The organism is Colwellia ponticola (genome assembly GCF_005885605.1).
Taxonomy (GTDB): domain Bacteria; phylum Pseudomonadota; class Gammaproteobacteria; order Enterobacterales; family Alteromonadaceae; genus Colwellia; species Colwellia ponticola.
The window spans coordinates 115,343-576,715 of the sequence record NZ_SZVP01000001.1; the positions used below are offsets into that span (position 1 = coordinate 115,343).

General features: G+C 38.5%; 380 protein-coding genes, 1 tRNA gene, 1 other RNA gene, 1 pseudogene, 1 CRISPR repeat array and 2 riboswitches (2 of these 386 only partly in view). Of the genes and pseudogenes, 159 read left to right on the top strand and 224 right to left on the bottom strand.

What is annotated here, in order from left to right; genetic code table 11:
• Positions 1 to 1,551: the 5' portion of a TonB-dependent receptor domain-containing protein gene (locus FCS21_RS00500; protein ID WP_138620489.1), read on the bottom strand. 1,509 nt of this gene lie to the left of the window's left edge; 1,551 of the gene's 3,060 nt are visible here — the first part of the coding sequence; its start codon is at positions 1,549 to 1,551; its stop codon lies off the left edge, out of view.
• Between the two features lie 783 nt (positions 1,552 to 2,334).
• Between FCS21_RS00500 and FCS21_RS00505 the strand changes: the two genes are divergently transcribed.
• Both FCS21_RS00505 and FCS21_RS00515 read left to right on the top strand, forming a co-directional pair.
• Positions 2,335 to 2,667: a winged helix-turn-helix domain-containing protein gene (locus tag FCS21_RS00505; RefSeq protein WP_118056362.1), complete on the top strand. Its 333-nt coding sequence runs from the start codon at positions 2,335 to 2,337 to the stop codon at positions 2,665 to 2,667.
• 347 nt (positions 2,668 to 3,014) lie between these two features.
• Entirely contained in the window at positions 3,015 to 4,538 is a 1,524-nt protein-coding gene (locus FCS21_RS00515) for a TolB-like translocation protein (protein ID WP_138620490.1), read from the top strand.
• A gap of 153 nt (positions 4,539 to 4,691) precedes the next feature.
• On the opposite strand, the gene parC is transcribed toward FCS21_RS00515, so the two are convergent.
• The 8 genes from parC to FCS21_RS00555 form a co-directional block, all read right to left on the bottom strand.
• Positions 4,692 to 6,998, bottom strand: a complete 2,307-nt coding sequence (gene parC / locus FCS21_RS00520; protein WP_138620037.1) for a DNA topoisomerase IV subunit A — start codon at positions 6,996 to 6,998, stop codon at positions 4,692 to 4,694.
• Between the two features lie 299 nt (positions 6,999 to 7,297).
• Complete coding sequence (locus tag FCS21_RS00525) at positions 7,298 to 8,641, bottom strand: GGDEF domain-containing protein (protein ID WP_138620038.1); 1,344 nt, start codon at positions 8,639 to 8,641, stop codon at positions 7,298 to 7,300.
• Positions 8,641 to 10,587, bottom strand: coding sequence for a tetratricopeptide repeat-containing diguanylate cyclase (locus FCS21_RS00530; protein WP_246046932.1), 1,947 nt, complete (start codon positions 10,585 to 10,587; stop codon positions 8,641 to 8,643). Before FCS21_RS00530 ends, FCS21_RS00525 begins: the two co-directional genes overlap by 1 nt.
• Positions 10,580 to 12,466, bottom strand: a complete 1,887-nt coding sequence (gene parE / locus FCS21_RS00535) for a DNA topoisomerase IV subunit B (RefSeq protein ID WP_138620039.1) — start codon at positions 12,464 to 12,466, stop codon at positions 10,580 to 10,582. Before parE ends, FCS21_RS00530 begins: the two co-directional genes overlap by 8 nt.
• Positions 12,463 to 13,146 carry a YqiA/YcfP family alpha/beta fold hydrolase gene (locus FCS21_RS00540; protein WP_138620040.1) on the bottom strand — a complete coding sequence of 228 codons (684 nt, stop codon included), beginning with the start codon at positions 13,144 to 13,146 and terminating at the stop codon, positions 12,463 to 12,465. Before FCS21_RS00540 ends, parE begins: the two co-directional genes overlap by 4 nt.
• Before the next feature lie 105 nt (positions 13,147 to 13,251).
• Entirely contained in the window at positions 13,252 to 14,040 is a 789-nt protein-coding gene (locus FCS21_RS00545; protein WP_138620041.1) for a metallophosphoesterase, read from the bottom strand.
• A gap of 53 nt (positions 14,041 to 14,093) precedes the next feature.
• The gene (locus FCS21_RS00550) at positions 14,094 to 14,600 is read right to left on the bottom strand and encodes a DUF1249 domain-containing protein (RefSeq protein WP_138620042.1); all 507 of its coding nucleotides are present in this window, start codon (positions 14,598 to 14,600) and stop codon (positions 14,094 to 14,096) included.
• Between the two features lie 58 nt (positions 14,601 to 14,658).
• Positions 14,659 to 15,297 carry an NUDIX domain-containing protein gene (locus FCS21_RS00555; RefSeq protein WP_138620043.1) on the bottom strand — a complete coding sequence of 213 codons (639 nt, stop codon included), beginning with the start codon at positions 15,295 to 15,297 and terminating at the stop codon, positions 14,659 to 14,661.
• Positions 15,298 to 15,440: 143 nt separating this feature from the next.
• On the opposite strand from FCS21_RS00555, the gene tolC reads away from it, so the two are divergent.
• Positions 15,441 to 16,787, top strand: coding sequence for an outer membrane channel protein TolC (gene tolC, locus FCS21_RS00560; RefSeq protein ID WP_138620044.1), 1,347 nt, complete (start codon positions 15,441 to 15,443; stop codon positions 16,785 to 16,787).
• Between the two features lie 140 nt (positions 16,788 to 16,927).
• Here tolC and FCS21_RS00565 read toward each other — a convergent pair whose 3' ends face one another.
• Positions 16,928 to 18,022: a glycosyltransferase family 4 protein gene (locus tag FCS21_RS00565; RefSeq protein ID WP_138620045.1), complete on the bottom strand. Its 1,095-nt coding sequence runs from the start codon at positions 18,020 to 18,022 to the stop codon at positions 16,928 to 16,930.
• A gap of 128 nt (positions 18,023 to 18,150) precedes the next feature.
• Here FCS21_RS00565 and lpxL point away from each other — a divergent pair, with 128 nt between their 5' ends.
• Entirely contained in the window at positions 18,151 to 19,089 is a 939-nt protein-coding gene (gene lpxL, locus FCS21_RS00570; RefSeq protein WP_138620046.1) for an LpxL/LpxP family Kdo(2)-lipid IV(A) lauroyl/palmitoleoyl acyltransferase, read from the top strand.
• Between the two features lie 109 nt (positions 19,090 to 19,198).
• Positions 19,199 to 19,897, top strand: coding sequence for a TcpQ domain-containing protein (locus FCS21_RS00575; protein WP_138620047.1), 699 nt, complete (start codon positions 19,199 to 19,201; stop codon positions 19,895 to 19,897).
• Positions 19,898 to 19,919: 22 nt separating this feature from the next.
• On the opposite strand, the gene glnE is transcribed toward FCS21_RS00575, so the two are convergent.
• Entirely contained in the window at positions 19,920 to 22,778 is a 2,859-nt protein-coding gene (gene glnE, locus FCS21_RS00580; protein WP_138620048.1) for a bifunctional [glutamate--ammonia ligase]-adenylyl-L-tyrosine phosphorylase/[glutamate--ammonia-ligase] adenylyltransferase, read from the bottom strand.
• A 232-nt stretch (positions 22,779 to 23,010) separates the two neighbouring features.
• Here glnE and FCS21_RS00585 point away from each other — a divergent pair, with 232 nt between their 5' ends.
• From FCS21_RS00585 to FCS21_RS00620, 8 genes are all read left to right on the top strand, one after another.
• Positions 23,011 to 23,988 carry a hypothetical protein gene (locus FCS21_RS00585; protein WP_138620049.1) on the top strand — a complete coding sequence of 326 codons (978 nt, stop codon included), beginning with the start codon at positions 23,011 to 23,013 and terminating at the stop codon, positions 23,986 to 23,988.
• Positions 23,989 to 24,030: 42 nt separating this feature from the next.
• The gene (locus FCS21_RS00590; RefSeq protein ID WP_138620050.1) at positions 24,031 to 24,933 is read left to right on the top strand and encodes a DUF350 domain-containing protein; all 903 of its coding nucleotides are present in this window, start codon (positions 24,031 to 24,033) and stop codon (positions 24,931 to 24,933) included.
• A 201-nt stretch (positions 24,934 to 25,134) separates the two neighbouring features.
• Positions 25,135 to 26,841: a polyamine aminopropyltransferase gene (locus FCS21_RS00595; RefSeq protein ID WP_138620051.1), complete on the top strand. Its 1,707-nt coding sequence runs from the start codon at positions 25,135 to 25,137 to the stop codon at positions 26,839 to 26,841.
• Positions 26,842 to 27,022: 181 nt separating this feature from the next.
• A complete protein-coding gene (locus FCS21_RS00600; RefSeq protein ID WP_138620052.1) occupies positions 27,023 to 27,436 on the top strand; it encodes a YjfI family protein in 414 nt (137 codons plus the stop codon).
• Positions 27,437 to 27,515: 79 nt separating this feature from the next.
• Complete coding sequence (locus FCS21_RS00605; RefSeq protein ID WP_138620053.1) at positions 27,516 to 28,205, top strand: PspA/IM30 family protein; 690 nt, start codon at positions 27,516 to 27,518, stop codon at positions 28,203 to 28,205.
• Between the two features lie 91 nt (positions 28,206 to 28,296).
• Positions 28,297 to 28,938: a hypothetical protein gene (locus tag FCS21_RS00610; RefSeq protein WP_138620054.1), complete on the top strand. Its 642-nt coding sequence runs from the start codon at positions 28,297 to 28,299 to the stop codon at positions 28,936 to 28,938.
• A gap of 48 nt (positions 28,939 to 28,986) precedes the next feature.
• Positions 28,987 to 29,325 carry a hypothetical protein gene (locus tag FCS21_RS00615; protein WP_371287194.1) on the top strand — a complete coding sequence of 113 codons (339 nt, stop codon included), beginning with the start codon at positions 28,987 to 28,989 and terminating at the stop codon, positions 29,323 to 29,325.
• A gap of 168 nt (positions 29,326 to 29,493) precedes the next feature.
• The gene (locus FCS21_RS00620; protein WP_138620056.1) at positions 29,494 to 29,751 is read left to right on the top strand and encodes an Lpp/OprI family alanine-zipper lipoprotein; all 258 of its coding nucleotides are present in this window, start codon (positions 29,494 to 29,496) and stop codon (positions 29,749 to 29,751) included.
• Between the two features lie 109 nt (positions 29,752 to 29,860).
• On the opposite strand, the gene FCS21_RS00625 is transcribed toward FCS21_RS00620, so the two are convergent.
• Together FCS21_RS00625 and FCS21_RS00630 are read right to left on the bottom strand one after the other, a co-directional pair.
• Complete coding sequence (locus FCS21_RS00625) at positions 29,861 to 30,778, bottom strand: L,D-transpeptidase family protein (RefSeq protein WP_138620492.1); 918 nt, start codon at positions 30,776 to 30,778, stop codon at positions 29,861 to 29,863.
• An 11-nt stretch (positions 30,779 to 30,789) separates the two neighbouring features.
• Positions 30,790 to 32,409: a CYTH domain-containing protein gene (locus tag FCS21_RS00630; RefSeq protein WP_138620057.1), complete on the bottom strand. Its 1,620-nt coding sequence runs from the start codon at positions 32,407 to 32,409 to the stop codon at positions 30,790 to 30,792.
• Positions 32,410 to 32,719: 310 nt separating this feature from the next.
• On the opposite strand from FCS21_RS00630, the gene FCS21_RS00635 reads away from it, so the two are divergent.
• Positions 32,720 to 33,325, top strand: a complete 606-nt coding sequence (locus FCS21_RS00635) for a TIGR04211 family SH3 domain-containing protein (protein ID WP_138620058.1) — start codon at positions 32,720 to 32,722, stop codon at positions 33,323 to 33,325.
• A gap of 79 nt (positions 33,326 to 33,404) precedes the next feature.
• On the opposite strand, the gene FCS21_RS00640 is transcribed toward FCS21_RS00635, so the two are convergent.
• The gene (locus FCS21_RS00640; RefSeq protein WP_138620059.1) at positions 33,405 to 34,289 is read right to left on the bottom strand and encodes an alpha-1,2-fucosyltransferase; all 885 of its coding nucleotides are present in this window, start codon (positions 34,287 to 34,289) and stop codon (positions 33,405 to 33,407) included.
• A 185-nt stretch (positions 34,290 to 34,474) separates the two neighbouring features.
• Here FCS21_RS00640 and gmd point away from each other — a divergent pair, with 185 nt between their 5' ends.
• Positions 34,475 to 35,602, top strand: coding sequence for a GDP-mannose 4,6-dehydratase (gene gmd, locus FCS21_RS00645; RefSeq protein WP_138620060.1), 1,128 nt, complete (start codon positions 34,475 to 34,477; stop codon positions 35,600 to 35,602).
• A 2-nt stretch (positions 35,603 to 35,604) separates the two neighbouring features.
• Positions 35,605 to 36,606, top strand: a complete 1,002-nt coding sequence (gene fcl / locus FCS21_RS00650) for a GDP-L-fucose synthase (protein WP_138620061.1) — start codon at positions 35,605 to 35,607, stop codon at positions 36,604 to 36,606.
• A 71-nt stretch (positions 36,607 to 36,677) separates the two neighbouring features.
• On the opposite strand, the gene FCS21_RS00655 is transcribed toward fcl, so the two are convergent.
• Together FCS21_RS00655 and FCS21_RS00660 are read right to left on the bottom strand one after the other, a co-directional pair.
• A complete protein-coding gene (locus FCS21_RS00655) occupies positions 36,678 to 37,622 on the bottom strand; it encodes an SGNH/GDSL hydrolase family protein (protein WP_138620062.1) in 945 nt (314 codons plus the stop codon).
• Between the two features lie 7 nt (positions 37,623 to 37,629).
• Complete coding sequence (locus FCS21_RS00660; RefSeq protein WP_371287195.1) at positions 37,630 to 38,736, bottom strand: MBOAT family O-acyltransferase; 1,107 nt, start codon at positions 38,734 to 38,736, stop codon at positions 37,630 to 37,632.
• Positions 38,737 to 39,339: 603 nt separating this feature from the next.
• On the opposite strand from FCS21_RS00660, the gene FCS21_RS00665 reads away from it, so the two are divergent.
• Positions 39,340 to 40,434 carry a glycosyltransferase family 4 protein gene (locus FCS21_RS00665; RefSeq protein ID WP_138620064.1) on the top strand — a complete coding sequence of 365 codons (1,095 nt, stop codon included), beginning with the start codon at positions 39,340 to 39,342 and terminating at the stop codon, positions 40,432 to 40,434.
• A gap of 87 nt (positions 40,435 to 40,521) precedes the next feature.
• On the opposite strand, the gene FCS21_RS00670 is transcribed toward FCS21_RS00665, so the two are convergent.
• A complete protein-coding gene (locus tag FCS21_RS00670; protein ID WP_138620065.1) occupies positions 40,522 to 41,529 on the bottom strand; it encodes an NAD-dependent epimerase in 1,008 nt (335 codons plus the stop codon).
• 29 nt (positions 41,530 to 41,558) lie between these two features.
• Positions 41,559 to 42,725, bottom strand: coding sequence for a nucleotide sugar dehydrogenase (locus tag FCS21_RS00675; protein WP_138620066.1), 1,167 nt, complete (start codon positions 42,723 to 42,725; stop codon positions 41,559 to 41,561).
• Positions 42,726 to 43,006: 281 nt separating this feature from the next.
• Between FCS21_RS00675 and FCS21_RS00680 the strand changes: the two genes are divergently transcribed.
• From FCS21_RS00680 to leuD, 7 genes are all read left to right on the top strand, one after another.
• Positions 43,007 to 44,440 carry a capsule assembly Wzi family protein gene (locus FCS21_RS00680; protein ID WP_138620067.1) on the top strand — a complete coding sequence of 478 codons (1,434 nt, stop codon included), beginning with the start codon at positions 43,007 to 43,009 and terminating at the stop codon, positions 44,438 to 44,440.
• A 42-nt stretch (positions 44,441 to 44,482) separates the two neighbouring features.
• Positions 44,483 to 44,878 (top strand): FAD synthase family protein, encoded by a 396-nt coding sequence (locus FCS21_RS00685; protein ID WP_138620068.1) that lies wholly within the window; start codon positions 44,483 to 44,485, stop codon positions 44,876 to 44,878.
• 18 nt (positions 44,879 to 44,896) lie between these two features.
• Positions 44,897 to 45,937 (top strand): CDP-glycerol glycerophosphotransferase family protein, encoded by a 1,041-nt coding sequence (locus FCS21_RS00690; RefSeq protein ID WP_138620069.1) that lies wholly within the window; start codon positions 44,897 to 44,899, stop codon positions 45,935 to 45,937.
• A 448-nt stretch (positions 45,938 to 46,385) separates the two neighbouring features.
• On the top strand, positions 46,386 to 47,966 hold the full coding sequence (gene leuA, locus FCS21_RS00695; RefSeq protein WP_138620070.1) for a 2-isopropylmalate synthase: 1,581 nt from the start codon (positions 46,386 to 46,388) through the stop codon (positions 47,964 to 47,966).
• Positions 47,967 to 48,050: 84 nt separating this feature from the next.
• Positions 48,051 to 49,139, top strand: a complete 1,089-nt coding sequence (gene leuB, locus FCS21_RS00700) for a 3-isopropylmalate dehydrogenase (protein ID WP_138620071.1) — start codon at positions 48,051 to 48,053, stop codon at positions 49,137 to 49,139.
• 1 nt (position 49,140) lies between these two features.
• Positions 49,141 to 50,556, top strand: a complete 1,416-nt coding sequence (leuC, locus tag FCS21_RS00705; protein ID WP_138620072.1) for a 3-isopropylmalate dehydratase large subunit — start codon at positions 49,141 to 49,143, stop codon at positions 50,554 to 50,556.
• A gap of 18 nt (positions 50,557 to 50,574) precedes the next feature.
• Complete coding sequence (leuD, locus tag FCS21_RS00710) at positions 50,575 to 51,171, top strand: 3-isopropylmalate dehydratase small subunit (protein WP_138620073.1); 597 nt, start codon at positions 50,575 to 50,577, stop codon at positions 51,169 to 51,171.
• A 260-nt stretch (positions 51,172 to 51,431) separates the two neighbouring features.
• Here the strand turns inward: leuD and FCS21_RS00715 are convergent, their stop codons facing one another.
• Positions 51,432 to 53,036, bottom strand: coding sequence for an AAA family ATPase (locus tag FCS21_RS00715; protein ID WP_138620074.1), 1,605 nt, complete (start codon positions 53,034 to 53,036; stop codon positions 51,432 to 51,434).
• 214 nt (positions 53,037 to 53,250) lie between these two features.
• On the opposite strand from FCS21_RS00715, the gene FCS21_RS00720 reads away from it, so the two are divergent.
• Positions 53,251 to 54,606 (top strand): multifunctional CCA addition/repair protein, encoded by a 1,356-nt coding sequence (locus tag FCS21_RS00720; RefSeq protein ID WP_138620075.1) that lies wholly within the window; start codon positions 53,251 to 53,253, stop codon positions 54,604 to 54,606.
• A gap of 43 nt (positions 54,607 to 54,649) precedes the next feature.
• Here FCS21_RS00720 and FCS21_RS00725 read toward each other — a convergent pair whose 3' ends face one another.
• Positions 54,650 to 55,282, bottom strand: coding sequence for an alpha-ketoglutarate-dependent dioxygenase AlkB family protein (locus FCS21_RS00725; RefSeq protein WP_138620076.1), 633 nt, complete (start codon positions 55,280 to 55,282; stop codon positions 54,650 to 54,652).
• A 40-nt stretch (positions 55,283 to 55,322) separates the two neighbouring features.
• The gene (locus FCS21_RS00730) at positions 55,323 to 55,733 is read right to left on the bottom strand and encodes a VF530 family protein (RefSeq protein WP_138620077.1); all 411 of its coding nucleotides are present in this window, start codon (positions 55,731 to 55,733) and stop codon (positions 55,323 to 55,325) included.
• Between the two features lie 411 nt (positions 55,734 to 56,144).
• On the opposite strand from FCS21_RS00730, the gene FCS21_RS00735 reads away from it, so the two are divergent.
• Positions 56,145 to 56,996: an endonuclease/exonuclease/phosphatase family protein gene (locus tag FCS21_RS00735; RefSeq protein WP_138620078.1), complete on the top strand. Its 852-nt coding sequence runs from the start codon at positions 56,145 to 56,147 to the stop codon at positions 56,994 to 56,996.
• 371 nt (positions 56,997 to 57,367) lie between these two features.
• Positions 57,368 to 58,291, top strand: a complete 924-nt coding sequence (locus tag FCS21_RS00740) for a prenyltransferase (RefSeq protein ID WP_246046933.1) — start codon at positions 57,368 to 57,370, stop codon at positions 58,289 to 58,291.
• Positions 58,292 to 58,343: 52 nt separating this feature from the next.
• On the opposite strand, the gene FCS21_RS00745 is transcribed toward FCS21_RS00740, so the two are convergent.
• A complete protein-coding gene (locus FCS21_RS00745; protein ID WP_138620079.1) occupies positions 58,344 to 59,219 on the bottom strand; it encodes a DMT family transporter in 876 nt (291 codons plus the stop codon).
• Between the two features lie 394 nt (positions 59,220 to 59,613).
• Between FCS21_RS00745 and FCS21_RS00750 the strand changes: the two genes are divergently transcribed.
• Entirely contained in the window at positions 59,614 to 60,231 is a 618-nt protein-coding gene (locus tag FCS21_RS00750; protein WP_138620080.1) for a CCXG family PEP-CTERM protein, read from the top strand.
• Positions 60,232 to 61,279: 1,048 nt separating this feature from the next.
• Here FCS21_RS00750 and FCS21_RS00755 read toward each other — a convergent pair.
• The 6 genes from FCS21_RS00755 to guaB form a co-directional block, all read right to left on the bottom strand.
• The gene (locus tag FCS21_RS00755) at positions 61,280 to 63,307 is read right to left on the bottom strand and encodes a RecQ family ATP-dependent DNA helicase (RefSeq protein ID WP_138620081.1); all 2,028 of its coding nucleotides are present in this window, start codon (positions 63,305 to 63,307) and stop codon (positions 61,280 to 61,282) included.
• A 43-nt stretch (positions 63,308 to 63,350) separates the two neighbouring features.
• The gene (locus FCS21_RS00760; protein WP_138620082.1) at positions 63,351 to 64,844 is read right to left on the bottom strand and encodes a protein adenylyltransferase SelO; all 1,494 of its coding nucleotides are present in this window, start codon (positions 64,842 to 64,844) and stop codon (positions 63,351 to 63,353) included.
• A 115-nt stretch (positions 64,845 to 64,959) separates the two neighbouring features.
• On the bottom strand, positions 64,960 to 65,310 hold the full coding sequence (locus FCS21_RS00765) for a RidA family protein (protein ID WP_138620083.1): 351 nt from the start codon (positions 65,308 to 65,310) through the stop codon (positions 64,960 to 64,962).
• Between the two features lie 3 nt (positions 65,311 to 65,313).
• The gene (locus FCS21_RS00770) at positions 65,314 to 65,931 is read right to left on the bottom strand and encodes a DUF2959 domain-containing protein (RefSeq protein ID WP_246046965.1); all 618 of its coding nucleotides are present in this window, start codon (positions 65,929 to 65,931) and stop codon (positions 65,314 to 65,316) included.
• Between the two features lie 415 nt (positions 65,932 to 66,346).
• Positions 66,347 to 67,924, bottom strand: a complete 1,578-nt coding sequence (gene guaA, locus FCS21_RS00775; RefSeq protein ID WP_138620085.1) for a glutamine-hydrolyzing GMP synthase — start codon at positions 67,922 to 67,924, stop codon at positions 66,347 to 66,349.
• 266 nt (positions 67,925 to 68,190) lie between these two features.
• Entirely contained in the window at positions 68,191 to 69,663 is a 1,473-nt protein-coding gene (gene guaB / locus FCS21_RS00780; protein ID WP_138620086.1) for an IMP dehydrogenase, read from the bottom strand.
• 247 nt (positions 69,664 to 69,910) lie between these two features.
• On the opposite strand from guaB, the gene xseA reads away from it, so the two are divergent.
• Positions 69,911 to 71,251: an exodeoxyribonuclease VII large subunit gene (xseA, locus tag FCS21_RS00785; RefSeq protein ID WP_138620087.1), complete on the top strand. Its 1,341-nt coding sequence runs from the start codon at positions 69,911 to 69,913 to the stop codon at positions 71,249 to 71,251.
• 31 nt (positions 71,252 to 71,282) lie between these two features.
• Positions 71,283 to 72,716, top strand: coding sequence for a sensor domain-containing diguanylate cyclase (locus FCS21_RS00790; protein WP_138620088.1), 1,434 nt, complete (start codon positions 71,283 to 71,285; stop codon positions 72,714 to 72,716).
• On the opposite strand, the gene FCS21_RS00795 is transcribed toward FCS21_RS00790, so the two are convergent.
• The 10 genes from FCS21_RS00795 to ndk form a co-directional block, all read right to left on the bottom strand.
• Positions 72,708 to 73,382, bottom strand: coding sequence for a PilZ domain-containing protein (locus FCS21_RS00795; RefSeq protein WP_138620089.1), 675 nt, complete (start codon positions 73,380 to 73,382; stop codon positions 72,708 to 72,710). The two genes, FCS21_RS00790 and FCS21_RS00795, sit on opposite strands and share 9 nt — an antisense overlap.
• A 143-nt stretch (positions 73,383 to 73,525) precedes the next feature.
• Positions 73,526 to 75,013, bottom strand: coding sequence for a ribosome biogenesis GTPase Der (gene der / locus FCS21_RS00800; RefSeq protein WP_138620090.1), 1,488 nt, complete (start codon positions 75,011 to 75,013; stop codon positions 73,526 to 73,528).
• Between the two features lie 220 nt (positions 75,014 to 75,233).
• Positions 75,234 to 76,478, bottom strand: a complete 1,245-nt coding sequence (gene bamB, locus FCS21_RS00805) for an outer membrane protein assembly factor BamB (RefSeq protein WP_138620091.1) — start codon at positions 76,476 to 76,478, stop codon at positions 75,234 to 75,236.
• A 49-nt stretch (positions 76,479 to 76,527) separates the two neighbouring features.
• Positions 76,528 to 77,214 carry a YfgM family protein gene (locus FCS21_RS00810; protein ID WP_138620092.1) on the bottom strand — a complete coding sequence of 229 codons (687 nt, stop codon included), beginning with the start codon at positions 77,212 to 77,214 and terminating at the stop codon, positions 76,528 to 76,530.
• A 24-nt stretch (positions 77,215 to 77,238) separates the two neighbouring features.
• Positions 77,239 to 78,519: a histidine--tRNA ligase gene (gene hisS, locus FCS21_RS00815; protein ID WP_138620093.1), complete on the bottom strand. Its 1,281-nt coding sequence runs from the start codon at positions 78,517 to 78,519 to the stop codon at positions 77,239 to 77,241.
• A gap of 162 nt (positions 78,520 to 78,681) precedes the next feature.
• Entirely contained in the window at positions 78,682 to 79,812 is a 1,131-nt protein-coding gene (gene ispG / locus FCS21_RS00820; protein WP_138620094.1) for a flavodoxin-dependent (E)-4-hydroxy-3-methylbut-2-enyl-diphosphate synthase, read from the bottom strand.
• Positions 79,813 to 80,007: 195 nt separating this feature from the next.
• Positions 80,008 to 81,072, bottom strand: a complete 1,065-nt coding sequence (locus tag FCS21_RS00825) for a RodZ domain-containing protein (RefSeq protein ID WP_138620095.1) — start codon at positions 81,070 to 81,072, stop codon at positions 80,008 to 80,010.
• Positions 81,065 to 82,357: a type IV pilus biogenesis/stability protein PilW gene (gene pilW / locus FCS21_RS00830; protein WP_246046934.1), complete on the bottom strand. Its 1,293-nt coding sequence runs from the start codon at positions 82,355 to 82,357 to the stop codon at positions 81,065 to 81,067. The genes FCS21_RS00825 and pilW overlap by 8 nt, the downstream gene beginning before the upstream one ends.
• Positions 82,358 to 82,428: 71 nt before the next feature.
• Entirely contained in the window at positions 82,429 to 83,589 is a 1,161-nt protein-coding gene (gene rlmN, locus FCS21_RS00835; RefSeq protein WP_138620096.1) for a dual-specificity RNA methyltransferase RlmN, read from the bottom strand.
• Between the two features lie 297 nt (positions 83,590 to 83,886).
• On the bottom strand, positions 83,887 to 84,318 hold the full coding sequence (ndk, locus tag FCS21_RS00840; protein ID WP_033092026.1) for a nucleoside-diphosphate kinase: 432 nt from the start codon (positions 84,316 to 84,318) through the stop codon (positions 83,887 to 83,889).
• 428 nt (positions 84,319 to 84,746) lie between these two features.
• On the opposite strand from ndk, the gene FCS21_RS00845 reads away from it, so the two are divergent.
• From FCS21_RS00845 to FCS21_RS00860, 4 genes are all read left to right on the top strand, one after another.
• Complete coding sequence (locus FCS21_RS00845; protein WP_138620097.1) at positions 84,747 to 86,162, top strand: solute carrier family 23 protein; 1,416 nt, start codon at positions 84,747 to 84,749, stop codon at positions 86,160 to 86,162.
• An 18-nt stretch (positions 86,163 to 86,180) separates the two neighbouring features.
• Positions 86,181 to 87,803 (top strand): acyl-CoA synthetase, encoded by a 1,623-nt coding sequence (locus tag FCS21_RS00850; RefSeq protein WP_138620098.1) that lies wholly within the window; start codon positions 86,181 to 86,183, stop codon positions 87,801 to 87,803.
• Positions 87,804 to 87,922: 119 nt separating this feature from the next.
• Positions 87,923 to 89,968 (top strand): cache domain-containing protein, encoded by a 2,046-nt coding sequence (locus tag FCS21_RS00855; RefSeq protein WP_138620099.1) that lies wholly within the window; start codon positions 87,923 to 87,925, stop codon positions 89,966 to 89,968.
• Positions 89,969 to 89,992: 24 nt separating this feature from the next.
• Positions 89,993 to 90,694, top strand: coding sequence for a response regulator transcription factor (locus FCS21_RS00860; protein WP_222927934.1), 702 nt, complete (start codon positions 89,993 to 89,995; stop codon positions 90,692 to 90,694).
• A gap of 120 nt (positions 90,695 to 90,814) precedes the next feature.
• Here FCS21_RS00860 and FCS21_RS00865 read toward each other — a convergent pair whose 3' ends face one another.
• The 4 genes from FCS21_RS00865 to FCS21_RS00880 form a co-directional block, all read right to left on the bottom strand.
• On the bottom strand, positions 90,815 to 92,503 hold the full coding sequence (locus FCS21_RS00865) for an NAD-dependent malic enzyme (RefSeq protein ID WP_138620101.1): 1,689 nt from the start codon (positions 92,501 to 92,503) through the stop codon (positions 90,815 to 90,817).
• A gap of 257 nt (positions 92,504 to 92,760) precedes the next feature.
• The gene (gene iscX / locus FCS21_RS00870) at positions 92,761 to 92,967 is read right to left on the bottom strand and encodes a Fe-S cluster assembly protein IscX (RefSeq protein ID WP_222927935.1); all 207 of its coding nucleotides are present in this window, start codon (positions 92,965 to 92,967) and stop codon (positions 92,761 to 92,763) included.
• 452 nt (positions 92,968 to 93,419) lie between these two features.
• On the bottom strand, positions 93,420 to 94,919 hold the full coding sequence (locus FCS21_RS00875; protein WP_138620102.1) for a hypothetical protein: 1,500 nt from the start codon (positions 94,917 to 94,919) through the stop codon (positions 93,420 to 93,422).
• Between the two features lie 526 nt (positions 94,920 to 95,445).
• Positions 95,446 to 95,823: an EF-hand domain-containing protein gene (locus FCS21_RS00880; protein WP_138620103.1), complete on the bottom strand. Its 378-nt coding sequence runs from the start codon at positions 95,821 to 95,823 to the stop codon at positions 95,446 to 95,448.
• A 391-nt stretch (positions 95,824 to 96,214) separates the two neighbouring features.
• Between FCS21_RS00880 and FCS21_RS00885 the strand changes: the two genes are divergently transcribed.
• The 3 genes from FCS21_RS00885 to FCS21_RS00895 are packed head-to-tail and all read left to right on the top strand — an operon-like array spanning position 96,215 to position 99,761.
• Positions 96,215 to 97,744 (top strand): HAMP domain-containing sensor histidine kinase, encoded by a 1,530-nt coding sequence (locus tag FCS21_RS00885; RefSeq protein WP_138620104.1) that lies wholly within the window; start codon positions 96,215 to 96,217, stop codon positions 97,742 to 97,744.
• A gap of 56 nt (positions 97,745 to 97,800) precedes the next feature.
• The gene (locus FCS21_RS00890; protein WP_171035608.1) at positions 97,801 to 98,370 is read left to right on the top strand and encodes a hypothetical protein; all 570 of its coding nucleotides are present in this window, start codon (positions 97,801 to 97,803) and stop codon (positions 98,368 to 98,370) included.
• Positions 98,371 to 98,384: 14 nt separating this feature from the next.
• Positions 98,385 to 99,761, top strand: coding sequence for a sigma 54-interacting transcriptional regulator (locus tag FCS21_RS00895; protein ID WP_281279939.1), 1,377 nt, complete (start codon positions 98,385 to 98,387; stop codon positions 99,759 to 99,761).
• Positions 99,762 to 99,913: 152 nt separating this feature from the next.
• Here FCS21_RS00895 and FCS21_RS00900 read toward each other — a convergent pair whose 3' ends face one another.
• From FCS21_RS00900 to FCS21_RS00910, 3 genes are all read right to left on the bottom strand, one after another.
• Positions 99,914 to 101,509, bottom strand: coding sequence for a tetratricopeptide repeat-containing sulfotransferase family protein (locus tag FCS21_RS00900; protein ID WP_138620106.1), 1,596 nt, complete (start codon positions 101,507 to 101,509; stop codon positions 99,914 to 99,916).
• 110 nt (positions 101,510 to 101,619) lie between these two features.
• A complete protein-coding gene (locus FCS21_RS00905; protein ID WP_138620107.1) occupies positions 101,620 to 104,025 on the bottom strand; it encodes a TonB-dependent receptor in 2,406 nt (801 codons plus the stop codon).
• Positions 104,026 to 104,345: 320 nt separating this feature from the next.
• Entirely contained in the window at positions 104,346 to 105,062 is a 717-nt protein-coding gene (locus FCS21_RS00910; RefSeq protein WP_246046935.1) for an alpha/beta hydrolase, read from the bottom strand.
• Between the two features lie 182 nt (positions 105,063 to 105,244).
• Between FCS21_RS00910 and FCS21_RS00915 the strand changes: the two genes are divergently transcribed.
• From FCS21_RS00915 to FCS21_RS00925, 3 genes are all read left to right on the top strand, one after another.
• A complete protein-coding gene (locus tag FCS21_RS00915) occupies positions 105,245 to 106,447 on the top strand; it encodes an NnrS family protein (RefSeq protein ID WP_138620108.1) in 1,203 nt (400 codons plus the stop codon).
• Between the two features lie 130 nt (positions 106,448 to 106,577).
• Positions 106,578 to 107,531: a D-2-hydroxyacid dehydrogenase gene (locus FCS21_RS00920; protein ID WP_138620109.1), complete on the top strand. Its 954-nt coding sequence runs from the start codon at positions 106,578 to 106,580 to the stop codon at positions 107,529 to 107,531.
• A gap of 14 nt (positions 107,532 to 107,545) precedes the next feature.
• A complete protein-coding gene (locus FCS21_RS00925) occupies positions 107,546 to 108,151 on the top strand; it encodes a GNAT family N-acetyltransferase (RefSeq protein ID WP_222927936.1) in 606 nt (201 codons plus the stop codon).
• Here FCS21_RS00925 and ung read toward each other — a convergent pair.
• From ung to hrpB, 11 genes are all read right to left on the bottom strand, one after another.
• Positions 108,148 to 108,816 carry a uracil-DNA glycosylase gene (gene ung, locus FCS21_RS00930; protein WP_138620499.1) on the bottom strand — a complete coding sequence of 223 codons (669 nt, stop codon included), beginning with the start codon at positions 108,814 to 108,816 and terminating at the stop codon, positions 108,148 to 108,150. The two genes, FCS21_RS00925 and ung, sit on opposite strands and share 4 nt — an antisense overlap.
• Positions 108,817 to 109,144: 328 nt before the next feature.
• On the bottom strand, positions 109,145 to 110,458 hold the full coding sequence (gene thrC, locus FCS21_RS00935; protein ID WP_138620110.1) for a threonine synthase: 1,314 nt from the start codon (positions 110,456 to 110,458) through the stop codon (positions 109,145 to 109,147).
• A 23-nt stretch (positions 110,459 to 110,481) separates the two neighbouring features.
• Positions 110,482 to 111,468 (bottom strand): homoserine kinase, encoded by a 987-nt coding sequence (thrB, locus tag FCS21_RS00940; protein WP_138620111.1) that lies wholly within the window; start codon positions 111,466 to 111,468, stop codon positions 110,482 to 110,484.
• Positions 111,468 to 113,945, bottom strand: a complete 2,478-nt coding sequence (gene thrA / locus FCS21_RS00945) for a bifunctional aspartate kinase/homoserine dehydrogenase I (protein ID WP_138620112.1) — start codon at positions 113,943 to 113,945, stop codon at positions 111,468 to 111,470. Before thrA ends, thrB begins: the two co-directional genes overlap by 1 nt.
• A gap of 367 nt (positions 113,946 to 114,312) precedes the next feature.
• Complete coding sequence (locus FCS21_RS00950; RefSeq protein WP_246046936.1) at positions 114,313 to 115,332, bottom strand: GGDEF domain-containing protein; 1,020 nt, start codon at positions 115,330 to 115,332, stop codon at positions 114,313 to 114,315.
• Positions 115,332 to 115,940 carry a chemotaxis protein gene (locus FCS21_RS00955; RefSeq protein ID WP_138620113.1) on the bottom strand — a complete coding sequence of 203 codons (609 nt, stop codon included), beginning with the start codon at positions 115,938 to 115,940 and terminating at the stop codon, positions 115,332 to 115,334. Before FCS21_RS00955 ends, FCS21_RS00950 begins: the two co-directional genes overlap by 1 nt.
• The gene (locus FCS21_RS00960; RefSeq protein WP_138620114.1) at positions 115,937 to 116,302 is read right to left on the bottom strand and encodes a response regulator; all 366 of its coding nucleotides are present in this window, start codon (positions 116,300 to 116,302) and stop codon (positions 115,937 to 115,939) included. Before FCS21_RS00960 ends, FCS21_RS00955 begins: the two co-directional genes overlap by 4 nt.
• A 331-nt stretch (positions 116,303 to 116,633) precedes the next feature.
• Positions 116,634 to 117,434, bottom strand: a complete 801-nt coding sequence (locus FCS21_RS00965) for a M48 family metallopeptidase (protein ID WP_138620115.1) — start codon at positions 117,432 to 117,434, stop codon at positions 116,634 to 116,636.
• 44 nt (positions 117,435 to 117,478) lie between these two features.
• Positions 117,479 to 117,763, bottom strand: a complete 285-nt coding sequence (locus tag FCS21_RS00970) for a YebG family protein (RefSeq protein ID WP_246046937.1) — start codon at positions 117,761 to 117,763, stop codon at positions 117,479 to 117,481.
• A 216-nt stretch (positions 117,764 to 117,979) separates the two neighbouring features.
• Complete coding sequence (gene mrcB / locus FCS21_RS00975) at positions 117,980 to 120,301, bottom strand: penicillin-binding protein 1B (protein WP_138620117.1); 2,322 nt, start codon at positions 120,299 to 120,301, stop codon at positions 117,980 to 117,982.
• A 68-nt stretch (positions 120,302 to 120,369) separates the two neighbouring features.
• Positions 120,370 to 122,946, bottom strand: a complete 2,577-nt coding sequence (gene hrpB / locus FCS21_RS00980; RefSeq protein WP_138620118.1) for an ATP-dependent helicase HrpB — start codon at positions 122,944 to 122,946, stop codon at positions 120,370 to 120,372.
• A 140-nt stretch (positions 122,947 to 123,086) separates the two neighbouring features.
• Between hrpB and sfsA the strand changes: the two genes are divergently transcribed.
• The 4 genes from sfsA (at position 123,087) to FCS21_RS01000 (ending at position 126,340) form a co-directional block, all read left to right on the top strand.
• Positions 123,087 to 123,815: a DNA/RNA nuclease SfsA gene (gene sfsA / locus FCS21_RS00985; protein WP_138620119.1), complete on the top strand. Its 729-nt coding sequence runs from the start codon at positions 123,087 to 123,089 to the stop codon at positions 123,813 to 123,815.
• A 309-nt stretch (positions 123,816 to 124,124) separates the two neighbouring features.
• On the top strand, positions 124,125 to 124,571 hold the full coding sequence (dksA, locus tag FCS21_RS00990; protein WP_138620120.1) for an RNA polymerase-binding protein DksA: 447 nt from the start codon (positions 124,125 to 124,127) through the stop codon (positions 124,569 to 124,571).
• 42 nt (positions 124,572 to 124,613) lie between these two features.
• Positions 124,614 to 125,573, top strand: a complete 960-nt coding sequence (gluQRS, locus tag FCS21_RS00995) for a tRNA glutamyl-Q(34) synthetase GluQRS (protein ID WP_138620121.1) — start codon at positions 124,614 to 124,616, stop codon at positions 125,571 to 125,573.
• A gap of 77 nt (positions 125,574 to 125,650) precedes the next feature.
• Positions 125,651 to 126,340 carry an SDR family oxidoreductase gene (locus FCS21_RS01000; RefSeq protein ID WP_138620122.1) on the top strand — a complete coding sequence of 230 codons (690 nt, stop codon included), beginning with the start codon at positions 125,651 to 125,653 and terminating at the stop codon, positions 126,338 to 126,340.
• A 67-nt stretch (positions 126,341 to 126,407) separates the two neighbouring features.
• Here FCS21_RS01000 and FCS21_RS01005 read toward each other — a convergent pair whose 3' ends face one another.
• Complete coding sequence (locus FCS21_RS01005; protein WP_138620123.1) at positions 126,408 to 128,198, bottom strand: GGDEF domain-containing protein; 1,791 nt, start codon at positions 128,196 to 128,198, stop codon at positions 126,408 to 126,410.
• A gap of 281 nt (positions 128,199 to 128,479) precedes the next feature.
• On the opposite strand from FCS21_RS01005, the gene pcnB reads away from it, so the two are divergent.
• From pcnB to panC, 4 genes are all read left to right on the top strand, one after another.
• On the top strand, positions 128,480 to 129,937 hold the full coding sequence (gene pcnB, locus FCS21_RS01010; protein WP_138620124.1) for a polynucleotide adenylyltransferase PcnB: 1,458 nt from the start codon (positions 128,480 to 128,482) through the stop codon (positions 129,935 to 129,937).
• 12 nt (positions 129,938 to 129,949) lie between these two features.
• A complete protein-coding gene (gene folK / locus FCS21_RS01015; RefSeq protein WP_138620125.1) occupies positions 129,950 to 130,453 on the top strand; it encodes a 2-amino-4-hydroxy-6-hydroxymethyldihydropteridine diphosphokinase in 504 nt (167 codons plus the stop codon).
• Positions 130,454 to 130,577: 124 nt separating this feature from the next.
• A complete protein-coding gene (gene panB, locus FCS21_RS01020) occupies positions 130,578 to 131,372 on the top strand; it encodes a 3-methyl-2-oxobutanoate hydroxymethyltransferase (RefSeq protein WP_138620126.1) in 795 nt (264 codons plus the stop codon).
• Between the two features lie 60 nt (positions 131,373 to 131,432).
• On the top strand, positions 131,433 to 132,299 hold the full coding sequence (panC, locus tag FCS21_RS01025; protein WP_138620127.1) for a pantoate--beta-alanine ligase: 867 nt from the start codon (positions 131,433 to 131,435) through the stop codon (positions 132,297 to 132,299).
• A 104-nt stretch (positions 132,300 to 132,403) separates the two neighbouring features.
• Here the strand turns inward: panC and FCS21_RS01030 are convergent, their stop codons facing one another.
• The 15 genes from FCS21_RS01030 to FCS21_RS01100 all read right to left on the bottom strand — a co-directional run bounded on the left by FCS21_RS01030 (position 132,404) and on the right by FCS21_RS01100 (position 149,757).
• Positions 132,404 to 133,357 (bottom strand): urea transporter, encoded by a 954-nt coding sequence (locus FCS21_RS01030; RefSeq protein ID WP_138620128.1) that lies wholly within the window; start codon positions 133,355 to 133,357, stop codon positions 132,404 to 132,406.
• Between the two features lie 208 nt (positions 133,358 to 133,565).
• The gene (locus FCS21_RS01035; protein WP_138620129.1) at positions 133,566 to 134,006 is read right to left on the bottom strand and encodes a YtoQ family protein; all 441 of its coding nucleotides are present in this window, start codon (positions 134,004 to 134,006) and stop codon (positions 133,566 to 133,568) included.
• A 229-nt stretch (positions 134,007 to 134,235) separates the two neighbouring features.
• The gene (locus FCS21_RS01040) at positions 134,236 to 135,501 is read right to left on the bottom strand and encodes a uracil-xanthine permease family protein (RefSeq protein WP_138620130.1); all 1,266 of its coding nucleotides are present in this window, start codon (positions 135,499 to 135,501) and stop codon (positions 134,236 to 134,238) included.
• Positions 135,502 to 135,619: 118 nt separating this feature from the next.
• Entirely contained in the window at positions 135,620 to 136,246 is a 627-nt protein-coding gene (gene upp / locus FCS21_RS01045; protein ID WP_138620131.1) for a uracil phosphoribosyltransferase, read from the bottom strand.
• A 113-nt stretch (positions 136,247 to 136,359) separates the two neighbouring features.
• Positions 136,360 to 137,016 carry a response regulator transcription factor gene (locus FCS21_RS01050; protein WP_138620132.1) on the bottom strand — a complete coding sequence of 219 codons (657 nt, stop codon included), beginning with the start codon at positions 137,014 to 137,016 and terminating at the stop codon, positions 136,360 to 136,362.
• 184 nt (positions 137,017 to 137,200) lie between these two features.
• Positions 137,201 to 138,382, bottom strand: coding sequence for a porin (locus tag FCS21_RS01055; protein WP_138620133.1), 1,182 nt, complete (start codon positions 138,380 to 138,382; stop codon positions 137,201 to 137,203).
• A 193-nt stretch (positions 138,383 to 138,575) separates the two neighbouring features.
• A complete protein-coding gene (locus FCS21_RS01060) occupies positions 138,576 to 139,346 on the bottom strand; it encodes an ABC transporter ATP-binding protein (RefSeq protein WP_138620134.1) in 771 nt (256 codons plus the stop codon).
• A complete protein-coding gene (locus FCS21_RS01065; RefSeq protein ID WP_138620135.1) occupies positions 139,339 to 140,106 on the bottom strand; it encodes an ABC transporter permease in 768 nt (255 codons plus the stop codon). The genes FCS21_RS01060 and FCS21_RS01065 overlap by 8 nt, the downstream gene beginning before the upstream one ends.
• Before the next feature lie 82 nt (positions 140,107 to 140,188).
• Positions 140,189 to 141,181 (bottom strand): ABC transporter substrate-binding protein, encoded by a 993-nt coding sequence (locus tag FCS21_RS01070; protein ID WP_138620136.1) that lies wholly within the window; start codon positions 141,179 to 141,181, stop codon positions 140,189 to 140,191.
• A 67-nt stretch (positions 141,182 to 141,248) separates the two neighbouring features.
• Positions 141,249 to 143,393, bottom strand: coding sequence for a TonB-dependent receptor (locus FCS21_RS01075; RefSeq protein WP_138620137.1), 2,145 nt, complete (start codon positions 143,391 to 143,393; stop codon positions 141,249 to 141,251).
• Between the two features lie 175 nt (positions 143,394 to 143,568).
• Complete coding sequence (locus tag FCS21_RS01080; RefSeq protein ID WP_138620138.1) at positions 143,569 to 145,893, bottom strand: TonB-dependent receptor; 2,325 nt, start codon at positions 145,891 to 145,893, stop codon at positions 143,569 to 143,571.
• A 158-nt stretch (positions 145,894 to 146,051) separates the two neighbouring features.
• Positions 146,052 to 146,834, bottom strand: a complete 783-nt coding sequence (locus FCS21_RS01085) for a lanthanide ABC transporter permease protein PedC (protein ID WP_138620139.1) — start codon at positions 146,832 to 146,834, stop codon at positions 146,052 to 146,054.
• Positions 146,831 to 147,562 (bottom strand): lanthanide ABC transporter ATP-binding protein PedB/LutE, encoded by a 732-nt coding sequence (locus tag FCS21_RS01090; protein ID WP_138620140.1) that lies wholly within the window; start codon positions 147,560 to 147,562, stop codon positions 146,831 to 146,833. Before FCS21_RS01090 ends, FCS21_RS01085 begins: the two co-directional genes overlap by 4 nt.
• Positions 147,559 to 148,542, bottom strand: coding sequence for a YVTN family beta-propeller repeat protein (locus tag FCS21_RS01095; protein WP_138620141.1), 984 nt, complete (start codon positions 148,540 to 148,542; stop codon positions 147,559 to 147,561). Before FCS21_RS01095 ends, FCS21_RS01090 begins: the two co-directional genes overlap by 4 nt.
• 12 nt (positions 148,543 to 148,554) lie before the next feature.
• The gene (locus FCS21_RS01100; protein ID WP_138620142.1) at positions 148,555 to 149,757 is read right to left on the bottom strand and encodes a lanthanide ABC transporter ABC transporter substrate-binding protein PedA1; all 1,203 of its coding nucleotides are present in this window, start codon (positions 149,755 to 149,757) and stop codon (positions 148,555 to 148,557) included.
• Between the two features lie 391 nt (positions 149,758 to 150,148).
• On the opposite strand from FCS21_RS01100, the gene pedF reads away from it, so the two are divergent.
• The 8 genes from pedF (at position 150,149) to FCS21_RS01140 (ending at position 162,364) form a co-directional block, all read left to right on the top strand.
• Positions 150,149 to 150,586, top strand: coding sequence for a cytochrome c-550 PedF (pedF, locus tag FCS21_RS01105; protein ID WP_138620143.1), 438 nt, complete (start codon positions 150,149 to 150,151; stop codon positions 150,584 to 150,586).
• Positions 150,576 to 151,466 carry a substrate-binding periplasmic protein gene (locus FCS21_RS01110; RefSeq protein WP_118056065.1) on the top strand — a complete coding sequence of 297 codons (891 nt, stop codon included), beginning with the start codon at positions 150,576 to 150,578 and terminating at the stop codon, positions 151,464 to 151,466. Before pedF ends, FCS21_RS01110 begins: the two co-directional genes overlap by 11 nt.
• Before the next feature lie 303 nt (positions 151,467 to 151,769).
• Positions 151,770 to 153,533 (top strand): PQQ-dependent methanol/ethanol family dehydrogenase, encoded by a 1,764-nt coding sequence (locus tag FCS21_RS01115; protein ID WP_138620144.1) that lies wholly within the window; start codon positions 151,770 to 151,772, stop codon positions 153,531 to 153,533.
• A 408-nt stretch (positions 153,534 to 153,941) separates the two neighbouring features.
• Positions 153,942 to 155,462 carry an acetaldehyde dehydrogenase ExaC gene (exaC, locus tag FCS21_RS01120; protein WP_138620145.1) on the top strand — a complete coding sequence of 507 codons (1,521 nt, stop codon included), beginning with the start codon at positions 153,942 to 153,944 and terminating at the stop codon, positions 155,460 to 155,462.
• A gap of 402 nt (positions 155,463 to 155,864) precedes the next feature.
• On the top strand, positions 155,865 to 157,961 hold the full coding sequence (locus FCS21_RS01125) for a 4Fe-4S binding protein (protein ID WP_371287199.1): 2,097 nt from the start codon (positions 155,865 to 155,867) through the stop codon (positions 157,959 to 157,961).
• A gap of 101 nt (positions 157,962 to 158,062) precedes the next feature.
• Positions 158,063 to 159,211, top strand: a complete 1,149-nt coding sequence (gene nosP / locus FCS21_RS01130; protein WP_138620147.1) for a nitric oxide-sensing protein NosP — start codon at positions 158,063 to 158,065, stop codon at positions 159,209 to 159,211.
• Positions 159,204 to 161,768, top strand: a complete 2,565-nt coding sequence (locus FCS21_RS01135) for a NahK/ErcS family hybrid sensor histidine kinase/response regulator (RefSeq protein ID WP_138620148.1) — start codon at positions 159,204 to 159,206, stop codon at positions 161,766 to 161,768. Before nosP ends, FCS21_RS01135 begins: the two co-directional genes overlap by 8 nt.
• 215 nt (positions 161,769 to 161,983) lie before the next feature.
• Positions 161,984 to 162,364 (top strand): c-type cytochrome, encoded by a 381-nt coding sequence (locus FCS21_RS01140; protein ID WP_138620149.1) that lies wholly within the window; start codon positions 161,984 to 161,986, stop codon positions 162,362 to 162,364.
• A gap of 240 nt (positions 162,365 to 162,604) precedes the next feature.
• On the opposite strand, the gene cueR is transcribed toward FCS21_RS01140, so the two are convergent.
• The 11 genes from cueR to FCS21_RS01195 all read right to left on the bottom strand — a co-directional run bounded on the left by cueR (position 162,605) and on the right by FCS21_RS01195 (position 173,816).
• Positions 162,605 to 163,015 (bottom strand): Cu(I)-responsive transcriptional regulator, encoded by a 411-nt coding sequence (gene cueR, locus FCS21_RS01145; protein ID WP_138620150.1) that lies wholly within the window; start codon positions 163,013 to 163,015, stop codon positions 162,605 to 162,607.
• Between the two features lies 1 nt (position 163,016).
• Complete coding sequence (locus tag FCS21_RS01150; RefSeq protein ID WP_138620151.1) at positions 163,017 to 165,392, bottom strand: heavy metal translocating P-type ATPase; 2,376 nt, start codon at positions 165,390 to 165,392, stop codon at positions 163,017 to 163,019.
• A gap of 127 nt (positions 165,393 to 165,519) precedes the next feature.
• Positions 165,520 to 167,013: an insulinase family protein gene (locus FCS21_RS01155; RefSeq protein WP_138620152.1), complete on the bottom strand. Its 1,494-nt coding sequence runs from the start codon at positions 167,011 to 167,013 to the stop codon at positions 165,520 to 165,522.
• A gap of 31 nt (positions 167,014 to 167,044) precedes the next feature.
• Positions 167,045 to 168,223: a pyrroloquinoline quinone biosynthesis protein PqqE gene (pqqE, locus tag FCS21_RS01160; protein WP_138620153.1), complete on the bottom strand. Its 1,179-nt coding sequence runs from the start codon at positions 168,221 to 168,223 to the stop codon at positions 167,045 to 167,047.
• Positions 168,216 to 168,512 carry a pyrroloquinoline quinone biosynthesis peptide chaperone PqqD gene (pqqD, locus tag FCS21_RS01165; protein ID WP_246046938.1) on the bottom strand — a complete coding sequence of 99 codons (297 nt, stop codon included), beginning with the start codon at positions 168,510 to 168,512 and terminating at the stop codon, positions 168,216 to 168,218. The genes pqqE and pqqD overlap by 8 nt, the downstream gene beginning before the upstream one ends.
• Positions 168,509 to 169,276 carry a pyrroloquinoline-quinone synthase PqqC gene (gene pqqC / locus FCS21_RS01170; RefSeq protein WP_138620154.1) on the bottom strand — a complete coding sequence of 256 codons (768 nt, stop codon included), beginning with the start codon at positions 169,274 to 169,276 and terminating at the stop codon, positions 168,509 to 168,511. Before pqqC ends, pqqD begins: the two co-directional genes overlap by 4 nt.
• A 23-nt stretch (positions 169,277 to 169,299) precedes the next feature.
• Positions 169,300 to 170,217 (bottom strand): pyrroloquinoline quinone biosynthesis protein PqqB, encoded by a 918-nt coding sequence (gene pqqB / locus FCS21_RS01175; protein ID WP_138620155.1) that lies wholly within the window; start codon positions 170,215 to 170,217, stop codon positions 169,300 to 169,302.
• A gap of 142 nt (positions 170,218 to 170,359) precedes the next feature.
• Positions 170,360 to 170,431 carry a pyrroloquinoline quinone precursor peptide PqqA gene (gene pqqA, locus FCS21_RS17080; protein ID WP_118056096.1) on the bottom strand — a complete coding sequence of 24 codons (72 nt, stop codon included), beginning with the start codon at positions 170,429 to 170,431 and terminating at the stop codon, positions 170,360 to 170,362.
• A 222-nt stretch (positions 170,432 to 170,653) separates the two neighbouring features.
• Complete coding sequence (gene pip, locus FCS21_RS01185) at positions 170,654 to 171,655, bottom strand: prolyl aminopeptidase (RefSeq protein WP_138620156.1); 1,002 nt, start codon at positions 171,653 to 171,655, stop codon at positions 170,654 to 170,656.
• Between the two features lie 155 nt (positions 171,656 to 171,810).
• The gene (locus FCS21_RS01190) at positions 171,811 to 172,926 is read right to left on the bottom strand and encodes a PQQ-dependent sugar dehydrogenase (RefSeq protein ID WP_138620157.1); all 1,116 of its coding nucleotides are present in this window, start codon (positions 172,924 to 172,926) and stop codon (positions 171,811 to 171,813) included.
• A gap of 77 nt (positions 172,927 to 173,003) precedes the next feature.
• Positions 173,004 to 173,816 carry a sulfite exporter TauE/SafE family protein gene (locus FCS21_RS01195; protein WP_138620158.1) on the bottom strand — a complete coding sequence of 271 codons (813 nt, stop codon included), beginning with the start codon at positions 173,814 to 173,816 and terminating at the stop codon, positions 173,004 to 173,006.
• Positions 173,817 to 174,073: 257 nt separating this feature from the next.
• Between FCS21_RS01195 and FCS21_RS01200 the strand changes: the two genes are divergently transcribed.
• Both FCS21_RS01200 and FCS21_RS01205 read left to right on the top strand, forming a co-directional pair.
• Entirely contained in the window at positions 174,074 to 175,048 is a 975-nt protein-coding gene (locus tag FCS21_RS01200) for a DUF1852 domain-containing protein (RefSeq protein WP_138620159.1), read from the top strand.
• Positions 175,049 to 175,119: 71 nt separating this feature from the next.
• Positions 175,120 to 176,163, top strand: coding sequence for a methionine synthase (locus FCS21_RS01205; RefSeq protein WP_138620160.1), 1,044 nt, complete (start codon positions 175,120 to 175,122; stop codon positions 176,161 to 176,163).
• 105 nt (positions 176,164 to 176,268) lie between these two features.
• On the opposite strand, the gene FCS21_RS01210 is transcribed toward FCS21_RS01205, so the two are convergent.
• The 15 genes from FCS21_RS01210 to rpsU all read right to left on the bottom strand — a co-directional run bounded on the left by FCS21_RS01210 (position 176,269) and on the right by rpsU (position 194,738).
• On the bottom strand, positions 176,269 to 176,601 hold the full coding sequence (locus FCS21_RS01210; RefSeq protein WP_138620161.1) for a 50S ribosome-binding protein YggL: 333 nt from the start codon (positions 176,599 to 176,601) through the stop codon (positions 176,269 to 176,271).
• Between the two features lie 159 nt (positions 176,602 to 176,760).
• A CRISPR array of direct repeats spans positions 176,761 to 178,768; the repeat unit is 28 nt; unit sequence TTTCTAAGCTGCCTGTGCGGCAGTGAAC.
• 178 nt (positions 178,769 to 178,946) lie between these two features.
• Positions 178,947 to 179,543, bottom strand: a complete 597-nt coding sequence (cas6f, locus tag FCS21_RS01215) for a type I-F CRISPR-associated endoribonuclease Cas6/Csy4 (RefSeq protein ID WP_138620162.1) — start codon at positions 179,541 to 179,543, stop codon at positions 178,947 to 178,949.
• A 30-nt stretch (positions 179,544 to 179,573) separates the two neighbouring features.
• Positions 179,574 to 180,605: a type I-F CRISPR-associated protein Csy3 gene (gene csy3 / locus FCS21_RS01220; protein WP_138620163.1), complete on the bottom strand. Its 1,032-nt coding sequence runs from the start codon at positions 180,603 to 180,605 to the stop codon at positions 179,574 to 179,576.
• Between the two features lie 77 nt (positions 180,606 to 180,682).
• On the bottom strand, positions 180,683 to 181,627 hold the full coding sequence (csy2, locus tag FCS21_RS01225) for a type I-F CRISPR-associated protein Csy2 (protein WP_138620164.1): 945 nt from the start codon (positions 181,625 to 181,627) through the stop codon (positions 180,683 to 180,685).
• Positions 181,624 to 182,880 (bottom strand): type I-F CRISPR-associated protein Csy1, encoded by a 1,257-nt coding sequence (csy1, locus tag FCS21_RS01230; protein WP_138620165.1) that lies wholly within the window; start codon positions 182,878 to 182,880, stop codon positions 181,624 to 181,626. The genes csy2 and csy1 overlap by 4 nt, the downstream gene beginning before the upstream one ends.
• Positions 182,874 to 186,275 (bottom strand): type I-F CRISPR-associated helicase Cas3f, encoded by a 3,402-nt coding sequence (gene cas3f, locus FCS21_RS01235; protein WP_138620166.1) that lies wholly within the window; start codon positions 186,273 to 186,275, stop codon positions 182,874 to 182,876. The genes csy1 and cas3f overlap by 7 nt, the downstream gene beginning before the upstream one ends.
• On the bottom strand, positions 186,272 to 186,511 hold the full coding sequence (locus tag FCS21_RS01240) for a hypothetical protein (protein ID WP_138620167.1): 240 nt from the start codon (positions 186,509 to 186,511) through the stop codon (positions 186,272 to 186,274). The genes cas3f and FCS21_RS01240 overlap by 4 nt, the downstream gene beginning before the upstream one ends.
• Positions 186,504 to 187,511, bottom strand: a complete 1,008-nt coding sequence (gene cas1f / locus FCS21_RS01245; protein WP_138620168.1) for a type I-F CRISPR-associated endonuclease Cas1f — start codon at positions 187,509 to 187,511, stop codon at positions 186,504 to 186,506. The genes FCS21_RS01240 and cas1f overlap by 8 nt, the downstream gene beginning before the upstream one ends.
• A gap of 167 nt (positions 187,512 to 187,678) precedes the next feature.
• On the bottom strand, positions 187,679 to 188,533 hold the full coding sequence (locus tag FCS21_RS01250) for a BrxR family transcriptional regulator (RefSeq protein ID WP_138620169.1): 855 nt from the start codon (positions 188,531 to 188,533) through the stop codon (positions 187,679 to 187,681).
• Between the two features lie 230 nt (positions 188,534 to 188,763).
• Positions 188,764 to 188,840: transfer RNA gene (locus FCS21_RS01255), tRNA-Ile, on the bottom strand.
• A 190-nt stretch (positions 188,841 to 189,030) separates the two neighbouring features.
• The gene (locus tag FCS21_RS01260) at positions 189,031 to 189,660 is read right to left on the bottom strand and encodes an outer membrane protein (protein WP_138620170.1); all 630 of its coding nucleotides are present in this window, start codon (positions 189,658 to 189,660) and stop codon (positions 189,031 to 189,033) included.
• Positions 189,661 to 189,801: 141 nt separating this feature from the next.
• Complete coding sequence (gene rpoD / locus FCS21_RS01265; protein WP_138620171.1) at positions 189,802 to 191,664, bottom strand: RNA polymerase sigma factor RpoD; 1,863 nt, start codon at positions 191,662 to 191,664, stop codon at positions 189,802 to 189,804.
• A 219-nt stretch (positions 191,665 to 191,883) separates the two neighbouring features.
• The gene (dnaG, locus tag FCS21_RS01270; RefSeq protein WP_138620172.1) at positions 191,884 to 193,641 is read right to left on the bottom strand and encodes a DNA primase; all 1,758 of its coding nucleotides are present in this window, start codon (positions 193,639 to 193,641) and stop codon (positions 191,884 to 191,886) included.
• A gap of 232 nt (positions 193,642 to 193,873) precedes the next feature.
• Positions 193,874 to 194,323 carry a GatB/YqeY domain-containing protein gene (locus FCS21_RS01275; RefSeq protein WP_138620173.1) on the bottom strand — a complete coding sequence of 150 codons (450 nt, stop codon included), beginning with the start codon at positions 194,321 to 194,323 and terminating at the stop codon, positions 193,874 to 193,876.
• 199 nt (positions 194,324 to 194,522) lie between these two features.
• Complete coding sequence (gene rpsU, locus FCS21_RS01280) at positions 194,523 to 194,738, bottom strand: 30S ribosomal protein S21 (RefSeq protein WP_076420232.1); 216 nt, start codon at positions 194,736 to 194,738, stop codon at positions 194,523 to 194,525.
• A gap of 610 nt (positions 194,739 to 195,348) precedes the next feature.
• On the opposite strand from rpsU, the gene tsaD reads away from it, so the two are divergent.
• Positions 195,349 to 196,404 (top strand): tRNA (adenosine(37)-N6)-threonylcarbamoyltransferase complex transferase subunit TsaD, encoded by a 1,056-nt coding sequence (gene tsaD / locus FCS21_RS01285; protein ID WP_138620174.1) that lies wholly within the window; start codon positions 195,349 to 195,351, stop codon positions 196,402 to 196,404.
• A gap of 33 nt (positions 196,405 to 196,437) precedes the next feature.
• Here the strand turns inward: tsaD and plsY are convergent, their stop codons facing one another.
• The gene (gene plsY / locus FCS21_RS01290) at positions 196,438 to 197,028 is read right to left on the bottom strand and encodes a glycerol-3-phosphate 1-O-acyltransferase PlsY (protein WP_138620175.1); all 591 of its coding nucleotides are present in this window, start codon (positions 197,026 to 197,028) and stop codon (positions 196,438 to 196,440) included.
• A gap of 177 nt (positions 197,029 to 197,205) precedes the next feature.
• Here plsY and folB point away from each other — a divergent pair, with 177 nt between their 5' ends.
• The 5 genes from folB to FCS21_RS01315 all read left to right on the top strand — a co-directional run bounded on the left by folB (position 197,206) and on the right by FCS21_RS01315 (position 201,758).
• Positions 197,206 to 197,577, top strand: coding sequence for a dihydroneopterin aldolase (gene folB, locus FCS21_RS01295; protein ID WP_138620176.1), 372 nt, complete (start codon positions 197,206 to 197,208; stop codon positions 197,575 to 197,577).
• Positions 197,577 to 198,074, top strand: coding sequence for a 2-amino-4-hydroxy-6-hydroxymethyldihydropteridine diphosphokinase (gene folK, locus FCS21_RS01300; RefSeq protein ID WP_138620177.1), 498 nt, complete (start codon positions 197,577 to 197,579; stop codon positions 198,072 to 198,074). The genes folB and folK (FCS21_RS01300) overlap by 1 nt, the downstream gene beginning before the upstream one ends.
• A 63-nt stretch (positions 198,075 to 198,137) precedes the next feature.
• On the top strand, positions 198,138 to 198,959 hold the full coding sequence (locus FCS21_RS01305; protein ID WP_138620178.1) for an undecaprenyl-diphosphate phosphatase: 822 nt from the start codon (positions 198,138 to 198,140) through the stop codon (positions 198,957 to 198,959).
• 100 nt (positions 198,960 to 199,059) lie between these two features.
• Positions 199,060 to 199,902 (top strand): tetratricopeptide repeat protein, encoded by an 843-nt coding sequence (locus FCS21_RS01310; protein ID WP_138620179.1) that lies wholly within the window; start codon positions 199,060 to 199,062, stop codon positions 199,900 to 199,902.
• 344 nt (positions 199,903 to 200,246) lie between these two features.
• On the top strand, positions 200,247 to 201,758 hold the full coding sequence (locus FCS21_RS01315) for a DUF3360 family protein (RefSeq protein WP_138620180.1): 1,512 nt from the start codon (positions 200,247 to 200,249) through the stop codon (positions 201,756 to 201,758).
• Positions 201,759 to 201,857: 99 nt separating this feature from the next.
• Here the strand turns inward: FCS21_RS01315 and zapE are convergent, their stop codons facing one another.
• The gene (gene zapE, locus FCS21_RS01320) at positions 201,858 to 202,973 is read right to left on the bottom strand and encodes a cell division protein ZapE (protein WP_138620181.1); all 1,116 of its coding nucleotides are present in this window, start codon (positions 202,971 to 202,973) and stop codon (positions 201,858 to 201,860) included.
• Positions 202,974 to 203,104: 131 nt separating this feature from the next.
• Entirely contained in the window at positions 203,105 to 203,284 is a 180-nt protein-coding gene (locus tag FCS21_RS01325) for a hypothetical protein (RefSeq protein WP_138620182.1), read from the bottom strand.
• A 73-nt stretch (positions 203,285 to 203,357) separates the two neighbouring features.
• Here FCS21_RS01325 and FCS21_RS01330 point away from each other — a divergent pair, with 73 nt between their 5' ends.
• The 3 genes from FCS21_RS01330 to FCS21_RS01340 all read left to right on the top strand — a co-directional run bounded on the left by FCS21_RS01330 (position 203,358) and on the right by FCS21_RS01340 (position 206,533).
• Entirely contained in the window at positions 203,358 to 203,810 is a 453-nt protein-coding gene (locus FCS21_RS01330; protein ID WP_138620183.1) for a Z-ring associated ZapG family protein, read from the top strand.
• 151 nt (positions 203,811 to 203,961) lie between these two features.
• Complete coding sequence (locus FCS21_RS01335) at positions 203,962 to 205,353, top strand: Do family serine endopeptidase (protein WP_138620184.1); 1,392 nt, start codon at positions 203,962 to 203,964, stop codon at positions 205,351 to 205,353.
• Positions 205,354 to 205,543: 190 nt separating this feature from the next.
• Positions 205,544 to 206,533: a trypsin-like peptidase domain-containing protein gene (locus FCS21_RS01340; protein ID WP_246046939.1), complete on the top strand. Its 990-nt coding sequence runs from the start codon at positions 205,544 to 205,546 to the stop codon at positions 206,531 to 206,533.
• Between the two features lie 118 nt (positions 206,534 to 206,651).
• Here the strand turns inward: FCS21_RS01340 and FCS21_RS01345 are convergent, their stop codons facing one another.
• From FCS21_RS01345 to ccoG, 3 genes are read right to left on the bottom strand one after another with little or no spacing between them, the layout of a single operon-like run.
• The gene (locus FCS21_RS01345; RefSeq protein ID WP_138620186.1) at positions 206,652 to 207,296 is read right to left on the bottom strand and encodes a thiol:disulfide interchange protein DsbA/DsbL; all 645 of its coding nucleotides are present in this window, start codon (positions 207,294 to 207,296) and stop codon (positions 206,652 to 206,654) included.
• 43 nt (positions 207,297 to 207,339) lie between these two features.
• Positions 207,340 to 208,326 (bottom strand): serine/threonine protein kinase, encoded by a 987-nt coding sequence (locus FCS21_RS01350; protein ID WP_138620187.1) that lies wholly within the window; start codon positions 208,324 to 208,326, stop codon positions 207,340 to 207,342.
• A complete protein-coding gene (gene ccoG, locus FCS21_RS01355) occupies positions 208,326 to 209,789 on the bottom strand; it encodes a cytochrome c oxidase accessory protein CcoG (RefSeq protein ID WP_138620188.1) in 1,464 nt (487 codons plus the stop codon). The genes FCS21_RS01350 and ccoG overlap by 1 nt, the downstream gene beginning before the upstream one ends.
• 155 nt (positions 209,790 to 209,944) lie before the next feature.
• On the opposite strand from ccoG, the gene FCS21_RS01360 reads away from it, so the two are divergent.
• Entirely contained in the window at positions 209,945 to 210,301 is a 357-nt protein-coding gene (locus FCS21_RS01360; RefSeq protein ID WP_171035609.1) for a hypothetical protein, read from the top strand.
• Positions 210,302 to 210,376: 75 nt separating this feature from the next.
• Here FCS21_RS01360 and FCS21_RS01365 read toward each other — a convergent pair whose 3' ends face one another.
• Complete coding sequence (locus FCS21_RS01365; RefSeq protein ID WP_138620189.1) at positions 210,377 to 211,774, bottom strand: formimidoylglutamate deiminase; 1,398 nt, start codon at positions 211,772 to 211,774, stop codon at positions 210,377 to 210,379.
• Between the two features lie 55 nt (positions 211,775 to 211,829).
• Complete coding sequence (hutG, locus tag FCS21_RS01370; RefSeq protein ID WP_138620190.1) at positions 211,830 to 212,618, bottom strand: N-formylglutamate deformylase; 789 nt, start codon at positions 212,616 to 212,618, stop codon at positions 211,830 to 211,832.
• Between the two features lie 315 nt (positions 212,619 to 212,933).
• Here hutG and FCS21_RS01375 point away from each other — a divergent pair, with 315 nt between their 5' ends.
• The 5 genes from FCS21_RS01375 (at position 212,934) to FCS21_RS01395 (ending at position 216,996) form a co-directional block, all read left to right on the top strand.
• Positions 212,934 to 213,662 carry a glutathione peroxidase gene (locus FCS21_RS01375; protein ID WP_138620191.1) on the top strand — a complete coding sequence of 243 codons (729 nt, stop codon included), beginning with the start codon at positions 212,934 to 212,936 and terminating at the stop codon, positions 213,660 to 213,662.
• Between the two features lie 155 nt (positions 213,663 to 213,817).
• Positions 213,818 to 214,045 carry a VF530 family protein gene (locus tag FCS21_RS01380; protein ID WP_138620192.1) on the top strand — a complete coding sequence of 76 codons (228 nt, stop codon included), beginning with the start codon at positions 213,818 to 213,820 and terminating at the stop codon, positions 214,043 to 214,045.
• 161 nt (positions 214,046 to 214,206) lie between these two features.
• Entirely contained in the window at positions 214,207 to 215,103 is an 897-nt protein-coding gene (gene purU / locus FCS21_RS01385; protein ID WP_246046940.1) for a formyltetrahydrofolate deformylase, read from the top strand.
• A 199-nt stretch (positions 215,104 to 215,302) separates the two neighbouring features.
• Positions 215,303 to 215,833: a VOC family protein gene (locus tag FCS21_RS01390; protein WP_138620193.1), complete on the top strand. Its 531-nt coding sequence runs from the start codon at positions 215,303 to 215,305 to the stop codon at positions 215,831 to 215,833.
• 233 nt (positions 215,834 to 216,066) lie between these two features.
• Positions 216,067 to 216,996, top strand: coding sequence for a LysR family transcriptional regulator (locus FCS21_RS01395; protein ID WP_138620194.1), 930 nt, complete (start codon positions 216,067 to 216,069; stop codon positions 216,994 to 216,996).
• Here the strand turns inward: FCS21_RS01395 and FCS21_RS01400 are convergent.
• The 8 genes from FCS21_RS01400 to FCS21_RS01435 form a co-directional block, all read right to left on the bottom strand.
• Positions 216,979 to 217,209, bottom strand: a complete 231-nt coding sequence (locus tag FCS21_RS01400; protein ID WP_138620195.1) for a hypothetical protein — start codon at positions 217,207 to 217,209, stop codon at positions 216,979 to 216,981. The genes FCS21_RS01395 and FCS21_RS01400 overlap by 18 nt on opposite strands.
• On the bottom strand, positions 217,194 to 218,720 hold the full coding sequence (locus tag FCS21_RS01405) for a sensor domain-containing diguanylate cyclase (RefSeq protein WP_138620196.1): 1,527 nt from the start codon (positions 218,718 to 218,720) through the stop codon (positions 217,194 to 217,196). Before FCS21_RS01405 ends, FCS21_RS01400 begins: the two co-directional genes overlap by 16 nt.
• A 145-nt stretch (positions 218,721 to 218,865) precedes the next feature.
• Complete coding sequence (locus tag FCS21_RS01410) at positions 218,866 to 219,402, bottom strand: ATP-binding protein (protein WP_138620197.1); 537 nt, start codon at positions 219,400 to 219,402, stop codon at positions 218,866 to 218,868.
• Positions 219,356 to 220,849, bottom strand: a complete 1,494-nt coding sequence (locus tag FCS21_RS01415; protein WP_138620198.1) for a serine/threonine-protein kinase — start codon at positions 220,847 to 220,849, stop codon at positions 219,356 to 219,358. The genes FCS21_RS01410 and FCS21_RS01415 overlap by 47 nt, the downstream gene beginning before the upstream one ends.
• The gene (locus FCS21_RS01420) at positions 220,846 to 221,616 is read right to left on the bottom strand and encodes a hypothetical protein (RefSeq protein WP_138620199.1); all 771 of its coding nucleotides are present in this window, start codon (positions 221,614 to 221,616) and stop codon (positions 220,846 to 220,848) included. The genes FCS21_RS01415 and FCS21_RS01420 overlap by 4 nt, the downstream gene beginning before the upstream one ends.
• A complete protein-coding gene (locus FCS21_RS01425; RefSeq protein ID WP_138620200.1) occupies positions 221,585 to 221,947 on the bottom strand; it encodes a hypothetical protein in 363 nt (120 codons plus the stop codon). The genes FCS21_RS01420 and FCS21_RS01425 overlap by 32 nt, the downstream gene beginning before the upstream one ends.
• A 36-nt stretch (positions 221,948 to 221,983) precedes the next feature.
• Positions 221,984 to 222,181 carry a hypothetical protein gene (locus tag FCS21_RS01430; protein WP_138620201.1) on the bottom strand — a complete coding sequence of 66 codons (198 nt, stop codon included), beginning with the start codon at positions 222,179 to 222,181 and terminating at the stop codon, positions 221,984 to 221,986.
• A 342-nt stretch (positions 222,182 to 222,523) separates the two neighbouring features.
• Complete coding sequence (locus tag FCS21_RS01435; RefSeq protein ID WP_138620202.1) at positions 222,524 to 223,675, bottom strand: aminotransferase-like domain-containing protein; 1,152 nt, start codon at positions 223,673 to 223,675, stop codon at positions 222,524 to 222,526.
• A gap of 130 nt (positions 223,676 to 223,805) precedes the next feature.
• Here FCS21_RS01435 and FCS21_RS01440 point away from each other — a divergent pair, with 130 nt between their 5' ends.
• Positions 223,806 to 224,681 (top strand): AraC family transcriptional regulator, encoded by an 876-nt coding sequence (locus FCS21_RS01440; RefSeq protein WP_138620203.1) that lies wholly within the window; start codon positions 223,806 to 223,808, stop codon positions 224,679 to 224,681.
• A gap of 150 nt (positions 224,682 to 224,831) precedes the next feature.
• Here FCS21_RS01440 and dnaB read toward each other — a convergent pair whose 3' ends face one another.
• The gene (dnaB, locus tag FCS21_RS01445) at positions 224,832 to 226,250 is read right to left on the bottom strand and encodes a replicative DNA helicase (RefSeq protein ID WP_138620204.1); all 1,419 of its coding nucleotides are present in this window, start codon (positions 226,248 to 226,250) and stop codon (positions 224,832 to 224,834) included.
• Positions 226,251 to 226,526: 276 nt separating this feature from the next.
• Positions 226,527 to 226,739, bottom strand: a complete 213-nt coding sequence (gene rpmE, locus FCS21_RS01450; RefSeq protein ID WP_138620205.1) for a 50S ribosomal protein L31 — start codon at positions 226,737 to 226,739, stop codon at positions 226,527 to 226,529.
• A 326-nt stretch (positions 226,740 to 227,065) separates the two neighbouring features.
• Between rpmE and priA the strand changes: the two genes are divergently transcribed.
• The 5 genes from priA (at position 227,066) to FCS21_RS01475 (ending at position 232,484) form a co-directional block, all read left to right on the top strand.
• Complete coding sequence (priA, locus tag FCS21_RS01455; protein ID WP_138620206.1) at positions 227,066 to 229,276, top strand: primosomal protein N'; 2,211 nt, start codon at positions 227,066 to 227,068, stop codon at positions 229,274 to 229,276.
• Between the two features lie 162 nt (positions 229,277 to 229,438).
• Positions 229,439 to 230,014 carry an SPOR domain-containing protein gene (locus tag FCS21_RS01460; RefSeq protein ID WP_138620207.1) on the top strand — a complete coding sequence of 192 codons (576 nt, stop codon included), beginning with the start codon at positions 229,439 to 229,441 and terminating at the stop codon, positions 230,012 to 230,014.
• A 126-nt stretch (positions 230,015 to 230,140) separates the two neighbouring features.
• The gene (gene hslV / locus FCS21_RS01465) at positions 230,141 to 230,659 is read left to right on the top strand and encodes an ATP-dependent protease subunit HslV (RefSeq protein ID WP_138620208.1); all 519 of its coding nucleotides are present in this window, start codon (positions 230,141 to 230,143) and stop codon (positions 230,657 to 230,659) included.
• A 72-nt stretch (positions 230,660 to 230,731) separates the two neighbouring features.
• The gene (gene hslU / locus FCS21_RS01470) at positions 230,732 to 232,063 is read left to right on the top strand and encodes an ATP-dependent protease ATPase subunit HslU (RefSeq protein ID WP_138620209.1); all 1,332 of its coding nucleotides are present in this window, start codon (positions 230,732 to 230,734) and stop codon (positions 232,061 to 232,063) included.
• A gap of 46 nt (positions 232,064 to 232,109) precedes the next feature.
• The gene (locus FCS21_RS01475; RefSeq protein WP_138620210.1) at positions 232,110 to 232,484 is read left to right on the top strand and encodes a gamma-butyrobetaine hydroxylase-like domain-containing protein; all 375 of its coding nucleotides are present in this window, start codon (positions 232,110 to 232,112) and stop codon (positions 232,482 to 232,484) included.
• Positions 232,485 to 232,643: 159 nt separating this feature from the next.
• Here the strand turns inward: FCS21_RS01475 and FCS21_RS01480 are convergent, their stop codons facing one another.
• Positions 232,644 to 234,503: a methyl-accepting chemotaxis protein gene (locus tag FCS21_RS01480; protein ID WP_138620211.1), complete on the bottom strand. Its 1,860-nt coding sequence runs from the start codon at positions 234,501 to 234,503 to the stop codon at positions 232,644 to 232,646.
• A gap of 313 nt (positions 234,504 to 234,816) precedes the next feature.
• Complete coding sequence (locus tag FCS21_RS01485; RefSeq protein WP_138620212.1) at positions 234,817 to 236,838, bottom strand: putative bifunctional diguanylate cyclase/phosphodiesterase; 2,022 nt, start codon at positions 236,836 to 236,838, stop codon at positions 234,817 to 234,819.
• 181 nt (positions 236,839 to 237,019) lie between these two features.
• Here FCS21_RS01485 and rraA point away from each other — a divergent pair, with 181 nt between their 5' ends.
• A complete protein-coding gene (rraA, locus tag FCS21_RS01490; protein ID WP_138620213.1) occupies positions 237,020 to 237,505 on the top strand; it encodes a ribonuclease E activity regulator RraA in 486 nt (161 codons plus the stop codon).
• 38 nt (positions 237,506 to 237,543) lie between these two features.
• Here rraA and FCS21_RS01495 read toward each other — a convergent pair whose 3' ends face one another.
• The 4 genes and pseudogenes from FCS21_RS01495 to orn form a co-directional block, all read right to left on the bottom strand.
• Positions 237,544 to 239,442, bottom strand: a complete 1,899-nt coding sequence (locus tag FCS21_RS01495; RefSeq protein ID WP_246046941.1) for a tetratricopeptide repeat protein — start codon at positions 239,440 to 239,442, stop codon at positions 237,544 to 237,546.
• Positions 239,443 to 239,578: 136 nt separating this feature from the next.
• Positions 239,579 to 239,661, top strand: a riboswitch (cyclic di-GMP riboswitch).
• Between the two features lie 93 nt (positions 239,662 to 239,754).
• Positions 239,755 to 240,309, bottom strand: a pseudogene (locus FCS21_RS01500) (DUF885 domain-containing protein); the annotation flags it as partial.
• A 102-nt stretch (positions 240,310 to 240,411) separates the two neighbouring features.
• Positions 240,412 to 240,675: a hypothetical protein gene (locus FCS21_RS01505; protein ID WP_138620215.1), complete on the bottom strand. Its 264-nt coding sequence runs from the start codon at positions 240,673 to 240,675 to the stop codon at positions 240,412 to 240,414.
• Positions 240,676 to 240,841: 166 nt separating this feature from the next.
• A complete protein-coding gene (gene orn, locus FCS21_RS01510) occupies positions 240,842 to 241,387 on the bottom strand; it encodes an oligoribonuclease (RefSeq protein ID WP_138620216.1) in 546 nt (181 codons plus the stop codon).
• A gap of 128 nt (positions 241,388 to 241,515) precedes the next feature.
• Here orn and rsgA point away from each other — a divergent pair, with 128 nt between their 5' ends.
• The 5 genes from rsgA (at position 241,516) to FCS21_RS01535 (ending at position 247,365) form a co-directional block, all read left to right on the top strand.
• A complete protein-coding gene (rsgA, locus tag FCS21_RS01515; protein WP_138620217.1) occupies positions 241,516 to 242,574 on the top strand; it encodes a small ribosomal subunit biogenesis GTPase RsgA in 1,059 nt (352 codons plus the stop codon).
• Between the two features lie 10 nt (positions 242,575 to 242,584).
• Positions 242,585 to 243,514: an archaetidylserine decarboxylase gene (gene asd / locus FCS21_RS01520; RefSeq protein ID WP_503328475.1), complete on the top strand. Its 930-nt coding sequence runs from the start codon at positions 242,585 to 242,587 to the stop codon at positions 243,512 to 243,514.
• A gap of 252 nt (positions 243,515 to 243,766) precedes the next feature.
• A complete protein-coding gene (locus FCS21_RS01525) occupies positions 243,767 to 244,168 on the top strand; it encodes a BlaI/MecI/CopY family transcriptional regulator (protein WP_138620218.1) in 402 nt (133 codons plus the stop codon).
• Positions 244,169 to 244,170: 2 nt separating this feature from the next.
• Complete coding sequence (locus tag FCS21_RS01530; RefSeq protein ID WP_138620219.1) at positions 244,171 to 246,258, top strand: M56 family metallopeptidase; 2,088 nt, start codon at positions 244,171 to 244,173, stop codon at positions 246,256 to 246,258.
• A 102-nt stretch (positions 246,259 to 246,360) separates the two neighbouring features.
• Positions 246,361 to 247,365: an alpha/beta fold hydrolase gene (locus FCS21_RS01535; protein WP_138620220.1), complete on the top strand. Its 1,005-nt coding sequence runs from the start codon at positions 246,361 to 246,363 to the stop codon at positions 247,363 to 247,365.
• Between the two features lie 73 nt (positions 247,366 to 247,438).
• Here the strand turns inward: FCS21_RS01535 and FCS21_RS01540 are convergent, their stop codons facing one another.
• Positions 247,439 to 248,332, bottom strand: coding sequence for a cation diffusion facilitator family transporter (locus FCS21_RS01540; protein ID WP_138620221.1), 894 nt, complete (start codon positions 248,330 to 248,332; stop codon positions 247,439 to 247,441).
• Between the two features lie 96 nt (positions 248,333 to 248,428).
• Between FCS21_RS01540 and trmL the strand changes: the two genes are divergently transcribed.
• Entirely contained in the window at positions 248,429 to 248,893 is a 465-nt protein-coding gene (gene trmL, locus FCS21_RS01545) for a tRNA (uridine(34)/cytosine(34)/5-carboxymethylaminomethyluridine(34)-2'-O)-methyltransferase TrmL (protein ID WP_138620506.1), read from the top strand.
• 110 nt (positions 248,894 to 249,003) lie between these two features.
• Here trmL and gpsA read toward each other — a convergent pair whose 3' ends face one another.
• From gpsA to FCS21_RS01565, 4 genes are all read right to left on the bottom strand, one after another.
• The gene (gpsA, locus tag FCS21_RS01550) at positions 249,004 to 250,008 is read right to left on the bottom strand and encodes an NAD(P)H-dependent glycerol-3-phosphate dehydrogenase (RefSeq protein ID WP_138620222.1); all 1,005 of its coding nucleotides are present in this window, start codon (positions 250,006 to 250,008) and stop codon (positions 249,004 to 249,006) included.
• A 49-nt stretch (positions 250,009 to 250,057) separates the two neighbouring features.
• Positions 250,058 to 250,552 carry a protein-export chaperone SecB gene (secB, locus tag FCS21_RS01555; RefSeq protein ID WP_138620223.1) on the bottom strand — a complete coding sequence of 165 codons (495 nt, stop codon included), beginning with the start codon at positions 250,550 to 250,552 and terminating at the stop codon, positions 250,058 to 250,060.
• Between the two features lie 154 nt (positions 250,553 to 250,706).
• Positions 250,707 to 250,967, bottom strand: a complete 261-nt coding sequence (grxC, locus tag FCS21_RS01560; RefSeq protein WP_138620224.1) for a glutaredoxin 3 — start codon at positions 250,965 to 250,967, stop codon at positions 250,707 to 250,709.
• Between the two features lie 49 nt (positions 250,968 to 251,016).
• Entirely contained in the window at positions 251,017 to 251,442 is a 426-nt protein-coding gene (locus FCS21_RS01565; protein WP_138620225.1) for a rhodanese-like domain-containing protein, read from the bottom strand.
• A 199-nt stretch (positions 251,443 to 251,641) separates the two neighbouring features.
• On the opposite strand from FCS21_RS01565, the gene gpmI reads away from it, so the two are divergent.
• From gpmI to FCS21_RS01580, 3 genes are all read left to right on the top strand, one after another.
• The gene (gpmI, locus tag FCS21_RS01570; RefSeq protein ID WP_138620226.1) at positions 251,642 to 253,216 is read left to right on the top strand and encodes a 2,3-bisphosphoglycerate-independent phosphoglycerate mutase; all 1,575 of its coding nucleotides are present in this window, start codon (positions 251,642 to 251,644) and stop codon (positions 253,214 to 253,216) included.
• A 158-nt stretch (positions 253,217 to 253,374) separates the two neighbouring features.
• Positions 253,375 to 254,526: a murein hydrolase activator EnvC family protein gene (locus tag FCS21_RS01575; RefSeq protein WP_246046942.1), complete on the top strand. Its 1,152-nt coding sequence runs from the start codon at positions 253,375 to 253,377 to the stop codon at positions 254,524 to 254,526.
• Positions 254,527 to 254,654: 128 nt separating this feature from the next.
• Positions 254,655 to 255,332: a divergent polysaccharide deacetylase family protein gene (locus tag FCS21_RS01580; protein WP_281279950.1), complete on the top strand. Its 678-nt coding sequence runs from the start codon at positions 254,655 to 254,657 to the stop codon at positions 255,330 to 255,332.
• Between the two features lie 58 nt (positions 255,333 to 255,390).
• On the opposite strand, the gene FCS21_RS01585 is transcribed toward FCS21_RS01580, so the two are convergent.
• Positions 255,391 to 256,155 carry a S1 family peptidase gene (locus tag FCS21_RS01585; RefSeq protein WP_138620228.1) on the bottom strand — a complete coding sequence of 255 codons (765 nt, stop codon included), beginning with the start codon at positions 256,153 to 256,155 and terminating at the stop codon, positions 255,391 to 255,393.
• A 215-nt stretch (positions 256,156 to 256,370) separates the two neighbouring features.
• Between FCS21_RS01585 and FCS21_RS01590 the strand changes: the two genes are divergently transcribed.
• The 4 genes from FCS21_RS01590 to FCS21_RS01605 all read left to right on the top strand — a co-directional run bounded on the left by FCS21_RS01590 (position 256,371) and on the right by FCS21_RS01605 (position 261,939).
• A complete protein-coding gene (locus FCS21_RS01590; protein ID WP_138620229.1) occupies positions 256,371 to 257,972 on the top strand; it encodes an acyl-CoA ligase (AMP-forming), exosortase A system-associated in 1,602 nt (533 codons plus the stop codon).
• Between the two features lie 21 nt (positions 257,973 to 257,993).
• The gene (locus tag FCS21_RS01595; RefSeq protein ID WP_138620230.1) at positions 257,994 to 259,286 is read left to right on the top strand and encodes a pyridoxal-dependent decarboxylase, exosortase A system-associated; all 1,293 of its coding nucleotides are present in this window, start codon (positions 257,994 to 257,996) and stop codon (positions 259,284 to 259,286) included.
• 87 nt (positions 259,287 to 259,373) lie between these two features.
• Positions 259,374 to 260,192 (top strand): PEP-CTERM/exosortase system-associated acyltransferase, encoded by an 819-nt coding sequence (locus FCS21_RS01600; RefSeq protein WP_138620231.1) that lies wholly within the window; start codon positions 259,374 to 259,376, stop codon positions 260,190 to 260,192.
• A gap of 73 nt (positions 260,193 to 260,265) precedes the next feature.
• The gene (locus FCS21_RS01605) at positions 260,266 to 261,939 is read left to right on the top strand and encodes an FAD-binding protein (protein ID WP_138620232.1); all 1,674 of its coding nucleotides are present in this window, start codon (positions 260,266 to 260,268) and stop codon (positions 261,937 to 261,939) included.
• A gap of 197 nt (positions 261,940 to 262,136) precedes the next feature.
• On the opposite strand, the gene FCS21_RS01610 is transcribed toward FCS21_RS01605, so the two are convergent.
• The 3 genes from FCS21_RS01610 to arfB all read right to left on the bottom strand — a co-directional run bounded on the left by FCS21_RS01610 (position 262,137) and on the right by arfB (position 264,547).
• Positions 262,137 to 262,988 (bottom strand): HDOD domain-containing protein, encoded by an 852-nt coding sequence (locus tag FCS21_RS01610; protein ID WP_138620233.1) that lies wholly within the window; start codon positions 262,986 to 262,988, stop codon positions 262,137 to 262,139.
• A 142-nt stretch (positions 262,989 to 263,130) separates the two neighbouring features.
• Positions 263,131 to 263,982, bottom strand: a complete 852-nt coding sequence (locus tag FCS21_RS01615; RefSeq protein WP_138620234.1) for a DUF2797 domain-containing protein — start codon at positions 263,980 to 263,982, stop codon at positions 263,131 to 263,133.
• 151 nt (positions 263,983 to 264,133) lie between these two features.
• A complete protein-coding gene (gene arfB, locus FCS21_RS01620) occupies positions 264,134 to 264,547 on the bottom strand; it encodes an alternative ribosome rescue aminoacyl-tRNA hydrolase ArfB (RefSeq protein WP_138620235.1) in 414 nt (137 codons plus the stop codon).
• A gap of 52 nt (positions 264,548 to 264,599) precedes the next feature.
• On the opposite strand from arfB, the gene FCS21_RS01625 reads away from it, so the two are divergent.
• Together FCS21_RS01625 and FCS21_RS01630 are read left to right on the top strand one after the other, a co-directional pair.
• Positions 264,600 to 264,896: a GIY-YIG nuclease family protein gene (locus FCS21_RS01625; protein ID WP_138620236.1), complete on the top strand. Its 297-nt coding sequence runs from the start codon at positions 264,600 to 264,602 to the stop codon at positions 264,894 to 264,896.
• A 156-nt stretch (positions 264,897 to 265,052) separates the two neighbouring features.
• The gene (locus tag FCS21_RS01630) at positions 265,053 to 265,775 is read left to right on the top strand and encodes a DUF3581 family protein (RefSeq protein ID WP_246046944.1); all 723 of its coding nucleotides are present in this window, start codon (positions 265,053 to 265,055) and stop codon (positions 265,773 to 265,775) included.
• A 118-nt stretch (positions 265,776 to 265,893) separates the two neighbouring features.
• Here FCS21_RS01630 and FCS21_RS01635 read toward each other — a convergent pair whose 3' ends face one another.
• Complete coding sequence (locus FCS21_RS01635; RefSeq protein WP_138620237.1) at positions 265,894 to 266,466, bottom strand: hypothetical protein; 573 nt, start codon at positions 266,464 to 266,466, stop codon at positions 265,894 to 265,896.
• A 315-nt stretch (positions 266,467 to 266,781) separates the two neighbouring features.
• Between FCS21_RS01635 and FCS21_RS01640 the strand changes: the two genes are divergently transcribed.
• A complete protein-coding gene (locus FCS21_RS01640) occupies positions 266,782 to 267,663 on the top strand; it encodes a DNA ligase (RefSeq protein WP_138620238.1) in 882 nt (293 codons plus the stop codon).
• 21 nt (positions 267,664 to 267,684) lie between these two features.
• Here FCS21_RS01640 and FCS21_RS01645 read toward each other — a convergent pair whose 3' ends face one another.
• The 8 genes from FCS21_RS01645 to FCS21_RS01680 form a co-directional block, all read right to left on the bottom strand.
• A complete protein-coding gene (locus FCS21_RS01645) occupies positions 267,685 to 268,593 on the bottom strand; it encodes a class I SAM-dependent methyltransferase (protein WP_138620239.1) in 909 nt (302 codons plus the stop codon).
• A 154-nt stretch (positions 268,594 to 268,747) separates the two neighbouring features.
• Complete coding sequence (locus FCS21_RS01650; protein ID WP_138620240.1) at positions 268,748 to 270,172, bottom strand: sodium-dependent transporter; 1,425 nt, start codon at positions 270,170 to 270,172, stop codon at positions 268,748 to 268,750.
• Positions 270,173 to 270,315: 143 nt separating this feature from the next.
• Positions 270,316 to 271,158 carry an HDOD domain-containing protein gene (locus FCS21_RS01655; RefSeq protein WP_138620241.1) on the bottom strand — a complete coding sequence of 281 codons (843 nt, stop codon included), beginning with the start codon at positions 271,156 to 271,158 and terminating at the stop codon, positions 270,316 to 270,318.
• A 179-nt stretch (positions 271,159 to 271,337) separates the two neighbouring features.
• A complete protein-coding gene (gene putA / locus FCS21_RS01660; protein ID WP_138620242.1) occupies positions 271,338 to 275,177 on the bottom strand; it encodes a bifunctional proline dehydrogenase/L-glutamate gamma-semialdehyde dehydrogenase PutA in 3,840 nt (1,279 codons plus the stop codon).
• Positions 275,178 to 275,500: 323 nt separating this feature from the next.
• On the bottom strand, positions 275,501 to 278,101 hold the full coding sequence (locus FCS21_RS01665; RefSeq protein ID WP_246046945.1) for a sensor domain-containing phosphodiesterase: 2,601 nt from the start codon (positions 278,099 to 278,101) through the stop codon (positions 275,501 to 275,503).
• Positions 278,102 to 278,176: 75 nt separating this feature from the next.
• The gene (locus FCS21_RS01670; protein WP_246046946.1) at positions 278,177 to 278,491 is read right to left on the bottom strand and encodes a hypothetical protein; all 315 of its coding nucleotides are present in this window, start codon (positions 278,489 to 278,491) and stop codon (positions 278,177 to 278,179) included.
• A gap of 140 nt (positions 278,492 to 278,631) precedes the next feature.
• Positions 278,632 to 279,354, bottom strand: coding sequence for a 16S rRNA pseudouridine(516) synthase (locus tag FCS21_RS01675; protein WP_138620243.1), 723 nt, complete (start codon positions 279,352 to 279,354; stop codon positions 278,632 to 278,634).
• A 22-nt stretch (positions 279,355 to 279,376) separates the two neighbouring features.
• On the bottom strand, positions 279,377 to 279,805 hold the full coding sequence (locus FCS21_RS01680) for a hypothetical protein (protein ID WP_138620244.1): 429 nt from the start codon (positions 279,803 to 279,805) through the stop codon (positions 279,377 to 279,379).
• 217 nt (positions 279,806 to 280,022) lie between these two features.
• On the opposite strand from FCS21_RS01680, the gene FCS21_RS01685 reads away from it, so the two are divergent.
• Positions 280,023 to 283,394: an MHYT domain-containing protein gene (locus FCS21_RS01685; RefSeq protein ID WP_138620245.1), complete on the top strand. Its 3,372-nt coding sequence runs from the start codon at positions 280,023 to 280,025 to the stop codon at positions 283,392 to 283,394.
• Between the two features lie 10 nt (positions 283,395 to 283,404).
• Positions 283,405 to 284,388, top strand: coding sequence for a response regulator (locus FCS21_RS01690; RefSeq protein WP_138620246.1), 984 nt, complete (start codon positions 283,405 to 283,407; stop codon positions 284,386 to 284,388).
• A 42-nt stretch (positions 284,389 to 284,430) separates the two neighbouring features.
• On the opposite strand, the gene FCS21_RS01695 is transcribed toward FCS21_RS01690, so the two are convergent.
• A complete protein-coding gene (locus FCS21_RS01695) occupies positions 284,431 to 285,906 on the bottom strand; it encodes a DUF1254 domain-containing protein (protein ID WP_138620247.1) in 1,476 nt (491 codons plus the stop codon).
• A gap of 372 nt (positions 285,907 to 286,278) precedes the next feature.
• Between FCS21_RS01695 and FCS21_RS01700 the strand changes: the two genes are divergently transcribed.
• The 3 genes from FCS21_RS01700 to FCS21_RS01710 all read left to right on the top strand — a co-directional run bounded on the left by FCS21_RS01700 (position 286,279) and on the right by FCS21_RS01710 (position 290,029).
• Positions 286,279 to 287,799, top strand: coding sequence for a DUF1254 domain-containing protein (locus tag FCS21_RS01700; RefSeq protein ID WP_222927937.1), 1,521 nt, complete (start codon positions 286,279 to 286,281; stop codon positions 287,797 to 287,799).
• A gap of 313 nt (positions 287,800 to 288,112) precedes the next feature.
• Positions 288,113 to 288,592: a hypothetical protein gene (locus FCS21_RS01705; RefSeq protein ID WP_138620248.1), complete on the top strand. Its 480-nt coding sequence runs from the start codon at positions 288,113 to 288,115 to the stop codon at positions 288,590 to 288,592.
• A 165-nt stretch (positions 288,593 to 288,757) separates the two neighbouring features.
• On the top strand, positions 288,758 to 290,029 hold the full coding sequence (locus tag FCS21_RS01710) for a peptidase MATCAP family protein (protein WP_138620249.1): 1,272 nt from the start codon (positions 288,758 to 288,760) through the stop codon (positions 290,027 to 290,029).
• A 59-nt stretch (positions 290,030 to 290,088) separates the two neighbouring features.
• On the opposite strand, the gene FCS21_RS01715 is transcribed toward FCS21_RS01710, so the two are convergent.
• The 3 genes from FCS21_RS01715 to rsmI form a co-directional block, all read right to left on the bottom strand.
• The gene (locus FCS21_RS01715) at positions 290,089 to 290,682 is read right to left on the bottom strand and encodes a hypothetical protein (protein ID WP_138620250.1); all 594 of its coding nucleotides are present in this window, start codon (positions 290,680 to 290,682) and stop codon (positions 290,089 to 290,091) included.
• A 187-nt stretch (positions 290,683 to 290,869) separates the two neighbouring features.
• Positions 290,870 to 291,289, bottom strand: an RNA gene (rnpB, locus tag FCS21_RS01720) — RNase P RNA component class A.
• A gap of 60 nt (positions 291,290 to 291,349) precedes the next feature.
• Positions 291,350 to 292,201 carry a 16S rRNA (cytidine(1402)-2'-O)-methyltransferase gene (rsmI, locus tag FCS21_RS01725; RefSeq protein ID WP_138620251.1) on the bottom strand — a complete coding sequence of 284 codons (852 nt, stop codon included), beginning with the start codon at positions 292,199 to 292,201 and terminating at the stop codon, positions 291,350 to 291,352.
• Between the two features lie 177 nt (positions 292,202 to 292,378).
• On the opposite strand from rsmI, the gene FCS21_RS01730 reads away from it, so the two are divergent.
• Genes FCS21_RS01730 through FCS21_RS01745 form a run of 4 tightly spaced genes read left to right on the top strand, consistent with a single transcriptional unit; the run spans position 292,379 to position 296,034 of the window.
• Positions 292,379 to 294,412 (top strand): penicillin-binding protein activator, encoded by a 2,034-nt coding sequence (locus FCS21_RS01730; protein WP_138620252.1) that lies wholly within the window; start codon positions 292,379 to 292,381, stop codon positions 294,410 to 294,412.
• A complete protein-coding gene (locus FCS21_RS01735; protein WP_246046947.1) occupies positions 294,399 to 294,788 on the top strand; it encodes a YraN family protein in 390 nt (129 codons plus the stop codon). The genes FCS21_RS01730 and FCS21_RS01735 overlap by 14 nt, the downstream gene beginning before the upstream one ends.
• A 46-nt stretch (positions 294,789 to 294,834) precedes the next feature.
• Positions 294,835 to 295,425, top strand: a complete 591-nt coding sequence (locus FCS21_RS01740) for a phosphoheptose isomerase (protein ID WP_138620254.1) — start codon at positions 294,835 to 294,837, stop codon at positions 295,423 to 295,425.
• Entirely contained in the window at positions 295,426 to 296,034 is a 609-nt protein-coding gene (locus tag FCS21_RS01745; RefSeq protein WP_138620255.1) for a BON domain-containing protein, read from the top strand.
• A 120-nt stretch (positions 296,035 to 296,154) separates the two neighbouring features.
• Here the strand turns inward: FCS21_RS01745 and FCS21_RS01750 are convergent, their stop codons facing one another.
• The 7 genes from FCS21_RS01750 to rplM all read right to left on the bottom strand — a co-directional run bounded on the left by FCS21_RS01750 (position 296,155) and on the right by rplM (position 301,466).
• Positions 296,155 to 296,634 carry a ClpXP protease specificity-enhancing factor gene (locus FCS21_RS01750; protein ID WP_138620256.1) on the bottom strand — a complete coding sequence of 160 codons (480 nt, stop codon included), beginning with the start codon at positions 296,632 to 296,634 and terminating at the stop codon, positions 296,155 to 296,157.
• The gene (gene sspA, locus FCS21_RS01755; RefSeq protein WP_138620257.1) at positions 296,634 to 297,275 is read right to left on the bottom strand and encodes a stringent starvation protein SspA; all 642 of its coding nucleotides are present in this window, start codon (positions 297,273 to 297,275) and stop codon (positions 296,634 to 296,636) included. The genes FCS21_RS01750 and sspA overlap by 1 nt, the downstream gene beginning before the upstream one ends.
• Before the next feature lie 108 nt (positions 297,276 to 297,383).
• Entirely contained in the window at positions 297,384 to 298,106 is a 723-nt protein-coding gene (locus tag FCS21_RS01760) for a cytochrome c1 (protein ID WP_138620258.1), read from the bottom strand.
• Positions 298,106 to 299,383: a cytochrome b gene (locus FCS21_RS01765; RefSeq protein WP_171035611.1), complete on the bottom strand. Its 1,278-nt coding sequence runs from the start codon at positions 299,381 to 299,383 to the stop codon at positions 298,106 to 298,108. Before FCS21_RS01765 ends, FCS21_RS01760 begins: the two co-directional genes overlap by 1 nt.
• On the bottom strand, positions 299,383 to 299,973 hold the full coding sequence (gene petA, locus FCS21_RS01770) for a ubiquinol-cytochrome c reductase iron-sulfur subunit (protein ID WP_138620259.1): 591 nt from the start codon (positions 299,971 to 299,973) through the stop codon (positions 299,383 to 299,385). Before petA ends, FCS21_RS01765 begins: the two co-directional genes overlap by 1 nt.
• Positions 299,974 to 300,641: 668 nt before the next feature.
• Positions 300,642 to 301,034 carry a 30S ribosomal protein S9 gene (rpsI, locus tag FCS21_RS16900; protein ID WP_187695292.1) on the bottom strand — a complete coding sequence of 131 codons (393 nt, stop codon included), beginning with the start codon at positions 301,032 to 301,034 and terminating at the stop codon, positions 300,642 to 300,644.
• Positions 301,035 to 301,037: 3 nt separating this feature from the next.
• Entirely contained in the window at positions 301,038 to 301,466 is a 429-nt protein-coding gene (gene rplM / locus FCS21_RS16905) for a 50S ribosomal protein L13 (protein ID WP_187695293.1), read from the bottom strand.
• 677 nt (positions 301,467 to 302,143) lie between these two features.
• Between rplM and FCS21_RS01780 the strand changes: the two genes are divergently transcribed.
• The 7 genes from FCS21_RS01780 to yacG all read left to right on the top strand — a co-directional run bounded on the left by FCS21_RS01780 (position 302,144) and on the right by yacG (position 308,800).
• The gene (locus FCS21_RS01780; protein WP_138620513.1) at positions 302,144 to 302,560 is read left to right on the top strand and encodes a pilin; all 417 of its coding nucleotides are present in this window, start codon (positions 302,144 to 302,146) and stop codon (positions 302,558 to 302,560) included.
• A 240-nt stretch (positions 302,561 to 302,800) separates the two neighbouring features.
• Positions 302,801 to 304,501 carry a type IV-A pilus assembly ATPase PilB gene (gene pilB / locus FCS21_RS01785; RefSeq protein WP_138620260.1) on the top strand — a complete coding sequence of 567 codons (1,701 nt, stop codon included), beginning with the start codon at positions 302,801 to 302,803 and terminating at the stop codon, positions 304,499 to 304,501.
• A 28-nt stretch (positions 304,502 to 304,529) separates the two neighbouring features.
• A complete protein-coding gene (locus FCS21_RS01790; protein ID WP_138620261.1) occupies positions 304,530 to 305,780 on the top strand; it encodes a type II secretion system F family protein in 1,251 nt (416 codons plus the stop codon).
• Positions 305,781 to 305,893: 113 nt separating this feature from the next.
• Positions 305,894 to 306,727, top strand: a complete 834-nt coding sequence (locus FCS21_RS01795; protein WP_138620514.1) for a prepilin peptidase — start codon at positions 305,894 to 305,896, stop codon at positions 306,725 to 306,727.
• A 10-nt stretch (positions 306,728 to 306,737) separates the two neighbouring features.
• Positions 306,738 to 307,346 (top strand): dephospho-CoA kinase, encoded by a 609-nt coding sequence (coaE, locus tag FCS21_RS01800; RefSeq protein ID WP_138620262.1) that lies wholly within the window; start codon positions 306,738 to 306,740, stop codon positions 307,344 to 307,346.
• A gap of 78 nt (positions 307,347 to 307,424) precedes the next feature.
• Positions 307,425 to 308,177, top strand: coding sequence for a cell division protein ZapD (gene zapD / locus FCS21_RS01805; RefSeq protein WP_138620263.1), 753 nt, complete (start codon positions 307,425 to 307,427; stop codon positions 308,175 to 308,177).
• 386 nt (positions 308,178 to 308,563) lie between these two features.
• Entirely contained in the window at positions 308,564 to 308,800 is a 237-nt protein-coding gene (yacG, locus tag FCS21_RS01810; protein ID WP_118056166.1) for a DNA gyrase inhibitor YacG, read from the top strand.
• Positions 308,801 to 308,830: 30 nt separating this feature from the next.
• On the opposite strand, the gene mutT is transcribed toward yacG, so the two are convergent.
• The 3 genes from mutT to FCS21_RS01825 all read right to left on the bottom strand — a co-directional run bounded on the left by mutT (position 308,831) and on the right by FCS21_RS01825 (position 313,054).
• On the bottom strand, positions 308,831 to 309,280 hold the full coding sequence (mutT, locus tag FCS21_RS01815) for an 8-oxo-dGTP diphosphatase MutT (RefSeq protein ID WP_138620264.1): 450 nt from the start codon (positions 309,278 to 309,280) through the stop codon (positions 308,831 to 308,833).
• Between the two features lie 118 nt (positions 309,281 to 309,398).
• Positions 309,399 to 312,074 carry a preprotein translocase subunit SecA gene (gene secA, locus FCS21_RS01820; protein WP_138620265.1) on the bottom strand — a complete coding sequence of 892 codons (2,676 nt, stop codon included), beginning with the start codon at positions 312,072 to 312,074 and terminating at the stop codon, positions 309,399 to 309,401.
• 83 nt (positions 312,075 to 312,157) lie between these two features.
• Positions 312,158 to 313,054, bottom strand: a complete 897-nt coding sequence (locus FCS21_RS01825) for a M23 family metallopeptidase (protein WP_138620266.1) — start codon at positions 313,052 to 313,054, stop codon at positions 312,158 to 312,160.
• Positions 313,055 to 313,153: 99 nt separating this feature from the next.
• Between FCS21_RS01825 and FCS21_RS01830 the strand changes: the two genes are divergently transcribed.
• Positions 313,154 to 313,657, top strand: a complete 504-nt coding sequence (locus FCS21_RS01830) for a DUF721 domain-containing protein (protein ID WP_138620267.1) — start codon at positions 313,154 to 313,156, stop codon at positions 313,655 to 313,657.
• 44 nt (positions 313,658 to 313,701) lie between these two features.
• Here FCS21_RS01830 and lpxC read toward each other — a convergent pair whose 3' ends face one another.
• The 17 genes from lpxC to FCS21_RS01915 all read right to left on the bottom strand — a co-directional run bounded on the left by lpxC (position 313,702) and on the right by FCS21_RS01915 (position 335,493).
• Positions 313,702 to 314,619: a UDP-3-O-acyl-N-acetylglucosamine deacetylase gene (gene lpxC, locus FCS21_RS01835; protein WP_138620268.1), complete on the bottom strand. Its 918-nt coding sequence runs from the start codon at positions 314,617 to 314,619 to the stop codon at positions 313,702 to 313,704.
• Positions 314,620 to 315,117: 498 nt separating this feature from the next.
• The gene (ftsZ, locus tag FCS21_RS01840; RefSeq protein ID WP_138620269.1) at positions 315,118 to 316,278 is read right to left on the bottom strand and encodes a cell division protein FtsZ; all 1,161 of its coding nucleotides are present in this window, start codon (positions 316,276 to 316,278) and stop codon (positions 315,118 to 315,120) included.
• Between the two features lie 130 nt (positions 316,279 to 316,408).
• Positions 316,409 to 317,644 (bottom strand): cell division protein FtsA, encoded by a 1,236-nt coding sequence (gene ftsA / locus FCS21_RS01845; RefSeq protein ID WP_138620270.1) that lies wholly within the window; start codon positions 317,642 to 317,644, stop codon positions 316,409 to 316,411.
• Between the two features lie 5 nt (positions 317,645 to 317,649).
• On the bottom strand, positions 317,650 to 318,600 hold the full coding sequence (locus FCS21_RS01850; RefSeq protein ID WP_138620271.1) for a cell division protein FtsQ/DivIB: 951 nt from the start codon (positions 318,598 to 318,600) through the stop codon (positions 317,650 to 317,652).
• Positions 318,601 to 318,610: 10 nt separating this feature from the next.
• Positions 318,611 to 319,564 (bottom strand): D-alanine--D-alanine ligase, encoded by a 954-nt coding sequence (locus tag FCS21_RS01855; protein ID WP_138620272.1) that lies wholly within the window; start codon positions 319,562 to 319,564, stop codon positions 318,611 to 318,613.
• The gene (gene murC, locus FCS21_RS01860) at positions 319,561 to 321,027 is read right to left on the bottom strand and encodes a UDP-N-acetylmuramate--L-alanine ligase (protein WP_246046967.1); all 1,467 of its coding nucleotides are present in this window, start codon (positions 321,025 to 321,027) and stop codon (positions 319,561 to 319,563) included. The genes FCS21_RS01855 and murC overlap by 4 nt, the downstream gene beginning before the upstream one ends.
• 110 nt (positions 321,028 to 321,137) lie before the next feature.
• Positions 321,138 to 322,337, bottom strand: a complete 1,200-nt coding sequence (murG, locus tag FCS21_RS01865; protein WP_138620274.1) for an undecaprenyldiphospho-muramoylpentapeptide beta-N-acetylglucosaminyltransferase — start codon at positions 322,335 to 322,337, stop codon at positions 321,138 to 321,140.
• Positions 322,337 to 323,662, bottom strand: a complete 1,326-nt coding sequence (ftsW, locus tag FCS21_RS01870) for a cell division protein FtsW (protein WP_138620515.1) — start codon at positions 323,660 to 323,662, stop codon at positions 322,337 to 322,339. The genes murG and ftsW overlap by 1 nt, the downstream gene beginning before the upstream one ends.
• A 62-nt stretch (positions 323,663 to 323,724) precedes the next feature.
• A complete protein-coding gene (gene murD, locus FCS21_RS01875; RefSeq protein WP_138620516.1) occupies positions 323,725 to 325,170 on the bottom strand; it encodes a UDP-N-acetylmuramoyl-L-alanine--D-glutamate ligase in 1,446 nt (481 codons plus the stop codon).
• A gap of 58 nt (positions 325,171 to 325,228) precedes the next feature.
• A complete protein-coding gene (gene mraY / locus FCS21_RS01880; RefSeq protein ID WP_138620275.1) occupies positions 325,229 to 326,311 on the bottom strand; it encodes a phospho-N-acetylmuramoyl-pentapeptide-transferase in 1,083 nt (360 codons plus the stop codon).
• On the bottom strand, positions 326,311 to 327,894 hold the full coding sequence (locus tag FCS21_RS01885) for a UDP-N-acetylmuramoyl-tripeptide--D-alanyl-D-alanine ligase (protein ID WP_138620276.1): 1,584 nt from the start codon (positions 327,892 to 327,894) through the stop codon (positions 326,311 to 326,313). The genes mraY and FCS21_RS01885 overlap by 1 nt, the downstream gene beginning before the upstream one ends.
• Complete coding sequence (locus FCS21_RS01890; protein WP_138620277.1) at positions 327,891 to 329,570, bottom strand: UDP-N-acetylmuramoyl-L-alanyl-D-glutamate--2,6-diaminopimelate ligase; 1,680 nt, start codon at positions 329,568 to 329,570, stop codon at positions 327,891 to 327,893. The genes FCS21_RS01885 and FCS21_RS01890 overlap by 4 nt, the downstream gene beginning before the upstream one ends.
• Positions 329,563 to 331,338: a peptidoglycan D,D-transpeptidase FtsI family protein gene (locus FCS21_RS01895; RefSeq protein ID WP_138620278.1), complete on the bottom strand. Its 1,776-nt coding sequence runs from the start codon at positions 331,336 to 331,338 to the stop codon at positions 329,563 to 329,565. Before FCS21_RS01895 ends, FCS21_RS01890 begins: the two co-directional genes overlap by 8 nt.
• A gap of 21 nt (positions 331,339 to 331,359) precedes the next feature.
• Complete coding sequence (gene ftsL, locus FCS21_RS01900; protein WP_138620279.1) at positions 331,360 to 331,668, bottom strand: cell division protein FtsL; 309 nt, start codon at positions 331,666 to 331,668, stop codon at positions 331,360 to 331,362.
• 2 nt (positions 331,669 to 331,670) lie between these two features.
• Positions 331,671 to 332,621 carry a 16S rRNA (cytosine(1402)-N(4))-methyltransferase RsmH gene (gene rsmH, locus FCS21_RS01905; RefSeq protein ID WP_138620280.1) on the bottom strand — a complete coding sequence of 317 codons (951 nt, stop codon included), beginning with the start codon at positions 332,619 to 332,621 and terminating at the stop codon, positions 331,671 to 331,673.
• A gap of 63 nt (positions 332,622 to 332,684) precedes the next feature.
• The gene (mraZ, locus tag FCS21_RS01910; protein WP_138620517.1) at positions 332,685 to 333,143 is read right to left on the bottom strand and encodes a division/cell wall cluster transcriptional repressor MraZ; all 459 of its coding nucleotides are present in this window, start codon (positions 333,141 to 333,143) and stop codon (positions 332,685 to 332,687) included.
• Between the two features lie 541 nt (positions 333,144 to 333,684).
• Positions 333,685 to 335,493: an acyl-CoA dehydrogenase C-terminal domain-containing protein gene (locus FCS21_RS01915; RefSeq protein WP_138620281.1), complete on the bottom strand. Its 1,809-nt coding sequence runs from the start codon at positions 335,491 to 335,493 to the stop codon at positions 333,685 to 333,687.
• A gap of 246 nt (positions 335,494 to 335,739) precedes the next feature.
• Here FCS21_RS01915 and FCS21_RS01920 point away from each other — a divergent pair, with 246 nt between their 5' ends.
• Positions 335,740 to 336,756, top strand: coding sequence for a hypothetical protein (locus FCS21_RS01920; protein WP_246046948.1), 1,017 nt, complete (start codon positions 335,740 to 335,742; stop codon positions 336,754 to 336,756).
• Between the two features lie 41 nt (positions 336,757 to 336,797).
• Here FCS21_RS01920 and FCS21_RS01925 read toward each other — a convergent pair whose 3' ends face one another.
• The 5 genes from FCS21_RS01925 to FCS21_RS01945 form a co-directional block, all read right to left on the bottom strand.
• A complete protein-coding gene (locus tag FCS21_RS01925; protein WP_138620282.1) occupies positions 336,798 to 337,727 on the bottom strand; it encodes a Dyp-type peroxidase in 930 nt (309 codons plus the stop codon).
• Between the two features lie 139 nt (positions 337,728 to 337,866).
• On the bottom strand, positions 337,867 to 338,787 hold the full coding sequence (locus tag FCS21_RS01930) for an RT0821/Lpp0805 family surface protein (protein WP_138620283.1): 921 nt from the start codon (positions 338,785 to 338,787) through the stop codon (positions 337,867 to 337,869).
• Between the two features lie 46 nt (positions 338,788 to 338,833).
• The gene (locus tag FCS21_RS01935; RefSeq protein WP_138620284.1) at positions 338,834 to 341,827 is read right to left on the bottom strand and encodes an ATP-binding protein; all 2,994 of its coding nucleotides are present in this window, start codon (positions 341,825 to 341,827) and stop codon (positions 338,834 to 338,836) included.
• 306 nt (positions 341,828 to 342,133) lie between these two features.
• Positions 342,134 to 345,406, bottom strand: coding sequence for an efflux RND transporter permease subunit (locus FCS21_RS01940; protein WP_138620285.1), 3,273 nt, complete (start codon positions 345,404 to 345,406; stop codon positions 342,134 to 342,136).
• Entirely contained in the window at positions 345,406 to 346,725 is a 1,320-nt protein-coding gene (locus tag FCS21_RS01945) for an efflux RND transporter periplasmic adaptor subunit (protein ID WP_138620286.1), read from the bottom strand. The genes FCS21_RS01940 and FCS21_RS01945 overlap by 1 nt, the downstream gene beginning before the upstream one ends.
• Before the next feature lie 457 nt (positions 346,726 to 347,182).
• On the opposite strand from FCS21_RS01945, the gene FCS21_RS01950 reads away from it, so the two are divergent.
• Positions 347,183 to 348,037, top strand: a complete 855-nt coding sequence (locus FCS21_RS01950; protein WP_138620287.1) for a CvfB family protein — start codon at positions 347,183 to 347,185, stop codon at positions 348,035 to 348,037.
• A 120-nt stretch (positions 348,038 to 348,157) separates the two neighbouring features.
• Here the strand turns inward: FCS21_RS01950 and FCS21_RS01955 are convergent, their stop codons facing one another.
• Together FCS21_RS01955 and FCS21_RS01960 are read right to left on the bottom strand one after the other, a co-directional pair.
• Positions 348,158 to 350,653, bottom strand: a complete 2,496-nt coding sequence (locus tag FCS21_RS01955) for a TonB-dependent receptor (RefSeq protein ID WP_138620288.1) — start codon at positions 350,651 to 350,653, stop codon at positions 348,158 to 348,160.
• Positions 350,654 to 350,823: 170 nt separating this feature from the next.
• Positions 350,824 to 351,198, bottom strand: coding sequence for a hypothetical protein (locus FCS21_RS01960; protein ID WP_138620289.1), 375 nt, complete (start codon positions 351,196 to 351,198; stop codon positions 350,824 to 350,826).
• 187 nt (positions 351,199 to 351,385) lie between these two features.
• Here FCS21_RS01960 and traF point away from each other — a divergent pair, with 187 nt between their 5' ends.
• Entirely contained in the window at positions 351,386 to 352,663 is a 1,278-nt protein-coding gene (gene traF, locus FCS21_RS01965; protein WP_138620290.1) for a conjugal transfer protein TraF, read from the top strand.
• 150 nt (positions 352,664 to 352,813) lie between these two features.
• Here traF and FCS21_RS01970 read toward each other — a convergent pair whose 3' ends face one another.
• The 3 genes from FCS21_RS01970 to FCS21_RS01980 all read right to left on the bottom strand — a co-directional run bounded on the left by FCS21_RS01970 (position 352,814) and on the right by FCS21_RS01980 (position 356,185).
• The gene (locus FCS21_RS01970) at positions 352,814 to 353,947 is read right to left on the bottom strand and encodes a succinylglutamate desuccinylase/aspartoacylase family protein (protein ID WP_138620291.1); all 1,134 of its coding nucleotides are present in this window, start codon (positions 353,945 to 353,947) and stop codon (positions 352,814 to 352,816) included.
• A 42-nt stretch (positions 353,948 to 353,989) separates the two neighbouring features.
• Positions 353,990 to 355,234, bottom strand: a complete 1,245-nt coding sequence (locus FCS21_RS01975) for a PLP-dependent decarboxylase (RefSeq protein WP_138620292.1) — start codon at positions 355,232 to 355,234, stop codon at positions 353,990 to 353,992.
• 201 nt (positions 355,235 to 355,435) lie between these two features.
• Entirely contained in the window at positions 355,436 to 356,185 is a 750-nt protein-coding gene (locus FCS21_RS01980; protein WP_138620293.1) for a 2,3,4,5-tetrahydropyridine-2,6-dicarboxylate N-succinyltransferase, read from the bottom strand.
• Positions 356,186 to 356,352: 167 nt separating this feature from the next.
• Positions 356,353 to 356,604, bottom strand: a riboswitch (Lysine riboswitch).
• Positions 356,605 to 356,814: 210 nt separating this feature from the next.
• On the opposite strand from FCS21_RS01980, the gene FCS21_RS01985 reads away from it, so the two are divergent.
• From FCS21_RS01985 to arcA, 3 genes are all read left to right on the top strand, one after another.
• Positions 356,815 to 357,882, top strand: a complete 1,068-nt coding sequence (locus FCS21_RS01985; protein ID WP_246046949.1) for a methyltransferase — start codon at positions 356,815 to 356,817, stop codon at positions 357,880 to 357,882.
• Between the two features lie 24 nt (positions 357,883 to 357,906).
• The gene (locus tag FCS21_RS01990) at positions 357,907 to 359,547 is read left to right on the top strand and encodes a sensor histidine kinase (RefSeq protein ID WP_246046950.1); all 1,641 of its coding nucleotides are present in this window, start codon (positions 357,907 to 357,909) and stop codon (positions 359,545 to 359,547) included.
• A 144-nt stretch (positions 359,548 to 359,691) separates the two neighbouring features.
• A complete protein-coding gene (gene arcA / locus FCS21_RS01995) occupies positions 359,692 to 360,393 on the top strand; it encodes a two-component system response regulator ArcA (protein ID WP_138620295.1) in 702 nt (233 codons plus the stop codon).
• Between the two features lie 129 nt (positions 360,394 to 360,522).
• Here arcA and FCS21_RS02000 read toward each other — a convergent pair whose 3' ends face one another.
• Positions 360,523 to 360,879: an Hpt domain-containing protein gene (locus FCS21_RS02000; protein WP_246046951.1), complete on the bottom strand. Its 357-nt coding sequence runs from the start codon at positions 360,877 to 360,879 to the stop codon at positions 360,523 to 360,525.
• 252 nt (positions 360,880 to 361,131) lie between these two features.
• Between FCS21_RS02000 and folE2 the strand changes: the two genes are divergently transcribed.
• From folE2 to FCS21_RS02015, 3 genes are all read left to right on the top strand, one after another.
• Complete coding sequence (gene folE2, locus FCS21_RS02005) at positions 361,132 to 362,058, top strand: GTP cyclohydrolase FolE2 (RefSeq protein ID WP_138620296.1); 927 nt, start codon at positions 361,132 to 361,134, stop codon at positions 362,056 to 362,058.
• Positions 362,059 to 362,361: 303 nt separating this feature from the next.
• The gene (gltB, locus tag FCS21_RS02010) at positions 362,362 to 366,822 is read left to right on the top strand and encodes a glutamate synthase large subunit (protein ID WP_138620297.1); all 4,461 of its coding nucleotides are present in this window, start codon (positions 362,362 to 362,364) and stop codon (positions 366,820 to 366,822) included.
• A gap of 25 nt (positions 366,823 to 366,847) precedes the next feature.
• Positions 366,848 to 368,284 (top strand): glutamate synthase small subunit GltD family protein, encoded by a 1,437-nt coding sequence (locus FCS21_RS02015; protein WP_138620298.1) that lies wholly within the window; start codon positions 366,848 to 366,850, stop codon positions 368,282 to 368,284.
• Between the two features lie 256 nt (positions 368,285 to 368,540).
• Here FCS21_RS02015 and tyrS read toward each other — a convergent pair whose 3' ends face one another.
• Together tyrS and FCS21_RS02025 are read right to left on the bottom strand one after the other, a co-directional pair.
• Positions 368,541 to 369,851, bottom strand: a complete 1,311-nt coding sequence (tyrS, locus tag FCS21_RS02020; protein ID WP_281279942.1) for a tyrosine--tRNA ligase — start codon at positions 369,849 to 369,851, stop codon at positions 368,541 to 368,543.
• Between the two features lie 27 nt (positions 369,852 to 369,878).
• Entirely contained in the window at positions 369,879 to 370,685 is an 807-nt protein-coding gene (locus FCS21_RS02025) for a response regulator transcription factor (RefSeq protein WP_138620299.1), read from the bottom strand.
• Between the two features lie 291 nt (positions 370,686 to 370,976).
• Here FCS21_RS02025 and FCS21_RS02030 point away from each other — a divergent pair, with 291 nt between their 5' ends.
• From FCS21_RS02030 to prsT, 6 genes are all read left to right on the top strand, one after another.
• Positions 370,977 to 371,294: an RNA-binding S4 domain-containing protein gene (locus FCS21_RS02030; RefSeq protein WP_138620300.1), complete on the top strand. Its 318-nt coding sequence runs from the start codon at positions 370,977 to 370,979 to the stop codon at positions 371,292 to 371,294.
• A gap of 131 nt (positions 371,295 to 371,425) precedes the next feature.
• Complete coding sequence (locus FCS21_RS02035) at positions 371,426 to 371,656, top strand: glutaredoxin family protein (protein WP_138620301.1); 231 nt, start codon at positions 371,426 to 371,428, stop codon at positions 371,654 to 371,656.
• Between the two features lie 228 nt (positions 371,657 to 371,884).
• A complete protein-coding gene (locus FCS21_RS02040) occupies positions 371,885 to 373,111 on the top strand; it encodes a DEAD/DEAH box helicase (protein WP_138620302.1) in 1,227 nt (408 codons plus the stop codon).
• A 300-nt stretch (positions 373,112 to 373,411) separates the two neighbouring features.
• Positions 373,412 to 374,611, top strand: coding sequence for a putative porin (locus tag FCS21_RS02045; protein WP_138620303.1), 1,200 nt, complete (start codon positions 373,412 to 373,414; stop codon positions 374,609 to 374,611).
• A gap of 241 nt (positions 374,612 to 374,852) precedes the next feature.
• A complete protein-coding gene (locus tag FCS21_RS02050) occupies positions 374,853 to 375,788 on the top strand; it encodes a PEP-CTERM sorting domain-containing protein (RefSeq protein WP_171035613.1) in 936 nt (311 codons plus the stop codon).
• 106 nt (positions 375,789 to 375,894) lie between these two features.
• Complete coding sequence (gene prsT, locus FCS21_RS02055; RefSeq protein WP_138620305.1) at positions 375,895 to 378,723, top strand: XrtA/PEP-CTERM system TPR-repeat protein PrsT; 2,829 nt, start codon at positions 375,895 to 375,897, stop codon at positions 378,721 to 378,723.
• A gap of 131 nt (positions 378,724 to 378,854) precedes the next feature.
• On the opposite strand, the gene folA is transcribed toward prsT, so the two are convergent.
• The 4 genes from folA to rplU all read right to left on the bottom strand — a co-directional run bounded on the left by folA (position 378,855) and on the right by rplU (position 381,432).
• Entirely contained in the window at positions 378,855 to 379,382 is a 528-nt protein-coding gene (gene folA / locus FCS21_RS02060) for a type 3 dihydrofolate reductase (RefSeq protein WP_138620306.1), read from the bottom strand.
• A 146-nt stretch (positions 379,383 to 379,528) separates the two neighbouring features.
• On the bottom strand, positions 379,529 to 380,692 hold the full coding sequence (cgtA, locus tag FCS21_RS02065; RefSeq protein ID WP_138620307.1) for an Obg family GTPase CgtA: 1,164 nt from the start codon (positions 380,690 to 380,692) through the stop codon (positions 379,529 to 379,531).
• A gap of 155 nt (positions 380,693 to 380,847) precedes the next feature.
• The gene (rpmA, locus tag FCS21_RS02070) at positions 380,848 to 381,105 is read right to left on the bottom strand and encodes a 50S ribosomal protein L27 (protein WP_033092242.1); all 258 of its coding nucleotides are present in this window, start codon (positions 381,103 to 381,105) and stop codon (positions 380,848 to 380,850) included.
• Between the two features lie 15 nt (positions 381,106 to 381,120).
• Positions 381,121 to 381,432 (bottom strand): 50S ribosomal protein L21, encoded by a 312-nt coding sequence (gene rplU / locus FCS21_RS02075; RefSeq protein ID WP_138620308.1) that lies wholly within the window; start codon positions 381,430 to 381,432, stop codon positions 381,121 to 381,123.
• A 283-nt stretch (positions 381,433 to 381,715) separates the two neighbouring features.
• Here rplU and ispB point away from each other — a divergent pair, with 283 nt between their 5' ends.
• Entirely contained in the window at positions 381,716 to 382,699 is a 984-nt protein-coding gene (ispB, locus tag FCS21_RS02080) for an octaprenyl diphosphate synthase (protein WP_138620309.1), read from the top strand.
• Between the two features lie 209 nt (positions 382,700 to 382,908).
• Here ispB and mdh read toward each other — a convergent pair whose 3' ends face one another.
• A complete protein-coding gene (gene mdh / locus FCS21_RS02085; protein ID WP_138620310.1) occupies positions 382,909 to 383,844 on the bottom strand; it encodes a malate dehydrogenase in 936 nt (311 codons plus the stop codon).
• A 345-nt stretch (positions 383,845 to 384,189) separates the two neighbouring features.
• Between mdh and argR the strand changes: the two genes are divergently transcribed.
• On the top strand, positions 384,190 to 384,663 hold the full coding sequence (gene argR / locus FCS21_RS02090) for a transcriptional regulator ArgR (RefSeq protein WP_138620311.1): 474 nt from the start codon (positions 384,190 to 384,192) through the stop codon (positions 384,661 to 384,663).
• Positions 384,664 to 384,725: 62 nt separating this feature from the next.
• Here the strand turns inward: argR and FCS21_RS02095 are convergent, their stop codons facing one another.
• Positions 384,726 to 388,094, bottom strand: coding sequence for an ATP-binding protein (locus FCS21_RS02095; protein ID WP_138620312.1), 3,369 nt, complete (start codon positions 388,092 to 388,094; stop codon positions 384,726 to 384,728).
• A 344-nt stretch (positions 388,095 to 388,438) separates the two neighbouring features.
• Entirely contained in the window at positions 388,439 to 388,774 is a 336-nt protein-coding gene (locus FCS21_RS02100; RefSeq protein WP_138620313.1) for a c-type cytochrome, read from the bottom strand.
• A 449-nt stretch (positions 388,775 to 389,223) separates the two neighbouring features.
• On the opposite strand from FCS21_RS02100, the gene clrA reads away from it, so the two are divergent.
• The 6 genes from clrA (at position 389,224) to FCS21_RS02130 (ending at position 397,664) form a co-directional block, all read left to right on the top strand.
• Positions 389,224 to 392,007 (top strand): chlorate reductase subunit alpha, encoded by a 2,784-nt coding sequence (gene clrA / locus FCS21_RS02105; protein WP_222927938.1) that lies wholly within the window; start codon positions 389,224 to 389,226, stop codon positions 392,005 to 392,007.
• Positions 392,007 to 392,987 (top strand): chlorate reductase subunit beta, encoded by a 981-nt coding sequence (gene clrB, locus FCS21_RS02110; protein WP_138620314.1) that lies wholly within the window; start codon positions 392,007 to 392,009, stop codon positions 392,985 to 392,987. Before clrA ends, clrB begins: the two co-directional genes overlap by 1 nt.
• A gap of 10 nt (positions 392,988 to 392,997) precedes the next feature.
• A complete protein-coding gene (locus FCS21_RS02115; RefSeq protein WP_138620315.1) occupies positions 392,998 to 393,741 on the top strand; it encodes a molecular chaperone TorD family protein in 744 nt (247 codons plus the stop codon).
• Between the two features lie 27 nt (positions 393,742 to 393,768).
• The gene (locus FCS21_RS02120; RefSeq protein WP_138620316.1) at positions 393,769 to 394,569 is read left to right on the top strand and encodes an ethylbenzene dehydrogenase-related protein; all 801 of its coding nucleotides are present in this window, start codon (positions 393,769 to 393,771) and stop codon (positions 394,567 to 394,569) included.
• Positions 394,570 to 394,590: 21 nt separating this feature from the next.
• Positions 394,591 to 395,697 (top strand): P-loop NTPase, encoded by a 1,107-nt coding sequence (locus FCS21_RS02125; RefSeq protein WP_138620317.1) that lies wholly within the window; start codon positions 394,591 to 394,593, stop codon positions 395,695 to 395,697.
• A gap of 104 nt (positions 395,698 to 395,801) precedes the next feature.
• Positions 395,802 to 397,664: a WD40/YVTN/BNR-like repeat-containing protein gene (locus tag FCS21_RS02130; protein WP_138620318.1), complete on the top strand. Its 1,863-nt coding sequence runs from the start codon at positions 395,802 to 395,804 to the stop codon at positions 397,662 to 397,664.
• Between the two features lie 587 nt (positions 397,665 to 398,251).
• On the opposite strand, the gene FCS21_RS02135 is transcribed toward FCS21_RS02130, so the two are convergent.
• Positions 398,252 to 399,637 (bottom strand): PhoH family protein, encoded by a 1,386-nt coding sequence (locus tag FCS21_RS02135; RefSeq protein ID WP_138620319.1) that lies wholly within the window; start codon positions 399,635 to 399,637, stop codon positions 398,252 to 398,254.
• Between the two features lie 663 nt (positions 399,638 to 400,300).
• On the opposite strand from FCS21_RS02135, the gene rapA reads away from it, so the two are divergent.
• The 3 genes from rapA to FCS21_RS02150 all read left to right on the top strand — a co-directional run bounded on the left by rapA (position 400,301) and on the right by FCS21_RS02150 (position 405,045).
• Positions 400,301 to 403,237, top strand: a complete 2,937-nt coding sequence (gene rapA / locus FCS21_RS02140) for an RNA polymerase-associated protein RapA (protein ID WP_138620320.1) — start codon at positions 400,301 to 400,303, stop codon at positions 403,235 to 403,237.
• Between the two features lie 113 nt (positions 403,238 to 403,350).
• Positions 403,351 to 404,046, top strand: a complete 696-nt coding sequence (locus FCS21_RS02145) for a pseudouridine synthase (RefSeq protein ID WP_138620321.1) — start codon at positions 403,351 to 403,353, stop codon at positions 404,044 to 404,046.
• A 60-nt stretch (positions 404,047 to 404,106) separates the two neighbouring features.
• A complete protein-coding gene (locus FCS21_RS02150; protein WP_138620322.1) occupies positions 404,107 to 405,045 on the top strand; it encodes a DUF3530 family protein in 939 nt (312 codons plus the stop codon).
• Positions 405,046 to 405,085: 40 nt separating this feature from the next.
• Here the strand turns inward: FCS21_RS02150 and djlA are convergent, their stop codons facing one another.
• Positions 405,086 to 405,910, bottom strand: a complete 825-nt coding sequence (gene djlA / locus FCS21_RS02155; RefSeq protein WP_138620323.1) for a co-chaperone DjlA — start codon at positions 405,908 to 405,910, stop codon at positions 405,086 to 405,088.
• A 209-nt stretch (positions 405,911 to 406,119) separates the two neighbouring features.
• Between djlA and FCS21_RS02160 the strand changes: the two genes are divergently transcribed.
• From FCS21_RS02160 to FCS21_RS02190, 7 genes are all read left to right on the top strand, one after another.
• The gene (locus tag FCS21_RS02160; RefSeq protein WP_138620324.1) at positions 406,120 to 408,432 is read left to right on the top strand and encodes an LPS-assembly protein LptD; all 2,313 of its coding nucleotides are present in this window, start codon (positions 406,120 to 406,122) and stop codon (positions 408,430 to 408,432) included.
• Between the two features lie 58 nt (positions 408,433 to 408,490).
• Complete coding sequence (gene surA / locus FCS21_RS02165; protein ID WP_138620325.1) at positions 408,491 to 409,792, top strand: peptidylprolyl isomerase SurA; 1,302 nt, start codon at positions 408,491 to 408,493, stop codon at positions 409,790 to 409,792.
• A complete protein-coding gene (gene pdxA / locus FCS21_RS02170) occupies positions 409,792 to 410,775 on the top strand; it encodes a 4-hydroxythreonine-4-phosphate dehydrogenase PdxA (protein WP_138620326.1) in 984 nt (327 codons plus the stop codon). Before surA ends, pdxA begins: the two co-directional genes overlap by 1 nt.
• Before the next feature lie 32 nt (positions 410,776 to 410,807).
• Entirely contained in the window at positions 410,808 to 411,725 is a 918-nt protein-coding gene (gene rsmA, locus FCS21_RS02175) for a 16S rRNA (adenine(1518)-N(6)/adenine(1519)-N(6))-dimethyltransferase RsmA (protein ID WP_246046952.1), read from the top strand.
• 3 nt (positions 411,726 to 411,728) lie between these two features.
• The gene (locus FCS21_RS02180; protein ID WP_138620327.1) at positions 411,729 to 412,589 is read left to right on the top strand and encodes a symmetrical bis(5'-nucleosyl)-tetraphosphatase; all 861 of its coding nucleotides are present in this window, start codon (positions 411,729 to 411,731) and stop codon (positions 412,587 to 412,589) included.
• Positions 412,590 to 412,854: 265 nt separating this feature from the next.
• Positions 412,855 to 414,873, top strand: coding sequence for a methyl-accepting chemotaxis protein (locus FCS21_RS02185; RefSeq protein ID WP_138620328.1), 2,019 nt, complete (start codon positions 412,855 to 412,857; stop codon positions 414,871 to 414,873).
• Between the two features lie 297 nt (positions 414,874 to 415,170).
• Positions 415,171 to 415,377 carry a cold-shock protein gene (locus FCS21_RS02190; protein ID WP_033092258.1) on the top strand — a complete coding sequence of 69 codons (207 nt, stop codon included), beginning with the start codon at positions 415,171 to 415,173 and terminating at the stop codon, positions 415,375 to 415,377.
• A gap of 249 nt (positions 415,378 to 415,626) precedes the next feature.
• Here the strand turns inward: FCS21_RS02190 and murA are convergent, their stop codons facing one another.
• From murA to FCS21_RS02225, 7 genes are all read right to left on the bottom strand, one after another.
• Positions 415,627 to 416,889, bottom strand: a complete 1,263-nt coding sequence (gene murA, locus FCS21_RS02195; protein WP_138620329.1) for a UDP-N-acetylglucosamine 1-carboxyvinyltransferase — start codon at positions 416,887 to 416,889, stop codon at positions 415,627 to 415,629.
• A gap of 124 nt (positions 416,890 to 417,013) precedes the next feature.
• Positions 417,014 to 417,277 (bottom strand): BolA family protein, encoded by a 264-nt coding sequence (locus FCS21_RS02200; protein WP_138620330.1) that lies wholly within the window; start codon positions 417,275 to 417,277, stop codon positions 417,014 to 417,016.
• A gap of 26 nt (positions 417,278 to 417,303) precedes the next feature.
• The gene (locus FCS21_RS02205) at positions 417,304 to 417,606 is read right to left on the bottom strand and encodes an STAS domain-containing protein (protein ID WP_138620331.1); all 303 of its coding nucleotides are present in this window, start codon (positions 417,604 to 417,606) and stop codon (positions 417,304 to 417,306) included.
• Between the two features lie 12 nt (positions 417,607 to 417,618).
• A complete protein-coding gene (locus FCS21_RS02210) occupies positions 417,619 to 418,344 on the bottom strand; it encodes an MlaC/ttg2D family ABC transporter substrate-binding protein (RefSeq protein ID WP_138620332.1) in 726 nt (241 codons plus the stop codon).
• Complete coding sequence (gene mlaD / locus FCS21_RS02215) at positions 418,345 to 418,821, bottom strand: outer membrane lipid asymmetry maintenance protein MlaD (RefSeq protein ID WP_118056270.1); 477 nt, start codon at positions 418,819 to 418,821, stop codon at positions 418,345 to 418,347. It lies immediately after the preceding gene.
• 125 nt (positions 418,822 to 418,946) lie between these two features.
• A complete protein-coding gene (gene mlaE, locus FCS21_RS02220; protein WP_138620333.1) occupies positions 418,947 to 419,723 on the bottom strand; it encodes a lipid asymmetry maintenance ABC transporter permease subunit MlaE in 777 nt (258 codons plus the stop codon).
• Between the two features lie 22 nt (positions 419,724 to 419,745).
• Positions 419,746 to 420,579, bottom strand: coding sequence for an ATP-binding cassette domain-containing protein (locus tag FCS21_RS02225; RefSeq protein WP_138620334.1), 834 nt, complete (start codon positions 420,577 to 420,579; stop codon positions 419,746 to 419,748).
• 267 nt (positions 420,580 to 420,846) lie between these two features.
• On the opposite strand from FCS21_RS02225, the gene FCS21_RS02230 reads away from it, so the two are divergent.
• The 12 genes from FCS21_RS02230 to mgtE all read left to right on the top strand — a co-directional run bounded on the left by FCS21_RS02230 (position 420,847) and on the right by mgtE (position 431,168).
• Positions 420,847 to 421,824, top strand: coding sequence for a calcium/sodium antiporter (locus FCS21_RS02230; protein WP_138620335.1), 978 nt, complete (start codon positions 420,847 to 420,849; stop codon positions 421,822 to 421,824).
• 38 nt (positions 421,825 to 421,862) lie between these two features.
• Complete coding sequence (locus FCS21_RS02235) at positions 421,863 to 422,828, top strand: KpsF/GutQ family sugar-phosphate isomerase (RefSeq protein ID WP_138620336.1); 966 nt, start codon at positions 421,863 to 421,865, stop codon at positions 422,826 to 422,828.
• Entirely contained in the window at positions 422,828 to 423,373 is a 546-nt protein-coding gene (kdsC, locus tag FCS21_RS02240; protein ID WP_138620337.1) for a 3-deoxy-manno-octulosonate-8-phosphatase KdsC, read from the top strand. The genes FCS21_RS02235 and kdsC overlap by 1 nt, the downstream gene beginning before the upstream one ends.
• Positions 423,370 to 423,939 (top strand): LPS export ABC transporter periplasmic protein LptC, encoded by a 570-nt coding sequence (lptC, locus tag FCS21_RS02245; RefSeq protein ID WP_138620338.1) that lies wholly within the window; start codon positions 423,370 to 423,372, stop codon positions 423,937 to 423,939. The genes kdsC and lptC overlap by 4 nt, the downstream gene beginning before the upstream one ends.
• Positions 423,902 to 424,579 (top strand): lipopolysaccharide transport periplasmic protein LptA, encoded by a 678-nt coding sequence (lptA, locus tag FCS21_RS02250; RefSeq protein ID WP_246046953.1) that lies wholly within the window; start codon positions 423,902 to 423,904, stop codon positions 424,577 to 424,579. The genes lptC and lptA overlap by 38 nt, the downstream gene beginning before the upstream one ends.
• A gap of 28 nt (positions 424,580 to 424,607) precedes the next feature.
• Entirely contained in the window at positions 424,608 to 425,348 is a 741-nt protein-coding gene (gene lptB, locus FCS21_RS02255) for an LPS export ABC transporter ATP-binding protein (RefSeq protein ID WP_138620524.1), read from the top strand.
• Between the two features lie 139 nt (positions 425,349 to 425,487).
• Positions 425,488 to 427,005: an RNA polymerase factor sigma-54 gene (locus FCS21_RS02260; protein WP_138620339.1), complete on the top strand. Its 1,518-nt coding sequence runs from the start codon at positions 425,488 to 425,490 to the stop codon at positions 427,003 to 427,005.
• Between the two features lie 130 nt (positions 427,006 to 427,135).
• Positions 427,136 to 427,423 carry a ribosome hibernation-promoting factor, HPF/YfiA family gene (gene hpf, locus FCS21_RS02265; RefSeq protein ID WP_138620340.1) on the top strand — a complete coding sequence of 96 codons (288 nt, stop codon included), beginning with the start codon at positions 427,136 to 427,138 and terminating at the stop codon, positions 427,421 to 427,423.
• A gap of 447 nt (positions 427,424 to 427,870) precedes the next feature.
• The gene (ptsN, locus tag FCS21_RS02270; RefSeq protein ID WP_138620341.1) at positions 427,871 to 428,323 is read left to right on the top strand and encodes a PTS IIA-like nitrogen regulatory protein PtsN; all 453 of its coding nucleotides are present in this window, start codon (positions 427,871 to 427,873) and stop codon (positions 428,321 to 428,323) included.
• A 35-nt stretch (positions 428,324 to 428,358) separates the two neighbouring features.
• Entirely contained in the window at positions 428,359 to 429,213 is an 855-nt protein-coding gene (gene rapZ / locus FCS21_RS02275) for an RNase adapter RapZ (protein WP_138620342.1), read from the top strand.
• A 14-nt stretch (positions 429,214 to 429,227) separates the two neighbouring features.
• Positions 429,228 to 429,503, top strand: a complete 276-nt coding sequence (locus FCS21_RS02280) for an HPr family phosphocarrier protein (RefSeq protein ID WP_138620343.1) — start codon at positions 429,228 to 429,230, stop codon at positions 429,501 to 429,503.
• A 306-nt stretch (positions 429,504 to 429,809) separates the two neighbouring features.
• Positions 429,810 to 431,168, top strand: coding sequence for a magnesium transporter (gene mgtE / locus FCS21_RS02285; protein ID WP_138620344.1), 1,359 nt, complete (start codon positions 429,810 to 429,812; stop codon positions 431,166 to 431,168).
• A 121-nt stretch (positions 431,169 to 431,289) separates the two neighbouring features.
• On the opposite strand, the gene pmbA is transcribed toward mgtE, so the two are convergent.
• Positions 431,290 to 432,651, bottom strand: coding sequence for a metalloprotease PmbA (gene pmbA, locus FCS21_RS02290; protein WP_138620345.1), 1,362 nt, complete (start codon positions 432,649 to 432,651; stop codon positions 431,290 to 431,292).
• 266 nt (positions 432,652 to 432,917) lie between these two features.
• Between pmbA and yjgA the strand changes: the two genes are divergently transcribed.
• Positions 432,918 to 433,433 (top strand): ribosome biogenesis factor YjgA, encoded by a 516-nt coding sequence (yjgA, locus tag FCS21_RS02295; protein WP_138620346.1) that lies wholly within the window; start codon positions 432,918 to 432,920, stop codon positions 433,431 to 433,433.
• Positions 433,434 to 433,515: 82 nt separating this feature from the next.
• Here yjgA and tldD read toward each other — a convergent pair whose 3' ends face one another.
• The 23 genes from tldD to mshL all read right to left on the bottom strand — a co-directional run.
• The gene (tldD, locus tag FCS21_RS02300; protein WP_138620347.1) at positions 433,516 to 434,961 is read right to left on the bottom strand and encodes a metalloprotease TldD; all 1,446 of its coding nucleotides are present in this window, start codon (positions 434,959 to 434,961) and stop codon (positions 433,516 to 433,518) included.
• Between the two features lie 105 nt (positions 434,962 to 435,066).
• Complete coding sequence (locus FCS21_RS02305; protein WP_138620348.1) at positions 435,067 to 435,954, bottom strand: carbon-nitrogen hydrolase family protein; 888 nt, start codon at positions 435,952 to 435,954, stop codon at positions 435,067 to 435,069.
• Between the two features lie 72 nt (positions 435,955 to 436,026).
• Positions 436,027 to 439,971: a YhdP family protein gene (locus FCS21_RS02310; RefSeq protein ID WP_138620349.1), complete on the bottom strand. Its 3,945-nt coding sequence runs from the start codon at positions 439,969 to 439,971 to the stop codon at positions 436,027 to 436,029.
• Between the two features lie 80 nt (positions 439,972 to 440,051).
• Positions 440,052 to 441,509 carry a ribonuclease G gene (gene rng, locus FCS21_RS02315; RefSeq protein WP_138620350.1) on the bottom strand — a complete coding sequence of 486 codons (1,458 nt, stop codon included), beginning with the start codon at positions 441,507 to 441,509 and terminating at the stop codon, positions 440,052 to 440,054.
• A 34-nt stretch (positions 441,510 to 441,543) separates the two neighbouring features.
• Positions 441,544 to 442,218 (bottom strand): Maf family protein, encoded by a 675-nt coding sequence (locus FCS21_RS02320; RefSeq protein WP_138620351.1) that lies wholly within the window; start codon positions 442,216 to 442,218, stop codon positions 441,544 to 441,546.
• Between the two features lie 157 nt (positions 442,219 to 442,375).
• Positions 442,376 to 442,855, bottom strand: coding sequence for a rod shape-determining protein MreD (gene mreD, locus FCS21_RS02325; RefSeq protein ID WP_138620352.1), 480 nt, complete (start codon positions 442,853 to 442,855; stop codon positions 442,376 to 442,378).
• Positions 442,856 to 443,746, bottom strand: coding sequence for a rod shape-determining protein MreC (gene mreC, locus FCS21_RS02330; RefSeq protein ID WP_138620353.1), 891 nt, complete (start codon positions 443,744 to 443,746; stop codon positions 442,856 to 442,858). It abuts the gene before it with no gap.
• Between the two features lie 159 nt (positions 443,747 to 443,905).
• Complete coding sequence (locus FCS21_RS02335) at positions 443,906 to 444,949, bottom strand: rod shape-determining protein (protein ID WP_138620354.1); 1,044 nt, start codon at positions 444,947 to 444,949, stop codon at positions 443,906 to 443,908.
• Positions 444,950 to 445,171: 222 nt separating this feature from the next.
• Entirely contained in the window at positions 445,172 to 449,290 is a 4,119-nt protein-coding gene (locus FCS21_RS02340; RefSeq protein ID WP_138620355.1) for a LamG domain-containing protein, read from the bottom strand.
• 198 nt (positions 449,291 to 449,488) lie between these two features.
• Entirely contained in the window at positions 449,489 to 450,085 is a 597-nt protein-coding gene (locus FCS21_RS02345) for a PEP-CTERM sorting domain-containing protein (RefSeq protein WP_138620356.1), read from the bottom strand.
• A gap of 190 nt (positions 450,086 to 450,275) precedes the next feature.
• On the bottom strand, positions 450,276 to 450,716 hold the full coding sequence (locus tag FCS21_RS02350; RefSeq protein ID WP_138620357.1) for a PilX N-terminal domain-containing pilus assembly protein: 441 nt from the start codon (positions 450,714 to 450,716) through the stop codon (positions 450,276 to 450,278).
• Complete coding sequence (locus FCS21_RS02355) at positions 450,706 to 451,509, bottom strand: PilW family protein (RefSeq protein WP_138620358.1); 804 nt, start codon at positions 451,507 to 451,509, stop codon at positions 450,706 to 450,708. The genes FCS21_RS02350 and FCS21_RS02355 overlap by 11 nt, the downstream gene beginning before the upstream one ends.
• Positions 451,509 to 452,096, bottom strand: a complete 588-nt coding sequence (locus tag FCS21_RS02360; protein ID WP_138620359.1) for a type IV pilus modification PilV family protein — start codon at positions 452,094 to 452,096, stop codon at positions 451,509 to 451,511. The genes FCS21_RS02355 and FCS21_RS02360 overlap by 1 nt, the downstream gene beginning before the upstream one ends.
• A complete protein-coding gene (locus FCS21_RS02365; RefSeq protein ID WP_138620360.1) occupies positions 452,086 to 452,589 on the bottom strand; it encodes a prepilin-type N-terminal cleavage/methylation domain-containing protein in 504 nt (167 codons plus the stop codon). The genes FCS21_RS02360 and FCS21_RS02365 overlap by 11 nt, the downstream gene beginning before the upstream one ends.
• Positions 452,589 to 453,083 carry a type II secretion system protein gene (locus tag FCS21_RS17085; RefSeq protein WP_138620361.1) on the bottom strand — a complete coding sequence of 165 codons (495 nt, stop codon included), beginning with the start codon at positions 453,081 to 453,083 and terminating at the stop codon, positions 452,589 to 452,591. Before FCS21_RS17085 ends, FCS21_RS02365 begins: the two co-directional genes overlap by 1 nt.
• Positions 453,084 to 453,278: 195 nt before the next feature.
• Complete coding sequence (locus tag FCS21_RS17090; RefSeq protein WP_281279944.1) at positions 453,279 to 453,821, bottom strand: type II secretion system protein; 543 nt, start codon at positions 453,819 to 453,821, stop codon at positions 453,279 to 453,281.
• Positions 453,822 to 453,874: 53 nt separating this feature from the next.
• Positions 453,875 to 454,507: a type II secretion system protein gene (locus tag FCS21_RS02380; RefSeq protein WP_138620362.1), complete on the bottom strand. Its 633-nt coding sequence runs from the start codon at positions 454,505 to 454,507 to the stop codon at positions 453,875 to 453,877.
• Between the two features lie 105 nt (positions 454,508 to 454,612).
• Positions 454,613 to 455,140 carry a hypothetical protein gene (locus tag FCS21_RS02385; RefSeq protein ID WP_138620363.1) on the bottom strand — a complete coding sequence of 176 codons (528 nt, stop codon included), beginning with the start codon at positions 455,138 to 455,140 and terminating at the stop codon, positions 454,613 to 454,615.
• Between the two features lie 46 nt (positions 455,141 to 455,186).
• Positions 455,187 to 456,416, bottom strand: a complete 1,230-nt coding sequence (locus FCS21_RS02390) for a type II secretion system F family protein (RefSeq protein ID WP_138620364.1) — start codon at positions 456,414 to 456,416, stop codon at positions 455,187 to 455,189.
• Between the two features lie 75 nt (positions 456,417 to 456,491).
• Positions 456,492 to 458,219, bottom strand: a complete 1,728-nt coding sequence (locus FCS21_RS02395; RefSeq protein ID WP_138620365.1) for a GspE/PulE family protein — start codon at positions 458,217 to 458,219, stop codon at positions 456,492 to 456,494.
• 8 nt (positions 458,220 to 458,227) lie between these two features.
• A complete protein-coding gene (locus FCS21_RS02400) occupies positions 458,228 to 459,439 on the bottom strand; it encodes a tetratricopeptide repeat protein (RefSeq protein ID WP_138620366.1) in 1,212 nt (403 codons plus the stop codon).
• 3 nt (positions 459,440 to 459,442) lie between these two features.
• Positions 459,443 to 460,360, bottom strand: coding sequence for an ExeA family protein (locus tag FCS21_RS02405; RefSeq protein WP_138620367.1), 918 nt, complete (start codon positions 460,358 to 460,360; stop codon positions 459,443 to 459,445).
• 57 nt (positions 460,361 to 460,417) lie between these two features.
• Positions 460,418 to 461,373, bottom strand: partial view of a pilus (MSHA type) biogenesis protein MshL gene (gene mshL / locus FCS21_RS02410; protein WP_246046954.1) — the 3' portion only. The gene runs 856 nt beyond the window's last position; the window shows 956 of its 1,812 coding nt (coding positions 857-1,812); its start codon lies off the right edge, out of view; its stop codon occupies positions 460,418 to 460,420.

A 461,373-nucleotide genomic window follows, 5' to 3' on the forward strand; every position in this document is an offset into this window, starting at 1 on the left:
ATTCATTGGTACACAACCTGCTGCGCGCGCTGCATCATCAGCACATTGAATAGTTACGCCATCGTCTGCGTATTCAGCATCAAGCGCATAACTGGCTTTAATAACATCAATTTCATTGCCACGTATTTGCTCTTGCGTTGATTTACCGTAACCTACCGATACATCCCAGTCCCATTCACCGTCAAATGCTGTGCCTTGTAAACCCGCCCATGAACGAATAGTGTGACGAGTGTTATCAGTATAAATATTACCTACCTCAGCAAAGTTTCTATCCCACTTAATCGTACTACCACCGCCAGCAGCAATTTCAGCCGGCACATAAGGGTTACTACGCTTAATTCGACCCATGTCTATTTGACCAAACTCGCCAGTAGCTGGATCGTAAGTAATCACTAAGTCACTTTCATCTTCACTTTCTGGTGCTTTATTGTTGAATGACTTATTTAAACTATGCTGTAGCTGCCCGTAAAAAGTAATATCGTCGGTTAGCTCAAAATCAACTTTAATCGCCGTATTTAAGCCTTCATCTGGCGTTTTTAACATAACGAATTGATCTGTATCTATGCCGTGCTGTTCTTCAACCCAATCATCACGTAATGTTTGACCGTCATACCAGAAGCCGCCTACGCCACCACTGCCTTCGTGGAAAACACCACCAGGGATAGAGTCACTTAAACTGCGCCAATCAGCTTGGCTAATATCACGCATACACTCGCCATCTCGAGGCTCTGCTTCAGTAAGCATAGTGTTACACATTCTCTCATCATCATAGGAGTGAGATTCTTGAATTTGCGCACGCTTACGGTCGTTATAAGTTAAACCGTATTGTTTATCATAGGTTGAGCTTAAGTAAACATAACCACGACCTTCAGCAAATTCGCTGCCGTAGTTTAAATCTAAAGTAAATTCTTTAGCGCCGCCTTCAACTGACTCACCGCCGCGGGCTTTAAAAGCAAAGCCTTCTTTATCTTGTTGGGTAATAATGTTAACAACACCCGCAATAGCATCAGAGCCATAAGCTGCTGAAGCACCACCGGTAATTACTTCAACTTTTTTAACCATACCTGTAGGGATAGTTGATAAACTTACCGCATTACTGCCGTGGCTGTTTGATACTACACGGCGACCATCAATTAACGTTAACGTACGCTGCGAACCTAAGTTACGTAAGTTAATGGTTGAAAGACCTGTCGCGGTAATGTTTGATTGGCTGTTAGTATTACTACTACTTTCAGAAATTTGTGGTAATTCATCAATTAAAATTTCAGCTAATGAACCTAAACCTGTATCTTCAATCGCTTCGTTGTCCATTGTTGCTAATGGTGTTGCAACCGTGAAACTATCTCGACGTAAACGAGATCCTGTTACCGTAATTTTTTCATCTGCTGTTGATTTTTTTACATTCTTAGCGGGGGTTATTTGTGTAACAGATTTTGCTATTGCATTTTCAGCATCTGCAGCAAATGTGGTTGGTGCAAAAGCGATAGCACTGCCGGCAAATGCTGTATATATAGCAGCGTGAATTGCGATGGTGATTGGGCTCTTATTCATCATTCATCTCTCTTATGTTGTTATTTAGTTATATTTTTTATTATTTATTTTGGTCGCTTCCTAAGGAACCAATTATTTATTAGCTAATATAAATTAATACCTGATAGACGTAAGGTAGAAGTAGTGAGCACGTTAGATAGCAGGCCTCAAATGATCTAACCATAAGTAAAACTCACTAACGCAAAGACACATCGCAAATACACATCAAAGTAATTTCTTGTTAATAAAATGTAATTTAATTAGACTTACTCTGTTGTAAGAAAATCAGCTCACTTATGCAATCTATAGAATATCATTTGTACATCTATTTAATATCTATCCAATAAAAACAACAACTTAAAATAAAAAACAAGTAGCCACGGCTAAAAGCAGTTAATCAGTTACTTTAGAATAAACAAAGTAAGATAAAGGTATTACTTAACTATGATCATTTTATTAACGGCCATTCCAACTAAATCACTACGACATAATGATTAAAGCAACTCATGCTGACTGTTAACGGAAACTTTATTAATTAAATAACCGCTTTATCGACACAGAAGTCACTCAATAACAACTATTTATTGAATAACTAGTTGTACTAAATAATGTGCTTCTGTATTGTCTGAAGTGGTCTAATAAGTTAGATACTCTCAGGTGAATGATGAAATAACATAGTGGTAGGCTTTTCCTCTATGGAGTAGCTATCAGAGCAGCGCCTATAAGCTTAGTGATATTGACATAATAATCTGATAAGACTTAGTTCCTAATAAACATAACAAGTTGAGTAAAAAAGTTTACATAATGCATAATCAGCCTTTTAAAATTGGACGTTATCAGGTAACACCCGAAGAATTTTCTATTCAAATTGATAGTGGTGAAAAACAGTCATTACAACCTAAATTTATCGAAGTACTGGTTTATTTGGCCAAGCATCATGGACGTGTTGTACCTAGAAGCGAACTCATTGACCACATTTGGGGCACTGACAGTTTTGTGGGTGAAAAAAGTTTAACTAATGCCATTTGGCACTTACGGAAAACTTTAACTAAGGTGGAGGGGGAAGAGGAAGTAATAAAGACCATTCGCAAGGCAGGTTATCCAAACCACAATGGCGACAAGATAACCCGCTACTAAGCACTACATCCCATTCAGAACCTATAGCAAGTAGTATAAATTACTCAATAGGTAGCACTATTGAAAGTTCAGTCGATAACTCGTTATATCAAAAACACACGCTCAATAAAAACCTAGCGACCAAAAGCATTAAAGGTCGTACTAAGATAACCAAAAAACAGGCACTCTTTGCTTTAGCTATACTTTTATTAAGCCTATTTTTTATTACTTCGTTTTCTAATGAGCAAAACCCTAGCATAACAACTATCACCAAGCATCCAGGCAGTGAGCTTTTTCCTGCCCCTTCACCCGATGGTCGTTTTGTAGTTTATAGCCAAGTATTATCAAACCAGCCGATTAATCTTTTTATGAAAGATACTCATCAATTATCCTTACCCCCCAAGCAGTTAACCTTTGATGATGCTATTGAACGACAAAGTGTTTGGAGTAATGACGGTCAATACCTTTACTTTGCTCGTAAAGATAAAGCGAATAAAAGTTGTTATTACATACAATTAAAAGTAGCTAGTCAGCAAGAGACTCCAATAGCGACTTGCCCTATGCAGGGGATTTATTATTATCTGGATATATCACCCGATAATAAAATACTTGCTGTATATAACAGAAGTACTTCAGCTAAAAGATCGGGGATTTACTTTATTGATTTAACCTCAAAAAACTTCACTATGACCCGTTTTTCTTGTGATACTGGTTGTCAATATAAAGATAGAGATATGGCTTTTTCTCCCGATGGTAAATACATCGCCGTTGCCCGACGTCTTAACCGTTTAAGTGAAAATATTTATCTAATTAACTTAGCAACTAACGTAACCACACAACTGACCTTTGATGAAGAAGATATTGTCGGTATGTCTTGGTTTAGTGGTAGCAAAAAACTAGTTTTTGCCGCTCAACGCGCTGATACTCGCTCTGGCTATATGATAGACATTAACAATAAAGTAAAAAAACCGTTACACTTATCAGGGTTTAGTTACCCAAGTATTGCCAAACATTCACAGCAACTTTATTATCAAGAACGTAAAGAAAATTCATCATTAGTAAGCTTACAGCTTAATGACACTATCGCGAATAGCCCTTTTCCGGTGTTACAATCAAATTTTACCTATGAATCTCCTGATTACAATCCAGTGACTAATTTAATGGTATTTTCTTCTAACGAATCAGGCTTTGATGAACTATGGTCAGCAAAAGTAGATGGTAGCGCACGCAAACAGTTAACTAATTTACAGCAAACTATTCGCCATCCTAAATGGTCACATGACGGTAAAAAAGTAGCTTTTTTAGCGCCACTATCACAAGGAAGTGGCGCTGGCATCTATATTTATTCAATCGAAAATGAGAAAGTAACCTTACTAAAAAGTCCTTTTGTGCAACATAATCGTCCCACTTGGTCGCTTGATGATACTAAAATTATCTCTGCCATTTATGGTGATAAACATACCGATATTTACAGTATTACTATTGCTGACGGAGTAACTAAACGTCTAACCTTTGATAGTGCCCGATATGGGGTAATGATCAATGCTGATACCTTACTTTATACCAAGATGAAAAAGGGCTTATGGCAAAAAAATATTAATAATGATCAAGCTGCAAAAAAAATAATTAATGGTAATTTGTTTAATACCCTCTACTCATGGACTTATCAAAATGATCATGTTTATTATCAAAAAATATTTAATGACCACTACCAATTGATCACCTATGATCTAACCAATAAGATGCAATCACCTTTGGTAAGATTGCCGTTAAACTCAATTTCCTTAAGCGATAGCATTAGCTATATAGCCAGCGAAGACAGCTTACTCTATACCAGCAGTAGTTTTCCTCAAGCGAATATAAAAATGATAACAACTAACCACTTATATTAGGGGTTATGTTCTTGAAGGTTAAATTTTTTTGTCTTTTACCTTATGAGAAGGCAGAGCCTTTTAATTAGATAAAGATAAAAAACGAAAAAGCCAACAAATGACGAACATTGGTTGGCTTTTATTTATATTTTTTGCAAGAGTTTACAACTTAGGCTAAGTAAGCTGTCCCTGTTCACTTGCTTTATCATCACTACTTTCAATACCCTCTAGTTGCTCTACTTCAATGGCTGAAACACGTTGCAAACCTCTAGGTAGCTTATTACCACGACGACCACGCTCACCTTTATAGTGTTCTATATCTACGGCTTTTAACGTAAGTTTACGTTTGCCTGCATGTAAGGTAATGGCTGCACCTTCAGGAATAATACAAAGTAAACTAACAAACTCTTCACGCGTTTTGGCGCGTGCCGCAGGAATATTAATAACTTTATTCCCCTTGCCCTTACTCAGTACCGGTAGGTTTTTCACAGGAAAAACCAGCATACGCCCTTCGCTCGTTATGGTTAAGCAATTATCCGTGTCAATATTATGAATACGCATTGGTGTCATTACCTTTGCTGCCTCTGGTAAGGTAATTAACGCTTTACCATTTTTATTGCGACTCACCATATCAACAAAGCTACTAACAAAACCATAACCTGCATCACTTACTAACAAATACTTAGTGTCATCATCAGACATAATACTATGAACAAAAGCTTTACCTGGCGCAAGATTAAAACGACCTGTTAAGGGCTCACCTTGGGAGCGTGCCGTGGGTAAAGTATGCGCATCGGTGGTAAAAGCACGACCGTCTGAGCCAATAAAAACTACGGGTCGATTACTGCGCCCTTTTGAGGAGCATAAATAACTATCACCAGCTTTATAGCTTAAGCTTGTCGGGTCAATATCATGACCTTTAGCACAGCGCGCCCAACCTTTGTCAGAAATAACAACAGTTACTGACTCGCTAGGCACTAAATCTTTTTCTGTTAACGCTTTTGATTCACTACGTTCAACCAATTTAGAGCGACGATCATCACCATAAAGTTTAGCTGCTTCAAGGATCTCTTTTTTCATTAGCGTATTCATTCGCGCTTTTGAATTAAGAATTTTTTCTAAATAGTCTTGTTCAATACGTAGTTCATCTTGTTCTGCTCGAATTTTTATTTCCTCGAGCTTGGCTAGTTGGCGTAATTTTATTTCTAGAATTGAGTGTGCTTGCGTTTCAGATAACGCAAAGCGAGAGATAAGCTCAGCTTTAGGATCATCAAAGCCGCGAATTATTTCAATCACTTCATCAATATTTAAGTAAGCAACTAATAAACCATCAAGGATATGCAAACGGGCTAAGATTTTATCTAAGCGGTATTGTAAGCGACGACGTACTGTTTCACGGCGATACTCGAGCCATTCAGACAAAATAACCAGTAAGTTTTTTACTGCAGGACGGTTATCTAAACCTATCATATTGATATTTACACGATAGCTTTTTTCTAAATCAGTGCTAGCAAATAGATGCTGCATTAGCTGTTCTACATCAACACGATTTGAGCGCGGTACAACGACAAGACGTACCGGGTTTTCATGATCAGACTCATCACGCAGATCAACGACCATAGGTAACTTTTTCGCGGTCATTTGTGCGGCAATTTGTTCTAATATCTTACCGCCAGAAGCTTGATGCGGTAGTGAAGTAATAACAATATCGCCCTGCTCTACATCATAAACAGCACGCATTTTTATACTACCACGGCCTGTTTGATAAATTTTTTCAATATCGGCTTTTGGGGTAATAATCTCAGCATCGGTTGGATAATCTGGTCCTTGCACAAACTCCAGTAAATCGCTTACTTCTGCTTTTGGATTTTCAATTAAGTGTACACAAGCATCGGCTATTTCACGGACATTATGTGGCGGAATATCTGTTGCCATACCGACGGCAATACCGGTAATACCGTTGAGTAAAATATGCGGTAAACGCGCCGGCAAAGTTTTTGGCTCTTCCATAGTACCATCAAAATTTGGCTGCCAATCAACCGTGCCTTGCCCTAACTCAGCCAGTAATACTTCACTAAAACGTGATAGACGTGATTCCGTATAACGCATTGCCGCAAATGATTTAGGATCATCGGGTGCCCCCCAGTTTCCTTGACCATCTACTAAAGGGTAACGATAAGAAAAAGGTTGTGCCATCAACACCATGGCTTCATAGCAAGCACTATCGCCATGGGGATGAAATTTACCTAATACATCGCCCACGGTACGCGCTGACTTTTTATATTTAGCGGTTGCAGATAAACCAAGCTCTGACATTGCATACACTATACGACGTTGAACTGGTTTTAAACCATCGCCTATATGTGGCAAAGCTCTATCCATAATGACGTACATGGAATAATTTAAATAAGCTTCTTCGGTAAAACGCCTCAGAGGGACTTGTTCTACTCCATCAAGGCTATATTCGAGCGCATCTGACATGAATTGGTTTCCTGATATTACATATTGGGTTGTGATAAGTGTCTTAGGGTATAACTTTTAGTATAACTTTACTTATATCGTTAACGAGATAAACCAAAAGCATAGCTCAACATATTATCAAAAATAAGTTAAGAATAATTAAGTTAAGAATAATAGCCAAGCCAGCTTGAGCATGATTCGCTTAGGTGTACTAAGACGATCATGTTGACTTGGGTTTGGTATGGGTATAGCTTAGCTGATTATGTGCTTAGACAACACAGATAAAGTAACAAATGCACTAATATTAGCTGTCTGTTAAGTTATTTCACACGTCGCTCTTGTGATGCGACGATATTTTTATAACAAACAACGCTATTACGACCTTGTGCTTTAGCTTGGTACATAGTTAAGTCTGCACCATGTAATAAATCATCGAAACTTATTTGCTTATCGTTCATGGTTATTACACCAATGCTGATAGTTATTGTGTTAGGTAACATTAATGATGAAAAGTCATAATGTGCTATTTTTTTATTAATGTGCATGGCAATGGCCTTCGCTTTATTGCAGTCGGCAAAAGGCAATAACGCCACAAACTTATCACCCGCTAAACGAGCAAGAAAATCACGGGATCGCATGGTTTCTTTCATTAATTGCGACACGACCACTAACGCGCTATCACCAAGGTGATGACCCACCTTGTCATTAAGTTGTTTAAAGTGGTCTACGTCTATTAAAAGCACCGATAACTCTTCAGGTTGATGTGTAAAGTTATTGACCATCTGCTCACCTTGCTCAAACAGAGCACTTCGGTTGGCTAGGCCGGTTAGGTCATCAGTTTTCGTTAAAGTCAGCAACTTATTACGCACTCTTAGCTGTCGGTAAAAAAGTAATAAAAAAAGAATAGCCGTGCAAATAATCAAGATGAAATTATACTGTTGTGACGATTTTTCTTTTTGTACTTCAACAACACGTCTCTCTTTTAACTCGTTTTGATTTTCCATCAAAATATTGTTAGCTTTCTTACTTTGCACTTCAAAGGACTGCTCTAACGATTCAATCATATTCAAGCGCTTATTTTTACGATAAATGTTATATTTTTTTAAATACGCTTTTTGTTCGAGGTAAGCAAGATCATATTGTTGTTGTCTTGCATAGTGCTCTGACAATAATAAATGTAACTGTAAAAATGCAGGTTGAGCTAATTGCTCAATAGAAATTTGCTCTGATAACTTATCTGCTTGCTGCAAAAGCATAATTATCTGTGCGTTGTGCTCACTACTTTCGGCGCTATCAATAACCTCACTAGAATGATTATTTTGGTTAAATAAACTTTCTTTTAATAACGCTTGAGCCACTAATAATAAATATTGCTCTGCCGCATTTAATAGCACTTTAGATAAGGTAAATTGTGCCAACGCTATATCAATTTGCTGGTGATTAATGTTCGTTTTGTTTAACTCGGTAATTAACGGTAGTAATTGCGCGTTTATCGGTAACTTATTGATAACAGTTAGAGGCGGTACAGTGTTTTTATTGGCTGTAGTGTTTACTGATAACAAGAGCTTATCAGCTTTATTAACAGGCTCATTAGCCAGACAGGTTGTCACTAGTAGCCACTGTATAAACAGTATTATCAATTGCCGTTGACCGGTGAGTTTCATTAGCTACACACCTTATTTTTTCCAGAAGTTTTCGCTTGTGCAAGCTGTGTTTCGGCTTTTGCAATTAAACTCACTAGATCATTATCATTTGTTAACGTTGCAATACCAATGCTAATACTGACTTTTTCAATAGTATCATTGTCAATAGTAATGAATGTCCATGCATGTTGCTTTACCCCTAAACGAACGCGCTCTGCTATTTCAATGGCTGATGCCATGTCAGCTCGAGGTAAGCAAACCATAAACACTTTGCCCCCAAAACGACCGAATATATCACTTTTACGCATTATATTAGCGCCCAAGGATGCAATCTCAGCTAAGACTGTATCGCCAATAGAATAACCAAATTTATCGTTAATCTCTTGCAGGTGGCCAACCTCTATTAACAATACACTTAATTGCTCTTGATTTTTTTTTGCTCGTTTAAATGCTTCTTCTGATTTACTCAGTAAGCTGTATCTATTAGCAACGCCGGTGAGGTCATCAATACGTGAGGTAATATTAAGCTTATGCTGACTTTGCATTAATTTAATCAACACCCAAGAAAAAGATAATACAATTAAAATACTGATAATGATGTATATACGCAGTGCTTTATTTTCTAAGTTCGCTTTAGATAAACTCGCTTCATAGCGTACCTTTTGGCTCTGTAATATTTTACCTTGCTTATCTGCCTGCTCAGCTTCTAGCTTGAGTCGTACCTGGGTAACAGACAAACTATCTTCGTTTTCATATAACTTATCTGTTAACGCGATAACACTAGACTGAGTTTGATAAGCTTGTTTATATTTTCCTTGCTGATAAAAAACCTTCGCTTTGAGCTTAATCATTCTGACGTAACGCTGCTTTTTAATTATCGTTGAGGCTGGGTACTTGGTTATTATTTTTTCAACTCGCCCTATACTCATTAGTACTTCATCATAGCGCCCTAACTCGTATAAAATATTAGCCTCGTTATAGTAATACTGTAGCTGATAATCATATTTTTCAGTCAACTGTAAATGTTTTTTTGCTATCAATAAATAGCGATAAGCCGCATCAGGGTTACTAGCAGTCTTTTTTAAGTGCGCCCACGCTACGCCCAAATAAACATTAAACATACTCTCGCTTGGCGTATCTTGGGTAAACTCAGCAATAATGGTGTTAAAAACAATGATGGCTTGCTGATAATTTTTATTTCGAATGTGGTTGATAGCAATATTATGTAAACTGCTGTGAGCAGCTAATAACATCCCTGCTTTTTTGAAGTGTAAATACGATTGCTGATAGTAAGCCATAGACTGTTCATCTTGCAGCAAATGAGAATAAACGATACCTAGCTCAGTATTAGCATTACCTTTGAGCTTTTCATCGTCGGTTTGCTTTGCAATATTATAAGCATCATTGAGCAAGACTAAAGAGCGTTTAAAATCATCGGTAAGGTAGGCAATAGCACCTAAATTAATAAGCCCTGCGGCAATTTGTATTTTATTGTGCAGTGATTCAGCAACTTCTAAGCCTCTTTTATACTCTTTAGTTGCTTGAGGAATATCACCTAAACTCTCTAAAGCAAACCCTTTTAAATATAATAACTCGCTAATTAAAATACTTGGACTCACTAGCTTTTTGGCGACACTAAGACCTTTATTGGCGGTGTTTTTAGCAGCGCGGTAACTATTTTGCTCAATTTTTATTTCGGTCAGTAGTTTAAAATAAACTAAGTTTTGCTCTACGGTTAACGTACTCAGTTTATTTTGATAAACGTTGAGTCGCTTAAGAGAGAGTGCTAAATCGCGCTTTTTTAGCTCTTTTACTTGCTCTGCAACTTGATTAAATTGTCCATGTACTGCTTTTTCTTGTGCACTTTTTTCTTGTGCAGTTATAGGCATAGACAATAACAGCCCAGCAATACTAATAAAAATAGCGACTAACGTAGCCGCTATTTTTTGAGTAGCGCAGTTAAACAATCGCCATATCGCCTTTACTTTGTAACCAAATTTTTCTATCTGGGCTTCGTTTTTTAGACAATAACATATCCATTAATTCCATTGTTTCACTGTGTTCATCAACGGTTAACTGGACTAACCGGCGCGTATTCGGGTCCATCGTTGTTTCACGCAGTTGTAAGGGATTCATTTCACCTAGACCTTTAAAGCGTTGTACATTTACCTTACCTCGTTTTTTCTCTGCGGCAATTTTATCTAAAATACTGTCTTTTTCAGCTTCATCTAAGGCGTAAAATACTTCTTTACCAATATCAATACGATAAAGTGGCGGCATAGCCACATAAACATGCCCAGCTTGTACTAGAGGTAAAAAGTGCTGCATAAATAAGGCACATAGCAGTGTCGCTATGTGTAATCCATCGGAATCGGCATCCGCTAAAATACAAATTTTACCGTAACGAAGTTCACTCAAGTCATCATTGTCAGGGTCAATGCCTAAGGCGACTGAAATATCATGAACCTCTTGCGAAGCTAAAATTTGCCCAGAGTCTACTTCCCAAGTGTTAAGGATTTTGCCTCTTAGCGGCATGATTGCTTGAAACTCTCGATCTCTTGCTTGTTTGGCACTACCGCCAGCAGAATCTCCCTCCACTAAAAACAGTTCGGTGCGAGCTAAATCTTGACTACCACAATCGGTTAATTTACCTGGTAAAGCGGGACCTTGGGTGATCTTTTTTCGCACCACTTTTTTACTGGCTCGCATGCGTTTTTGCGCATTGTTAATACAAAACTCAGCCAGTAACTCTGCTTTATCTGTATGCTCGTTTAACCATAAACTAAACGCATCCTTAACAACACCGGTCACAAAAGCCGCACATTGGCGTGACGATAATCGCTCTTTCGTTTGTCCAGCAAATTGTGGATCTTGCATTTTAATTGATAAAATATAACTACATTTATCCCAGATATCATCAGGGGTTAATTTGACGCCTCGTGGTAGTATATTTCTAAATTCACAAAATTCTCGCATTGATTCAAGTAAGCCTTGACGCATACCATTAACGTGCGTGCCACCAGCGACGGTAGGAATTAAATTTACGTAGCTTTCACCAATACTGTCACCACCTTCTGGTAACCAGGTAACAGCCCAGTCGGCCGCTTCAAGCTGTGAAGAAAAGCTACCAACAAAAGGTTCTTCAGGTAATGAAACATAACCTTGTACGGCTTCTTTTAAATAATCGACTAGACCATCTTCATAACACCACTGATACTTTTTATCTTCTATTTTGTCATGAAACTTTAAAGTTAAGCCCGGACACAATACCGCTTTGGCTTTAAGTAAATGCGTTAAGTGACGTACTGAAAACTTAGCTGTATCAAAGTAGCTAGCATCTGGCCAAAATCTTATGCTGGTACCGGTATTTCGCTTACCGACGGTGCCAGTTTCTCGAAGCTCTTCAACTTTATCTCCATGCTCAAATGCCATTTCAAAGATTTTACTATCTCTTCTGACACTAACATCAACGCGGGTTGATAACGCATTCACAACCGAAATACCTACTCCATGTAAACCGCCGGAAAACTGATAACTTTTATTAGAAAATTTACCACCAGCGTGAAGTTTACAAAAAATAAGCTCAATACCCGACACCCCCTCTTCTGGGTGAATGTCGATAGGCATACCTCGACCATCATCGGTTATTTCAAGCGACTGGTCTTTATGTAAAACAACGCTAATATTTTGTGCATGACCAGCAAGAGCTTCATCAACTGAGTTGTCAATAACCTCTTGTCCTAAATGATTAGGCCTGGTGGTGTCGGTATACATGCCTGGACGTCGGCGAACGGGTTCTAAGCCACTGAGTACTTCAATGGAGTCGGAGTTATATTGATCAGTCATGGTAAACTCAATGTATTCCCAGTCAAAGGGAGATTAGGTGTTGCTAACGTTATTGATGGCAAGTTAAAAAATTTACTTATATTAGGTAAGCATTGTTCAAAATTGATAAAACTATGATCGCCACCTTCTTGTACTATTAATCGACAATGTTGATATTGTTGTACAGCTTGTCGGTAATTTAACACTTCGTCACCCGTTTGTACCATGACGAGGTAATTATTTTTTTCACTACCTGTGCTTGTTGGTGCATTTTGTTCAAGCGATTTTAACTGTGCTATATGCCCTTGTGTTACTTGAAACACTTCCTTGGTATAAGGATTTACTTGCTCCCCCATATAATCATGCAGGAGTTCGTAGGGCGTTATTGCCGGATTCACTAACACGGCTAAACAGTTGTATTTTTTAGCAAGGTAACGAGCAAAATACCCCCCTAATGAGGAACCGATTAAGCACCATTGTGTGCTTACTGTGTTTGAACTATTTTTTTCAGTAGCGGGTACTGTTTCTTGTTCGAGAATTTGTTCTAGCTGAGCAATAGCTTGCATTGGCGTTGTGGCTAATTGCGGGCAGAAAAAGCCAACCTCTGGAAAATTTCTGGCTAAATATTTTCGTGTTTGTTCTGCTTTTAAAGACAATGGCGAAGAATTAAAACCATGAATATAAAGAATATTTTTTTTCATTATTTTTTATTAACTCTTTTCATTATTTTTTCATGAGTAAGTAATAGTTAACGGCTTAAACAACACAATATAAAGTGGAGAGCAAGTAGCGACGTTACTAAGCGCTTATAAATACACAACATTCGTTGTTAATTGACCATCAGCGTGCAAATAAAAAAAACGATAAGCTGGACCTTTAGCTAACGCTGCAACACCATCAGCACAGGGGTCAAATTGAATTGATGTTGCCGGGCAAGTATATAGAGGTAATGCTACTTTATGGTTTGTTAGCTTTTTAGTTAACAAGCGCTCACCATGAACATGACCACAGGCAATAGCTTTTATATTATTATAACCATTAAGTACCTGCCAAAAAGCGGCTTTATTTTGCAAGCCGTGTTCATCAATAAAGTAGCCAACATCAATAGGATGATGATGCATAACCAGTAGCTGATGCTTCTCTTTTTTTATAGCCGATTGCAATTTTACCAAGGTTTTATCACTGACATAACCTGCTGGCGTTGCACTTTTACTGTCAATAAGCTGTACTTGCCAATGCGATAAATTAATTTCTTTATCCGCAACAAAGGGGGCTACAGAAAAGTATTTAGCCAAGAGTTCGGGGTCATCATGATTACCTGCTACGTAATAAATAGGTACAGTAATATTGCACTCTTGAACACAGTCAACAAAATTTTGGTACGATTGCTCACTATGATCTTGCGTTAAATCACCGGTAAAAACGATAATATCAATACTGGGATTATTGGCAATATTTTGTAAAACCTTTTTAAGGTTTTCATAAACGTTATAACCGTGATGTAAACCTTGTTGAGATGAAAATAAATGACTGTCGGTAATTTGTGCCAACACGATAGACTTACTTTGCAAAGCACGTGATTGTGTAGAAGTCATAAGGTGATAATCAAACCATTAATAATATAAGTTAACTAAGAAATGAACAAAAACTAGCCATTAAGCTCAACATTGACTTGCCCTAAACGTAAACACAAATGCAGCCATTCATTTAAAAATTGATTAATTTGCTGTTTTTCATCTTGCTGATGCATATGACTATTAGGATAATCGTAGCGAGGCTTTACTTGTCTAATATCCTGTGTAGAAAGTACTTCAGCCATACGAGCATCGTGGTATAAACGAATGGTCATACGTGGTTGTAGTGCGTTGGTGACTGCCCTAGGAATATTTTTCAGCGTGTGGCTTAAACTATCTTGCTCGAAGCTAATAACCGAGGTATAGCGAGTAACGTCCTGGATGGTGACATTATAATTAAGAAAATCACTGATAAAAAAATGACGGCTCTCCCCCAGCGCGGTTTTATTAGCTAATACTTTTAGTAACAACATATAATTATTAGCGCACAAAGTCATTAAACTCACTAAATTAGGTCGATAGCTTGCTTGATTGCTTTGTTTGCTGATATTAACTGATGCTCTATTAGGAAAAAAACTCATGGATGCCTCTTCATCGCTATATTATTAACGCTCTACTTATTACCAATGCGCACATATTTCACAGGTAACGTTGGTAATTTAATGCCAACCATTGTAACCCGATAACAGTAGCCGCGTTAGTAATTTTACCTTGAGTTAATAGCTCAAGTGCTTTAGTGCGACTAACAAGGTGTAAGAGAATATCTTCATTTTCTTTTGGTAAACCATAAACACTACCTGATTTTACGGTATTACTATCAAAGTGCGCTAAATACAAATGAATACGTTCGCTCATACCACCAGGACTAGAAAGATACTCCATAATAGGTACTAAATCATCTTCATTAAGGGTTAAGTCTGCTTCTTCTTTAGCTTCTCGTATAGCCACTTCAACGGCGGTTTCATTAGCATCAAACATACCCGCAATAAATTCTAATAACCAAGGGCTATCATCGCCTCTTAAGGCTCCTGGTCTAAATTGCTCTATCAATAATACTTTATCTAATGTGGGATCGTAAGGCATAACAACCACAGCATCGCCACGCTCAAAGACTTCTCGGGTAAATAATTGGCTTTGTTTACCTGAGAAAAGTGTATGTTGTAATGAATATTCATTCATTTTAAAAAAGCCCTGATACCTTGTTTTCACTGAGCGTACCGACACATCATGGTTATTGAAGCTAAACATAGCTAACGATTTATACTTTTTACTTTTCATCAAGCCTCTCTTTTTAATAAAAATTTGTTACACTAATAGACAATTATTTTATTTGGTTAATTTAAAAATCCCTGTAGGATACGCTACCAGCGTGCCTCATTAAATAGATACTCAGAGTAATACTCTCAAGGAATTCCTTACTCATGAAAAAAACATTCAGTACACTAATTATAGCAATAACCACAGCTGTAACTAGCACACATGCCCAAGCAGATGATTTACTTACTGTTTATCAACAAGCACTATTAAACGATCCTGTGGTTTTAAAGTCACAAGCACAGTTTATGATAGTAAAAGAAGATATCACCCAAGCTCGTTCTGTTTTATTACCTCAACTTAATGCAACGGGTGGTTACTCAGTAGGTGAGCAAGAATCATACGTAACATTTAACGGTTCAACTATAGATAATGAATTTACCAGTTTAACCTATGGTGCCAACTTAAATATGCAGCTTTACCATCATGATAGCTGGTTACGTTTAGGTAACGCCAAAAAAGCGGCGCATCAAAGTGATTTAACTTATCAAGTTGCTAAACAAGACTTAATTACTCGTGTCGCCAAAGCCTATTTTGATTTACTTAGCACGAAAGACGATCTTGTTTTTGCTACCGCAGAAAAAGAAGCTATTGCCCGTCAACTTGAGCAAACTAAACAACGTTTTTCGGTAGGATTAACGGCAATTACCGATGTCTATGAAGCACAGGCACAATTTGATAGCGCCGTTACTGAAGAAATTCGTGCTGAAAATGCTATTTTTCAAGCCGAGGAAGAGTTACGTGTTATTACTAATTCCTATCCTAAAGACATTAGTGTACTAAATACCGAACGTTTTAGTACCAGTACGCCTGTACCAAGTAGCGCCAATGAATGGCAAGTGACTGCAGAAGCTAAAAACCTAGATTTAATCACCGCGAAAGTAGGCATTGATATTGCCCAAGACAATATCAAAATAGCGCGTGCTGGTCATTACCCAACGTTAGATTTTGGCGCGAACTACACCGGTAATAACGATGAATCAACCGTCAACAATATTACTACCGACGTCCCTAACTTAAACGGTTACTCGCTTGGCGTGCAGTTAAGTGTGCCAATTTATTCTGGTGGTGCTATTGAAAGTTCAGTGCGTAAAGCACAAAACAGCTTTGTATTGGCCAGCCAAGATTTATCGTTAACGCATCGCAGTGTTGTTCGTACCACACGTAATGCTTACAATACGGTTATTACTGCTATATCAGCTATTAAAGCCTTTGAGCAATCAGTATTAAGTGCGCAAAAAGCATTAGAAGCAACTGAAGCGGGCTTTGAAGTAGGTACACGTACTATTGTTGATGTATTAGATAGCACGCGTAATTTATATAACGCAAAACGTAACTTATCTTCAACGCGATACTCTTATATTCAAAACGTTTTATTATTAAAACGCGCTGCTGGTACTATCACTGACGAAGATATTAATGCCATTAACTCTGGCTTAATGAAAGCGAGTTAATCACTTATTAGTACTTATCATCGATTCATGTAGATGGTATTAAATGTATAAAAAAAGTGACCGCTAGCTGATAACGCTACTGGTCACTTTTTTATGTATACTGACTTATTTACATTATTTATCTGTATGACTTATATTGCTTACATTAAGCCTCTAAAAAAAGTAACCAGTTCTTTTGCTTCACGCTCAACTGAATAGTGCGCCAAAACACGCTCGCGACCACTACGACCCATTTGCATAAGCTTTTCTTCATCGGCTAACAACAACGACATTTTTTCTGTGACTGCTGCTAAGTCGTTAACCGGTACAACGTAACCGTCCACGCCCTCGCGTACAACTTCTGGCCACGCCCCCGCTTCACTCGCTAATACTGCGGCACCACTACTCATGGCTTCTAAAATCGTTAAACCAAAACCTTCGTTTTCACTTAACGCAACCACTAGCGACAAGCTGCTAAATATTTTAGGAATATCAGCGAAATTTTGCTCACCAGCAAAAATAATGCGGTCAGTTAAACCTGCTTGTGCAATTTTTAGCTGTAATTCATTAACAAAACTTTCATTACTTGACGAGATAGAACCAACAACCACGGCAGTGTAGTCAGGTTTATCTTTTAATAGTGCAATGCAAGCTTCAACAAATAAATGTACCCCCTTTTGCTGGCGAACCCGCCCTAATATAGCAATACCTTGCTTACCTTTGATACTATTTTTAGGCAGTAAATCAAGCGATTGCCATGCTTGGCTTTTATCTGTCGCTGGCAGGTAAATATCGGTTTTTACGCCATGATAAATTATTGCATCAGGTTTACGATGTAAATAACTAGCTGAGGCTTTACACATAGCTAATACCGCATCCATTCTATCCGTTAGCCATAAAGTAAAGCCTGAACGATGACGCTGCGCTGCGCTGCTAAAAACAATTTTTAGTTTTACGCGAAAAATATGCTTCAATATTAACGCTTGGATCATTTCATCAACACGACGCGCATGAAAAATTCTAAACTTACCAGAGGCAAGTGGCTTGACACATAAACGTGCAACTTGCCAAAAGCTAATGGATAACGATTCGTCGGGTAAATGATGCTTACCCATAACGCGTAAATTAATTAACGCTTGTTCGTGCGACAACACCTGTAACATGGTTGAAGTAACACCAGAAAAATTAGAATTAGAATTACCAATAATTAATTCGATATCTTGTTCATTGACGCTATTTTTTTCTTTTTGACTCATCACAACCAGCAATTAGTAATATATAAAATAATAGCAACCATTCTACGCCAAAGCAGATCATAAGTTAATTGCCTATTTAAAAGTAACTTAGGTATAATCAACCTATATATTTCCTCAGAGAGAACAGTGTGAGTAGCAATAAAGTTTTACAACCTAATTTCAAGTTATCTTTTTTATTACCAAAATATTGGCTCACTTGGCTGGGTGTTTTTATTCTTTACACTATTTCATGGCTGCCTTTTAAATTACAGCTTGCTATGGGGCGTATGCTTGGCCGTTTATTAATGAAAATAGGCTCTAAGCGTAAACATGTAGCTTTAACAAACCTTAGGCTATGTTTTCCCGAGAAAAGTGAAAAAGATTTACAAATTTTATTAAAAAAGAACTTTGAAAACACTGGCATTGCTTTGTTTGAAACCGGTATGGGCTGGTGGTGGCCAGATTGGCGGGTAAAACGTAAATTTGAAGTAAAAGGTTTAGAGCACCTTGAAAAGGCCCGCCAAGAAGGTAAAGGCGTATTACTACTAGCAATGCATTATTTAAGTGTTGAAATGAATGCTAGAGGGGTTGGCTGTAGTCATCCTATGGTGGTTTTTTATCGACCTCATAATAATCCGCTGATGGAATTTTTTCAATTTCGAGGCCGAGGTCGCTCTAATAAATACATGCTTGGCAAACGAGATGTAAAAGGCTTAATTAAGGCGCTAAAAGACGGCGAGGCTTGTATTTATCTACCGGATCAAGATTACGGCAGAAACCGTAGCGTGTTTGTGCCATTTTTTAAAGTAAAAGAAACGGCAACGACAACGGGTACCTTACTGTTTGCTCGACAACGCAATGTTGAAACTATGATGATCATTCCAGTAAGAAATGATGATGGCAGTGGTTATACCTTAGAAATTCTGCCGCCATTAGAAAACTTTCCAACTAAGGATGATATTGCTGATGTCACCCGTATTAATCAAGAATTAGAAAAGGCAATATTACGCAAGCCCGAACAATACATGTGGCTTCATAGACGTTTTAAAACCAGACCAAACCCAGAAGATGCCTCGCTATATAAGTAACATGCATTTAAGTAGCGAGTATACATATAGTTAATGAGAGTTAAATGGCAGCAGTAAAAATAACATTAAGTGTATAAGCATCATAATAAACAGTGAGGTTGATTAACCAATGAACTTTTGGCTACGAAATATTATATTAGGAGTCTTACTCACCGCACTCGCTGTGGCATTTTTTGCTAATCAAGATTTCCTACTTTCACTTGATGGCTCTTTGGGGCAAGTGGACGAAAGTGCAATAAAACCAACCATTGCTACTACAGATGCAGCGCCACAAGCGGGTAACAATAATGTGTCTGGGGAGGCAAAAAATAAAAGCTCAAATAATGCCGCCGCTGTAGGTTTATCTAAGTTTTATGCTAACTTATACGGCGAACATGACGGAAAAGGTCCTAAAATACTTAATAATATTGTTTACCTTCCTGACCCTCAAGGCGACATAGAAGTGTTACTGCAAGCAAGAGCCATGGTGGTTCGTCCTTATAAAGATACTTGGCGAGGTCATATTGAATCAAGACGATTTAGTCGCGGTGAAACTTTAAATCAGAAACTGACTGAGTATGCTGAAGATGATGGTCTGTTATTATTTTGGTGGATAAACCGCGATTATGTTATCAAAGACCCTTTTAGGATTAAGGAAGATATTTTAAAAACAACGTTTAAAGCCGCCAAAGCCGTTGAAGGGCATTTTGACTCCGGTCTTTCTATTTTCTTTTGTAATAATCAGCGCGCTATCGTTGTTATTAAAAGCGCTCCTCACCCATTTTTAGATGAGGAATGCATTTTATTAGTCAGTGATAATCCATACTAGTCCTGACCAGTGACACGATTACTTAATCAATTAAGTATTTTTGCCAGATTTTTTCAATCACACCCGGCCCTGTTAACGCTTCTTTGGCGATGATTTGCCCGGCATTTTGCATCATTGCTTGGTGACCTTGTGCTCTGAGCTTTTGATACATATCGCTTAATTGTTGCTGCTCTACCTCTTCTAGCAAGCCTAGCGTTAATAAGGTTTCAAATATTCTTAAATTGTCACAAAAACGCATTAATTCATGATGTTTATTGGCATGGGCAAGCACTAAAAATTGTGCTAAAAATTCAATATCAACTAAGCCTCCTTGACCCTGCTTAATATCAAAATGTGTAGTATTAGATTTATCTAAATGATTACGCATTTTTTCACGCATTGTCACAATGTCATTTTTAAGCTCAGTAAAGTCTCTTGGCTGTGAGAGAACATCTTGTCTAATATCGAGAAATTGCTGGCGAAGTTGGTCATTACCAAAAATCATCCGAGCTCTGACTAGTGCCTGATGCTCCCATGTCCAAGCATCGTCATGTTGATATTGTTCAAAGGTGTTTAAATGTACCACTAATAAACCTGAGTTACCTGATGGTCTTAAACGCATATCAAGTTCATATAGTATACCGCTGTTCATACGGGTATTAAAAATATGCATAATGCGCTGGGCTAATTTCATATAAAACTGACTAGCAGGCACGACTTTACTACCGTCCGATCTACCTGTAGTATTTTCAGTTACATCACTATGGTGCACAAAGACTAAATCTAAATCTGAGCTATAACCTAATTCTACCCCACCCGTTTTACCATAAGCGATAACACCAAAGCCTTTTTCATTAGTGCCGTCTAAACAGGTGGTTGGTACACCAAAACGTTCGCTTATATGTTGCCAAGAGAGGTTGATGACTTCCGTTAAAATAGCCTCCGCTAAGGCCGTTAAATGATCGCTGATTTTGGCTACGGGTAACACATCAGCAATTTCAGCCGCGGCAATACGTAATTGCTGCGATTGTTTAAACTGCCGTAACGCTTCCATTTGCGCTTCAAGATCTTCTTCAGGAATTCTCAACATACGTTCACGTAGTTCTAGCGCATAAGAGGATAATTGTGGTGGATTATGAAGTAATTTAGGATCAATAAGCTCGTCAAGTAAAATTGGGTATTTTGCTATATAATCCGTTACCCAGCTACTTGCTTGGCATAAGTGCATCAGTTGCTTGAGTGCCCCTTCATTTTCAAAAAGTAGCTCTAAATAGGCTGTACGAGTAACCACTTTGCTAAAGACTTGTAACACCCTAGCCAAGACTTGTTCTGCCATCTCATTTTTCTGGAGTCGACATAAAAGTAATGGTATTAACTTATCTAAAACCTGACGGCCTCTATTTCCTATACTCCGTTTACTGATGTCTTCTCGAAATTCATGAAGAGTTTGCCAAACTTTATCACTGTCCCAGGTAACATCTTCTTGTGCTAGCCAAGTAATAGACTCTTCATCACTCCAACGACTATGCCAAAGTATAACCCAGTGTTCATCCGCTGCTTGATGATTAGGACTATCGATACCAATAAGTAAATCAAACTCTTGGTGTACCGCATTCATGTGTTTAGCTAATACAGTCAAAAACTCTGGCCAAGTATCAATAGCAAGTACCGCTAGAATTCGCTGTTGGTCTAAGGCATTATCGGGTAACGTTTGCGTTTGCTTATCTGCTAGCGCTTGAATGATATTTTCAACGCGTCGTAAAAAACGGTAAGCATTCTCTAATACTTGCTTATTCGTCTCGTTAATTTCGCCCGAATCAACCAGTTTTGGCAATACTGTTAGTAAACTGCGCTGTTGTAGTTCCTTTACTCGACCTCCACGAATTAACTGAAAGACTTGTACAATAAATTCAATTTCACGAATACCACCTGCGCCGAGCTTAATATTATTGATTAACTGCTTACGACGCACTTCTTGAGCAATCATCATTTTCATTCGACGCAAACTATCAATCACACTAAAGTCAATATAACGACGATAAACAAAAGGTCTGAGCATGGCTGATAGCTGAGAATGGTAACTAGAGTCACCAATAACTCTGGCTTTTAGCATGGCATAACGCTCCCAATCTCGCCCCTGATCTTGGTAATAATCTTCCATGGCACTAAATGTTAGTACCAAGGGCCCACTATCACCAAAAGGTCTTAAGCGCATATCAACGCGATAAACAAAACCATCACAGGTAACTTGGTGTAATGACGCTATCAGTTTTTGTGCTAAACGTGTAAAAAAGAGTTGATTATCAATACTGCGGCGACAACCTTGTGTTTCACCACTGTCGGGGTAGGTAAAGATCAGATCAATATCAGAAGAAAAGTTTAGTTCTTTGCCACCAAGCTTGCCCATGCCATAAACCAGCAACATTTGCTGTTCACCTTGAGCATTGGTTGGGGTGCCCCACTTTTGCTGACAAAAATCAGTGAGCCATTCTAAACTCGCTAAAATAAGTTCATCGGCTAGTGAAGATAAGCGTGCTAAAGAGCTATCTAAGCTGATATTAAAAATAAGATCATCGAGCGCTATCTTAACCATTTGTTGTAAACGAAAACGTCTAAGCGCACGATGTAGCTGTGCTTCGTCTGTACAAGATGATAGTTTTTCAGATAAGTACTTTTTATAATTAGGTAGCTCGCCTTTACTAGGCGCTTTAAATACTTCAATAACAAGTTCAGGAGCTTTTAAGGCACTTTCTAAAATAAAGTCACTTAAGGTAATAGCTTGTTTAAAAACGTTAAGCTGCTCAGGTGTTAATTCATTACAGGCATGTGCATGTTGTTCAGAAAAACGCTGCCAGCTATTTTGTTGTTGCTGCTCTAGAAATGGAGAGAAATTTAACGTCACAAGAATTCCTTAATAAGGTAAGAGTAAGGTAAGATAGTGCAAACTCTGCTATAGACATAATATGTCATCAATGATATTAGTTAACTTCAATGCTAATAGTTAACTAATAATGGATAATATATGTCTATACTGGGTCATTATTATTTATTATTAATTAACTAACTAGTGGAAGTAACTATTAGAACTAGCGTTATTAAGATAACATAGCATTTTTAAGGAGATGATGGCATAAATGCACTTACTAAAAACACCTTTTTTATTGCTCTTATTGGTAATTACAACACTTAGCTTGTTCGGCTGTGGCGATCCAGTAAAAGAGCAAATTGAACAACAATTACCTATCACTGAAAAAAGAGTAACTCAGTTAGGTGATGCCTTAACTAATAGTCAGGTTCGTAATGCTACTTTAATCAAGCAATATGCTGATATTGTTATGGTTAATAAACCACATTTAAAACCATTAATTGATGCGTTACGCACAGATGCAACCACTAATGGCCCTATGTATAAAGCGTTGTTAGACCGAATTAGCACAGTAAAAACTCAACCACAAATGTTTGAGTCTTCGCAAGCACTTTACAATGAACTACTTAATATTTACCAAGCAGCGGATCCCGTGCTGTATTCTGACGCCTTAAGTGATCCGCTCAATGTACTAGCCGATATGTCTGATGGGCAACTACCTCGCATTAATTCACTCTCTAAAACACAAAGTCAGCAAGCTAATAATGCGCAAGATTTTGGTACTGGTGAACAGTTAATTGGTAACCCAAACTACGGTAACTGGCAAACAGGCAGTAATGGCATGTCATTTTGGGCTTGGTATGGCATGTATTCTATGATGGGTAACGTATTTGGCCGCAATACTTCTTATAGTGATTGGGGAAGAAATCGCAATTATAGCTATTACAATGACTACGGCAGAACACGTTATAGCTCACCCGATCAACTAAAAAAACAAACATCGCTTGATACCCGTACTAAAAAATCATTTAGTAATCGTGGCCAAAAATTTACTAGCCCTTATAGTAAAAACCGAGCAGGCTCTTCAAGCTTATCAAGCCAAAGTAAAACAGCTCAAACTAGCGCTAATCGCTTTCGCAGCAGTAATGTGAAAAAAAGCAATTATGCCAATAAACCTAAAACTAGAAACTCAAGTTTTAGGAACTCAAATACTAATACATCACGTGGCTTTAGACGCGGCAAGTAATACATCAGTTAAGCATAAATAAAGCATAGGAACAAAAAAATTATGAACACATTCATCGAACTTGTTGGTGTTAATCAGGACTTGCTGATTTATTTAGCTATTGATGTTTCCATCGCCATTTTATTACTCGGTACTATGCGCTTTTTGTTAGGACTTAGTAGTAAAGTAAATAGCACAGAAGAGCTGGCCAAAGAAGACAACTTTGCCTTTGGTATTAGTGTCGCTGGTAGTGTCTTGGCGCTTGGCATAGTGCTTACTGGCGCTATTACTGGCGAAGCGGCAAGTAGTTATGCGATGGAAGCTATTGGTATGTTAGCCTATGGTGGCTATGGTTTAATCCTCATTAAGATAGGTCGCATCATTCATGACAAAGTGGCGTTACAGCACCTAGATAAAAACGCCTTAATCATAGAAAAAAACCTTACCATTGGTATTATTGATGCCGCTGGCGCCATTGCCACCGCGATAATAATACGTGCGGTATTATTATGGGTTGATGGCTTAAACGTAAGTACTTTTATTGCTATAACAAGTGGCTTTATTGTTGCTCAAATGATGTTGGTTATTGTCACTCGATTACGTGAAAAACAATATGCTAAAAACAACCAAGAAGACTCATTACAAGAAGCCTTAAGTAATGGTCAACTGGCTTTAGCTATTCGTTATAGCGGTCAAGTCATTAGTACCGCATTAGCCGTAACCGCAGCCAGTCACTTTTTAATTTACAGCCCTGAAACCTTAATCGCTAATTTACTCGGTTGGTTAATTTTTGGTATTGCTATGACATTATTAGTCGCGTTACTTACCGCTATCGCTAAACGCATAGTGCTTTGGGGGATTAATTTAGTTGAAGAAGTTGATCAACAACACAATATTGGTGTCGCAAGTATCGAAATGGCCACGAGTATCGCTATTGCCTTAATATTAACGGCATTGATGGCATAGTAATAAATAGACAATGTCGCCAACTGCCAGTACAAAAATAAGCCTTGGCGGCATTGTTATTGATAGAATGTGTTAGATATCTTATTAAAAGACATATTAAACTCATATATTAAAGTCACATTAGTGCATAAATGCATTGTACCAAGATAACTTTACGCTCTTAGTACCTCCCCTCTTCTACCCCAATGAATATTGATTGTTATGCCACAAAACAGCTTACCTCAAAAAAAATCTCACCTGATCGACGATATTCTGCTTATTTTAACCATGGCGACACTCGCAGGTTGCGGCCTCATTTATGAATATTTATTATCTCATTATGCTGGTCGTGTTTTAGGGGTGATGGAAAGTACTATCTACACCATGATAGGCTTAATGATAGTGTCAATGGGACTAGGTGCATTTGCCGCACGAAAGGTTCGCTGCGCCTTTAATGGCTTTGTCTGGCTAGAGCTTATTATCGCCTTGTTAGGCAGCTCTGCTATCTTAATTATTGGCGGTTTAATTGCTATTACGCAAATATTTCCTCAGCTTATTGCTGACCTGTTCTCATTACCCCCTGATATGAAACCTCAAGGAGGATTATTTAAACAATTAAGCTGGCTTGCTTTTAATAGTCCATACTTTTTCGGCGTTATTTTAGGTTTTTTTATTGGTATGGAAATACCACTTATTGCCCGTATTAGAGAACATATCCATCAACAACATCTTGCCAATAATTTAGGTACTATTTATGGCGCAGACTATGTCGGCGCCGGTATAGGTGCTGCCATTTGGGTGATTTTTTTACTCAGTATTGATATTAGTAAAGCCGCCGCCATAACCGCCAGCTTAAATCTAATTGCAGGATCATTTTTTATCTTTCGCTATTGGCAACAGTTAACGTGGCGAAAAACATTTGTTGGTTTACATTGCGCACTAGCATTACTAATCGTATTGATATTTAGTTATGGCAATCAATGGCTTAATCAAATGAATAGCTTACTTTATCTTGACAAAGTTGTTCATACTGACAAAACTCGCTATCAACAACTGACCTTTACTGAACGTCATATGGGACTTGAGCAGAATAACATTATCAATTTTTACTTAAACGGTCGCTTACAGTTTTCATCTATTGATGAGCATATTTATCATGACTATTTGGTTGCCCCTGTCATGGCAGGCTCTGCGCGCCATGATAATATCTTAATTATTGGTGGTGGCGACGGTTTAGCCTTACGCGATGTATTAAGATACCAACCTAAAAAAGTGACTTTAATTGACTTAGACAGTGAATTAATAGACATATTTAAGCAACCAGAAGGCTTAGTGAACCCTCGATTATCACGGCAAATATTAGCGTTAAACAAAAAAAGCTTACAAGATGAACGCGTGACTATTATTCCCGCAGATGCTTTTATTGCCATTAATGAGTTATTACAAAAAAGACAAGTATTCGATGCCATTATTGTTGACTTACCCGATCCAAGTCATCCAGATCTCAATAAACTTTATTCCGTTAACTTTTACGCTCGCCTTAAACTATTACTCTCAGGCGATGGTTTAATCGCCATTCAATCAACCAGTCCGTATCATGCAAAAGATTCTTTTATCGCGATTGGTAATACCCTCTCTGCCGCTAAGTTTGCTCATGTTGAGCAATATCATGATAACGTACCTAGCTTTGGCGAATGGGGTTGGACTATAGCAGCTAAAAGTGGCGCTAGCCCATTAACAAGATTAAACAAATTAACTGAGCTGCCCGTAGCACATCAATGGTTAAATTTAGCTATATTAAGAGCGGCTTTTATTTTCCCTAATAATTTTTATCAAAATAAAGACAACATTGGTATCAATGTATTAGGCAGCCACACTATTTATCAACTGCATCAAAAAGCGTGGCAAAACCAACAGAATGTCAATTAATCTGTTGGTAACTCCTAGCGCTTAAAGATAACTAAGGCGCTTAAGGCAAGGTAGTTGTTAACAAAGTAACAATTAGTTTATAAAAAATTCTTGACATAATATGTCGAGATGTTAAATTTAGCTCAGAGGACATAATATGTCATCTGGCTTTTTCATTAATGAAAGGAAGGATAGGAAATACATGAATATTCATACTATAGCCGATCACTTAAACAGCTTGGCAGATAATTCAGACACTGGCATGAGCTTTGATTGCCAGCCTATATCTGGCGAAGTTGACGTCCTACAAATTAGTATTTTAGAACGTGAAGAGTTACCTATTTTTGTTTCGGTAACCGAAGATCAAATAATTTGCATTAGCTACTTATGGGATGTAGATGAAGTAAAACCAGATTGTATTAACGATATGCATGAAAGCATGTTAGAAATGAATATCCCTATGCCGTTATCATCTTTTTCAAAAATAGGTGATAAATATGTAGTTTTTGGTGCTTTATCTATCAATTCAAGTTTTGCCGATGTTGAACATGAATTAGCCGTGTTAAGCAATAATGCCATCGAAGTGATTGACGATATGAGTGACTTCTTATTGTAGGTTTTAGTTAGCGACTATTTAGCTAACTAAAATCTAACAAAAATAACAGTCATTTGAATTATCCTAACAGGAGTTAACAATGAGTATATTTAAAAAAATTATGACCGCAATTCGCGGTGGTGCTTCAGAAGCGGGTGAAGCCATTATTGATGCAAACGCAACCCGTATTTTTGAACAAGAAATACGTGATGCTGAAAATCATTTAACCAAAGCAAAACGTGATTTAACCGGCGTTATGGCGGAGCAAATGGCTGCTAAACGTGAAATTGACCGTTTAACCCGTGAAATAACAGAGCATGAAGGCTATGTAGCTCAAGCACTTGAAAAAGGTGATGAAACCTTAGCACTAGCCATAGCTGAAAAGATTGCTAACTTAGAGGCTAGTTTAGCTGACCAACAACAAGCTCATGATAGCTTTAGCGGTAGTGCTGAACGTTTAAAAGAGTTAGTTAAGAAAAGTGAACGCCAAGTTGCAGAACATAAACGTCAACTGTCTATGGTTAAAACTACTGAGAGTGTGCAAAAAGCAACCTCAGCGATTACGGATAACTTTACCTCAAGTAACTCTAAGCTATTAAGTGCCAAAGATTCATTAGAGCGCATTAAAGCTAAGCAACAAAAATTTGATGATAAAATGAAAGCCGGTGAATTACTTGAGTCTGAAAATTCAGACACTTCATTACAAGCACAATTAAAAGCTGCCGGTATTGGTTCACAGGATAATAGCGCTAATTCAGTATTAGAGCGTTTAAAAGCCAAACAAAAATAAAACACAGTAAAATTAATCAAGCCAGCTAAAGCACAATAGCTGGCTTTACTGTTTTATTAAAGTAAGTATTTACTTCACTTCAGGTAATCTTATGAGTTTTTTTAAGAAAATTTTTAGTAAATCCTCTCCTGCTCCTCGAAAGCTAACAGACGTAACAGAGTTACTTGTTGGTGATATTATTGTTTTAACAGATAGCTTTGCCTTGCCAGAGTCACTACGTGGGCAAGAATTTCAAGTGCAAGCTGTTAACAGTTATGAGTTTGAAAATAAGGTACAAACTGAATGGGTTTTAATCGGCAATAATGCGTTAGAAATATTCTTAGCAGTAGAGGTTGATGATATTACCGAGCTCAAATTATCGTTAAAAATTCAGCATGAAGACGTCGAAACCTTGTTTGATTTAGAACACTTCGCTGAAATATTTGATGAACCTGGACAGGCCTTTTTAGAAAAAAAAGCAGACTCTAACATCACTAGCATGTGGAGTAGTGAGCAATATCAACAAAGTGTTTTCGCTAAAGTTGGTTTTTTTCATCGTAAAGATCATCGCAGTGAAGAATTGTCAGCTTATGAAGGTAAAGATAGTGGCGAACAATTTGAGCTTTATAGCCTTTACAATGAAGACCAAAGCAAAGGTATTGATATTGAAGTGTGGCAAGATGGTGATACTGAAGTGTGTTTAACTTTATTTAGACCACTGAGTGATATTATTGATATGTACCCAGCAAGTTAACGAAAATATTAATCAAAAAATACGGCAACTCCTACTTCGGAAATGATCATGGCAAGAAAAATACCCGAGAAATGGCAATCTTCTGTTAAAGCAATAAAAGCAGTGCAAGTCGCTTTTGATATGGATGAAAAGATCCAACTATCAATACGTAAACAAGCGCTAGAAGCAGGCTTAAGTCCTTCAGATCAAATTCGTGATATTTTAGGCTTACCCATTAATAAACGACCTAAACGACCCCGTTTAACGGTAAGTTTAGCGCCTAGTGACTATCAACTGCTCGCTGAAAAATATCAACTAAAAGCTGAAGAACAACTCGAGATTAAGAAAAAACTCATGGATGATTTAGTCAATTATATCAATGTTGATTGTAGTGATGAACAGCCATAGTAAAAGCATAGTACGGACAAGGCATTATCGCTAAGCGTTTAATTTTCACTGTTCAAAAGTAACTCAATAGACTTGTTATAAAATTGAAATGTAACTGTTTGTTAATTTTTTTTTTTATGCCATACTGCAATGAACATAAATAATAACAACTTCATTTAGGATATCATTATGATTAAAACTATTACTGCGGCAACATTAGCGTTAGCATTAACAGCTTGTTCAAACACGGATGCACTTGATGCTAACATTAGCTCTTTAACTAACAAAGTTGATACTTTATCAAGCCAAGTTGCTAATTTAGAATCTCAACAACAAACTATAGCTAACGATGCAGCTGCAGCAAAAAAGGCGGCTCAACGAGCAGCTACTGATGCTAAAGAAGCTAATCAACGTATTGATAACGTAGTTGCTTCTTATAAAAAATAGTCAGCCTTATTGAGCTTCGATAGCTGTATATATAGCGACATAAAAAGCACCTAAAGGTGCTTTTTTTATATTCTTTCTTTGACCCGTTAATTTGAAATAACCGCTTTAGCTAACCTTGTGGAGCTAGCTCAACAACTAATCCATGAGGATTTTCAATAACAGGTAATAGTTGTTGCCAGTATTCTCGGTTAGGGCCGACAAACTTCTGTAATGCTTTAGTAACAATAACTTTGCCTTGACTTGACTCATCCTCCGTTAACGGTTGATGTATTTCTATCAATTGCTTATCACCATTTTCAAATGACATTTTAACCGGTTGATTAACCACTCTTACCTTGGTATTTATCGGTACGTTATCAAATAGCCATTTAATATCATCATCATACATGCGTATGCAACCTGAACTAGCGCGCATGCCAATACCAAAACGTTTATTAGAACCATGAATTAAATATTCACTGGTTCCTAATCGTAGCGCGTATTTACCAAAAGGATTATTAGGTCCTGCAGGAAATTCTTTGGCAAGGTATTCGCCATGCTCCGCAAAATGACGTTCTTGCATCTCTTGTGTCGGTCGCCAAGTTGGGTTTTCACGCTTTTCACCAATGTAAGTACTCGTTAATGGGGTCGATAAGCCTTGTCGACCAATTCCTACGGGGAATACATGCACTTTATTTTCCTCTGGCGAAAAGTAATATAATCTCAATTCAGGTAAATTGATGACTATACCTTTGCGTGTAATAAAGGGTAATAACATTTGATTAGGAATAACAACTTCAGTGCCCTCTTTAAGTAAAAAAGGGTCCTGTTGAGGGTTAGCGGCCAATAATGCTAAAAAGCCAACATTATATTGCTCTGCTAGTTGTTGAAAATAATCACCTTTAACAACTGTATGTATAATAGGCGTACCAATAAGGCGCTTATTTACATCACCTAGCTCATAAACACTTGCTAAGGTTGGTTTAATTAATAGTAATAAACTAAAACATACAAAGAAAATAGTCGGTGTTTTTTTATATTTTTTCATGGCATATTGTTTCATGGTAAGTCTAACCAATAAGGCTTCATAGTTAACGCTTTAGCGCTATATTGCTCAAGGGCTTCGGTCAAATTATCACTTTTATTGACTAACCATTGTGTTAATTTTTTCTCTGGTGTTGGCAAGCTCGACAACGACTGTTGCAATACCGCTAACGATTGTAATTCAACTATGCTCTGCTTAATATCAAACCATGGCATAGTAAACTTGATCATTATGTCATTTTCTGGCTCGGCGAACAAAGTACTAAACCAATGTGTGCTCAGCAAAGCTCTTGTTAATAAGCGATACGCTATTAAATAATCATTAACTGACTGCCTTGGCTCTTTATGCCATTGTGCTAACTCACGGGTTAATGCTTTATTATTATCTGTTAAGTGTTGCGCTGCAAATTCAGTTAACGATAGCGTATTGATTTTTTTGGGTGGGTTAAGCGTGTTTTTTTTCAGTAATAAAGTCAGTAAATTTAACTGTAATTGATTAAAACGCTCGCCATGAAGTAACGCTAATATTTGTGATTCATTTAAGTAGCGTTTTTGCATTAGCGTGGCGGTTAACGTTTCACTAACTAAAGTCTCGTGTTGAGTTACACTTACCTGGCTAGTTAGCGCCTCAATACCGTGTGCATTATCAACCCAGTCAAATATTTTAATAAAATAATTTAGCTCGTTGCAAAGCGCTATTTCATTGTCAGTTAATAACGTGTTAAACAACGAAAACCCTTGGTTAAGTAATGCAAGCTGTGTACTTATGTTATTTAAGTTATCTAGCGAAGGCGCTGCAACATAACGGTCAACACCATGTTGTAAATGTGTCAAACAAAATTCTATACCATAGGTAAAAGCATCAACTAGCTGGTGACTTTTAGATAAATTAATTACCGGTACGACGATATGCTTACCTGTTTTCCCGTTATCAATGACCTTACTTTTAGCATTTACATTGGCTGTAAGGCTTTGGTGGTATAACGCATAACCACGAGCAGCTTTTGTTAATTGCCCTGGACGCAAAGCTAATTGACTAAATAATAATTTAGTTAATACAAATAAGGCTTGTGAATCACCACTCACTAATTCTAACTCTATTTCATAAATACGCGGCTTATGATTATAGCTTTCACAAGCGACTTCACCTGAATCAAAAGCAATCTCTACTTGCGCATTATCTAAGCTAACCAACCAAGTTTGTCGAGTAAAGTGAGTAGAAAACAGTTCAATAAGATCATGTTGTAATTGATCAACATCGGTACTTTCTTGCCAAATAGTTTGAGGAAATAACGCTAAAATAGGTTTGTTATTCTCAATATCAATATTGTATTCTGGCCTTTGGTGTAATCCTGCAATAACAGTTCCAGAGGTTTTAATCGTTTGCTCAAAACACATCGCCTTACCAACACATTGAGTACCTCGAGTGCGTAACGCTATTTTATTTTTTTGTAAAGCTAACTCACGGGTATCAAAGTAATAATTGCTCAGGTATTTTTCTTGTTGAGAAAAGGTGAGTTGCTGCTCACAAAGTAATTGCGTTATTGTTGTAGATATCTGCTTAGTGGTCGCTAACTTATCACTGGCTGATTTTTGTTCAAACAAAGAATACTTTAATTCTATTTCTGTAACCATTATGCCCTTATCATGCGTTAATTATGCTGTTAACTTATCATTTAACTAGCATACCTTTAGTATCTTGATATGCCAATAGCGACTTAGTTAATCAGCCGCTGATCAAAGTGCCCCAAAATAGTATTTTACAACCAGCAATATTGTTTAAGTTAAACGTTATATCATCATTGTTATAGAGTAGATAAAAACAAGCAATTTAATAGGCGCTTAAATCAACCATTGCGTAATGAGACAATTCTTAGCTTGCGATCAACGCGCCAAACACATAATATCTTGTGCTAATTGATTTATTTACTACATTGGTTTTTCTATGAATAACGTTATTAATGTTATAGCTTTTATTGCTATAACTTTATCTAGCTCGCTTCTTTTATCTGCCCAGGCTGCAGAAAACAATTATAAGCAGGGATATATCTCTGATGACTTATTTATCTATATGCATGCTGGTCCTGGTAAAAACTATAGAATTTTAGGGACGGTTATTGCGGGTTCTAAAATTAAAATAACCGGTGCAAAAGATGGTGGTTATAGTGAAATTATCACTGAAGATAATAAAGCAACTTGGATTGAAAGCAAATATGTCACCACTAAAAAAGGTCTTCGTTTTGCTGTTGATGAACTTAATGAAAAAATTGCAAATAACAGTGATTATAGTAGTCAGCTCGATAATGAAGTGAGCGAACTTAAAAATCAGCTGAACTTAGTCACCAATGAAAAAGAAACCTTATCAGCAGAGCTGAAGAAAATGACTAGCACACTAGCAACCACCCAAAGAAAAATAAAAAATCAAGATAGCGCTATTAAGAAAGAGTGGTTTTTTAATGGAGCCCTAGTATTAGGTATCGGCTTAATATTAGGCTTAATATTACCTCGATTCTTCGCTCGCCGCCGCGCTAGCATGGATAATTGGTCATAAGCTATATAAACAGCAAAAAGAGCGTTTTCAAGTATTTTGAGACGCTTTTTTTGCTATTATTCATATGTTTATTGTTATTTTAAGCGGATGTTGAAACTTTTAACCATTCATTAGGGACTATACCCATAGCATCAGTATAATGAATCCATTTATCAGGGCTAATCACGATTTTATTAGGGTTAGCGTTTAGCCATGCTCCCCACCAACTAAAACTGCTGTTAGCAATAATATTATGTGTACACAAACTCATTAGGTGCATGTCTTGAAAAGACTGTTCTCCTGAATTCCAATCAACAAACCGTACATTATCCACCTTTATATTTGCTCGACACCAGGTAATATCATCCGAGAAAATAACAAATAATGGTTTTTCTACTAAGCCTTCAATTTCTTTAATCGCATTTTGATAGTAAGGTAAGTCACATATGCCACCCAAAGCCTTATGTTTTAGGTAATCGCCCCGCCGTATATGTACTGCAACCGTTTCGTACTCAGAGATTTCCTGACGCAGCGCTAAACTTTTAGGCTCAGTAAACTCTGGAAAGGTAAGCTTTTCTCTTATCTCGCTGGCAATCGAATTGAAATATTGTGGGTTTTGCCATGAACCTCGGTAATAAATGGAAGTATCTTTAGTACCTAAATCAACTTCTTGATAAGAGAAATGTAAATGTTTTTTCTCTTTAATATAAGTACGGGAGATAAATGGCGTATATTTTTTTATTTCTTTAACAAACTTAGTAAAAATATTTTTAGTACTTTGCACAGAAAGCTTTTCTTCTGTAGAGCAATAGCTCTCATTTAAGTTAAAAATACGCTCTAGCTCATAACCGTTATGTAGCTCATAACTCGCCATATCATGTATATCTAGCTTAGTTGTTTCATTAAACTTGTGCTTCACTGCTAAATAAAATGCATATTGAAACAATTGGTTACCAAAACCACCACACACTCTTACTACTTTCATAATGTCTATTACCTGTTTAGAATTTACGATTGACCATATCTTAACAGTCAATACTAACACCACAAAGCCAAGACTACTTTTATTCATATATTTTCAATAATAAAGGCAAGATTTACACTACAAAAATAGCTATAATCTTTGACTAATTTACTCGCTACAAACCTCTCTGCTCAAGGAAAGTTTTCATGAAAAAATATAAAGTAGCTCTAATTACCGGTATTACAGGGCAAGATGGATCATATCTTGCTGAACTGTTGTTAGAAAAGGGATATGAAGTGCATGGTATCAAACGCAGAGCTTCATCGTTAAACACAGAGCGTGTTGATCATATCTATCAAGATAATCACGAAAAAGATCAAAAGTTTTTTCTGCATTATGGAGATTTAACCGATTCATCGAACCTAACGCGCATAATAAAAGATGTACAACCTGATGAAGTATATAACTTAGGTGCTCAATCTCATGTAGCCGTGTCTTTCGAATGCCCTGAATATACTGCCGATGTTGATGCAATTGGTACATTACGTTTACTTGAAGCGATTAGGTTTTTAGGCCTAGAAAAGAAGACTAAATTTTATCAAGCCTCTACTTCAGAGCTGTATGGTGAAGTGCAAGAAATACCACAATCAGAAACGACACCATTTCACCCTCGCTCACCATATGCCGTTGCCAAAATGTATGCTTATTGGATAGTAGTAAATTATCGTGAGTCATATGGCATGTATGCCTGTAACGGTATTTTGTTCAATCATGAATCTCCTCGTCGTGGTGAAACATTTGTAACCAGAAAGATAACCCGTGCTATTGCCAATATATCTCAAGGTTTAGAGTCATGTTTATATTTAGGTAATATGGATGCCTTACGTGATTGGGGCCATGCAAAAGACTATGTACGTATGCAGTGGATGATGTTGCAGCAAGAAAATGCGGATGACTTTGTTATTGCGACGGGTAAACAAATTAGCGTACGTGAATTTGTTAAATTATCAGCTTTGGAAGCTGGTATTACGCTTGAGTTCAGCGGTGAAGGGCTAAACGAAATAGCAACAGTAACAGTAATTTCCGGTGATAATGCTGACGCATTATCAATAGGAGATGTGATCGTTAAAGTTGACCCACGTTATTTCCGCCCAGCAGAAGTAGAAACATTGCTCGGTGACCCATCAAAAGCCAAAAACATCTTAGGTTGGGTACCACAAATTACCGTTGAAGAAATGTGTGCAGAAATGGTTGCCAATGATTTAAACAAAGCCAAGCAACATGCTTTATTGAAAAGCAACGGTTTTAATGTCGCCGTTACAGTAGAGAATTAACGATGACTTTAACTAAGCTAACATCAACTCAGTCGACATCGGCTAAAAAACGTATTTTTGTTGCTGGTCATAACGGCATGGTTGGTTCGGCTATTGTTCGTCAATTATCCCAACAAGGTGATGTTGAAATAATTACTCGCTCTCGCCAAGCACTTGATCTAACCAATCAACAAGCTGTACTATCATTTTTTCAAACTGAAAAAATAAACCAGGTATATTTAGCCGCAGCTAAAGTGGGTGGTATTATGGCCAACAATACCTACCCTGCTGACTTTATTTATCAAAATTTAATGATTGAATGTAATATTATTAATAGTGCTCATTTAGCAAATGTTCAGCAGCTCCTTTTTTTAGGTTCATCTTGCATTTATCCTAAATTAGCCGAGCAGCCAATGAATGAAATGGCTTTATTAACCGGCACGTTAGAGCCGACGAATGAACCGTATGCTGTTGCGAAAATAGCGGGTATCAAGTTATGTGAAAGCTATAATCGACAATACAATCGAGATTACCGTAGTGTTATGCCAACTAATTTATATGGTGCATTTGATAATTTCCATCCAGAAAACAGCCATGTTATCCCTGCGTTATTAAGGCGATTTCATCAAGCAAAATTAGACAATGACGCACAAGTTATTGCTTGGGGCAACGGAAAACCAATGCGTGAATTTTTATATGTTGATGATATGGCCGATGCGTCGATTCATGTTATGAATTTAGACAAAGACACCTATGATGCTAATACAGAGCCAATGTTAAGCCACATCAATGTGGGTACTGGTGTTGATTGCACGATTAAAGAATTAGTCGAAACAGTTGCCAACGTCGTCGGTTTTACCGGTGAAATAATTTTCGATACAAGTAAACCTGATGGCGCACCACGAAAATTAATGAACGTTGACCGATTAAAGTCTCTCGGTTGGCAATATTCTGTTGAATTAGAACAAGGCCTAACAAAATCTTATCAGTGGTTTATTGATAACCAAGATAAATTTAGAGGCTAAACCTAACGACTGAATTTGGCAAATTATAAATACTATAAATGACCTGTAAAAATTAACAACTTATAATCCCATCATAACTTGGAGGCGATGAATTGCGATATAAGCATCGCCCCTTCCTTATTTAAATGTGATTTATCAACAAAGTAAGTATCAGTTAACTTTAGTTCATTGTGAACATCTATAAATACAAAACCTTCCTCCTGCGCTAATGTATCGACTTTTTTTCTAAAAGAGGTAAATACAGTAGTTAAATTTTCATTAGCGATTAACAATGGCAATCTATAAGGTGTACGTACTACAATCAACGGTATGCCTTTTGTCTTCAAATAATCATTCATATCAATCAGTGGAATGTATTTTTTATCCGATAAGTGAACAGGAAACGGGAAGGTATTATATCTTGATGTATTTATACCCTTACCTTTAATATCAAGCCCTACATCCCCACTATTATTAAACGCTAAATTTCTATACTGACTTTCATCTGCGTAATATTTTTTCCAGGATAAGTATCGCTTTAATTTTAACGGTAATATTTTTAATAATTGGAAATAAGGCTCAATGATATTTTCACCTGCCCAAAAATCCTTAATGCTATCCATATCTTGACCAAAACGAAGCGTATTTCCATTCGTGGTAAAGTCATCATACTGAGCAATATAAATAACATGCTGAATGTTAGCTAAATCAATACTCGTTAATAACTCAAGCGTATCATTGGTATTGAGCCCCCAGGAGCTCATATTAAGCACGTTATGTACCTTATCACTTAGTTCTTCAATAGGTTGACTGTTGATGTTATTTAAGCCCATTGAAGAGCCAATGATTATTGTGTCAACTTGATCAAACTCACCACTAAGCATCTTTTTTCTAATAAACGTAAGCTTTGCATCATAAGATAAAGAAGAAGTAAAACGATAGGGTGCTCCCTCCTGAATAGCGACGAAGGTAAGAATATTTAAAAGTAAAAAAATTGATATTGTTACCGTCAACCAACATTTAATCCAAAAATTCATTGTGATCCTAAAAATTAAAATATAAAAACTCTGAATTTTTATTGATAAACAATAAAGCAACAGAAAAACATAACGCTGAATATACAGAGGTTTGCCATGAAAAAGAGAAATTTTCTATCCTTTCTGACGTATTACGAAAAAGTAATACTAAGATAAAACTTAATAAAATGTATACAGCAACATTACTCTCAACCTCAACAATTATGTACTCATTAACACGATTAATAACAATATCATATGCACTTAAAAAATCAGCTAACCATTGATACTTTTCTGTCACTGAGAAGTTGGTAAAATCAAACATCCCTTGTAATACTTTACGCGCACTATCCCAGTCTTTCGCTCTAAAAAATACCCAAGTAATATTAATAAAGTTAAAAGTAATAAACCAAGCAAGCCATTTGTTTAATTTAATATTACTATGTAACTGCCACGCACGGTGTATTACTAAAGCAAAGCCGTGTAAACCGCCCCACAGTATAAAGTTCCAACCTGCGCCATGCCATAAACCTCCCAATATAAAGGTAATCATTAAGTTTCGATAAGTATTGAAATTACTTTTTCTACTGCCCCCAAAGGGTATATAAATATAATCACGAAGAAAGGTAGACAAGGTGATATGCCATCGTCGCCAGAAGTCTTGAATCGTTAGCGCTTTATAAGGTGAATTAAAATTAACAGGTAACTTTATGTTAAACAAAAGTGCAATACCAATGGCCATGTCAGTGTAACCACTGAAGTCAAAGTACAGTTGAAAAGTATATGACAAGCTAGTAAACCATGCATTCACTAAGTCTAGGGACTCAGCCACATCAAAGCCGTATGTTGCAGGAACAGCCAACTTATCTGCTATAACAACTTTTTTGAATAAGCCAATAGAAAAAACAAAAAGCCCTAATGAAAAGTTTTTATTATTAAAAAATCTATTCTTTTCATTAAATTGAGGCAACATTTGCTTATGATGAACAATAGGGCCAGCAATTAATTGAGGGAAAAACGTGACAAATAATACATAGGTTAAAAAATCATACTCTTTGGTTTTCTCTTTGTAACTATCAACTAAATAAGCTATCTGTTGAAAAGTAAAAAAGGATATAGCTAAGGGCAAAGCCAAATGTAACAACGATATGTCAGTTGTGAAGAGTCTATTCACATTTACTAGGAAAAAATCAGCGTATTTGAAATATCCCAATAATACTAAATTAGTGGCAACACCAAAAAAGAGAATTATATATTTTTTTCTAATCGTTATTTGTTTAGATATTTTCCGGCCGATGAGGTAATTAAAAATCATGGACGATACAATTAACACTAAATAAATAGGGTTCCACCATCCATAAAAAAACAGTGAAGCGACAACTAACCAACATTGCGCAACCTTGAAAGAGGAAATTCTATTTAGTTGAAAGTAGACAAATAATGTTATAGGTAAGAATAAAAAAATAAAGGAGTAACTATTAAATAACATGAAAGCTCTATATATATCCATATAATTCAAAACGCATGTTCAAAACGTTTTGCATAATAACGGGATAACTTAAAAAATATAAAATAAAACCTCATTATGACACAATCATGATTCAATCAGGTAGTTGTAGAATATAAATATAACCATAAATAGATAGAAATCATTGCCTTTCCATAATAAAATTAACACTATTAATGCTTTAAAATTAAGCTTGGTTATTTCCTGCTATTAAACTAAACAAGGTCGAACATGAAAATTTTAGTTATCCCCAACCGCGGCCGTTCGTATAATGCGGTTCGTCCAGAAGCAGAATGCTACATAGCCTTAGCTGAAGCTGGGCATGACGTTACCATAATATCTAGTGGTACTAATGCTTATATTGATAGATACAAGAAGTCCAAAGTTAAGTTTATTGAGTTGAAAACACTTAAAAAGCATAGTTGGGCTGTAATCAAACAAATTCGTCAATATATCAAAACCAATAACATAGATATTGTTTACGCTACTGAATCAAAGGGCATTCCCAATGCCGCTTTTGCTTGTATAGGAACCAAGGCCAAATTGGTCGTTTATCGTGGTACCTCTGGCGGTATGTATAAAACGGATCCTAGTAATTACTTATGCATGTTACATCCACGTATTAACGGAGTTATTGGTGTTTCAAGCGCAGTTTCAGCTAATGTTAGAGAAAAAGTAAGAAAGGCAATTAAAGCTAACGTTGAAACTATATATAAAGGTCACGATCTAAGTTGGTATAAAGAAGATGCCGCTGACTTAGTTAGTTTAGGTAGTAACGATAAATATTTCAATATACTGTGTGTTGGTAGCCCTCGACATCATAAGGGTACACATATATTACTCGAGGCCGCCAAAGAGCTAAGTGATATTGAGGACTTACGTATTATTTTAGTGGGTGATAATTTAAAACAACAATCATTTATCGACCAAATTAATAACTCAGGTATGAGCGAACGAATTTTACAGCCGGGCTTTAGGAATGACGTGCCAGCCATAGCTAAAGCATGTGACTTGTTGGTATTACCTTCATTAAGTAAAGAGGGTTTAACACGTACCGTATTAGAGTCTCTCTCGAACGGAACACCCGTGGTATCGTCGGCTAATGATGGTGTAGTAGAAACCATAGAAAATGGTGTAAATGGTTATTTAGTTCCTATTGGTGATGTATCAGCAATCGCTAAAAAAATACGAATGCTCTATAACGATAGACCGTTATTAAATAAATTATCTGCTAACGCGCAAAATATTATTAAAGATAAAATGTCGCACCACAACACAGTGACACATATGGAAGCTTATTTTAATAAAATATTAGCGCAACGCTAAATTATCATTGGTAAAAACATTATAGTTATACCAGTGAGGAAGATAAGGGGACAAACATCCCCTTAAAAAATTAAATTAATGTTAAATTTATACCTGATAAAAGTCACGATACCAATTGACAAAATTATCAACTCCTTGGCTAACACTCATAGCAGGTTTGTAGCCTGTAGTATTAAAAAGGTCATCCACATCAGCATACGTTTGATATACATCACCCGGTTGCATCGGCATTAAGTTTTGTTTCGCTTTAATACCGATAGAGTTTTCCAATGATTCAATAAACTCAGTCAATTTGACTGGATTACCATTACCAATATTATAAAGCTGATAAGGTGCTGTACTTTGCGCTGCGCTGCCAGTTTCTACCTGCCAATCTTTATTACCTTGTGGGATAATATTTTGCACGCGACAAATACCTTCTACAATGTCATCGATATAAGTAAAGTCTCGACGCATATCACCATTATTGTAAACATCAATACTGTCACCATTAATAATAGCTTTAGTAAATTTGAATAAAGCCATATCAGGACGTCCCCAAGGGCCGTAAACAGTAAAAAATCGTAACCCCGTCGTCGGTACACCATATAAATGAGAATACGTATGCGACATTAATTCATTCGATTTTTTAGTAGCCGCGTACAAAGAAATAGGGTGTTCAACACTATCCGAAGTGGCAAAAGGCACTTTGTTATTTAAACCGTATACAGAGCTCGATGATGCATAAACAAGATGTTCGACCTTATTATTTCGACACCCTTCTAAAATTGTGAGATGACCAACTAAGTTACTATCCGCATAGGCCATAGGGTTATCAATAGAATAACGAACACCTGCTTGTGCCGCTAGATGAATCACACGTTCAAATTTTTGTTGTGAAAAAAGCTCAGCAACACCTTCTCGATCAGCAAGGTCTAACTTTACAAAACTAAATAAGTTTTCAGCTTCTAATAGTTTTAATCGAGCCAGTTTTAAATTGACGTCATAATAGTCATTGAGGTTATCTAAACCAACAACATGATGGCCCGCTTCGCATAAACGTTGAACAACATGAAAGCCAATAAAACCAGCTGCGCCTGTAACTAAATATTTCAATATATTATCCTTTTAAAAATACGCTTATATTAGTCTGAACCAAATAAATCACGTGTATAAACTTTACTAACAACATCGGTTAACTCATTAGCCATCCGGTTTGAAATAATCACATCAGATTTTTCTTTAAATTCTGCTAAGTTACTAAAAACAGTAGAGTGAAAAAATTCAGCTTCATTTAGTTCTGGCTCATAAATAATCACTTCAATACCTTTAGCTTTAATACGCTTTAAAATACCTTGAATTGAAGAAGCTCTAAAATTATCAGACCCTGTTTTCATAATAAGACGGTAAACACCAACCACCTTGGGGTTACGCTTAATAATAGTATCGGCAATAAAGTCTTTGCGCGTAGTATTCGCCTCAACGATCGCTCTAATTAAATTATTTGGCACATCTCGATAGTTTGCTAACAACTGTTTGGTATCTTTGGGCAGACAATAACCGCCATAACCAAATGATGGATTATTATAGTGGGAGCCAATGCGAGGGTCTAAACCTACACCTTCAATAATTTGCTTAGCATTTAAATCATGTGCCTCTGCATAGCTATCAAGTTCATTAAAAAACGAGACGCGCATTGCTAAATAGGTATTCGAAAATAACTTAACCGCTTCTGCCTCTGTTGATTCAGTAAAAAGCACCTCAATATTTTCTTTTATTGCCCCTTGCTTTAACAAGTTAGCAAAAATTTCTGCTCGTGCTGATTTTTCACCAACAATAATCCGTGACGGGTGCAAATTATCATAAAGCGCTTTGCCCTCACGTAAAAACTCAGGTGAAAATAGTATATTATCATATGATAAGTCACGTTTAAGACGCTTAGTAAAACCAACAGGGACAGTTGATTTAATCACAACGGTTGCTTTTGGATTGATAGCTATTACTGCTTTAATGACATCTTCAACGGAAGAAGTATCAAAATAATTATTTTCAACATCGTAATCTGTTGGCGTTGCTACAATGACAAAATCCGCGCTGTCAAAGGCCAGCTTTGGGTCCAACGTAGCACTGAAGTCAAGTACTTTATTAGTCAAAAAATCTTCGATTTCTTTATCAACTATCGGTGATTTTTTCTTATTCAACAAAGAAATTTTGTTCTCATCGATATCAAGCGCAATAACTTCATTGTGCTGAGCTAGCAACATCGCATTAGATAAACCAACGTACCCCGTTCCTACAATTGCTATTTTCAATTAATTCTCCAGTACTTAATTTCTGTAGTAAGTTTTGTCCTGGCAATAACTGATCTGTCGCAGTTAATACCAATCTCTATGATCAAAAAACCGTGGGTGAAATGATCAATTACTTTGACGACATGATAAGTAAATAAAATAGTTTAAGATAGGGAAAATTACTTTCAAAGGGTACTTTAACTTAACGAAAGCTCCCTAAAAGACAATTTCAATCAAATGCTAGTATTTCCTTGGTTTGCCCGTTAAAATACCTTTTTATTTTTATTGGTAAAGTTATCCCATTGAAATTTTTTAAACTCCCTTGTCTTCTTCTTTGTTTTGTCAATATGACTAGCTTTGCTAAAGGACCGTCTCCGTACCTTCCTCTTCAGACAGACCCTCTGATTGAATTAGAGTTAAATCGCTTAGCAACATTAGCAAAATTACCTGTACTTACAAAGCCGTATCATGCAGCGACAGTTAATCGTTATTTAAAGAAAGTAGCTTATAGCCACCCCAGCCTGTACAAGCGTATTTCAACCTACCTTCAACGATATAAAAAGGAAGCGGCTGTCACACACGTTGCTGTTCAGATTAATTATTCTGATACAGAGAATATTACTTTACCTAACCAAAGAGGGCAAATGATTGATGCTAATTACCAAGCATCTTTTAGTGGCTTTTGGCAAATAAATCAATACTTAATTCTCAATGGTGGTGGCAAGTATTATGAAGATGGTGGTTATGTTCAAACAAATTCTTTTATTTCATTTGGTATTGATGTTTTACAAGTAGATGTTGGCTATAGAGAGCATTGGATATCGCCTTTTCAAGACAGTGCTGTATTACTCTCTACTCAAGCAAAGCCGCCATTAAGTGTCACTATTAGTAACCCATCATTAATTACCGATTTTAATCTAAAATATGAAATTTCTATTGGTGTATTAGACGAGCATACTAATATTAGTTTTGACAAGGATTTACCTCCTATTTCTGGCGAACCAGCCTTATTAACAATGCATTTTAGTGCTCAGCCTTTTAATTGGTGGACTATTGGTTTTAATCGTACCTTAATGTTTGGAGGCGATGACAACGTTACTGGTCGCGACATTTGGAATGCCATTATTGACCCAGTAAATAGTGATAATTGCGGCGGTAACGGTACCCAATTACAAAATTGCAGTGAAGAGTTTGGTAATCAACAAGCTTCCATAAGTAATAGATTCGATCTCGATTTATTCGATATGCCTTTTAGTCTTTTTTATGAATACGCTGGCGAAGATACTAACAACTATACCAATCATAAATTAGCTAACTTAGCTAATAGTTTTGGCTTATTCCTTCCTTATTTAACCGATAATGTATCGTTGAACATGGAGTTTACAACATTTCAATCAGCTTGGTACACTCACCATATTTATGGTGAGGGTTATTCAAATGATGGTGTTAAGATGGGGCACTGGTGGGGTTCTATGAAAGACCCTAAAGATGGTGTTGGCGGTGAAGCAGGAAGTGTCAGGCTCGATTGGCAAAGTAGTGAAGAATCCCAAGTATCAATGCTCTATCGCACAGCAAATTTTAATAAATCAAGCTACGAAAATTATCAACGCTCTCACGAATTAGAGCTAAATTATACTAGAGTCATTGATGCTAACTTTTTAGGTGTAAAACTTTATTTAGGTCGTAATAATTACAGTAATAATTTTGTTAGAACGAGTATATCTTATTCTTGGTAAGCTCAATATTTCAATTAAGAATAAAATTAAGGAGTAGCAACAATGAGAGTTATCACTTTTGGTACTTATGATATTTTTCATGTTGGTCATGTAAATATTATTGAACGAGCAAAGTTGCACGGTGACCATCTTATTGTTGGTGTATCTTCTGATAAATTAAATATAGCAAAAAAAGGTCGACCGCCAATTTACTCTGAAGAGGATCGCCAACATATAATTCGCTCTATGCGCTGCGTTGATGAAGTTTTTTTAGAGGAATCTTTGGAGCTTAAAGCCGATTATATCAAGTATTATAATGCCGATATATTAGTCATGGGTGATGATTGGCAGGGTAAGTTCGATTACTTAAAAGATATCTGTCAGGTGATTTATTTACCTCGTACCCCTTCAATTTCGACTACAGAAATTATTGAAGTCGTCAAAACCAAGCGACTTTAATTACAAAAGAGCCAACTTATGACAGTCAAACGCTACTTATTTTATATTGCCCACAACTATGCCTTTGAAATATTAAGACCATTACAACAAGCAATATGGGCAAATGGAGATGAAGTCAAATGGCTTGCTGTTGGTAAAGAAGTTTCTCTAAATTACTTTAGCAATGAAGAAACTTTACTCAGCACAATTGATGAGGCAAGGGCTTTTAATCCTGATGCCAGTTTTGCCCCAGGTAATGAAATACCACACTTTATTCCCGGATTAAAAGTACAGGTTTTTCATGGTCTTGAATGGAAAAAAAAAGGGCATTTCGTTATCCGTGGTTTTTTTGACCTGTATTGCACTCATGGCCCTGCTACAACCAGTCGGTTTAATCAATTAGCAGATAAACATGGTTATTTTGATGTAGTCGAAACGGGTTGGCCAAAACTAGACTATTTATTTACGACACCTGCGATGCCTATTAGAGAACAGGTCATAAAGCAGAAGAAGATCATATTATACGCACCAACATTTTCTCCCACATTAACTTCTGCACCTGAGCTATTTGAAGAAATACAACGTTTAAGTAAAACAAAAGCACATCATTGGCTAATAAAATTTCATCCTAAGATGGCAAAAATATGGTGTGAAAAATATCAAAAACTACTAGCTGATAATGTAGAAATAATTGAAAGTGCTAGTATTAATGAACTTTTACAAACAGCTGATATTATGGTGTCTGATACGTCCTCAGTTATTGGTGAGTTCTCATTGCTAAATAAAGCTATTGTTAGCTTGAACAATAAAGAACCAGGTGATTATTTAATAAACATTAGCGACGCAAAAGATTTAGCACAAGCTATTGATAAAGCTTTAACACCCTCTACAAATTTAAAAGCTGCAATAAAAGCTTACGCTAATGATTTACACCCTTATCATGATGGGCAAGCAGCGGCGCGTATATTATCAGCAACACAACAGCTATTGTCACATGGAAAAAAAGCACAGAAAAATACACCTTGGAATATTTTTCGTAACTTAAAGCAACGAAAAAAATTAAACTATTGGCGACTTTAACGGTTCATTCACCGTTGAATATAACCTATAAAACTAAAGTAGATGATTAAAGCTATTGACACTACTTAGGTAAATGCGTTACTAATAGTACACTGAATAATTTCTTACTTAAAAAGAATATTTATTAACTTATTATGCATCTTTTTTTACGTAATACTTAGCTAAGTATTTGTTAAATCTTAATACGTAAATATTCATTGTGTTGATAAAAATCCGCTAATAAAACAAAACGAAACAAAATGACTACATTGATTAAGTACATTAAAAAAAATCTCCTCCTCGCACTCATCGTGCGCGGCTAGGTTTTATTGCTTCTTCAAACGTCTATATATTGATATTAAGTAGAAATTAATTAAAACCCGCGCTAATACTCGCGGGTTTTTTTATGTCCGCATTTAGTCGTACAATTGTCCCGCAGACATCTGCAAAGCTTTACAAGGATAAGAAAATGAGCAACCCACATTTTAATAATGATCAAGTGATAATTTTTGATACCACCTTACGTGATGGTGAACAGGCATTAAATGCCAGTTTATCAGTACATGAAAAATTACAAATAGCCTTAGCTATTGAACGTTTAGGTGTAGACGTAATGGAAGTCGGCTTTCCGGTTTCTTCTCCTGGTGATTTTGAGTCTGTACAGCAAATTGCCCGCACTATCAAAAATGCCCGTGTTTGTGGTTTAGCCCGCGCGGTAGAGGCAGATATTGATGCCTGTGGTCAAGCCCTAAAAGTGGCTGATCAATTTCGTATTCATACTTTTATTTCTACCTCTGATGTACATGTACAACAAAAGTTAAAAAAAGAGTTTGCTGATGTTGAAGCCATGGCAATTCATGCAGTTAAACATGCTAGAAAATACACTGACGACGTTGAATTTTCTTGTGAAGATGCCGGTCGTACCCCCATTGATAACTTATGCCGTATGGTTGAGAGTGCCATTAAAGCTGGCGCTACTACAGTCAATATTCCAGATACTGTGGGTTATACCTTACCTTTTGAATTTCAAGGTATTATCACTGACTTATTTAACCGTGTACCTAATATTGACCAAGCGATAATCTCAGTACATTGTCATAACGATTTAGGTTTAGCGGTTGCTAACTCGATGGCTGCTGTACAAGCAGGCGCGCGTCAAATTGAATGTACTATTAACGGTATTGGTGAGCGTGCCGGTAACTGTTCATTAGAAGAAGTGGCGATGATCATGCAAACTCGTCAGGCGTTGTTGGGGGTAAAAACGAATATCAATCACCAAGAAATCGCTCGAGTATCTAAGTTAGTTAGTACGGTTTGTAATATGCCAGTGCAGTTAAACAAAGCCATTGTGGGTGGTAACGCCTTTAGTCACTCGTCAGGTATTCATCAAGATGGTATGTTAAAAGCCAGCAATACTTACGAAATTATGACACCTGAAAGTGTCGGTATTGCCAAAACTAAATTAAATTTAACGTCTCGTAGTGGGCGTCATGTGATCAAGCACCGCATGGAAAGCTTAGGTTATCAAGAAAGTGATTATGAAATTGAAGAGTTATACGCTGATTTCTTAACGTTAGCAGACAAAAAAGGCCAAGTATTTGATGATGATTTAGAGGCATTAGTCTTTAAATTACAGCAAAAAGATTTAGAAGATCACTTTATATTAGACACTATTAACGTGCAATGTGGTGATGGCGACTTTGCTACCGCTAGTATCAAGCTTATTTCAGGTAAAGCCTCTGATGATAAAGGCAATAGTAAAATTCACGCTGCGACCGGTAATGGTCCTGTAGATGCGCTTTATCAAGCGATTAAACAAAGTGTTGATATTGACTTTGAAGTCAGTGATTACAAAATATCAAACAAAGGCTCGGGTGAAGATGGTTTAGGCCAAGCCGATTTAGTCATCACCTGGCAAGGTCGAAATTTTCATGGTTACGGCCTAGAAACTGATGTCATTGAAGCATCAGGACAAGCATTAATTAATGCCCTAAATAGCATTCATAGAGCCATGACCATTGCCGATTTAAAGTCAGCAAAAAAAGTTTAGTCGCATTACCAAAAAGATAATAAATATAAACGAATAATAGCGAATAAATCGCTAGAGAGTATCTAAAATATAAAGGTTATAGACATGTCTAACATAGCAATTTTAGCCGGTGATGGTATCGGCCCAGAAATAATGGTTGAAGCAAAAAAAGTTTTAGCCACAGTTGCAAAAAAATTCAACTTTGAAATTAACACCAAAGATTATGATGTTGGTGGCGCCGCCATTGATAATCACGGTAATGCTTTACCTGATTCAACCATGGCAGGCTGTATAGCAAGTGACGCCATTTTATTTGGCAGTGTTGGCGGTCCTAAATGGGCAAATTTACCACCAACAGAGCAACCTGAGCGTTGTGCTTTATTAGGCTTACGTGGCCATTTTGATTTGTTTTGCAATATGCGCCCAGCAACATTACAACCAGCATTATCTTCACTCTCTACCTTACGTAGTGATATTGCAGAGCAAGGCTTTGATGTATTAATTATCCGTGAATTGACCGGTGATATTTATTTTGGCGAGCCAAAAGGTCGTAAAGGTGAAGGCGAAGAAGAAACAGGATTTGATTCTATGTTTTATTCGCGTCGTGAAATTAAACGTATTAGTCACTTGGCTTTTCAAGCGGCACAAAAGCGCGATAATAAAGTAACATCGGTTGATAAAGCCAACGTATTAGCAACCAGTCAATTATGGCGTCAAGTCGTTGAAGAAGTTGCGGTTGAATACCCAGATGTTGAGCTAGAGCACCTTTACGTTGATAACGCGGCCATGCAATTAGTGCGCGATCCTAACCAATTCGACGTGATGCTTTGTCCTAATTTATTTGGCGATATTTTATCTGATATTTGTGCAATGATTACGGGCTCAATGGGCTTATTACCTTCAGCTAGCTTAAATGCTCAGGGGTTTGGCATGTATGAGCCTGCCGGTGGCAGTGCACCAGACATTGCTGGTATGGGCATTGCGAATCCAATCGCGCAAATTTTATCAACGGCGTTAATGTTGCGTTATAGCTTAAACCAAGACGCGGCAGCAAAAGCTATTGAAGACGCGGTAAGTAGTGCGTTAGATAACGGTATTTTAACCGCCGACTTATTACCGGCTAACGAAAGAGAAAAAGCTAAATCCACCAGTGAAGTGGGTGATTATATTTGTACACAAATAGAGAGCACATAAAATGACATCTTCTACCCCAAAAACCATGTATGAAAAATTATGGCAAAGCCACTTAGTTGAAGACACTGAAGGGCAAACACCATTATTGTATGTTGACCGTCACCTAATTCATGAAGTGACTTCACCACAAGCCTTTGCTAACTTACGTTTTCATAATCGCCCTGTACGTCAACCTAAACGTACTATTGGCACCATGGATCATAATATTTCAACTCGCTCAATTGAACTTAATGCTGCGGGCGAAGGCGCTGCGAATCAATTGCGCGCGTTAGCCGTAAACTGTAAAGAATTTGGCATCGAGCTATTCGATATGGGTCATAAAAATCAAGGTATTGCGCACGTTATTGCGCCTGAATTAGGCATAAGCTTACCAGGTACTATTATTGTTTGTGGTGACTCACATACCGCCACCCATGGCGCTTTTGGTGCGCTGGCCTTTGGTATTGGCACCTCTGAAGTTGAGCATGTGCTTGCTACGCAGACTTTACGTCAAAATAAAGCAAAAACCATGAAGGTTGAAGTAGTAGGTAAAGTCGGTACTGGCATTAGCGCTAAAGATATTATCTTAGCAATTATTGGCCAAGCAGGTAGTGCTAGCGCAACAGGTCATGTTGTTGAATACTGCGGTGAAGCTATTGAAGCGCTTAGTATGGAAGAGCGCATGACAGTATGTAACATGAGTATCGAATTTGGCGCTAAAGCGGGCTTAATTGCACCTGACCAAACAACCTTTGATTATGTTGAAGGTAAAGAATACGCACCAAAAGGTGAAGTATTCGCACAAGCAGTAGCCGATTGGAAAAAATTAAAATCTGATGATGGCGCAATATTTGACACCACAATAACCATTCAAGCTAAAGATATTAAAGCACAAGTCACTTGGGGTACTAACCCAGGACAAGTAACAAGTGTTGATGGTTTTGTGCCATCACCAGATGATTATAGCGATCCCGCTGATAAAGACTCTTGTATTAGCGCACTTAATTACATGGACTTAGCCGCGGGCACTAAAATCACAGATATTCACGTTAACAAAGTATTTATTGGTTCATGTACTAACTCACGTATTGAAGATTTACGCGCTGCTGCCGGTGTTGTACAAAAATACTCAGGTCAGAAAGTGGTCGACAGTGTAACGGCCATTATTGTTCCAGGCTCTTACCGCGTAAAAGTACAAGCAGAAAGTGAAGGCTTAGATAAAATATTCACTGATGCTGGTTTTGAATGGCGCTTACCTGGCTGTTCTATGTGTTTAGGTATGAACGATGATGTACTTGACGAGGGTGATCGTTGTGCTTCAACCAGTAACCGTAACTTTGAAGGTCGTCAAGGTCGTGGTAGTCGCACGCACTTAGTTAGCCCTGAAATGGCAGCAGCCGCCGCTATCACAGGTCACTTTGTTGACTTAAACGCATAACCACCGAGGAAAAATATAATGGAAAAATTTAACACACATACCGGTTTGGTTGTGCCACTAGATATCGCGAATATTGATACCGATCAAATTATCCCAAAACAGTTTTTACAAAAAACTGAGCGCTTAGGTTTTGGCATCAACTTATTTCACGATAGACGCTACCTTGATGCCGCGGGCACAAAGCCTAACCCTGATTTTGTGCTCAACAAGCCAGAATATAAAGAGGCTACCATTTTATTAGCTGGTGAAAACTTTGGCTGTGGTTCAAGCCGCGAGCATGCGCCTTGGGCATTACAGCAGTATGGTTTTAGAGTGGTTATTGCTTCAAGTTTTGCTGATATTTTTTACGGTAATAGTATCAACATCGGCCTTTTACCTATCACTTTAGCTGAGGATGAAATCGCCCAATTATTTAAACTTGCTCCTAATGCGCAATTAACCCTTACCGTTGATTTACCTAATAACACAGTTACCTGTGGTGATTTAAGCTTTAAATTTAGCTTGAGTAAATTTCAACAGTACAGCTTAGAAAACGGTGTTGATAGTGTTGGTTGGACGTTAAATAAGCTTGAGACTATTGAAGCGTTTGAAGCAAACATGCCCGCTTGGCAGTAATTAGCTAAACAACAACTAAGCTACTTAGTTAAAAAATAAAGCCCCGATAAATACAATTTATCGGGGCTTTTTACTAGCCATTTAAAAGCCAAATCGGACATGACGCTGCTTACTTGGGGGGAATCGTATTTGTCATGCGATTACGTAGGTCGGCCTTTAGGCCGTCAAAAACCATCAAAAAATATTAGCGTGATGGCCTGAAGGCCAACCTACACGACACTCATAAGCCTTAAAAAAATAAAGATATTGAACCACCGAGCTTACCAGTTGGTTAATGCTGGCAGCGAAAACTGTTCACCTTTGAACGAAAGAATAACTTGTTGAGGTAATATTTTATCAACCCTTAAATCATCATTGATCTGATCCCCCTCATAACGATCACGACCATTGACCGTTACCCACCCCTGACCATCAGAGCTATAGATATGTTGTTCAAATTGTAAACTTGGTAAGGCATTTTGTAGCTTTGCTGACAGTTGAGATAATGGCTTAACACCGATAGTTTCATCCTTACCAACCGCTAATAAGTTAACATCAGCCTGATCATTATTATTTAGCTTGCTCGCTATTTTATGGTCGGTTGCAGTTTCAGCAATGGCCGCTTGAAAACGTGCCAATAAATCATTAGAAACCCCCTCAGCTTGAGTCACCTGATAGTTTATCGCTTCTTTTTGTCTATTTGGTTTAGCGGCACTAACCATTAAAGCCCCATCAGGCTCATTTGTTATATCACCACCCGTGAGCTTTTTCATCGGTAATACTTTTAACGTTTCTTGCTGCACTGGGTCATTAGTATCTGCTTTCACTAGCGCAAAATTTTCACTCTGAGCAAACCTGACTTGCTCAGCTTCGTTTAGTGCTGTCTTATCTTGCTCAGTGTTTGAGTATGCTGTGCTTAGCGTTACTTTATTAGTAGCTGGGATTGTACTAACAACAGGCTCAACAGCTGTTTGACGTTCTCCCCACCAAAAACCTGCTAGCGCAAAAAAAACGGCAACAGTTAATAGCGTTGCAAAAAGTAATACCCCATTATAATTAGTCTTATTAGCGGTTAAGTCATCGCCTAAGGCTCGAACCGCCGCAGCCATAACAGTCTTTTTATTCACCACACTATCATTTTGATTATACGCCAGCAGCAATGCACTATGACAAAGCAAGTTAGTTAGTCTTGGTATGCCCTGGGATAGTTGGTGAATTTTAGCTAATGCCCCTTTATCAAAAAGTGCTCTGGTGCAATTAGCAACCGCTAAGCGATGTTGAATATATTGGTTTAATTCAAGCTTAGTTAATGGCATTAAATGATATCTAGCGGTAATACGCTGCGCTAATTGTCGTAAATCACGTCGCTGCAGGAGTTGCTGTAACTCTGGTTGGCCAATTAAAATCACCTGTAATAGTTTTTTGGTATTCGTTTCTAAATTGGTTAATAAACGTAATTGTTCAAGTACCTCAGGTTGTAAGTGCTGAGCTTCATCAATAATCAGTAAAGTGTTGATATCATTTTGATGGTTTTTAAGCAGTTTTTCTGAAATTTTATCAGTGAGTGTTTTTAAGCTCGCCTCGGTTTTTCGATAACGAATTTTTAACTCATCACACAACGTTGCCAGTAACTCTTTGCTAGATAAGGTTGGATTTAAAATAAACGCTGCTTGTGTATTTACGGGTAACTGCGCCATTAAACATCGGCTTATCGTCGTTTTTCCTGTGCCTACTTCACCGGTTAATAAAGCAAAACCACCTGTTTCCCCTAAACCGTACGTCAAATGGGATAAGGCTTCCCTATGACGATCACTCATAAACAAATAATTAGGATCGGGTGAGATTGAAAAAGGTAAATCACTTAATGAAAAAAAATTGCGATACATAAGGTGCGCTAAGAAAAAAGTGTAACTACAAAATTAACTGCTTGCTTCCTATATGTCAAAGCGTTAACGCTTTAACATTGAATAAATTATGTAAATCAATAACGCAGTAATAGCTTGTTTTAACCTACAAAAATGGTCATATAATTAGTGAGATGGTATTATTTTCTTATGATACACTTTCATTAATATTATTTGCTTTATTTTGGATAGAACCTTGTTAACCAGTAACGCTGAAATTAAACATAACCAACTTAATACCTATCTAGTTGGCGGCGCTGTGCGCGATAAGCTACTTAACCGCCCTGTTAAAGATAAGGATTACTTAGTGGTAGGCGCTAGCATTGAGCAAATGAAAAGTTTAGGTTATCAACAAGTCGGTAATGATTTCCCTGTTTTTTTACACCCAAAAACTAAAGAAGAATATGCGCTAGCTCGCACAGAACGTAAAAAAGGCCAAGGCTACACCGGTTTTAGCTGTTACTTCGCCCCTGATGTGACTATTGAAGACGATTTAAAACGTCGAGATTTAACCGTCAATGCCATGGCAATGGATGATAATGGCAACATAATTGATCCCTACAATGGCCAACAAGATCTTAACGATCGTATTTTACGCCATGTCAGTGATGCTTTTACTGAAGATCCTTTACGTGTGCTTCGCGTTGCCCGTTTTGCTGCTCGTTATCATAAATACGGTTTTACCATCGCCGACGAAACGCTAGAACTCATGCAAACAATCAGTGCGAGTGGCGAGTTAAAAAGCTTAACGCCTGAGCGCGTTTGGCGAGAAATGCAATTAAGCTTAGCTGATGGCGGCGCTAGCGCTGACATTTATTCAGGTAATCCTGAAATCTTCTTTGAAGTATTACATCAATGCCATGCCTTAGCAGAATTATGGCCAGAGTTAGATATTTTATGGGGTATACCTAACCCTGCTCTTTGGCATCCTGAAATATGTAGCGGTACACATACCATGATGGTGTTGCAACAAGCTGTTTTACAAACCGAGCCGATGCCTGAAAAGCAAAATGATCATAAAATAGCAATACGCTTTGCCGCCCTATGTCACGATTTAGGAAAAGGGCTTACCCTAGAAAACTTATTACCCAGTCACAAAGGTCATGAAAAAGCAGGTTTACCCTTGGTCGAAAAAATTGCTAAACAATTAAAAGTGCCTGTACATTATAAACAACTTGCTTTGAAGGTTTGTGAGTTTCATTTACATTGTCATAAAGCCTTTGAACTAAAAGCTAGTACGCTGTTAAAAATGTTTAATCAACTTGATATTTGGCGAAAGCCGCAAGAGTATGATTATTTTTTAATGGCTTGTAAATCCGACTTCTTAGGGCGCTTAGGCTTTGAAGATCGCCCTTATCCACAAGAGCAATACTTACAAGCAGCAGCAAAAGCAGCGAGAGAAGTGACTGCTAAAAGCTTTGTTGAGCAAGGTTTACAAGGAACTTTGATAAAAGCAGCTATGGCTGAAGCGCGTTTAAACGCCATTGTAAAAGTCAAAGCCGATTATGCCCACTTAAACCCTACACCACCTAAAAAAGTTGTTATTAAGTAAGGCTATGAACTGCTTAGTTAGAGAGTTTAACGCTGACTTATTTCTAACTGACTTCAGGTTTATCAATAGTTCTAAAGGTTAGGTTTATTCGTGGCTCAGATACTTTTTTCGTGGGTGGTAAACGGTGTAGCCAATGTTGTTGTGTTGCCCCTTTCATCACTAACAAGCTGCCCGGTTTAAGCGATAGCGCAACCACTTGCTTTGACTCTTTATGTTTAAAGGCAAACTTACGTTCTACGCCAAAACTTAATGAGGCAATAGCTCCCTGCTTTGCTAATTCGGTTTCACCATCACTGTGCCAAGCCATGCCCTCTTCACCACTATGATAAAGATTTAATAAGCATGAGTTATAGCTCGCATTACTATGGTGCTCTACCAATTTCTTTAACGCTCTTAGCTCGTCAGTAAAGGGTAAAGACTGCTTAGTAACGCCTGAGTAACTATAGGAAAAAGGCTTGCCATTAAGCGTATCAGCGCACCAAGCCACTTTTCTTTTCGTAGCAATTATTTTCCCTAGCACCAAAGCTTGATCACAGCGCCAGTCAATGGTGCTGAGTAAGCGCTGAAAATAATGTTCGCTATCGCTAAGCGGCATAATTTCACCATAATAATGAACCACGCCATCATGAGGTAAAATATTAATAGGTTCATCAAGTAATGCTGAAAATAAATCCATGTTTCCCTCGCTTTAGCTAGGTATTACTAGTTACCCGTAATTATCGGCCCCAAGGATTAGCAGGACTCGAATTGGCTGAGCGCTCACGCGTTTTTTTAGCCTGTTTAACGCGCAGTTCTTCTGCATCTTCAAGGCTAAGTTCTTTAGGAGGTCTTTGCTCTAATCCTGAAGGCACAATACGATCACGCGGTGGTAATTCAAAATTAGCATCATCTGCTTTAGGCAAGCTGTTATATTGATACATATAAAAAGCTTCTACTTTCTCTTGCGCCCATGGCGTTTTCTTTAAAAATTTTAGGCTCGACTCAATACTAGGATTTTGCTTAAAGCAATTTAGGTTCATGTACGCGGCTAATATTTCAAAACCGTAATGATCAACTAACGTGGTTAATACCGTTTCAAGGCTAGTCCCGTGTAAAGGGTTATTTTTGTAAATATCTTTGTTACTCATGATTGTTCCTAAATACCTAACGTGGTGACTGCTTATGGATTAGCAGCTGCAATAACTAATTATACCACTTGCCTGCGTGATGTCATGATTAATCATTTTTATACTGAAATTTTGAACTTTTTCTGCCGTAGCACTAATAAGTCATCTTATGCTTGACCTGAGCTATTGTTATCACTAGTAATAACAATAGCGGATGACTAGAGAATTAATTGTTTACCACGCGCAAACAATGAGTGATGAGCCAGGTAAAAGTCATTAATAAACTACTGATTTAAGTCGCTATGGAAAATGTTCACTTATTACTTATTACCTATTGATTTAACAAGTAATTATAAGCATTATCATTGACTTAACTTTATAACTCCCATAGGATATTGGCTATATAATATTCTCTGTCATAGTTAAAAAATCATGCTCTTAACATCAAAAAAAATCTCAAAAAAAGTGTATTCAACTGCAATAACCGCTTTATTTACTTTAGTTATTGCTGCACCATCATTGGCCACCACAGTGTTGTCAATTAACACTCAACCTATTTTAAACCCCAAAACACCACACAGCGGCCAAGTAGCACTTGGTGCTGTTGGTAAAGCACCTTCAGAAAAATATATTCAATTAGAAGCCAATGCTATAGCGCTTCATATTACCTATAACGATGCCGACATTGTTGGCTTAATAGGCGTTGAAGGTGAGAATGCTGCTAAAAAAATTCTTAACTACCTTCCCAAAGAGTACCAATTAATATTTAAAAAAGGGCGAGATAACTTTACCGCCCAAGACGTCGCTCTCATCACTCGATATCAGATTATTGGCGAAGCTAACGACTTTACCGGTATAGAAGGTTATTACAAAAACACTAAAAGTGTACCGTCTAAAGCATTAGCGATAACATTAAACAACGGGTCTGACACATACAACGTGGTGGTTGCTCACTTAATTACCAAACGAAGCAATAATGATAACCATGACAAACGTGCTGCTCAAGCCGATGCCATTGTTAAGTTTATGAGTGATAAACAAGGTCACAATATTGTGATGGGCTACCTTAATGATGCCCCAGGCTCAACTACATTAAACACCTTAGTTGACTCTGGACTAAATATTATTGATGCCAATGAATACAGCTTCACTAATGATGGCAGCAAACAATTACTTGATCACATATTAGTATCTGATTCATTAAAAGAAGATGCTACTTTTAAATCGTTTGGTTTAGGTGCAATTAGTGAGCACAGAGCCGTTATCGCAGAGCTAGATGACTAATCGGTTGTTCATCGAGCTAGGCGCTTAACTCTTAGCTTAAACTAAACGAGATTAAACATAATCTCGTTTTTCAATACTACAAATACTCTTGCGCCAGCCCTATTGTTCATAGCACTGGCGCAATACTTTCTAACGCCCTGTTTTATGATTGACAACAACCCTCTATTATCCTACATCAAATACAAATAAATTTACGCTGTATTTATTGCCGCGCTAGTGGCAAGATGTGCTGCATCAAAAAATATATCATCTAAACATGTAGCTAGAAAGATCAACAACCTCGCCCCTAGTAAAGTGAGCTAACCTCGCTAGATATAGGCGACTTAATTACGCAATTTCCTCGGTAATAATCCGCTATTGGTAAAAATACAATGACAAGGTTAACAATCAATACTGTATTGAAAACGCTATTAAAAACAATGCGCCCTGCTTTTCTTGTTTTAACCCTAGCGTGTGTTTTTTTAGGGTTTTGCACCGCATTTGCTACTGGCGTATCGATAGACAGCCTATTATTTATACTTGTTTTGGTCGGCGCGCTATGTGCTCACATTAGCGTTAATATGCTCAATGAATATCATGATTTTCATAGTGGTTTAGATTTTAAAACCCAAAGAACACCTTTTAGTGGTGGTAGTGGTGCCTTACCTAGTCACCCTAGAATAGCGACTATTGTGTTGTGGTTTGGCTTACTAACATTGTTGATGACTACCGCTATTGGTATATATTTTATCATCAATATGGGTAGTGTTATTGGCACAACAATACTGCCTATTGGCATGGTCGGCTTAATCATTATTATCACTTATACAAAATGGCTAAATCGTATGCCATTGCTCTGCTTATTTGCCCCTGGAGTAGGCTTTGGTCTACTGATGGTAGTAGGCACACATATTGTACTGACCTCAGCCTACTCATCGCTTGTTTGGTTAGTGTCACTTATTCCGTTTTTGTTGATCAATAACCTACTGCTATTAAATCAATATCCGGATATGCAAGCCGATGCGAGTGTCGGTCGTAAAACCTTCCCGCTAGTTTTTGGCGTAAAGCGCAGTAATATCGTTTACGCAATCTTTATGATTGCCGCTTACGCATTAATAGGACTGTATGTTTTAGTAGCGGTATTGCCAGTAATAAGTCTTATTGCATTAGTACCGCTACCTTTATCAATTTTTGCTTTAACTGGGGTCATTAAACATCAAGCCAATATTGGCAACTTCCCCCAACACTTAGCAGCAAATGTAGCAGCAACTATAATAACGCCATTTTTATTGGGCTTATCAATACTTATAAGCTAATGTAAATAACTCAATAACATGAATTCTAAGTTATAGATAAATGGCTAGGCAACTAGCGCTTCCATAATACATTAATTAAAGCACCCACCAAGATAAAACCACCACCTATAACAGTAGTGGCTACGGATACTTCGCTAAAATACGCCCAACCAATAAAGACAGCAAAAAGCACTTGCACATAAGAGTAAGCCGTTGCTTTATTCGCATCGGCGCAGTGGAGTGCTTTCGTTAGCCCTACTTGCCCTACCTGAGTAAATACGCCCACTAAAATCATTAAAGCGGTTGCCGCTAAACTAGGTACAACAAAATCACTGCCAAGCATGATCATAGCAATAGGAAAGGCAACGACGGGAAAGTAAAAGATAATAACCGAGCTATCATCAGTTTTAGTGAGTTTTTTAACAATAATATAAGCAACTGCACTGCCAAATGCCCCTAATACAGCAGCGCCAATACTAAACCATGAATACTGGATAGCGCTCTCTACATATAGATTCGGCTGAATCATGATAAATAAACCACATAAGCTAATAACAATACAGGCAACGGTAGAGCGCTGAATGGCTTCTTTGAGAAAAAAAAATGCTAAAACAGCAGTAAACACCGGATGCAAATATTGTAATACTGTGGCTTCAGCTAAAGGTAAGGTGGTTACCGCGTAATAAACAAACATCAAAGCAAACGAGCCAACAACGCCACGGGCAATCAGTAATTTTTTATTATGTCCCCACACCGGAATGCGTTTACGTTTAATGTCAGCGTAACTGATAATAGCTGACACGACAGCTCTTGCAGCAACAATTTCCATCACAGGAATACCCAAGCCACTGACTTCTTTGACACAGGCAGCCATCAAGGCAAAGCCTAACGCGGAAAGCAGCATATACCAAACGCTCATCGGGATAGCATTTTTTAAGGTGATAAACATTGTCTAGGATACTCAAATGATAAAGGGGAGAAGTAATGACGTATAGCAGCATTATTCTACCTGATTATTACTGGCTTTAGTGAATAACAGTTAACGTTACCCTTAACGGCTATTAATCCGTCAATAAGCGACTATACCTGATAAATAATCAAACCCACCAAGTTAATGTCTATTTTTTAAGCTATTAATTGTAATGGCTTTTTTAGATAATAGTAGCGGATAAAACAGCTAGCAGGTTAACCAGTGTCCGGCTTTTTTACACGCTAATAGTTAGCGCTATTCCGCTCTACGCTGAAAAAACATAACTTATTACAAAACAGTAACTTAAATATTTGGCATGGTTAGTGCTTTGCGTGTGTGAGCAATTTATTTTTTACAACTAAAAGTAGTATTTATGAAATTTAAACAAATAAAAGCAGTTTTATTAGGTCTTGTTTTTTGTGCCACTAACGCAAGCGCAACCTTAATCACCTTAGAAACACGTAATATCAATCAAAGTTTCGATCAAAGTAATTTATTGAGTTCTTGGAACCAAAGCACCGCGGGTACTATAAAAAACATTAATACATTCAACATGTTTAATACCGGTGAAAATAAAATCAATATGCTAACTCTTGATTTTAACCTTAAATCAAATAGCACTTGGACTTTTGAAAATGGTTTAGATGCCGGTTACGGCGCTGCTTTATTTGTTAACGGTAGTTTAGTTGATAGTCGTGATGGTGATTTATGGTGGAACAAAACATGGGGTAGCAATGGTGTTTTTAAAGTAGATAATATTGCATTAACTACCGGTAAAAATATTATCCAATTATTATGGGCAGAAGATTGTTGTAATGGTGCTAATAGCGTTCGTTTTAGCGAAGCTTCTGGCCAAGAAAAAATATTAAGTGTGGATAATATAAACGGCCTTAGTAATGTGAGTCCTACTGATATTCCAGAGCCTGCCACTATCGCTCTTTTTGGTTTAGCGATTGTTGGTTTAGTTACCCGTCGTAAACTTCAAAAGTAGTTTATATTAGAATATTAATATGAGTTAAGTTACTAATTTAACTAACCATAATGAAAGCCTCGCCTCAGCGGGGCTTTTTTATGGAAGGAATAAAATTTAACGTGCTGATGCACATAACCCAGGCACGTCATCCTGAATTTATTTCTGTCTCTTGATCACAAGTTATACCTCACTGGCACGTTTTGCGTGGTAACGCATACCGTATAATCATTAACAGATATTGTCGCGGTGGCGACGACACCCAAGGGGCGACGTACCGCCGCGCCTCCCCTTGGAACCCCTGCGACGCCCAACTCAGCAAACCACTCCATAACAAACGTGCGTAATGCTCGATACCTGCCGATTTATCGTCCATGAACAGCGGCAGCCCTCGACGTCCTGTCTCGGGTCGAGTATTACCTTTACACCTTTGTCATTTCATTGCTGAGATGGGAATAAGGCTTTTGGCAGTATTTGAGTACATAACTCTTTTCAAAATTTTTTGTTCCCAAAAACACAATAAATAATTAAACTCTAAACGATATCCACAAGCATAAAATCTGCGTAAACAAACGCTGGAATGAAGGAAAGTGTTCACGTATGTTCATCATGGATGATGAACAAAGCGATGTAGGGCATGGATGCCCATTCAGCGCTGTTACGTCGATAACACTTGAGGGAATGTAAGATTACGTTTGGGTCGCAGCGCCTGGGGATTCCAAAGGGGACTGGGCGTTTAGCCCCCTTTGGGTGTTGTCGCCACCGCGACGCGGAAGAAATAAAGTGCACAAACAGTAATTGTTACCACCTAATGTGCAAAAATTGTATCTCGTTGCCACGCTCTGCGCTGTCTCTTATATACGAGTACACTTGTGTATAAGAGACAGAATTTATTTCAGGGTCAGCATGACGAAGAGTGAACTATCCGTTCGCCCTTTAAAAACAATAAAATTTGAACCATGGAGACACAGATACTACGCACACCGAGAAGACAAGGAGTTTGTCGAGGTAGGCATCAACCTACAATATGGAAAGCCAATTAATCAGATATTGGTATAAGCTAAATTCGTTAGCTTAAATTCGTTAATTTATCACGAATAGCTTGATAACGTTGTTGTTCGCATAAGCCAAACCCCGATAATTGCCTGACTTTATGACGACCAAATAACGGTACTGTCATACCGGAAAAAAATCGGCAATAACTTTCAATAGACAGCGGTTGGTTTATTTTACCGGCAAGTCGTTGAGTTAACTCTTCCATCCCCTGCTTTAAAACTTCATCACTTGGCCATGGAATTTGTGCTTGTGAGTGTTCAAGTACTGCAATTTGACCGCGACAGACACTACAGTGTCCACATTGGGGCTTGGTCGTTAAATCAATACTGCCACCCGTAGTAGTATACTCAAAGTAAGGGTCATCGAAATAACGCGCTAAACTTACCGTTAAACAGCTATCAAGTTGAAAGAAGCGTACTAAGTTAGCAATGCGTCTAATCTCTTTTTCTTCATTGTCTTTAAAATACTTACTCAGATCTGCGCATAAATTAGCATCTGCTAACGCATCTGTGTTTACGTTAAACACTTCGGTCATACCTTTAGTTTCAAGGACAATTAACTGCTGCTCTTGCAAATATTCAAGCGCAGTAACAACGCGATTACGTTCAATACTTTTATCTTGTAATAAAGTCTCAAAGTTTAAGCTACCCCACACTTTTTTAAAGTCGGTGGCATTAAAAACACGCTGTAAAAAGTCTTGGCGTTGTTCATTAAAACGATTAAGAATATCAGCCTTAGGTTGTAACAGTTTAATTTTAAAATCAGCAAAATAAGCATAGAGCGGCTCAATAACGCCGGCTAGCTCTAGTTGCACTAACAAGGTTTTTAGCGGTAATTGTTTAATATTAACGGCATTAGACAGCGCTAGGATTTGTAATTCCCACTTTCCTTCAGCTCGATAGTTATTACTGCCAGTATAATTAGTCGTTACTGCCTCAGCCTTTATTGTATCTAATAGCATTTCAATGCCAGTAAACTCAGGAGTATCGCCATAAACAAAATTCTCTACTGTGTTTATGCCATCAAGATTTGCTAAAGTAATACACTGAGACGCTAGCCCATCTCGCCCTGCTCGACCTATTTCTTGACTGTAATTTTCAATGGATTTGGGTAAATCATAATGAATAACAAAACGTATGTCGCTTTTATCTATACCCATACCAAAGGCAATAGTGGCAACAATAACTTGAGTGTTGCCACTCATAAAATCTTGCTGAATTTGACTACGATTATCACTATCAAAGCCAGCATGATAAGCACAAGCATTAATGCCTTGTTGCGTTAAATACTGCGCCACTTTTTCTGCAGTCTGCTGTAAGGTCACATAGACAATACCTGCACCTTGTTGTGTGATAATTATTTGCGCAAGCTGCTTATTCTTATCAGATTCAACAACAGGTAATACGCTTAAATCCAAGTTGGCGCGATAAAAACCGGTTTGCACAATATGCTCGTTACTAATAGCAAACTTAGCCGCCATATCTTGCTTTACTTTACGCGTAGCCGTAGCCGTAAGTAATAACACCAGCGGAATATTTAACGCTTGGCAATAACTAGGCAGCTTTAAATAATCAGGCCTAAAGTTATGACCCCACTCAGAAATACAATGTGCCTCATCAACCACCAACATAGACACGGGGACTGATTCAATGAACTGTCTAAAACGTTCATTTTTAAAACGCTCAACAGAGACCATTAAAATTTTAATGTCGCCGTCACGCACGCCTGTCATTACACTTTGTGCTTCATTACCTTTTAAGGTTGAATCTATACTGGCGGCTTGAATGCCCTTGCTAGCAAGGAAGGTTAACTGATCTTTTATCAATGCTAGTAAAGGCGATACCACTAAGGTTACATGCGGTAAATGCAGTGCTGTTAACTGATAGCATAACGATTTACCCGAGCCTGTCGGGAAGATAGACAAACTTGATTGTCCTTTCAATAATTGCGTTATGGTTTGCTCTTGCCCAGGACGAAAGCCATCAAAATCAAAAGTGTTTAACAGTGAATTTTTAAGAAAATCACTCTGTTGCTGCGTCATAGTTTACGCCTTGATTATTACTTAAGTGCTATTAAAGTGTTGCTTAAGTACCGCAAAAAGTATGATAACCTTTATCGCCATCAATCGGCGCGTCTTGATACTTTGTTGTGTCATCAAGTAGCGTATAAGGTTGTCGTAATACCGCTAAAAACTGATGTAATTCTGTTAAATCATCAGATTCTTGGCAGCGTTCTAATAAAGCTTCAACATGATGGTTTCGTGGAATAACAACTGGATTATTTTTTCTCATCAGCTGTTGTGCCGCTACTTTAAAATCGTCAATACGAGCGTGCCAACGAGGTAACCATTCATTAAGAGCATCGACTAACGGCGCTTCAATAGCGCTACCGCTAAGCGAAGCAGTGAGTGCCGTAAAGGTTTTCGTGTAATCTAACCGGTATTTTTTCAGTAGAGCAATGAGCTCATTAAGCATGCTAGCATCCCCCTCTATTGGTTCATCAATACCTATTTTTGCGGCCATCATGACTAAATAACCTTGCTCAAAATCTTGATGAAACTGAGTGAGTAGAGGCTGTAATTGAGCTACTCGTTCATCTTCGTCACCGCTAAGTAACGGCAGTAAGGTTTCAGCTAAGCGCGTCATATTCCACTGCATCATGTTAACTTGTTTACCAAAAGCATAACGACCATTACGATCAATTGAGCTAAAAACAGTATCCGCATTATAATCATTCATCATGGCACAAGGACCATAATCGATGGTTTCCCCTGAAATAGTGGTGTTATCTGTGTTCATCACACCATGAATAAAACCAACCCTAAGCCATGACAGTACTAACGGTATTTGCTTGGCTAACACAGCAGAGAAAAATGCTAATACCTGTTCAGGATTAATCGCCTTATCATCACTGGCAGAAATTAATGCTGGAAAGTGACGTTTGATTGAATACAGCGTTAATTTTTTAAGTGATTCAACATCATCACGTGCCGCAAAGTATTGAAAGGTACCTACTCTAATATGGCTAGTCGCTACCCGTGTAACAATGGCACCTGCGTAAGGTCGCTCGCGATAAACACTCTGTCCAGTCATCACTACCGCTAAACATCGTGTAGTTGGTACCCCCAGTGCGAACATAGCTTCACTCATTATATATTCACGCAATGCAGGACCAAGCGCACAGCGACCATCACCTTGACGTGAAAAGTGACTAACACCTGAGCCTTTTAACTGTATGTCCCAACGCTGCCCTTGTGCATCAGCAATATCACCTAACAAATGAGCACGACCATCGCCAAGCTGTGGATTAAACTGACCAAACTGATGACCTGAATACGCTTGCGCAATAGGCTTGCTGCCTTCAAGTAAACGATTCCCCGAGAAATACTGCGCTAATAAATCATTCTCCTGTTCTTTATTAGTAGTAGCGTTGAAGGTGTTAGTAAAGCTAATATTTAACGCTTTCGCTAACGACTCATTCCACAATAATAATTCAGGTTGTGCCACGGGGTCAGGTAAAATATTTTGTGAAAAGGCTTCGCCAAGATCACGGTAGCTATTAGAAAAGTTTATAGACATGATTTTCTCTTGGTAAGTTGATAATCGACACGTTAACCACAGTGTACTAGGTATTGATAATTCATGACTTGTCATAGGTTGTCATGATTACTAAAAGCTATAGCAAGACGCTACGTTATATTTCTGCAGCCACTACTGAAATTTCAACAAGCAAAGCTTCTCTGGCCATTTTAGCGGCAACACAAGCACGAGCGGGTGCATGCCCCTCTGGCAACCAAGCATCCCAAACAGCATTCATATCAGCAAAGTAGCTCATGTCTTTAACATAAATAGTCGCTGATAAAATATGTTCTCTATTACTACCCGCCTGCGTTAACAGTGCATCTACTTTATCAAGCATGGTTTGTGTTTGTTCGGTAATACCTTTAGTGGCATCTGCGGCAACTTGGCCACATAAGTAAATAGTGCCGTTGTGCTTAACAATTCGGCTCATGCGTTGCTTTGTTTCTAATCTTTCAATAGACATGACTTATTTCTCCAACATATCAATAAATTTTTGTGATTGTTCAATGGCAGCACTCATCTCTTTAAGTAAAATACTGACATCTTTTTTAATTGACAGCATCTCACCTTGTAGCGCGCCAACAGCTTGTGCATTAAGGTTGTGCTTTAAAAATAGCGTGTTATCTTTTAACGCCGTTAACACTGGCGCCATTTTACTTTCCGCTTTATACATAGAGTCAATCAAGGTTTTATAACGACGCTGTGTTGCTTTAAATTTAGTTAAGCTTTGACGTTTGAGGTTAGCGTTAGAAATCTGCCCTATCTCCTCTTGCCATTCAGTAAATAGCGCATCAGAAACATCCTCAATTTTTTCAATACGCAAAGTAACTAAGTCTGCCGCTTCTTGTGATTGTTCATATTGTGCTTTAATCACTTGATATTGTGCTTTAAGCTCACCACCGTCAAAACGTATTAACGCTGTCATTTCTGCAAGTGCTGAAGCAAATTTTTCCTGTGCTTCTTGTTGTGACTCTTTAGCTTCCTCAACACGGTCAACCATAATATCACGTTTGTGAATACCGACTTGCTCCATCGCCGAATAATAAGCACTTGAGCACGACGTTAACACGAGCAAACTCATCATAACGGCGAATTTAGCCCATAACTTTGGGTTAAAGTGGCTGTAAGTACTGAGTTGATTGGGTAACTTAAAGATAAACATAAAGATTCCTTCTATTATTTTCAATCGGTTATAAACGCAATATACTTTAGTGTCTAATACTACCCCTTTTGTTTATGGTATATGGATTAAACCCGTGGAGCAAAATTATTCTGTATTTTGTATCCTGTCATGAATAGCTAATAGCAAAAAACCCCAGTGTTTTTCAACAATGGGGTTTTCGTATTTTTGGACGTAAAATCAACTTATAGCAATGCTATTAACTTTAAATGAAAGCGAAGGTAGAACATTCAAATTCAAGGCGGAAACACGGAGCCTATGACTATAGGTGAGTATTTCCAACGCAGAATTTAGAGGTTATAACACGTTTACAATAAAGTTATTCCCATTCGATAGTCGCTGGTGGCTTACCTGAAATATCGTAAACAACGCGAGAAATACCATCAATTTCGTTAATGATTCGGTTAGACACTAAACCTAAGAAATCATACGGTAAGTGCGACCAACGGGCGGTCATAAAGTCAATAGTTTCAACACAACGTAAGCTTACCACCCAATCATATTTACGGGCATCGCCCATAACACCTACCGATTTAACCGGTAAGAACACGGTAAACGCTTGGCTTACTTTGGTGTATAAGTCATGCTTGTGTAATTCTTCAATGAAAATAGCATCGGCGCGACGTAATAAGTCAGCATATTCCTTTTTCACTTCCCCTAAAATACGTACACCTAACCCTGGACCAGGGAATGGGTGACGATAAAGCATATCGTACGGTAGCCCAAGCTCTAAGCCAATTTTACGTACTTCATCTTTAAACAATTCACGTAATGGCTCAACTAAACCAAGCTTCATGTAGTCTGGTAAGCCGCCAACGTTGTGATGCGATTTAATAACGTGCGCTTTACCGGTAGCAGACGCTGCCGACTCAATAACGTCAGGGTAAATAGTGCCTTGGGCTAACCATTTTGCATTTTCAAGCTTATTTGACTCTTCTTCGAATACGTCAATAAAGACATTACCAATAATTTTACGTTTTGCTTCTGGTTCATTTTCACCGGCTAAACGATTTAAAAATCGTTCTTCCGCGTCAATTTTAATAATGTTTAAACCAAAGTGATCACCAAACATATCCATCACTTGTTGGCCTTCGTTCAAACGCAATAAGCCGTTATCAACAAAAACACACGTTAATTTATCACCAATGGCGCGGTGTAATAACATAGCAACAACCGATGAATCGACACCGCCTGACAAACCTAAAATAACTTCGTCGTCACCGATTTGTGCTTTCATCTTTTCGATAGCATCATCAATAATTGACGAAGCCGTCCATAATTTTTCACATTGACAAATTTCAACAACAAAGTTTTCTAAAATACGTAAACCTTGTTTAGTATGCGTCACTTCTGGGTGAAATTGTACGCCGTAGAATTTCTTCTCTTCGTTAGCCATGGCGGCAAAAGCACAGCTAGGTGTTTGCGCAACCGCAAAAAAATCGTCTGGAATAGCCGATACTTTATCGCCGTGACTCATCCAAACGTCAAGTAAGCCATTGCCATTATCAGCAATGCTATCTTCAACATTATTAAATAACGCTGATTTAGCAATTAACTCAACCGATGCATAGCCAAACTCTTTATGTTCTGAACTTTGCACGCCACCGCCAAGTTGCTCAGCCATGGTTTGCATGCCGTAACAAATACCTAATACTGGTACGCCAGCGTTATAGACATATTCAGGTGCGCGTGGTGAATTAGCTTCAGTCACTGACTCTGGGCCGCCAGCAAGAATAATACCTGTTGGGTTAAAGTCTTTAATTTGTTCCTCGGTTACATCCCAAGACCAAAGCTCACAGTAAACACCTATTTCACGAACACGTCGTGCGATAAGTTGCGTATATTGAGAACCGAAATCTAAAATCAGTATGCGGTGATCATGAATGTCTTTACTCATGCTTATTGTTCCTACTTTAGCGTGCTAAAAATGCTGTTTAGCACCATTAATAAATGAATTAGGCTGAGTAATACTAGAGGTATTACTCAGCCTATTTGAATTTTTTTGTTGTTTTTTACAACAATTTTATAACAAACAACAATTAAGAATAGTTGAGTTTGAAGCTAGTTAACATTTTAACAAAGAAGAAGCACGGAGTTGACGTTAGTCAATGAGTACTACTGATGCCGAAAAAATAGTAACTAGCAAAAAAATCAGCTGTTCGTCTAACCCATTCTATAATTTGGGGCTTCTTTGGTGATGGTGACGTCGTGTACATGCGACTCACCCATACCTGCCGAGGTAATAGTCATAAACTCAGGCTTGGTACGCATTTCTTCAATCGTTGCACAACCTGTTAGGCCCATTGATGAACGTATGCCACCCATTTGTTGATGAATAATTGCAGCAACAGGGCCTTTATAAGCAACACGACCTTCAATGCCTTCTGGTACTAGCTTGTCTGCTTCTCCATCAGTTTTTTGGAAGTAACGATCACTTGAACCATCTTTTTGCGCCATAGCACCTAACGATCCCATGCCACGGTAAGATTTATAATAACGACCTTGATAAAGCTCAACTTCACCTGGTGACTCTTCTGTACCGGCAAGCATACTGCCGACCATGACACAGTGTGCGCCAGCAACCAGTGCTTTTGCTATGTCGCCTGAAAAGCGAATACCGCCATCAGCGATAACTGGAATACCAGTACCTTTTAAGCCTTCAACAGCATTTGAAATGGCAGTTAACTGCGGTACACCAACACCGGTTACAATACGGGTAGTACAAATTGAACCTGGGCCAATACCCACTTTAACGGCGTCAACGCCAGCATCAGCCATTGCTCTAGCACCGCTTGCAGTGGCTACGTTACCAGCAATTATTTGTAACTCTGGGTATTTGTCACGTGTTTCTTTAACACGATTTAATACGCCTTGAGAGTGACCGTGTGAGGTATCAATTAGTAATACATCAACACCAGCAGCCACTAACGCATCGATGCGTTCATCAGTTCCTGCACCAACACCAACAGCAGCGCCAACACGTAAACGACCTAGTTCATCTTTACAAGCGTTAGGTTTGTCTTCTGCTTTTTGATAATCTTTAGCGGTAATAAGGCCGACTAATTTGAAAGCATCGTCAACCACTAAGATTTTTTCAATACGGTTAACATGCATCAACCCTAAAATCTCTTCGCGATCAGCACCTTCTTTAACGGTAATTAATTCTTCTTTAACGGTCATTAATGAAGAGACTAACTTAGTTAAATCCGTTTCAAAACGTAAATCACGGCTGGTAATAATACCCACTAAATTATTTTTATCATCAACAACAGGGAAGCCTGAAAATCCTAGATCATCGGCTTTTTGCATAACCTCTTCAATAGTAAAACCGGCATTGACAGTTACTGGGTCTGAAACAATACCGCTTTCATATTTCTTTACTTTAGAAACATGTTTCGCTTGTTCAGCAATCGTCATATTTTTATGAATAAAGCCTAAACCGCCTTCTTGCGCTAACGTAATCGCTAGGCGTGATTCAGTGACTGTGTCCATAGACGCAGAAACCATAGGTACGTTTAAATTAATTTTACGGGTTAATTTAGTTTTTAAATCAGCCGTATGTGGAAGTACTGTAGAATGTGCAGGTACAAGTAACACATCGTCAAAAGTTAAAGCTTCTTGGGCAATTCTGAGCATCGCAACATCTCTCTAAAAAGGTTGGTTAGGGAGTGAATATTGCGGCAGAATTTTAACCCCTTTATTGTTTTAGGTAAACCTATTTTTATGAAGTTTTTGTTAAAGTGACCAAAATAGCAAAGAAATAAATTTTACTGGGAAAATAAATTGAAAGATAAGCTTATTCATTAAATAATGGTCTGTTATGGTTATCCGTCAGCTACCTTATGTATCTTAACATCAATCAAACTGCTATGAACCAACCTTTATGAGCCAACAGCCTATTTTACAAATCAGCGAATTAACTAAAAAAGTACGCTTTATTTTAGAAAGTGAACTTAATACGGTGTGGTTAACCGGCGAAATATCTAATTTTATTGCCGCGAGCTCTGGTCACTGGTATTTATCATTAAAAGATGCCAAGTCACAAGTCAAATGCGCCATGTTTAAAGGCAGTAATAGGCGGGTGCGTTTAAGTAACGGCGCTACGCCAAGTAATGGTCAACAAGTATTAGTGCGGGCAAAGGTCTCTTTATATGAACCCCGCGGCGATTTTCAATTAATTATTGAGCATATGGAAGATGCAGGCACGGGACTATTACGACAACAATATGAACAATTAAAAAATAAACTTAACGGCCAAGGCTTTTTTGATTTAGCCCATAAAAAAACATTACCCAAACATATTAACTGTGTCGGTATTGTTACCTCACCTACCGGCGCTGCCGTTAAAGATATTTTAACGGTACTTAAACGACGTAATCCACATATAAAAGCAATAGTTTATCCCGCGCTAGTTCAGGGTGAATATGCCCAAGGCGATATTTGTCATGCCATTGCAACCGCTAACCGTCGTAACGAATGCGATGTGCTTATTGTTGGCCGAGGCGGTGGTTCGTTAGAAGATTTATGGCCTTTTAATGAAGAAAGCGTCGTCAACGCTATTTATCACAGTGTTTTACCAATCATTAGTGCTGTCGGTCATGAGATTGATACCACGCTTAGTGATTATGTTGCCGATTTACGCGCGCCAACGCCTTCAGCTGCTGCCGAGTTAGTATCAAGTGACCGCAGTGAATTACTGCACCACGTAACCATGCTTAAACAACGTTTAATTAAAGCGCAACAAGCGAAGTTAACGCTTTTAACCAACGAAAGTAAGTATTTTCAACACCGTTTATTACAAGTTCACCCACAGCAGCAATTACAGCTACAACAACAAAGAGCTGATGAATTACATTTACGTTTGAAACAAGCGATGAAGCGTAATATAGTACAAATTCAAAGCAAACCAGCGCAACTTAAACAACGACTTTTACAGCAATCCCCTGAAAAAAACATTCTATTACAGCAAGCACAGCTTAAGCAAAACACAGCGAGAATAACGCAAGCTATGCAAAGTACGTTGCAGCATAAAAGTGAGAGGTTTGTTAATTTACTTGAACAGTTACAACTTGTTAGCCCGCTTGCCACGATAGCAAGAGGTTATAGTGTTACGCGAAATAACAACAATAACGTGATCACTAAAGTCGGGCAAGTAGCGAATGACGAGCAAATCAGCGTACAGTTAACTGATGGGCGCATTACTGCTAGGGTAATAAAAGAATAACAACAATAATAACGACAGGAATGCACTTTTCATGCGCTTTAATTACCGAATAGTTTTCATTATTACTACCTTAGTTTTTATCTTGTCTACCACGCTAACACTCATTAACTACTTAACCTCGATGGAGGCTACACGCGAGCAACTAAAAAATAGTGCCCTACCGCTCACCATAGATAATATATATACCGAAATTCAAAAAAATATTATTGAACCTAATCTAATTGCTTCCATGATGGCGCACGATACTTTTTTAATTGATTGGTTTTCACATGAAGAGGCTGAAGTAGACAAAGTTATTCGCTACTTAGAAACGATTCAAAATAAATACCAAATGTTCACCGCATTTTTAGTGTCAGACAAAAGCAAAAACTATTACTCTGCCGCCGGTATTTTAAATAAAGTCGAGCTCAAAAAACCTAACAGCCTATGGTATTTTGAATTTCAACAACGTGCTGAGGTGAGTGAAATCAATATAGATAATAACAGCCATATGGGTAATGAACTGATCATGTTTATTAACCATAAAATACTCGATAGTGATTACCACATGATTGGGGCTACAGGTATTGGATTAAAAACTTCCTATATCAATGACATGCTTAAAGCATTTAGACAACGCTATCAGTTTTCAGTGTTCTTTGTCGATGATACCGGCAAAGTGGTTATTGCTGAAGAAAATGTAAAAGTATTACAACATCTCAGTGATGTCCCTGAGTTAGCGATTCAATTACCCGATATTATTGGTAAAGGCAGTCAAGTATTTTCTTACCAACAAGCTGGTGAAGCGTATTTGCTCAATAGAAAGTATATAGATGAGTTAGACCTATACCTTATTGTAGAAGCTAAGGTGAATAATTTTACCAAAAAAGCGAAAGAAACACTTTATTTCAATATTGCGGTATCCGCTGCTGCTACAGTACTTATTAGCCTGGTCATTGTATTATACGTGAGAAAAATTCATCTAAAACTCAATAAATTAGCGAGTAATGATGTACTTACTGGCTTACCTAACCGACGTAGTTTTCATGAACACCTAGCGCAATTGCTACTACTTAAAGAGCGTAATAACTCGAATTTGTCAGTTTTATTTATTGATATTGATAACTTTAAACACGTTAACGACACCAAAGGTCATGATGTCGGTGATAAAGTGCTAAAAGCCTTGGCAAAGGTATTAAATAGTCATGTCAGAAAAAGTGATTTTGTTGCGCGCTGGGGCGGAGAAGAGTTTGTGATTGTGCTTATCGACTCGGACATTAATCAAGCGCAAGTGATTGCTGAGCAACTACGTTCAAGCGTTGCCAATAATAGCCATTTAGCGCAAATTAGCCAACAGCACATTACCATTAGTTTAGGGCTAACATCGGTCGCTCATGACGATACTATTGATAGTATTTTAAAGCGTGCTGATGATGCTTTATACCAAGCTAAGTCGCTAGGTAAAAATCGTATCATCTCATATTAATGCCAGATAGAGTAATTCAACAACTTGTTGCTTATTTACTTGGTTAAATTTCACACCAAACGATAAGCCATCAACTTGTTGCTTAATATTGCACACTGTCGCGCTCAACTTAATATTACTTTCACCTTCGTTGCCCTCAACAACAATCTCAATGATCTTATCTTCGGCCAGTACCAGTTTTTCTCCATTAAGAATATCGAGTTGACCACCTGAAACGGATAAATTGGTAATGGTGGTTTGCCAATATAAATCATCAATCTTTACTTTAGCCGGTATATGCGTATCAATACGCACTGAGGCGCGTAGTTGTTGCAAAGTCACCGTGTTAGGAATATCTAGTACCATAATACGTGACGGTATTTGTAAGGTTTGTCTAATGCTACTAATAAAAGCAACAGCAGCGCCTTCACGCCCTTCAATAAGCCCTCTTACCGTCACCACAGTCCCTGCAATAATATATTTAGAAAAGCTGCCTAGCTTTCTGCTGTCTGGAAACTCAACCAATACATACTTTTTAGGTGAATAGCCGATATAGAAAGTGTTAAATTTTCTTTTTTGTCCAGCCGGGGTAGCAATATCTATGATGATAGGCGCGCCAGCTTTTAAGTAAGCTAAATTACGCGCAGAAGGCTTGGAAGGATCCGTTAAAATGGCTTTTTCGATCATATTTTAAATAACATCAAGGTAAAGCGTATCTCACCTTAATTAAATAAGTTAAAAATTGCAACGAGCCTGTCTTCTATTGTGCTGTGTATAATGATTACAGCACTAACAGACTTTACAGGCAAGTTACCTTAACATGCTCAGGGTTAGTCTTTTTTATAACCTTCTGTTGCTCGAGCAATTTTCTTTTTCTCGGTAAAGCTTAGTTTCTTTTTGCCCGCAAATGGGTTTAAAGTATCTTTAAATTGCACACGAATAGGTGTACCCATCATTTTTAATGACTTACGGTAATAGTTCATTAAGTAACGCTTATAAGACACAGGTAGTTTTTTCGCTAAGTTACCATGAATAATAATAATGGGTGGGTTATAACCACCAGCATGGGCATATTTTAGCTTAATGCGTCGACCTTGATAAATTGGCGGCTGATGATCAAAAACGGCCATATCTAATATTTTAGTTACCATTGCGGTAGAGATACGTTTAGTTGCTGAAACAAACGCTTCTTCAACTGACTCATATAAATGACCAACACCTGTGCCATGCAGCGCAGAAATAAAATGAATACGGGCAAAATCAATAAAGCCTAAGCGTCTATCCATTTCAGTTTTAATGCGATCTTTTTCATGATCCGCTAAACCATCCCATTTATTAACGGCAACAACTAACGAGCGCCCTGACTCAAGAATAAAGCCCAGCAAGCTTAAATCTTGATCACTAATGCCCTCTTGCGCATCAATAATAAGTAAACAAACATTAGCATCTTCAATAGCACGTAATGTTTTAATTACCGAATATTTTTCAACAACATCTGTGACATTTTTACGACGACGAATACCAGCAGTATCAATTAAGGTATACTCGCGGCCATTACGTTCCATAGGAATATAAACGCTATCACGGGTAGTGCCTGGCATATCATAAACAACCACACGTTCTTCACCAAGAATACGGTTAGTTAAGGTTGATTTACCCACATTAGGGCGACCAATAATAGCTAATTTTATTTTGTCATTTTCTTTTGGCTCATCGGCAAGCTTTTTAGCGAGCTCTTCTTCACTAAGCTCTACTTCAAATTCATCAGCAAACTCGTCGTGTTCTTCACCTTCAACTCTAGGCTTAACCGGATTGGCTAAGGCTTCAATATGAGGTGTTAATGCTAGCGTTAACAATTGGGTAACGCCGCGGCCATGGGCAGCAGCAATCTGATGGACATGTTCACCTAAGCCTAGCGAGTAAAACTCTGCTACAGCTGAGTCGCCATCAATGCCATCAATTTTATTGGCAACGACAAATATTTTTTTATTTTGTTTACGTAAATGATCGGCAATACCGTGATCTGCTGCGGTTAAGCCGTCACGAGCATCAACTAAAAATAATACCGCATCGGCTTCTTCTATCGCCATTAACGACTGTTCAGCCATTAACAAATCAATCCCTTGTTCATCACCATTAATACCACCGGTATCAATAACAATAAAAGGATGTTCTTCTACTTCCGCTTGACCATATTGACGATCGCGCGTTAAACCAGGGTAATCGGCAACAAGTGCATCACGGCTACGGGTTAAACGATTAAATAATGTTGACTTGCCTACATTAGGACGACCAACTAGAGCAACTACAGGTAGCATGAGCACCTCAAATAAATCACTATACAAGCGAGTAAGTATAGTAATTCAAAAAATAAATAAAAACTAAATATCGTTAATAATGCCTACAGTGTTATTTAACTACATAAGGGATTATTAAATAATATGACTAAAAACAAACAACGGCTTCATATGTAATTTATACAAATGAGCCGTTGTTAATTATAGTTACTTAACAAGAAGTAACTAAAAATAGTACTGCTTATTGTGCAGTACTAACAATTTTCGGTGTAACAATAACTTGTAAATCACCATCTCGTGATTGGCTATACATTATATCATCAACAACGGTTGGCGTTGAATGTATGCCGCTACTATCAACTTTATGGCGAGAAACTATTTCGCCTGTTTCTTGATCAAGCCAATGTAAGTAACCTTCAAAGTCACCAACGACAATATACTTGCCAACAACCGCTGGCCCAGTTACTTCACGGTTTGTTAACACGACATTACTCCAACGTTCAATACCATTAAGGCGGCTTAGCGCATAAATGTGACCACGGGTAGTAGTAATAAAAATATCATTACGGTAAACGGCTATTTGGCGGTATGAAGAGTACTGACGTTTCCATAAAATACGCCCAGACTGTAATTCAATTGCCACTAAGTTTCCACGCGCAGAAATAGCATAAACTTTGTCGCCGAAAACCACTGGCGCTGAGTCAAGGTCAATAACACGTTGTAATTCGGTAGAGCCTGTTGCTTCTCCTACTTCAGTAAGCCAGCCTGCTTGGCCTTTTTCAAGGATATATACGCCTAACTCGCCTTTACCTGAGCCAACTAATACGCCGCCTGATGCAATCACCGGTGTACTAATACCACGTAATGTTAACGCAGGTACATCCTGCTCTGCTTTCCACAACACTTCGCCATTACTGGCATCAAAAGCTTGTAAAATACCCGAGGCTGAATTAACCACTAAAATACCAGAATCAATGGCTGGTGGTGTAATAATTTCACCTTTTACTTTACCTTGCCAAACTAATTCGCCGGTTTGTGCGTCAAGTGCAAAGATGTCGCCATTTTCTGTGCCGATAAAAACTTTATTAAGCCCTGCTGTTGGACCACCAGCGACTAACGCTGAAACGCGACTATCCCAAAAACTACGCTTGTTATGAATGTCACTTAGATCAGCTTGCCAAATTTTCTTACCGCTTTCTTTATCAAAAGCAATAACATCACCCATACGGCTGGCACTGTAAACCTTGTTATAAGCAACAATGGGTTTTATTCGTGAAAAGTAATCACTAACACCGTCACCAACACTACGATCCCACAACACTTTTACTTCAAAAGCATTATCTAATTCTGTTAGTTCTGCAATTTTGGTACTAGGGTCTTCATCATCTTTTGATGAACACGCAAATAAACCTGAAGACAACACGATAATAGCGAGTATTTTAGTTGCATTAAGCCCTTTAAAAATTTTCTTATCAAAACAACGCATAGTATGCCTTATTAACAAAAGTAATTGATTTTACTAGTAACCAAAAAAGTTATTTAACAACTGGCTCAGCAACTGCCGGCTCTGTTAGTGGTAATGGCGTTACAGATAATGTAGTTATTGGCGCTAAATCATCTAATTTAACTTGTAAGCTAGGGCTAGTAGCAATGCCATCAGCGGCAATGGCAACTTGATAAGCATTACGAGCAAGAGTTTTTTTACCTTGCTGCAAATACACATCACCTTTAATTTCTTCAATAGCGGCAGTAAATGATTCAGGTAATGGCTTATCTAAAGTCGCTAATGCTTCACTGTATTCTTTAAGCTGTGTTTGTACACGCGCTAAACGTAAGCTTGCTATCGCCTTGATACCGTCTGTTGGTGCAGACTCAATGGCAATAGTTAATTGCTTTTTAGCTTGTGCCCAATCTTTATGTGACGCGGCTTCTTTCGCTAGCGCAAGAGCTGCTAAGGTCACATAACTATTATCACCATTTTCACTGATAAATTTTTCAGCGTTAGCCGTAAAGGTTTCATCATTGTTATTAGCTTGTTCGATCAGCGTTTGGTAACTGTCTGATACGGCTAGCTCTTGTTCAAATTTGTTATCTTGATAGACATTAAACCCGATAAAGCCTGCAAAACCTAAAACGATACCTGCAATAATAGTATTACCATTTTTTTGCCAGTAACTTTTAATGGCTTCTACTTGTTGTTCTTCTGTTTGATAAATTTCCACTACTTCACCTTGAGGCTTAAGCCTTTAAATTAATTCAGCTAACAAGCTCGACACTTGATTAAATTCGATACTTTGTTGTTCTTTTTGTCCGCGTAGGTATTTTACCATCACTTTTTCTTGGGCAATTTCATCATCACCTAAAATTAACGCGATTTGCGCACCGGATTTATCGGCACGTTTTAATTGTTTTTTCATATTGCCGCCACCGCAATGACATTGCAATCTTATCTCAGGGACTTGATCACGCCATTGCTCTGCTAATTTGTTAGCTGCAACTTGCGCATCATCGCCTAATATAACCACATAAGCATCTACCTGTGGACGAATATTAGTGACTTTCTCTAACTCGGTTAACATTAACACTAAACGTTCAATACCTAAGGCAAAACCAAAGGCTGGTGTGGCTTTACCACCCAGTTGCTCAACTAAACCATCGTAACGACCTCCCGCACAAATTGTCCCTTGTGCGCCAAGTGTACTAGTAACCCATTCAAACACAGTGCGATTATAATAATCTAAACCACGCACTAAACGCTCATTTAATACATACTTAATACCTGCGGCATCTAAGCGCGCACATAGTGTATCAAAATGCGCTTGCGTTTCTTCACCAAAGTGTTCTGATAGCTTAGGCGCATTAATTAATGCTTCTTGTACTTGTGGGTTTTTACTATCAAGCACTCTTAGTGGGTTAGTGTGCATGCGTCGTTTAGAGTCGTCATCAAGCTGCTCTTCATGCTCACGTAAATAAGCAATTAACGCTTCACGGTAATTAGCGCGCTCTTCATTCGAGCCTAATGAGTTCAACTCTAATGTGACAAATTCATTGATGCCAAGTTCCCGCCATAGGCGAGCTGTAAGCAAAATAATTTCAGCATCTATATCGGGCGTTGCAATACCAAAGGCTTCTAAACCAAATTGATGAAACTGGCGATAACGGCCTTTTTGTGGTCGCTCATGACGAAACATCGGCCCCATATACCAAAGACGTTGCTCTTGATTATACAATAAACCATGCTGATTACCCGCACGAACACAGCTGGCAGTACCTTCAGGACGTAGTGTTAAACTGTCACCATTTAAGTCATCAAAGGTGTACATTTCTTTTTCAACAATGTCAGTAACTTCGCCAATACCACGTTTAAATAGTGCGGTTGACTCAACAATAGGCATACGAATTTCGGCAAAACCATAATTACTGGCAACGCGACGTAGTACTGCCTCAACCATTTGCCACACGTTGGTTTCACTTGGGAGGCAATCATTCATGCCACGAATTGCTTGTAGAGCCTTTTGTTTAGCCACTGAGGGGTCTCTCTTTGTTATTTTTATAAAGTGCTATACCTGTTTATTAATGACAGTTATAGGTATTAAGATTGTGTTTAATTTACGCAGCGCGCAGTATACATAATAAAAGAGCGCTAATAAACCATAGTCATTATTAGTGCTTTTCTATTAGAATGATATTTAATCAACAGCGGTAAAGTCTATTTTATTTTTATCATCTTGGCGTTCGTTTATTGCATGTGCTTTGGCACGAATGCGTTGTTCAAGTTGGTCGACCAAGTTGTTATTATCAAAGCGCTCTTTTTGACGAATACCATCAACATAATAGCCACTTTTTTTACTACTACCGGTTAAGCCAAGATCTGACACCATAGCTTCCCCTGGACCATTCACAATACAACCAATAATTGATACATCCATTGGTGTCATAATATCTTCAATACGTTGCTCCAATGCATTAACCGTCGCAACGACATCAAATTCTTGGCGAGAGCAGCTTGGACAAGCGATTAAATTAATACCACGACTGCGTAATTTAAGTGATTTTAAAATATCAAAGCCTACTTTAATTTCTTCAATAGGATCAGCGGCCAGTGAGATGCGAATGGTATCGCCAATACCTTGTGCTAATAATATGCCTAGACCTACCGATGATTTAACCGAGCCAGAGCGTAAACCACCCGCCTCGGTAATACCTAAATGTAATGGGTTATCAATTTGTTTGGCGAGTAATTTGTACGACTCTACCGCTAAAAAAACGTCAGACGCTTTAACGCTTACTTTAAATTCGTGAAAATTTAATCGGTCTAAAATATCAACATGACGCATGGCTGATTCTAACAAGGCTTCAGGTGTTGGTTCGCTATATTTTTCTTGAATATCTTTTTCTAGCGAGCCGCCATTAACCCCTATTCTGATCGGAATATTATTATCACGAGCACATTCAACCACACTGCGAATTCTGCTTTCATTACCAATATTGCCTGGGTTAATACGCAAACAATCTGCGCCATACTCAGCCACTTTTAAGGCGATACGGTAATCAAAATGAATATCAGTCACCAACGGCACGTTAACTTGTTTTTTGATTTCACGAAAAGCTTCAGCCGCGTCCATCGTAGGCACACTAACCCGAACAATATCAGCACCAACAGCTTCTAGCGCTTTTATTTGTGCGACTGTTGCGGCAACATTGGTAGTCAGGGTGTTGGTCATTGATTGCACGGTGATAGGCGCATCACCACCAACAGGAACATTACCGACCATAATTTGACGAGAAACACGGCGTATAATTGGAGATTCTTTAAACATAATTGTCTTTATCTTTGTTAGTGATAGTAGAGTAGAACTTGGTTTCAAATTTATTGTTAAGCTTGGTATTAATAAGCTTGTTATTGAAAATATTTTTTAATCAGTACGTTATGTCGTTTACTTAACTTGAGTAAGGAGCAGCAGTAGCGCAAAGCGAAGGTTATTAATCAATAAAAGCTAGCCTTTAACTACCGACTACTCAGCCATAGGTAAGTTAAATTTAGCAATATTACCGGTCTCAAAAGTCGACATATCTACCGGTTGACCGTTAAAAGTAATACTGGTTAATTCTGGCTTACCAATGGTAATACGCAGTGGCGCTTCTCCTTGAATAGTCATTACATAACCTGACTTTTTAACGCCCCAAGCAATTCGCTCGCCGTTAGCATCAAAAATATTCACCCAACAATCGCCATTAAAGGTAAATACCGCCGTACTTAATAGCTGTATATTAGGCTGAGATACCGTGGTGTCCAAAGCATTTAAACTTGCACTCGTTAGCGTGTTTTTCGCTGAGGTATCAGTGACTGAGATTTTAGCGATTGACGTGTTAGTCGCTAAGTTATCTTCTGTTAACTGACCCATCGCGTTATCATCAGTATGTGATTCTGCTTGTGAAGCCATTTTTTGCTCATCATCTGACGAGTTAGTATCTGTATATTGCTCACTATTTTCTAAGTTATCGTTTACCTTATTGTCTAGGTTACTAGAGACATGATTATCAGCTACCATTTCACTTTGATCATCGATAGCAGTAACCATAGCAACATCATTTATTTGCTCTCTGCTGTCTTGCTGCCACCATAAAACAGTTAAACCAATCAACACAGCAACAATAAAGTAGCTTAACCACATCACCCTGCTATGCTCTGCCTGCTTACTTGTTTCTTTAGAGAAACTGAGCATTTCACTGCGCTGGGTAGTCGCCGCATTCAATGCTTGATAACTTGCCAGTACATCATCGCCATTAACCCCTACTAACTTAGCGTAATTAGTAAGATAACCGCGATTAAAGGTAAACGGTATTAACGGGTCTAAATTATCATTTTCAATATTATTAATAATATTTATTGTTAAGTTTAGTTTACTGGCGATATGCTCCTTAGATAAGGATAGCGTTTTACGTGCGTCACGTAACATAGTGCCCGGACTTATCATCACCACATTTTCTATTAACTCTTCAGATTCATTACTAAATTTGCTGTTAGCCATTTTTTCTTCTTTGCCTATTTCATTAGCAAGGGATGCTTGATTATTCATTAATATATTTCACTGTATTAGGGGTCGCTATATAAATTTTATCGCCTGTATGGATTTTATTATTTTTGGTTATATTATTCCACTGACGTAAATTTTGTAGCTTAACGTTATATTTAATAGCGATACTGTAAAGACTTTCACCTTTGGCTACAGTATGCACAAGGTTGTGTTGTTTGATTTGGTCTATATTATTAACAAGCTTTTTTTGCTCTAGTGCTTCCGGTACGTCTTTATCATCGGTTGTCGATATAGGCAGTGTCAACGTAGAGTCAAGGGGCTTTGGTGTAAGTTGAGTAATGGATGTTGTTGTCAGAATGACTGGCGAAAGCTTTTTTATTCTTTTAGTACTTTCTACTGAAGAAGTAGGCGAAAGTTGAACCACGCGTTTATTGTTAATAACTGAGTGTTCGCCATTATTTTCTTGTTGAGTTAGTCGGTACTTTTTCGCTAATGCATCAGATTCAATAAATTCAAGTCCGTTAAGAAGATATTGTTTACTCTCCCATGATTGAGGGTACATTTTTACTAACATAGTGGCATAGTTATCTGCTGTGCGACGTTTATCTAGTTTTCTATACAATTTATAAGCTAACGCCAAGAAGTCTGCGCTAAAACGTTGGGTATTACGCTCAAACTTTTGTAAAAAACGTTGGCTTACTTGATAATTAGCCACGGCGTATTGTAAGCGCACCATTTGCAATAAAGTAGTTGTTCTATTAGGGCTATGCAATATCGATTTATGTAAATACATAATTGCTTTATCAAAATCATTAATTTGCAAATAACATGACGACAAGTTCTCATAACTTTGCGAAACCAATAAATAACTCGGTACGGCGATGGCTTTTAAAAATTGTACCTCTGCTTCAGCTACTTTGTTTTGCCGACATAAAAACACCCCGTAGTTATTTAACGTGTCAGCACTGTCCGCCTTAATTGCTAAAGCTTGTTCAAATGACTCAATAGCTAATTTATTTTCACCGACGGTTTCATAATAGTGGGCAAAGGCAGTATGTACTTGGACTAAGGCGGGGGAGAATTTCTTTGCTTTTTCAAGGTTTAGCTTTGCTTGTGACATATCACCCATACGTAAATAACCTAACCCCAAAGAAATACGCGTTACCGCCATTTCATCACGATTTGCTTGTTTTATAACAATGGGTTCATTATTTTCAAAGCTTTGGGTAATACAGCCACTTAGCAAAGGAGCACTTAATAAAGAGATAGAGAGTGCAATTAACCGTGTTAAACTATATTTAGCCGTGGCTTTACCTATAATATGCAACGCGTTAACCGCCTCTTATTGTACTTTCACTATACCAATATAATTATTTCACTAAAGCACTGTTATCGTTATTAAACGACTTTAATAGCGATAGTGTCAGTTTTAGCTTGGTTTTTCAATGAACTTATTTCAGCATTTCTACTGGCACTAAAGGCACTACGCTTAGTTCTATCAAAAACATCACCTGCTAATTGACCACAAGCAGCGTCAATATCATCACCACGAGTACGCCTGGTAATAACCGTTAACCCATAACTTTGTAATACTTTATCAAAGCGGTCGATACGAGAGTTACTTGAACGTTTATACGGTGAACCAGGATAAGGATTAAAGGGAATTAAATTAATTTTACTCGGTAAACCTTTTAACGCATGGGCTAATTCATGTGCTTGGTCGGTACTGTCATTAACATGATCAAGCATAACGTATTCAATAGTTGCTTGTTTGTTGGCTTTTGAGCCGTCAATATAGCGACCGGCTGCAGCAATAAAATCTTCTAGTGGATATTTTTTATTGATAGGGACTAGCTCATCACGTAATTTATTATTAGGCGCGTGAATAGAAATAGCTAAAGCACAATCAATTTTTTCTTTTAACATATCTAATGCGGGTACAACACCTGAGGTACTCACCGTTACTCGACGCTTAGACAAGCCATAACCTAAGTCGTTCAACATAGTATCAAGTGCAGGAATTAAGTTTTTCATATTTAACAAAGGTTCGCCCATGCCCATCATAACAATGTTGGTAATAGGTCGAGTACCGGCAATACGTGTTGCGCCAATATCATTGGCAACACGCCATACTTGGCCGATAATTTCAGACATAGATAAATTGCGGTTGAAGCCTTGTTGTGCGGTAGCACAGAAGGTACATTCTAATGCACAGCCAACCTGTGAAGAAACACACAAGGTTGCACGATCATTTTCAGGGATCCAAACGGTTTCAACTTCTTGTCCACCTTCAAGCCTTAATGCATATTTAATAGTACCGTCTTCTGACACTTGTTTTTCAGAAATTTCTGGTGCGGATACTACACAATTACGCTGTAATTTTTCACGTAATTTTTTATTAATATTGGTCATTTGCTCAAAGTCGCTGTAACCAAAGTGATAAATCCACTTCATGATCTGATCAGCTCTAAAAGGTTTCTCCCCAATAGACTCTAAGTATTCACGCATACCCTTATGATCAAAATTAAGTAGATTTACTTTTGTGTTTACATCACTCATACAACAAACTCTCAATAACTAAGGCTAAAACTAGCGCTAACACATATTATGATACTAACGACAGCGGCATTACGGCGGCAATAAAACAGCCTAAAAAAACAGGAAAAAATTGTACACTAATTAAGCGACAATCGCAATTTTACTAGGTATATCTTAGGAGGATTTATTATCCACTTAAAATAATAAAAGGACTTTACCGAAACCAGTAAAATCCTTTTAATTTTATTTATTCTCTACTATCAAGCAAACGAAGTAGTAAGCTTTACTATAGATTAATAAATTTAGCTGACTACTGAATTAACGAGTACGTGGACAAATTTCGTCATCAGAGAAGAAGTAAGCAATTTCACGTGCTGCTGATTCTAATGCATCAGAACCGTGAGCTGCGTTTTCATCAATGCTATCAGCAAGGTCAGCACGAATAGTACCAGCAAGTGCTTCAGCTGGGTTAGTAGCACCCATAATTTCACGGTTTTTAAGAACAGCGTTTTCGCCTTCTAATACTTGAACCATTACTGGACCAGAAGTCATGAATTCAACTAAAGCGCCAAAGAAAGGACGTTCGCTATGTTCAGCGTAGAAACCTTCTGCTTTTTCTTGGCTTAAGTGAATCATTTTTGATGCAACGATTTTTAAACCAGCAGTTTCAAAACGGTTGTAGATTTGACCGATAAAGTTTTTAGCAACTGCGTCTGGTTTTACGATAGAAAAAGTACGTTCGATAGCCATGATAAGCCCTTATAATAAATTTAAATTAAAATGTAAGTAGATATCAAATGAAAGTGAAAGTGACATCTACCAATTTTGGCGCGATTATAAACGAAATTAGTGTAAATTCCTAATACTTACCGTCGATTAATCAGCATAATATTTCACTTTTTCTACTGGTCCTTTAGTCGTAGTCTTTTAGTCTTAAGCTTAAGTATTCTGTCACATTAAAATGAAAAGTTTAGCTTATTAATAACTTACTAAATTACGCTGTAGCGCAAGCCACTTATGATGTCTTTACTTTACTCATTTAAAAACACTAAAAATTTAATCATGGCGTTTAAAAAAATCTAATTTTTACTTGTTACATTTGGTCACATTGTCGAAAAAATTCTGACATGCTTTCATAGTTCACTGCCAATTAATATTAATCAAGGGCAGGAATAGTCATGCAACTTATTAAACGTAAACATGGTGCTGAACAGCCATACTGGCCAGCTGGGCCGTTTAAAATCAGATTACCTTTTATTCATTACCGCTGGGAACTGCCAGAAATGATACAAGGCTTTTTTATGTTCGTGGTTGGTTTAGCCATGATCCCTTTACTTGAAAGCTATTTAGGTATGCCCTATGAAGCAGCCTTAGCTTTCACTTTTATTGCTGGTGTAGGTTATATTTTACCTGGACTCCTTGGCGTGCCGCTAGTTCCTGGCTGGATAACGCCAGCAATCCCCGTGGTATTACTTTATTTAAAAGGTTTTGAACCGGGTCCTGAAGCAATAAGAGCATTATTTGCCTTACAAATTGAAGTGTCGCTTATCTTTCTTATTTTAGGGGCAACGCGTCTTGGTTCTAAGTTGGTTGATGTTATTCCCAACTCACTAAAGTGCGGTATTATTATTGGTGCTGGTATGGCAGCAATGATGGGTGAATTAAAAGTCGGGGGGCGCATTGACGCCACGCCTATTTCATTAATTGTTGGCTCTATTATTTCAGCGTATATATTGTTCTCCCTATCCTTTAAAAATGTTATCAATCAAAACGTATTAGCTCGAAAAATAGCTAATTTTGGTATGGTCCCTGGTATGATCATTGCGATGCTTGTTGGTTGGGCCGTTGGTGAATACCCTTTACCGGACATCAAATGGGGCATTACTAACCCTGATTTTTCGTTAATGTGGCAATACTTACCTTTTACTGTTGGCTACCCTGACTGGGAAATATTTTTACTGGCTATCCCGACAGCCATCATTGCTTATGTTATAGCCTTTGGCGACATCCTTGTTGGCTTTACTCTAGTTAAGCGTGTTGATCACATTCGTGATGATGAAAAAATAGAAGAAAACGTTGATCGTGTGCATTTAGTTACCGCTATTCGTAATGGTTTTCATGCTTTTTTAGCGCCTTGGCCTGGGCTTGCAGGTCCATTGTGGACGGCTGCGCATGCCACTGTAGCTGAGCGTTATGCGATGGGTCGTAAATCAATGGAGTCTATCTATAGTGGCGGTGGTACTTTTTGGATGAGTGGTTTACTGGCTTTATTCGCCTTACCTTTAGTCACTTTATTTAAACCGGTATTACCTATTGCACTGTCACTTACCTTAATACTTACCGCGTATATATGCATTATGGTGGGTATGGAGCAGCTAAAAAATTCAACCGAACGAGGGGTGGCTGGTATTGTTGCGGTTACCTTAGCCATGCCAGATCCAAAGTCAACCATGTATGCAGTCTGCATTGGTGTAATCCTGTACTTCCTCATTGAGCGCCCTAAGTTAATGGGTAAACATCATAGTAAAGATAGTGTCATCTTTTCTGATGAATCACCACAAGACGAATTAACAACAACTAAGACTAATACCTAGTAATATTGGAATTTATACATGAATACAAACATTTTTGAACAATATTTAGAGCCAAATGAGGCTAACTATATAGCACTAACTCCTATTTCATTTTTAGAGCGTTCAGCCTTTGTTTATCCGAACAAAACCGCAACAGTTAATGGTGATATTCGCCACACTTGGTTAGAAGTTTTTCAACGTTGTACTCGCTTTGCTAGTGCTTTAGCTAAGCGAGGTATTGGTCGAGGTGATACAGTATCGGTGATAGCACCAAACATTAGTGAACACTTTGAATTACATTTTGCCGTTCCCATGAGTGGTGCAGTACTTAATTCCATTAATACTCGCCTTGATGCCGAAGCGATTGCTTTTATACTAGTGCATGCTGAAACCAAAGTACTCATTACCGATAAAGAGTTTAGTCCTCTAGTTAAAAAAGCACTACGCATGATTCCGCATAAGCCGTTAGTGATTGATATTGACGATCCTAACTTTAACGAAGGAGAATTAATTGGCGAGCTCACTTATGATCAGTTACTTAACGAAGGTGACAGTCATTTTGAACCGCTACGACCAAACAGTGAATGGGATGCCATTACGTTAAACTATACATCGGGTACAACAGGTGATCCTAAAGGTGTGGTTTATCACTACCGTGGCGCATATCTTAACGCTGTGAGTAATGTCATGTCATGGAGTATGGGTGAGCACCCAGTCTATTTATGGACCTTGCCTATGTTTCACTGTAACGGTTGGTGTTTTCCCTGGTCAATTGCTGCAACCGCTGGCACCAGTATAAGTTTGCGTCATGTGCGCGCTGAGACTATATTTGATTTAATTAGAGATGAGAAGGTAGGCTACTTTTGTGGTGCACCTATTGTGTTAAATATGCTTAACGGTGCTGAAGCTTCATTAAAAGCAGACATCAATCATAGCGTAAAAGTAATGACCGCAGGTGCTCCGCCGCCTGCCTCAGTTATTGAAGGCATGGAAGCATCTGGTTTTAAGGTAACGCATACTTATGGCTTAACCGAAACTTATGGCCCTTCAGTTGTTTGTGCTTGGCACGACCAATGGAGTAATGAAAGTGTTGAGCAACAAGCAAAGTTAAAATCTCGTCAAGGAGTACGTTCACCTATGCTTGATCAACTCATGGTAGCTGACCCTGAAACCCTAACGCCTATGCCAAAAGATGGTAAGTCTGTCGGTGAAATATTTATGCGCGGCAATTTAGTCATGAAAGGCTATTTAAAAAATCCTTCTACCACGCAAGCGGCATTCAAAGGTGGATGGCTGCATTCAGGTGATATTGCGGTGTGGCATAACGATGGCTATATTGAAATAAAAGATCGCTCTAAAGATGTTATTATTTCAGGTGGTGAAAATATTTCCAGTGTTGAAGTGGAAGACATTTTATATCGCCACCCGAAAGTACAAGAAGTCGCGGTTGTCGCCAAAAAAGATGCTAAGTGGGGAGAAAGCCCTTGCGCCTTTATTACGGTAATGCCAAATGTTGATATAACAGAAGAAGAAATTATCAGCTTTTGTCGAGATAATATGGCACACTTTAAAGTACCTAAAACCGTTATATTTACAGAACTGCCAAAAACGTCAACGGGTAAAGTACAAAAGTTTATTTTACGCCAACAAGTAAATGAATAAAGTTCAAGGCTTATAAATAGTAGTACCTCCCAACACTACTATTTTTGGGGCTGGCTTATTGTCAGCCCTTTTTTTATCATAAATGATCTGCTATTAAGCTATTAGGCTATTGGTGATTAATGTTTTTACAGCAAAAGCTCTCCCGCACTTTTTTTTCTGCCATTGTTGCCATTTTGTTGCTACTGCTAGTAGGTATCTATTGGTATTCCGTGTCCTTAATTAACAAGGAAGTATACAAAATTGAAAAAAATGCCAGTCGCTTAGTTTTAAATAACGTTTTTGAATTAGCCAGTACCATGCAACTCAACTTAAAGCCGCGTAAAGCTGAAGTTGTGCAACGACTTCGTGAAATAATAAAGCATAGCGTTATTGCCAAAACGGGTTATATTTTTATTTTTGATGAACAGGGGCATATGCTACACCACCCTAATCCAAATATTAATGATACTAATGCCTTAGCACTTGAGGACCCCAAAACAGGACAACCCATACTGCAGGAACTTATTGCCGTAGCAGATACTGGTCAAGAACTGGAATACTTATGGGACAAGCCTAGCGATCCCAATAATTATAGTTACGGTAAATTATCTCTAGTAAGGCATTTACCTGAACTAGGTTGGTATATTTGTAGCTCTGTTTATATAGACGAACTACAAAGTAGCGGTAAGTTACTTAGCCAACGTATTTTAACGATGGGACTTATGGCGTTTATGTTTGCTATTTTGTTAGCCTTTATTTTTTCATCTTGGGTAACTAAACCCATTAATAACTTAGCCTTAATTGCCCGCAAAGTGAGTCAAGGTGATTTAACCGTAACCAGTGGTATCTCACGTGCTGATGAGCTAGGTATTTTAGGTGAAGCATTTGACCATATGGTTGAGCAAATGCGTGAAAACATTGAAATGCTTGATTTAAAAGTAGCTTCTCGAACACAAACATTAGCAACGACCAATGCCCAACTACAACAAGCACTCAGCGAAAGTCAGCATGCACAACAGCAATTAGCGCAAGTACAACACATTAATGCGGTGGGTCAGTTAGCAGGAGGCTTAGCACACGACTTTAATAATATACTGACCATTATTTTAGGGAATTTACTCGTTGCTCAACAAGATAATACCAACAATGAAGCCTTATTATCACGTTTGCTGCCGGCAATCAAAGCGTCGCGTAAAGGCAGTGATATCACTAACCGGTTACTCGCCTTTTCACGACGACAATATTTAGCACCTTGTCATGTCAATATCATGGTATTGATTAATGAAACTCTCGAGCTATTAAAAGGCTCTTTACCCAGTAAAATAATTATTGAAAAAAACATCACTTTTACTGATGAACAACTACAAGTGTATGTAGATGCCAACCAGCTAGAAAATTGCCTGATTAATTTAATATTAAATGCAAAGGATGCTATGCCAAATGGTGGCGTTATTCGTTTAGTCATTAATAAAAGAGTAGTGACTAGCTCTGTGCAGTTTGATGAAACTGTTATCTTAGGTGATTATGTTGAAATCGCTATTATAGACAACGGTTGTGGTTTTTCTGAACAAGCATTTAGTAAGGCATTTGAGCCCTTTTTTACCACCAAAGACTCTCATCAAGGCTCAGGTCTGGGGTTAAGTATGGTTTTTGGTTTTATCAAACAATCACAAGGCTATATTCGAATTGCCAATCAACAAAATGGTGGTGCCAAGATATCATTCTTATTACCTTTAGTACCTGTTGAAATAGTTGATAGTGAAAAAGTAGAAATAAATACACCACTAATGACTAAACACAGTGAACAAGTATCGACAAAAACAACAAAAGAAACTGATTTTTCGAATAAATTAATGTTATTAGTTGAAGATAACCATGATGTACGCAAAGTTATTAGGGAGCAATTAATATCATTTGGTCTTAATGTTATTGAAGCTAGCGACAGTGATGAAGCAGAGCAACTTATTGATACTATTAATAACTTATATGGTATGGTTTCAGATGTTAGTATGCCGGGTAACAAAGATGGTTTTGAGCTTGCTCAGTTATTAAAGCAGCGTAATCCGAGCTGTAAAATTGTACTTATCAGCGGCTATTTCTACCCCCCTACTAAGCCAAATCAAGAGACGCCACTATTATTGAAAAAACCTTTTATGGCAAGTCAATTATTTCAAGCACTACAATAAAAAATTACCGAGGTGATGACACTTGTGAATACTAAACCATTAATTTATGTGATCGATGATGAAGCTGATATATGTACCTTAGTTTGCCAAGAGCTTGAGCGCTATAATTTTAATACGCAAGCTTTTACCACAGGTGAACAGGCTTTATTGGCAATTAAAAAACAACTTCCCTCGCTGTGTATTATTGATCTTGGCTTACCTGATATGGATGGTTTGTCATTAGTTAAAACGCTTTTTGATGATAAAAAAATTGGCGTTATTATTTTATCGGGTCGCAATAGCTTACCCGATAAAGTATTGGGGTTAGAGTTAGGTGCCGACGACTATATTAGTAAGCCGTTCGATCCACGCGAATTAGTTGCTCGGGTAAAAAGTATCATTCGGCGATTAGAAGTCAATGAATTATCTCCGTTAACCTTTCCTACCGCCAGCTTTGGTGAGTGGACATTTGAGCAAGCTACTCATAACTTGTCTAATAGTAAAGGTGATAGCTTTATGCTTAGTGCTGCTGAAAATGAAATACTCATGACACTACTCAAAGCCCCTAAACAGATACTATCCAGGGAGCGTTTATTAAGTGAAGATACCACCTCTTTTGATCGAAGTATTGATGTGAGAATGTCACGGTTAAGAAAAAAAATAGAGCAGGATCATAAAGCGCCGAAAATAATTAAAACAGTGTACGGTGCTGGTTATATTTTTACCTTAGACGTCACATGGCACTAATACTAACAAACAGGTTAATAACCTCATTTTTAGTAATTTTAGCGGCTGTTAAACTAAAAAACCTCAACACTGTTTGCACAAAGTTGAGGTTTTTTTATTTGCGTTAAGCTTTGTTAACTATTAAATGCTTACTCTGCGGTATTGACGATATTCAGGCTGCCAATAATTACGCTCAATTTTTGCTAGTAATTGCTCATCAGTTAACTCTAAAGCTAAACCTTGCTTATAAGCGACTTTAGCAATAGCAAAAGCAATTTCTTTACTAAGCTGTGCAATCGCCGTTAACGGTGGTAATAATTGATCAGATTCATTATTAGCCAAAGGTGAGGCTGCAGCTAAGGTTTCACTCGCCACTTGTAACATCTCTTCGGTAATACGACTGATGTTTGCTGTCACTACAGCTAAACCGATACCTGGGAAAATGTAACTATTATTACACTGAGCAATAGGGAAAGTTTTTCCTTCATAGACAACCGGTTCAAACGGGCTACCTGTGGCAATAATCACTTGTCCTTTGGTCCAATTAATAACCTGAGTCGGTGTTGCTTCTACTTGGCGAGAAGGGTTACTTAATGGGAAGATGATTGGCAGTTCACAATGTGATTTCATTGAAGTAATAACTTCTTCAGTAAACAAACCCGCTTGACCTGAAACACCAATAAGAATATCAGGTTTCGCACCGTGCATTACTTCAACAAGTGAAGCGAATTTACCAGTGATATCCCAATGAGCAACAGCCTCTGTGCTTTGTACTAATTTTTCTTGGAAGTCACGTAAACCTTCCATGCCCTCAGTTAATAGACCAAATCTGTCGATCATAAATACTTGGCTACGTGCATCTTCAGGAGTAATGCCTTCACTGATCATTTGGCTGATAATTTGTTCTGCAATACCACAACCAGCTGAACCAGCACCAACAAAGGCAACACGTTGATCAGATAACTTAACACCTTTACTGCGACAAGCAGCAAGTAATGTACCTACGCTCACTGACGCTGTACCTTGAATATCATCATTAAAACAACATATCTTATCTTTGTAACGCTCTAATAATGGCATAGCGTTCGGCTGAGCAAAATCTTCAAATTGTAATAAAACCTGTGGCCAGCGACGTTTGATAGCACTAACAAATAACTCTAAGAATTCATCATAAGAGTCTTGATCAATACGTTTATGTCGAGCACCCATATACATAGGATCGTCTAATAGTTTTTGGTTATTAGTACCCACATCTAGCATTATTGGTAAGGTATGTGCTGGGCTAATACCACCACAAGAGGTGTAAAGAGACAGTTTACCAATTGGAATACCCATGCCACCAATACCTTGGTCACCTAAACCTAAAATACGTTCACCATCAGTGACTACAATAACCTTTACTTTATTTTTAGTGGCATTACGCAAGATATCATCAATGCTAAATCGGTCAGCATAAGAGATAAATAAACCACGTGAACTACGATAAATATCAGAAAATTGCTCACAAGCATCGCCAACAGTAGGCGTATAGATAATTGGCATCATTTCAGCAAGGTGGCGTTGTACTACTTTGAAAAATAATGTTTCATTATTATCGTGAATAGCACGTAAATAGATATGCTTGTTGATATTCGTTTTAAAGCTATTGTACTGAAGGTATGCACGATCTACTTGTTCATCAATGGTTTCAAAACGTGGTGGTAAAAGCCCTGTTAAGTTAAAGTGACCGCGCTCTTCTTTGCTAAAAGCGCTACCTTTATTAAGTAAGGGGGTCTCTAATAAGGTAGGACCTGCGTAAGGGATATAAAGTGGACGTTTAGATTGAGACATTTGACTGACTTCTTATATGTTTGATGAATAATGAGTATGTGCTTAATTATTGCCGCAAAGTATAAATGATATTATAGCTGCTGCAAAGTAAGGAGGTACTAGAGTTGCCTAAAAACAAATATTATTGTGTTAATAGATTTTAACAAGGCATTTTGATTCTACGATGTGGAAAACTCATTGGTAATTACCGTCAAAAAATAAGGACATCTATTTATCTGGCGTTAATTACCACTCATTAAATATGATACCAGTGACTATCAATCTACTTCTGCCATCCATGCTAATTGAATTGCTTCAAGTACCCGTTCGCCACAATGTTTTGGATCATCATCAAAACGCTCTAAATCAAGTACCCACTGCCTTAAGTCGGTAAAGTGTAGTTTAAATGGATCAACATCTGCATGTTGTTCGATCAAATCTAAAGCAATCTCTTGAGAGTCACTCCAAAGCAAACCTTTTGTCATAATATTTACCTATAAGCCTATATTAATGGTAGATGCTGTTATATTTATCTAACGATTTATTTATCATTGAATATTAACGCTATTTTCATAATGTGAAAGTATATTCACTATCCATCTCAATATTTCCCCAAGTAATAGCGTGAACATTATCTAAATTTTAGTTATCAAACGTTAGTCATCAAACTAAAATAACAGCTGAAAAAAAAGTAAATCTACAACTAACATTAGTACAAGCCAAATAAATATCAACCTCGCTTTTTGACAAAAAGCACAATCAGTATGCCACCATTTTTTAAATTGACTTTTCATATCAAGTTCACTAATTCTCTCGTCATTGCACTAGGCTTCGCCCTTAATAAAATGCCTTTAATATAGTGTGGCTATATTGAAGGCATTGTTTATTAACGATAGTTAATTACCGTGATGACACTCAGTCGAACAGTAAATAAACACTAATGGTTATTTACTGGTGTGATAGGCGCTTCGACTACTGTTTCAACAACCTCATCAGCTACTTTGTTTTCAATTACTTGTGTAGCAGGCCCTGCTACTTCATTTATTACTTCTGATGGAACTCGTTGTTGAGCACGCAACGTAGAGGCTTTTTCCGCTTCCGCTTTTACTTCTAAAGCGAGAGCCTCTTTTTTAGCTTTTTCTGCCGCCGCTTTCACTTTTCTCTCTGCCTCTTTTTTAGCATTAGCTTTTAACGCTAATGCTTGCTCAGCTGCGTGCTTACCCTCGACTTGCAAGACAGCTTCTTTGTATGCCGATAAACGCACTAGTTCAAGATCCTTACTTTGTAATTGTTTATTAAGCTGAGTATTTTTCATCACTAAGGCATCATATTTATTATTTAAAGCCATTAATTCACTAGTCAGTTCAGTACGTAGGTTTTCAGTCGCCGCTGATGACTGATTACTATCACTTTGTAGTGCTAATACCTTATCGTTAACTACCGTTAACTTACCTTTAAGTATTTCTGCTTGCAGCGCGATGGCTTCAACTTGCTCTGCCATCGGTAAATCACGAACATCGGCTGTTCCTAACGCTTGCGTTATTGAATGCAGCAATGTTTCTTTGGTCAGTAAATATTGTTCATAAACACTACTCTTGGTCTCTTTTAACGTATCGACCTCTTTCGCGGTATGATAGAGGTGAGCAAGCTCAAATTCAGCTAAGGCTACCGCAGCGTTAATCTCATCGCTAGCACGGGGAGTCGCGGTAATAATGGCGTTAGCATTACTACGCGCCGTTAATAATTGTTGGTAACTTATTGGGACATATTTAGCTAAGCGCTTTTTATTAATATAGGCAATATCGGTATCAAGTTGTCCTAACGCATTTTTACGTACGGTACGCACCTCTAATGCTTGCATACTGGTAAGTAGCTCTGGTTGTTTACCTTGTGCTGTGCTGACTTTTCCTTCATCAATATACTCAACAAGCTCATCAATTATCTCATCAATTTCTTGATAATCTTTAGCATACACTTCAGGTGCGCCAATAGCTTGTAATACTGCTTTTTGGGCAAACGTCGCTGCTAAAGTAGTTTCTGCGGTTTCTTTTATACTATAAGCAAACTTTAAACGTTGATTGGCAAGCGCAATATAGTTGATGATCTCTTGTTTAGCGTCTTTGTACTGTTCGGTATCACTTTGAAAGATATTTAACGATGATGCACCATTTTGTCCTATATCCATATATTCTTCAGTGGCGTTGTCAAACTCTTCAAGCGCTTCTTGGTAGGTACCTGGAGCAAAATAATCAAGTCGATCTTTTTTACCTTGGTTAATATCTTGCTTCAATTTATCAAGAGATATTTTTGCTTCAACAAAATATTGTGTTTGTTGATTAACTTCAGCGCTTTGAGTCATTTTTGGTGTAGAAGTTGACTGACAGGCTGTTAAAAGCGAGAGTCCTATACAAGTAATACAGACGGTGAATTTTTTCATTTAAGGTCCTTTTTAGATTAATTATTGGTACGGTGTACATTATGTTACTTAGATTTTACAAATTATAACGCGAATATATTGCCGTTAACACAAGAGTTCGAATAGATAAAAAAAACTCGCCGAAGCGAGTTTGTTAATGGCCGTACTTATATTGTATGTATTGAGATGAGTTCTGACTTTACATATTTATACCAATTTGATTAAGTTAGTATAAAAAGCATCACTCAAAGTGATATATCAACAAATACCATCTATCGCAGTATATAGCCGCTTAATCTGATTCGGTGAACCTTATACCCACCTGATTAATTATCTGATCATTTCTACTAGTTAAAACAATCAACTACTACGTTACTTAATTAATGAAACTGGTATTACTTGTAAAAAAAGCCGACTTGGAATAACTAGCCGACCAAAAGGGGAGGAATGGATAACAAGTCGAGACCGTTACGTGCTCTGTCCGTAGAGTAACTGAATGATTTGATCTAGCTTGGGGACTCCCCTAAAACAGGAGTGAATAAGTTAGCTACTTGCTCATCGTTGGGGCGCGGGTAGCCGCTTTTTTCGCGACAAAATCTACTAATTCTTGCTCGGTTATGGCTTTGTCTGCGTTACTATCAATTTTTTTAAAAGACTGCTTTAACCATTCATTTTTCCCCTGTTCGGCCTCTTGCTGACTTAACTTGCCATTTTTGTCAGTATCTAGTGAGGTAAAGGTAAATTTATCCCCAGGCTCTTTTACTACTGGCGTTTCAACAACTACGGTTTTCACCGATGTTTCTGCGTACACCAAGGTATTTTGTTCACTTTTATTGGTTAAAGCATCATCAGCAATGACCAAAAAAGAAGCCATACTGACAATGACTACCAATGCGCTTATCTGCGTTAAATTGTTACTATTCATGAATATCCTATTTTAAATCTATGTCTTAACCTATGCTTTAACGTTAACTATTAACGCCAACGCATTTAGTTAACTAATGAATAGCACACAGCAAGTTACACGCCAAAAACACAAGCGATTGATTAATAATAACTTTAATATAATAGACTTTAATTATCACAGGTAAAACAAGTAAAGGCGTCTCCAAATAACAACAGGATAAAAACCCCACCTTTAAAACAGTTAAAATCCAACTTAAAACAAAAATAAAAGCTTTAATTAATAAGTACTTACAACAAAAATAGCTCTCCGTCACCACTGTCTCAAAATAAAGACACCCTTGTTTTTACTTTGTTTTTATCATAAAAAGGGCATCTTGGTGCAATAAATCAAAATCGCTAGGCTAAACTTGATGACTCTTCTTAATAAGCGACAAAAAAGTAAGTTATTACTAAAAAAATTAACGCTGCCCTTTTTAAGCTTTAGTCAAGCACTGCTTGATAAAATATCTATTAATAAATTGACGTTAATTGGCTTTACCTTTGTCGCTATGCCCTTAGTGATGGCATTACTTTTTAGTGCGAATAAAGTCAGTAAATTAGCCAAGCAAAGTACCAGTGCTATTTATCATGTTGCACAATTAACACAATTAAACGGTAAGTTAGTCGATACTATTGCTAAAATAGAGCGCTCTGCTAGTCAGTACTTAGTACTTAAAGACGATGAATTACTTACTTCATTTAACCGCCACCATAAAACGTTAAATGATATCATCGAAGAGACCTTAACAAGCCAGCAAGACCCGATATTAATAGAGCAGCTCAGCTCACTACAGATTGAAAATAAGAGAATAGCTCTGCTAATGTTAAGTGATTTGACTATCACTTTAACGTTAGCGCAGATACAACAAGAGTTTAAACAGCTACACCTTATTAATCATCAACTAGAAAAACGTAGTAATTTGGTTGTTAATGAACACGTATTAGCTATTCATCATACTACCGAAGATATTAGTCAACATATCCTTGCGCGCTTATATATTATTCCGGTGTCTTTACTTATTGCCGGTATTTTTATCATTTTGATCACCAACCCCTTAAGAAGACTAACCGATAAGATTAATCTGTTAGAACAAGGAAATTTTGAACAGACTATTAACTTACACGGACCTGTTGAAGTAATCGCCATAGCCGAAGCATTGGAGAATATGCGTCAACGATTACACGCACTAGAGTTGCAAAAATCGAGTTTTATCCGCCATATTTCTCATGAATTAAAAACGCCATTAGCTGCCATCAGAGAAGGCACTGAATTAATTTATGATAAAAGTGTAGGGCCACTCAACGACGACCAACAAGAAATATGTAATATTATTCGTGCCAGCGTTAATCGCTTACAGCGCTTAATTGAAGATTTACTTGATTTTAATATTGTCTTAGATTCAACCAGCTTACAGCGTTTAGAAAAAATTAGTCTGCCAGCCTTATTAACGGATGCTTTTACGGTTAGAAAGCTCGATATTAAATCTAAAAATTTAACCATCGTTTGTGATAACCATGCTTGCTTACTTTACAGTAACAGTAAGCAACTCAGTGTTATTTTAGATAACATTCTGTCTAATGCGATAAAATACTCCCCTATAGACGGTAATATCACGATTACTTACCACACGACTAACGCGCACATTATTGTTAAGGTTATTGATCAAGGCCCGGGTATCGATCCCTCATTGAGCGAAAAGGTATTTGATGCCTTTTACCAAGGAAAAGCCCCATTAAATAGTCAAATAAAAGGCAGTGGTTTAGGCCTTACTATTGTTAAAGAGTTATTACTGCGCCTCAACGGCAGTATTAAAATAATACCGGCAAAAGAAATAAATACGGCTAATAAAACCGGCACCTGTGTCATATTAAGCTTACCGAATACACCATTAGACCAATAGAAAATAAACCCTTTATAATGAAAACAACGGCCACTGAAACAAAGCATCTAAAAACAATGATCCTAAAATCTATGTATTTCAACGTGCAGCGAGCTAAGCAAGGTATTTCATGGGCATCTATTATACTCATCACCTGCTTATCAAGTGCCTGTCAACTAACCGCGCCGCTAAGTAATATTACCAGTGACTCTATTAACTATAGTCAGTATTACTTGTGGTTAAAAAGTTTGGATAATGAACAGCTATTACAAGAAGAGCAGCTATTATTAACAAGCCAACAAGACCAAGAAGATACTCCCTTTAGGCAAGGTAAATTTATTTTATTGTATAGCTTGCCAAACCCTGTGCTTTATCAACCTTACAAAGCAAAACGGTTACTCAATGAGCTTTTATTAGTCAGTCATAATATGAGCCAAGATAACGTGGCTTTTACCATGCTATTAAGAGATCAACTGAACATTCAGTTAAAATTACTTGAAAAAAAAGTGCGAGCTGGCGAAGCCTTTACTAAACAACAACATGAACAACGCTTAACAATCGAGCAATTAACTAAGCAATTACAGCAAGTAAACCAGCAATTATTGTTGCTTAAGCAAATTGACCAAAATATTAACCAGCGAGGCTAAAGAGAGAAAATTTTATGAGCCTAAACAGCCAACACGTGACCCCTGATTCAGCAAAAATACTTATCGTAGATGACGATCCAAGCTTATTACGTTTACTCGGTATTCGTTTATCAGCTGCTGGTTATCATGTTGAATCAGCAGCCAATGCCAAAATAGCTTTAGGCACCTTACAAAGTTTTATTCCGCAAGTTGTAATTAGTGACTTGCGTATGGAAGGTATGGACGGCATGGCCTTATTTGAACAAATTAGAATACAGCACCCTAATATCCCTGTCGTTATTATGACCGCCCACGGCACTATTCCAGATGCGATTAACGCCACTAAACAAGGGGTATTCAGTTTTTTAACCAAGCCCTTTGAAAGTCAAGAATTGCTAGATACAGTGGAGCAAGCAATACGCTTACAGCCATCAAGTAGTGAACAGACAGATAAAAGCGAGCAATGGCGTAAAAACATTATTAGTCGCAGTACAATTATGACGTCACTTTTACAGCAAGCCAAGCAAGTTGCTAGCAGTGACTTTAGTGTACTGATTCACAGCCAAAGTGGTACGGGTAAAGAACTGTTAGCAAAAGCAATTCATCAAGCTAGTAACAGAAAAGATAAGGTGTTTACCGCCATCAATTGTGCCGCTATCCCTGAGCAATTACTTGAGTCTGAGTTATTTGGTCATGTTAAAGGCGCATTTACCGGCGCAGAGCGTAATCACCAAGGTTTATTTCAAGCAACCCATGGCGGTACTTTATTTCTAGATGAAATAGGTGATATGCCACTGAGTTTTCAGGTCAAATTATTACGGGTTTTACAAGAAAGAGAAGTGAGACCTGTCGGTAGCACGCAAGCGATAAAGATAGATGTTCGTATTATATCGGCAACCCATGTTAATTTAACGCAAGCCATTAAAAAAAATACTTTTAGAGAAGATCTGTATTATCGCCTTAATGTCGTCGAATTAGAATTACCCACTTTAGCGCAACGACGAGAAGATATTCCTTTGCTCGTAAAGTACTTTCTAGCGCAAGCCGTAGCTCGATCAAACATGCCGATAAAAAGTATCTGCCAAGAAGCCATGGAATTACTCATTAGTGCACCTTGGCCCGGTAATATCAGACAGCTGCAAAACGTCATAGAGCAAAGTATTGCCTTGTCCAGTGAAAGTGTTATCAGCGCTAATTTAGTGAAAAATGCACTGCGTGATGATTCAACTCAGTTACCTTCTTTTCAACAAGCACGTGATCATTTTGAGCGGGATTATCTATCAAAATTATTAAAAATTACCGCCGGTAATGTCTCTCAAGCCGCACGTATTGCTCAGCGCAATCGAACTGAATTTTATAAGTTATTAAATCGTCATCACTTAGTTGCTGAGTCATACCGCGAAGAGTCATGATTCATACTTATGTAGATAAGCACTTAGCTAAATAATTAACGAGGTTATTGTGCTGTCATTCTATTACCCAAGCTTATCAAGTCAAGCTACATCGTCGTGTAACTTGGGGCTGATATGCTTGGCTTGATTAACGGTAACGTCTTGATAGAAAATTAATCATCAACCTTAGCCGCTAAGTCAGTCGCTAGTATTTTTTTAACGCCCTCAAGATAAGCATCATATTTTTTCCAGTTACCTACTGAGTTATTATGAATAGGACTACGTACTTGCAATGCGCTAGCAGTGGCAACTGGCGCGGAATTCTGGTGAATATTTAGGCATTGTTCTTGCCAGCCAAGACCGCAAAACTCAATCAACTGCTTGGCTTCATTTAAAGGATCGTTAACCAACTTCTCATAATTGATGAGATAAAAATTATCAGGGAAAAGCGCGAGCCATAATTTCGCTAATTCTTTAAATAATAAATAATACTCTGTGGTAGTTTGCAAATCATAGGCGTAATTGTAATTTGACTGATTAACGGCAAAGAGTTGTCTGAAATTACTAACAATGGTATCTAGTGGATTTCTATCTAAGCAGATAATTTTTGCGTTTGGTAATGCTTGTAGAATAAAACCAACATAAAGAAAGTTTAACGGCATTTTATCAACAAATTTTGCGGTTTTACAGGTCACTGCCCGCGTACTATTAATATAAGCTTGACCTAGTTCAGCAAAATTTATATGTTGCGCTGCACGCACCGTATCGCGATCAATAATACGCTTACTGCTGCTTTTACTCATTTTTTTAACAAGTAAGCCAAAGTTTTGTAACTCCCCTGCACTGCTTACCTCACTATGGTGTGAAATAATGCGTTCCACTAAGGTAGTACCTGATCTGGGCATACCCACCACAAATATGGCCTCATCTGTTGAAAAGCCTTGAGAAGGTGAATATTCACTCCCTTTAAATTGACTGATAAGGCTTTTAAATAGTGCTTTATCTTCATCAATACTATAACTAAATTCTTTGCTCTTAAACTTTTTGGCGCTGTCTAAATAATGAAATGCCTTATCAAAATCGCCTAATACTTCATATTCACGTGCTAAGGCATGACCTATATATAATCTGTCCTCTGCTTGTTGCGTTTGTATAAACAATTGCTCAAGTAAAGGGATATGATTACAGTCTTTTGATAAACCACCTAAGCCAGTTAATCCAGCATGTGCTTTGTAATAATTTGGCGCTATTGTAATAGTTTTTTGGTAAGCTTTTTTAGCCCCCTCAAAATCACCAATAAACTTTAATGAGGTTGCTAAATTAAAAAAATAACTAGGGTTTTTATTATTAATTAATACTGCTTTTTTAAGAAAAACCACTGCTTTTTCATGTAAACCTATATGGCTATACGCAACGCCAAGGGTGTCTAAGGTTAATGATGATTGCGGCGGTAACTGGGCAATTAATTTAGCGGTAAATTCGGCAAAGTGCAGCGCTTCAATAGGGTTATTATCAAGCGCATAATGCTTGGCAAGTTGTGATAAATACTCAGGGTTGTTTGGAGCAAGAGCATTGGCCTGCTCAATTAATACGATAGCTTTTGCTACGTTATCATGAGCGCTAGCTATCATAGCTAATAAAAAATAAGCGTCCGCAAAATACTTATCTTGCTGTAAAATTAACATCAAATGCTGGTGGGCTTGTTGATACAAACCTTGATTTAACGCTTGTTGCGCTTGCTGGTGTAATACTTTTATTGTGCTAGGCATAGGAGTAATACTTAATAAGGCAGTAAAAATACAGTAAAAAGGCGTAGTATTATATCAATAACACTACGCCTTTCTTACTCAGTGACTCTTTTCAGTTAACTTAACGATAATTATATATCGAACAAGTATTCAAAACGCGCACCGATTTTACGTGGCGTAATTAAATAATGTCCATAGTTACGCTGTATATTAGCACCGTTAGCGGTCGTTATATCGGCATCTGTTCGACGAACCGAGCTGTAGCCATATTTATCGAACATGTTATCTACATAAAAAGTGACTGACCAAACCTCTTCAGAAAAGCGTGCCGACATATTACTTAACGCATAACCTGGCAAGGCTTCACCATTATTACGTAGACCTACTTTAGAATAAACATCACTTTGATAGGTTAAGCCATAGTTAATAGCTAACCCAGTACGGCCAAAAATTTCAGTAGAATACGTTGCCCCTAATGCAAACTGTTGCTCTGATGAGCCGGGCAAGCGATCACCTGCTAAACCAATATCAAGGGTATCACTGGTTAATTCAGCGTTAGTATAAGCATATGTTGCATAAGCGATAAGACTATCCGTTAACATCGCTCTACTTGAGATTTCAATACCTGATGCCTCTGCTTCACCAGCATTAGAAATATAAGGTTGTTGACCAACTTCCGTCGCCCCTTCAATTTGAGCATTATTCCATTCAACCATAAATAGTGCGGCATTAAAGTGTAATTGGTTACTAAACCAAGTGCTCTTAAAGCCTAATTCATAGTTAGTGGTAGTATCTGGCGCATATAATAACTCATCAGGTTGAGCGCAAACACTTTGCTGCTGCCCAATATCTTCATCACAAGCCGCTATACCGTTAGAGCCACCAATACGAAAACCTTCACTGACAGTAACATACCCCATAACATCAGCACTAAATTGATAACTGGCATTGACCTTAAATAAACTACCACTGTCATCCGCTTTATATTTTTTTAGCGTTAAATCAATCAATGTTGGGTCATAACTGGCATCAACAATAGTCTTTGATAACGGCAAGTCCGCATCAGATCGAGCAACCACATCATATTGATAGAAGCGAGCGCCCAACATTAAGGTTAATTTATCCGTTATGCTATAAGTTAACTCGCCAAAAAGTGCTGATTCAGTCACCTTAGTTTTATCGACTGAAACATACTCTAACGAGTCAGGACGTAACTGCACTGCGCCAGAGTTATCAACAGCGTATTGATCGAAGCCAGGTGTATATTCACGCGTATCGAATAGGCTTTCATACTGATTATAGTAACCACCGACAATCCAAGAAAGTGCTGAATCACTGGTAGAAACTAAACGAAGCTCTTGAGTGAAGTTTTCAGCTTCATTGATTTCACGGGTAAAAGCAGAAAAAGCCGGAAACTCTTCATAGCCATAGTCTAAGCGAATCAGCAAATCAGTTTGATCACGTTGGCCATGAGCTTCAAACTCTGAATACCCTGTCGCGGAGGTTAATTCAGCAAAGCCTAAATCAGCGGTCATTTCTAAACTCACTAAAGTATCTTCTTTTTCTCTTGGCTCTTGATAGCGATAAGCTGATTCATACTTACCCATCACACTAGATAAAGGGTTATCCTCACTTAAGCTATCATTATGGACAATAGAGCGGCCGCCAATATCTTGTTTTTGATAAAAGTAAGATAAGGTTGCATCAAACACATCACTAGGTTGCCAGCGAATCATCGCTTTTGCTGTTGTAGTGTGTTCGAAGTTAGCATCTTTAACCTGTTTAAGATTACTATTAACCGCGTCAGCATCTGACCAATCAGGATCAGGCAACGAAACGCCACCTTCACGAACGACATAATTGTAATCAACATAACCCGGCTCATTCAAATAGTTAACGGCAAAGCGTACCGCTAATTCATCATCAATAAGTGGTGTATTAAAAACAAAGCCACCTTCACCGCCAATATCATCACTTTCAGAAAGGGTAAAAACATCACCATAAAGCGAACCTGACGTTTCATCTAATACCGGTTTATTTGGCAAGTAGCGAATAGCGCCACCGAGTGTACCAGCGCCATATAATGTCCCCTGTGGGCCAATTAACACCTCGACACGTTCAACATCAATAAGCTTCATATCAATAACAAGAGGAATTTCACCAATATAAGTGGCGACAGTACCGCCATCAGAATCAGGGCCCGATGAATTAGTATTTAAACCACGCACAATAATAGGAGAGCCCGTACGACCACCTTGATCGGCAATACTTAAACCTGGTACCCAACGAGCAACATCTGACAACTGGGTTATATTTTGATCTTTCATCACATCACCATCAAGTGCAGTGATATTTAATGGTGCTTCTTGTACCGTAGAGGCACGACGAGAAGCCGTAACATTAATAACCTCTATACCTGTTACCGTCGGTTTAGCAACCGTGTCTTGTGCATAGCTATGTAGCGGTAGAGTTAACGCTGAACTAAGTGCCATACATAAAGCGGACTTTTTAAATACCCGCGAACTTCTTACTTTCATGTGCTTTATTCCGAAATATTAAGTAGATGTTTTTCTAAGGAGGGAATGGCGACATTCGCTATAAATATTATTTTTTATAGTTCCGAGCCGTCATCTTGGGCGTGATTATATATGTTTATGCTTTTTTATTGAATAAATACCTACACTAAGTTAATGATATTTTAGTGAGTAGAATTGTTTGATTAGTGAATGCCAAGGCCATTGGCTAAAAAAAAGCGCTAGTGATTAATAATAATTAATCACTAGCGCTTATAAAAAAAGAGGTCACTGTGAGGCTAGTAAATACTAACTGAGACCAGTACAGCCATCAGGTAAAAATACTATGATAACAGTCTAGCTTGTAACCACGTTGAAATATCAGTAAGTTGCTCTGGTAATACTGAATGTTCCATTGGGTAACTTTGCCAGCTGACGTTATAGTTGGCTTCGTTGAGTAAGGCATTAGCCATTTTACCTGCACTGATGGGCACTACAGCGTCTTGCTCACCGTGGTTTTGTAAAATAGGTGTTGTGCTATTAGCACTATGACAATGCTCTGGTAGTGTATCTGCGGTAGGCAAATAACAAGATAAGGCTAAAATTCCCGCTAAGCTTTGCGAAAATCGTAAGCCGGTGAATAAACTTAATACACCGCCTTGACTAAAACCAGCAAGAACAATATTTTTAGCGGCTATACCTAAATCAATTTGCTCTTGAATTAACCCTTGTACTAGCTTTTCAGAGGCTAACACACCTTCCATATCAGCACGGTTATGTAAGTCCATACTTTTAATGTCGTACCATGAGCGCATCACATAACCTTGGTTTATCGTGACTGCTTGTTCAGGCGCATGCGGGAAAACAAAACGAATACCGTGATTTTCTGGTAAAGCTAGCATAGGCACAATAGGTGCAAAACCTGCACCTGAATCGCCTAGACCATGTAACCAGATCACACAGGAGTTTGCGGGAGAGCTTGGCTCAAGAGTGATTCTTTCAAGTGATGTTGCTGACGTAGACATAGTACCCAATAGTTTTGTATCGATAAAAGATGCCATATCATAGCAATGGTTGATGCTGCTGGCAAAACAGCATTGCTATGGCGCGAACCAATAGCGTTATAAAAAATAAGCGTAGCAATTCATATAATGATTATCACTATTCGTTGATCTATTTCGGGCATACTTAGCCGCTCTTCATTACAATGAGGGGTATTAATCATGTTTAAGGTCTGCAAACGATGCAAATCACCAACTTAGCAACCGAGCAAAAAACACCTGCGTTATTACGTTTAGGTTTTCGCCCTTTTTTTCTAGGTGGTGCTATTTTTGGTGTTTTTACCATTACCTTATGGTTACTCATTTATAAGGGAGCCATTAGCTTATCGCCTTTAGGTGACGGATATTGGTGGCATATTCATGAAATGATTTTTGGTTTTAGTGGCGCTATTATTGCTGGTTTTTTATTAACAGCGGTGCAAAACTGGACTGGTGTTAAAGGCGTTCAGGGCAATACGCTACTCGCTTTATTTTTACTCTGGTTAGCGGGTCGTATTTTTTTAGTGATACCTGAGTTACTTGGTACTACCTTAACCAGTGTGGTTGATTTACTTTTCCTACCCGCGGTTGCTTATATTTTGGCTAAACCCATTATTGCGGTAAAACAGTACCGTAACTTGTTCTTTATACCTCTGCTAGCTTTATTCACTGTCGCTAATTTAGAAATGCATTGGGCAATTTATGCCCCTGACACAGTCAGTAGTGTCTATTCTGGTTATGCTGGGGTAATGTTAGTGACGTTGTTAATGTCTGTTATGGCAGGGCGTGTTGCGCCTATGTTTACCGCTAATGGTACCAATACACCTAAAGCCACACCGCTACCTTGGTTAGATAAAGCCGCTAATGGCTCGTTAGCCATCATTATGCTTAATTTATTACTACAACCTATCATGGGTTTTTCATCGGATTTTTTTGCTGTAATGCTGATTATCGCTAGTATTTTTCAAACAATACGTTGGTTAAGGTGGCGACCTTGGATAACCTTAACCGTCCCCCTATTATGGTCTCTTCACGGCGCGATGAAATTTATCTGCTTTGGATTATTTGTGCTTGGTATCAGTTATTTAATACCAGAAGTACCTAGCAAGCATGTCTGGCATTTGCTCACTATTGGCGGTATTGGCGGTTTAATTTTAGCGATGATTTCACGTGTGTCTTTAGGACATACCGGTCGTCCATTAATACCACCAACATCAATGACTATTGCCTTTATATTGATAAATGTAGCAGCCCTTGTCCGTACTTTTGGTCCTTGGTTAGCTCCTGAAAAAACCTTATTGTTTATTGATATCAGTGGCGGCTTTTGGTTATTAGCCTTTGGGTTATTTATTGTCAGTTACGGCCCAATGTTAATTAGCGCCAGGAAAGATGGCCGCCCCGGTTAACGCTAGGCGTTTATGCTCGCTGTTTTATGTTAAATTTTTATATTAATAACTTAGGTCGCTCTATTGAACTGCCGAAGTTATGTTATTAGACTACTCTTCTTAAACTGGTATTCCCTATAGAGTAAACAATATGCACGCTGTATTTTTAGATAAAAACACCTTTAGCGCTGATGTAGATTTTTCATCTATTGAACACCAACTCACTAGGCTAACTTGTTATGAAAGTACTCCTCCTAGTGAGGTACTAGCGCGCTGCCTTGATGCCGATATTATCATTACCAATAAAGTGCTGTTAAGTGCAGAATTATTATCGGCGTTAACGAAAACAAAGCTAATTTGCATCAGCGCTACCGGTTACAACAATGTCGATATTGACGCTGCCAATCGCTTAAATATTGCCGTAACCAATGTTAGTGGTTACGCAGGGCCCGCGGTTGCCCAATATGTATTTGCTCAACTACTTGAATACCATCAGCAAACAAGTCATCACAATAGCAATACCGAAAAAGGCTTATGGTCAAACAGCAATGCTTTTTGCTATCACGGAAAAACCATTAATGAATTAGCCGGCAAAACCTTAGGTATTGTTGGTTATGGTAGTTTAGGTAAAGCGGTTGCCACTATCGCTCAGGCCTTTGCGATGAAGGTAATTATTAGTGAGCGCCCTAGCGCGAGTGTTATTAGAGCAGATAGAGTGAGCTTTGAGCAACTAATAACACAAGCTGACATTATTAGTTTACATTGCCCAGAAACAGCTGAAACTAAAAGTTTAATCAATAGCGACGTACTATCACGTATGAAAAAAAACGCGGTGTTGGTCAACACGGCTCGAGGCGCATTAATTGATGAAAACGCGTTACTTAACGCGTTAAGAAATAAAGAAATTGCCTATGCCATTTTAGATGTGTTATCACAAGAGCCACCACAGGCTAACCACCCACTGCTTAATAGTGGTTTGGAAAATTTAAAAATCACCGCACATATTGCTTGGGCCAGTATTGAAGCACAGCAGCGTTTAATTGACTTATTAAGCCAAAATATTATCGCGTTTAGTCAAGGCAAACGATTAAATCGTTTAAACTAAGTTGAACTAAGTTAATGATGAAAAATAACAAAGTCACCTACCTACCCTTAACCGCTGAATATTTTCCTCAGGTTATTACACTCGCTAATCATGTCCATGGTGAGGGGTATTTAGACCAACAAAAAATAGTAAAATGGACCACCAAAGGTATAGTCAATAACATTAATACTAGTTTTGTAGCCGTTATTGATAACCAGGTTATCGGTTTTCGTTGTACTTATTCAGCTAAACAGTGGCAAATAGATCAATGGTGTACGCCAGCATTATGGGCTATTGATAGTGACAAGTGTTGTTATTTCAAATGCAATACTGTTGATGAAAAGTATCGCGGCTTAGGCATTGGTAAGCGATTATTACAACTTGCGATTAACGCTGCGAAACAACAAGGTGCTCACGCAGGTATAAGTCACTTATGGAAGCAAAGCCCACATAATAGTGCGATCTCATATTTTAGCAAATGTGGTGGGATATTAATAAAGTCCCACCCTGATAAATGGCATGAAGAAAGTAAACAAGGTTATCACTGCATTTTATGTGGTGATGATTGTCATTGTGAAGCCGCTGAAATGATAATTTATTTTGAGAAGGCTGTTGAAAACACTTTGGGTAGTGACTTTTAAAACAACTGCCAATCAATGGGCGTTATTTGATGTTCAGTTAACCAAGTATTAGCCTTAGAGAAATGCTTACAGCCAAAGAAACCTCTATAGGCTGATAATGGTGAGGGGTGTGGTCCCATTAAAACCAAATGCTTATCTTGATTAATATTTTTACCTTTTTTATGCGCATGTGCGCCCCATAAAATAAATACACAGCCTTCATTTTTGTTATTTAATTCATTAATAACCTGCTCAGTAAACCTTTCCCAACCCAATTTAGCATGCGAGTGTGCATTGCCTTGTTGTACCGTTAAGACCGTATTAAGTAATAACACCCCTTGCTCAGCCCAAGACGTTAAACAACCGTGATTGGGTATGGTAAAACCGTCAATATCAGTGAGTAACTCTTTATAAATGTTAGCTAGTGATGGCGGCACCTTAATGCCCGCTTGTACCGAGAAGGACAAACCATGTGCTTGCCCTTCTCCATGATAAGGATCTTGTCCTAAGATCACCACTTTAACATCGGTTAAATCAACATAATCAAAGGCGCTAAATACCTCTTGCTCAGGTGGATAAATATCAATACCTGACGCTCTTTGCTTGGCGACTTCACTCACTAATGCTTGAAAGTAATCTTGCTGCGCTTCATGATTAATTAACTGCTGCCATTGGGGTTTTATCATCATATTTTCTCTTCTATATTTGCTAATATTGATTTTGACAAGGACGCTACACGCAGGTAGCTTATTAGAGAATGCAGGAGCACGTTTTCCTGAATAATCATGCTCTTCAATCAATGCCTTGCCGCTAAACCTTTTAATTATCGCTGAGTGGGAGAGCACTTAATCAACTGGGTATTATTATAGCTTCTGGCGTTTTATAATTTTATACAGGCGTTTTATAATTTTATACAAAAGCAAAAAAGCCATCAGCTAAGTGATGGCTTTTATTTATTACGTTAGTATGTACTTAGTATGTACTTAGTATGTACTAAGTAAGCTAGTTAAATGGCTAAATAGCTTCACTTAATAAATAGCTACGTAAATCGCTGAAATTTGCCGCAAGGTCTTTCGACAAAATAGGTTCGCCCGCACAATCAGCAAGTTCTTTGGGTAAGCCCAATGGTTGCCCAAGAATACTTTCAACAACTTCTTTAAACTTAGCAGGGTGAGCAGTACCTAAAAACACACCAAACTCACCTTCCGTAGCGCTGTATTGTAATGCTTTATAAGCAACAGCAGCATGTGGTTCACTTATGTAACCTAACTTACTCAGTTGAATAACCGTAGATTGTGTTTGCTCTTCATCAATCGATACCGAGCTAACACAGCCTTCTTCAACAATACCACTTTTAAGCATATGCTCAACACGTGGCCAGTTATTTGGGTTACTCACATCCATAGCATTTGAAATCGTAGCGACGGTTGTATTAGGTGTCCATTGCCCTGTTTCTAAGTAACGCGGTACCGTGTCATTCGCATTAGTCGCAGCAATAAAGCGTTTAATAGGTAAGCCCATCGCTTTAGCAAACAAGCCTGCGGTTAGGTTACCAAAGTTACCACTTGGAATAGAGAACACTATGTTACTTAAATCGCTTTTGGCACGAGATAGTTGTGCAACTGCTTCAAAGTAATAACATACTTGTGCTAATAAACGACTAATATTGATTGAGTTAGCTGAATTCAAACCAATAGTATTGGCTAATTCTCGATCATCAAAAGACTGCTTAACTAAAGATTGGCAATCATCAAAATCACCCTCTACCGCTAATGTTTCAATATTACCGCCCAGTGTAGTGAACATTTTTTCTTGTAGTAAGCTAATTTTACCTTTCGGGTACATGATCACAACACGAATGTTATCAATACCATGAAAAGCATGCGCAACAGCAGCTCCAGTATCGCCTGAGGTAGCGGTTAAAATAGTTAACGGCTTAGTTTCACCACTGGCTTTAGCATCTTTAGCAACAAAAGCTTGTAGACATTTAGCCATAAAGCGGGCACCAAAGTCTTTAAATGCTAATGTTGGACCATGGAATAACTCTAAAATAGCGCGCTCTGGGCTAATAGGCTGTAATAAAGCAGGAAAGTTAAAGGCATCAGTAATAATGTCAGTTAATTCTTTTTTAGTTAAATCACCTTTAACAAAGGGTTGTAATATTTTAACGCTTCGCTCTACCAAAGGCATAGCCAGTAATTCGTCTATATTATCTAGTTTAGGCATAGATTCTGGAAAAAATAAGCCCTGATTTTTACCTAAGCCTTGCTTTACCGCTTGGGCGAAAGTTACCTGTTCGCTATTTTCTTTTAAATTATAATATTTCACTATTTTTCCTAATAATCTGTTTACTAAATTTCTGTGGCGCCAACTTCATCCACTTTACATACGTGAACAAAGCCTAATGCGGTTTGTAAATAATGTTCTTGTAACCATAAAGCAAACTGCTCAGCTTGTGGCTGGCTATCACAAACACAAAAAAGTGTTGGTCCTGAGCCTGAAATGCCAACAGCTAAAGCGCCTTGCGTGGTTAAATAATCTCGAGATGCTTTATACTTTGGCAATAAGTCAGTGCGATACGGTTCAGCAATAACATCGGTTAGCACTGAAAAAGCTTGGCTTTTATCTTGACGATGGCAGGCATCAACAAAAGTTGCTAAGTTTTGACCAAAGGTAATAACATCGCTACGACTATATTGCGTGGGTAAAACATCACGTGCGGCCTTAGTTGACACTTCAATACCTGGGTAAGCCATTACATAATAACAGTCGGCGAAATTAGGTAACGTACGCGAAATAATATCAACGTCAGGTACCATTAACTGTAAGCCACCTAAATAACACGGCGCAACATTATCATAATGTAAACTACCGCTAATTTGCGCTTCCATTTGCCCAGTCATTTTTAACAGCTCGTTTTCACTAAAGCTAAAGTCATGGTACTTGGCATAAAAAGCATTTAAGGCTGCTAATGCTGCAACAACAGAGCAGGCACTTGAGCCTAAGCCACTGCCAACAGGCATTTTTTTGTCTAATACAATATCAACCAAAATAGACGTTTGCTTAACGGTAAGTAATTTTTCGTTAAACAGTAACAAACAAGACCAAACAATATTATCTTCTTTGTTGCTCGGTAATTTATCAGCAAACTTGCCAATAACTGTTAAGCTACTTTCACCTGAGGTTGTCGCGCTAACGCTAACCACATCACCCAATAAAGTGCCATCAATAGGTTTTACTGCTAAGCCTAACACATCAAAACCAACGCTAACATTACCAATAGAAGCAGGAGCGAAAACCGAGACACTTTGCTTAACCGTGTTATGACTAACTGACATTAGTGCTGTTGCTCCCAAGCTAAAGTTCTTAATAAATCGCCAAAAACACCGGCAGCTGTTACTGCTGCACCTGCGCCATAACCACGTAATACAAACGGTAGTGGTTGGTAATAACGACTATGGATCGCTAAGGCATTTTCGCCGTCTTTAATACTGTATAACGGGTGTTCTGTACCTACCGCTTCAATAGAGACTTGGCATTTTCCATCAATAATATTACCAATATAACGCAATACTTTGCCTTCAGCTTTCGCCGCGGCTACGCGCGACGCAAACTCGTCATCAAGCTTGGTTAAATTACTCATAAACTGACTAACATCACCACTGTCATCAAAATCACTCGGTAAGACTGATTCGATAGTAATGTCTGATAACTCTAATTTCATGCCCGCTTCTCGCGCCATAATTAATAGTTTACGTGCTACGTCCATACCACTTAAATCATCACGTGGGTCAGGTTCAGTAAAGCCATTTTCTTTGGCAATAGCAGTCGCTTCTGACAAGCTCATGCCTTCATCAAGCTTACCAAACATATAAGATAACGAGCCTGATAATATGCCTTCAAAACGTTGTAGTTCATCACCGGCTTTAATAAGGCTTTGTAAGGTATCAATAACCGGCAAACCTGCGCCTACGGTTGTTTCATATAAGAAACGACGGTTAGTGCTCTGTGCTGTTTTACGTAGTTCTTGGTAATACTCCCAAGAGTCTGTGTTGGCTTTTTTGTTAGGCGTAACAATATGAAAGCCTTCAGCTAAATAATCGACATAGCTCATCGCTAATGCTTCGTTAGACGTTGAATCAACAAACACGGGATTGATTAAATGATTATCGCGTACAAAAGCTTTGAGGTTATCAACCGTAACTGGTCGAACATCTTTTGCTTGTGCAACAACGTCTTGCCAGTTATTTAAATCAATACCTTCTTGGTCAAATACCATACCTTTAGAGTTGGCAATACCGTAAACTTTTAACACAATATTTTGCTCTTTTAAACTATCTTGTTGACGAGAAATTTGAGCAATTAACTCACTACCGACAACGCCACAGCCTACTAAAAACACATCAATAGTCGGCTTATGAGAGAAGAAGTTTTGATGACTTACTTTCATCGCATCCATACATTTTCGTTTTTCAATAACAACCGAAATACTTCGCTCTGAAGAGTCCTGAGCAATAGCTACCACGTTAACGCGCGCTTGTGCTAATGAACTAAAGAATTTAGCCGCTACGCCTCGCTGTTGATGCATACCATCGCCAACAAGTGACACTATTGATAAATCATCTTTAAGCGCTAATGGCTCTAGTAGGCCGTTTAAAAGTTCTAATTCAAACTCTTCTTGTAATCGTTGCTCTGCACGTTGGGCATCACTTGAGTAAATACAAAAACTAATACAGTATTCACTAGAAGACTGGCTAATAAGTATTAACGAAATATTTTCTCTACTCATGGTAGCGAAAACACGACTCGCCATACCAACCATACCTTTCATGCCAGGACCTGACACGTTGATCATGGTTAAGTTATCAAGATTAGATATCGCTTTAACGCGATCTTGTTTATCATTTTCACTCGAAATTAACGTACCAGGGGCGCTCGGGTTACTCGTGTTTTTGATTAAACAAGGAATGTGATATTGCGCAATAGGGCCTATCGTTTTGGGATGTAAAACACTGGCACCAAAATATGATAACTCCATAGCTTCTTGATAAGATAAGTAATCAAGTAGTTGCGCTTCTTTTATATAACGAGGATCGGCGTTATACACTCCGTCGACATCAGTCCAAATTTCGCAACATTCGGCATCAGAGCAAACCGCTAATACCGCGGCAGAATAATCAGAGCCATTACGGCCCAATGTTGTTATTTGTGGTGTATTGCTGTCGTTATCAGCGTTTACACCAATAAAACCTGGCATTAACGACACTTGGTTTAATTCATTATATTCGTGACTAAATTTCTCTTTTGACAGCACCAAGTCAGCAACAGCATTAAGTGAAGAGCTATTAGTATATAAGAATTTTTCCGGTTGTAATAACGACACCTGTATACCACTACTTTGCAATACTGCATCAAGTATGGCCACACTTAAACGCTCACCGGTACTGATAATACGGGCTCTAATATGATCTGGGCAATAGGTTAATAATGTTACCCCTTGCATATAACGTTGTAACTGATGTTCATAATTAGTTAACGCTTGCTCACAATGCTGGTGATTAAAATCACTAATACTCGCTGATAAATCATCAATAATGGTGGTAATGGCGCGTTTAAAATGACCTAAATCGGTAACTGCTTTTGCTTCATCAATAATGTTCTCAGCCATAGCAACTAAGTGGTTAGTAACGCCTTGTGGGGCCGATACAACAATGGCAACTTTTGATGATTCGCTTTTACTTTGGATAATATTGGCAACTTGGCGAAAACGCTCAGCAGAGGCTAATGATGAGCCACCAAATTTAAGTACACGCATGTTTTTTCCTTTATTAAGAAACAATGAATAATAATTATCTTTTTATGCAAAAAAAAAATTAATTACTGCATAGTATTAGAGTTAATACTCTCCATTGTGAGCATAAAAAAAGCCCGTCACCTTTGCAGGTCACGGGCTTCGATAAAATGTTTATTTTTTACACGTTAGCCAGCGACCACCATCCTAATTCGGGTGATGATGGTAATAACGATAGTGTAGCTGCTGTATATAGTCATACACCATAAAGTGCCTTAAGTTACGATAACTGTCAATGTTTAATGACAAATAATACTAAATAAAAAGTAATAATTTATGCATAATAATTTGCTGTATAAGTGAAACCTGCTATTGCTATTAGTTATTTATGTTAACCAACGGCTAAAGTGCTTGAACATTGATTGCTAAACACTTTATTACGTCCCTGCGCTTTTGCTTGATATAAAGCAGCATCTGCTTGACTAATTAGGGCTTCATAAGACTGCTCTTGTTCACCTAGCTGAGCAACACCCAAGCTCGCAGTAACCTTAACATTTTGCTCTTTATAAGTTAGCGCTAAGGCACTTACTCGACCACAAATACGTTGTGCTAATTCGATGGCACCGCTTAAGTCAGTCTCAGGTAAAATAATAGCAAATTCTTCACCACCATAACGACCAAAAATATCTTCAACCCGCAATAAGGTCGAGATTAAAGCACTCACCTCAATAAGTACCATATCACCACATTGATGACCATAGTTGTCATTGAATAGCTTAAAGTGATCTAAATCGAGCATAATTAACGACAACTTTTTATCATGTCGTCGTGCTTTTGCGTATTCTTGCTCTAATGATTTTTGCCAATGTCTACGGTTATAGATTTGAGTTAAACCATCGATACGATTAATTTTAGCCAACTCCGCTAACGCTTTTTTTAGTTGTGTTTGATAATGACAAACATCGGTAACATCTTCAATTAGAATACAAATATAGCTATCGTTAGTATCAGTGACTATGGGTAAAAAAGTACAGTTTTGCGCCATAAAATCACTATCAGTGGTAATAGGACGAGTATGAGGTAGATTAAATAGATGGTGTCTTTGTTCCCAAGAACAAAAACTGGGTGTATTTAGTTGCAATACTGAATTTAGCTTACGCGATAACCAGCGCACAGGTAATTCAGGAAAAACACTGAAAATTGACTGTTCAAGTACGTTTTCTGATTTCTTACCGGTATGAACCTGTAAAAAACGATTCCAAACAATAATGGTTAACTGCGCATCGACGACCAAAATACCGGTGTTTAACTGATTAGCAATTTGGATATTTATTTGTTTGGTGATCCGTGCGCCTAAAAGCGTTTGGTCAATCCCCTTTTCTGGCATAGGTGCCTTATCTATATCAGACATTAAAACTCTGCTAATATCCTATTAAGTACATGTTTTATATTGGTTATTGCCACTTCAGGAATTAGCAAAATCATATTACAATTAAACGAGTAATCCGTAACTTGGTAGTTAATATTTACTTTTAATGCAATATCCCAAGTAAAGGGCATCTGTTGCAAATGTTCAAACAAATTATCTTTGACGTTAGGTAATAATTTCGGGGCATTATAAGACATTTGATTATCAATTTGTTGTGCAAACACATTCAAAAAGGTAGTAGTTAAAATAGAACTAATATCAATAACTTGCTCATCTTTTGATAAATCATCTGGCTCATAACCTAGTAAGTCAGCAATACGATCAGAGTCGCCTTCCTGATACACTAATAGCGCTTCACCCCGTATACCTTCATGACCAAAAAAGCCTTGGCTAACAACCGCTATTGCATTTTTCTGCTCACTTAACGTACGCATTAATTCTTTAGCATCAACACTTTCTATACTTGGCACTTTTAAGTAAACAAAGCTATCAAGATAACGAGCAAGCTGGTCACTGGCTTGGCCCATGGCAATATTGATAAGTTCTTGCAAGCAATCTTGTTGATCTTCGGTTAAATGAAACTCACTCATAATAGGCCATGTTGTTGTAAATGAGTCAGTAAAATATCTTGCTGTACAGGCTTACGTATAAACTCTTTAGCGCCAAGCTCTTTGACTTTATTTTGCATTTCAGGCTGAATATCTGCTGAAATAACAAAAACACTACAATCAAGTTTTAATGTTTGTATACCTTGAAGTACGCCAATACCATCAATCCCCGGCATAGTAAGATCAAGAAATAAGACGTTAATACTATTATCACGTAATATTTTTAAAGCGTCTTCACCATTACTTGCTGTTTGAACAGAGCCTTTCCATTCATCAGGAAGGCTTCGAAGCACTTGCTTTCTAGCCATGTTAGAATCATCACAAATAAGTACCGCTGGACTCATAGAAGAAAGCCTTTAATTATTTAGTTATATTAATTATTTTTATTTTGTTAGAGACAATTTACCCTAAAAACTACTGATTGTTAATAAGTAATTAGCTTTTTGACCTTATACTAATCAGGATAAAAAAGTAATCTCTTAGCCAGAATGTAAAGGTTTAGAGGCAAGGCATTAATTGTAGGGAATGATTACTCAGCACAATGCCTGCATTCTCTAATAAGCCACCTCCGTGTAGCGTCCTTGTCAAAATCAATAACGATACAAATAAACCTTTACCTTTTATTAGACATGGGTCCTTTTGGAACGCATGTACTCTTCTTTATACGAAATGGTATTAACGAGGACTTTGCCAATACAATTGTGTTTGGTGCTTATTTAACCACTCTTTAGCGACTTGATAGTTAGCCGAGTATTTTGCGACAAGCTGCCAAAACGCGGTAGAGTGATTTAAATGCACTAAATGACATAACTCGTGCACGATAACATAATCAATCACATAGCAAGGAGTCATCATTAGCAGGTAATTAAAGCTAACTTCGCCCCTATTATTACAACTTCCCCAACGTGCACGATATTGACGAATAGTTACTTTACTAGGCACTAATGAGGTTTGCTTACTGATAAGCGCTAGACGTTCACTAATTAATTGTTCAGCTTGTTGCTTAAAATAATGCTCGAGTTGTTTTTTAACATATTGAGCCTGGGCTAAAGGCTCAGTTAACCGATTATTTGCTCTGTTGCTAATAATTACATTCAGCTGTCTTGGCACAGGTTGGTAGATACTAGATAGTTCTATATCCTCAGTGAGCTCGTCATTAGCTAGACTGTGATTAGTTAAGCCGTGACTAATTAAGCCACTATCAACAAATATACTAGCGTGTCTTGCTACGCCAATGTTAAGCGTAAGAAGCTCACCTAAAAATAATATATTGGCATTATTGCTAAAATCACAAAAGCTTGGTTTTGCTTGCTGCTCAGCTAATTTTTTAACTAACCAAGCAGATTTTTCGTGTATGAAGTTATCAATAAAGCCAGTATCAACATGGTATGGCGCTCTAACAACCACTTGACCTTGCTTCACCTGTAGCATCAATGTTTTTCTGCGCTTACTGCGAATTAATTGATATTTAATCATAACATGTCAACCATCACTGGTGATTGATTGCATCGTTAACATACTTAACTTGCTTCACTCAACTTAGTGTTGGTGGTTTTGGCTTTCGTTTTTTTTATCGGTGCCGCCGATGTGTCAAGCGCTTTGTCTGTGCTTTTCTTTGCTGGTGCTTTGCTCGGTTTTTTCGCTAACAAAGCGACTAAGACCTCTTCTCTATGCTCCGCTAAAAAGATGCTTAACTCTTCATTTTCGCTATCACTTAACTCGACTGAAGATTTAGCGAACATTTGGCTTAAGTTATCAGCCATATCCAACATTTTGTCGTATTCATCAGCTGATTTCTTATCCATAAATGTTTTCGCCTCTACCCCGTTTCTAATTACTACGAACCGACTTTCAACTGCCATTAGCTTTCTCCATCCTACTTATTGCGCTTATGCTTGCATGGTAAAATATACGTTATATTCGCAACAATAACACAACCAATAAAAAACTGTATATAAAAACAGTTAAATTAACACTAGGCTAACATCAAACTCATCACTAAGCAGAGCAAGCTGTTAACACTAGCTACCAAATATTTTTTCAAACCAATTTCGTTTATCCTGTTTCTCTTGTAGGCATTTGCTTGAGGTGACTATGCCGCGCCGGATTGCTGGGTAAATAACGGTATTAGCGCACTCTTCAGTTACTGCATTCCCCGTTTGCTGCTCGAATAAAGTCACTAATATACCCTCAGGTTTGTCATCTGTTTTATTAACAACCCCCTGCTTTTTAATAAAATCAGCAAATAAAGGTAGCGCACCACTACTACCAGTTAATCCGGTTGATGTGTTGTTGTCTTTTCCTAACCAGGTTGTTACTAAATGCTTGTCATCATAACCAATAAACCAACTGTCTCGTAAGTCATTACTCGTCCCTGTTTTACCTGCTAGCTTGTTATTATGTAAACGCCAAGTGAGTGACCTCGCTGTGCCTTCTTGTACAACTTTTTCTAATGCGTAATTAAGTAAGTAAGCGCCACCTGTTGATAATCGCTGCTCGCTTAACGGCTGTTTTTGCCAAAGTGTTTCATTATTTGCTGATAGTATTTTGGTGATGGTATGACTTTTTTGATAGTAACCTTTATTAGCAATGGTTAAATATAATTGATTAATCTCCAGTGGCGACATATTAATGGCACCTAGTAATACTGACGGACGCATTTGCAGTTTATGTTGATAACCCAAATTTTTAATAGCATCGGCAACACTAGTTAACCCTAAACTCATACCCAAATTAATTGTCGGAATATTGAGGGAATAGACCAAACCTTCGATTAACGATACCTGCCCTCGGTATTTACCATCATAATTTTTAGGCTGCCACTTTTTACCTGAACCACTTTTTAAAGTGATCGCTTTATCATCTAAAATAGTAGCAAAATTATATTGCTGGTATCGCTCTAAAGCGGTTGCATAAATAACCGGTTTGATTAACGAGCCGATATGACGTTTGGCATTAATGGCGCGATTAAAGCCCGCATAACCACTTTCTCTGCCGCCAACCAGTGCTCTAATTTCACCACTGGCAATATCAGTAACCACCATAGCCGCTTCTAAATCACGTTGTTTATATTGGCTTTCTAGTAAAGGTAACTGCTTAGCAACACTTTGCTCTAATAATTGCTGGCTTCTATGCGAAAAACCGGTAAATACCTTGATGCCTGACTTTTGAGTAAAGCTCGATAAATGTTGATTTAACTCGTCATTAACCAATTGAAGGTATGCTGGATAACTTTTCTTGGCTAAACGTCGCTGTGGTCTAATCGATAAGCTTGACTCTGCCGCTTGCTCAAAATCAGCTAATGATAATAAATGCTGTTCAAACATCAACCTAAGGATAAGGTCACGTCGCTCTGTCGCTCGTTTTGGATGGCGCCACGGATCGTAATAACTAGGGCCTTTAACTTGCGCTATCAGTAAAGCCATTTGAGCATTACTTAGCTCATTAATTTTTTTACCAAAATAAAACTGCGTCGCTAAGCCAAAGCCATAAACACCATTGGCATAATTTTGTCCTAAATAAACTTCATTAATATAGGCTTCTAATAACTGATCTTTACTGTATCTAAACTCTAAAATCAGTGCCATTAACGCTTCTTTAATTTTTCGAGTCAGTGTTCGCTCTCGACTAAGAAACATATTTTTAGCTAGTTGTTGCGTTAAGGTACTACCACCTTGAACGGTGCGCCCTGCGCGAATATTATTAACTAGTGCTCTGATAATACCTACGGGTGATACGCCATGATGATGATAAAAATCACGGTCTTCAACCAGTAATAAGGTATCGACCAATTGGCTAGGTAACTCTTCTAGCGGCACTAGCACTCTATCTTCCTTGTTATTGGGTACTAAACGCGCTAATAATTGTGGCTCAAGTGTTAAAGCAGTAACGGCTTTATTATTAATACTTAATGCAACAACAATACCGTTAACGACCTCAATATTGAGCTGCTGGGCACTGTTAACGCCATCAGTAAACTCGAATGGGCGCTGAAAAATAATTAAACGTTCTGCCGATTGGGCAAACTGCCCTACGCGAGTAACAAAGTTAACTTTTTTATAACCATTAATGGTTAAGGCTTGAGCAATCTCATTTAAATTTTCTGACTCACCCAGCTGCAGCTTCTTTAATTGTCCATAAATTTGAACGGGCACTTGCCAGCGTTGTCCTTCAAATTTTTTCCTTACTTTAGCATCTAAATAAATAGTATAAATGCCTAGAGTAAATAACATGGCAATCATTAGCTTAACTAAAATGACGGCTAATCGACGTGTGATTGAATTTTTCTTCGGCGCTGTTTTTTTCACTGATGACTTGGCTTTGGTTACGTTGTTTTTTGGCATTATGTTTCGATATACGTTGAAGGTTGTCGTGCTTTAGTTGTTTATTTAGCTTTACTGCTAACTATCACTTACTCTTTGATATGGCGTTTCACTTTATTGGTTGCTTTGGCATTCATAGGGTCGTCTGGCCAATAATGCTTAGGGTAACGGCTTTTCATGTCTTTTTGTACTGCTTGATAACTGCCCGACCAAAATTTAACTAAATCTTGTGTTACTTGAATAGGCCGCTGTGCTGGTGAAAGTAATTCGAGTAATAGAGCAACCCCTTGCTTTTCTTTACTAATACCTGCTATTGCCCCAACACTAGGTGTTATGGTTAAGCCGTATAACTCTTGCATAGGTAAAGAGACTTTAGGTGATTTATCTTGAGAATAACTAATAGGGCAATGTCTGCCCGTTGGACCAATATAAACGCTAGGCGCAGCTTTGTTGATTATTTGTTGTTGCTCGTAAGTTAATAAAGATAATAACATCTGTGATAAGTCTATCTTAGCCAGCTGTGCTTTCGTTTTTACTTCACCAACAAATGGCGTAAACCAAGTGCTTAGCTGCTGTAATAACGTTTGGTCATCAATGGCCGCTAAATTATATTCTGGAAAATAATCATTAAGCCATTGCCAACGAGCTTTTAACGCTAAATCTTTCGCTTGCCAAGGTAAAAAGTCCAGTCCTTTTTGTCTTAGTAAATCACACCACATGGTGCTAATTGCTTGGGCAGTTAACCCTTGTGTTAATGGTTGTTCTGCTAACACAATAGCACCTAACGAGGTTTGTCGTCTCGCTATTATCCTGCCGCTTTTATGATCAAAAATAGCACTATCGTGCTGCTTAATTTGCTTAGCAAAAAGCACCGTTATCTCTGCTAAACTAACTTGACTCGCCAACCTTACCCTTAACTGACTGGCGGATTGGTTGCCGTGTTCACTCGTTTGCGCAATCACAATAAACGCCTCTTCGGCTAAAGCGTCTTGCTCATGTACTACTGCTCCTTTACCATTAACACAAATAAAATCACCATGATTCCCTCGGCTTTTAGCAACCCGCTCAGGATAGGCATAGGCAAGTAATAGCCCAGTTTTAGTGACATCCAGCGCCTGTAGATTCAAACGTAATTGTAGCTGTTGAGCCAGTCGACTGGCTTGCTGGATAATGCGCTCGAATAAAGGATTGCTATGCTGACTTTTATGCGCGCTTTTATAGTCACTTTTATAGCGACTAAGTAACTGTAAACGTTGTACTAAATCACAATCAAATCGAGCTTGCTCGCCCTTAAAAACATCACGCTCTTCCAGTAATGCGGTAAGTAAACAAGCTAATGGTGCTTGGTTTTTCGCCATTAAGATCATATGAGCAAAACGCGGATGACAGGGCAACATAGAGGCGTGCTCCCCATGCTTAGTGAGTAAGTATTTATCATCAACAATATTTAAGCTATGTAGTTCTTGCCAAGCTTGTTGCTCTTTCGCTTTACTGGGTAATTCTAATAAAGGTAACTCGGCTAAGCGAGTAACACCCCATCGAGCCGCTTCAATCAAGGTTGGTAGTAAGTCTGCTTGTTGAATATCATTAACACTGTGTAGTGGTCTACGTTCAAAATCATCTTTGCCATATAAGCGAATACACTGCCCAGGCATTAATCGCCCAGCTCGCCCTGCTCTTTGCACCGCTGACGCTTTTGATATCTGTTTTTGCATTAGCTTGTTCATTAAACTGGCGCTATCAAAAACAGCCACCTTTTCAAACCCGCAATCAATCACTAAATCAATACCTTCAATCGTTAATGAGGTTTCTGCGATATTCGTGGCTAAAACAATTTTACGACGACCATTTTCACAAGGGGCAATGGCTTGCTGCTGCTCTTTAACACTCAACTCACCATATAACATACAAATTTTCACGTCTTGAGCGCCACCATTATGCTGATTTTGCTGAGCAGTTAACTGCGTAAATAAAAAGCGAATATCAGCGACGCCAGGTAAAAAAACTAATAGTGATCCTTTGTGCTCAAACATCTTATCTTTGATTACCGCAAAGGCATGATCACGCCAACGTTGCTGGGCTTTAGGCGCTTGATAGCTAATCGTTACCGGGTAACTGCGCCCTTCACTACTTAGCACATGCGCATCAGGTAAGGCTTGGCTTAAATAATCGATATCTAACGTAGCCGACATTAGCAGTATTTTTAAATCGTCGCGTAATTGTGTTTGTACTTCACGCGTTAACGCAAACGCTAAATCGCCTTGCAAACTACGTTCATGAAATTCATCAAAAACAACTAAGCCGGTATCTAAAAGCTCGGCATCTTGTTGAATAATTTGCGTTAATATACCTTCAGTAATAACCTCAAGGCGGGTGTTAGCTGATGTTTTATTATCATTACGTAATCGATACCCAACAGTTTCACCGACTTTTTCCTGCAATTGCTCCGCTAAAAAAGTGGCTATATTTTTAACCGCTAAGCGCCTTGGTTGTAGTAAATATATTTTTTTATTCGCCAAGCTTGGCAAGGATAATAACCATAGTGGCAGACACGTTGATTTACCCGCGCCAGGTGGCGCTGACAATATCAGCATATTTTGCGCGTTTAACGTTTGGCAAAATTGCTGTTTAATGTTGTTTATTGGGAGCGTAGTAGTCAAAGCCATTGTTCACATAAGGTGATTAACATAATGACCGCCATGATAACAATTATTACTGCCTGAGGATAACTCGATAACGGATTCAATTTGTACCACAATAAAAAACTACGTTATGATGAACTTAAATTGAGCTAAGACATTTTACTATGATACTCGAAGTACAAGCTGGCACATTAATTAAACGTTACAAACGCTTTCTAGCTGATATTGAATTAACCGCTAACGCCTTAGTCAATGCTAAACAAACCACCATACATTGCGCTAACACAGGGGCAATGAAAGGTTGCGCTGAGCCAGGGGATACTATTTGGTATAGCACCTCAACTAACCCTAAACGTAAATACCCTTTTAGCTGGGAAATAACCCAAAGCCAAGCCAATCATTTTATTTGCGTAAACACCTTACGTGCAAATCAGTTAGTTGAAGAAGCATTAAATCAAGGCTTAATTGCTGAATTATCAGGCTTTAGTAATTTACAGCGTGAAGTAAAATATGGCAATGAAAACAGCCGTGTTGATTTTTTAGCTAAGTATCAGCATGCTCCAGACACTTACATTGAAGTAAAATCGGTCACCTTACTCGATAATGATTATGGCTACTTTCCTGATGCGATAACAACACGCGGTCAAAAACACTTGCGTGAATTAATCGACATGGTTGAGCAAGGACACCGAGCTGTACTATTCTTTGCCGTTTTACATACCGGTATTAACGATGTTGCCGCTGCAGGGCATATTGATACAAACTATGCTAAATTATTGAAAGAAGCGCAAACAAAGGGGGTTGAAATCATCGCTTATAAGGCCAACTTTTCATTTAAACAAGATCAATTAACGATGAGCTTATCAAAGAAGATCCCATTTATTGAGCGATAAAGGTTGACTAACCGTAGTGAAACTTGCTAAAAGACCCTGCTCAAAATTTTTAAAGAAGTTAACAAAACCACTAATTTAAACTAACTTACTGATAAATATAAATAAAACAATTATTTTAGCTCATCAGTTGATTTTTATCACGAGCGACACCATATAGTCCTGATTAATCGGGTCATATATCAAAATATTGGTACTTACAACAAAGGTAATATAGCTTATTACGCCTCGTATGCCAGGATCTCGCAAAATCCTAAAAACGTGGTATATTAATAAATTACCTTGGTCTATGTAGCATTTGGAGAATTAAGCATGCCAAAAAGTAAAAATAAGCCATTAGGTGTTCTAGCCTTAGCTGGCGTTGCGCCATATCAAGAAAAGCCTGGCGAAGAGTACATGGATGAACCTCAAAAGGAACATTTTAAGAAAATTTTAGATGCTTGGCGCATACAATTACGACAAGAAGTTGATCGTACCGTAACCTATATGCAAGATGAAGCCGCTAACTTTCCTGACCCTGTGGACAGAGCCGCTCAAGAAGAAGAATTCAGCCTTGAATTACGTACCCGTGACCGCGAACGTAAATTAATCAAGAAAATTGAAAAAACTTTACAGTTAATTGAGGATGATGATTTCGGTTTTTGTAATTCTTGCGGCATAGAAATTGGTATTCGTCGTTTAGAAGCTCGCCCAACGGCTGATCTTTGTATTGAATGTAAAACATTAGCTGAAATTAAAGAACGCCAAATGGCTGGCTAATTCTTAGCTACTTGTAACTGTTAATAGTTAAGCATATTTAACATGCAAAGCTTACCTATCAAGCGACCACCAACGCCCCATCAAAGGGCTCAATATCGTGGTCGCTTTGCTCCCTCTCCTTCAGGTTTACTTCATTTTGGTTCCCTTATCGCCGCCTTAGCGAGCTTTCTTGATGCTAAATCATTTATCAATGATCAAGGCGAGCAAGGCAAGTGGCTAATTCGTATTGAAGATATTGATCCCCCACGTGAACAACAAGGCGCTAGCGCAGCTATACTATCAACCCTTGAAGCTTTTGGGCTACACTGGGATGAAAGCGTACTTTATCAAAGCAATCAATCTCAATATTATCGCGATATTTTAGCGAGCTTAGCAGAGCAAAAAATCAGTTATTATTGCCAATGTACCCGCGCTCAAATTAAAGCTAGCGGTGGTATATACCAAGGTCAATGCCTAACCGCTAATCATCCAGCTCAACACAGCGCAATAAGACTCGTCAATCAATACGGCTTTCATCAATTTAATGATATTTTTCAAGGTAATGTGCTCTGTGACAAAGCTTTAGCTGAAGAAGATTTTATTATTCATCGCAAAGACGGTTTATTTGCTTATCAACTTGCTGTTGTTGCTGATGATATTGCCCAAAATATCAGTCATGTTATTCGCGGCTGTGATTTGCTTGAACCAACCGCTCGGCAATTGACGCTTTTTCAAACATTAAGAAAGTCGTTAAGTAATAACGCCTTGCAATGCACTACACCACAATACGGTCATATTCCTTTAGCCGTAACAAACGATGGTTATAAACTGAGTAAACAAAACAAAGCGCCTGCTATTGATAATCTTAAGCCACAGCCCGCGTTAATGGCAGCACTGCAGTTTTTAGGGCAATCGCCCTTGCCTGAGTTAGCCAGTGCCAGCGTTGATGAGCTAATTAACTGGGCGATTAAGCATTGGCAACGCCGCCTTGTGCCCAAAGCCGTCGCAATAAATATTGATTAAGTGTGTTATTAGGCGCTATTAGCATTAGACTTTTATCGTATTCACACTATTAAATGATTTAAAAAAGAGGAAATAATATGTCTACTAATACCAAGAAAACGATTGTTATTACCGGTGCAAATCGCGGTATAGGCTTTGCCATGACCAAGCTATGCGTCGCGCGTGGCGATACCGTTTATGCGCTCTGTCGTCATAGCTCATCCGCATTAACACAGCTTAGCTCTGCCGCTAATCTACATATTATTGAGCAAGTTGATGTTTCAACACCTCAAGGGATTACCCAAGCTGTTACTGCGCTTAACAAGGTTAATATTGACCTACTGATTAACAATGCCGGTATTTTACGTGATGAAAACCTACAACACTTAAACGCGGCCACCATTACCGAGCAATTTAACGTTAATGCGTTAGCGCCGTTATTAATAACACACGCCTTACTACCTAACTTATCAAGTGGCAGTAAGGTAGCACTCATTACCTCTCGCATGGGTTCAATAACAGATAACACCTCAGGTGGGCGTTATGGCTATCGAATGTCTAAAGCTGCGCTGAACATTGCCGCGATGTCACTTGCTCAAGATTTAAAAGCCGATAACATTGTAGTGGGTATTTATCACCCAGGCTATGTACAAACCGACATGGTAAATCATAGCGGTGATATCAGTAGTGAACTAGCCGCTGAACGACTTATCGGCTTGATGGATCAGTTATCATTAGCTGAAACGGGCGTGTTTAAGCACTCTAACGGTGAGTCATTACCTTGGTAAAAAGCGCGTGAATGGGCTTGGCTAAATACTCGACGTTATCAACCGTGCCAGTTAACAATTATCGTGGTTAACTGGCAAAACGTTCAAGAACAGCCGGCTCACTCGCCTCGTTTACTTTACAACAGGCAGGACTGCCACGGCGACAAACAAAAATGGCCGAGGTAGTAAACTTTTTAGCTTGTTTTTTAGCATCACTAGCCAATTCAGCAATATCGTGATGCGAGTGGCATAATAAAAGATCAGGTGACACCACGCCAATAGCTAAGCTGAGTAAGGGGAAAAATTGCCACTGTCCCGCTCTCGATTTAGCTTCAATACCTCCTGCTTGTAAATGTTTTTTATCATAAAACTGGCTAATCAGCACATCAAACTCTTTGATTATTTCTTCACAAATAACCTGCCAATCATTTCCTTTAAAAATAACCACAAAATCATCACCACCAATGTGACCAACAAAATTATGGCTTTGTGCATGTTTATTGATTAGCTCTGCCAGTAATTTAATGATTTTATCGCCTTTAGCATAACCATAAACATCATTGAAAGGTTTGAAATTATTTAAATCAAAATAGGCAAAATGAAAATTTATTTTCTGTTGCACCAAGGCATCGACTTCTCGATAAATGGGTACATTACCCGGCAGCATAGTTAACGGATTAGCGTAACGTGCATGTTGTAATTGTTGCTGTGTTATTTGTCGTAACAAATCTCGTACCGAACCAATACCTACGTACTTACCCTTGTCGGTAATAATAAAATGCCATAATAGTTTCTCATCTTGCTTGGTCGTTACAAGGTCAGCCACTTCGTCAAGCTGAGTATTCGCTTCAACGATCACAGGTGAATTCATCATGGTTTCTTTAACGAGTTTACGCTCATTAAGCGCTCGTCCAAACGGCGTAGAAAATAATTCAAGTAAATTATCACGTAAAATCATCCCTACGGCTTTATTTCCCTCAATAACAGGAATTGAATGGACATTAGGGTTTTTATGTAAATATTCAACAACATTTTTAATTAACTCATCACTCTTTAATGGGTGAATAAATTGTAACAATGATGAAGCCATTTGCTCAAAATGTGCCGTGTAATGCTGTACCTGCACATTATTTTGTAAAATAGAGGGTAATTTTATTGACGGGTATGGCTCTGGTCGAGCAAATAGGTAGCCTTGAAAAAGGCTCATACCTAACGTTTGTAATTGCTCAAATTCACCTTCAGTTTCAATACCCTCAGCAATAACCTGTGCATTAATACTCGCTGCTAGGTTAACAATACTTTTAATAAATTCTCGTTTAATGGGGTCTTGATGACATTGGTTAATAAAATACCGATCAATTTTAACAAAGTCAGGCTTAACTTCTGACCATAACTTTAAACCTGCATACCCTGCGCCCAAATCATCAACGGCTATTTGAAAGCCTAGATTACGATAGTGCATTAATGCTTGTTGCAAAACGACAGGAGACTCTATGGGGTACTTTTCACTTAACTCTATGACAACCTGATCAGGTTTTAGTTGATGTTCAGCTAAATACGACAATGTTTTACCTTGCGGATGATCCGCTTGTAAAAAGATCATTGGGCTGACATTTAAGAACAGCTTTCCTTTTAAGCCTAAATCGACAAAGCGTGCTATCGATATTTTACGGCAAACAAGCTCTAATTCAGACAAAACACCAACCGACAACGCTGCATCAAACAAAGCTTGTGGATTATGTAGAGGACTATCTGATGGTCCTCTAATGAGTGCTTCGTAACCATAAAGTTGATTATTATTTGTGTTATAAATCGGTTGGAAAAAAGCGGTTAATTGTTGCTTTTGAATAATATCTATCAGTACATTTTTTAAATTCATAGAATAAATACCAGCTCTATTAAGTGAATTGCCATTTAGCTAAAGTGAATAGCGTTGGTATAATGGTTATTTTTATTTCCCTTAACTTACTACAGTATTATGACAAAATAGTGACAGTATCATTTCAGTCATTAGCCAAATTATGTTTTTTGTTACGCGCTTTTACGCTATGATTTTTTTCTGTGCTGTTATATCATTGCGCCATTATTTTATGTCGATATTAAAGGCCTGTGATTATCAAAAGCGTTATTAATTTATGCAAAAGAGTTTTCTCTAAAAAAGTGAGTAAAGCTACCGCCGAAACGTCCACTCAAAAGACGGTTAACAAACGCGCTAGTAACAAAAAAAAGGTGACTACTGCATCCTTTGATAATCCACTAGTTTTCACTCGAGATCAGCACCCTGTCTCGCGCCAATTAATGAGCCCTAATGCGCTTAAAGTATTACATCGGTTAAATAAAGGCGGCTTCGAAGCCTACTTAGTTGGTGGTGGTGTTCGTGATATTTTATTAGGTTTAGAGCCTAAAGACTTTGATATTGCTACCAACGCAACCCCTGACCAAATTAAAGATTTGTTTAGAAACTGTCGCTTAATAGGTCGCCGTTTTCGTTTAGCGCACATTGTTTTTGGTCGTGAAATTATTGAGGTTGCTACGTTCAGAGGCCATCATGATAGTACTAACGACACCGATAAAAAAGGTAAAGCAATCGCTAAGCAAAGTGATGAAGGCATGTTATTGCGTGACAATATTTATGGCACAATAGAAGAAGATGCTGAACGTCGAGACTTTACCATTAACGCCCTGTATTACTCTTCTAAAGATTTTAAAGTGTATGATTTTGCTAATGGCGTACAAGATGTAAAAGACAAAGTTATTCGCTTAATTGGTGATCCCCACACGCGTTACCGCGAAGACCCTGTGCGCATGTTACGCGCGATTCGCTTTGCCACCAAACTAGATATGCAAATCAGTGCAGATACTAAAGCACCGATTAAAGAACTCTCGCCACTGATGGCCAGTATTCCTGCTGCGCGTTTATTTGAAGAATTCTTAAAGATGTTCATTACTGGCAAAGCGGTAGCTAACTTTGAGCAACTGCGTAGCTATAACCTGTTTGGTTATTTCTTTCCTGCGGTTGACCAAGCGCTTAATGATGAATCTGAACAAGCAAGTTATTTGCTAGACTTTATTATGCTAGCAATGGAAAACACTGACAAACGCATCAATAACAACCAGCGAGTGACACCAGCATTTTTATTTGCTGCTATGCTTTGGTATCCATTACAACGACATATTCAGCACATTAAAATTACCACGCAGCTTACGCCACAGGATGTATTTTTTGCTGCACTCAATGAAATTATGCCAGAGCAACAACGCAGCATTGCTATCCCTAAGCGTTTCCAAGCGGTTATTAAAGACATTTGGATCTTACAAGATAAGCTCAGTCGCCGTGAAGGGAAAAAAGCCTTTAAAACCTTTGAACACCTTAAGTTTAGAGCCGGTTACGATTTCTTATTATTGCGTGCACAAATAGAAAACACCGCTGAGTTAAAAGAATTAGCACACTGGTGGACAGACTTTCAAGAAGTATCCAATGAAGCGCGACTGCAAATGATTAAAGGCGTTAATGTTCCGCAAGGCGCTAAACGACGTAACCCGAAGAAGCGTCGTAAGCCAAGTACCAAGGCGACGGATATTCCAGCTGGTCAACCTACTAGCAAGCCAACAGAGTAAGACCGACCAGCCATGAAAAAAACAACAACGGCTTACATCGGTTTAGGTAGCAACTTATCTAATCCCAAAATACAGGTAAGTAATGCTGCAAAAGAAATCGCTCACATTGCATCGAGTGAGGTGATTGCATTATCAGCGCTGTATTTAAGTAAGCCGATGGGGCCACAAGATCAAGATGACTATATTAACGCGGTAATCGCCATAACAACGAGCTTATCCGCTCTTGAGTTATTAGACGCCTTGCAAGCCATCGAAAACGCCGCAGGGCGAATACGTAAAGATAACCGCTGGGGCGCGCGTATACTCGATTGTGACATTCTTTTATACGGCAATGAATCCATTGAAAATGAGCGCTTAACGGTGCCTCACTACGGTATGAAACAACGTGAGTTTGTCTTACTGCCCTTAGCTGAAATAGCGCCTACCTTACAGTTACCCGATGGTAGCGCGGTCAGTGAACTCGCTGATAACATCAATAATAATGGCATAATAAAACTACCACTATCACCATCATAAATACTAAGTATCACGGTTAAAATTACCCTTACGATTGCGCTTAATATTACTCTACACGCGGCGCTTAACACTATGTTCAACATGACTATAATTTGCTCTTAAATTTAACCTAGTAGGAAAAACCATGGCTAAAATAACCACAGCAAGCTTGCTTAACATGAAGCAACAAGGCGAGAAAATTTCAACAATTACGGCCTACGATGCTAGTTTTGCAAAACTCTTTGACCAAGCAGGTATACACGCTATTCTTATTGGTGATTCTTTAGGTATGGTCTTACAAGGTCAAGACAGCACATTGCCAGTAACCATAGAGGATATGGCTTACCATACTCGCTGCGTAAAACGCGGTGTTGAAGACACGCTTATTATTGCTGATATGCCTTTTATGAGCTACGCCACACAAGAGCAAGCGTTAGCCAATGCTGCGCTGTTAATGCAAGCGGGAGCTAGCATGGTAAAAGTAGAAGGTGGCGCTTGGCTTAACGACACTATTGCTGCCTTAGTTGAACGAGGTATTCCGGTGTGTGCGCATTTAGGTTTAACCCCGCAATCCGTTAATATTTTTGGTGGCTTTAAAGTACAGGGCCGTGAAGATAATAAAGCACAACAAATGATCGCCGATGCCAAAGCACTTGAAGCCGCTGGCGCACAATTAGTGGTCCTTGAGTGTATTCCGGCCGTATTAGGTGAAGCCATCACTAAAGCACTAACTATTCCAACTATTGGTATAGGCGCAGGTAAAGATACTGACGGACAGATTTTAGTGATGCACGATGCCTTAGGTATTGCCTGCAATTATATGCCTAAGTTTTCACGTAACTTCTTAAAAGATACTGGTGATATTAAAAAAGCCATTGAACTTTATATCAGTGAAGTCAGCCAAGGCAACTTCCCGGCTGATGAACATATATTTAAGTAGTCACAATCTATAAAAGCGCAAAGATAACGCTTGCCTACAACATAACGGTAAAATTAATGTATGAAAACAGTTAGTCAAATTAGTGAATTACGAGCACAAGTAACGGCTTGGCGTCAACAAGGCTTAACGGTAGGCTTTGTACCTACTATGGGTAACTTACACGCAGGTCATATCTCGTTAATCGATGAAGCTCACAAGCATGCTGATAAAATTGTTGCTAGTATTTTTGTCAACCCAATGCAATTTGGTGCTAATGAAGATATTGATAGCTATCCGCGTACCATGATTGATGATCAACAAAAGTTAACGGCTGCGGGTACCGACTTATTATTCACACCAACACCTGACATTATTTATCCTAAAGGCCTAGCTAAACAAAGTTTTGTTGAAGTACCTAACGTATCTGAAGGTTATTGCGGTGAAAGTCGCCCAGGTCACTTTCGCGGTGTGGCTACTGTCGTGTGTAAACTGTTTAACTTAGTACAACCTGATATTGCTTGCTTTGGTTTAAAAGATTATCAACAAGTGCAAGTGATTCAAACCATGGTTGAAGACTTATCAATGCCAATCACTGTTATACCGGTAGCTACCATCAGGGAAGATAGTGGTTTAGCGTTAAGCTCTCGTAACGGTTACTTAACCGCTGAAGAAAAAGCAATAGCCCCTGCGCTCCAGAAGAACTTACAATGGTTAGCCGAAAAAATTAAAGCGGATTTTACTGACGCTGATAGCATTGACTTTATTGGCTTATCTAAACAGGCTGCTAAAGAAATTAATACCGCGGGTTTACACACGGATTATTTGCATGTTTGTCAGGCACAAACCTTACAGCCAGCTAGTGAGGGTGACACGCAATTAGTGATTTTAGCCGCAGCACATTGCGGTAAAGCGCGCTTAATTGATAACTTACAAATAAGCTTGGCTTAAAACTACTTAGCTTATAGCTGCTTAATTTAAAGCAGCTTAGTTTGAATTAAGCAAGCCGATAGCGAAGAGCTTAGCTAGTTCCAATCACTCTTCGCTAATAATGATTAACTATTAGCAATGACTTTTTTTTTGCTTTTACGCTTTTTATCAAACAAAGACTTTACATTAGCCAGTGCAACAATCAGCCAAATAGTAAGTACAAAAGGCGTTGTTAAGGCAACTACTGTAACTTGTTCTAACCCCCTGGTGAGCAGCACAGAGAACAAAATAGCCGGTATAATAAACCAGTACTTTTGTGTGTAATAGTTAGCAAGTGATATAGCAACAAGACAACCATTAAAACCGTAAAGTCCCATCACCGCTTTCTCTTGAGGAAAATCTAAATAGTTTGCCACTAACAAGCCAATAAGTGACGCCAGTATTGCCCATAATACGGTTTTATAAGAACTCACCAGTAAAGCACAGCAAAACAAAACGCCTGAAAGCCAATTGTCTTGAAACATTACTTGACCGATACCACGAAAAGCACCTCGTATTAAATCAATCAGTGACCAGGAGCCTATAAATGATAAAGAATTGGGGGCGACAAATGTTTTAGGCAAGACTTCAACTAATACCTCTACACCCGCGTAATCTATACCAGCGAAATCTATTATCAGCACGATTAACCATACTGACAGAATAAAAGGAGCTGTTAACGCTGGAATAGCAGGGATTTTAGTGATCATAAAGTGCATTATCACTGCTGATAAAGCACCGCCGAAAATAACAAAGAAAACAGCCGTTAAGTTAGCAGGTAACAGATAAAATACCGCAATACCAACCAGTGCAGCATTAAAACCATAAAAGCCTTTTTGTATGGCTTCACCATTGTAATGGAGTAATTTAGCCGCGGCTAAGCTAGACAAAATTGCCAGCATACAGCCTAACAACATCATCATCGAATTGATGCCAATACCAACTAAAAAAAGGATGCCCGCAACTGAGTTTGTTTGCAGCATGATCTGGGCAGAGCTATGAAGAATACTTTTCGTAAAGTACTCAAGTGGGTTGTTCATGAGTGTTTATTGACCAATAAGTCACTAGCGGTAGTAACAGATAAATAAAAAACTTTAGCTGCAATGTAACGGCCAGACTGAAGCGAGTAATATACTATAAATCTAAGACCGATTTACTTAAGTCAATAAATCGGTATAGCTAACCACTACAGAGGTTGTAGTGGTTAGCATTTTAACCAGTTAACGCTATTTTTAAAATAATTTTTTACTACTTATCGCTGATATATTTCAACGTAGTGATCACTTGCTCAACCGACGTAGCCCAAGCTTGTGCGCTGGCATCAACTTCTTTTAATGGGTGAACAATATCTTCGCTATGTAACGTGATATAAGGCTTACTTAACGCAGCACAATAACCGGCATCAAAAGCAGCATTCCATTGTTTGTATTTATCACCAAAACGGATAATAGCAATATCACAACGCTCTATTAACGTTTTAATTTTTATCGCGTTAACTTTAGCAGATTGGTTATCGCGAACAAATTGTTGATCTTGAGCACCAAGATGATCGCCGGCGCTATCACTACTTTCGTGATCTGTATTGGCTGAAGTAAAAACGATATCTAAATCGTTGTCTTGACAACCTTGAATGATTTTTTCGCGCCAATCAGTATGAATTTCACCGGAAAGATATACTTCTAATTTCATGATTAAATCCTATTTTATTTATATTTAGCTCAAGCTTTATTGTAGCAATAATACAGTAATTATCGTTATTCAATATAGTTATCTGTTTAAATCACGTCCCACGATGCGGGATAAAGTTAAAGGTAATCCGCAGAGAATTAAATGTCTTATTTAAACTCAATACACTCACACCTTTAGCTGCTACAGTGAACGGCCATCGTTGGCCGTTTCAATCATAATAACTAGGCTGTTACTCAGTCACTTTTTCAAGTCTAGTTTTTGGCAAAATAGCATTTAACGCAATAGCCACTAAGCCGCACAAACTAAGACCTGTTAGGCTAAAATCTTCATTGCCAATAGCCATACCACCAATGCCGAAAATCAGTGTCGTAGAAACAATCACTAAGTTACGTTGTTCGGTAAGGTCAACTTGAGATTTTATTAAAATGTTCATGCCTACACCGGCGATCGATCCAAAAAGAAGAATCAAAATACCTCCCATCACAGGTGCTGGGATGGTTTGTAAGGCAATGCCAAACTTAGCGACAAAGGCTAAGCAAATGGCAAAAGCAGCCGCCCACAGCATAATACGCGGGTTAAACATTTTGGTCAGCATTACTGCCCCAGTGACCTCTGAATACGTGGTATTAGGTGGTCCACCAAATAACGCCGCTAACGAAGTAGCTAGGCCATCGCCAAGTAGCGTACGATGTAGACCAGGTTTTTTGGTGTAATCTTTACCCGTAACACTGCCGATAGCAATAATATCACCAACATGCTCAATAGCAGGCGCTATAGCAACAGGTAACATAAAAAGAATCGCCATTAAATTAAACTCAGGGGTGATAAAATTAGGTATAGCAAACCATTCACTTGACGCGATAGCCTCAGTACCTACCATGCCCATAATAGCCGCCATAATATAGCCGACGAATACACCTGCCATAATAGGAATTAAACGTAAAATACCTTTACCTAATGTTGCCACTAACAGAGTAGTAATTAAGGCCGACATCGACACAATTAGTGCATCCGCATAAGGAAAAAGCTCCGCAGATCCATCACCGGTTTTACCCATCGCCATATTAACCGCCATCGGAGCAAGACTAAGACCAATAACCATAATAATCGGTCCGGTGACTACCGCTGGCATTAGCTTGTGTAAAAAGCCAACGCCACGTAATGCCACAATAGCAGCAATCAACACATACACTAGACCCGTAACGAATAACGACCCCATTGCGACAGCAATACCCCAGGTTTGCACTGAATACGCTATTGGCGCAATAAAAACAAAAGAAGAAGCCAAAAATAATGGCACTTGTTGCTTGGTAATAAATTGGAATAAAATAGTACCAATACCCGCAGTAAATAAAGCAACACTTGGGTCTAACCCCGTAAGTAATGGCATTAAAACGAGTGCGCCAAAAGCAACAAATAACATTTGTAGGCCGGCTAGAGCATTACGCCAAGATGATTGAGTAAAGCTACTTTGGCTTAGAGAGTTTTCCGACATGGTGTGTTCACTTATTTGGTTAACGATTAATATAGTTATTGATTCAGGGGATTATTAGAAACGTATTACAAGGAAGGTATTACGCTCAAGCGAGTGTAGTTCGTAATACCGCAAGAAATTACTGAGTACCAAATATTTTATCGCCTGCATCACCTAGCCCAGGAATAATATAACCTTGCTCATTTAAACGCTCGTCAACAGAAGCCGTATAAATATCAACATCCGGGTGGGCATTTTGCACTTTTGCAATGCCTTCTGGCGCCGCAACTAACACCAAGGCTCTAATGTCGGTACAGCCTGCTTTTTTTAAGATATCGATAGTCGCGTTCATTGAACCACCCGTTGCTAACATAGGGTCGATAATTAACGCCATACGTTGCTCAATGTCACCGGCTAACTTTTCAAAATAAGTCACTGGCTCTAGTGTTTCTTCATCACGATAAAGGCCAACCACACTAATTTTTGCACTAGGCATTAGCTCTAACACACCATCTAACATACCAATACCAGCACGTAAAATTGGCACTACCGTGGCTTTTTTACCCACAAGACGCTGACCTGTTAACTCGCCATCCCAACCTTGCATTTTGTAGTCTTCTAACTCAAGATTCTTAGTCGCCTCATAAGTTAATAAACTACCCACTTCAGCGGATAGTTGACGAAAGCTACGAGTGCTCATATTTTTGGCACGCATTAAGCTAATTTTATGTTGTACCAGTGGGTGTTTTATTTCGTATACTGACATGTTCTATATTCCGCAGAGTAAAATTTCCTTATTTTTACATAAATCGGCAAAATATTAGAGTTATTTTTAATGATATGCGGTGACTTTTTTCAGTGTTTTACTAACAACAACTGCTAACGCTTCAAATAGTGATTAAAATCAATATTGCTACAGCCAAGTACGGCTTTGACTCGATTACTGGCACCGAGTTTTTTAAGAATGGATGATACATGAGACTTAACGGTGGTTTCTGAGATATGTAAATTAAAGGCTATTTTCTTGTTCGCTTCCCCTTTAGTTAAATGCTGCAAGACAATTAATTCACGGCGTGTTAATAAGGAGATTTTTTCAGGTAATGCTTGGTTTTCATGACTCGTTGTTGTGCTAACTTGCGAACGCATAATATCTGCAGGTAAATAAACATTTCCCTGAAAAATACTCTCTAGTGCATCAGCTATCATATCTTTTGAAGAGGATTTCGCGATAAAACCAACCGCGCCATAAGAAATAGTTTGTAGAATTTTTTGCTTTTCTTGTTCTGCAGAAACAATGACAATAGGCGTTGTCGGACATTGATTGCGTAAGTCTAATAATCCGTTGAGATTTAACATCCCTGGCATATTTAAATCTAACAATATCAAATCAACGTCATCATTGTCTTTAACAAAAGCAAGTGTTGAGTCAACATCTTCGGTTTCATAAGTGGTCGATCCCGGAAATTTTATGCCTATAATATTAACAATGGCGTCTCTAAACAGCGGATGATCGTCTGCTACTAAAATGTTATACATAGATTAACTACCGTTATGAAATAAAGTGAACTAATTAAACATAACAGATTATTTGCTATTAGTTAATCATTCAATAGATGTAAATTCGTCCTTTTTTAGTATAAAAAACAAATACCCGCTTGCTAAAAGCGGATATTTGTTTTGTCGATGTTATGAGTGATTAATAGACAGTGCTAAAAACGACCTAAAATGTTACCACAGCACCAATTGAGAAGGTGTCATTATCTTCTGCTCTTAATGAGTCAGTAGCATCTACTTCAGTATTATTATATTCAAGTACCAAGGTTACTCCTGGACGAACAGTTCTAAAGTAAGCAACCCCAGTATTACTGTGCACTGCATCGCCAGTGATACCAACAACGTCAACATTACCTGCATTGGCCGTTTCAGACTCACCGTAGGTTAAGACAAAACGGTTATCTTCAATAGTGTATGCCGCTTGAACTAAATAACCATCCGACTCAATAGAGTCAGGTCCAACAATTTGATCTAACCCGGCAACATGTCCTAAACCTTTGGCACTATAACCAGAAGCGGTTAATGACACGCCTGAAAACATAACATTAATACCATAACCAATGCCTGATTGATTTTGTTTAACGTCATTTACTTCACTTGATTGACTGACACCACTAACCCAAGCTTTTAATGAGGTATCATCATCAAAACTAGTATTGTACATTAGCTCAGCTTCAAAGCGTGGTAGCTCTTCAGAGGAGTCACTTGATACTTTATTAGGATCCATAATACCAACCGCTAATTTAAAGCCGTTAATTTCAGGCGTTCTATAAGTAACTTGTGACTTTGGCATTGGGTAAGTATAACCCGTAGCGATATTACCAAAAGAGACATTGTTACCATCAACTAAACCAAAAAACTCAGACGTTTGACCAAAACCAAGTAATAATTCATCGCCAAGAATATTGGCGCGATTATATAGACCAAAATCTTTACCAAGTAAGACTTCGCCCCAGCTACCACTTACCGTGGCATAAAATTGACGAACATCGACTAATGATCCTGTCCCTAAATCAGCAGGTGATTCATCACGATTATTGTCGGTATCACTAAGAGAAACCCAAAAAGAAGAGCGCATACCAATTTTGATATCTGATAATTGGTTACTAAAATTAAAACCAATATTACTTGGTAAAAAACCAGTACGAACGCGTGATTGTGTATGGTCTGACTTTATGCCTGCTGCAGTTGTTTCATCAATTGAACTGTTAGAGTAGAACACGTTAACTAGGCCGTCAGTACTAAATGACATGCCATCCTTTTCGTAAATTTCAACCGTGGCATTGGCGTTAAATGCTGCCATGGTTAAGGTGGCTGTTATTAGGCTTAATTTAAATAGTTTAGTCATTTCATGCTTCCCGTTTTATCATTATAGTTAGTCTCACCATGATAAAACCATTGCCATAAAAAAAAATGAGCCGACTTACCTAAATGCCTTATCACTTAGTCGTATACATAAGGCTTACTACTTTAGTGGGATCAGGGATGATAAATGCGAGATGTTTGTCTTATGAACTAGGTAAATTAATTAACGAGAAAAATTAATCAATACGTCCCGCAAGTAAATGAGGATACTTTACTAGCAATTGTGCTTGCCATTTGAGTTCTGCTACCCCTGACTCTTTGCGTGGTTTAGGTAAATCGACAATAGCTTGATGAACAATAGTACTGGGCGAGTGACTCATAAAAATAATCCGGTCAGCTAAGTAAATGGCTTCGGATAAATCATGAGTAACAAACACCACGGTAGTGCCCCTTTGTATACACAAATCAAGCAGTAATTGTCGTAGCCGAGCTGCCGTAGGCGCATCAAGAGAATTGAAAGGTTCATCTAATAGTAACAGTTGTGGGTTGATGGCAAAAGCACGAGCAATACTTACCCGGCGTTGCATACCTCCAGATAATTGACTAGGAAAGTAGCCACCTTTATTGTCCAAGCCGACTTGTGCTAACAAACCATCAATTTTGTGGTACTGGCTAGGTGATAAGACCAACTCAATATTTTCTTTTACCGTAAGCCACGGCATTAATCGAGGTTGTTGAAAAATATAACCGAGCTGATGACTCTGATTATTAACACCGCTATCATTAGCCCCATACTTTTGAGAAGCTCTTTCATTATACGAAATATGCTGCCCAGAACAGTCTTCAAGACCACTAATCATATTGAGCAAAGTAGACTTTCCGCAGCCTGACGGCCCAATGATGGCAACAAACTCTCCGGGCTTAACCGTAAAGTCGAGTTGTGCTAAAACAGCTTGTTGACTATTAGGATAATACTTATTGTTAATAGCGACATTTAATTCAATCACCACAAGCTCCTCTTGCAACGAGTTTATCAAAGGGTTTAAAAAACAAAATTTCAATGAGTAAAATAATCATGACAAAAGCAAAGGTATAAGCAAGAATTCCTGCAATATCAAAGAATTGAAACAAGGTGTTTAACGCAAAACCTACGCCATCACTTCGCCCTAACAGCTCAACGACTAGGACTATTTTCCAAATCAAAGATAAACCAGAACGCGCAGCAGCGATAATAAAAGGATAAAGCTGGGGTAAAAATACCGAAAAGAAGGTTTTAGTGGCGGATAGTTTGTAAATTTTAGCCACCGCTAATAAATCTTTATCAACCGTTCGTGTTCCTTCTCTAATCATCACCACTACCGTAGGGATCTTATTAATAGCAACGGCGGCAATGGCTGCAGCTTCAACTAAACCAAACCAAATATAGCAAAGCAAAATAGTCACTAAGGCGGGAATATTAAGCATGATAATGAGCAAGGAGTCAGTCAATTTATTAAAAAGGCTATTAACCCCCATCATTATACCAATGATGCCCCCAAGCAACATGGCAATAATAAAGCTAAGTAATACACGTCTGAGGGTGATCAATATATTATTAACCATATCACCTTCATTAAAGTGAAACTGGACGCTTTTTATCACGCTATACAGTGAAGGAAAGTCTGGACTGGCAATTAACCATGCCATGCTTTGCCATAATGCAGATAAGGCAACAACTATACCGACCCGCACTAATAAAAATGACACTAGATGCTTTGGTAATATCATGGTAAAAGTACCTTTATTGAACATTTCTTATCTAACCACTTGGCTATAACAACATTTTAAAAACAACTTACTGAGCAGTATTTTATTGAATAGTATTCGCAATATTTTCCAGCGTATCTTTATGCCAAAAGGTTCCCTGACTTAATGCCGTCGCATTACCAACCAACGCACGTCCTCCCTGTTCAGCTAATATCTCGAAAACTCGCTGGCTAGCCGCGATTTCTTTATGACCAAACTCTCTTAACAAGCCTGCTCGATAATCTTTCTTTAATAAGGTAAACACTTCACTATTTTCAGCTTTTATTAACGGGCGAATACGTTGCCATTCTTTATCTGACGATAATAAGATTTTTTTTGCTTCAGCTGAGGCCTGCAAAAACCGTGTTAACGCGTTAGGATGTTTATTAGCCCACTGTTGATCAAATACCCAACCTAGTAACGGTATTTGTCCTTCAATATTTAATTCTGTGAGCATTTGAGGAACTGTCACTAATGATTTGTAGCCTGCTGCTTTAAGTCTAGCGTTGTAGTGCCAAAAGTTAATCGCGGCATCTAAGTCGCCTCGTAGCATTAATCGATTTAAGAGTGGCGGAACAGCGAACACAGGAGTGGCTTGATTTTTTAAGTCAAACCCGTACTTTTTTTGACTATAGGCTTGTAATAGCAACCAATTTTTATCAACTGAACCACCAGCAATACCGACTTTTTTTCCTTTAAGATCGGTTAAAGATTTTACTGATGAACTCGCCGAAATATAAAGCCCGCCGGTCGCCATAGAGGTAGGAAACATTGTGTACATTCTCTGATCAAAGCGCTGGCGGTTAACCCAAAGCCAATCGCTAAGAATAATATCAACCGCATCACTTTGTAAGGCGACCGAAGACGCATTCTTACTAGATAACGATGTTACCTTTAGCTCGAACTGATATTTTTTATCTAGCTGATGATGTTTAATTACATCAATTTCCCAGTTAACCGTACCGTACTTTAAAACGCCAACACGAACTTCTGGCAAAGCATTGACATTAAAAGACACTAAAAAATAGAGCACTATGCTACAAAACCATTTATTCATATTGATTACCTTACTAACATTTTGCGTTATATCCGCGTTCACTCATGTAATAACCATTTAACGAATGCTAAAAATCAACCTTCACGCCAACGTGCATCGCGCGTGGTTGCCCACCAAAAAATCGATAAGAACCAAAAGCATAGTCAGCTCGACTGGCGTACTTTTCATCGGTTAGGTTTTCAATACGCGCCAATAATTTAACCTGCTTATTGATGATAATCGCACCTCGAAGTTGCCATAAATTATGTCCGCTATATTCATGTTCATTATCAGGGTCTAGATAATAGTCGCCCAGATGTAACCATTCTAATTCAAGGCTAGTACTGGTTGTTGGTAGCCACTTTAGTCGGGTATTCGCAAGATGTTTAGGCGCAGTATCAATAATGTTACCTGCGACTACACCACTGCTTGGACGATCGAATTTATAGGTATGTTCACCATAGCTATAATTAATAGCCAAATTGATAGTGTCGCTCAGTTCGTAATTTACCCCTAGCTCAAGTCCTTGGTGTGACGTTTTACCATCAGTGACATTTAAGCCTTGTGCATCACGAAAGAAAAAATTGTTTTTAGTCATCGTATAAATAACCGCCTCATACTGAAACTTGTCATTGATACCGCGCAAGCCTATCTCAGTGCTGTTCATTTCTTCTGAGTTAATTTCACCGACGACTTGCTGATTTTGCAAACGATATAAGTCTGTCGTTTGTGGCGCCCTAAATCCTTGTGACCATCCGCCAAATAATGCGGTTTCATCAGCTAATTGATAATTAAAACCAAACTTAGTACTCGTATTGTTAAATTGATCATCACTATTACTTGGTCGAAGATATAAGCAAGGCACCGCATCATTAGAATTATTAACACAATCAGTGCCGTCTGCTTTAGTAATACCGTCAGCAACTAAGTTGCGATAACGATATTCGCTAGCATCAAAACGAATACTCGCGGTGAAGGTTAACAAGTCATTCACCTGCCAATCTCCTTGAACATAGGGTGCAACGGTTACGGCATCAACTTGGTAATCATAGTGGATCCCTTGCTGTCGAGCTTTGCCAAAACTAAAGCTGTCTGGCTTTTGTTGCGTTTCGGTTAACGCCCCTTCAGTCCACTCAGCATCAACTCCCATGACAAACTCAAGAGTGGGGTTTATTTGCCAATAGTAGCTACTGACTATGCCGACACTGTAATGGCTATTTTCTTCTATCGATTCTGACGGTAGATAGTGCTGACGAAACTCCATTTGATTAATACGAAAGTAAGGGGTAATACTAAACCGCGTATCAGTACTTAATAGGCGCTGCCAATTGGTCGCGATACGCAATGACGACCACTGGCGGTAGGCATCATCATCACAATTCTTTTCCATTGCTTGGCGATCTTTATATAACTTATCATCGTCATAATCTGAACGATAACAATCACTACCGTTATCACTAGAAGAAATAAAGCCAGCGGTATCTTGATCCAATACAAAGCCTGAAATCAGAGTGCTAACTTTATCAACGCCCTGCTCATAATCATGTCTGCCATTAACTTTAAAGGAGGTAAAACCACTATCATCTCGATAACCGTCCTCTTCAATTGCTTGAAAATTACTACTAAAGCCATGAACGCCCATTTCACGACCTAGCGTACCTTGTAGCTGATAGCGTTTATTGGGACCAAAAAGTAATGATACGTCACCCTCATCACTAGGTGCTTTAGTTAATACGTTAATAACACCATGTACTGCATTAGAGCCATAAACAGCACTTGCAGGTCCTCTAATGACTTCTATTTCACTTGCTTGTGCAAGGTTAAGTTCTGACAAAGCATTATTATTAGCAAAACCTGCTGATCGCGTAGCAATACCTTCTTCAAGAAATAAAAAAGCGCCGGCAGCTCCCGGTCCAGTTAATACCGGAGAACGTAGCGAAGGCAGAGATTCCATACCATTATTCGCTTGAATATGAACACCGGTAGCACGGTTGAGTATCTCACTTGGGTGAACCGCACTAACGCTATTAATATCTTGCGCTGATATACGCTCAACATTACCAGAGGTATTCAGTAAATTGGATGATAAACGGCTAGCGGTGACAACAATAATTTCAGTCGTCGCTAAGTCTACTTGTGCAACTTTTGTATCATCTGCGAGTAAAACCCCAGAAAAACCACTTAGTGATAGCGTTAAATAAGAAAGATAAACAGAATAATATTGTTGATACATCAATTTGCTCTTTACGTGAGACAAAATACATAAGCCGATCCTATGCTGACCATAACAACATTACTTTCCTCCTTTAGTATGACTATCACCCTCTTTTAGTAACGCCAGCGTTATTTAACTTGGGTTAATTAAAAGCAGAGTACCAATTGTTAAAACAACTAGTTAGCAAGAAAAGTTAAAACTGATAGTTAACACTTACGCTAATAGCACGCGGTCTTGAAGGGCCAACAAAGTACGCTTCAAAGTCAGTATCAGGATATATCTCCCCGAGTACTTCATCGGCTTCGCCGTAGGTACCAAAAGTATCAAAATGACGGTCAAATAAATTATCAACTTTTGCGGATAAGCGAAGTTGTTCATTGACTTGATAGCTTAGATAAATATTCGTCACGGCATAAGACGATATTTTTTTATTTTCATTCGCTTCATCACCGCGATAGTAAGAAGAGGAGGCATATAAAAATTCTGTGCCTGCATTGATCTGATCGTTAAGCTGCCAATCAAGATGAAATTTAAACTGATGTTCAGGCTGTCCAGGGATATTATCCCCTGGTTTGACTTGTCTATTTGGGCCTAATGGATTAACCGGGCTAAAAGCAATAAAAGGAGATTCAAACGTTGCCTTAAGAAAGTTATAACTAGCACCAAAATCAACATCACTCCCCAGTTGTGTGTTAAGCGCTAGCTCTAGTCCTTGGCGCTGAGTTTTATCAAGATTGATAAAGTAACCTTGATTAGATTTTTGACCGGCCTGTTGAAAAATAATATCTTGATAACTTAATGTTGAAAAGACTGTCGCCAAGGCAGAAAATGTTGGCTTAGTATAATGTAAGGAGGCTTCTGTTGTTTTTGCAACAACTTGCTCAAGCGGCGGATCAGCAACAAAGCCATTGGGTAACTTACAAGGATCCTCTTCATCTGCACAACTCAACTCAGCAGGGCTCGGTGTCCGTGAAGACTCGCTGTAACTTAACTTTAATGCTAAGTTTGAGTTAAATGAGTAGTTAATCGCAATAGCGGGATTAAACCGATGAAAAACATGCTCACCGTTAAGCGATCCTTTACCCGTCTCTATTTGATCCCTCATACTCACCTCAGCATAATTATAACGACCAGCGAGATTAAGTGTTAAGTGCTCAGTTAACGACGTCGTGTTTGAAAAATAGAGGTAATGCTGCTTCGTTGTTACCTTTAAATTGACTCTTGACTCCATATCAAACAAACCAATGCCGGTGACCGAGCGATCATCAGTGATAGAGCCATTATGAAGAACTGCAAACTCGGTATTACTTTTAAAACTAATTTCCGCTTGGTCCATACCTAAGCCAAAAATAAACTCATTATTGATCGTGTCGTAAACACTTAATTGCACATATTGAAGTGCGCCACCATAACTTTCACTATCAGTGAAGCCGGTATTAAAAGTACCATCAACATCATCAGCATCAATATCGCTGACATCACTTAGCCAAATATCTTCATCATAACCAACAAAATGAACACGCTCTAAGGCACCATCATCAGCTTCTTCACACAAACTATAACGCGAACCAAACCCACACTCTTCATAATCACTGTCATCGCCATTGATGCTATTAATTTCGTTTTGGCGATAGTAAGCATTTGCCTGCCACGACATATTATCGTTGATAATATTATCTGCCTTAATACTAAACTGTTGAAAGTCAGTATTAGTTTGATCTGGCTGAGTGTATATAGCACTGCGACTTGCCAGTTCAGCAAGTTGCTCAGGAATCGCACCATTGCCAAGCATTTCGTTATTATTAGCGGAAAAAGTAACGTCGATTTTACGCACATCACTAGCATAAGAGAGCGTTGCCAGCATCTGCTGTAACTCACTGTCAGAATAATCTCTCCAGCCATCCTCTTGATAACTATTAGCGACAATATAGTAGCCCCAATGCCCTTTATTACCGCCTGATTGCACGGTAAATTGCTGCTGCCCAAAACTGCCCATACGAGCTTCAAGCTCATTATGTGAGAAAGTAAAACCGCTTTTTGTTTGCAGCGCTAGCGCTCCACCTAAGGTATTTTGACCAAAAACAGGATTAGAGCCTGAATATAACGCAACAGTATCCAGTGCCGCCAGTGGAATAAGATCCCAGTTAACCGTATCACCAAAGGGCTCATTAAAGCGCACCCCGTTTACATAAACAGAGATCCCTTGAGGTAAACCTAATAACGGAGAAGCAGTAAAGCCTCGATACTGAACATCTGGTTGAAAGGGGTTATTTTGTACGTCATTTATATGCAAACTCACCAGCTGATTTTTCATATGCTCAGCTAAGGAAATGGCTTGTGATTGAGCGAGTGCTTGGGCAGTGATCGTTTGAACACTACCAAAAGCACTCTCTTCACCAACAGAACGATAAGATAGTGGCGTTTGCCCGTAGACACCAATTTTTTCAATATCACTAACATCCTGCCCTAGTGCAGGCAGTGCGGTACAAAGAACAATAAGGGTTAAGATATGCTTCACAAATAATGACCAACTGAAAGTTTAATCGTTAAAGTATACTGATAGTTAACTCAAATAGTAGTACCGACAAAGTTAGCAATAAAAAATAAAAACAAACAATTACAAATACTTAATTGAAAAAATACTCTGTAAAAACATACTAAAGTATGGCTAATTCCCTACTTACCGCCATGTAACGGCTTAAAGCTCATCAAAGCAAAAAATGACGCAATACCTGTCGCGATTAACACGGTTGTTAAGGCCATAATATTTACTTGTGTATAAAGAGCAAACCGTAATAATTCAACACAAGCAGTGAAGGGATTGAACTGGCAAAGCCAATATAGCCAAAGGCTTGCTTCTTGCATTTTCCATAAGGGGTATAAAGCACTCGACAAAAAGAACATAGGAAAAATAACAAAATTCATCACCCCAGCAAAGTTTTCTAATTGTTTGATCAAGTTAGACAACATAAGCCCTAACGCACCAAGAAAAAAAGCAATTAAGAAAATAGCAGGAATTGCGCTAACGTAGCCCATAAGCGGAATATCAACATCAACTAATTGAGCAAAAAGTAAAAAGATAACCACTTGTAAAAGTGATAGCAAGGCACTGGCAACTAACTTACAGCATAATAAAAAAGGCCGAGGTAAGGGGCTCATCAATAATACTTTCATGCTCCCCATCTCACGATCATAAACCATAGAAAGCGAACTTTGCATCCCATTAAATAAAATGATCATGCAGCAAAGTCCTGGGGTAATATATTGTTGATAAGTAATATAGGTGCCATAAGGCTCCATGATAGAAACACCCAAGGCCGCTCTAAAGCCGGCAGCAAAAACAATCAGCCACAGTAGCGGTCTAATTAATGCACTTAATAAACGCGAACGTTGTTGAAAAAAACGTAAAAGCTCACGCTTAACAATGCCATTAAAACAAGAAAGATAACGGTTGTTCATCGGCTAATCTCCGTACTTGAGGTTAACGTACGATAAAGCTGATAGACATCGACAACCTTATGTTTTTTACATAAATCAGCGCTAAGCCCCTGTGCTTTAATTTTTCCTTCATCGATAATAATCAATTGATCATCATCAGCAATTTCATCAATTAAATGCGTTGCCCATAACACACAAATACCCCGTTGTTGGCAAAGTGAACCGACATATTCGGTGATCATTTTTCTGCTATCAATATCCAAACCAACCGTTGCTTCATCAAGTAATAATACTTTGGGTTGATGGATTAACGCGCGGGCAATTTCAACACGGCGACGGTGTCCTCCGTTTAACGATCTGACCTTATCATTAAGTCGCGTTGTTAATTGCAGCTGAGCCAAAATATCACTGATATTATCCAGTGCTTGCGTTGATGAAATACCATGTAGCGCGGCATAATAAGTTAAATTTTGCTTAACCGATAAATCTACATCTAATGTGCTTTGCTGAAAAACAACGCCCATAGATTTCATAATGTTAGATCTATCAAGAGTTAAGTCATAACCATTGATCTTAATAGCGCCGGATGCAGCCTGATAAAGACCTGTTAGCATGGCAAATAAGGTGCTTTTTCCTGCACCATTAGGACCGAGCAAAACATTAAAACCACTATTAAGAGTCAAGCTTAGACTATCAATGGCCAATTTTTTACCATAATAGAAAGTGAGCTCGTTGGTAACAATGTTCATGGCACATTACGTATCACTACGCCCCATGGGTAACGACCCACCTTCACTGACTTTGTCACTTTCAAGCGCTTAACATCAATCACGGACACATCACCACTGACACCGTTTGTCGTTAATAGCTGACTTTCATCATGATTAAAAGCAAGTTGCCACACACGACGGCCAACTAATAAATACTGTTCAACTGTCATTGTTTTACGATCTATAACAGCGACATGGTTGGCAGGCCCTAATGCGACAAACGCATATTGCCCATCGTTTGTTAATTCAATACCAACAGGTTGAACACGATCATGATGAATTCCACGGATATCAAAAGTAAACTCTTTAATAATTTTTTGCGTAGCCACATCAAGTATCACTACCGTACCGCCAATTTCAGAGCTAACCCATAAGTATTTACTGTCCTTGGTAAACTTAGCTGACCTTGGTCTAGCACTGACTAAGGTATTAGCAAAGTTTTTATGGGTTTTGGTGTCAATCCAATGCACCATATTGGTTGTTTCTGACGTCACTACTACAATTTCGCCATCAGGGCTTACTGCTAAGCCTTCAGGCTCAACACCCACCTCTACTTGCGCGATAACATCAGCGGTTTTAATATCAATGACCGTCAGTAAGGCATCGTCTTCATTCGACGTATACATGATTTTACCATCTGGGTGTAAAGCTATGGTTTCAGGGTCTTCACCAGAAGGTAACTCACCAATGATCTGCTCAGTGTCTAGATCCAATATTTGGATCCTATCGGAATCACTCGCACAAATATAAGCAAGTGATTGATCCTTATTCAAAATGATGCCTCTAGGTCGTTGCCCTACCGCTATGTTGTTAATGACTTTATTCTGACTTAAATCGATAACCGAAATATTGTCATCCTTTTCATTGGTCACATAAGCAAATTCAGTGGCGTAACTTGCAGTAACATTAAGCAAAAGCGCTAAACTTACTAAGTTAGAAAGTAATTTATATTTTATCATTGATGGTAAACCTTATTTACATTGAGATTCTTGAATATCATAGCCAAGCGTATCAAGTTCAGTAGTGGGATGAAGCATACCCGGTTGCGGTGACTGCGATACCAAAGCATGAGGCTGCACCAACGCCAACGGCATTCTCAATTGTAGGTTCCAAGGACGAAAACTCAACTTACGCCCTTTGTACGCCGCCAATTCAAAATCTGCTGAATTAATATATTCGATGAGTTTTTTACTCTTATTGGAATGAATTTTATGGACTGTTTGCGCAACACTACGTACCGCAAGATAACCGGCAAAGTCTCGCTCATTCATTTTTCTGTTAGCTAGCAAAATAAAACGGTTTTGTAGCTGAGTTGCTCCCCACTGCTCTATCACACTATGCCATGCTAATGCTTCCAAACCAGCAGAGCCGATAACAGGTCGTGGTAAGTAGGTATTAAAAGGTAAAAACTCAGCAAACGCTTTTGATTTGTCTGCAACATAAACAACATCATAATCTTGTAAGGTTTGCGTAAACAAAGGAATTTCTTGTTGTGCGCTACGTCTAAGGTCGGTATTAAAGTCCCATTGTTTCTCTTCAATCACCTTTAAACCAAAACGTTTTGCCGCACGTTTAAATGACGTCGCTAAATTAGCATCTTCAACTTTATTACCCTTAATTAATAACACTTTATTCATACGTCGATAAAGTAACCATTGGGCAAGTGCATCAGATTTCATCGCATCGCTTGGGACGGTATGAAAGACGGAGCTTAAACACTGATTATGGCGTAATACGTCTGCAGACTCACTCACATTGAATAGCAACACGGGCTTGTTTTTCGCCCAACGATCAACTTCAACTAATTGTGCTAACGGTGCGTCAATAATAAAAACATGCCGTCCCTGTTGATATTCTTTATTTACATACCCTAAAAACTGGCTTGCGTTAGTGGCTATAAAGTTATTTATACTGAAGTGCTGATTTAAAAATTTTCCCGTGGTATTTGAATCATTAATCGCCAGCTTAGCTCCTAAGTAACCACTATTTGCTGGTTTTTTAAAAAGACTAGAGACTCCCGGCTGTTCTGGCTGTACTAACTTCACATAGCTTATATCAACCGTCATTGGACCGGACATTGCACTCAAAGCGCTAAGACAAAAACAGCACAGTGAAGCAGTAATACTTTTTGCTAAATACTTGTTAAGCTTTTTAACGTTAATGTTTTTAAACATGGCGACCCCAAAAATAATAAAACACTATGACTAGCTAATGACACAGCCATCTTAATATGATGAGTGTCTTGATATATAGTCGCGCTACTCAACTTAAGAAACGACTTAAAAAACCAGGTAAAAAGCTACGCTGAAGTTGAGTTTATGTCTCAATCATATAGAAAAAGGTGTAAAAGTTAAAAAGAAGTTTATTCTCACAAAAAACAATAAGCATTTGATTTATATAAACATAAGTTTATAAAAATGATTTTACCCCGTTAAATTCATACTAAAGGACTAGACTTAACCGCGCTAAGTACAATTCTTGCTATTAGTTAACCTCGTTATGATTATCTCATCTAAATTAAGCACCATCATTATCACGAAAATAAAAGAGATAAGGTATACAGCCATGATAAAATTTAAGTTAGCCCGCAGCCATTTAATTGCATTAATATCAATATGTTCATTTGGTATATCAGCTCATGGCCCTGTTACCCCACAAGCAATTAACACCTCAACATTGCCAACCTTAGGGGAAGAGTGGGCAGATATGAATCCTTACCGAACGGAAGAAGGTGATATACGCACTGAGATATTGCGTGTTGGTGCTTCTGCTTATAATCAAAATTGTGCTCGCTGTCACGGCTTAGGAGGTATCTCTGGCGGTATCGCACCTGATTTACGTAAATTACCGGCAGATTTTGATGGCGATGAGTGGTATATCTATCGTGTACAAAATGGCGCTGTACGTAACGGTGCTGTTTACATGCCAAAAATGACCGAACATTTAAATCAAGAAGCACTTTGGTCTATTCGTACTTGGTTAGAGTCAGTCAGTGAAAAGTAGCATTTTATACACGCTAATCTTGTGGCTAAGTTGTTGTAGCATTTTTTGCTCAACAGCTTTTGCCCGATCTTATGATGACATTATCGAAAGTAATGAGATTACCGTTGCCGTTTATAGCGATTTCATTCCTTTTTCATACCAAGAAAATGGTGAACCAAAAGGTATTGATATTGAAGTCGCCAAACATATTGCTAAAGCGTTAGGTGTGACGCTGCGTTTTAGGTGGGTAACCGCTGATGAAAATGTTGAAGATGACTTACGTAATAATCTATGGAAAGGACATTACCTTAAACGCACTATCGCTGATTTAATGCTTAGAGTGCCTTACGATACAAAGTACACTCAATTACGTGACGACCTTGGTGAACGAGTCCATCAACAAGTACATATGTTCGCTCCTTATCATACTGAATCATGGAAAATAATTTTCAATACTAAAAAAATTGAAGAAGTGACCACCATGGCTATTTTCCAATACCATAACATTGGTGTTGAAGTTGATTCTATCCCACAGTTTTACCTTATCTCTGCTTTCAACGGTCGAATGAGGAATAAAACAAAACAATTTAGTTCACTAGCACTAGCTATTTCAGCCATGGATGAAAATAAGGTTGATGCTGTCATGGGGCTACGAAGCCAAGTGAGTCATTATCAGCATAAGCTTGCCTCCCCTTCTTACCAGTTAGCAAAAAATGCTTTTCCAATGATAGGGACACAGCAATGGGATATAGGTATGGCCGTTAAAAGTGACTATCGCCAATTAGGTTATGCCGTTGGGGACATTGTCAACGACATGGTAAAGCAAGGTGTCATGGAGAAAATATTTTTACAGTACAATGCTATTTACCAAATGCCAGAACTGTATTCGGTTAGCAAATAATAGTAATACTCGCTCTGACTATGTAGTCATGTTGATTGGCTTAGCTAACTCAACGCATTAATCCGGCTCATTGCGCTTGATATGGTATCGCGTTACATATCATACTTTTTCATCATACTAAATGATGAAAAAAACGCTACTGCTGATTAATAGATAAGTAAATAGAGGCGTTTTATCATCGATATAGCCTGCAATTATGCTTGATTCATATCACAAGATGATAATGAATTTATTGCCCTTATGCAGGACGCTAAATAAAGAAGTATATCTTTAATCAAATTTACAACCCGAGAGGAAATAACAATGATAACAGCAGGTAAAACTAAGGTATTGTCATTATCTATAGCAATATCTTTAGCGCTCACTAGCTTAGCAAATGCTGAAGTGACCGATAAAGATATTGCCAATGACCAAATGACAACGAATGATGTTGTGTCCTATGGACTTGGCCTGAGAGGACAACGTTACAGCCCTCTTGATAAGATAAATATTGATACCGTTAAAGAGATGCGTCCGGTATGGTCATTTTCACTAGGTGGTGAAAAACAACGTGGTCAAGAATCTCAACCTATGGTCAAAGATGGCGTCATGTACATTACTGGCTCTTACTCACGCGCGTATGCTATAGACGTAAATACAGGTGATGAACTGTGGCAATATGATGCAAGATTACCCGATGGTATTATGCCTTGTTGTGATGTTATTAACCGTGGCGTTGCCTTATACGGCGACCTAGTAATCTTTGGTACGCTTGATGCAAAACTAGTCGCGCTTAATAAAGACACCGGTAAAGTCGTTTGGAAAAAGACAGTTGAAGATTATAAAGCGGGTTACTCAATAACTGCTGCACCCATTATCGTAAAAGGTAAAGTCATTACCGGTGTTGCTGGTGGTGAGTTTGGTGTCGTCGGTAAAGTAAGAGCCTATGATGCAAAAAATGGTAAATTAGTTTGGGAGCGTCCAACAGTTGAAGGCCACATGGGCTATATCTGGAAAAATGGTAAAAAAGTTGAAAACGGTATTTCTGGTGGAAAACCAGGTCAAACATGGCCAGGTGATCTGTGGAAATCAGGTGGCGCAGCACCTTGGTTAGGTGGTACTTATGATGCTGACGTTGATTTACTCTTTTTTGGTACCGGTAACCCTGCTCCGTGGAATTCACATTTACGCCCAGGCGATAACCTGTTCTCATCATCGCGTTTAGCTATTGACCCTGATACCGGTAAAATTGTTTGGCACTTTCAAACCACACCACACGATGGTTGGGATTTTGATGGTGTAAACGAACTTATTCCTTTCGATTATAAAGATAACGGAAAAACAGTTAAAGCTGCAGCAACAGCAGACAGAAATGGTTTCTTCTATGTACTTAATCGTGAAAATGGTGACTTTATTCGAGGCTTCCCGTTTGTTGATAAACAAACATGGGCTTCAGGCTTAGATAAAAATGGTCGTCCAATTTATATTGATAGTAATAGACCTAGTGATCCAAGCAAATCAAAAGATGGTAATAAAGGCAGTACTGTTATTTCAGCGCCGGCTTTCTTAGGCGGCAAAAACTGGATGCCTATGGCTTACAGTCAAGATACCAAGCTATTCTATGTCCCTTCAAACGAATGGGAAATGGATATTTGGAACGAACCTACTGCTTATAAAAAAGGCGCTGCCTATTTAGGTGCGGGCTTTACCATTAAACCAATCAATAAAGATTATATTGGTGTATTAAAAGCAATAGACCCTCAAACAGGTGAAGTAATTTGGCGTTATAACAACTACTCACCATTATGGGGTGGTGTTCTTGCCACTGCTGGTAACCTAGTATTTACCGGTACTCCTGAAGGTTATTTATTAGGACTTGACGCTAAAACAGGTGAAGTAAAATATAAATTTAATACTGGCTCAGGTATTGTCGGTTCTCCTGTGACTTGGGATATGGATGGCGAGCAATACATTTCTGTTCTATCTGGTTGGGGTGGCGCTGTACCTTTATGGGGTGGTGATGTTGCCGAACGGGTAAAACACTTTAACCAAGGTGGTAGTGTCTGGACATTTAAACTACCAAAATAGTATAAAGTGTAAATAGTACAAATACATGATATCAAAGGCTTTTGAATTTATTCAAAAGCCTTTTTTTGAGCTCCATGTCCCCACCTCATTCATTAATGGCTCTAGTGCTCTGTTAGGGAAACGATCAAGAAATACTGCTCAAAGGCGCTATCTCAAAGCAGCTTAGCCCACCAGAATTGTCATTAAAAAGCTCTGCATCGTCCTAGTCTCCCTCGTTAAAATAACCTATTCGTTCTAAAGTATGATGCTTACTATGCAAAGGGAGAGTAGTGCCATTGGTCTTACTGGTACTACTATATAAACATAAAATAACGCTTTGATAGCTATCATTCGATAACGGTCAAAGTAAACATAAATAGGGCCACGGAAAAGAGTATGACTCTGGCTGGTCTCGATACGAGGTGATATATGATCTATGCAAATCCCGGAAGTGAAAATTCTGTTGTTACTTTTAAGCCTAAATATGGAAATTTTATCGACGGTAAATGGCTAGCTCCAGTAAAAGGTAATTACTTTACTAACACTACGCCCGTTACCGGTGAGAAAATTTGTGACATACCACGTTCAAGTGCTGAAGATATTGAACTAGCACTTGATGCAGCTCACGCAGCAAAAGAAGCATGGGGAAAAACCTCAGTACAAGAACGTTCAAACATTTTATTAAAAATTGCTGATCGTATAGAAGAGAACTTAGAAAAAATAGCGGTTGCAGATTCATGGGACAACGGCAAGCCGGTACGTGAAACACTAGCTGCTGACATTCCATTAAGTGTCGATCACTTTCGCTATTATGCTGGTTGTATCCGCGCTCAAGAAGGAAGTCTTTCACAAATAGATAACGATACTGTTGCTTATCATTTTCATGAACCTATCGGTGTTGTTGGTCAAATTATTCCTTGGAATTTCCCAATACTTATGGCGGCATGGAAACTTGCTCCTGCGCTAGCAGCGGGTAACTGTATAATCTTAAAACCAGCCGAACAAACACCTGCTAGCATTTTAGTTTTAATGGAACTTATTGCTGACTTACTTCCTGCTGGCGTACTAAATATTGTTAATGGTTTCGGTAAAGAAGCCGGTGAAGCCTTAGCAACAAGCACACGCATTGGTAAAATTGCCTTTACTGGTTCAACGCCTGTTGGCCAACATATATTGAAATGTGCTGCTGAAAACTTAATTCCTTCAACGGTTGAACTTGGTGGTAAATCACCAAACATATTCTTTAGCGATATTACTCAATTTGAAGATGACTACTTAGAAAAATGTGCTGAAGGTTTTGTGTTAGGCTTTTTCAATCAAGGTGAAATATGTACTTGTCCTTCTCGTGCATTAATCCAAGAAGATATTTTCGACGAATTCATCGAAAAAGTTATCGCTAAAGCGGATAAAATTATTCGTGGCAATCCATTAGATACTGAAACAATGGTTGGTGCTCAAGCGTCAGAAGAGCAGTTTAATAAAATCATGAGTTATTTAGCTATTGGTAAAGACGAAGGCGCTAAAGTATTAACCGGTGGTGATAAAGAGAGCCTAAATGACTCACTAAGTACGGGTTATTATGTTCAGCCAACGATTATGAAAGGCAACAACTCGATGCGTATTTTCCAAGAAGAAATTTTTGGTCCTGTCATCGCAGTAACAACCTTTAAAGATGAAGCAGAGGCACTTGCCATCGCTAACGATAGTGCCTTTGGTTTAGGTGCTGGTGTTTGGACTCGCGATGCTAACCTTGCGCACCGTATGGGTCGTGGTATCCAATCAGGTCGTGTTTGGACTAACTGTTATCATTTATACCCTGCTCATGCTGCATTTGGTGGTTATAAGAAATCAGGTATTGGTCGTGAAACACATAAAATGATGCTTGATCATTACCAGCAAACTAAGAACTTATTAGTTAGCTATAGCACTAGTCCTTTAGGTTTTTTCTAAACCTTTAGATATTAACCTGTCGCGATTAGCGTAAAAAAGTAGCTATTATGTCAATGAGTGTCGGTATTTCTTTTATAGTATTTTAAGAAAACGGCACTCATTTTTTTTCAATAAAGCGAAGCAATTAAAATAATACCCGTTTCGTTCATTAACTGAACTATTTTATACAAAGGAAAAGCCACCAAATACAAGGCATTTATTTTAATAACTAGCGGTGCTAATTATTAAATAAATAACACAGTAGTTGCTTGTTTTAACCAGTAGAAATGTTCAGGTAATTAATGCGATTGATATAACCTTATCTTATTTTTGTTAACGCTTATAAAAGTTTATTTGGGTGTTAACATGCCTTTAAAAAAATTAAAAAAGTTCACCAAATGGGTTACCTTTACCCTGTTATTAATGTTAACAACCTCCTTCTATTGCGTTGCCTTTAATTCCCCTACTAATCAAAATGCCACCACCATTGCTGATGATATTGCTCAAATTTTTCCCAGCGCTACACGTATTGGCCCTGTCGATACAGAAATTCCGGTAACCCCTGTTTATCAACTTAATGAACTACTCGGGTATGTTTTCGAATCTGATGATTTCGTCAACTTTATCGGTTTCTCAGGACAAACCGTTAACCTATTAATTGGCATAGATACCGACGGCGTCTTTACTGGCTTAAAAATATTAAAGCATAACGAACCTATCTTTTTACATGGTTTAGGCGAAGCGCCTATGCTGGACTTTATTAAACAATATTTAGGTCATTCCGTTAAAGAGCGCTTTATTGTTAATGCTCGTAATAAGGACTCTCTTGATGCCACTTATGTTGATGGGGTTACCAAAGCAACAATATCAGTGCTCGTCATTAGTGACACCATTACGGCCGCAGCAATTCAAGTGGCACGAGAAAAACTCTCTGGCTTTGTTGCGCCATCAAACACAAGTGTTAATCTTGATTACTATCAGCCTCTAGATTTTACCGAATTAGTACAGAAAAATTTTATAACACATTGGCAGCTTTCACGTAATGAAGCGATGACACAGGCCGAAAAAGCATCGCCAAGCTTAACAAGGCTTATTAACCAAATAAGTGACGGAGACGATAACTTTATTAATCTGTACTTTGCCTTCGTTCATATCCCTATCATAGGAAAAAATTTATTAGGCGAGCAAGAATACCAACGTTTAATCGAAAATTTAAAGCCCGGTGAACACGCATTAATGGTATTTGGTCGTGGTAAATATTCGTTTGTTAGTGACGACTTTATTCCACAAACTGTGCCTAGTCGTTTAAGTGGCTTACAAGCAACCTTGCCTGTTGATATTCGAGATATCGATTTTTACAGCTATTATGAACCAACCTTTGCACAGGCTATTCCTGATTTTAATAAAATTAAAGTCTTTAGAATAAAATCACAATCCGGTTTTGAGTTAAATAAAGAACTGTCGTTATCATTAACACTCAACTATAACCAATCATTTTTATCTAAAAAACAGTACAGCTTCACTATTAATAACACCTTGCCTGACGAGCTCTTTATTCATAAAGAGCCTGAGGTGAACCCTGAAGAAAATAGACCGTTATGGTTAAAAATTTGGATAGGACGAAGCACTGAAATAATGATATTAAGCGGTTATCTTATATTTTTACTGTGGGTATTTATCAAACAAGACACAATCACTAAAAACGCTAACACCACTCATAAGTTACGCTTTGCCTCGTTAGTTTTTGTGTTGTTCTTTATTGGATTTTATTCACAAGGTCAATTATCCGTCATCAATATTTACACCTTACTGTTATCTATATGGCAAGGTTTTAATATCAATGTTTTCTTGCTTGACCCGATCATTTTTATCTTATGGGTATTTGTTTTTATTAGCCTATTTCTTTGGGGCAGAGGTCTTTTTTGTGGCTGGCTTTGTCCTTTTGGCGCATTACAAGAGTTTGCTAGCTTAGTAGCAAGTAAGCTAAAAATAAAGCAGATAAAAATAAAGCCTCAGCACCATAAAGCCGCGCAAAAAATAAAATACTTTATTCTTTTTTTACTGGTTGGCAGTTCATTTTATTCACTAACACTTGCTGGTCGACTTGCTGAAATAGAGCCCTTTAAAACCAGTATCACCCTTAATTTTGTTCGTTATTGGCCGTTTGTTTTATATGTAATATTGCTTCTTGCGCTTAGCTTAAAAATTCACAAAGTGTACTGTCGTTACTTGTGTCCGTTAGGCGCTGGACTTGCTATTGTTGGGCGATATCCACTTTTTAAATGGCTAACACGACGTCAAGAGTGTGGTTCACCGTGTCAACTTTGTCGCAATAAAAAGTGTGGTATTGATGCAATCAATAAAGACGGTTCGATTGACTATCGCGAATGTATTCAATGCTTAGAATGTGTAGTTACTATTAAAGATCCAACGGTATGTGTTGTCGATAAATACGCAAAGAAAAGAGCGGTGGTAGTCGAGGTAAAACCAAGTACTGATTTTAGCAATAAACTTGTTTGAAAATGATAGCGTGGTATTTTATAGCATAACGAAGCGAAGTTGCACTCGATGCTAAAAAACTTAATAGCAGTAGTCGTAAGGGTAATATCAAAAGGGTTTCTATGAATACAATGAAAACAATTACCGCGGTAACTAAGGTCACTGATCCATACCTTGCGAGCCAAGAATTATATCAACAACTCAATAATAAAAATATTTGCTTTGTACTCTTTTATTACTCATCGGCTTACGCGCTAGAGTCAATGGCACAAACGATGAACGATACCTTTAAAGATATTGATATTGTTGGCTGTACTACCGCAGGCGAAGTAACTCATGAAGGTTACGAGCAACACTCTATTGTTGCTATCGGCTTCTCTAGTCAATATTTTGCCATTAGTGCACAACTTATCAAGTCGATGGAAAACTTCGACACCATCAATGCGCAATCGACCATAAACAAATTAATAGATAAGTGCCAATCAAAAAATTTAGCGCCAATAAAAAACCACAGTTTTATACTGACGTTACTTGATGGACTTTCTTCAAGTGAAGAACAATTTCTCGTTACACTTAACTCTGCAACCAGAGGCATTCCTCATTTTGGCGGCTCTGCTGGAGATGATATTAATTTAGCAAAGACCCATATTTATTATCAGGGTAAATTCTATCAAAATGCCGCTATTGTCATCATGGTTAACACGACTTTATCTTTTGAAGCGTTTAATTGTCATCATATTGCACAACCAACAGAAAGGTTAGTGGTCACGGCGGCAGATGCTGATAGTAGAACCGTGTATGAGCTTAATGCTGAGCCTGCGGCGCTTGAATATGCCAAGTTACTAAACATGGATTTAAAAGAGTTAAGCCCTGAAGTTTTTTCGCTTAACCCTTTGGCAGTAAAAGTAGGCGGGCAATATTATATTCGTTCAATTCAAAAAGTAAATGAAGCCGATTTAAGCCTGACATTCTACTGTGCCGTAGATGTGGGCATAGTGCTAACGGCTGTAGAGATGGGCGACATATTTGCTCCGGTCATTAAAAAGTTAGATGAAATATCGCAGCGCTATGGAAAACCTGAGCTAGTACTAACCTGTGATTGCTTTTTAAGACGCTTAGAGATCGAACAAAAAGGCTTAGAAAAAAAAGTGCAAGAAATAAATACCAAATACAATATTGCTGGTTTTAATACCTATGGTGAACACATCAATGGCACTCACTTAAATCAAACATTTACTGGTGTGTATATCTCAGGTGGCTTGAATGAATGAGCAAGCCTTGAGAGACGAGTTAGCACAATTAAAAATCCAAAATACTAAGTTAAAAAAAATTAATAACGCGTTAATGCAGCGCGTAGAAGACAGTGGCGAAAATCAATACGCACCTTATACAGCTTTTGAGCATTCAGTGCACTTAGCTGAGCAAGTAAGAGAGAAGACGCAAACGTTAAATGAGACACTGGTCAAGCTTGAGCGCAGTAATCACGCACTAAAGCAAGCTAATACTACCGCGAACCTTTTCAAGCAACGTTTTATTGATGCCATAGAAAGTATTTCAGAGGCGTTTGTTTTACTTGATAGTAAAGGGAGAATTATTTTACAAAATAGTAATTTTGCCAACTTTTGGAACGACTCAGGTTTACCTATTGCAGAAGGTGCTAACCTTAAAGATTTAAAAGATTTAGCTAAAATACGCGGTATTATTAGACGAGCAACTCCTGGTGATGCCTTTGCTAGTCCAGTATATCAATTGTCAGACGACCGTTGGTTTCAATTAAACGAACACCGTACTAGCGAAGGAGGCTGGGTAATGCTCTACACAGACATTACCGCGATAAAAACAGCAGAAAGCGCTCGGTATGAGCGAGGTATGGCACAAAAGTCACTCTTGTTACAAAACTTAATTGATAACCTTTCTCAAGGCGTCGTGTTGATCAGTAGTCATAATAAAATCGAGGTATGGAATAAGCGCTTTGCTGAAATGAGTCAATTATCCCCTAACCTGCTACGAGAAATGCCTACTACGGTTAATATGCAAAACTTAACTGAATTAGACTTATCACCACAATCAAATACCGATAACTATCATTACACGCAAACGTTAATTAACGGTACTGTGTTAGAAATAAGAGAGCATCGACTTAATAATGGCAAAATAATTAAAACCTATAGCGATATTACCAAGCGTCATCGATATGCTGAATCATTAAGAAAAAGCGAGAGTTGGCTACGATTAATTACCGATAACGTTCCCGCAATGATTGCCTATATTGGTAAAGATCTTAAATATCAGTTTACTAACCGAGTGTATGTTGACTGGTACGGCTTGCATCAAGGTGGGCTAAATGGCTTAGAACTAGAACAAAGCCGCGTCCATTCGAACTTTACTAAAATAAAGCGATACGTTGATCGTGCATTAAAGGGAGAGAGTGTTAGCTTTACCGTTGATGAAAAAAACAAATTTGGTGAGCCAAGCTATTTATTAAAATCTTACGTGCCTAATCGTGATATTAACGGCGATGTGCTGGGATTTTTTGTGCTTATTCGTGATATTACCGAACGCAGAAAAAATGCCCTCGCTTTACAAAAAGCTTATGACCAACTTGAAGTCAGAGTACAAGAGCGCACCTCGCAATTGCAAAGCTTAAATGACAAGCTCCAAGTCGAGGTAGAAGAGCGTCGTCAAGCACAAGCTAACTTGCTCCAAGCCAAAAGTGAAGCAGAGTTTGCTAATAACTCAAAAACAAAATTTCTTGCTGCGGTAAGTCATGACTTATTACAACCATTAAATGCAGCACAACTATTTACTAGCTCATTAATGGAACGTCCTTTAGAAGATAAAACCAAAAAACAACTCAACTCAGTAGCTAATTCCTTAGACGATTTAGAAAATTTAATTAGTACACTCGTTGATATTTCAAAGCTAGATGCTGGCGTAGTAAAAGCCGATAAAAGCTCCTTTAAATTATCAGAATTACTCAACAATCTAGCCAGTGAATATCAACAGATTAGTAAGCAATATAATGTGTCATTTAGTTATGTTACTAGCGACGTTGTCGTAGACAGCGATAGTGTTTTACTCGCCCGTATATTACGTAACTTTCTCTCTAATGCGTTCAGATATAGTAACAACGGTAAAGTATTACTTGGCTGCCGACGTCAAGGCAACTATGTGTCTATTGAAGTCTGGGATAACGGCACAGGTATTGCCAAAGACCAAATTAAAGAAATATTTAAAGAATTCAAACGCCTTGAGTCTTCTCACACGGCCTTTAGTAATGGGCTTGGTTTAGGCTTAGCGATAGTAGATAAAATATCTAAAGTACTCGAACAACCTATTGAAGTTAAGTCTACTTTAGGTAAAGGTTCTGTTTTTTCAGTGAAAGTTCCGCTCGGCCAAATAACTAATTTGCTGCCCACCTATAATCCGCTTAATTATATGATGGATAGCCCAGTATTAGCCCAAAGTAAAATTTGGCTTATTGATAACGACGCCAGTGTTTGCGCAGGTATGTCACAACTACTTGGCGGCTGGGAATGTGAGGTAATCACAGCCATAAGCTTAAAAGACTTAAAACAACAAGTAGACATTTGCCATGACCATGCTGATATATTAATTGTTGATTATAACCTTGATGACGGAGTCAATGGCCTAGATGTAGCTAACGAAATTAATAGTTTACGAGACCAAGCATTGCCCGTAATGATGATCACCGCCAATTACAGTAAACAATTAAAAAATGAAGTGAACAATAGTGATATTTTATTGCTAAATAAACCGGTTAAGCCAATGAAATTAAAAACATCAATGCTCTATTTATTAAAGTAACGGCTTCTTGATTTAATAGTAAACATTGAGAAAACACCTAAACGTGCGGTAGATATCATCAACAATGATAAATCATATAAGTAATTTACGCAGCTCAGCATATTGAGCGCCCCCTACTTTATGAGTAGAGCTATTTCATCATTAAGACCTACATCTGCCAAGCGTAATTGAGAATATACTAATACAGAGTATTTTAGTTATATAAGGGAAATAAAATGAAAAGAAAAATAGTAGCTATGTCAATATTGGCAGCGACCATCTCTTTTACTTCATTGGCAGAAAATAATAATGAAGCCATGATGGAAACAGCAGGAAAAGAAATTTTTAAAAAGTGTAGTGCATGCCACTCTACCGATAGCAGTAAGAATACATTTGGTCCTTCTTTAATTGGCGTTGTCAATCGTAAAGCCGCATCTATACCGCGCTTTTCTTATTCTGAAGCACTAAAGAAGTCAGGTTTAACCTGGACTGAAGCCAACCTTCGTCGATGGATGGCAGGTAATGACATTTTGGTGCCTGGTACTCGTATGCGCCATGTTCAAATTACAGACGTCGCCGAACAAAACTACTTATTGGCTTACCTTAAATCATTATAATAATGGTGTGTACACACCATTGTAAAAAGCTTATTACTCCCCGAAGAGTAAAGCGCTATTAGCTAACGATTGTAGATAGGCGGATATATCAGTAGAGGTTATCTGCATGACTTGGCTATTATTAACCTGAATATTCTCTACAGATAACGTTTTCAGTCATCATAAGGTGAGTGATTATACATTACCGCATACGCGTAAATATCAATGACGAAGATCGGAGATAATTGAAAAGCACGTTTTTTATTGGGGTGAACGTTGGGCTAAGCCTTCTAATATAGGACAGTCAGGGTTATCGTCACCATCACATTTATCCGCGAGTTGCTGTAATATCTCTCTCATTTTCTCAAGCGCTACTATTTTTTCATTTATCTCCTGTAAATGACGCAGTGCTAGTTGCTTAACATTTCTACTTTCTCTATCAGTATCGAGCCAAAACTTGAGCAGTGACTGAATTTCAGTCATGGAGAAGCCTAAATTTCTCGAACGACGGATGAATCCTAGCTGTTGTATGTGCCCTTGATTATATAGTCGATAACCTGCATCGGTGCGACTCGCTTTTTTCAATACATCAACTTCTTCATAGTATCGGATCATTTTAGCGGACACCCCTGTTAAACGAGAGGCTTTACCTATGGTGACAAGTTTATCCATGTTATTTCTCTTTAGGTGTCCAACGTTGTAATAACAATGCGTTACTAATAACAAATAAGCTACTAAATGCCATTGCAGCGCCGGCAATAATGGGGTCAAGATAACCAAAGGCCGCCAGCGGAATGCCTACCGCATTAAAAATAAAGGCCCAAAAAAGGTTTTGCTGTATTTTGCGATAAGTCAGCCTTGCAATGATCAATGCCGTAGGTACTAGGCTTGGTTTACTACGCATTAACGTGAAAGACGCCGCGCTAACCGCAACATCAGTACCTGATGCCATTGCCATCCCCAAATCAGCTTGTGCTAGCGCTGGCGCATCATTAATGCCATCACCAACCATGGCAACCTGATAACCTTGCTCTTGATATTGCATAATATATTTTGCTTTATCTGCTGGCAGCACCTCAGCTTTAAAGTCGTCTAACTGTAATTCTGTAGCCACCGATATTGCACTCGCTTGATTGTCACCGGTAAGCATAGCAACCTTGATACCTTGCTGTTGCAATAGTGTCACAGCAGAGAGTGCATCGGATTTCAATTTATCGCTAAAATAAAATAGCCCAAGTAGCGTTATTTTATCTTGTTGCTGACTAGCCAGCCAAGAAACAGAAGCACCCGCTATTTTTATGTGTTCGCTTGGCAGTGTTACGCCTAACTCTTGCATCCAATGACTACTGCCCATTAAGACTACGCTGTCTGTAATCTTACCTTTAACACCATAACCAGCGACAACCTGAAATTCATCGACAGGTATTGCTTGTATCTCTTTAGTTAATGCTTTTTCAACGACTGCCTTGCCTAGTGGGTGTTCACTATTTATTTGTAAGGAATAGGCTAGCTGTAATACCGCTTCTTCAGTCCCCTTAATGACCATCATCTCACTTACAACAGGTTTACCTTGGGTTAAGGTACCTGTTTTATCAAAAACGACTAAATCGATTTTTTTTGCCTGCTCTAATGCCACGGCATCTTTAACCAATACGCCTAACTTGGCAGCGGTTCCAGTGCCTGCCATGATAGCTGCAGGGGTTGCCAAACCAAGTGCGCATGGGCAAGCAATAACTAATACGGCAACCGCATTGAGAATGCCATTAGTCCAATCATCAAACACTAAACCCGTTACCAATAAGGTAGTCAGTGCGACCAATAACACCACAGGAATAAAGATACTGCTGACTTTATCCACTATTGCTTGAACAGGGGCTTTTGCTCCTTGTGCTTCTTCTACGAGTGCAATAATTTTTGATAACGTAGATTTAGTACCAACAGTAGTGGCACGGATCTCTAAAATACCGTCCAAGTTAAGTGAGCCACCCGTGACAATATCTCCTTCTTTTTTACTTAACGGGATCGATTCACCACTGATTAACGCTTCATCCAGATGACTCTGCCCCTGCAAAATTTCCCCGTCAACAGGGATACTTTCACCTGGGATCACTTTTACTTTTTCACCTGATTGCACTGATGAAGCAGCCACTTTTTGCCATTTACCTAAACGTTGCACTGTCGCCTCAACAGGTTTCAAGTTTTCCAGTGCTCTTAGTGCATCCGTTGTTCGGCGTTTTGCTTTATGTTCTAAATATTTCCCCAGCAGAACTAAAGTGATTACTGCGCTACTGCTTTCAAAATACAGATGCGGCATGCCATTAGCACTATCAAAACTCCACCACAAATACAAAGAGAGTCCGTAGGCTGCACTAGTACCGATGGAGACAAGGAGGTCCATGTTGCCAATGCCTGCTTTTAATGCCCCCCAGCCTGCACGATAAAAACGAGCACCAAAATAAAACTGAACTGGCGTTGCTAGCAACCATTGCCAAGCAGGCGCTAACATCCACTGTTGCGCAAATAGCATACCTAACATAGGTAAGACGAGTGGCAAGGTCAGTAGAGCAGCTCCCATAACGGGCCACCACGTTTTAGTATAAAAAGGCTTATTTTGACTGGATTTTTTTATCTCGCTGTCATTGTTCAATGGGATAAAAAGATAACCCGCTTGTGTCACGGCTTGCTCAAGTTGCTCATCGGTTACGCACAATAAAGTTTTTACTTGTACCTGCTCGGTGGCTAAATTGACCGATGCACTAACCACACCGGTTACTGTGAGTAGTGCCTGTTCGACCCGTTTCACACAAGATGCGCAACTCATCTTCCCAATAGCAAATTGAACTCCCTTTATTGGCACCTGGTAACCGGTCTCAATAACTGCCGCTATTAATTCACTGAGACGGGCAGTACCTTGGATAGTTGCCGTATCTGTTGCTAGGTTGACCGTAACATCTGTCACGCCAATCACTTGGTGTAACGCCTTTTCAACACGACCTACACATGAAGCACAGGTCAACCCGTCAATGTTAAATTGTGTCGTTGTATTCATAAGCTTCTCATCTTAATTGAACTGTAGAACTAAGCTGAGAATAAAGCTTACCACAATAGTAAGGTCAACTGTTTTAGCCTAGAAAAGTGTTTTTATAATTTAACGGCAATCACGGCATTTTAAGTCACTAAGCTCTGCTGGCTAGCGATTGTAGATAGGTAGATATATCTGTAGCGGTTACTTGCATAACTTGGTTATTATTAACTTGGCTATTAAGCTCAATATTGTCCAGTTGATACGCTCGGCAATATTTAATTTTGGCAAGCGCTAAACTCATGCCAATAAAATGCTCATCTTGACTTAACCTTACTAAACAATCAGGCAGTTCTTTTAGTCGATTATCCGGACTTACATCAAACGCACTATATATAGCGAGATAAGCAGATTTTTCAATGGTTAAGGCCTGAGTAGCGTAGCAAAAACCTTGGCAGCGAGGCGCTAAAAAATCTGGGTATGCACTAATAATGTAGCTAGTAATATTAGCGATTACTTCATCAGTAGTCTCTATATGAGTTAACCATAAGGCATTATGCTGATCAGTGGCATAGCCCTGACTCATACGCTTAGCTTGTTGGCATAACTGAGTAAATAAGGTAGGCAGTGATGATGGCTTTGTGGGTTTGTTCACATAAACTGTATTTGTCTCTATATCATTGACTAGCTGAGTAGATAAGTCCATTAAAGCGGGAACTAAGTAATGTTGAGTATCTACCGGTAAAGTCTCTTGGTGGGGAGTTAACCGCTTTTTCGTATTGTCTATTTCTTTATAATCTTGTATTTCTTGGTAGTAAGGATCGTGCAACCAGCGATAATAAACACTAATAAGCTTATTGATTGCTGGAGGGTATTTCTGTTGCTGATGCTCATTGTCTTCATTGTGTTGAACACTTACTGACGCATCACTTTTTACATCACTTTGACCGCTACTTTGACCGCTACTTTGTCCTCGACTTAAGGACTGTTTTCTGTGTTTGGCTACGGCTATTTTCACCCGTGTCGATTGTTCAGTTTGCGTTGGTAACAAATCAATTAAGTGCGCTATTTTTTCAACATTAGCATTGGCTGTCACTAAGGTGATATTAGATGCTTGATAATAATACTGATGAAAAGCGAGTAAATCATTAAGTGATAAATCACCAATTAGGTGACTCATACCACCGTAACTAAACGCATTAGTTTCGCTTTTTTGCCTGCTCTGACTCTCTTTATTATTCGCTTGTTCTATACCAATCAATTCTTGATAGATAACCCCTTTATTATCACCACCATAAATTTCACAACGTAGATCCTCGGCATCAAAGGTAGGGGCAAACAGGCCATTTAATAAGTACTTAATAGCCAACATAAAGGTATAAGAACACTGACTTTGACAATGAAAGTAAGTCTTATTAGCACATGTTGAGGCATTAATTTTAGCGTCGGTGAGTGAGGTTAATTGAAATAAGGTTTCTGCTTGGGGGAAAGCCGTGCTACGACGAAAAACCATATGTTCAACGCCATGAGCAACACCACTGTTATCAAATATAGGGGTATTAACCACAAAAAGTGCACTAAAGCCTTCATCATCAATCAGGTTAATATGCTGTAAACCATTTTCATGGCAATAAATATCTTCTGTCATATGGGCTGTGCTAGTAATGCTAAAGCCAACATCATACTTTTGTACGTGCAATGCTTAACTGTGTATTTTTAGCATGCTGCATTGCTTTTTGATTAACGCGCTTTAATATGGGTGTTGACGGCTCAATTGCACTATCAATCGCGGCTTGAATTAAATGGTGATCTTCAGATTTACTACAAACAGGATCGGTTTTATGCATATCGCCAGTCATCATAAAAGCTTGGCAGCGACAACCACCAAAATCTTTTTCTTTTTCATCACATCCTTTACATGGTTGTGGCATCCAATCATCACCGCGAAAGTAATCAAAAGAAAAATCTTGCTGCCATATATCACCAATAGACTTATCTTTCACATTGGGGAACGTCAGTGGTAACATTTTTGCACTATGGCAAGGTAAAGCCGAGCCATCTGGCGTTACCGTTAAAAATGTTGAGCCCCAACCATTCATACACGCTTTAGGACGGGTTTCAAAATAATCTGGCGTAACAAAAATAAAATGCGGTCCTTTACCTTGTTGTTGCTCTCTAAATTCATTAACAAGGCGCTCCGCCTCAACTAACTGCTCGCGCGACGGCAATAAATGATCACGGTTTTCATAGGCCCAACCGTAATATTGTGCAGTTGCCAACTCAACATAATCAGCTTCTAGCTCACAGCTTAAGCGCATAATATCGGTAATTTGTTCAAGGTTTTGTTTAGACAAAACAAAGTTAAGCACCATAGGATAACCTTGCGCTTTAACTGATTTAGCCATATCAAACTTTTGTTGGTAAGCATTTCCTCGACCGGCAATGGCATCATTTAATTCAGGATCAGCGCCCTGAAAACTGATTTGAATATGATCTAAACCCGCCTCTTTTAATTTACCTATGCGCTTTTCGGTAAGACCAATGCCCGAGGTGATTAAATTAGTATAAAAACCGAGATCTCGAGAGTATTTAACCAGCGCTTCTAAATCTTTGCGCAATAAAGGCTCTCCACCTGAAAAACCCAGTTGTACTGCCCCCAGATCTCTTGCTTGGTTAAATACTTGAAACCACTGCTCTGTCGTTAACTCATTTTTGGTTTCACTTAACTGCGTGGGGTTTGAGCAATAAGGACAATGTAACGGACAGTCGTAAGTTAACTCTGCCAGTAACCAAAGTGGTGGGCCAACCATAGCGGACGTCTCTTGCTTTTGTCTGTCGTTCGCCGCTTGATTAGTCATGATAAAGCCACTTCTTTTCAATAGCGGTGTTGATAAATTCATGCACATCAGGCGCTAAATCGCCAGCGTCTGGAAATTTATTATTCAGTGTGTCAGTAATTTTTTGTACGTTTTGCTTACCATCAATAAGCTGCATAATTTCGCCAGCACCACCATTAAGTTTAACCATACCTTCTGGAAATAATAAGACAAAACAGTCTTGCGCTTTTTCCCACTGAAAACGGAACATAGGGTTAAGTGACGGTGTCATTGTTGGGCTAATTTTTTGGGGGACTATCGGTGTGCTCACTTGAATAATCCTTTATGGTGTATAGGGTTATTAACAACGTCTTGACCCAATACCGCCTGATAAGGGGCTTTACCTTGTTGATAAGCTAAAGTCATTGAATCTAGCATACTCCATAAGATATCGAGCTTAAACTGCAAAATATTTAACGCTTCTTCTTGTGCTTCTGCGCTAGTGAAATGATCTAACGTTATTTGCAAACCATGATTCACATCACGACGGGCTTGAGACAAGCGCATTTGAAAATAACTTAATCCTTCAGGCTTTATCCACGGGTAATTTTGTGGCCAACTATCAAGACGACTTTGGTGTATTTCAGGGGCAAACATTTCTGTTAATGATGAACAAGCGGCCTGTTGCCAACTAGCTCGGCGAGCAAAGTTAACATAAGCGTCTACCGCAAAACGGACACCTGGAAGCACAAACTTTTCATCTAATAAATCTTGTCTATCTAAACCAACCGCTTCACCTAAGCGCAACCAAGCTTCAATACCACCTAGGGCTTGATCACCAACACTGCCATCGTGATCTAAAATACGTTGAACCCACAAACGTCTCGTTTCCATATCGCGGCAATTAGCCATTATGGCAGCATCTTTAATCGGTATATTAAGTTGATAATAAAAGCGATTTGCAACCCAACCTTGAATTTCGGCTTTACTACATTCACCTTGATGCATTGCAATATGGAACGGGTGATGAATATGGTACAGCTGACCTTTATCTTTAAGTTTTTGTTCAAATTGCTCTCTAGTCCAAGCTTGCATAAAAAGGCATCCTATAAATGAGGTTAAATGGTAATTTCCATACCATCGGTGGCAATTTCTACACCATTGTCTAAAACAAACTGATGCTGAGGAGACTCTTCATTTAAAATAGGGTTAGTATTATTAATGTGTATCAGAATTTTGCGATCAATGGTGAATTTATTCAATAGCGCGACCGTCCCATAGTCACCGTTGACCGGCATATGCCCCATCTCTGAGCCTAATTTAGTACCAACACCTTGAGCAATCATTTCATCGTCTAGCCATAACGTACCGTCAATAAGTACACAACTAGCTTCAGATAATATCTGTTCAACTTCTGCTGTGCTTTCAACAATACCGGGTAAGTAGAAGAGGTATTTACCGGTACTGTTATCAATAATTTTTAAACCGATATTATTCCCTGCCACCACTTTATCGCGATAGCGCGAGTAAGGCGGTGCATTGGATTCAATAATAACCGGCACAAAGGCGAGACCGTCGACACCATTAACGGTAAATGGCGGTCTTTTTTCGGTATCAATTTTGCTAAAGCTTAGCCCACCATGCCAGTGCTCTAGCACATTAAATAAGGGAAAAACCGTTGATAAATCTTCATAAACAACATCGCTACAATACACGTCAAGTGGTAGCCCTTCACGCAAGGTTAATAGCCCAGTGGTGTGATCTATTTGGCTGTCAGTTAAAATGGCCGCACGAATATTGGTACCACGACTACCCTGCTCAGGCCAAAGTTGTGGCGATTTATTAAGTTGTTCACGTATATCGGGAGAAGCATTAATGAGTACCCAGTCTTTTCCATTAGGGCTAACAGCAATAGATGATTGAGTACGTGCTGTGGCTTTTATAGTACCGTTACGTAAACCTTTACAGTTTGCACAGTGACAATTCCATTGGGGAAACCCGCCGCCAGCAGCTGAGCCTAGAACTAAAATTTTCATATGTGCCTCGAGTTCAAGACAAAGGGAGGAAAGCAATTAACACGTGGGTATAATTACCTCAGCAATTAACAAATTGACCATGACTGAGGTAATTTATGCTTATTCATTTTTTGTTATTAATGTATTGCTAATAACTTAACAATTAACGATTACTAATATACAAAGTTACTTCAAATCCTAAACGCATTTCTTCAAAGTTTGGTTTGGTCCACATAAGGTATTCCTCGCTGATTAATAGTAGTGATTCTTGATGTTACTTAGCTTTTATCAAGTACCCTTTTACTATATTTAAATCTCATGTAATAAACATCATACTTTAGGTGGAAATAAGGGGGGCGCATGGACAGTTCAACCCTAATAATAACGATGAAGTTCAATATTTTTATAGGCTTATAGTCATTTACCACAGACATAATAGCTGAGCTAAAATTATTGACTAACGCATGGCAAAATCGTTGGTTGCGTTGATTAACGCATCAATAATTTTAGGTTCATTAGCAAGATGTCCAGCCATTTCAATAATTGATAATTGGGCTTCAGGCCAATGCTGTTTTAATTGCCATGCTTGTTCAAGTGGACACACCATATCATGGCGACCATGAATAATGGTTGTCGGTATTTGTCGAATAGTATCGACACATTCAAGCAAAGGGGTTGCGATAAAACATTTATTCATAGAATAATAAAGCTGAATGATAGCGGGGGTTTTATCTGCTGCTTTTATTAAAGAGGGTTTTCCAGTGACTGGCTCTAGGTTAACTTCTTCTAGGCTAACTAGCTCCTGCCAATAGATAAGGCTTGCTTCCCAGTATTGTAACTTAGTAAAGATATCGCTCGATAACTTAGCATCAGTACTGGTAAGTTGTTGATAAATTTCTGATAGGGGTTGCGCTTGCTGTAAGCAGGGTAAATCGGCAACCAAATGACTCCAAGCATCAGGAAATATTTTAGCTGCGCCATTGTCGCTATAAACCCAATCAATATCTTGTTTTCTCGCCAAAAATACTCCGCGTAAAATGAGACCAGAGACATGTTCAGCAAAGTGGTACGCATAATATAAAGCTAATGTTGCCCCCCAAGAACCACCAAAGAGCAACCACTTTTCAATACCAATATGTTGTCGTATTAACTCCATATCTTCAATAAGATGCGCGCTCGTGTTTTGTGCTAAAGAGCCATGAGGACGAGAACGTCCACAGCCTCGTTGATCAAACAAAATGATATGATACAGCGCAGGATCAAAATAACACCGGTGCGCTGGTCGACAGCCTGAACCTGGACCACCATGTAAAAAAACCACCGGAATGCCTAACGGATTTCCGCATTGTTCAATATACAATTGATGTGCTACCGCAGGTTCTTCACCTGCTGCAGTATCGTTAGTTACGTTTAAATAATAATGATCAAAAGGCTCTATGGCTGGATAGAGTGATAACATTTATTGATACCCATATTGGTTATTTTTTGGTGTTGACTAAAGCCGTATTAAAGCTAATGTAAAGCTAAAACTAAACCTGCGCTATTGCCTCTATAAAATATGTTAATGCCTATGCTATCAATGTCATATTAATCGCATAGGCTTAATCAGATCATCTATGGCAGTAGCCGTAAAATACCTTTACCATCAACGCCCAAATAAATATAGCCATCAGCGCCTTGAATAATATTTCTGACCCTACCGCCAACATCACTGAGTAGTTTAGTTTGCTTAATCACCTTACTATTAGCTATCTCTAATAAAACCAGGTGATTAAATTTCATCGAGCCAAGTAAAACTTTACCTTGCCATTGTGGATACTTACTGCTGCTGATAAACGCCATACCTGAGGGCGCAATAGAAGGCTGCCAGTAAAGTTTAGGTTGTTCCATACCAGGCTTTGTTGTCAATTTAGTGAAAGGGGTATTGTTGTAATTAACGCCATAGCTAATGACTGGCCAGCCATAATTTTTACCTGCAGCAATTAAATTAACTTCATCTCCCCCTTTGGGTCCATGTTCATGTGACCATATTTCGCCGCTACTACCCAACTTAACCAGCCCTTGAGGGTTACGATGACCATAAGAGAAAATCGCTTTTTTCGCGCTATTATTGTCAATAAAGGGATTGTCACTGGGTATAGAGCCATCAAGATTTAAGCGGTATATTTTGCCACCATCACGAGATAAGTCCTGCGGATTAACATCTCGTGATCCTCGATCACCTATTGAAAAATAAATGAACGTCTCATCAACAACAATGCGACTCCCGTAATGCGCGCCACTTAACGAGTTTTCCTCGCCTTTATACAACAGCTTTTGCTCAGTTAACCTATTATTTTGTGTGTCTAACTTAGCGCGCATTAACGCGGTATTACTGCCCTCACCTTCGCCCGCTTGGCTAGCATAGCTAAAGAATATTACACCATTTTTTGCAAAGTTAGGATGTAAGGCGATATCAAGTAATCCGCCTTGATTATTGGCGTGTATTTCAGGTAGCCCTGCGATTAACACCGCGGGCTGGTTTGCGGTTAACAGTAATAAACTACCTGAGCGCTCAGTCGCTAACATACGCCCGTCAGGCAACTGCACCATACCCCAAGGTATCGTTATGTCTGACCATAGTCGCTCAGTACTATAGCTTTTTTTATCTTCAGCTAAAGACAACGAATGCTTAGCGTAAACGGTACTCGATATAAAAAACACTAACAAAGTCACAAGTAAATGATTCATATGTTTGCTCCTATTTTTAGCTATCACTGATTTGCTCACCAGCTTCGGGTTAACTGATTAGTGTTAATTCATTACTGCTAACTCATTGCCATATTTGCAGCCATCACTAACAATAACGCGGCGAAAATTTTCTTTATCGTTGAAACAGGTAAATAATGTGTCGCCTTAGCTCCTAAAGGCGCGGTGAACCAAGAAGTGCAAACAATCCCTAATAACGCGGGTAAATAAACAAAACCAAGAAAACCGTCTGCTAAGGCAAAATGAGCACTACCTGAGCTGATATAACCAATGGAACCAAAGAGTGCGATAACAATACCGCAAGCAGAAGCACAACCTATCGCTTTTTTAATATCGAGCGAGAAAAACGTTAACAAGGGCACCAACAGTGCACCGCCTCCAATACCAATCATGGCAGACAACGCGCCAGTAATGGTGGTAAAAAAGGTTAACAGTCCCTTATTAGGTAGTTGACGTTCGGTAGGCGCTGAAGATGTTTTACTACTGTAAAACATCTTCATGGCAATGAGTACTGCACTAACACCAAACACAATGCGTACCACTTGTTCAGGTAATAGTGCTGCCATAAAGCCACTAATAAGCGCGCCAAGCGCAACGCCTGTCATTATCCACGGCGCCAAACTCCATGGTACATTATTATTTTTATGATGCGCTAGTGCAGAAGAGGTTGACGTGAATAATATTGACGCTAATGACGTGGCAATAGCCACAATGACCACCTGTTCAAAAGGCAAAACTTCAAAATGAAGTAACAAACCACTGAGTACTGGCACAATAACTAAGCCGCCGCCAATACCTAACAATCCTGCCAAAAACCCAGCGACGCAACCTAACAACGCGCAGAAAAAAACCAACAACAGCAATTCATTCATTCAGTTTACCTTTAAATATAAGTCAGGGGGAACATAACGGGAACAATGTCGTTATGTTCAATTCATGCTGCTTACTATAACTGAGAACATAAATTTTAGAACAAAAAAGATGATGAATATTTCTCATGTAGTGCGTGAAATAAATGCACTTTTCATCATGTTTAGAACCACGTATAAATCTTACTGAGCTAATGAGCAAACAAACATTTCAGGTAATACTTTAGGTTTTACCTTCGACAATAGGATACAAGATCATCATGAACAACGACTTTACCTTTACCATTAACAGCACTGCCTTTGATGAAAGTTATCAGCCTTCAGACAATACGCGTATCACCACCAATTTTGCTAATTTGGCCAGAGGCAGCTACCGTGAAGCCAACTTGCGTAACGCTTTAAAAATGATTAACAATCGCTTTAATGCCTTAGCACATTGGGATAACACCAAAGGCGATCGTTATTCTGTCGAACTTGAGATTATTTCAGTGAATATGGAAATTAAAGGCAGTGATGATAGCTTTCCATCGATTGAAATATTAAAAACTAATATTCTAGATCATAAAACCAACAAACGCATTGAAGGCATTGTTGGCAATAACTTTTCTTCTTATGTGCGCGATTATGACTTTAGCGTTTTACTGCAAGATCATAACAAAAATCAGCCTCAATTTAGTATTCCTGATAACTTTGGCGAGCTTCATGGCAAGCTATTCAAGTACTTTGTTAATTCAGCTACTTACCAAGAAAACTTCACTAAGCTACCGGTAATATGCTTAAGTGTTTCTGATAACAAAACTTATCATAGAACTGAAAACCAACACCCCGTACTCGGTGTGGAATACCAACCAAATGGTTCGTCATTGACTGAACAATATTTCAAAAAAATGGGCTTACAGGTACGTTACTTTATGCCGCCAAATAGTGTCGCGCCTTTAGCTTTTTACTTTTTTGGTGACTTGCTCAATGATTACACTAACCTTGAGCTTATCAGCACTATTTGTACGATGGAAACATTTCAAAAAATCTATCGACCTGAGATTTATAATGCCAATGCGACGGCAGGAACGTCTTATCAACCCAACTTGAAGAATTTAGATCACTCATTAACTCACATCGTTTACGACAGAGAAGAGCGCAGCCAACTAGCGAATGAACAGGGTAAATTTACTGAAGAGCACTTTATCAAACCCTATCAAACAGTGTTGGAGCAATGGTCTGCCAACTACGCTTAAGAAATTAGGCACCGTAGTTAGGATCACTAGTTACATTTATAAATTCATTTAAAGATATGGCATTATTTATCATGAAAAAAGTTATTAACCAAACAATTCTACCTACCTCAACGGCAGGCAGCTTACCTAAACCAGCTTGGCTTGCAGAGCCTGAAACACTTTGGTCACCTTGGAAATTACAAGGTGATGAATTAATTGAAGGCAAAAAAGATGCGTTACGTTTGTCATTACAAGACCAACAACAAGCGGGTATTGATATTGTTAGTGATGGCGAGCAAACCCGCCAACATTTTGTAACCACCTTTATTGAACACCTTAACGGCGTTGATTTTGAACAGCGTAAAACAGTTAAAATTCGTGACCGCTATGAGGCCAGTGTGCCCACCGTTGTTGGCCCCGTTTCTCGTCAAAAGTCAGTTTTTGTTGAAGACGCAAAATTTTTACGCCAACAAACCCAACAACCGATAAAATGGGCCTTGCCAGGTCCTATGACCATGATAGACACCCTGTATGATAACCATTATAAAAGCCGCGAAAAACTCGCTTGGGAATTTGCCAAAATTCTTAACCAAGAAGCCAAAGAATTAGAAGCGGCTGGTGTTGATATTATCCAATTTGATGAGCCTGCCTTTAACGTGTTTTTTGATGAAGTAAACGAGTGGGGCATTGCTTGTTTAGAAAGAGCCATTGAAGGACTAAACTGCGAAACTGCGGTGCATATTTGCTACGGTTATGGCATTAAAGCGAATACCGATTGGAAAAAAACACTAGGGTCACAGTGGCGACAATATGAAGCAGCGTTTCCTAAACTACAAAAATCGAATATCGATATTATTTCATTAGAATGTCACAACTCTCATGTGCCGATGGAGTTACTTGAACTTATTCGAGGAAAAAAAGTGATGGTAGGCGCTATTGACGTTGCCAGCAATACCATTGAAACGGCTGAAGAAGTCGCTGATACTTTGCGAAAAGCACTTAAATTTGTTGATGCTGACAAACTCTACCCTTCTACCAACTGCGGCATGGCTCCTTTACCTCGACAAATAGCAAGCGCCAAGCTAAATGCCTTAAGTGCAGGCGCAGCAATAGTACGAAGAGAGCTTACAACCTAAAACTACACAACTTCACTGTATTAACACGAATACAGTGCACTAACACCAATACAGTGCATTTTATAATAAGGTGTCGATTGCTCGACACCTTATACTGACTATTTATTATACGTTATAGTTCGCATCAACAAGTTCACCAAGCGTAAACTCTGACACAATTTTTTGCTCTTTCAACCAAGCAGAAATGTTTGATAGATCCGCTTCAGTCACTGAAGCATAGCGTTCATTAGACGCAATAAAGCCGGCGAAAGACGTTAGATCGCCGCCACCACTAATACACAAATTTAGCGAGTCGATATAAAGTAAAAAATCATCCATTATTGTTGCTAATTCAGACTCTTCTTTACAAGTTAAACGACAATCTAATTCAACCCCCTTTACAGCAAATTCATCTAAATAAAGTTTTTTTCTTAATCGACGAGATTTTACAGAACGCATAAGTTTTTCCTTGATATATAACAACGCTGCGTTAAGCAGCAAAAACGTGCTGATTATAATATTCAACGCCCTGAAAGTAACCAACTGTTTTTGAATCGTGATATTTTTCGATGCTTGCCCCGACAATATTACTCCTAGTATTCTTACTGGATTTACCTTTTTCTAGGCTGCCTGTGCGGCAGTGAACAAGGAATAAATATGTGGGATACAGCGTTGAGTTTTCTAAGCTGCCTGTGCGGCAGTGAACTGTTCGTTCAGGTGAGTGGCCAGCGCTAAAATTTTCTAAGCTGCCTGTGCGGCAGTGAACTAATAGCTTGGGCTAAACATAATGTTTTAGTTTTTCTAAGCTGCCTGTGCGGCAGTGAACCTCTTGAAGATTGGGATGAGGATTTCTTTGAGTTTCTAAGCTGCCTGTGCGGCAGTGAACTGGAAACGTAATCCATTTGTAGACGAGTCAGCTTTCTAAGCTGCCTGTGCGGCAGTGAACTTCGAAGAGACACGTGGAACAATTGAATCAGATTTCTAAGCTGCCTGTGCGGCAGTGAACATTGACTGAAAGATCTACAGATGTCGCAGCAATTTCTAAGCTGCCTGTGCGGCAGTGAACAAAGCTGGACAAGAATACGACCAACTTTCAGATTTCTAAGCTGCCTGTGCGGCAGTGAACTAAGTGATTTTAACTATCAAGATGACGGTCAATTTCTAAGCTGCCTGTGCGGCAGTGAACCTCGCCATTATGATCATTACCCCTTTCGTATTTTTCTAAGCTGCCTGTGCGGCAGTGAACTATCCTCTTCAGTAGTTGTAGTATTTGACGGTTTTCTAAGCTGCCTGTGCGGCAGTGAACTTAGGTTTATAGGCTTAATGGTTGCTACTGATTTTCTAAGCTGCCTGTGCGGCAGTGAACAACTGTTATTTGTCACGTTGAGTAAGTTGTTATTTCTAAGCTGCCTGTGCGGCAGTGAACGAGCAAGCGTTGATGGCGCAGCCTTCTTAGCATTTCTAAGCTGCCTGTGCGGCAGTGAACTATTGTACCCGCAACGTAGTGCATCTATCAAATTTCTAAGCTGCCTGTGCGGCAGTGAACGATGATATCGCCCCACTGAGATACCGATGAGTTTTCTAAGCTGCCTGTGCGGCAGTGAACTGAATTATTGAAACTTAACAATGTTCCGCGGTTTTCTAAGCTGCCTGTGCGGCAGTGAACAGCCATATTGGCGGTGAGTCGCGTCACTCAGTTTTCTAAGCTGCCTGTGCGGCAGTGAACAAGAGTTGAAAGAATTAAAAGCATGTCCAGACTTTCTAAGCTGCCTGTGCGGCAGTGAACTTTCATATGGGGTTGACTCAACACTCTACATATTTCTAAGCTGCCTGTGCGGCAGTGAACCATATCACCTTTCATTGCATTAATCTCCTTGTTTTCTAAGCTGCCTGTGCGGCAGTGAACTTAATCTTGATGATACCGAAAATAACAAGCATTTTCTAAGCTGCCTGTGCGGCAGTGAACGATTAAACAGACAATTGTAATATACACTCACTTTTCTAAGCTGCCTGTGCGGCAGTGAACACGAACCTGTTAGTGAGGATTGAGGGATACTTTTTCTAAGCTGCCTGTGCGGCAGTGAACGAACGCAATTTTCTGGAGTTGCGGCTTCGGCATTTCTAAGCTGCCTGTGCGGCAGTGAACAACCACATTGCTAAACTACTGATGCAGACAATTTTCTAAGCTGCCTGTGCGGCAGTGAACGTTTGTTGGTGAAATTAGTTAGAACTCGCGCATTTCTAAGCTGCCTGTGCGGCAGTGAACGGTTGATGGCCATGGTCGTAATATTGGCCGCTTTTCTAAGCTGCCTGTGCGGCAGTGAACCGCTTGATCAGCTTTGTGCAATCTTCTGTACTTTTCTAAGCTGCCTGTGCGGCAGTGAACTTTAGAGGTCACTTGGGGACAATCTAACGGTTTTTCTAAGCTGCCTGTGCGGCAGTGAACGCTCGGGTTAACTGGCTTACTCACAGCCGCTGTTTCTAAGCTGCCTGTGCGGCAGTGAACTTGAAGGCTTAGATACTGTTGTTGATGCGCTTTTTCTAAGCTGCCTGTGCGGCAGTGAACTGAAAGAGCTTGATTTTGATCTTTCTTTGCTTTTTCTAAGCTGCCTGTGCGGCAGTGAACAATGCGATAATAGCAAAAAAACAAGCTACAACAAATACTAAAAAGATTTAAGGTGTTTTACCCTAAATTTTTTACCTGTTTGTAACCTATTAATATTTAAACAAATTTTTAAAGAGCAATTTTTTTGGTTTTTATAAATAATTTAAGCCTATTGAATACAATGTACTTAAATTTATGTTTAGAACCAAGGAACTGTAGCTTTATCTACACTAAAACCATAACAGGAAAAATCGCCTGTTGTGGTTTCACTAACCTTTTCCTGATCTATAAATAATCTAAATTGTTCTTTTTTAGAGAGGCTATTCACATTAATAAAAGGCAGTGTAGATTGCTCGTCGTTAAAACTCGCATAATGTTGTAAAGCTTGTTCAAATGTTTCATCTTTACGTTTAGCTCTGCGCCTGGCAAGACGAGATAAGTTTGTTTTACACTGTTTTCGTTTTACACAAACATATTCATTCACGTTTTCAGGTACGCCTTTTATTGACGAAATATGCGTGTGATCACTAAAGCGCTTTAACCAATTATTAACGGCTAATTGAGTTAGCAGCTCTTCAGACGGTGCAAATATCCGCAATTTATTACCTAACGGAAATTCTATTTTCTTGTCCCCCGTTAGGCTGTATTTAGGAAACGCCAACGCAATTGCCGAACTGTTTTCTTCAATTTTGTTTTCAGCCAGCGCAATATGCACTTGCTGATATACCTTTTGCCAAATAAATCCAAGAGTGATTTCAGTATCTGGCAGTAAGGTGATGTCGAGATAATATTTCATTTATCTTTCCTTATTTAACATAAGCCATGCTTATTTATCACTTTCACCAAAAACACCGCCGCGCACTAAAATGGCCATTACGTAATGCTCGTCTTCATCTCTTTCAAGCTCAGTTCCTCGCGCCCATTTATCAAAAAAGGTGTAAAAATCTTGTTTGTCTTTTGGTGTACGGTACGCTTTACCTAAGTTTGTTACTGCGCCATAAGGTTCAATAGCGATAGGTCCCGCGGTAGCTTCTGCATCGTCAAACTCAGGATACCAAGTATCAATGCTGCGTAATGCATTACCTATTTTTTGTGAATGCATGGCGGCAATGTCGTTAACCGAGTAGAGGATTTTACTTTTTTTAGTTTTACTATTGCCCTTATCTAGCACTAATTCTTCACTTGGATAAATTTCTTGTGCTTTACCAACTTGTGCATAACAACTAATTTCTAACATTAAGAAGTCGTCTTCACTGGCAAGTGCTTTGGCAATACGTTCGCCTAATTCAATTACTTGGCTGTCGTCACAATTAAAGTGCTTGGTGCTAAATTGGGTGGCGTCAAATATCCATGTTTGTTGCGCGTCTTTATTAAGCGCTTTAACTTGCACTTCAATATTTTCAGCGCCAACACGGTTACGCCATAAAAAACGTGCATTAGCCAAATTTAACGCATAACGTTTACCCAACTCTTTGAAACCTGTTTTGGCGGTATAATCGCGTACGGCACTGCTGTAACTTTGTTTAAATAATACGTTATTACAGGCTGATGGCTGTTGCACACCACCTAATACTTTTAGGGTGAAGTTAAGCTTTAAAGTGTCTTGTTCAGGAGCCAGCGCACAAGCATCTACTGTTTGTAAGTTTGCTTTTTCTACTTCTGCATTGAGTTTTACAGGATCATTTTTTATTGCCGCTTTTAAACGATTTGAAATAGTACCGCGTACTGACTTTTCAATGAGTTGTAAAGGTAAGGCTTCATTACGCTTTTCCCATTGTGTGCCATACATGTAGCCGTCTGATGGAACTAATTTTTTTTCAAATGCTAATACTGATGCGGTGTCTTGATTTTTAGCCATGATGATTTTCCTTTATGTTTATCGTAAATTGTTAAATGTGTAATTTTTAATGGTTGTTAAAGAGTTTTCATTGAGTGTTAAATATATAAATCAGATAAAATATCTTCTGGTTTAGCCTGAGCTTTATCGTGCTGCTTACATAGGTATAAATTGTTCGGTTTATCCGTTTGATAACGCCATAATATTTCATCAACGCTGGTAATGTTGTGCGGCATTTTAAATTCCCCCAGTGTTACAACACTTTCTGCGAAACGATGCGGTGTACTAGGATCACGTTGGTTTTTTGCTTCACCAAGCTCAGTTAGACCATGAAAACCTGTGGCAATAGGCACAAGCCAACCTTTAGCTTTACGGTTACTTGACCAAGTAACTTGATCATTGCCTTGGTCATCTAGTTGTTTATCGCATTTATGATGAATAACTAAGTAATCGAGTATGGCGTCTATTGCATCTTGTCCGTCTGCCATTGCTTCAAGCATTAAATCTCGACGCTCAATTAGTGCATAACCCGGCATTACTTTTCGGGTTAATGCTTGAATATCACTTAGGTTACCATTCTCGATTTTAAAGAACTCTGGTGGTTTGAATGATGAAATATCACCGCCTGCCATTTTCATACTGCTATGAAGGATATGTGTGATTTTTTCTTGCACTAACGTTTCATCGTCTTTTTCAATACCTATATATTCAATCACTAATGACACATCTAAATGGCAACGCGCTTCTTCAATAAAGGCACTTCTGGCACCGGTTTTATCTAGCGGGTTACCTGTACCAATAATTGAGTGAACAAAATCGCCAGTGCCTTTATGTGTTTGTAAATCACATGAATGGCTAATAACACCAACGGCAGTAAACTTAATGTTGGTAAAACCATGTGAATTTAATTTTCTTTGTAGCGCATGAACCGCGCCAAGCCATGCGGTCATCGCAGGAAAGCCAATAGTAAATGGGCTAGAAAGCGCATTGGCGTTATGCACTTTTATATGCGGCAACAGTAATATTCTTTTTATATTACTCATTTTAAAAACTCCTTGTTTTGTTCAACACTATTGGCAAATAACAAACGCTCTGCTTCGCCAAGTTTTACCGCCTGTTTACCTAACACCTTTTCATAACGACGACTGAACCAACGTGATATTTCTTGTGTTAATGTATCTAGCCATTGCGTGTCATTTTCTCTTTGTTCAGTAAGTTCACTTCGTAACCAAGCTCTTTGGTGGCTAGAAAGATTAGACGAATCTTGATGAAACTGAGTTTGTGAAACTGCACGTACTGCCCACATTTTTTCAATAATTAAATCGATAATCTGCTGTAAATAACGGTCACGTGCTTCACGAATATTGATGTTGTTATGATCGGCTTGGAACAGCTTATGTAATGCTTTAAAAATATCTGCGTATTCATATTGTTTAAATGATTCAATAAAAAAATCACTTTTAGGAAAATGAATATTTCGTTTTTCAATACTTGGCGGTAATGACGAAAGTAAGTGTGCTTTACCTCCATTTTGATTATTTAGTACGCTGATATTTTGTGGTTTAGTGCCACCATAGCCAATAGTGGTTAAACCATATATTTCGCCATAGCCTTGTTCGCTAAACTCATTTTTTCGTTTTTTATCTCGTAATATTTTAACGTTTTCTGAAAAACGTAACTTATCGAGACGTGAACGCAATTCGTAAACCATGCCTGAGTTAGTGAGCAAAGATAGTTGGTGGTAATCATCATCAACAGGGAAATACACTTGTTTTATTTTAGAGCTAGTAATACTTTCACTAGCGCTTTCAACCATGGCTAAAAAGCCTTTTTTAAGGTTTTCATAGCTTTCAGATTTTATCGTTAATAAGCTTTTCGCTAATTCAGTATCTAGTTCGATATGTGTAAGTAGCGTGTTGCCATCTTGCATGTTTAAGGTTAGAAATTTATACACATCAAGTGCGGCTGCATTTCCCAATGCGTCTGTTGCAGCGTTTACATTACCTGTTTTTAAAAAACCATCAGCGGTATGCTCAATGTTTGATAGAACTGAAGATACATAACCATTTTTGTTTTTTCTTGCACTTGGGTGGCTAAAGGTACAAGGATGTGTAGACATGGAAATTTGCCCAGCCCTTTTTGCCGCATTCGGTAACCATTCATTTAGCGAAAATACTTGTTCACATTCTTGTTCTGTTTCCTTTATTTCATGATCTAACATTGATGTTGTTATTTTCTTCTTTAACCATGCTTCTTTTCTTTCAGATAAAAATACCTGTATTGCAGGATCTAACATTTTTCACCTCCCTTTTTATTTACTTTCACCAGTCCAAACTGGTCGTTATATTCAAATTCTGTATTTTCTCGTTCAACAAAGTTAATTTCACCATAACGAAGTGATACTCGCTTTGATGAGATTAACCATGGTTCACTAATGTACTGCGGTAATAATTTTTGGTAATTTCGTTCTAACCATAGGTTTTTGCGTTCACTTTCACTTAATTTAACGTGGCATATATTTAGAATACCTTCTCTATTTATCGCTTGATTACTTTCATCTACTAACGTTTTACCTGCTTCATCTTTTTGAGTGAAATAACAGCTATCACTATTTTCGTTATAAAAAAGAAATAAGTTAATGCTTACTTCGCTTTGCCTAAAGGGGGTTAACACCTGTGGCAAAGCTGTTAAATACCATGTTTGAGTTAAGTAACCTTGTAACGTATTCGCACCTATATTAGTAAAGCTGGTTAAATCTATAGCGGTTACTTTATGCTCAACCGCTGCTAAAAATTGCTTTTCTGATTGTGGTAACTTTTGAATACGAGGAATGGCATTTAAGTTGGCTGATATTTTTGCTTCATTGATCAACTTAGTTAAATCGTGAAATGGTAGTGGCATATCAAGGCTGTCTTCATAACCTGGTTTGGTGAAATAGGCTTTACCTGCTTTATCATTCGTTTTAAATGCCTTGATGTTGTATTGCATTAAACCGATGTTCGCTTGGTCTACACCGTCATTGCGGTGTCTGCGAACACGCCCTGCCAATTGCACAATAGAGCGATACGATGAAGGTTCTACAATTGCCCAATCAAAATCATGATCTCGCCCTACTTCTTCTACAGGCGTTGCTACTAAAATAAAAATAACGTGTTCAATTTTTCGGGTATTTTTACTTAAGGTATCAAGGTGGTTTCGAATAATAGGGTTAGCTAATGCTTGTTGTTCTTCATCTGGTTTTTCTTTACGTTTAAGCACGGCATCAAGGTGTTTTTCTTGTTCGTGACGTAATAACAACACTTGCTGGCTGTGGTATGCCATCACTTTTACTTGAGTATTTTCTGGGTATTGCGCTTGTAAAAGATACTTTGTTAATTCAACACACGGGGAAATATTAGCGACACGTACAACGCCAAACGAAATATTAATCGACGTTTTTTTATCGGTACTGTGATGTTGTTTGTGCTTAGTTAAAATAGCTTCTTGTATGGTCGAAAAATATTGTGCTTGTTTGGTTTTTTCTGTTTCTGGGGTATTACTTTCGAGTTCACTCGATAACGCACAAGAGATAATTTCTGCCTTTCGTTTCGCTACTTGTTGCGCTAACTTTTGCACACGCTTATCAATAAAAACATCGTGGTTATTTTGATACGCTAATAATGCTTTCTCGCTATTATTAACATTAATAGAAACAACATTAGTACTAAATTCATCTATCCAAGCGCAACCTATTTCGGCTTTAGCTTCATCACGACTATTGCAAAATAACTGCCAACCTTTTTTATAAGCATTGAAGTAACCTTGTGCTAAATCAGGCGGGATTGTTGCGGAAGAGATCATTACTTTACGCCCTAACATACCTGCTAAATGAATAAGACGACCTATGGCAATTAAGTCATTACCTGTAAAGTCATCAATTTCATCTATGACTAAATCTGACGACATTAAACGTAAGCTTGGCAAAATATAGCGACCACCACGTTTAGTTTCGGTGGCAGCCATTAAATGATCAATTGTACAAGCGAGTACAGGGGCATATAAAAATTGTTTATCTCGCTCACAGGTTAATACCGTACTCAAGCCCTCTTCAGGTATTTCACATTCAAAATCAATAAATTCATCAAGTAATGTTTGTTGTGATTCTGATCCTAATACTTCGTCAGTGATTTCATTTTGCTCGGAAACTTTAATGTGAGTGGAATTATGTAATTCGGCTACTGCCTTTGAACCAATTAACACCGCTAATTGTGATTTAGTTAGCCCAATGCGATCTCTGTATTCATCACCTGTTTGTAAAGTAAGCGTACGCAAGCCAAGCGCTAAAATGTAACGTAAACTTTTACCATCGATTGAAAGTGCACGCATTACTTTGGCATTTGCAAAGGTTTTACCGCAACCGGTACTTGCCATGTTCACTGCAAAAAAACCAACAGCTTTTTTGTCTTGTGTTTTTTGCCAGTCATTAATTTTAGTGACAGCTTTGTCTTGCCATTTAAAAGCAGTAGGGCTTGCGCTTCTTAATACTTGAATATCAGTTGCTACCGGAGGTTCTTGCTCAAATGCTGGTAATAAGTGAGCTGTACTTAACGCATTTCTAGCAACACCCACTAAGTGTTCGTCTAATTTTTGTTTAAACTCACCCGTTTCTCGGTCAGTATTTGCAAATAACCCCGTGTTATCTTTCCATTGTTTAGCAGCATCTTGTGACGAGTAAAAATGGTCACCTAACATTAAACATAAACGTGCATGGTGTAGAACTAAACGGTAACTACCATCTTGCATGGCAGATTCAATTAATGGTAAACACTGTAATAAGCTATTTGACCAACGTTTAACCTGTTTTAACCATTCACTTGATTGTGATAAAAAGCCGTTTGGAAATTCAAAACAACTTTTAACGCGTTTTTGATACTCTTGCTCGTCTTGCTTATTTTCATATCCCCACTCTTGAGTTATACGTTTAAGCATTGTTGCTAAGTCAGGTGCTTGTTCATCAAGCCATGCGTTTCTAGTTTTCTTACGATCATTAGAAAAATTGGGTAAGCGGTGATGAGACACAATTAACCACGCAACTAATTTTGCGGCATCAGGTAGTTTTTCTAAGGCTACTTGTTGAGATTTTCCTAGCCCTTTTTTTAGCTTATTCTCAGCAATTTCACCATTAACTAAAACATTCAACCATGTTTTATCGTCTTGTTCTTGAATAAAGGTATTGAGTAATAAAACGGATATCCATTCATGTCTTATCGGATCACCTTTAAATTTATTTTTACTGTTTGGATTCAACTTTTCTTGGAATAGTTTTGAAGCTTTTCCCCAGTCATGAAATAGCGCAGACATTGCGGTTAATGATTTAATTAGTGGAAGATATTTCCAATCGTTCTCAATTTCACTATTTAGTAAATCTTTTCTTGTCCTATTCACCGCCACTATGCCCTCACTATTAAACTTAGTTTTATTACCCACTACCCATAAAAACTGGCTTCTTGCTCTGGAACGTATCCAATGACAACTCACTGCCGTGCTTTTGCTGGCGGTTTGGCGCAGCATGCGTTTAACGGTGATTAAACCGTCTTCGGTGATCAGCGTTTGCCAGGTGTTATCGCCAATGCGGTTGGCAAAGGCATCGAGTACGCGGCGTGTTTTTTTCAGGGCATTTTTTTCGCACTGACTAACAAAGGTAACCATCATGATTGCGGTGCCTTGTTAACTGCTTTAGTCACTTGACGCGCTGAGGCACGACCAACAAATAAGAGTTGACGCGCTAAAGCACGACCTACAAATAAGGTCTGACGCGCTAAAGCACGACCAACAAATAAGAGTTGACGCGCTAAAGCACGACCTACAAATAAGGTCTGACGCGCTAAAGGACGACCTACAAATAAGATTTGACGCGCTAAAGCACGACCTACAAATATATTAAGCATCTTTATTCGCCTCTTTATTATTAATCTCGTCATGGTTTGATAAGGCAATTGCCTTGACCGTATCGAACATATAATCGAGCGCTTTATGATCGGTAAAGGCTTGTAGTATTTGTTGTCTAAATTCTTGTTCGGTGGCGTTTTCTTTGCCGCAGATAAATGCCCAAGGCAGTACGATGGCATCTTTAATTAAATCAGCGACATCAAACACCAAGGCTCCACGGCGTGTTTTGCCATGCATTACCGCAAAGCCGTGTGGAATACCTAAGACCCATAAACAGCTTGCCGCTAAGCCATAGGCTAAATAATTACCGTGATTTAAAAAGTCGTTGGCAAGATCGGTTGACACATGTTGGCGCTTAAACTCGGCTGTGTTGGTATTATTAGCGGCATACTTGTATAACACTTTGGTTAGTTGCGCTTCGGTTAATAATAAATCGGACTGCTTTTTTGCTTGTTCGGTGCGGGTATAAAAGCTGTCTAGCGCGTTTTGTATCGCTGTATCGTCAAAACTAAAACCTTCAGTTTTTAAGTCTTTGTCTTTGGTCCAAACTTTTTTTAAAAATTCGATACGCTTTTGCTGTAGTGTTTTAGCGGCTGCTAAGCGTTTTTGATCATCAAACCAAAATTGCATCCAGCCATGTAAGTATTCTGTTGGACGGTATTCGCTCTGTGGGGTAAACCATTCAATGGCTTGTTCAACATCATTGGCCATATAAAGTGGTGTGCCGCCACCACCGCTAAAGCCAACTAACACGCCCGCTTGGGCTAGCATACGCATTGCGGCTTGGGTAATAGAGGTACCGTTACCTAGCAGGATTACCGTGGTATTAGCGATAGGGATATTATAATAGAGGTTTTCTTTACTTTGCTTACCTAGGCTTTCGGTTAAATATAAAACACGACCATCTTTTTGCATAACGCGGCAGTATTCTAGGTAAAACATGTTGGCACGTTTGGAGTGCAATATACTTTTTAAATCAGATGATTGTAAGTTGTCCATTTAACCTCTTCCTTGGCTTTATTTGTTTAATTGATGGCTTAACTTAACTGCTTAACTTAACTGCTTAACTTAACGGCTTAACTTAATCGCTTTAGCAACACCATCACCGCTAGCTTACTTAATAATGAACATTGTAGAAACACTGTACTTTCTCACATGTAAACAAACTAGGTAGGTTGCGGTAAATAAGGGGCGATGGCTTTTCTACTGGCTTGAGTAAGTACTATTTGTTGCTCTTCAGGGCTGTTTTTGTAGCTGTCGATATGTAGACGACGTAGTAAGTAGTTCACTAAGGCTGCTCGTGTCGGTATGGTTTTTTTCCCTTGCTGCATTTGAAAGTCTTGCTCTATGATGCGTTTTTGTTGGTCACTAAACCTTGGGTCGGCTTGAATAACTACATCAACTATCGTATTCCATTTTTTATCTTGAACGGCGCTATGCGTGGCTTTTCCTTCAAAGGTTGCCACGCCATTGAAGCGCGATAAAGTAAAGTCTCGAAATTGCTGGTTCTTGTTGCAATAGGCGCGCACGTGCCAACGTAATCCGTCAAATATTAGGGCATGTGGCTGTATTATTCGGTCGAGATAATTAGGGCTAGAGAGTGAGATATAGCCAATATCTATTTGCAGCTGTTCTCTTATTGCTCTAAGAATAGGCCTAATTTGCAAGGGGTTAATATTGCGCAGCGGTGCTTCCACTTCGAACACGCAGTTTGAATGTGTCGTAAACTGAGAAGCAGAAATGGTTTCAGCAAGTGGCATTGCTGATAAGTACTGTGCAAAGCTATTAGACAATGCATTGTTAATAAAGACAGCATTAAAAGCTTGCGTGGCAATAAAAGCTTTTTGTGAGGCGTCGTATTGTAAATAGTGGGGGTATTGTTGGCGGTAATCTTTAAGTACTGCGCTAGCCGATTGTCTGGAAAGTTGAAATTTAGTAGCAACATGCGTTGCGTTTATTTGTCCTTCCCAACCTACAACGCTATTAATAAAGCTAAAACGCTCTGTAACTTCTTTTGACATATCCTTGCTACTATAGCTATCAATTTTATAGCTGTACTTTCACACGAGGGTATAAAAAAAGCAATTGATATACATCATAAAAATATGATTATGCTCGTAGTTTATTTAAGCAACGTGGCTAAGCGGCTTTTCTTTTTAGCTTGTTTAGATAAGGTGAAATTAGTTTTGAAATATTTTATCAAGGGGGTTACTAAGAGGCATAACAGTAAGACCAATAGAGATAATGAAAATGGTGGGCCTTCCCAGACTTGAACTGGGGACCTGCCGATTATGAGTCGGATGCTCTAACCAACTGAGCTAAAGGCCCATTTTCACATTTGGCCTGATGCGTTTATTAGATGAACTAATTGAATAAATAATTCGATGAACTAACAAAGCGCGTGCAGTATAAGCATTTTTTATTTTGTTGTCACCTAGTGAATTTTAAATAATGGTATTTTTTTTACTGAACGCTTATTTCTTAAACAAAACGGTACTTATTAGTACTCAGGTTAAGGTTAAAAGCGGTAGCTAACCCCAGCACTGACTTCAGTTTGCAGCCAGATATTACTAGATATGTGTATTGCGCAATTACCACCGTCACAAAATATGGCACTATCAGAGTTAAAGAGTGTGCCGTATAAACGACTATCCAATCTGAGGCTAACGCGTTCGCTTAGTGCAATTTTTGTTGCTAAGCCAATATTCGCTGAAAAGCGTGTTTCACTACTAAGTTGACTTGCTTGTGGCACAAGATGCGTTAAACCAAAACCGCCAGTAACAAAAAGTGGTATAGGGCCGTTTGACACAGGAACATTACCACCAAGGTGAGCATAGGTAATACTCAAGCCACTACCTGCACCTAAAGAGTTTCCTGATGCCGTAAAGTTGGTATTGTAGTGACTTATTAACAATTCAGCTTGCCTTTTTCTGTCATAAGACCAGGCTGTTAGTAAGCCGTAGCTAATTTTATCTTTTAAATCAATGCGGTAGTTATCTGGTTCCACAATAAAGTCAAAGTCGCCACCAAAACGGTAGCCAATTAAGGGGGTAATTTCAACATTGTGTGGCTGCTTTGCTATAGCGGGCATGGCTACCATGCTCAAAGCACAGCTAAGTGTTAAAGTACGTACTAAGTTAACGCGCATTTAATTTCCTTATCATAAAAACAAAAAGAGTAAGCTAGGATGACTAACTTACTCTTTTTTATGTCTATTTAAAATAGTATCTAACGATTACTTTACCTATGACGTTAAATAAACTTTAAAACCGCGTTTAGCTGCTGCTTATTACTCACCATCAAGGAAGCTTTTAAGTTGCTCTGAACGTGATGGGTGACGTAATTTACGTAACGCTTTCGCTTCAATTTGACGAATACGTTCACGGGTAACGTCAAACTGTTTACCTACTTCTTCAAGGGTATGATCGGTATTCATGTCGATACCAAAGCGCATTCTAAGTACTTTAGCTTCGCGAGCGGTTAAGCCAGCAAGTACTTCATGAGTAGCCCCTTTAAGGTTCTCTGAGGTTGCAGAGTCAACAGGTAATTCACCGCTACCGTCTTCAATAAAGTCACCTAGGTGCGAATCTTCATCATCACCAATAGGCGTTTCCATTGAAATTGGCTCTTTGGCTATTTTCAATACTTTACGGATTTTGTCTTCAGGCATAACCATACGTTCGGCTAATTCTTCTGGCGTTGGTTCACGTCCCATTTCTTGTAACATTTGACGAGAAACACGGTTTAGTTTGTTAATCGTTTCAATCATATGTACCGGGATACGAATAGTACGCGCTTGGTCAGCAATAGAACGAGTGATTGCTTGGCGTATCCACCATGTTGCATAAGTAGAGAATTTATAACCGCGACGGTATTCAAATTTGTCTACCGCTTTCATCAAACCGATATTACCTTCTTGAATTAAATCAAGGAACTGTAAACCACGGTTGGTGTATTTTTTCGCAATTGAGATAACTAAACGTAAGTTAGCTTCAACCATTTCTTTCTTCGCTCGACGGGCTTTAGCCTCACCGATAGACATACGACGGTTAATGTCTTTAATGCCATGAATATTTAAATGGGTTTCTTCTTCAATTTGATTAAGTTTGTAGATACAGCGTTCAACATCATGCTCAACATCGCTAAGCTTAGCTGAATAAGGTTTACCTGCCGCTTGCTCTGCTTCAAACCATTCTTTTGAGGTTTCATTACCTGGGAATATTTTGATAAAGGTTGTTTTAGGCATACCAGCACCAACAACACAGTGCTTCATGATTAAACGCTCTTGCACGCGTAATCTGTCCATCATGCTACGCATGTTTTTAACTAATTTATCAAATAATTTCGGGATCAAGCGGAATTCTTTGAAGATTTCAGCAACAACATCAATAGCTTCTTGTGCATCTTTATGACCACGACCTTTAGCTTCTACGATTTTAGTTGCGTTTTCATGTGCTTCACGTAAAGCGAGGAATTTTTCACGAGCTAGTTCTGGATCTGGACCAGTATCTTCTTCTTCTTCGCTTTCGGTATCGGTTTCATTTTCATCGTCTTCATCATCTGAGCTATCTTCATCATCTAATTCTTCTTTAGACAATTCACTACCAACATGCGTTGCCGCTGCTGGTACATCTTCATCTTCAGCATCGGGATCTAAAAAGCCAATAATGATATCGGTTAAACGAACTTCTTCTGCTTCGAAGTTATCCCACATATCCAATAAGTAGTTTATTGCGGGCGGATATTCAGAAACGCTACGCTGAACTTCTTTGATACCTTCTTCTATACGTTTCGCAATGACGATTTCGCCTTTACGCGTAAGTAGTTCAACGGTACCCATTTCACGCATATACATGCGTACGGGATCGGTTGTGCGACCAATTTCGCTTTCTACTGTGGCAAGTGCTTGTGCGGCTGCTTCGGCTGCATCTTCATCAGTATTAGCTTCGCTCATCATCAAGGTGTCTTGATCGGGCGCATTTTCAAAGACTTGAATGCCCATATCATTAATCATACTAACGATATCTTCAACTTGATCAGAGTCGATAATGTCTTGAGGAAGATGATCATTAACCTGCGCAAACGTTAAATAACCTTGTTCTTTACCTTTGGTTATTAGGTCTTTAAGTCTAGATTGAGGGGCTGATTCCATTGACGAGTGTCCACCTATGTATTATAAATATGGGTTGTAAAATATGCGCTTAAAACATGAGTAAAAAACACTAGTAAAAGCTAATAAATGACGCAATAAAGCGGCAAATTATAGCGAATTTTCAACTTAGTTACCAGCAAATATACTGCCTTAATCGCTTGTTAACATTTATACCTGCTAATTTTGCAGATACCGACTCAGTATAGTTAAAATTAGCGATTAAGCATTGAGTATTGCTTGTAATTCTAACTTTTCTTCTGCCGTCATTTGTCCTGCGCGTGCTTTTTGCAATAACACTTCTGCGCGTTGCTCAACAAAATTGTTTAATAACTTTTCAATACTATCAAGAAACACGTCCGTTGCGGCTTCAGCTTCAACATGGTGTTGCCAACACATTAATTTTGCTAATTGAGCGCCTTGCTCTGTACCACGAAAGTATTCAAGTAGTTGTGGTGATTTAATGCTGGGGTTTTGCTGACAAACAGCTAACACCTGCATTAATAGCGCTATACCTGGCACTGTTAAGGGCTGCAGTACATTAATATCACCTAAACTATTAGCTATATGGGGATGTTCTAATAATAAAGCAAGGGCTAATCTTACCGGTGTTACTTTTGTACTAACTTTAACACGTGTTTTAACTACTTCACCTTGTAAACTTTTAGTAAACTTACTGAGAAATTGTTCACTACCTGTACCAAAATTATTGGCAATTTCATTGAGTATGGCATCTTTTAAAATACTGGCAGGTAGTTTAGATAAGTACGGCTGGAATGACTCAACTAGCGCAGCTCGCCCTTCAAGGGATGTCATATCGACTCTTTGCATAAGTTGTTCAAACAAGAATTTAGATAATGGCATGGCATTATCAAGCATACTTTCAAAAGTAAGTTGTCCTTGGCTTTGTACTAATGAGTCAGGGTCTTCACCATCAGGTAAAAAAACAAACTTTAATGAAAAGCCATCTCGAATAAGTGGTAAGGCGTTTTCCATTGCACGCCACGCGGCTTCGCGCCCTGCTCTGTCACCATCGTAACAACAAATAACTTCTGGCACAGTTCTAAATAAGGTTTGTAACTGCTCGAACGTTGTTGCTGTGCCTAATGAGGCAACGGCGTAATTAACACCATGTTGTGCTAACGCGACAACATCCATGTAACCTTCAACAACAATGAGCCTTGTTAGTTGTTTATTTGCTTGTTTGGCTTCATACAAACCATACAGTTCTTGGCCTTTATGATAAACGCGGGTTTCTGGCGAGTTTAAGTACTTAGGTTTTTCATCGCCTAAAACACGACCGCCAAAACCAATAACACGGCCACGTTTATCGCTAATAGGAAACATGATACGACCACGAAAACGATCATAAGGTCGATTTTTATCACCAGCAATCGCCATGCCTAAGTCAATTAATTGCTGGTTAGCTTGGCCATTACGTGAAAAAGTACTCATCATACCGTCCCAAGCATCGCTGATATAACCAATACCAAAACGCTTTACCACTTCGCCACTTAAACCTCTGCCTTTTAAGTAGCTAATGGCTTTTTCTTTGTCACTTGCCACTTTTAATTGTTGCTGGAAGAAGCGGCTAATTTGCGCCATTAATTCATAGTCGTCTTGTTTTTGCTGATAGACTTTTTGTTGACGGCGTTGCTCTTCTGGACTGGCGGTGTTCTCTTCTCGGATAACTTCAACACCACAATATGAAGCAAGCTCTTCAACGGCATCAACAAAGTCGAGGCGGTCAAATTCCATCAAAAAGGAAATGGCATTACCGTGTTCACCACAGCCAAAACAGTGATAAAACTGTTTGTCTTGGCTCACTGTAAACGAGGGAGATTTTTCATTATGAAATGGGCAACAAGCTTGGTGGTTTTTACCTGCTTTTTTTAAGGGAACTCGGCTATCAACCAAATCAACAATATCTACTCGGTTGAGTAAGTCATCAATAAATTGTCGAGAAATGCGTCCAGCCATAATAGTAAGGGTCACCGATAAAGGAAAATACAACGCGATTATTCTACACAATCTCGGTAGAGAAATCAGTAGTTGCTGATATTAGCTACAACAACATAATAAAATAATGAATACTAATCGGGCTAATTGCTAAGACAAAATACAGGGACAAAAAAACCGTAATAACTAAAGCCATTACGGTTTTTTATATATTTTATTATGTATTAATTGTAGTGTTCGCAAACTGCGTAAACTATAAAGCCTGTAGCCTTGCTCTTACTTGACCGCTTACTGCGCCCATGTCAGCTTTACCTTGCATTACAGGTTTTAATAGCGCCATTACTTTACCCATATCAGCCATTGAGGCTGCTTCAGATTCTATAATCGCGTTATTTATTAATGCATTAATTTCTTCTGCGTTAAGCGGCTCTGGCATAAAAAATTCTAACGCCGTTATTTCAGCGGCCTCTTTTTCTGCCAATTCATCACGACCGCCTTCAGTAAACATTTTAATTGACTCTTTACGTTGTTTAACCATTTTGGTCAATATCGCGGTAATGTTGTCATCTGTTGCTTCGGTGTTGTGATCAATTTCTGCTTGCTTAACAGCAGAAATTGCCATGCGAATAACGCCAAGACGTAACTTGTCTTTGGCTCGCATAGCAATTTTCATTTCATCGTTGAGTTGACTTAGAAGTGACATTTTCTCTCCATAATAGGCAAGCTCTTAGAAATTTGCATACCCGTTCTACTTGAATAGGCTGGTTTAGAAATACCTTCTACTGCGTGATTGATGTAGATGAGGGCTAGCCTTTTCACAATCAATGCCTGCTTATAAGGCGTTTCTAACTTCAGCTGAATTTTATATCTTCAAATGGAGCGGGTATTTACTAAGGAATATCTTAGTACATGCGAACGCGACGAGCGTTCTCGCGAGAAACTTTTTTAGCAGCACGTTTAACAGCAGCTGCTTTTTTACGTTTACGTTCCCAAGTTGGTTTTTCATAACATTCGCGACGACGAACTTCTGAAAGGATTCCTGCTTTTTCACATGAACGTTTAAAACGACGTAATGCAACGTCAAATGGTTCGTTTTCTCTTACTTTAATTACTGGCATGTACTTTATTACCTTAGGGTATCTATATAAATCGGTGATGGATTTCTACTAAACAGACACTAGATTCGACACTATCATCATAGCTAACATAAGTTGAGCTATATTGATTTTATCGATACTTGCGTAATGTTTGCTTCATCTACACCCGCTCTATCAAAAAAAATTGGTGACATATTCTACTACTAAGTGTTCGCTAATGTAAAGTGTTATAAGAATCTTATTAAATGAATACCGTAAGTAATCTAAACTCGACTTAATAACCCCTTATTTAGAAGCTACTTTTACTGACTTTAGCGTTTAATACACGTGCAATAGACTCGCTATTGACGCGTGTATTTGCCTTGAATTAAGCAAAACTATCACGTGAGATAGTAAAACAAAAACATAAGCGACATATTTCAACACATAAGAGTATTTTTAAACCAAGTTCAGATTAAATAGGCTGGTGTCTGCTTAGTAAACACAGTAAAATCACCAAATTAATGGGCTTTTATTGTTGCTACTTATGCTGTGATTTATTTCGATAAGTCATGTTGGTCGTATTTCTAATTTTTTAGTCTTCTTTTACGCTTTATTAAGCGTTTTTTGCATTACTTTTGAGAGTATATTTATGCGTATTTTGGGTATTGAAACTTCTTGTGATGAAACTGGCATCGCCATTTATGATGACGGTCAAGGCGACAGCCCTGAAGGTATACTCGCGCATCGTTTATATAGTCAAATCGCGGTTCATGCTGATTACGGTGGCGTAGTACCTGAACTTGCTTCAAGAGATCATGTCCGTAAAACTATTCCTTTAATTAAAGAAGTGTTGGCTGATGCTAACCTAACGCCACAAGATTTAGATGGTGTTGCTTATACTGCTGGCCCGGGTTTAGTGGGCGCGCTTTTAGTCGGCTGCTCTATTGGCCGCAGCTTGGCGTATGGCTGGGATTTACCTGCAGTGCCTGTGCATCATATGGAAGGTCATTTATTAGCACCTATGCTAGAAGATGATGTGCCTGAATTTCCGTTTGTGGCATTGTTAGTGTCTGGTGGTCATACCATGCTAGTGCGTGTTGACGCTATTGGCGAATACAAGCTACTAGGCGAGTCAGTTGATGATGCAGCCGGTGAAGCCTTTGATAAAACAGCAAAACTACTAGGCTTAGATTACCCTGGCGGTCCGGCATTATCTAAAATGGCACAAAGCGGCGTAGTAGGACGCTTTAAATTACCACGCCCGATGACAGACAGACCCGGTTTAGATTTCAGTTTTAGTGGTTTAAAAACGGCGGCAGGTACGTTAGTGCGTAAAGAATGCCAAGACTTAAGCGAAGCTGAATTGACACAAACCCATGCAGATATTGCCAACGCTTTTCAAAAAGCGGTCGTTGATACTTTAGCAATAAAATGTAAACGTGCTTTGCAGCAAGAAAAGCTGAATCGATTAGTTATTGCCGGTGGCGTAAGCGCCAACACTGCTCTACGCGAGCAATTAGCAGTAACCACTAAAAAACTAGGTGGCAGTGTTTTTTATCCTCGCCCTGAATTTTGTACTGATAACGGCGCTATGATTGCTTATGCGGGTATGCAACGTTTAAAAGCGGGTACTCATGCTGATTTAACCTTTAAAGCGAACCCTCGCTGGGCATTAGACTCACTTCCTTCGGTAACAAAAGCCTAATAATTTAGTTAACGCCGTTTACTAACGGCCTAGCTAAATTTTATGATTAATTTTACTTTCAGTGCCTTTAAGTAGGCGCTTAATATTATCTCGATGGCGAAGTATGATTAAACCGCTAAGCATTATCGTTGGGTAAACATAAAGCGGTTTTAATAAGTAAACATACCATGGTGCCATCGACACTGTAATAATAGCCGCCAAGCTAGAGTACTTACTTACTTTCACCACCAATAACCAAGTCAAAATTAACAAGCCGCCCAAGGTAAACCCTATCGGTAACAATGTACCTAAGGCTGTGGCTACGGCTTTACCACCTTGAAAATTAAAAAATATTGGATACATATGCCCTAAACAGGCAGCAACACCAATAAAGCCTAAATAGAGCGGTTCCATCGCTAAAAAGTAAGCCCCCCAAACAGGGATAGTCCCTTTAAGCACATCCAAAAATAATACCGTTGCCGCAGTAAGTTTGTTACTCATGCGTAATACGTTGGTTGCACCAGGGTTTTTAGAACCTGCTGTTCTCGGGTCTGGTAAGCCAACAAATTTACAAACCAATATAGCACTAGAAATAGAGCCTATTAAATAAGCAACAATAATCATAGTGAAAAGAAGTAGTAGCATCTAGGTAGTAAAGTCCATTAGTCCGCACAAATAAGTACAAAAAGGTAATTCTCATTCTATCTTCATCTGTGCTAGTTTTTCTAGCACTTCGCAGGTAAAATTGCTTTTATTTTGTAACAATAACAATGTTACGTCTCTAATTTTATGAAAAAGTTCTCACAAGGTAGTAGGTAAGTCATGGATAAGGTGTTAATTAAAGGGTTAAGTATTCAAACCACTATTGGTTTTTATCAGTGGGAAAAAGAAATAAAGCAAACCTTAGTGATAGATCTCGCTATGGGCTGGAACATCGCTGATGCTGCGTTAAACGATGAGTTAGCAAAAACGTTAAATTATGCTGAAATTTCAGAAGCTATTGAGCGCTTTGCCAACGAAAATCCTGTTGATTTAATTGAAACACTTGCTGAACGCTTAGCGAGTTATTTAATGACCCAATACCTAATCCCTTGGTTAAAACTGACTATAGGTAAGCCTGGCGCGGTACATAATGCGCAAACGGTTGCGGTAGAGATTGAGCGTGGTAAACAAACCACAGAGACTTCTCTTTAATGGCGCAAATATACATATCACTGGGCAGTAATATTGAACGTGAATACTATGTTAAAGCGGGACTACTTTCTTTAGCTCAAGCGTTTGAACTGCCCTTTGAAGCATTAACCTTGTCATCACTATTTGAAAGCGAATCGGTCGGTTTTACTGGCGATGCTTTTTATAATATGGTTATTGGTATCACCTGCCCTCATAGCATTGAACAAGTAGTCACCATGTTGCGTGACATTGAAACCTCTCATGGTCGTGACCATACAGCTAAAAAGTTTAGTCCACGCGGTTTAGATCTCGATTTGTTATTATACGATGATTTAATTATTAATCAGCCCGCACAACTTCCTCGTGATGAAATAACAAAAAATGCTTTTGTATTATGGCCATTGAGTCAAGTAGCGCCAAACTTAGTCCACCCTATTTTAAAAAAGAGCTATCAAGATTTATGGCAAGATTACAACAAACGTAGTCAACAACTCAGTATCGTTGAAAGCTGCTGGTAAAGTAGCTTGGATATATATACCTATAAAAAACATACATAAAAGTTAAAGGACAACCAGCAACACATGAGCACTTTAGAAATAATCATTCTGGCTTTATTACAAGGCTTAACCGAATTTTTACCCATTTCCAGTTCCGCCCATTTGATATTACCTTCACAAATTTTGGGTTGGCAAGATCAAGGCTTAGCCTTTGACGTTGCCGTACATGTTGGTACTTTATTAGCTGTAGTTATGTATTTTCGTAAAGAAGTAAGCGTGATGGCCGTTGCTTGGTTAGGTACCGTTGGTGTTGGTCCAGAAAAAGGTCAAGCTAGTTTTGATGGTAAATTAGCCTGGTGGATTTTACTGGCAACTATTCCTGCAGGCTTATTTGGTTTATTAGGTAAAGACTTTATTGAAGCGCATTTACGCTCAGCTTTAGTCATTGCCTTAACAACATTACTCTTTGGGTTTTTATTAGGTTTTGCCGATGTAAAAGCGGGTCATCGTACTGAGCATAAACCGATGGAAAAACTCGGTTTTAAAGGAGCTATGTTAATTGGCTTAGCACAAGCTGTGGCTCTTATTCCCGGTACCTCCCGCTCAGGTATCACCATGACTATTGGTTTGATGCTTGGTTTAAGTCGTGATAACGCGGCACGCTTTTCATTTTTATTGTCGATACCAGCCATTACCATGGCAGGAAGTTATTTAACGTTAAAGTTGGTCTTATCAAGCGAAGCTGTTGATTGGTTTGCCATGGGCTTAGGCAGTTTAATAGCCTTTATTAGCGCCTATGCCTGTATTCATTACTTCCTTATTTTATTAGAAAAGTTAGGTATGATGCCGTTTGTTATTTATCGATTACTTCTCGGCTTTGGTTTGCTTTGGTTTATATTAAATTAACAAAAAGTATCGCGATAACCTCAGTAAGCTAACCGTATTTAATTAACCTATAAATTAATATATACATTACTATCTAAATAACAGATTTGAGAATAAAAATATGATTGCTATTACCTTAGATAACTTTCAACAAGTCATTGTTGATCAATCAAAAGAAAAATTAGTACTGGTAAGCTTTTGGGCAGAACAAATACCTGAAAGTGTTGCCTTACGCGATAAACTTGCCGCTAGACTGGCAAACTTAGATGACCATATCATTTTGGCGACAGTAGATTGTCAAAGCCAAGGGCAAATAGCACAACAGTTTGGCATTGAAGGTTTACCTACCGCTATACTATTAAAAGATGCACAACCACTTGATGGTATTTCAGGGCCTCAAGATGATGCTAGCATCGCCGTATTTTTAGATAAACATTTACCTAAAGCTGAAGATATTTACCTTGAGCAAGCAAAAACCGCACTGGCTAACAAGCAATTAACAGAAGCCACTAATGCGATTATGCAAGCCTACCAAGCAGATAATAGTCGTGCTGATATTAAACTAGTATTAATTGACGTTTATTTACAAACGGGAAAAGCGAGTGAAGCAAAAGCGTTATTAGCGACTATCACTTTAGTTGACCAAGGTAGCGAGTATCAAGCGTTAATGGCCAAAGTAGAGTTAGCCGAACAAGCAGCTAACTCACCTGAAATTAAAGCATTAGAAGCGCAGTTAAAGGCAGCACCTGGTGATATTAACCTGAACCAACAGCTAGCAGCACAGTACAGTCAAGTAAATCGCCAAGAGGATGCCTTAACAATATTATTTCGTTTAGTACAAGCCGGTGATGAAGGCACAAAAGCAAGAAGCAAGGAGCTGTTTCTCGATGTGTTAAAAGCCTTACCCGATGGTGATCCATTGGCAATAAAATTCCGCCGAAAGCTTTACACTTTACTGTATTAATAACAAACGGATTAATTTATTAGCCAACTCTTCAAGACCATTATTAGCTCTCATCAGTACCTGTCATCCCCTACATAGCGACCTAGACGAGACCATAAAATAACGAAGCCCAACTCAGTAATGCGTTGGGCTTTTTTTATGCTTTTAAGCGCAATCTAAGCGAGGTTAGCCAGTTTAGCCACGAAAAAAAACAATAAAACCAGTGTTATTATGTTGCGCGTCTACGACTAATGATTGAGTCTTTTTTACTGCTTATGGTTAGCAATAAGCACTACGTTAAGATAGGATATGTCGCTGAAATATAGCTAAATCTTTAAAGTCGTGAACAAAGGTAATAAAAAATAATGGACAATACTGCTAAATCAACACTTGAGCCAAAATCTGAGCCTCAACCTGACAGAGATGAACTCAGTTACCAACAAAAATATAAACCAAGTTCAGCATTTAATACCCGTGAAGAATATTTAGAGCATGAATTGCAAATTATGGCGCCCAGACGCTGGCGTCCCAACTTACCCTTTAGGGATTATCGTTTTGAGTTAGAAGATGCTATTCCCGCCATGGCGGCGACTATAGGCAAAGTGGTGATGGTTGGCGCTATAGCCGCCACCTTTGCTGCACCGCTTGGACTAGATGATGGCTTTGTATTGGCCAACGTACGCTACGAACTGTTAATAGCCGCGGTTTTCATTGTGCTTTTCTCTGGTTTTTTATTACCGACGGCTAACCTAGCCGGTACTCATGGTCCATTAATTCCACTTATTCCTATTGTCGTTGCTGCTGGTGGTCACCCCATGGCATTTGGCTTACTCATTGGCGCATTTGGCCTACTGTTAGCTATTAGTAAAGGCGGCAGTATGCTGGCCAACTTAACAAGTAAAGGAGTTTGCGGAGGTCTATTACTGTATCTTGGTTTTGTCGGCACTACGTCACAGGTTAAGAAACTATTCGCTTGGGGCGAAGATATCGGTATGACACACATCCCTTTTGTGGTTATTCTCTGTACTATTTTATTATATGCCTTGCTTGAACACCAAGGAAAGCGTTGGTTAGCCGTACCGTTAAGCTGTGTGTTAGGTGGTACGTTAGCCTTTGCAATGGGCGCACCTTTTGAGTTTATCACCAGCCCAGGTTTACCTAATATGAATCCAATGTATTGGTGGGGTGAAGATACCGGTTGGATGCTTGGATTACCTACCATTGAAAGTTTTGTGGTTGTACTGCCTTTTGCTATTTTAGCGGTAGCAATGTGGTCGCCTGACTTTTTAGGTCATCAAGTATTTCAAAAAATTAGTTATCCTGAGCGCACTGAAAAAGTACAAATGAACATTGACGATACTATGGTTAATGCCTCTATTCGCCAAACCTTTGGTTCACTTTTAGGGGGAGCTAACTTCGCCTCTTCGTGGGGGACTTACATGGTGCCTGCCGCTATTGCTAAACGCCCTATTCCTGCAGGCGCTTTATTAACCGCTTTGTTTTGTGTTATAGCTGGCATATGGGGCTACCCAATGGATTTAGCAATATGGCAACCCGTGCTGTGTGTTGCTTTAATCGTTGGAGTATTTATCCCTTTACTTGAAGCAGGTATGGAAATGACACGTGAAGGTAAAACAACTCAGTCGGCAGCGATTGTTGTGTTTTCTTCAGCACTGGTTAACCCTGCTTTTGGTTGGGCGCTTACTATATTACTTGATAATCTGGGTTTAATTGGTTGTAAAGAGCGTAGTTTAGAGCTAACTAAAATGAATCGCTGGATTATTCCAGGGGTGATGTTTGTGTTATTAACAACGGTTATGGCGTCGGTAGGCCTGTTACCGGGTATTCCTGCGCTTATTCCTAGCTTTCGTCACTAAGGCTCAGAGCTCTCATACTGAGTTTTTTTAATCGCTTTAACTGACAACATCAGATTAGCCTAACACTAACACGTTAGGTTAATCTGATTGATATACCCGCTAAGGTAAGTGCTCACTAGCGAGGTAGTCATGTGATTGCATTTCTTGTAAGCGGCTCAAACAGCGCTTGAATTCAAACGCTAAACGCCCCCCCGTATACAAATCTTCTAAGGCGACTTCTGCCGACATAATTAATTTAACATTACGTTCATAAAATTCATCAACTAAAGCGATAAATCGGCGCGTAGTATCATCACAATCAGGCCCCATTTCTTTAACATTAGCCATTAATACCGTGTGATAACGCTGGCTTATCACCATATAATCACCCTGACTGCGCGCACTTTCACAAAGCACTGAAAAGTCAAAATACACGATACCATCACTGACTAACACCGTAGCTAACTGACGTTTATTAACCTCAATAGACTGCCCTACTTCACTTTCACCCGTTGATAATTGTTTAAAGTAGTGTTGTAAATTTTTATCGGCTTGTTCATCAAGTGGATAATGAAATATTTCCGCCTGCTCTAACGTTCTTAAGCGATAATCAACGCCACTATCGACATTAACAATATCGGTATTTTCATTAATTAATTTTATCGCCGGTAAAAATCGCTCTCGCTGTAAACCATTACGGTATAGCTCATCAGGAATAATGTTAGAGGTGGCAACTAAAGTAACATTTCGAGCAAATAACTCTTCAAAAAGTGTCCCTAGAATCATCGCATCGGTAATGTCTGAAACAAAGAACTCGTCAAAACAAATAATGCGTGTTTCGCTAGCAAATTTTTTCGCAATAATTTTTAATGGATCAGATTGCCCTGATAAACTTTTTAATTCTTGATGAACGCGGTGCATAAAACGATGAAAATGGACACGCATTTTGTTATCAAACGGGAGGCTTTCAAAAAAAGTGTCTACTAAATAGGTTTTTCCTCGCCCTACCCCACCCCAAAAGTACAACCCCTTAACAGGATCAAGCTTTTGCTTTTTATAAATTTTCTTCCAGCGGTTAACCACTTTTTTAAAACTTGATACGGCAACTGGCTTACTAAGTAAATCGTCATATAAACGTTGCAGGTGCATAACCGCGTTTTCTTGCGCTGCATCAAAAAGAAAATCATCTCTGGTTAAATCCTGCTTATATCTATTTAAAGGAGTGAGCTTTATCATTGAGAGCCTATATTTATTAATATATAAAATATGTTTTTACTAGGGGTCGTTGCATTTTAGAAGTTCAACAAACCGTAATTTTTTACTAAACAATTTTTTTTTGCTGGTAGTATAATCATCTTGGCATTATATTAATACCAAACGTATGAATACTCGATATACAAATACAGTAGGGTCGGTTGTTCTTTCAAGATCACTTTTGCAGCAACTTGTTGGCTAGTGATACAAGACTGAGCCTTTTCCTGTGGTTGTTCACATAAAAAGGCGATAACGCCGTAAAAGTGAGCAACAAGCGCTTTTATCTCGAACAAAATTTAACCGCGAAAGGTCAATAGACCCTAGTACTAAACGAATTTATTTCTCTTTACAAGGTAAGGTAACTCAATGGATGTAGTAATAGCCCTCGTCATTTTTATTATTGGCGGACTTGGTGGTTTTTTAGCAACCCGTTTTTTGTCTAGCTCAAGCCAAGAACAACGTAGACTAATAGAACAAGTAAATAAAAGTGAAACCGCTTTAGCACAATATAAAGTTGATGTTGCTGAACATTTAGCAAGCTCTGCTAAATTACTTGATCAAATGAATAACACCTGTCAAACGGCAATGAAGCAAATGCAAGAGAGTACTAAGTTATTGCAAAAAGCGACCGATGCAGAAGTTGATAACATGCCGTTTTTCTCTGAAGAGACTCAGCAACAACTTGCTCAAACGGCAGCATTGCGTCATCAAAGTCGCAGCATCGAAATTCCTGAAACAACAGAGCCCCCTTTAGATTATTCTGATGGTCCAAGTGGTTTATTTGTTGACCAGAAACAAAAAGTTACATCCGCAGGGTAATTTGATACATGATTTACTGAACTAAAGTCTTTTAGTTCAGTCTATTTTAGGGTAATTATAAAAAGTTAACTACGTACTAGTTAACTTTTTGTTTGTTTTTATTTATTGGCTTATTTGTCTAACAATAATAATTCTCGGAGAACTCTTAAATATGAAAAAGCCCTTTAAACCATCTGCGTCTGCAAAATTATCTAAATTATCTCTTGTCATCAGCGCCGCTTTATTCTCATCGGCTTTAGCACTGACTAGTGCCCCTGCTCTCGCAAATTTACCCCCACAAGTAGATGGTCATGTCATGCCCAGTCTAGCTCCTATGCTTGAGCATGCCACTCCTGCCGTGGTCAGTATTTCTGTTGTTGGTACACATGAAGTATCACAACAAAATGTACCTGAAGCCTTCAAGTTTTTCTTTGGTAACAGAGGGCAAAATCAAGCACAGCAGCGACCTTTTCGAGGCCTAGGCTCAGGCGTCATTATTGATAGTGATGAAGGCTATATTGTTACCAACAATCACGTAATAGAAAATGCTGACAAAATCATGATCACTTTAAAAGATGGTCGTCAAATAGAAGCGAAAAAGCTTGGTAGTGATGCAAAAAGTGATATTGCCTTATTGCAAATTGAAGCCAAAAATTTACATAGCATTAAGCTCGCTGATTCTGATAATTTACGCGTCGGTGACTTCACCGTTGCTATTGGTAGCCCCTTTGGTTTAGGACAAACCGTTACCTCGGGTATTGTCAGCGCACTTGGTCGTAGTAACTTAAATATTGAACAATATGAAGATTTCATTCAAACCGATGCGGCAATAAACAGTGGTAACTCTGGTGGCGCGTTAGTGAACTTACGTGGTGAGTTAATAGGTATTAATACTGCCATTTTAGGTCCTGGTGGCGGCAATGTTGGTATTGGGTTTGCTATTCCAAGTAATATGATGCATAACCTTGTTAGCCAAATCATTGAGTTTGGTGAGGTACATCGCGGTATCCTTGGCGTATCAGGGCACAGTGTCAACAGTGAAATAGCCAAAGCAATGGAGCTAGAAACCAATCAAGGTGGTTTTATTGCTCAAGTAATGCCTGATTCAGCTGCTGATGAAGCAGGGATTAAAGCCGGCGATGTCATTGTCGCCATGAATGGTAAACCTATAAAAAGCTTCTTTGAGTTACGCGCGAAAATAGGCTCAATAGGTGCGAATAAAAAGGTAAACCTAACAGTCATAAGAGATGGTGATACTAAAACATTTACCGTTAAGTTAAAGCAAGACCAAAGCGCAGAGATTGCTGCAGCCAGTATCCATACTATGCTAAAAGGTGCGCAATTAACAAATGACAGTAAAAAACAAGCGGTAGTCATAGAAAACGTAGCGGAAGGTTCACCTGCTCACATGGCGGGTTTTAAGGCGGGTGATATCATTATTGGCGTTAACCGTAGCCGTATTAAAGATATAGCTCAGTTGCGTGATCAACTAAAAGACACCAGTGGTGTGCTAGCGATAAACATTATTAGAGGTAATATTTCGCAGTACATAATGATACGTTAAGCACGATTATCTAATGATTAGCTCCTGTTATTGGATTACAGGAGCTAATAACAAGCGCTTTTTTTATGTTACACTAAAAATATCGGTCGCATATAATATTAGATAGCCTTTGAAAATCATCTCTTCACTAAAATATATAATAACAGCAGTAAGTTACGGCGTCCTTATCGCGGTAATTTTATTACTTTTCATGCCAAATTTAGTACCTAACTTAAGCGATAGTAGCTTAGCAAAAAGTCTTTTTAAAGGCGGTCAAAGCCAAAAGGCGCCATTGTCTTTTGCTAAAGCCGTTAGCATTGCCAGCCCAGCCGTTGTAAATATTTATTCTGAACAAATAGAAGTCAACCCACAGTATGGCCGTAAACCTCGAAAAAGCACCCGTTTAGGCTCAGGGGTAATAATGAGTACCCATGGCTATATATTGACTAACTTACATGTTATTCGCCAAGCAGACCTTATACAGGTGTTATTACAAAATGGTCAGGTGTATCCTGCTGAACTCATTGGTTTTGATCATTATACCGATTTAGCGGTACTAAAAATAAATGCCAGTAACCTACCCGTTATTCCACAAAAAGAACAACAAGTATCTCTGGTTGGCGACATAGTACTTGCCATTGGTAATCCATTAAATTTAGGCCAAACAGTGACTCAAGGGATTATTAGCGCCACTGGACGTAATGGTTTAAGTAACACTAGTTATTTAGAATTTTTGCAAATGGATGCTGCGATTAATGAAGGTAATTCAGGCGGTGCACTGATTAACAGTAACGGTACTTTAGTGGGGATTAATTCAAGAAAATTTACTCAGTCAAATCCTCAGCTATCGATTCAAGGCATTTTCTTTGCCGTACCTTATCAATTAGCGTACAAGATTATGCGTCAAATCATTGAAAATGGTAAGGTTGTACGTGGTTGGTTAGGTGTTGCCACACAAAACTATCATAATGAATTTAAAGGTTTTGTTATTGAGGAGATTATGAATAATAGCCCCGCCCAAGCGGCTGGCTTACAGGTTGGTGATGTGGTGTATCAAATAGACAATCAAGCGATAAAAAATGTCACCGATGCTTTAGATATTATTGCAGAAACCCAACCCAATACAGAGCTAACCTTTAAGATTTACCGACGAGGTAACCCTATTGAAGCTAAAGTAAAAATTATAGAGTTACCAAGCTAATTAAAGTGAGTGGATTGCATTGTATTAAGTGAGTAAATTAGGCTAATAACAGCCGAAAAAAAGGCAGACCGTAGTAATACAGTCTGCCTTTTTTCATGATTATCTTGATAAGTACGGCTTATGAATCTAACTCAAGTAAGTATTTCACTAAATTTTGATAGTCTTGCTCAAAGTTATTAGCGTCTAATTTACTTGGATCAATTTTATATTTACCGTTAACAATGATGGTAGGTACGCCAGTTAATACACGTTTTTCAGCCATAGTATCTTGATATTTCTTGAGTGTTTTAGCTTGTGAGTTAACACTAAAGCTTTTCATTAATTTATCAAACTGTTCACCATCAGCACCATTTAGCACGAAGATATTTCTTAAGTCTTTTTCTGAGGTGATCACCGCGCGCTGTACTTGAATATAATTAAATATCGCACCAATTAATTTGTCAGCATCTCCTAATTGCTCAGCAACAATAGTCGCTTTAGTAATCATATTTTGTACTGTCGGGCTAGCTCCGCGTAAGAAATCAACATGGTTACGTTCAAACGATGCATCTTCAGGCAAAGTCTTTTTAAGATTATGCATGATAGGCTCAAACTTAAAACAGTGACCACAATATACTGAGAAGTATTCTCTCACTTCTTTTTTCTTCGTTACCGTTTCATTAACTTTAGTATACTGCTCGCCTTCTGTGTATTGTGCAGCTGAAACGCTTAACGATAAAGCCAACAGTGGCATTAGCAAAAGAGATTTTAGTATTCTATTCATTATTATTTCCTAAAGTAAAAACGTTATCCTGTGAAGAATAAGGTTAAAAGTTATTCAAACTCAATGGTGGTTGTTGCAATGCTGACATTTGCTCTTTCAGCATAAGTATTTGCTGTTCCCAATACTTTTCAGTATTAAACCAAGGAAAGTTTTGTGGGAAAGCGGGATCGAGCCAACGTTTACATAACCACGCCATATAATTAACAACACGCATGGTTCTTAGTGATTCTATCAAAAGAAGTTGTTCATTTTCAAACGTAAAGAACTCTTCATAACCCATTAATAGTGTATCAAGTTGTAACAACTGTTGCTGCCTGTCACCTGAGAGCATCATCCAAAGGTCTTGAATAGCAGGACCTGTTCGACAATCATCTAAATCGACAAAGTGGGGTCCTTCGTCACGCCATAAAATATTACCAGCATGACAATCACCATGTAACCGAATTTGCTGCGTGCGCTTAACGGCTAAATATTGTTTAGCTGCAACCTCAATCACCTGATCTAAAATTGTAAAAAAGGCTGTGCTTAATTGCTTAGGCACATAATTGGAAGCAAGAATAGTTTCACGTGCTTTAAACAATAATTCTTCACTATTAAAACTTGGTCGATGAACAAAGTCTTTTTGCGATGCAACCGCATGAATGCGACCAATAAAGCGTCCCATCCATTCTAGTTGATTGAGGTTATCCACCTCAAAAATACGGCCACCGCGACAAGGAAACACAGCAAAATGATAGCCTTGATATTCAAATAAGCTTTGCCCGTTCACTTTAAGTGGCGCAATAATAGGCAACTCATGCTTAGCTAACTCAAAAGAAAACTTATGTTCTTCTTTGATTTGTGCGAGCTCCCAGCGTTGTGGCCGGTAAAACTTAGTGACATACTTAACTAAGTTTTCATCATGAAACTGATAAACACGGTTTTCATAGCTATTAAGCGCTAATAAACCACTATCAACACCAAAGCCCGCACTTTCTATGCCATCGATAATTAAATCAGGTGACAAGGCACTAAAGTCAAATGATGCCATTAGCGTTTATTAAAGAATCGGCTTTCTTGCTCGATTCTTACATCATCTTTAGGGTCAACTTGCTCAATGACAAAGGTAATGTCATTCATGTAACTTTCTAGTTCATAAGGGTCAACCGAAATACTAATAGGCAGTGTAAAAACCTTAGCGGCTCCCACAACAACTTCTTGCTCACCATGCCATGTGGTATTGTCGATCCCCTTAACAGAGAGCTTATAAGTATTGTCTGTTTGCGACATATTAAGAATTTTTAAGGTATAAACATTTTCAATATCACCGTTAAAGTTTTCTTTTGCCAACTCAGTACGATCACGCATGATATCTAAAGATAGCGGCACTCTATTAACAATTTCAAGCACTAACATACTACTCATAATAACGAGCAATATTGCGTACCCAATAAGTTTAGAGCGTACTAGGTGAACTTTTTTGCCTTCGAGTTCATGCTCAGTAGTATAACGAATAAGGCCTTGTTCATAATTCATCTTACTCATCACCCCTGAACAAGCATCAACACAAGCACCACAGTTAATACATTCATATTGCAAACCGTTACGGATATCGATACCGGTTGGGCAAACTTCAACACATAAATTACAGTCTATACAATCCCCTAGCCCCATGGCTTTGTGATCTTGTTTACGACCACGAGGACCACGACTTTCACCACGCTTAGCATCATATGAAACCGTTAAGGTGTCTTTATCAAACATAGCAGACTGAAAGCGCGCATAAGGACACATATGCAAACAGACAGTTTCACGCATAAAACCCGCATTACCGTAAGTCGCAAAGGTAAAAAAGGCTAAAATACCTGCCATCATTACCGTGGTATTTAACGTGAAAACATTAATAAATAATTCTTGCATCGGCGAAAAATAACCCGCAAAAGTCATTGCGGTTAATAGGGAGAATAATAGCCAAGCACTATGCTTTAAGGTTTTTCGTGTGAGTTTATTAACATTCCTTTTTTGCGCGTCGAGCTTCCTGCGCTGATTAGCCGTACCTTCAATTTTTTCTTCAAACCAAATGAAAATAAAGGTCCACACCGTTTGCGGGCAGGTGTAACCACACCAAACACGACCAAGGAATGTGGTAACAAAAAACAGTACGAAGGCGCCAAAAATAAAAATCCAAGCGAGTAAGGTTAAGTCTTGTGGCCAAAGTGTTAAGTTAAAGATAGTAAATCGCTGTTCACTAATATCAAACAAGACCGCTTGATGACCATTAAACTGAAGCCATGGAACAATTAAAAAAAGACCAAAGAAAACAAGGTTTATACGTTGCCTTAATTTTTGGAAAAAACCAGTGATATTACGTACATATATTGTATCACCTGGTTTGTAACGTGCTTTGCCCGTTTTTTTATTAGTGGCTACGTTAACGTTTTTAACTGGAATATGCTGCTCTACTACTGCCTTCTTAGTTTCAGGTGTAGAAGATGATTGGTCGTTTGCTCTCACGATAAATCCTTGGTATGGGGAAATAACTACTAACAGACTACTCGTTAGCATCATAAAGAGAAGTGATTTTATTAATTACAGCCTATAATAACTGATACCTTTAAGCTGGCTAATTACTATATACTATTCTCTTAGCGAATATTATATAGCATTTTATGAAAAAATTATTGATCTTAATCGTTGCCGTAGCGCTCTACTTACATTTTTATCCAAATGAAACACTCACTAACTTCTACCATAAGCAGAAACAGTTTTTAGTTAATGAGTTTGGTAAATTTAGTGATACTAAGCTGCGTTTAAAAGCTAATAAAATCTATCTAGATTTAGAAAATGATTTAGCGAACTTTTCAGAAAAAGAAATAAAGCACTTAAAAGAGATAACCGCCTCAAGAGATAATGTTAAAGCTTTTCATTTAACGTTCTGTAAAACCGCGCAAAGAGATATTGATTTTCATATAAATAATCAAAAGAAAGTATGCGCGACGATAAACCGCCATGTAAAAATGCTTTAAACCTTACTGCGAATAGTCGCTGTTAAATAGTGACTTAACACTCACGCATAAACGACTTAAGCAATATAAGTAACATTAGCCTAGATACGATTCACTAGACAGCCTCACCAATAACTTAGCAAAATTTTCACTCACTTGTTTTTGTTCAACATGCTGTTGTGCTTTTATTTGCCATACCCCATTAACCATCACATCAAAAACAGGGTTTTGCTGACTCGCAAAGATCATACTATCGAGTAGCTGTGCATTATTACTCGCAAATAATTGTGTTTGTTCACTATCAAGTACTAATAAATCGGCTTGTTTACCAACGGCTAAAAAACCGGTATTGCTATTAGTACTGATAGCGCCACCTTTTGCGGCTTGTTGCCATAAGTTTTCTCCTACTGAGGCTAATTTTATGGATGATAAAATAGCACGCTGCTGCCTAATAAGGCGTTGAGCGTATTCAAGCCAGCGTAATTCTTCAATAGGATTAACTGAAATATGGCTGTCAGAACCTATGGCAATAGTGCCTTGTTCAGCGAGAAATTCTGCCGTAGGAAAGATACCATCACCTAAATTGGCTTCGGTTGTTGGGCAAATACCAACAGTGGCTTGAGTCGCGATAATAGCTTTTCTTTCGTCCTCATTGATATGAGTGGCATGGATTAAGCACCAATGTTTATCAAGCTCGATATTGTCAAGTAACCATTGCACTGGACGCTTACCGTAATGCTTTATGCAATCATCCACTTCTTGTTGTTGCTCACTAATATGGATATGAATAGGCGCGTTTTTATCTAAATTACGCAGGTGACTGATAGCACTTATCAAGGCTTTTTTATTAACAGCACGTAACGAATGTGGGGCAATACCAATATTAGTATTAGGGTATTGCTGACTTAAGTCAAAACAATCACTGACTAGTTGATTAAATTGTTCTGTAGAATTAATAAAACGTTTTTGACCCGTACTAGGGGGTTGTTCACCAAAACCACTATGCTGATAAAGCACCGGCAATAACGTTAAGCCGATACCTGACTCTTTTGCTGCCATAAAAATGGCTTTTGCCATGGTAGCTAAAGAAGGTTCACCATGACTGTCACGATAAGTACTGCCGTCAACATCATGGTGTAAATAATGAAACTCTGCCACACGGGTATAGCCCATTTTGAGCATTTCAATATAAAGCTGCTTGGCAATATTTTTAGCATCTAGGTCTGTTAACTGCGCTAAAAATTGATACATAATTTTTCGCCAAGTCCAGAAACTGTCTTGGCCGTCGCTGCCCTGCTCACTAAAACCAGCAAAAGCACGTTGAAAAGCATGTGAGTGACAATTAACCATACCGGGTATTACCACACCGCGCGCAATTTCAGCGCCTGCTGTCATGCCAGTATCAATCGCGGTGATTATGCCTTGCTCAATAGTAATAGTTTTTTTACTTGCCCAACCATCACTTAATAAAATATTTTCTGCATAGAGTTTCATCTTGTGCTACTTATTTTTGTTAATTGCGTTTGTTTTACTTCTCTCGCTGCTCATTTTATTTATCTTGAGCAAAGTCAGCTAAGCATTGTACAAATAATTGTAGTTTCTCTTTTACTTTCGCAGCTTTTTTTTCATTATATTGCGCGCTGGCTTCGTTCATATAAGTACGCTGTGATAACTCTAATTGAATAGCGTGTATATTTTCTGCTGGGTTACCATAACAACGGGTGATATAACCGCCCTTAAAGCGGCCGTTAATAACACTAGAGTATGGCGCTAAATCAAGCTTTGCTATGTGTTCAATCAACTCTGCGCTACAGCTTTGACCATCAGCACTACCAAAGTTAAAGTCTGGTAACTGTCCTGTAAAAAAACGCGGTACGTGTGACAAAATGGAATGAGCGTCTAATAACACTACTTTGCCATACTGTGTTTTCATATTCGTTAACGTGTTTGTCAATGCTTGATGATAGGGTTGCCAGTAATGCGTTATTCGTCGTTGAATTTCTGCTTGGTTAGGCTCTTTACCAGCCAAATATAACGGCGATAAATTAAATGCGGTCATTGGACAAAGTTCTGTACTATTTGCACCTGGGTATAGGTTGATGCCATCAATATTACGGTTTAAGTCGATAACATAGCGACTATAGTTAGGCTTAATTATTGAGATACCAAGGTCTTGAGCAAAGTCATACAGTTTATCGATAAACCAATCGGTGTCAGGCACTTGGTTCGCAGTAGCCGTCATGGCACACGCTATATCATCAGGAATTAATTGTCCGTTATGGGGCATACTAATCAATACACCAATATTACCTGTGATTAAGTCATAACTGTTATTCATAAAGCCCTCGCTAAGTGAACCATTTTACTTGTATATACAAATTATGGTGAATGAATTTATCATGCGTTAGTTACGCTGAGCAAGGATCTATGGCATTCTTTTTTATTGTGACGTATTGAGTTGTTTTTTTGATAAGCTGTAACACGAGCCACCTATTATTGGTAAAATCTATCGTAACAATAGGTTTTACCGGTTTTACTTAACATAACTAAGCTATCATAATAGCTCTAAGCTAACGAGGTAAGCCAGTAGCTACTGGCATAACCAATACAATTAAGCTGTTAACCTATTAACTATTAATTAAAGGATTTAATCATGTTTACTGATATTACCGGTCAAAAAGTTCCTGCTGTTTCTTTTCCAATTATGAGCGATGACAATTGGAGTACTCGTAACTATGACGATATTTTTGCTAATAAAACCGTTGTCGTTTTTTCATTACCTGGCGCTTTTACACCGACGTGTTCTTCTTCTCACTTACCACGTTATAATGAGCTAGCGCCTAAGTTTTTTGCTAACGGTGTTGATGAAATAGTGTGTGTTTCGGTTAACGATACCTTTGTTATGAATGCTTGGGCAAAAGATCAAAATGCTAGTAACATTAGTTTTATTCCAGACGGTAATGGTGACTTTACTCAAGGTATGGGCTTATTAGTTGATAAAGCTGAAATTGGTTTTGGTAAGCGTAGCTGGCGTTATGCTATGTTAGTTAAAGATGGTGTTGTTGAAAAAATGTTCATTGAACCTGATTTACCAGGCGACCCGTTTGAAGTATCTGATGCTGATACTATGCTTAACTTCATTAACCCTGAAGCAGCTCAAAGTACTGAAGTTGCTATTTTTACCAAGCATGGCTGCTCACACTGTACTAAGGCTAAAGCGTTATTAGCTGAAAAAGGCTTACAGTATGAAGAGTTAGTATTAGGTGAAGACACTACTATTGCCGCAATGCGCGCCATTTCAAACGCAGATACTACACCACAAATATTTATTGATGGTAAGCATATTGGCGGTAATGATGAGTTAGTAAAGTACTTTAGTTAAGCTATTATCTTGTGCGTAGTAGCAATACAGGCTAACTAAATTGCTGTACTACACAGTAATAAAAACACAATAAAACACAATAATGAGATACTGTCGTTATTGTGTTTTTTTGTTTATACCGGAATAATACCAATTTGATCAACTTGGTATATATAATGGATAACCAACCCTACAACTCTCTTCATGGTCTAACGCTCAAAACGATAGTCACTGAACTAGAAGCACATTTTGGTTTTGAAACCTTAGGTAAAACCATTAACATTAAGTGCTTTACTGATAATCCAAGTATTCAATCGACCTTAAAATTTTTACGTAAAACTCCTTGGGCAAGAGAGAAGGTAGAGCAGCTTTACATTAAACATAAAACTAAAATCCATCGTTAAGCGCTTATCACCTCATGTAGTGAAAACCTTCTATTGTCACTAAGTCCGTACTAAGCTCAATGGTATTGGATATTGAAAATTTATCGTTTAAAAATAAAACACTGGTATTGCACTGAAATATATTTATGATGAATGCACGACTCATTATAAATTAAACACTTATGCCCTTAACTACGTCTTTAGCTACACCTTCAATGACGCCCTTAGCGACCCACTATATTTTAACTTGGCAATGCCCTGACAACAGTGGCGTATTAGCTAAAGTATCACAAAGCCTGTTTTTGCATGGTGCTTTTATTACCGAAACGTCTCAATATAGTGATCCTTATACTGAAACCTTTTTTTCACGTGTCGCTTTTGATGATCGTAATTTAACTGTTTCTAGTCATGAATTTGTTGCCGCTTTAGAGGCACTGGCCAAACCGCTTGCCATGAAATATCAACTGCGTAAACGTGACGATGTACCTAATATTCTTATTGCGGTATCAAAAGACGATCACTGCTTAGTGTCGTTACTGACTAAATGGCGTTCAGGGGCTTTACCAGTAAATATTGTTGGCGTAATGTCTAATCATGATGATTGTCAGGCGTTAACTCAATGGCATAATGTACCGTTTTATCATCTACCGATCACCGCTGAAACTAAGCAAAGCCAAGAAGAAAAAATTATCGCCTTGATGAGACAACTTAATGTCGATTTACTCGTGTTAGCGCGTTATATGCAAATACTTTCTAATGAGCTATGCCAGCAACTTCAAGGTAAAGCGATTAATATTCATCATTCTTTTTTACCGAGCTTTAAAGGCGCTAGACCTTACCATCAAGCCCATGCACGTGGCGTTAAAGTTATTGGTGCCACTGCTCATTATGTTACTGCTGATCTTGACGAGGGGCCTATTATCGCTCAAGAAGTCAAACAGATAAATCATACCTTTACCATAGAGCAAATGGTACATATGGGTCATGATTTAGAAGCCACCGCGTTAAGCCACGCCGTTAAAATACATGCCGAACAACGTGTTTGCCTCAATGGGGCTAAAACCGTCATTTTAGCTTAACTAACCTAGTATTTTCATCATTCAGCTCATTAACCAAAGCACTTCAAGAGATAAGTAACTCACCTCTTGAAGTGTATTGTATATACCGCCGTCAACTCCTCTTGCCGTCAGCACTTACGCTGAATTAAGCTAAAATTAGCTTAATAGCTTGTTTTATGATTAAAATCAGTTAACACCTATTTTAATAGAAGCACACATTATGATTGCTATAGAAAAAATTCATCACGTTGCCTATCGCTGTAAAGACGCCAAAGAAACCACTGATTGGTATAAAGACAAACTCAACATGAATTTAGTGCTCGCTATAGCTGAAAATGAAGTGCCATCAACTAAAGCCCCTGATCCTTATATGCATATTTTTCTCGATGCGGGTAATGAGAATGTCTTAGCCTTTTTTGAGCTACCTAACTCACCAACCATGGACAGAGATCAAAACACCCCTACTTGGGTACAACATATCGCCTTAAGAGTAGCCAATTATGACGCGTTAGTATCCGCAAAAGAATTACTTGAGAGTAAAGGAGTCGACATTCTAGGGCCTGTTAATCATGGTATATTCAAATCGATCTATTTCTTTGATCCTAACGGCCATCGTTTAGAGTTAGCTGCTGATATAGGAACACCAGAGCAATATAAAGAACTCAACAGAGTTGCTTACGAGATGATCGAAGAATGGTCAATCACTAAACGTGCTCCTCGACACGCCGCTTGGTTACACGAACTGGATTAGTTAACTAGTAATAACCAATGGTTAATACCTAAAGAGAGTTTTCCACGTGATAAAATAAGTTGACCGTTTTAATGAAAAGCCAATAGCGTTTGCTAGTAGCTTTTTTGTGCTTTTCGTTTGCGGTTTCATTACTACAAAAACAATAGACGTCTAGACGCTTAAATGGTTATAATCTAAATAAATAGCCGTTCAGGCAAGCACAATAAATTCAACAGGGAGTTGAAAGATCTATTATGTTCGAAATAAAACACTTAAAAACGCTAACAACTCTTGCAACAACAGGAAATATTCGTAAAGCGGCTGAAGAATTATTTAGTAGCCAATCGGCTTTATCTCATCAAATAAAAGATTTAGAACTACGTTTAAATACGCCGTTATTTATTCGCAATACCTCACCAGTTGAATTTACCGACTCTGGCAAGGTATTACTCAATTTAGCTGAAGAGATATTACCTAAAATTAAACTAGCAAATAACGCGTTAAAATCACCACAATTAACCACTAGCACCTTAAAAATAGCCATTGCATGTCATGCCTGTTTTCAGTGGCTATTGCCGGTAACAAGCCATTTTTCTCAGCAAAATAGTAAAGTAGAACTGGAATTTATTGATGAGTCGTTTGACATAAATAAAACAAAAAAACACGGTGAAGATAAAGCAGATATTTTGTTTACCGACGAAAAATTAATCGAAGAAGATATAATTTATCAAGAAATTGGCCAATTTGAAGTAATGGCGATTATCTCTAATCAGGAAAGCTCTAATCAAGCGTTAGCTGATGAAGCAGCAGCTGCCGCTTATTTACTACCCGAGCACTTTAGCCAATTAACCTTACTAACTTACCCTTTGCCGCCTGAGCAGTTAGATATTTTCAAGCTCTTTTTAACGCCAGCAAAGTGCAAACCTCATAAAGTAAAACAAGTCACGAGTAGCCATGTCATGCTACAAATGGTTTCAGCCAATATGGGCGTAGCTACCTTACCCGATTGGTTAGTATCAAGTGCTACGCAACAATCACTTTTTCATTGTATGCGCTTGGGCGAAACGGGTATTCATAAAAAGCTTTATGCCCGTTATAACAAAAAGAGCAAACAGTTAGCGATGATAGAAAAACTCTTACCTGAAGCCATTAGAGAATTTGCTAATTTATATACGAGACAATAAACGAATAGAAGGGTAATGGAAGAAATTAATCACCTTGTGATTTAACATTGCCATGCCCAAAGGCATAAAAAATCGCCATTGACCGGTTTGCTGAGGATCCCATAAACAATTACTTGCTTGAGGCTTTAGCCCTTTGGGCCAAACTTTGTGCTGTGTTTTAATCTTGGCGGTTGTATGTAGTACTTCTCTGCCTATCTCTAAAATTTTGTCCAATGTTGCTCATACTTTTCAATAGTCTCTGGTTGCCACAACACCACTTGATTACGCCCCGACTCTTTGGCTTGATATAGTGCTTCATCTACTTTAAGTAAAAGGCTTTTTATTTGGACATTATTGCTTTCCTCAACACTGGGAATAATGGAATAGCAACCAACACTGATAGTCACAACGCCAAACTCGGCATTATGTTGATGAGGTATATCAAGTGCTTGAATACACTGACATAGTTTATCGCCTAGTATACGTGCTTCTTCGGCTTCAACTTCAGGTAAGATAACCGCAAACTCTTCACCGCCATATCTAGCCGCTAAATCGGTTGCTCGGCTAAATAAGGTCTTAAAAGCTTGAGCTACTTTTTGTAAACAGTCATCCCCTTCGATATGACCATAATTGTCATTATATTTTTTAAAATGATCAATATCGCATAAAAGTACAGAGAGAGGACTTTGCTTTCTTTTTGCTCGGTTCAACTCTAATATCATCCGCTCATTAAACAGATGACGATTAGCTAATTGTGTTAAACTATCGGTCGTTGCTAGCATCGTTAAGTCTTTATTTGCTTGCTCTAATTGATGCGTTCTATCAACAACTTTCTCTTCTAAATTACTATAAAGTATTGAGTTTTCTATCGATATAGCCGCTTGTAATGAAAGAAGATGGATAAGCTCAATACGTTCAGATGTAAACACACCCGATAAAAGCTTATTTTCTAAATAAATGATGCCGGTCAATTTTCCTTGCAGTAGTATCGGTGCGCAAAAAACTGATTGAACATTCTCAGTCATAAAGTATTGATCATTGGCGAATTGATGATCAATATTGGCATTAGCTAAATTGACACTTTGATGAGTACGCTGCACAAAATAAAGTAGTGACGATGGCACGTTAACTGAATTTTCAACAACATACTGATTATCAAATGATTTAGTGACGATATCGTCTTGTACAACACGACTTTCAAAAGCACGAGTAAATGTTTTACCTTCTACGGTGAGTAATATAAAACGCTGTGCACCAGAATTTTCAATAATGAACGTCGAGAACGTTTTAATTAACTCTTCAAAAACGACTTCACCTGCAATCAATTGAGAAGACTTGATGATAGTTTGCAGATCTAATTGAGATGAGGAATTTCTCCCCGATGGTGATGTTTTTCTAACAGAGTTATGCCCACTGCCTGATGAGTTATCAACATGATGATTATAAGATAAGAGCTTAGGAAATTGCTTACTATAACTGTTGAGTAATTGCATCGCTTTGCCGTGTGCGCCCCACTTAGTATAAAGGTAATGGGCTTGAATAAGGTCATAAGAGGCAAAACGTTGCTGTTTTTGAGCAATATGAAAACGGGAAACCAGCTCATAAGCAAGCGCTTCTTCATGAATAAAAGCATTTTTATTTGCCCATTCAATGGCTAAGTTATAATAATTCATTGCCTTAGCTGGCTTACCTAGCACGCGCATATATTCAGCTTCAACAAGATACCAATGATGTAAATGATTCATCGGGGCAAATTTAGCCCATTTTTTTAATTTTCTTTGATTTAAGCGTACTCGTAATAACTGCTTATATTTATCTAGCGTACCGCTATTATTAGCTAATAAGCTCAGTGACTCATAAAAATAAAATAATAACTATTATTTTTATAGGTTAATATCCTTCTTTTAGTGGTAAGAAAATGATGCTAGCCACTTGCTCAATCGACAGCTCTATCATATTGGCTAGATCAATAAGGCTAAATTGATGGCCAAGGCAGGAGGCATACTGAATAACTTTTTGCGTATTTTTAGGAAGCTGCTCTATTTTATCGACCATGAGTTCAACAACGTTATTGGTAATATTGAGCATCTCGATTTCTGCCAACTGCCAGCACCACTGATTACTTTTTAAATCGAACTCTAGTAACTTTTTATTTTCGAGCACAGATAAGAACTGTACTAAGAAAAAAGCATTACCCTGGGTTTTTTTATAAATGATATCCGCAAGTGGCCTAAGATGCGCTGGCTGTTGTAAGGCATCGTTTATTAAGTTGAACGAATCACTTTCACTTAAATTATTCAGATAAATGATGTCCGATGGAATAGCTGAATTATCGATAACATCTAACGCGAGCGAAAAAGGATGGTTATTCTCAACTTCTTCACGACGATAAGCACAGATAAGCACAGATAAACAGGATATATTCATGACTATTATCCGTCATAAGGTATTTCAATAAATCTATTGATGCCGCATCAGCCCACTGCCAATCATCAATAAAAATAACGAGTGGATGCTCAGGTGAGGCTATCGCATTAATAAACTGTTTGATTATATAGTTAAAACGGTTAGCTGCTTGAGTACCCGATAATATCGCCTCATCGGTCTGTTTCCCTATAATTAACTCTATAGCAGGTATCGCATCAATGAGTACTTGACCATTATGACCAATAGCTTCTTTTATCACCGTTTTCCAGCGAATTAACGATACTTCATCTTCTTTTAAAATATAGTCTGCTAATGAAGCAAACATTAAATTCCAACCGTAAAAGGGAATATCGCATTGATTTTGATCAAACTTACCTGAAATGAATAAGCCTTTATTACGGGTAAGTGGTTGGTGAATTTCCTGAGCTAAAACGCTTTTACCTGTCCCTGAAGAGCCCGATAATAAGATTATTTCTGAGCTACCTAAACTCACTCTTTCAAAAGCATTTAGTAAGCTTTCTACTTCTTTTTCACGACCATACAGTTTTTGTTTTATCTGTAGTTTTGCTGATTTATCTTGCTGACCTAAGACGACCTTATGATTAATAGCGTGTATATTTTCTAAACAAAAAAGTAAATCATACGCTAAACCATTAGCTGTTTGATAGCGTTCATCGGCCATTTTAGCAAGTAATCGCATAATAATTTTCGATAACAGCAAAGGGATATTGTGATTAATCTCGTGTGGTGGTGTCGGCGATATAGCAATATGGGCATGAATTAACTCTAGTCCTTCACAACCGTCAAATGGACGTTGACCTGTGAATAATTCATACAGTGTTACACCTAAAGAGTAAAGATCACCACGATAGTCGAGTATTTTATTTATGCGCCCCGTTTGTTCCGGCGACATATAAGCTAACTTTCCTTCGAGTTCATTATGATTTTGAAAACTATGTTGCTCAAAGCTAAGCTGAGAGGAAATACCAAAATCAATAATTTTTACTTGGTTAGTATTACTATTATAAATAATATTATCAGGGCTAATATCTTTATGAACAACATGGTTTAAGTGAATGTTATTGAGTGCATCTGTAACCTGTATAGCAACTTTTAATAACGCTTCTATATCAATATTACTTATTGGGTTATCTGGCTTTAAAAATATATTTTTGAGAGTATCGCCTTCAATATTTTCAAACACCATCAGCGTATTATTTCCTTCAAATAATTCTGATACTTGAATAACGCCCTCAACGTTGGTGAGAGCCTTTAATATTTCATATTCATGCTTGATTTTTAATACATCAGCACTAGAAGGAAAGTTATTATTTAATGTTTTAATAATAACTGTTTTATTATCTGCTATTAATTTAGCGCGATAGATAATTGTTGATTGGTTTTGAAATAAAGTATCTAATATTTCAAAATCATCACCTAGTATCATCTGCTAACGTCCTCATGTTGCAAAACAATGTTGAGGTGTTGAGCAAAATTATCATTAACCGTAGGTAAACTCAGTGACGGAAATTGCGAGATACATAACTCGCCGTCAGGAGAAAAATTAATGACTAACACGGGACGATTCACTAGGGCTGCACCCAGGCTATCTTTGGGATTAATGTTAACGCCACTTTGATGTCGAATAGACTGACAATTAAGTAAAAAGTCTTTAGTCTCTATAAACGAAAAGTTATTCCAGTTAGTCACAATAAACGACAACGGGTCATCCGCTGTTCCTACCAAAGCATTACGGATAGCCTCTTCAGTTAGTGCAAAGACACTGGTGTCTAACTCGTTTTCTTTAAAATCAACAACCGTGCAGTTAATATCATAAGCAATATCTTCTAGCAGTTTTTCTCCATCAACCGTTACCGGTACAAAAGCGATATAATTACCACTGTATTGTTGTCTCATGCCTGGAGAAAGAATATCTGACACCATTTTAAAACTAATATTGTGCTTAGCATCAACCGCTTTTTCTTGCACATTAATAGCGTATATCGCTTTAGTAATGGCTGCGCAGATAATGCTATTTTTTGACAGACTTGGGTATTTATCACGGCAATCTCTAATAAGCGCGTCTACATTGAAGTATTGAATTAACGGTGCTCGTGGTGTTGATCTATAGTCAGCAAGTGCATTATCTAAGGAACTGATGGGAATAACATGCTGACCAAGATCATAATTCGGACTGTCGATAATTTTTCTCATGATTAGCCTGCGGATTGCCTTTAAAACATTCATCAATAATCTGATCAGCCGGCAAAGTACGTAAGGCTTTAGCCATTAAGATAATATCATTAGCTGTTGACGTGTCTTTTGAGCACAATGCATTGTAATGATTAATAATATGATTAAAAATAACTTGTGCGCTACGGGCATCAACATAAGTGTGGTCACAAGATTGCGCGACAATAAATTCATCACTACACTCATGTTTAATAAGAGTAAATAGCATTGGTTCGTTGTTAGACTTACCCAATGTAGTAAAAATATTTTGACATAGCTGCGTGAATGCTTGTTCTAAATCAGCTGTTATCATTGCTGGTACAGCGTATGTTCTTTCGCTGGCTTTATCCTATGTATAATTATCTTGGCTCATAAAGTTTACTTGATACTTAAACTTGATGACTACATGGCAAATAGCTTTAACACTTTGAGCAAAGTATGCTTCATCGATACTACCGCGAAAGCGATAACCATTGGTGAAAATAATATTAGCTCTTTGCATTACCCCCTCTAACCCCAGCTTACCAACGTTATCTATTACATTCATATCCATAGTCCGTTTTTTTTATTACCTAGCTTATTATAATATTTTCACTTTAACACGCGATAAAATAATTAAAGTTGGCATCAAAGGCAATAAAGTTGTTTATTGCTATAAAACTTTCAATCTGAGCATGCATAGATATATTAGTACGACTAATACCATTGTGCATACAAAAATGACAACTTAAAAAGGCATGGACGATATTAGAACAACTAAAGTTTTTGTAGGGAGCCGTTAACAATGATAAGTATTGTTAACGGCTGCAATTAAGGGAAAGGTTGAGGTAGCGCATTTTAGTTAGCGCCAGCGGGTGATGATTTAATCTAGTGAATGTAGTTACTTAGACTAACAATGTAGCTTTATCACTTTAGCTAAGCGATCAACTGCCTCACTAAGCTCTTCAACACTAGCATTAGTAAAGTTCAAACGCAGCGCTGGGATAACGGTAGCGCGGTCTTGATAAAATACTGAGCTTGGTACTACCGCAACGCCGTGCTCTAAAGCAGATTGTGCGAGGGCATCAACATCACAATCAGGTAATGATAACCAGATAAACATGCCGCCATCAACGCTATTAGCATAACAATTTGATGGTAGTTTCAACGCAATTTGCTGGCTCAATGCTTGATACCGGCTATAATATAACGCCCTTAATTTTACTAGGTGCTCGTCAAAGTCAGGGTGTTGTAATAAGTCTAACAATACCGCCTGCATAGGTACACTTGAATGTAAATCTGCCGCTTGTTTTACCGTATTTAATGCCGTTATCCAATCGGCTTTCCCCGTTACCAAACCAAGTCTTATACCTGGCGTCGCTATTTTAGAATATGAGCGTAATACCAGTGAGTTATCAGGACAAAAGCTAGATACTAACGGTAAAAAGTCACCTTTATATCTTAGCTCTCGATACGGCACATCTTCAATAAAGCCAACTTTATATTGTTGACACAGTTGCGCAACTTTTTGACGTACCGCTAAAGACCAGCATACCCCTGTTGGATTATGAAAATCAGGTACCGCATAAAACAACTTAATATCTTTAGTAGCGAAACATGTTTCTAACTCATCTAAATTAGGGCCGTCAGGATCTTGTGACACACTCTCTATGTTAGCTTGAGCTAAACCAAAGACTTGAATAGCGCCTAAATAGCTAGGTGCTTCCATGACAACGCTGTCGCCCGGGTTAATAAAGGCGCGAGCGATCAAATCTAAGCCCTGTTGGGAGCCCGTACAAACAATGCTGCTATGTGACGCAGGTAATTGATAAAGCGACCTAAAATAGTTCAGTAATGGTGTATACCCAGCAGTATTACCATATTGAAATAATTGCGTTTTATTTGATAAATCGCTTAACGACTTAGCCATTAGAGCTAAAGGAAAGGTTGTATCATCGGGTAAACCGCCAGCTAACGATATAACACCGGGCGCGCTGGCAGCACTTAAAATCTCACGTATATAAGAGGGTTGTATTTCTTGTAACGATGTAGCTAATTTCATGGTTTGTGCGCTCTATTGCTTAATTACGTATTAAGCTCTTTTATTAGTTAACAGAGTACGACAGCTTTTCGTGATTTTCTTGTCCGCATATGCTGTAATACATGTCCATTTATGCTCTTTAGGTGTAACAATGCCCACTAGCCAACAAGTATCACGTATTAACGACGTTCTGTATTTTATTCATCAAGATATTAGCAAAGAGTTGCTAGCAAAAGAGCTCGCTAGCATTGCCGCCTATTCAGAGCAACATTTCCATCGTCTTTTTAAAGCTGTGGTCGGTGAAGCCGTGCATCACTATATTCGACGTATCCGTATAGAGTTTGCTGCTAATCAATTAATGTTTGATACTAAATCATCAGTACTGGCTATCGCCACCAAGTCAGGCTTTTCATCGGTGTCTTCATTTAGTCGGGCTTTTAAAGCTATTTTTACTATGTCTCCAGGGCAATGGCGCAGTAGTGAGCGACAACAACAAGATAAGCCTTTTTTAGCTGATCCAGAGATTGCCGCCTGCTATGAGCGACTAACTAAAGGCGATATTCCTAAATATCAACTAGTAGAGCGACCAAAGCAACACGTCGCTTATGTCAGGCATCAAGGCTATGATCGTTCTATCACTGATGCTTGGCAAACCTTAAAAGCGTGGGCGACTATAGAAGGTCGTGATTTTTCAAGGCAGTTTGGCGTGCATCACTCTAATCCCGCCTTAGTCGCCTTAAAGGAGTGTCGTTATGTTGCTTGTTTAGCGATTGATTATCCTATTTTACGGCGAGGTTTAGTGAACAGTATGACTATCCCTGCTGGCTTACACGCTGTATTTACCTTGCAAGGGAGATATGGTGAGTTACTGCCACAATTGAGCAATATATTGGAGCACTGGCTACCGACTTCAGGTTATAAAATGTTATCAACGCCAGTGTATGTGTATTACCGTAAGAATCAATTTTTAACGACAGATGAAAGCTTTGATCTCGATATCTGTCTACCTATTTCACTCTATAATTGATGGTAATCAATGTTGGTGAAATAACGAGCCATTCGCGATTAAAACACGACGAAGAGACAGCTTAAAGCTTAGCATTTTAAATAGTGAAGCTTCATTAGCCCATGGCTCTTTAGTATTAACAGCATTACCCTTTACATTGTTATTTAGCCATTAATCTTCTTCTAATACATGCGGCCCTGCATAGTTATCAAAGCGTGAGTACTTACCTTGGAAAGTTAATGGTACTCGACCAATAGGCCCGTTACGTTGTTTACCAATAATTATTTCTGCCATACCTTTAAATTCACTATCATCGTGGTAAACCTCATCACGATAAATAAACATGATTAAATCAGCATCTTGCTCTATTGAACCTGATTCACGTAAATCTGAGTTAATAGGACGTTTATCACTACGTTGCTCCAAGCCACGGTTTAGCTGAGATAGCGCAACAACTGGCACTTGTAATTCTTTGGCTAAGGCTTTAAGAGAACGTGATATTTCGGCTATTTCTAAGGTACGGTTATCAGAAAATTGTGGCGCGCGCATAAGCTGCAAGTAGTCAATCATAATCATACTGATACCACCATGGTCACGATGTATTCTTCGCGCTCTTGAGCGAACTTCTGTTGGTGTTAACCCGGCAGCGTCATCAATAAACATTTTACCTTTTTCCATCAACAAGCCCATGGTTGACGACAAGCGTGCCCAATCTTCATCTTCTAATTGACCGGTACGAATTTTAGTTTGATCAATACGCCCTAAAGAAGCCAGCATACGCATCATAATTTGATCGGCGGGCATCTCTAAACTAAAAATAAGCGCGGGATGCTCTTGTGTCATCGCGGCGTGCTCAGCCAAGTTCATCGCAAAAGTGGTTTTACCCATCGAAGGACGCGCGGCCACGATGATCAAATCAGACTTTTGTAAACCCGCGGTCATTTTATCTAAATCAGCATAGCCACTGGGCACACCGGTAACACCGCCTGATGGTGTTGAACAAAGCTTTTCAATTCTATCAACGGTTTTTTCTAACACTGAATTAAGACTTTCTGGGCCTTCATTTTTACTGGCACGCTTTTCAGCAATGGCAAATACTTTCGTTTCAGCAAAGTCGAGTAAATCGGCACTGCTACGACCTTGAGTATCATAACCAGCTTCAGCAATTTCATTGGCAACGCTGATCATTTCACGGGTTACTGCACGTTCACGAACAATGTCGGCATAAGCAGTGATGTTAGCTGCACTAGGCGTGTTTTTCATCATCTCGGCGAGATAAACAAAACCGCCGGCATCATCAAGCTTTTGATCGTTTTCTAGCGCTTCAGACAGGGTGATTAAATCAACAGGCTCACCTAATTCAATTAAGCCACCTATGGTTTCAAAAATAAGGCGATGTGAACGGCTATAAAAATCGGCAGCAACTGTTTTTTCAGCAACACGATCCCAGGTTTCATTATCAAGTAATAAGCCACCAAGTACCGATTGTTCAGCTTCTAAGGAGTGCGGCGGTACTTTTAATTCATCAATTTGTTTATCTCTAATAAATTGCTGTTCTTTTGCAAATTTACGAGGCTTTCTGTCGGCCATTACCTTAAACCCTACTCTGCTACATCACCATACTCGCACTTGTTACAACGCTTACATTAATTAACGAGTAATTAACGTAAAAACAATGCCGGCGAGTATCTAAAAAGGAGTGCTAATATAGCAGAAATTACCTCTTGAGAGTATAGAATATTCGTCAAAAGAAAATGATGGTTGAGCTTCAGAGCATAGCCATTGAAAACACACAACAGATAGTTATAGGCACAAAAAAAGCGCCATAGGCGCTTTTTTTACGTTTACCACTAAAATAAGAAAAGCTTATTTCTTACTCATTGCAGCAAAACGCTTGTTGAATTTATCAACACGACCACCAGTCTCAGCAGCTTTTTGCTTGCCAGTGTAGAATGGGTGACATGAAGAACAAACGTCTAAATGAAGGTCTTTACCTACAGTAGAGCGTGTTGTAATAACATTACCACAAGAACAAGTGGCTTTAAATTCAACGTAATTAGGATGTATATCTTTTTTCATGGGGACCTCGATCTCTATTAAAGAGAAAATGGGCGCATCGCCACTTAGCCATTTATTTAGTGTTTATCTTTATAAGCGTTTATTTTATTAAGACGCCACCAAGACAATCAAAATGCCAAGCACCATACGTAGTTAAAAATTAATGGTGGCAGATAATAAAGGATAGCCTAGGTAACTGCAACATAAATAAGCCTAAAGCTCTTAAAAAGATACCGCCTGACACGATAAAAAAGAAAGTTAGCAGGAAAACGACATTGTTACTTGGCAGTACAAGCTACGTTAGGCAAAATAGTGTTTACAATTACCCACAAACTTGCTGATTAAAAGTGCCTGAACAATACATTCAAGTTGCCATTCCTGTCCCTATGAGACAGTTATTTACTTATCAAGTGCCTGAACCACTTAGTCACCCAAGCATTAAGGTGGGTGAGCGCGTCGCTGTACCTTTTGGCTCACGCAAGGTTATTGGTATTGTTATTGATGCACAAGCGCCCTGTAATTTTGAGCGCAGTAAAATAAAAAGTATTGCTGGTCGTCTTAACGATAACTTTAACTTAAGTCAGTCACTGGTGAGTTTTTTACAATTATGCGCGCATTATTATCATCACCCTGTGGGGGATGTCTTTCAACAAGCCCTGCCTATTTTATTGAGAAAAATAGAAAACATTACCTTAAGCCCTCCCATGGTATGGCAAGCACAAAGTCCAACTGAAGATAGTGCTGATATGTTAGCTAAACTCGCCACAAAAGCGGCTAAGCAATATGCGCTTTATCAAATCATTAACAGCCGTAATGGCATCAGTTGGGTGGAGCTGCGTACATTAGGTTATAGCAAAGCACAATTAAACGCTTTGCACAGTAAGGCTCTCATTAGTGAAGAAGAACAAATTGTTAGTCAATTTACTTGGCAAGAGCACACGCTCAATGAAGCAGACAAATTAGTGCTTTCAAGTGAACAAGCCATTATTGTTAGTGCTATTAATAACGCTCTATCGAGTTTTTCTTGTCATTTAATTGATGGCGTTACCGGCAGTGGTAAAACTGAAGTCTATTTACAAGCCATGGAAGAGGTACTAGCCAATAACAAACAAGTGTTAGTGATAGTACCTGAAATTGGTTTAACACCACAAACGCTAAGTCGCTTTGAGCAACGTTTTAATGTCCCTATTGCGCTACATCATTCAGGATTAAACGATAAAGAACGCCTTGCTACTTGGTTAAGCGCACAACAAGGCAGTGCTGCTATTGTTATTGGTACGCGATCAGCTATTTTTACACCGCTGCATCACCTAGGTTTAATTATTATTGATGAAGAGCACGACTCCTCTTTAAAGCAGCAAGACAGTTTTCGTTATCATGGTCGGGATATGGCGATACTTCGCGCACGCCAGCTTAATATTCCTATAGTTTTAGGTAGTGCTACCCCAAGCTTTGAGTCACTACAAAATGCCTTATCAGGAAAATATAGTTACCATCAACTACACAATAGAGCCGGTAAAAGTATTAAAGCCAAAATAGCACTGATTGATATGAACCAACAGCAAGTTGAGTTTGGCTTATCTGGTACGCTAAAACATGAAATAAAACAAACATTAGCTCGTGGAGAACAAGTTTTGCTGTTTTTAAACAGACGAGGCTACGCACCTGCTATTAACTGCCAAGAGTGCCATTGGCTTGCCCAGTGCCAACGTTGTGATAAATCCTATACTTTGCACCAAAAACAACAGTTACTTATTTGCCACCACTGTGGCAGCCAAAGGCGTATTCCCCCGCAATGTCCTCATTGTGGCAGCGTTCGTATAGCGCCGCTTGGCCAAGGTACTGAACAATTAGAGTCTCGTTTAGAAGATCTTTTTCCTGAAAGTTCTATTGTAAGAATAGATAGAGATAGCACCCGTAAAAAAGGTGAATTGGCAAAATTACTACAAGAAGTAACCGATAAAAAGCATCAACTGTTGGTCGGTACACAAATGCTCGCCAAAGGTCACCATTTTCCCGATGTGACCCTAGTGGCAGTACTTGACGTTGATGGCGCGTTATTTAGTTTTGATTTTCGTGCCAGTGAGCAAATGGCGCAGTTACTTATTCAGGTAGCCGGACGCGCGGGTCGTGCTAGTAAACCAGGGAGAGTATTAGTACAAAGTAATTATGTTGATCACCCGCTATTACAAGATTTAGTACACAATGGCTACCACCACTTTGCACACCAAGCCCTAAGTGAACGTAAGCAAGCACGACTGCCCCCTTTTACCTTTCAAGCCTTATTACGAGCTGATGCTAACTACCCTTCTTACCCAGAAAAATTTTTACGCGCGTTAACCCAACACCCCATAGAAAACTGTGAATTTGCCGGACCAGTACCCGCAGCAATGGAGAAAAAAGCCGGTAAGTTCAGGTATCATTTGATCATTCAAGCAAAGTCACGCAAAGCCTTACACCACGGTATTTTGCAATTACTGGCGCAGATACCTAACAACGAATGGCAAGGTAAAATACGTTGGAGTTTAGATATCGATCCTATTGATTTGAACTGGTAACTTAACCACCTAACAATACAATGTGAATCTGGTAGTAGCACAATAGCTTTATCGCCCTCAATAATAAAAAAGTGCCAGCTACTTTGTGGTTTTGTTGGTGTTTTTTCATATTAGCTCGGTTACACTAGCTGAAATTTTTCTGTTAAAGACTCTCCTTCGTTCATGGCTAATCAAGATTACGTTTCCCGAACTCCCGCCAAAAAGAAAAAAACTCATCATAATGGGAAAAAACCAGCTAAAACCGCTAATAAAAGCTCATCTAAATCGACATTAATTAGCCTACTGCTAATTGTGCTTCTAACAGCATTCATTTACGCCTTATGGTCACTAAAAACAGACCCAAGCACTAAAACGCCGTTAGTTGAACCAATCAAATCCGTTAAAGAGAAAAGTGTCAGCAAAAAAACCAATGAGCTACCTAAGCCTCCTAAAGAAAAGTGGACTTACGTGAAGGACTTAGAAACTAAAGAAGTTGAAGTAGGTAAGTATAAGGTCGAAGAGAAAGGTCCTTATAAAATGCAATGTGGCTCCTTTAGAACACAAGAGCAAGCTGAAACATTAAAAGCTCGTATCGCTTTTTCTGGTCTAGAAGCGCAAATTTCAACGGTTACTGGCAAAAATGGTACTTGGAATAAAGTATTTTTAGGCCCCTACCCGCGTAAACGTCTCGCCGAAAAAGATAGACATATGCTGAAAAGAAATAACATTAACTACTGTCAAATATGGTTGTGGCAATAACGATAGCCGATAAAGAGATAGCAATTTTCTAAGAAAAATAGCCATAATATTTTTGCCACTCCTTGAAAAATGCGTAAAGATCCCAATTACATTACCATCAAAGAATTCAGTTTAAATGAGGTTAATGTGACTACGATTGTTTCAGTAAGACGTAATGGCAAAGTGGCTATTGGTGGTGATGGTCAAGTATCACTTGGCAATACCGTAATGAAGGGTAATGCCCGTAAAGTTCGCCGTTTATATAATGGCAAAGTACTGGCTGGTTTTGCTGGCGGTACAGCGGATGCTTTTACATTATTTGAGCGTTTTGAAAGTAAACTTGAGCAACACCAAGGGCATTTAACTAAAGCAGCGGTTGAGCTTGCCAAAGATTGGCGCAGTGATAGAGCTTTACGAAAGCTTGAAGCTTTACTGGCTGTCGCCGATGAAACCGCCTCGTTAATTATTACTGGCAACGGTGATGTTATTCAACCAGAGCATGATCTTATTGCTATCGGCAGCGGTGGTAATTTTGCGCAATCTGCCGCTACAGCCCTACTAGAAAATACCGAATTAAGTGCCAAAGAAATAGTAGAGAAGTCATTAACTATTGCCGGTAACATTTGCGTATTTACCAACTTAGAACAGACTATCGACGAACTATAGCCTTTAGCAAAACCTAATGAATATGATGCCTAAATAATACTAGAACACTTTAGGCACAAAGAGGAATTAATAATGTCAAACATGACACCACGCGAAATTGTCCATGAATTAGATAGCCACATTGTTGGCCAAAGTGATGCCAAACGCGCGGTTGCTATCGCGCTAAGAAACCGCTGGCGCAGAATGCAACTTGATCAAGGATTACGTAACGAAGTTACTCCTAAAAATATCCTAATGATTGGACCAACCGGTGTGGGTAAAACTGAAATAGCACGCCGCTTAGCTAAACTTGCTCATGCGCCATTTATTAAAGTGGAAGCGACTAAGTTCACTGAAGTAGGCTATGTAGGTAAAGAAGTAGAAACGATTATTCGTGATCTTGCCGATATGGCGATTAAAATGGTAAAAGAAGCAGAGATGGAGCGTGTTAAGCATCTTGCTGAAGAAGCTGCTGAAGAGCGCATTTTAGATGTACTATTACCGCCTGCTCGTGACAGTTTTGGCAAAGAGGAAGGTAGTGAAAACACCAGTACCCGCCAAGTTTTTCGTAAAAAGTTACGCGAAGGTCAGTTAGACGATAAAGAGATTGAACTAGATTTAGCCGCCCCGCAAATGGGTGTTGAGATAATGGCTCCTCCAGGTATGGAAGACATGACGTCTCAATTGCAAAACATGTTCCAAAGCATGTCTAACGATAAAACTAGCAAGCGTAAACTTAAGATTAAAGATGCTTTTAAAGCACTACAAGAAGAAGAAGCTGCAAAAATTGTTAACCAAGATGACATTAAGCAAAAAGCTATTGATGCGGTAGAACAAAATGGCATTGTCTTTATTGATGAAATTGACAAAATATGTAAGCGTGCTGATAACTCAGGTGGCGGTGATGTCTCTCGTGAAGGCGTACAGCGTGACTTACTGCCGTTAGTTGAAGGCTCTACGGTAAGTACTAAGCACGGTATGATTAAAACCGATCATATTTTATTTATTGCCTCAGGTGCTTTTCAAATGACTAAGCCATCTGACCTTATTCCTGAATTACAGGGTCGCTTGCCTATTCGTGTTGAACTAAAAGCATTAACTGCTGATGATTTTGTTCGTATTTTAACCGAACCTTTCGCCTCACTGACTGAGCAATATATCGCCTTACTTGCCACTGAAGGCGTCTCGGTAAACTTTACCGAGGACGGTATTCAGGCTATTGCGAACTCAGCTTGGCAAGTCAACGAAACGACTGAAAACATTGGTGCTCGTCGCTTACATACCATGATGGAACGTTTAGTTGAAGATTTATCTTTTAATGCGGATCAACGCAGTGGTGAAACTATTAGTATAGATAAAGATTATGTGACTAAAATATTAAGTGATGTAATTAAAGACGAAGATTTAAGTCGCTTTATTCTCTAATCGTTAATCGCGTAGACTTTACTAAAAAGGTAACAGGTTTGTTAATATGAAAATAAACCGTTTTATTATAGATAATGCCCTGCATACTCTGACCATTGAGTTCTCTGCTGATGCTGATATAACCAATGCACAACTTAGTGTTGAGTATTTACGTATAAGCTCACCAGTTAGCTCAGTTAAAAAGCCTAATACTGGTCAACACATTATTAGTCATAAAAAATCGGTAGCGTTACTGACTATTGAAAATGTCGCCAAGCATGGTTACCGCTTTATTTTCGATGATGGTCACAGTGCTATTTACAGCGTTCAATATCTGAAAACACTAGTAATAGAGCAGGAAAGTCGCTGGCAGCAGTACCTTAACGAGTTAAAAACCAGTGGTCATAGTCGTGATACCATGATTGATATAAAACAGCTGTAAAGCTGTTCGAGACGCTGTAGATATTAATACTAGTGACTAGTGCCTTTAAACAAACGTGATAAAAAATGCCCTCACTCTTTTGGAGTGAGGGCATTTTTCTTTCATCAGTATTATTACCGCCATCGATAATTATGAATCAGCACGTTAACAATATGCTTTTTAAACAGTGAAGCGACTCACTTCAGTACTTAGTACTTGTGCTTGTTGTGACAGCTCTTCACTCATCTGTTCATTTTGCTTCGCTGATTCAGCTGATTTTTCAGTAACATCTCTGATCATAACAACGTGCTGATTAACTTCTGAAGCGACTGCGCTTTGCTCTTGAATTGCCGTAGCAATAGCACTGTTCATATCCATTATGAGTGCAACATCTTGTGTTATTTCATCAAGCATAGCACCTGCAGAGCTTGCCTGCTCGGCGCTTTCTTCACCTTGATTACGACACTGCGCCATCAATATTACAATTTCTTGAGTGCGCTTTTGTAGTAAGCCTATAATGGTTTCAATTTCTTGGGTAGAGTCTTGTGTTCTACTGGCTAGGGTTCTTACTTCATCAGCAACAACAGCAAAGCCTCTACCTTGCTCTCCCGCTCTGGCCGCTTCAATGGCGGCATTTAATGCCAATAAGTTCGTTTGGTCGGCAATACCACGAATAACATCTAATACCGACGCAATAGTGATACTTTCTTTTTCTAATTCTTTAACAACATTTTCAGAATCTAATAATTTTTCTGATAACTGACCAATTTGCTTTATCGTTTCATCAACACCCATTTTTCCTTTGCTAGCGTTGCTGTTGGTTAGTTCTGCTTTATATGCTGCTTCTTGGGTATTAGTGGCAATTTCATCTACCGTTGCCACCATTTCAGTAATAGCGGTTGCCACCAAATCAGTTTGCTGCATTTGCATATCAACCCCTTCATTAGCGTTATAGATACTTTCAGCTAAGCTGCCTGTCGCGGTATGGAGTGTCGTCACAGAGTGATTAACTTCATTAATAAGCGAACGGAAATTAGTTAACATATAATTAAAAACCTTGGCCATTTGAGACAGCTCATCATTACCACTGATATCAACTTCGGTCGTTAAATTATTGGTTTCTGCAATTTGGCTCATGGTGCTTTGTAAATGACTAATACGATTTAAAATACTCTTTCCAATTAACCAAGCACTCATTAAAGCGATCAATAGCACAAGAATAAATAAGCTGTAGGCGACCGTATTAACAAAGCTAACATGATCTTTTACTGCTTGTTCACTTTTAACCAATAACTTTTGTAATTCATTATCCACGTTATGAACCACATTACGCATGTCATTCATCACGCCCATTTTTTCATGATAACCAAGCGTTTTTTGAGCATTGACTAAGCGAGTAAAAGCCGACTGATAGTCGTTAATAAGCTTCACCACCTCTTGTTTTTGAGTAAAAGAGAAATTACTTAACTCAACACTAGTCAATAATTTATTTACATTATTATCAAGGGCATTTACATATTTATCATCTAAACGTAACATAAAATCTTTTTCATTACGTCTAAGCTGTAACATTTCACTCAGTAGGCGGTAATTCCCATTACCAATAAGTGACTCAACATTATGAACAGCTGTCCGTAGTTCTCCGTATAAACCGGAAGTAGGATTTAAACCAATGGTTTGTTGCAAGGTGACTGTTTTAGCAAACTGTGCTTGATATTGAGCAAGAATATCCTCCATACTAGCCAGCTCAGGGATGGATAAGCCAATAGCAGTAAAGTCTTTTGATAGGCTATCAATTTGCTGCTGAGTAGCCTTTAAAGTGGTATTAAAAGCATCAGAATGGGTTAAGTTTTTACGGACAAAAAAGTCTTTTTCTTCGCGCCTCAACTCTAAAACTGAGGACTTAACATCACCAATTTTTTTTGCTATAGACATATCTTGTTGTAATGCTGTACTTTCATAATTGAGCATAACGAGCATTAGGCTCATAGCTATTACTAATATAGCGGTATTAATGATTAATTTGTGCTTGATGAGCATAGATACACCTTTAAAATGGACTTGATAGATTGTATAAAATATTTAAACTGAACTTATAACATTAGTTATAACGGTACTTATAACTAATAAACCAATAACAATATTGCTATATAAACTATTTATAGCGTATATAGCAATATTGTTCAGGTAAGCGACAACACAAGCGTATTTTTAGGCCATTTATAGCCTATTAAACGGGGACTATTGGAGGCAGATGGTGTTGCAGTGTTAATGATAGAACTGTATCGGTAGCGAACAGTTTTTTATTAATTTTTTTTCATTATTACTCACAACTAACGTTCAGCCAACAACATCAGCGCGACCTCTTTTCAAGATAACACACTAATTTTTCTTCGGGTAACGGCTTATTAATAAAGTAACCTTGGACCGCATCACATCCTAAGTTTCTCAGTAAATCTAACTGTTCAACCGTTTCAACGCCTTCAGCCAATACTCTTTTACCTAAGCCATGTGATAGCTCGATCATTGATTTTACAATCGTAAGATCCGAATCATTACTAGCCACTTCTTGAATAAAACTGCGATCTATTTTTATTTTATCTATTGGTAAATTACGTAAATAAGCTAAAGAAGAATATCCTGTACCAAAGTCATCAATAGAGACTTTAACACCCATACTTTGTAATTTAACTATGCTATTCATCGCTCTGATAATATCAGTCATAACGACATTTTCGGTGATTTCTAACTCAAGATACTTAGAAGGAATATTATACTTATGTAATAACATTTGGATGGTAGCAACTAGTTGCTTATCTTGAAACTCTACTGCGGTAATATTGACAGCAATAGCGACTCGACGTTGATATACTGTAAACCAGCGAGCGCTTGCTTCACAAGCTTTAGTTAAAATATAATTATCAAATTCATTATGCATCCCCAATGCTTCTATCTCAGATAAGAACTCACTAGGGGGAAGTATGCCTTTTTGAGGGTGCTGCCAACGCACTAGCGCCTCTACCCCTTCGAGCTTATTGGTGATTAAATTTAATTGTGGCTGATAATAAAGAATAAATTCATCATTTTTTAAGGCTAACCGTAACTCCTTCTCCATTAAAACTAAATGGCGTCCCTGTGCCTGCATGCCCTCTTCAAAAGCGACGGTAGCAATATTATTGGTTTCTGCATGATGTAAGGCAAGGTTGGCTTTTTGTAGTAAATCTTCTGACTTATCAGCATCATCTGGGTATAGACAATAGCCAACACTCCCCTGAATTTTCACTTCCTGTTGTTTGTGACAAAAGCTACGCTCAATAAGTTCATGAATATGATTTACCGCTCTATCTATATGAGATAGTTGTTCCAACTCAATAACAAACATAAAAGAATCGCCACTTAACCGACCTACGGCTTGTGGTATAAAAACGCTATGATTTAAACGACGAGCAATTTCTCCAAGGATAAAATCACCTATTTTTAAGCCATAGGTATCATTAATAAATTTAAACTGTTTTATGTCGATTAAGAATACTGCCAGTTTTATTTGGCTCTGCTCAGTTTTATTATCTTGCGTTAGTTTGCCTATTTTTTTTGACAGTTTAGCCATCACTTGTTCACGATTAAGTGCACCTGTTAATGAGTCATGCTTACCTAAGTATTGTGCTCTATTCCTGGCATTTAACGCATCAAACCTTTCTGAACTTTGTATATAAATCAATAAAGTAAAACCAAGAATACTATGTGCGGCAATATCAAAATATAAAAGAAATAACTCTAATTGACGAAACCAAGGCTCAGTTAAGGACGCAATAGAAACAAATGAATAGATCAAATAACGCACACCAAAAACGGCAGAAAAAAACGTTAACATTCTATTTGAAAAGTCGTCTTTATTAGTAAGCAAGAGTAAGCCTGCTAATAAGAGTAAGGTGCAACCAAATATAAGGCTGGGTAGGCTTATGGTTAAATAAAAGTCGCTAAACTCTTGGCTAAGTTCAAGAGTAAAAAATACCGTAGTAATAAAACTAAGGACTACAACTAACGCTATCGCGCCCGTTATTATCTGTTTCGGTATTTTGGTGCTTTGTGCCTTAACGACGCCAAAAGCAAGAAATATGAGAAATATATACTGACAAATTTGTAGTGATAACTCTGCTAATATATGCCAATAATAACTTAGAAAGTGACTATTGGCATAAGGTATAACAGACTTAATAAGATAACTGCAACATAACGCCCCAATGCTGACTAACCAATACTTTACGTATCTACGAGGAAAAGCGCGATAATAGGTATAAAAAAAATACAGCAGCACAAAAAAAACAATCGCTTGCGTTAAAAACAAAAAGCTTAAAGGAGTTATATAGTCGTACATAAACAAAATTTAATCATGGTTATTAAGTCATACTAAGGTAATAAAGGAGAGCATTAGTATATTATTAAGTGGATAGGTATTGTTAGCATGATCTTTACCTTAATAAAATAGGTATAATACCCTTTAATATAACAATATATACCGATACAACTCATTTCCCTCTAATAAAACGAGTATTAGCATGCAATATAACACCTCTGAATTATGTGACTTTTATGCCGACTTAATTGATGTTATTGACCCTATTTTTTTTAATTATGGTGGTCGTAACTCATTTGCAGGTAAAGTGGTTACAATAAAGTGCTTTGAAAATTTAGGCTTAATTAATGACATGGCAAGAATAGACGGTACTGGCAAGGTATTGGTTATTGATGGCGGTGGCTCAACACGACGAGCGCTTATTAATCTAAAAATTGCACAATACGCTGTTAATAACGGTTGGGAAGGTATTGTTTGTTACGGTAGTGTGCGTGACGTTGATGCGTTAGAAGAGCTTGATATTGGTATACAGGCATTGGCCGCCATTCCAGTTGGCGCAAGTGACCAAAGCATTGGTGATACCGATGTTGCCATTAACTTTGCTGGCGTAACCTTACTTCCAGATGATTACATTTATGCAGATAATACCGGAATTATTTTGTCACCTGAACCTTTGGATATCAAATAAATAGACTCGCGAGGTAGTAATTAATACATACGCAGATATTATTTAACATTACTCCTGTCTGTAACCCTTGCTAAAAATAGCAAAGGGTCAATGTCGGTATAATCAGGAGTATTTAATGAATATTTCATTGTTAGTGAAAAACCACCTAAATTAGCAAAGGCTCGGGTATTTAACGCTTGTATAATTTTTACTAGCTTTTCGTTCACTTTCTTTCTACTTTCGTGTTCAAAAACAAGTAAATATTCCCCCTCATGAAACAAACCAGCATAATCAAAATCAGTAATGTGTTCGTTGATTATACTGGCAACTTCTTTAGTGACTTCATTAATATTTTTCTTATTAAAATGAAAGACCAGTGCCTGCCAGTTATCGATGACCAGATACCCAATACTTATCGGGTATTTAAACTTTCTCGCCTTTTTAAAAGCTAACTGATAGTAATACTTTGTTTGTAATGGACTATCTATAGCATAACGTTTTTTTTCAATATCTTGATAAGTTTGATTCGATTGTTGTGTTTTAAATCGGAGATAAAAAGCCACTAAAAGCGTGAGTAACAAACAAAGCACTGTCGATAAAGTGATGATAATGACATGTTGCTTTTGATATTTTTCAACAAAACTACTCGATAACGCACTACTTTGTGCTAACTTAATAGCAAGTTTTTTAGCCGCTTTGCTAGACGTTTCTTCCGGGGTTTCTTTAATGGGAGATTTCACCGATAAGTGAGTTAAGCCCTGCAAGGTACTAGCGTATTTGCGCTTATAAGTAAGCTTGCTAAGTAATACTTGACTGTACTTTTCTCGCCAGCGATAAGCCGCTAAATAATCTTTTTGGGCGAAGTGCATCTCAGCAACCATGCGATAAAAGCCAGTATAGTCTACTGACATTTCTTTACCATCAAGCAGTTCAACAACTTGAGTTAATAGTGCATAACCTTCGGCTGTTTTGTTAACACCGAGCTTAACTTTTACTAACGCGGTCATGCTTTCTATGCGGTCAGTAAACATATTATATTGGTTAAAGGTATCAATGGCTTGCGCTAACGGTTCAAGTGCTTGCTCAAACTGCTGCTGTATGATTAACACCAATGCTAAACCTTTATTGGCATGCGCAATATTAATTACTGCATTATTGTTTTCAGACACTTTTCTAGCTTGCCAAAAGGCATTATATGCATCATCAAAACGCAGTAAATAAAAATAGGCATAACCTAAATATAAATAGGTTTTATCAATATTTACTGTTTGATCCATTTCAAACTTTAATTTTAAGATTTTTAATTCCATCGTCAGTGACGTTTGATAATCACTTAAATGATGGTAAGCCAAAGCTAAAATAGTCAGCAATTCAGTATGTTCGGTCAATTTACTTTGACTAATGCCTTGCTCTACCTTTTGTAAATCAGCAAAAGCCTGTTGATGTTGCCCTAACATTGAAAACGCAACACTGCGATAACTTAATGAGAGTAACTGGTATTTAAGACTATGAGTTAATTCACTTTTACTTACTGCAACTTGGGCTACCTCTAACAGCAATTCATATTCTTTTCTGGCCATATATACCTCAGCTAGCTTTAACAATAATGCTAAGTGTACTTTTTTATCGACACTATTGGCTGAAATACCCTGTTGAACATATTCAAAAACGTTGTTGATATTGCCTTGGTTACTAGCCACTCTAGCCAAGAGTAAATATATTTTAGCGAGCATATCATTTGAATAATACTGCTTATTTTTAATGATTTTTGCTGATAACGAGATAACTATTTCTGTATCAATAACTTCATTATTAGCCGACAGTAATTGTTGTACTTGATTACTTGATACCGCTTGATCTGACGGCGGCTGTGCTAGAGCGCTTCCCATGAAAAGTAAAGAAAAAAACAGCACTTTACTTATAAATAACATAAACAGACAGTGCTTTTTTATGGTCATATCGATACCGTTAATTATTGAAAAATAGAACAGGTCAAACCGCTTATACTTTTTACCTGATAAAAATAAATATCGTCACTCTTTTATGTTTACATTTATCGAATTCACCTTATAATTGCTGCAATTAAGCTTTAGCGCTTGATAAGGGCAAATCTAATGAAAGTTAGAGACGCAAAGTTACCGGTCTAAGGGGAAACCTATGATAGCGGAACTACCAAGTGTTGATATAGTGGGGGCTTATCTTTATTCGATAGTCCACTATCTGTTTCTTCCGTTTTCTTTGCGTCGCCCTCCTTATTTATTGTAAATGCTTTAACTCGGTCGCGATTTTTCATGATCGTTCCGTGCATTATTAATTTTTTGTTCATTAATATAACCTGTTATGACGGTGTCGAGCATAGATAATGGCATTGAGCCATGTTTAAGTAACTGATCATGAAAATCTCGTAAGTCAAAGTTTTCACCCAGTGCTTGCTCAGCTTCATTACGTAAACGCTTAATAGTTAACTCTCCAATCTTGTATGACAACGTTTGACCCGGCCAAGAAATATAGCGGTCTATTTCGGTCGTTACATTATGTAGTGACAGAGCGGTATTACTAGCTAAATAATTAATGGCTTGCTCCCTACTCCATCCTTGAGTGTGTATACCTGTATCAACCACCAAACGACAAGCGCGCCACATCTCATAGGTTAAACGACCAAAGTTGTGGTATGGGTTTTCATACATGCCGGCTTCTATTCCTAAATATTCAGAATATAACCCCCAGCCCTCACCAAAAGCAGATATATAAGTTCTCTTTCTAAAATTAGCGACATCAGTCATTTCTTTCGCTAACGATATTTGTAAATGATGACCTGGCACTGCTAACAGTCTTGATATCCTCTTGCCTAACAATATTGGCTATCGAAACATGAAAGCCCGACTCTGCCGTCAACGGCATGTAATGCTCTTTATTAGTATAATTATCTAACGCATTTTGAGGCTGTATGGCAACACCGAGAGATTAATCTGATTTTCTTGCGTTAACTGTGCATTATCTAGAGCGAGTAACTGGTGATATATAGTCAAGCGTTGTTGGTGTTGAGAGCGTAAAAACGCTACTGATAAATCGGGAAGCTTAGCATTATTAGTTAAAACACCTGGTTGATTAAACGGGCTCGCTTGCAAGTAAAAGGTTTCGTGGGCAGCAATAATAGTCGCTAACTGTTCATTGACAGTAATTTTTTTCATTGCAATGACTCTACATAGGGGCATAGAAGTAATATCTGTTGAGCTGGGCTACCTTAACTTAATAGCAATTAAGTTAAGGTAGCGTTTGAGCAAAAGCTCACTTTTCAACAAAGCCCGCTCCACTTAAGCCAAATTATCGGTAAAATATCACCTTATCGGTACAGACTTAAAGTTTAAAAAACAACTCCTTATAAACTTTTAGCTCGGCAATTGACTCTTTAATATCATCAAGCGCTAAGTGAGCGCCGGTTTTAACAACCGCATCTAACACTTCAGGCTTCCAACGCCTTGCGAGCTCTTTAATCGTGCTAACATCTAAGTTACGGTAATGAAAATAGTCTTCAAAGTCAGGCATATATTTATTAATAAAGCGTCTGTCTTGACCAATACTATTACCACACATAGGTGATTTACCTTGCGGTACCCATTGTTGTACAAAAGCTAAGCTTTGTTCAGTTGCTTCAGCTAGGCTTACTTTACTGTCACGACAGCGCTGCGTTAATCCAGATTTTCCATGATGCTCAATGCACCATTCATTCATATTATCTAACACTTCATCACTTTGATTTATAGCAAAAGTAGGACCTTGTGCTAAGATATTTAAGTGACTATCGGTGATAATTATAGCGATTTCTAAAATCACATCCTCGGCAGGTTCTAGTCCTGTCATTTCCAGATCAAGCCAAATTAAATTACTGTCATTACCCGCCATAAAATATCCTTAAAAAATGCATAAACATTGGTATATAATTGTTAGTATAATACGCCACAACCAAGTCGGATCAAATCAAATGTTGGATAAAAGTAATTGGATCAAATTAAATTGTATGAATAAGTCTCTTGTCTAAAGTAAAGAAACTGACTAAGGGTCAGCAAAGACGCATCAAAGCTAATCATGATAATAGATTGCAAGGTAAAACCACTAAAAGCAAAGACAAAGTACAATGGGACGATGATGACTTAGGAGCACCAGAGCAAGGTGTTATTATTAGTCGGTTTGGTCAACATGCTGATGTCGAAAGCGAACAAGGTGAAATATACCGTTGTAACTTACGTCGCTCTATTGGTTCACTTGTCTGTGGCGATAAAGTGCTGTGGCGCCTTGGTAGAGAAACTCAACATAGTATCACTGGGATAATAGAAGCCGTACATGAACGCGACTCTGTACTCAGCCGCCCCGATGTCTATGATGGTCTAAAGCCTATTGCCGCTAATATCAGTCAAATTCTTATTGTTTCGTCAGTATTACCCGTTTTTAATAGTGATATTATTGACCGTTACCTGGTTGCTGCTGAGCAAACAGGCATCACTCCAGTTATAGTGCTCAATAAAACTGACTTATTAGCGAGTATTAGTACAGAAGAACAAGCTAATATCAGCAAACAATTGAAAATTTATCAAGATATAGGTTATCAAGTACTTTACGCTAGTAGTCAATCTCGCGATGGTATTAGCGAGCTAAAAGCGCAATTAAGTCAACACACCAGTATTTTTGTTGGTCAATCAGGTGTTGGCAAATCGACCTTAGTTAATGCCCTTATGCCGGATGTCGGTATACTCACTAACGACGTATCTGAAAACTCAGGTTTAGGTCAACATACCACCACAGTGGCACGTTTATACCACTTTACAGAAGGTGGTGATTTAATTGATTCCCCTGGTATTCGTGAGTTTGGTTTATGGCATTTAACCCCTGAGCAAGTTTGCCACGGTTTTGTCGAGTTCTCTGAATTTCTTGGTCTATGTAAGTTTAGAGACTGTAAACATCAAACGGATCCAGGCTGCGCGTTAATCGCCGCAGGAGAAAATAAACAAATAAACCCTGCTCGTTTAGCAAGCTTTCAACGCATACTAGCTAGCCTCAATGATAACAAATTAACCTCACGCTTTAATAATTAAGGAAAAACGAGTGTCCTCACCAAGCTCCTCACAGAATAATCTTAGCGACAACATTAAAATCGCTTTGCAATACATTATGCCTAAACATGCTATTTCTCGTGTCGTGGGTAAATTAGCCGCAGCCAAAATGGGTTGGTTAACCACTAAGCTTATTAGCCTATTTATTAAATCTTATGGCATCAATATGAATGAAGCTAAGCTTAAAAACGCGAGCGACTTTGATACCTTCAATAACTTTTTCACTCGTGAATTAGCAGAAGGCGTTCGACCTATTGATGCTGATGAAAATGCTCTGTGTTATCCCGTTGATGGCGCAATCAGTCAGCAAGGTGATATCGTTGATGGGCAACTTATTCAAGCTAAAGGGTTCAACTACAGCGTAACCTCTTTACTGGGCGGCGATGAAGTCGCTGCAGCTCCTTTCCAAGGCGGTAAGTTCTCCTGTATCTATTTGGCACCAAAAGATTATCACCGTATTCATATGCCCATAGCCGCAACCTTACGTGAAATGGTTTATGTGCCTGGCGAACTTTTTTCAGTAAACCCGCTTACCGCCAGAAATGTGCCTGATCTTTTTGCGCGCAATGAGCGTGTAGTGGCTATTTTTGACACCAAAGCCGGTAAGCTTGCCATGGTCTTAGTAGGTGCCACTATTGTTGCCAGCATAGAAACAACTTGGGGCGGTACTATTACGCCACCGGCAGGCAAAGATATTTTTAGATGGAAGTACCCTGAAGAAGGCGCCGACGCCATTACCTTTGAAAAAGGTGATGAAATGGGTCGCTTTAAACTGGGATCAACGGTTGTAAGTACCTTTGCACCTAATATGATTAGTGACTTTGCCGATAATGCAGGCCCAGGTACGGTAACTCGACTGGGCGAGCTTTACGCCACACTCGATAAAACACTAACGACAACAGCAGAAAAAACTGAAGGATAGTCCGCTTTTGTTGCCATGGGAACGATGAATAAACTGTTGCCCATAAAACTGTTGCTCATTTAGTGTACTCATTATAAGCTAAGATAAAATACGATCGCATTCGTATTTTATCGGTTTATTTTATCGGTAATGCTCCTTAGTCGGGCTCCTTAGCCTGCTATTAACTGATAAAATTAATGCTATAGCTAGTTAACGTTTAGCTATAGTACTAAACAGCTGTATAACTAAAACGCCCAAATAGAGGATAGGTAAATGACAAAAGGAAAACCTGCAGTAAAGCCGACAGAGGCCGAGTTATTGTTACTTAATATTCTCTGGAAAATGGGACCTGCAACCGTCAGAGAAATTCATGATGTGGTTAGTCTTACCCAAAAAACAGGCTACACAACGGTATTAAAAATACTGCAAATTATGCATGAAAAATCACTGGTGATCCGTGATGAAAGTAATCGCGCTCATATTTATGCTACCGCAAATAGTCAAACACAAACACAGTCATCTCTTATCAAAGACTTAATAACCAAAGCGTTTGGTGGTTCTACCTCAAAATTAGTTATGCGTGCTATCGATGATTCAACTAGCGCTCAAGAAATTAATGATATTCGCCAGTTGCTCAACTCATTAGAAAAAAAAAATAGCACAACTCAACACTAACTATGTTTGAAACATTATTTAACAGCCCTTTTTTATACAGCTTATCACTCACCCTAGTGCATTTCTTATGGCAAGGTTTACTCGTAGCGTTTATCTTAAAGTTGCTATTATTTATTGTTAATAAAAAAAAATCAAAGCTGCGTTATAGCTTAGCGATATCGGCAATGCTAACCAATGCTATACTGGCTTTATTTACCTACAATATAATTTCCTCTAACAACACAGTAAACTTTGAAAGTCATCCTAGCCATATCGCGCTAACCAATTTAGTGAATGAGTTAACGCAACAAAATGCGCTATTTACTTCGCAGCAACTACTACCGTCAATTTTAACGTATTCATTACCTTACCTTTCATTATTATGGCTAGCTAGTGTTACTATACTTGTCTTTAAATTACTGTTTGAAATTTATAATGTTAATAAATTACCTAAGTATTTAACTGCTCTGCCCTCTGAGACGCTGTCGGCGCGTTTTAATGTATTAGCCAAGAAATTACAGTTAAGCAGCGCTCCAACGTTACTTATTTCTTTAAAAGCAGAAGTTCCTATGGCGATAGGTTGGTTAAAACCAGTGGTGTTACTCCCTGCGACTATGGTCACGGGTTTAAATTCAGCCCAACTTGAAATGCTTATTTTACATGAATTAGCGCATATACGTCGGCATGATTACTTGGTGAACTTTTTACAGACCGTGATTGAGTTGCTCTTTTTCTTCCATCCGAGTGTGCACTGGGTTGGTAAGCAAATACGTAATGAGCGAGAATATTGTAGTGATGATATTGCTGTACAACATTGTGGTGATGCCATGGCTTACGCCCACACCCTAACCGATACAGCCTCTTTATGTGCAAAAAACAATATTAATACTATTCCAGCTATGGCAATGGCGGCATCAGGTGGCGACTTAAAAGCAAGAGTGCTGAGGCTTGTTGATAACCATTGTGCACCAACTAATAACACGAGTAAGTTATTGGCCGCATTTAGTCTTTTGTTGACGCTAATATTGCTCATGGTTAATCAACTACTAACCACCTCTTTTGCTCAACAGCCAAGTCAGCCCTTGTCTTGGCAAGAAACCATTAGTATTAACGAAAGTCCGCTTATTCACGCAAATATGACGGCACCATTGGCCACAACTAATCATAATCAAAAAGCCACCACTGAAGATAATGATCCAAGACTACAAGCACTATTTGTTAACAGTGATACTACTGACGACGTTAAAAGCACTGAGCTTGTTGATAACATTTTAGCGAGAGCAAAAATACAACGGACTAACCTGCAAGTAACTGAAAAAAACAAGGTAAGCACACAAAGAGTCACATCAAACGTTGCTCAACCTATAATCGAGCATAAAACGCCTGAAAACTTCAAGCAAGATACCGCTCGAGTAAAAAAACAAACCATCGCAACTAACGTTAAACAAACGGTGAGTACTGTCAAAGATCAAGAACTACAAAGTGATTTTTTGGTAAAAAAAGGGACTATAGATCTCGATTCAACGTTACCTGACCCCTTGCTTAATAAGGGACTTAGTAAAACCGCTACGTCAAACAAAGCTTTACTAGAAACAACGGTAGTAAAAACAACAGAAAAAAACTTACAACGAGCAACTAGCGCGCAAAAGCTAGTTAAGCCTCATACAGACCCAAGGTTACTTGTTGTTGAAAAGACCATAGATAAACACAACGAAACAAACAACCTAATTAAGGATAATTTACTTCAACAACCACTAAGTACAAGCAGCACACAGAAATCACCTTTAACAACCTCTTCAAACCAAGAGTCAAACCAAGCAGTATTAGCGACTGCCAGTTCACTTGACGCGACATTATTAAAGTCTATTACCCCTATATATCCAAACTTGGCTAAGCGTCGCGGCATTGAGATGGAGGTAACCGTAGATTTCACTATCGACCGAAATGGTAAAGTAAAAGATATAAACTTTATTCATCAAAATAAGCTTATCTATTTTAAATCGGCGATTCGTTCGGCTATTCGTCAGTGGCGATTTACTCCTGCCATTAAAAATAATCGTAAAATTGAAAGTAAGATGACGAAAATATTCTCTTTTAGCTTGCATGCCTAGTAGTTATAATAACTAACGGTACGATGACAATTCGCCCCCTATTTATCTACCTTAGTTTTTTATAGGATTAATGCTAAATAACATATAGTTAAAGGTAATACTTTGAGTTACGAACAGGTGTTTGACGCAGAAAAAAAAGCCACCGATAACAAAGTCAAAAACATCATCTCATTTTGGCAGCAAGGTTGTTTTAATTCATTTAGTGGCGTTGATAACGTCGTGATTCACTATGCGCAATTTATCCAGCAACAAGCTGATTGCCCCACCATAATTATTAGCCCAGGTCGCTGTGAAAGCTATCTAAAATATCAAGAGCTTTGTTTTGACTTATACCAGCAAGGTTATAATCTTTTTATTATCGATCATCGTGGTCAGGGATTATCTGGACGATTTTTTCCAAGCGTCAATAGAGGTTACGTCACTCACTTTCAAGATTATGTCGATGACTTACAGTATTTAGTTGAAAATATAGTAACTAAACACTGTTCAGCTAAACCCTATATATTGGCGCACTCTATGGGTGGAGCTATTGCTGTACGCTTTATGCAGGATTTTCCTGATGCGATTAAAGCAGCGGTAATATCATCACCCATGCTGGGTTTTAACAGCGGTGTATTACCCTACTGGTTAGCACAGAGCTTGGTTGTGATTAAAGCGAAACTTAATAGCCTCCTCAGTAAAAATCCTTGGTATTTCTTAGGGCAAAAAGATTATTCGGTCATTGATTTTAAGGACAATAAACTAACCCATTCATTGGCGCGTTACCAACAATTTGTCGACTTATATAGTAATAATAAAGCCATTCAATTAGGCGGTGTTACCAGTCATTGGTTAATGCAAAGTATTACCGCACAAAAAGAGATTTTTGCTAAATTATTTCAGTTAAAAACACCGGTATTATTGCTTCAAGCAGGCGCTGATAGTGTAGTTTCTCCACAAGCACAAAATCTTTTTTGTCAGCAATTACATCATTTACAGCCACAATCGTGCCCACATGGACGACCTAGCAGGTTTGATGGTGCTTACCATGAGTTATTTTTTGAAAGCGATAATTATAGAGACAAAGCTATCGCACAAAGCCTGGCTTGGTTTCAACAACACAAATAGTTTTTCTCGCACTATGTTTTATCGTCCTATTCTGCTCTATCCTATACCAATATAACGTTAGTAGTATTAGCGACTAACGTTGCATTGCCGAGGTAGGATCATGGTGAATAAAAACCTCACAAGGCGCGAGAGCCCGACAGATTTGTGCTTCAATTTCATCACCAATACTATGAGCTTCTAAAAGTGAGAGATCATCACTGAGCTCTAAATGAAACTGAATAAATTTTTGCACGCCCGATTGTCGGGTTCTTAACTCATGGATACCTATCGCTTGCTGATGAGAGACAACAATCGCTTTGATTTGTGCTAACTCTTCTGCACTCAGTTCACTGTCCATTAACTGTGACACACTTTGCACCATAATTTGTCCTGCACCCAAAACCAAATAAAGTGCCACTAATATAGTGAATATACCATCAGCTTCTAGCCATATGCCTTGACTTAAGATGATAGCAATTAGTACCCCTAAGTTTAAAAACAGATCTGATTGATAATGCAAAGCATCACCACTGATAATAATAGAGCCAGTACGTTTTATAACATAGCGTTGAATAGCAACCAGTATAAGTGTTAACACAATAGAAATAACCGTTACCCAAATAGCAACTTCACTTTTGACAATAACCTGTGGATTAAGCAGCCGAGATACACCATTAAAAATAAGAATAATAGCAGAGCCAAGTACAAAAGAGGCTTGCACTAAGCCCGCTAAACTTTCTGCTTTACCGTGACCAAAAGTGTGCTCTTTATCCGCAGGCGCTAAAGCAAAACGTAAAATAACAATACTCATTGCTGAGGCAAACAAATCTAAAATAGAGTCGGTAGTAGAAGCCAACATAGCGCTAGAATCTGTTACCAACCAAGCATAAAGCTTAATTACCACTAAAATTACCGCTGTCGTGGTAGAGGAAATTGCCGCGAATCGCACCCAAAAGGCATAATCGTCTGTTGATTTTTGTGTATTCATGTTGCCCCTTGGCGAAAAAATAAAGACTTAAAAGTAATAACGGCTATATAGTTACCTGTGTATAATAACAAAAATTTTTATCAGATGACGATTGTTATGTTAGATGTTGTGCTTTTTCAACCCCAAATACCACCGAATACCGGTAACATCATTCGCTTATGCGCCAATTCAGGTTTTCGTTTACATTTAATAGAACCGTTAGGATTTGATTTAGAAGATAAAAAATTACGTCGTGCCGGTTTAGACTACCATGAATTTGCCGCCATACAGCGCCATGCTAGCTTTTCTGCTTTTATGGAAAAAGAGCAACCCAAACGAGTGTTAGCTGTGACGACTAAAACAGATAATTTCTACGGCGATGTAAAGTTTACTAGCGGTGATTATTTATTATTTGGCTCAGAAACCGCTGGATTACCTGAAGAGGTGCGCGTACAAATACCAGATAAAGATAAGATTAGAATTCCAATGTTAAAAGAAAGCCGTAGCATGAATTTATCAAACGCTGCAGCGGTTATCGTTTACGATGCATGGCGTCAACTCGGTTTTCCTAACGCGGTATAAAAAGTATAAAACCAGTCAATAACATCCGTTAATTGACTGGTTTTATCTGCTTAGGTTGAACTACTCACCTACCTTTTTTTCGCCAGTGTGACAGGTTGGTAAGTGAAAGCTTATTCAAATTTTTTATCGCGAGAAAGTAAATCAGCAGCAGCTAACTTAGCATCTTTTGCTTGATAGAGCACTTGATATACTTGTTCAACAATAGGCATTTCAACACCGTGGCGTTGTGCGAGCATATGTACTTCTTTGGTGTTTCGATATCCTTCAACAACCTGACCAATGTCAGCAATCGCTTGTTCCACCTCACTGCCTTGACCTAATGCTAAGCCAAAGCGTCGATTGCGTGATTGATTATCCGTACAGGTCAATACTAAATCACCCAAACCCGCCATGCCCATAAAAGTAGCTGGCTCTGCTTTTAACGCTAAGCCTAACCGAGTCATCTCAGCTAAGCCACGCGTAATTAGTGCGGTACGCGCGTTAGCGCCAAAGCCAATACCATCAGCTATGCCTGCGGCAATTGCAATAACATTCTTCACCGCTCCACCAAGTTGTACGCCAATAAAATCTTTATTGGCGTACACTCTAAACAGCTTATCGCAATGGAGTAAGTTAGATAACTCGGCGACAAAGTCATCGTCCTCAGAAGACAATGAAATAGCGGTAGGCAAACCTGCAGCCATTTCTCTAGCAAATGTAGGCCCTGACAACACCGCTAAAGAAACACCATTACCCAGTATTCTTTTGGCTACATCTTGCAATAAATCCCCGGTTTGTGGATCTAAACCTTTAGTAGCCCAAGCAACTTTAGCATTGGCTGTTAACATGGGTTTAATTTGTTTAAGTATATCGGCAAAGGCAAAGCTAGGCACAACCACTAAAATATTATGACTTGCTTGCACTGCTTTACTTAAATCAGCTTCAAGTGATAACGTTTCAGGAAAAGGGCAATCAGCGAGGTACTTACTGTTTTCTCTCTCCTGAGCCATTGCAGCAACATGATTCGCATCACGCCCCCACAATAAGGTTTTATGGCCGTTTCGAGCTAAACAAATAGCCAAAGCTGTGCCATAAGACCCGGCACCAAGTACTGTAATTTTTGCTGGTAACGACATAAAAAACCTTATTTACACGTTAATATGACTTAAAATATTTTAGCTCTAACTAGTGAGTTTCTGTACTTTGTGGCGCGTTTTCTTGTGCTGCACGTTGTTGCACATAAGAAGCATATAAACCTTCAAAATTAACGGGTGTTAAGTTAAATTGTGGGAATGAACCACGGTTTACTAAGCTTGCCACTGTTTCACGCGCATATGGGAACAATGTTGTTGGGCAGAACGCACCAATAGTATGTGCTAATTGTGCTTCAGGTAAATTACCAATAGTAAAAATACCGGCTTGTTGGACCTCAGCTAAAAAGGCAGTTTTATCTTCTACAGTAGCAGTAACCGTGACAGATAAAACGACTTCATAGGTATTGTCTGCTAATTTAGTAGAGCGCGTATCAAGGTCTAATTTGATTTCAGGCTTCCAATCTAATTGAAAAACTGCAGGAGAGTTTGGCGTTTCAAAAGAAACATCTTTCGTATAAATACGTTGAATAGCAAATTCTGGCGATTGTTGTGTTTCATTATTTGCTACTTGATTTTCTTCTGCCATGAGTGGCTCCTTTATGAGTTTTTTATTATTTATGTTATCTAGCTTTATGCTAACTTTGCTTATTAACTGCTGTAGCTTGAGCTACTTAGAGCGCAACGACATCATATCACTAAAAAGACACCTAAAAATTTTTTACAGGGTTCTAAGTATCGTTTTATTGAGCTGCTAACAGTGTGTCTAATTTGTTGTTTCTTTCTAGACCGACTAATTCATCACAGCCACCAACATGAACATTGCCGATAAATATTTGTGGAACAGTATAACTACCATTACTGCGCTCAATCATGGCGCTACGTATAGCCATGTCGCCATCAATCTTTATTTCATTGTAATCAGCTGACTTACTCTTTAATAACGCCAGTGCGTGGCTGCAATAAGGGCAGAATGCTTTAGTATATATGTCTATTTTTGCCATTTTCTTCACTCTTTTGACGGTTTTATTCACTAGTTGCGTTATAAGCTCATTATTTAACTACAGGTAAACCTGCACTTGTCCAGCTATTCATACCGCCTTTGAGTACACTAACGCGAGCGAAGCCACTTTTATGTAAATTAGTCGCAATTTGCACAGCACTCATGCCCGCAGTACATACTACAATAATGGGCTTGTCTTTATATTTTTCAAGACTAGCCGTACCATTTTTACTGATTTTATCGCTTGATAAACTAATTGCATCAAGAATATGACCTGCTTTAAATTCATTCTCTTTGCGTATATCAAGTGCAATACCGTCTTCTCTATTCATCAAAAAAGTTAAATCTTGTGTACTAATTTGTTTGATGGGTGATAATTGCATTCTAATTGTTGTGACGATTATCATTACGAGTAAGGCAACCCAAATCGCGCTTAACATGCCATTGTTGCTTGCAAAAGCAATAAATTGTTCCATAAATAAAAGACCATTATTATAAAATTTCGAATCGGCACATTATACGCAAACCTTTTAGAATTGCGAGCATATACCGTGCGCTAATCTTGAGTTATTTAACAGACAAGGTTTCTTTGTTAAATCCTTAGTGAATAACATAATCTGAGGGTGTATAATACTTGCCCAAAAACTCAACATAACACAACACTTAACGGGGATAATAATGGCGCATAAAAAATCTACAGTACTGATGATTCTTGATGGTTGGGGATACAGAAAAGAAACCAGCTCAAATGCGATTCATCAAGCCAATACACCGGTATTAGATGATTTAAAAGCCAATTACCCTAATATGCTTATTGACACGTCAGGTATGGCTGTTGGCTTACCTGAAGGACAAATGGGTAATTCTGAAGTAGGTCATGTGAACTTAGGTGCTGGTCGTATTGTTTATCAAGACTTCACCCGTATTACTAAAGCGATCGCTGATGGTGAGTTTAGTGATAACGCTATTTTATGCCAAACCGTCGATAAAGCTTCTTCAACAAATAACGCTGTGCATATTTTCGGCTTACTATCTCCGGGCGGCGTACATAGCCATGAAGATCACATTTTTTCCATGATGGAACTTGCCCAAAAACGCGGTGCTAAAAAAGTTTACTTGCATGCCTTTTTAGATGGCAGAGATACACCACCACGCAGCGCACAAGCTTCTTTAGAAAAAGCCCAACAAAAATTTTCTCAACTGTTTGCTGAACCAAACACAGGCGAAGGTCAAATTGCGTCAGTGATAGGTCGTTACTATGCCATGGATAGAGATCAACGCTGGGATCGTGTTGAAGCAGCTTACAACCTCATGGTAAATGGCGAAGGTTTACATCAATATAGTAATGCCTTAGATGCCCTGACTGCAGCTTATGAGCGTGATGAAAACGATGAGTTTGTTGGCGCTAGTGCTATTACAACCCCCTCAGGTGACAGCATTAAAGTCAATGACGGTGATGCATTGATATTTATGAACTTTAGAGCAGATAGAGCACGCCAATTTAGCCGTTGCTTTACCGAAGAAAACTTTTCAGGCTTTACCCGAGTACGCGTGCCAGCAATTAGTAACTTTGTCATGTTGACACAATATGCTGGTGATATAAATGCGCCGTCTGCTTTTGCACCTGCAACGCTAAATAACGTGATGGGTGAATGGCTCGCTAAACATAATAAAACGCAGCTACGTATTTCTGAAACGGAGAAGTATGCGCATGTGACTTTTTTCTTTAGTGGCGGTAAAGAAGATACTTTTACTGGCGAGGACCGCATATTAGTGCCCTCTCCTGATGTCGCTACTTACGACTTACAACCTGAAATGAATTCAACTTTACTCACTGATAAACTCGTTGCTGCTATTGAAAGTGGCAAATATGATTTTATTGTCTGTAATTACCCTAATGGCGATATGGTTGGTCATACGGGAAGTTTTGATGCCGCAGTAAAAGCCTGTGAAGCCGTAGATACATGTATTGGTCGCGTCGTTAAAGCATTAAAAGATAACGATGGTGAATGCTTCATTACGGCCGATCACGGTAACGCCGAACAAATGCAAGACCCTGTATCGGGTCAAGCGCATACCGCACATACTTGTGAACCAGTACCTCTTATTTATGTTGGTCGCCCCGCCAAACCAGCAGCTTCAGGCACCTTAAGTGATATATCGCCTAGCCTCTTACATTTGATGGCTATAGAGCAACCTGAAGAAATGACTGGCTCAGTGTTAATGCAACTCACTGATACCGTTAACTAAGCTTTTACTAAGCATTCATTAACTAACAGATGAAGTAATAACGTTAGCTTAAGTTATTAAATAATATAACTGATTAGCTAATGTGCTCGCCATTGCTTCATTTTTATTAGCCATTATCTACGATGAGACTTTTTATCAATACTTACTTAGTCAGTAATTTGACCCGATATACTGTAATAATAAGTTTAGTATTACTAAGCTTATTATTTACTGCAACAGCGCCAGCACAACAAAGTGATGGCAATGCTGATGCTCAACTGCAAAGTCGCGCCAAGCTTAGTGACGTGCAAAAAGCGATCGCTAAGCAAGAATCCAATATCTTTGATACCAACAAACAGCGCAGCAGTTTAGAACAGCAACTCAAAACAGATGATCTAGCCATTGCCAACGTCACTAAAGCGATTAATAACATAGAAGCTGAACTATCAATTACACAGAGTAAAATCGTCGACTTAGCCGTAGAAAAAAAACAACTGAACCTTTCAAAAGAAAGACAAGAGCAGTTACTTGCCAAGCAACTTAGATCCGCCTACACCACAGGTCAGCATGATTATCTCAAGTTACTTTTAAACCAAGACCAAAGTGAAAAAATTCAACGTACCATTAGCTATTATCAATATATAAACAAAGCCAGAATAAAAGAAATAGAAAGCTTTCAAGCCACAATCGCTCAGTTATTACAAGTAAGTACCGAACACCAAACACAAATAGCTAATTTACAACAGCTTAAAGACGAGCAATTACAAAAAGATAATCAATTAAGAATTAGTAAAGCACAGCGTAGTAATACCCTGCAAAAGCTAAGCCGTCAGTTACTTTCTAGCCAACAACAATTAAATAAACTTAAAGCCGAAGAAGAAAACTTAAATCAAGCGTTAAACAAGCTAGCTGCGATTATTCAAGCAGAAATAGATTTAACAGGCTTAAGTAAGTTACAAAATAAATTATCTTGGCCAGTTAAAGGCAAAACCCTACATCGTTTCGGCACGAGAAAACAAGGTTATTTAACATGGAAAGGGGTGTTAATTTCTGCGCCTATTAGTCGACAAGTTCAAACTATTCATAATGGTACTGTGCTCTTTTCAGATTGGCTAAAGGGCTATGGCTTATTAACAGTTATTGACCATGGCAATGGTTATATGAGTCTTTACGCTCACAACCAAACCTTATTAAAATCTGTCGGTGAGCGTGTAGAAACAGGAGAGCCTATTGCGTTAATAGGCCAAAGTGGTGGTTTAGAACAACCTGGTTTATATTTTGAAATTCGCCATCGAGGCAAAGCGCTAAACCCTAAGCTATGGTGTCGTTAACAATGATGCGTACATGCGTTTTTCTTATATTTTTTTTAGCTACTTTCAGCATTAAAACTTTTGCACAGACTCTGGCAAGTAACGTCGACATTAAGTCACTACTTAAGACACAGACAAAGCGCGTCGCTATTATAATTGATGATATGGGCTATCGTCGCACCGACAAAGATGCTCTGACCTTACCAGGCGCAGTTACCTATGCTTTTTTACCTCATACCACTTACGGTAAAAAACTAGCGATACAAGCCAATAGTACTAATCACGATGTACTGCTTCATATTCCCATGGAGTCTGAGAATAAAAAGAAACTAGGTCCTGGCGCACTAACTAGTCACATGAATAAACAAGCGTTCAGCCAAAGCTTAACGGCTTCTTTCGCTGAAATTCCTTTTGCTATTGGTATTAATAATCATATGGGCAGTTATTTGACACAGCTATACCAACCAATGGCATGGACAATGGCGTTTTTAAAAAAAAATAACTTATTGTTTTTAGACAGTAAAACCAGTTTGTCTTCTAGAGCCCAACAAGCCGCAATTGATTTTGGCGTACCTGTACAAGCTAGACATATATTTTTAGATAATGAATTAACCGATAAGTATATTAGTGAGCAATTTAGGCAACTGATTAACTTTACTAAAGAGCATCATAGCGCTATTGCTATCGCCCACCCACATCCTGAAACAGTAGCGATGTTAACCAAGTTAATCCCCACACTAAAAACACATGGTATTGAATTAGTACCACTATCAAGTTTATATTCAACGACAATCAGTACTCAAAAAAAGTTGTTAGCCAGTAATTAACGATACTTATTATTCACGACACTTATATTAACGACGCCTACATTATTTCACTAACAAGTTAAAAATTAATGTTATTTTCTTTGAGTACTTGATGTAGGTACTTCACCGGTATGGCGTAGGTAATGCCGCTGGGGTTACTAATAACCGCTTCTTTAGTTGTCTGTACAAAAACTTTATTAATAATCCCCACCACCTTACCTGTTTCCATATCATACATAGCACTGCCGCTATTACCTGGGTAAGCCGTTGCATCAAGTTGGTAGACCAAATAAGGGTTACGCATACGCTTAAGCATTTTTAAACTAATTTGCTCTGCTGAAACGGCTGGAATAACAGTAGGCGTAATACTGGCAATCATGCCACGATGAGTCACAGGATATAGACCTAAAATAGCACCAATAGGAAAACCAGTAAAAGCAATATAGCTGCCATCAGCATAGAAATCAGCACTGGCTAAGCTCATTGCCGGTAAGGCAGGACCCGATATTTTTAGAATCGCTAAATCATACAAGCTTGAGGTAGCAACAATATCAGCTTTTCTTACCTTAGCATTTTTACCTGAGCCAACAAATACCGCCATTTCTTGTAATAAGCTTTCATCAAGTAAGCTAGGTAATACATGTTCATTAGTGACCACATACTGTCCATTACCAATAACAAAACCAGTACCACGTAAAATATTTTGTGGTCGACTTGTTGGCGTATGTATACCAATACCAACCACAGAAGGTTTAATTTTAGCAACAAGATCAACAAACGCTGCCTGCGCGTATGGTGTAAATAAAAAGACAATAGCTAGCAATATAGACGTATACCTAGACATAGTTTTTTCCTAAGTGAAATAACCGAAAAGTTGTTATCAATAAATACTACCTTAAAGCATACTACATACATAATTATTTGAGGCAATGATTGAGGTATCTTTATCTCTACTTGCCTAGATAATAGTTTCACCGTCATAATAACAAGACTAATAACATTATTAGTCACAGTTAAGCACTCGCTAAGTGAGTACCCAATTAATTGTCAGGATGATAAATGACTACCTTTGTTCATGAACTTATAAGCCATAGCGCACTGCAAACTCCAACGGCCATTGCTCTGCAAATAAAAGCTAAAGAACTAAGTTATGCTCAACTTAATAGTAAAATAACAAAAGTAGCACAAGCCTATGCTGCACTTGCCCTTACTCAGGGTGATCGTGTGGGTATTTATTTAGCAAAAAATCAAGAAAATGTACAAAGCATGTTTGCCTGCTCGTTAATCGGCGCGGCTTTTGTACCGATTAATCCGGTATTAAAAGCTCAACAAGTTCACTATATTGCTAATGACTGTCAAATAAAGTTACTGATCACCAACCGTGCAAGACTCGCGGCACTTACCCCTTTATTAGCCCAATTACCTGCGCTAGCAAGTATTATTGTGATTGATGCTAACAATCAAGAAATAACTAAAACAGTATGTACTAATACGGTTAATATACTTAGCTGGCAAGCTTTCCTTGAGTTAGGCGAGCAGCGTTCAGCTAACCTACAGCCCCCTATATCGGCAAATGCTCTTGCTGCTATTTTGTATACATCAGGCAGCACAGGTCAACCAAAAGGTATTATGCTCAGCCATACCAATATCGTACTGGGCGCAAAATCGGTCAGTCAGTACCTAGAGCAAACCGCTGATGACAATATACTCGCAGTATTGCCGTTAAGCTTTGATTATGGGCTTAACCAATTGACCAGTTGTTTTCTTGTCGGCGCTAAATGTATATTACTTGACTACTTGTTAGCAAACGATGTCATAAAAGCCATTAGCAAATATAGTATTACGGGTTTAGCGGCAGTGCCACCATTATGGCTACAATTAACGAAGGCAAACTGGCCAAAAGGTGTCGGTCAATCTGTACGCTATTTTACTAATTCTGGGGGCGTATTACCGTTAAAGACCCTAAATGCTTTACAACACTATATGCCTCAAGCTAAACCTTATCTTATGTATGGCTTAACCGAGGCTTTTCGCTCAAGTTTTTTACCGCCTAGTGAAATAAAAAATCGTCCTACTTCAATCGGTAAAGCCATTCCTCATGCCGAAATTCTGGTTTTGCGTGACGATGGTAGTTGTTGTGATGATAATGAAATAGGGGAACTAGTACATATTGGGCCGCTAGTCTCGTTAGGTTATTGGCAAAATAAAGCGGCCACTGCTGAACGGTTTAAGCCGACGCCTAAACAAGCAATAAATAGACAAAACACTGCACTGGCGGTGTTTTCTGGTGATTATGTTAAACGTGATACTGAGGGGTTTCTTTATTTTGTCGCCAGAAAAGATGCGATGATCAAAACCTCAGGCTATCGAGTTAGTCCAACCGAAGTAGAGTCGGTATTATTACAATGTCCGCTGATTGATGAGATAGCGATAATAGCTAGTCCCAGTAACGAACTTGGTCAAAGTATTACCGCCTTGATAGTCACTTTAAATAAAAATACCGAGGTAGCTGAAGCAGTTGTGATGAAATATTGTCAAGTTAACTTACCTAACTATATGATACCCAAAAAAATAATATTCTTAAATGAGCTACCACGCAACACAAATGGTAAAGTAGATACCGCGTGGTTAAGCAAAAATTATAATAATGAGCTGATTTAACTATATAACAAGGGCAGTAACATGGAAGCATTGACGAATCATTTACCTACATCACTTAAAGATTCTTTGCCAATAAATGGCGAACTTTATGTGGGTAACATGCCTTTAAATCACATCGAAAAATTAGTTTCACATACGCCGTTTTACGCCTATGACCGCCAATTAATTATCAATAAAGTTACACAGTTAATTACTACTTTACCTAAAGAAATATCGTTACATTACGCAATTAAAGCAAACCCTTACCCAAGTTTAGTACAATTAATGGCGACACAAGTGACTGGCTTTGACGTTGCCTCAAAAAAAGAAATGCTCTTAGCATTACAAACCGGTATGGCCGCAAAAAACATAAGCTTTGCTGGTCCAGGCAAAACAATGCAAGACATTGAAGCAGCTATTATTGCTGGTGTAACCCTGCATGTTGAATCTATAGGTGAAATAGCCAAAGTAAAAAAAATTGCTGAGCAGTTGCACATAAAAGCCGATATTGCTATTAGAGTAAACCCTGCATTTGAACTAAAATCTTCAGGTATGAAAATGTCTGGTGGTGCCAAGCCCTTTGGTATTGATGAAGAGCAAATTGCTCAGGTACTCATGAACTTACCGTTAGCACAGGTCAACTTACGCGGTTTTCATATCTTTGCTGGTTCACAAAATCTTAATGCCAACGCCATTATTTGCGCACAACAGCAAACTTTTGCCTTAGCAGAACAGTTAATCACGTTAACAAAGAAAGTAACCAAGCTAGAAATAGAGTACCTTAATATTGGAGGTGGCTTTGGCATACCCTACTTTTCAAATGATAACTCCCTAGATATCAATGCTATAGCAGGCAACCTACAAACATTGTTACAGCAATATAAAACTATTTCTAGTAACGTTGAAGTGATTCTAGAGCTAGGTCGCTATTTAGTGGCTGAGGCAGGTGTTTATGTGTGTAAAATTGTTGATAAAAAAGTATCTCGAGGTACTACTTATTTAGTGTGTGATGGCGGCTTGCACCACCACTTAGCGAATTCAGGCAATTTTGGTCAAGTCATTAGAAAAAACTATCCTGTGGCTATTGGTAACAAGTTCATAACACATAAGAGTAACAGCATCTGCAGTAATGAGCTAAAAGTACAACCCGCCTTAGAGCAAGTCAATATCGTCGGTCCCTTGTGTACTCCCCTTGATATTTTAGCCGATAAAGTAAAACTCCCCAAAGCCAACGTAGATGATTATGTTGTAGTATTTCAATCAGGTGCTTATGGCGCTTCAGCAAGTCCAAAAGACTTTCTTAGCCAAACGCAATTAAGTGAAATATTACTGTAAATTTATATGATTATTCGTTATAGATAGTTTAGTTTAATAGCTATACTGATAGTAATTGAGCTATACCACCCCCTAATGGAATTAAAAATGAACTGGAAGAAACAATTATTAAACCTGCCTATTATTGGCAATCTCACTAAACGTGTTGTATCTGCAAAGGCGAGTAAAGAAGCTCATAATATTTCAGACCATTTTACGCAATTCCTTCAACCTCAAGTAGCTATCAGTAAAACATTACAAGAAGAGGTCTTTAAAATTCGTCATAATGTTTACTGTGAAGAGCTCGCTTTTGAAGAAGTTAGAGACGATGGTCAAGAAACAGATGAGTTTGATAAACAATCTATTTTTTCTTTAATCAAACATAAACCTTCAGGCACATTTACTAGTTGTGTGCGTTTAGTTATCTCAAAAGGTTCTGATGAGTTACTTCCTATTGAAAAATACTGTATCGACTCAGTTACTAACGAGGAACTTCATCCTAAAAACTTTAAACGATCTGAAATTGCAGAGATATCTCGTTTGGCGGTTAAGTCTGACTTTCGCCGTCGTAAAGCTGATAAATATAAAGGCTCTGGTACTGGGGTTATCAGCGAAACAAGTTATTCAGAAACCGAGTTACGCTGCTTTCCTTTTATTGCCATAGGTTTATACATGACAGCAGCAACAATAGCCATGAACACTGGCATACGCCATGTTTATGTCATGATGGAGCCTAGACTTGCCCGTAGTATGAAATTTATTGGTATTACATTTCAGCAACTCGGTGTACCTGTTGACTATCATGGTTTACGCGCGCCCTATTATATTAACGCGGATATATTTATGAATAACCTATCACCTGGTTTTAAAAGTCTTTATAAGACCATTGAAAAAGATGTGTGCTTACAATTACAACAGTTAAAGTAAAGATAAGTACGTACGCAATAACCTAACAAATATGTTAATAACAAATTAATTTAACAATTTTTGAGAAAAAATAATGCCCAACAAACTTATCTCTCTCATTGAAAATGTACTAACAACAGATTCAAACTTATCATTTGATCATAAAGAACTCGCCCCTTTTATGGTGGGTACTGAGGGATTAGAGTATTTTGATAATAAAAAAAGGGCGCTAATGGCGGTCATTACCCTAACGCAATCAACTGAAATCAAAGCATTACTTGATTTAGCCAATCAATGTGCCCATGACGGTGAACTTGCCTTTTCCTTGTATCCTATTAGCACAGGCAAAAACTGGGGTTATGGTACGAGCCAACCTACTGGCTTAACTCAAAATATTATTCTGCTAGATTTAAGTAAATTAAATACTATTTGTGACTTTGATGCTGAACTAGGGTTATTAACTATTGAACCCGGCGTCACTCAGCAACAATTAAGTGATTATTTACACGTAAATAATCATGACTATATGGTACCTGTAACCGGTGCCGGTCCCGATTGCTCTATCCTAGCAAATGCTATAGAGCGCGGTTACGGCATAACTCCTTATACCGATCATTTTAGTGCTGTCACTAGTATTAAGGGCTATTGGGCAAATGGTAGGCCTTATCAATCGGCTGTTAACGAATTAGATGCCAGTAATGATAAGTTTGTCGATAAGACATTTAAATGGGGCGTTGGCCCTTATTTAGACGGCCTATTTACCCAGTCTAACTTAGGTATTGTTAGTCAAATGACTATCCGTCTAGCCAAGAAAAAAGCAGACTTTACTTCTTTTTTTATTCAAATCAAAGATGATGAAATGCTTGAAAAAGCCGTCCCCTTAATAAGACAGGTATTACAAGATTATGAAGGCATTGTTGGCTCGATTAACTTGATGGATCAACGCCGTTTATTATCTATGTTTGCCACACCGCCACAGGGTGATGATACTCATAAAGTGATGAGTGATAAAAAAATAAAGAAATTGGCAAAAGAATTACAAGCGCCAAGTTGGACTATTGTCGGTAGTATTTATGGTAGTACAGGGGTTGTTAGTGCGGTCAAAAAAGAAATTAATGCTATTTTCAAAAAGATACCTTGTAAGCGAATTTATTCAAATAGCTTATTAATTCTTTTTGCTAATAAGGTATTTGATAACCTCCCCTCTTGGTTAATTAATAGTGTTGCACCTTTAACGATCATAGCTGATCAACTTGACTCATTTAGCAAAGGAAAAGAGATCATGCTAGGCAAACCTAATAAGGTAGCGTTAAAGCTCGCTTATTGGCGCCATAAAAATGCGGAAGTATTTGATAGCGAAGCATTATCACCAGGAAAAGATGGCTGTGGTTTACTTTGGTATGCGCCATTAGTAACAATGAAAGCCGATAAAATGCGTGAGTATGTCGACTTTATCAGAGAAACCTGCCCGAAATTTAATATTGAGCCTTTTATTACTTTCACTAATCTCAAACACGACTGTGTTGATAGTACCATTCCAATAGTGTTTGATTTGAGTAATCCTCAGGCGGTCACTGATGCCCATAATTGCTTAAAAACACTGGTAGAAGAAGGTTTGAAAAAAGGTTTTGTACCGTATCGTTTAAATATAGACCAGCAACAATGGTTACTTAATAAAGACAGTGACTTTTGGCAAACCGTCAATCAACTAAAAAGCAGTTTAGACCCTAACAATATACTCAGCCAAGGACGATATAATCCTAACTAATACCATTGCATATAAAGACGTGAACACTGTCTTATACGAATTGGTATAAGTACTAGGCAGTATTTTTTGGTATTACTACCTTTATATAATGAAGACTTAATATTACTTTATAAAAAAGCCGAATAAGCATTTGCTTATCCGGCTTTTTTTACTGAATTTTTTATTGGAGTAGGTGTAAAATAGAACTAAAAACCACGTTAATAAAGCATTGACCTGCTCGGGTTCAAAATTGACAGTATACCTAAACGCTCTAAGTCACAATAGTCAAGGGCACTGTCAAGCATATCGTCATCAATCCCCAGTAAAGCGAGTTGCTCTTGCGTTAATAAGTCACTGTATTCTACATCTTGCTCTTTCAACACCTGATTTTTATACATTATTCGCTTAGCAACATACAAAATCTGTGTTTCTGTATTATGCTGCACTAAATTTTCAGTATCTTGATCGCGAATAGGAGAAAAAATGCTATAAGGTAGATGCCATTGTTTTAGTAACTGAGCAGAGCATTGACCCAAAGTAAACCCTAAGACATCTTGTTGTTTAACCCAAGGTAACACCTTAATATCTAAGCTTTCACAATACTGCAATTGCTCCGCAGTAACTTGATGAACCACTAACTCACCTAAATTATGCAACAAACCTAGGATAAATAAACGCTCAGAATGCGCAATACCTAACTGAGACCCTAAAAATTTCATCAACAAGGCACAATCAACACTTTTCAACCAAAAATTGTCAAGATACTGCTGTTCCGCATTAACTTTTTTAAAGGCTTCAGTGGTAAAATAGGCAATAACTAAGTTATAAACTTCAGTAATACCTAATACCAACACTGCCTTAGAAATAGTATCAATTTTACCTGGGTAGTTAAAAAAAGGACTATTGGCCAACTTTAATATTGCACCAGAAAGTGCAGGATCTATAAGAATAACGTCAGAAATATCATCAATAGTTGAGGTTTCATCGTCAATTAACTCTCTAATTCTAATAAATGAATCTGATAAAACAAAAATCTCACTGGTTTCTTTTACATACTCTTCTGCGGTCATTCTGTTACCTTACTACTGCTTATATATTTGATTATTGACTATCCAGTAAATACAGTTTGCACCTAAAGAGGCTTATATTAGCGACAATCGTTACGTGATGGTTTTATATCTATACAAAGACTTTATTTTCAAGTTCAAGTAACTAATAGTCAATACATATTTGATAAGAACTGAACTTTCTCATGTTAATAACACCTTTATCAAAAATTAAATATTGGCCTTTAATACCTAATAACACGCCAGTAACGGTGGATGTTTTATCAAAATTAAAAGAACTAATTTTGTTCAAGTATTGGCTAACAGGATATTTAATTTCTTGTACGTTTTCATCTAACTCTTGTACTGCATCGCTACCGAATTTAAGCCTAAGCTGTGATAAGCGTAAACTAATCTCAGGGATTAGCTCTTCAGCTCTCGCTTTTAAATCTAAAGGCTCTGGCTCGCCTTTTAACATAGCGCGCCAATTCGTTTTATCACTAATAAAATCTGCTAATGCTGTTTCGACTAACCCCGACTGCAAACGAGTACTCACTTTAAATATAGGTAATGCTTGGCAAGCACCTTGGTCAATCCAACGAGTAGGTAATTGTGTATGTCGAGTTATCCCTACTTTTAAGCCTGAGCTATTCGCTAAATATACATAATGATCAATCATACAATTACGTTCACCCCACTGAGGGTCTCGACAAGTCCCTAAATGAAAGTGACAAGTTTCAGGTTTCATAATACACATATCACACTGAGGAAGTTTAGCCATGCAAGGATAGCAATAGCCTTGTGAGTAGCTTTTTTTAATACCTTTACCACAGTTTTTACAAGCAATAACACCAGAAAAATTCAAGCTTATTGTTTTACCTATTAACGGGTTTAAGGCAATACTTTGCTTAGCTCCATCATCATGAAGGCTAACTAAAGGGAGTTGGTATTGAACTAGATTATTACTATCAAGTTGCGCGGTAAGTTTTTCTACTGCACCGATGTCACTAATTGGCATAGTTGCTCTCTATTTTTAGGGGTTAAAATTTTTACATACAGATGATATCAGTTTAGTAGCATGTATTATTGTCTAAGTAGCTAAATTCATTTGATATTATTAGAGGTTTTATCTTGGATATTTTAAAGCATCGTCGCAATAATCGTACTCTCTACAACTGCACTTTTTTACGTGTTTGTTTCACGTCTTTTCTATTAGCCTTGCCTGTTAAACGTCGTTGTACTGAACCTTTAGTCGGTTTAGTTGCACGTCTAGACTTTTGCACGACCATAGCTGATAGAATTAATTCTTTAAGTCGTTTCAGTGCATCATCTTTGTTCATTGATTGCGTTCTAAATGACTGGGCTTTAATGATAATAATACCATCACTTGATATTCGACTATCCGATAATTTTAATAAGCGCTCTTTGTAAATGTCTGGTAGTGTAGACCGCTTAATATCAAAACGTAAATGTATGGCAGTTTCTACCTTATTAACGCGTTGACCACCATTACCAGTGGCTCTTATACCGGTCAGCTCTATTTCCCAAGCAGCTAAGCTGACATTATTTGATATCTCAAGCACTTTTATTTACCATTTTTATTACTAATCAATTTAATATTAAGTATAAAGCCATATGAACAAGCACAGTAAAAAAAGCACTTGGTGGGTTTATTTACTCCGCTGTAAAGACAATAGTTTATATGCCGGCGTTACTACAGATATACATAGACGTACCAATGAACATAATAACAGTAAACTTGGCGCTAAATATACCCTTGCAAGACGTCCTGTAAGTTTGGCTTACTTAGAACAAGCTGACGATAAAAGCAGCGCTTGTAAAAGAGAATATCAAATTCGTCAGCTAAGCAAAGTTAAAAAAGAGCAATTGGTTGGTAACTATAGTGAAGATGATAGTAAAGCTAATAAATAGAGTTAACTAGTTACTTATCCAACGTAAATCAACACTTAATGATAACCTTATAACAGGTCAGCTTAGTTGCAGATCGGCAATTATTTTTTCGATTTAGCACTAAACTACTGCTAGAATACGGTGATTATATAGGTTTTACTTAAAAAAGTTGTACTGATGTCTATCAAAAAAATGTTTATTGAAAACTTTTGTCCTATTGACGCTAATGAAATTAGCTTCACGCGCCAACAAGGTAGCGACTTTGCCAAGCAAGTCGCCGATGACTTTAACCCATTACACAATATTGATGCGAAAAGGTTTTGTGTTCCTGGTGATTTACTGTTTTCAATTGTAATCGCTAAATCGGGTCTTCATAAGAAAATGACTTTTGACTTTTCTGGAATGGTTAGCGACAACGTTAGTCTCACCTTTCCTGAGCATATCGATGACAGCTTTGCTATTAAAGACGATAAAGATAAAACCTGCCTTAGTGTCAGTGTTAGCGATGAAAAAACAAATAACCCATCCTTAATCAATGCCTTAACAAAGGCATATGTCGATTTTTCTGGTCATACTTTTCCAGATATATTGGTTAAGCTAATGTCTGAAAATAATGTCATGATCAACCCTGCCCGCCCAATGGTTATGTATCAATCCATGTCTATTGATTTACATACTTTAGCGGCTGAATCTGTCAGCTTAAAGCTTGCTAAAACAAGTTTAACGATTGACAGTAAACGTGGTGACGCTTGGCTTGAGTTTGATTTGTTATCAAACGGAGAAGTCATTGGCCATGGTAAAAAACACATGCTGTTAAGTGGTCTTCGTTCATACGAGCAAGAGTCTGTAGATGCTATGGTAAATCAATATCATCAAACTAAAGCTGACTATCAAGGTTAAATGAATCGCTAACAGTTAACAGTTAACAGTTAACAGTTAACACTCAGCAATATATGATGAGTGATATACGTGAGTTATAGCCTAGTTAAACAATTTAGCTATAACAATTGCGCTATCACTAGTTACCATAGACTTTTTCAAAGTCATCTTGTTGTTTTAATTTATCTTCATTGCAATAAACAAATACCGCCATGCTTTTAGGGTGCTTACATTTAATCGGTTGCTGATAGAACCCTAGCCAAGCACGTTGCTTATCACCCTGATATTTTGATTTAATAACAATGGCGCTATGTTGATTAAATACCGTGCTTTTTTGTGGTGATTTTACCGTCTCTTTATTCTTTTTAGCATAGTGTTTTTTATTGTTAGCTAAACTTTTTCCCGCTGATTTTGTGCTTTTTTCAGCCTTTTTCTTATTACTTTTATTTTCACTTTCACTTTTACTTTTACTACCGTATTTTTCTTTAAATTTTGCCAAAGAGCTATGTTCACACGCCCACCATTTAGCTCTCGCTTTATCCTCTCTAGCACGTAAACTTTGCCCACGTTTTAACGAATAACCACTGCGCTGCATCGCCTGAATATTATGTAATTTTGCTAACAACGGTTTACAGCGTTTTTTAGCTTCTACGCTAGTAGTGTACCCTAAAGTCAAGAGGGCAATAATAATATAAGTAATCACTTTTTTCATGATAGCAATCCTTGCTAATGCCTTTAACTGATCAGAATAAAGTTTACCTTACGAGCTTGTTGCCTTAACTATTTTGCCGTTATTGGGTTATTATTAACAACGATTAAGAGCTGTGTTTTTAAAATATAGACTAAACTTTATACTTTACCAAGCACTATACTGCAGCTACCTTGAGCACTAAGAAGATATTTTAAAGTACTTATCTACCCTTTATCTACTCCTTATCATTCAATTTAGCGGGTTGTTCGTCCATACCTCCCCTTATTCAGGACGATTTTTACAATGCTTTATATAGTGATGACACGGAGGTGATTGATGATAAAAAGTTATTTACGGATCCTATTTATTTTAGCTTCTACCAGCTATTGTGCTCTAACACTGGCACAAGCGACACCGCAAAGTACGTCATTAAACAAACCCAATATTCAACATGGTATAGTCTATGATGAAGTTAATGATATCAGTCAATATTATCTATCTGAAAAGCTTGATGGTATTCGAGGTTACTGGGATGGTAAGCAATTACTAACTCGGCAAGGCAACTTAATTTATAGTCCGTCTTGGTTTACGCAAGATTGGCCTGCATCGCCCATTGATGGCGAGCTATGGCTCAGTAGAGGTGAATTTCAACCCTTACTTTCTTGTGTAAGTAAGCATAGCGCTGAAGAAAACAAATCAATCAGCTGTTGGCAGCAGATACGCTTTATGATGTTTGACCTTCCTAGCCACCCTGGAAGTTTTACCGAACGCGTCAATACAATGCAGCTGTTAGTAAAGCAAACGTCGTCACCTTATTTAGCTATGGTCAACCAAGTCAAATTAAACTCGTTAACTGAACTTAATAATAAACTCAATGACATTATTGATCTGCAAGGCGAAGGGCTTATGCTGCACCTTGCTAGCGCACACTATCAAGTGGGACGAAATAAAGCGTTAATGAAACTTAAAAAGCATCAAGATGCAGAAGCTGTAGTTATTGGTTATAGCCCAGGAAAAGGTAAATATAAAAACCTACTAGGCGCAATTAAAGTTAAAACAACTGACGGTATTATATTTAAAATTGGCTCTGGATTTAGTGACTATCAACGAGCTAACCCACCGCTAATAGGTACAACCATCACCTTTAAGTATAACGGTGTTACACAAAATGGCGTACCAAGGTTTGCTCGATTTTGGCGTATAAAAGCAACCAATTAAGCATAAAATTGCATAGTAATACTATTCAACCTTTTCTGGCTGATAAGTATAAATTAATACTTTAAGTCCTTTACCCTGATGTGCTTCTTTGAATACTTCAGGGTTATCAAGACGTTGCTCAAAACGACAATCCGGGCATTCTCGCGCCACTTCTGCTTTTAAAAATTGCTCATCTAAATCAGGTGAATTTAAACATAACATCAAGGTCGCGCCTGGGTTCATCCACTGTGGAATACGGCGAATAATTTTGGCGTAGTCACGTTCAATATTTACACTACCTTTTTGAAATGATGGCGGATCGCAGACTAAAATATCATAGGGACCATATTTTTTAATACGGCTATTTGACTTAAAAATATCTACACCTTCAAAAACAACCTGTTTACCTTGTTTTTTCGCCAACTCATTAAGTTGATGGTTCTCCCGCCCCTTACTTAAAGACGCTTTACTGAGATCAATATTAACCGCTTTACTTGCACCGCCAGCAATAGCATTTAAAGAGAAAGCACAGGTATAGGCAAAAAGGTTTAAGACATTCTTCCCTAATGAGTTTTCTCTTAGCCACTGCCTACCATTACGCATATCTAAAAATAAGCCACTATTTTGTGCCTTACCAAATTCAATATGGTAATTCAGCCCCTGCTCACTCACAATAGTATGGTTTACTTGATCACCTAATACAGTGATAGTCGGTGAAAATTTTTCATAACGATGCTGAACTTGTACGCTGCTACATGACTTAACCAAGTTTTTTAAGGCGCTAGCTTGTTCCATAAGCCATTCATTATCCACTGCTTGGTATAGGGTAATAAGAATAACAGGAGCGAGCCAGTCAACATTAACATGGCTTAAATTAGGATAAGCATGCCCACGGCCGTGAAATAACCGTTGTGCATCGGTAAAATCTGTACTGGTAATATGTTTTATCATGAATAGGCGATCGGATAATGAGTCATTTATTAATAAAAACACTCAAAAATAACATTGATACCGACTAAATAAGCATGACGTGCTTATTTAGTCGCGATTACATTTGAGTGTTTGGTTTGGTTTGCTTAACTCTGCTCAGCTAACAATATAGAAGCTACAAGCCAAAAAGGTTAACGGCAAAAAATTTACTGGCTACGGTATTAATAAAAATGAGCAACACAATAGCAGGGATAAAAGTACCTAATGAGAAGTTAATATACTTTTCTACCCACGAACCTTTGTAGTTTTCATTACCTATGCTTAATTCTTCTGACAGTTGCTTTTTCTTCCAACGATAGCTAACAAATATACAGAGTAAAAAACCATTTAGCGGTAAAATCGTATCGTAAAAAACATCATAAATAACATCAAATAACGACTTACTAGCGCCGGCATACCAAGTGAACTCGGTAAAAAATGGCAACATACCAAACGATGCTGTAGCAAATAATGTTAGTACGCCAGCTGTAATGGTTAAATAACCTAATGCTTTTTTACGACTGTGTTTTTTTTCTGTCACTAAATAAGAAACGGGCACTTCAATAATAGACACTAATGACGTTATCGCCGCAAAAAATACTAAGATAAAAAAGAATGCCGCGACCGAACTAGCGCCGACATAGCCTAAGGAAACTTGTAACGCTAAAAATATTTTAGGAAGAAAAGTAAAAATCAATGAGACTGAGCTATCACTGAGCTCACTAGGGTTAATCGCTGGGTTAAATGAAAATACCGCAGGTAATATCATTAAGCCAGCAATAAACGCAACCCCAGTATCGGTAATAGCCACCAGTTTAGCTGAATTAGGTATATTGGTTTGCTTATCTATATATGAGCCATAAGTAATTAATATGCCCATCCCCAAAGACAATGAGAAAAAGGCTTGTGACAAAGCACCATTGATAACACTGGGACTAATTTTATCAATATCGGGTACTAAGAAAAAAGTAACCCCTGCCATAGCATTATCAAGCGATAGTACAAACACCACCATAATAATAAGCATAATAAGTAATGAGGGCATAAGTATTTTAGCCGCTTTCTCAATGCCGTCTTTAACCCCTGCCGCTAAAATAAAGCTAACAATACTCGCGACTACGAGTAAGGCAAGATATAAGTAGGGGCTGTTAATAAACAAACCAAAGCCTTCATCACTCGCTAAGTAATCTAAATGGCCAGTAACCGTTAAGGCAATATAACCAAAAATCCAAACGGTGATTACCATATAAAAAACAGCAATCATAAAGGGCGTCAATACGCCGAGAAAACCAGCGGCTCCCCAAAGCTTATTACCTTGACTTAATGTTTTAAATGCACCAACAGGCTCTTTAGCTGTATTACGACCGACAGCCATTTCAGCTACCATGACCGGTAAACAAATAAGAAAAACAAAAAGTGCGTACATTAATAAAAATGCTCCACCACCATTTTTAGCCGCATTCACCGGAAAGCCCACTAAATTACCAATACCTACTGCGGAGCCTGCAGCGGCTAAAATAAAGCCAATGCGTGAGCTAAAATGCTCTCTAGAAACCGACATACTTACCCTTTTACGATTATTATAATAGCGAAATAAATTTGATCCGCCGATGCTACCAAGGTTTGCTAACTTTGTCTTCTTTTTAGCTGAATTTTACCTAAGTATAGACATAGTAAACATTACGCTAAGAGGATAAACCGTGTTTATTTAGACAAAAGTTTCGGATTCATAATGGACAAAATACCACTTGCTTCCTTTTCAGCAAACTCTGCAGCTTGAATTAAATCTGCTACAGTCAAACCTAGAGGACGACAAATTGATTCATCAATCACATTTTCATAAGTAAAGCTGTCACTGTGACTATCAATCAGTGCTAAGCGAGACGCAAGATTAAGGATCTTAACATCTTTATTTATATCTATGGAGGAGGCTGCATTAAAATAACGAATAGGAAGTATGATTTTTTCTGGTATTTGCCAACATTTTAATAAGTCTGCTGAAATATCGGTGTAGGTATAACCTAATAACTGTTCCTGTAGTTGCCAAGGTAAACAATCTTGGTGATATTTTTCACAGCGCTGCGCAATTTCAGGGGTTATTTTAGCTACTAATAACTCACCAAAATTTTGTAATAGGCCAGCAACAAATAAACGTTCAATATCACGAATACCGGCACTAATGGCAAGGTTTTTAGAGGCTAAACCACAAAAAACACTCATGCGCCAAAAGCGTTTCAAATCGATGGCTTGATTCTCAAAGTATTTAAACGCTGAGGCGGCTACGTCGACTAACATCATAGTATAAATGGTCTGCGTACCTATAATAGTGATAGCACGAGAAATAGTACTAATTTCACCAGGAAAGCTATAGATAGCGCTGTTAGCTATTTTTAACAACCGAGAAGTCATTGATGGATCAACACTAATAACATCGGCAAAGTCTGAAATTTCAGAACTTTCGTCAGTCATTAAAGCTTGTATTTTAAAACAAGCGTCAGGCAAAGCAAATGACCCCTCTGCATGTAGTGCGTAATCATGGGCGTTCATGGTAATCCTTTCAAGTAAGAGATAGCGTATAAAGTAGAGCAGTTAATTAATGAAATTTTTATAATACCAAGCCTACAAGCAATAAAGCTTATAATACAAAAAACGCGAATAAACTGATGAGTTCATTCGCGTTTTACCGACTATTGATAGTAGCCGTAACAATAATTTTAAGCTAAAGCCTAATCAGCTTCAATCATAGTCATCAACGAGGTATTGCCGCCAGAAGCAGTAGTGTCAATGCTGACCGTTTTTTCTGTCACCAAACGTTGGATCATATTGTCGAAATATTCAGAACTTATCACCGGTAAAATAGCACCATCACGTTGGGCAAGTTTGTCACTCATGTAATGTTTACGCTCACAAAGACTGTCCACCACAACACCTGATAACGCAGGATGGTTAAGCATAGTTTCTAAATGACATAGCTTAGCGACTTGGAAAACATCTTTATTGGCTCCTGTGGTAACAAATTTATCTTTAAAGGCTAATGCCTCTTGATAGAATAAATCTGACACAACTGCAATTACCGTATTACCGGTAGCCAGTGCCGTCACAATAGATAGCACCCAAAAATGTAAGGTTACATTTTCATCAGCATAACAAATAATATTACCGCGGTTTTCTAAATAAATGATATTAGACTCACCTGTTGGTCCCGGTAAGTGTTGTGGTTTTTTCAAACGCTTTTCAATATCAATCAACTGCGATCGTGCTGCCGCTAACGTTTTATTTAAGTCATCAGCTAAATCATCAACAATTTCAACATGAGCAATTTTAGCAAGCAACTGACGAACACAAGAAGTACGGGTATTTAACTCAGTTAAGCGCCACTCTTTTTCCGCCCAACTTGCTTTATCCATGATGCGTATTGCTTCATGTTTATCAGCAGCGTCACCTGTTAACATAGCTAATTCTGCATTGGTCGGGTTAAACTCTTCCTCATCAGGGGTTGATTTTTCTTTGACTAGACGCGTTAAGTAGTTTGGACCACCGGCTTTAGGACCAGTACCTGAAAGACCACGCCCACCAAATGGCTGAACGCCAACAATCGCACCAATCATATTACGGTTAATATAAATATTACCAGCACGTGATAGTTTAGCTAAATCAAAAGCGCGGTGCTCTATACGTGTATGAATCCCCATGGTTAAGCCAAAACCTGTGCCATTAATTTTATCAATAACACTTTCTATCTCATTACCTCTAAAGCGTACTACATGCACACAAGGACCAAATACTTCTTGCTTTAATACACTAATATCATCAATTTCATATAAACGCGGTGCAAAGAAAAAGTGACCGTCTTCATCGACAACATCATCTGAAAATTCACATTGATAGAGTAATTTACCGTGCGATTTCATGTAATCGCTATGGGCATTTAATTCATCCAATGCCTTTTGGTCGATAACTGGGCCAATATCAGTGCTCAATTTAGCAGGGTTACCTACATGTAACTCAGCTAAGGCACCTTGGAGCATAGTGATCACAGTATCAGCAATATCTTCCTGTAAGAACAGTACGCGCAACGCAGAACAGCGTTGACCTGCACTTTGAAAGCCTGATGAAATAACATCATCAACGACTTGCTCAGGCAATGCGGTTGAGTCAACAATCATACAGTTTTGACCACCCGTTTCAGCAATAAAAGGCACTTGGTCTCCGCCTCGCTCAGCTAAGGTTTGTGAAATATGGGTGCCGGTTTGCGTTGAACCGGTAAACATCACGGTTTGAATACGGGTATCAGGAATAATAGTACTACCGACAACACTGCCGCGGGCAATAACCACTTGTACTACGTTTTCAGGCAACCCCACTGAACGCATCATTTCAAGTGCGCGTAGCGCAATTAATCCGGTTTGCTCAGCGGGTTTTGCTAAAACAGTATTACCGGTCGCAATAGCTGCAGTCACCTGCCCTAAGAAAATAGCTAGCGGAAAGTTCCATGGACTAATACATAACACCACACCACGGGCTTCAAGTCGGTCGTCTTCACTTAACTCAATGGCACGGGCAGCATAATAGCGACAAAAATCAACTGCTTCACGTACTTCATCAATACCGTCTTGTGCGACTTTACCGGCTTCTTTAATACAAAGCGCAATAAGTTCGTCCATATGACGTTCTAAAATATCAGCAATACGGCAAAGCAATGCGGCGCGCTCATCAACAGGTGTTTGTGACCAGTCACTAAAGGCCGCTTCCGCATTATTAATCATCATCAACATATCATCTTTGCTGGTATGTTGATGAAAGCCAATAATTTCGCAGTGATTAGCTGGGTTCACTACGGCATTAGCGCCTTCTGGCACCTCATTTTTATTCAATAAATGGTCGACAAACCAGGTATCTAGTGCGAATTTCAATGGCGTAATTTCATTAATATCGGTTAAATCTAAACCTTTAGAGTTATCACGCCCTTGCCCAGCAGCGCCATTGCCTTCTGAACGATAAAGATCAATGGGTAGAACAATTTGACCATTGTATTTTATTTTTAGACGTTGCGTTTTTTCTACCGGATCTTCAAGTAGTGATTCAACTGGCTGCGATTCATCAACAATAGCGTTAACAAATGAAGAGTTTGCGCCATTCTCTAATAGACGACGTACTAAATAAGCGAGTAAGTCTTCATGATAACCAACGGGCGCATAAATGCGACATTGAATGCTTTCTTGACTGACTATTTGATCATATAAAGAATCGCCCATGCCATGGAGACATTGAAATTCAAAACCGGCTTTATCATCGCCCGCTAACTCAACAATAGTGGCAGCGGTATAAGCATTATGTGTGGCAAATTGCGGATAAATAGTATCGCGATATTCTAATAACTTATTGGCACAGGCATGATATGACACATCAGTTGATGACTTACGGGTAAAAACCGGAAAGTGGCTCAAGCCATCTTTTTGGGCATTTTTAATTTCAGTATCCCAATAAGCACCTTTGACTAAACGCACCATCATTTTTCTGTTAGTGCGTAATGTTAAATCACGTAACCAGTCAACGACATGAATAGCACGCTTTTGATACGCTTGTAATGCTAAACCAAAGCCCTGCCAATCACCTAAATCACTATCAGTAAATACCGCTTCAATGATGTCTAACGAAATATCTAAACGCTCAGATTCTTCAGCATCAACCGTTAAACCAATATTGTACTGCTTAGCTTGCAAACATAAAGCCTTTAACTTGGGTACTATTTCGCTGATAACACGATTTTTATTTAAAAAGTCATAACGTGGGTGTATAGCAGATAGTTTAATTGAAATACCAGGTACTTTACGCGGATCATTTTTGCCCGAAGCCACAGCCACTTCACCAATAGCGGTAATGGCATCAACATAGGCTTTAAGATACTTGTCGGCATCAAGCATAGTACGAGCGCCTTCACCGAGCATGTCATAGGAGTACACATAACCTTGCTGTTCTTTGGTGGCAGCCCTTTCGGTAGCAGCTTTAATGGTTTCCCCCATCACAAACTGTTTACCCATAATTTTCATCGCATAGTTCATTGATTTACGAATAACAGGTTCACCTAAACGACCTACTGTTTTTTTCAATAAACCAAATTGTTCTTTTTTACGCTTGTCGGCATAATTAACCATGGAGCCGGTTATTAACAACCCCCAAGATGACGCGTTAACAAATAATGAATCACTAGCCCCTAAATGTGTACTCCACTGACCTTGCGATATTTTATCGCGAATCAATTCATCTTGGGTGTGTTTATCAGGCACGCGAAGCAATGCTTCAGCCAAACACATGAGTACAACACCTTCTTCTGAAGATAATGAATACTCATTAAGCAGTGAATCTATTGCACCATTACCTTCTTGATCTTGACGAATTTTCAAGACCATTTTACGGGCACGATCCCAAGCGCGACTTCGGGCACTTACATTTACTTCAGCTGCAGGTAAGATATGATCAACAGCGATATTTTCATCAATACGATAAAAGTCACGAATCTTTTGTCTTATCGGGCAATCGGTAATTAGTGAACCAGTAAAAAGCATGGTTATTTCCTCAAATACAAGCAAGTAGTATACTGCTTTGGTTATAGTCTTATTCGCGCTATAACGCACAAATAATAATATCAAATATATAAAAGCACTCTAAAAGAACAAGCGTAAATAGGTTAATTACTGATGTTACTTGTTATGAGACTTTAAAGATTTAAAGTATAGTTTATATAATAAAAGAGAGGGTATCATACCATTGGCATGAGTTTGAACCTTCCATTGATATGAGTTTGATCCTTAGTGTTAACGACGAGAAGAGATCAAGATTCAAGAGTGGATATTATGAGATAAGTAAAAGTAGATTAAGCTGTAAGACTTTATGATTTTTCAATGATATAGCTGGTTGCGTCTTGAGGCGACATCGGCTTAGCAAAGTAATAACCTTGCCCGTATGCACAATCCATTTGCTCTAACAACTGCGCATCAACTAAACTTTCAATGCCCTCACCTACCGTAGACATATGTAAGTTGTTAGCCAAATCGACAATCGTTTTAATAATAGCTCTGTGATTGGCATGCTCATGAACATTACTAATAAACGATTTATCAATTTTTAATACGTCAATAGGAAAACGATGCAAATAACCTAAACTTGAATAACCCGTACCAAAATCATCCAGTAGAATTTTAACCCCTAAATTTTTTAGCGCTTGCATATTAGTCAGAACAATATCTGCATTTTCAAGTAAAGCGCGCTCGGTTAATTCCACACGAAGGTTATGCGGCGATAGTCCTGTTCTTAGTAAAATATTTTCAATATCTTGCGGTAATGTCGTGCTAAAAAAGTGATTGGCAAATAAATTACAACTGACATACATAGCATCACAGCCTAGTTCATCTTGCCAAATTTTGAGTTGCTGACAAGATGCTTCAATTATTTGCATATCAAGGGCTTTTATTAAGCCAGTATCTTCCGCTAATGGAATAAAATCATTAGGATAAACAAAGCCTCGCTTAGTACTTTGCCAACGCGCTAGTGCTTCAAAGCCTACTAAGGCTTGATCATCTAACTTAATTATTGGTTGGAAATAGGGGATAAACTCTTGCCATGCAATAGCCTCACGAATATCAGTTTCAAGACTTAAAGCATTTTGTACCTTTTGATGCATACTACCATCAAAAATTTCATAACGGCCTCTGCCCTTGTCTTTGGCATGATACATAGCCGTATCGGCGTCTCGTAACATAGTATCTGCATCATCGTAACGCTCATTACTAAATGAAATACCTATGCTAGTCCCGATATACACTAATTGGTTCTCAATAGTAAAAGGCTGTTGAAGAAAGTCAGTAATACGTTGCGCTACTTCAAATGCCTCTTCATTAGAGGATAGATCTTCAATGAGGATGACAAATTCGTCGCCACCTAAGCGAGCAACAGTGTCGTCATCACGAACAATGGTGAGTAATTCTCGAGCAATTATTTTTAATAGTACGTCACCGGCATGATGACCTAAACTATCATTAACAACTTTAAAACGATCTAAATCTAAAAATAATACCGCAAATGAAAAGGCTGTTTTACGTTTAGCACAAGCAATAGCGTGATTAAGTAAATCAAGAAACACAGTACGATTAGGTAAGCCTGTTAAACTATCATGAGCGGCAGTATGCTGTAGTAACTTTTCAGCTTGCTTACGATGGGTTATTTCGTCTTCAAGGGCAAGTGTACGTAGTTTAACTTGTTGCTCTAATAATTCATGACTGCGGCGCTCAAAATCAGCTAACTCTCGACGTTTAATGGCGGCCGAGACATGGTTAGAAACAAAGTGCAGTAATTCAGCATCCTGTTGATTATAAGTGGTTTTATTATCATAACTTTGTAAAACCATTACCCCTAATAACTTACCTGCATAAATTAATGGTACGCCTAACCAAGAATGAATATCATCTTGTGGTTTTTTGGTTATGCCTTCACGATATAAGGCCATCATTTCTTTATAAGTAAGCAACACCGTTTCACGGCGACGTAAGACAAGTTCAGAGTAAAAGTTAGATAATTTTCTTGGTTGAAAATCAGTAATTAAATTCTCTGTATTTTCATCTACATAGTAAGAGAAGCTTAAGGTATTGGTTGCTTGCTCATACTTGGCAATAAAAAAGTTTTGCGCATTAATCAACTGGCCAATAATATTGTGAACCTTACTATAAAAAGTATCTATATTAAGGTCGAGATCCATGGTTAATTCGGATATTCGATATAACGATTCTTGTAATAATTCAGACTTTTCTCGTTCGCGAATTTGTGCCATTAGTTCTTTAGTACGCGCATTAACGGCATTTTTTAAACGTTGCTGATCTTGTAAGCGTACCATTGCACCAACAACATGTTGAGCAGCAAAGGTTAGTAAATTTAAGTCATTATCAGTGTAGCGTACTTTCTCATCATAACTTTGGACGGTAATCGTTCCTATTACTAGGCCATTTTGTAATAAAGGCACGCCTAACCAGTCTGTCCCTCGAGCGCCAAACTGAGTTATTTTATAATTATCAAATAATTGCTTTTCTAATTCAGGAGTCAATAGCAAAGGTTGCTTTGACTCAATCACTAAATGAGTCAATGAACCTTCATAATCTTCATAATCAATAATGCCTGAAGGTTTTTCATCCTTTTCATCAATATAATAAACAAACTCTAAGGTTTCAAAGGTTTGGTCATATAAAACAATAAAAAAGTTTTCAGCCGTCATCAACGAGGCAATCGTTTTATGAACTTGTGGATAAAAGCTATCAAGCGCATTACATTCTTGTGATAGTTGGTTAAGTTCAAATAATGCCGTATAACGAGCTTGCAAAGCGGCATTTTTTTTCTCGAGAAAATCGATATTTTTAGAAAGGTCAGAGATACAAGCATCTTTAGTGCGTATTAACTGCTCTGCAACCTTTGTCGCCTCATCATAATGACTCTCTGATTTCAAAATTACCATACCACTTAATTAATTACTCTAGTATTGAAAAATGTGCTGATAAATCTAACATTAAAGACTGAACAGTTATTGCTTAGTCTCTTCTTTAACCGATTTAATAACTTCTTTTACTTTATGTTTATTACCGCAAATAGCCGCTTGTTTTTCATCGCGATAATAACGAATATCAATACAATTTTGTTGATAGCGTCGCTCTAACTCTGTGCGAATAAGGATATCGCCTTTAGCATTAATAATACGTTTATGTAACGCTTGACACTCTTGAATTTGTTCAGACGCTAAAGTGATATCTTCACAGACATTATCAGCACTTGAACAACTTGCTAAGAGTGTAATGGCTAACAGTGGTAAAAATATTGATTTATTTATTAATTTATTCATTAATTTAGCGGTTCCATTTACATTAAAAAACAATTTATTACTTTGAACCATTATACTTAAGGATGTCTAAATTGCGAGAGACTATATTGTTATTAATCATATCAAAAAGTATTTACTTTCATTGACGCTAAACAAGCCAATTAACACACTATACTACTGACTTCACTTTGGCTTAACACCCTACTTTCTCCGCTTTTAAGCGACTCATCTAACGTTAATTGCCCTATTGAGTAACGATGTAAGTTAATCACAGGGTTACGAAAACGGCCAAACATACGCTTTATTTGATGGTAGCGACCTTCCGTTAATGTGACGATCGCTTGAAAAGGTGAAATGATACGTAAAGCGACTGGTTTAGTGGTTATTTTTTCATAAGGAAAGTACATACCTTGTGCAAAAGCCTCTATATATTCTGGGGTTAGTGGATTTTCAAGCACCACTTGATAACACTTATTTACCTTATGTTCTGGTGCGGTTAAGCGCTCAGACCAACGGCTATCATTCGTTAATAGTACTAATCCTGAGGTATTTAAGTCGAGACGTCCGACAATATGTAAATCATCAATTATTTTTTGTTCAAATTGCCCACTCAGTAAATCAAGTACCGTTTTATGCTGCTCATCCTTGGTCGCACAAACAACACCGATAGGCTTATTGAGCATAATATAATGTGCTGTCTTATTTTGCAGTACTTTATTATCCATCACGACATAGGAGAATTGGTCAACTATTTGATCAATATCAATAGCTAACTGTCCATCTACATAAACTCTTTTTTGCGCAAGAATCAACCGAACCTTTTTGCGATTAATTTGGCAAAATTCACTAATAAGCCGATCTAAACGTGTTGTATTTATAGCCATAGAATAACGCAGACCTCATCCATTAAATAGCTGTTAAAGAATGCTTTTTCGCAAATAAATTTAACACTTTATGTAGCTTAGTTTGTGTAAAAATTGTCAATAGCTTAGGATGTAACGCCAGTAAGTCTATTTCCGAACTGGTCATAGCAATAGCACAACATACTTGTTGCTCAGCTTTATTTACACAGTAAATAACATCATCTGAAAAATGACTAATAATATATTTATTAGCTGATAATTGCTCAAAGCCTGCTTTACGCTGTTCGAAACTTTTTGGTGTTTCTAAGCTTAATGTAATCGATAAAACCTTTTCTTCATCACCATACCAATTTGCTGTTAACGCTTGAAAGTTAAACTGCGCTTCTAGTTTATTGGTCACTGAATGTAGTGTAGTGAATTGATCTCGTAAATCATCATTTATTTTAATCGTTATCGGTAGCGCTTCAGTCATCTTTATAGTTACCCTAGTAGCAATAAAATAAATTATATGGTTATGTTATACCAATCAGATTATATTATTAATATTTTTAGATAGCTGCCGATAACACTCTTCATAAGTAAAAAATTACAGATAGAACACGTTATTAGCAAGAAGTTTATAAGCTAGTTATCCCTCATTACTTCTATATTGAATTCTTTTATTATTTCTTTTTATACGGTACTTATTTATGCATAACAAGCTCTATGGGCTGTTTCAATACTCCAACGAAAGTTTATTAGCCGTATCAGATCACAATCCTTGGTTAGTCACGTTATCTATCTCTATTGCAATTTTGGCTTCATTTATAGGGTTACAAGTGGCTTCACAGGCCGCGAATTCTGTATCATTTGCACGTAAACATATATCGCTATTTGCTGGTAGTATTGCGCTTGGCGGCGGCGTTTGGTCAATGCACTTTATTGGCATGCTAGCAGTAGAGCTATGTACCACAGTATCTTATCGATTCGATATCACACTGATGTCTATGTTGCCGGCTATTTTCGCTTCTTGGATTGCATTAAGTTTACTTACCCGAGATAACTTAGGCATCACACAATTAATGATTGGCGGCGTTCTCGTGGGCGCAGGCATAGGCACTATGCATTATGTCGGCATGTCAGCAATGGAAATGGCGCCCTTACTTCGTTACGATTTAATGATTTTTTGCCTGTCTATTTTAGTTGCCGTGGTGTTAGCTATTTTATCGCTTTGGATAAAATTTGCCCTAGAAAGTATAGGTAACATACACGTTAGCACCACGACAAAAACACTGATATCAAGCTGTGTTATGGGCTCTGCCATTTCAGGCATGCACTATACCGGTATAGCAGCAGCGCGTTTTGTATTACCACCTGGTTTAGAAATATCTAAGCAAACCAACGATATTTCTTTTTACCTCGCCTTAGGTGTTACTGTCATTACTGTGTTTATTATTGGTTTCGTGGTAGCGATAAATTTAGTTTTTAGACACAAAGATATTTCAGAAAAAGCCACTCAAAACGAGGTGCGCTTGCTGGCAACAATGGATACAGCTGTAGATGGTATTATTACGATTGACGCTTCAGGCATTATTATCAGCGTTAATAAAGCGGTCACTTTAATGCTAGGTTGGCAAGAAGCTGAGCTGCTTAATAATAATGTTAACATGATAGTACCTGTGCCTTTCAAGCATAATCATGACCAGTATATTCAAAATTATTTGCAAACACGTAGCGCCAAAATAATTGGCACTGGACGCGAGGTAGAAGCAATCACTAAAAATGGCGATAAAATCCCTGTACGCCTTGGTATTGGTCATGTCGAACTAAATAAGAAGCATATGTTTGTCGCTTTTATTTCTGACTTACGTGATAAACATAAAATGGAAGCTGAGTTACGTAATAATGAAGCAAGGTTTCGCTCTTTACTCACTAACATACCGGGCATTGCTTACCGATGTTTAGATATACCTGGTTGGCCTAACTCTTATGTTAATGACGAAGTTGAAAAAGTTATTGGCTACCCAGCTAGTGATTTTTTACTACCTAACCCTAAACGCAGTTTAGGAGACTTTGTTCACCCCGAAGATAGGACCATTATCGAACAAACCAATTTACGCCACCCCGATGGTTATAAAATGGAGTTTAGGTTTATTGACCGTCATGGCGTTATAAAATGGATGCTAGGCTACGGTAGGGCAATGAAATGCGAAACCAGCAACGACTATTATTTAGACGGTTTCATGATGGATATTAGCGATCGTAAACAAATGGAATCTGACGTCATTGCGGCCAAAAACAAAGCAGAAAAAGCAGTAGAAACTCGCTCAGCATTTTTGGCTAATATGAGCCATGAAATCCGTACACCAATGAATGCTGTTATCGGTTTTAGTGATATTTTACTCGATGACGAGCTAAGTGCAAGCCAGCGTAAATACCTTAACACTATTAATCAATCCGCTAAATCATTGTTGCATATTCTTAATGATATATTAGACAGTGCTAAGCTAGAAAAAGGTAAATTTCAACTTGAATATCGTGACTTTTCGTTAGTCGAAGAAGTCGATGCTGTGGTATCTACTTTATGGCTACAGTCGCAAAATAAAGGCTTAACGCTTGATCTTAATATTCATGCTAAGGTTCAGGGGTACTTCAATGGTGCTCCAGACAGAATTAGACAAATATTAACGAACTTACTCGGGAATGCCATCAAGTTTACCGAGCAGGGAAAAATCACGATTAACATCAGCCCCGAAAATACCGATAATATAGATAATATAGATAACTATTTAGTTAAATTCGTCATTAAAGATACAGGCATAGGTATTGCGCAGTCTCAGTTAAACACTATATTTGATGCTTTTTTACAAGCTGATGAATCAATGAGTAGACGTTTTGGTGGTACTGGGCTAGGCACTACTATCAGTAAGCAGCTAGTCGAGTTAATGCACGGTAAGATAACCGCAACCAGTGTTGAAGGACAAGGCTCTGAATTTACTTTTACCATTCCGCTAACCCCCATAGTACGCACGAGTGAAGTAGTGCAAATGCAAAGTCATCAAAAACTACCGAAGCTGCATGTACTGATTGTTGATGATATTGATCAAAACATTAATTTACTCACCTTACTATTAAAACGTAAGGGCCATGAAGTTTTAGAGGCAAGAGATGGCGAACAAGCTCTACTACAAATGCAAAAAAACACCGTCGATTTAGTGTTAATGGACATTCAAATGCCGGTAATGGATGGCTTAACAGCGGCTAAAGCTCGTAGAGAATTTGAACGTAGCAACGGTCTTAAGCACTTACCTATTATTGCCCTTACCGCCAGCGTACTGCCGCAAGACAAGTTTTCTGCCGAGCAGGCAGGTATGGATGGTTTTGCTAACAAGCCTATTGATATGGAACAATTAAACAAAGAAATTGCTAGCGTATTAAATATTAACAACCTAGCAACCAATACAATAGCAGCAGTTGATAAATCAACCTTAAAAATTGATATCGACACTGGTATTGGCTTATGGGGCTCTAAAACCAACCTTTTTGTTGAAATAAACCGCTTTATTAACAACTCAGCAACAGAAATTATCAATTTAAAACAACTTATAACACCACTAGCAATACCACAGCTACGCAAAGCAGCCCATAAATTTAAAGGGAGCACTGGTAATCTAGCATTGAATCGTTTGATGGTTATGTTTAACGAGCTAGAGTTGTCATGTGAAAGTCAAGAGATGGCTACCATTGAATTCACAATAGAAAAAATTATCCTTGAGTTTGATCACATTAAACAGTGTGTCCATAAAATGAATGATAGCGAAAGTGAAATGATTAAAAGTGATAACTTAGCAAATCAAGTTACTCTCAGTAACGCAATTGACATTTTACAACAACTTAAACAGTATGTGAGTGATAATCAGTTTGATGAAGCACTGTTAAATAAACTCGAAAATCTCGTTCCATTAAAACCAAATAAAATAAATGCGATCCTCAATGCCTGCAATAATTTTGAATTTTCACAGGCGGGTGAATTAATCACGCTATTAATTAAACAATTGCAAGCAGAACAGAAAAAAAGGTAAGTTGAGTAATATGCTAAAAAGTAAACAGAATATTTTAATTGTTGATGATGAACCTACCAACTTACGTATCCTCAACCAAATACTAAATGATACCTACAAGTTAATTTTTGCCAAAAGCGGTCAAGAAGCCTTACGTTTAGTAGAAAAAGAACTACCTGATTTAATTTTACTTGATGTCATGATGCCACAGATGACTGGTTATGAGGTTTGCCAGCGCCTTAAAGAACACCCGCGATATAAAATGATCCCCATTATTTTTGTTACCGCATTAAACGATGCTGATGATGAAGCAAAAGGCTTAAACCTTGGTGCGGTAGATTATATTTCTAAACCCATTTCACCCGCAGTGGTAAAAGCACGGGTAAAAACACATTTGTCGCTCGTTGATGTTGAAGAGCTAAGACGTACACGCTTACAAATTATTCAACGCCTAGGCAAAGCCTCTGAATATAAAGATAATGAAACCGGCATGCACGTGATGCGTATGAGCCATTACTCCCGCGTTATTGCTTTGGCCTATGGTTTTTCTAAAGCAGAAGCAGATAATTTGTTTAATGCCGCACCAATGCACGATATTGGTAAAATAGGTATTCCCGACAGCATTATGCTAAAACCGGGCAAACTTACTGATGAAGAGTTTTTAATAATGAAAACGCACCCCGAGATAGGGGCTGAAATTTTAGGTGAGTCTGACTCTGATTTAATTGCCTTAGCCAAGTTAGTCTCATTAACCCACCATGAAAAATGGGATGGCAGCGGTTACCCCAACCAACTTAAAGGTGAAAGTATTCCTATTGAAGGACGAATAGTCGCACTAGCTGATGTGTTTGATGCCTTAACCAGTGTTAGGCCTTATAAAAATGCTTGGACAGTTGACGACGCGGTAAGTTTTATTCAACAACAAAAAGGACTTCACTTTGACCCAAATTTGGTTGACTGTTTTGTACAGCAGCTAGCACAAGTCCTTGAAATAAAAGAGCGCTGGAAAGACTAAATCTCAAACAGTCATTTCAGCGCTACACTAACCGGCTAATGATTATTGCACTTTTATCGCTTTAGGCATTTTGTAACTGCCATCGGTAAGAGGTACATAAGGTCCATAAAAGCGGGCAGTAAAACGCATACCGTTAACAGGGGCTGGCAACCAGTTTTTTGCTTGTTCTGGATCATTAGGCTTTTCTGCTTGAATGTAAACAACCAGTTTTCCCTCTTTAACGACTAGTTCACCTGATTCAAGCATAAAGCTATTCACTGTATAGCGGTTTATTTCATTGGCGACAAAATAGCCATTAGCATCATAAAGCGGAATCGACCAGAACTCAGTCACAGGGGGTAAATTATTCATATCAAATGTCATAGTATATTTATTTTTACCATTAAGTAGCTTACCTTCGGAGTCGGTGAACAAAAATGCGCCTGAATGTGAAATATTTTTATCTGGCGCTGCCCAAGCAGCATCGGCAATAATGGCGCGATCCATCCAGCGTGTTTCAAAACCACCACTATTACGTATTAAGCCCCATCCATTCATATTAATTAAATTTTTCTTAAGCGTGGTACGAACACTTTTAAATCCGGCTTTAAAGCCAGTGTCTAACGATTTTTGTTGCTCTGTTGTCAATGCAGACCAATCAAAATTTAAACCTTTACCGATATTTACCGACTTAAGTTGCGCTAACATTTCAGTCTCAAGTGATGAGTCAGGGAGTAAAGTCAACGTCGGATCATTCAAAATAATATGAAGTAGTGTGAAGTATTGTTCAGCCGTTTGTTTGTCTACTTGTCCCATCGCATAGTCAGAAAGCCCTTTAGGAATTACATACTTGCCGTGTTTAACCTTCTTGTCAGTTTGAGCAACGCCTTGGTTAGCATTAGCTAGCCACTGAGCTACTGGCGTTACAGTGACTTGATCTTGATAATGATTAATTGTTTTAATTTCTTTATCAGAGCCCGTTTCAACAGCCATACGCACAACAATATAAGCCGTTTTTGATGGCCATTGAATCACGTCCGTCGTTGGAAAACCAGATGGAAGATTACCTTCATAATCAGGTGGCACTACTATGTATTTTCTTGCTTTAGTGCCATTAAAAGTTGACCCCACAATCATTCGGAAAATGCCATATTGATCCATCGTTTGAACACTGAAATAACGATCCGTTATTTCAGGTACTTCAATCACAACAGGACCATTTTGTAAATCAAGAAAGCCTGAACCATACAGTGTTGTCGCATTAGGCGTCACAACCGGAAAATCAGGGGTGATCTGCTTACGTACCCAAAAAATCCTGTTTACGCCGGAATAAATTTCATTTTCTTTAACGTTGTTCTGAGTGTAAATCCAGCGCTGTCCGTAAAATATCGCTTGCTGTAATCCATAGATATAAGCGCGCTCGGCAACAACTTCTAACTTAGGGGTAGCTTGAGCTGTGTTTTTTTGTGCTAAGGTAATGAGAGAAAATGTCGCTAGAAGTACTGCGACACTCGCCGTTATTTTTTTAAATAAAGTCATACTGATAATGTCCTATATATTGATAAAAAGGTAAAACTAAGCTTACGTTATTGATGGGCGGTTTATTAACCATCGTTTACTTTTCTTAGTTAATGATACCTTTGTCCGTTTATATCTCTTGACTACTAAAATGAGTAAGAGAGTGCCGTAATATTTATTCACTGTAGATCAAGCTAACAGTAATCAAATCGATTATAGTCAAGCTTGCTTATTACACCAATATTTAAATAATGGCGTATATATATTCATATCCTGACTTGATAAAATGAATTTAAAAGTGCATTTTAGATAAGGCTATTTATTTACATGCTTGCATAAGCTATTAACTATAAACCTAGTGTTCACTTATCAACCGAAAAGGGAAGTTCACTCATGAATAAAAGCACTTTTATCCGCTCTATTGCTGCTTCAGTACTAGTATTATCTAGCTTGTCGATGGTACAAGCAGAAGTAACAACTGATGCACTAAAATCTATCTCAATACCTGACAACGTTAAAACTGCTATTGGCACGTTAGATTTTTTTGATGGTATCCCTTCGGATGCCACCATTAGCAAAGTTTACGATAATTTAGATCGCAGCCGTGGTCTTGGGGTTTACTTAGATAATATGGGCGGTGTATCAATTAATGCCGTGCTTGATGGTCTGGCTGCAGCTGGCGCTAATAAAAGTAATAAAGTAGCGCTGTTTGAGCAACTGATGGATTCTAAAACACTAGTAGTAACCGCCAATACCTCAACGTTATATGCTTACGCAGGTACTGATCTTGGTAACGATGGTCCGACGGTTATCGAAGTACCGCCAGGAATGCTTGGCTTTCTCGATGACGGCTGGCAACGCTTTGTGGGGAATATTGGCGTCACAGGTCCTGACAAAGGTAAAGGTGGCAAGTATCTGGTATTACCACCGGGTTATAGAGGCATAGCACCCGAAGGTTATTTTTTGCTTAAACCTAAAACCAATCGTAACTTTTTATTTTTACGTGGTTCAATCAAAAATGGTCTTCAGCCAGCAGTAGCAAACATTAAATCTGGGCTTAAAATTTATCCATTAAAAAATGTTAAGCAACCGGAAAAAACTGAATTTATTAACATGTCTCACCAAGCATTTAATACTGTGTTCCCCAACGATATCCGTTACTTTGAAATTCTTAACGATATGATTCAAAGAGAGCCTATCGATGCGATTGGTCCTGAAGTTCGCGGTGCAATTGCTGCCATTGGTATTGTAAAAGGCAAGCCTTTCAAACCTGATGCACGCATGAAAAAACGCTTAGTTGAAGCGGGTACTCTTGGTAATGCCACCGCGCGTGTGATTACGGTACAACCTCGTAGTGAGGGGGTAGCAATTTACCCAGATAGCGATAGTAGCTGGACCATGGCATATGCCAATAAAAATACCACGTTTGAAGCCAATGGTGCTATCGATTTAGATGCAAGGACCTTATTCTATTTCAACGCCGGCGGCGTAACGCCTGCTATGGCGGTGACTAAAGCAGGTGCAGGATCTGATTATGCATTAGCTTTTCTTGATGCAACTAAGCAAGCCTTCGATGGCGGAAAAACCTATAAACTTCATTTGCCACCGAACGTGCCAGTGAACAACTTTTGGGCTGTTACACTTTATGACACACAAACTCGCTCACAGCTGCAAACTAGCCAGCAATTTCCGACAGTGGGTAGTTTAACTGACGGCATGAAACAAAACAAAGATGGTTCATACGAGGTATATTTTGGTCCAAACGCACCAAAAGGCAAAGAAGGTAATTGGTTGGCTACGATACCGAATAAAAGCTGGTTTATGATTTTAAGAATGTATGGTCCATTAGAGCCGTGGATTAATAAAACATGGCGACCAAGTGAGATTGAGTTAATTAACAAACTAGACCACTAACTAAAGCACTGTATTATTTCTAAGTTAATAATTTTACTCAGTAGCGATGGCGCCAAATTTGATGATAACTTATGTTTAGTTCTCAGCGGCGCCCTATACGAGTAACAACTTATCACTAGACTAAGCATTTAACATACCTCTCTTTAAAAAATAAAAATATCTTTTAAAATCAAATAAATATTTTCAATAACAATAAAAAAAACTTAGTAAAACAACACATAATTCAGATAACCAGTGTTACCCTAGGAATAGCTAGTAATAAATGATACTCGGGCTATAATGAGTTAATGATATGAAATAAAGGAATATTACTATGTCGATTCGTTTAGTGTTTATTGGGCTTTTATTTATAGTGAGTACTGCTGTCGATGCAAAAGAACGCTTGATGATCAACTTTGAACTTATGGAAAATAAAACAATGATAGAGCAAGGTTCTGTATTGGTCACAAAAAAATTAAAAGGCTGGAACAAAGGAATGCAAACCAGTTATCTAAAGTTAGCCTGTAAACCTCTAGCGAATGGCAAAGTAGAAAAGCTGTATTCAACCATTAATTTTTTTGATGGCTTAAAAGTCACTCATCAACAGGTAGGTGATACCATTGAACTTATGGTTAAGCGAAGCAAGGTCACTTCTCGTTTTACTGAAATCCACAACTTACCCGCTAACCAATGTAAAGACATGGTGCCCGTATTAACAACAACCGTTGAAACTTATCAATTTGGTATAAAAAAAGGCATAAAAGATTCTCGCCCCTTTGGTGACTCTATGACCTTTCACTACCATGTAAATTAGTCATGCAAGTAATATGTGCTAAAGCTTAGTAAATAAAAGCCTACTGTTGGTATGCTATTTATCAACGTTAATTGCTGTAATGACCGCTTACTATTTTAAAAAAGCACTGAACTTTTTGGTTATTATCAGCAAAAGACTTATCTGTATAAGTGGAATTAAATCGCAGTGAATAAAATAGCAGAAGAGCAAGCCCGAATTCATCAAATTAGTGCTATCCTATATAGCGCCAGTCAACCTATTCGTATACTTTCCCACCTAGAGTGGCATAGAGATATTAAGCGACAATTTTTTGCCAATAATGCTAAAGAACTTCCTAAGGTTAGCTACCCTGGTTTTGATCCTCGCAAAACTTTAGCATTAGTAAATCAAGCGAGAGGCTTGCTTGGCAGCTCAGACGTAGATCAGTGGTTACAACGCATATCAGTAAAGCTTGAATACGGCGCTTTAATGATGGCCTCTGTTGGCACTAAAAAGTTTTATGAATTTTCTGAAAAATTGTATGACAAGCCTACGAATGCTTTTACTGACGACAAGTCTACACCACTTGAGTTAGCAAATTCGTTTGATAAAAAAATCAGCAGTTACGCAAATTACGATTTAGGTGCGCCGCCACCAATGTGTTATTTAGCTACTGATATTGCTGGTCAAATGGAGCTAGCAGTAGCCAAAATGTTTGGCGATGAAGCGCCAAAAATTGAAATTGTTGATGAGCTTTCCGCTAATGCTTTAGCAAATCCGAAACTTATAAGACTACGAAGAACTGCATGCTTTACTGATCTTGATGCACAACAACTCATCAACCATGAAGCATATATTCATGTCGCCACCTCTATTAATGGCTTAAATCAACAACATCTAAAAATATTAGCGGCTGGTCATCCTGGTACCACTAAAACACAAGAGGGTTTAGCGGTATTTTCTGAGTACATTACTAATTCAATTGATTTAGATCGATTGCGCCGACTAGCTGATCGCATTATAGCGATACAAATGTCGATTGACGGCGCTGATTTTTTAGATGTGTATCACTATTTTTTAACGCGTATTGGTAATGAATCACAAGCCTATGAAAATAGTAGAAGAGTTTTTAGAGGTGGTGTGTTAACAGGGGGAGCCCCGTTCACTAAAGATGGTGTTTATTTAGAAGGGTTAATCCGCGTACATAATTTTTTAAAAGCTATTGCAGCTAATGGTCGAGCTGATTGCTTAAAATTATTGTTTTGTGGAAAATTAGATATTGAAGATATCCCTGTATTATACAAATTAACCGCAATGGGGCTATGCCAACCAGCAAAATACTTACCCCCTTGGGTAAAAGATGCTCGCTATCTATTAGCTTATTTAACTTGTTCTGACTTTCTTAATAAAATGGATATGCCAAAGGTTTACTCACACTATGATGAGCTATTACACAGTATTCCACAAAAGATAAGTTAGCGATTATACAATCAAGTCAATCTAACTATTGAGCTTTATTCGTCGTGCTAGAAACGTAATTAATGAGTACTGGCATCAATGTACTCAAAAAACTTTATTAACTCTTTTCTACTCGGTTCAAGTAACTGATTTGCATTATCAATGATTTGATCTGACGCGTTAACCACAGAGCCTTTAACTTCTGCCAGTGCTGCACTAGTAATAGCCATTGAGTCTTCTTTTGCTCTACTGAGACATGCCGTAGTATCAAATAATTCATGTGTTGAAAATAAGATGTTCTCATCATCAATCAATTCTTTTTGTTCTTCACAATACTGACTGATTTCTAAATATGTCAAGGTGCCGACAACGGCTACGGTTCCTAATGTCGCCGCTGACAAAGCCGTAGCACTGACCTTTTTTCCTGCTCGTTTATAAAACTTTTTAGTCGCATTAACTTTCTTAGCTTTATGACGAGTTTTCATTTTTTCAACAACCTGCTTTGAAGTCGTCAATCTTTGTAGTTCGCTTAGTGTTACTGCTGAGTAACCAAATAATCCTAAAAAACCAGAGAGAAAAAATTTAGCGATCAATACTATCGTCACTACCGTTATCGCTATATTTTTTAATAGTTTCTTCAATAACCCAAAAGAGATAAATTTGCTATTAGCCATATCAATTATCCTTATAGCGCATTTAATAGTGTATTAATTTTTTGAACTGTTCTGAATGAATTATATACAAAAAGGGGAAGGTAAAAAAGGTAATGCGAAGAAGGTGCTGAAGCAAATATGAATATTTTTAGAGTGCCGCTTGATTATCAATTAAGAAATATAATCAATAATCAAACGGTTACTAAAATAGGTGAGTTGACACTATAAGCCGGGTTTTGTAGCTCAATTACTAAAAGTAAGTGAGGGACAATCATTCGTCTAGGCCTTAAATCGCTCTAAGGCTCAAGCAACCTACCCGGTTTCCACGCGAGCCACGCTTATATTATTGAAACTTACGTCACAATAATCATGAAACCCTATTTGGTCTTGCTCCAGGTGGAGTTTACCCTGCAATTACTGTTACCAGCAATCCGGTGCGCTCTTACCGCACCCTTTCAGCCTTACCTGTGAAATCTCGAAAGATAACCATCGGCGGTCTTCTCTCTGCTGCACTTGTCGTCGGCTCACGCCGCCCAGGTGTTACCTGGCACCCTGCTCATTGGAGCCCGGACTTTCCTCCCGCTAGAAATACTTACGTAAACTAGCCAGCGATTGTCTGGTCAACTCGGCGCGAATTCTACCTTATTTTTAGAGAATGTCCACGACCTTTACTAAAACTAGTGTAATTTTATGATTTCAAGCTTAAAGCAAATTCATATAAGGCATTTTTCTTTACCCCATAAATTTCTGCAGCAATAGCGCAGGCTTTTTTAGGTTTCATTTCAGTCAATAATAATTTCAACGTACTAATCACTTCTGCAGAAATTTCATTTTCTTTGGCTTTATAGCCTTCAATAATTAATACCATTTCACCTTTTAACTGGTTAGCATCTTGTTCAAGCCAAGCCAAAAAATTGTCAGCGCTATCACTGTGAATGGTTTCGAAGGTTTTAGTTAACTCTCTAGCGATAACAATATAACGCTCACCGCCTAACGTGGTGACAATATCGCGTACTGTATCAATAGCGCGGCGCGGCGCATCATAAAAAACCATGGTACGAGGCTCGGCCGCTAACGCCAGTAAAGTCGCTTGTCTAGCACCTGATTTAGAAGGCAAAAAGCCTTCAAAACTAAACCTGTCAGTTGGTAACCCTGCCACAGATAACGCAGAAATAGCAGCACAAGCTCCAGGTACCGGTGAGACATTAAGACCCAGACTTCGACAGTGTCGTACTAAGTGAAAACCAGGATCGCTAATTAACGGCGTTCCTGCATCTGATACTAAGGCAATCGTTTTGCCTTCTTGTAACATACTAGCAATTTGATCTTGGCGTTGACGTTCATTGTGATCATGCAATGACATGGTCTTATTTTTAATCGAAAAGGCTGCCAATAACTTACCGGTATGGCGAGTATCTTCGCAGGCAATAACGTCAACTTGCGTTAATATATCTATTGCTCTTTGGCTGATATCACCCAAATTACCAATAGGGGTTGCGACAATATAAAGCGTCGCTGGGATTAAGGTTGTTTCACTCATTAATACTTACTTCACTCGGTTTGGCGTATAGTTATTTAACGTATAGTAGTTGTGACTAATGTCTATGGCGTTTATTATAACCCTATACTGATAACAATAGGCACGGATTTATTTATTGTCGTCAAAACAGTGTGATTACCTATCAAAGTAAAGCCAACAAGAGTAGATTATTTTTCAATGCACTTACAACAACTTACATCTCGAATTTTACCCGCCTTATTACTTATCTTACTGGCAAGTTGTAGTACTAAACAAGCCCCTGACTCAACAACACTAGATTTACCTGCCACTGAAATTGAAGAAGTGGCAGAGGGCTCAGGTACATTATCGGCAGAGCAACATATTGAACTGGCTAAAACATTAGATGTGAATGGCGCGGTAGCTGAATTACTTATTGCTACTAAGCTATTTTACCAGCAAAACAATTACGCTAAAGCGTTATGGTTAGCGGATAATATATTACCGCTAATTGATGATAACGGGATGGACAACATTGAGGAAAAAATTCAGTTAACACTGATTAAAGCAAGTAGTTTACAGCAGCTTGGTTACGTCGATGAAAGTTACCTGCAACTGCGTGAACTTGAACAATATGCCAGTAATAACTCCATCACCTTAACCACCACTTATTATCAATTGTTAAGTACGGCTTTAAAACAAAAACAACAACCCGTACCGGCCTTAACCGCGCAGCTGTTTGCTTATTCTTTTATCTCATCGTCTGCACAAGACCCTCAAAAGATTAACAGCATTTGGGATGATTTTCAGCGTCTATCGCAATGGCAACTAAACTTACTTGCTTTAGATAAGGCTCCCGAACTTAAAGGCTGGTTAACACTAACAACGGTCGCGAATAAGTTTGGTGGTAATAAAGAACAAATGCGTTATCACTTAGGTATGTGGCAGAAAAAATTTAAACATCACTCGGCAAGCATTATTGCCAAAAGACTTGCGTCTCAAGAGTTAACCCCAAAAACGATTGAAAATGTTGCGGTAATTTTACCATTAACGGGTAACCAAGGTGCTGCTGGGCAAGCAATTCAGCAAGGTATTTTAGCTAGTTTTGCTCAAGACAAAGCAAAAACCTTGCACTTTTTTGACAGTAGTAAGGTTAATTGGTATGGCTTAACCAATGAACTATTAACATTAAAGATTGATTATGTTATTGGACCCTTACTTAAATCTAATGTTGATAAATATATCAATCACACTAATACACAAACTCATGCACAGAACGACTATTTATTGAAAACAAATACTAATTTATTTGACACGAATACGGCGCAAAGTGATGATAATACAAACACTCACTATAAAACCACTAATTACCTTAGCGCCATTGACAGTGAGTCAGCAATAAAGAGCTATTTACAATCACCTGCACAGGACAAAACTATTGAAACCTTGTTGTTAAATATACCGACAACAACGGCGTTAACTAATAAGTATACCGTGCTCTCTATGCGCCCAGAAGATGAGGCAAAACAAGCGGCTGAAACATTAAGTCGTCAAGACTTTCAACACCCGGTGGTGTTAAGCCAAAAAAATAGTGTTAGCAAACGCATAGCCCAAGCGTTTGCCACACAGTGGCAACACATTACCGGTAACGAAATCGACATTGTTTATTACGATACCGGCGCACAAATGCAGTCAAATATAAAAGCGACGTTAGCGGTGGATAAAAGTAAAGTTAGGATTAGCAAACTTAACAGTCGACTTAATCAAAATATCATCGCACAAACACGAAACCGCCGTGATATAGACATGTTCTACCTTGTTGGTACCTCTGAAGAAACCCGCTTAGTAAAGCCCTATATTGCCGTAAACATTAGTCCGTTTGCTGATGTTATTCCTATTTTTGCTAGTTCTCGTAGCCATAGTACCCAAAGTGACTATAGTAGTAATAGTGATTTACAAGGGTTAACCTTTACTGAAATCCCTTGGTTATTAGCTGATGCACAAAACACTGAATTAGCAACCACTAGCCAAGCATTATGGCCAAAACGTAGTGATGGCTTATCACGTTTATTTGCTATGGGGTATGACAGTTATCAACTCATTAATAAAATACCGTTAATGCAACAAGCACCTTATCTTCAACATTGGGGGCAAACAGGTATACTGAAGTTAGATGATAATAATGTGCTTACGCGTAGCTTATTATGGGGTGTTTACAAAAATAATAAGGTCGTTACTATTGCGATGGAATAAAAAAAACCTTACTAATAACACAACAAGTACTGATAAAGGGCAAGTAAGCGAACAATATGCCCAACAATATTTAGTAGATCAGGGACTCGTTCTTATTGAAAAAAACTTCCACTCTCGCCAAGGGGAAGTAGACCTCATTATGCTCGATGGTGATACCTATGTGTTTATTGAAGTAAAATACCGTAAAAATTTAATGTTTGGCGGTGCCATTGCCGCCATTCCCCTGAGTAAACAAAAAAGAATAAGACATAGCATCTCCTTTTATCTGCACCAGACAGGGTTAAATGAATATAATACACCTTGTCGTATTGATGTTGTGGCACTAGTAGGCGATATTAATCAACCCCAAGTCACTTGGCTTAAAAATGCCTTTTAGCCAATTAAATTTATTTCAACATATATAAATGCGGAGCCCGCTTTCCATGCTAGAACAGATCAAAAACAATTTCACCGAAAGCATACAAACGCAAATTGCTGCCAGTGATTTATTAGCGCCTTCAATTGAGCATGCCGGTATGATGATGGTGCAATGCTTACTCAGTGGTAATAAGATTATTGCCTGTGGTAATGGCGGCTCTGCAGGACACTCGCAACACTTTTGTGCACAACTACTTAACAAGTATGAAACAGAGCGCCCAAGCTTACCTGCTATATCACTGAGTAGTGATATTTCTACGATTACCTCTATTGCTAATGACTACCAATATGATGAAGTATTTTCAAAGCAAATAAGAGCGTTGGGACACAATGGCGATGTTTTATTAGCTATATCAACCAGTGGTAACTCACGTAATGTCATTAAAGCGGTTGAGAGTGCAGTATCTCGTGACATGCCTATTATTGCCTTAACGGGGTTCGATGGTGGTGATATCTCTGGTCTATTAGGGGTAAACGACGTTGAAATACGGGTACCGTCGGCAAGAACCTCAAGAATACAAGAAGTGCATTTAGTGGTACTGCACAGCTTATGTGAAATTATTGATAGCACACTATTCCCTCAAGGTGAGTCATAAATGTTGAGTTTGAAACAAAAACCTACTGTACTCATGACAAGCAAGACCCTTAGGATAATCGGCATTTTAATGCTTATTACCACGCTACAAAGTTGTGCTGTCGCTACCGTAGTGGCAATTACGGCAGGCGCAACTATGGTTGCTGATAGGCGTACTTTTAGTAAACAAATTGATGATCAAAGTATTGAGCTTCGTGCACACAATGAAATAAATAAACAAAAGGCATTGTCTAAAAACACTAATTTACATGTGGTAAGTATGAACGGTATTGTCTTGGTCGTTGGTCAAGCGCCTACCAGTTACTTGAGAGAACTCGCTATAAAAACTATTCAAGAGGTACCTGATATTATTACTATACATAATCAAGTACGTATTAGCTCTACCACAGCGATTACCACGCGCAGTAATGATCTGTGGTTAACCTCTAAAGTAAAGTCAGCCTTACTTAACAATGGTGACGTCAATGCTCAAGATATTAAAGTAGTGACTGAAAATGCTGAGGTATTTTTATTAGGCTTGGTGACACAAAAAGAAGCAGATATTGTTGTGGAAATTACCCGTAACATTAGTGGTGTTAGCCGTGTTTATAAAGCCTTTGAGTATATTTAAGGAAATTAATACAACGGCTCAGTGGTTTAACTATTCTGTGATTTAAAAAATAAAACGCTAGATATCACTGATACCTAGCGTTTTTATTTAAACAAAGCATGACTTATTGAAAAAATAAAACTACTTTATAATTTTCAAGCTTGCTGTGCTTTTTGCTTTCGGTTTGTTTGACTTTTCAGTTTCACTCCCCGTTGACGCGACACTACTTAAGGTAGATTTAGGCTTTTCAGCTGGGCTATCCACTATTTCATGAGCTTCCTCTGGAGGATGTTCAATAGGTAATGAAGTCCCAGCACCATTTTCTTTAGCGTATATTGCACCTATCGCACCATACGGTACGGTAATATGCTCTAATTTACCGCCAAAACGAGCACTAAACTCTATGGCACTATCACCTAAAGCAATACTGCCAATAGCTGAACTAGCAATATTTAGTACAATTTGCCCATCAGCAACATAGCTCATCGGCACTAACACACCGTAAACATTAACATCTACCATAATGTATGGTGTTAGGTCATTGTCTGAAATCCACTCATAAAACGCTTTAACTAAATAAGGCTTATTTGAGCTCATTGAGCTAGCTGTTGCATCATTCATTAGGCAGGATGACCAAAACGTAATTCACGCTCTTCTTCGGTTAATGACGCTTGAAAAGATTCACGCTCAAACAAACGTAACATATACGTTTTAAGCTCTTTTGAACCTTGACCAACTAATTCAATACCAAAGACTGGTAAACGCCATAATAGCGGTGCCAAATAACAATCAACTAAACTGTACTCTTCACTCATAAAGTAAGGCGCTTCATTTAGAATTGGCGCTATACTTAATAAGCTTTCTGTTAACTCTTGACGTGCTTTCGCTGCTTTATCAGCACTACCAGTCATAATGACTTTTGTTAGGCTGTACCAATCTTGTTCCATACGATGCATCAATAAACGACTACGTCCACGAGCCACTGGGTATACTGGCATCAATGGAGGATGAGGAAAACGTTCATCTAAATATTCAACAATGATTTTAGCTTCATAGAGTGCTAATTCACGATCAATTAACGTCGGTACTGTACCATATGGATTCAAGTCCAATAGGTCTTCAGGCAAGTTAGCTAAATCAACTAAGTTGATGTCAACACCAACACCTTTTTCTGCTAGAACAATGCGCGTCTGATGACTATACATATCATCAGCGTGAGAAAACAACGTCATCACAGAGCGTTTATTTGCTGCTACGGCCATAGAGCCTCCTAAAATTGATTACTTTAATCACTAATACCATTTTGGTACGACAAAGGGGGATTGGATAGTTTACTATCAAATCCCCCTAAAATTTATTGCGTTAATAACTTAGTGTACGTCTTTCCAATACTCTTTCTTAAGGAAGTAAGCAATAATAAAAAAGATGAATAAGAAGGCTAATACCCAATAACCAAGAGCTTTACGTTCAAGTTTATTTGGCTCACCAACATATTCTAAGAAGTTAGTTAAGTCACGTACGACGACATCATACTCTTCAGACGTTAAACTACCTCCCATTGCTGGCGATAACTTACCGTGCTCATCTTTGGTACTTACCCCTTGTAAGCCTTGTAATACATGCGGCATACCAACATCTTTAAATACTGTGTTATTGACGCCAAATGGACGTGACTCATCAATATAAAAAGAACGTAAGTAAGTGTAAATCCAATCTGGACTACGTAAACGCGCTTCTAATGTTAAATCAGGTGGTGCGCTACCAAACCATGCCGCAGCTTCTTTGGCAGGCATACTATTTAAAATATGATCACCTGTTTTTTCACCAGTATACATATAATTAGCAACGCCATCAGCCTCATCAATACCTAAATCAGTAAAGGTACGGTTGTAACGTTGGTACTGTAATTGATGACAACCTAAACAATAGTTTATATAGGTTTTAAAGCCTTTTTTCAGAGACTCTTTATCAGATAAATCATTGTTGGCTTTATCTAACTCAATACTTGGCCCTGCAGCAACAGCGTTGAACGACAACAAAGTCGTTGCACTGCACAGTATGCCGAAAGTAACGGCTATAATTAATTTTTTCATTAGTCTGCAATCCTCTCTGGAACTGGTTTAGTATTTTCGTTTTTGCTATAGAACCACAAAGCAATAAAGAAACCAAAATAACCAAAACTAGCAATAACACCAATTAAATTAGCTGTTGGTGTTGCAGGCATAGTACCTAAAGCGCCAAGCACAACAAAACAAATAGCAAATTGAATTAAGTTAACTAAGTGTAATTTAGAACGGTAACGAACAGACTTAACTGTACCACGATCAAACCATGGTAAGGCGAATAACATAACGATAGCGCCAAACATAGCAACCGCACCTAATAATTTATCAGGAACGACACGTAGAATAGTGTAGAAAGGACCGAAGTACCATACTGGTGCAATATGCTCTGGCGTTTTCAAACCGTTCGCTGGAGTAAAGTTTGGCGCTTCCATAAAGTAGCCACCGCCCTCTGGTGCAAAGAACATTACCCAACAGAATAAGAATAAGAAAAACGCAACGCCCATAATATCTTTAACAGAGTAGTATGGATGGAAAGGTACTGCATCAACAATATCGTATTTGCCACTGTATTGTTTATGGAAAGTAAATTTACTTAACTCTTCCGGTTTAACACTACCTTTAGGTTTTTTAATGTCAATACCTTCAGGGTTGTTAGAGCCTACTTCATGTAAAGCAAGAATATGTAAGAATACTAAAACAACTAATACCAACGGCATCGCAATAACGTGTAAAGCAAAGAAGCGGTTTAAAGTAGCACCTGATATAACGTAATCACCACGTATCCACAGCGTTAAATCGTCACCAATAATAGGTACTGCGCCAAACAAGGAAATAATTACCTGTGCGCCCCAATATGACATATTACCCCAAGGTAATAAGTACCCCATGAACGCTTCAGCCATTAATACTAAGAAGATCAACATACCGAAGATCCACAGTAATTCACGTGGCTTTTGGTAAGAACCATACATTAAGCCGCGCATCATGTGCATATAAACGACAACGAAAAAGGCAGAGGCGCCTGTAGAATGCATATAACGTAATAACCAACCATAGTCGACATCACGCATAATATATTCTACAGAAGCAAAAGCTCCTGCACCTGATGGCTCATAGTTCATGGTTAACCAAATACCTGTAAGGATTTGATTAACAAGTACTAACATGGCTAAAGAGCCAAAAAAGTACCAAAAGTTAAAGTTTTTTGGTGCAGGATACTGAGCTAAATGCTTATTCCAAGCATCGGTAACTGGTAAACGCTTATCTACCCAGCCCATAAAATTAGTCGCTAATTTCATCAACATTATGCGTCTCCTTGAGCAACACCAATAAGCAATGTGCCATCATTGGTAAAAGAATGATCAGGAACCACTAAGTTCAATGGTGCAGGAACGCCTTGGAATACACGGCCAGCCATATCAAATTTACTACCATGACATGGACAGAAGAAGCCATTTGGAACACCTTCAACAAACTGGTCAAAATCGCCGCCGTGATGAGTTGGAGCACAACCTAAGTGAGTACAAACGCCTAAAGCAACTAAAAACTCAGGTTTAATTGAGCGATATGCATTAGTTGCATAAACAGGTTGTTGAGCTTTTTCAGAATTAGGATCACGTAACTGGTCATCGTGTTTAGCTAAATCATTAACTGTTTTTTCCGTTCTGCGTACGACATAAACGGGTTTACCACGCCATTCTGCACGGATTAATTGACCAGGCTGTATTTTACCTATATTAACTTCAACTGGAGCACCCGCAGCTTTCGCGCGAGCACTTGGATTCCAGGAAGCAATAAAAGGCACAGCAGCCCCAACCACACCAACACCACCAACAACTGCAGTAGCAGCCGTTAGGAAGCGTCTGCGGCCGTTATTCACAGGCACATTGCTCATTTATACTCTCCAACTAAGACACTAATAAAAACAATTATTTTTATGACCATCAAAGCTATAAATATATAGCAAGCAGCTAGGCACAGTGTTTGTTTTTATTAGCTCAAATTCATACCAAGCGGTATATCGAAAAAAATTTTTACGATCATAAAGAAATAGCGTGTTTTTTACAAGATAAAAAGGGACTTAGACCCTGTAAAAATAGAAATACTTTGAAATACCTTGAAATAAAATAAATAAAGCTTATGAGGACCCAGTTAATAAGAATTATTAACAAAAAACCAGCTTATCAAGCTAGTTACAATAAACCGACACCAGAGCATTTTTTTATAAAGTAAATGCTAAGATTGTCTGAATGCAAACAAAGCTGTCAAGTTGTGAGCTCCTTAACTTAGCAACCTTTTGCTATAAAAATCACCTAAATGACAGGAGTAAACAACACTGACAATGCCGTATAAATTCGGAATATAACACCTGAGTAGCCGCACTAAATCTAATAAATTTTAGGCATAAAAAAACCGACACAAGGTCGGTTTTTTATAAAGTAAATTCTACCTAGTCTGAATTTAGACAAAGCCGTCAAGTTGTGAGCTCCTGAACTTAGGTATACTAAGTGACTGGAGCGAGCAACGCAGACAATGCCGTATAAATTCGGAATATAACGAATTTTAGCGTTTTGAGAATTGTGGTTTCTTACGTGCTTTATGTAAGCCCACTTTCTTACGCTCAACTTTACGCGCATCACGAGTAACGAATCCAGCTTTACGTAGTTCACCACGTAATGTTTCATCGAAAACCATTAATGCACGAGTAATGCCGTGACGAATCGCGCCAGCTTGACCAGAAATACCACCACCTACTACAGAGATGTTAAAGTCAAACTTTTCAGTCATTGAAACTAATTCTAATGGTTGACGAACAACCATACGAGCTGTTTCACGACCAAAGTATTCAGAAATGTCACGTTTGTTAATTGTGATTGCACCGTTACCAGCTTTCATAAACACACGAGCTGTAGAGCTCTTGCGACGACCAGTACCGTAATATTGATTATCAGCCATTGCTTAAAGCTCCAAAAGTTGTGGTTGTTGTGCTGTATGTGCATGCTCAGCGCCTGCATATACTTTTAATTTGCGGAACATTTCACGACCTAAAGGACCTTTAGGTAACATGCCTTTCACTGCAAATTCAAGAACGCGTGTAGGGGCTTTTTCAATTAACTGTTCAAAGCTAATTTGCTTAAGTCCACCAGGGAATTCAGTATGCGAGTAGTAAATTTTACCTTTCGCTTTGTTACCTGTTACACGTACTTTTTCAGCGTTAATAACAACGATATAATCGCCAGTATCTACGTGAGGTGTATATTCTGCTTTATGCTTACCGCGTAAACGGCTTGCAATTTCAGTAGCGATACGACCTAAAGTTTTATCTTCGGCGTCCACTAAGAACCATTCGCGTTGAACGCTTGCTGGTTTTGCTACAAAAGTTTTCATTAAAAAACCCAATTTTAAATATGTTACTTAAATGACAAGATAAAAATAATTTTTTACTTGTCGGTTAAATGGACTACGCCATTGCCCCTTCGAGCATCGAGCCCAGCGCCACTACTTTGTAGGAAGCTTATTACTAGCGTAGGAACTAAAAAACTTAACTCTATCTAACTAAAGATATCACTAAGCTATTAATGGCATTCTTAATCTAATAATAAAAGAGCCCCCTCAAAACAATAGGCATTTGTAACGTAGGGAGCGCGGATTATACAGAAAGTATAAAAAGAAATCACGCTTATTATTTAATAAAGCGTAAATAAAAAATAAAGATAAAATCAGTGTTTTTAATAACGAGGACATTAATAAATGCTAGTCGATGTAAAGAACCTTAAATACTATTATCTATTAACAACTATTGTAGGTCTGCGCTGCAGTCGTCAAAGCAGAAAAGCAAAAAATAGCGGCAACTATACTTACTTAACGCAAAGCTAATAAAGCAAAGAAAAGTTAAGCTTTAGTTAATCGTAAACTAGACGCATAATCGTTCACTAACCAAGCAAAACAACAACAAAAATAATTATAAAAAAATCTCTACAAAATTTTACATTTCCACTATTTTAACGCACTATGAAGTTAGCCCCCGTAAAAAATGGAAATACATTATGAAAAATTTACAACAAATGAAAAAACGCGCACAAAAAGGTTTTACCCTGATTGAGTTAATGATCGTAGTAGCCATTATCGGTATTTTGGCCGCGGTAGCATTACCTGCTTATCAGACTTATACTAAAAAAGCAGAGTTTTCAGAAGCCGTTTTAGCCGCAACACCCTATAAGAGTGCATTTGAGGTAGCGGCACAATCAGGACGTTTAACTGCCCTGACTGATGCTAACGCTGGTACTAATGGTATCCCTGCTGCCGCAAGTGCGAATGGAAAGATAACTTCTGTAACGGTAGTAGATGGTGTCATTACAGTGCTAAGTACAATAACAGATTCTGCTGGTACTGCTGTTAACTTTACACTTACCCCTAATGGAGTTACTGCACCAATACAATGGACGAGAGGCGGTACTTGCATAGCAGAAGGTATTTGTTAGGATATTAACCAAACGAGTATTGATATACCTACTTGATATCCAAAGCTCCCTCGGGAGCTTTTTTATTAGCTAATAAACCATAAGTTAGCTCGTATACACTTAAGCTAACCGCTCACTATACCTACTCTAACAGCCCACTGCATCAACTTAGCTTATAAATCTCTTTGTGCTTTTATCGCATTATAAGTTACACTCAATAGATATCACTATATCAATATTTCCAAAAGGTTACCCTCCATTATGAAAGGCAGTCATCAGCAATCGAGCGTGTTAGCTGCACTATCTAAACAGGGGCTAATTTCTGCCGACGCGATAGCTGATATTTGTGCTGATTTTGTTGGTCAGAACATACCTTTTATTCGTTTTCTTATTGAAAAAAAAGAGATAGATAGTATAAGTATTGCCAAAGTACTGTCTAAAAGTTTTGGTTACCCTCAAATTGAATTATCTACCTTTGATACCAGTCTTATTCCTGATGGTATTCGCAACGAAAAGCTCATCACCAAACATAACGCGCTACCATTATATCTACGTGGCAAAGTACTGTTTGTTGCCATGTCTGACCCTACTAATTTAGACGCTTTAGAAGAAATTCAATTTAATACTGGCTACAGCGCTGAAGTAGTGTTGTGTGATGAAACCAGTTTACAAGCCTGTATAGAAAAAGTGTTAGAAGACGATAGCGATGCGCTTGATATAAGTGACATGGATGCCAATGAATTAGCGGGTATCGATGTTGAAGAGAATAAGAAAGAAGACGACAGTGATAATGGTGAAGATGACGCGCCGATTGTGGTTTTTATTAATAAAATATTACTCGATGCTATAAAGAAAGGTGCTTCTGATCTTCATTTTGAGCCTTATGAAAACTCATTTCGCATCCGCTTTCGAATTGATGGCATTTTATCTGAAATAGCTAGACCCCCAGTCAGTTTGGCATCAAGAATGGCGGCTCGTTTAAAAGTAATGTCAAGATTAGATATTGCCGAGCGTCGAGTACCACAAGATGGGCGCATAAAGTTAGCCTTGTCTAAGAAAAAATCTATCGATTTTCGTGTGAGTACTTTACCGACTATGTGGGGTGAAAAAGTAGTCATGCGAATTCTTGACTCTTCAAGCGCTATGCTGGGTATTGAAATGCTAGGTTATGAACCTGAGCAAAAGCAGATTTATACCGACGCCTTAGAAAAGCCTCAGGGAATGATTTTAGTAACGGGCCCCACAGGTTCAGGTAAAACGGTCTCTTTATATACCGGCCTTAATATTCTTAACACCCAAGAGCGTAATATCTCCACGGCAGAAGATCCCGTTGAAATTAATCTCGAAGGTATTAACCAAGTGCAGATTAACACCCGTGCAGGCTTAACTTTTCCTAGTGCATTGCGCTCTTTTTTACGTCAAGACCCTGATATTATTATGGTCGGTGAAATACGGGATTTAGAAACCGCTGAAATAGCCATTAAAGCCGCGCAGACTGGTCACTTAGTGTTATCAACATTGCATACTAATTCAGCGGCAGAAACGCTAACTCGCTTACTTAACATGGGCGTTCCTTCTTATAATGTCGCTAGTTCAATTTCTGTTATTATTGCCCAGCGCCTTGCTCGGCGACTGTGTAGTCAATGTAAAGAACCAGAAAAACTATCCCAGATACAGTTAGCCGAACAAGGTTTTCCTGCTGATAAGTTAGCCGATATTAAACTATTTAAACCCGTCGGCTGTAGCTACTGCACTGGCGGTTATAAAGGTCGTGTCGGTATTTATGAAGTCATTAAAATTAGCCCCGCTATTGCTGCTATTATTATGGAAGGAGGTAACTCCCTTGATATTGCAAAACAATGCCAAATTGAGGGGTATAACAACTTACGCCAGTCAGGATTAATTAAAGCGATGAACGGTTTAACAAGCTTAGCCGAAATTAACCGCGTAACAAGCACTTAAATATAAGAATAATGGATCGGGGTTAACGATGGCGATTACGACAAAAAATAAGTCCGCTAAAGCAAAGGTTAAAGTACAAGATATTTTTGTCTGGCAAGGAGTTAATCGAAAAGGTAAAAAAGTGAACGGTGAGCTGCCTGCTTTTAGTATCATAGAGCTTAAAAGCCAACTACGTAAGCAAGGCATAACCCCTAGTAGAGTAAAGAAAAAGCCCAAAGCTTTATTTGGTTTAGGTGGCGATAAACCGATAACGCCAGCTCATATTGCCAGTATTACTCGGCAAATAGCCACCATGTTAGGTGCTGGCGTACCTTTAGTACAAACCATTCAAATGATTGGCTCTGGTCATGATAACGGTAAAATGCGCAAACTGCTGGGTGATATTGCCACCAAACTTTCATCAGGTATTCCTTTATCTGACTGTTTACGTGATCATCCGCTGTATTTTGACGATCTTTATTGTGATTTAGTCGCCTCAGGCGAGCAATCAGGCGCTTTAGAAACCATTTATGGTCGTATTGCAACCTATAAAGAAAAAGCCGAAGCATTAAAAAGTAAAATAAAAAAAGCGTTAACCTATCCTATTGCCGTATTGGTTATTGCGTTTATTGTTACCTCTATTTTATTAATTTTTGTCGTGCCTGTTTTTCAAGAAATTTTTGCTGGCTTTGGTGCGGAATTACCGGCATTTACCTTAATGGTCATCGCTATCTCTGAGTTTATGCAGGCTTATTGGTATCTAGGCCTTGCCGGTATTTTTATTAGTAGTTACTTATTTAAACGTGCTCATAGAAATAGTCAAAAATTACGTGATAGTGTCGATAAAAACATTCTCAAGCTACCCGTTATTGGTGATTTACTAGAAAAAGCTGCTGTTGCTCGCTATGCTCGCACCTTATCAACGACTTTTGCTGCTGGTGTACCGCTTATTGATGCGTTAGGATCTGCTGCCGGTGCTTCTGGTAATGCGGTATTTCGCGATGCCATACTCGATGTAAGAGCAGAGGTATCCTCTGGTATGCAAATGAACTTAGCCATGAGAAACTGTAAAATATTTCCTGATATGGTGATTCAAATGGTTGCTATTGGGGAAGAGTCTGGCGCAGTTGACGATATGCTATCTAAAGTCGCTAATGTCTATGAACAGCAAGTAGATGATGCCGTTGACGGTTTGACGGCTTTGTTAGAGCCAATGATTATGGCCGTACTGGGCGTAGTCATTGGTGGTTTAATTATTGCTATGTATTTACCTATTTTTGAAATTGGTAAAATTGTTTAGCGACTATTACCTCATATTTATTCATGGAATCCACTTTGTTATACAATAATTTTTACGCTTTTATCGACAATTTACACCTGCTATTTAGCCAATTACCTTGGTTGTTTTATCTCATGGTTGGCTTACTCTCTTTAGTTATCGGTAGTTTTCTTAACGTGGTTATTTATCGTACGCCAAAAATGATGCAATACGCTTGGTATCATGACTGTCGTGAATATCTTGCTGATGAAGTAGTTGATGTTAAGGCAAAAGATCTGCCAAAAGTGACTTTATCAACACCCGCATCTACCTGCCCTCATTGCCAGCATAAAATTCGCTTTTATGAAAATATTCCGCTATTAAGTTGGTTAATGTTAAAAGGAAAATGTAGCCAATGCCGCAATAACATTTCCGCTCGTTATCCGTTAGTCGAACTGTCTACCTTAGTACTAAGTCTTATTATTGCGCAACATTTTGGCGTTAGCTTAACAACGTGCTGGGGGTTACTACTCACTTGGTCTTTAATCGCATTAACCATGATTGATTTTGATCATATGTTATTGCCCGACCAAATAACCCTGCCTTTGTTATGGTTAGGCTTGCTAATAAATATCAATGGTACTTTTGCTTCGTTAACCGATGCGGTGATTGGCGCAGCTATTGGCTACATGAGTTTATTTACTATTTTTTGGTTGTTTAAATTATTAACCGGTAAAGAAGGCATGGGTTTTGGTGATTTTAAATTATTTGCCGTATTTGGTGCTTGGCTTGGTTGGCAGTTATTACCACTACTTATTTTAATGGCCTCAGTAGTCGGCGCTATTGTCGGTATTGCCTTAATGTTATTTAAAAACCATCAACGAGAGCAAGGGATCCCCTTTGGTCCATATTTAGCGGTAGCCGGTTGGGTTGCGCTATTATGGGGTGATGTTATTTGGTCGTGGTACTTACAAAAATTTATAAGTTAATTGATATATTATGTCTACACTCATTATTGGACTTACCGGTGGCATCGGTAGCGGTAAAACAACCGTTACCGATTGTTTTAAACAATTAGGCATCGACATTATTGATGCTGATATTATCGCTAGAGAAGTCGTTGCCATTAATAGTCCCGCATTAAAAGCTATTGCTAAGCACTTTGGTGATGACTATATACTGGCCGATGGTCAGCTTAACAGAGTGTTATTACGCTCTCGAATATTTGCTCATGAAGCTGACAAACATTGGCTAAATAACCTTTTACATCCGTTAATACACGATGAACTTGCTCGTCAAACGGCTCAGGCGAGCAGTGCGTATTGTATATTAGTGGCGCCCTTACTTATTGAGAACAATCTTCTTGTTTTAGTCGATCGTGTTTTAGTTATTGATGTGAGTGAAGCCACGCAAATAGCAAGGACGATACAAAGAGATAATACTTCATTAGCGCAAGTAGAAGCCATTTTAGCCAGTCAAATAACACGAACTGAACGCTTAGCAGTCGCTGACGATATCATTAATAACGACAACATTAGCTTAGCCGCCGTTGAAGACTTGGTATTATTACTTGATAAAAAGTATTTAACCTTGACAAAAGTGGTTTAAAAACAAACAATAGGGGGATTCATTAATGACACATTATTATTTATCTCCCTTCTTTGTTAACAGGTTACCCAGCGTTGTATGTCTACAGTACTATATGAACACCCGCTTAATGAGCGCATACGAAGTTATTTAAAGCTTGAGCAACTCTTCGCTCAGGCCTATTCATGTATCAATAACGACTTAGCGATAAAAGTCAGTCACCCGATATTCTTTAATGCACTTTTTTCTATTTTAGACACCTTAGAGCGCAACGATATACGTGGCGAGTTAATAAAAGATTTAGAGAAGTTAGAACAAAATCTTGTTGTTTGGTCAAAAGTGCCTGATGTAGACACCACCGCCTTAACTGAAAACTTAACAGAAACCGTTAAACTCATTGCCCACCTTAGAGTATCTCGACCTACTTGGTGGCAGTTAAAAGAAGATAAACTGCTGACTTGTTTAAGACAACGCTTTGCTATACAAGGAGGTAGTTCAAGCTTTGATTTACCACAACTGCATTTTTGGCTGCACCAAGATGAAAGGCAAATCAAAGGTGAACTTAAACAATGGCTAAGCTTATTAATCGATATATCATCAGCACTTGCTATTATCCTCAAGTTTATTCGATTACGTGCAGAGTTTGAGTCGATAGAAGCAGATAGTGGTTTTTATCAAGATAACGGCGAAGGTTTGTTATTATTACGGATAAAATTAGCGCATGACGCCAGTTATTACCCGACCGTCAGCGGTAATAAGTTTCGTTATTCCATTCGTTTTATGCTGCCTTGCCAACACACCGGCAGACGTTATGCTAACCAAGCGACAGCCTTTGAGCTAGCGCGCTGCTAACGTTTTACTCATCAGCGATACTAAGCTTATGACTAATACCATTCTGCATAAAGAAGTGTTCACTTAGAATGGCATGGACGACAGTAGAACAAATAAAATTTATGCCGATATAGTTACCCTACATCAAGTAAATTTTATGACGTTATCATGGTGTCCATGCATTCCCAAAGGGCCATTTTTAAAGGCTTATATGCATCGTTATTGATTTTGACAAGGGAACAACCCTTGCCTACAATCAATGCCTTGCCTCTAAGCCTTTAAATTCTGGCTAAGAGATCACTTTCTTATGCAGATTGGTATAACTATTCCATCCCCCACACTTTCCTGTATAATTGCTAAAAAATATCGCTTCAATCCCTTTAACTTTTTTTAAGAAATATACTACCATGACTTTAAAAGTGGCTTGTCCTCAATGTAAAGAAACTGTTTTATGGCAAGAAAGCAGCGAGTTCCGTCCCTTTTGTAGTAAACGCTGCCAATTAATTGACCTAGGTGAATGGGCTGATGAGGGTCATAAAATCAGTGAAAACATTCAGGTTGATACTGCCTTATCAGAAGAAATGCTTGATGCGATGGAAGACGAGTTTTTACTTAATAATAAGTTTTTCGTTGAACCTGAATAAAGCTAATAGCTTTATTGTGCTAACAGCTTATCACTGAGTTTCTAAAAGCTTGTCAATGATTGCTTTATTGGCCGCTGGAAAATCTAATGTTTCAAATTCATTTAACCGATACCAGCCCTCTCCTTGACCTTCTTGGGCACTAGGCTCACCAAGGAAGTTATCGACAATAAATACATCTAAACAAACACGCTTAGCCGCTCCTTTACTCTCCTGAACATTGTTACTAACTACTTTTCCGGGGTAAGTATGCTCAATTTTAATCAGCGGCTGACAAGATAAGATATCAATCGCTACTTCTTCTTTAAGCTCTCTAGCAAGCGCCTGAGCAACGGTTTCATTTGCTTCCACTTTACCGCCAGGAAATTCCCACTTCCCCCCTTGATGAGCCTGTGCCAAGCGCTTAGTTAAGAAGTATTCTGCACTCCCTTCTTCACTAACTCTGCTAATAACACCTACGGCAACATGTACTGTTTTTTGCATAATATTTTTACCTACGTTTCTAGCGGTCTCTAAGTTATAAAATAAAAATGCCAGTCATGAGACTGGCATTAATTCATTAATACGAATACGTTAATGACTCGGTTTAGGCATTAGCTGATTACGCTAACTTACCATGACACTGTTTATATTTTTTACCTGAGCCACACGGACAAGGCTCATTACGACCAACGCGCGGCATTTGTGCTTGTTCAACTGAAGCTTGACCTGATTGGAAATCCATCGGCAATTCTTCGGCTTTTCTATGCTGCTCTTCTACCGCTTCAACATCTGATTCAGCACGAATTTGTACTTTAGATAAAATACCAACAACATCATATTTTAAGTTATCTAGCATTTCAGTAAACAGTTCAAAAGACTCACGTTTAAATTCTTGCTTAGGATTCTTTTGCGCATGAGCACGTAAACCAATACCTTGACGCAAGTGATCCATAGCCGATAAATGCTCTTTCCAATGCGAGTCTAAACTTTGTAGCATAACTGCTTTTTCAAACTGACGTAATACCTCTGCGCCAACAGCATCTTCTTTGTCTTTATAGGCTTGTTCAAATTCAGCAATAATTTTTTCACGCAAGGTCTCTTCATGAAGCTTATCATCTTCTTCAAGCCATTTTGCAATAGTTAATTCCGTTGCGTACTCACCTTTTAACTGTTCTTCAAGGCCTTGAATATCCCACATTTCGTCTAAGGATTGTCGTGGAATGTGCTGATCAATAACACCGTTAATGACATCATTTCTAATCGCGCTGACGACTTCTCCAATATCTTCATTATCAAGTAATTCATTACGTTGCTCATAAATAACGCCACGCTGATCGTTAGCCACGTCATCATACTCAAGTAGTTGCTTACGCATATCAAAGTTGCGTCCTTCGACTTTACGCTGCGCATTTTCAATACTACGAGTAACCCAAGGATGTTCAATTGCTTCGCCATGCTCCATACCCAGCTTACGCATCATGTTAGAAATACGCTCTGACGCAAAAATACGCATCAATGAATCTTCCATTGATAGATAGAAACGAGTAGAGCCCTCATCACCTTGACGTCCAGAGCGACCACGAAGTTGGTTATCAATGCGTCTTGATTCATGTCGCTCTGTAGCCACTATATGTAAGCCACCTAATTCAAGCACGCGTTCATGGTCAATTTTCCATTGTGCTTTTGCTTTAGCGATATCTTCATCAGTAGGGTTTTTTAACTTGGCAATAATGGCATCTAAATTACCACCTAATACAATATCGGTACCACGACCGGCCATATTAGTGGCGATAGTAACGGCATTTTCTTTACCCGCATCAGCAACAATTTCAGCTTCTTGTTGATGGAACTTAGCATTAAGTACCTTGTGTTTAATCTTTTTCTTTTTCAAGAAATCAGATAAAAACTCTGAGGTTTCAATAGCAATAGTACCTACCAGTACTGGTTGACCTCGCTTCACACACTCTTGAATATCCGCTAAAATGGCGTCAAATTTTTCTTCGGTTGTTAGGTAAATTAAATCAGGTAAATCTTTACGAACCATAGGTTGGTTAGTGGGGATAATGACCGTCTCTAAACCGTAAATATGGCTAAACTCAAACGCTTCAGTGTCTGCTGTTCCTGTCATACCAGAAAGCTTTTCATAAATACGGAAGTAGTTTTGGAAGGTTATAGAGGCTAGTGTTTGGTTTTCATTTTGAATATTGACCCCTTCTTTGGCTTCAACCGCTTGATGTAAACCTTCTGACCAACGACGGCCTTCCATTGTACGACCCGTGTGTTCATCAACAATCACGATTTCATCGTCTTTAACGATATAGTCGACATCTTTATGGAATAATTTATGTGCTCGCAGCGCCGCCATAACATGGTGTAATAAGGTAATATTAGCGGCTGAGAATAAGGTATCACCAGCAGTTAATAACTCTTTTTCGACCATGATCTCTTCAATATGAATTTGACCGCGTTCTGTTAAATAAACTTGTTTGGCTTTTTCATCTATAGTGAAATCACCGGTGCCCTCTTCACCCTCTTTGTCTTCTTCATCTTGCTGCTCAAGGGTCGGCACTAGGGTATTAATAATTTTGTACAAAGCAGAGCTATCTTCTGCTTGCCCTGAAATAATTAATGGTGTTCTGGCTTCATCAATTAAAATTGAGTCAACTTCATCAATAATGGCAAAGTGTAATGGCTTTTGTGCGCGCTCTTGTGGTGAGAACACCATGTTGTCACGTAGATAGTCAAAACCAAACTCGTTGTTGGTGCCGTAAGTAATATCAGCTTGATAAGCCGCTTGCTTAGCTTCTGTGTTCATGCCAGCAATATTGCAACCAACCGTTAAGCCAAGAAATTCAAATAATGGTCGACTCCAATCAGCATCACGCGTAGCTAAGTAATCATTAACGGTAATAACATGAACACCTTTGCCAGTTAAGGCATTAAGGTACGATGGCAAGGTTGCGGTTAGCGTTTTACCTTCACCGGTACGCATTTCCGCTATTTTTCCGTCGTTCAGCACCATGCCACCAATCATTTGCACATCGAAGTGACGCATTCCAAAAACACGTTTACTGGCTTCTCTTACCACAGCAAACGATTCAACTAAGAGTTGTTCAACGGTTTCGCCTTGAGTATAGCGCTCTTTAAACTCAGTGGTTTTAGCTGTTAACTCTTCATCACTTAATGCTTCTAAAACCGGCTCAAGTGCATTGATTTTGCTTACTTCTTTGCTCATTTGTTTTAGTAATCTATCATTTCGACTACCAAATATTTTTGTTAACAAGTTTCCAAACATCTTATTTAAACCATTTGTTGAGAGTTATTAGCGACCATAGAGCCACCGTTTTTGATTTGATTATGATAACCGAGTTTCGACGATTATTTTCCTTTTCGATAAACAAACTTGATTGGATTGATTTGTTTATTATTCTTTAATATTTCATAGTGAACATGTGAGCCAGTTGAGCGACCTGTACTACCCATTCTGGCAATTGCTTGCCCTTTATTAACCACATCCCCAACATTAACCAGCAACTTTTTACTGTGTCCATAACGCGTCGTTAAGCCATCACCATGGTTTATTTCAACCAGTAAACCATAGCCATAACGCTTACTTGCCCAAGTAACCACACCTGATGCTGTCGCAATAATCGCGGTATCTTCTTTATCGGCAAAGTCGACACCTTTGTGCATTGTTGGCTTGCCGTTAAAGGGATCTTTGCGCACACCATAGTAAGAAGACAACCAACCTTTTGCGATGGGGCGGCCAGATAAGTAGCTATTATTTTGTATATGGTGACCAAAAGTTACAGATTCAAGCATTTGTAACTGTTTTTCTTCATGATTTATTGAATTTTCAAAGTTTTCAATTTCACTAAAAAGCTGTTCAAAGGTTTTATCCGTTACGGGGAAGTCTTTAGATACCGGACCACCACTTGCTGGCAATTGACTAAAATTAAATTCATTAGTGGGAATATTGGCATTATCTGCTAAGCGATCACCCAGTGCATTTAACCGTAAAACTTGGCTTTGTAACTCTGCCAGTTTAATTGTTAACGCGGTGATAATTGGCTGTTCAGGATGTGGTTGTGTAATCTTGTCTTGACTAGACAGTTGATATTTTTCACTATTAGGTTGTAGCTTATTGCTGACAATAAGATGCACAATCAACCCAGAAATTAACGCAAACGCGCAAAGCGCCGACAACCAATGCAATTTAGTGAGTTGCATTGAAAATCTGACGTTCTTTCCTCGGTACAGTAGTGTTAAACTCATAGGCACCTTTTCGGTTAAATTATTCAGTTAATTTATCAGCTCACTTATTTACTGCTAAGCTGTTACTGAATTTTACGATTAACAATGTTGGTAATAACAATGGCTAGAAAATCAAAAGTACCTATTAACATGTCTGCGCTATTGCAAACAACGACAGGCACTTTGGCACATATTCAAACAAAAACCAACTCTTTGACGATTTTGGCAGATATTGTACGCCACATTTGCCCTGATTTACCAGCAGATGCTTGGCATATTGCCAACGCCAGACAAGATACACTTATTATTGAAGTTAAGTCGCCTGTTTGGGGGCAAAGATTACAGTTTGAGCGCAATAATATTTGCAAAGCCTTGGTAAGCGCTACTAATGGTAATTTTCAAAAAATAGAAATTAAAATTAATCCACAAGGCTTTCGCCAACAACGCCATGAAGTGACCGAAAAAAAACGTGCTGAACTGGTGCAGTCAGCCGTAACAACCTATCAAGCTAGTGGCGTGGTTAATGAAAAAACCGCTAAGCAGTTTTTAGACATTGCAAAAAATGCCCCTAAAGGCTTAAAAGAGAAGCTGGAAAAATTAGCGCGTGTAGCTGGTAAAAGGTAAGGCATTTACCCCTTAAGTATGCTGCTAAATATAACTAACACTGATTAAAATGCTGCAGCATTTATTTCTTGGTACTCTATTGGTGACGGTTTATCACCTTCATAGGTTACCCATTCCCATGAGTCTGTTTGTTTAAACACTTCTCTTAGTAGTAGGTTATTTAGACCATGACCTGATTTAAAAGCGTTTAATTCGCCTAAAATACTCGCGCTACACATATAAAGATCGCCAATAGCATCTAATATTTTATGTTTTACGAATTCATCATCATAGCGTAATTCGTTTTTATTGAGCATACGGTAATTATCAAGCACGATGGCATTTTCTAAACTCCCCCCTAAGGCTAGGTTATGAGATCGTAAAAACTCAATGTCTTTCATAAAGCCAAAAGTACGAGCGCGACTAATTTCTTTAATAAAAGAACAACTAGAAAAGTCCATGCTCATGGTTTGACAGGTTTTTTCAATGACTGGGTGCTCAAATTCAATAGCAAAGTTAACCCTAAAACCTTCATGTGGTAATAACTCAGCCCATTTATCACCTTCTTCAACACGAATAGGTTTTTTTATGCGTAAAAAACGCTTAGGAGCATTTAACGTTTCAATCCCCACAGATTGAATTAGGTAAACGAAAGGTAAGGCACTACCGTCCATAATAGGCACTTCAGCGGAGTCTACATCGACAAATAAATTATCTATGCCTAAGCCAGCCACTGCTGAGAGTAAATGCTCAACAGTAGACACCTTGACTTTTTGCTCATTAACCAAGCAAGTACATAACGTGGTTTCGCCGACAGCTTCAGGTGTCGCTTTTATCTCAACTACAGGGTTAAGATCAATACGACGGAAAACAATACCGGTGTTTACTGGTGCAGGACGGAGAGTAACCTGCACTTTTTCACCTTTATGTAAACCAACACCTACTGTTGAAACACTTGTTTTTATTGTACGTTGCTTAATCATATTAGCCTCGTTTACCTTGCTTTTTATTCGTTAATAAATGCACTTGCTGCTATAAAACATTACCTAGACCTGAGCCATGTAAGTATTTATAGATAGCATTTTATTTTATCGTTAAAGTGATAAAGTTACTGTTTGTTTTATACTAATCATTGTAATTACTAGCGCCATTACTGGCACCTTAGTATGCTGTTATTACAGTATAAACCAATGTAATAGGCCTTTACGTAAGCTCAAAATACCGCGAGTGATAGCTCAAGTAAACGCTCAACACATTACTGATGCAACAACTGTCCCAAGAACTAAAACCTGTAACAATCATTTATATATCAATATGTTAATTACTGAACTAACCTCTACTTTAACAATAAAAATAAGCTTTACAGTCGTTAACTCACTTTAACCGGCGCACAATATAGCAAGAAAATACGCTAAAATCAAAAACACTAACAACAACAACCTTGATAAGCAGCGTTTAATAGACTGCCAACAATGATCTAATTAGTCTGCTTGTTTACGTAAAAATGCTGGGATATCTAAATACGTATCTAAGTCTGTCGCGACTACTTTTTGTGCATTACTATCTGTCATCGACACGGTTTCTGTGTCTAAATTAGTCTGTGGCGCTGCTGGTGTATAATCACTACCGACAACTTTAGGCTCAGCTGTTGGTGCGGGAGTTACGAGTGTTATATCAGGCTTACTTTCAGCGCCAATACCCGTTGCTACAACCGTTACACGAAGCTCATCGGTCATGTCCATATCAATAACTGCACCAACAACCACAGTAGCATTTTCAGAAGCGAAGGCTTTAACAGCATTACCAACGGTTTCAAATTCGTCGATACTAATATCCATACCGGCAGTAATATTAACCAAAATACCACGCGCGCCTGCTAAATCTACGTCTTCAAGTAGAGGACTTGAAATAGCCGCATCAGCTGCTTCTTGTGCTCTATCCTCACCTGAAGCAATACCAGATCCCATCATGGCTGTGCCCATTTCAGACATAACAGTACGCACATCGGCAAAGTCGACGTTGATCAACCCTGGACGAGTAATAAGCTCAGCGATACCTTGCACCGCACCAAGTAATACGTTGTTAGCTGCTTTAAAAGCGTCTAATAAACTTGTTCCTGGCCCGAGTACTTTCAATAACTTTTCATTAGGAATAGTAATTAATGAGTCGACACTTTTAGATAAGAATTCAATGCCTTGATCGGCATAATTCATACGTTTCTTACCTTCAAACGGGAACGGTTTTGTGACCACTGCAACCGTTAATATACCCATTTCTTTAGCAATTTCAGCAACTACAGGCGCTGCACCCGTACCTGTACCTCCGCCCATACCTGCTGCGATAAAAATCATATCGGCACCTTGTAAGGCTTGCTTAATTGTTTCTCGGTCTTCTTCAGCAGCACAACGGCCAATTTCTGGGTTAGCGCCAGCACCTAAACCTTTAGTGACATCAGCACCAAGCTGTAAAGTAACATCTGCAGAAGAGTTACGTAACGCTTGTGAGTCTGTATTAGCGGTAATAAACTCTACCCCTTCAATGGTTTGCGAAACCATGTGTTCAACGGCATTACCACCACCGCCACCAACACCAATCACTTTGATTATTGCTTCTTCGTTATGATCTTCCATTAGTTCAAACATTTTTCTCTCTCCGTTTTACTTACAATACTTTAAATTCTTAATAACTGTTGCTAAATAATATTAATTAACAACAACTCGAAATAACTGTTATGTCCCTCTAACAGTGCACTACTTAGTTGTAGATTCGTCTTTAAAACTCACCTTTAAACCAAGCATGTATTCTTGACCAAATATCACCAACGCTTTCTCGTTTACTTTTCGTGTTTTCTACTTGGCTTGTTGCCTGCATACCGTAATGTAAAAGGCCAACAACGGTTGCATAACTTGGATCGTTTACATATTCTTTCAAACCTTGTACCGCTAATGGCTTAGCAATGCGCACCGGCATTTGAAAAACCTCTTCAGCAAACTCAAGTACACCTTCCATTTTGGCGGTGCCGCCTGTCAACACATAACCAGCAGCAATTTGATCTTCTAAACCAGACTCTCTAACTTCTTCTTGAATAAGTTCAAATAGTTCTTGATATCTTGGCTCAACCACTTCGGATAACGTATGACGTGACATTGAACGAGCTGGACGTCCGCCGACACTAGGTACATCAATACTGTCTTCCATACTTACCATGTGTTTTAAAGCGCAAGCGTACTGCACTTTAATATCTTCAGCATGACTTAAGGGGGTTCTAAATATTTTAGAAATATCACTAGTCACTTGATTACCTGCTACAGGTATTACTGCAGTATGGCGTAAAGTACCGCCAGTAAATACTGAGATATCCATAGTACCTGCGCCCATATCAACCACACAAACGCCTAACTCTTTTTCATCATCTGTTAATACCGCATAACTTGATGCAAGCGCAGAAAAAATTAATTGATCAGCAGTTAAGTCACAGCGTTCAACGCATTTTACTAAATTTTTAGCCATATCGTTAGCGCAAGTAACAATATGTACCTTAGCTTCCATACGTACACCTGACATACCAATAGGGCTTTTAATACCGTCTTGACAGTCAATGCTGTACTCTTGAGGAAGTACATGTAGCATACGGCGTTCTGCCGCAATAGGCACTGAGCGCGCTGTATGAATAACATTGTCTATGTCTTCTTGATTAACTTCTTTGTCGTTAATCGGCACCATGCCATTTTCATTTTGACAACTAATATGCTTACCAGATATGCCTAAATAAATAGAACTTATTTGGCAGTCAGCCATTAATTCAGCTTCATTAATGGCGCGTTGTATTGCTTGAATAACTAAATTCAAATCATTTACACCGCCTTTATCCATACCACGAGCAGGTTGATTACCAACACCAATAATACTTAATTGGTTGTCTGGTGTAATTTCACCTACCGCCACAGATATCTTGGAGGTGCCTATATCAAGGCCAACCACTAACTTTCTTTCTGCTGCTTTAGACATTTATCTTAAACTCTTCCACTGATCGTGCTTATTTGCTGCACTCGTTTTAGGTAATTACTATGCTGGCTTTTTAACAAGCGATATTTCGTCTTGTATAGCGGCTCATATTGTGTTTTATGCTGAGTAACATTCTCTATTGTTTTCCAACCAACAGCCAATCCCGTATCATACCGCAAATCAATGTAATCAACCGCCTGATTTTTTTCATTTTCTGCAATTATTTTTTCTTTAAGTTGCGCTTTTATTAGCGGATAAACATCCATAAAACGTTGTATACGCTCTACTCGCTCTTCACGCCCTAAATTAAGGGTTACGCCGTCATTTAAAGTGAGTAGCCAAGAGAAGCGTTCACTCAAGACTAATTCATCTATCTCTAGCGCCTTAAACTCAAGTAATGCATTGAGATCTCTATAGTTTTTTAATGCCATCACTTCACTGCCTTCCGGGCCAAAGAAGTGGGGTAAATAGTGTTTTATACGAGCAGTGTCTGCTTGAAAAACCTGTCCTAATTGATTAATTAAAAAACTGCCATTCCATAATGCAACTGGACTTTGATCAACCACATATATTTTTAATTCGTTGGGCCATTGTTTACGCACTGCCACCGAATAAACCCAAGGCAAGGTCAACACATAATTTTGTACTTCATTTACATCAACCTGAAAGAAATTGCCCATATCAACTGATTCAATCGCTTTAATGATATCGCTACGTTCGCTATAAGGCATTTCACCTGAGATCACAATCGAGGTCACTGGCGCACTTTCTTGACCAATAATCTGCTGAGTAAGCCACCAACTAATCGTTATTAGACTAAATAACACCATGACAAAAAAAGCTAAGCCCAAGCCAAAAGACAAAGCACTTGCATGACCTTGTTCGGTTGCTTTTAGTGCTAATTTTTGAGCTTTTTGTTGCACTCGCGTTTGCGTAGTCTTTTTTGGCTTAGCCGTCATAATGGTTGTTTTACTCTTTTACGCTAAGTAATAATATTTGTGTTACTAACTCACTAAAGTTAAGGCCAAAGACATTCGCCGCTTTAGGTACTAATGATGTTTCTGTCATACCTGGTACGGTATTTACCTCTAATATTTGCCATTGACCTGCGCTATTACGCATAATATCAACTCGTCCCCAGCCTTTAGCGCCTGTTGCATTAAACGCCTTAACCGCTAAGGCTTTTACTTCATTTTCATCGTCGTCACTTAAACCACATGGGCAATGATACTGAGTGCTGTTTGATTGATACTTTGCTTCGTAGTCATAAAACTCACGTGGCGTTTGCATATGAATCACCGGTAAGGCTTTATCACCTAAAATGGCAACAGTATATTCAGGCCCATCAATCCAAGCTTCAAGTAATACTTGATCATCAAAGCCAAATGCTTCAATTAACGCGTTATGTAATTGTTCAACGCTTTTTGCTTGCGCCATACCAATACTTGAGCCTTCATTGGCGGGTTTTACCATGACTCGACCACCTAAGTCAGCCAAAATATCAGCTAGTGATAGTTGTTCAAAATCAACTTTATTGACAACAAAAAAAGCTGCCGTTGGTAAGTCACAGGCTTTAAATACCTGCTTACTACGTACCTTATCCATAGACAACGAAGAGCCTAAGACATTTGATCCCGTATAAGGGATATTTGAGTATTCAAGCGCCCCTTGTAAACAGCCATCTTCTCCACCTCGACCATGTAACGCAATAAATACCCGGTCTATATTACTATTTAACAGCTCTGCTAATGGCATGGCTTTGGTGTCAATTAACACCACATTAAAGCCTGCGGCTTGCAACCCCTTAGCAACCGCTTGTCCTGATTTAAGTGACACGTCACGCTCTGCTGAATGTCCACCATAAAGCACAGCAATTTTTTCTTGTTTTAATTTTTTTAAAGCATTAGTTTGTGTGTTAGTCATGACTTAGCACCTTGGGTTAAAGCGTCAGTAGCAGGTTGAACTATTTTGTTTGTCGCTGTTTCTGCTGGCGGCTTACTTTGCAATAAACTGTGCTCAGCTAAGTTACGCGCGACCATACCAATGCTGCCCGCGCCTTGGGTAATAACCATGTCATTGTCTTGTAATTGCGTTGCTAATAATTGTGCTAATTTATCAACGTCTCCGACATAAATAGGTTCTATTTGACCACGTTGACGAATTGATCGAGCTAAGCTTTTACTGTCTGCTGAGGCAATAGGCGCTTCACCTGCTGCATAAACATCCAGTAAAAATAAACAATCTACTTCTGAAAGTACTTCAACAAAATCTTCATATAAATCACGTGTTCGAGAATAACGATGTGGTTGAAAAACCATCACCAGACGTTTATCTGGCCAGCCTTGACGCATGGCTAAAATAGTTGCTTTGACTTCACTTGGATGATGACCGTAATCGTCAACTAGCACCATATTACCCGCGTCGGTTGTTAACGATGCGAGTTGTTCAAAACGTCGACCAATGCCTTCAAATTCAATGAGAGCCTGACAAATGGCTTCATCTTCTACCCCTTCGTCTTTAGCCACGGCTACCCCTGCTAACGCATTGAGTACATTATGCTGCCCAGGTAAATTAACACTCATATCAAGAGGTGCTTGCCCAGCAACTTCAACGGTAAAATGACTAACACCACCTTTTTGTTGATAATTAGTTGCTCTTACATCTGCGTCTTTTGAAAAACCATAAGTGATCACTTGACGACTAATACGAGGCAATAATTCACGTACGACGGGGTTATCAATACAGACAACCGCTAAACCATAAAAAGGTAAATTGTGTAAGAAGTCGATATAAGTATCTTTCAGCTTTTCAAAGTCACCTTGATAGGTTTCCATGTGATCTTCATCGATATTGGTAATAACCGACACCATAGGTTGTAGATGCAAAAATGATGCATCACTTTCATCGGCTTCAGCGACTAAATAACGGCTACTACCTAGTCTTGCATTGGTACCGGCACTGTTGAGTAAGCCACCAATAACAAAGGTTGGATCTAATTGTCCTTGCGCAAAAATACTGGCAATTAAACTGGTGGTGGTGGTTTTACCATGCGTACCTGCAATCGCAATACCATGGCGAAAACGCATTAACTCTGCCAACATTTCTGCTCGTCTCACCACGGGGATACGTAATTTTTTTGCTTCGAGCAGCTCAGGATTATCATGTGTAATTGCGGTAGAGACCACAATGACACTGGCCTTAGCCACGTTATCTTTATGATGGCCAATGACAATACTTGCTCCTAACGCGGTTAAACGTTTAACCACCTGGTTTTCACCAATATCAGAGCCTGATATTTGATAGCCCTCATTAAGCAATACCTCGGCAATCCCCCCCATACCAGCGCCACCTATACCAACAAAGTGAATACGCTTTACCCGGCGCATTTCAGGCACCCGCGTAGCGCTTGAGTTAATCCCTTTTCTTGAGCCTGTACTTGGCTCTATGCTTACGTCAATGTTATTTTTTGAGCTATTAGTTAAGTTAACTTGCTTAATCATATCTTCTCTTCATTATTGCTAAGTGCTGTGTCATTGGCTGCTAAAAGCTGTTGGCACAATGTCGCTACTTTTTTACTCGCATCATTACTCGCTGCACCAAACGAAGCGCTCGCCATAGTGGCTAAGGTATCTTCTTGGTCGAATAACTCAGTAATTAACGCGGTAACACTTGCGTGATTCAACGTCGACTGTGGCAATAATCGTGCTCCACCAAGGTTGACGAGAAAAAGTGCATTTTTTGTTTGATGATCATCTACTGCATGTGGCAAAGGTACAAAAATAGCGGGCTTTGCTGCCATAGCTAATTCTGACACGGTTAAAGCGCCAGCACGACAAATAACAAGATCGGCCCACTGATACGCCGCTGCCATATCAGTAATAAATTCAGTTACTTTGACTTTGTTCGTAACGGAACTATGAGTAATAGGAGCATCCGTGGCAATATGGCATTGAGCATAAGCCTCACTGACCTTGTCTTTATTACCTGCACCCGTTTGATGCCAAATGTAAAAGCGTTCATCGCCACTGGCTAAACTGGCAAAACTGCTCGGCATAACGTTATTTAATACTTGTGCGCCAAGACTGCCGCCAACGACTAATATGTTTTTAGTTCTTTTATCATTCTTCACCGACTTAGCTAACAGAGTTTGCTGAGCAATTGAGGCACGCAAAGGGTTACCTACCACTTCTGCTACAATATTACCCGCAAAGGCATTTGGAAAAGCACAACAGACTTTATTCGCAATACGAGCTAGTAATCGATTACTTAACCCCGCAGCGGCATTTTGCTCATGAACAATTAACGGTATATTACTTAACCATGCCGCTAAACCACCAGGAGCACTGGCATATCCCCCCATGCCTAATACTACATCAGGCTGTACCTTTTTTATTACCCGCTTAGCTTGTATTAACGCTCGTACCAATTTAAAAGGCATGGTTAATATAGCTAATACTTTTTTACCACGCATACCACTGATTTTGATAAAGGAAATATCATAACCGTAATCAGGCACAATATTAGCTTCCATACGATCTGCAGTACCTAGCCAATGAATATTCCAGCCTTGTGCTTTAAGTTCATCAGCCACCGCAATACCTGGAAATATATGACCACCAGTACCTCCGGCCATCACTAATAATGTTGGTGGTTTATGCTGATAAGCTTGGCTGTTATCTTCTTTGCTGCTGACCATTATTTATTATCACTTTCGTTGGTACTTTCAATACTACTGCTTTTAACAACTGCGTTCTTTGTTCTTTTGGAACTAGTCGCTTGAATACTTTGCAGGCGAATTTCATGATCAATACGTATTAACAAGACTAACGCTAACGTCATTACTATCATTGAACTACCACCATAGCTAATCAGTGGCATCGTTAATCCTTTAGTAGGCACAATACCCGCACTGGCCCCAATGTTAACAGCCGCTTGAAAACACATCCAGATACCAATAGCGTAGGCTAAAAAGCCTTCAAAATACTTTTCTTTGGCTAAGGCATAACGCCCGAGAATAAGCGCTTTATAAACTAGGGTCATACTAAGTAGTAACACCACACTAATGCCAACAAAGCCAAATTCTTCGGCAAGAACCGCCATAACAAAATCGGTGTGAGCTTCTGGCAAGTACTCTAGTTTTTGTATGCTGTTACCTAAGCCTTGTCCTAAAAACTCACCACGACCGTAAGCCATTAATGATTGAGTCAGCTGATAGCCACTGCCAAAGGGATCTTGCCACGGATCTAAAAAACTGGTTACTCGTCGCCAACGATAAGGTTCAAAATACGCCAGTAGCCCTAACGATGTTGCCCCAACTAACGCGACGCAAATAAATTGCCATAACTTAGCACCCGCTAAAAACAACAAACCAAATGTGGTAACAAACATGACTATCACAGTCCCTAAATCTGGCTGTAATAATAACAAGATGGCCATAACACCAAAGACAATTAATGGTTTGATAAAGCCTCTTATATTTTCCATAACTTGCTCTCGGCGTCGAACGAGGTAAGCAGATAAATAACAAAAAAAGAATAATTTCGCCGGCTCTGCAGCTTGTAGTGTAATAGGGCCAAATGAAATCCAGCGAGTTGAGCCGTTTACCGACCGCCCTATTAGCAATACCGTAATCAGTAAAACAATGGCAAACCCTAATAAGTAACTACTATTCTTATGCCACCACGCCATAGGCACTTGTAAGGCAACCCCGGCAATAGCAAGGCTTAAACCGATATAAATCCCGTGGCGAATAACAAAGTGAAATGGATTATTAAATAAACGTTCAGCCACAGGTATAGAAGAAGAGGCCACCATAACTAAGCCAAGCATATACATGGTTAAACCAAGTACCACAAAGCTTCTATCAAAAACGCTTGCCCCGTATTGATTTGAGCGAGCCATTAAGCGATTAATCCACTCTGGCAAAGGCGGTATAGTTACTTGTGTTAAAGTTTTAGCGATTGCCTGTGTTGTCTCTAATGTTGCCGTTCTTGCTAAGGTCATCGTTTTTGCTAAAGACATATCTTTTGTGAAGGTGCTACTTTTATCTAAGCTGCTATTTTTTTCTAAGGTGCTACTTTTATCTAACGACATGACAGCTCCTTAGTATTAATGACAGCATTACTGGTAACAGCGGCAATAAACTCTTCACCGCGCACCATATAGTTTTTAAACATATCAATGCTCGCACAAGCTGGTGAAAGTAATACCATATCTCCTGGTTGAGCTATGGCTTTAGCCTGAGCTACTGCAGCAACTAAACTATCAACTTCAATAGCATTACTGACTAAATTAGCGAGTTGAGCACCATCTTTACCTAAGGTAATTAACTGACTAACTTCATTATTTAACATGATTTTAAGGGGAGAGAAATCAGCGCCTTTACCCTCACCACCGGCAATAAGAATTAACTTTTTATTACTATTTTTATTGTTATTTAGCGTTGGTGCTAAGCCTTTAAGCGCGGCGAGTGTCGCGCCAACATTGGTCGCTTTTGAGTCATTAATCCATTGAATTTCATCATGACTTGCCACGCGTTGACAACGATGTGCTAAACCAGTGAAACCAGCAAGACTTTCGCTCATCGCTGATAACGGCCAACCAGCACTGTAACCAAGGGCCAATGTTGCCATATAATTAAGCGCATTATGCATACCCGCTAGCGGTAATTCATCAAGTGCAATAAGTGCTTGCTCACCAAACATTAACGTTTGTTTATTACCAATAACAGCTAAGCCAAAATGCCCTGGCGCAGGAGTAGTTAAACCAAAAGAAATAACCTTTTGTCCTGCAACCAAGGTGTTAGTGGCTTTATCTTCTCGGCTAATTACCGCGATGTTCGCTTGAGGATAAATACCTTGTTTAATCGCTTGGTAATTAGCTAAGGTTTTATGCCTATCGAGATGATCATCACTCAAATTAAGCACACTGGCAGCAATAGCTTGCATGCTAGTTAATGTTTCGAGTTGAAAACTAGAAAGCTCAACAATAACAAGTTCAGGAGTAAGATTTGCTTGGCTAATACTCGTATTATTTTGCGCGAGTAAATCAAGAATTGGCTCACCAATATTGCCTGCTAATGCGGCATTAACGCCAAGAGCATCAGCTAAATAAGCGAGCATTGACACCACTGTCGACTTACCATTTGAACCCGTAACCGCCAACATTTTCATTGGCTTAGGGCTACTATTGTTGACTAAACAAAATAGCTCTATGTCACCTATCACGAGACAGCTTTGTGATATAACAGTCGCCAGACCTTCAGCCGCTAAATCGATACCTGGGCTAGCAATAATAATATCAGCACGAGCAATTAAGTCTTGTTGCCATTGACCAAAAACAAAGACAGCATTGGAATAATCCTTCTGATACTGTTGTTGCTCAGCAGCACTTGTAAACGGCATAGCACGTGAATCATTAACAGCTAATGACAAACCTTGCCCATGCAAAAATCGCACGCATGACAACCCCGTCATCCCTGCTCCTAGCACGACAATATTTTTATCTGTAAACGCTGTTAACCCTGTCATCACTTCTTTATACTCACCTGTTTGTTAATTTTTTAGCTAATATTTTTATCTACTTTGCTTAACGTAACTTTAAGGTCGCTAAACCGATCAGTACTAACACGATTGAAATAATCCAGAAGCGGACAATAACCCGCGGTTCTGGCCAGCCTTTTAATTCGTAATGATGATGAATAGGCGCCATACGGAAGATACGTTGGCCACGCATTTTATAAGAACCCACCTGTAAAATAACCGACACAGTTTCCATCACAAAAACGCCACCCATAATAAACAACACTAATTCTTGGCGCACAAGTATCGCAATAACGCCTAACGCCGCCCCTAGGGCCAGCGAGCCAACATCACCCATAAAGACTTGCGCTGGGTAAGTGTTAAACCATAAAAAGCCCAAGCCCGCGCCAACAATGGCAGTACAGACCACCACTAACTCACTGGTTAAAGCAATATGAGGAATATTCAAATAGCTAGAAAAGTTAACGTTGCCAGTAACATAAGCGAATAAAGCAAAAGCACCTGCCACCATAATCGTTGGCACAATCGCTAAACCATCAAGACCATCCGTTAAGTTAACCGCATTTGAGGTACCAACAATCACGAAATAACTCATCACCACATAAAATATGCCTATTTGCGGTAATAGCTCTTTCATAAAAGGGATTAATAAAGACGTTTCATTAGGACCTTGAGCAATAAAGTATAAAAATAATGCCGTACTTAACCCGATAACGGTTTGCCAAAAATACTTCCAACGGGCAATAAGCCCATTGGCATCTTTGCGCACGACCTTACGATAATCATCAACAAAACCAATAATGCCAAAACTGACAATAACGAATAACACTACCCAAACATAAATATTACTTAAATTAGCCCACAGTAAAACACTGACCACGATAGAGGCGAGTATTAACAACCCCCCCATAGTTGGCGTACCAGATTTTGATAAATGGCTTTGAGGACCGTCGTCTCTTACTGTTTGACCAATTTGCATTTTTTGTAAATAACGGATCAATTTCGGGCCAAAATATAACGAAATAAACAACGCTGTTAACGTGCTAATAATGGCGCGAAATGTTAAGTAAGAAAAAACATTAAACGCTGAATAATATTGAGTTAAATACTCACCTAACCACAATAACATTAAACGGTACCTTCTTTACGTGCTTGCGCGCTGATTTGACTGTTATTAACCTGCTCTTCATTAACTTTATTAGTTTTATTTACATTAATAGCCGTTTGACTCACTTGATTTTGTCCTTGTTGGGTATTTATTTGTTTGACCCATTGAATGATTGCTAACACAACATGCTCCATATGGGCACTGCGTGATCCTTTTACCAAAATAGCAATATCTTGCTGACTAGCACAGAAGTGTTGCTTAAGTAGCTTAAATAAATGAGTCATTAAATCAGGGTTTTGCTTAAAGTGCTGACTTTGTTCATTATTGGGGTTGTCTTTAATAAAAGCATCACTAGCACTTTGACTTAATACACCCAATGACAATAACGTATTTACTTGTAACTGCTTAGCAAACTCACCTACCTCTTGATGGTAACTACGCGCTTCACTGCCTAGCTCCCCCATATCACCTAAAATAAACAGTTTTTTACCAGAATAATTTGCCAATAACTGCGTCGCGGCTTTAGCTGATTCAAGGTTGGCGTTGTAACTATCATCAATAAGTTTGATGCGACAGCCGCTTTGTAACTCGGTTAATTGATATAAATTAAGCCGACCTTTTACTGGCTGCATTTGGGCTAAACCTAGCTTAATATCTTTAAGGCTGGCACCAAATTCTAGCGCAATACAAGCAGCGGCAACCGCATTAGCAACATTGTGTCTACCTGGTATTGTTAGGGTTATATCGCAATGCCCTTGAGCGCTTTGCAAGGTAAAACTGGCGCAGCCATTGTCGTCTAACGTAACATTTTCGCTATAGCAATCAGCCGTACTAGCGCAAGAAAAGGTACGTACTTTTTTATCCGTCAAGCGCCATTGCCACTTATCTGTATGCAATGTGTCTTGGTTGTATATAGCAACACCTTGCTCACCAAGGGCTGAAAATATTTCCCCTTTAGCACGCGCGACGCCACATAAATCGCCAAAGCCTTCTAAGTGCGCTGCAGCAATATTATTAATAATGGCCACATCGGGCTTAGCCAGTGCGGTGGTATAGGCTATTTCCCCCAAGTGATTAGCGCCCATTTCAATAACGGCAAAATCATGACTACTGTCTAAGCGCAGCAAAGTAAGAGGAACGCCAATATCATTATTAAAGTTACCGTTAGTTGCGAGTACTTTGCCTAAACGAGATAAAATAGCGGCAACCATTTCTTTAACGGTAGTTTTACCACTACTGCCGGTAATACCAACGGTTTTAGGCGCAAGTTCCTTTTTCACAAAGGCGGCAATATGACCAAGAGCAATACGGGTATCACTGACTATTAATTGTGCAGTGCCGGTTATATCATGTAGTTGATGATCTACAATCAGTAATTGACAACCTTGCTCAATCACTTGCTGTGCAAAGCGATGACCATCAAAGTTAGCCCCTTTAAGTGCAAGAAAGGCGGTGACTTTATCGGTATTTACAGTAATAGCACGGCTATCGATAACGAGATCATTGATAGTTAAGGCATCAAGACAAGTTGCGCTGTCATCCCCGACAGTAATAAGCTCACCGCCGGTAATTTTAGCTAACTTAGCGAATGAAAGAGTGATCATAAAATGACCTCGTTAGGTAGTGTTATTTTTGACGCTAGATTAACGTGTCTTTGATAAAAATCCTGTACGACTAAACGCTCGTTATAAGCCAATTTTTGTGTGCCAATAACAACACCATTATCATGCTTTGCCACAATAACGTAATCCTCATGACCTTTGCCTGCCAACAAGACAATATCGCCAACGTTGGCTTTAGCTAAGGTAGTTAACACCGCTTGCTTTCTATCTAACGTTACCGTAATTTTTTCCGCATCAGGGTGAGTAAAACCAGCGACAATATCTTGTGCGATTAATTGAGCATTTTCAGTGCGTGGATTGTCGTTAGTTACCACCAAAAAATCAGCATGCTTTTCCGCTGCTTGCGCCATTAAAGGTCTTTTACCTTTATCTCTATCGCCGCCACAGCCAAAAACAACATAAAGCTCACCTGAACAATGTTGACGACAAGCTTGCAGTGCTTTTTCTAGTGCATCTGGCGTATGGGCATAATCAACCACAGCAGTAGCTAAACCTTTAGCATTAGTTGCTTCCATTCGACCAGCAATAGCACTTACCTGACCAACCAAATTGGCAATATCACTCAATGGAACGCCTTGAATAAGCAATACACTGATAGCCGCAAGTAAATTATCAATATTAAAATCACCCAATAATGGGCTAATGATATCAACTTCACCTAAATGACTTACCAAGGTAAAAGAAACACCATGACTATGACGGACAATAGCCTTAGCGGTAACAAAATAACGACATGATTGAATAGTTTCTTCGCGACCATATACCCAAAGTGTTTGTTGCACCGGCCAGTTTTCTAGCCACTTCTTTGCTTGTACATCATCAAAATTTACCACGGCAACTTGGTTATTAGCAGCGGTAAAAATTTGTTTTTTAGCAACACCATAACTTGCCATTGAACCGTGATAATCAAGATGATCGCGGCTTAAGTTAGTGAATAAGGCAATATCAAATAAATCCGCTTGCACACGTTTTTGTGATAGCGCATGCGATGATACTTCCATTGCCACACAACTAAACTTGCCATCAACAGCATGCTCATCATTAAAACGATGCAATAATTGATGTAATTCACACGCTCCTGGAGTCGTGTTTTCAATGGGCTGTAAGCTATCAAGACCACCAGCACCATTGGTACCAATAACTGCACAGGGGTTATTATAGGCCGTTAACATTTGTGCTAATAATTGGCTGGTGGTGGTTTTGCCGTTGGTGCCGGTAATCCCTACTATCGTCATATTATTTTGCGGCGCTTGATAATAACTTTTGGCTAGCGTAAATAGCTGTTGGTTAAGTTGATAAAACTTAACCATAATGATCGCGGCAGCTATAGCTTCGCTTTGTTGACTCGCTTGCACATTGGGTAACATAACCACATCACCATGCTCGCTGATACTTTCACATTCAGCAATGATGAACTTAGCACCTTGCTCGATAGCTTGATCAATGTATTGACGACCATCTTTATCATGACCAATAATGGCGCAGAAAATATCACCTTCCACTACAGCTCGACTGTCATTGTGCATATCACCGCAGTAGGCCAATAAACTAAGATTGTTACTACTATCATTGCTCGCGTCATTGCTAAATGTATTAGCCAAATTTATGCCAAAATGAGTTAAGCATTTAATAATATCTTGGGTAGTGGGTTTAGGCATGATGCGCTCCTAACGCTATTGTGGTCTTAGGATGCTTAGCCTCTATATGCTTATGCGCTGTTTTTGAGCTTTGGGCATCAGGAGCAATATTTAGCACACGAAGTGCGCCTTTCATTACCCGTGAAAATACTGGCGCGGCGACTTCGCCGCCATGATAAAGATCACCACTTGGTTCATTAATGACCACAACCACGACAACCTCCGGATTAGAGATAGGAGCAACACCGGCAAATAAGGCAACATAATCATTACCATAGCCACCAGCAACTGCTTTAATTGATGTACCTGTTTTACCTCCGACACGATAACCGTCAACCTTGGCTTTTGGCACATGCTCATCAACTACCGTTTCGAGCATATTAGTCACAGCAATACTGTTTTTAGCTGAAAATATTCTTTCTTTATCTTGTGGTAATGTTTTTTCCCCATTAGATTTAACAATGGTTAATCTGCGCTTTATGCCGCCATTAGCCAGCGCCATATAAAAGCGGGTTAATTGCGCAGGGGTTATAGCAAGTCCAGCTCCCCAAGAGAGTGTTGCTAATTCAAATTGTGACCAACGACTTCTATCATGCATCATACCGGCACTTTCGCCGACTAAATTAGTGCCGGTACTATTGGCAAAGCCAGCATCAAAAAACTTAGTTAATAAATAATCTTTAGGAACAGAAAGTGCTAACTTAGTCGTGCCCATATTCGATGAAGTAGTGAGTATTTCTTCAATAGATAATTTTCCACGGTTAATAGGGTCACTTACTCGACGCCCCCCTAAGCGCATCCAACCTGGGCTGGTATCAATAATAGAATTAGCCGTGGCAGAGCCAAACTCTAATGCCGTTAACGCGGTGAGTGGCTTCATAGTAGAGCCTGGCTCGTAAATATCAGTAATAGCGCGATTTCTAAAACGATGAATAGCGGTATTACGACGATTATTGGGGTTATACGAAGGGCTATTGGTCATGGCCAATATTTCACCGGTATGAATGTCTGCGACGACGACCGAGCCGGAGGTAGCTTTAAAAGCTTGTACCGCACCTTTTAACTCTTTATAGGCAATGGCTTGAATACGTTGGTCAATACTCAAGGTAATATCTTGTGCTTGCTCAGGCTCTTCTACTGAAATAATCTCAATTTTTCGGCCTTTAGCATCTTTTCTAAAGCGTTTAGCGCCACCAGTACCGGTTAATACGTCGTCATACATACGCTCAATGCCTTCAATCCCTTTATCATCAACATTGGTGAAACCGATAAGATGAGCACTAATTTCACCCGTAGGATAAAAGCGCTTTGATTCTTTGCGTAAATGTATACCTGGAATTTTTAATTCTTTGATGTAATTTGCCATCGCTGGCGAAATTTTACGCTCTAAATAAATAAAGCGTTTAGTCGGCTGATCAATAACGCGCGCAGTCAGTTGTTCTATGTCCTGATCAAGTACATCAGCCAGTGCCTGCCAATGCTTAGTCATTGCAAGGGCGTTATTATCCATAATGATTTTAGGATCAGCCCACACCGTTTCAACCGGTACACTAATGGCAAGCTCAGCGCCGTTACGGTCAACAATCGAACCACGTTGCACACTATTCGCAGCAACACGTAATGAACGTAAATCGCCTTGCTTTTGCAACATTTCAGGTTCAATTATTTGAATATAAGCAGTGCGTGCCATCAGGCTACCATAGATGAGGGCAATAACAGCCAGCACTAAATAATATCGCCAAGGGGCAGTATTTAGTGGGTTATTATTTTTGGCTGATTTTTTATTCACACCGCTCTCATTTAAGTTGCTTTATTCTAAGGTTACAATCACTTCCGAATTTGCATTCGGACGTTTCATCTGCAAGAGTCTTTTTGCTTTGCTCTCAATTGCACTGTGTTCAGCCAAACTATTTTGTTCTAATAATAAATTGCGCCATTCAATATTCAATTCATCTTTTTTTGTTAACAGTACTTCAAGCTCACTGGTTTTTTGTCGGTTAAGATGGCTGTAATAAATAACAGAAAACGAAGACAAAACAACAAATAACAATAAAATATAAGTGACGCTATATCGAACAATATCTTGCCAAATATCAAATACTAAGGCGCGCGCAGCCATAACTAATCGATATTTCTTGCTAAGCGCTCAGCAACTCGTAATACCGAACTACGAGAGCGTACATTTTCTTCAACTTCACTTTGACTTGGTTTTAATCTACGTCCAACCAACGCAAGCTTTTTACCTTTGTTTAATTCTTCCTCACTCACTGGTAAGCCTCTTGGTACTTTTTTACCCTGTGAATATTTTTTCATAAATTGCTTAACCAAGCGATCTTCAAGAGAGTGAAAACTGATAACAACCAAACGACCACCTTCTGCTAAAACATCAAGTGAGGCAGCCAGTGCTTTTTCAATTTGCTCAAGTTCACTATTGATATACATGCGAATAGCTTGAAAGCTGCGTGTTGCTGGATGTTTTTTTATTTCTCTTTGTGGTGCTGTAGTTTTAATAAGCTTTGCTAATTGACTCGTTCTCGTTAGCGGCGCTTCTTCTCGAGTATCAACAATGGCATTAGCAATGCGCCAAGCATGTTTTTCTTCACCGAAAGTACGCAGTACCCAGGTGATATCTTCCACATCGGCAACCGCTAACCACTGTGCAGCGGTTTGACCTTTACTGGTATCCATGCGCATATCAAGCGGACCATCTTTCATAAAGCTAAAGCCTCGTTCAGCTTCATCAAGTTGCGGAGAAGATACCCCAAGATCAAGTAAGATACCGTCAACCTTACCCATTAAGTTATGGGTCTCAGCAATATCAGCTAAGGCAGCAAAACCTTGATGTTCAATCAAAAAGCGCGGATCATCTTTGAATTTTTCAGCAGCAACAATAGCGCTTGGATCACGATCAATGGCAATTAATCGACCGCTATCTGATAACTGACTTAAGATAAGCGCTGAGTGTCCGCCGCGACCAAAAGTACAATCGATAAAGCAGCCATCACCTGTTATGGCTAAAGCATCAACGGCTTCATTAAGCAGTACGGAGATGTGAGAAGTGTCTAATTCCATGTTATATTTTTACAGCCTTGGTTCGCGAAAGTATTAATACTTTATAAAGCGTTATGAGGAAAACTAAAGTGATAAGTCGAGTAAGCGCTCTGTTAACTCAATTTCACCCGATTGTATTTTGCTAATGCCCTGCTGCATTTGCGCTTGCCATGCCTTGTCTTGCCAAATTTCAAATTTTTTCAATTGACCAACTAACATGACATTTTTTTCTAAACTGGCATGTTGCCTTAAGGGTCCATTGATTAATAACCTACCGTTTTTATCCATTTCACAATCACTGGCATTACCTAAAATAACTTGCTGCAGTAAACGCTCTTGCGGGTTCATACTTGATAAATTACACAATTTTAATTCAATCTCTTCCCATTCAGGTAGTGGGTAAAGTAATAAACACGGATGTTGAATATCAACCGTACAGATCATTTTTCCTTGGCAATCAGTCAATAGCTCTTCACGATACTTAGTCGGTATAGTGATCCTATTTTTACTGTCGAGCGTAATTGCATTAGTGCCTCTAAACATATCTGCTGTTTTCACCCTGTTGAACAGTTACTTTAACCGTGAATTTAAACAATGATTCAACCACTAATTTCGCTCAACATTTTCATAAGATTTCACGATGAAAATGCGTGTAATCATTGGTGTTATAAGTAAGTAAATAATAAACGATAACAATAGTAGATCTGCTATCACATCCACTTTTCACCACTTTTACCCACGTTGCTACAGTTTAGTGAAAAATGCAACACACTGTCAAGTGAGTACAGCTAAAAACGAACGTGAAGACACTGGCTATAACGCCAGTAAAATTAAGGCTTCTGAGGAAGTAGATGAATTTGTGGGCTTTTGTGACAAGCAATCCCAAAAATAGTTAAAAAAATAATAATTTAACTAAAATAGTGTCTATTATTAGCGACAGGGGGGGAGACGAGTGATGTAGTAAAGGGCATTTTTATTAACATGAAAAATGCCCTTTACTGGCACTACCTTAATCGAATAAATATTATACGATTAAGTCTTATATCATTAAACTTTTCGATTAGAGTTATGATTAAATTTTTGATTAAAACAAGTCATCGTTAATAGCAAACAAGCAATCACTACCTGATTTTGCTGAAGCGATTAATGATAATCTACGTGGTAATACTCGAGTAAAGAAATAACGCGCAGTATGTACTTTACTTTGATAAAAATCGCTACCACTTTCACCATTGTTTTGCTCTTGTTCTAAAGCAACTTTCGCCATTTTAGCCCAAACAAAAGCCATTGCCGTGTAACCAAAGACATGTAAGTAATCATTTGCTGAGGCGCCTAACTCATTAATATCTTGCTCTGATTTAATTAATAGGTCAGTCGTTAACTCAGTAAGGTCTGTTAACGTTTGTGCTAAGGGCTCAATAAACTCAACCATCGCGCTATTACCACTATTACTGTCAATAAAAGTACTTACTTCATCGGTAAACACTTTTAGCATGGCACCCTTTGAGCCCGCTACTTTACGCATTAATAAATCCATGGCTTGAATACCATTGGTGCCTTCATATATTTGCGTAATACGTGCATCACGTACCAGTTGTTCTTGACCCCATTCGCGAATATAACCATGTCCACCAAAAACTTGCTGGCCAGTAACGGTATTTTCAAAACCTAAGTCGGTAAAAAAGGCTTTAGCAACCGGCGTCATTAAGGCTGCTAATGTTTCACCTTTAACTTGTTCTTCACCTTCACTATAAGTGGCGTAATCAAGTTGCATAGAGATGTAACTAGATAATGCTCGTGAGCCTTCATTTAATGCTTTCATATTTAACAGCATACGACGGACATCACCATGTACCATAATAGAATCAGCTTCTTGATCAGGGTTTTTAACACCATTTGTTTTGCTATCAAGGGCTCTACTTTGTAATCGGTCTTTGGCATATTCTAATGCATTTTGGTAAGAGCGCACTGCAGCACTTAAGCCTTGGATACCAACACCAATACGCTCAAAGTTCATCATAGTGAACATACAAGCCAAGCCTTTATTTAGGTCACCAATTAAGAAGCCTTTCGCTTCATCAAAGTTCATCACACAAGTTGCTGAGGCATGAATCCCCATTTTATGTTCGATAGAACCACAGCTAACGGTGTTACGCTCACCTAATGTTTCATCGTCATTGACAAGATATTTAGGCACTAAAAAAAGTGAGATACCGCGAGGACCAGCTGGCGCATCGGGTAATTTAGCTAACACTAAATGAACAATATTCTCGGTAAGGTCATGCTCACCACCGGTAATAAATATTTTATTACCGGTAATGTTATAGCTACCATCATCTTGTGGAATAGCTTTGGTACGAATAATACCTAAATCAGAGCCTGCATGTGATTCTGTTAAACACATAGAGCCGGCCCAATCACCTGAATACATTCGCGTTAGATAACGCTGCTTTAATTCCTCACTACCATGTTTTGCTAAAGATAACGCCGCCCCCGCAGTAAGCACAGGGTAAAGTGAAAACGAGATATCAGCACTACATAACATTTCTTCATGCATAGCCGTTAACATTTTTGGCATCCCCATGCCGCCATAATTAACATCACCGCCAAGTGCAGTCCAACCACCCTGAGCATAAGTAGTAAACGCTTCTTTATAACCTGGCGCGGTAGTAACAACACCCTCTTTAAAACTTACACCAATTTCATCGCCTTGACGAGCAATAGGATCAAGCTCTTGCTCGGCAATTTTTGCGCACTCTTGTAAAATAGCTTGCGCTGTTTCTTTATCAACTTGCTCGGCTAACTTAGGTAATTTTTGCCACATTTTATCAGCATTAAACACCTGATAGAGTAAAAAGTTCATATCAGTGAGCGGCGCTTTATATTCAGCCATAATGATTCCCTTTTGAAGTTTGAATTAGGTTTAAGTTACAGTAGATTATAGAGTAACTACTGTGCGACAAACGCACGATTAAAACAAGTGTTTGAACACAGTGTAAATCATTACTATGTAAAGTGCTATTGATTATTACTACTGATCTACCAGTTGTGGTTTGCTATTGTATTTAAAACTGAGTTAACCTATTAGGGTATTAATAAAATTGGCTTACTTGATAAGAAATCATTAGGGAAGATAACTATGATTTTTAATTTATTGAACTTGCCCTTAAAAAAACATCAACACTACTACTTTGTGCTTGTAGCTGCTTTATTGTTATTATTGGTTCCCCAAGTGCAGTCACAGCAGTTACGCTTTAATAAAACACAAGTGGATCAAGGGTATAACTTTCAATATCAATGGCTCGACCACGGTAATAGCAAACAAGCACTTAATTTCACATTATCTGAAGAAGGCTTATTTAATCGTTTTCGCCAGTTTAAAACCTACCAAAGTAGCTACGCACAAAAAACCATTCTTAGGCGTATTAAAAAAGCAATGCAGCAAGAGCCGATATCCGGTGTACAAATACGCTACAAACAGCATCAGCATCATTTTTTTATCGAAGTGAATGGCATAGATAAAGTGAAGGTAGATCAAGCTTATCAAAGATTAAACGAACTCGAGGATGAGATAACGCAGCAGTACTTTAAAGAGACTTATTACCAAGCGTTTACTAATTATGATCAAGTGAGTGGTGTTAAAGTCGATCATGTCAGTATTGCTAATCACTCGGTGGAAGATTTAAAGTCCTTAAAATCACTTATTTTAGAGCATGTCTCTATTCAAAATATTCGCCAGGTCAGCAACTATGTATTAGCTTTTGTGCAGAGTATTCCTTATAGCACTTTAGAATCTCGTCTTACCTCTTCAGGTGCAGGTTTTAATCCGCCATTGCAAGTGCTGTGGGAAAATCAAGGGGATTGCGATAGTAAAATGACTTTAACCGCTGCTTTATTAAGAGCGTTAATGCCACGTATTAAGATGGCGTTAATTTATATTGATAATCACGCTTTTATTGGTATTAATATCCCAGCAAAGTCAGGAGAGATAAGCATTATGCATAATAATGTCAGTTACTTATTAGCTGAACCTACCGGACCTGCGTTACTGCCATTAGGGACACTAGCACCCGAGTCTGAATTAGCGATCAATCAAGGCCATTATATTGCTCAAGATTATCATGAAGTATTATCTGAAAATATAATGGCTAAATAAGTATAGCCAAATAACGATGACACTGATTATGATTACAGCAGCTAATCCTGATCAACCATCTGAGCAAGAAAAGTTAAGCTTGGCGCAAAAAATGCGCTACCTGTTTCAGCTTCAGTATATTTAAGTAAGTGATCACAGTGGCCATGACCATCGCCATGAATCATACTATTAAGCATTAACTCAAAGGGCTTGGGTGAGTGGCAATAGGAAACAAAGAATAGTCCTTTGCGTTTCATATCACCATAAGGCATGCTTTGCCTTAAAATTTCAATACTTTTACCTTGTTCATCCTTAAGGCTAGTACGTTTAGTATGCGCGGTTAATGCCTTGTCGGCGCTATCAAACTCAATATTATCTAACTTGGTTCGCCCATAAACGTCTTCTTGCTCATGCTCAGCAAGAGAGTTCCATAACGATAAATTATGTTGATAGCGCTGGGTGTGTAAGTAACTGCCGCCAGCAAATTGTATGTCGTCAGCGTCTTTCACTAAGGCCACTTCACGACGATGTAAACCTTTAGGGTTTTCAGTACCATCAACAAAGCCAGTTAAGTCTCTGCCATCTAAAAATCTGAACGCTTGTATTTGCTCTGTTAATTCAACACTATCACCGAGTAGCTGACAGACCTTAGTGCTAACAATATGATTAACATCGGCACGGTCACTGCGAATTTCAATATAAATATCATAACTATTCATTGGCGCAACTCTGTCATCATTATGCATGGCTGGAAATGGCGCTAACAACGCTGGACGAGCCTGTGGATAAAACTCATCCCAATAAGCTTCACCAATAGCGACAACACCGATGAGATTCGCCTCTGAGTATTGATCTGCGTAGTTATCAAAGAGTTTAGGTAAACGAGAGATTGCTGCGCGAATAAAAGCATTTTTGTCATCTAGGACATTGAATAATAAATAATTACCATGCAAGTTAGGTTCTGCACAAATACCAAATTGTTCTCTAGCCATTTTTGTCCCTATTAACTTATTTCAATGTGAGAGTTTATATTGAAAACCTATATTATTGGTATTGTACACAATAAATGATCGCATACCATATTCTTACCATCACTTGAGTACGCTATAACTACAGTAATAATCGGTAAGCTTAATTCACTTTCCATAAGCCTTTATCGTCTCGACACATGAGCTCTTGCAGCGTTTCTTTACCACTACCGAAATGATTATCAAAAGTAACCTTAATGCATGGTTGCTGATTACGCTTAGTTTCTCTGCCTTTACTGATAGTCCCGCGATGGCCACTTTTAACATTATGCCAAGCCGACGTAGTTTGTTGGTTATCATTTAGTAGTAACACGACTTTTTCTTGCATAAGCGCGACATCTTGTGCGGTAAGGTATTTAGCAGAGCGCGAGTTAACATCAACAATGCCCGTTAAACCCGCGACAACTTCAAAAGGTAGCGTAATAACACCTTTTAAAAAACCTGAGACTAAACCACTACTCGCTTCTTTACCGATAGTTTTAGCGTCAACCACAGTATTTTCAATACGTGTTAAATACTGTGGAATATAATCTCTAGATAAGGTTATTTCTTCAAGATAACGAGTCGAATGAGGGCGCCAACGGGCAACTTCTGCGGTGGTATTATCAGTTGTTTTAACCACAGCATCTATACGCTTTAGTATCGCTGGCATAGAGGTCTGCACTAAGGCAACTTGTTGTTCAATATTGGCAAGTTGTTGCATTAAAGCCGGTAATTGTTTTGAATACGATTCACTTTCAATAATAACTTGCTGTACGATAGGCAGTGACGCTTCAACCTGTGATAAAATAGCCGGCGTTTGTTGAGCCACTAAGGCTCTTACCTTAGCAACTTCAAGTCTTACCAAGGCAACTTCATTAACAATACCATCGACTTTCAGCGTCACTGAGTCGACTGTTTTTGTGGTGCTGTTAATAACACTTAATAATGCTGGTATCTGTAAGGTAAACTTAAATAATGACAAGGCTAACAACGTAATAGCTAATGCCAATAAGGTTTGCGAGTAAGAGAATTTTTTTATCATGCGTTTACCTTAAGCTTTTAAGAACAATTTTTTATCACAAACAAGGCTATTGCTGTTCAATTAAATTAATTTCATCTATTAAGCAATGCATCAACTCACTAATTAATAGCTGCGCCGCCTCATCAATTACTGTCGTTTTTTTGATCGCCAATTCTAACTCAGATGCTGCTTGATTAAGCTCTACAAAACCAAACATTTGCGCCGCCCCTGCTAAACGGTGTGCAAGTGCTGCGACTTTATTGATATCATTATTATCACGATAAAGGATCAACTCGCGTTTATCGTTACTAAGGTTAGCTTTAAATTTAGCGACTAGATCACTTAAATCAAGCGCTAATAAGCTTTGTTCAGCTCTAGCAATCAGAGCAGGTTGTTCTATGTCTTTTTCTATGTCTTTTTTTATACTATTGCTTGCTAGCACAGAGCTCTCTGATTTAAAGTTCTCTAGTTTAGTATGGATCAATGCTGAATCGGATGCATCGGCTCTTTCATCACACACTGTACAATGCTTAGCAATGGCAGCAATAAAGGCTGTTCTCTCTATCGGCTTTTTTAAATGGCCAGTGAAACCTAAGTCTAAATATTTACTCACTTCATGTGACATTGCATTCGCTGTTAACGCATAAATAGGTTGAGTACAACCTAAGTCTCGTAACGTTTGAAAGGCCTCAACACCGTCCATTTCTGGCATTTGAATATCTAAAAGCACTAAATCCGGTTGATGTTTTATACATTGCGCTACCGCTTCTTTACCGTTAGTAGCGACAATAGTGTCTAACCCTAAACGTGTTAATAAGCGCGCAATTAAGCGGCGATTATCACCATGATCTTCTGCTAACAATATCTTACCGTTGAAGAGTTTACCGTCATGATTTGCCAATAACCGACTGGGTAAAGGCACTCCGTTATCACAAATATTATGCAAACAAGGTAGACTCAAGCAAAAGCAACTACCATGGCCTAGCTTGCTAGTGACCGCTATGTTACCAGACATTAATTTTGCTAACTGATTTGACAAGGTTAATCCAAGTCCTGAGCCGCCAAAACGCCTGCTAATGCTATTATCTGCTTGGGTAAATATTTCAAAAACCTGTGCTAAGTGCGCTTCGCTTAACCCTATACCGGTATCGGTTACGGTAAAAACCAATTCATCATTTAGCCAAGTAATGTTGAGAGTTACCGAGCCTTTTTCAGTAAATTTAATAGCATTCGCACAAAGGTTTAATAAAATTTGCTTTAAGCGTAGACTATCTATTTCAATAACAAAGGGTAGCGGCAGTTGATGGGCAATTGTAAATACCAAGTTTTTCTGCTGCGCTTGAGCATTGAAGGTGTCACGTAAGTCTTGAATTAAGTCACTTAAATCTAGTGGTTGTATTTCCAATTCAAGTTTATTGGCTTCAATACGGCTTAAATCTAAAATATCATTTATTAAGTCTAATAAATGTAAGCTGTTGCCATGAACAACTTCAATATCTTGGCGAAATTTACTTTTATCAACATCATCATAAATAAGCGCTTCAGCATGACCGATAATAGCCGTAAGTGGTGTGCGTATTTCATGACTCATATTAGCCAAGAACTGGCTTTTAACTTGATTCGCTTTTTCTAACTCGTGGGTTAAGGTTTCAAGTTCATGAGTACGCTGCTTAACTCGCCACTCCAACTCTTTTGTTAACCGCTGTTCTAGGTATCGACGATAAATAAAGAAGACAACAACAAAAATAAAAACTACTGAAAGAATAATAAGATTTCGCTGTTGTTCCGTTTTAACAGCTTCCAAGGTTTGTAGCTTTCTGCGTTGCTCTAAATCAACTATTTTCTGGCTTAGCTGCTTAGACTCAAACTCTGCTAATTTTTCATTAAGTAAGTTATTAGCCGCCAGTAGATATTTTTGTCGATAACGCTGTTGCTTGGCTAAGGCTTCAACAAAGTGATGTTGACTGGCACTGACTAGTGCAGATATAGCTAAATTTTCTGTTAATAGGTCTTGGTAATCATTTTTTTGTGCTACTGCTATTGACTCATTAATATAATGCTCTGCTTCGGCTAAATCGCCAGAGTAAAAATACCCTTTTGCTAAACTCTGTAAACTACCCGCATAAGCTTTTTGGTGACCAATCTGTTGACTCATATTCAACGCTTTATTAGCATAAAAAATCGCTTGTTCCACGTCTGCAATATTATTATAAACTTCTGATATATTATGCAGTTGTGCAGCGATATCATGTTTATAATCGTGCTGCTGAAAATAAGTTAAGGCCGCTAAAATATTTTCTTCTGCTAATTTGAATTGACCTGAATCTTTATAAGCTACCCCTAAAGTAGCCGTGGCCTTAGCGACGCCCAAATTATCATTGAGTTGCTGACGTTTTAGGATAGTCTCTTTTAGCATGCTTATGGTGCTATCAAAGCGTTTTAAACTAAGGTGTAACACCGCTATATTGTATCTTATATCAACTTTATCTACTTCATCACCATAAGCTGAATATAAAGGCTCAGCCAGTTTATAATTTACCAAGGCTAAACTTGCTTGCCCTAGCGAGGTATATATTAAGGCTATATTATTTAATAGGTTGGCACGTTCAATAGCAAAGTTATTAGCAACAAGATCTTGGTGAGTTTCATAATAATCCAGCGACTGCTGATAAGCGATCAGTGCTGATTTTAATTCTCCTTGATAATGACGTAATACACCAAGCAACTTATTAGCTTTGGCGACTAAACCTAAAAAAACATTCGCTGCTGCAATATCTCGCGCTTGTTGTACAACCTTAATACCCTCTTCATATTCATGAAGTAAGAACAAGGTTCTCCCTTGTAACAGCAGTATTCTAACTTGACCTGCCCCATCGAAATCACCGACGTTGATAAGTTGTGATAATTCAGCTAATGCTTGTGTTTTATCATCGTGTTCACTTATTTGATTAAGTTGTTGTTGTAACGCACTATCATGTGCCCACACCTTATCGGCAACGACTAAAGTAACCATGGTTAATAAACAAAAGAGTAATATTATTTTTTTTCGTTTTTTAATCATGCGTTAATTAATGTTCTGTTTTACTGAGAGGTTGTAAACTGCAGTGCTTTACCAACAGTATACAGGGGCATTATTTATAACATTATTTATGATAAATAAACACTTATCGATTAATCTTAGTGTTGTGCTTTCTCTATGACGTACAAAGAAAGTATTAAGCGGCTGTTTCGTTAGCATGTAAACCTTGTTGATGAAGGATTTAAAAGCCTTATCAATAAAAAGACAAGGTTAATCAAGTCGTATAGTAACATCGTTGATTAAACTTGCCTGGAGGTAAACTCAGCGCTATTTATCGAATAACATTCATTATTGACTTGTCGGCAACCTTGTAGTGTTAATCTTATCCGCTTGATGCCGCTGCTTTTTATGGCGAGAAAACAGCGTTTTAATATCTTCAATAATCATATACAAGCTCGGAATTAACACCAAGGTAACCACAGTAGCGAATAAAACTCCAAAAGATAATGATACCGCCATTGGAATGACGATTAACGCTTGCATACTGGTTTCAAAAAAGACAATAGGCACTAAGCCGACAAAGGTGGTAATTGATGTCAGCATAATAGCGCGAAAACGTTTAGTACCAGCATGTACTACCGCATATTTTAAGCTTTCACCACGCTTTCTAGCATTGTTGACATAATCAACCATTACTAAAGAATCGTTCACCACGACGCCTGCGGCAGCAAGAATACCAAAAATAGAAAAGGTGTTTAAATCCATCCCTAAAAGTAAATGCCCTAATACTGAACCAATAACACCAAACGGAATAACGATCATAATCATCGCTGCTTGCGAGTAAGATTTTAACGGTATCGCCAATAGTGAAAAGATAACCATCAGTGAAATAATAAAATCTCTAAATTGCTCACTAGCACTTTCCATTTCTTCTTGAATACGTCCAGTAACCTCACTCTTCACCAAGGGGTATTTACGTAACAATTGTGGCACAAAGTTATCGCGTATTTCTTTAGTTACCTCAAAAGGCTCTACTTGATCAGCATCAACACTGGCCCACACATTAATAGTTCGGTTCCCATTTTCTCGACGAATGCGGGTAACACCATCCGTAAGAATAATTTCAGCCAATTCAGATAAAGGTAACTCAGCACCGTTTGGCGCTTGGATCATGACATCATCAACATGACCAACCGAGCTGCGCTCTGCTAGCGGATATCGCACCATGACTTTTATTTCTTCACTATCACGTAAAATACGCTGAGCTTCCAAGCCATAAAAACTATACCCCACTTGCGAAGCAATATCAGCTAAGGTTAATCCCATTGAGTAAGCTAACGGCTTTAATTCAAACTGAACTTCTTTAGCACTGGTTTGACGAGAGTCATTAACATCACCAACACCTTTAAGGGTATTAAGCTTGGCTTTGAGTTCTTTCGCCGCCAGTAAAAGCTGCGCATCATTTTGGCTTTCTAATCGAAAGGCAATATCACCATCATCACGACCACCACCAAATAAATTGTCGCTAATGGTTAGTGATTTAACGCCTGGGTAATTAGGTATCGCTTTTCGCCATCTATCAGCCAAAGCAAAGGTATCCATAACGCGTAATTCAGGGTCAACGAGTTTAACCATAATCTGGCCTTCAGTACGGCTACGTATCTCCACTTGCATATCAGAGATCATTGATTGTCCTTGTACTTCCCTTCCTTGTTCAGTCTTGCCTTGCTCAGCAATAATTTCTGTATCAACTTGATTAATCACCGCTTGAATATTTAACAAGGTATTCAAGGTAGATTTTTCAGAGGCATCAACATTCATTTCAACGGTTATGCGTGGAAAGTCATGAGGGATTTTCGGTTGACCAACAAAGCGCACTATGCCGCCGCCAAACAGGCCTGCACTAATGAGCATAACACTGATAAAAAACATCAGTACTGCGTAACGATAGTGTAAAAACACCTGTAAATATGGGCGATAAACGTTTTCAATAAAGCGTTGTAATGATTTATCAATCCAAGCACGGGCCCTGTCTAACGGATTTTTTGGGTTAAATTCTTTAATTTTCATGTTAACCAGATGCGCTGGCAAAATGAGTTTCGACTCGATTAAAGAGAAAATCAAACAAAAAATAACAACAAAACCAATAGATTTACCAAAGGCTGACTCTGGTCCATCACCAAGTACAAACGGAATAAATACTGCTATAGTCGTTAACACGCCAAACGTTGCCGGCATAGCAACACGTTTAACCCCTCGAATAACATTGTCGGTACTGTGACCATGTCGCTCTATTTCTTCATGGGCACTTTCCCCCATGACAATGGCATCATCAACAACAATACCGAGCACTAAAATAAAGGCGAATAAGCTGGTAATGTTAATGGTGACATTAACAAACTCCATTGGCATAACCAGTAGTGTACCTAAAAAACATACCGGCAGACCCATCATTACCCAAAAGGCCAAACGTACTCGTAAAAATAGTGCCAGCATAATAAACACTAAAACCGCACCGCTTTTCATGTTGTCCATCATCATGGTTAAGCGACCCTCAAGGTAGTAGGTCATATCAACCCAAGTTTCTAATTTTACCCCTTGTGGTAATTGTGCTGACGTTTCTTCAACAAATTTATTCACGATATCTGCTACATCGGTAATGCTTTGATTATCGGCCGCACCAATAAATATAGTGATGGAATTTTTACCATTGAATTTAGAGTATTGTAAGCCTTCTTCAAAACCATCAATCACAGTTGCCAGCTCACCAAGTAGTACCCGAGTACCATCAGCAAGGGTCACCACAGGAATTTGCTCAAACTGGTAACCACGATAAGCTTGGTTTTCTACCCGTAAATTAATATAGCCATTTTCGGCGCGAATTTGACCTGCCGACATATTACGTGAGTAACCCCGCACGGCATTGGCAACATCGTTAAAGTTTAAGTTATATTCACGTAATTTATCTTTACTCACTTCAATCGATATTTCATAACTTAAACCGCTATATAATTCAGAAATATTGATCAAGGGTAATTGCTGCACTTCATCGTGTACTTTACGGCCAAGCTCTTTTAATTCAACATGAGTTAAGTCACCATATAAGCTGATATACATGACTTCTTGGCGAAATTTTTCTCGTTCAATTTTAATGCGTTCCATACCATCAGGAAAACTTGAAATAGAGTCTATCGCTGACTTAACCTCTTCAAGTACCAATTGCGGATCATAATCTAAATCGACTTCAAACCAACCATTAGAGAAATTACGGTTTGAGTAGGTAATAACGCGCTTAAGACCTTGTACGGTTTCAAGTGCTTCCTCTATTTTAATGGTTATGCCTTCTTCAACCTCCTGAGGCGCAGCACCGGGGTATGGTGCAGTATAAGAGATCCAATTAATCTTCACTTGCGGAAACATTTGTTTATTAATGCTGCTAATCGTTAACCCCCCTCCGACTAAAATGAATATCATTAATAAGTTGGCAGCAACACTATTACGTGCAAACCAGGCGATTAAGCCAGTGTGAGTATTAATATCACTATGAGGTTTAGATGCGTTGTCATTCTCATTGCTTTTAGAGGCACTTGGCTTGTTAGTGACTTGGTCATCAGGGCTCATTATAACTCCCCTGACGCATTATTATTGGCTACTTTGAGTTCATTTTCCTCGCGGGTTTGGTTTAATTTATTTAACTGTTCTGGCTGACTTAACTCAGTTGCCTGATTTTTTTCTTCAAGTGCTGTTTCGTCATCCGCTAACGCTAACTTCATACCGTCAATAGGGTAATCTAAAGCTGAAATAATTAATCGATCGCCCTGTGCTAAACCATTAGCGACAATAACATTACTGCCTTGCTGACGAATAATATCAATAGCAACATAATGTAAGGTTGAATCTTGATCTAAAATAGCGACTTTACCATTAACCACTAAATGCCTAGGTACGATAGTTGCCTGAGCGACATTATTACCGACAATTTTCGCGTTAACGTAACTACCAAAACGTAACGGAGTGATATTAGCTTTAACGTTAGCTTTAGTCGTTTCAACAATCGCTGACCTACCAGTATAGAGCTGATTGGTTTTGTTTTGTAATTGATAGGGGTCATTAAACTCTGCCACTAAGTAACTCATACGACTAGTACTATCAATAACGCCTTCACTGCGTTTTATCGTTGCCTGCCACTGGGTAGTTTTACCTGCATAAACACCGACCAGATTCACCTTGGAGTTTATACCTTGATTAACTAAAAACTCTAATTGATTATCGGCGACGGGCAAACGAACTTCAGCGGTGGCGGTCGCCAATACATGACCAATTTTACTGCCTACAGCGACAAACGATCCTAAGCCAATAGTTCGACTGTCGATCATAGCATCGTAGGGAGCTCTAATTTCAGTGCGTTCTAAGTTACGCTCAGCGCGAAGTACTGATGCTTGCGCGGCTTTAACGCGGGCTAGCTCTTGAGCAAGTTGTGGTTTACGTAAACTTAATTGCGTTGGCGAGGTATCGGTTATTTTCTGCCATTCACTCTCGGCAACTTTCCCTTGTGCCACTTCTTTTTCAAGATCCGCTTTTGCTGTTGCCATAGCGGCTTGTGCGTCAATTAACGCAGCATGGTAATCATTAGGGTCAATACGCGCTAACAACTGATCTTTTTTAACAAAACCACCTCGAAGAAAAGTGTCACTCAATTCAACAATTTCACCTGTTACTTGCGCAATTAATTCAGTTTCATACTTCGGCGTCACCATGCCATAAGAATTGACCTCTAATGTCATTGAACCAACAGATATATTACTAACCGCAACAATAGGAGTGTTATCAACTATCGCTTTTTCTGCTGGCGGTTTTTTCATACTAAAAAAAGCAGCCATGCCTGCAAGGCCAACGACTAAGATGATAATAGGTATAATAATTTGTTTTTTAATAGCCACTTTTAATCCTGATCCTTTAAACGTTTTATTTGCTTGTAAACAAACTTATTTTAATTTTAACTTTAATAGTGCTGGCACTAGTTGAGCGAAAACTCACACTAGAGTAACTATTTTTTCGTTACAAGTATTTACAAAAATGTAACTTTTTATTAGCTCTACTTATTACAAGATATACGCCAAATAAATAAAACCAGTTCAACACTGTAAAATAAACAAATAAAAACTTAAATAACAATAAGATAAAGACAATGATTTCTTATTGCTCAGCTAATAAACTGCTTACTGTTAATCGTTGATTTTTTTAGGTTAGTTTTTTTCACTATTTATTCGTTTTTATTTTATAAATATTGTTAAAATAACCAGCACTATATTGGTGAATTTTTAAATTGAAACCCGCGACTATATACCAAAGCGATTAATACGTTATAATGGGGAAAATTTTCCCACGGCCCTTTCCATGACAGACTCTCAACATACCCCCCCAGCAACTATTGGTAAATTTAACCAGCTCACTGTAGTGGCGATGCTGGACAAAGGTGCATACCTTGATGGTGGCGATTTAGGTGAAGTATTATTACCTAAACGTGATCTACCCGAGGCTTGTAAAGTGGGCGATAACGTTAACGTATTTCTTTACATTGACTCGGCAGAAAGATTAATAGCCACAACAGCAACACCGCTAGCGCAAGTGGGTGAATTTGTTTCTTTAAAAGTGGTACAAGTTAACAAAATTGGTGCCTTTCTTGATTGGGGTTTACCAAAAGATTTATTAGTACCTTTTAATCAACAACATACCGCAATGGAAGTAGGTAAATACTATTTAGTAAGAGTATTTCTTGATCAACTTACCAATCGTATTGCTGCGTCAAGTAAGCTAGATAAGTTTATTGATATTTGGCCCGCACAATATCAACAAGGCGATAAAGTAAGCTTAATTATTGGTGGTAAAACTGACCTAGGTTATAAAGCTATTGTTAATGATCTACATTGGGGTCTACTTTACGATAATGAGATTTTTCAACACTTAAGAGTCGGTAAAAGAATTCCGGGCTATATTAAACAAGTGCGTGAAGATGGTCGTTTAGATCTACTGTTAACGCGTGGTAGTAAAAATAAGGTGAATGATTTTTCAGCTAAATTATTAGCACATATTGCCGACAGAGGCGGTGTTACGTCATTAAATGATAAAAGTGACCCCGAATTGATCCAAAGAACTTTAGGGGTAAGCAAAAAAACCTTTAAAGCAACGGTAGGTAACTTACTTAAAAATGGCAAAATAGCTATCGTTAAAGAAGGCATCAAGTTAGTGTAAAAACTAATGCCATTGCGTTAAATAAACGCTTTAGGCAAAATCTTTAGATAAGATATTTGCAAAAAAAGAGCTTATAACATAGTTACAAGCTCTTTTTTTGTACTTACCGTTTGCTATCGATTAGAAGCTACCACGAATACCGATACTAAAATTACGTCCTGGCAATGGTGCAACATCTTTCAAAAATGAAGAGTGCACACGTGCATTCTCATTCGTTAAATTTTGCCCTTTCACATATAAGGTAAGATCATCACCAATTCCGGCAACGTAATAGTTAAGATGTGCATCAACGAGTGTATAGCCATCAGTATTTGTTTCTAGCTGTGCAATATCAGTCTGTTCAAAGTAGTGACTGATGCTAAGCTCACTATCATATTTATCGGCTTGATAGTTAATAATAGCGCCAACTCGCATAGGTGGAATACGAGGTAAGTTCTCATTACTGTCTTCATTTACTAGCCGTGCACGAATATAATCGGCGATTAAACTGGTTTTAAGTGTCGGTGATAATTGATAAATAAGTTCAGCCTCCCCCCCATACATTTCAACATCACTTTGTTGGTACACTAAAATAGGCAAGCCGGCGTCACCAGCATCGGCATGCTCATGAGCATCCACAAAAAATAAGCCGGTATTTTTTTGATAATAATAATCATCAATACGGTTATAGAAAGCACTAAAAACGTAACCAAAATCACCGGTAAACTTTCGTAAGGTTATATCGACATTAACCGACGTTTCAACGCTTGGCTCATGTTCAGCTAATTCAACATGAATTGCATCCCCCTCTTGATGAACATCAAACATAGCACCTACTTCAAAGGTATTTGCTCCTATGTGAGGACCAAATGAAAATAACTCGCCAGCAGAAGGTGCTCGTTGTGACATCGCGATTGACAAGCCAATGTTATGACCTGGCTGATAATCCCATACTATGCCCGCTGAAGCACTAAGTGGTGTAAATGATTGTTGCTCAAACGACATTAGCGTTTCATTATGAGCAGTATGTGATGGATCTGTTGGTAAATCAGTTGCGTGAGCATCTTCAAAGCCAACGAAACTATCGTCAGCAGCTATATTAACATGCTCTACCCTAGCCCCTAATTGAAGTAACACTGGACCAAAATGTTTCTCTTCTAACCAAGCAGCAGCAAACATTTCAGAACTAGATGGCGGAGAAAAAGCTTCTTCACCTATGGCTTTAAAGTCTGAAGACTTATAGTGAAGCGTCCACCCACCTTGCCAGCCAACAGTATTTTGATGAAATAAATCAAGGCGCGCTTCACTGCTTTCATTAGTGAAGACAGTCCCCACTAAGCCCGACTCAATTTCTTGATGCTGATAATCACTATAAGCAAATTTTGTCGCTATTTTATTAATAAACTGTTGGTCAATATTGTACTCGCCAAGTACTTGCCAGCGATCTTGTTTCATTTTGGCATAAACACCAGTTGTTTCAACATGACCAGTCGTTAAGTCTGTGGCAAGTTCATCGGTATGTTCTTCTTCGTGATGACTGTGACCAGGTATACCATACTCTCGGTTCATAAAACCGTAAGAAAAGCCGATAAAGCCATCTTCAAATAAATAGCTTGAACCTAAGGTTGCACCATTAGCAGTACTGGCACTATTGGCTAAGCGATCTTCACTTTCATGAGCTTCCTCCTCATGGCTATCTTCATGTAACTCAGCCTCACCAGCGAGCTTATAATCTTTAGAATCACGCCAAAAACCGTCTAAATGAAAAGCGACCTTATCTGTGCCGGTTTGAATATTAACTGACGCCTGCTGCTCATTAGCAACATCGTTATACTGTAACAGGTAGTCAACTTGATTATCACTATTAGTAGGGACACGTTCATCAACCACATTAACAACACCGCCAATAGCGCCACTACCATAAAAGAGCGTTGCTGGACCACGTAATACTTCTATTTGAGTCGCGGTACTAGTTTCAGTGGCTACAACATGATCAGGACCAACACGAGAAACATCACCTACATCTAAACCATTTTGTGTAATAAGTACACGCGGGCCATCTAAGCCCCTAATGATTGGGGTACTGGCAACAGGACCGTAATAACTAGAATGTACACCGACTTCATTTTTTAAGGTTTCACCTAACGTTGCCGCTTGCTTCATTTTCAATTCATCTGCACTAAGTACATTAACAGGCAATGCAGACTCAATGGAAGAAGAGTGTAATGGCGTGGCATAAACATCAACAACCTCCATTACGGATGCAGATAACACCACATTAATATCATTAATATCAGCTTCTTCAACAGTAACTTTCAAATGACTATGGCCATATTTTTTGGCGTTGATGTGTAGTTCAAAAATTCCTTCTTTGACATCGGTAAAACGAAATACCCCTTGACCGTTTGAGCGTACCTTTTGTGAGCCGTTGTCTAATTCAACCATGGCATTGGTAATAGGCTGGCCTTGCTTATTTACTACAACACCTGATACTTCCTGCGCTAAAGCATTTGGGCTAACGTATAAGAGAGTACTAAAAAGAGTAATAATTGTGGGCAGTACTTGAGTACAACCTCTTTTTTTCAACGCTGATTTTACTTGACTATTAATAAGGCTTTTAGTGGTAAATAAATACATAAACTGGTTTCCGATAATTTCAATAAATGCAGACTAACCTGCAACTTTACATCTAGGAGGATTATTAAGCGAAACGTTGCTTAATAAAGGCTCCCCTCTAAAAAATAGATACGAGATAACTTAATCATTAAGCACAGACTTGCTGCACGACTTAAAATAGTATGATTACGTTATGAGGAAATATTTACTATGGGTGGAGCTCTTAATAGCGGATGCAGGTGTTCAGTGCGAGTAAGCACTGGGTTAATAATAGTAACAGTAGCGACACGACTAACAGCGCCAGTGAAAGGAGCTATAACGGTAGGGGTGGGTGGTGTATCTAGGCTTTGTTGACATAAATGACAATCATGAGGCTCAACACTAACAGTGATGTCAGCATCAACAGAGACATAATGCTCACTATGAAAAAATAACGTTGCACAAAAAAGCAAGAGCGTAAAAAAGCTCTGGCGAATATGCTGCCGATTTATTTTATTTAGTTGATAGTGAGATGGGGTAATTTTCATTTTGTGATAATATAACACCTTAAGAGTAAATTCAATCATCCTAAGTTATTACTTAACTGACATTGAACTGAGCTTCAGGCTAGGGTGAAGGACATTAAAGTAAAAAGTGCTTATTAACCAGTAAAGCCCGTCAATTAAAAGTAATAAAAACCTTTTAGTAAACAGTTTACTAAAAGGTTTACTACGCTATACTTAAATTGTTACCGGCTTATTACAAGGAGACTTTATGAGCACATTTATAGGCCTTACGCTAACTAAAACCTGCCTGAAAACGCTGAAAAAAACAGCCATATTAGTTCCCTTTATGGTGTTAGCACTACCAAGCTATGCTGAAAGTTTCACCGCTAAAAGAGTAGGTCAAGGCTTCACCGGTTTAACACAAGACTTTACCTCATCGTTAAGTAACCCAGCCTTATTAACTAAGTTTGATAACGACGATGATGTGTTTGTCTCGTTAAACGTTGGAATTAGCGCTGCTGATCAATATGATGTTATTGATACTGCTGAAGATATTAGTGACAACCTTGATAAATTAGTGACTGATCTTGCTCAAATCAATACACAAAACCAAGCACAAAGTACTGTTAATAATCTTAATCAGCAAGTCGATAATATTATTGATGATCTAAAAAGTATTGACCAAAAAAACGTAAAAATACGCAATGGCGTTAATTTACAAATTTTAATTCCTAATAAACAGTTAAGTTTTGGTTTATTCACTAGCCAATATGGCCGCATTGGTGGCTCAGTAGATTACAGTGCTAGTGATGAATTGATACTGGAGCAAGCGGTAGATAATTGCGTAAGCGGTACAGGCACTAACCCTTGTGAACTCGATCTCAACAGCCTTAGCTCAGTCTCCTTAGCCGTTGGTTACTCTGTTGCTGAAGTTGGTTTTATCGCCGCTTACCCTGCTATTAAAGAGGTTAATTATGACGTAAGTATCGGTACAAAAATAAAATACCAACGTATTGATCTTTTCTATAAAAGAGCTCTAATAAGTGATTTTGATGACGATGATTTTGATATTACCAGTGACGAAAATACCACAGATAAAAGTGCTGCCAATGCCGATTTAGGTTTCTATATTGGTTGGGGCGAAGATCGCCAATGGCATGCGGCTTTAGTCACTAATAACCTAATGAAACAAACCGTGCACCATGTTGAACAAGACATTACTTTTAACTTAGAAACCAGCGTAACTTTTGGTTTAAGCTATCAAAATAAATGGCTTAGTTTAGCAACAGAAATTGATTTAACTGACAGAGAGCATTTTACTGCTTTAGCGCCATCAAAGTATGCGGGTGTGGGCGCTGAATTTCGCTTTTATCAACATATGCAATTTCGTTTAGGCTACCGTACGGACATAAAAGATGTTGATGATGATATTTTTACTGCCGGTATTGGCATTTCACCCTGGGATGTTTTTGCCATTGATATTGCCGCCTTTACTGGCGGCAACGACACCTTAGGCGCAGCATTACAACTAAGTGTAAAAATTTAAACGAACGACAATTGATATAGCTGATATAAAAAATAAAAAAACCGCGCTTAAAATGTTTAAAGCGCGGTTTTTTATTGTTTATCATTTATTTGCTACTGTTAGTGGCTATTACTTAATGATTACTGTTTAGTTGTTATGGTTTAATCAATACTAAATCTCAAAGTAATTACAAAATACCTTATACAGTTCCGTGCCCTGATTCACACTGGCAGAGGCAAAATGTAAAATAGGAATAACCTGCTGATCAAGTGATATATAATGAAGCGCTTCACCATCACCATAGTTATCCATACGTAGAATTCGCGCTAACGGCTCGCCAGCAGCTAAAGGCTTTCCAAAGTCTGCAAGGTAATCTATCATACCGCCCATCGGCGAATATAAGGCTTTATAGTCTTTTAGATAACACGCATATCGCGTCATTTTTTGTGGTTGATATTGCTTATTATCTATAACACCTTTAGCCTGTAAATAAGACAAAATACTCAAAGCATCTTGCTTCGCCACATCTAAATCTATTTGTTCTTGAGAGCCCAACTCAACGGTAAAGCTTTCCTTTTTAAAAGCTCCTTCGCCCATAGTAAAGTTTCGTCCTGACGCTTGGTAGGCTTGCTGTAAGCTCCACCACGGACAAAAGGTTGCCTCATCCATTGCGCCACCAAAATCATTATCAATAAGTATAGTGTGTTCAATATCAAAATATTGAGCACTCGCTTGTGCATACTCTGGACAATATAAGTGTTTACTAGAAATAGGCCCCGTGTGTAAATCCAAGACAATATCTGCTTGGTGAGCAAGTCGCTGTAATTGGTAGGCGATACGCTGACCTGTAGTTATTCCCCAAATATTATGCGCTAACTTTTTATCTATCTGAGCAAGTAATAATTGTTGGAACTTAGTTTGTATCTCTTCAGCACTCGCATCCAAGTTTTGCTCAACAAAAGGCGCAATAATAGCTTGATCAAAGTGATACATTCTATTCCAGTTTTCACCCGTGATAGGGTCAAAGCGTCCTAAGGTATACTCACCATTTTTATGATTACAACCAACAGGGTTAGCATAAGGGACTAAGGTAATATTGGCTTGTAAATTACACTGCTGTAGTAACTCAAGCAATTGAAAAATAACCGCGTTACCTTGTACTTCAGCGCCATGCATATTGGCCTGAATATATACAGTAGGCGCAGCGACATTATTATCTGCTGTAAACGCATAAACGGGCACAGTGAGTTTAGCACCACTGGCCATTTCACCAACAAACATCACTTCTTTGGTAAACTTATTCATTACTATTCCTTACAATGTTCAATGCTTCGCAATTTTCACAAGCTAGGCCATATAAGATGAGGCAGGTTGCGCCGCTCTCACTTGTGTTAATGTACCATTTTGGTAAACATACTCAGCGGCTAATTCATGGCATAAGAAAAACGGCATGCTTTCAGTAAAGCCATAAGCACCACAATAGCCAAACACTAATTTTTCACCAATAGCAGTATCTTGTGGTAAGGACAAGTGTCCTAATTTATCCAAGCTAGTACATAAAGGGCCATGCAGATCAAAAGATTGCATAGCTTGTTGTTCAGCTGAAAAGTCTTTTCGTAATATTTGCACAGGAAAAGGTTGGTCGGTGATGGCTGGACGTATTAAATGATTGATACCCGCAGCCAACACTAACTGCTCTTGACCGTAATTAATTTTTCTATCAACCACAGGCACCACGTAGTAACCACACTCTGCTACAGCAAAACGCCCTAGCTCTAACCATAACTCCTTAACACCTGCTTTTGCTTTGATAATGGCTAAGTCTTCGATAATTTTAGACCAAGTCAATGCATGACCTTCGCCTACATAATCAATCCCTAAGCCACCACCTAAATCAAGTACCTCAAGTGTCATACCAATGCTGCTAGCTAAATCCGTTAACGGCGTGATCATTTGAGACCATAATGAAAACATTTTTTCATTACTGAGCATATTTCCCCATTGAAAAATATGTAAACCACAAACATCTAAAGCCGGATAGCTATCTAAATGAATATTCTGCCACTGGGCTACCGATAAGCCAAAAGGGGTTAAACTATTACCACCTAGTGGATTTTTCTCGCCTTCATCCCATTGCAGTTGCACTCTAAGTAGCACGGTTGGCTTGTTAGTAAGTGTTGGCGTTTCTTGCTCCTGCATCACTTCATTTAACCAATTAAGTTGATTAATACTTTCTACCACAAAAGTATTGACGCCTTGCTTAACAAAAGCAGCAAGTTGTTTTTTTGATTTCGCTGGACCAGTATTTAATATGCGATTAGGGTTTATACCTTGTGCCAACACTTGGTTTAACTCACCAGTGCTGGCAACATCAAAATTAAAACCTTCGCTATCAAGCGTTTGAATTATTTTAGACAGTGGGTTCGCTTTAACAGCAAACCACAATTTAATAACGTCTTGTTGCTGTAAAGTCGCTAAATGGCTTTTAAGTGCATCAAGTTGATAAACATAATAGCCGTGTTCATCTTCTGGTGACTTATGGGTAAGTAAGGCATGTTCAATACTGGTGTCAAACCAAGTAGATTTAGTCATTATGATTATCTTTTATAGTTTTATGATGTTGTAAAGGTAGGCTTTATATCAGGGGTTAATAACTATTAAGCTGTAAAGCTGTAAAGCTGTAAAGCTGTAAAGCTCAAGTTAAAAGATAAAGCACGGAGTTGATGGCTATCAATGAGTACTTTTGACAAATAAATTGAGCGTTACAGCAACGAGGTTATTAGCCCCTAACTATTATCTTAAAATTGATTCTAATTCTAGTGAAGCATCACTTTTCTCATCGCGATATTTAACGATAAGTGCACAGGCCATACTTAACCCTTGTGCTTCTGCCCACTCACCTTTAACTGGGCGGGTACCAGGTACTACAACAGCACGTTCTGGAATTTCTGCGCCTTTTTCACGCATCACTTGATTGACACAATCATAAACAGGTACTGATTTAGACAGTGTTACGCCCGGTGCTAATACAGCGCCTTTTTTAACGACTATGCCTTCAACAATAACAACACCTGCACTTAAAAAGGCGTCGTCTTCAATAATTACTGGGCTTGCACCAACCGGCTCTAATACGCCACCAATTTGAACAGCCGCTGACACATGGACATTTTTACCTACTTGAGCACACGATCCAATTAAAGCATGGCTATCAACCATAGTGCCGCTATCAACAAAAGCACCTACATTAATATAAGCTGGCGGCATAATAATAACGCCTTTAGCAACGTAAGCACCTGCACGTACTGATGAGCCACCAGGGACTAAGCGAACACCATCTTCTGCTGAAAATTGACGAGCAGGTAGGTTATGCTTATCAACAAAGCCTTGATAGTTACCCTCAAAAGCAATATTTTCGCCCGCTTTAAAAGCAGCTAAAATACCTTGCTTTACTTCGATATTGGCATGCCAGTTACCGGCATCATCTTGGTTTGCCGCTCGTAAACTACCTGATTCTAACTGCGCTAATACATCTTGCCAATTCATTTATTACTCCGCTTATTCTGATAAAAATTCGATAAAAAATGTGTATAAAGCTTTATTAACAGGCATATAAACACCGTCAAGAAAATTAAATACATGAGAGAGAAGGTACTGGACGTTAACAATGAAGAGCGAAATACCAGAGCAACAAGCATTAGGCTAATTATGCAAAGACCAGAAGCTCCCCACTTAAATAACCCATAGGGTTATTGAATCAAGTGACAGTTGTCGGGATTCAGCCCACTATTTTATTTATTGATTAAACAAAATAAACAACCGATAAGCGACTAATCAAATAGTCGATTACCTCGGCGTTAATCCCCCTCATTAACATCTACAGATTTTGAACTCTGTTTTTTTCTTCTTAAAAATACAAGAAAAAACGATGATAATTACCTGGTTAACGCTCCTCTTCTGGCCCTATTAAAATTTAGCAGTGATTAACTAGTCATATCGATGTAGCCATGACATAACTGCACTGACTAAATGTGAATTAGGGACGGGCAGTATTTAAGCATTTTTTTTGCTTAGGTACAATTATCTTACAAAAAATTAACGCTATTCCCTTATATTTATTTACCGTAGAATATAACTATTATTATTTTCCTACTTATTATCTTATTTGTTGCCTTATGTCTTTGTCTAATCCCAGCCAAGTTTTATTACGTAATAGTGAATTACTCGTTGCCAAATTACCTTTATTAGTTAACTTACCTGAAGATGGTTTTATTGATGCTTATATAGATCTTCATAAGCCAGATAAGATCAGTTGTTTTAACAACAACTTTATTGATTACCAGGCAATAACCACCAAGCACTGTAGTACTTCTACGGATAATATTGTGCAAACAACATTCGCCAGTACCTACCAAACAACCACATGTCATGATGTCGTCATTATCGCCTTCCCAAAAAGCAAAGCTGAGCTTAACTTTACCCTAGCTATGCTTGCACATTGTATAGACGAGACAACCAAAATATTACTGGTGGGTGAAAAGAAAGGCGGTATTCAGTCTGCGGTAAAGTTAACTCAGCATACTTTATCGTGCTGCCAAAAAGTTGATGCTGCCAGACACTGCATGTTGTTTGCCGGTTTATTCAAGCCAGAAAAATTATCGGCTGTTTTTGACTTACAAGCATGGTTTACAAAATACCAAATTACCGTTGACGGGGTCACACTCACCATTGCATCACTACCGGGTGTTTTTAGCCAACAAAAGCTTGATGTAGGCACTGAATTATTACTCGCTAATTTACCATCAAGTATCACTGGAAAAGTATTAGACTTTGGCTGTGGCGCAGGTGTTATTAGCTGTTTTATTGGCAAAAAATTTAATGATGTTCAATTATCATTACTTGACGTTAGTGCCTTAGCATTAACGTCAGCACAAGAAAGTTTAGCGTTAAACAGTTTGTCGGGGCAGGTATTTGCTTCAAATAGCTTATCTGATGTTAACGAAAAATATCAATACGTTGTTTCAAACCCTCCCTTTCATCAAGGGGTAAAAACACATTATCAAGCCAGCGAAAGCTTTTTAATGGGCATAAAGGATAAATTAAATAAAAAAGGCTGCATAACCATAGTAGCTAATAGCTTTTTGCGTTATCAAGATATTATGCAAGCGCATATTGGTTATACTCAAGTGATAATAAAAGACAAAGGTTTTACTATTTACCAAGCCCAGTTATCATCAAAGTAATCTCTGACTATTTCATTGAGTACCATGACACAAAAAACCAGCACCATGTCATTACATCGCCTGTTAACGCTAAGCCTTTTAGCGTTAAACTCTCTAATATTACTTACTGCCTCAGTCAGTATTATTAATATGGTCGATGAAAAAAACAATGCAAATATTATCAGTGAAACTCATACTTGGGCCAATGTCTTAGCAAAAAACAGCCGTCATTTTATCAACAGTAGTGACGCTAATAATCAACATAAATTAAAAAATGAACTTAGAAAATCAATTACCACTGGGCTAATTAATCGTGTCCATATTTATCGCTTGAATGAGGATGGCGCGATTGAATATTTCAGTAGCTATAATAAAAATCATACCTTTCCAGCTATTGGCGATAAAATCGGAAAAATATCGCAATTACGTACCGTCCACTTCGAAGAAGATTATATTGAGCTTATTGTCGAAATTACTGATGATGAGCGACTACTAGGTTACTTATTCATTCAATCTAGTTTGCTTGAAAAGCAGGCTTTTATTAAGCAATTAATCTATATTGCGCTGGCTTTCTTGCTCTTTACTAACCTAGTTGTCTTCGCGGTTTCAACATGGTTATTTAATAAAATCACTCAACCTATGGCTACGTTAATTGATGACGTAGAACAAATATCTCAAAGTAAAAATTATCAGCTAGAGTTAGCAAGTCAGCCTTATAAAGAGCTCGATATTCTCGCTAAAAACATTAATATTTTATTACGTCGTACCCATAAATACATTGATAAGATAATAGATGAACAGCAATATTCTGTCTTTCAAAAGCAAGCCTTAGAACATAGGCTAAATACACGAACAGAGGCATTAAAAGAATCTAATCAAGAGTTACTTTCAACCCTAGAAAAATTACATGAATTTCAAGGGCAACTAGTTGAAACTGAAAAAATGGCATCGTTAGGTGATATGGTTGCCGGCATAGCACATGAAATCAATACACCTATTGGTTTAGGGGTTACTGCGTCAAGCCTATTAGCAGATAGGTTACACGAGATTAAATTTGCCTTTGAAAATAAAACATTGAAATCAAGTCAGTTAAAAAAGTTTTTAATGGATGGTGATGAAAATGCGTTAATAATACTTAGAAACCTCGAGCGCGCAGCAAATTTAATATCAAGCTTTAAAAAAGTAGCGGTTGATCAATCAAGCGCCGAATCACGTACCTTTAATGTCAATACCTTAATCAATGAAGTGCTATTAACACTCTCAACAAAAATAAGAACAGCCAAAATTGATATTTTGATAAACTGCCCTGACGCCTTGTATATCAACAGTAAGCCTGGTGCGATAAATCAAATATTGATCAACCTGATCCTTAACTCAATTCACCATGCCTTTGATGGGATAGATAATGGTAAAGTTACCATTACTATCGCTATATTAGCTGGTCAATTACATATTAATTATAAGGATAATGGTACAGGTATTGAGGAGTCTATGCGCTCGAAGATTTTCGAGCCTTTTACAACCACCAAACGAGGCAGCGGCGGTAGCGGTTTAGGCATGCATTTAGTCTATAATTTAGTCACGCAAGCACTCGATGGCTATATTACTGTTGAAGAAGCACCGACTCATGGCGTAAGCTTTGATATTACTTTTCCAGTAGCAATACCTGCTACTGAAGAAAAATAATAACCTTCAATAATTATTTTTTATTGCCTATTAACTAAAAATAACTAAAATAGTTAAATAATTGTAAATATATTGCGTATATCATTTACAATAACGACATCATAATAATCGTAATACTCATTTAAATCGTAGGTACACCAGAATATGCAGACTTATCAAATTTTAGTTGTTGAAGATGAAGACGTAACACGCTTTAACTTACGTAATTTATTTGAAGCCGAAGGTTATATTGTTCATGAAGCAATTGATGGCAATAGCATGGCTGAACAACTAAGAAAAAACACCATCAACTTGATTATTATGGATATCAATTTACCGGGTAAAAATGGCTTATTGCTAGCTCGCGAGTTAACCGCGAATAAAGACATGGGCTTAATTTTTCTTACTGGTCGAGATAGTGATATTGATAAGGTATTAGGACTAGAAATAGGTGCAGATGACTATTTAACTAAGCCATTTAATCCTCGAGAGTTAACCATTAGGGCGCGCAATATATTAAGTCGCATTGGTCAAAAAACTACAGTGCTAGGTCAAAGTATAATAACCTTTAATCAATGGACTCTCGATAATAATGCTCGTCAAATGACAAGCCCTATGGGTGAAGTTATTGCTATTCCTCGCGGCGAATATCGCGCATTAAGCTTACTAATACAAAATGCGGGTAAAATAATATCTCGCCAAGACCTTATTAAAGAAATGACCGGTAGAGAGTTACGCGCTAATGACCGTACTGTAGATGTAACAATTAGGCGTTTACGTAAACACTTTGAGTCAAGCCCAAGCACGCCTGAGCTTATTAATACTATTCATGGTGAAGGCTATCGTTTCGTTGGCGTTTTAGACTGATACCAAACCAATTAATTTGCCTAAGTTAATCTCATTAACACAATAAAACTGAGGATAAGCGCTCTTTAAATGCACTATTTACAGGCTTATCCTAAGATTTACAAGCTATCACTATTATCCAAACTCAGCCTACTTATTTTCTAGCCAAGTTTTAAAAGCAAGTATTGCTTGCTCATTCGATATAATCACCTCATTTAACAGCTGCGTTTTTTTCTCTTTTGACGCTTCAGTTTTTTCTAATAATTGTAATTGTCCATGCAATTGACGCATACCAACACTGGCTGTTGCACCTTTCATTTTATGACAATGTGCTTGCCACTGAGCTGATGAATCATTAAGCAGCGCATTTTCAATATCGTTAAGGTATATTTCAACTTGCTGACAATATAAAGTAAACATCTGCTCAACAATATGCTTACCTAAGCTCTCTATATAACTGTCAAGTAACACCAAATCTAAGTCACTATTTACTTGCTTGGTTCCCACAGCGCCACCTTTTCTATACGTAATAATATATCTATATTAGCCTAGTAATAAAAAACAGACAAACCTATTGAAAATTATAAAGAAAAAACTTTATATTTATATTTTTTCACTTATAGAGCAACAACAGTAATGATTACCATTAAAAAATAAGCTAGAATATGCGCCCTTAGATCTATTCTTCGTATTACTCTAGGTATTATTCCAGAAATCAACGGAGATTAGTTAATAACTATCGTTTAAAGTGGAGTCGAAATGACGACATCAATGCCAGATATCGCCAATCATACAACAGCTCAAACCGAAGGTACGCTTGACTGGGTCGGCATGAGTAACATTGAAATGCCTATCATGGTCGCCTCAAAGGGCCAAAGCGAACGCATGGTGTCTGCTCATGTTGATGCCTTTGTTAACTTAAAAGAAGCACAAGCTAAAGGCATTCATATGTCACGCCTTTACTTACTTATCGACGAGTTATCTACCAGTAATGTCCTTAACTATCAAAGCTTAGTAACTTTACTTGATGGCTTTATTAGTAGCCACCAAGAGTTAAGTGACCAAGCTAAAGTACAATTTAGTTTTGATTATCATTTACGTAGAAAATCATTAATTAGTGGTAAAGAAGGCTGGAAAGCCTACCCAGTTATTATTACGGGTAACCTTAACCAAGGTAAACTCACTATTGAGTTAACCCTTGATGTTCCGTATTCATCAACTTGTCCGTGCTCTGCAGCACTTGCTAGACAATTAATACAGAAAGCTTTTAATGATAAGTTTGCTCAGCAAAATGAATTAGCCTTAACTGATGTTCATGATTGGCTTGGTACCACTGAAGGTATTGTCGCAACACCACATTCTCAACGGTCAGTGGCCGAAGTAAAAGTGAAGCTAAATGCTGATGTTAGTGATTTTCCAATTACTGAATTAGTTGACCTTATCGAGAACTCGTTAAAAACGCCAGTACAGGCTGCAGTTAAACGTGAAGATGAACAAGAATTTGCTCGTTTAAATGGTCAAAACTTAATGTTCTGTGAAGACGCTGCTCGTCGTTTACAACATAGTATGAACTTAACAAATCAATTCGATGACTTCTGGTTACGCATAAATCATTTAGAGTCTCTTCATGCTCATGATGCGGTCAGTGTTACCACAAAAGGTATCGAAGGCGGTTATCAACCTTAAGCGATAACGTCGACATTATGTCATGACATAAAATACAAAAGCCAATAGTTAATCACTATTGGCTTTTTTGTTTTATCGGTATTGAAAATTATCAACTATCACCACGTAAATACCACGACAACACTACACAAAGATCACTATTACTAGTGACATATAGGCGATATATATAAATTGACCTTTAACCAATAACTAAGTAATGTTAACGATCGACTTACTTAAATAAGAGGAGTATTTATGCGTTTTTTTCATACTTTTATTCTTCTTTATTGGTCTTATTAGTAAGTGATTACCTAGGAGAAAAAAATGCAGCTTTATGATCATAGCGTGGAAAAAGACAACTGTGGTTTTGGTTTAATCGCTCACCAACAAGGTGAAGCGAGTCATAAGTTAATCAAAACCGCTATTTCCGCTTTAGATCGCATGCAACATCGTGGCGGCATCGCTAGCGATGGTAAAACAGGTGATGGCTGTGGCTTGTTATTACAAAAACCAGATAGTTTTTTTCGCGCTATCGCCACTGATAATAACTGGAAGCTAGGTAAAAAATATGCGATAGGCATGATTTTCCTCAGCCCTGATCCTATTGAAGCGGCCCTGTCTAAAAAAATATTAGCAGAAGAGTTAACCAATGAGTGCTTAACATTAATTGGTTGGCGCAGCGTACCTATTGACACCTCCGTGTTAGGTGACATAGCGTTAGGTAATTTACCATCCATAGAACAAGTTTTTGTTGATGCACCGCCAGGTTGGAGAAACCTAGAACTAGAGCGCCGCTTATATATGGCGCGTCGTCGTACTGAAAAACGTATTACTGACGAAAAGTTTTATATCGCCAGTTTGTCGTGTTTAGTGACAATCTACAAAGGTTTGATGATGCCGGTAGATTTACCTAACTTTTATCTAGATTTAGCTGATATTCGCATGCAAAGTGCTATTTGTGTCTTCCATCAGCGCTTTTCAACCAACACTTCTCCACAGTGGCATTTAGCACAACCCTTTCGTTATTTGGCGCACAACGGTGAAATCAACACCATTAACGCTAATCGTCAATGGAGCCGAGCAAGAACCCACTGTTTTAAATCGCCCTTATTACCTGACTTACAAGATGCTGCGCCTTTTGTCAGCCAAACAGGCTCTGACTCTTCTTCTTTAGATAACATGCTTGAGCTACTATTAGCAGGTGGTATGGATTTATACCGTGCCATGCGCTTATTAATACCACCAGCATGGCAAAACAGTGCGTTAATGGACGATGATTTACGTGCCTTTTATGAGTTTAACTCCATGCATATGGAGCCTTGGGACGGACCTGCTGGTGTAGTCATGACTAACGGTCGTCATGTCGCCTGTAACCTTGACAGAAACGGTTTACGCCCTGCCCGTTATGTTATCACCCGAGACGGTTTTATTACCTTGGCCTCAGAAGTGGGTATTTGGAATTATGGCGAAGATGAGGTGATAAAAAAAGGTCGCGTTGGCCCTGGTGAAATGCTGGCTATTGATACCTACACCGGTAATATTTCACATTCAACTGACATTGATAACGATTTAAAAGAGCGCCACCCTTACCGAGAATGGCTCAACAATAATATTCGTCGCTTGATCCCTTTTGATGAGCTTGAAGCTAACTGTATTGGTCAACGTGCATTTACTGATAAAGACATGAATCAATATCATAAAATGTTTAATTATAGTTATGAAGAAATACAACAAGTCATTAAAACGTTGGCCGAAAACGCTCAAGAGGCGACGGGCTCTATGGGCGATGATACCCCTATGGCGGTATTATCAAATCAAACACGCACGCTATATGATTATTTCCGTCAACAGTTTGCACAAGTCACTAACCCGCCAATAGATCCACTACGAGAGCGATACGTGATGTCATTAGACACCTGTATTGGTCGCGAGCATAACGTCTTTAACGAAACCTCTGGTCACGCTGATCGCATGGTCTTTTCAACCCCAGTGCTCATGTATACCGGTTTAAAACAGTTACGTGAGTTAGAGCCAGCCCATTATCGCTCTGACACGTTAACACTAAGCTTTACTATTGAAGAAGGGCTAGAGGCAGCGGTAATACGCTTATGTGATCAAGCCGAAACTCTTGTTCGTGATAACAATACCGTTATCTTAATATTATCTGATAGAGATATTCAACCCGGTCTACTGGTTATGCCTGCAGCAATGGCGGTAGGTGCAGTACAAAAACGCCTTGTGGATCAAAAACTACGTTGTGATTCAAATATTATTGTCGAAACTGGCTCAGTGCGCGACTCTCATCAATATGCGGTATTACTGGGTTTAGGTGCTACCGCTATTTACCCCTATTTGGCTTTTGAAACCATTGAACAATTGGTTGAGCAAGGTCATATTACGTTATCTGCTCGTGACGCTACGGTTAATTACCGAGAAGGCATTAACAAAGGTTTATTGAAAATACTCTCTAAAATGGGTATTTCAACCATTGCCAGTTACCGCTGCGCGGGTTTATTTGAAGTGATTGGTTTAAATGAAGATATTATGGCACTGTGTTTTAGCGACTTACCAAGTCGCATTAAAGGTGCTGACTTTAGTGATATTGAACAAGATGCCATTAACCTAGCCCGTAAAGCATTTTTACCACACCAAAAAGTTAACCACGGTGGCTTATTAAAGTATGTTCACGGTGGTGAGTACCATACGTTTAATCCTAACGTGGTTAATTACTTACAACGCGCCGTGCAAAAAGGTGATTATAACGATTACCGCATTTTTGCCGATGAAGTTAATAACCGCCCTATTGCTACCCTACGTGATTTATTAGCACTTAAGACTGACTGTGACCCTATTGCTCTTGAGCAAGTTGAGTCTGAAGGTGATATGTTCAAACGTTTTGACAGTGCTGCCATGTCAATTGGTGCGCTTAGCCCAGAAGCCCATGAAGCCCTTGCTATTGCCATGAACCGTTTAGGTGGTTTTTCAAACTCAGGTGAAGGTGGTGAAGATGAACGTCGTTTTGGTACTGTTAAAAACTCTCGTATCAAGCAAGTCGCTTCCGGACGTTTTGGTGTAACACCACACTACCTAGTAAATGCCGACATATTACAAATTAAAATAGCGCAAGGAGCAAAACCTGGTGAAGGCGGTCAATTACCGGGTGATAAGGTCTCGCCCTTAATTGCTAAACTGCGTTATTCAGTGCCCGGCGTTACCTTAATTTCACCACCCCCACATCATGATATTTATTCTATTGAAGATTTAGCCCAGCTTATTTTTGATTTAAAGCAAGTGAATCCCAAAGCGTTAGTGTCTGTTAAATTAGTTTCTGGTCCAGGTGTTGGTACTATTGCTTCAGGTGTAGCAAAAGCCTATGCCGATTTTATTACCATTGCAGGTTACGACGGTGGTACCGCAGCTAGCCCCCTAACCTCAGTAAAATATGCTGGCTGTCCTTGGGAGATGGGCTTAGCTGAAGCACATCAGTCTTTGGTCACTAATGGATTACGACATAAAGTACGCTTACAAGTTGATGGTGGTTTAAAAACCGGGCTTGATATTGTTAAGGCGGCTATTTTAGGTGCCGAAAGCTTTGGCTTTGGTACTGCACCTATGGTTGCCTTAGGTTGTAAATTTTTACGTATTTGTCATTTAAATAACTGTGCTACCGGTGTGGCCACACAAGATGAAGTGTTACGCGAGCAATTCTTTAAAGGCTTGCCTGAGCAAGTGATGAATTACTTTAAATTTATTGCCCGTGATGTGCGTGAGATATTAGCAAGTGTTGGCGTAGCAAGCTTAACTGACATTATTGGTAGAACTGATTTATTAGAACAAATTGCTGGCGTTACCGCTAAGCAAAATAAGCTTGATTTATCCCCCATCATTGCACCTGTTGTTGCCGACGAAAATACCGCGTTGTATCAAACACAAGCAAATGAAGCCTTTGATCATGGTCAGTTAAATCAGAAAATTTTAGCCGCTGTTAGTCATTCAGTAATACACAGTAAAGGCGGTGAATATCGCTTTGCTATTCAAAATACCGATCGCTCTGTTGGCGCCAGTTTATCAGGAGAAATTGCTCGTCATCATGGTAACCAAGGTATGGCCGCAGCGCCTATTACTCTATACTTTTCAGGTACGGCTGGGCAAAGCTTTGGTGTTTGGAATGCTGGCGGTCTCCAGCTAATTTTAACCGGTGACGCCAACGATTATGTCGGTAAAGGCATGGCTGGTGGTAAACTTACTATCAAAGCCCCCTTAGGTGTCGATTACACTAGCCATGAAACAATGATCATGGGTAACACTTGTTTATATGGCGCCACTGGCGGTAAATTATTTGCTGCGGGTCGTGCCGGTGAGCGTTTTGCGGTGCGTAACTCTGGCTGTCATGCGGTAGTTGAAGGTACCGGTGATCATGCCTGTGAATATATGACCGCTGGTATCGTGACCATACTCGGTGATATTGGTGTCAACTTTGGCGCTGGTATGACCGGCGGCTTCGCTTATGTATTAGATGAAGCGGATGACTTAACCATTCGCCTGAACAAAACGTCTATTGAGATGCTGGCAATTAAAGACTTAACTATTCACCAAGAACATTTACGCGGTATTATTGCTCAACACCTTGAAGAGACAGGTAGTTTACGTGCTCAAGAAATCCTACACAATTTCGATAACTATGCGCCTTTGTTTAAATTAATTAAACCAATCACAACCGATGTTCACACCTTATTAGGCCATCGCAGTCGTTCAAGTGCTGAGCTGCGTGTACAAGCACAATAATTGATAAAGGTAAGGAAATATAATCATGAGTAAAAATGTTTATCAATTTATTGATGTAGAGCGCATAGACCCTGCCAAAAAATCAATGAGCGAACGTAAAATTAACTTCGTTGAAATTTATCAACCTTTAGGTACTGAACAAAGTGCTGGTCAAGCTGACCGTTGCCTTGATTGTGGTAACCCTTATTGTGAGTGGAAATGTCCGGTACATAATTATATCCCTCAGTGGCTTGAATTAGTCACTGAAAACCGCCTATTTGAAGCGGCTGATTTATGTCATGAAACGAATAGCTTGCCAGAAATGTGCGGGCGCGTTTGCCCACAAGATAGATTATGTGAATCGGCCTGTACCTTAAACGATGATTTTGGCGCGGTCACCATAGGTAATATTGAAAAGTATATTACCGATACCGCTATTGCCCAAGGTTGGAAACCTGATTTATCGCACGTGATTAGTACCGGTAAACGTGTTGCTGTTATCGGCGCTGGTCCTGCGGGTATTGCTTGTGCTGATGTATTAACGCGTAACGGCGTTGAGGTCGTTGTTTATGACCGCCACGCACAAATTGGTGGCTTACTTACCTTTGGTATTCCTGCTTTTAAGTTAGAAAAAAACGTGATTCAAACTCGCCGTGAAATTTTAGAAGGCATGGGTATTGAGTTTCGTTTAAATATCAATGTCGGCACAGACATTAGTTTTAACGAGATCAGTGAAGAGTACGATGCGGTATTTTTAGGACTAGGTACTTATAAAAGTATGCGTGGTGGTTTTGATAATGAAGAAGCCAGCGGCGTTTACAACGCGTTAGACTTCTTAATTGGCAATACGCAACAGTTAATGGCCATCACTGCCACTGAGCATGGTCAAGTTAAGCCATATGTTAACTTCAAAGATCAAAAGGTTATTGTGCTTGGCGGTGGCGATACCGCTATGGATTGTGTACGCACTGCCATTAGGCAAGGTGCTAACACAGTAACTTGTGCATATCGTCGTGATGAAGCTAATATGCCAGGTTCACCGCGTGAAGTACAAAATGCCAAAGAAGAAGGCGTTAACTTTGAATTTAATATTCAGCCTCTTGATATTGCCGTTAACGAACAAGGTGTAGCTATTGGCGTTAAGTTTGTTAAAACCCAATTAAGTGCGCCTGATGCAAACGGCAGACGCAACCCTGAGCCTATAGCTGATAGTGAATTTATTATGGCCGCAGATGCCGTGGTGATCGCTTTTGGCTTTTTACCCAGCCCACCACAATGGATGGTAGATGCTGGTGTCGCCTTAGACGACCGTGGCCGCGTTGTTGCCAGTGATAGCGATGACTTTGCCCTGCAAACAACCCAAAAAAACATCTTCGCAGGTGGTGATATGGTACTCGGCTCTGATTTAGTCGTTACCGCCATTGACCAAGGTCGTAAAGCAGCGCTGGGCATATTAGATTACGTGACTCTGCCAGTAGATTAACATCGCTATAGCTCACACCCGTCCGTTTCAAGCTCATAGCAGACATTGACAGTTTCATCATAGACATCTGTGAGTCAGTGACTTTACTAAATTAGTATTTTATCGATTAAATCAGGTATTGCGAAAGCCCAATAAAGTAGCCAAGTTCACTCAACTACTACACTTTTTAGAATTTCTCTGTTCATAGACATCCCTTGTAGTTAAAAGGGTGCCTATGAATCACACGCATAAACTGGTTCACCGTGTTGATCGAAGTTTAATTAGAGACTTTTTTAATTAAACAAACGTTCTTTTTACCCCGTTGAATAAACCAATATTGGTCATACAGCGGCAAGCTCATTAGAGAACTATCTCCTTTGATCTTTTCACCATTTACGCTTATAGCGTTGTTACCTATTAATTCTCGGGCTATGCGCTTAGATTTGGCTAAACCTGATTCAATCAACAACTCAACTAAACCATTGCCGACACTTTGTATGTTTGGTACGCCATCGAGTTCTAATTGTTTGAGTTCACTCAAAGTCAGTTGCTGCACATCACCACTAAATAGCGCTTGTGTAATACGCTCAGCACTCTCTAAGCCACTTTCTCCATGAACAAAGCGTGTCATTTGTTTTGCCAGTATGCGTTGAGCTTTTGGCTTGCCTAGGTTTGTTTTGTCTTGCGCTTCAATATAAGAAATTTTGTCGCAATCCAAGAAAGTGTAGTAACGTAGAAAGTTATAAACATCCACGTCTTCCGTGGATAACCAGAACTGGTAAAAGGCATAAGGGGACGTCTTACTTGGATCAAGCCAAACAGCACCACCTTCTGTTTTACCAAATTTAGTCCCATCAGATTTAGTGATTAGAGGCAGCGTCATACCAAACACTTGTTCACCGTTTTGGCGACGCGTAAGATCGATGCCGCTAACGATGTTGCCCCACTGATCATTTCCACCGATTTGTAAGCGGCAATTATATTGACGATTAAGCTCGGAAAAGTCGTAAGATTGCAGCAGAGAATAACTGAATTCAGTAAAAGAGATACCTTGCTCTGGACGCTGCAAACGCTGTTTTACCGACTCACGGTTGATCATCGAATTAACAGAGAAATGCTTACCTACGTCGCGGAAAAAGTCGATCACATTGATTTTCTTCACCCAATCGGCATTGTTAACTATGGTCATTTGCTTGCTCTCATTACTGCTCATCAATGATTGGATCTGATTTGAGAGTTCTTGTACCCAACCTAATACGGTTTCCTCTGAGTTTAGATTTCGCTCGGCAGCTTTAAAACTAGGGTCGCCAATCATACCTGTCGCTCCCCCAACCAATGCTATGGCCTGATGCCCCATATCCTGAAAACGCTTAAGCATAATGAGAGGAACAAGGTGACCAACATGTAAACTGCCAGCTGTTGGATCGAAACCGCAGTATAGCGTTTGTGGCTCTGATAGCAGCTGCCCAACTTGCTCTACATTACTCATCTGTGCAATCAAATTACGTGCTTGTAAATCTTGAAGTAGTGTCATCATCTTATCCAAATACATCATAATTGTATTGAGATTAAGGCGAAATGCTTCCATTAACTATATCCCTATAGGGACAGTTCACTATCTTAAGTGCGTGATAAGGTGGTTGAGAAATAGTTGAAACACCTCACTTAATGATGCCACATTCAGTTGCGTATAAATGCGTTTTCTATGATTTTTCACTGTACCTTCAGTAATGTTAAGCTGATTAGCTATTTTCTTAGAATCAAACCCTTGAACGATTAACCTAGCAATTTCTTGCTCTCTCTTGGTCAGTATTTCTTTTCCAAAAGTCGCCAATGCGTATTTGATAAACTCTCCCATTGAATCTGAATAATCTATTAAATTGTCTACTGACTCGGAGAAGTTTAATTCGGTTGACTTCCAATGCTGCTGACACAGTGACTGGATGATGCTGAAGTAGGGTTTAAGTTCATTTACTTGCTGCTTTGAAAAGTAGTTGCCTTCTGATGTATAGCCAAAACAGAGCATAACCCAACGCTCAGTCTCAATTTTTATCAGCATGCTTAGTTCGTCAATCCAACCTGTTTTTTCATAAAATTTTTTACAGTATGCTTTATAATCTAGGTCTTTCTTCACTACGTCTACCAACCTAAATACGCCTTGCTGCTTGTTAGTATTTAATTGTTGATAGAATGGGTCATGTTGAAACGATGCTGTTAGGTAACTCTGAAATAACAAACCACGATAATTTTTAATAGAATCATAGAGGTATATAGGTCGACCACCTTCTCTACAGCCCAAAATAACAGCACAATCAAAACTAAAAACCGAACTAATTAGGCCCATTAATTTCGGGGTGAAACTTGGAGAATTAAGGGCAGAAATAACGGTTGAAATTTGAGAGTTAAAAGTATCGTTTGGCATTTAATAATGTCTCGGATGTAGTGGATTAGCTTATTTGGCAGCATCGTTAGATGTTATAGGTATGAGGACATGCAAGTCAAATTGGCAAGTTCAAAAACAGGTTCAAGCTCTTGCTGACTCATTTTGAGGCATAAACGAGTTAATAGTAACATCCGCTTTGCTGGCATAGAAAACATTCAAGTTGAGGAACAATGAGCATTAATAACTCTCCTGCAAGCTAAATAGTATAAAGTATCCTTATACATGCTATAATTTAGCAATATTATTATTTAAAATTATTAGGCGTATTTCATGTCTGAACACTCAATTATTGACATTTGTGTTGAACCTATAGAACTTTGTAAATTACTCAAAATAGCCAATATGGTTAGCGGTGTCGGCGAAGCTAAAACCATGATCAGTGAAGGTAATGTTTTAGTAAATAATGACGTTGTTGTTCAAAAGCGTAAAAAAATTCGAAACGGCGATATTGTCGAATATAACGGTAAAATTATTCAAGTCGCTTATAACCCCAGCAAAAAATCAGCCGAATTTATCAATACAGTCGTTTTAGCGAGTAAAAAAGAACAAAGGAAAAAAAGAGCTAAAAGCAAAGCACGGGTTATTTAATCAGCACACTCATGGCTTTACTAGCAAGACAAATAAACTTGTCCATATTGATAGTTCAGTTAATTCATCTTTGTGTTTTTTTGAGAGTTCAGTAAAATAGTTAGTCTTTAATAGTTTTGTGAAGGTTAGTGATGAAACGCGTTGTTTTATATATTTCAGATAAATGCCCCCATTGTCGTGAAGCTCAAAAATACTTGGATGATAATGGCATTAAATACCGGTTAACCAATGCAAAAATGCAGCGCGGCAGAAAAGAGCTTGACGCTATAGGCGCTCGTTCTGTACCAGCCCTTAAAATTGGCAATGAAATAATGATTGGCTGGAATCTAAAGAAATTTCAGACACTCTATGCCGCAGATTAAAAAACACAATGATCTTATTAGATAACAGAGTAACTTTGGTGGCTAACTCGCCAGTCGAAGAGATAATCAATCAGGATTGATTATCTCAAACCTTCTATAAACTTACTACCTGCAAGCTAGTTGTCCTTAATATCAACTAGCTGTTATTCCCTCTTAAACATATTAAAGTATTCTGTTATAGCACTCTGTTATAATAGTAAGCTATTAATTAACGTATACCGAGCCAGTATGTCAGAATTTACAGCATTTTCACTTTTAGAATCCATTATTGACCGCGTTAGTCTTAAAGGCTATAAACAGCCGACACCGATCCAAAAAGCATGTATCCCAGTGCTTATTAATGGCAGTGATCTTCTTGGTATAGCGCAAACGGGAACAGGAAAAACTGCCGCCTTTTCATTGCCTATTATCAATAAGTTTGGACGCAATAAAATTGAGATTAAAGCCAAGAGTACACGTGCGCTGATATTAACACCCACTCGAGAGCTTGCCTCGCAAATAATGCAAAACGTTGATGACTACGCTCATGGTTTAGGACTCAACACTAAGGTCGTTTATGGTGGTGTAGGAAGACAAGCGCAGGTTGACGCTATCGCACAGGGGCTTGATATTTTAGTGGCCACCCCTGGCAGGTTATTAGATTTAATTGAAACCGGCGATATAAACGTTAAGGCGTTAGAAGTCTTTGTCTTAGATGAAGCAGATACCATGCTTGATATGGGCTTTTTTAACGATGTGCAAAACATTATAGCTAAACTGCCAAAGAGCCGACAAACGCTATTGTTTTCAGCGACTATGCCAGCTGAAATAGAGGTACTTGCAGAAGCTATATTAACAGACCCTAAAAAAGTTCAAATTACAGCAGAAACGGTCACTATCGATTTGGTTAACCAAAGTGTTTACCAGCTTGAAAAATCAAATAAAGTAGCTGTGCTCTTTAATATTCTGCAAAAAACTGAACATGAGAAAGTGCTCATCTTTTGTAAAACAAAGTATGGCGCTGACATCATTGTTAAGGCACTAGAACAAGCATCAATAACAACCGCTAGCCTGCACAGTGGTAAAACCCAAGCGGTTAGGGAGCAAGCGTTACAAAACTTTAAAGAGGGTAATTTAAGAGTATTAGTGGCCACTGATGTTGCTGCGCGTGGTATTGATGTTGATAATATTAGCTTAGTGATTAACTACAACCTTCCTGAAGATCCAAGAAACTACATACACCGAATAGGACGCACTGCGCGTGCTGGTAAAAGTGGTATGGCCATTTCATTTGCGGTAGAAAATGATATCAGGCAATTAACGAATATTGAAAATAGCATAGGGCAAGTTATTCCTGTTGTTACCGAGCAGCCTTTTCATAAAGAGTTTGCAAAAACGTCTAAAGAAGTCACAAAAAAGAAACAAATAAAAAAGCCAAACAGAAAAACAAATGGCTCAAGAAGAAAACGGAAATAAAAACAGGCATAAATTAGCCAAGTAAAAACTTTCAGCTAGACAAGTAATATCGCCTCATCTATCCATGTGTTAGGTGATATTTGTTCGACCAATGTTTATGCGTATAAGGTCATAAATAGTCGCTATTGGCTGCTCTTTATTGATGAGCAACAGCGAACTTATGTTGGTATAGCCCTTGGCAGTTATACCTTCTCAATTTATAACAATCACCCAGATAGTCATTGTATTTTGCAATCGAACACTATTTACTTCGCCCAACTGAAGTGTCTATCACAACGATTTAAAAACAGGATAATACACATGAAAATCTTATCAATAGCGATGGCTACCATTGCGTTAGCTTTATCGTCTTTCATAACCAATGCTTCAGAATCGACTGAATTAGCGGAGTTAAAAAGAGAGCTTACACAAATCAAAGAACAATTGGCTAAAGACAGTGCTGCCAAAGAAGCCTCAATTAAAGTAGGTGGCGCGGTGCGCTTTCAATATACCATTAATGATTATAAAGACGGTGATAAAGATCGCGGTGGGGATTTTGATTTTGATGTTTTCCGTTTAGATTTTAACGGCACTGTTGGCGATATCATATTATCAGCTCAATATCGCTGGTATCAATATATGGATGCGATACACCATGCTTACGTTGCTTATCAATTTGATGAAAACCTGCAAGGGCAAGTCGGTATAACACAAGTCCCCTTTGGTAACTTAACTTATAACTCAAACAGCTTCTTTTTTAGTACTAATTTCTACGTCGGGCTAGAAGATGATTACGATGCGGGTTTATCTTTCATTGGTGATTATGACAAACATGATATCCGTATAGCCTTCTTCAAAACCGATGAAATGGGTGGTATAGATGGCTTTGTTGGTAATAAAAACGATCGCTATTCTTACGATATTGTCGGTACAAGAAAAGCAGGGGAAGATTTATATGATACCCCGCAACAAGGACTTGCTGATGATAGTACCTTTAACCTGCGTTATGCCTACAAATTTGATAATTTTGAAGTAGGTGCCTCATTATTATCAGGTGATATTGAAGGTGAAGAGGGTAATGCGGGAGAGCATAATGCTTACGCACTGCATACTAAAGGCAACATAGATAATTTTGGTTTCATGTTTCAATATACTGATTATGAATATGATTTAGATGATAAGTCTGATTTTGTCACTGTAGGTGCTTATGCTTTTTACGATACGATTCCAGCTTCAGCTAAAATTTATAACCTAAACCTATCCTATTCTGTACCGGTAGAATTTGGTCCCATTACCAACTTAAAATTTTATAACGACTATAGTTTAATGACCGATAAATCAGGTGGCTTAAAGGAAGATACCCTGATGAATGTCACAGGTGTCATGGTAACATCGGGTAATTTATATACTCTAATTGATTATGCCATGGGAAAAAATCAACCTTTTATTGGTGGCAGCCTCGCAGGTGATAGTGATGAAATCAATAATCGTTTAAATATTAATTTTGGTTATTATTTTTAACGACCAGTTTAAGATGCTCTATGTCGATTTCACAAAGGCAATACCAAAATAAACTCGTGTGATAACTATAAATACCTGTCCATTTCTTTTACAATAAATATCTATCGTTTATCACTTTACGATAAAAAAAATAAATAACCTTACAAAGCAAAAACTTAAAACTAAAAAAAATAAATAAATATCTGGTATAAAATTTGCTCTATAATTTACAATGTGTTCTCTATGTTACTTAGGAAATTTAATGAAAAATTTCACCTTTGTTAAAAATTTATTAATCACAATATCTTTACTGTCTGTTGGCCTATTTGCTAATGCTAGTGACTTTAAGGTAGATGGTTGCTTGGGCTGCGGTAATGATAACTACACCGTTGGTTTTAATGTTGAGTTTGATATCAATGGAACACCTGCAAATGGTTTTTTATATTTAGGTGAGACTCAAGGCAGTCAATATATGTACTTTGAAATGCCCTTAGAGTTTGTTGATACTGCCTACGGAGATGAAGCGCTCGCTCATGGTTGGGCAAACAAAAAAGATCCTAGTAAAATAAGACCTTTTGACAAAATTATAGGTAGTGACCGATTAATTGGATTTAAATTCCCCAACAGTGGCAATGAAGTTAAAGTGGATATTGATGTTTTAGCTTGTACTGAAGCATGCATACAAAGTAAAAAAGCATATAAAGACAGTGATAATACCTATCAATCATCGGGGTACCAAAATACCGGTGGAAAGTCTAAATCAGATGGCGATGATTATAATAATAATGCTGATGATATTTTTGCTCAACAAGATGGTAAAGCACAAATTAAAACAACAATGGATTATAACGTTGGCTTAGAAGGATTTAACTCTTTAAATTCAGGTGCTACTGGAGCTGACGCAGGAAAATGGTTATACCATTATGGTTTTGAATTTGAATTTAAAACTAAAGTTTTTGGTGATGATATTGCCAACTTAACTAAAGATACATTGGCTAATTATTTAGTTCTTGGTGATTCTCATGCATCTAGTGGCAAAGAAGTAGATTCGCCAGATACTCATATTACTGGGCGATGTGATCCTGATTGCTTAACAACAACAACAATAACGACGACAAGTATACCAGAACCAACCTCATGGGCTATATTTGCCCTTGGCATTGTTGGTTTGTCATTGTCTCGACGCCAACGTAATTAAAGTAAATTTATTCATCAGTATTTAAATTCATTAAAAAGCACTGCAATTAGCAGTGCTTTTTTATATGCTCTACCCTACCGTATCTATTTCACCATAAAGGTTTTTTATGAAAATAAATTGCTCACGCTATTTTTCCTTTCTCTCTATATTATTTTTTATCGTTTTTTCTCTAACCGTTAGGAGTACAGAGCAAACAATTGATCAATCCCAAGCAAATGAGCATTATGAAAAGTCCTTAATTAGTTTTGAAGAGCAAGACTATCGGGCAACAATGATCCACTTAAAAAACACCTTTAAAAGTCAGACTGATCACCTAGCTGGTCGTATTCTATACGCCAAGGTATTACTCGCCCATGATAATGGCGCTGCAGCAGCAGTACAGCTAGATTATGCTAATGAATTAGGAGCTGATTTAGAGCTTATTAGGCCACTACAAGCTAAAGCGTTATTGTTCCAGCAAAAATTTAAAGCTGCATTAGCGCTAACATTACCCGGTAAAAATAGTACGAGTCTTGAAGTTGAGCTTGCCTATTTACGTGGTCAAGCGTTTCTCGGTCTAAAAAAGTTTGCCTTTGCAGAAGAAAGCTTTGACCGAGCATTAAAATTATCGCCACGCCATAACCTGGCTAATTTAGGTAAAGCGCAGGTTTTTCTTGCTCGTAAACAGTTTATATTCGCAGAGCAATATACCGATAAAGCACTTCAGGGCTATAACGTCCCAGAGCGTGCTAGAATGATCCGTGCCAAACTCTATTTAATTGCAGGAAATGCCGACGCTGCCCTAAAGCAGTTAACTACAGCAATAGAGCTTAACCCTGACTATTTAGCTGCTCGTATGGTAAAAGCTGAAGTATTATTATCTAAAGGCGACATTGAGCTTGCTAAAGAAGATATTGACTATATTCTTGATAGAGCCCCCAAAGAGCCACAAACAAATTACCTTAGTGTGGTCGCTTCATCTAAAAAAGCTAATCCTGAAGATATTGAAGATACCTTGTCTAATATTTTAGCAACCTTAAGTGCATTACCCGACAATATTAAACAAGAAAACCCACAATACCTCTATTTAGCTGGTTACATTTTATATAAGAAAAATCGTTTAGTTGAAGCAAGTGGTTACTTTACTCAATACCTAAGCATAGTAAATGATTACCGTGCTTTAGTGATGCTGGCTGAAATTGAAATTATTCAACAGGAATTTATAAGTGCTAGAAACTTATTAACAAAAGCCAACCGTCACTTTCCAAACAATGAAACTATATTAAATTTGCTTGCAAGCAGCTTGATGAACTTAAAACAATATGAAGATGCGCAACGCTACTTTATTGAATTATTGCAAATTGATCCTAGTAACACAGACGTAGTATTGCAGTTAGCAAACTGCTTTATTGCTCAACAAAACTATAATGCTGCCATAGAGTTGTTATTAAAAATAGAAAAAGCCTTTCCTCATATGGTACCTGCTTTATTAGCATTAAATAGCAGTTTTAATAATAATAAACAATTTAATCAGGCCAGTATTCGAAGCCAAAAATTAGTAGAAATTGCGCCAGGTAATGCCTATTTTAATTTTTTACATGGAAAAAATTTAGTCAACAATAAACAGTTCTCAGATGCAAAATATTCATTTAATCAAGCCATAATATTATCAACTGAAAATATTGAAGCAAAAATTGCTTTAGCTGAGCTATTAGTTATGCAAGGTAACATAACCGAAGCAAAGAATAGCTTAGAAAAGCTACTGAGTCAGCATCCTAATAATATTGCCATTATGAAGTCATTCGCTGCATTACATTATTCAATTGAAGATTATAACAATAGTGCGCTTTGGTTAGAAAAGGTTTTAGCAGAAGATAAAGAAGATATAGACGCGTTAGTTTCTTTAGAGCAGGTCTACCGAAAAACTGGACAGTTAGACAAAATACAACTAAAACTAGAGACTTTTCTTGCCACAAAATCGAGTGGAAAATTACATGAGTTACTTGGGGGAATTTATTTAGTTCAACGTAAATATGTTCAGGCCATAGATGAATATGAACGTTATGTGGCTGTAGCTACAAACAAAGGCTACGCTTTGTCAGTATTGGCCAACGCACAGATAACAGCTAAAGATACCACGGGTGCCATTTCGTCACTAAAAAAAGCATTAGCTTGGGATGATGAAGTGGTTACTACTCATATTTTATTAACTAAATTATTAATGGCTAGCGGTAAGGTAGAAGAAGCGACTCAACAAATTAATGTTATTCGTTCAAAAGATAAGAGTGGCTCTATTGCTGACCTATTAGAAGGTGATTTATTATTTAAACAGAAAAAATATGGTGAAGCTGTACCTTTTTACCAAAGAGCACTAAGCATTAACCCTTCAACAGGAAGCGTACTGTCTTTGTATAGAACATATAAAAAGTTAAATGAACTTAACAAAGCGGAACAGCTATTAAAAAGTCAACTTGATAAAACCAAGCCAGTAGATTTAAAGTTTGTGATTGCACTAGCAGATATTTATCAGTTGCAAAAACAATATGAAAAAGCAACTAACCTTTATCATAATGCATTGCAAAGTTACCCAAACTCCCCTGCTTTGCTAAATAATATTGCTAACAACCTAATTGAGCAAGGTGACGTTAAACAAGCCATTACTTTTGCTGAACGCGCTCTAGCAATAGCTCCAAGTAATGTCACGATACTTGATACTGTGGCATGGGGACAAATGAATATAGCTAATTATGAGGAGGCTCTAACGTATTTGCGTAAAGCATTGGCAATAGATGCAAACAACAACTCAGTTAAGTATCATTTGGCTATAGTATTAGATAAACAAGGAAGACGAAAAGCAGCACAACATTATTTAATTCAAGTTGTTGAAAGCCCGTTTCCTTTTAAGAATAAAGCACAGGCGAAGGAGTTATTGGATACTTGGCTAGCGAATAATTAAAATGATATCTTGCTACATCGATATAACATCTTCAGTGTAACTCTATATATCAACAGAGTTCGGCTGCGAATAATATGCTTATTAGTAGTGGTTAAGGTTACCAGCCCCTAACCGCTACTAATAGATAGATTTTAGCCTACGTTACGCTCATAAATACAAAAATCTAATGAATAATTATTATTTTCATCGGCTGCACGTAGCTCACTACTGACCAGTGACCAATTCTCATTTTGGTAAGCAGGGAATTGAGTATCGCCCTCAATAGTCGCATCAATTTTAGTAACATACAGACGATCTGCTTTAGGTAAGCAATGAGCATAAATAGCGCCACCGCCAATCACCATAATCTCGTCCACTGCAGGTTCACCATTTGAACCATCAACTAACGCCAATGCTTGTTCAACTGAAGTCACTATATCTACGCTATCAGCGCCTTTTCCTTGTGGTAGGTATTTTTCATCACGAGAGATGACAATATTACGTCGACCCGGTAATGCTCGGCCTATCGATTCATAGGTTTTACGCCCCATAATTACAGGCTTACCTAAGGTTACTTTTTTAAAATAAGCGAGATCAGCAGGCAAATGCCACGGCATAGTATTGTCTTTACCAATTATATTATTGTTCGCAGTAGCGACTATCATCGATAAAATGGTCATTAAATAAGTCTCAAAATTATTGTGTCTATTTCTTCACTAAAGGCTGAGTAAAAGCAAAGTAAAAAACTGATAAAAAAGTAAAATAAAGCATAAAAAAAAGCACTAGCTCATAAAAATGAACAAGTGCTTAGTCTTAATAGATCATGTTATGGACGATATTCTACTTCAACATCGTAGTCATCTTCATTCCAATCGTCATCATCTAAGTCATCACTAAGGCTATGAGCGGCAATAGTTTCTTCATGATAGGTATCCCATTTGAACTCAATGTTTTTACCGTCAATGACGACTTCTTCTTCAGCAGGTAACTCTTCAATAAAAGTCATCACTTTTTGTGTTAACTCTTTAGTGCCTGTGCGATTAAAAGCAGAAATACTATGTACCTCACCTTGCCAGTCTAGGCCTGCTAAAATAGCATCGGTAATTTCTTTTGCTTCATCTTCAAAAACTAAATCAACTTTATTAAAGACAATCCAACGAGGCTTACCAGCAAGCTTTTCATTATGCTGCTCTAACTCGCTAATAATCACTTTAGCATTTTCTAAAGGATCTGAACCATCCGCAGGTAAAATATCAATAACGTGTAATAAGATACGACAACGCTCAAGATGCTTTAAGAATTGCGTTCCTAAACCTGCGCCGTCTGCTGCGCCCTCGATAATACCTGGGATATCAGCGATAACAAAGCTGCGCTGCATATCTAAACGTACAACGCCTAAATTAGGTACTAACGTGGTAAATGGATAGTCAGCTACTTTAGGTGTTGCTGCTGACACACTACGAATTAATGTTGATTTACCTGCATTCGGTAAACCTAACAGTCCCACATCAGCAAGTAGTAATAATTCAAGTTTAAGATTACGAATTTCGCCTGGTGTACCATCAGTTCTTTGACGAGGGGTACGGTTAGTACTACTTTTAAAACGTAAGTTACCTAAACCATGCCAACCGCCTTTAGCAACCAGTAATTTTTGGCCTTTGTGTGTTAAGTCACCTATTTGCTCACCGGTATCTTGATCGATAGCGCGGGTACCTACAGGTACTTTTAGCACTAAATCGTCCGAGCCTTTACCGGTGCAATTTTGCGGTTGACCATTTTGGCCACGCTTAGCACGATGAAAACGTTCAAAACGATAATCTATTAAAGTATTTAAACCTTCGTCGGCAATTAAGTAAACATCACCGCCATCGCCGCCATCACCGCCATTAGGGCCGCCAAACTCGATAAATTTTTCTTTACGGAAACTGACACAGCCGTTTCCGCCATCGCCCGCTTCAACTCTGATCTCAACTTCATCAACAAATTTCATGGAATCTCAATAACCCTAATATGGTCGTTCTTGTGCAATTTTCACTAGTATAAACTATTTTTGACTGACTCGATAACATAGCTAAAAAAATCGTCAAAAAAAAACTAAAAAAAAACCTCGCTAGGAAGCGAGGTTTTTATAAGTCACAGTATTAATTAGTCAGCGATAATGCTAACGAACTTACGACTTTTTGGACCTTTAACTTCAAATTGTACTTTACCATCAGATAAAGCAAATAAAGTGTGATCTTTACCGATACCCATGTTGTTACCAGCATGGAAACGAGTACCACGTTGACGAACAATGATGTTACCAGCTAAAACAGATTCGCCACCGAAGCGCTTAACACCTAGGCGTTTTGCTTCTGAATCGCGACCATTTCGTGTACTACCTGCAGCTTTCTTATGTGCCATGTCAAAATGCTCCTATTAGCCGTTAATACCAGTAATTTTCACTTCAGTGAACCATTGACGATGGCCCGCTTGTTTACGTGAATGCTTACGACGTTTAAATTTAACAATGGTCACTTTGTCAGCGCGAGCTTGATTAACAACCTCAGCAACAACTTTACCACCAGCAACGTAAGGCGCGCCTACATTGATGTTATCGCCATTAGCGATCATTAAAACGTTATCAAATTCTACTGTTGCGCCTACTTCAAGCTCAAGCTTTTCTAGACGAACTGTTTGTCCTTCGGTTACACGATGCTGTTTACCACCGCTTTGGAATACCGCGTACATAGCTACTCCGTACTGCGTCATATATTTGTGACGCTAATTTTATAAAATATAGGGCGCGAATTCTACGTGAAGAACATAATAAGGGCAAGTCTTAAAGTGATCATTTATTAACTTTATTATTGTTTTATGCTTTTACATTATTTTTCATCTAAGAATGGCAACAAAGCCACTAGAAAACTACTTTTGCATAAAATTTAGTGTAAACTTTAGAGTTCATAACTAACTGAATACTTTTGATTAGCCATTAATCAAATAGCGAACAAAATAGCGAACTAAAAGTGGTATGGGCAATAAAGTAAATATTAAAGCAATACAAGCATTAGCGCAGGATGATATGACCGCAGTAAATGATCTTATTTACGATCAATTACAATCCGATGTTGCACTAATTAATCAACTTGGTATCTATATTGTTAACGCAGGCGGTAAACGCATGCGACCTATGTTAACAGTGCTTGCTGCCAGAGCGCTTAACTATCAAGGTGAAAAACATTGGGAAATAGCCGCTATTATTGAGTTTATTCATACGGCCACCCTGTTACATGATGATGTTGTCGATGAGTCCAACATGCGTCGCGGCAGAGAAACCGCGAACGCACTCTTTGGTAATAGTGCTAGTGTTTTGGTCGGTGATTTTCTTTATACCCGATCTTTTCAAATGATGACTAAATTAGGCAATATGCGCATTATGGATATTTTATCTGATGCCACTAATATTGTTGCCGAAGGTGAAGTATTACAGTTAATGAACTGTAATGACGCGAGCACCACTGAAGAAAGCTATATGCAGGTCATTTATTGTAAAACAGCTAAGTTATTTGAAGCCGCAACACGCCTCGCAGCGATAGTGTCTGATCAGGATGAAAAAACTGAACAAGCCATGGCCGATTACGGTAAATACCTTGGTACTGCATTCCAGTTAGTTGATGACATTATGGATTACACTGCGGATGCTAAAGGCATGGGTAAAAATGTTGGTGATGATCTTGCTGAAGGCAAGCCGACCTTACCGTTGCTTTATGCAATGAAGCATGGCAATAGCGCTCAACAGCAGTTAATTAAAGAAGCCATTGAATTAGGTAATGGTATGGATAACCTTGAATTAATTCTAGCCGCTATGGAAGAAACAGGGGCATTACGTTATACCCAAAAAATAGCAGAGATAGAAGCAGATAAAGCGATAAAATCATTGGATGTTATTGCTGATAGCGAGCAAAAACAAGCACTGATTGCTTTAGCGCACATTGCTGCTAACCGCAGTGCTTAATTTAAGCCGTTTGCTATAACACTCGACAAGTAACCTTCTAAAGCCTATAAAGTAAAGTACATAAAAAACCGCTTATTGACTATATCAATAAGCGGTTTTTTATTAATACTAATACTAATACTAAAGCAGTTTATTAAATACTCAATAAAAAAGGTTCACACCTTAAGTATGAACCTTTATGTAAAGTACTTGTAAAAGTAACGATAGAATTAAGCGTTGATGAAATCAACACCTTCTTTAATGTCTGCGTTTAGTGTGGCTAACATATCGTTTTTAGCTTTTTCTTCAAATGCTGATAACTTACCGTATGGTAAAATTTCAGCTACACCATTAACGCCTAAACGAACAGGGTGAGCGAAGAAGTCAGCATCGCCGCCATCAACATCTACGTAAGCGTAATCTACAACATCTTCACCTTGTAAACCTTTAACTAAAGATAAACAGAAACGAGCAGCAGCGGCGCCCATAGATAACGTAGCTGAACCACCACCTGCTTTAGCATTAACAACTTCAGTACCCGCATTCTGGATACGTGGCGTTAACGCTGCAACTTCTTCTTCAGAGAATGTTACGCCTTCAACTTGTGAAAGAAGTGGTAAAATAGTTGTACCTGAATGGCCGCCAATAACCGGTACTTTCACTTGTGAAACGTCTAAGCCTTTAAGTTCAGCAACAAAGGCTTCACTACGGATAACATCTAATGTTGTTACACCAAAAACACGGTTTTTGTCGTAAGTACCCGCTTTTTTGAATACTTCTGCAACAATTGGCACAGTGCCGTTTACTGGGTTAGTGATAACACCCACTAACGCTTTAGGACAATTAGCCGCAATGCCTTCTGCTAAAGTTTTGATGATTCCAGCATTTACTGCAAATAAGTCTGCTCGGTCCATACCTGGCTTGCGTGGCATGCCCGCTGGAATAATAACAATATCTGCGCCTGTTAATGCTTTGTCTAATGCATCAACACCAAAGCCTTCAACAGTAACCGCTGTAGGGATGTGTGATAAATCAACAGCAACACCAGGAACAACAGGTGCAACGTCATATAATGACAACTCAGAACCTGCTGGTAGTTGCGTTTTTAATAGTAATGATAATGCTTGACCAATACCGCCTGCGGCGCCTAAAACAGCTACTTTCATGTGACTTCTCCAAAACTAAGGGGTTATTTGTTGTAAAATTAATCGTTGAAATAATATTCGAGTAAATACGTTAATTTTTTGCTGAACAAAAGATATAGTATAACTAAGTAAAAAACAATTTTTATAAACTTATAGTCGGTATTAACTTCCCGTATAATGTTACCATAATGTTTATGCTACGTTATTGATTTTAAAAAGTTACATCATTCTTAAAATTAAAACTTTGCTTAAATACATTGCTAATTCCAGCTGAAACCTGCATCTACATGTGATTTGGGTATATACTAGCGTTATTTATATTGATTACAAACGCCACTTTAGTCTATTACGGGTTGATTTTGCATTATGAACGGTTTACAAAAACAAGAAGCACTAGTACAAGCATTTAAAGATTTATTGAAACAAGAGCAATTTGGCTCTCAAGGTGAAATTGTTGATTCATTGAAAGCCAATGGCTTTGATAACATAAGTCAATCAAAAATATCTCGCATGCTAAGCAAGTATGGCGCGGTAAGAACGCGAAATGCGCGCCAAGAAATGGTTTACTGCTTACCTGCTGAGTTAGGCGTGCCTACAGCACAAAGTCCGCTAAAACAGCTTGTTTTAGAGATAGAGCATAATGGCGTGATGATTATTTTACAAACCAGCCCTGGTGCTGCTCAACTCATCGCTAGGCTACTTGATAGTTTAAGTAAAAGTGATGGGGTGCTGGGTACTATTGCCGGTGATGATACTATTTTTATTGCCCCGAGTGACGTGAGTAAAATTGATGAAACCATCAAAAAATTGGAGGAGCTGTTCTCAAAAAACCTAGCTTAAAACTAGCTTAAGTTTAACCTAAATTTACGCTTAGATTAAACACCGGACAATACGATAGCACACTACACGGCTGCCTTATTGATTACTTGTTTTATACTACTTAATAACAATTGCTTGGTGATGGGCTTAGGTATGTGTAAGTTCATTCCTGCTGCTAAGCTTTGCTGTTTATCTTCATCTCTAGCATGGGCTGTCATCGCTATAATAGGTAAATCCTGATACTGACTTTGTGCTCTAATTTTTTTCGTTGCGCTAAGCCCATCCATAATAGGCATCTGAATATCCATTAACACCACATCAAATTGTTGTTCTGCTAAAATAGCTAACGCGCTTTGGCCATTATCAGCAATGCTCACCTTCGCCTGTAAGTTTAATAATAGCTCTTTGGCTACTAATTGATTAACCAAGTTATCCTCCACTAATAACACGGTAACACCTTGTAGGTTTTCCTCATTACTGGTTAATAACAAGATGTTGTCACTCTTTACGGCAATTTTATCGGTTAATTTTTCTTGGTAACGTGTATTATCAGTACTTCCTATCTGACTATTTTTTTGTGGTGTCATCTCATTTACTGTTTCATCTTTATTCACTAAAGCTTGAGATATTTGGTCAAGCGTATAACGAAACAGCGGTTTATCAATTAATAAGTAGGTGCTAGGTAACTTCGCTAAATCGATACTAGTTTTATTACTCAACGCAGGTTGGCATAAGCAAAGTAATGTAAACTCAGCTAAGGGCATCATTGAGCCGTTATGATGTTGTTGCTTAACAAAGTCAGCTTCTTCAATCAGTAATACGCTATTGGCAACTACCTCTATTTGACATAAAGCTTCCACATTGGGAATGTCATGTAATACCCAGCCCATCTTGGTAATACTATTAATAAAGCTTATCGAAAGTTCTTGATTAATTGCATAAATAGTTACGTTAGTGACCAACGGCTTAGCTAACTCTGCGGGTAAATTAACTAAACGTGAATCGCTTGCCGGTTGTTCTGAAGGTAAAACCAATTGCAGTGGCAAAACAAAACTAAGTTCACTGCCCTGTCCTAATTGACTAGTAAGGTTGATTTCTCCTCCCAACAATTTAATAATTTGCTGACAAATAGATAACCCTAAACCAGAACCGCCATATTTACGGGTCATTGACTCATCAGCTTGACTAAAGGCAGTAAATAAATGTCCTTGATTATCACTAGCGATACCAATTCCGGTATCAATAACGCGAAAGCGCACCTTAGCGACATTATCTTTTATTAAAGGCGCATCAATAAGTAAACTAATTTGACCTTGCTCAGTAAATTTAATGGCATTATTTAATAAATTAGCAAGCACTTGTATTAAACGCATTTCATCACAAATAACATTACTAGGAACATCGGGACTTATATCAACAATGACTTTAACGCGCTGGTGATCAACATTACCAATATTAAGCTTTAAGGCTTTATTAATAATAATCGGTAAGTTAACAGGCTCTTGTCTAACAATCATTTTACCCGCTTCAATTTTAGATAAGTCTAAAAGCTCATCAACAAGGTGTAATAACGTCGATGAGGCACTTTGTGCATTAACTAAGTAATGTTGTTGACGGGGATCTAAAGTAGTATGCGCTAATAAGTCCATCATGCCTTGCATCGCATTAATAGGGGTTCTTACTTCATGACTCATATTAGCCAGAAATTGAAGCTTAACTCGGTTAGCATACTCGGCTTGATCTTTGGCTTTTTTCAGGGCTGATTGCGTTGCTTGTTGTAGCGTAACATCATGAAAAATACTGATAGTACCAAGAATATTACCTTGGTCATCGGTAAATTGATTACAGAAACCTTGATATATATAATCACCCGCTTTAATTAATGCTTGCTGCGGATAAATATCATTATTATCAGCATTTAAACGGTTAACTTCTTCTGCTAAAGGTGCGGGCATAAAAATAACAGATTTACTGCCTAACATTTGCTCGACTGAATGCTGAGTTAAACGCTCAAACGCTTTGTTACAGCCCATCAATAAGCCCTTTGGATCATTAAATACAATTAATTCAGGAATAGCATTCATCACAGAAAGCAATAAAGCATAGTCACGTTGATGCTTGGCACTACTCTCTTGCAACGCTTGTGTTTTTTCAATAACACGACTGTCTAATACATCATTTTGCTCAGTGAGTTGTAGTAGCAAACTTCGGTTTTGAGTAAATATATCTTCAACTACTTGAAACCAATGTAACCAGTCTGCCGTAGGTGTTACCTTACCGGGATCCCCCTCCGCGCAGTATTGAATATGATTAATAAACTCTGTAGTGGGCTTAATAAAGGTACGCTTTGTCATAGTATTTATTAGCATAAGAAATGCTAATAAACCGATAAATAACATGACGAAAACAAACATAAAATCACTGTACTGCGGTGCTGAAAAATTCTCATAGCGTTGATACTTTAACAAGGTCCAATCATTAATCGCCAACACTTGCTTTTCAATAAGCCAATCACCTAAATGTTCACTGTCACCTACTTTAGCCAGGGCTTGGGCATTAAGCCCTTGTAAGGATTTAGGTAACAGATCTTGCCAAGAGGCACGGTAGCTTAATGATTCTTTTCCTCGGCGTTTTGAAAGAAGGATATCATTATTATTATTATATAAAAGTAACCCTTGTTCATTGGAGTCTAACTCTGGCAAATTAGCATGCAAGCGCGATAAATTAATATCAATCACGACCGAGCCTAGCAGCTTATTTTGATGAAAAACACCGGTACCTAATGAGGCATTCATACCACTACCTGCTGCATCAAGGTAGGGAGGTGACCACAATACACGATTATCTTTAACTGTTAATGACTGCATCATTTGATTATGAGGTCTAGCTAAGGTTTTTTTATTAAACTGCCATATTTCACGGTCAACCCAAGGGTAAATACTCACAAAATTATCAAAGGAAATATAATAAAACCACGTGGCTTCTTTGAGAATGTTTTGTGCGGCAACAAATGCCGGCGTTAGTGCATTCGCCATAGCAATTTCTTGTTTTTTCAGTGTATCAAACTGACTTATTTCCCCTAAACCAGTAATGTTACTGCTTAAGCGTTTTCCTTGCTTAATAACATCATGTAGCGGTTTATTTAAATAAAACAACTCACCTTGTTGTGATAAACCAGGCATAGGAATATTTATTTCGTTAGGATGTTTGAGAATATACTCAGCAAACGCTTGTATCCCAACAACGGCTTGAACACTTTGCTCTAAAATATTATTAAGTTGTTGAGCCTCTTGCTTTAGCTCAAGTAAGCTTTGCTGTTTGTGCTGTGAAATTTGGTTGAAATATCGAAGTGAGGCAGCAGAAAAAGCAACCAAAATAATAACAATAAATGCCACAACAATAGTGATGTTATAGCGTCTAAAGACTGTATTGATGCCCGTTTGGTGATGCACTGAAAGACCTTAAGTTTTGTTTCAATAAAAGTTAAAAATAATTAGGAGGAAATTAAAGCAAAACCCAAAGTGGCTATATTTAAAACGTCAGCCATACGGTTTATATCAAAGACGACTAAGGTGGTAGTGTTATTTAAAATGAGGTCTGAAGTGTTATGGTTCAACATAATATCAACTCTATTGGGTATTGAACCTATGTCGTTCATATATGACTTAGGCACCTATGCATAGAATTTTAGCATCATAGACACCTATCATCATAAATTAACGTATTTTAATTAATGTAATTAACTTATCTAAATCTTCTTAGTAAAGCTAAGTGACTTAACATTATTTTTGCGTACTTATTTTTGCGTACTAAAGTAGGCGGCAATATCGGCAATATCTTGATCACTTAAATTAGCCGCTTGTGGTGTCATCATCGCTGACATTCCGCCAGCTCTTTCACCTGAACGGTATGCTTTGAGAGCACTTTCAAGGTAGTTAGCATGTTGCCCGGCTAAATTAGGATAAATATTAATCGCTGAATGGCCAGTGGCGCCATGACAAGCAGCACACATGGCTACTTTTTTTGCACCAGCTTTAGCATCTCCTGTTGTCGCTGCATGAGCAACTCCTGTTTGCATCATTAAAAACGTTAACGACATAAAAGTAAGTGCAGTTATCGATTGCTTTATCATTATCTTGGTTCCTTTTTCTTTTTCAACATAAATTAATATTCATGAAATTAATAATTTTTAATATTTATTAATTGTTAAAAAATTAATTTTACAAAATTGACTTTACAAAAATAAGCTATTACACCTATTAACATTAGTATGTCAATAAATTCATTGCAAGCATTATTAACTGCACTTGATTTGGCATCTTAATTGGTATGTTATTGTCTATATTTTCCATATGTTTTACATTATTTTCACATGTAAACCCGACAAGCTGTTATAGACTCATAAAGATGCTAATAGCGTGCATAACCGTATTTGTTAGTGATACTTATTTTACATTAATTAAAAAAATTTGACGGCAGGTGCACAATCACTCATTGGTAATTTATCGTTATTGTCTACCCTTTATTAACTATATTTCAGTTATCGGTTAGTCGACGACGAACGTTGATTAGGAGAATGGTATGGAAATGGGGAAAATAAAGCGCCGCGACTTTCTTAAAGGCTTAGGCGTTGCTGGCACAGGTGTTATGCTTAGCAATAAAAGTTGGAGCCTCAATCGCTTAGAACCTATAGGCAATACCTTAGCTAAAGAATATCCTTATCGAGGCTGGGAAGATTTATACCGTAATGAATGGACCTGGGACTCAATAGGTCATGCCGCTCATTGTATCAACTGTATGGGCAACTGCGCGTGGAATGTCTACGTTAAAGACGGCATTGTTATTCGTGAAGAACAAATAGCTAAATACCCGCAAGTTAATGCCAAGGTTCCTGATGCTAATCCTAGAGGTTGTCAAAAAGGTGCTATTCACTCTACCTCAATGTATGAAGCAGACCGCTTACGCTATCCTTTAAAGCGTGCTGGCGAACGTGGTGAAGGTAAGTGGCAACGTATCTCTTGGGAACAAGCCACCGAAGAAATTGCCGATAAGATCATCGATATTTTTGTTAAATACGGCCCAGGTAAACTCAAAACACACCAAGGCTCTGGTAACCAAACCATGGTCCGCCAATCCGGTCCAAACCGATTTGCTTCTCTCGTTGGTGGTATTCAGCTTGATGGCTTTACCGTCGTGGGTGATTTAAATACTGGCGCGCATTTAGCCTACGGTAACCCACTAGAGAGCTTTACTTCTGACGCTTGGTTTGATGCCGATTATATAATGCTAGGTATGATTAACCCCAATGCGACTCGTATTCCTGACGCCCATTATATATGGGAAGCTAAATATAATGGTGCGCGCATTACCAGTACAGCCCCAGATTATAACCCTAGCTCTATTCACACTGACTTATGGATGCCTATTAAACAAGGCTCAGATCCGTTTTTAGCCATGTCCTTTGTACACGTTATTATTGAAGAAAAACTCTTTAAACCTGCGTTTATGAAAGAACAAACTGACTTGCCCATATTAGTACGCCTTGATAATGGCAAAATGTTGCGTGAAGCCGATTTAGAAAAAGGCGGATCAGAAGAAGTGTTTTATCATTGGGATTTAGTCACTAAAAAAGCGGTAAAAGTCAAAGGTTCAATGGGCGATAAAACTAAAACCTTAAAGCTAGGCGATGTTGATCCCGCGATTGAAGGAACCTTTACGGTTAAAGGTATCAAGGTCACTACCGTTTTTGAACAAGTTAAAAAAGAAGCAGCAAAATACGCCCCAGAAAAGACCCAGGCAGACACTAATATACACCCTGATATTGTCCGCCAAGAAGTGCGCCACTTAGCTAAGGCTAAAAAAGCTATTATCATGCTCGGCTACATTACCTCAAGTTATTCTAACTGTATTTACATTGGCTGGGGCTATGCGCTTGCGCTAGCACTTACTGGTCATGGTGGTCGCACTGGTGGCTTAGATACCTCTTGGGTGGTTTGGAACCATCCATTGTGGGGGGAACTCGCTAACTTTGAATACAAAAAATCAGCTCGCTATGAAGCCGGTGGTTTAGGTGAGTTTATACGCGGCGGTATGATGCAAGGCGCTCGAACCGTGTTCGATAACGCTAAACTCAAAAAACGCGTCGGCTTCGATCTCGATGAAATGGAAGACATGATGAACGAGTCAATGGATAAGGGGTGGATGCCTTATTACGGTGAAGTTAAAGGCATGATTTCAATTGCTGATAATACCTTTCGCCGTAATAAAATGTCAAAAACATACCGTGAAGAACATCTTCGCCAAGCCAGTGAGTTATTTGTTGATATTAACGTACGTATGGACTCAACCGCTGAGTGGGCTGATTATGTACTGCCTGCAGCAAGCCATTACGAAGCTTGGGATATACGTACCCAGGGCTATCATCGTTTTGCCAATATATTTACTCGCTCGGTCGAGCCAGTTGGCGAATCAAAGCCTGACTGGGATATCATGGTGTTATTGACTAAAAAAATTCAAGAACGTGCTATTGCCCGAGGTATTGGCCCAATACCTGATGGTGATGTTACTCGTGATTTACATACCATTTATGATGACTTTACTAAAAACGGCACACTAAATACTGATTATGATGTTGCTAAACATATTGTAGAAAACTCACCGGAGTTCGGCGGTGTCAGCTTAGAAGATGCAGGAAAGCGCGGCTTTATTGTGATGAACGAGCATGCGGGTTTAAACCAACCGTTAAAACCAGACGAGCCCTATAATCCCTTTACTGCACAAACAGATGGTAAAAAGCCTTACGAAACACTCACTGGACGTATTACTTTTTATTGTGATCATCCGCGCTTTGAAAAACTCAACTCAATGGTGCCAACGGCTCGCTCTCATGCTGGTGCAGGTGCATCTAACTACCCGCTTGAGTTTTACTCACCACATGCGCGTTGGGGTATTCACTCAAACTGGCGAAGCAATAAATACCTATTAAGGTTGCAGCGCGGTGAGCCTAATATTTATATTAATCCTAAATTAGCAGCACAACGGGGAATTAAAGATGGCGATCGCGTGCGCATGTTCAATGCTGTCGGTGACTTTTTTGCGCAAGCGAAATTTTATCCTAGTATTCCTGTTAATTCAATTATGATGGAACATGGCTGGGAGCCACACCAATATATTCAACGTAAAAACATGAATATGTCACATGCTACTTTCTTACAACCGCTAGAGTTAGTTGGTGGGTGGGGACACCTTAAGTTTATTTACGCTAAGTGGAACGCCAATCAAGTGATTCATGAAAATAGCTACGATGTCGAATTAGCTAAACTTGAAGATATTACCGACCCGAGATTGCTCAAGGGGAATAAATAATGACTGTTAAACGCCAACTCAGCATGGTTTTAGATTTAAATAAATGTATAGGCTGTCAAACCTGTACTGCCGCTTGTAAATTGATGTGGACTAACCGTAACGGTCGCGAGCATATGTACTGGAACAACGTCGAGACCATGCCCGGTAAAGGTTACCCAAAAGACTATCAACAAATGGGTGGTGGTTTTGATAAAGATGGTGCGCTACGTTTAGGTCGACAGCCCAGCCAAGAAGATTATGGCATTCCGTGGGAATACAACTATGAAGAAGCCCTAATGACTGGCACTGACCCATGGTTACGCCCTAATGTTAAACCTACCTGGGGCGCTAACTGGGATGAAGACGAAGGTGAAGGTGATTATCCTAATAGTTACTATTTCTATCTTCCGCGTTTATGTAACCACTGTGCAAACCCTGCCTGTTTGGCCGCTTGTTCACGCAATGCTATTTACAAGCGCCAAGAAGACGGCATTGTACTGGTTGACCAAGAGCGCTGTCGTGGCTATCGCTATTGTGTTAATGCTTGCCCATACAAAAAAATATATTTTAATGAACAAATATCTAAATCAGAAAAATGTATTTTCTGCTATCCGCGCATTGAAAAAGGTTTACCTACCGCCTGTGCACAACAATGTGTTGGCCGTATTCGCTGGATTGGTTATCGTGATGATGAAGCAGGACCGATTCATTTATTAGTAGAGAAATATAAGGTGGCGCTACCGTTGCATGCTGAATGGGGCACACAACCTAATGTATTTTATGTACCGCCCTCCTCCCCACCTAAAATTGGTCCTAATGGTGAAGAATTAGACGAGTCACGTATACCACTGTCTTATCTGGAGAGCTTATTTGGTCCACGCGTTGGCGAGGTATTAGAAACATTGGCTGAAGCTCGCCAGTTAAAAGCTGACGGTAAAGAAAGTGAATTAATGGATACTTTAATTGGCTTTAAGCACGCTGAAATGTTCAAACTGAGCTAAGGATGGCAAAATGATTGATATTATTTCACCTTTAACGCGACAACGTGAAGCGCAGGTTACTGAACCTCGCGAAACAATTTATCACCTTAGTGCTGTTACGTTTGCTTATCCACTCAAAGAAACTCAACAAGCACTTGAAGAAGGTCGTTTACAAGGTTCTTTTAGTCATGCTTGGGTAGCTTCAGGTGAACAACCTTGGCCAGAGCTTAACGCAAGCAAAGACTTACATAGTTTAGAAGTTGGCTACATGGCTACCTTTATCCATGGTCATCGCGGAAAACCCAGAGTGCCTTTAGTAGCGAGCGCCTATCCACAATTAATTGCAGGACAAACACCTGGCGCTTTTATGCTCAACGTACAGGCCTTTTATAGTCACTTTGGTTTAAAAGCCGCGGTTGACGATGAAGGGATAAAAGATGAGCCAGACCATGTAGTGACCATGCTAGAGTTTTGTGCACTACTATGTCATTTAGAACTTAAAGCATTAGTCGGTGGTCGCGATACCAGTACTTTTCGTCGTGCCCAGCGTGACTTTTTAGCGCGATACCTAATTCCTATGCTACGCATACTTAGAGGGACTTATGCTAAAGAGAGTCACTACGAATTAGATGCTACTTTAGCGTACCTAATTACAGTATTACCCGATTGGGCGAGCGCTCAACATCGCGCCTTAGAAGATCAAGTAGGTCCAAGCTCAAAATCAACTACTGAAAATACTTCAGTGGCCTCTGCCAATCAGTCTATGTGGACTTGAAAGGTCACACTAAGTGAGGAATAAGTAATGAACGTTAATCTTATTGTAAAAAGTTTTTTAACGCTAGCGTTAGCGGTGAATATCAATTATGCCTGGGCAGAAGATAACGAATTAAACCCTAACATTACCGAGGTAAAACCAGGAGATACGGTAAAAGTATCGCGCATCCCAGGGACTATTTACTTACGTACCCAAAACGATCCTGATGACCTTATTTGGGATCGCTTACCTATGTATCATACTAATTTACTGACTGCGCCACCGGTGCATCAATCAGTTAAGTTGCGCTTTGATGAAGGAGCTACTCTCAGTAAGCGTATTTACTTTCAAGTCGCGCAATCTAGTGAGCGCTTTTATATCCGTTTGCGCTGGAAAGACGCCACACAAGATCGTACGACGACCGTTGATGCTTTTCGTGATGGCGTAGCAGTACAATTTGCGATTAATAACGCTGACACTTCTTACATGATGGGATCTGGTCCCAAAAATCCAGTCAACATTTGGTATTGGCGTGCAGATACCGATAAGGTTGCTGATTTAGCGGCAGGTGGCTTTGGTAGTACCACGACCTTACCTGTGCAAGCGGTAAGTGGTGCTAGCTCGTATATACTTGATCAGATCCCTGAAGATAATGCTTGGCATGTAGTCATGTCTCGACCTTTAAAAGTTAACGGTAAGTATGATGTTAACTTTCAACGTCCAATTGTGCCAATGGGCTTTGCCGTATGGCAAGGCAGCGATGAAGAGCGAGACGGTAATAAACGCGTAACCCATACTTGGATCAAGTTAGATACTGGCTATACTACAGCGAGCGTTTCTAAAAAATAGTTTCTAAAATAAGGATACAGCATGTCGGTTTCTCATTATCCAGAGCGCGATCCATTAGCCTTAACACCAGCAGATTGTGGCCGAGGCCACGCCTGTCAATTTTGCCCTGAAGAAGGGGAATGCAAATTAGACAAAGGTCATCATGAAAAGCGCTTGATTGAAGCGAGGCTAGCTGACATTGGCCAAATTATTATGGTAATGGCTAATAAAGGTGGCGTAGGGAAAAGTACCGTCTCGGCCAACGTTGCCGCTGGACTTGCTGCGCAAGATTATCATGTTGGTGTCGCTGATGCTGATATTCATGGTCCAAATCAAAGCCGATTTTTTGGTTTTGTTGGTGAGCGCGTACGCTTAAGCAATAAAGGTTTACCGCCACAGGCCTTTACTTATAAAGGTATTAAACATCCTGTTAAGGTAGGCTCATTAGCTTTTATGATGCAAAGTGACGACACGCCTATTGTTTGGCGCGATGCTTACAAGCATGACTTTATGCATCATTTAATAGGATCTTTTGACTGGGGACCGCTAGATTTTTTAATCATAGATATGCCGCCGGGCACAGGGAATGAGCTGATCACCTTAGCTGATATGCTAGAAGGTCATGACGTAGCCGCTTTATTGGCGACAACACCACAAGAAGTTGCCCTGATGGACAGTCTAAAAGCCGTACGGTTTTGCCAAGATCGCAAATTACCAATCATTGGTGTTGTTGAAAACATGGCAGGGGTAACTTGCCCGCATTGTCGCGGTGAATTTCATGTATTTCCACGTTCTCACTTAGCCGCAGCACTTAGCGCAGCAGGTGTTGAGTCACTCACACAAATTCCGTTGTCATTGGCATTATCTAGTGGTTCAGATACCGGTGTTCCAGTCGTATTATCAGCCCCTAAAGGCCCGGAAGCACTTGCCTTTGCGCCAGCGATAGCGGCTTGTCGTGCTCATGCTGATTCAGTATTTGCTGAAGCAGCGGCGCAATCTTTACACGACTTAACGCAAGCTGGACTTGATTCACCTGAGTTAACACAAGCACTGAACGCTGTTCCTCCTAAGCAGCGTAAGGCTTTACGCGAACAACTCAATACTATGCTAGGTGCACCAGCAGGCACTGATGTCAAACCAGATCATTAATAAGAAAAATCAAGTTCTTATGGCAAATATGTGATAACCAAATGAGTTAGTGTGCAGCAGCGCTAACGATAATCATCCCGCTATTTTTTAATGAGTACACATCCATGACAGAACCTCTTACTAAAGATAGACGCCGTTTTTTCAATCAATTTCTAAACATAGATAAAAATGTACCTAATAAAGCCCCGTGGCACAGAGTACCCGAGGTAGGAGCAGGAGACGGCGATGTGCTGTGGTCTGGGTGGGCGGGTAACGGTGAGTTATTTGTTGTGGGGGATGAAGGTATGGTATTACATTACACAGGCACTGCTGATCAAGCAGGTGATTTGTGGCAACAAATGACCTTACCTGTACGCCAGCCGCTACATGGTATTTGGGGTGCCTCTGCTAATAATCTATACGCTGTCGGCTGGATGGGTACACTGCTTCATTACGATGGTCAGCAATGGCATCACCTTAGCGGTGGTAAAATAGATGAAAAAACCGGTAAATTTCAAGCCTGCCAAGAAAACACCCCCTTATTTGCTATTGACGGCAGCGCTAAAGGCGAAGCATGGGCAGTAGGCGACGACGGCGTTATTTTACATTTTGATGGTAAAAAGTGGCAATTAGAACAAAGTCCGACCAGTATTAATTTACGTGCAGTTGCCTGCGCCGAAGATCAAACGGTATACGCCATTGGTGGTGAAGGCACTGTATTACAGCGTAATACTAACGGACAATGGTTACAGCTTGAGTGTCAGCTCAGTTCAGGATTTCAAGCTATGCTTATTATGCCTGATGGTAGTCTCTTACTAGGTGGCGGTCGTTATTTTATTGATCAAGGCGGCTTTCGTGGTGAGTTAGTCCATTATAAGGACGGCGAATTTCATGCGCTTGATTTTGAGCAATCGATGCCACGCATAAGAGCACTGAAATCTTATAAAGACGGCGTATTGATTGTCGGTGACCAAGGACATTTATATTACTTAAACGGTTTACGCTTAGATAAGCTAGAAAGTAATAGTCATCATGATTTAATGGACATCATTGTACTACCTACCGGAGAAGCGATAGTGGTTGGTGACTTTGGCACTATTATGACAGCGGCCGAAGATTTCACTAAAGCCCTAGCGCCACCACCTAAAGCAGTTGAAGTAAGCCCTTGGCAAGCAATGGAAACACAAAATACCCGTCAACTTTGGCAGGTAAGTGAAGGCGTTAACGGTAATTGCTACGCATGTGGTGAAGCGGGTACTGTTTTGCGCTTAACTGATTTAACTAATGATTGTTGGGAAACACTACCGCCACCCAGTGATTTAGCCGTACATTGTGTTTGGGATAGTGGCAATGGTTTGTTTGCCGCCGGTCAACTGGGTCGTATCTATCGCTTTGGTGGACAAGAATGGACACTACATTTTGATTTGCACTTAGATATTACTATTCTCGCCATGTGGGGTAGCAGCCCGAACTCTATTTATGCCGTAGGTGACGAAGGTTTAATACTACATTTTGATGGTTTGAACTGGCAACGCATGGCAAGTGGTACTAAATCGGCATTATATGGTCTGTGGGCGTGGGATAATGAACATTTGCTCGCCCCAGGTGATTTTGGTCTTATACTTCGCTATAACGGGACAGAATGGGCAGAGTTTAACGTGGGTACTGAAAACTTTCTTTATGGTGCTTGGGGTGACAGTCTCACTAATATTTATAGCGTTGGCTTATCAGGTACCTTGGCACATTTTAATGGTCAACGCTGGCAACAAATGGCCACTCGCCTTAGAGAAGATCTTCTTTCAATATCAGGCTCTGAAAAAGCCGGCGCTTATGCTGTTGGTACGCGTGGCTGTGTGCTTCGTTTAGACCACGGACAATGGCTTAGAGAAGAAAGTGGTAGCAGTGCAGGTTTACGTTCGGTATGTGCCACCCAAAGCGGCGTTGTTTACGCAGTAGGGGATAAAGGCACGATATTACAAAGAAAATAAGACGGCTAAAGTAGCTAAAAATAACGGCTTGCTTAATCAAAGCGCGGGAGTAACAAAATATTGCCGCGCTTTTAATCCATAATCACTACATAATAACTGATTGGCTAAAGCCAAGCTTATACCAATTCTATTAAATTTATTCCCAACTCAGAGCTGTATTAGCGAGCTTAGAACAAGCAAAATTTGTTAAGTATAGTGATACCAATCTCACTAACTATGTGATCATTTCTACTGGTTAAAACAACCAACTACTGCGTTATTTATTTTATAATTAGAACAACTAGTTATTAAAATAAATGCCTTGTATTTGGCTATTTTTTCCTGCGTATAAAGTAGATCGCCTAATTAATGAAACTGGTATGAGTCTATATTTCATCAATTTTGTGCTGTTATCAGTTTGCTAATAAGCTCCCAAGGGCGAGTACCTAATAAAAGGCAAAGGCTTACATGCGGCGTTATTGATTTTGACAAGGGAATAACCATTCTCTTCAATCAATGTCTTGCCTCTAAGCCTTTTAATACTCGCTGAGTGGGAAATAACTTAATAGACTTGGTATTAGTAAAAACAGGCTAACGAAAAAAATTCATTAAAAGTTCTTTTCAGTAAATTCAGCTAATGAGCTTCGTTCAACTTCATCAAATATTAGCACACTACCCTTTTCATAATGTCGATAAATATTAACGGCAGCACTAGCGCCTGAGCTAGTTGCAGTGACAAACCTATCATCAATTTGCGCAAGGTTACCCAGTACAATAGTACGACAATTTTTACCGCCTCGACTGAGCATGCCTTTCATCTGTGCCCTAGTCATGTTTTGCGCTTCATCAATAATCAATACCGCATCATCAATAGAGCGTCCTCTAAAATACGCCATCGAGGTAAACTCAATATTGGCCTTATCAATAATATGCTCAACGGTAGCACGAGTACTTTTTTCATCAGCACCATCACTTGAGTGCATTGATATTAAAGCATCAGTAACACCTGCCAATAGCGGTAGAGATTTCTCGGTTAAATCACCGGGTAGAAACCCAGGGTCGTCATCCATAAAATCTCTGCTGCGCACCACCACTATTTTTTTGTATTGCTTGGTTTCAATCACTTGATGTAAACCACTAGCAACCGCTAAAAATGTTTTACCCGATCCCGCTGGGCCAAGTATGATATTTAAATCAAGCTCAGGGTCGGTTAATTGATCTAGAGCGACGGCTTGTCGAGGATTTTTAGGTAGTATGCCCCAAATTTTTTCCTGTTTTCTTTGTAGTAACGTGGTGAAAACATGCTCTTCATTCACTTCTTTTATCTTGCCAATATGACCCACTTCGTCATACCAATACATATTGACTTGCGCTTCATCATTAAAAACATCACGATTAAACCGATATAACTTACCACTCATGGCAAAATCTTTTTCGTCTTCACAGCGATCAAATAAATCGCCAGTAAATGCTTGCACGCCGGTATATAACAAGTCAATATCGCTGACTTGGTTATCTACTAATACGTCTTCAGCATCAACCCCTATAGTACGCGCTTTTAAACGCATATTAATATCGCGACTGACGATAGTGACATTTTTTTGTAACTGGTTTTGTAAATGCAAGGCATAGTTAATAATGCGATTATCGGCATCGCTGCCAATGGCGTGCTTTAATTCTTTGGCAAAATCTAACTGGGTATCAATACCAATAAATAGCTTGCCACGTTTGGCTGTTTCAGTACAAGGTAGCTGAATACCCTGCTCCATTTCTTCACTAGAATGACCATTGATAATATCTTCAAGCATACGAATAACAGCACGAGCATCTTGGCTAACACTTTTATCTAGCCGCTCTTTTAAATTATCTAACTCTTCTAATACCGTTAAACAAATATAAATATCATCACGGTAGGCCAACAAACTCTTAGGATCATGGACTAACGCTGAGGTATCAAATACTCTTGGATTTCTATTGTCATTAACGTTTTTCATTAGGTCGCTCCCAAAAAAGTAAACACTGCATTTAGCACACTGATTTTCTAGTTTCAGTGGCTATATAGATACACTCTATAACGGAGTAAAGGTAGATTAATGTCGACTATGCTGAGCTTTAGTAAGGCTATCAACGAAGCCGTGCTTTTTGCTAAGTTAAGCCTTGCCCACTTCTGCTTTAAAAAAAGTATAGCGCTATTTTTGGCTAATAATAAAAAACAAGAAAGTTGAGAATACACAGGAGGGGGTGCAGTAGTGATGGGGGTTGATGCTAGTTTAGGTAAAGCTTGATTAGCACAACTGAATTGTTTCGTTAACTTTTCAACTGAATTACGCTCATTATTGGTATGCTCTTTAGTCATAAAAATCTCCATGATTTTCTAACACCATAAATGACAAAAAACTATATAAAAAATTATGTTAAGTACTATAAAAAGAACTGTAAATGAAAAAATGCTAATTAATCTTATGCTTAACTACCATAATATCTTAATTATGATGAAGCAAGGGTAATTTTTAATGATTCTGTCTATAATTAAGAGTAACATAGCGGCTTTTTTTTACCGCTAGTTTTAATAGTTAATTAATATTTAGTCAACTCATTAGTGAATCGCTTAATAAGCATATTAACGAGTACTAAGCAATTGTTGGAGAAGTCAGTTTATGCCATTTCAGGTAGGTCAGCGTTGGATCAGTGATAGTGAATCAGCTCAAGGGTTAGGTACAGTCACTGGGGTTGAAAATCGCTTTGTTAATATTATTTTCACGGCAACAGGCGAAGCCCGTAAATACGCTAAAGATAATGCGCCTTTAACGCGTGTTATTTTTAACCAAGGTGACCTTATCCCGAGTCATGAAGGTTGGTCTTTAAAAGTAATATCACACACTGAAGCACACGGTATCATAAGTTATGAAGGTATACGTCAAGACAACAATGAGCACGTCACCTTAAAAGAGGTGATGATAGATCACTTTATTAAGTTTAATAAACCTCACGATCGTTTACTCAATAGCCAAGTTGACCGTTTAGATTGGTTTCGCTTGCGTAAAGATTGTTTGCAGCACCAATACCAACAACAGCAATCTGACTTAACCGGCTTAACCGGTGGTCGCGTTAGTTTAATACCTCATCAATTGTACATTGCCGATGAAGTGGGTAGTCGCTTTGCCCCACGTGTTTTGCTCGCTGATGAAGTGGGTTTAGGTAAGACTATTGAAGCTGGCTTAATTATTCACCAGCAATTAGTGACTGGCCGCGCAAAACGAATTTTAATCATAGTTCCTGAATCGTTAATGCACCAATGGCTAGTTGAAATGCTACGCCGCTTTAACCTTAATTTCAGTATTTTTGATAACGAGCGCTGTGTTGAAACTAGTCGCGATAATTATGTGGATGGCAAAAAAGCCAACCCGTTTAGCTCTGAGCAATTAGTGCTAGTAAACTTAGGGTTTATTACTAATAACCCCGAGTGGTATGAAGCAATCCTAGATGAAGATTGGGATTTAATGGTGGTTGATGAAGCCCATCATTTAAACTGGCAACAAGACAAACCCAGTATTGAATATCAATGTATTGAGCAATTAGCGCAGGTTATTCCAGGAGTCTTATTATTAACCGCGACGCCTGATCAACTTGGTCATGAAAGTCACTTTGCACGTTTGCGTTTATTAGATGCCGATCGCTTTTATGATTATCAAAAATTCATTGAAGAAGAATCTCACTATAGCGATGTTGCTGATGCAGCAAATACTTTAGTTGAGGGCAAAAAGCTGTCTGCAGAACAAGAGGCAACGCTTAGTGGGTTATTAAAAGAAACTAATATTAGTGAGCAACTTAGCCAGCTAAATCAAGTAGATACAAAAGATAACGAGCAATCGGCGCAGGTACGTCAAGTACTGTTAAAGCAATTACTTGATAGACATGGCACAGGCCGTATCTTATTTAGAAACTCACGTAATACTATTAAAGGCTTTCCTGCTCGTCAGCTATTACCAACCGCTTTAGTGATGCCTGAGCAATATCAAGATAATATTAATGATTTTATGCTTAGCGACAGCCCTGAAGCATTAGCTAACTCCAAGCAGGCTAAGTATATATTTACCCCTGAAATGTTACACGGTTTGGAGCAAACGAATGAGCTCTGGACTGACTTTGACCCTAGGGTAGATTATTTGATTGAATTGCTACAGTCGCTAAAAAAAGAAAAAGTCTTAGTGATTTGTGCCAATGCGCAAACAGCCATAGATTTAGAAGCAGCACTACGTATTAAAGAAGGCATTCGCAGCGCTGTTTTCCATGAAGGTTTATCTATTTTTGAACGTGATAAAGCTGCGGCTTACTTTGCGCAAGACGAAGACAGTGCGCAATTATTATTGTGTTCTGAAATAGGTAGTGAAGGACGTAACTTCCAATTTGCTCACCATCTAGTTTTATTTGATTTACCTAGTAACCCTGATTTATTAGAACAACGCATTGGTCGTTTAGACCGTATTGGTCAAACAGAGATCATCCGCATTCATGTTCCTTACTTTGAAGACTCTGCCCAACAATTATTGTTTGATTGGTACCATCAAGGCATGCAAGCCTTTGAGCACACCTGTATTACGGGTAGAGTGGTGTTTGAAACCTTTGGCGAGCAATTACTTGCGCTGGCACTAACCTGCCAACAACAATCAAGTGAAGCAGAAACACTGATCAGTGATAGTTGGCAAAAACACTTAACCATTAAAGCTGAATTGGAGTCTGGCCGAGATAAGTTGTTAGAGCTTAACTCTTCAGGGCAAGGACGTGCCCATGAACTGGTTGAAAAAATTGAGCAAGCTGATAACGATATAGGCTTACCGCAGTTTATGTTTCAAGCCCTTGATGTTTTTGGTGTGCAACAAGATGATAAAGCCGATAATGCTATCGCGTTAAATCCAAGTGAGCATATGCTTAATAGTAACTTCCCTTGCTTACCTGAAGACGGCACAACGGTTACTTTTGATAGAGACACAGCCTTAGTTAATGAAAATTATCAGCTACTGACTTGGGATCATCCTATGGTACGTGGTGTTATGGAAATGGTGTTAACTGATGAGCTTGGTAATGCCAGTATTGGTTTATTAAAAAATGAAGCGTTACCGGTTGGTACTTTCTTTATTGAATGTTTATTCACCGTTGAAGCAACCGCGCCAGCTCATTTACAACTAGGTCGCTATTTACCGACCACACCGATTCGTATTTTAGTCGATAAAAACGGTAATAACTTAGCGGATAAAGTCAGTGAAAATGTGCTTGATAAGCAATTGTCGCCGGTTAAAAAGCAAATGGCATTACAGCTTATTAAAGCGCTTAAATCTCAAATTTCGCCTTTAGTTGAAAAAGCAGAAGCACATGGTGCTCAGCATATTGCCGCTATCCAAGAAAAATCATTAGCAGCTATGCACAAAAAACTATCTGCAGAGCAGCAACGATTAACCGCATTAAAAGCAATTAATCCCAGTGTTCGTCAAGAGGAGATTGACTTTATTAGTCAACAACAAGATGAATTAAGTCATTACATTGATAAAGCACAATTGACCTTTGAAGCGATTCGCATGATAGTAGTTACACACTAATGCTCTATTGGGCAGCTATTATAAACTGCCCGTCTATACATTAATTACCGATGCACCAATTGATAGAGCTACATTCAGCTGAATGTAGCTCTATCATTAATTATGAGAACACCATGAGCGCAAACCCTGATTTTATCTACCTTCCACCTATGTCACCTTATCTTGATATTATTTACCAAGACGATGATATTGTTGTTTTAAATAAAGCCAGTGGTATTCTTAGTGTGCCGGGTCGTTTACCTGAACATCAAGATTGTTTACAAAACCGCGTACAACGTGTTTTACCTAGCGCTACTATCGTCCATAGACTTGATATGGCCACTTCAGGTTTAATTATTATGGCGTTAAACAAATCCGCGCATGTTGCTATTAGTCGTCAATTTGAACAAAGAAAAACCCAAAAGACTTACCTAGCACGTGTTTTAGGTAGTGTTGCGCTAAATGAAGGTAGTGTTGATTTACCCCTGATATGCGATTGGCCAAACAGACCAAAACAAAAAGTAGACCATGAAAACGGTAAGCAATCGTTAACCCATTACCGTGTACTTAATCGTAACCAAAAACAAAGTGACTCTGCAGATGAACAAGCCAGTACTTTAGTAGAACTAACACCTGTTACTGGGCGCTCTCATCAACTAAGAGTCCATATGCTTGCCTTAGGCCACCCTATTTTAGGTGACAGGCTATACGCCCCTAAAGTAGGGTTAGCGATGAGTAATAGATTACAGTTGCATGCTTTAAATTTAAGCTTGTTTCATCCAAAAACAGAGCAGGCTATTAGCTTTCATGCCCCCTGTTCATTTAGCTAATACTATGAAACCTTGCTCGATATAGCTTGGTCAAGCTAATCTATAAAGGAATACCGTCAGATGAAGAGCTCAGTTAACATAAGTAGAGATAGTCTTAATGCAAAAACATTAAAATTATTTATCTGTTCGATAGTATTAATTTGCTCAATATCCCCTAGCTTTGCTGAAGAAAAAAAAGTAGCAACTGCGTTAGAACATACTGAGCAGCCAGCTAAAAAAATTAGCCCTGTCAAAAAGCCTATTTCCTTAACTAAACAACATAAAGATGATCTTACCCATTATTTAAGCGCTGAACAGCTCAAGCCATTATTAGCAGGCCCTGATGATTATTTAACCTTAGTGAAAAAATATACTAGTGCTAACAGTAAAGGGGTGGCAATTTTATTACCCGAATGGCAGCAAGGTGCTACTAATCCAAAAGCTATTAACTATTTACGCAATGCTTTGCCTGCCAAAGGTTGGAGCACTATCGCGATACAGCCAAATAACAAACCTGAGAATTACCCTTCAACGGCAATAACAGTCGAAGAGCAAAAAGCAGAAAATAAAATAGCGTTAGATGATTACAAGAATAAATTAAGCACTATGATGAACGCCATCATGAATACAGCAAAAGAGTACCCTGGTATTGTCTTAGTTATCGCTCAAGGTAATAATGCCGCTTTATTAATAGATTTATACAGTCAAGTAAATAGTCAGCGCCCCAATGCCCTAATAATGCTTAGCGGCTATAGACACAGTAACTATGCTTTTATAGATAGTGTTAATGAAGAATTTGCCAAGCAATTAGCGACTATTGAACTACCTGTGCTTGACCTATACCTGCAACATGATAACCCACTGGTATTAGCGAAAGCGCCACAAAGAAAGGCACTGGCCAAACAAGAAATGAAAGTGTATTACCGCCAGCGCCAATTAAATAATACCGTCACCAGCTATTACCCTGAAGTACCCCTGTTGAGCCAAATTAATGGTTGGCTCAAAACGATTGGTTGGTAACAGCAGCCCTCAAACAACAAGTGTGTTTTTGAATAGTTCATTATTCTTTGTTGTGCTTAACAATAAACTCATAAGCCGATTGAATATCTTGGGTTTTTTGCTTAGCACTTTCCATCATTTCTGGTGGTAAACCCTTAGCAATTAACTTATCAGGATGATGCTGAGACATTAATTTTCTATAGGCTTTTTTAATAGCGCTTGTGCTAGCATCTTTATCAATACCTAACACTTTATAAGCATTATCAAGTTGTTGACCACTAGAGAATGTCCCCGCTCCTTGCTGCCTATAACCACCAGACTGCTGTTGATGGAAGTTAGTACCGGCTATAATCATTTCTAACAAATTATCAAGCTCAGCTGCCGAATAACCTAACAATTTTGCGATGGTATGCAAAACTGAGCGTTCGGCATCATCTAATTCACCGTCACTAAAGGCCACTTGAATTTGTATTTCTAAAAACATTAATAATAAATCATGTCGATTACCCATCAAGCGCTTAAATTTAACTAACCGATCTTGAAGCGGAAACCCTGACGATTTACCTTCACGAAAAGCATCTTGTGCTTGTTGACGTAAATCACTGCTCAAACCTAACTTGTCCATATAGGTGCTAGCAAAGGCTATTTCGTGACTGGTCACCTTCCCTTTTGCTTTAGCAACATGACCCATGACTGAAAAAGTAGTATAGAAAAAGGCCGCTTGTCTAGAGATTTCATCTTCTTTACCGCCAACCATGCCATTAAAATTAAACGCACGACCACGGTCAAATAAATGTCCAAGCCACAGACCAAGTAAAGCGCCAAACAAGTTTTTACTGAGCATAAAGCCAAATAAAAAACCTAAAATTTTACCCCAAATATGCATGTTTTTGAATATTCCTTAAAATAATATCTATGGTCATTACCATTGAAAAGTACAATATTTCAGTCTGTATAGATTGAACCTAAAGTTGAACGATGAAGAAGAATTTAGCGCAACGACAGAAATTGCTATATCATAAAGCAATTAGCCGTTAAAATACTTGATTATCGCTATAAAAATAATTTATCAATTTTACCATTTTCGGATAATAAATGCTTTTTTCCCGTACATTGAGTTTTACCTTAGTCGCACTTTTAGTTAGTTTTATAAAAGTTGTCCACGCTAATGACGAAATAAATGAACAATCTTCTGAAACAAGAGTAATGATGTGTCCGTTACCTGTGTTTGATGATATTGCCTTAAATATTCCCAAAGTAATTGATAGTAGTATCCGTATATCCTCTTTACAAGCAAGCATAAAACAAGACCAAGATGCTGTTTTTAGTGGCTCTGTGCTTATGGTCGATAAAGCCCAAAAAATCATGGCAGACCAACTTTCTTTTAACCGTTTAAAGATGCAAATAGAAGCCATAGGTAATATTCATTACCAAGGTAAGCAAATCAATATATTTGCTAATACACTCAGTGCAAGTAAAACAGATAGCTCAACAAAAATGACCGAAGCGTCATACCAACTTGACGGTAACCCTGGTCATGGTACTGCAGCAGAGCTCTCTATTAACAGTCAAGGTATGCTGAGCTTAGTCGATTCTACCTTTACTACCTGCTTACAGGAAACCCCTGATTGGCAAATAAAAGCTGCTGAAATAAACCTTTCTTCAAATGGTGATTTTGGTGAAGCTTATCATGCACAGTTAAGGCTATTAGATGTCCCCGTTCTTTATGTGCCCTACTTCTCTTTTCCTATATCTAAAGCGCGTTTAACCGGTTTTCTCTACCCTGAAATAAGTTCATCAACTAATTTAGGTGTCGAGTTCAATGCCCCTTTTTATTGGAATATTGCCGAAAACTACGATGCGACTATTACACCACGTTACATGTCTAAACGTGGTACACAATTACAAACCGAATTTCGCTACTTAGTCGATCAACAAGCCGGCCAAATAGACCTTGAATATCTAGATAATGACAAACAAATAAAAGCTAATGACGACGCACGTTATTTAGCGCGTTTTCAACATGTGGGTACTTTTTCTGACGATTTTAGAGCTTATATAGATTACACCACTATTAGTGATGAAAATTATTTAGTGGATATAGGTAGTAAACAATATAACGCCAATGATGCTTATCTTTATCAAACAGGTGAGTTGGCTTATTTTGGCGAACAGTGGCAAGCAACCGTGCAGCTACAAAGTTTTGAAGTACTTGGTGATCACCAGCCTAGCTATAAAACTTTACCGCATATTCAATTATCAGCCCAACAGCCATTAAACTTTTTAGCTGGGCAATTTGAACTCTATTCTGAAATGACCAATTTTCAAGCGGCAGAGAAAGATCAAGTTGAAGCGAGCCGTTATCACGTTGAAGCAGGGGTTACCTTCCCTATTGTTCGACCTGCTTGGTTTGTAAACTCTGAAATAAAGTTAATGCATACTTATTATCAACAAAGCAATATTACTGTAGGTAGTGCCTTAGAAGAAACGGTAGAAAGGACCTTGCCGAAAGTACGTATCCATGCAGGCATTAATTTTGACAGGCAACTACTTGCCTTTGGCAATAATTACCGTCATACCTTAGAACCACAGTTACAATATCTTTATGTACCAGAAAAAGATCAATCCGCTATTGGTTTATATGATACAACTGTATTGCAAGATGATTTTCACGGTATTTTTCGAGACTCACGCTATAGTGGTTTAGATAGAATATCTGGTGCCAACCAATATACCTGGGGGATTACCAGTAGATTACTTAATGAAGATAATCTAGAGATAATTCGCCTCAGCTTAGGGCGAATTCAATATATTAATGATAACAACACTGATCTTGCCAATGATGCTTTGTTAATTGATAATGGCACCACCAATGATAAGCAGTCATCTGTTGCCGCCGATTTATTTTATCGCATTAATCATCAATGGCAGGTTAGTGGTGATATTCAATACAACACCCTAGAAAGCTTTACCAATAAGGGGCAAGTCAATATTGATTATCAAATTAATAAATATAATCTCGTACAGTTGAACCATCGTTATACGCGTAATGTCTCAGGAGATAGCTTAGAACAAGTTTCATTATTAACAAGTTTTGCTATTAACGATAACTGGGCATTTGTCGGACGTTTAACGCAAGACTTACAACAAGATGAAAATTTAGAGTCTTATGCTGGCTTTCAATATGAAAGTTGTTGTTGGGCAGTGCAAATTGCGTATCACCGGAATATAAACTCTAATTTAGATCCTGCCAGCTTTGTTAGCGAAGACCGTAATGAATTTGATACCGGTGTTAGTATCAAGTTAATTATTAAGGGCTTAGACGGCAAGCAATCAGCCATAGGTACTCAAGATATGTTTAATAAGAGTATATTTGGTTATAAACGTCCCTATTATTTACAAAACTAGCTACTCACAGAATTAGTGTCCTAGACAATATTAAGCATATAAAACAAGATATCAAAATATGAAACATAGAATTAAAGCAATACTGTTAGCCTCTAGTCTTATCGTTACCACAATGACCTCAGTACAAGCAAAGGAAGTGTTGCTTGATAGAGTTGCCGCTATTGTTAACAGCGGTGTAGTTCTTGAATCTGAAGTAAACGACTTACTTACTAACATCAAACAGCAAGCTAAAAAGAATAATCAAAGCTTACCTTCTGATAGCGCCCTGCGCGTGCAAGTAATGGATAAACTTATTAATGATAACCTACTTAGCCAAATTGGTCAGCGTATGGGGATTCAAATTAGTGATGCGCAACTTGACCAGACCTTAAATAACATGGCCAAAGAAGACCAACTTACCTTGGCTCAATTTCGCCAGCAAATTATCGATGCCGGTGGTAATTATGAAAAATACCGTGAAAGTGTGCGCATAGAGCTTATTTCAGGTGAAGTGAGTCGCAATAGTGTTAGACGCCGAATTTTTGTTTCGCCACAAGAAGTACAAAACTTACTCAGGGTAATGAAAGAGCAAAGTACGAATAATGTCGAATATAATTTAGGACATATTTTAATAGAGTTTCCAGCTGACGCGAGCCAAGCAGACTTAGACGCCGCGAAAACGCGTGCTAATAAAGTAGTCGAATTATTAAATGATGGCTCAGACTTTGCTAAAATTGCCATCACTTCATCCGGCGATGCTAACGCGTTAAAGGGCGGTGATTTAGGTTGGAAAAACATTAATGAAATGCCAACTCTCTTCTCCGAGTTAATTAATGAACAACCTAAAGGTAGCGTAGTTGGCCCAATACGCACAGGTTTAGGCTACAGCATAGTTAAAGTGTTAGATATTCGTGGCAGAAAAGTCGTTGAAGTTGAAGAGGTCAAAGCGAGCCACATATTAATTAAACCCTCTATTATTTTAAGTGACGAAAAAGCACAAGCATTATTGCAAAGCTTTTTAGATAAAATAAATGCGGGTGAAGCAACATTTGCAGAGTTAGCAAAAGAGCATTCCCAAGGTCCAACGTCTGTGCGTGGTGGTGACTTAGGTTGGGCAGACCCAACCAGTTATGACCCTGCCTTTAAAGATGCACTAGCAACCATGAAAAAAGGTGAATATCATAAACCATTCCGCTCTTCCTTTGGCTGGCATATTATCCAGTTAGAAGATCGTCGTATGGTTGATGCTACTTCACAAATGAATGAAAACCGGGCTTATCAAATTCTCTTTAACCGTAAATACGGTATGGAGAGTACTCGATGGTTAAAAGAAACTCGCGATGAAGCCTATATTGAAATATTTGAACAGGATAAAAAGTAATGACATTACGAATAGCAATTACACCCGGTGAACCAGCTGGTATCGGCCCAGACTTAGTCATTACAATTGCACAGCAAGCCTGGCCCGTTGAAATGGTTGTTATTGCTTCTAAAGCTTTATTACAAGAAAGAGCAACTGCGCTTTCTTTACCACTAACGCTAATAGACTATGATAAAAACACGCCTGCTAAAGCACAGCAAGCGGCTACATTAACTGTTATTGATGTGGAACTAGGACAGCCTTGTATTGCTGGCACACTAGACCCTGCCAATGGTGCCTATGTGGTAGAAACATTAAGAATTGCCAGTGAAAAAAACATTTCTGGTGAATTTGATGCTGTTGTGACAGGCCCTGTACACAAAGGTCTAATTAACAAAGCCGGTATTGCTTTTAGTGGCCATACTGAATATTTTGCTAGCCAAGCCAATTGCTCTGATGTAGTGATGATGCTTGCTACTGAAGGTCTTCGAGTCGCCTTAGTCACTACCCATATTCCACTGGCATATGTATCAAAAGCCATTACTTATGAACGCTTACAAAAAATCACTCGAATTTTACATCACGATTTACAAAAGAAGTTTGGCATCGAATCACCCACTATTTATGCGTGTGGTATCAACCCACATGCGGGTGAAGATGGCCACCTTGGCCGTGAAGAAATAGAAGTGATGGAGCCAGCATTTACCGAACTGCGCGCTGAAGGCATAAATATTATTGGTCCTTTGCCTGCTGATACTATTTTTCAAGAGAAGTATTTGGTTGAAGCCGATGCTATTTTAGCTATGTATCATGACCAAGGCCTGCCCGTATTAAAATATAAAGGCTTTGGCTCTTCCGTCAATATCACCTTAGGTTTACCGTTTGTTCGTACCTCAGTTGACCACGGTACCGCTCTAGATCTTGCTGGTACGGGTACCGCTGACTCTGGTAGTTTTATTGAAGCCATAAATAATGCTATTAACTTAGCGAGCAATAAAGCTTAGCTAGTAATAAATAGTTTAATAAAGAAGTAGTTATGAACGACAAAAAACATTTAGGTCACCAAGCGAAAAAACGCTTCGGACAGAACTTTCTCCATAATGATGCGGTTATCAGCGATATAGTTGATGCCATTAATCCTGAGCCAGGTGAAAATTTAGTAGAAATAGGCCCTGGTTTAGGCGCCTTAACAGAGCCTGTTATTGAACGCGCAGGTAAATTATCTGTAGTAGAGTTAGATAGAGATCTCGCCCATAGGCTTCGTCACCACCCTTTTTTGGCTAAAGACTTAACTATCTATGAAACCGATGCCCTAAAGTTTGACTTCGCACAATTGGTTAGCGAAGACAAACCTTTACGTATATTTGGTAATTTACCCTACAATATTTCAACACCACTTATTTTTCACTTGTTAACCTTTAAAGATAAAGTGAAAGATATGCACTTTATGCTACAAAAAGAAGTGGTAGAGCGCATGGCTGCAGGACCTCACTGTAAAGCCTATGGTCGTTTATCTATTATGACCCAATATCAGTGTCAGGTATTTCCAGTAATGGAAATAGGTCCTGAAGCTTTTAAACCAGCGCCAAAAGTAGATTCGGCGATAGTACGCTTAGTTCCTCATGCGCATATTGCCAACCCAGTAAAAGACATCAACGCTCTTAATACCGTTTGTTTGGCGGCATTTAATCAGCGTAGAAAAACTATACGTAATACCTTTAAAAAGTTAATTAGTGAAGCACAGCTCGATGAATTAAATATTGATGCTAATTTACGTCCAGAAAATTTAACGCTTGATGAATATATAAAACTGGCCAATTTTATTGTCGATAATCCGCCTGAAGCTGCACCAGTAAAGGAAAAAAGGCGTATGTCAAAAAATAAAAAGCCTCAAGATGACGTTCAAAGTGATGATATAAACTTACGTGAGGTTTCTGCACCCGACGCAGAATAATTGATGGCTACTTATTTAGTTGGGGATATTCAAGGCTGCTATAACGAGCTAGCCGCCTTATTATCACACGTAAACTTTAACAGTAAACATGACACCCTCTATTTAGCGGGCGACCTAGTCGCTCGCGGTCCAAACTCTCTTGAAACTCTTCGCTTCGTTAAATCCTTGGGTAACAGCGCTAAAGTCGTATTAGGAAATCACGACTTACATTTATTAGCGGTGCACGCGGGCATCAAAAAGGCGAAGAAGTCAGACCGCCTATCTGCATTGCTAACGGCGCCAGATATAAATGAACTAATGGATTGGTTAGCAGCCCAACCTTTATTACAAAAAATAATCGATAACCCCACTGATCCAACTCATACCAATATTGCAAAAGAAAATTATGCTTATATGAGTCATGCTGGTATTTCACCACAGTGGCAGCTCGCTGATGCAATAGCACAAGCCAAAATCATTCAAACTAAGCTCGCAAGTAATGAGCGAAAAACATGGTTAGCGTTAATGTATGGTGAACAACCAAACAGCTGGCATAACGCCCATACTGAGGTTGAAAAATTTCGTTATAGTATTAATGCCTTTACCCGTATGCGTTTTTGTTTTAGCGACGGCTCACTAGAGTTTACTCATAAAGGTTCACCTAAAAGCCTTATATCTACTGACAACGTTATGCCTTGGTATGAGTTATCGGCAACGATTAATAATACTGCTTGGGTATTTGGTCACTGGGCTGCACTAATGGGAAACACATCACATCACAATATTTACCCACTCGATACCGGTTGTGTCTGGGGTAATCAATTAACCATGCTACGCTGGCATGATAAAAAATATTTCAAACAAGCTGCACTAACAATTGATTAACATAAGTTATTCATATAGCTAATAAAAACGACTTTATAAAAAAGCGTATAAAACATCATCAGCAATTTTTACTCTATTTTTTCGCTCAACATCATAAAAAACCAGCACAATTAACTGTTTTCTCTTCACGCACAGTGATAACCTCATCTGGTATTTAGAGACAATTAATACCAATTTGATTAAATTTATCCCCTAATCAGCGCTGTATTAGCGAACTTGGTATAACGTGTTAACGAAGCAATAGCCGACTATATGGGTGAGTTTAATGAATTTAACTGTAGCTGCAAAAATAATGGGTGGCTTTGCTATCATCTCGCTTTTACTCATAGCCACGAGCGTAATATCGCTATTTAATTTAAACAGCATTAGTGAATCAACCCAGCAACAGAACACGCTAGCGATTCCAATGCTTAAAGCCAGTAATAAGCTTGCCCTTGAACTCAGCCAAATGAGTAACTTGACATTAAAAGGTTATTATCAAACTGATCTTGCCCAACTCGCTACGGAACTAAAAGAGTATAAAAATATAGAGCTGCTATTTACACAACAGCTCTCTTCATTAAAAAAAATTGTTGCCGCTGAACAAAAACTATCAACGAACTTAACACAAGTAGATGAGCTTTATGTTAACTTTCATAACGCAAGTATCGATTTATTTAGTCACCATAAAACCAGTATTGAACAACAACAGTTATTAACCGAAAAGGTTAGTCTGTTAGAAAAAAAGGTAGATGATACTATTATGTTGTTGTTGGATTTAGCAGATAATGAACTCGCTGCTACCAAGCTACAGCGTGCCATTAACTTAAGTGATTACTTAGAAAGCCAATTAAACTCTATTGTTACTTCCTCACTAGAATATCGCAATATAGTCGATGAAAACACCGCTGACTTTATCGGCAGTGAACTCACTCGAAGCCTTAGTGATGCAAAGCTTTCGGTCAATAATATCATTGTAGAGTTAGACATACTCGGCATTACTGACCTCTCAACACAAGTTGCTTCAGACTTCAAAGCAATACAAGCTATTTTATCAGAAGAAAAAGGTTTAATAGCGCATAAAAACAAACAATTAACATCTAACCAGCAAGCCGCTACCTTATTAATGACAGCGGAGCAGTTCGCTCAGAAAATGAATAATATATTAGATAAACAAATTGAACTCGCTAACCAAACAACGGTTATGTCAAGTCAACGCATTAAAACATCTGTCAATGATGGCAGCACCCAAACCACGGTTATTATGGTGGTATCTATTTTCTTAGCCTTAATCATCGCTCGCATTACCCTTATTGGTATTACCCGTCCCTTAGCGCGCGTAAATGAAATGCTCAGTATTGTTGCTTCTGGAGATCTGTCAATGAAACTCGATGAAAGCGGTAAAGATGAATTCGCTCAGCTATCAAAAAATTGTAATTTATTAATAGAGAGTTTACGTAATCTCATTGAAAGCATAGTCAACCGCTCAGCACAGCTCGCTGCTGCTGCTGAGCAAACCTCTGCTGTAACAGCCCAAAGTACTATTGCTATTGAAGAACAACGTAACCAAGTAGAGCAAGCCGCCTCGGCAACCACTCAAATGAGCAACACGTCACAAAGTGTACTTTCTAGTGCCAACGATGCATTAAGTGAAATTAAACATGCCGATGAAGAAGCTGAACGAGTAAAAGACATTTCGGTTAGAAACCGTCAAACCATTGAGTTACTGGCTAACGAAGTGGATTCTGCGGCACAAGTTATTAATCAATTACAACAAGACAGTGCTTCAATAGGTGGCATATTAGATGTGATTCGAGGCATTGCTGAGCAAACGAATTTATTGGCATTAAATGCGGCCATTGAAGCGGCCCGTGCCGGTGAGCAAGGTAGAGGTTTCGCCGTTGTTGCCGATGAAGTGCGTACCCTAGCCAGCAGAACACAAGCATCAACATCTGAAATTCAAGCCATGATTGAATCATTACAAACAGGCGCTGGTAAAGCGGTTGTGGTAATGGATGCTGGTAAATCTAAAGCGGTTGAGTGCGTTGATCAAAGTCAGGAGGCTGATCAAGCACTAGCAACCATTACTCACGCCGTACATCAAGCATTTGATCGCAGCTCTCAAATAGCAAACGCTGCTGAAGAGCAAAGTGTCGTTGCCCATGAAATTAGTGAGAACCTTGAGTCGATTGTCACCATTGCCGAACAAACCACTACAGGAGCACAACAAACAGCCTCCTCAAGTAGTAAAGTTGCCTCTTTAGCTGAGGAATTACAACGCTCTGTTCGAGAGTTTAAACTATAGCCCCAAAGGTCATATAGGTAATTACCACTAACGACTAGTGACTACTTTTGACTTAATGACGAGTTATAGTTGACTTACTCCTCATTAGCTATATAATGCACACAGCTTGAAGTTAGTTTTATTTTTTTGTACACCATTTCGATGTTATCTCATGCTTACCTTAGATAAGATATCTGTAACACGTCCTGATTTATAAGTAATAGCAACTCTTTTTAGCAAACACTAATAACTTAATTTAAACAATGATTTAAATAAGTTTGTTAGCATAATTACTCTTAAAATTTATAGGATATACACATGTCTACTACAACTGGTACAGTAAAATGGTTTAACGAAGCTAAAGGTTTTGGTTTCATCGAGCAAGAAAACGGTCCAGACGTTTTTGCTCACTTCAACGCTATCGTTGGTGAAGGTTTCAAAACTCTTGCTGAAGGTCAAAAAGTTGAATTTACAGTTACTGACGGTCAAAAAGGCCCTCAAGCTGAAAACATCGTTGCACTTTAATTTGCACTACTTAGGTTAATTACCGGAATAAATTTCCACTAATTACCTAACGATGTTAAAAAAAAGGACATACCTTAATTGGATGTCCTTTTTTATTGCCTGCTATTTACCCTGTTAAATTTCCTTCGCTTCGTACACCTTAATTAACAGCAATACCTTATGTTTTTACCATAAAAAAGCCAGTACATATTACCGTACTGGCTTTTCACTGCTTATCATTTCTAATGGCAATAAAACAAAAAATTTACCTTAACTTACCTTAATACGTGTTATGTCTGCACCTAGGCCTTGTAGCTTATCTTCAATACACAAGTAACCACGATCAATATGATAAATACGATCAACTTGCGTTGGGGACTTAGCAACTAAACCAGCAATAACTAAACTTGCTGATGCTCGCAAATCAGTTGCCATAACTTGGGCACCATTTAAGCTGCTAACACCTGTTACAATAGCGGTATTACCTTCTAAGACAATATCTGCACCCATACGCTGTAACTCTGGCACATGCATAAAGCGATTTTCAAAAATAGTTTCGATTACCGTAGCGGTACCTTGAGCTAGCGCATTCATAGTCATAAACTGTGCTTGCATATCGGTAGGAAAAGCGGGATGTGGCGCTGTTCTAATATTGACAGATTTAGCTGGCCCAGACATTTCTAATTCAATCCAGTCATCACCTGTTGTAATCGTTGCCCCTGCTTCTTGTAATTTACTTAATACTGCCTCTAATGCTTTAGGATCGGTATGTAAACATTTGATATGACCTTGTGTTACTGCAGCAGCGACCAAGAAGGTACCTGTTTCAATACGATCAGGCATAACAGTATAGGCTTTACCACATAGTTCACTAACGCCTTCAATAGTTAACGCATCAGTACCAGCACCAGTAATTTTAGCGCCCATACTAATTAAACAGTTAGCTAGATCAACAATTTCAGGTTCGCGTGCGGCATTTTCAATAACGGTAACGCCATCAGCTAAGGCGGCAGCCATCATTAAGTTTTCAGTGCCTGTAACACTGACCGTATCCATAAAAATAGTAGCGCCTGTTAAACGGCCTTGCTTTTTAGCAATAATATAACCATCTTCAACGCTAATATCGGCCCCCATTAACTTTAAGCCTTGGATATGTAAATTAACCGGTCTTGCGCCAATAGCACAACCACCAGGTAAAGACACTTCAGCATGCCCCATACGGGCTAATAATGGACCTAATACTAGGATTGAAGCACGCATAGTTTTAACTAGGTCGTAAGGTGCACGACACACATCAATGGTGCTAGCATCAATCATCAACGTTTGTTCGTTCAGCCACTCGGTTTTAGCGCCCAACTGACCTAATAGCTTAACGGTTGTTAAAATATCATTTAGTTGCGGTACGTTACTAAACACAACAGGGGTTTTAGATAACAACGCTGACATCAAAATAGGGAGCGCTGCGTTTTTTGCGCCAGAGATCACGACATCGCCGCGCAGTGGATTACCACCAATAACTTTAAATGCGTCCAAGATAACTACTACTTACTTAAAAAATAATTAAAAACATCGGGTCAGTATACACAAAAATGCCCAGCAATAAAAAGCTAGGCATTAATTAAAAGTACAATTTAGGCTAACTATTGATTAACCGCAATTAACTATTAAATAGTTTATCGCGTTGCCACTGTGCTTTATTAAATGTTTTGACTGATACGGCGTGAATTGTGCCATCTTTTATAATATCGGCTAACGGTTTAAGTACCGCTTGTTGACGTTTGACACGACTTAACTCATCAAACATATCGCTTACGGCATTAATTCGACACTGAGAGCCGTCAAAAGTCACATGCACTTCATCAAGCTCAAGTGCTTCATTTATTAACTTACTAACTAATTGTTCAATTTCACCAACTTCCAAGGGAGTCTCCTTTGCTTTTTATGATACTAATCACATGCTAGAGGCAATAAACCGTCTACACCGCTTAACGTAATTAATTTAGATAGTTTATCAGGTATATTGCTAAAGCTTAACTGACAAGTATGCTGTTCAGCTTGCTCTAGCAAATAAAACAACCAAGCAAGACCAGCAGTATCAATTTTATTGACTAGCTTTAAATCAACTTTCACTGCGCTATGGTCAAACCAACTCATATAGTCATCATTTTGTATTTCTACAATACTGTGTCGACTAAGCTCACCAGATATTGACAGAATACCATGATTTAAAGTTATATTCGCTTTACTCACTAGTAGTTACCCTTACGATTCTTTGTTTGTCGCACTTTCTTCATCTTTTTCTGTACGATTTTTAAAAACAATGTCTCGAGTACTTTTACTTTTTAATAACTCGGTCACATAAGGAAGACCTTTTTGTCTAATCATGCTACCTAACTCAGCTTGTTTCGAATCCAATAAGCTTATACCTTCAGCTACCATATCAAATGCTTGCCATTGGTTAGTTCTATTATCAAGTCTAACTTTAAAGGCAACGTCAATATCATCACCGCCAGGCATAATAATACGAGTGTTTACCGCCACTATTTTTTTGCCTGCAAATGATCTTTCAGGAGCAAATATGACTTCCTGATTATCATATAAAGTAAACACTTGAGCGTAAGAGCTTACTAAATATTCACGAAACACAGGAACAAACTCACGTCGTTCAGTATCAGTGGTTTTTTGTAAATGCTTACCTATCACCTTAAAAGCTGAGTAGGTGTAATTGATATAAGGCATTAGCTCTTCTCGAACAATGTCTTTTAACAAGTTAGGATTCTCTTGAATGGCTTGTTGCTCACGAGCAAAACGTTTGAAGGTTTTATCAGCCGCCTGTTCCACCATTTTATAGGGGTTACTTTGATCAACTGCTACGCTATTTACTGCTTCACTATTAGCGCGAGCATTGGCACTGATTATTAGCATACTCATAAGCGCGATGAGTAAACCGAAAACGTTTTTTACATTACCCAATGTATTCATATTCATTTACTTATCCTCACCACTACCTTGGCTAAATAAAAATTGTCCTATTAACTCTTCTAATACTAAAGCAGGTTTAGTATCTTCAATAAAGTCACCTGGTTGTAAAGTACCTACCGATTCATGGACGAAACCAGGTTGCACACCTAAATATTGTTCACCCAGTAAGCCCGCTGTTAAGATTGATACTGAAGTCGCTTCAGAGAACTTATTATATTGCTGATAAATTTCTAGGGTAACAACGGGAATATAATCCTGATCATCTAACGAGATATTACTAACACGACCAACAACAACACCACCGACTTTAATAGGTGAGCGTACTTTTAAACCGCCGATATTATCAAACTTAGCAAACAACTGATAACTTTCACCGCCGCCGCCCATACCCGAGTTTGCGACTTTAAGTGATAGCATTAATAAAGCAGCTAACCCTAGTGCAACAAAAAAACCGACTAATAATTCTACTTTTTTAGACACCATGTCTTTCACCAACGCCTTGTAATAAAAATTTAATAATAAAAATATAACGAGTTAACCAGAGTGTAAGTTAGGTTGTGTACTTAGCAATATGAGCGATTAAAACGCGATTACTTTAGCAACAATATTTACTTAACAAACATCAATGCCGTTAGAATAAAATCTAAAAATAATACTAATAGTGATGATTGTACCACTGTTGAAGTAGTCGCCCGACTAATACCTTCAGAGGTAGGTTCACAATCATAACCTTTATATACCGCTATCCACATAACCACAAAAGCAAAAACAATACTTTTGATAACACCGTTGAGAATGTCTTTTTGAAAGTCTACTTGGTCTTGCATTACCGACCAAAAAGTTCCGCCATCAACACCTAACCAATCAACGCCAACGAGATGCGCGCCAAGTATACCCACCATAGAAAAAATGCCTGCTAATAGGGGTAAGCTAATAAAACCAGCCCAAAAGCGTGGCGCTATTACCCGTCTTAGAGGGTCGATAGCCATCATTTCTAAACTTGATAATTGTTCTGTTGCTTTCATTAAACCAATTTCTGCCGTTAGTGCAGAGCCTGCACGACCAGCAAATAACAAAGCAGAAACGACAGGACCAAGCTCTCGCAGCAATGACAAGGCGACCATAGGCCCTAAACTAGCTTCAGCGCCATAGCCCACTAAAATAGTATAGCCTTGTAAAGCTAATACCATACCAATAAAGACACCCGATACAATAATAATGAGTAACGATAATACACCAACACTGTAAAGTTGTTGCATCAGCAAGGGGGTACCTTTGCGAATATTAGGCACGTGCATTAACGCCGACACCAATATAATCACTGCTCGGCCTAAGCCCGAGATGATTTGTAGAGTTTTTTTACCTAAAGACTGTATCTGTTGCACTACTTTTCGCCTCGACACTGATTCATTTAGTTAACTCTTTTGAATGTTTTTTAATAAGTTCACCACTATAAGCAGGTGCTTCATAGTGAAAAGGGACTGCGCCATCAGCTTCTCCGTTAATGAATTGTCGTACCAAAGCAGAGCTATCATTGCGTATTTGATCAGGAGTACCATGACCAATAACTTTCTTTTCTGCAACAATATAAATGTAATCCGCGATACTCATCACTTCAGAGACATCGTGTGACACCACGATAGAAGTTAATCCTAGAGCATCACTTAGTGAACGAATTAAGCGAACAATAACGCCCATAGAAATAGGGTCTTGGCCAGCAAAAGGTTCATCATATAAGATGAGCTCAGGGTCTAACGCAATAGCGCGAGCCAGTGCTATTCTACGCGCCATGCCCCCCGAAAGTTCACTCGGTTGCAAGTCTTTCGCACCGCGCAAACCAACAGCTTCTAATTTCATCAAAACTATTTTTTCAATGATGGCTTCACTGAGTTGGCTGTGCTCCCTAATAGGAAAAGCAATATTATCGTAAACACTCATTTCTGTGAATAAGGCACCACTTTGAAAAAGCATACTCATTTGTTTACGTGCTTCATAGAGCTCTGCACGTGATAACAGTGGGATATTTTTACCTGCAAACAATATATTGCCGCTTTCAGGTTTAATTTGACCACCAATTAAGCGTAGTAATGTGGTTTTACCAATACCACTTGGTCCCATAATTGCGGTCACTTTGCCTTTAGGGATAGACAGACTCATTTTATCAAAAATGACCCGTTCACCTCGTTTAAAGGTTAAGTTTTCAATTTCAACCAAGTTTGTTTCAGATACAGAGCTTGTCATTGTTCAACACCACTGTTTTTTATTAGGTATAATTTACAGAAGGAATTCTGTAAGTGGCAGTGATTTTACCTGAGCGCTAACAATTCTTCATTAGAAATAATTGAATAACAGCACATTAACGATAAAAAGCCTAAACGATACCGCTACAAACTACGCTTTTTTGTTCAAAAGTAAGGCAATAAAATATTTTTTTCATCTTGTTAGCATTATTTACTTCTTTTTTGCCTTACAACCAGCGACAATTTAGGCTTCACTATGGAGTATTTGATGTTAGAACAAATTTTTATTTTACTTATTGCCCTGGTTGTCCTCGTTTGGAGTGCTGATAAATTTGTTTTCGGTGCCTCATCGTTAGCAAGAAATTTAGGGATCTCCCCTATGATTGTAGGGCTAACCATTGTTGCTATGGGCTCATCCGCCCCAGAAATGATGGTAGCGACAACCGCTTCTTTACAAGGTAACCCAGACACCGCTATTGGTAATGCTATCGGCTCAAATATTACCAATATTGCCCTAGTACTTGGTATTACCGCGCTACTACAACCCTTAACGGTGTCATCACAAACAATAAAACGTGAAATTCCACTTATTTTAGCCGTTACCGCATTAGGTTATTGGTTACTTATTGATAATCACTTTAGTTTTATTGAAGGGGTTATTTTAATGACAGGTTTTGCTATTTATATTATTGCACTACTGGTTATTACCTTGCAGAAAACAAAAGGTAAACCAAGTGATGACCCTTTAATCATCGCTGCAGAGCAAGATGTGCCAGCGGCGGTAGATATGAAATTATCACTGCTGTGGTTGACAGTCGGCATTATTTTATTACCGTTAAGCTCAAGTTTCTTGGTTGATTCTTCTATCTTTATTGCTAAAGCTTTCGGTATTAGTGACTTAGTGATTGGCTTAACTATTATTGCTATTGGTACTAGCTTGCCTGAGCTTGCCGCTAGTGTAATGAGTATTATCAAAAAAGAAGATGACTTAGCACTAGGCAATATTATTGGTTCAAATATTTTTAATATTTTAGCGGTATTACCTATCGCTGGCTTAATAGCTCCGGGTGATATTGACCCTTTAGCGGCCAGTAGAGATGCGCCTTATATGTTAGGTGTTACTTTATTACTCTTGATTTTATGCTTTAGCAGGCGTCGTGGCGCATTTAGAATTACCCGTGCCAAAGGGGCATTATTACTGTTAAGCTTTGTTGCTTATCAAGTGCTACTTTTTAGTCACTTATAATAGCTATTAATCACAAGAACGGGTGTATATTTACCATTATGCAAAACTTCAAACAGTTAGCAAAAAATGTTATTGAAATTGAGCAACAAGCCATTGCTGAACTAGTACAATATATTGATGATAGCTTTGAGCTTGCTTGTCAGCTTATGTTTCATTGTAAAGGTCGTGTTATCGTTATTGGTATGGGAAAATCGGGCCATATTGGCGGCAAAATAGCGGCGACGCTTGCGAGTACTGGCACGCCAGCTTTTTTTGTTCACCCAGGAGAAGCCAGTCATGGCGACTTAGGCATGATCACCAGTAACGACGTCGTATTAACTATTTCTAACTCGGGTGAAACCAGTGAAGTACTTGCTATTATTCCTGTTATTAAACGGATAGGCGCTAAACTTATTTCAATGACAGGCAATGCCGATTCAACCTTGGCTAAATTGGCGGATACCCATATTTGCATTAAAGTATCGACAGAAGCCTGCCCTTTGGGTTTAGCTCCTACCTCAAGCACCACGGCCACTTTAGTGATGGGCGACGCGCTAGCGGTCGCTTTACTCAATGCCCGTGATTTCACTGCCAATGACTTTGCGTTATCGCATCCAGGTGGCAGCTTAGGTAGACGCTTATTACTTCGTCTAAGCGATATAATGCACAAAGATGAACGTATTCCGATAGTATCTGAACAAGCTTTTATCAAAGATGCCTTAGTTGAGATGTCATTAAAAGGTTTAGGCATGACTGCTATCGTTAACGATAAAAAGCAGCTAGTGGGCTTGTTCACTGATGGTGACCTTCGTCGCGTGTTAGACGATAGAGCAGATATTCACAACGATAGCATCAGCACGGTAATGACACTACGCCCTAGTGTCGCGCAAAGTGATATGCTAGCAGCAGAAGCGTTAAAAATAATGGAAGATAAGAAGATCAACGGTCTTATTATTGTCGATAGTAATAACATCCCTGTTGGCGCGATGAATATGCATGACTTACTAAGCTCTGGAGTACTTTAATGAATACCTTATACGGTAATGTCAAAACCAATATTTTAGCAAAAGCCCAACAAATAAAATTACTGGTTTGTGACGTCGATGGTGTTTTTTCCGACGGCAGAATATATTTAGGGAACAACGGCGAAGAGCTAAAAGCTTTTCATACTAAAGATGGCTTTGGTATAAAAGCCTTAGGTGCAAGTGGTGTTGTGGTCGCTATTATTACCGGAAGAAAATCAGCCATCGTTGCTAACCGTATGAAAGCCTTAAATGTTGCTCACATTATTCAAGGTCAAGAAGATAAACTACCCGCGTTAAAAACATTAACTGAACAACTTAATATTGATCTTAGCGATGTAGCTTACCTAGGTGACGACATACCCGACCTCCCCTGTATTGAAGCGGTAGGGCTTGGTATTAGTGTCGCAGATGGCCATCCGTTAGTATTGCGCAATGCTGATCACACTACGTTTACTCGCGGTGGGTTTGGTGCTGTACGAGAAGTCTGTGATTTACTTATGCAAAGTCAGGGCAGCTTAGCTAATGCATCAGGCGCAAGTATATGAATCGATTAAATAGCATCGCGCTATTTGTCTTACTGCTTAGTGCGCTTGTTTATGGCATTATTGAATGGCGTACCGCATCAATTGATCAATATACTTCGGTAATTTATGACCGACGTCCTGATTTTATTACTGAAAAGTTACAGAGTAAAATTTACAGTGATTTAGGTCAATTAACACACACGGTTGCAGCCGCGAGAATGGAGCACTATGATGACTTAGAAATAAGTTATTTTGAAGCACCTAATTATACTTTATACCCACAAAAAGATGCTTTACCTTGGCAAGTTAGTGCACGAGAAGCCACACTGTACAAAGACAAACGTGTGGAGCTAAAAAATCAAGTACATATTCAAGCAACGCAAAGTGATAGTTTAATAAAAGAGATTCATTGTAAAAAAATAATCTTAGATTTAACAACAAATATTATTAGTTCAGAACAGCCCGTGGTGGTGGTCGGTAAAGATTTTACCATGTACGGCTCGGGATTAATTATCGATTTAAACACTAAACAAATGACCCTAACCCAGCATGAACGTACTATTTATAAAAGACATGATGAAAGCTAACTTAAAACGTTTTATCTTAAAAGGTAATCCTTTAAAAGTTAAGACCTTAAAAAACAGTAACTATAGAATGTTAGCATTAGCTTGTGGTCTAGCATTATTCAATACTGCGCACGCAGCTAAAGCAGATTTAAAACAAGAAATCACTATTAAATCACAGCGACAAGCTGCTGATCTTAAAAATAAAATTGCCAGCTACTTAGACAATGTTAGCATTAGCCAAGGCTCCATTTCTATTACTGCTGATATAGTGAAAGTGTTTAGCCAAGCTGATAAAGAAAGCGGTGAAAAAATTGATACCTATCTCGCTAAAGGTAATCCGGCGATATTTCAACAACAGCTCGAAGACGGTAGCTTAATCAAGCTACAAGCCGATGAAATAACCTATAATCCTAACATCCATATGATCACCATTTCAGGTAATGCGCTAGTAAAGCAATCGGGTAGTGAAGTCAGTGGCGATGAAATAACTTACAACACTCTTAATGAAAAACTAGAGGCAACAAGCACTAATAATCAATCTGTTACTACTATATTACAACCCACTATGTTAAAAAAACAGAAAGAAGCAAGCGATAAATCTAAAACGGATAAAACAACAAAGCAAACCATTAAGCAAGAAGGCGATAGCCGTGACAACTAATGTAGCAACTAGTGATAAAAGCAATGTAATAGGCACAGCGCCGCTAAATACCCTTATTGCTGATAGCTTATCTAAGTCTTATAAAAGCCGACAGGTTGTGAAAAATGTTAGTTTACAAGTTAATGCTGGGCAAATTGTTGGCTTGCTAGGCCCCAATGGTGCAGGAAAAACCACCTCGTTTTATATGATTGTTGGTTTAGTCCCTAATGATAATGGCACCATTAAACTAAATGGTCAGGATCTAACACTTGCCCCTATGCATGAGCGAGCACGTAGCGGTATTGGTTACTTACCCCAAGAAGCCTCTATATTTAGAAAACTTACTGTGTCTGATAATATCATGGCGATATTACAAACACGCAAAGAGCTTAATGAAAATCAGCGCGCTGAAAAACTAGAGCATTTATTAGAAGAGTTTCATATTTGTCACATTAAAGATAATACCGGGATGAGCTTATCGGGCGGTGAAAGACGCCGAGTAGAGATTGCACGAGCATTGGCCGCTGATCCACAGTTTATTTTATTAGATGAGCCTTTCGCTGGTGTTGATCCTATTTCAGTTGGTGACATAAAAAAAATAATCTTACACTTAAAACAACGCGGTATCGGTATATTAATTACCGACCATAATGTGAGAGAAACTTTAGACGTTTGTGAACATGCTTATATCGTCAGTCACGGTGAAATAATTGCTCAAGGAAATGCAAAACAAATTCTTGCCAATCAAAAAGTAAGAGATGTATACCTTGGTGAGCAATTCACGCTATAGTTACTCTATAAGTTAAGTTACCACTTAGTTATTGTTACTAGAGCAGTTAATAGAAAATAGCTACGAGATTTATGGCTAGACCACATAACCATAATTTACGACGATGTAACGACTAACAATAGGAAATTATATAACCTCGATGCGCCCTACACTACAGCTCCGTATTGGACAACACTTAACCATGACGCCCCAATTGCAACAAGCGATCAAGCTATTGCAATTGTCTACTTTAGAGTTGCAACAAGAAATTCAAGAGATTTTAGAAAGTAATCCGTTACTTGAGCTTGATGAAAAAGCACAAGATGACAGTACTAACGAACACAATGATCTTGAAGAGGCTTTTTCATCCTCCAGTAATGATTCAGCAACTGAACAAGTAACCAGTGATGGTAGTGAAGACCAACAAGCCAATATTGATGAAATATCAACTAGCGAAGCATTAGAAAAAAATGACATACCAGAAGAGCTTAATAACGATACTACCTGGGAAGATAGTTACAGTGCTGGTGCTTCAAACTCTGGCGGTGTAGGCAGTCCAGCAGACGATTACACCTACCAAGGTGAAACCACTGATTCAATACAAGACCATTTATTATGGCAAATGGAATTAACCCCTTTTAGTGATACCGACAAGACGATTGCTATCGCTATTATTGAAGCGGTTGATGATGCTGGTTACCTCACTGTTTCCCCTGAAGAAATATTAGAAAGTGTTGGTATTGATGATGTAGAGTTAGATGAAGTAGAAGCAGTATTAAAGCGTATTAATATGTTTGATCCTGTTGGTGTTGCCGCGCGTTCAATTCCCGATTGTCTGCTTATTCAATTAAATCAATTTAGCGCCGATACTCCTTACCTACAAGAAAGTAAATTAATCATTAAAGAGCATATAGATTTACTCGGTAATCGCGATTATCGCCAGTTGATGCGTAAAACCAAATTAAAAGAAGATCAACTACGTGAAGTGATGCGCTTAATTCAAAGCTTAAATCCACGTCCTGGTGATGTAGTCATTAAAAACGATGACCAGTATGTTATACCTGATGTCTCTGTCGAGAAAAAAAATGGTCGCTGGATAGTCGAATTAAACTCAGACTCAGCACCAAAACTTTCTATCAACCAACAATATGCCGCCATGTCTAAAACCATGAAATCATCGACCAATGACGGGCAATTTATTAGATCCAACTTGCAAGAAGCCAAATGGTTTATTAAAAGTTTAGAATCACGTAATGACACGCTACTAAAAGTATCTAACTGTATTGTACAGCGCCAGCAAGGTTTTTTAGAGCATGGTGCTGAAGCCATGAAACCTATGGTGTTAAACGATATAGCAGAAGCAGTTGATATGCATGAATCGACTATTTCACGGGTTACCACGCAGAAATATATGCATACACCAAGAGGAATATTCGAGCTGAAATATTTTTTCTCTAGCCACGTCAGCACAGAAAATGGTGGCGAGTGTTCTTCTACCGCTATTCGCTCTTTAATTAAAAAGCTCATTTTAGCAGAGATACCTGCGAAACCATTAAGTGATAGTAAAATGGCTGATTTACTTGCTGAGCAAGGCATAAAAGTGGCTCGCCGTACTATCGCTAAATATCGAGAGTCGTTAGCGATACCACCATCAAACCAGCGTAAAAGTTTATTGTAGTAGTTACACCTCATGTTAAAGTCTACTACGGGTCAGCTAAAGAGTTAAAGCTACATAATGGAAACTATTGAGTAAACTCTATATTTTAGAATGTTACCTATTAGCACATTACATAAAAAGGAACCTGCATATGCAAATTAATCTTTCTGGTCACCATGTTGAAATTACCACTTCATTACGCGAGTATGTAGACACTAAATTCTCAAAATTAGCACGTCATTTTGATCATATTAATAATGTTCATGTAGTACTTACCGTAGAAAAGCTCAATCAAAAAGCTGAAGCGAATGTTCACCTAAATGGTAGCGAAGTGTTTGCCTCTGCCGTGAATACTGACATGTATACCTCTATTGACACCTTAGTTGAGAAACTTGATAAACAAATTCTCAAATACAAAGGCAAAATATCTCAACATTAATAATACCGAGTCTATTAAGTTATTTCCGACTCAGCGAGAATTAAAAGGTTTACAGGCAAGGCATTGATTGAAGAGGATGTTTACTCAGGAGAATGTGCTCGTGCATTCTCTAATAAGCTATCTCCATGTAGCGTCCTTGCCAAAGTCAATAACGCCGCCTATAAGCCTTTTAAACTAGCCCTTGGGGAGCTTATTAGCAAACTGATAACATCACAAAATTTATTAAATATAGAATAACTATAATTAGTAAATTTTGCTTTTTCTAAGCTTGGTAATACAGCTCTGAGTTGGGAATAAATTAAATAGAATTGGTATAACCATCAGATTAGTTAAGCAACGGGCTTTATTAATCTGATACACCGCTTTGAAGTAATTAAAGCATATTTAAAAAAAGATGTTATGAGCGAAATGACATTGCTTATAACATCTAAAAAAACATATATAATCATGCAGTTATCAGAAATATTAACGACAAACACTATTTGTTGTGCCGTACAAGTAAACAGTAAAAAGCGTATTCTAGAAAAAATTTGCCAGCTTGCAGCTATGCAAATAACTACTATAGGACAAGATGATTTACTAGCGAGCTTACTCGAGCGAGAAAAAATGGGCAGCACCGGTATTGGTAATGGCATTGCTATTCCTCATGGTCGATTACCTAACTCAAGTAACGCCGTTGCCGTATTAATAACAACCCAAGAAGCCATTGACTTTGACGCCATAGATAATAAGTGTGTTGATGTTTTTGTTGCCTTATTTGTGCCTGAAGATAGCTGCGAAGAACATTTAAAGACCCTACAAAGTATTGCTAAGTTATTAAGTAATAAAAAGGTAATCAAGCAAATTCGTAAATGCACTGATAATCAAACCTTGTATAACTTAATTCAACAGGCCAATTAATAAGAAAGCTGTAACACAGCATTGGAAGATAATAAATGAAGTTAATCATTGTCAGTGGTCGCTCTGGATCAGGTAAATCAGTAGCCTTGAGAGTCTTAGAAGATCTTGGTTATTATTGTGTCGATAATATCCCTATTAATCTACTACCGGCATTAACCCATACGGTCATTAACGACTATGAAAATGTCGCGGTAAGTTTAGACGTACGCAACCTACCTAAAGATCCACAGGATATTCCAGAGATTATTGCTTATTTACCTAAAGCGGTCGATGTCAATACACTCTTTTTAGATGCTGACGATAATGACTTGATCAGACGCTTTAGTGAAACACGCCGCTTACACCCTCTGATTAAAGAAAATATGGCGCTTGATCAGGCTATCGCCTTAGAAAAATCACTACTAGAGCCAATATCAACGAAAGCTGATCTTTACATCAATACCAGTCAGCTTACTCCTCACCAATTAGCCGATTTAGTCAGAGAACGTATTTTAGGTAAAAAAACCGGCTCTATGGTTTTGGTGTTTCAATCTTTTGGTTTTAAGCACGGTATACCTGTTGATGCTGATTACGTTTTTGACGCAAGGTTTTTACCTAACCCTTTTTGGGAAGCGTCGCTAAAGGGTAAAACCGGCGTCGACTCAGAAGTAAAAGATTTTCTCGCCAGTCAAGCCATTGTCACTAAATTTATTTGGCAAATTAATAGCTTTATGATGACTTGGTTACCTCATTTAGAACGCAATAACCGTAGCTATGTCACTATCGCTATAGGCTGTACTGGTGGTAAACACAGATCTGTTTATATTGCTGAAATGCTTGCAAAAAATTTTCGTAAAGAACGTGATGATATTCAAATTCATCATCGTGATATTCATGTTAAATCTACCTAGTAAACAGGTATAAAATGGCTGTGCTCTCTCAAAAAATCACCCTATGTAATAAATTAGGCTTACATGCACGTGCCGCGACTAAATTAGCACAATTAAGTCAAAAATTCTCTGCGAAAATAACGCTTGAATTAGCTGGTAAAGAAGCTGACGCCGGTAGTATCATGGCACTGATGTTACTCGCTGGCGCTCAAGGAAAAGTGGTTAATGTTACTGCAAAAGGCGTGGATGCAAAGCTGGCGTTAACTGAAATATGCCAACTTATTTGTGATAAATTTGATGAAGCTGAATAATGACACCAATTCCATTTAATTTTTGAGCAACTCAATTTTTTATAAGTAAGCTTACAACAATGTGAATTAAGTAGCTATGTTATGAGTTATGAGTTTTATGTCATTATCAGTTCGCTAATACACTCGCAAAGCTCAAATAGTTATTAAAAGGCAAAGACCTGTATGCTGCATTATAAGTAAAACTTATATGGTAAGTGGGGAGCTTATTCTCCTGAGTTCTTATTATCATCGATAAATCGCTTGCCCTAAAACTTGTAAACTCAGCCTTTAGAGCGTTTGCTGCAGCACTATAAAAATAGGACCGCTATGTCAGAATTATCAGAACAAGAATTCAATCAAAAACGATTACAACAAGTTAACGAAGCCCTGGGTAGTGGTATGTTTGTGTATGTACGCAAACTACTACAGCATATGCCTGCTTATGATTTAGCGCTTATTTTAGAATCCTCTACGGCAAAAAGCCGACTAGTACTTTGGCAACTCATCGACTCTGATTTTCATGGTGAAGTACTTGAAGAACTTAATGAAGAAGTTCGTCAGGGTATCCTTAAAAACATGCGCCCAGAAAAGCTTGCCGCCGTTGCTGAAGGGATGGACATTGATGATTTAGCAGAAGTTTTTCGTACCTTACCAGATAATATTTATAACGAAGTACTCAACTCGATGGACTCGCAAGACCGCAGCCGAGTCGAAACAGCATTATCTTATGAGAAAGAAACTGCTGGTGGGATAATGAATACCGATACCATTACTTTGCGCCCTGAAGTAACCGTTGATGTTGTTTTAAGGTATTTACGCTTAAAAGGTGAACTTCCTGAAGCAACAGATTCATTTTATGTCGTTGACCGTAAAAATTATTTTATTGGCGCAGTATCACTTGCTACCATAGTTACCGCTAAAGCAGACGCCATTGTTTCTAGTTTAATTGATGCTGAAGTTGAAGCAGTACAAGCCGATATGGACGAACAAGATGTCGCACAACTGTTTGAGCGTTACGACTGGTATTCAGCACCGGTCATTGATGAATCGGGGCATTTATTAGGTCGTATTACCATTGATGATGTGGTTGATATTATTCGAGATAACGCTGAGCACTCCATGATGAGTATGGTGGGTTTAGAAGGTGAAGCTGACACTTTTGCTCCTGTTATTAAAAGTACTAAGCAGCGTTCACTATGGCTTGGCGTTAACCTAATAACCGCTTTAATGGCGGTTGCCGTGACCAGTATGTTTGAAGGGGTTTTTCAACAATTAGCTATTTTGGCGGTGTTAAACTCTTTAGTACCTAGTATGGGTGGTGTTGCCGGTAATCAAACCTTAACACTGGTGATTCGAGGCATGGCGCTAGGCCATGTTGGCGACAGTAATGCTCGCGCTTTGCTAAGTAAAGAAGTCGCCATTGGCTTTTTAAATGGTGTTATTTGGGCTACCTTAATTGCGACAGTGGTCGCTATTTGGAAGCAAGATATTATGCTTGGCGGCGTCATTGCTTTCGCTATGCTAATGAACATGACTGCAGCAGGGCTTGCTGGTGTTTGTATACCGTTATTGTTAAAGCGTTTTAAAATAGACCCTGCATTAGCTGGTAGTGTTATTCTTACCACAGTAACTGATGTTGTTGGTATTTTTGCTTTCTTAGGTACCGCAACACTACTGCTTACCTAGTGCTATTGATTAAGATGGTATAGTTTGAAGTCATCCCTTCCTAATCTATAGCCCTAAAAAAGCGTTATCAATAAGGTATTGATAACGCTTTTTTGTTTTAATCTGCTCTACACTGCCTTTACTAATGTCCAGCCACTTGCATTTCATCAATCAAAATTGAGCCGGTACGAATACTGCCGCGCATATCCACATCTGAGCCTACGGCCACTATACCTTTAAACATTTGCGCTAAATTACCTGCGATGGTGATTTCACTCACTGGGTAAGCAATTTCACCATTTTCAACCCAAAACCCTGCTGCGCCACGTGAGTAATCGCCATTAACAACATTAACCCCTTGACCCATCATTTCGGTGACCAGTAAGCCTGTACCTAAGGTTTTTAACATCTTATCAAAGCTGCCATCATGCCCTTGAGCATTAACCAGCCAGTTATGAATACCACCTGCATTGCCCGTGGTAGTCAGTCCTAGTTTACGCGCCGAATAACTAGTTAATAAATAAGTTTGTAAAGCACCATCGGTAATAATTTCTCTATCTTGTGTTAACACGCCTTCGCTATCAAACGCGCTACTCGCTAAACCTTTAGCAATATGAGGTCTTTCACTGATATTTAAAAATTTAGGAAATACATCATTACCAATAGCATCAAGTAAGAACGACGACTTACGATATAAATTCCCACCACTAATAGCAGCAATAAAATGCCCCCAAATAGTGTTAGCAATATCGGCTCTAAATAATACTGGCACTTTACCAGTAGCGATTGTTTGAGGCTTTAAGCGAGATAATGTCTCTTGTGAAGCTTGTAAACCAACATTTTTGGCACTTTCTAATAAGGAGAATTCTCGACTTACTGTATAAGCATAGTCACGCTCCATATCCTCACCATCACTAGCAATCATCACACAGCTTAAACTATGGCGAGTACTTGGATACCCGACCAATTGTCCATGGCTATTACCGTACACTTTAAAGCCAGCATAAGTATCAAAACTAGCACCGTCAGAATTAGTAATACGCGGGTCAACAGCTAAGGCACTTTCTTCACATGCTTTAGCAAGTTCAATAGCTTCTTCAGTGCTTATTTCATGAGGGTGGTATAAATCTAAATCAACGGGATTCATCGCCAAAAGAGACTTATCAGCGAGGCCAGAGCAATCATCTACCGAGGTATATTTGGCAATATTTACTGCTGCAGTTACCGCTTTAACCAGCGCTTGCTCAGATAAATCAGCTGTAGAAGCACTACCTTTACGACCATCACGATAAACCGTGATCCCTAAGCCACCATCATTAGTAAACTCAACATTTTCTACTTCACCCATACGTGTACTAACACTTAAGCCTTGTTGCCGACTCATCGCGACTTCAGCGCTGTCTGCACCCAGTGATTTAGCCAGCTCAAGTACGGTATTAACACGTGCTTTAACGTCGCTCATTTGAGTAGTGATTGGATCATGCGATTTAGAGGCTTGAGTCATATTAGTTTCTACTTTCTCTTTGTATAGGTTTTAAAGGGGCTACAGGTTTCTACAGCAATTTAGCGGCAACAACTTAACGTATAAAAATGCTGCGCGTTTGTCATTATTTTTATCATTAAATCGTAGTCTCAGCGCCACTCCAAGCAATTGCACGTCAACAATAGCACTCGAGTAGAATACGACCACAAAAGATCAACAGCACTAATTAATTTAGTGATATAATAAGTGTAATTATAATTTATTTTAACATGGTATGAGACATTATTATGCCCCAGTCAGTCAACGATATCGACGAATCATTCGAAGAAGAGTTAAAAAGTAAAACAGAAGTTAAACGTGAAATGCATCAGTTGCAAGATTTCGCCCAAAGCTTAATAGAAATGTCTAAGCATCAACGCAGTCGTCTACCGTTAAGTGACGACTTAAAAGACGCAATGATTTTAGCCGATAAGATCCGTAACAAGCATGAAGCTTTACGCCGTCATATTCGTCATACCGCTAGAATATTGTTAGAAACTGACCTTGCACCTATTCATCATGCTATTGAAGTGATGGCGAATAAACATCAACAAGAAACGGCAAAATTTGTCCGTTTAGAAAGTCTTAGAGATGAATTAATTGAGCAAGGCAATGATGCTGTTGAAGCCTTAATTAGTGAATTTCCAACGATTGAGCGTCAAAAAATCAAACAATTAATTCGCCATGCAGCCAAAGAGAAAAAAGCAGATAAATTAGGTAAGCATTACAAAAACTTGTTCGCTTATCTAAAAGAAAACAGCTAAGAAATCAGAGCAAAGACCCGCGTATTAAAAGCCAGTAACACAATCTGTTACTGGCTAAAATATTTGCTAACAGTCAAGCTAACTACTGCGTACCACCAATAGTCATTTCATCTACTTTTAATGTCGGTTGACCAACACCAACAGGCATACTTTGGCCATTTTTACCACAAACACCCACACCAGGGTCAAGCTTGAGATCGTTACCCACCATACTAATGCGTTTCATTGCTTCCGGGCCGTTACCTATTAACGTCGCTCCTTTTACCGGAGAGGTAATTTTACCATCTTCAATTAAATAAGCTTCCGAGCTAGTAAAAACAAACTTACCCGAAGTAATATCTACCTGACCGCCAGCAAAGTTAGGCGCATAAATACCTTTTTTAACCGATTTAATAATATCTTCTGGGCTAGATTCCCCTGCTAACATATAAGTATTAGTCATACGTGGCATAGGTAAATGTGCGTATGATTCACGACGGCCATTACCGGTAGGCTTAACACCCATTAAACCTGCGTTATGCTTATCTTGCATATAACCTTTTAAAATGCCCTGCTCAATTAAAACGTTATATTGTCCTGGCGTACCTTCATCATCAATGGTTATTGAACCGCGACGGTCAACTAAGGTGCCATCATCAACAATCGTACACAGCTTGGAAGTCACTTGCTGACCTACTTTACCAGAAAAAGCCGATGATCCTTTACGGTTAAAGTCACCTTCTAAGCCGTGCCCTACCGCTTCATGTAGTAATACGCCTGGCCAACCTGCGCCCAATACCACTGGAAAAGTACCTGCCGGTGCTTCAATAGCCACTAGGTTAACTAGAGCTTGTCTAACCGATTCTTCAGCATAAGCAAGATAACGGGGCTTGTTATCTCCGGGGGCAACGTCAAAAAAGTAACTGTAATCGGTACGCGCACCACCACCAGCACTAGCGCGTTCACGTTTACCATTTTCTTCCACTAATACCGAACAATTTAAGCGGACTAATGGACGAATATCAGTCCCATAAGTACCATCACTAGCACTCACTAAAATAGTTTCATAAACACCTGATATACTTGCAATAACCTGCTTAACACGACTATCAGTTTGACGGGCATGTGCTTCAATTTGGTGTAATAAATCAATTTTCTGCTCTTGGGTTAAACTCCCCAATGGTTCAACTGATTGATAAACGTTAATAGGTGATTGACGGCTAAAAGCTTTCACTGTTGCGCCTGAGCCACTATCGGCAATACCTTTTGCCGCGTCTGCCGCTTGTTGTAGCGCTTGAGGATTAATATCATCAGAATACGCAAAGCCTGTTTTTTCACCTGATATAGCCCTTACACCAACACCTCGTTCAATATTATATGAACCTTCTTTTACAATACCATCTTCTAACACCCAGGTTTCATGTTGACTGGCTTGAAAATATAAATCAGCGTAATCAACTTGTCGCCCCATCATACTTTTGAGTGTTTTTGACAATATTTCTTCGTCAATATGACTATCGCTTAGTAAGGATTTTTCCACTATATTCATTTAGTCTGGCTCTACTTTTATGTTCTTCAATTATAATCAATTGCTACTTTATACCATTGCGCATAAAGAAGTGGCTAAGAGATCACTTTCTTATACGGATTGATATTATTTCTTTAGCGGCGAGTGCAACGGCATACTTTGGCGTATGCGTTTTATTTCTTCTGGGTGATAGTCAACGCAAATATAACCTTCACCGGTATCAATACTTTGTTCAATTTCACCCCAAGGATTAATAATCATTGAGTGACCCCAGGTTTCACGACCGTTGTCATGAGTTCCTTCTTGCCCTGCGGCAATAATATATACTTGATTTTCTATCGCTCTGGCTTGTAATAACGTTTGCCAATGTGCTTTACCCGTCACCTTAGTAAAAGCACTGGGTACGGTAATAATATTAGCACCAGCTAAGGTCAGTTGTTGAAACAACAAAGGAAAGCGTAAATCAAAACACACAGTTAAACCAATATTAGCAAAATCAGTTTTAACCACTTTTATTGACGTACCGGCTTGGGTATAGCGTGACTCACAATAATTTTTAGTGCTGTCGCTAACATTAACATCAAATAAATGGATTTTATCATAGTGTCCTAATAACTCACCATTAGGGTTAAAGAAATAGCTAGTATTAGTAAACTTGCTAGCTGAGGGTGTTAACACAGGTACTGTGCCCGCCACTAAATAGACGCTAAATTTTTTAGCTAAGCCGGCTAGTGCTGAACAAAGTTCATTATTTTGTGGATGACACTGTGTATTACGCGTTAAGTTACTATGTGCCGAGGTTTTTGCTAAGGTTAATTGTTCGCTATCTTTACCACCAAAAAACAAACAACATTCAGGCAATACGACTAAGTGCTGAACCTGTGCTTGGCCGGCATTCTCTTGATTAAACGTTGCTTGTCCGGCAGTAATACTCGTTAATATTTCAGCTATCTTTGCTAAGTTAGTAGCAACATTCGCCGTTGAAGATAACTGTATTGCCGTTAATTTAATCATGATTAACCTTATCTTTTTAATGTTTGTTTTTGCTAATTATAAGCAATTACTTTAGATAACTATCTAAGCTAACTACTTTCTCTTTGCCTCTTGTTCTTCTATAAGCGCTTTAGCTGCTTTACTCTCTACACTAATACTTTTACTTTTTCTATCGACTTCTTTGAGGTTAGGGTTTTCAACAGAACCGGTCAGTTCAAAGGTAAACTCTGAAACCACCTGTGATTTAATCACTTGGTCAATGGCCACACCGGCTAAAAAAGTGACTGGATTTAACGAGGTAGCAATCCACGCCAATACTGGCAAGCTTGAGGTTAAATTAGGCTTATAAGACATATCATAATCAAGGGCCCCCGTTACCAAGTTGGTTTGCCCTGTCATAAACAAGTCACCTGCAGTGCCTTTCATCTCAGTATTAGCCGTTGTTAGTAAACCTTGATTTAATTGATAGTCGCCTTTGATATTACTGTAAAACATACCATCACTAAAAATATCGCGAAAGTCTAGGGTTAACTTACGTACCAAAGACTCTAAGCTAAGTACTGAAAAAATTTTGGCTTTATCACTTACCTCGGCTAAATAACCATCATCGAGTCGAGCATTAACCGTGCCATTTAATTGACTAACGGTAAAATTATGCAATCCTCCAGCCCAGTTAAGATCGACATTAATAGTAGCACCACTGTCTTTTATAATAGAGGCAAAGTCCATTGCTTTTAGCTCTGCCTCCACATTAGCCACAGATAACTTACCTGCTAGCGATGTAGTTGACTCTTGATCGTTATACCGCCATTGCCCCGCCATCGTTAATTGTGTTTCATTGCGCTTAGCTTGAAAGTTAGTAAATGCGATGGTCTGATGATCTAGCCGTGCAATACTGGCGTCAACTTCTCCTAAATCTAATAAGCCAATAGTACAATGATCACAATGGAAAGTTAACGCGGGAATATTAGCAAAAATAATGTCACTTTCAGCTTTTATCGCTTGCTCTGTCAACACAGGTATTGCCGAGTCTTTGTCTTGTTGTTCGTTAGACGGCGCCAGTGTTAAAAACTCGGCATTAATGTCTAAACCTTGTGTTAACCAATCAGGATAGATTTTTATTTGACTACGGGTTTGCTCCGCATTGAGTTGTAGTAACCACCACTGCTGCTTATCTAATAAATTAAATGATACGTTAGTGAGCGTTTGCCCCAATAGTGTAAATTGGTCAATTGAACCTCTAATACGCTGAGGCTTGGCTAGAAAGGGTCTTGAAGTTTGCTGCTCTGCACTTGCTGCTGGTTGGTTAACACTGTCAACAATATCGCTAATTAACGGCTGCCATAGCGAAAAATCGACCTGATCAAGTTTAGTGGTGATATGAAAGCCATCCATTGGCAGCGCCATGCTGCCTTCACCAAGCATTAAATTAGCGCGAGTAAAACCGGTATTTTCATGAGCTAATATACCTGAAAAATGCAGTTTATCTCCATAATTTAGTACAACCGTAGACTGTTTTTCACCACCCTCAATGTCTACTGACAAGGCGACTTTTTGTTTACCACCTTTGTTATAAGGCGCTGGCAATAATAGCTGGGTATTTTCTAAATCAGAATCAAAATTTGCGTTATATGAAAAACCACCTTGGTGATGCTGATGCAACGACAGATTGCCTTGCCAAGATAACGCTCCTTTGGTGTATTGCTGTAATTTTTTTGGGACATGAGCTAACCAGGCTGACTCTTTCCAGAGTGCGGTTAACTGTATTTCAGTATTGTAGTAATCGGTTTTATTCATACCACTAATATCGAGTGAAATAGGCAATCCTTGCCAATATAAACGTAAATCTTTAGTGGTTATCTTATCGTTACTAAACGTTAGTTGGCCGTCAACATCAGTAAAATCCATTTGCGGTGTTTGCAATGCCGCTTGGTTGTTTTTAAAATTAATAGTACCACTAGCGATAGCTTGTTCACTGTGGTTAAGTGGTAAATGCAAATTAAAATCGCCACTTACCTTACCCTTAATTTGTAATTGTTCTAAAACACTACCAACACTGTCTTGAAAGGGGCTTTGATTCATCAAATCGCCAATATACACCGCTGGTGTTGCCTTTATATCCGCCTCTACAGTTAAAATTTGTCCATGTGCCAAGTCTGCTATAGCAGCACGCACGCCGGTAACATCTAACCCCGTTAACTTGCCGCCTCGACCCGTTATTAACATTGAGTTATTAGTGAAGTTTAAATTAGCAACAAAGTCTGTAATGGCTGGCCAGTGCTCAACAAATTTAAATTCTGACTCACTTAGCTCAGCATCAACAACAAAAATACCACTACCATCGTCAAACGGAAAGTGACTTAACGGACCGTTAATTAATATTTGAGCCTGCTCAACACGTCCCGAGACAACCGCAGCATTTAAGTAATTAACTAAATTGTCACTCATAATCGTTAATGGTAAATAACGCCCCACTAAACCGGCATTACCATTGGTCACATTCGCAAGTAACGCTAAATTCACTTCACCATTAATAGGCGCATCAACGTTAACTTGCGCCGATAAATTAACCTCTTCTGATAAAAAGTCTAATTGCTCAACCGTTAACCCCCAGCCATTATCATTAAAAGTTGCATACAATTGTCCAGAGAGATTTTGATAAGGAAAGGCTTGTACAAATAACTTATCAAAATCTAAATTTCCATCTGCGGCAGAAAAATCGACTGCGAGATAACTGTCTGCGTAAGTCAGTTTACCAGAGACATTTTCCAAGCCTGGAATACCGTGACTATAACTATTAGTAAACTTGGTAAAATTTGTTACTACTTGTATATCGTTATCTTGCTTGCGAATATATAAGTCTTCAACTTTTCCTGTTAAGGTCATTTGCGACAACAAATTTCGTGTTGTTTCTTTGGCAACAAGTAATGGCGTAAGCTGCGCCAACATAGCAACGTCAACTTCAGATAAGTGTAAGGAAAAGTCATCTGCTTCTTTCGCCAGCATAACACTGAACAGTGGTGACTTTTGTTCATTAAGTTGTAAGGAAATAGGCGTAGTATAAAGTTTAAAACTTTGCTCACTACTACCATTTACTAGTAATAATTGCCCTGATGCTAAGGTTAACCTTTGTGCTTGCTCGGCAAATAGCCAATTCATGGTACTCTCTGAAAAATCAACTTGTAAACGATTAAGCTTACTATTATTAACAGCTAGCCACGCTGAAAAATTAATATCCGTTTTAGTTTTATCGTTATCAAGCGCTAACACGTTATCTAGCCAAGGTGTTATGTCGATATGATTAGCTTGTAAATACACTTGTCCACTAAGCTCACTACCCCGCTCACCTTGTAAGTCTAATGTTAACTGTAAATTATTAGAGCTCAGACCATTAACGACCACACTTCCTTGTGCTTGATGGCGAACCCCAGTATTTAGCCAACGTAAGTGGTTTAATTTTATACTGCGTGACTCGGTGTTGTTATCAACCGAAAGTGCGTGATTTTGCACTGTGACTACACTATCTAAAATAGAAAAGCGCTTAATACGATTTAAAAAAATATCACTAATAAGGGTAATAGCTTCAGCGTTACTTTTTTTCGACGAGGGTGTTTTAGCAGGCTGACTAAGCTTGTTATCACTTTTATTAGCTAACCATAAGTTATCGGAGACATTAACCATCGCACCTGACAAAATAAGGTTTTTTGAAATAAGCCTTTGCTCTGTTAGCGTACTCCAAAAGTCTAGATGTATTTCAAGCTCTTTAATAAAGACTGTTGCTTCGTCTGTATCAATGACTTGTACATCACCAATAATCAAAATAGGCCCTGACTTTTGCCAAGTCATATTTAAGGTGCCCATAGTAATATTGGTTTGAGTGCTTTCGTTTAGGTAATCTTGCAGGGGAAGTCGATAGTGGTGTACATAAGGTAAAAATAAACGGAAAGCACTAATTAAAACAGCCAGCAAAACCAATATAATGGCAACGGTTTTATAAAGGCGGTTCAGCCAGCGGTGAGACGTACTTACAATGTTCATTAAAACGTAGAGAGCCCTATTTTTTATCTTGTAATGCCATGATTTATGGAGCACAGTTATCCCACGTATGCCGCGGGGTATTACATCATAACAACATCAAATTGTTCTTGATTATACATGGGTTCGACTTGCACTTTAATTAACTTGCCAATAAAAACTTCAACTTCAGCTAAATTATGGTATTCATCATTAACAATGAAATCGCTCACCGCACTTGAAGCATAAACCGTGAACTTATCTGCGTCATGAGCACGATTAACACGCACTATTTCTCTAAGTATTTCAAAAAAAGTAGTTTCAACCGTTTTTAAGTGGCCACGACCCGTGCAAAGTGGGCATTCTCCACACAGTACATGCTCTAAACTTTCACGGGTACGTTGACGAGTCATTTCGACCAAACCAAGCGCTGAAAAGCCATGTAGACTGTATTTAACTTTATCTTTACTCATTGCCATATCTAATGAGTGTAATACGCGACGTTTGTGATCTTCATTATGCATATCAATAAAATCAACAATGATAATGCCACCTAAGTTTCTTAACCTAAGCTGCCTAGCAATCACTTGTGTTGCTTCAATATTAGTACTAAATATGGTGTCGGCTAAATTGCGGTGTCCAACAAAAGCACCGGTATTAATATCAATAGTGGTCATCGCTTCAGTTTGATCGATGATCAAATAGCCACCTGATTTCAGTTCAATTTTTCGATGTAACGCGCGCTGTATTTCTCGCTCTACTGAAAACAAGTCAAAAATAGGCAGCTCGCCTGGGTAATACTCTAATACTGGCGTTAACTCTGGCACAAACTCCTGGGTAAATTCACCTAGCTCTTTAAAAGTGAGATTTGAGTCAACACGAATGCGCTCAAGCTTAATACCAACAAAATCTCTTAATACTCTAAAGGATAAAGATAAGTCTTGATAAAGAGGTAAGTTAGTTTGTTTACGTTTTTTGCGCATTAAGACTTTTTGCCACACTCTGCGTAAAAATTCGGCATCATGTTGTAGTTCTAATTCACCCGCGCCTTCACCCGCCGTACGCACAATAAAACCCTGCTGTTCATCACAATACGGATTAACAATTTTTTTTAAGCGCTCTCTCTCTTTCTCACTTTCAATACGCAATGACACACCCGCGTGTTTCGAGTTAGGCATTAACACTAAGTAACGTGAGGCTACGGTAATATCGGTAGTTAAACGTGCACCTTTTGAGCCAAGGGGATCTTTAACCACTTGCACCATAAGATGTTGCCCTTCATGTACTAAAGAACGAATATCTGGTACTTGGTCTGTCTCTCCTTTTAAAATGAGTTTGCTATTAATATCTGAAGCATGTAAAAAAGCCGCTTTATCTAAACCAATATCAACAAAAGCAGCTTGCATACCCGGCAGTACGCGAATAATTTTACCTAAGTAGACATTACCAACAATGCCACGTTTTCCTTGTCGCTCAATATGAACTTCTTGTAATGAACCGTTTTCGATCAAGGCTACACGCGTTTCACTAGGCGTAACATTTATTAATAATTCTACACTCATAAAATTCCTTATTTCAAAAACTTATTCCAAAGAACTATTTGGTATCAATGCTACCAACAAAACCCGCGTTAGTCAGCAATTGAGCCGTTTCATATAAAGGTAATCCAACCACAGCAGAGTAGCTACCATTGATAGCTTTAACAAATTGCCCTGCAATGCCTTGAATACCGTAACTGCCGGCTTTATCTTGCGGCTCACCCGTTAACCAATAAGCTGAAATTTCGGCCTTGCTTAATGAGGTAAAGATAACGTCGGTAGTAACCACTTGCCCTTGCACGCTATCTTTGCTGACCAAGGCAACGGCGGTTAGCACTTGATGCTGCTTATCAGATAATAATGACAAAGTACTAATACAGTCTTGCTCATCGACGGGTTTACCCAATATTTTGCCATTAAAGACTACACTAGTATCTGAACCCAAGACAAAGCTATACGCTTGTTCTGCTTCAGGTAATAAATTAAAAACATGCTGAGCTTTTTGCTTAGCTAAACGTAGCACATAATCAGTAGGACTTTCTGCTTGCCCTACGGTTTCATCAATATCACTTGCCTGCACAGAAAATTGATAACCTAATTGTGCTAATAATTCCCGACGTCGAGGTGATTGCGACGCTAATATCAATTTTAACTTAGGCTTGCTAGCAGCGTTAATTGATGCTGTTACCGACGATTTAGTTACAGAGTGTTGAGGTACTAAAGGATTGCTCATAAAATCAGTTACTGCGTTAACGCTAGTCCTTAAGAAAATGTTATACCAAACGGATTAATTAAAAATAGTTTATTGAATAATTGATTTTATACTACTATTTTCTGTGCAATTTTTAGTCGCTAGTTATTAAGATGATGAATAATTAACTGACAGCTAATTATTTGATACGAAAATGTCGACGCACACGACGAAGTAATAAAAAGACCCATGGCCAAAGTATAATACTAGTAAACACTGGGTATAAATAGCTAGGTAAGAAGACTACATCACTCAAAAAGCGCTGTAGCCAAAACACAACCAGATGATATTGTGCAGAAAGTACGCCAATAATCAATGCTTGTTGCCACACTGAAAAGTTTCTAATTTTTTGAAAGTTAACCACGGTAATATAAATAGATAATGCCATTGCACAGGCATGAACACCCAAGACTGACCCCAATAGTATATCTAAAATCAATCCCATTACCCAAGCGGTAATTATATTGACTTTACTTGGTAGTGCTAAACACCAGTACACTAAAACAATTAATATCCAGTCTGGGCGAAAGGCATCAAAACTTAATGGTAACGGGGTAATACTGGCCATCAAGGCAATAAGTAAGGTGAGTAGGATAATAAAGCCGTTATTGCTAAACATTTAAGGTTTTCCTGCCGCTGTACTTTTTTTCAGACTATCAATATTTTTTTTAAGGCTAGCGCTACTTATGGCATGCTCTTCTGACAATAACAGCACATAGCGTAATCTATCTATTTGTGCAACGGGCTCACTATAAACAATAGAGAACTCTCGTGATTCATCGCTACGTACCATGACTACACGAGACACGGGATACCCTTCTGGGTATTTACCTCCTAGCCCTGAAGTAACCAGCAAATCACCTGTTTTTATATCTGCGCTATGTGGCACAAAGTTATGGACAAGACGGTCTATTTGACCACTACCTGAAGCAATGAGCCGTAAACCATTTCGCTGAATACGCACCGGTATTGCATGTGATATATCGCTAATTAATATAACTCTGGAGCTACTCACGCCAACATGGAGAATTTGACCAACAATACCTTTTTCATCAAGTACTGGCTGGCCTTCATAAACACCATCATTAGTACCACGATTAATAACCACTTGATGCGAATAAGGGTCACCATCAACAGAGAGTATTTCGGCAAACATTTTTTTAATTTCATTACTCACTGGCGAGGCGAGTAATGAACGTAATCGGGCATTTTCTTGTCGTACAATACTTAATTGCATCACTTGCTCGTGAAAAAACAGTTCATTTTCACGGAAGTTTTGGTTCTCTTGCATCAGTTGTCGACGGGTAACGATATTGGTTGATGCCCAGTTCATTATTTGTTTAGGGGCGTTAGCCACATATTGCAATGGGCTTACCATGGTTTGTAAATAACCGCGCACGGTTTCAAAACTTGACATTCTATGGTCGAAAAAAATCAAGGCCATCGAGCAACAAAGCACCAAAATTAGTCGGTGTGCTGGTGATCTGCCTTGATTAAAAATTGGATTCATAAAAATTACAAACTAGATGAATAGGGTTTTGACGCTATGTAAGCGAACATAGTTCAATAATACAACAGCATTATAACTTTCAATGTGCATAAGCATATTACACATTGAAAATTTATCCGTACGACAACTTACTTATATGATGTTTACTCGTACGAAAGCTTACTCATACGAAAACAAGTCACCGCCGTGCATGTCAATCATCTCAAGGGCTTTACCACCACCACGAGCAACACAGGTTAATGGGTTTTCAGCAACAACAACCGGAATCCCCGTTTCTTCCATTAGCAAACGGTCAAGACCTTTTAGTAGAGCACCACCACCGGTTAATACCATACCGCGCTCTGAAATATCAGAAGCTAGCTCAGGTGGCGATTGTTCTAATGCCACCATAATAGCACTCACAATAGTTGATAGTGGTTCTTGCAAGGCTTCTAAAATTTCATTGCTATTTAAGGTAAAGCTACGCGGAACACCTTCGGCAAGATTACGACCACGTACTTCAATTTCAATTAACTCTTCGCCAGGATAAGCTGAGCCAATTTCATGTTTAATGCGCTCAGCGGTCGCTTCACCAATTAAGCTACCGAAGTTACGACGAACATAGTTGATAATCGCTTCATCAAATTTATCACCGCCAGTACGTACTGATGATGAGTAAACCACGCCGTTAAGTGAGATAATACCAACTTCAGTAGTACCACCACCTATATCAACAACCATAGAACCTGTTGCTTCTGAAACGGGCATACCCGCACCAATAGCAGCAGCCATTGGCTCATCAATTAAATAAACTTCTCGAGCACCAGCGCCCATCGCAGATTCACGAATAGCACGGCGCTCAACTTGGGTAGAACCACAAGGAACACACACTAAGACTCTAGGGCTTGGACGTAAAAAATTATTGCTATGCACTTGCTTAATAAAGTGCTGAAGCATTTTTTCAGTGACAAAAAAGTTAGCAATGACGCCATCTTTCATTGGGCGAATAGCTTCAATATTGCCAGGTGTTCTACCTAACATTGCTTTAGCAGCAATACCCACGGCAGCAACACTTTTAGAACCACCTGAGCGGTCTTGGCGAATAGCAACAACAGAAGGCTCGTCTAATACTATACCTTGGTCTTTTACATAAATAAGTGTATTAGCTGTCCCTAAATCAATTGAAAGATCGTTAGAAAACATGCCGCGTATTTTTTTAAACATAAGCTCAAAATGTCCTGTGAAGTGCTAATAGAGTGTACGCTGTTAAGATGCGTATAACAGAGCGGATAATCATACCTTAGTATTAAGTTAATGTGTTGCTTTTTTAAAGAAAGCCCTAAAGAAAAACAAAATTTTTGTACTTATCTCGACCAGGTGTTAATTACATTGAGTTAAGAAGAGTTAATTAAAATAATAGCGCCGTTAACTCTCTCTTAAGGGGTCTTAATTACTTCTTTCTCGCTCACGCTGGTAAATAATACGATCATTACCACGGTACATACCAAAAGTGGCTATTGCGCTAGGATTGTCGGTAAATTCTTTTGCGCTAACACCGTCCCAATTCCAATCGTATTTTAACCAAGAATAAATATCATACTCCACATTAACAGTGCCTTGATTACCTGAACCTGTAATTTCTAAAAGCATAGCGCGTGTTTTGCCTTTTGGTAGCTCATCATCAAATTGACCATTAGCGGCGATGACGCTGGTAAAACTTTCATCTAAAGTACCAGAAGTAAGCGTTATATTATCGGTATTAAAATTAGTACAAGTATCTTCAGTATTGATAACAAACTTTCCTGCTGTATTTAAATATTGCACGGCAAAAGGTTGTGGTAGTCTTGATGTTTCAGGGCCAAAACTATTATCAAGATAAGCACGCCCAAAGCGTATCTGTCTTCCTGTGGGCTTTAAGGTAATAACAGTATCTGTTGCTATACCAGTATCGCCAAGCCCATCGGCATCATTAGCAATAACGCCGTCTTCATCAATCACAGACGCTAAACTTAAATGAATAATTGAAGTAAAAGGGGTAACTTCGGCGTTTTGCTCATGTGTGTAAATAAAATTATCTGCTGATGAGTATTGAAAGCTCAACACGCCAGCAACTTCTGTTAAGTTGCCATCAGCTAAGTTAGCTTTAAGTTTAACTTTATTAACTTCATCAGCGCCTAGTTTTACCCTATCTTCAACTGGCGCCAAAACTAAGGTGCCAGTACCATCATCTATTTCAAAACGCTTAACGCCGCTAAGTAACAGTTTAGTAAAATCGCCGGTGTAATTTTCAGTGTGGCTGTTGAATTTTGTTTGTGGGGTAATAGTAACTTCTGGTTTCAATAAGTATTGTAAAGCCCCTTTAGCAGACGATGCCTTACTCAGTTGGCCAATATAGGCAAAATCCATCACAGAACTTGGCTCGGTAATATCACAGACAGATTTCAATTCCCCATCTAAAGCAATGGTTAATTCAAAATGATGGGGGATAAAGCGGCCAACATAAGGCTCACTGCCCGTAACATCACCTGCCCCTAAATAACGATTATCTGTTAAATTAGCGGCAAAGTTAACTATACCCACTTCGCTATAAGTCATGTTGTTATTAGTGGCGCTACCATTAACAAAATGAGTAAAGCTATCATTCACTAAATCCCCCTCTTTACCTCCTGTAGGTAAATAAAGAGTGTCATTAATAATTGCGTTTTCAGGGCTAACTTCATTACCAAAATTAATGGTTGCTGGATTATCAGTTAAGTTTGCACCACTATCAGGCACACCATCATTATTACTATCATCAGCGGCTTGCCACTGCACAGCGGTTAAATGGGTAGTAAAATCATTACCGGCTTTTTTAAAAACACTATTTATTTGCGTAGCCGTTTGCGCCTTAGGGTTATCAACGACATTAAGATAAAAGCCTAATGGGCGAACAACAAAGTTATTTGAAGAGCCAAACATATAGTTACCCGAAGGATCGCCATTGTCATCTGGAATGTTATAACGGGCATGTAATTGAATTTTACCGGCATCAGCATAAGTTAACGCAAACGCTGCACTATTTTGGGTATCATCAGCAAAGTCTAAGGCAACTGGGCTATAAGTTAACGCAGCGCCATTGTTTAGCGTAGGTATATTAGTAGTAGTGATTAAATTATTAATCACTACTTGGTTACCGGCACAAGCAATTGGGTCCACACAGCTTGCCGCCATTTCAATAGCGGGCGTATCAATTAAAGCGGCTTGACAAGCACCGGTGTCGGCATTTTTTTCAATGGCTTGAACCTTTAAAGTGCTCGCTAAAAAACCCACATTAGAAGGTTTACCTGATAACTGCTCAGGAATAGGGGTGCCTTCGGTTGTCGCGTAAAACCTAAAACCGGTATCGGCAAAAGTAACATCACATAAAGTGGGCGAGCCATTTATACATTCAAAGGCTTGATTTAAGCTTAATGACACCGCTCCAGCTTGGGTATGAATGTATTGCACATCCAATTCACCACCAACAACGGTGACATTTTTAGTTAAGCTAGTACCACCACTATCTGCTACTGATAACACCGCGTCGATAGCATCCGGATTTAAGACACTACAAGAGGCATCACTACATACACGTAATTTTATAATATCGGCCTCACACGTTAGGCCTTGGCCATCCAGCATGTTGATTTCAAAGTGGTCAACAAAACTATCACAAGGATGAGTGGCTAAGTAAAGTTCATTCACTTGTGCATTCGTTAACGCCTGATTGTATAGCTGTACTTCATCTATTGCCCCATGAAAGTAGCGACCGCTAAAGAATTGATCTTGACCAATTTGCAAAGCATCATTATTAACCGCTAACTGGCCAGTATAAGCTTGTGACGCTAAAATTTCACCGTCGACATAAATTCGTTGCTGACCATTTTTATAGGTAATGGCGATATGATACCAATTATTCGCCCTGATCGCGGCGCCACTAGTCGAGAATTGATTGGTGCTCCACCACCAGTTAATTTCTCCAGCGGGTGTTACATGAAATTCATAATTTTCATCTTTAGAAAGAATAGCCATTAAACCTGAGGAAGGTATGCTTTGCGGATAAATCCAAGTAGAAATAGTTAATTCGTTAGGTAAATCTAAAGCATTATTGTCAGCAATTTCTACATAATCATCAACACCGTCAAAAAACCCATACCCACAGGTGCCAGGATTACCTATTCGCGCTGGATTAGTACGCGCGGTATTAGCGCCATTTTTCGCTTGAGCATTAAAATTGCCTGCCGTATCAATAATCTCACCTGCTGCGCCAGACCATGAGCTTTCATCAAAGCGCATATTTAATATAGGCACAGGTTTTGAAGGACAACTTCTTAGGTCTCCATTAAAATCTAAGCCTGCATTTTGATTAGTATAAATAGTATTTATGTCTGCAGCTGAAACGGCTCCATCAAAGACCAAAAGCTCATCGATTAAACCATCAAAAGCTTGGCTAGAAACAAAACCACCACCAATATTGTCTTGTTCTTGACCTAAAATTAGACTTTGAATATTCAAAGATGCTGTAGATTGTGTAACACAGCCTTGCAGTATTTTATCTACAAACAAACAGCTTTGATTGCCTTGGCGCGTCCAAACAATATGATGCCAGTTATCACCGGCAATTGAAGAAGTACTAATGTTTCCATTGGCTACATTCTTTAAATGTGGTCTGAAATTAGTCTGACTTGTAAACCACATCAGTAATTCGTTATTACTGGCTCCTGCGCCCGAGATAAAACTCTGGTTTGAGGTTTTACTCGTTTTTGCCCATAACGAAATACTAAAATCGGTTTTACCTGTTAATATATTTTCATTTAATACCGCGTAGTCCGTTATGCCTGTGGCACTAAGATCAATAGCATTACAGACTTTACCCGCTACCGGCTGGCTGTTCTTGGCTTGGCCATGAAAACCACCAATACTGTCGAATATTTCGTTCGGGGTATCTGCATATTCAAGTTCATCGAAACGATAACTCGTGATAATTCTAGCTGCTGGTGTATTATCGCACATACCAGCAAAATCAGCTTTACTGACAGCGTTTCTATCATAAACAACCGTATGAGAACCCAACTCAATATCACCTTTTGCACTCAGTGATCCCGTTGTCGTACCGTTCTTGTTTATCTTAATATCACCACTGACCCAAATTAAGGCATTAATAGTGGCATTGTTGCCAATATCTAAATCACCGTCGATATAAATAACCAAATCTTGCGGTGCGCCATCAGCATTGATGTTGGCATTATTTCCTAAATCTAAATCCCCTTGTAAGTGTAAGCGAGCAGTGCCAATACCTGTAACCGTTAAGGTAAAATTATTATCAGCTTCAATATCGTCATAATCGTGATTTTGTCCTGCAGACAATTCCATAGTGTAATTACTTTTTTCATCAACTTTTTTGTCGCCATTAGTGACAAGTGGCACAAGTGAATAATTTGTATTAGCGACTTGAGCAGCAGAAAACACATCTAAGCATTGATCGGCAAAAGCATTTGCGTGAAATAAAAAAAATAAATTACAGAGCAGAAAAAAACGTGAAAGCATGGTAAAACAACCTCGTATAGTTGTACTTGCCACAACCTACTGGTGAAAAAGAGAAAAATTTTAATAGGGTAAAGGTAACGCTAAGCCATTAACTATGCAATATAAAGCATGTTGAAATAGAAAGTAAAATCAAAATTTTGACAATAAAAAGCCCCGTAATAACGAGGCTAATAGCGTTATGTTAAAAGTATTAATCGATTACTTAACTACTTTTTTATTACTTGCTAAGGCAATAATAGCCAGTACAAAAATAAGCAGTGTTGCTGGCTCAGGGATAGGTTTTACTCCTGGGTTAGTCGCTAACTCACGCACATAAAATGTTTCTTGGCCAGAAAAAAGATTAGACATAAAACTACCTGGTTCAGTAAATTCGCTGCTAACAAAATCAGAAACAAAATCATTAGCATCTACATGACTATAAAATGAGTTAAAAAACTGTGTTGACTGAATAAAATCACCATTAGTATTAGTAAAATCAGCTAAGGTCAGCTCAGTTTTTAGAATATTAAGTAGAGTATCATCGGCAAACGTCCAATTTTTTTGTACTTGAGGCCCGTATAAAGTGTTCATGCCAAAAGACTCTGCATTTACAGGGGAAACCCATGCCCAATCATATCCTTTATAAGTAATGTAATTAACACCTCGCAAATCATTAGTAAGATGGTCTTCTGCCTTACTATAATCACGAGCATCTAACTCTGTTTCGGTCAAATTAGTAATTAATGTTGCTTGACACGTTAATGTTAAAGCAAGAAAAAAAAGAAAGAACATTGTTTTTACTGCAAAAATATTCATTTAAAACTCCGAAAAGACAAAAATAACATCATAACTATAAATATATAGTCAATACAAAGCATAATATATGCCATAAGAAAATAAACCATATAATTCAATAAAATATCATTTTAATGACATAATATTTATTATTACTGTAAATAAAGTAGACACTGAACAGCCAACAGCGTAATAACCAACAAAATGCTTACTATAAACTTCTCGCATCAATTTCAATGGTTCTGGAGGTAAGCACCTCTCCGACAGAACACTTGCCAGTGCTGATAACCGTATAATAAGTGATATTATTCACAGTCTGATATAATTTACAATCAACAATTACAGTAGCTTCACAACCTTTTAGTCCTTCAGTATTAACAAAAGAGTATGTTGAGGGAGCCACTGGGCATGTACTACTAGCTGAAGAAAGAGGAAAAATTTCACGCAACTTTCGTTGTGCGCCGGCTTGCGCCGCTTGATAAGCCCTAGTACCTATCACTTCATAAACGATGGTTTCGGCATTTGTACTGATCATTCTAACCAGCGCTGTGCCTAATAACGTCATCACCACAATAATAAAAATAGCGAGTACTAGAGCACTGCCCTTTTGCTGAGTTAACCTGTTAACGTTTAGTGATGATTTACGGAACATTTAGCACCTGTATCTCATTATTAAAGCTGACTTTTTCATTATTTTTTTCAAATTGCAAGTGTATTTGCACCATCGCATTACGCTGTAATGTTGCCGCTAGTACTTCAAAGGGTGCTTTACCGGTAGGATTAAAGATATCTTGCGCCATTAAATAAACATTTGAGGTTAATGAATCACTTCTTAATAAGGTATTATTTTGCAGACAATACTTAACACTGCCATTGATAAAATATATTCTTTGCGTGGGAGAGTCTTGTGCAAACAATACCTTATTTTCTAAGGTAATAAGCCATTCTTCGCCTGTGATGTTGATGCTGTCAATTGCATGTTTTTTAACATTACTACTAGTATTACCATAAACATCATCAGGGGTAAGCGGATAAACAATCGCTTGCCAATTATTGTCAAAGGCTTGAGAAAATGGAATAACACTAATAGTAGCCGAAGCACTTTCAGGGGCAACAGGTATATTAGTATATATGGTACTGTCTAAAATAGGAGTAAACTCGACACATTGACCGGTATTTGTTAGCCGTAAACTATTAGGTAGGGCATTTCTTACTTCGCTGTTTAAACGTTCAATAGCAAAACGTGCCGATAATACTAATTGATCTCTGTCGGTAGTTTGTGTGTAGGCTTGTGTGCCAAACTTAATAAAGGTACTTATTGCTGTTGCCAATACACCCACTATAACAATCACGGTGATTAGCTCAATTAAGGTAAAGCCTGATGCTTTCTTTGTGGTTTTTAGCTTTGATGCTCGCCCTGTTAAGGATTTCGTTAAAGGCTTCATTAAAAATTCGCTCGATAGGTAGCAAACGTTATTGAAAAATCAGTAGGCGTGGTAATAATAACGGTAATTAACTTTGCTGTTGAGTTATTACCTGAGTTATTAGCGCTACAGCTGCCATTGTAATTAGCATCATTACAAACACTAATACGCATGGCATAACCAAGGTATAAATCTATCTCTTGCCCTTGTGAGTTTTTTACCTCTTCTTTGCCATATTTATCTCCATACTCCAAGCCATGGTAGTCATCAACATCATTAAAAGTTGCTCTAGTTTCTGTTGTAGTATCAACTGTGTCTGGTCCCATGGTGGTAGAGCAAGCAGGCGCGGCAACTTCACCACATCTTAATAAGCCACCGGCCATATCTGACTTTTGATCAAAGGCTTTGTTTTGAATTTCATTAAGCATAGCCTGTGCTAGCTCTGCCGCTTTTACTTGATGTAACTGATCGGCACTTTGCTGTGATATAGGGTAAATCAAGGTCGTTAAGACAGAAAAAGAAATCGCTAATACAACAATACCCACTATCGTTTCAATTAAGGTAAAACCTTGTTGCTGTATGCGAAAACTTGAACGGCTAAATCGCATGAATATAACCCTCACGATTTATTTCAATAGCTAACGATTGCTCACCTGAAACCGTCAAAGTAATTTCACACGGCTCTACAGAGTTACAGCCTAACGGCCTGCCCATTGACGAAAATGAAAACCTTGATAAGCCATCAGTAATAGTAAAAACAACATTGTGATTATTTTGAATAGTAACCGTTGTCGAATCACCCATATAATCACCATCAATACATGATGGTTTGGGCTTTAGTAAACCAATCATCGTAGCAGTGACTTGAATCGATTGGCAGTTATTGTTATTGGTTTGCTGCATTGAGCGTAATTGAATGGCTCTTAACGTAGTAATCACTTCATCACGATAAGTATATTCTTCAAAGCCATTAGCACTGAAAAACTTTGGCAACACCGATACCGACATTATGGCGATTAGAATAATAACAACGACTAACTCAATTAAGGTGAAGCCATATTGAGCTTGATAGTTACCACTATATTTATCGGTGCTGTTCATTAAATACAGTCATTCACTTTAAAAGTTGGGCTTTGACCAACGCCTGTCGGTATAATGTAGACAGCAATACAAGCATCATTAATAGTCGTTGGCGGTTCGTTTTCATTCAAGTAAACAACTAAAGTAGTAATACTAGTGCTGAAAGTAAGATACTTATAGGGTGATTCAAGTGGTAACAAGCGCTCAAACTCCTCTATATCTCCTATTGGGTAACCATAGGCTATAAATAATTCACCATCTGCAGTAAAACCACCACCATCACCAATGTTAACGGTATTTGAAAGGCTAAATGGTTCTTTATGATTTCCTTTAACCAATGACTTAGCATAAACAAGCGCAGCAGCGCCTTGCATACCAGCTTTTACCCCATGTAAGGTTGAGGTTTGTGCCTCTGCTTTTAGATTGATAAATTTAGGTGCTGCGGTTACCGCTAAGATGCCTAAAATAACAATCACCACCACTAATTCAATTAAGGTAAAGCCTTTATTATTCATTGTGTTTCTCTGCTATAAGTGCAACATAGATGCAACATAGATATTATAATAAATTATTTTTTAAACAGACGCTAATGAGTTAGACCAACTTCAATCACCTTAACCTAACCTTATACAAGATAGTAAGCTATAAAGATGAAAAAGGAGAGCTTAGCTCTCCTTTTTTACTGCTTCTAATTTATAATATATTTAAAGCTATAAACAAGAAACGACTTGAATGTTACGCTCGGTTAAAACAGGTGGTGTAGCTGTAGTAGCTGAAGCTTCAGTATAAAATGCAAAACAGTTTACTTCAGCTGTTGGAGCATATGGTGAAGTAGGAATAGTAGCAGGAGCTGTTTTACCTACAGGGTGAACTACTATTGAATCATCCACGTAAACAATTGTAAATTCAGTAGAATTTAAATCAAGCAAATTACCCCATGATGTTGCCGCTGCTGCATCATTTGAACGAGGATAGCCTAGAGCAATAGGCTCAGCCACACCATTAACCATTACAGTGGCAGTAGTCGCTGCTTCATTGCCTTCAATCAATGATTTACTGTGTACTAATGTTGCCGCAGACTGCATTGAAGCTTTAACGGCTTGCAATGTAGCTGTACGAGCATCGTCTTGTATATTAATAAACTTTGGCGCAGCGGTTACCGCTAAAATACCTAAAATAACAATAACAACCACTAATTCAATTAGGGTAAAACCTTTTTGACTATTCATTTTTTGTGTAGCTAAACTCTTCATAGTAAACCTCTTCTGTTTTTAAACTTGGATAGTATTAAATTATGTTGTTAGTATTAGTTAGTATTTACATAAACAGTGACTGCGCTAGTAGCGGGTTGGTAAGTAAAGCTATTACCTACGCTAGTTGACGAGCTTGGGTCAGTGTAATTACCACTGGTGTCGCGTGGTAAACTCTCTTTTAAATAATAATGACATGTCGAATTAGCCACATCACCTGATTCACTAGCAAAATAGCGAATAGAATCACCTGTGTTCAACGTAGTTAATGAGCCTGTTATTGTCGGGGGTTGCTGTAATATACTTTGCCAAATTTCCACACAGTTAGCTGCATCAAAGCCTGTACCTAATCCCGCACCATCAGTTAAACCGGTAACATAGCCTGGGCGGATACTCGGGGTAGTACTTGTGTTTTCTGTTGTTAATATTAGCGTGGTGCCATCATAGTCAACACTATTGAAATTATTAACTTGTGGTCGTCCTCTTGCTTCCCACTCTGATCTAGCTAATGAAATAGCGGTTGCAAAACCACCCGCCATGCCTTCAATATTGGCTTTTTTTGCTTGTTCGGTTAAATCGATAAATTTAGGAATAGCGGTTACCGCTAAAAAACCTAATATAACGACAACAATCACCAGTTCAATCAAGGTGAAACCTGAATTTTTTTTCACGCTGGCTCTATTATTCATATTAACCTCTTTATAATTTACACTGTATTACGTATATTAAAATTGTATTACATATACTTAATTGTAACAGTGATTTATTTACTAAGTCACTTATTTAATTTAACTTTAGTCTGTATTACTCAATTTACTTACTTTGCCATTAACGCGATTATATTGAAAGTAACTGCCATCAACCAGCACATAGCGACATAAGCCTTTATTAAGCGCAAGCTGCTCTGCGCTGAACTCACTACGCTGGGGCTCTTTACCCGTGTGCACCGCTATCGCACTGATGGATAATTTCATTGCCGTTATTGGAACTTGCATTACCAACTGCCAGATTGCTTGGCAAGGCAATACACTTGTTGTAACGTCTATCCAACCGGCCTCATTTACCGTTATCGATTGCTTTGTTTCATTATTTAATGACGCAAGATAAACAGTGCTAGGCTGATTGTCCATCATCCATTGTGCATGAACAACATTGACCTTGGTGGTAAATGTTTGCGCTATGCTAGCAAAACCTGCTTGCCTAAATTGTGACTCATTTTTATTATACAGCTTTATAAAAATAGCCATCATTATGCCTACTAGCACTATTATCAACACAAATTCAGCAAGTGACTTGTCTTTTTTCTCACTGTTTGAGGTCATTTAATAACGCCTTTGTTTGCATAAATTTTCACGCTAGCGTTTATCACTAACCTTGCATTGCTGAAGCCATGTCCCACATTGGCGTAAAAATACCCAAGGCTAACACTAGCACCATAGCAGCGACGACAATTAATAACAGCGGTTCTATTCTGGCTGTTAAGGTTTCTAAATCAAAATCAACTTCTCTTTCATAATAATCACCCACCTCAGCAAGTAACTCATCAACACGACCGGTTTCTTCACCAACCGCTATCATTTGCAGTACCAGTGGCGTAAATAAGCGACTACTAATAGCTGAACGCAATAAACTGTCACCACTTTCAATACCTTGGCGCATGGCAGAGATTTTCTCTTGCATGTAACTGTTATCAACGGCTTCACCCACTAATGTTAACCCTGTGGTCATAGGCACGCCCGCTTTTAACACAATGGCAAAACTATGAGAAAAACGCGCTAATATCGAGCGCTCTATAATACTACCGACAATCGGTATCTTAATTTTACGTCGGTCCCATTGATATCGACCTTTTGTTGTTTTTAATGACTGTTTAATCATCACCACCATAATAAAAACAACTAATAGCATAAAGTGCCAATAATTGATAAATAGATTTGAACTGGCAATAATAAACTGGGTAGCAGGCGGCAAGTCGGCACCTAAACGAGAGAACATATCGGCAAAGGTTGGAATAACAAAAATATTTAAAATAACGACGGCTGCCGTGATGGCAATAAGCACCATGCTTGGGTAACGCAAAGCCGCTTTAATGCGTTTACGGGTACTTAACTCTCGTTCTAGGTAACTGGTTAATTTCAAAAAAGACTGATCAAGTTGACCGGTATTCTCACCCACATGAATAAGTGATACAAAAAGGTGACCAAAAATTTTAGGGTGATTATTTAATGCCGATGAAAAGGTATAACCGCCTTCCAGTTGTTTACCTATATCTGTTAACGCTTTTTTAAGCGCCGTAGAGTTAGCAGACTCAACCATGCCGTTAATGGCGCGTAAAATAGGTACGCCTGAGCGCATTAAGGCGTACATTTGTCGACAAAAAATAATCAGTTCTTCTAATGACACCCGGCCATTATTGAGTAGCTCAAACACGTCAATACTTGCACCACTAGTATTTGCTTGTTTTTCAGCAACAATAGCAGTAGGGGTAATACCCATTTTAAACAGCCTTTCTGCGGCGCTATTTACATTCGCCGCTTCAATACTGTCTTTTACTTGGCTGCCACTAGCATTTCGTCCAGTGTAGTTAAATGTTGCCATAACACTCTCTTTGCCTTAATTTATCCGTTAACCTGTATGTTAATTCATGTATTAACATCTGCGGCTTAGTTGAATTTAGCTGTCAAATGGAGAGCTAATATCAATGGTTTCAACCAAACGTAATACTTCTTCTACGGTTGTTGTGCCCTGCGCTGCGTATTCAAATGCTGCTTTAGCTAAGGGGGTAAAACTAGGGTTTTTCTTGGCTAGCTGAGCAAACAGTTCACTATCATTACTTTTTAAAGCAGACATCATTTCTTCATTCATTTCAAGCAGCTCAAAAACACCAATTCGCCCTTTGTAACCGCTATATTGACAAGTTTGACAGCCTTTACCTTGCTTGAACGTCGTCGTTTTTGCTCGTTCACCCGCTAAATTAGTTAACCAAAACAGCTCTTGCTCATCTGCTTGATATTCAATAGCACATGAATCACAAACTCGTCGAACCAATCGTTGAGCGACTACTGCGCGCAACGCGCTACCCACTAAAAATCCGGCCGCGCCCATATCAATTAATCGTAATGCACTAGTAATAGCATCGTTAGTATGCAGTGTTGATAACACTAAGTGACCGGTTATCGCGCCGCGTAACCCTATTTCTACCGTTTCTTGATCGCGCATTTCACCCACCATCATAATGTCGGGATCTTGGCGAAGCGCGGTACGTAAAACACTGGAAAAAGTTAAACCTATTTTAGTGTTAATTTGGACTTGGTTAATACGTGGTAAACGGTACTCAACTGGGTCTTCAACGGTAATAATTTTTTTACTGGCTTCATTAAGTTCACTTAATGCCGCATATAAAGTGGTAGTTTTACCACTACCGGTAGGGCCGGTTACGAGCACCATACCGTGTGGACGATGAATTTGTAAACGCACTCGTTTAACAATATCTGCCGGCATACCGGTTTGCTCTAATGATAATAACCCAGCAGATTGATCTAACAAACGCATTACCACTGACTCACCATATTGAACGGGCATAGTAGACATACGCACATCAATGCTGTGACCACTAATATCTAAATGAAAACGACCATCTTGAGGGATACGTTTTTCTGATATATCAAGCCCGGCCATTAACTTAAGACGTAAGACCATGGCCGAGGCGATTTTATTTTCTTTAAGTATTTTTTCTTGCAAAATACCATCAATACGTTGGCGAATTCTCAGCTGATGCTCTTCTGGCTCAATATGAATATCTGAGGCGCGCATTTGTACTGCATCTTCAAACACAGATTGTAGTAATTTGCCTACGGTGGCATCACCACCTTCATCAAGAAAGTTAGTCGCTAAATCAAAACTAGACGACTCTTCATATTCTTCTTCTAACTGACTGGCAAAAGATTCAATTTCAGCTGTACGGCGATATAAACTGTCAAAAGCATCAAAAATTTGCGATTCCATCACTACCGCCAGTTCAATACGTTTGGGTGATAGCATACGTTCGAGTTGATCTAAACCACTTAAGTCAGCGGGATCACTCATGCCTAACAATACCGAGGCACCTCGGTCTTCAATAATTAACGCTCTTAACCGTCTAGCATGTACTTCTGGTAATAAACTGGCAACATTAGGTGATATTTTATGTTGAGAAATATCCATAAATGGCACATTGAGTTGCTGCGCCAAAAATTGTAGTAAATGCTTTTCAGAAAGGTACTTGAGTTCAATTAAGGTATCACCTAGTTTACGACCTGTTTGCTTTTGACTCGTTAACGCCTGCATTAACTGATCATTGGTAATAATGCCTTTATCAACCAACAAGTCACCTAAGCGCATGTTTAATTTGGGAGCTGCCATAATCTGTCCTACTGTCCTATTGCTTGTATGCGGTCATTAACAAAACGCTCTGAAGAAACCGATAAATCATTTTTAGTGAGTGCTGTTTTATAGGCCGTACTGGCTAAAGTAAATTGACTATTTTGGTCGTACAAGACCGCTAAGCCTAGATGCCAACGACCGATATTAGGCTGCATAGTGATGAGCATTTTATAGGCATTAACCGCCACTCTACTTTGCTGAGCTTGCTGTGCGGTATTGGCGAGCATTATTTGATATTGCTCATCTTTTAACTGAGCTAAAGGCTTTAGCGTATTTAGCGCCGAAGTCACCTGCCCTTGCTTTAAATAAATGCGTGCTTGCATTATACGCAAACTGCTGTCTTGGTTATTTAAGGCAATACCTTGTGATAGTAAATTAACTGCATCTTGATAAGCTTGACGACCAAACCATAAAGCAGCCAGTTTCTTACGCGTTTGACTATCACTAGGCCTGATAATTATCGCGTCTTCAAGTAGCTGTTCAGCTTTCTCTATTTGCTTGGCGGTTAAAGCTTTTTCTGCCAGTGCTATTTTTTGATCCGCTAGCTCATCGGCAGAAAGTTGACGACGCGACACTGACATTTGATTCTTCGTCGATTTTACTGGTGTAACAAGGTCATTACCTTCTTGAACACTTGGCTTTACACTTTGCTTAACAGGGCTATCCGTGTTGGCAAGATGTGGTACTTTTTCCGCTGGCACCTTTTTCACTGGTGTAACGCGACTAACGTTATTATTCACTGGCACATTCGCTATGGCAGAACTATTTGCTTGTTGAGTTATCGCTGCAACACTAGCCTCAGTTTCAGTGATAGAAATACGCTCTTGGCTTTTTGTCACTTCGGCGCTTGTTGGCGCACTATCATCGTTAGCAATGCTGATAGCTAAATCAGTAGCTGCCCTGTCTTTAGTGGCGACAGTTTTAGTGGCGATAGCGCTAGTGACCAAATCGTTAGTGACTTTAGCTTCTGCTGCATTAGCACGGCTCACTATTTGCTCTGATTTTAAGGCGTTATTCTCAGTAATTAATTGCCAAATATAAAAGCTCATTAAGCATACAGCTAAGACAAAAAACCCCGTCACTAACGCTATTTTTAGCGGTGAATGAGCCAAAGCCGTATTATTAATTTGACTAGTATTACTGTTAGTTCCAGGGCTGCGTTGCTCTAAATCCTTTAACATTTGATTAATGACACTCATTATTTACTCACCCAAACCTACTAAAAAAGCACTAAGAAAATAATATGCAACTGACAAGGCGCTTACCACGCTAAAGGTCACTAAAGCGACGCGGTTGATTGGCGAGCTTGTGGTAATACTCTCGGTATCTTGCGCCGCAGCGTTGAGTAAATTAACGGTCATTTTGTAATGTCCTTGACCGTAAGCGAGCATTAACATTTTGTGGCACAAAATATTTACTAATCGTGGTACTCCCTGACTGACACGGGTAATACGTTTGCAAATTCTGCTTGGAAAAAGCTCTGCGCCCTTATAGCCGGCCACTTGTAATCGATGGTGAATATATTGCTGCACTTCATGACTATTCATGGCGCGTAATTTATAGGCAAAGGTTATGCGCTGTCTTAACTGCCTAAACGCTGTTTTTGCTAAACGCTGGTCAAGCTCTGGCTGCGCAAACAAGACGACTTGTAATAGCTTGCGCGTTTCTGTTTCTAAATTAGTGAACAACCTTAACGCCTCTAAGCTATCTTCAGGTAGTGCTTGTGCTTCATCCAGTATCAATACTACCGAGTGCCCCTGACTATGTAGCTCTAATAAACGTGTTTGAATACGCTGGGTAAGTAACTGCACCGACATACGCTGTGCTTGCTTAACGCCCAGCTCTACTGCAACAGCACGCCTTAATTCATCGGGGTTTAAATAAGGGTTTGGGATGTAAGCCGTGACAAAGTGGCTAGGTATTTCATTTAATAGCTTACGACACAGTAATGTTTTACCTGTGCCGACTTCGCCAACCACTTTAATAAAGCCTTCGCCTGTTTGTAACGCCGTTGAAAGTACCGCTAACGCTTCATCATGCATCGCCATTGGCAAATAAAAACTTGTATTAGGGGTTAAGGTAAAGGGTAACTCTCCTAAGCCAAAGTGATATAAATACATAAAATGATACTCAGTAAAACTAGCTAAACGACCTTAGCGCAAACAATAAATGTACGCTTACTGAACATTGTCAGCGATATTTTGCTCAACGGCTTGGCAAATATCATGTGTTTGTGCATATTGCTTATCTGCACATTGCTCTTGGCATATTTGACTTAATTCGCCTTGTTCAGATACTTCACAAAATGCTTCATCTTCAGGAAACCATTTCGTTAATAAACTACGGGCATCTTGTAATTGATTTTTCCATGTGTCTTGACCAACGACAACAGGTTTAAGCATGATAACCAGCTCTCGTTTTTGTGATTTTTGTGATTTATTTTTAAATAATTCACCAAGAAAAGGTATATCCCCTAAAAATGGCGTTTTAGACTCAAGATCCACTTTATAGGTTTCAATTAAGCCACCAATAACGACCACTTCACCTGAGTTAGCACGAATAATAGTATCGGACTCTCGAACACTGCTTTGTGCCAACGGCAAAATAAGTTGCTCACTACCAATTTGAATGGTTTTATTTTGCTCTTCCGTAATAGTGACCGAAGGATGTACATGCAAGATAACACTACCATCTTTACTAATTTGCGGTGTTACATCGAGCGCAATACCTGAGAAAAAGGGCGTTAATTCAACTTCTGGCGTTGTCGTTGTTGAAGTACCCGTTGTGGTTGTGCTGGACACTTCTGTGACAAAGTATTCATCTTCACCAACTTTAATCACCGCTTTTTGATTATTAGTGGCGGTAATACGTGGGCTTGACAGTACTTGCACATTGCCTTGTGTTTGCAGTAATTCTATAACGCCTGAAAAATTACTGTTACTGTTGTTGGGACTTAAGGTAATACTATTAACACCACCAATGGTATTGGAAATAACATTACCTACTACATTACCTGTTACTGAATACGCTATGTCAGTATTACCGACTTGGTCAAGTACCTTATTCCACTTAATACCCTGCTGATAATCATCATTTAAGGTAACTTCCATAATTTTCGCTTCAATAATAACTT

What these genes read in the sequence shown, in the direction of transcription:
- surA (WP_138620325.1), top strand. Translation starts at nt 408,491, where the DNA reads ATGAAACATAGAATTAAAGCAATACTGTTAGCCTCTAGTCTTATCGTT.
- FCS21_RS02100 (WP_138620313.1), bottom strand. Translation starts at nt 388,774, where the DNA reads ATGATAAAGCAATCGATAACTGCACTTACTTTTATGTCGTTAACGTTT.
- FCS21_RS02380 (WP_138620362.1), bottom strand. Translation starts at nt 454,507, where the DNA reads ATGAATAATAGAGCCAGCGTGAAAAAAAATTCAGGTTTCACCTTGATT.
- rplU (WP_138620308.1), bottom strand. Translation starts at nt 381,432, where the DNA reads ATGTACGCGGTATTCCAAAGCGGTGGTAAACAGCATCGTGTAACCGAA.
- FCS21_RS01615 (WP_138620234.1), bottom strand. Translation starts at nt 263,982, where the DNA reads ATGCCAATTAGTGACATCGGTGCAGTAGAAAAACTTACCGCGCAACTT.
- parC (WP_138620037.1), bottom strand. Translation starts at nt 6,998, where the DNA reads ATGTCAGATGCGCTCGAATATAGCCTTGATGGAGTAGAACAAGTCCCT.
- fcl (WP_138620061.1), top strand. Translation starts at nt 35,605, where the DNA reads ATGACTTTAACTAAGCTAACATCAACTCAGTCGACATCGGCTAAAAAA.
- FCS21_RS01085 (WP_138620139.1), bottom strand. Translation starts at nt 146,834, where the DNA reads ATGAACAACCGTTATCTTTCTTGTTTTAATGGCATTGTTAAGCGTGAG.
- FCS21_RS01415 (WP_138620198.1), bottom strand. Translation starts at nt 220,849, where the DNA reads ATGATACTAGGTGATGATTTTGAAATATTAGATACTTTATTTCAAAAC.
- FCS21_RS02210 (WP_138620332.1), bottom strand. Translation starts at nt 418,344, where the DNA reads ATGAATATGAATACATTGGGTAATGTAAAAAACGTTTTCGGTTTACTC.
- FCS21_RS02040 (WP_138620302.1), top strand. Translation starts at nt 371,885, where the DNA reads ATGTCAGAATTTACAGCATTTTCACTTTTAGAATCCATTATTGACCGC.
- FCS21_RS01795 (WP_138620514.1), top strand. Translation starts at nt 305,894, where the DNA reads ATGGTTGGCTTACTCTCTTTAGTTATCGGTAGTTTTCTTAACGTGGTT.
- murG (WP_138620274.1), bottom strand. Translation starts at nt 322,337, where the DNA reads ATGGTCAGCAGCAAAGAAGATAACAGCCAAGCTTATCAGCATAAACCA.
- FCS21_RS02235 (WP_138620336.1), top strand. Translation starts at nt 421,863, where the DNA reads ATGCAAAACTTCAAACAGTTAGCAAAAAATGTTATTGAAATTGAGCAA.
- FCS21_RS01715 (WP_138620250.1), bottom strand. Translation starts at nt 290,682, where the DNA reads ATGGCTAATAGCAAATTTATCTCTTTTGGGTTATTGAAGAAACTATTA.
- murC (WP_246046967.1), bottom strand. Translation starts at nt 321,027, where the DNA reads ATGCGCCGGGTAAAGCGTATTCACTTTGTTGGTATAGGTGGCGCTGGT.
- mdh (WP_138620310.1), bottom strand. Translation starts at nt 383,844, where the DNA reads ATGAAAGTAGCTGTTTTAGGCGCCGCAGGCGGTATTGGTCAAGCATTA.
- FCS21_RS01075 (WP_138620137.1), bottom strand. Translation starts at nt 143,393, where the DNA reads ATGTATCAACAATATTATTCTGTTTATCTTTCTTATTTAACGCTATCA.
- FCS21_RS00895 (WP_281279939.1), top strand. Translation starts at nt 98,385, where the DNA reads ATGAGCCTAAACAGCCAACACGTGACCCCTGATTCAGCAAAAATACTT.
- rng (WP_138620350.1), bottom strand. Translation starts at nt 441,509, where the DNA reads ATGAGTGTAGAATTATTAATAAATGTTACGCCTAGTGAAACGCGTGTA.
- FCS21_RS01650 (WP_138620240.1), bottom strand. Translation starts at nt 270,172, where the DNA reads ATGTCGGTTTCTAGAGAGCATTTTAGCTCACGCATTGGCTTTATTTTA.
- rsmI (WP_138620251.1), bottom strand. Translation starts at nt 292,201, where the DNA reads ATGAGTGAAACAACCTTAATCCCAGCGACGCTTTATATTGTCGCAACC.
- FCS21_RS01205 (WP_138620160.1), top strand. Translation starts at nt 175,120, where the DNA reads ATGAAAAAAGTTATTAACCAAACAATTCTACCTACCTCAACGGCAGGC.
- FCS21_RS01050 (WP_138620132.1), bottom strand. Translation starts at nt 137,016, where the DNA reads ATGTATAACATTTTAGTAGCAGACGATCATCCGCTGTTTAGAGACGCC.
- FCS21_RS00600 (WP_138620052.1), top strand. Translation starts at nt 27,023, where the DNA reads ATGAATATTCATACTATAGCCGATCACTTAAACAGCTTGGCAGATAAT.
- mraZ (WP_138620517.1), bottom strand. Translation starts at nt 333,143, where the DNA reads ATGTTTAGAGGCACTAATGCAATTACGCTCGACAGTAAAAATAGGATC.
- FCS21_RS01625 (WP_138620236.1), top strand. Translation starts at nt 264,600, where the DNA reads ATGAACAAGCACAGTAAAAAAAGCACTTGGTGGGTTTATTTACTCCGC.
- pdxA (WP_138620326.1), top strand. Translation starts at nt 409,792, where the DNA reads ATGACATTACGAATAGCAATTACACCCGGTGAACCAGCTGGTATCGGC.
- rlmN (WP_138620096.1), bottom strand. Translation starts at nt 83,589, where the DNA reads ATGAGTGATGTAAACACAAAAGTAAATCTACTTAATTTTGATCATAAG.
- thrB (WP_138620111.1), bottom strand. Translation starts at nt 111,468, where the DNA reads ATGTCAGTTAGTCATAACACGGTTAAGCAAAGTGTCTCGGTTTTCGCT.
- ftsW (WP_138620515.1), bottom strand. Translation starts at nt 323,662, where the DNA reads ATGTCTTTAGCAAAAACGATGACCTTAGCAAGAACGGCAACATTAGAG.
- tyrS (WP_281279942.1), bottom strand. Translation starts at nt 369,851, where the DNA reads ATGGAAGCATTTCGCCTTAATCTCAATACAATTATGATGTATTTGGAT.
- mgtE (WP_138620344.1), top strand. Translation starts at nt 429,810, where the DNA reads ATGTCAGAATTATCAGAACAAGAATTCAATCAAAAACGATTACAACAA.
- FCS21_RS01925 (WP_138620282.1), bottom strand. Translation starts at nt 337,727, where the DNA reads ATGGCTAGAGAACAATTTGGTATTTGTGCAGAACCTAACTTGCATGGT.
- rpsI (WP_187695292.1), bottom strand. Translation starts at nt 301,034, where the DNA reads ATGGCTGATAATCAATATTACGGTACTGGTCGTCGCAAGAGCTCTACA.
- FCS21_RS01745 (WP_138620255.1), top strand. Translation starts at nt 295,426, where the DNA reads ATGTTGAGTTTGAAACAAAAACCTACTGTACTCATGACAAGCAAGACC.
- coaE (WP_138620262.1), top strand. Translation starts at nt 306,738, where the DNA reads ATGTCTACACTCATTATTGGACTTACCGGTGGCATCGGTAGCGGTAAA.
- purU (WP_246046940.1), top strand. Translation starts at nt 214,207, where the DNA reads ATGCCCTTAACTACGTCTTTAGCTACACCTTCAATGACGCCCTTAGCG.
- exaC (WP_138620145.1), top strand. Translation starts at nt 153,942, where the DNA reads ATGATCTATGCAAATCCCGGAAGTGAAAATTCTGTTGTTACTTTTAAG.
- FCS21_RS00625 (WP_138620492.1), bottom strand. Translation starts at nt 30,778, where the DNA reads ATGAAAAAATATAAAAAAACACCGACTATTTTCTTTGTATGTTTTAGT.
- folA (WP_138620306.1), bottom strand. Translation starts at nt 379,382, where the DNA reads ATGACCATTTTATCGATGATAGTCGCTACTGCGAACAATAATATAATT.
- FCS21_RS00575 (WP_138620047.1), top strand. Translation starts at nt 19,199, where the DNA reads ATGAACTTTTGGCTACGAAATATTATATTAGGAGTCTTACTCACCGCA.
- FCS21_RS01475 (WP_138620210.1), top strand. Translation starts at nt 232,110, where the DNA reads ATGAAAATAAACCGTTTTATTATAGATAATGCCCTGCATACTCTGACC.
- FCS21_RS02345 (WP_138620356.1), bottom strand. Translation starts at nt 450,085, where the DNA reads ATGAATATTTTTGCAGTAAAAACAATGTTCTTTCTTTTTTTTCTTGCT.
- gpsA (WP_138620222.1), bottom strand. Translation starts at nt 250,008, where the DNA reads ATGTCGTTACCAGCAAAAATTACAGTACTTGGTGCCGGGTCTTATGGC.
- rsmH (WP_138620280.1), bottom strand. Translation starts at nt 332,621, where the DNA reads ATGGAATTAGACACTTCTCACATCTCCGTACTGCTTAATGAAGCCGTT.
- leuA (WP_138620070.1), top strand. Translation starts at nt 46,386, where the DNA reads ATGAGCAACCCACATTTTAATAATGATCAAGTGATAATTTTTGATACC.
- FCS21_RS01740 (WP_138620254.1), top strand. Translation starts at nt 294,835, where the DNA reads ATGCTAGAACAGATCAAAAACAATTTCACCGAAAGCATACAAACGCAA.
- FCS21_RS00640 (WP_138620059.1), bottom strand. Translation starts at nt 34,289, where the DNA reads ATGAAAGTAGTAAGAGTGTGTGGTGGTTTTGGTAACCAATTGTTTCAA.
- folK (WP_138620177.1), top strand. Translation starts at nt 197,577, where the DNA reads ATGGCGCAAATATACATATCACTGGGCAGTAATATTGAACGTGAATAC.
- FCS21_RS01610 (WP_138620233.1), bottom strand. Translation starts at nt 262,988, where the DNA reads ATGACCGCAGAAGAGTATGTAAAAGAAACCAGTGAGATTTTTGTTTTA.
- FCS21_RS00750 (WP_138620080.1), top strand. Translation starts at nt 59,614, where the DNA reads ATGAAATTTAAACAAATAAAAGCAGTTTTATTAGGTCTTGTTTTTTGT.
- FCS21_RS02045 (WP_138620303.1), top strand. Translation starts at nt 373,412, where the DNA reads ATGAAAATCTTATCAATAGCGATGGCTACCATTGCGTTAGCTTTATCG.
- secA (WP_138620265.1), bottom strand. Translation starts at nt 312,074, where the DNA reads ATGTTTGGAAACTTGTTAACAAAAATATTTGGTAGTCGAAATGATAGA.
- rsmA (WP_246046952.1), top strand. Translation starts at nt 410,808, where the DNA reads ATGAACGACAAAAAACATTTAGGTCACCAAGCGAAAAAACGCTTCGGA.
- panB (WP_138620126.1), top strand. Translation starts at nt 130,578, where the DNA reads ATGGCTAAAATAACCACAGCAAGCTTGCTTAACATGAAGCAACAAGGC.
- FCS21_RS00925 (WP_222927936.1), top strand. Translation starts at nt 107,546, where the DNA reads ATGATGAAAAATAACAAAGTCACCTACCTACCCTTAACCGCTGAATAT.
- FCS21_RS00890 (WP_171035608.1), top strand. Translation starts at nt 97,801, where the DNA reads ATGATCCTAAAATCTATGTATTTCAACGTGCAGCGAGCTAAGCAAGGT.
- thrA (WP_138620112.1), bottom strand. Translation starts at nt 113,945, where the DNA reads ATGCGTGTACTTAAATTTGGTGGCTCATCATTAGCCTCTGCTGAGCGT.
- hutG (WP_138620190.1), bottom strand. Translation starts at nt 212,618, where the DNA reads ATGAATAACAGTTATGACTTAATCACAGGTAATATTGGTGTATTGATT.
- FCS21_RS01585 (WP_138620228.1), bottom strand. Translation starts at nt 256,155, where the DNA reads ATGTCTAGGTATACGTCTATATTGCTAGCTATTGTCTTTTTATTTACA.
- FCS21_RS02130 (WP_138620318.1), top strand. Translation starts at nt 395,802, where the DNA reads ATGACAGAACCTCTTACTAAAGATAGACGCCGTTTTTTCAATCAATTT.
- orn (WP_138620216.1), bottom strand. Translation starts at nt 241,387, where the DNA reads ATGGCGGGTAATGACAGTAATTTAATTTGGCTTGATCTGGAAATGACA.
- FCS21_RS00725 (WP_138620076.1), bottom strand. Translation starts at nt 55,282, where the DNA reads ATGGATTTATTTTCAGCATTACTTGATGAACCTATTAATATTTTACCT.
- FCS21_RS01030 (WP_138620128.1), bottom strand. Translation starts at nt 133,357, where the DNA reads ATGAACAACCCACTTGAGTACTTTACGAAAAGTATTCTTCATAGCTCT.
- folK (WP_138620125.1), top strand. Translation starts at nt 129,950, where the DNA reads ATGAAAAAAACAACAACGGCTTACATCGGTTTAGGTAGCAACTTATCT.
- rapA (WP_138620320.1), top strand. Translation starts at nt 400,301, where the DNA reads ATGCCATTTCAGGTAGGTCAGCGTTGGATCAGTGATAGTGAATCAGCT.
- FCS21_RS01380 (WP_138620192.1), top strand. Translation starts at nt 213,818, where the DNA reads ATGGATAACCAACCCTACAACTCTCTTCATGGTCTAACGCTCAAAACG.
- FCS21_RS02030 (WP_138620300.1), top strand. Translation starts at nt 370,977, where the DNA reads ATGTCTGAACACTCAATTATTGACATTTGTGTTGAACCTATAGAACTT.
- putA (WP_138620242.1), bottom strand. Translation starts at nt 275,177, where the DNA reads ATGCTTTTTACTGGTTCACTAATTACCGATTGCCCGATAAGACAAAAG.
- rpsU (WP_076420232.1), bottom strand. Translation starts at nt 194,738, where the DNA reads ATGCCAGTAATTAAAGTAAGAGAAAACGAACCATTTGACGTTGCATTA.
- FCS21_RS01495 (WP_246046941.1), bottom strand. Translation starts at nt 239,442, where the DNA reads ATGACCATAAAAAAGCACTGTCTGTTTATGTTATTTATAAGTAAAGTG.
- FCS21_RS01065 (WP_138620135.1), bottom strand. Translation starts at nt 140,106, where the DNA reads ATGATATTACCAAAGCATCTAGTGTCATTTTTATTAGTGCGGGTCGGT.
- bamB (WP_138620091.1), bottom strand. Translation starts at nt 76,478, where the DNA reads ATGCGTTGTTTTGATAAGAAAATTTTTAAAGGGCTTAATGCAACTAAA.
- FCS21_RS01200 (WP_138620159.1), top strand. Translation starts at nt 174,074, where the DNA reads ATGAACAACGACTTTACCTTTACCATTAACAGCACTGCCTTTGATGAA.
- FCS21_RS01485 (WP_138620212.1), bottom strand. Translation starts at nt 236,838, where the DNA reads ATGTACGACTATATAACTCCTTTAAGCTTTTTGTTTTTAACGCAAGCG.
- murD (WP_138620516.1), bottom strand. Translation starts at nt 325,170, where the DNA reads ATGACAGGGTTAACAGCGTTTACAGATAAAAATATTGTCGTGCTAGGA.
- FCS21_RS02310 (WP_138620349.1), bottom strand. Translation starts at nt 439,971, where the DNA reads ATGAACATTGTAAGTACGTCTCACCGCTGGCTGAACCGCCTTTATAAA.
- FCS21_RS01790 (WP_138620261.1), top strand. Translation starts at nt 304,530, where the DNA reads ATGGCGATTACGACAAAAAATAAGTCCGCTAAAGCAAAGGTTAAAGTA.
- petA (WP_138620259.1), bottom strand. Translation starts at nt 299,973, where the DNA reads ATGAGCAATGTGCCTGTGAATAACGGCCGCAGACGCTTCCTAACGGCT.
- FCS21_RS01135 (WP_138620148.1), top strand. Translation starts at nt 159,204, where the DNA reads ATGAATGAGCAAGCCTTGAGAGACGAGTTAGCACAATTAAAAATCCAA.
- mutT (WP_138620264.1), bottom strand. Translation starts at nt 309,280, where the DNA reads ATGCAAAAAACAGTACATGTTGCCGTAGGTGTTATTAGCAGAGTTAGT.
- FCS21_RS01885 (WP_138620276.1), bottom strand. Translation starts at nt 327,894, where the DNA reads ATGATCACTCTTTCATTCGCTAAGTTAGCTAAAATTACCGGCGGTGAG.
- FCS21_RS01750 (WP_138620256.1), bottom strand. Translation starts at nt 296,634, where the DNA reads ATGAATGATGCAACAGCTAGCTCAATGAGCTCAAATAAGCCTTATTTA.
- dnaG (WP_138620172.1), bottom strand. Translation starts at nt 193,641, where the DNA reads ATGGCTGGACGCATTTCTCGACAATTTATTGATGACTTACTCAACCGA.
- FCS21_RS02150 (WP_138620322.1), top strand. Translation starts at nt 404,107, where the DNA reads ATGAAGAGCTCAGTTAACATAAGTAGAGATAGTCTTAATGCAAAAACA.
- FCS21_RS02405 (WP_138620367.1), bottom strand. Translation starts at nt 460,360, where the DNA reads ATGTATTTATATCACTTTGGCTTAGGAGAGTTACCCTTTACCTTAACC.
- FCS21_RS01000 (WP_138620122.1), top strand. Translation starts at nt 125,651, where the DNA reads ATGTCTACTAATACCAAGAAAACGATTGTTATTACCGGTGCAAATCGC.
- nosP (WP_138620147.1), top strand. Translation starts at nt 158,063, where the DNA reads ATGAATACAATGAAAACAATTACCGCGGTAACTAAGGTCACTGATCCA.
- argR (WP_138620311.1), top strand. Translation starts at nt 384,190, where the DNA reads ATGAACGGTTTACAAAAACAAGAAGCACTAGTACAAGCATTTAAAGAT.
- lpxC (WP_138620268.1), bottom strand. Translation starts at nt 314,619, where the DNA reads ATGATTAAGCAACGTACAATAAAAACAAGTGTTTCAACAGTAGGTGTT.
- FCS21_RS01635 (WP_138620237.1), bottom strand. Translation starts at nt 266,466, where the DNA reads ATGAAAAAAGTGATTACTTATATTATTATTGCCCTCTTGACTTTAGGG.
- FCS21_RS01480 (WP_138620211.1), bottom strand. Translation starts at nt 234,503, where the DNA reads ATGCTCATCAAGCACAAATTAATCATTAATACCGCTATATTAGTAATA.
- csy3 (WP_138620163.1), bottom strand. Translation starts at nt 180,605, where the DNA reads ATGGCTAAAAATCAAGACACCGCATCAGTATTAGCATTTGAAAAAAAA.
- FCS21_RS01305 (WP_138620178.1), top strand. Translation starts at nt 198,138, where the DNA reads ATGAGCACTTTAGAAATAATCATTCTGGCTTTATTACAAGGCTTAACC.
- FCS21_RS01525 (WP_138620218.1), top strand. Translation starts at nt 243,767, where the DNA reads ATGACAAAAGGAAAACCTGCAGTAAAGCCGACAGAGGCCGAGTTATTG.
- FCS21_RS00685 (WP_138620068.1), top strand. Translation starts at nt 44,483, where the DNA reads ATGAGAGTTATCACTTTTGGTACTTATGATATTTTTCATGTTGGTCAT.
- gluQRS (WP_138620121.1), top strand. Translation starts at nt 124,614, where the DNA reads ATGCAAAGCTTACCTATCAAGCGACCACCAACGCCCCATCAAAGGGCT.
- FCS21_RS01975 (WP_138620292.1), bottom strand. Translation starts at nt 355,234, where the DNA reads ATGACTAAATCTACTTGGTTTGACACCAGTATTGAACATGCCTTACTT.
- csy2 (WP_138620164.1), bottom strand. Translation starts at nt 181,627, where the DNA reads ATGAGTAATATAAAAAGAATATTACTGTTGCCGCATATAAAAGTGCAT.
- FCS21_RS01955 (WP_138620288.1), bottom strand. Translation starts at nt 350,653, where the DNA reads ATGTATTTATTTACCACTAAAAGCCTTATTAATAGTCAAGTAAAATCA.
- FCS21_RS01765 (WP_171035611.1), bottom strand. Translation starts at nt 299,383, where the DNA reads ATGTTGATGAAATTAGCGACTAATTTTATGGGCTGGGTAGATAAGCGT.
- FCS21_RS02145 (WP_138620321.1), top strand. Translation starts at nt 403,351, where the DNA reads ATGAGCGCAAACCCTGATTTTATCTACCTTCCACCTATGTCACCTTAT.
- FCS21_RS01540 (WP_138620221.1), bottom strand. Translation starts at nt 248,332, where the DNA reads ATGAATACACAAAAATCAACAGACGATTATGCCTTTTGGGTGCGATTC.
- FCS21_RS02125 (WP_138620317.1), top strand. Translation starts at nt 394,591, where the DNA reads ATGTCGGTTTCTCATTATCCAGAGCGCGATCCATTAGCCTTAACACCA.
- FCS21_RS00875 (WP_138620102.1), bottom strand. Translation starts at nt 94,919, where the DNA reads ATGAAAAAATTCACCGTCTGTATTACTTGTATAGGACTCTCGCTTTTA.
- FCS21_RS01700 (WP_222927937.1), top strand. Translation starts at nt 286,279, where the DNA reads ATGAATAAAAGCACTTTTATCCGCTCTATTGCTGCTTCAGTACTAGTA.
- FCS21_RS01915 (WP_138620281.1), bottom strand. Translation starts at nt 335,493, where the DNA reads ATGGCTGAATATAAAGCGCCGCTCACTGATATGAACTTTTTACTCTAT.
- FCS21_RS00525 (WP_138620038.1), bottom strand. Translation starts at nt 8,641, where the DNA reads ATGAAACTCACCGGTCAACGGCAATTGATAATACTGTTTATACAGTGG.
- FCS21_RS01410 (WP_138620197.1), bottom strand. Translation starts at nt 219,402, where the DNA reads ATGAATATATCCTGTTTATCTGTGCTTATCTGTGCTTATCGTCGTGAA.
- cas1f (WP_138620168.1), bottom strand. Translation starts at nt 187,511, where the DNA reads ATGGACAACTTACAATCATCTGATTTAAAAAGTATATTGCACTCCAAA.
- pip (WP_138620156.1), bottom strand. Translation starts at nt 171,655, where the DNA reads ATGTTATCACTCTATCCAGCCATAGAGCCTTTTGATCATTATTATTTA.
- FCS21_RS02400 (WP_138620366.1), bottom strand. Translation starts at nt 459,439, where the DNA reads ATGAGTGTCATTAATCAAATGTTAAAGGATTTAGAGCAACGCAGCCCT.
- dnaB (WP_138620204.1), bottom strand. Translation starts at nt 226,250, where the DNA reads ATGGCCGACAGAAAGCCTCGTAAATTTGCAAAAGAACAGCAATTTATT.
- FCS21_RS01375 (WP_138620191.1), top strand. Translation starts at nt 212,934, where the DNA reads ATGTTTACTGATATTACCGGTCAAAAAGTTCCTGCTGTTTCTTTTCCA.
- FCS21_RS00610 (WP_138620054.1), top strand. Translation starts at nt 28,297, where the DNA reads ATGAGTTTTTTTAAGAAAATTTTTAGTAAATCCTCTCCTGCTCCTCGA.
- FCS21_RS01240 (WP_138620167.1), bottom strand. Translation starts at nt 186,511, where the DNA reads ATGCTTAATATATTTGTAGGTCGTGCTTTAGCGCGTCAAATCTTATTT.
- FCS21_RS01125 (WP_371287199.1), top strand. Translation starts at nt 155,865, where the DNA reads ATGTTAACAACCTCCTTCTATTGCGTTGCCTTTAATTCCCCTACTAAT.
- mlaD (WP_118056270.1), bottom strand. Translation starts at nt 418,821, where the DNA reads ATGGTGTCTAAAAAAGTAGAATTATTAGTCGGTTTTTTTGTTGCACTA.
- sspA (WP_138620257.1), bottom strand. Translation starts at nt 297,275, where the DNA reads ATGGCCGTAGCAGCAAATAAACGCTCTGTGATGACGTTGTTTTCTCAC.
- FCS21_RS00615 (WP_371287194.1), top strand. Translation starts at nt 28,987, where the DNA reads ATGGCAAGAAAAATACCCGAGAAATGGCAATCTTCTGTTAAAGCAATA.
- iscX (WP_222927935.1), bottom strand. Translation starts at nt 92,967, where the DNA reads ATGACAAAAGGTTTGCTTTGGAGTGACTCTCAAGAGATTGCTTTAGAT.
- FCS21_RS02120 (WP_138620316.1), top strand. Translation starts at nt 393,769, where the DNA reads ATGAACGTTAATCTTATTGTAAAAAGTTTTTTAACGCTAGCGTTAGCG.
- FCS21_RS01595 (WP_138620230.1), top strand. Translation starts at nt 257,994, where the DNA reads ATGGAAGCATTGACGAATCATTTACCTACATCACTTAAAGATTCTTTG.
- cueR (WP_138620150.1), bottom strand. Translation starts at nt 163,015, where the DNA reads ATGGATAAACTTGTCACCATAGGTAAAGCCTCTCGTTTAACAGGGGTG.
- zapE (WP_138620181.1), bottom strand. Translation starts at nt 202,973, where the DNA reads ATGATAAAGCTCACTCCTTTAAATAGATATAAGCAGGATTTAACCAGA.
- FCS21_RS01335 (WP_138620184.1), top strand. Translation starts at nt 203,962, where the DNA reads ATGAAAAAGCCCTTTAAACCATCTGCGTCTGCAAAATTATCTAAATTA.
- FCS21_RS01210 (WP_138620161.1), bottom strand. Translation starts at nt 176,601, where the DNA reads ATGCGTTCTGTAAAATCTCGTCGATTAAGAAAAAAACTTTATTTAGAT.
- rraA (WP_138620213.1), top strand. Translation starts at nt 237,020, where the DNA reads ATGCAATATAACACCTCTGAATTATGTGACTTTTATGCCGACTTAATT.
- pilB (WP_138620260.1), top strand. Translation starts at nt 302,801, where the DNA reads ATGAAAGGCAGTCATCAGCAATCGAGCGTGTTAGCTGCACTATCTAAA.
- FCS21_RS01070 (WP_138620136.1), bottom strand. Translation starts at nt 141,181, where the DNA reads ATGAATAAATGGTTTTGTAGCATAGTGCTCTATTTTTTAGTGTCTTTT.
- FCS21_RS02365 (WP_138620360.1), bottom strand. Translation starts at nt 452,589, where the DNA reads ATGAACAGCACCGATAAATATAGTGGTAACTATCAAGCTCAATATGGC.
- zapD (WP_138620263.1), top strand. Translation starts at nt 307,425, where the DNA reads ATGTCTACAGTACTATATGAACACCCGCTTAATGAGCGCATACGAAGT.
- kdsC (WP_138620337.1), top strand. Translation starts at nt 422,828, where the DNA reads ATGAATACCTTATACGGTAATGTCAAAACCAATATTTTAGCAAAAGCC.
- FCS21_RS01670 (WP_246046946.1), bottom strand. Translation starts at nt 278,491, where the DNA reads ATGAATAAATTAATAAATAAATCAATATTTTTACCACTGTTAGCCATT.
- FCS21_RS00545 (WP_138620041.1), bottom strand. Translation starts at nt 14,040, where the DNA reads ATGACTTCTACACAATCACGTGCTTTGCAAAGTAAGTCTATCGTGTTG.
- FCS21_RS00825 (WP_138620095.1), bottom strand. Translation starts at nt 81,072, where the DNA reads ATGAATAATCAAGCATCCCTTGCTAATGAAATAGGCAAAGAAGAAAAA.
- FCS21_RS01530 (WP_138620219.1), top strand. Translation starts at nt 244,171, where the DNA reads ATGTTTGAAACATTATTTAACAGCCCTTTTTTATACAGCTTATCACTC.
- FCS21_RS00880 (WP_138620103.1), bottom strand. Translation starts at nt 95,823, where the DNA reads ATGAATAGTAACAATTTAACGCAGATAAGCGCATTGGTAGTCATTGTC.
- clrB (WP_138620314.1), top strand. Translation starts at nt 392,007, where the DNA reads ATGACTGTTAAACGCCAACTCAGCATGGTTTTAGATTTAAATAAATGT.
- FCS21_RS02395 (WP_138620365.1), bottom strand. Translation starts at nt 458,219, where the DNA reads ATGGCAGCTCCCAAATTAAACATGCGCTTAGGTGACTTGTTGGTTGAT.
- FCS21_RS01505 (WP_138620215.1), bottom strand. Translation starts at nt 240,675, where the DNA reads ATGAAAAAAATTACTGTCAATGAACAGTTAGCGACTATTATTGCTGCC.
- FCS21_RS01960 (WP_138620289.1), bottom strand. Translation starts at nt 351,198, where the DNA reads ATGATTGAATTTACTCTTAAGGTGTTATATTATCACAAAATGAAAATT.
- FCS21_RS00735 (WP_138620078.1), top strand. Translation starts at nt 56,145, where the DNA reads ATGCTCTTAACATCAAAAAAAATCTCAAAAAAAGTGTATTCAACTGCA.
- FCS21_RS00505 (WP_118056362.1), top strand. Translation starts at nt 2,335, where the DNA reads ATGCATAATCAGCCTTTTAAAATTGGACGTTATCAGGTAACACCCGAA.
- ispG (WP_138620094.1), bottom strand. Translation starts at nt 79,812, where the DNA reads ATGTTTAAAGAATCTCCAATTATACGCCGTGTTTCTCGTCAAATTATG.
- FCS21_RS01195 (WP_138620158.1), bottom strand. Translation starts at nt 173,816, where the DNA reads ATGAATGAATTGCTGTTGTTGGTTTTTTTCTGCGCGTTGTTAGGTTGC.
- FCS21_RS00960 (WP_138620114.1), bottom strand. Translation starts at nt 116,302, where the DNA reads ATGAGTCCAGCGGTACTTATTTGTGATGATTCTAACATGGCTAGAAAG.
- rpoD (WP_138620171.1), bottom strand. Translation starts at nt 191,664, where the DNA reads ATGGAATCAGCCCCTCAATCTAGACTTAAAGACCTAATAACCAAAGGT.
- FCS21_RS01360 (WP_171035609.1), top strand. Translation starts at nt 209,945, where the DNA reads ATGAAAAAATTATTGATCTTAATCGTTGCCGTAGCGCTCTACTTACAT.
- FCS21_RS00620 (WP_138620056.1), top strand. Translation starts at nt 29,494, where the DNA reads ATGATTAAAACTATTACTGCGGCAACATTAGCGTTAGCATTAACAGCT.
- clrA (WP_222927938.1), top strand. Translation starts at nt 389,224, where the DNA reads ATGGAAATGGGGAAAATAAAGCGCCGCGACTTTCTTAAAGGCTTAGGC.
- FCS21_RS01035 (WP_138620129.1), bottom strand. Translation starts at nt 134,006, where the DNA reads ATGAAATTAGAAGTATATCTTTCCGGTGAAATTCATACTGATTGGCGC.
- upp (WP_138620131.1), bottom strand. Translation starts at nt 136,246, where the DNA reads ATGTCAGTATACGAAATAAAACACCCACTGGTACAACATAAAATTAGC.
- FCS21_RS00715 (WP_138620074.1), bottom strand. Translation starts at nt 53,036, where the DNA reads ATGTATCGCAATTTTTTTTCATTAAGTGATTTACCTTTTTCAATCTCA.
- FCS21_RS02360 (WP_138620359.1), bottom strand. Translation starts at nt 452,096, where the DNA reads ATGCGATTTAGCCGTTCAAGTTTTCGCATACAGCAACAAGGTTTTACC.
- cas6f (WP_138620162.1), bottom strand. Translation starts at nt 179,543, where the DNA reads ATGAAATATTATCTCGACATCACCTTACTGCCAGATACTGAAATCACT.
- FCS21_RS00970 (WP_246046937.1), bottom strand. Translation starts at nt 117,763, where the DNA reads ATGGATAAGAAATCAGCTGATGAATACGACAAAATGTTGGATATGGCT.
- FCS21_RS01140 (WP_138620149.1), top strand. Translation starts at nt 161,984, where the DNA reads ATGAAAAGAAAAATAGTAGCTATGTCAATATTGGCAGCGACCATCTCT.
- FCS21_RS02190 (WP_033092258.1), top strand. Translation starts at nt 415,171, where the DNA reads ATGTCTACTACAACTGGTACAGTAAAATGGTTTAACGAAGCTAAAGGT.
- FCS21_RS00665 (WP_138620064.1), top strand. Translation starts at nt 39,340, where the DNA reads ATGAAAATTTTAGTTATCCCCAACCGCGGCCGTTCGTATAATGCGGTT.
- FCS21_RS00595 (WP_138620051.1), top strand. Translation starts at nt 25,135, where the DNA reads ATGCCACAAAACAGCTTACCTCAAAAAAAATCTCACCTGATCGACGAT.
- FCS21_RS00765 (WP_138620083.1), bottom strand. Translation starts at nt 65,310, where the DNA reads ATGTCTATTGAAAGATTAGAAACAAAGCAACGCATGAGCCGAATTGTT.
- FCS21_RS00910 (WP_246046935.1), bottom strand. Translation starts at nt 105,062, where the DNA reads ATGGCATCTTTTATCGATACAAAACTATTGGGTACTATGTCTACGTCA.
- secB (WP_138620223.1), bottom strand. Translation starts at nt 250,552, where the DNA reads ATGGCAGAAGAAAATCAAGTAGCAAATAATGAAACACAACAATCGCCA.
- FCS21_RS01340 (WP_246046939.1), top strand. Translation starts at nt 205,544, where the DNA reads ATGCCAAATTTAGTACCTAACTTAAGCGATAGTAGCTTAGCAAAAAGT.
- FCS21_RS00795 (WP_138620089.1), bottom strand. Translation starts at nt 73,382, where the DNA reads ATGATCGAAAAAGCCATTTTAACGGATCCTTCCAAGCCTTCTGCGCGT.
- FCS21_RS02260 (WP_138620339.1), top strand. Translation starts at nt 425,488, where the DNA reads ATGCGCCCTACACTACAGCTCCGTATTGGACAACACTTAACCATGACG.
- FCS21_RS00900 (WP_138620106.1), bottom strand. Translation starts at nt 101,509, where the DNA reads ATGCCTAGCACAATAAAAGTATTACACCAGCAAGCGCAACAAGCGTTA.
- pqqB (WP_138620155.1), bottom strand. Translation starts at nt 170,217, where the DNA reads ATGAAAATTTTAGTTCTAGGCTCAGCTGCTGGCGGCGGGTTTCCCCAA.
- FCS21_RS01395 (WP_138620194.1), top strand. Translation starts at nt 216,067, where the DNA reads ATGTTCGAAATAAAACACTTAAAAACGCTAACAACTCTTGCAACAACA.
- FCS21_RS00965 (WP_138620115.1), bottom strand. Translation starts at nt 117,434, where the DNA reads ATGATTAAATATCAATTAATTCGCAGTAAGCGCAGAAAAACATTGATG.
- tsaD (WP_138620174.1), top strand. Translation starts at nt 195,349, where the DNA reads ATGCGTATTTTGGGTATTGAAACTTCTTGTGATGAAACTGGCATCGCC.
- FCS21_RS02015 (WP_138620298.1), top strand. Translation starts at nt 366,848, where the DNA reads ATGAGTAAAAATGTTTATCAATTTATTGATGTAGAGCGCATAGACCCT.
- FCS21_RS01970 (WP_138620291.1), bottom strand. Translation starts at nt 353,947, where the DNA reads ATGAATAAGTTTACCAAAGAAGTGATGTTTGTTGGTGAAATGGCCAGT.
- FCS21_RS01055 (WP_138620133.1), bottom strand. Translation starts at nt 138,382, where the DNA reads ATGACTAAACTATTTAAATTAAGCCTAATAACAGCCACCTTAACCATG.
- FCS21_RS01100 (WP_138620142.1), bottom strand. Translation starts at nt 149,757, where the DNA reads ATGTTTAAAAACATTAACGTTAAAAAGCTTAACAAGTATTTAGCAAAA.
- ispB (WP_138620309.1), top strand. Translation starts at nt 381,716, where the DNA reads ATGGGCAATAAAGTAAATATTAAAGCAATACAAGCATTAGCGCAGGAT.
- FCS21_RS01315 (WP_138620180.1), top strand. Translation starts at nt 200,247, where the DNA reads ATGGACAATACTGCTAAATCAACACTTGAGCCAAAATCTGAGCCTCAA.
- FCS21_RS01760 (WP_138620258.1), bottom strand. Translation starts at nt 298,106, where the DNA reads ATGAAAAAATTAATTATAGCCGTTACTTTCGGCATACTGTGCAGTGCA.
- FCS21_RS01780 (WP_138620513.1), top strand. Translation starts at nt 302,144, where the DNA reads ATGAAAAAACGCGCACAAAAAGGTTTTACCCTGATTGAGTTAATGATC.
- FCS21_RS00555 (WP_138620043.1), bottom strand. Translation starts at nt 15,297, where the DNA reads ATGAAAAGTAAAAAGTATAAATCGTTAGCTATGTTTAGCTTCAATAAC.
- ung (WP_138620499.1), bottom strand. Translation starts at nt 108,816, where the DNA reads ATGATAAAACCCCAATGGCAGCAGTTAATTAATCATGAAGCGCAGCAA.
- mrcB (WP_138620117.1), bottom strand. Translation starts at nt 120,301, where the DNA reads ATGCCAAAAAACAACGTAACCAAAGCCAAGTCATCAGTGAAAAAAACA.
- cgtA (WP_138620307.1), bottom strand. Translation starts at nt 380,692, where the DNA reads ATGAAATTTGTTGATGAAGTTGAGATCAGAGTTGAAGCGGGCGATGGC.
- FCS21_RS01640 (WP_138620238.1), top strand. Translation starts at nt 266,782, where the DNA reads ATGATAAAAAGTTATTTACGGATCCTATTTATTTTAGCTTCTACCAGC.
- tldD (WP_138620347.1), bottom strand. Translation starts at nt 434,961, where the DNA reads ATGAATATAGTGGAAAAATCCTTACTAAGCGATAGTCATATTGACGAA.
- FCS21_RS01855 (WP_138620272.1), bottom strand. Translation starts at nt 319,564, where the DNA reads ATGACTAACACACAAACTAATGCTTTAAAAAAATTAAAACAAGAAAAA.
- FCS21_RS02025 (WP_138620299.1), bottom strand. Translation starts at nt 370,685, where the DNA reads ATGCCAAACGATACTTTTAACTCTCAAATTTCAACCGTTATTTCTGCC.
- FCS21_RS02225 (WP_138620334.1), bottom strand. Translation starts at nt 420,579, where the DNA reads ATGACAAGCTCTGTATCTGAAACAAACTTGGTTGAAATTGAAAACTTA.
- FCS21_RS00605 (WP_138620053.1), top strand. Translation starts at nt 27,516, where the DNA reads ATGAGTATATTTAAAAAAATTATGACCGCAATTCGCGGTGGTGCTTCA.
- FCS21_RS01630 (WP_246046944.1), top strand. Translation starts at nt 265,053, where the DNA reads ATGTCTATCAAAAAAATGTTTATTGAAAACTTTTGTCCTATTGACGCT.
- FCS21_RS01730 (WP_138620252.1), top strand. Translation starts at nt 292,379, where the DNA reads ATGCACTTACAACAACTTACATCTCGAATTTTACCCGCCTTATTACTT.
- FCS21_RS01115 (WP_138620144.1), top strand. Translation starts at nt 151,770, where the DNA reads ATGATAACAGCAGGTAAAACTAAGGTATTGTCATTATCTATAGCAATA.
- FCS21_RS01330 (WP_138620183.1), top strand. Translation starts at nt 203,358, where the DNA reads ATGGATGTAGTAATAGCCCTCGTCATTTTTATTATTGGCGGACTTGGT.
- FCS21_RS00635 (WP_138620058.1), top strand. Translation starts at nt 32,720, where the DNA reads ATGAATAACGTTATTAATGTTATAGCTTTTATTGCTATAACTTTATCT.
- FCS21_RS01260 (WP_138620170.1), bottom strand. Translation starts at nt 189,660, where the DNA reads ATGCGCGTTAACTTAGTACGTACTTTAACACTTAGCTGTGCTTTGAGC.
- FCS21_RS02180 (WP_138620327.1), top strand. Translation starts at nt 411,729, where the DNA reads ATGGCTACTTATTTAGTTGGGGATATTCAAGGCTGCTATAACGAGCTA.
- FCS21_RS01460 (WP_138620207.1), top strand. Translation starts at nt 229,439, where the DNA reads ATGGCTAATCAAGATTACGTTTCCCGAACTCCCGCCAAAAAGAAAAAA.
- pqqE (WP_138620153.1), bottom strand. Translation starts at nt 168,223, where the DNA reads ATGACTAATCAAGCGGCGAACGACAGACAAAAGCAAGAGACGTCCGCT.
- gmd (WP_138620060.1), top strand. Translation starts at nt 34,475, where the DNA reads ATGAAAAAATATAAAGTAGCTCTAATTACCGGTATTACAGGGCAAGAT.
- FCS21_RS00915 (WP_138620108.1), top strand. Translation starts at nt 105,245, where the DNA reads ATGCAAATCACCAACTTAGCAACCGAGCAAAAAACACCTGCGTTATTA.
- FCS21_RS00760 (WP_138620082.1), bottom strand. Translation starts at nt 64,844, where the DNA reads ATGTCTATAAACTTTTCTAATAGCTACCGTGATCTTGGCGAAGCCTTT.
- FCS21_RS01005 (WP_138620123.1), bottom strand. Translation starts at nt 128,198, where the DNA reads ATGAATTTAAAAAATGTACTGATAGATATTATTCAAAAGCAACAATTA.
- grxC (WP_138620224.1), bottom strand. Translation starts at nt 250,967, where the DNA reads ATGGCAAAAATAGACATATATACTAAAGCATTCTGCCCTTATTGCAGC.
- ptsN (WP_138620341.1), top strand. Translation starts at nt 427,871, where the DNA reads ATGCAGTTATCAGAAATATTAACGACAAACACTATTTGTTGTGCCGTA.
- FCS21_RS02050 (WP_171035613.1), top strand. Translation starts at nt 374,853, where the DNA reads ATGAAAAATTTCACCTTTGTTAAAAATTTATTAATCACAATATCTTTA.
- FCS21_RS01690 (WP_138620246.1), top strand. Translation starts at nt 283,405, where the DNA reads ATGCTAAAAAGTAAACAGAATATTTTAATTGTTGATGATGAACCTACC.
- leuC (WP_138620072.1), top strand. Translation starts at nt 49,141, where the DNA reads ATGACATCTTCTACCCCAAAAACCATGTATGAAAAATTATGGCAAAGC.
- FCS21_RS01935 (WP_138620284.1), bottom strand. Translation starts at nt 341,827, where the DNA reads ATGATTAAAAAACGAAAAAAAATAATATTACTCTTTTGTTTATTAACC.
- FCS21_RS01350 (WP_138620187.1), bottom strand. Translation starts at nt 208,326, where the DNA reads ATGGCATCATTTGACTTTAGTGCCTTGTCACCTGATTTAATTATCGAT.
- ftsL (WP_138620279.1), bottom strand. Translation starts at nt 331,668, where the DNA reads ATGGCTGCGCGCGCCTTAGTATTTGATATTTGGCAAGATATTGTTCGA.
- rpmE (WP_138620205.1), bottom strand. Translation starts at nt 226,739, where the DNA reads ATGAAAAAAGATATACATCCTAATTACGTTGAATTTAAAGCCACTTGT.
- FCS21_RS01420 (WP_138620199.1), bottom strand. Translation starts at nt 221,616, where the DNA reads ATGAGAAAAATTATCGACAGTCCGAATTATGATCTTGGTCAGCATGTT.
- folB (WP_138620176.1), top strand. Translation starts at nt 197,206, where the DNA reads ATGGATAAGGTGTTAATTAAAGGGTTAAGTATTCAAACCACTATTGGT.
- FCS21_RS17085 (WP_138620361.1), bottom strand. Translation starts at nt 453,083, where the DNA reads ATGAATAATAAAGGCTTTACCTTAATTGAATTAGTGGTGGTGATTGTT.
- FCS21_RS00590 (WP_138620050.1), top strand. Translation starts at nt 24,031, where the DNA reads ATGAACACATTCATCGAACTTGTTGGTGTTAATCAGGACTTGCTGATT.
- FCS21_RS00855 (WP_138620099.1), top strand. Translation starts at nt 87,923, where the DNA reads ATGTTTTTACAGCAAAAGCTCTCCCGCACTTTTTTTTCTGCCATTGTT.
- FCS21_RS00955 (WP_138620113.1), bottom strand. Translation starts at nt 115,940, where the DNA reads ATGAGTGAGTTTCATTTAACCGAAGATCAACAAGATTGCTTGCAAGAA.
- FCS21_RS02390 (WP_138620364.1), bottom strand. Translation starts at nt 456,416, where the DNA reads ATGGCAACATTTAACTACACTGGACGAAATGCTAGTGGCAGCCAAGTA.
- FCS21_RS00690 (WP_138620069.1), top strand. Translation starts at nt 44,897, where the DNA reads ATGACAGTCAAACGCTACTTATTTTATATTGCCCACAACTATGCCTTT.
- FCS21_RS01605 (WP_138620232.1), top strand. Translation starts at nt 260,266, where the DNA reads ATGCCCAACAAACTTATCTCTCTCATTGAAAATGTACTAACAACAGAT.
- FCS21_RS00745 (WP_138620079.1), bottom strand. Translation starts at nt 59,219, where the DNA reads ATGTTTATCACCTTAAAAAATGCTATCCCGATGAGCGTTTGGTATATG.
- djlA (WP_138620323.1), bottom strand. Translation starts at nt 405,910, where the DNA reads ATGCATATTTGGGGTAAAATTTTAGGTTTTTTATTTGGCTTTATGCTC.
- FCS21_RS01430 (WP_138620201.1), bottom strand. Translation starts at nt 222,181, where the DNA reads ATGAATGTAATAGATAACGTTGGTAAGCTGGGGTTAGAGGGGGTAATG.
- FCS21_RS02160 (WP_138620324.1), top strand. Translation starts at nt 406,120, where the DNA reads ATGCTTTTTTCCCGTACATTGAGTTTTACCTTAGTCGCACTTTTAGTT.
- FCS21_RS01310 (WP_138620179.1), top strand. Translation starts at nt 199,060, where the DNA reads ATGATTGCTATTACCTTAGATAACTTTCAACAAGTCATTGTTGATCAA.
- FCS21_RS00845 (WP_138620097.1), top strand. Translation starts at nt 84,747, where the DNA reads ATGCAACTTATTAAACGTAAACATGGTGCTGAACAGCCATACTGGCCA.
- FCS21_RS01155 (WP_138620152.1), bottom strand. Translation starts at nt 167,013, where the DNA reads ATGACAGAAGATATTTATTGCCATGAAAATGGTTTACAGCATATTAAC.
- FCS21_RS00630 (WP_138620057.1), bottom strand. Translation starts at nt 32,409, where the DNA reads ATGGTTACAGAAATAGAATTAAAGTATTCTTTGTTTGAACAAAAATCA.
- FCS21_RS01985 (WP_246046949.1), top strand. Translation starts at nt 356,815, where the DNA reads ATGTCTTTGTCTAATCCCAGCCAAGTTTTATTACGTAATAGTGAATTA.
- FCS21_RS00550 (WP_138620042.1), bottom strand. Translation starts at nt 14,600, where the DNA reads ATGAGTTTTTTTCCTAATAGAGCATCAGTTAATATCAGCAAACAAAGC.
- FCS21_RS01675 (WP_138620243.1), bottom strand. Translation starts at nt 279,354, where the DNA reads ATGGCTATAAATACAACACGTTTAGATCGGCTTATTAGTGAATTTTGC.
- folE2 (WP_138620296.1), top strand. Translation starts at nt 361,132, where the DNA reads ATGACGACATCAATGCCAGATATCGCCAATCATACAACAGCTCAAACC.
- ftsA (WP_138620270.1), bottom strand. Translation starts at nt 317,644, where the DNA reads ATGTCTAAAGCAGCAGAAAGAAAGTTAGTGGTTGGCCTTGATATAGGC.
- FCS21_RS01830 (WP_138620267.1), top strand. Translation starts at nt 313,154, where the DNA reads ATGGCTAGAAAATCAAAAGTACCTATTAACATGTCTGCGCTATTGCAA.
- FCS21_RS01090 (WP_138620140.1), bottom strand. Translation starts at nt 147,562, where the DNA reads ATGAACATTGTTACCAACGAGCTCACTTTCTATTATGGTAAAAAATTG.
- FCS21_RS02230 (WP_138620335.1), top strand. Translation starts at nt 420,847, where the DNA reads ATGTTAGAACAAATTTTTATTTTACTTATTGCCCTGGTTGTCCTCGTT.
- FCS21_RS01590 (WP_138620229.1), top strand. Translation starts at nt 256,371, where the DNA reads ATGACTACCTTTGTTCATGAACTTATAAGCCATAGCGCACTGCAAACT.
- FCS21_RS00585 (WP_138620049.1), top strand. Translation starts at nt 23,011, where the DNA reads ATGCACTTACTAAAAACACCTTTTTTATTGCTCTTATTGGTAATTACA.
- FCS21_RS01275 (WP_138620173.1), bottom strand. Translation starts at nt 194,323, where the DNA reads ATGTCACTTCTAAGTCAACTCAACGATGAAATGAAAATTGCTATGCGA.
- FCS21_RS00905 (WP_138620107.1), bottom strand. Translation starts at nt 104,025, where the DNA reads ATGAAAGTAAGAAGTTCGCGGGTATTTAAAAAGTCCGCTTTATGTATG.
- cas3f (WP_138620166.1), bottom strand. Translation starts at nt 186,275, where the DNA reads ATGATGGTTACCTTTGTTAGTCAGTGCGAAAAAAATGCCCTGAAAAAA.
- panC (WP_138620127.1), top strand. Translation starts at nt 131,433, where the DNA reads ATGAAAACAGTTAGTCAAATTAGTGAATTACGAGCACAAGTAACGGCT.
- pmbA (WP_138620345.1), bottom strand. Translation starts at nt 432,651, where the DNA reads ATGACTCAAGCCTCTAAATCGCATGATCCAATCACTACTCAAATGAGC.
- FCS21_RS02340 (WP_138620355.1), bottom strand. Translation starts at nt 449,290, where the DNA reads ATGCTTTCACGTTTTTTTCTGCTCTGTAATTTATTTTTTTTATTTCAC.
- leuB (WP_138620071.1), top strand. Translation starts at nt 48,051, where the DNA reads ATGTCTAACATAGCAATTTTAGCCGGTGATGGTATCGGCCCAGAAATA.
- arcA (WP_138620295.1), top strand. Translation starts at nt 359,692, where the DNA reads ATGCAGACTTATCAAATTTTAGTTGTTGAAGATGAAGACGTAACACGC.
- FCS21_RS00755 (WP_138620081.1), bottom strand. Translation starts at nt 63,307, where the DNA reads ATGACGCAGCAACAGAGTGATTTTCTTAAAAATTCACTGTTAAACACT.
- sfsA (WP_138620119.1), top strand. Translation starts at nt 123,087, where the DNA reads ATGATACTCGAAGTACAAGCTGGCACATTAATTAAACGTTACAAACGC.
- rplM (WP_187695293.1), bottom strand. Translation starts at nt 301,466, where the DNA reads ATGAAAACTTTTGTAGCAAAACCAGCAAGCGTTCAACGCGAATGGTTC.
- FCS21_RS01040 (WP_138620130.1), bottom strand. Translation starts at nt 135,501, where the DNA reads ATGTCGGAAAACTCTCTAAGCCAAAGTAGCTTTACTCAATCATCTTGG.
- FCS21_RS01405 (WP_138620196.1), bottom strand. Translation starts at nt 218,720, where the DNA reads ATGAATCATTTACATCATTGGTATCTTGTTGAAGCTGAATATATGCGC.
- FCS21_RS01695 (WP_138620247.1), bottom strand. Translation starts at nt 285,906, where the DNA reads ATGACTTTATTTAAAAAAATAACGGCGAGTGTCGCAGTACTTCTAGCG.
- FCS21_RS01600 (WP_138620231.1), top strand. Translation starts at nt 259,374, where the DNA reads ATGAACTGGAAGAAACAATTATTAAACCTGCCTATTATTGGCAATCTC.
- pedF (WP_138620143.1), top strand. Translation starts at nt 150,149, where the DNA reads ATGATAAAATTTAAGTTAGCCCGCAGCCATTTAATTGCATTAATATCA.
- FCS21_RS01685 (WP_138620245.1), top strand. Translation starts at nt 280,023, where the DNA reads ATGCATAACAAGCTCTATGGGCTGTTTCAATACTCCAACGAAAGTTTA.
- FCS21_RS01440 (WP_138620203.1), top strand. Translation starts at nt 223,806, where the DNA reads ATGCCCACTAGCCAACAAGTATCACGTATTAACGACGTTCTGTATTTT.
- mraY (WP_138620275.1), bottom strand. Translation starts at nt 326,311, where the DNA reads ATGTTATTGTGGTTAGGTGAGTATTTAACTCAATATTATTCAGCGTTT.
- FCS21_RS02135 (WP_138620319.1), bottom strand. Translation starts at nt 399,637, where the DNA reads ATGAAAAACGTTAATGACAATAGAAATCCAAGAGTATTTGATACCTCA.
- FCS21_RS01950 (WP_138620287.1), top strand. Translation starts at nt 347,183, where the DNA reads ATGACAGACTCTCAACATACCCCCCCAGCAACTATTGGTAAATTTAAC.
- FCS21_RS01940 (WP_138620285.1), bottom strand. Translation starts at nt 345,406, where the DNA reads ATGAGCCCTGATGACCAAGTCACTAACAAGCCAAGTGCCTCTAAAAGC.
- dksA (WP_138620120.1), top strand. Translation starts at nt 124,125, where the DNA reads ATGCCAAAAAGTAAAAATAAGCCATTAGGTGTTCTAGCCTTAGCTGGC.
- ndk (WP_033092026.1), bottom strand. Translation starts at nt 84,318, where the DNA reads ATGGCTATCGAACGTACTTTTTCTATCGTAAAACCAGACGCAGTTGCT.
- rapZ (WP_138620342.1), top strand. Translation starts at nt 428,359, where the DNA reads ATGAAGTTAATCATTGTCAGTGGTCGCTCTGGATCAGGTAAATCAGTA.
- FCS21_RS00565 (WP_138620045.1), bottom strand. Translation starts at nt 18,022, where the DNA reads ATGAGTCAAAAAGAAAAAAATAGCGTCAATGAACAAGATATCGAATTA.
- gltB (WP_138620297.1), top strand. Translation starts at nt 362,362, where the DNA reads ATGCAGCTTTATGATCATAGCGTGGAAAAAGACAACTGTGGTTTTGGT.
- guaB (WP_138620086.1), bottom strand. Translation starts at nt 69,663, where the DNA reads ATGCTCAGAATTGCCCAAGAAGCTTTAACTTTTGACGATGTGTTACTT.
- FCS21_RS01920 (WP_246046948.1), top strand. Translation starts at nt 335,740, where the DNA reads ATGATTTTTAATTTATTGAACTTGCCCTTAAAAAAACATCAACACTAC.
- csy1 (WP_138620165.1), bottom strand. Translation starts at nt 182,880, where the DNA reads ATGTTAGATCCTGCAATACAGGTATTTTTATCTGAAAGAAAAGAAGCA.
- FCS21_RS00770 (WP_246046965.1), bottom strand. Translation starts at nt 65,931, where the DNA reads ATGATGAGTTTGCTCGTGTTAACGTCGTGCTCAAGTGCTTATTATTCG.
- FCS21_RS01425 (WP_138620200.1), bottom strand. Translation starts at nt 221,947, where the DNA reads ATGATAACAGCTGATTTAGAACAAGCATTCACGCAGCTATGTCAAAAT.
- FCS21_RS00885 (WP_138620104.1), top strand. Translation starts at nt 96,215, where the DNA reads ATGACTCTTCTTAATAAGCGACAAAAAAGTAAGTTATTACTAAAAAAA.
- hslU (WP_138620209.1), top strand. Translation starts at nt 230,732, where the DNA reads ATGTCAAACATGACACCACGCGAAATTGTCCATGAATTAGATAGCCAC.
- FCS21_RS01980 (WP_138620293.1), bottom strand. Translation starts at nt 356,185, where the DNA reads ATGAATTGGCAAGATGTATTAGCGCAGTTAGAATCAGGTAGTTTACGA.
- FCS21_RS00730 (WP_138620077.1), bottom strand. Translation starts at nt 55,733, where the DNA reads ATGAGTAACAAAGATATTTACAAAAATAACCCTTTACACGGGACTAGC.
- FCS21_RS00950 (WP_246046936.1), bottom strand. Translation starts at nt 115,332, where the DNA reads ATGTCTGATATAGATAAGGCACCTATGCCAGAAAAGGGGATTGACCAA.
- mreC (WP_138620353.1), bottom strand. Translation starts at nt 443,746, where the DNA reads ATGAATCCAATTTTTAATCAAGGCAGATCACCAGCACACCGACTAATT.
- FCS21_RS01390 (WP_138620193.1), top strand. Translation starts at nt 215,303, where the DNA reads ATGATTGCTATAGAAAAAATTCATCACGTTGCCTATCGCTGTAAAGAC.
- FCS21_RS01150 (WP_138620151.1), bottom strand. Translation starts at nt 165,392, where the DNA reads ATGAATACAACGACACAATTTAACATTGACGGGTTGACCTGTGCTTCA.
- lptC (WP_138620338.1), top strand. Translation starts at nt 423,370, where the DNA reads ATGAATCGATTAAATAGCATCGCGCTATTTGTCTTACTGCTTAGTGCG.
- lptA (WP_246046953.1), top strand. Translation starts at nt 423,902, where the DNA reads ATGAACGTACTATTTATAAAAGACATGATGAAAGCTAACTTAAAACGT.
- FCS21_RS02115 (WP_138620315.1), top strand. Translation starts at nt 392,998, where the DNA reads ATGATTGATATTATTTCACCTTTAACGCGACAACGTGAAGCGCAGGTT.
- FCS21_RS02305 (WP_138620348.1), bottom strand. Translation starts at nt 435,954, where the DNA reads ATGATTAAATTAACGGCAATACAGTTATCTTCAACGGCGAATGTTGCT.
- FCS21_RS00790 (WP_138620088.1), top strand. Translation starts at nt 71,283, where the DNA reads ATGCGCTTTAATTACCGAATAGTTTTCATTATTACTACCTTAGTTTTT.
- pqqC (WP_138620154.1), bottom strand. Translation starts at nt 169,276, where the DNA reads ATGCAAGCTTGGACTAGAGAGCAATTTGAACAAAAACTTAAAGATAAA.
- FCS21_RS00655 (WP_138620062.1), bottom strand. Translation starts at nt 37,622, where the DNA reads ATGAATTTTTGGATTAAATGTTGGTTGACGGTAACAATATCAATTTTT.
- mreD (WP_138620352.1), bottom strand. Translation starts at nt 442,855, where the DNA reads ATGTTTAGCAATAACGGCTTTATTATCCTACTCACCTTACTTATTGCC.
- FCS21_RS00920 (WP_138620109.1), top strand. Translation starts at nt 106,578, where the DNA reads ATGCACGCTGTATTTTTAGATAAAAACACCTTTAGCGCTGATGTAGAT.
- FCS21_RS01645 (WP_138620239.1), bottom strand. Translation starts at nt 268,593, where the DNA reads ATGATAAAACATATTACCAGTACAGATTTTACCGATGCACAACGGTTA.
- FCS21_RS02035 (WP_138620301.1), top strand. Translation starts at nt 371,426, where the DNA reads ATGAAACGCGTTGTTTTATATATTTCAGATAAATGCCCCCATTGTCGT.
- FCS21_RS01930 (WP_138620283.1), bottom strand. Translation starts at nt 338,787, where the DNA reads ATGATAAAAAAATTCTCTTACTCGCAAACCTTATTGGCATTAGCTATT.
- FCS21_RS00540 (WP_138620040.1), bottom strand. Translation starts at nt 13,146, where the DNA reads ATGAAAAAAAATATTCTTTATATTCATGGTTTTAATTCTTCGCCATTG.
- FCS21_RS02185 (WP_138620328.1), top strand. Translation starts at nt 412,855, where the DNA reads ATGAATTTAACTGTAGCTGCAAAAATAATGGGTGGCTTTGCTATCATC.
- FCS21_RS00865 (WP_138620101.1), bottom strand. Translation starts at nt 92,503, where the DNA reads ATGTCTCAATCTAAACGTCCACTTTATATCCCTTACGCAGGTCCTACC.
- prsT (WP_138620305.1), top strand. Translation starts at nt 375,895, where the DNA reads ATGAAAATAAATTGCTCACGCTATTTTTCCTTTCTCTCTATATTATTT.
- FCS21_RS00850 (WP_138620098.1), top strand. Translation starts at nt 86,181, where the DNA reads ATGAATACAAACATTTTTGAACAATATTTAGAGCCAAATGAGGCTAAC.
- plsY (WP_138620175.1), bottom strand. Translation starts at nt 197,028, where the DNA reads ATGCTACTACTTCTTTTCACTATGATTATTGTTGCTTATTTAATAGGC.
- FCS21_RS01345 (WP_138620186.1), bottom strand. Translation starts at nt 207,296, where the DNA reads ATGAATAGAATACTAAAATCTCTTTTGCTAATGCCACTGTTGGCTTTA.
- FCS21_RS02320 (WP_138620351.1), bottom strand. Translation starts at nt 442,218, where the DNA reads ATGAGCAATCCTTTAGTACCTCAACACTCTGTAACTAAATCGTCGGTA.
- FCS21_RS01435 (WP_138620202.1), bottom strand. Translation starts at nt 223,675, where the DNA reads ATGAAATTAGCTACATCGTTACAAGAAATACAACCCTCTTATATACGT.
- FCS21_RS01095 (WP_138620141.1), bottom strand. Translation starts at nt 148,542, where the DNA reads ATGATAAAATATAAATTACTTTCTAACTTAGTAAGTTTAGCGCTTTTG.
- trmL (WP_138620506.1), top strand. Translation starts at nt 248,429, where the DNA reads ATGTTAGATGTTGTGCTTTTTCAACCCCAAATACCACCGAATACCGGT.
- hrpB (WP_138620118.1), bottom strand. Translation starts at nt 122,946, where the DNA reads ATGGCTTTGACTACTACGCTCCCAATAAACAACATTAAACAGCAATTT.
- ftsZ (WP_138620269.1), bottom strand. Translation starts at nt 316,278, where the DNA reads ATGTTTGAACTAATGGAAGATCATAACGAAGAAGCAATAATCAAAGTG.
- FCS21_RS02385 (WP_138620363.1), bottom strand. Translation starts at nt 455,140, where the DNA reads ATGACCTCAAACAGTGAGAAAAAAGACAAGTCACTTGCTGAATTTGTG.
- tolC (WP_138620044.1), top strand. Translation starts at nt 15,441, where the DNA reads ATGAAAAAAACATTCAGTACACTAATTATAGCAATAACCACAGCTGTA.
- FCS21_RS01825 (WP_138620266.1), bottom strand. Translation starts at nt 313,054, where the DNA reads ATGAGTTTAACACTACTGTACCGAGGAAAGAACGTCAGATTTTCAATG.
- rpmA (WP_033092242.1), bottom strand. Translation starts at nt 381,105, where the DNA reads ATGGCACATAAGAAAGCTGCAGGTAGTACACGAAATGGTCGCGATTCA.
- FCS21_RS01705 (WP_138620248.1), top strand. Translation starts at nt 288,113, where the DNA reads ATGTCGATTCGTTTAGTGTTTATTGGGCTTTTATTTATAGTGAGTACT.
- FCS21_RS01890 (WP_138620277.1), bottom strand. Translation starts at nt 329,570, where the DNA reads ATGCCTAAACCCACTACCCAAGATATTATTAAATGCTTAACTCATTTT.
- FCS21_RS01655 (WP_138620241.1), bottom strand. Translation starts at nt 271,158, where the DNA reads ATGAACGCCCATGATTACGCACTACATGCAGAGGGGTCATTTGCTTTG.
- der (WP_138620090.1), bottom strand. Translation starts at nt 75,013, where the DNA reads ATGCTACCTGTAGTTGCTCTAGTTGGTCGTCCTAATGTAGGCAAGTCA.
- yjgA (WP_138620346.1), top strand. Translation starts at nt 432,918, where the DNA reads ATGCCCCAGTCAGTCAACGATATCGACGAATCATTCGAAGAAGAGTTA.
- leuD (WP_138620073.1), top strand. Translation starts at nt 50,575, where the DNA reads ATGGAAAAATTTAACACACATACCGGTTTGGTTGTGCCACTAGATATC.
- parE (WP_138620039.1), bottom strand. Translation starts at nt 12,466, where the DNA reads ATGACTGATCAATATAACTCCGACTCCATTGAAGTACTCAGTGGCTTA.
- FCS21_RS01190 (WP_138620157.1), bottom strand. Translation starts at nt 172,926, where the DNA reads ATGAATCATTTACTTGTGACTTTGTTAGTGTTTTTTATATCGAGTACC.
- FCS21_RS17090 (WP_281279944.1), bottom strand. Translation starts at nt 453,821, where the DNA reads ATGAAGAGTTTAGCTACACAAAAAATGAATAGTCAAAAAGGTTTTACC.
- hpf (WP_138620340.1), top strand. Translation starts at nt 427,136, where the DNA reads ATGCAAATTAATCTTTCTGGTCACCATGTTGAAATTACCACTTCATTA.
- FCS21_RS00515 (WP_138620490.1), top strand. Translation starts at nt 3,015, where the DNA reads ATGAAAGATACTCATCAATTATCCTTACCCCCCAAGCAGTTAACCTTT.
- FCS21_RS02335 (WP_138620354.1), bottom strand. Translation starts at nt 444,949, where the DNA reads ATGTTTAAAAAAATACGCGGCATGTTTTCTAACGATCTTTCAATTGAT.
- guaA (WP_138620085.1), bottom strand. Translation starts at nt 67,924, where the DNA reads ATGAGTAAAGACATTCATGATCACCGCATACTGATTTTAGATTTCGGT.
- FCS21_RS01680 (WP_138620244.1), bottom strand. Translation starts at nt 279,805, where the DNA reads ATGACTGAAGCGCTACCGATAACGATTAAAATAAATGATGATTTACGA.
- FCS21_RS02350 (WP_138620357.1), bottom strand. Translation starts at nt 450,716, where the DNA reads ATGTTCCGTAAATCATCACTAAACGTTAACAGGTTAACTCAGCAAAAG.
- FCS21_RS01990 (WP_246046950.1), top strand. Translation starts at nt 357,907, where the DNA reads ATGACACAAAAAACCAGCACCATGTCATTACATCGCCTGTTAACGCTA.
- yacG (WP_118056166.1), top strand. Translation starts at nt 308,564, where the DNA reads ATGACTTTAAAAGTGGCTTGTCCTCAATGTAAAGAAACTGTTTTATGG.
- xseA (WP_138620087.1), top strand. Translation starts at nt 69,911, where the DNA reads ATGAGCCAACAGCCTATTTTACAAATCAGCGAATTAACTAAAAAAGTA.
- FCS21_RS01365 (WP_138620189.1), bottom strand. Translation starts at nt 211,774, where the DNA reads ATGAAACTCTATGCAGAAAATATTTTATTAAGTGATGGTTGGGCAAGT.
- FCS21_RS02280 (WP_138620343.1), top strand. Translation starts at nt 429,228, where the DNA reads ATGGCTGTGCTCTCTCAAAAAATCACCCTATGTAATAAATTAGGCTTA.
- FCS21_RS01250 (WP_138620169.1), bottom strand. Translation starts at nt 188,533, where the DNA reads ATGTCAAAAGAAGTTACAGAGCGTTTTAGCTTTATTAATAGCGTTGTA.
- FCS21_RS01565 (WP_138620225.1), bottom strand. Translation starts at nt 251,442, where the DNA reads ATGGAACAATTTATTGCTTTTGCAAGCAACAATGGCATGTTAAGCGCG.
- FCS21_RS02355 (WP_138620358.1), bottom strand. Translation starts at nt 451,509, where the DNA reads ATGAAGCCTTTAACGAAATCCTTAACAGGGCGAGCATCAAAGCTAAAA.
- traF (WP_138620290.1), top strand. Translation starts at nt 351,386, where the DNA reads ATGAGCACATTTATAGGCCTTACGCTAACTAAAACCTGCCTGAAAACG.
- FCS21_RS00740 (WP_246046933.1), top strand. Translation starts at nt 57,368, where the DNA reads ATGACAAGGTTAACAATCAATACTGTATTGAAAACGCTATTAAAAACA.
- FCS21_RS01850 (WP_138620271.1), bottom strand. Translation starts at nt 318,600, where the DNA reads ATGACGGCTAAGCCAAAAAAGACTACGCAAACGCGAGTGCAACAAAAA.